At 69.8% G+C, this 461,373-nt stretch carries 372 protein-coding genes and 16 pseudogenes (2 of these 388 only partly in view); 191 read left to right on the forward strand and 197 right to left on the reverse strand.

The genetic code is table 11. The features are described 5' to 3' along the window. The 16 genes from V1227_RS05285 to V1227_RS05360 all read right to left on the reverse strand — a co-directional run. Positions 1-162 carry the start of a class-II fumarase/aspartase family protein gene (locus tag V1227_RS05285; RefSeq protein ID WP_329791333.1) on the reverse strand. It extends 1,263 nt beyond the left edge of the window, so only the first 162 of its 1,425 coding nucleotides appear in the window; it begins with the start codon at positions 160-162; its stop codon lies beyond the left edge, outside the window. A 116-nt stretch (positions 163-278) separates the two neighbouring features. Beyond that, on the reverse strand, positions 279-2,255 hold the full coding sequence (locus tag V1227_RS05290; RefSeq protein ID WP_329791334.1) for an FAD/NAD(P)-binding protein: 1,977 nt from the start codon (positions 2,253-2,255) through the stop codon (positions 279-281). 78 nt (positions 2,256-2,333) lie between these two features. After that, positions 2,334-3,392, reverse strand: a complete 1,059-nt coding sequence (gene aroF / locus V1227_RS05295) for a 3-deoxy-7-phosphoheptulonate synthase (RefSeq protein WP_236224488.1) — start codon at positions 3,390-3,392, stop codon at positions 2,334-2,336. 115 nt (positions 3,393-3,507) lie between these two features. After that, positions 3,508-5,187, reverse strand: a complete 1,680-nt coding sequence (locus tag V1227_RS05300; RefSeq protein ID WP_329791335.1) for a class I adenylate-forming enzyme family protein — start codon at positions 5,185-5,187, stop codon at positions 3,508-3,510. After that, positions 5,184-6,077, reverse strand: coding sequence for a prephenate dehydrogenase/arogenate dehydrogenase family protein (locus V1227_RS05305; RefSeq protein WP_329791336.1), 894 nt, complete (start codon positions 6,075-6,077; stop codon positions 5,184-5,186). Before V1227_RS05305 ends, V1227_RS05300 begins: the two co-directional genes overlap by 4 nt. Further along, a complete protein-coding gene (gene pabB / locus V1227_RS05310) occupies positions 6,074-8,110 on the reverse strand; it encodes an aminodeoxychorismate synthase component I (RefSeq protein ID WP_329791337.1) in 2,037 nt (678 codons plus the stop codon). The genes V1227_RS05305 and pabB overlap by 4 nt, the downstream gene beginning before the upstream one ends. Before the next feature lie 34 nt (positions 8,111-8,144). Beyond that, positions 8,145-8,450, reverse strand: coding sequence for a chorismate mutase family protein (locus V1227_RS05315; RefSeq protein ID WP_090104770.1), 306 nt, complete (start codon positions 8,448-8,450; stop codon positions 8,145-8,147). A gap of 238 nt (positions 8,451-8,688) precedes the next feature. Continuing rightward, a complete protein-coding gene (locus V1227_RS05320; RefSeq protein ID WP_329791338.1) occupies positions 8,689-9,300 on the reverse strand; it encodes a mycothiol-dependent nitroreductase Rv2466c family protein in 612 nt (203 codons plus the stop codon). Beyond that, complete coding sequence (locus V1227_RS05325) at positions 9,297-10,514, reverse strand: aminotransferase-like domain-containing protein (protein ID WP_329791339.1); 1,218 nt, start codon at positions 10,512-10,514, stop codon at positions 9,297-9,299. Before V1227_RS05325 ends, V1227_RS05320 begins: the two co-directional genes overlap by 4 nt. A gap of 34 nt (positions 10,515-10,548) precedes the next feature. Continuing rightward, positions 10,549-11,607, reverse strand: coding sequence for a histidinol-phosphate transaminase (locus V1227_RS05330; protein WP_329791340.1), 1,059 nt, complete (start codon positions 11,605-11,607; stop codon positions 10,549-10,551). Continuing rightward, on the reverse strand, positions 11,604-12,863 hold the full coding sequence (locus V1227_RS05335) for an MFS transporter (RefSeq protein ID WP_329791341.1): 1,260 nt from the start codon (positions 12,861-12,863) through the stop codon (positions 11,604-11,606). Before V1227_RS05335 ends, V1227_RS05330 begins: the two co-directional genes overlap by 4 nt. Then, the gene (locus tag V1227_RS05340) at positions 12,860-14,089 is read right to left on the reverse strand and encodes an ATP-grasp domain-containing protein (protein ID WP_329791342.1); all 1,230 of its coding nucleotides are present in this window, start codon (positions 14,087-14,089) and stop codon (positions 12,860-12,862) included. Before V1227_RS05340 ends, V1227_RS05335 begins: the two co-directional genes overlap by 4 nt. Further along, positions 14,086-15,396, reverse strand: coding sequence for an ATP-grasp domain-containing protein (locus tag V1227_RS05345; RefSeq protein WP_329791343.1), 1,311 nt, complete (start codon positions 15,394-15,396; stop codon positions 14,086-14,088). Before V1227_RS05345 ends, V1227_RS05340 begins: the two co-directional genes overlap by 4 nt. 260 nt (positions 15,397-15,656) lie before the next feature. Further along, positions 15,657-15,851 carry a hypothetical protein gene (locus V1227_RS05350; protein WP_090105580.1) on the reverse strand — a complete coding sequence of 65 codons (195 nt, stop codon included), beginning with the start codon at positions 15,849-15,851 and terminating at the stop codon, positions 15,657-15,659. Beyond that, positions 15,848-16,501, reverse strand: a complete 654-nt coding sequence (locus tag V1227_RS05355; RefSeq protein WP_329791344.1) for a hypothetical protein — start codon at positions 16,499-16,501, stop codon at positions 15,848-15,850. Before V1227_RS05355 ends, V1227_RS05350 begins: the two co-directional genes overlap by 4 nt. A gap of 55 nt (positions 16,502-16,556) precedes the next feature. Continuing rightward, on the reverse strand, positions 16,557-17,441 hold the full coding sequence (locus tag V1227_RS05360) for a hypothetical protein (protein ID WP_329791345.1): 885 nt from the start codon (positions 17,439-17,441) through the stop codon (positions 16,557-16,559). A gap of 188 nt (positions 17,442-17,629) precedes the next feature. On the opposite strand from V1227_RS05360, the gene V1227_RS05365 reads away from it, so the two are divergent. Continuing rightward, entirely contained in the window at positions 17,630-17,836 is a 207-nt protein-coding gene (locus V1227_RS05365; RefSeq protein WP_329791346.1) for a hypothetical protein, read from the forward strand. Positions 17,837-17,916: 80 nt separating this feature from the next. Here the strand turns inward: V1227_RS05365 and V1227_RS05370 are convergent, their stop codons facing one another. Further along, positions 17,917-20,991, reverse strand: a complete 3,075-nt coding sequence (locus V1227_RS05370) for an AfsR/SARP family transcriptional regulator (RefSeq protein WP_329791347.1) — start codon at positions 20,989-20,991, stop codon at positions 17,917-17,919. A gap of 160 nt (positions 20,992-21,151) precedes the next feature. Between V1227_RS05370 and V1227_RS05375 the strand changes: the two genes are divergently transcribed. From V1227_RS05375 to V1227_RS05425, 11 genes are all read left to right on the forward strand, one after another. Beyond that, entirely contained in the window at positions 21,152-22,378 is a 1,227-nt protein-coding gene (locus tag V1227_RS05375) for an MFS transporter (RefSeq protein ID WP_329791348.1), read from the forward strand. Positions 22,379-22,485: 107 nt separating this feature from the next. Then, complete coding sequence (gene epsC / locus V1227_RS05380; protein ID WP_329791349.1) at positions 22,486-23,088, forward strand: serine O-acetyltransferase EpsC; 603 nt, start codon at positions 22,486-22,488, stop codon at positions 23,086-23,088. Then, a complete protein-coding gene (locus V1227_RS05385; protein WP_329791350.1) occupies positions 23,085-24,041 on the forward strand; it encodes a PLP-dependent cysteine synthase family protein in 957 nt (318 codons plus the stop codon). Before epsC ends, V1227_RS05385 begins: the two co-directional genes overlap by 4 nt. Then, entirely contained in the window at positions 24,038-25,321 is a 1,284-nt protein-coding gene (locus V1227_RS05390; protein ID WP_329791351.1) for an ATP-grasp domain-containing protein, read from the forward strand. The genes V1227_RS05385 and V1227_RS05390 overlap by 4 nt, the downstream gene beginning before the upstream one ends. Next, on the forward strand, positions 25,318-26,562 hold the full coding sequence (locus V1227_RS05395) for an ATP-grasp domain-containing protein (protein WP_329791352.1): 1,245 nt from the start codon (positions 25,318-25,320) through the stop codon (positions 26,560-26,562). Before V1227_RS05390 ends, V1227_RS05395 begins: the two co-directional genes overlap by 4 nt. Continuing rightward, positions 26,559-26,696, forward strand: a complete 138-nt coding sequence (locus tag V1227_RS05400) for a hypothetical protein (RefSeq protein WP_236224508.1) — start codon at positions 26,559-26,561, stop codon at positions 26,694-26,696. Before V1227_RS05395 ends, V1227_RS05400 begins: the two co-directional genes overlap by 4 nt. Then, positions 26,693-27,913, forward strand: coding sequence for an MFS transporter (locus V1227_RS05405; protein WP_329791353.1), 1,221 nt, complete (start codon positions 26,693-26,695; stop codon positions 27,911-27,913). Before V1227_RS05400 ends, V1227_RS05405 begins: the two co-directional genes overlap by 4 nt. 146 nt (positions 27,914-28,059) lie before the next feature. After that, positions 28,060-31,896 (forward strand): non-ribosomal peptide synthetase family protein, encoded by a 3,837-nt coding sequence (locus tag V1227_RS05410; protein WP_329791354.1) that lies wholly within the window; start codon positions 28,060-28,062, stop codon positions 31,894-31,896. Further along, a complete protein-coding gene (locus tag V1227_RS05415; RefSeq protein WP_329791355.1) occupies positions 31,884-32,105 on the forward strand; it encodes a tautomerase family protein in 222 nt (73 codons plus the stop codon). The genes V1227_RS05410 and V1227_RS05415 overlap by 13 nt, the downstream gene beginning before the upstream one ends. A 228-nt stretch (positions 32,106-32,333) precedes the next feature. Beyond that, positions 32,334-33,089: a class I SAM-dependent methyltransferase gene (locus V1227_RS05420; RefSeq protein ID WP_329791356.1), complete on the forward strand. Its 756-nt coding sequence runs from the start codon at positions 32,334-32,336 to the stop codon at positions 33,087-33,089. A gap of 134 nt (positions 33,090-33,223) precedes the next feature. Next, on the forward strand, positions 33,224-34,204 hold the full coding sequence (locus V1227_RS05425; RefSeq protein WP_329791357.1) for a hypothetical protein: 981 nt from the start codon (positions 33,224-33,226) through the stop codon (positions 34,202-34,204). 121 nt (positions 34,205-34,325) lie between these two features. On the opposite strand, the gene V1227_RS05430 is transcribed toward V1227_RS05425, so the two are convergent. The 3 genes from V1227_RS05430 to V1227_RS05440 all read right to left on the reverse strand — a co-directional run bounded on the left by V1227_RS05430 (position 34,326) and on the right by V1227_RS05440 (position 38,398). After that, positions 34,326-35,072 (reverse strand): MBL fold metallo-hydrolase, encoded by a 747-nt coding sequence (locus V1227_RS05430; RefSeq protein WP_329791358.1) that lies wholly within the window; start codon positions 35,070-35,072, stop codon positions 34,326-34,328. A 318-nt stretch (positions 35,073-35,390) separates the two neighbouring features. Continuing rightward, on the reverse strand, positions 35,391-37,253 hold the full coding sequence (locus tag V1227_RS05435) for a KedN5 family methylcobalamin-dependent radical SAM C-methyltransferase (protein WP_329791359.1): 1,863 nt from the start codon (positions 37,251-37,253) through the stop codon (positions 35,391-35,393). A 620-nt stretch (positions 37,254-37,873) separates the two neighbouring features. Next, on the reverse strand, positions 37,874-38,398 hold the full coding sequence (locus V1227_RS05440; RefSeq protein ID WP_329791360.1) for an EF-hand domain-containing protein: 525 nt from the start codon (positions 38,396-38,398) through the stop codon (positions 37,874-37,876). 632 nt (positions 38,399-39,030) lie between these two features. On the opposite strand from V1227_RS05440, the gene V1227_RS05445 reads away from it, so the two are divergent. Genes V1227_RS05445 through V1227_RS05470 form a run of 6 tightly spaced genes read left to right on the forward strand, consistent with a single transcriptional unit; the run spans position 39,031 to position 58,057 of the window. After that, positions 39,031-47,364 carry a non-ribosomal peptide synthetase gene (locus V1227_RS05445; RefSeq protein WP_329791361.1) on the forward strand — a complete coding sequence of 2,778 codons (8,334 nt, stop codon included), beginning with the start codon at positions 39,031-39,033 and terminating at the stop codon, positions 47,362-47,364. Continuing rightward, positions 47,361-52,811, forward strand: coding sequence for a non-ribosomal peptide synthetase (locus V1227_RS05450; RefSeq protein WP_329791362.1), 5,451 nt, complete (start codon positions 47,361-47,363; stop codon positions 52,809-52,811). Before V1227_RS05445 ends, V1227_RS05450 begins: the two co-directional genes overlap by 4 nt. Continuing rightward, positions 52,808-53,929 (forward strand): saccharopine dehydrogenase NADP-binding domain-containing protein, encoded by a 1,122-nt coding sequence (locus V1227_RS05455; protein WP_329791363.1) that lies wholly within the window; start codon positions 52,808-52,810, stop codon positions 53,927-53,929. Before V1227_RS05450 ends, V1227_RS05455 begins: the two co-directional genes overlap by 4 nt. Beyond that, complete coding sequence (locus V1227_RS05460) at positions 53,926-55,098, forward strand: Gfo/Idh/MocA family oxidoreductase (RefSeq protein WP_329791364.1); 1,173 nt, start codon at positions 53,926-53,928, stop codon at positions 55,096-55,098. The genes V1227_RS05455 and V1227_RS05460 overlap by 4 nt, the downstream gene beginning before the upstream one ends. Further along, on the forward strand, positions 55,095-56,444 hold the full coding sequence (locus V1227_RS05465; RefSeq protein WP_329791365.1) for a cytochrome P450: 1,350 nt from the start codon (positions 55,095-55,097) through the stop codon (positions 56,442-56,444). Before V1227_RS05460 ends, V1227_RS05465 begins: the two co-directional genes overlap by 4 nt. Next, positions 56,441-58,057 carry a (2,3-dihydroxybenzoyl)adenylate synthase gene (locus V1227_RS05470; protein ID WP_329791366.1) on the forward strand — a complete coding sequence of 539 codons (1,617 nt, stop codon included), beginning with the start codon at positions 56,441-56,443 and terminating at the stop codon, positions 58,055-58,057. Before V1227_RS05465 ends, V1227_RS05470 begins: the two co-directional genes overlap by 4 nt. A 51-nt stretch (positions 58,058-58,108) precedes the next feature. On the opposite strand, the gene V1227_RS05475 is transcribed toward V1227_RS05470, so the two are convergent. Together V1227_RS05475 and V1227_RS05480 are read right to left on the reverse strand one after the other, a co-directional pair. Next, positions 58,109-59,431 carry a salicylate synthase gene (locus tag V1227_RS05475; RefSeq protein ID WP_329791367.1) on the reverse strand — a complete coding sequence of 441 codons (1,323 nt, stop codon included), beginning with the start codon at positions 59,429-59,431 and terminating at the stop codon, positions 58,109-58,111. A gap of 54 nt (positions 59,432-59,485) precedes the next feature. Beyond that, on the reverse strand, positions 59,486-60,277 hold the full coding sequence (locus tag V1227_RS05480; RefSeq protein WP_329791368.1) for a class I SAM-dependent methyltransferase: 792 nt from the start codon (positions 60,275-60,277) through the stop codon (positions 59,486-59,488). Positions 60,278-60,773: 496 nt separating this feature from the next. Between V1227_RS05480 and V1227_RS05485 the strand changes: the two genes are divergently transcribed. Further along, the gene (locus tag V1227_RS05485) at positions 60,774-62,231 is read left to right on the forward strand and encodes an NAD(P)/FAD-dependent oxidoreductase (protein ID WP_329791369.1); all 1,458 of its coding nucleotides are present in this window, start codon (positions 60,774-60,776) and stop codon (positions 62,229-62,231) included. A 56-nt stretch (positions 62,232-62,287) separates the two neighbouring features. On the opposite strand, the gene V1227_RS05490 is transcribed toward V1227_RS05485, so the two are convergent. Both V1227_RS05490 and V1227_RS05495 read right to left on the reverse strand, forming a co-directional pair. After that, positions 62,288-63,559: a cation:proton antiporter gene (locus V1227_RS05490; RefSeq protein WP_329791370.1), complete on the reverse strand. Its 1,272-nt coding sequence runs from the start codon at positions 63,557-63,559 to the stop codon at positions 62,288-62,290. A 1,442-nt stretch (positions 63,560-65,001) separates the two neighbouring features. Beyond that, entirely contained in the window at positions 65,002-65,160 is a 159-nt protein-coding gene (locus tag V1227_RS05495; protein WP_442916462.1) for a hypothetical protein, read from the reverse strand. Positions 65,161-65,363: 203 nt separating this feature from the next. Here V1227_RS05495 and V1227_RS05500 point away from each other — a divergent pair, with 203 nt between their 5' ends. From V1227_RS05500 to V1227_RS05525, 6 genes and pseudogenes are all read left to right on the forward strand, one after another. Continuing rightward, positions 65,364-65,675, forward strand: coding sequence for a hypothetical protein (locus V1227_RS05500; RefSeq protein ID WP_329791371.1), 312 nt, complete (start codon positions 65,364-65,366; stop codon positions 65,673-65,675). Positions 65,676-65,738: 63 nt separating this feature from the next. Then, on the forward strand, positions 65,739-66,359 hold the full coding sequence (locus tag V1227_RS05505; protein WP_329791372.1) for a sensor histidine kinase: 621 nt from the start codon (positions 65,739-65,741) through the stop codon (positions 66,357-66,359). Continuing rightward, positions 66,356-67,024, forward strand: coding sequence for a response regulator transcription factor (locus tag V1227_RS05510; RefSeq protein WP_329791373.1), 669 nt, complete (start codon positions 66,356-66,358; stop codon positions 67,022-67,024). The genes V1227_RS05505 and V1227_RS05510 overlap by 4 nt, the downstream gene beginning before the upstream one ends. Next, a pseudogene (locus V1227_RS05515) lies at positions 67,021-67,493 on the forward strand (cation:proton antiporter regulatory subunit). Before V1227_RS05510 ends, V1227_RS05515 begins: the two are co-directional and overlap by 4 nt. Before the next feature lie 5 nt (positions 67,494-67,498). Next, positions 67,499-68,371 (forward strand): annotated as a pseudogene (locus V1227_RS05520) (cation:proton antiporter); the annotation flags it as partial. A 761-nt stretch (positions 68,372-69,132) separates the two neighbouring features. Beyond that, complete coding sequence (locus tag V1227_RS05525; protein ID WP_329791374.1) at positions 69,133-69,297, forward strand: hypothetical protein; 165 nt, start codon at positions 69,133-69,135, stop codon at positions 69,295-69,297. 312 nt (positions 69,298-69,609) lie between these two features. Here V1227_RS05525 and V1227_RS05530 read toward each other — a convergent pair whose 3' ends face one another. Together V1227_RS05530 and V1227_RS05535 are read right to left on the reverse strand one after the other, a co-directional pair. Beyond that, on the reverse strand, positions 69,610-70,134 hold the full coding sequence (locus V1227_RS05530) for a hypothetical protein (protein WP_143022867.1): 525 nt from the start codon (positions 70,132-70,134) through the stop codon (positions 69,610-69,612). Between the two features lie 281 nt (positions 70,135-70,415). After that, positions 70,416-70,979 carry a hypothetical protein gene (locus tag V1227_RS05535; protein ID WP_329791375.1) on the reverse strand — a complete coding sequence of 188 codons (564 nt, stop codon included), beginning with the start codon at positions 70,977-70,979 and terminating at the stop codon, positions 70,416-70,418. 263 nt (positions 70,980-71,242) lie between these two features. Between V1227_RS05535 and V1227_RS05540 the strand changes: the two genes are divergently transcribed. After that, entirely contained in the window at positions 71,243-72,358 is a 1,116-nt protein-coding gene (locus tag V1227_RS05540) for a vWA domain-containing protein (protein WP_329791376.1), read from the forward strand. Further along, the gene (locus tag V1227_RS05545; protein ID WP_329791377.1) at positions 72,355-72,939 is read left to right on the forward strand and encodes a class F sortase; all 585 of its coding nucleotides are present in this window, start codon (positions 72,355-72,357) and stop codon (positions 72,937-72,939) included. Before V1227_RS05540 ends, V1227_RS05545 begins: the two co-directional genes overlap by 4 nt. A gap of 339 nt (positions 72,940-73,278) precedes the next feature. On the opposite strand, the gene V1227_RS05550 is transcribed toward V1227_RS05545, so the two are convergent. Then, positions 73,279-74,721, reverse strand: a complete 1,443-nt coding sequence (locus V1227_RS05550; protein WP_329791378.1) for a flavin monoamine oxidase family protein — start codon at positions 74,719-74,721, stop codon at positions 73,279-73,281. A gap of 580 nt (positions 74,722-75,301) precedes the next feature. On the opposite strand from V1227_RS05550, the gene V1227_RS05555 reads away from it, so the two are divergent. The 3 genes from V1227_RS05555 (at position 75,302) to V1227_RS05565 (ending at position 78,802) form a co-directional block, all read left to right on the forward strand. After that, entirely contained in the window at positions 75,302-75,664 is a 363-nt protein-coding gene (locus tag V1227_RS05555) for a hypothetical protein (RefSeq protein ID WP_329791379.1), read from the forward strand. A gap of 512 nt (positions 75,665-76,176) precedes the next feature. Continuing rightward, the gene (locus tag V1227_RS05560) at positions 76,177-77,466 is read left to right on the forward strand and encodes a twin-arginine translocation signal domain-containing protein (RefSeq protein ID WP_329791380.1); all 1,290 of its coding nucleotides are present in this window, start codon (positions 76,177-76,179) and stop codon (positions 77,464-77,466) included. A 40-nt stretch (positions 77,467-77,506) separates the two neighbouring features. Next, positions 77,507-78,802 carry an SGNH/GDSL hydrolase family protein gene (locus V1227_RS05565; RefSeq protein ID WP_329791381.1) on the forward strand — a complete coding sequence of 432 codons (1,296 nt, stop codon included), beginning with the start codon at positions 77,507-77,509 and terminating at the stop codon, positions 78,800-78,802. A gap of 241 nt (positions 78,803-79,043) precedes the next feature. Here the strand turns inward: V1227_RS05565 and V1227_RS05570 are convergent, their stop codons facing one another. The 4 genes from V1227_RS05570 to V1227_RS05585 form a co-directional block, all read right to left on the reverse strand. Further along, positions 79,044-80,192 (reverse strand): MFS transporter, encoded by a 1,149-nt coding sequence (locus V1227_RS05570; RefSeq protein ID WP_329791382.1) that lies wholly within the window; start codon positions 80,190-80,192, stop codon positions 79,044-79,046. A gap of 70 nt (positions 80,193-80,262) precedes the next feature. Then, positions 80,263-80,724, reverse strand: coding sequence for a thioredoxin family protein (locus V1227_RS05575; protein WP_329791383.1), 462 nt, complete (start codon positions 80,722-80,724; stop codon positions 80,263-80,265). 45 nt (positions 80,725-80,769) lie between these two features. Continuing rightward, entirely contained in the window at positions 80,770-81,117 is a 348-nt protein-coding gene (locus V1227_RS05580; RefSeq protein ID WP_329791384.1) for a rhodanese-like domain-containing protein, read from the reverse strand. A gap of 90 nt (positions 81,118-81,207) precedes the next feature. After that, positions 81,208-82,140, reverse strand: a complete 933-nt coding sequence (locus tag V1227_RS05585) for a LysR family transcriptional regulator (protein ID WP_329791385.1) — start codon at positions 82,138-82,140, stop codon at positions 81,208-81,210. A gap of 168 nt (positions 82,141-82,308) precedes the next feature. Here V1227_RS05585 and V1227_RS05590 point away from each other — a divergent pair, with 168 nt between their 5' ends. From V1227_RS05590 to V1227_RS05600, 3 genes are read left to right on the forward strand one after another with little or no spacing between them, the layout of a single operon-like run. After that, positions 82,309-83,007, forward strand: coding sequence for a tRNA-dependent cyclodipeptide synthase (locus tag V1227_RS05590; RefSeq protein ID WP_329791386.1), 699 nt, complete (start codon positions 82,309-82,311; stop codon positions 83,005-83,007). 2 nt (positions 83,008-83,009) lie between these two features. Further along, entirely contained in the window at positions 83,010-84,308 is a 1,299-nt protein-coding gene (locus V1227_RS05595) for a purine-cytosine permease family protein (RefSeq protein ID WP_329791387.1), read from the forward strand. Between the two features lie 15 nt (positions 84,309-84,323). Next, positions 84,324-85,259, forward strand: coding sequence for a LysR family transcriptional regulator (locus tag V1227_RS05600; RefSeq protein ID WP_329791388.1), 936 nt, complete (start codon positions 84,324-84,326; stop codon positions 85,257-85,259). A gap of 48 nt (positions 85,260-85,307) precedes the next feature. On the opposite strand, the gene V1227_RS05605 is transcribed toward V1227_RS05600, so the two are convergent. After that, entirely contained in the window at positions 85,308-86,729 is a 1,422-nt protein-coding gene (locus V1227_RS05605) for a M1 family metallopeptidase (protein WP_329791389.1), read from the reverse strand. Positions 86,730-86,935: 206 nt separating this feature from the next. Next, positions 86,936-87,595: a TetR/AcrR family transcriptional regulator gene (locus V1227_RS05610; protein WP_329791390.1), complete on the reverse strand. Its 660-nt coding sequence runs from the start codon at positions 87,593-87,595 to the stop codon at positions 86,936-86,938. Between the two features lie 102 nt (positions 87,596-87,697). Here V1227_RS05610 and V1227_RS05615 point away from each other — a divergent pair, with 102 nt between their 5' ends. Next, positions 87,698-88,636, forward strand: a complete 939-nt coding sequence (locus V1227_RS05615) for an alpha/beta hydrolase (protein WP_329791391.1) — start codon at positions 87,698-87,700, stop codon at positions 88,634-88,636. A gap of 119 nt (positions 88,637-88,755) precedes the next feature. Here V1227_RS05615 and V1227_RS05620 read toward each other — a convergent pair whose 3' ends face one another. The 3 genes from V1227_RS05620 to V1227_RS05630 all read right to left on the reverse strand — a co-directional run bounded on the left by V1227_RS05620 (position 88,756) and on the right by V1227_RS05630 (position 91,881). Further along, a complete protein-coding gene (locus V1227_RS05620; protein WP_329791392.1) occupies positions 88,756-89,673 on the reverse strand; it encodes a DUF1963 domain-containing protein in 918 nt (305 codons plus the stop codon). Between the two features lie 163 nt (positions 89,674-89,836). Next, a complete protein-coding gene (locus V1227_RS05625; protein WP_329791393.1) occupies positions 89,837-91,198 on the reverse strand; it encodes a sensor histidine kinase in 1,362 nt (453 codons plus the stop codon). After that, positions 91,195-91,881: a response regulator transcription factor gene (locus V1227_RS05630; RefSeq protein WP_329791394.1), complete on the reverse strand. Its 687-nt coding sequence runs from the start codon at positions 91,879-91,881 to the stop codon at positions 91,195-91,197. The genes V1227_RS05625 and V1227_RS05630 overlap by 4 nt, the downstream gene beginning before the upstream one ends. 234 nt (positions 91,882-92,115) lie before the next feature. Between V1227_RS05630 and V1227_RS05635 the strand changes: the two genes are divergently transcribed. The 5 genes from V1227_RS05635 (at position 92,116) to V1227_RS05655 (ending at position 98,092) form a co-directional block, all read left to right on the forward strand. Then, positions 92,116-93,552 (forward strand): MFS transporter, encoded by a 1,437-nt coding sequence (locus V1227_RS05635; protein WP_329791395.1) that lies wholly within the window; start codon positions 92,116-92,118, stop codon positions 93,550-93,552. Positions 93,553-93,859: 307 nt separating this feature from the next. Next, a complete protein-coding gene (locus V1227_RS05640; protein ID WP_329791396.1) occupies positions 93,860-94,858 on the forward strand; it encodes a hypothetical protein in 999 nt (332 codons plus the stop codon). Positions 94,859-94,902: 44 nt separating this feature from the next. Then, positions 94,903-96,078, forward strand: coding sequence for a DUF5624 domain-containing protein (locus V1227_RS05645; RefSeq protein ID WP_329791397.1), 1,176 nt, complete (start codon positions 94,903-94,905; stop codon positions 96,076-96,078). 315 nt (positions 96,079-96,393) lie between these two features. Then, entirely contained in the window at positions 96,394-97,602 is a 1,209-nt protein-coding gene (locus V1227_RS05650) for an FAD-dependent monooxygenase (RefSeq protein WP_329791398.1), read from the forward strand. A 25-nt stretch (positions 97,603-97,627) separates the two neighbouring features. Next, complete coding sequence (locus tag V1227_RS05655) at positions 97,628-98,092, forward strand: SRPBCC family protein (protein WP_329791399.1); 465 nt, start codon at positions 97,628-97,630, stop codon at positions 98,090-98,092. A 13-nt stretch (positions 98,093-98,105) separates the two neighbouring features. Here V1227_RS05655 and V1227_RS05660 read toward each other — a convergent pair whose 3' ends face one another. After that, positions 98,106-98,861, reverse strand: a complete 756-nt coding sequence (locus V1227_RS05660; RefSeq protein ID WP_329791400.1) for a zf-HC2 domain-containing protein — start codon at positions 98,859-98,861, stop codon at positions 98,106-98,108. A 197-nt stretch (positions 98,862-99,058) separates the two neighbouring features. On the opposite strand from V1227_RS05660, the gene V1227_RS05665 reads away from it, so the two are divergent. The 4 genes from V1227_RS05665 to V1227_RS05680 are packed head-to-tail and all read left to right on the forward strand — an operon-like array spanning position 99,059 to position 101,873. Next, positions 99,059-99,613: a sigma-70 family RNA polymerase sigma factor gene (locus tag V1227_RS05665; protein ID WP_329791401.1), complete on the forward strand. Its 555-nt coding sequence runs from the start codon at positions 99,059-99,061 to the stop codon at positions 99,611-99,613. A gap of 26 nt (positions 99,614-99,639) precedes the next feature. Beyond that, complete coding sequence (locus V1227_RS05670) at positions 99,640-100,293, forward strand: ABC transporter ATP-binding protein (protein ID WP_329791402.1); 654 nt, start codon at positions 99,640-99,642, stop codon at positions 100,291-100,293. After that, positions 100,290-101,093, forward strand: a complete 804-nt coding sequence (locus V1227_RS05675; RefSeq protein WP_329791403.1) for a metal ABC transporter permease — start codon at positions 100,290-100,292, stop codon at positions 101,091-101,093. The genes V1227_RS05670 and V1227_RS05675 overlap by 4 nt, the downstream gene beginning before the upstream one ends. Positions 101,094-101,096: 3 nt before the next feature. Beyond that, the gene (locus V1227_RS05680; RefSeq protein WP_329791404.1) at positions 101,097-101,873 is read left to right on the forward strand and encodes a metal ABC transporter solute-binding protein, Zn/Mn family; all 777 of its coding nucleotides are present in this window, start codon (positions 101,097-101,099) and stop codon (positions 101,871-101,873) included. Here the strand turns inward: V1227_RS05680 and V1227_RS05685 are convergent. Both V1227_RS05685 and V1227_RS05690 read right to left on the reverse strand, forming a co-directional pair. Further along, positions 101,863-103,494 carry a class I adenylate-forming enzyme family protein gene (locus tag V1227_RS05685; protein ID WP_329791405.1) on the reverse strand — a complete coding sequence of 544 codons (1,632 nt, stop codon included), beginning with the start codon at positions 103,492-103,494 and terminating at the stop codon, positions 101,863-101,865. The genes V1227_RS05680 and V1227_RS05685 overlap by 11 nt on opposite strands. Next, on the reverse strand, positions 103,491-105,071 hold the full coding sequence (locus V1227_RS05690) for a CoA transferase (RefSeq protein ID WP_329791407.1): 1,581 nt from the start codon (positions 105,069-105,071) through the stop codon (positions 103,491-103,493). The genes V1227_RS05685 and V1227_RS05690 overlap by 4 nt, the downstream gene beginning before the upstream one ends. Before the next feature lie 55 nt (positions 105,072-105,126). On the opposite strand from V1227_RS05690, the gene V1227_RS05695 reads away from it, so the two are divergent. Further along, positions 105,127-106,233, forward strand: coding sequence for an acyl-CoA dehydrogenase family protein (locus V1227_RS05695; protein ID WP_329791408.1), 1,107 nt, complete (start codon positions 105,127-105,129; stop codon positions 106,231-106,233). Here V1227_RS05695 and V1227_RS05700 read toward each other — a convergent pair. The 5 genes from V1227_RS05700 to V1227_RS05720 form a co-directional block, all read right to left on the reverse strand. Beyond that, entirely contained in the window at positions 106,202-106,972 is a 771-nt protein-coding gene (locus V1227_RS05700) for a hypothetical protein (RefSeq protein WP_329791409.1), read from the reverse strand. The genes V1227_RS05695 and V1227_RS05700 overlap by 32 nt on opposite strands. Further along, positions 106,969-108,090, reverse strand: a complete 1,122-nt coding sequence (locus tag V1227_RS05705; protein WP_329791410.1) for an MFS transporter — start codon at positions 108,088-108,090, stop codon at positions 106,969-106,971. The genes V1227_RS05700 and V1227_RS05705 overlap by 4 nt, the downstream gene beginning before the upstream one ends. Before the next feature lie 68 nt (positions 108,091-108,158). Next, positions 108,159-108,839: a DJ-1/PfpI family protein gene (locus V1227_RS05710; RefSeq protein WP_329791412.1), complete on the reverse strand. Its 681-nt coding sequence runs from the start codon at positions 108,837-108,839 to the stop codon at positions 108,159-108,161. Positions 108,840-108,865: 26 nt separating this feature from the next. Next, positions 108,866-111,088 (reverse strand): heavy metal translocating P-type ATPase, encoded by a 2,223-nt coding sequence (locus tag V1227_RS05715; RefSeq protein ID WP_329791413.1) that lies wholly within the window; start codon positions 111,086-111,088, stop codon positions 108,866-108,868. A gap of 6 nt (positions 111,089-111,094) precedes the next feature. After that, entirely contained in the window at positions 111,095-112,987 is a 1,893-nt protein-coding gene (locus V1227_RS05720) for a cytochrome c oxidase assembly protein (protein WP_329791414.1), read from the reverse strand. A 91-nt stretch (positions 112,988-113,078) separates the two neighbouring features. Here V1227_RS05720 and V1227_RS05725 point away from each other — a divergent pair, with 91 nt between their 5' ends. From V1227_RS05725 to V1227_RS05740, 4 genes are all read left to right on the forward strand, one after another. Further along, positions 113,079-114,050 carry a GlxA family transcriptional regulator gene (locus tag V1227_RS05725; protein WP_329791415.1) on the forward strand — a complete coding sequence of 324 codons (972 nt, stop codon included), beginning with the start codon at positions 113,079-113,081 and terminating at the stop codon, positions 114,048-114,050. 67 nt (positions 114,051-114,117) lie between these two features. Then, a complete protein-coding gene (locus tag V1227_RS05730) occupies positions 114,118-114,774 on the forward strand; it encodes a DJ-1/PfpI family protein (protein ID WP_329791416.1) in 657 nt (218 codons plus the stop codon). Between the two features lie 123 nt (positions 114,775-114,897). Next, positions 114,898-122,160 (forward strand): SDR family NAD(P)-dependent oxidoreductase, encoded by a 7,263-nt coding sequence (locus tag V1227_RS05735; RefSeq protein WP_329791418.1) that lies wholly within the window; start codon positions 114,898-114,900, stop codon positions 122,158-122,160. Next, on the forward strand, positions 122,157-123,755 hold the full coding sequence (locus V1227_RS05740) for an aldehyde dehydrogenase family protein (RefSeq protein ID WP_329791419.1): 1,599 nt from the start codon (positions 122,157-122,159) through the stop codon (positions 123,753-123,755). The genes V1227_RS05735 and V1227_RS05740 overlap by 4 nt, the downstream gene beginning before the upstream one ends. 66 nt (positions 123,756-123,821) lie before the next feature. Here the strand turns inward: V1227_RS05740 and V1227_RS05745 are convergent, their stop codons facing one another. Beyond that, on the reverse strand, positions 123,822-124,526 hold the full coding sequence (locus tag V1227_RS05745; RefSeq protein WP_329791420.1) for a hypothetical protein: 705 nt from the start codon (positions 124,524-124,526) through the stop codon (positions 123,822-123,824). A 513-nt stretch (positions 124,527-125,039) separates the two neighbouring features. On the opposite strand from V1227_RS05745, the gene V1227_RS05750 reads away from it, so the two are divergent. Continuing rightward, positions 125,040-126,050, forward strand: coding sequence for a zinc-dependent alcohol dehydrogenase (locus V1227_RS05750; protein WP_329791421.1), 1,011 nt, complete (start codon positions 125,040-125,042; stop codon positions 126,048-126,050). Between the two features lie 22 nt (positions 126,051-126,072). Here V1227_RS05750 and V1227_RS05755 read toward each other — a convergent pair whose 3' ends face one another. After that, complete coding sequence (locus tag V1227_RS05755; protein ID WP_329791422.1) at positions 126,073-126,846, reverse strand: SGNH/GDSL hydrolase family protein; 774 nt, start codon at positions 126,844-126,846, stop codon at positions 126,073-126,075. Positions 126,847-126,935: 89 nt separating this feature from the next. Here V1227_RS05755 and V1227_RS05760 point away from each other — a divergent pair, with 89 nt between their 5' ends. Next, positions 126,936-127,451, forward strand: coding sequence for a winged helix-turn-helix transcriptional regulator (locus V1227_RS05760; protein WP_329791423.1), 516 nt, complete (start codon positions 126,936-126,938; stop codon positions 127,449-127,451). Positions 127,452-127,853: 402 nt separating this feature from the next. Here the strand turns inward: V1227_RS05760 and V1227_RS05765 are convergent, their stop codons facing one another. The 4 genes from V1227_RS05765 to V1227_RS05780 all read right to left on the reverse strand — a co-directional run bounded on the left by V1227_RS05765 (position 127,854) and on the right by V1227_RS05780 (position 131,364). Continuing rightward, the gene (locus tag V1227_RS05765; RefSeq protein ID WP_329791424.1) at positions 127,854-129,140 is read right to left on the reverse strand and encodes an RNA polymerase sigma factor; all 1,287 of its coding nucleotides are present in this window, start codon (positions 129,138-129,140) and stop codon (positions 127,854-127,856) included. Next, positions 129,137-129,529, reverse strand: coding sequence for a YciI family protein (locus tag V1227_RS05770; RefSeq protein WP_329791425.1), 393 nt, complete (start codon positions 129,527-129,529; stop codon positions 129,137-129,139). The genes V1227_RS05765 and V1227_RS05770 overlap by 4 nt, the downstream gene beginning before the upstream one ends. A gap of 211 nt (positions 129,530-129,740) precedes the next feature. After that, positions 129,741-130,013 carry a hypothetical protein gene (locus tag V1227_RS05775; RefSeq protein WP_329791426.1) on the reverse strand — a complete coding sequence of 91 codons (273 nt, stop codon included), beginning with the start codon at positions 130,011-130,013 and terminating at the stop codon, positions 129,741-129,743. A gap of 160 nt (positions 130,014-130,173) precedes the next feature. Continuing rightward, positions 130,174-131,364, reverse strand: coding sequence for a serine/threonine-protein kinase (locus V1227_RS05780; RefSeq protein WP_329791427.1), 1,191 nt, complete (start codon positions 131,362-131,364; stop codon positions 130,174-130,176). Positions 131,365-131,440: 76 nt separating this feature from the next. On the opposite strand from V1227_RS05780, the gene V1227_RS05785 reads away from it, so the two are divergent. Beyond that, positions 131,441-131,596 carry a hypothetical protein gene (locus V1227_RS05785; RefSeq protein WP_329791428.1) on the forward strand — a complete coding sequence of 52 codons (156 nt, stop codon included), beginning with the start codon at positions 131,441-131,443 and terminating at the stop codon, positions 131,594-131,596. Positions 131,597-131,775: 179 nt separating this feature from the next. Here V1227_RS05785 and V1227_RS05790 read toward each other — a convergent pair whose 3' ends face one another. The 17 genes from V1227_RS05790 to V1227_RS05870 all read right to left on the reverse strand — a co-directional run bounded on the left by V1227_RS05790 (position 131,776) and on the right by V1227_RS05870 (position 146,076). Further along, positions 131,776-132,393, reverse strand: coding sequence for a class I SAM-dependent methyltransferase (locus V1227_RS05790; protein WP_329791429.1), 618 nt, complete (start codon positions 132,391-132,393; stop codon positions 131,776-131,778). Beyond that, entirely contained in the window at positions 132,380-133,867 is a 1,488-nt protein-coding gene (locus V1227_RS05795) for an MFS transporter (protein WP_329791430.1), read from the reverse strand. The genes V1227_RS05790 and V1227_RS05795 overlap by 14 nt, the downstream gene beginning before the upstream one ends. Before the next feature lie 302 nt (positions 133,868-134,169). Then, entirely contained in the window at positions 134,170-135,396 is a 1,227-nt protein-coding gene (locus tag V1227_RS05800) for a sensor histidine kinase (RefSeq protein ID WP_329791431.1), read from the reverse strand. Beyond that, on the reverse strand, positions 135,386-136,882 hold the full coding sequence (locus V1227_RS05805; protein WP_329791432.1) for a glycosyltransferase family 2 protein: 1,497 nt from the start codon (positions 136,880-136,882) through the stop codon (positions 135,386-135,388). The genes V1227_RS05800 and V1227_RS05805 overlap by 11 nt, the downstream gene beginning before the upstream one ends. Continuing rightward, a complete protein-coding gene (locus V1227_RS05810; RefSeq protein ID WP_329791433.1) occupies positions 136,879-137,979 on the reverse strand; it encodes a HEAT repeat domain-containing protein in 1,101 nt (366 codons plus the stop codon). Before V1227_RS05810 ends, V1227_RS05805 begins: the two co-directional genes overlap by 4 nt. Continuing rightward, positions 137,976-138,350 (reverse strand): response regulator transcription factor, encoded by a 375-nt coding sequence (locus tag V1227_RS05815; RefSeq protein ID WP_329791434.1) that lies wholly within the window; start codon positions 138,348-138,350, stop codon positions 137,976-137,978. Before V1227_RS05815 ends, V1227_RS05810 begins: the two co-directional genes overlap by 4 nt. A 198-nt stretch (positions 138,351-138,548) precedes the next feature. Next, the gene (locus V1227_RS05820) at positions 138,549-139,220 is read right to left on the reverse strand and encodes a SchA/CurD-like domain-containing protein (RefSeq protein ID WP_329791435.1); all 672 of its coding nucleotides are present in this window, start codon (positions 139,218-139,220) and stop codon (positions 138,549-138,551) included. Then, positions 139,217-140,764, reverse strand: a complete 1,548-nt coding sequence (locus tag V1227_RS05825) for an FAD-dependent monooxygenase (RefSeq protein WP_329791437.1) — start codon at positions 140,762-140,764, stop codon at positions 139,217-139,219. Before V1227_RS05825 ends, V1227_RS05820 begins: the two co-directional genes overlap by 4 nt. After that, complete coding sequence (locus V1227_RS05830; protein WP_329791438.1) at positions 140,757-141,086, reverse strand: TcmI family type II polyketide cyclase; 330 nt, start codon at positions 141,084-141,086, stop codon at positions 140,757-140,759. Before V1227_RS05830 ends, V1227_RS05825 begins: the two co-directional genes overlap by 8 nt. Then, positions 141,071-141,529 carry an SRPBCC family protein gene (locus tag V1227_RS05835; RefSeq protein ID WP_329791439.1) on the reverse strand — a complete coding sequence of 153 codons (459 nt, stop codon included), beginning with the start codon at positions 141,527-141,529 and terminating at the stop codon, positions 141,071-141,073. The genes V1227_RS05830 and V1227_RS05835 overlap by 16 nt, the downstream gene beginning before the upstream one ends. Continuing rightward, positions 141,526-141,774 (reverse strand): acyl carrier protein, encoded by a 249-nt coding sequence (locus V1227_RS05840; RefSeq protein ID WP_329791440.1) that lies wholly within the window; start codon positions 141,772-141,774, stop codon positions 141,526-141,528. Before V1227_RS05840 ends, V1227_RS05835 begins: the two co-directional genes overlap by 4 nt. A gap of 1 nt (position 141,775) precedes the next feature. Continuing rightward, positions 141,776-143,032: a beta-ketoacyl synthase N-terminal-like domain-containing protein gene (locus tag V1227_RS05845; protein WP_329791441.1), complete on the reverse strand. Its 1,257-nt coding sequence runs from the start codon at positions 143,030-143,032 to the stop codon at positions 141,776-141,778. Beyond that, the gene (locus tag V1227_RS05850) at positions 143,029-144,285 is read right to left on the reverse strand and encodes a beta-ketoacyl-[acyl-carrier-protein] synthase family protein (RefSeq protein WP_329791442.1); all 1,257 of its coding nucleotides are present in this window, start codon (positions 144,283-144,285) and stop codon (positions 143,029-143,031) included. Before V1227_RS05850 ends, V1227_RS05845 begins: the two co-directional genes overlap by 4 nt. Next, entirely contained in the window at positions 144,282-144,671 is a 390-nt protein-coding gene (locus V1227_RS05855) for a cupin domain-containing protein (protein ID WP_329791443.1), read from the reverse strand. Before V1227_RS05855 ends, V1227_RS05850 begins: the two co-directional genes overlap by 4 nt. Continuing rightward, on the reverse strand, positions 144,668-145,276 hold the full coding sequence (locus V1227_RS05860) for a SchA/CurD-like domain-containing protein (protein ID WP_329791444.1): 609 nt from the start codon (positions 145,274-145,276) through the stop codon (positions 144,668-144,670). Before V1227_RS05860 ends, V1227_RS05855 begins: the two co-directional genes overlap by 4 nt. After that, the gene (locus tag V1227_RS05865; RefSeq protein WP_329791445.1) at positions 145,273-145,644 is read right to left on the reverse strand and encodes an antibiotic biosynthesis monooxygenase family protein; all 372 of its coding nucleotides are present in this window, start codon (positions 145,642-145,644) and stop codon (positions 145,273-145,275) included. Before V1227_RS05865 ends, V1227_RS05860 begins: the two co-directional genes overlap by 4 nt. A gap of 141 nt (positions 145,645-145,785) precedes the next feature. Further along, a complete protein-coding gene (locus tag V1227_RS05870) occupies positions 145,786-146,076 on the reverse strand; it encodes a hypothetical protein (RefSeq protein ID WP_329791446.1) in 291 nt (96 codons plus the stop codon). A gap of 418 nt (positions 146,077-146,494) precedes the next feature. On the opposite strand from V1227_RS05870, the gene V1227_RS05875 reads away from it, so the two are divergent. The 4 genes from V1227_RS05875 to V1227_RS05890 all read left to right on the forward strand — a co-directional run bounded on the left by V1227_RS05875 (position 146,495) and on the right by V1227_RS05890 (position 150,107). Continuing rightward, positions 146,495-147,814, forward strand: a complete 1,320-nt coding sequence (locus V1227_RS05875) for an alpha-lytic protease prodomain-containing protein (RefSeq protein ID WP_329791447.1) — start codon at positions 146,495-146,497, stop codon at positions 147,812-147,814. Positions 147,815-147,958: 144 nt separating this feature from the next. Then, positions 147,959-148,435 (forward strand): hypothetical protein, encoded by a 477-nt coding sequence (locus V1227_RS05880; protein WP_329791448.1) that lies wholly within the window; start codon positions 147,959-147,961, stop codon positions 148,433-148,435. Next, the gene (locus tag V1227_RS05885) at positions 148,432-149,697 is read left to right on the forward strand and encodes an MAB_1171c family putative transporter (RefSeq protein ID WP_329791449.1); all 1,266 of its coding nucleotides are present in this window, start codon (positions 148,432-148,434) and stop codon (positions 149,695-149,697) included. The genes V1227_RS05880 and V1227_RS05885 overlap by 4 nt, the downstream gene beginning before the upstream one ends. Then, on the forward strand, positions 149,694-150,107 hold the full coding sequence (locus V1227_RS05890; RefSeq protein WP_329791450.1) for a tyrosine-type recombinase/integrase: 414 nt from the start codon (positions 149,694-149,696) through the stop codon (positions 150,105-150,107). Before V1227_RS05885 ends, V1227_RS05890 begins: the two co-directional genes overlap by 4 nt. Positions 150,108-150,159: 52 nt before the next feature. On the opposite strand, the gene V1227_RS05895 is transcribed toward V1227_RS05890, so the two are convergent. The 3 genes from V1227_RS05895 to V1227_RS05905 form a co-directional block, all read right to left on the reverse strand. Next, the gene (locus tag V1227_RS05895) at positions 150,160-150,324 is read right to left on the reverse strand and encodes a family 1 glycosylhydrolase (RefSeq protein ID WP_329791451.1); all 165 of its coding nucleotides are present in this window, start codon (positions 150,322-150,324) and stop codon (positions 150,160-150,162) included. Between the two features lie 51 nt (positions 150,325-150,375). Then, a complete protein-coding gene (locus V1227_RS05900; RefSeq protein ID WP_329791452.1) occupies positions 150,376-150,729 on the reverse strand; it encodes a hypothetical protein in 354 nt (117 codons plus the stop codon). A 380-nt stretch (positions 150,730-151,109) separates the two neighbouring features. Continuing rightward, positions 151,110-151,430, reverse strand: a complete 321-nt coding sequence (locus V1227_RS05905; protein WP_329791453.1) for a hypothetical protein — start codon at positions 151,428-151,430, stop codon at positions 151,110-151,112. A gap of 361 nt (positions 151,431-151,791) precedes the next feature. On the opposite strand from V1227_RS05905, the gene V1227_RS05910 reads away from it, so the two are divergent. Further along, the gene (locus tag V1227_RS05910; RefSeq protein WP_329791454.1) at positions 151,792-152,313 is read left to right on the forward strand and encodes a hypothetical protein; all 522 of its coding nucleotides are present in this window, start codon (positions 151,792-151,794) and stop codon (positions 152,311-152,313) included. On the opposite strand, the gene V1227_RS05915 is transcribed toward V1227_RS05910, so the two are convergent. From V1227_RS05915 to V1227_RS05945, 8 genes and pseudogenes are all read right to left on the reverse strand, one after another. Then, the gene (locus V1227_RS05915; RefSeq protein ID WP_329791455.1) at positions 152,306-154,807 is read right to left on the reverse strand and encodes an ATP-binding protein; all 2,502 of its coding nucleotides are present in this window, start codon (positions 154,805-154,807) and stop codon (positions 152,306-152,308) included. The genes V1227_RS05910 and V1227_RS05915 overlap by 8 nt on opposite strands. Before the next feature lie 208 nt (positions 154,808-155,015). Further along, a pseudogene (locus V1227_RS05920) lies at positions 155,016-155,384 on the reverse strand (transposase); the annotation flags it as partial. A gap of 32 nt (positions 155,385-155,416) precedes the next feature. Continuing rightward, positions 155,417-155,668: pseudogene (locus V1227_RS40545) on the reverse strand (IS110 family transposase); the annotation flags it as partial. Between the two features lie 30 nt (positions 155,669-155,698). Beyond that, positions 155,699-156,019, reverse strand: coding sequence for a hypothetical protein (locus tag V1227_RS05925; RefSeq protein WP_329791456.1), 321 nt, complete (start codon positions 156,017-156,019; stop codon positions 155,699-155,701). Continuing rightward, entirely contained in the window at positions 156,019-156,363 is a 345-nt protein-coding gene (locus V1227_RS05930) for a hypothetical protein (RefSeq protein ID WP_329791457.1), read from the reverse strand. Before V1227_RS05930 ends, V1227_RS05925 begins: the two co-directional genes overlap by 1 nt. Positions 156,364-156,373: 10 nt before the next feature. Next, a complete protein-coding gene (locus V1227_RS05935; RefSeq protein WP_329791458.1) occupies positions 156,374-156,562 on the reverse strand; it encodes a hypothetical protein in 189 nt (62 codons plus the stop codon). A gap of 574 nt (positions 156,563-157,136) precedes the next feature. Continuing rightward, positions 157,137-158,105, reverse strand: coding sequence for a VWA domain-containing protein (locus V1227_RS05940; protein WP_329791459.1), 969 nt, complete (start codon positions 158,103-158,105; stop codon positions 157,137-157,139). Positions 158,106-158,174: 69 nt separating this feature from the next. Further along, positions 158,175-159,224, reverse strand: coding sequence for a magnesium and cobalt transport protein CorA (locus tag V1227_RS05945; RefSeq protein WP_329791460.1), 1,050 nt, complete (start codon positions 159,222-159,224; stop codon positions 158,175-158,177). 124 nt (positions 159,225-159,348) lie between these two features. Here V1227_RS05945 and V1227_RS05950 point away from each other — a divergent pair. From V1227_RS05950 to V1227_RS05970, 5 genes and pseudogenes are all read left to right on the forward strand, one after another. Continuing rightward, a pseudogene (locus V1227_RS05950) lies at positions 159,349-160,304 on the forward strand (VWA domain-containing protein). Positions 160,305-160,377: 73 nt separating this feature from the next. Continuing rightward, entirely contained in the window at positions 160,378-162,363 is a 1,986-nt protein-coding gene (locus tag V1227_RS05955; RefSeq protein WP_329791461.1) for an amino acid transporter, read from the forward strand. Positions 162,364-162,449: 86 nt separating this feature from the next. Next, positions 162,450-162,965: a hypothetical protein gene (locus V1227_RS05960; protein WP_329791462.1), complete on the forward strand. Its 516-nt coding sequence runs from the start codon at positions 162,450-162,452 to the stop codon at positions 162,963-162,965. Positions 162,966-163,095: 130 nt separating this feature from the next. After that, the gene (locus tag V1227_RS05965) at positions 163,096-163,275 is read left to right on the forward strand and encodes a hypothetical protein (protein WP_329791463.1); all 180 of its coding nucleotides are present in this window, start codon (positions 163,096-163,098) and stop codon (positions 163,273-163,275) included. Between the two features lie 258 nt (positions 163,276-163,533). Next, a pseudogene (locus V1227_RS05970) lies at positions 163,534-163,972 on the forward strand (prolipoprotein diacylglyceryl transferase family protein); the annotation flags it as partial. Here the strand turns inward: V1227_RS05970 and V1227_RS05975 are convergent. The 5 genes from V1227_RS05975 to V1227_RS05995 all read right to left on the reverse strand — a co-directional run bounded on the left by V1227_RS05975 (position 163,907) and on the right by V1227_RS05995 (position 167,455). Further along, positions 163,907-164,194 carry a DUF202 domain-containing protein gene (locus V1227_RS05975; RefSeq protein WP_329791464.1) on the reverse strand — a complete coding sequence of 96 codons (288 nt, stop codon included), beginning with the start codon at positions 164,192-164,194 and terminating at the stop codon, positions 163,907-163,909. The pseudogene V1227_RS05970 and the gene V1227_RS05975 overlap by 66 nt on opposite strands. Then, entirely contained in the window at positions 164,191-164,535 is a 345-nt protein-coding gene (locus tag V1227_RS05980) for a YidH family protein (protein WP_329791465.1), read from the reverse strand. The genes V1227_RS05975 and V1227_RS05980 overlap by 4 nt, the downstream gene beginning before the upstream one ends. A 202-nt stretch (positions 164,536-164,737) precedes the next feature. After that, positions 164,738-166,120 carry a sensor histidine kinase gene (locus tag V1227_RS05985; protein ID WP_329791466.1) on the reverse strand — a complete coding sequence of 461 codons (1,383 nt, stop codon included), beginning with the start codon at positions 166,118-166,120 and terminating at the stop codon, positions 164,738-164,740. Continuing rightward, positions 166,117-166,800, reverse strand: coding sequence for a response regulator transcription factor (locus V1227_RS05990; protein WP_329791467.1), 684 nt, complete (start codon positions 166,798-166,800; stop codon positions 166,117-166,119). The genes V1227_RS05985 and V1227_RS05990 overlap by 4 nt, the downstream gene beginning before the upstream one ends. Positions 166,801-167,110: 310 nt before the next feature. Continuing rightward, positions 167,111-167,455: a sigma factor-like helix-turn-helix DNA-binding protein gene (locus V1227_RS05995; protein WP_329791468.1), complete on the reverse strand. Its 345-nt coding sequence runs from the start codon at positions 167,453-167,455 to the stop codon at positions 167,111-167,113. 598 nt (positions 167,456-168,053) lie between these two features. On the opposite strand from V1227_RS05995, the gene V1227_RS06000 reads away from it, so the two are divergent. From V1227_RS06000 to V1227_RS06015, 4 genes and pseudogenes are all read left to right on the forward strand, one after another. Beyond that, on the forward strand, positions 168,054-168,482 hold the full coding sequence (locus tag V1227_RS06000; protein WP_329791469.1) for an ATP-binding protein: 429 nt from the start codon (positions 168,054-168,056) through the stop codon (positions 168,480-168,482). A gap of 580 nt (positions 168,483-169,062) precedes the next feature. After that, positions 169,063-169,260: pseudogene (locus V1227_RS06005) on the forward strand (transposase); the annotation flags it as partial. A 79-nt stretch (positions 169,261-169,339) separates the two neighbouring features. Then, positions 169,340-169,777: a transposase gene (locus V1227_RS06010; RefSeq protein WP_329791470.1), complete on the forward strand. Its 438-nt coding sequence runs from the start codon at positions 169,340-169,342 to the stop codon at positions 169,775-169,777. Then, positions 169,720-170,454: a hypothetical protein gene (locus V1227_RS06015; RefSeq protein ID WP_329791471.1), complete on the forward strand. Its 735-nt coding sequence runs from the start codon at positions 169,720-169,722 to the stop codon at positions 170,452-170,454. Before V1227_RS06010 ends, V1227_RS06015 begins: the two co-directional genes overlap by 58 nt. Before the next feature lie 367 nt (positions 170,455-170,821). Here V1227_RS06015 and V1227_RS06020 read toward each other — a convergent pair whose 3' ends face one another. The 3 genes from V1227_RS06020 to V1227_RS06030 form a co-directional block, all read right to left on the reverse strand. Further along, positions 170,822-171,526, reverse strand: a complete 705-nt coding sequence (locus tag V1227_RS06020) for a DUF998 domain-containing protein (protein WP_329791472.1) — start codon at positions 171,524-171,526, stop codon at positions 170,822-170,824. A 165-nt stretch (positions 171,527-171,691) separates the two neighbouring features. Further along, on the reverse strand, positions 171,692-172,414 hold the full coding sequence (locus V1227_RS06025) for a hypothetical protein (RefSeq protein WP_329791473.1): 723 nt from the start codon (positions 172,412-172,414) through the stop codon (positions 171,692-171,694). A gap of 516 nt (positions 172,415-172,930) precedes the next feature. Continuing rightward, positions 172,931-173,227 (reverse strand): SAM-dependent methyltransferase, encoded by a 297-nt coding sequence (locus V1227_RS06030; protein ID WP_329793963.1) that lies wholly within the window; start codon positions 173,225-173,227, stop codon positions 172,931-172,933. Here V1227_RS06030 and sigK point away from each other — a divergent pair. From sigK to V1227_RS06045, 3 genes are read left to right on the forward strand one after another with little or no spacing between them, the layout of a single operon-like run. Further along, the gene (sigK, locus tag V1227_RS06035) at positions 173,197-173,829 is read left to right on the forward strand and encodes an ECF RNA polymerase sigma factor SigK (RefSeq protein WP_329791475.1); all 633 of its coding nucleotides are present in this window, start codon (positions 173,197-173,199) and stop codon (positions 173,827-173,829) included. The two genes, V1227_RS06030 and sigK, sit on opposite strands and share 31 nt — an antisense overlap. Then, positions 173,826-174,320 carry an anti-sigma factor gene (locus V1227_RS06040; RefSeq protein WP_329791476.1) on the forward strand — a complete coding sequence of 165 codons (495 nt, stop codon included), beginning with the start codon at positions 173,826-173,828 and terminating at the stop codon, positions 174,318-174,320. The genes sigK and V1227_RS06040 overlap by 4 nt, the downstream gene beginning before the upstream one ends. Next, on the forward strand, positions 174,320-174,562 hold the full coding sequence (locus tag V1227_RS06045) for an anti-sigma factor (RefSeq protein ID WP_329791477.1): 243 nt from the start codon (positions 174,320-174,322) through the stop codon (positions 174,560-174,562). The genes V1227_RS06040 and V1227_RS06045 overlap by 1 nt, the downstream gene beginning before the upstream one ends. A 63-nt stretch (positions 174,563-174,625) precedes the next feature. Here the strand turns inward: V1227_RS06045 and trxA are convergent, their stop codons facing one another. Then, on the reverse strand, positions 174,626-174,946 hold the full coding sequence (gene trxA / locus V1227_RS06050; protein WP_329791478.1) for a thioredoxin: 321 nt from the start codon (positions 174,944-174,946) through the stop codon (positions 174,626-174,628). Between the two features lie 14 nt (positions 174,947-174,960). Then, on the reverse strand, positions 174,961-176,691 hold the full coding sequence (locus V1227_RS06055) for a cytochrome c biogenesis protein DipZ (RefSeq protein ID WP_329791479.1): 1,731 nt from the start codon (positions 176,689-176,691) through the stop codon (positions 174,961-174,963). Positions 176,692-176,962: 271 nt separating this feature from the next. On the opposite strand from V1227_RS06055, the gene V1227_RS06060 reads away from it, so the two are divergent. After that, entirely contained in the window at positions 176,963-177,616 is a 654-nt protein-coding gene (locus tag V1227_RS06060; RefSeq protein WP_329791480.1) for a fasciclin domain-containing protein, read from the forward strand. A gap of 115 nt (positions 177,617-177,731) precedes the next feature. Here the strand turns inward: V1227_RS06060 and V1227_RS06065 are convergent, their stop codons facing one another. The 4 genes from V1227_RS06065 to V1227_RS06080 form a co-directional block, all read right to left on the reverse strand. Beyond that, complete coding sequence (locus V1227_RS06065; RefSeq protein WP_329791481.1) at positions 177,732-178,067, reverse strand: NAD-binding protein; 336 nt, start codon at positions 178,065-178,067, stop codon at positions 177,732-177,734. Between the two features lie 125 nt (positions 178,068-178,192). Then, positions 178,193-179,092: a class I SAM-dependent methyltransferase gene (locus V1227_RS06070; RefSeq protein WP_329793964.1), complete on the reverse strand. Its 900-nt coding sequence runs from the start codon at positions 179,090-179,092 to the stop codon at positions 178,193-178,195. A 169-nt stretch (positions 179,093-179,261) separates the two neighbouring features. Further along, complete coding sequence (locus tag V1227_RS06075) at positions 179,262-180,035, reverse strand: anti-sigma factor (RefSeq protein WP_329791482.1); 774 nt, start codon at positions 180,033-180,035, stop codon at positions 179,262-179,264. Then, entirely contained in the window at positions 180,032-180,586 is a 555-nt protein-coding gene (locus V1227_RS06080) for a sigma-70 family RNA polymerase sigma factor (RefSeq protein ID WP_329791483.1), read from the reverse strand. The genes V1227_RS06075 and V1227_RS06080 overlap by 4 nt, the downstream gene beginning before the upstream one ends. A gap of 137 nt (positions 180,587-180,723) precedes the next feature. Between V1227_RS06080 and V1227_RS06085 the strand changes: the two genes are divergently transcribed. Then, positions 180,724-181,575, forward strand: coding sequence for a DUF4394 domain-containing protein (locus V1227_RS06085; protein ID WP_329791484.1), 852 nt, complete (start codon positions 180,724-180,726; stop codon positions 181,573-181,575). Between the two features lie 1,265 nt (positions 181,576-182,840). Here V1227_RS06085 and V1227_RS06090 read toward each other — a convergent pair. Then, positions 182,841-183,254 (reverse strand): DUF4383 domain-containing protein, encoded by a 414-nt coding sequence (locus tag V1227_RS06090; protein WP_329791485.1) that lies wholly within the window; start codon positions 183,252-183,254, stop codon positions 182,841-182,843. A 205-nt stretch (positions 183,255-183,459) separates the two neighbouring features. Continuing rightward, the gene (locus V1227_RS06095; RefSeq protein ID WP_329791486.1) at positions 183,460-184,311 is read right to left on the reverse strand and encodes an IniB N-terminal domain-containing protein; all 852 of its coding nucleotides are present in this window, start codon (positions 184,309-184,311) and stop codon (positions 183,460-183,462) included. 164 nt (positions 184,312-184,475) lie between these two features. Between V1227_RS06095 and V1227_RS06100 the strand changes: the two genes are divergently transcribed. Both V1227_RS06100 and V1227_RS06105 read left to right on the forward strand, forming a co-directional pair. After that, entirely contained in the window at positions 184,476-186,767 is a 2,292-nt protein-coding gene (locus V1227_RS06100; RefSeq protein ID WP_329791487.1) for a LuxR C-terminal-related transcriptional regulator, read from the forward strand. A 100-nt stretch (positions 186,768-186,867) separates the two neighbouring features. Beyond that, a complete protein-coding gene (locus V1227_RS06105; protein WP_442916519.1) occupies positions 186,868-188,148 on the forward strand; it encodes an IS256 family transposase in 1,281 nt (426 codons plus the stop codon). A gap of 145 nt (positions 188,149-188,293) precedes the next feature. Here the strand turns inward: V1227_RS06105 and V1227_RS06110 are convergent, their stop codons facing one another. Continuing rightward, positions 188,294-188,893: a transposase family protein gene (locus tag V1227_RS06110; RefSeq protein ID WP_442916463.1), complete on the reverse strand. Its 600-nt coding sequence runs from the start codon at positions 188,891-188,893 to the stop codon at positions 188,294-188,296. A 256-nt stretch (positions 188,894-189,149) separates the two neighbouring features. Here V1227_RS06110 and V1227_RS06115 point away from each other — a divergent pair, with 256 nt between their 5' ends. From V1227_RS06115 to V1227_RS06125, 3 genes are read left to right on the forward strand one after another with little or no spacing between them, the layout of a single operon-like run. Further along, entirely contained in the window at positions 189,150-189,296 is a 147-nt protein-coding gene (locus V1227_RS06115; RefSeq protein ID WP_329791489.1) for a hypothetical protein, read from the forward strand. Next, entirely contained in the window at positions 189,293-190,996 is a 1,704-nt protein-coding gene (locus V1227_RS06120; RefSeq protein WP_329791490.1) for a DUF6895 family protein, read from the forward strand. The genes V1227_RS06115 and V1227_RS06120 overlap by 4 nt, the downstream gene beginning before the upstream one ends. Further along, a complete protein-coding gene (locus V1227_RS06125) occupies positions 190,993-192,024 on the forward strand; it encodes a serine hydrolase domain-containing protein (protein ID WP_329791491.1) in 1,032 nt (343 codons plus the stop codon). Before V1227_RS06120 ends, V1227_RS06125 begins: the two co-directional genes overlap by 4 nt. Before the next feature lie 227 nt (positions 192,025-192,251). On the opposite strand, the gene V1227_RS06130 is transcribed toward V1227_RS06125, so the two are convergent. The 5 genes and pseudogenes from V1227_RS06130 to V1227_RS06150 form a co-directional block, all read right to left on the reverse strand. Next, positions 192,252-193,079, reverse strand: coding sequence for a GAF domain-containing protein (locus tag V1227_RS06130; protein WP_329791492.1), 828 nt, complete (start codon positions 193,077-193,079; stop codon positions 192,252-192,254). 126 nt (positions 193,080-193,205) lie between these two features. Beyond that, positions 193,206-193,541: pseudogene (locus V1227_RS06135) on the reverse strand (TRM11 family SAM-dependent methyltransferase); the annotation flags it as partial. 130 nt (positions 193,542-193,671) lie between these two features. Continuing rightward, complete coding sequence (locus tag V1227_RS06140; RefSeq protein ID WP_329791493.1) at positions 193,672-193,959, reverse strand: hypothetical protein; 288 nt, start codon at positions 193,957-193,959, stop codon at positions 193,672-193,674. A gap of 16 nt (positions 193,960-193,975) precedes the next feature. Continuing rightward, on the reverse strand, positions 193,976-195,193 hold the full coding sequence (locus V1227_RS06145) for an acyl-CoA dehydrogenase family protein (protein ID WP_329791494.1): 1,218 nt from the start codon (positions 195,191-195,193) through the stop codon (positions 193,976-193,978). A 242-nt stretch (positions 195,194-195,435) separates the two neighbouring features. Further along, on the reverse strand, positions 195,436-195,909 hold the full coding sequence (locus tag V1227_RS06150; protein ID WP_329791495.1) for a hypothetical protein: 474 nt from the start codon (positions 195,907-195,909) through the stop codon (positions 195,436-195,438). Positions 195,910-195,989: 80 nt separating this feature from the next. On the opposite strand from V1227_RS06150, the gene V1227_RS06155 reads away from it, so the two are divergent. The 4 genes from V1227_RS06155 to V1227_RS06170 all read left to right on the forward strand — a co-directional run bounded on the left by V1227_RS06155 (position 195,990) and on the right by V1227_RS06170 (position 199,422). Continuing rightward, on the forward strand, positions 195,990-196,448 hold the full coding sequence (locus V1227_RS06155) for a hypothetical protein (protein ID WP_329791496.1): 459 nt from the start codon (positions 195,990-195,992) through the stop codon (positions 196,446-196,448). A gap of 455 nt (positions 196,449-196,903) precedes the next feature. Further along, a complete protein-coding gene (locus V1227_RS06160) occupies positions 196,904-197,692 on the forward strand; it encodes a GAF and ANTAR domain-containing protein (protein ID WP_329791497.1) in 789 nt (262 codons plus the stop codon). Between the two features lie 441 nt (positions 197,693-198,133). Next, positions 198,134-198,877, forward strand: a complete 744-nt coding sequence (locus tag V1227_RS06165; protein WP_329791498.1) for an ANTAR domain-containing response regulator — start codon at positions 198,134-198,136, stop codon at positions 198,875-198,877. Positions 198,878-199,089: 212 nt separating this feature from the next. Next, a complete protein-coding gene (locus V1227_RS06170) occupies positions 199,090-199,422 on the forward strand; it encodes an ANTAR domain-containing protein (RefSeq protein WP_329791499.1) in 333 nt (110 codons plus the stop codon). Positions 199,423-200,105: 683 nt separating this feature from the next. On the opposite strand, the pseudogene V1227_RS40550 reads toward V1227_RS06170, so the two are convergent. Continuing rightward, a pseudogene (locus tag V1227_RS40550) lies at positions 200,106-200,390 on the reverse strand (hypothetical protein); the annotation flags it as partial. An 18-nt stretch (positions 200,391-200,408) separates the two neighbouring features. Then, complete coding sequence (locus V1227_RS06175; RefSeq protein WP_329791500.1) at positions 200,409-200,765, reverse strand: STAS domain-containing protein; 357 nt, start codon at positions 200,763-200,765, stop codon at positions 200,409-200,411. A gap of 525 nt (positions 200,766-201,290) precedes the next feature. On the opposite strand from V1227_RS06175, the gene V1227_RS06180 reads away from it, so the two are divergent. Together V1227_RS06180 and V1227_RS06185 are read left to right on the forward strand one after the other, a co-directional pair. Further along, entirely contained in the window at positions 201,291-205,451 is a 4,161-nt protein-coding gene (locus V1227_RS06180; RefSeq protein WP_329791501.1) for a SpoIIE family protein phosphatase, read from the forward strand. Next, entirely contained in the window at positions 205,451-205,768 is a 318-nt protein-coding gene (locus tag V1227_RS06185; protein ID WP_329791502.1) for an STAS domain-containing protein, read from the forward strand. Before V1227_RS06180 ends, V1227_RS06185 begins: the two co-directional genes overlap by 1 nt. Positions 205,769-205,803: 35 nt before the next feature. On the opposite strand, the gene V1227_RS06190 is transcribed toward V1227_RS06185, so the two are convergent. Together V1227_RS06190 and V1227_RS06195 are read right to left on the reverse strand one after the other, a co-directional pair. Beyond that, positions 205,804-208,287: an ATP-binding SpoIIE family protein phosphatase gene (locus V1227_RS06190; RefSeq protein ID WP_329791503.1), complete on the reverse strand. Its 2,484-nt coding sequence runs from the start codon at positions 208,285-208,287 to the stop codon at positions 205,804-205,806. Continuing rightward, positions 208,280-208,657, reverse strand: a complete 378-nt coding sequence (locus V1227_RS06195) for an STAS domain-containing protein (RefSeq protein WP_329791504.1) — start codon at positions 208,655-208,657, stop codon at positions 208,280-208,282. Before V1227_RS06195 ends, V1227_RS06190 begins: the two co-directional genes overlap by 8 nt. Before the next feature lie 697 nt (positions 208,658-209,354). Between V1227_RS06195 and V1227_RS06200 the strand changes: the two genes are divergently transcribed. Then, positions 209,355-209,579 (forward strand): hypothetical protein, encoded by a 225-nt coding sequence (locus tag V1227_RS06200; protein WP_329791505.1) that lies wholly within the window; start codon positions 209,355-209,357, stop codon positions 209,577-209,579. Positions 209,580-209,985: 406 nt separating this feature from the next. On the opposite strand, the gene V1227_RS06205 is transcribed toward V1227_RS06200, so the two are convergent. The 4 genes from V1227_RS06205 to V1227_RS06220 form a co-directional block, all read right to left on the reverse strand. After that, entirely contained in the window at positions 209,986-210,153 is a 168-nt protein-coding gene (locus V1227_RS06205) for a hypothetical protein (protein ID WP_329791506.1), read from the reverse strand. Between the two features lie 169 nt (positions 210,154-210,322). Beyond that, positions 210,323-210,445, reverse strand: a complete 123-nt coding sequence (locus V1227_RS06210) for a hypothetical protein (protein ID WP_329791507.1) — start codon at positions 210,443-210,445, stop codon at positions 210,323-210,325. Between the two features lie 414 nt (positions 210,446-210,859). Further along, on the reverse strand, positions 210,860-211,252 hold the full coding sequence (locus tag V1227_RS06215; RefSeq protein ID WP_329791508.1) for a hypothetical protein: 393 nt from the start codon (positions 211,250-211,252) through the stop codon (positions 210,860-210,862). Positions 211,253-211,260: 8 nt separating this feature from the next. Further along, the gene (locus tag V1227_RS06220) at positions 211,261-211,662 is read right to left on the reverse strand and encodes a hypothetical protein (RefSeq protein WP_329791509.1); all 402 of its coding nucleotides are present in this window, start codon (positions 211,660-211,662) and stop codon (positions 211,261-211,263) included. An 82-nt stretch (positions 211,663-211,744) separates the two neighbouring features. On the opposite strand from V1227_RS06220, the pseudogene V1227_RS40555 reads away from it, so the two are divergent. Further along, positions 211,745-212,071: pseudogene (locus tag V1227_RS40555) on the forward strand (helix-turn-helix domain-containing protein); the annotation flags it as partial. 174 nt (positions 212,072-212,245) lie between these two features. After that, positions 212,246-213,466: a hypothetical protein gene (locus tag V1227_RS06225; protein ID WP_329791510.1), complete on the forward strand. Its 1,221-nt coding sequence runs from the start codon at positions 212,246-212,248 to the stop codon at positions 213,464-213,466. Between the two features lie 418 nt (positions 213,467-213,884). On the opposite strand, the gene V1227_RS06230 is transcribed toward V1227_RS06225, so the two are convergent. From V1227_RS06230 to V1227_RS06240, 3 genes are all read right to left on the reverse strand, one after another. Then, positions 213,885-214,121: a hypothetical protein gene (locus tag V1227_RS06230; RefSeq protein ID WP_329791511.1), complete on the reverse strand. Its 237-nt coding sequence runs from the start codon at positions 214,119-214,121 to the stop codon at positions 213,885-213,887. Positions 214,122-214,571: 450 nt separating this feature from the next. Next, positions 214,572-215,645 carry an FHA domain-containing serine/threonine-protein kinase gene (locus tag V1227_RS06235; protein WP_329791512.1) on the reverse strand — a complete coding sequence of 358 codons (1,074 nt, stop codon included), beginning with the start codon at positions 215,643-215,645 and terminating at the stop codon, positions 214,572-214,574. Positions 215,646-215,679: 34 nt separating this feature from the next. Next, positions 215,680-216,324, reverse strand: coding sequence for a DUF7019 family protein (locus V1227_RS06240; RefSeq protein ID WP_329791513.1), 645 nt, complete (start codon positions 216,322-216,324; stop codon positions 215,680-215,682). An 81-nt stretch (positions 216,325-216,405) separates the two neighbouring features. Here V1227_RS06240 and V1227_RS06245 point away from each other — a divergent pair, with 81 nt between their 5' ends. From V1227_RS06245 to V1227_RS06255, 3 genes are all read left to right on the forward strand, one after another. Beyond that, positions 216,406-217,032: a hypothetical protein gene (locus V1227_RS06245; protein WP_329791514.1), complete on the forward strand. Its 627-nt coding sequence runs from the start codon at positions 216,406-216,408 to the stop codon at positions 217,030-217,032. A gap of 6 nt (positions 217,033-217,038) precedes the next feature. Then, a complete protein-coding gene (locus V1227_RS06250) occupies positions 217,039-220,305 on the forward strand; it encodes a protein kinase domain-containing protein (RefSeq protein ID WP_329791515.1) in 3,267 nt (1,088 codons plus the stop codon). A 551-nt stretch (positions 220,306-220,856) separates the two neighbouring features. Then, complete coding sequence (locus V1227_RS06255) at positions 220,857-221,774, forward strand: hypothetical protein (RefSeq protein ID WP_329791516.1); 918 nt, start codon at positions 220,857-220,859, stop codon at positions 221,772-221,774. Here V1227_RS06255 and V1227_RS06260 read toward each other — a convergent pair. From V1227_RS06260 to V1227_RS06285, 6 genes and pseudogenes are all read right to left on the reverse strand, one after another. After that, a complete protein-coding gene (locus V1227_RS06260; protein WP_329791517.1) occupies positions 221,768-223,246 on the reverse strand; it encodes a CoA-acylating methylmalonate-semialdehyde dehydrogenase in 1,479 nt (492 codons plus the stop codon). The two genes, V1227_RS06255 and V1227_RS06260, sit on opposite strands and share 7 nt — an antisense overlap. Continuing rightward, positions 223,243-225,531, reverse strand: a complete 2,289-nt coding sequence (locus V1227_RS06265; protein WP_329791518.1) for a type I polyketide synthase — start codon at positions 225,529-225,531, stop codon at positions 223,243-223,245. Before V1227_RS06265 ends, V1227_RS06260 begins: the two co-directional genes overlap by 4 nt. Continuing rightward, positions 225,528-230,864 (reverse strand): annotated as a pseudogene (locus V1227_RS06270) (type I polyketide synthase); the annotation flags it as partial. The gene V1227_RS06265 and the pseudogene V1227_RS06270, both read right to left, overlap by 4 nt. Positions 230,865-230,937: 73 nt before the next feature. Then, a complete protein-coding gene (locus tag V1227_RS06275) occupies positions 230,938-232,137 on the reverse strand; it encodes a cytochrome P450 family protein (protein ID WP_329791520.1) in 1,200 nt (399 codons plus the stop codon). Next, positions 232,134-232,685 (reverse strand): TIGR00730 family Rossman fold protein, encoded by a 552-nt coding sequence (locus V1227_RS06280; protein ID WP_329791521.1) that lies wholly within the window; start codon positions 232,683-232,685, stop codon positions 232,134-232,136. Before V1227_RS06280 ends, V1227_RS06275 begins: the two co-directional genes overlap by 4 nt. After that, complete coding sequence (locus V1227_RS06285; RefSeq protein WP_329791522.1) at positions 232,682-234,520, reverse strand: AMP-binding protein; 1,839 nt, start codon at positions 234,518-234,520, stop codon at positions 232,682-232,684. The genes V1227_RS06280 and V1227_RS06285 overlap by 4 nt, the downstream gene beginning before the upstream one ends. Positions 234,521-235,367: 847 nt before the next feature. Between V1227_RS06285 and V1227_RS06290 the strand changes: the two genes are divergently transcribed. From V1227_RS06290 to V1227_RS06310, 5 genes are all read left to right on the forward strand, one after another. Then, positions 235,368-236,495 (forward strand): GNAT family N-acetyltransferase, encoded by a 1,128-nt coding sequence (locus tag V1227_RS06290; protein ID WP_329791523.1) that lies wholly within the window; start codon positions 235,368-235,370, stop codon positions 236,493-236,495. Further along, entirely contained in the window at positions 236,492-237,631 is a 1,140-nt protein-coding gene (locus V1227_RS06295; protein WP_329791524.1) for a LuxE/PaaK family acyltransferase, read from the forward strand. The genes V1227_RS06290 and V1227_RS06295 overlap by 4 nt, the downstream gene beginning before the upstream one ends. Next, positions 237,628-240,099, forward strand: a complete 2,472-nt coding sequence (locus V1227_RS06300; RefSeq protein WP_329791526.1) for an acyl-CoA reductase — start codon at positions 237,628-237,630, stop codon at positions 240,097-240,099. The genes V1227_RS06295 and V1227_RS06300 overlap by 4 nt, the downstream gene beginning before the upstream one ends. A 3-nt stretch (positions 240,100-240,102) precedes the next feature. Further along, a complete protein-coding gene (locus tag V1227_RS06305) occupies positions 240,103-241,323 on the forward strand; it encodes a phenylacetate--CoA ligase family protein (protein ID WP_329791527.1) in 1,221 nt (406 codons plus the stop codon). A 292-nt stretch (positions 241,324-241,615) separates the two neighbouring features. Further along, a complete protein-coding gene (locus V1227_RS06310; protein WP_329791528.1) occupies positions 241,616-242,290 on the forward strand; it encodes a M23 family metallopeptidase in 675 nt (224 codons plus the stop codon). Between the two features lie 130 nt (positions 242,291-242,420). On the opposite strand, the gene V1227_RS06315 is transcribed toward V1227_RS06310, so the two are convergent. Genes V1227_RS06315 through V1227_RS06335 form a run of 5 tightly spaced genes read right to left on the reverse strand, consistent with a single transcriptional unit; the run spans position 242,421 to position 248,788 of the window. Further along, positions 242,421-244,703, reverse strand: a complete 2,283-nt coding sequence (locus tag V1227_RS06315) for an SDR family NAD(P)-dependent oxidoreductase (protein WP_329791529.1) — start codon at positions 244,701-244,703, stop codon at positions 242,421-242,423. Positions 244,704-244,720: 17 nt separating this feature from the next. After that, positions 244,721-245,746, reverse strand: a complete 1,026-nt coding sequence (locus tag V1227_RS06320) for an alcohol dehydrogenase catalytic domain-containing protein (RefSeq protein WP_329791530.1) — start codon at positions 245,744-245,746, stop codon at positions 244,721-244,723. Beyond that, entirely contained in the window at positions 245,743-246,423 is a 681-nt protein-coding gene (locus V1227_RS06325) for an O-methyltransferase (RefSeq protein WP_329791531.1), read from the reverse strand. Before V1227_RS06325 ends, V1227_RS06320 begins: the two co-directional genes overlap by 4 nt. Then, a complete protein-coding gene (locus tag V1227_RS06330; RefSeq protein ID WP_329791532.1) occupies positions 246,423-247,274 on the reverse strand; it encodes an L-tyrosine 3-hydroxylase in 852 nt (283 codons plus the stop codon). The genes V1227_RS06325 and V1227_RS06330 overlap by 1 nt, the downstream gene beginning before the upstream one ends. Continuing rightward, a complete protein-coding gene (locus V1227_RS06335; RefSeq protein ID WP_329793965.1) occupies positions 247,271-248,788 on the reverse strand; it encodes an HAL/PAL/TAL family ammonia-lyase in 1,518 nt (505 codons plus the stop codon). Before V1227_RS06335 ends, V1227_RS06330 begins: the two co-directional genes overlap by 4 nt. Before the next feature lie 318 nt (positions 248,789-249,106). On the opposite strand from V1227_RS06335, the gene V1227_RS06340 reads away from it, so the two are divergent. The 5 genes from V1227_RS06340 (at position 249,107) to V1227_RS06360 (ending at position 255,219) form a co-directional block, all read left to right on the forward strand. Then, complete coding sequence (locus V1227_RS06340) at positions 249,107-250,525, forward strand: glycosyltransferase (protein ID WP_329791533.1); 1,419 nt, start codon at positions 249,107-249,109, stop codon at positions 250,523-250,525. A 28-nt stretch (positions 250,526-250,553) separates the two neighbouring features. Next, on the forward strand, positions 250,554-251,762 hold the full coding sequence (locus V1227_RS06345) for a sugar efflux transporter (protein ID WP_329791534.1): 1,209 nt from the start codon (positions 250,554-250,556) through the stop codon (positions 251,760-251,762). Positions 251,763-252,242: 480 nt separating this feature from the next. Then, on the forward strand, positions 252,243-253,343 hold the full coding sequence (locus V1227_RS06350; protein ID WP_329791535.1) for an NAD-dependent epimerase/dehydratase family protein: 1,101 nt from the start codon (positions 252,243-252,245) through the stop codon (positions 253,341-253,343). Next, positions 253,336-254,181, forward strand: coding sequence for a sugar phosphate isomerase/epimerase family protein (locus V1227_RS06355; protein WP_329791536.1), 846 nt, complete (start codon positions 253,336-253,338; stop codon positions 254,179-254,181). The genes V1227_RS06350 and V1227_RS06355 overlap by 8 nt, the downstream gene beginning before the upstream one ends. Before the next feature lie 462 nt (positions 254,182-254,643). Then, entirely contained in the window at positions 254,644-255,219 is a 576-nt protein-coding gene (locus tag V1227_RS06360; protein WP_329791537.1) for a VOC family protein, read from the forward strand. A gap of 236 nt (positions 255,220-255,455) precedes the next feature. Here V1227_RS06360 and V1227_RS06365 read toward each other — a convergent pair whose 3' ends face one another. Together V1227_RS06365 and V1227_RS06370 are read right to left on the reverse strand one after the other, a co-directional pair. Then, positions 255,456-256,520 carry a terpene synthase family protein gene (locus V1227_RS06365; protein ID WP_329791538.1) on the reverse strand — a complete coding sequence of 355 codons (1,065 nt, stop codon included), beginning with the start codon at positions 256,518-256,520 and terminating at the stop codon, positions 255,456-255,458. Positions 256,521-256,547: 27 nt separating this feature from the next. Continuing rightward, positions 256,548-257,930 carry a cytochrome P450 gene (locus V1227_RS06370; RefSeq protein ID WP_329791539.1) on the reverse strand — a complete coding sequence of 461 codons (1,383 nt, stop codon included), beginning with the start codon at positions 257,928-257,930 and terminating at the stop codon, positions 256,548-256,550. 400 nt (positions 257,931-258,330) lie between these two features. On the opposite strand from V1227_RS06370, the gene V1227_RS06375 reads away from it, so the two are divergent. Beyond that, entirely contained in the window at positions 258,331-258,843 is a 513-nt protein-coding gene (locus tag V1227_RS06375; RefSeq protein ID WP_442916464.1) for a DUF2017 family protein, read from the forward strand. On the opposite strand, the gene V1227_RS40560 is transcribed toward V1227_RS06375, so the two are convergent. From V1227_RS40560 to V1227_RS06395, 4 genes are all read right to left on the reverse strand, one after another. Beyond that, positions 258,800-259,279, reverse strand: coding sequence for a nuclear transport factor 2 family protein (locus tag V1227_RS40560; protein WP_442916465.1), 480 nt, complete (start codon positions 259,277-259,279; stop codon positions 258,800-258,802). The genes V1227_RS06375 and V1227_RS40560 overlap by 44 nt on opposite strands. A gap of 183 nt (positions 259,280-259,462) precedes the next feature. Continuing rightward, on the reverse strand, positions 259,463-260,086 hold the full coding sequence (locus tag V1227_RS06385) for a hypothetical protein (RefSeq protein ID WP_329791542.1): 624 nt from the start codon (positions 260,084-260,086) through the stop codon (positions 259,463-259,465). Positions 260,087-260,372: 286 nt separating this feature from the next. Beyond that, positions 260,373-260,780: a hypothetical protein gene (locus tag V1227_RS06390; protein ID WP_329791543.1), complete on the reverse strand. Its 408-nt coding sequence runs from the start codon at positions 260,778-260,780 to the stop codon at positions 260,373-260,375. A gap of 392 nt (positions 260,781-261,172) precedes the next feature. After that, the gene (locus V1227_RS06395) at positions 261,173-262,504 is read right to left on the reverse strand and encodes a cytochrome P450 (RefSeq protein WP_329791544.1); all 1,332 of its coding nucleotides are present in this window, start codon (positions 262,502-262,504) and stop codon (positions 261,173-261,175) included. 378 nt (positions 262,505-262,882) lie between these two features. On the opposite strand from V1227_RS06395, the gene V1227_RS06400 reads away from it, so the two are divergent. Beyond that, a complete protein-coding gene (locus tag V1227_RS06400) occupies positions 262,883-263,911 on the forward strand; it encodes a polyprenyl synthetase family protein (RefSeq protein WP_329791545.1) in 1,029 nt (342 codons plus the stop codon). Between the two features lie 87 nt (positions 263,912-263,998). Here the strand turns inward: V1227_RS06400 and V1227_RS06405 are convergent, their stop codons facing one another. Next, on the reverse strand, positions 263,999-264,748 hold the full coding sequence (locus V1227_RS06405; RefSeq protein ID WP_329791547.1) for a flavodoxin-dependent (E)-4-hydroxy-3-methylbut-2-enyl-diphosphate synthase: 750 nt from the start codon (positions 264,746-264,748) through the stop codon (positions 263,999-264,001). Between the two features lie 411 nt (positions 264,749-265,159). Here V1227_RS06405 and V1227_RS06410 point away from each other — a divergent pair, with 411 nt between their 5' ends. From V1227_RS06410 to V1227_RS06420, 3 genes are all read left to right on the forward strand, one after another. Continuing rightward, positions 265,160-268,720, forward strand: coding sequence for a BTAD domain-containing putative transcriptional regulator (locus V1227_RS06410; protein ID WP_329791548.1), 3,561 nt, complete (start codon positions 265,160-265,162; stop codon positions 268,718-268,720). 574 nt (positions 268,721-269,294) lie between these two features. Beyond that, positions 269,295-272,117, forward strand: a complete 2,823-nt coding sequence (locus V1227_RS06415; protein ID WP_329791549.1) for an ATP-binding protein — start codon at positions 269,295-269,297, stop codon at positions 272,115-272,117. Between the two features lie 258 nt (positions 272,118-272,375). Beyond that, positions 272,376-272,996: a helix-turn-helix transcriptional regulator gene (locus tag V1227_RS06420; RefSeq protein WP_329791550.1), complete on the forward strand. Its 621-nt coding sequence runs from the start codon at positions 272,376-272,378 to the stop codon at positions 272,994-272,996. Positions 272,997-273,287: 291 nt separating this feature from the next. Here V1227_RS06420 and V1227_RS06425 read toward each other — a convergent pair whose 3' ends face one another. The 3 genes from V1227_RS06425 to eccCa all read right to left on the reverse strand — a co-directional run bounded on the left by V1227_RS06425 (position 273,288) and on the right by eccCa (position 279,003). Then, positions 273,288-273,785, reverse strand: coding sequence for a sigma-70 family RNA polymerase sigma factor (locus tag V1227_RS06425; RefSeq protein WP_329791551.1), 498 nt, complete (start codon positions 273,783-273,785; stop codon positions 273,288-273,290). A gap of 104 nt (positions 273,786-273,889) precedes the next feature. Then, positions 273,890-275,053, reverse strand: a complete 1,164-nt coding sequence (locus V1227_RS06430) for a S8 family serine peptidase (RefSeq protein WP_329791552.1) — start codon at positions 275,051-275,053, stop codon at positions 273,890-273,892. After that, a complete protein-coding gene (gene eccCa, locus V1227_RS06435; protein ID WP_329791553.1) occupies positions 275,050-279,003 on the reverse strand; it encodes a type VII secretion protein EccCa in 3,954 nt (1,317 codons plus the stop codon). The genes V1227_RS06430 and eccCa overlap by 4 nt, the downstream gene beginning before the upstream one ends. A gap of 116 nt (positions 279,004-279,119) precedes the next feature. On the opposite strand from eccCa, the gene eccD reads away from it, so the two are divergent. The 12 genes from eccD to V1227_RS06495 all read left to right on the forward strand — a co-directional run bounded on the left by eccD (position 279,120) and on the right by V1227_RS06495 (position 318,101). After that, a complete protein-coding gene (gene eccD, locus V1227_RS06440) occupies positions 279,120-280,526 on the forward strand; it encodes a type VII secretion integral membrane protein EccD (protein ID WP_329791554.1) in 1,407 nt (468 codons plus the stop codon). 63 nt (positions 280,527-280,589) lie between these two features. After that, entirely contained in the window at positions 280,590-281,921 is a 1,332-nt protein-coding gene (gene eccB / locus V1227_RS06445) for a type VII secretion protein EccB (RefSeq protein ID WP_329791555.1), read from the forward strand. A gap of 21 nt (positions 281,922-281,942) precedes the next feature. Beyond that, a complete protein-coding gene (locus V1227_RS06450; protein ID WP_329791556.1) occupies positions 281,943-282,245 on the forward strand; it encodes a hypothetical protein in 303 nt (100 codons plus the stop codon). A 37-nt stretch (positions 282,246-282,282) separates the two neighbouring features. Beyond that, complete coding sequence (locus V1227_RS06455; protein WP_329791558.1) at positions 282,283-282,573, forward strand: hypothetical protein; 291 nt, start codon at positions 282,283-282,285, stop codon at positions 282,571-282,573. 68 nt (positions 282,574-282,641) lie between these two features. After that, positions 282,642-283,040 carry a hypothetical protein gene (locus tag V1227_RS06460; protein WP_329791559.1) on the forward strand — a complete coding sequence of 133 codons (399 nt, stop codon included), beginning with the start codon at positions 282,642-282,644 and terminating at the stop codon, positions 283,038-283,040. Between the two features lie 27 nt (positions 283,041-283,067). Further along, positions 283,068-285,437, forward strand: a complete 2,370-nt coding sequence (locus V1227_RS06465; protein WP_329791560.1) for a hypothetical protein — start codon at positions 283,068-283,070, stop codon at positions 285,435-285,437. Between the two features lie 238 nt (positions 285,438-285,675). Next, on the forward strand, positions 285,676-286,077 hold the full coding sequence (locus V1227_RS06470) for a YbaB/EbfC family nucleoid-associated protein (protein ID WP_329791561.1): 402 nt from the start codon (positions 285,676-285,678) through the stop codon (positions 286,075-286,077). Continuing rightward, positions 286,074-286,385: a hypothetical protein gene (locus V1227_RS06475; RefSeq protein ID WP_329791562.1), complete on the forward strand. Its 312-nt coding sequence runs from the start codon at positions 286,074-286,076 to the stop codon at positions 286,383-286,385. The genes V1227_RS06470 and V1227_RS06475 overlap by 4 nt, the downstream gene beginning before the upstream one ends. 21 nt (positions 286,386-286,406) lie before the next feature. After that, positions 286,407-311,633, forward strand: a complete 25,227-nt coding sequence (locus tag V1227_RS06480; RefSeq protein ID WP_329791563.1) for a WXG100-like domain-containing protein — start codon at positions 286,407-286,409, stop codon at positions 311,631-311,633. A gap of 62 nt (positions 311,634-311,695) precedes the next feature. Then, positions 311,696-314,194 (forward strand): hypothetical protein, encoded by a 2,499-nt coding sequence (locus tag V1227_RS06485; RefSeq protein WP_329791564.1) that lies wholly within the window; start codon positions 311,696-311,698, stop codon positions 314,192-314,194. Between the two features lie 17 nt (positions 314,195-314,211). Then, positions 314,212-315,069, forward strand: a complete 858-nt coding sequence (locus V1227_RS06490) for a hypothetical protein (RefSeq protein ID WP_329791565.1) — start codon at positions 314,212-314,214, stop codon at positions 315,067-315,069. After that, positions 315,066-318,101, forward strand: a complete 3,036-nt coding sequence (locus V1227_RS06495; protein WP_329791566.1) for an AAA family ATPase — start codon at positions 315,066-315,068, stop codon at positions 318,099-318,101. Before V1227_RS06490 ends, V1227_RS06495 begins: the two co-directional genes overlap by 4 nt. Before the next feature lie 40 nt (positions 318,102-318,141). Here V1227_RS06495 and V1227_RS06500 read toward each other — a convergent pair whose 3' ends face one another. Further along, positions 318,142-320,049: an Hsp70 family protein gene (locus V1227_RS06500; RefSeq protein WP_329791567.1), complete on the reverse strand. Its 1,908-nt coding sequence runs from the start codon at positions 320,047-320,049 to the stop codon at positions 318,142-318,144. Between the two features lie 92 nt (positions 320,050-320,141). On the opposite strand from V1227_RS06500, the gene V1227_RS06505 reads away from it, so the two are divergent. From V1227_RS06505 to V1227_RS06515, 3 genes are read left to right on the forward strand one after another with little or no spacing between them, the layout of a single operon-like run. Then, complete coding sequence (locus V1227_RS06505; protein ID WP_329791568.1) at positions 320,142-320,690, forward strand: hypothetical protein; 549 nt, start codon at positions 320,142-320,144, stop codon at positions 320,688-320,690. Beyond that, positions 320,681-321,346, forward strand: a complete 666-nt coding sequence (locus tag V1227_RS06510; RefSeq protein WP_329791569.1) for a response regulator transcription factor — start codon at positions 320,681-320,683, stop codon at positions 321,344-321,346. The genes V1227_RS06505 and V1227_RS06510 overlap by 10 nt, the downstream gene beginning before the upstream one ends. Beyond that, entirely contained in the window at positions 321,343-323,394 is a 2,052-nt protein-coding gene (locus tag V1227_RS06515) for a hypothetical protein (RefSeq protein WP_329791570.1), read from the forward strand. Before V1227_RS06510 ends, V1227_RS06515 begins: the two co-directional genes overlap by 4 nt. A 9-nt stretch (positions 323,395-323,403) precedes the next feature. Here V1227_RS06515 and V1227_RS06520 read toward each other — a convergent pair whose 3' ends face one another. Further along, positions 323,404-324,381 carry a sensor histidine kinase gene (locus V1227_RS06520; RefSeq protein WP_329791571.1) on the reverse strand — a complete coding sequence of 326 codons (978 nt, stop codon included), beginning with the start codon at positions 324,379-324,381 and terminating at the stop codon, positions 323,404-323,406. 219 nt (positions 324,382-324,600) lie between these two features. Here V1227_RS06520 and V1227_RS06525 point away from each other — a divergent pair, with 219 nt between their 5' ends. Further along, positions 324,601-324,936: a hypothetical protein gene (locus V1227_RS06525; protein ID WP_329791572.1), complete on the forward strand. Its 336-nt coding sequence runs from the start codon at positions 324,601-324,603 to the stop codon at positions 324,934-324,936. 52 nt (positions 324,937-324,988) lie between these two features. On the opposite strand, the gene V1227_RS06530 is transcribed toward V1227_RS06525, so the two are convergent. From V1227_RS06530 to V1227_RS06540, 3 genes are all read right to left on the reverse strand, one after another. Then, a complete protein-coding gene (locus V1227_RS06530) occupies positions 324,989-326,248 on the reverse strand; it encodes an ABC transporter substrate-binding protein (RefSeq protein WP_329791574.1) in 1,260 nt (419 codons plus the stop codon). Between the two features lie 117 nt (positions 326,249-326,365). Next, the gene (locus V1227_RS06535) at positions 326,366-326,782 is read right to left on the reverse strand and encodes a nuclear transport factor 2 family protein (protein ID WP_329791575.1); all 417 of its coding nucleotides are present in this window, start codon (positions 326,780-326,782) and stop codon (positions 326,366-326,368) included. A gap of 39 nt (positions 326,783-326,821) precedes the next feature. Then, complete coding sequence (locus V1227_RS06540) at positions 326,822-327,049, reverse strand: hypothetical protein (protein WP_329791576.1); 228 nt, start codon at positions 327,047-327,049, stop codon at positions 326,822-326,824. 270 nt (positions 327,050-327,319) lie between these two features. On the opposite strand from V1227_RS06540, the gene V1227_RS06545 reads away from it, so the two are divergent. After that, positions 327,320-328,510, forward strand: coding sequence for a 3-deoxy-7-phosphoheptulonate synthase (locus V1227_RS06545; protein ID WP_329791577.1), 1,191 nt, complete (start codon positions 327,320-327,322; stop codon positions 328,508-328,510). 110 nt (positions 328,511-328,620) lie between these two features. On the opposite strand, the gene V1227_RS06550 is transcribed toward V1227_RS06545, so the two are convergent. Together V1227_RS06550 and V1227_RS06555 are read right to left on the reverse strand one after the other, a co-directional pair. Beyond that, entirely contained in the window at positions 328,621-329,988 is a 1,368-nt protein-coding gene (locus V1227_RS06550) for a tryptophanase (RefSeq protein WP_329791578.1), read from the reverse strand. Between the two features lie 155 nt (positions 329,989-330,143). Continuing rightward, positions 330,144-332,267: a helix-turn-helix transcriptional regulator gene (locus V1227_RS06555; protein ID WP_329791579.1), complete on the reverse strand. Its 2,124-nt coding sequence runs from the start codon at positions 332,265-332,267 to the stop codon at positions 330,144-330,146. A 286-nt stretch (positions 332,268-332,553) separates the two neighbouring features. Between V1227_RS06555 and V1227_RS06560 the strand changes: the two genes are divergently transcribed. From V1227_RS06560 to V1227_RS06570, 3 genes are all read left to right on the forward strand, one after another. After that, complete coding sequence (locus tag V1227_RS06560; RefSeq protein WP_329791580.1) at positions 332,554-333,177, forward strand: helix-turn-helix transcriptional regulator; 624 nt, start codon at positions 332,554-332,556, stop codon at positions 333,175-333,177. Positions 333,178-333,331: 154 nt separating this feature from the next. After that, on the forward strand, positions 333,332-333,850 hold the full coding sequence (locus V1227_RS06565) for a DUF6924 domain-containing protein (RefSeq protein ID WP_329791581.1): 519 nt from the start codon (positions 333,332-333,334) through the stop codon (positions 333,848-333,850). Between the two features lie 324 nt (positions 333,851-334,174). Then, a complete protein-coding gene (locus tag V1227_RS06570; RefSeq protein WP_329791582.1) occupies positions 334,175-335,059 on the forward strand; it encodes an IclR family transcriptional regulator in 885 nt (294 codons plus the stop codon). 68 nt (positions 335,060-335,127) lie between these two features. Here the strand turns inward: V1227_RS06570 and V1227_RS06575 are convergent, their stop codons facing one another. From V1227_RS06575 to V1227_RS06610, 9 genes and pseudogenes are all read right to left on the reverse strand, one after another. Further along, the gene (locus V1227_RS06575) at positions 335,128-336,618 is read right to left on the reverse strand and encodes an SDR family NAD(P)-dependent oxidoreductase (RefSeq protein ID WP_329791583.1); all 1,491 of its coding nucleotides are present in this window, start codon (positions 336,616-336,618) and stop codon (positions 335,128-335,130) included. Further along, positions 336,615-338,285, reverse strand: coding sequence for an HAD-IIIC family phosphatase (locus tag V1227_RS06580; RefSeq protein WP_329791585.1), 1,671 nt, complete (start codon positions 338,283-338,285; stop codon positions 336,615-336,617). The genes V1227_RS06575 and V1227_RS06580 overlap by 4 nt, the downstream gene beginning before the upstream one ends. Continuing rightward, the gene (locus V1227_RS06585) at positions 338,282-338,515 is read right to left on the reverse strand and encodes an acyl carrier protein (protein WP_329791586.1); all 234 of its coding nucleotides are present in this window, start codon (positions 338,513-338,515) and stop codon (positions 338,282-338,284) included. The genes V1227_RS06580 and V1227_RS06585 overlap by 4 nt, the downstream gene beginning before the upstream one ends. Continuing rightward, complete coding sequence (locus V1227_RS06590; protein WP_329791588.1) at positions 338,512-340,242, reverse strand: type I polyketide synthase; 1,731 nt, start codon at positions 340,240-340,242, stop codon at positions 338,512-338,514. Before V1227_RS06590 ends, V1227_RS06585 begins: the two co-directional genes overlap by 4 nt. Further along, positions 340,239-341,501, reverse strand: a complete 1,263-nt coding sequence (locus tag V1227_RS06595; protein WP_329791589.1) for an FAD-dependent monooxygenase — start codon at positions 341,499-341,501, stop codon at positions 340,239-340,241. Before V1227_RS06595 ends, V1227_RS06590 begins: the two co-directional genes overlap by 4 nt. Further along, the gene (locus V1227_RS06600) at positions 341,498-342,589 is read right to left on the reverse strand and encodes a monodechloroaminopyrrolnitrin synthase PrnB family protein (protein WP_329791590.1); all 1,092 of its coding nucleotides are present in this window, start codon (positions 342,587-342,589) and stop codon (positions 341,498-341,500) included. Before V1227_RS06600 ends, V1227_RS06595 begins: the two co-directional genes overlap by 4 nt. An 11-nt stretch (positions 342,590-342,600) precedes the next feature. Continuing rightward, complete coding sequence (locus V1227_RS06605) at positions 342,601-343,311, reverse strand: methyltransferase (RefSeq protein WP_442916520.1); 711 nt, start codon at positions 343,309-343,311, stop codon at positions 342,601-342,603. A 93-nt stretch (positions 343,312-343,404) separates the two neighbouring features. Further along, a pseudogene (locus V1227_RS40565) lies at positions 343,405-343,608 on the reverse strand (methyltransferase family protein); the annotation flags it as partial. Positions 343,609-343,635: 27 nt separating this feature from the next. Beyond that, entirely contained in the window at positions 343,636-344,772 is a 1,137-nt protein-coding gene (locus V1227_RS06610; protein ID WP_329791592.1) for a cytochrome P450, read from the reverse strand. Positions 344,773-345,726: 954 nt separating this feature from the next. On the opposite strand from V1227_RS06610, the gene V1227_RS06615 reads away from it, so the two are divergent. From V1227_RS06615 to V1227_RS06625, 3 genes are all read left to right on the forward strand, one after another. Then, positions 345,727-346,182, forward strand: coding sequence for an SRPBCC family protein (locus V1227_RS06615; protein ID WP_329791593.1), 456 nt, complete (start codon positions 345,727-345,729; stop codon positions 346,180-346,182). 1 nt (position 346,183) lies between these two features. Further along, complete coding sequence (locus V1227_RS06620) at positions 346,184-347,125, forward strand: oxygenase MpaB family protein (RefSeq protein WP_329791594.1); 942 nt, start codon at positions 346,184-346,186, stop codon at positions 347,123-347,125. A gap of 66 nt (positions 347,126-347,191) precedes the next feature. Further along, entirely contained in the window at positions 347,192-348,391 is a 1,200-nt protein-coding gene (locus V1227_RS06625) for an ROK family transcriptional regulator (RefSeq protein WP_329791595.1), read from the forward strand. 260 nt (positions 348,392-348,651) lie between these two features. Here the strand turns inward: V1227_RS06625 and V1227_RS06630 are convergent, their stop codons facing one another. Then, positions 348,652-348,999 carry a hypothetical protein gene (locus tag V1227_RS06630; protein ID WP_329791596.1) on the reverse strand — a complete coding sequence of 116 codons (348 nt, stop codon included), beginning with the start codon at positions 348,997-348,999 and terminating at the stop codon, positions 348,652-348,654. A 226-nt stretch (positions 349,000-349,225) separates the two neighbouring features. Here V1227_RS06630 and V1227_RS06635 point away from each other — a divergent pair, with 226 nt between their 5' ends. Both V1227_RS06635 and V1227_RS06640 read left to right on the forward strand, forming a co-directional pair. Continuing rightward, positions 349,226-350,422: a zinc-dependent alcohol dehydrogenase gene (locus V1227_RS06635; protein ID WP_329791597.1), complete on the forward strand. Its 1,197-nt coding sequence runs from the start codon at positions 349,226-349,228 to the stop codon at positions 350,420-350,422. After that, positions 350,419-351,306 carry an SDR family NAD(P)-dependent oxidoreductase gene (locus tag V1227_RS06640; protein ID WP_329791598.1) on the forward strand — a complete coding sequence of 296 codons (888 nt, stop codon included), beginning with the start codon at positions 350,419-350,421 and terminating at the stop codon, positions 351,304-351,306. The genes V1227_RS06635 and V1227_RS06640 overlap by 4 nt, the downstream gene beginning before the upstream one ends. A gap of 70 nt (positions 351,307-351,376) precedes the next feature. On the opposite strand, the gene V1227_RS06645 is transcribed toward V1227_RS06640, so the two are convergent. Further along, positions 351,377-352,339: a CPBP family glutamic-type intramembrane protease gene (locus V1227_RS06645; RefSeq protein WP_329791599.1), complete on the reverse strand. Its 963-nt coding sequence runs from the start codon at positions 352,337-352,339 to the stop codon at positions 351,377-351,379. A gap of 466 nt (positions 352,340-352,805) precedes the next feature. Here V1227_RS06645 and V1227_RS06650 point away from each other — a divergent pair, with 466 nt between their 5' ends. The 9 genes and pseudogenes from V1227_RS06650 to V1227_RS40570 all read left to right on the forward strand — a co-directional run bounded on the left by V1227_RS06650 (position 352,806) and on the right by V1227_RS40570 (position 362,212). Continuing rightward, positions 352,806-353,609: an alpha/beta fold hydrolase gene (locus tag V1227_RS06650; RefSeq protein WP_329791600.1), complete on the forward strand. Its 804-nt coding sequence runs from the start codon at positions 352,806-352,808 to the stop codon at positions 353,607-353,609. After that, a complete protein-coding gene (locus V1227_RS06655) occupies positions 353,609-354,967 on the forward strand; it encodes a PP2C family protein-serine/threonine phosphatase (protein ID WP_329793966.1) in 1,359 nt (452 codons plus the stop codon). Before V1227_RS06650 ends, V1227_RS06655 begins: the two co-directional genes overlap by 1 nt. A gap of 6 nt (positions 354,968-354,973) precedes the next feature. Further along, on the forward strand, positions 354,974-355,321 hold the full coding sequence (locus V1227_RS06660; RefSeq protein ID WP_329791601.1) for an STAS domain-containing protein: 348 nt from the start codon (positions 354,974-354,976) through the stop codon (positions 355,319-355,321). 405 nt (positions 355,322-355,726) lie between these two features. After that, positions 355,727-356,716, forward strand: a complete 990-nt coding sequence (locus V1227_RS06665) for an iron ABC transporter substrate-binding protein (protein ID WP_329791602.1) — start codon at positions 355,727-355,729, stop codon at positions 356,714-356,716. Positions 356,717-356,772: 56 nt separating this feature from the next. Then, positions 356,773-358,218, forward strand: a complete 1,446-nt coding sequence (locus tag V1227_RS06670; protein WP_329791603.1) for an ABC transporter permease — start codon at positions 356,773-356,775, stop codon at positions 358,216-358,218. Continuing rightward, the gene (locus tag V1227_RS06675; protein WP_329791604.1) at positions 358,215-359,216 is read left to right on the forward strand and encodes an ABC transporter ATP-binding protein; all 1,002 of its coding nucleotides are present in this window, start codon (positions 358,215-358,217) and stop codon (positions 359,214-359,216) included. The genes V1227_RS06670 and V1227_RS06675 overlap by 4 nt, the downstream gene beginning before the upstream one ends. Beyond that, positions 359,213-361,678 (forward strand): non-ribosomal peptide synthetase, encoded by a 2,466-nt coding sequence (locus V1227_RS06680; RefSeq protein WP_329791605.1) that lies wholly within the window; start codon positions 359,213-359,215, stop codon positions 361,676-361,678. Before V1227_RS06675 ends, V1227_RS06680 begins: the two co-directional genes overlap by 4 nt. Then, positions 361,615-361,938: pseudogene (locus V1227_RS06685) on the forward strand (GrpB family protein); the annotation flags it as partial. The gene V1227_RS06680 and the pseudogene V1227_RS06685, both read left to right, overlap by 64 nt. Continuing rightward, positions 361,832-362,212 carry a GrpB family protein gene (locus V1227_RS40570; RefSeq protein WP_442916466.1) on the forward strand — a complete coding sequence of 127 codons (381 nt, stop codon included), beginning with the start codon at positions 361,832-361,834 and terminating at the stop codon, positions 362,210-362,212. The pseudogene V1227_RS06685 and the gene V1227_RS40570, both read left to right, overlap by 107 nt. Here V1227_RS40570 and V1227_RS06695 read toward each other — a convergent pair. Genes V1227_RS06695 through V1227_RS06705 form a run of 3 tightly spaced genes read right to left on the reverse strand, consistent with a single transcriptional unit; the run spans position 362,190 to position 364,525 of the window. Beyond that, positions 362,190-363,263, reverse strand: a complete 1,074-nt coding sequence (locus V1227_RS06695; RefSeq protein WP_329791609.1) for a sensor histidine kinase — start codon at positions 363,261-363,263, stop codon at positions 362,190-362,192. The two genes, V1227_RS40570 and V1227_RS06695, sit on opposite strands and share 23 nt — an antisense overlap. Beyond that, positions 363,256-363,915 (reverse strand): response regulator transcription factor, encoded by a 660-nt coding sequence (locus V1227_RS06700; protein WP_329791610.1) that lies wholly within the window; start codon positions 363,913-363,915, stop codon positions 363,256-363,258. The genes V1227_RS06695 and V1227_RS06700 overlap by 8 nt, the downstream gene beginning before the upstream one ends. Positions 363,916-363,952: 37 nt before the next feature. After that, positions 363,953-364,525 carry a VanZ family protein gene (locus V1227_RS06705; protein WP_329791611.1) on the reverse strand — a complete coding sequence of 191 codons (573 nt, stop codon included), beginning with the start codon at positions 364,523-364,525 and terminating at the stop codon, positions 363,953-363,955. A gap of 137 nt (positions 364,526-364,662) precedes the next feature. Between V1227_RS06705 and V1227_RS06710 the strand changes: the two genes are divergently transcribed. The 4 genes from V1227_RS06710 (at position 364,663) to V1227_RS06725 (ending at position 368,108) form a co-directional block, all read left to right on the forward strand. Then, on the forward strand, positions 364,663-365,700 hold the full coding sequence (locus V1227_RS06710; RefSeq protein WP_329791612.1) for a sensor histidine kinase: 1,038 nt from the start codon (positions 364,663-364,665) through the stop codon (positions 365,698-365,700). Next, the gene (locus tag V1227_RS06715) at positions 365,693-366,751 is read left to right on the forward strand and encodes a hypothetical protein (RefSeq protein ID WP_329791613.1); all 1,059 of its coding nucleotides are present in this window, start codon (positions 365,693-365,695) and stop codon (positions 366,749-366,751) included. The genes V1227_RS06710 and V1227_RS06715 overlap by 8 nt, the downstream gene beginning before the upstream one ends. Continuing rightward, positions 366,736-367,380, forward strand: coding sequence for a response regulator transcription factor (locus tag V1227_RS06720; RefSeq protein WP_090102993.1), 645 nt, complete (start codon positions 366,736-366,738; stop codon positions 367,378-367,380). Before V1227_RS06715 ends, V1227_RS06720 begins: the two co-directional genes overlap by 16 nt. Before the next feature lie 92 nt (positions 367,381-367,472). Further along, positions 367,473-368,108 (forward strand): hypothetical protein, encoded by a 636-nt coding sequence (locus V1227_RS06725; protein WP_329791615.1) that lies wholly within the window; start codon positions 367,473-367,475, stop codon positions 368,106-368,108. 8 nt (positions 368,109-368,116) lie between these two features. On the opposite strand, the gene V1227_RS06730 is transcribed toward V1227_RS06725, so the two are convergent. Both V1227_RS06730 and V1227_RS06735 read right to left on the reverse strand, forming a co-directional pair. Then, positions 368,117-368,776, reverse strand: a complete 660-nt coding sequence (locus tag V1227_RS06730; protein ID WP_329791616.1) for a response regulator transcription factor — start codon at positions 368,774-368,776, stop codon at positions 368,117-368,119. After that, entirely contained in the window at positions 368,767-369,906 is a 1,140-nt protein-coding gene (locus V1227_RS06735) for a sensor histidine kinase (RefSeq protein WP_329791617.1), read from the reverse strand. Before V1227_RS06735 ends, V1227_RS06730 begins: the two co-directional genes overlap by 10 nt. A 135-nt stretch (positions 369,907-370,041) precedes the next feature. Here V1227_RS06735 and V1227_RS06740 point away from each other — a divergent pair, with 135 nt between their 5' ends. The 6 genes from V1227_RS06740 (at position 370,042) to V1227_RS06765 (ending at position 374,833) form a co-directional block, all read left to right on the forward strand. Then, the gene (locus V1227_RS06740; RefSeq protein ID WP_329791618.1) at positions 370,042-371,376 is read left to right on the forward strand and encodes a hypothetical protein; all 1,335 of its coding nucleotides are present in this window, start codon (positions 370,042-370,044) and stop codon (positions 371,374-371,376) included. Continuing rightward, positions 371,373-371,759 carry a FixH family protein gene (locus tag V1227_RS06745; RefSeq protein WP_329791619.1) on the forward strand — a complete coding sequence of 129 codons (387 nt, stop codon included), beginning with the start codon at positions 371,373-371,375 and terminating at the stop codon, positions 371,757-371,759. Before V1227_RS06740 ends, V1227_RS06745 begins: the two co-directional genes overlap by 4 nt. 17 nt (positions 371,760-371,776) lie before the next feature. Continuing rightward, the gene (locus V1227_RS06750) at positions 371,777-372,868 is read left to right on the forward strand and encodes a hypothetical protein (protein WP_329791620.1); all 1,092 of its coding nucleotides are present in this window, start codon (positions 371,777-371,779) and stop codon (positions 372,866-372,868) included. Then, complete coding sequence (locus tag V1227_RS06755) at positions 372,861-373,379, forward strand: hypothetical protein (RefSeq protein WP_329791621.1); 519 nt, start codon at positions 372,861-372,863, stop codon at positions 373,377-373,379. The genes V1227_RS06750 and V1227_RS06755 overlap by 8 nt, the downstream gene beginning before the upstream one ends. A 113-nt stretch (positions 373,380-373,492) precedes the next feature. Next, positions 373,493-374,458, forward strand: coding sequence for a hypothetical protein (locus V1227_RS06760; RefSeq protein WP_329791622.1), 966 nt, complete (start codon positions 373,493-373,495; stop codon positions 374,456-374,458). A gap of 9 nt (positions 374,459-374,467) precedes the next feature. Continuing rightward, complete coding sequence (locus V1227_RS06765) at positions 374,468-374,833, forward strand: sunset domain-containing protein (RefSeq protein ID WP_329791623.1); 366 nt, start codon at positions 374,468-374,470, stop codon at positions 374,831-374,833. Between the two features lie 80 nt (positions 374,834-374,913). Here the strand turns inward: V1227_RS06765 and V1227_RS06770 are convergent, their stop codons facing one another. Next, positions 374,914-375,777, reverse strand: coding sequence for an alpha/beta fold hydrolase (locus tag V1227_RS06770; RefSeq protein ID WP_329791624.1), 864 nt, complete (start codon positions 375,775-375,777; stop codon positions 374,914-374,916). A 53-nt stretch (positions 375,778-375,830) separates the two neighbouring features. Here V1227_RS06770 and V1227_RS06775 point away from each other — a divergent pair, with 53 nt between their 5' ends. Next, entirely contained in the window at positions 375,831-378,665 is a 2,835-nt protein-coding gene (locus V1227_RS06775; protein ID WP_329791625.1) for a BTAD domain-containing putative transcriptional regulator, read from the forward strand. Here V1227_RS06775 and V1227_RS06780 read toward each other — a convergent pair. Then, a complete protein-coding gene (locus tag V1227_RS06780) occupies positions 378,654-379,424 on the reverse strand; it encodes an SDR family NAD(P)-dependent oxidoreductase (RefSeq protein ID WP_329791626.1) in 771 nt (256 codons plus the stop codon). The two genes, V1227_RS06775 and V1227_RS06780, sit on opposite strands and share 12 nt — an antisense overlap. Before the next feature lie 96 nt (positions 379,425-379,520). Here V1227_RS06780 and V1227_RS06785 point away from each other — a divergent pair, with 96 nt between their 5' ends. Next, positions 379,521-380,168, forward strand: coding sequence for a TetR/AcrR family transcriptional regulator (locus tag V1227_RS06785; protein ID WP_329791627.1), 648 nt, complete (start codon positions 379,521-379,523; stop codon positions 380,166-380,168). On the opposite strand, the gene V1227_RS06790 is transcribed toward V1227_RS06785, so the two are convergent. Genes V1227_RS06790 through V1227_RS06810 form a run of 5 tightly spaced genes read right to left on the reverse strand, consistent with a single transcriptional unit; the run spans position 380,137 to position 385,061 of the window. Beyond that, positions 380,137-381,528: an acyl-CoA synthetase gene (locus tag V1227_RS06790; protein ID WP_329791628.1), complete on the reverse strand. Its 1,392-nt coding sequence runs from the start codon at positions 381,526-381,528 to the stop codon at positions 380,137-380,139. The two genes, V1227_RS06785 and V1227_RS06790, sit on opposite strands and share 32 nt — an antisense overlap. Continuing rightward, complete coding sequence (locus V1227_RS06795; protein ID WP_329791629.1) at positions 381,512-382,828, reverse strand: MFS transporter; 1,317 nt, start codon at positions 382,826-382,828, stop codon at positions 381,512-381,514. The genes V1227_RS06790 and V1227_RS06795 overlap by 17 nt, the downstream gene beginning before the upstream one ends. 9 nt (positions 382,829-382,837) lie before the next feature. Then, a complete protein-coding gene (locus V1227_RS06800; RefSeq protein WP_329791630.1) occupies positions 382,838-383,299 on the reverse strand; it encodes a MaoC family dehydratase in 462 nt (153 codons plus the stop codon). Beyond that, positions 383,296-384,171, reverse strand: a complete 876-nt coding sequence (locus V1227_RS06805; RefSeq protein ID WP_329793967.1) for an amidohydrolase family protein — start codon at positions 384,169-384,171, stop codon at positions 383,296-383,298. The genes V1227_RS06800 and V1227_RS06805 overlap by 4 nt, the downstream gene beginning before the upstream one ends. A gap of 11 nt (positions 384,172-384,182) precedes the next feature. Beyond that, the gene (locus tag V1227_RS06810; protein ID WP_329791631.1) at positions 384,183-385,061 is read right to left on the reverse strand and encodes an SDR family NAD(P)-dependent oxidoreductase; all 879 of its coding nucleotides are present in this window, start codon (positions 385,059-385,061) and stop codon (positions 384,183-384,185) included. 91 nt (positions 385,062-385,152) lie between these two features. On the opposite strand from V1227_RS06810, the gene V1227_RS06815 reads away from it, so the two are divergent. Further along, the gene (locus V1227_RS06815; RefSeq protein WP_329791632.1) at positions 385,153-385,950 is read left to right on the forward strand and encodes a PaaX family transcriptional regulator; all 798 of its coding nucleotides are present in this window, start codon (positions 385,153-385,155) and stop codon (positions 385,948-385,950) included. Between the two features lie 66 nt (positions 385,951-386,016). Here the strand turns inward: V1227_RS06815 and V1227_RS06820 are convergent. Together V1227_RS06820 and V1227_RS06825 are read right to left on the reverse strand one after the other, a co-directional pair. Beyond that, positions 386,017-386,283, reverse strand: a pseudogene (locus tag V1227_RS06820) (LuxR C-terminal-related transcriptional regulator); the annotation flags it as partial. A 399-nt stretch (positions 386,284-386,682) separates the two neighbouring features. Next, a complete protein-coding gene (locus V1227_RS06825; RefSeq protein WP_329791633.1) occupies positions 386,683-387,642 on the reverse strand; it encodes a ketopantoate reductase family protein in 960 nt (319 codons plus the stop codon). A gap of 88 nt (positions 387,643-387,730) precedes the next feature. On the opposite strand from V1227_RS06825, the gene V1227_RS06830 reads away from it, so the two are divergent. Continuing rightward, positions 387,731-388,297 carry a TetR/AcrR family transcriptional regulator gene (locus V1227_RS06830; RefSeq protein ID WP_329791634.1) on the forward strand — a complete coding sequence of 189 codons (567 nt, stop codon included), beginning with the start codon at positions 387,731-387,733 and terminating at the stop codon, positions 388,295-388,297. Positions 388,298-388,305: 8 nt separating this feature from the next. On the opposite strand, the gene V1227_RS06835 is transcribed toward V1227_RS06830, so the two are convergent. Then, the gene (locus V1227_RS06835; RefSeq protein WP_329791635.1) at positions 388,306-389,490 is read right to left on the reverse strand and encodes a hypothetical protein; all 1,185 of its coding nucleotides are present in this window, start codon (positions 389,488-389,490) and stop codon (positions 388,306-388,308) included. Positions 389,491-389,676: 186 nt separating this feature from the next. Here V1227_RS06835 and V1227_RS06840 point away from each other — a divergent pair, with 186 nt between their 5' ends. Then, positions 389,677-391,818 carry a DEAD/DEAH box helicase gene (locus V1227_RS06840; RefSeq protein WP_329791636.1) on the forward strand — a complete coding sequence of 714 codons (2,142 nt, stop codon included), beginning with the start codon at positions 389,677-389,679 and terminating at the stop codon, positions 391,816-391,818. A 231-nt stretch (positions 391,819-392,049) separates the two neighbouring features. On the opposite strand, the gene V1227_RS06845 is transcribed toward V1227_RS06840, so the two are convergent. Then, entirely contained in the window at positions 392,050-394,305 is a 2,256-nt protein-coding gene (locus V1227_RS06845; protein ID WP_329791637.1) for a hypothetical protein, read from the reverse strand. A 186-nt stretch (positions 394,306-394,491) separates the two neighbouring features. On the opposite strand from V1227_RS06845, the gene V1227_RS06850 reads away from it, so the two are divergent. Next, on the forward strand, positions 394,492-394,785 hold the full coding sequence (locus V1227_RS06850; protein ID WP_329791638.1) for a hypothetical protein: 294 nt from the start codon (positions 394,492-394,494) through the stop codon (positions 394,783-394,785). Here the strand turns inward: V1227_RS06850 and V1227_RS06855 are convergent. After that, positions 394,766-395,356, reverse strand: coding sequence for a TetR/AcrR family transcriptional regulator (locus tag V1227_RS06855; protein WP_329791639.1), 591 nt, complete (start codon positions 395,354-395,356; stop codon positions 394,766-394,768). The two genes, V1227_RS06850 and V1227_RS06855, sit on opposite strands and share 20 nt — an antisense overlap. Before the next feature lie 67 nt (positions 395,357-395,423). Here V1227_RS06855 and V1227_RS06860 point away from each other — a divergent pair, with 67 nt between their 5' ends. Continuing rightward, entirely contained in the window at positions 395,424-396,212 is a 789-nt protein-coding gene (locus V1227_RS06860) for a class I SAM-dependent methyltransferase (RefSeq protein ID WP_329791640.1), read from the forward strand. 65 nt (positions 396,213-396,277) lie between these two features. Here V1227_RS06860 and V1227_RS06865 read toward each other — a convergent pair whose 3' ends face one another. From V1227_RS06865 to V1227_RS06875, 3 genes are all read right to left on the reverse strand, one after another. After that, positions 396,278-396,541: a GlsB/YeaQ/YmgE family stress response membrane protein gene (locus V1227_RS06865; RefSeq protein WP_090102952.1), complete on the reverse strand. Its 264-nt coding sequence runs from the start codon at positions 396,539-396,541 to the stop codon at positions 396,278-396,280. Between the two features lie 119 nt (positions 396,542-396,660). Further along, entirely contained in the window at positions 396,661-398,241 is a 1,581-nt protein-coding gene (locus V1227_RS06870) for a hypothetical protein (protein WP_329791641.1), read from the reverse strand. Positions 398,242-398,485: 244 nt separating this feature from the next. After that, positions 398,486-398,881: a RidA family protein gene (locus V1227_RS06875; RefSeq protein ID WP_329793968.1), complete on the reverse strand. Its 396-nt coding sequence runs from the start codon at positions 398,879-398,881 to the stop codon at positions 398,486-398,488. A 97-nt stretch (positions 398,882-398,978) separates the two neighbouring features. On the opposite strand from V1227_RS06875, the gene V1227_RS06880 reads away from it, so the two are divergent. Both V1227_RS06880 and V1227_RS06885 read left to right on the forward strand, forming a co-directional pair. Continuing rightward, on the forward strand, positions 398,979-399,947 hold the full coding sequence (locus tag V1227_RS06880; protein ID WP_329791642.1) for a helix-turn-helix transcriptional regulator: 969 nt from the start codon (positions 398,979-398,981) through the stop codon (positions 399,945-399,947). 22 nt (positions 399,948-399,969) lie between these two features. Then, a complete protein-coding gene (locus V1227_RS06885) occupies positions 399,970-401,205 on the forward strand; it encodes an MFS transporter (RefSeq protein ID WP_329791643.1) in 1,236 nt (411 codons plus the stop codon). Positions 401,206-401,228: 23 nt separating this feature from the next. On the opposite strand, the gene V1227_RS06890 is transcribed toward V1227_RS06885, so the two are convergent. Further along, the gene (locus tag V1227_RS06890) at positions 401,229-401,795 is read right to left on the reverse strand and encodes a TetR/AcrR family transcriptional regulator C-terminal domain-containing protein (RefSeq protein WP_329791644.1); all 567 of its coding nucleotides are present in this window, start codon (positions 401,793-401,795) and stop codon (positions 401,229-401,231) included. A 34-nt stretch (positions 401,796-401,829) separates the two neighbouring features. Here V1227_RS06890 and V1227_RS06895 point away from each other — a divergent pair, with 34 nt between their 5' ends. Next, positions 401,830-403,104: an FAD-dependent monooxygenase gene (locus V1227_RS06895; protein ID WP_329791645.1), complete on the forward strand. Its 1,275-nt coding sequence runs from the start codon at positions 401,830-401,832 to the stop codon at positions 403,102-403,104. Positions 403,105-403,146: 42 nt separating this feature from the next. Further along, positions 403,147-403,329 (forward strand): hypothetical protein, encoded by a 183-nt coding sequence (locus V1227_RS06900; protein ID WP_329791646.1) that lies wholly within the window; start codon positions 403,147-403,149, stop codon positions 403,327-403,329. A 67-nt stretch (positions 403,330-403,396) separates the two neighbouring features. On the opposite strand, the gene bdeA is transcribed toward V1227_RS06900, so the two are convergent. Further along, positions 403,397-404,248 (reverse strand): bis(hydroxyethyl) terephthalate hydrolase, encoded by an 852-nt coding sequence (gene bdeA / locus V1227_RS06905; protein WP_329791647.1) that lies wholly within the window; start codon positions 404,246-404,248, stop codon positions 403,397-403,399. A 271-nt stretch (positions 404,249-404,519) separates the two neighbouring features. Between bdeA and V1227_RS06910 the strand changes: the two genes are divergently transcribed. The 4 genes from V1227_RS06910 (at position 404,520) to V1227_RS06925 (ending at position 409,625) form a co-directional block, all read left to right on the forward strand. After that, positions 404,520-406,808 carry a LuxR C-terminal-related transcriptional regulator gene (locus tag V1227_RS06910; protein ID WP_442916467.1) on the forward strand — a complete coding sequence of 763 codons (2,289 nt, stop codon included), beginning with the start codon at positions 404,520-404,522 and terminating at the stop codon, positions 406,806-406,808. Positions 406,809-406,821: 13 nt separating this feature from the next. Further along, positions 406,822-407,235 carry an acyl-CoA thioesterase gene (locus tag V1227_RS06915; protein ID WP_329791649.1) on the forward strand — a complete coding sequence of 138 codons (414 nt, stop codon included), beginning with the start codon at positions 406,822-406,824 and terminating at the stop codon, positions 407,233-407,235. Then, positions 407,232-408,332 carry a zinc-binding dehydrogenase gene (locus tag V1227_RS06920; protein ID WP_329791650.1) on the forward strand — a complete coding sequence of 367 codons (1,101 nt, stop codon included), beginning with the start codon at positions 407,232-407,234 and terminating at the stop codon, positions 408,330-408,332. Before V1227_RS06915 ends, V1227_RS06920 begins: the two co-directional genes overlap by 4 nt. A gap of 159 nt (positions 408,333-408,491) precedes the next feature. Beyond that, positions 408,492-409,625, forward strand: coding sequence for a S1 family peptidase (locus tag V1227_RS06925; protein WP_329791651.1), 1,134 nt, complete (start codon positions 408,492-408,494; stop codon positions 409,623-409,625). 58 nt (positions 409,626-409,683) lie between these two features. Here the strand turns inward: V1227_RS06925 and V1227_RS06930 are convergent, their stop codons facing one another. Beyond that, positions 409,684-411,048 carry an alpha-amylase gene (locus V1227_RS06930; protein ID WP_329791652.1) on the reverse strand — a complete coding sequence of 455 codons (1,365 nt, stop codon included), beginning with the start codon at positions 411,046-411,048 and terminating at the stop codon, positions 409,684-409,686. Positions 411,049-411,207: 159 nt separating this feature from the next. Further along, on the reverse strand, positions 411,208-411,792 hold the full coding sequence (locus tag V1227_RS06935; RefSeq protein ID WP_329791653.1) for a class I SAM-dependent methyltransferase: 585 nt from the start codon (positions 411,790-411,792) through the stop codon (positions 411,208-411,210). Positions 411,793-412,021: 229 nt separating this feature from the next. Here V1227_RS06935 and cmtR point away from each other — a divergent pair, with 229 nt between their 5' ends. Continuing rightward, positions 412,022-412,339, forward strand: a complete 318-nt coding sequence (gene cmtR, locus V1227_RS06940; protein ID WP_329791654.1) for a Cd(II)/Pb(II)-sensing metalloregulatory transcriptional regulator CmtR — start codon at positions 412,022-412,024, stop codon at positions 412,337-412,339. Further along, on the forward strand, positions 412,332-412,955 hold the full coding sequence (locus V1227_RS06945; protein ID WP_329791655.1) for a cation transporter: 624 nt from the start codon (positions 412,332-412,334) through the stop codon (positions 412,953-412,955). Before cmtR ends, V1227_RS06945 begins: the two co-directional genes overlap by 8 nt. Here V1227_RS06945 and V1227_RS06950 read toward each other — a convergent pair. Continuing rightward, the gene (locus V1227_RS06950; protein ID WP_329791656.1) at positions 412,912-413,244 is read right to left on the reverse strand and encodes a hypothetical protein; all 333 of its coding nucleotides are present in this window, start codon (positions 413,242-413,244) and stop codon (positions 412,912-412,914) included. The genes V1227_RS06945 and V1227_RS06950 overlap by 44 nt on opposite strands. 363 nt (positions 413,245-413,607) lie before the next feature. On the opposite strand from V1227_RS06950, the gene V1227_RS06955 reads away from it, so the two are divergent. From V1227_RS06955 to V1227_RS06985, 7 genes are all read left to right on the forward strand, one after another. Further along, on the forward strand, positions 413,608-414,948 hold the full coding sequence (locus V1227_RS06955; protein WP_329791657.1) for a hypothetical protein: 1,341 nt from the start codon (positions 413,608-413,610) through the stop codon (positions 414,946-414,948). 29 nt (positions 414,949-414,977) lie between these two features. Further along, the gene (locus tag V1227_RS06960; protein WP_329791658.1) at positions 414,978-416,045 is read left to right on the forward strand and encodes an AAA family ATPase; all 1,068 of its coding nucleotides are present in this window, start codon (positions 414,978-414,980) and stop codon (positions 416,043-416,045) included. Next, on the forward strand, positions 416,042-417,034 hold the full coding sequence (locus V1227_RS06965) for a hypothetical protein (protein ID WP_329791659.1): 993 nt from the start codon (positions 416,042-416,044) through the stop codon (positions 417,032-417,034). The genes V1227_RS06960 and V1227_RS06965 overlap by 4 nt, the downstream gene beginning before the upstream one ends. Before the next feature lie 15 nt (positions 417,035-417,049). After that, positions 417,050-419,032 (forward strand): S1 RNA-binding domain-containing protein, encoded by a 1,983-nt coding sequence (locus V1227_RS06970; RefSeq protein ID WP_329791660.1) that lies wholly within the window; start codon positions 417,050-417,052, stop codon positions 419,030-419,032. Positions 419,033-419,557: 525 nt separating this feature from the next. Further along, positions 419,558-420,052, forward strand: coding sequence for a hypothetical protein (locus tag V1227_RS06975; RefSeq protein ID WP_329791661.1), 495 nt, complete (start codon positions 419,558-419,560; stop codon positions 420,050-420,052). A gap of 1,540 nt (positions 420,053-421,592) precedes the next feature. Then, the gene (locus V1227_RS06980; RefSeq protein ID WP_329793969.1) at positions 421,593-422,534 is read left to right on the forward strand and encodes a caspase family protein; all 942 of its coding nucleotides are present in this window, start codon (positions 421,593-421,595) and stop codon (positions 422,532-422,534) included. Positions 422,535-422,545: 11 nt separating this feature from the next. Continuing rightward, positions 422,546-423,007, forward strand: coding sequence for a hypothetical protein (locus V1227_RS06985; RefSeq protein ID WP_329791662.1), 462 nt, complete (start codon positions 422,546-422,548; stop codon positions 423,005-423,007). 140 nt (positions 423,008-423,147) lie between these two features. Here V1227_RS06985 and V1227_RS06990 read toward each other — a convergent pair whose 3' ends face one another. Next, on the reverse strand, positions 423,148-423,375 hold the full coding sequence (locus V1227_RS06990) for a hypothetical protein (RefSeq protein ID WP_329791663.1): 228 nt from the start codon (positions 423,373-423,375) through the stop codon (positions 423,148-423,150). 79 nt (positions 423,376-423,454) lie between these two features. Here V1227_RS06990 and V1227_RS06995 point away from each other — a divergent pair, with 79 nt between their 5' ends. Further along, a complete protein-coding gene (locus V1227_RS06995) occupies positions 423,455-424,609 on the forward strand; it encodes a glycosyltransferase (protein WP_329791664.1) in 1,155 nt (384 codons plus the stop codon). Positions 424,610-424,633: 24 nt separating this feature from the next. On the opposite strand, the gene V1227_RS07000 is transcribed toward V1227_RS06995, so the two are convergent. After that, positions 424,634-425,239 carry a TetR/AcrR family transcriptional regulator gene (locus V1227_RS07000; protein WP_329791665.1) on the reverse strand — a complete coding sequence of 202 codons (606 nt, stop codon included), beginning with the start codon at positions 425,237-425,239 and terminating at the stop codon, positions 424,634-424,636. 102 nt (positions 425,240-425,341) lie between these two features. On the opposite strand from V1227_RS07000, the gene V1227_RS07005 reads away from it, so the two are divergent. The 4 genes from V1227_RS07005 to vanX all read left to right on the forward strand — a co-directional run bounded on the left by V1227_RS07005 (position 425,342) and on the right by vanX (position 428,545). Next, positions 425,342-425,770 carry a hypothetical protein gene (locus V1227_RS07005; RefSeq protein ID WP_329791666.1) on the forward strand — a complete coding sequence of 143 codons (429 nt, stop codon included), beginning with the start codon at positions 425,342-425,344 and terminating at the stop codon, positions 425,768-425,770. 215 nt (positions 425,771-425,985) lie between these two features. Next, a complete protein-coding gene (locus V1227_RS07010; protein WP_329793970.1) occupies positions 425,986-426,948 on the forward strand; it encodes an NAD(P)-dependent oxidoreductase in 963 nt (320 codons plus the stop codon). Continuing rightward, positions 426,945-427,940: a D-alanine--D-alanine ligase family protein gene (locus V1227_RS07015; RefSeq protein WP_329791667.1), complete on the forward strand. Its 996-nt coding sequence runs from the start codon at positions 426,945-426,947 to the stop codon at positions 427,938-427,940. The genes V1227_RS07010 and V1227_RS07015 overlap by 4 nt, the downstream gene beginning before the upstream one ends. Then, a complete protein-coding gene (vanX, locus tag V1227_RS07020; protein ID WP_329791668.1) occupies positions 427,937-428,545 on the forward strand; it encodes a D-Ala-D-Ala dipeptidase VanX in 609 nt (202 codons plus the stop codon). Before V1227_RS07015 ends, vanX begins: the two co-directional genes overlap by 4 nt. A gap of 126 nt (positions 428,546-428,671) precedes the next feature. Here the strand turns inward: vanX and V1227_RS07025 are convergent, their stop codons facing one another. The 4 genes from V1227_RS07025 to V1227_RS07040 form a co-directional block, all read right to left on the reverse strand. Then, a complete protein-coding gene (locus V1227_RS07025) occupies positions 428,672-429,796 on the reverse strand; it encodes a BMP family lipoprotein (RefSeq protein ID WP_329793971.1) in 1,125 nt (374 codons plus the stop codon). 82 nt (positions 429,797-429,878) lie between these two features. Continuing rightward, positions 429,879-430,403: a GNAT family N-acetyltransferase gene (locus V1227_RS07030; protein WP_329791669.1), complete on the reverse strand. Its 525-nt coding sequence runs from the start codon at positions 430,401-430,403 to the stop codon at positions 429,879-429,881. After that, the gene (locus V1227_RS07035) at positions 430,400-431,074 is read right to left on the reverse strand and encodes a hypothetical protein (protein WP_329791670.1); all 675 of its coding nucleotides are present in this window, start codon (positions 431,072-431,074) and stop codon (positions 430,400-430,402) included. Before V1227_RS07035 ends, V1227_RS07030 begins: the two co-directional genes overlap by 4 nt. Further along, positions 431,032-431,379: a hypothetical protein gene (locus V1227_RS07040; RefSeq protein WP_329791671.1), complete on the reverse strand. Its 348-nt coding sequence runs from the start codon at positions 431,377-431,379 to the stop codon at positions 431,032-431,034. The genes V1227_RS07035 and V1227_RS07040 overlap by 43 nt, the downstream gene beginning before the upstream one ends. 128 nt (positions 431,380-431,507) lie before the next feature. Here V1227_RS07040 and V1227_RS07045 point away from each other — a divergent pair, with 128 nt between their 5' ends. From V1227_RS07045 to V1227_RS07075, 7 genes are all read left to right on the forward strand, one after another. Beyond that, a complete protein-coding gene (locus tag V1227_RS07045) occupies positions 431,508-432,092 on the forward strand; it encodes a MerR family transcriptional regulator (protein WP_329791672.1) in 585 nt (194 codons plus the stop codon). Next, positions 432,089-434,425, forward strand: coding sequence for a VIT domain-containing protein (locus V1227_RS07050; protein ID WP_329791673.1), 2,337 nt, complete (start codon positions 432,089-432,091; stop codon positions 434,423-434,425). Before V1227_RS07045 ends, V1227_RS07050 begins: the two co-directional genes overlap by 4 nt. Positions 434,426-434,559: 134 nt before the next feature. Next, a complete protein-coding gene (locus V1227_RS07055; protein WP_329791674.1) occupies positions 434,560-434,874 on the forward strand; it encodes a hypothetical protein in 315 nt (104 codons plus the stop codon). 63 nt (positions 434,875-434,937) lie between these two features. Further along, the gene (locus V1227_RS07060; RefSeq protein ID WP_329791675.1) at positions 434,938-436,338 is read left to right on the forward strand and encodes a fatty acid desaturase; all 1,401 of its coding nucleotides are present in this window, start codon (positions 434,938-434,940) and stop codon (positions 436,336-436,338) included. Between the two features lie 9 nt (positions 436,339-436,347). After that, a complete protein-coding gene (locus V1227_RS07065) occupies positions 436,348-436,959 on the forward strand; it encodes a TetR/AcrR family transcriptional regulator (RefSeq protein WP_329791676.1) in 612 nt (203 codons plus the stop codon). Positions 436,960-437,117: 158 nt separating this feature from the next. Next, the gene (locus V1227_RS07070) at positions 437,118-437,444 is read left to right on the forward strand and encodes a hypothetical protein (RefSeq protein ID WP_329791677.1); all 327 of its coding nucleotides are present in this window, start codon (positions 437,118-437,120) and stop codon (positions 437,442-437,444) included. A 21-nt stretch (positions 437,445-437,465) separates the two neighbouring features. Next, positions 437,466-438,398 (forward strand): bile acid:sodium symporter, encoded by a 933-nt coding sequence (locus V1227_RS07075; RefSeq protein ID WP_329791678.1) that lies wholly within the window; start codon positions 437,466-437,468, stop codon positions 438,396-438,398. A 155-nt stretch (positions 438,399-438,553) separates the two neighbouring features. On the opposite strand, the gene V1227_RS07080 is transcribed toward V1227_RS07075, so the two are convergent. The 3 genes from V1227_RS07080 to V1227_RS07090 form a co-directional block, all read right to left on the reverse strand. Beyond that, positions 438,554-438,961, reverse strand: a complete 408-nt coding sequence (locus V1227_RS07080) for an SRPBCC family protein (RefSeq protein ID WP_090102910.1) — start codon at positions 438,959-438,961, stop codon at positions 438,554-438,556. Next, positions 438,936-440,027 carry a VanZ family protein gene (locus V1227_RS07085; RefSeq protein ID WP_329791679.1) on the reverse strand — a complete coding sequence of 364 codons (1,092 nt, stop codon included), beginning with the start codon at positions 440,025-440,027 and terminating at the stop codon, positions 438,936-438,938. Before V1227_RS07085 ends, V1227_RS07080 begins: the two co-directional genes overlap by 26 nt. 179 nt (positions 440,028-440,206) lie before the next feature. Next, positions 440,207-440,785, reverse strand: a complete 579-nt coding sequence (locus V1227_RS07090) for a CGNR zinc finger domain-containing protein (protein ID WP_329791680.1) — start codon at positions 440,783-440,785, stop codon at positions 440,207-440,209. Between the two features lie 133 nt (positions 440,786-440,918). Between V1227_RS07090 and V1227_RS07095 the strand changes: the two genes are divergently transcribed. After that, positions 440,919-441,770 (forward strand): alpha/beta fold hydrolase, encoded by an 852-nt coding sequence (locus V1227_RS07095; RefSeq protein ID WP_329791681.1) that lies wholly within the window; start codon positions 440,919-440,921, stop codon positions 441,768-441,770. A gap of 66 nt (positions 441,771-441,836) precedes the next feature. Here V1227_RS07095 and V1227_RS07100 read toward each other — a convergent pair whose 3' ends face one another. Beyond that, a complete protein-coding gene (locus tag V1227_RS07100; RefSeq protein WP_329791682.1) occupies positions 441,837-442,322 on the reverse strand; it encodes a glutathione peroxidase in 486 nt (161 codons plus the stop codon). A gap of 374 nt (positions 442,323-442,696) precedes the next feature. Here V1227_RS07100 and V1227_RS07105 point away from each other — a divergent pair, with 374 nt between their 5' ends. From V1227_RS07105 to V1227_RS07115, 3 genes are read left to right on the forward strand one after another with little or no spacing between them, the layout of a single operon-like run. After that, positions 442,697-443,902: a hypothetical protein gene (locus tag V1227_RS07105; protein ID WP_329791683.1), complete on the forward strand. Its 1,206-nt coding sequence runs from the start codon at positions 442,697-442,699 to the stop codon at positions 443,900-443,902. Positions 443,903-443,913: 11 nt separating this feature from the next. After that, complete coding sequence (locus tag V1227_RS07110) at positions 443,914-445,998, forward strand: tetratricopeptide repeat protein (protein WP_329791684.1); 2,085 nt, start codon at positions 443,914-443,916, stop codon at positions 445,996-445,998. A gap of 8 nt (positions 445,999-446,006) precedes the next feature. Beyond that, positions 446,007-446,525 (forward strand): flavin reductase family protein, encoded by a 519-nt coding sequence (locus V1227_RS07115; RefSeq protein ID WP_329791685.1) that lies wholly within the window; start codon positions 446,007-446,009, stop codon positions 446,523-446,525. Here V1227_RS07115 and V1227_RS07120 read toward each other — a convergent pair. From V1227_RS07120 to V1227_RS07130, 3 genes are all read right to left on the reverse strand, one after another. Next, entirely contained in the window at positions 446,496-447,344 is an 849-nt protein-coding gene (locus V1227_RS07120; RefSeq protein WP_329791686.1) for an AfsR/SARP family transcriptional regulator, read from the reverse strand. The two genes, V1227_RS07115 and V1227_RS07120, sit on opposite strands and share 30 nt — an antisense overlap. Positions 447,345-447,506: 162 nt before the next feature. Next, a complete protein-coding gene (locus V1227_RS07125; RefSeq protein WP_329791687.1) occupies positions 447,507-447,863 on the reverse strand; it encodes a 5-carboxymethyl-2-hydroxymuconate Delta-isomerase in 357 nt (118 codons plus the stop codon). Between the two features lie 80 nt (positions 447,864-447,943). Then, complete coding sequence (locus V1227_RS07130) at positions 447,944-448,708, reverse strand: SDR family oxidoreductase (RefSeq protein ID WP_329791688.1); 765 nt, start codon at positions 448,706-448,708, stop codon at positions 447,944-447,946. Positions 448,709-448,808: 100 nt separating this feature from the next. Between V1227_RS07130 and V1227_RS07135 the strand changes: the two are divergent. Then, positions 448,809-449,653: pseudogene (locus V1227_RS07135) on the forward strand (helix-turn-helix transcriptional regulator). On the opposite strand, the gene V1227_RS07140 reads toward V1227_RS07135, so the two are convergent. Continuing rightward, positions 449,640-450,116: a GNAT family N-acetyltransferase gene (locus V1227_RS07140; RefSeq protein WP_329791689.1), complete on the reverse strand. Its 477-nt coding sequence runs from the start codon at positions 450,114-450,116 to the stop codon at positions 449,640-449,642. The pseudogene V1227_RS07135 and the gene V1227_RS07140 overlap by 14 nt on opposite strands. A gap of 142 nt (positions 450,117-450,258) precedes the next feature. Between V1227_RS07140 and V1227_RS07145 the strand changes: the two genes are divergently transcribed. From V1227_RS07145 to lnt, 3 genes are all read left to right on the forward strand, one after another. Beyond that, positions 450,259-450,681, forward strand: a complete 423-nt coding sequence (locus V1227_RS07145) for a CAP domain-containing protein (RefSeq protein WP_329791690.1) — start codon at positions 450,259-450,261, stop codon at positions 450,679-450,681. A 100-nt stretch (positions 450,682-450,781) separates the two neighbouring features. Further along, positions 450,782-452,209: a polyprenol phosphomannose-dependent alpha 1,6 mannosyltransferase MptB gene (gene mptB / locus V1227_RS07150; RefSeq protein WP_329791691.1), complete on the forward strand. Its 1,428-nt coding sequence runs from the start codon at positions 450,782-450,784 to the stop codon at positions 452,207-452,209. Further along, the gene (gene lnt, locus V1227_RS07155; protein WP_329791692.1) at positions 452,196-453,659 is read left to right on the forward strand and encodes an apolipoprotein N-acyltransferase; all 1,464 of its coding nucleotides are present in this window, start codon (positions 452,196-452,198) and stop codon (positions 453,657-453,659) included. The genes mptB and lnt overlap by 14 nt, the downstream gene beginning before the upstream one ends. Here lnt and V1227_RS07160 read toward each other — a convergent pair. The 3 genes from V1227_RS07160 to V1227_RS07170 all read right to left on the reverse strand — a co-directional run bounded on the left by V1227_RS07160 (position 453,636) and on the right by V1227_RS07170 (position 456,744). Next, complete coding sequence (locus tag V1227_RS07160) at positions 453,636-454,571, reverse strand: ArsR/SmtB family transcription factor (protein ID WP_329791693.1); 936 nt, start codon at positions 454,569-454,571, stop codon at positions 453,636-453,638. The two genes, lnt and V1227_RS07160, sit on opposite strands and share 24 nt — an antisense overlap. A gap of 169 nt (positions 454,572-454,740) precedes the next feature. Then, positions 454,741-455,199: a peptidase inhibitor family I36 protein gene (locus V1227_RS07165; RefSeq protein WP_329791694.1), complete on the reverse strand. Its 459-nt coding sequence runs from the start codon at positions 455,197-455,199 to the stop codon at positions 454,741-454,743. A 99-nt stretch (positions 455,200-455,298) separates the two neighbouring features. After that, a complete protein-coding gene (locus V1227_RS07170) occupies positions 455,299-456,744 on the reverse strand; it encodes a phenylacetate--CoA ligase family protein (RefSeq protein WP_329791695.1) in 1,446 nt (481 codons plus the stop codon). 101 nt (positions 456,745-456,845) lie between these two features. Here V1227_RS07170 and V1227_RS07175 point away from each other — a divergent pair, with 101 nt between their 5' ends. Next, complete coding sequence (locus V1227_RS07175) at positions 456,846-457,964, forward strand: glycosyltransferase (protein ID WP_329791696.1); 1,119 nt, start codon at positions 456,846-456,848, stop codon at positions 457,962-457,964. On the opposite strand, the gene V1227_RS07180 is transcribed toward V1227_RS07175, so the two are convergent. The 5 genes and pseudogenes from V1227_RS07180 to V1227_RS07200 all read right to left on the reverse strand — a co-directional run. Next, positions 457,936-459,150: a sensor histidine kinase gene (locus V1227_RS07180; protein WP_329791698.1), complete on the reverse strand. Its 1,215-nt coding sequence runs from the start codon at positions 459,148-459,150 to the stop codon at positions 457,936-457,938. The two genes, V1227_RS07175 and V1227_RS07180, sit on opposite strands and share 29 nt — an antisense overlap. Beyond that, positions 459,147-459,281, reverse strand: a complete 135-nt coding sequence (locus V1227_RS07185) for a winged helix-turn-helix domain-containing protein (RefSeq protein WP_329791699.1) — start codon at positions 459,279-459,281, stop codon at positions 459,147-459,149. Before V1227_RS07185 ends, V1227_RS07180 begins: the two co-directional genes overlap by 4 nt. A 245-nt stretch (positions 459,282-459,526) precedes the next feature. Next, positions 459,527-459,847 (reverse strand): annotated as a pseudogene (locus V1227_RS07190) (response regulator); the annotation flags it as partial. Positions 459,848-460,088: 241 nt separating this feature from the next. Further along, entirely contained in the window at positions 460,089-460,880 is a 792-nt protein-coding gene (locus V1227_RS07195) for a glycoside hydrolase family 20 zincin-like fold domain-containing protein (protein WP_329791701.1), read from the reverse strand. Between the two features lie 100 nt (positions 460,881-460,980). After that, positions 460,981-461,373: the 3' portion of an LLM class flavin-dependent oxidoreductase gene (locus V1227_RS07200; RefSeq protein ID WP_329791702.1), read on the reverse strand. The gene runs 627 nt beyond the window's last position; only the last 393 of its 1,020 coding nucleotides appear in the window; its start codon lies off the right edge, out of view — the gene reads right to left on this strand; it ends in the stop codon at positions 460,981-460,983.

Genomic DNA, 461,373 nt, shown 5'->3' on the forward strand with positions numbered 1-461,373 from the left:
GCCGAGTGTCGCCTGAGCTCGCACCAGGGCGGCCTCGGCGTCGAGCATGGCGCGCAACCACGCGGCGTCGTCGGTCAGCGACGCGGCCACGACGCCCGCGCGCACGGGGGCGAGGAGCCCGCTGTCGAGGGAAGCGCTGTCACGGGAAGCGCTGTCGGGCATGACGGACTCCTGGGTGGAAGGGGTCGGAGAAGGCTGGTGGGGGAGGGAGCGGGTAGGAGGGAGCGGGGCGCCGCCAGGGGAGGTGCGGCGCCCCGCGGGATCGGGGACTGACCGGCTCAGAAGCCGGCGATGAGCGACGACCGCGGCACGGCCGCGGTCGCCGCGACGCACGCCTGGGCGACCGCGTCCGCGTCGGCGAGGATCACCGAGTTGACGCCGGGACGGATGCCCGCCGCCGTCACCCAGTGCACCGTCTCGGTGGGCACGCCGAAGGCGAACCGGCGCGGGTGCGGTACCCGTCCGGGGCCGAGCACGGGGTACGGGCGCGGGCCCACGGCGAGGCCGCCCGTCTCGTAGTGGCCGCCGCCGGAGAGGGGGATGCGGTGCAGCACGCACTCGCCGCGGGCGAGCAGTCCGCCCAGCAGCGGGTCCGTGGTGGTGCGGATGTCCGGCTCCGGCAGCCGCGCCTCGATCAGCGTGGTCACCTGGACCGGCTCGCCCGGAACCCGGGCCGAACTCACCAGGAACGAGGCCCCGTCGGGAGCCGGGCGGACCTCCATGCCCGGTCCCATCACGCGCAGCACGCCGGCCTCGATCAGCGCGATCATCTCCTCGATCCGCCGCACGGGCGGGCCGATGGACACGAAGGCGTTGAACGGCGTGTACCACTTCTGCAGGTCGTCGCGGTACGAGTCGCCGCTGATCCCGGAGTGGTCGACGATCTGGCGGATCTCGTTGCGCAGGTCGCGCATGGCGTCCAAAGCGGACTTGACGGGGCTCTGCACGTTGCCGCGCAACGCTTCCCGCACGTCGTCCTTCAGGTACGACACGAGCCACGTGCGGTACGAGCCGGTGTCTTCGAACTCCTGGTCGCCGTACGGCTTGGAGATGGCGTTCCAGTCCCAGCGGTCGGCCTCCGCGATGCCGAAGCGGTCGAGGAGCATGTTCTCCGCGTCGGACCTCGGCTGGTCGAACGGTTCTCCGACGGGGGTGTTCGCGAACTCCTCCTCGCACACCGCGCGGTACCGCCGGGAGAACACCTCCGCCTCGCAGGAGCACGAGCGCTGGGCGACCAGTGCCGTGTAGTACACCGAACGGACCTCGCGGTCGATCAGCGGCCAGATCTCCGTGCGGAAGTCGGCGGGACGGCCCCGCTCGGCGCGCCGGCGCAGGGTGCGGATCACCCACGGTGTCAGGAAGAGCGGTTCGTGGCGGCCGAAGGCTCCCTTCTGGTTCTCGCCGCGGGCGGTGTACGGGACGCCGCGGCGGGAGCCCGCGATCAGCACCGGTTCCGCGCCGGACGGGTGGTAGGTGAGCGATCCGTCGTCGGAGCGGGCGAACCGGCCGCCGCGTCCCGTGGTCAGCAGGGCCATGTGGTCGAAGAAGTTGAGGCCCATTCCGCGCAACGCGATCTCGTCGCCGGGCTGGACGAACGACAGGTCGGCGTTCGCGGGGTTGCCGGGAGCGACGTAGTTCAGCCCGTTGCGAGCCGCGTGCTCGGCGAGCTCGAGCTCCATCTCGGACATCATCGTCGGCAGGTGGCCCTGGGTGAGGACCACCGAGTCGAGTCCTTCGAGGACGGTGCCGTCGCCGAGCTCGACGACCTGCGTCCCGTCCTCGGCGTCGGTCAGGTTGACGGCGGTCGCGGTGTGCAGGGTGATGGTCAGGTTGGCCGAGGCGGTCCGCAGCAGGTGCCGCAGCACCCACCGCAGGTAGTGGCCGTACAGCGCGCGGGTGGGGTAGGAGTCCGCACCGAGGTCGCGACATTCGGCACGCACCCAGTCCGGCAGCAGGTCCTCCTTGCCGAGGTGCTCGGCGAACCGCGCCCACTCGTGCAAGCTCGGTCCCGGCACGATCGGGCCCGCGCAGGTGACGGTCTCGTCGGCGAACATGGTGATCTGGGCTGCGACTGTGTTCATCAGCAGCTCTCGTGACTGGTCGACGCGCCACACCGCGCTGCCGCTGTGCAGGTTCGGGTCCACGACGTGGACGGTGATCGACTGGGGTGGGTTCTGCGCCGCAGCCGTCGAGTGCAGGCGCTCCAGCACCGACAACCCGCGTGGCCCCGCGCCGATGATGCAGATGTGCGTCACGGTGTCCTCCAGTGGGCACGACCACACTCGGCCCCTCGCGGTGGGGGAGTCGGTCGGAAAAGGTCGGGAAGGGGGAGATCAGCGCTCGACGTCGGCCAGCACGGGGCGCATGACGCCCGCCATCTTGCGGCCGAGACCCATCGCGAGGAGCTCGAGCTTGCCCATGAGAGCGCCGAAGTCGGACGGCAGCAGCGCCTGCTTGCCGTCGCACAGCGCCTGCTCCGGCGCGACGTGCACGTCGATCAGCAGGGCGTCCGCGCCGGCAGCGGCCGCGGCCATCGAGACGGGCTCGACGAGTGCCGGGATGCCGACGGAGTGGCTCGGGTCGACCATCACCGGCAGGTGCGAACGCTGCTTCATCAGCGCCACCGCCGAGATGTCGAGCGTGAACCGGGTGGCGTGCTCGAACGTCCTGATGCCGCGCTCGCACAGGATGACCTGGTCGTTGCCCTGCGCCAGCACGTACTCCGCGGCCGCCAGCGTCTCGTCGACGGTGCAGCCGAAGCCGCGTTTGAGCACCACCGGCCGGCCGGACTTGCCGACCTCGGTCAGCAGCTCGAAGTTCTGCATGTTGCGGGCGCCGATCTGCAGGCCGTCGGCGATCTCCGCGACCCGTTCGACGTGGCGGGGGTCGAGCACCTCGGTGAGGATCGGCAGGCCGGTGTGCTGGCGGGCTCCGGCGAGCAGTTCCAGGCCGGCCCACTTGAGGCCCTGGAAGGAGTACGGCGACGTGCGGGGCTTGAACGCGCCGCCGCGCAGGCCGACCGACCCGTAGTTGGCCGCGACGTCGGCGCAGGCGAGCAGCTGCTGCTCGTTCTCCACCGCGCAGGGACCGGCGAACACGTTGAGGGAACCGTCGCCGACGGCCGCGTCACCGATGCGCACGATCGTTCCCTGAGGGCGCAGCTCCCTGCGGCCCAGCCGGAAGTCGCCCGTCACCGCGACCTTCGCCACCGGTGCGGTGAACGACGCGGGTGCCCTGGTTTCGACACCCGGACCGTGGGCGAGGATCACCGGTGCGTCACCCAGGAACTGCTGGACGGCGGTGGTGCCGTTGGTGTCGAAGAACTGCAGCCACTCGTTGAGGCGGGAAGCCGGGGTGCCGGGGGCGAAGGAAAGAATCGACTGACTGGACACGGTGAACCTCCTGGGCGCGGAAGAAAGTCTGGTGTGGAAGAAGTTCCGGTGTGGACACTCGTGCCCCGCGGCAACGGACCACCGCGGGGCACGAGCAGGGGGTGGGACCGACCGGTCAGGCCGTCACTGCGGCGAACGACCGGGGGTCGGCGGACGTGGTGTAGGCGGGCAGGTCGGCGTACTTCTCGCGGAGGTTCCGCTTGAGCACCTTGCCGGTGACGCCGACGGGGAAGTCCTCGTCGGTGCGCGCCAGCTCGAGCGCGCCGAGCGTGAGGTGGCCCGCACGGGCGAGCTCCTCGTTGGCGAGCCGCAGCATCTTGTCCGGGTTCGGATCGGTGCCCGGCTGCGGCACGACCACCGCGACCGGGACGACGTCCCCGCCGGCCCGGCCCGCGACGACCGCGCAGTCCACGACGTCGGGCACGTCGGCGAGCAGGATCTCCTCCATGAACACCGAGTAACCGGTGCGCTCGGGGGTGACCAGCGCGTCGACCGTCCGGTCCACCAGGAAGTGGTCGCCGTTGGAGTCGCGGTAGCCGTTGTCGCCGGTGAGCCAGTAGCCCGACAGGCGGCTGCTGTAGTTGAGGCCGTGGTTGTCCCAGTAGCCCGGCGTGATGGCCGGTCCCTTGGCCGCGAGCAGGCCGACCTCGTTGTCGTCGGCGTAGGTGCCGTCGGGGCGCAGGATCGTCACTTCGGCGACCCCGACCGGCTTGCCCGCACACCGGTCGTTGCGCTCGGTGTCGAGCGTGCGGACCTTGAGCAGCACACCCCAGCCGAGCTCCGTCGTGCCGAGCCGGTCGAAGAACGCCGACTGCGGCAGGTCCGGACTGCGCCGGCCGAGGATGTCCTTGATGTGCGCCTCGTGCACCGCGTCACCGATGGACACCCACACGTTGACCGAGTCCAGTGCTCCCGGCGCCAGGTCCAGCGCGGGGATCTCGGAGTAGGCGTGGGCGAACGACATGACCGTGGTCGGCTTGAACTCGGCCACCGCCCCGGCCATCTCCTCGCCGGGACGGTCGAAGCCCGCGGTGGTCTGCGAGCCCGACAGCACCGCGTACACGGTGTAGGCGATGCAGCCCAGGTGCGACTGCGGGAGGCTGGTCATGGTCATCGAGCCCGGCTGTTCCTTGAAGTCGACCAGCCGGAACTTCGGACCCGCGACGATGGAGCCGTGGGTGTGGATGGTCGGCTTGGGCAGGCCGGTGGTGCCCGACGAGTGCAGGATCGTGACCGGGTCCTCGTCGTGGTGGCGGAACTTCATCTCCGTCGTCAGCTCGGCCTGTGGCGGGAAGGGCTGCTCCTCCGCCACCTGGGTCCACCGGACGGACGGCAGGGTCGCCGCGAAGTCCGCCAGCATGTCCATCCTGGACTGTCCGGCGAAGATGCCGACCGGGGTCGTCTGACCGGTCAGCGACTCGGCGATCTCCCGGGACGCCTTGGTGTTGATCAGCACCGCGATGGCGCCGATCTGGGCCAGTGCGTAGAAGTGGACGTGGTAGGCGAAGGTGTCCTCGATCCACACGACCACGCGGTCGCGCGGGCGGACGCCCTTCTCGTCGTGGTACCAGACCGCCCAGCTCTGCACGAGCTCGTCCAGTTGCAGCAGGCTGAACTCGTTCTGGGGCTCGCCCTTGGTGTTCAGCAGCGGCTTCAGGGTGCGGAGGAACGGCTGGTCCGGAGCCGGGCTCGCGGCGATGGCGGAGGCGAGCAGGTTGCCGCCGCCGATCGTGGGGTCCGCGGCGACGGCGGCGCGCTGTTCGACGTTGAGGACGGTGGGTGCGAACGTGGTCATGAAGATTCCCCTCTCGCGGTGCTGACAGGTGTTTCGCTCTGGCCGGCTTCGTTCTGCGTCTGGAACATCTGGGCGCAGAGGGCGCCGTACCCGGGCAGTCGATCGCCCAGCACGGAACGCAGAGTCGACAGAAGATCGGTGAACTCGGCCTCTCCCGCGCCGACCGCGGCGGCAAGGGTGGCCGTGCCCGCGCGCAGAGCGTCGCGGGCGGTCTCGGCGAACGGGTTCGCCGACTGGACGTCCCAGTAGACCTCGGGGGTACCGCCCGCGATCCGCGCCAGCAGTGCCAGCAGGGTCGCGTGCGGGGGTGGGGCGAGCGCGGCGAGCTCGTCCGCGGTGACGTCGAGCTCGGCCAGCGCCGCGCCGAACGACAGGACGGCGGCGTGCGTGAGCGCCTGGGACGCCGCGGCCAGCCGGTCGTGCCGGTCGGCTGTCACACGGACGACACGGGCACCCGCGCCGGTCAGCAGGTCGAGCAGCTCCTCGGTGCGCGGGCCGCCGCCGAGCTCCACGGCAGCCACCGGCCGGCCGGGGAAACCCAGTGAGGGAGCGAACATCGGGTTGAGCCCGAGAAGCTCCACATCTGATCGGACGTGGGTGGCCGCTGCGGCGTAACGGCTCTTGACCGACAGCGTGTCGACGACCAGCGCGCCGGGCGAGAGCACCGCGGCGACCGGTCCGAGTGCTCGCAGAGCCACGGGTTCCGGCACCGCGAGCACCACGACGTCGGCCATGGCGAGCTCGGCCGCGAGCAGCGCGTCGGGAGCGGTGATGTCGGCTCCGGACGCGCTGTCCGCGACGTGCACCTCGGAGCCCGAGGCCGTCAGCAGTTCGACGAACAACGTGCCCACCGCGCCGTGCCCGCCGGCGACGACGCAGCGGGTCGTCATGCCACGTCCCCGATCGCGGTCTCGAGGGCGGTGTCGACGACCGCGGTCACCATGGCGCGGGACTTCACCGCGGTCTCGGCGAACTCCTCCTCGGCGTCCGACAGTGCGATGATCGCGCCACCGACGCCGAAGCGGACACCGGACGCGGTCGCCACGAGCGTGCGGATGACGATGTTGAGGTCGACCGCGCCGCTGAGGCCGAACCAGCCGATCGCGCCGGAGTAGACGCCGCGCGGGCCCTCCTCCAGCCGGTCGATGATCTCCATCGTGCGCAGCTTCGGCGCACCGGTCATCGAGCCGCCGGGGAACGCCGCCCGCACGCAGGCCACCGCCGACTGGTCTGCCCGCAGCGTGCCGCGGATCGTCGACACCAGCTGGTGGACCGGCGCGTAGGTCTCCACGTCGAACAGCTTCGGCACGTGCACCGAGCCGATCTCCGACACGACGTTGAGGTCGTTGCGGATCAGGTCGACGATCATGAGGTTCTCGGCCTGGTCCTTCTCGTTGGAGAACAGGTCGGCCTTGAGGGCCTCGTCCTCCTCCGGCGTGGCGCCGCGCGGCCGGGTGCCCTTGATCGGCTTGGCCTCGGCGACGCGGTCCACGCCGATCGACAGGAACCGCTCCGGCGAGGCGCTCATGACCGAGACACCGGGGAAGTCGAGGAAAGCGCCGTACGGCACCGGACTGATGCCGCGCAGGTGCGTGTAGGTGGTCAGCGGGTCGATCCGCACGTCCATGCTCACCTCGTTGGTGAGGCAGATCTCGTACGACTCGCCGTGGTCGATCTCGTGGAAGCACTCGTTGATGCGCTTGAGGTACGCGTCGTGGTCGTGTCGCAGCACGGCGATCTTGCGCGCCGCCGGCGAGTTCATGTCGGACCACTGCGTCGTCCGCGCGGCGTTCTCCCCGGCCCTCGTCGTGGCGGCGACCTGGTCGCCCATGACCGAGAGCCAGGCCAGGGCGTCGGCGTCCACGCCGTCGAGGCTCAGCGCGAGCAGGTACGTCTCGCCCGCGACGTGGTCGACCGCGATGAGCCGGTCGGCGAACACCATCGCCGCGTCCGGTTCCTCCGCCTGGTTCACCGCGTGCGCGCCGGACTCGGCCTTGAGCTCGTAGCCGAGGTAGCCGACGTAGCCGAGGTTGAAGTCGAACGGCACGCCCTCCGGTGTCGGGATGGCGCGCTGGGCGAGCTGCTCGTCGAGGTAGGCGAAGAAGGGCGACTCGACCTCGGTGGTGGTGCCGTTCTTCTCGACGGTGACCGTGTTATCCGAGATCCGGTAACTCAGGTACTCGGCGAGCGGCCCGGAGGCGTCACCCATGTACGAGAACCGCGACAGGCCGTCGATCACCGAGCTGCTGTCCAGCCAGAACGGCCGGCTGCCGCCGGCGAAGAGCTTGCGGAACAACGATTCCGTGTCCGGCAGCGCCGCCACTTTGCGCACGTGCACCTGATAACCGCGGCTGCGGGACAGGGCGAGGTCGCGGAAGTTGGCGAGGAGCTCACGGCCGTACTCGCTGCTGATGGACTCCGGGTGGAACTGCACGCCCCAGATCGGCAGGCTGCGGTGCCGGACGCCCATGACGATGCCGTCGGTCCAGGCGACCGGCTCCAGGCAGTCGGGCAGCGAGGTCGCGGCCAGCGAGTGGTAGCGCACCACGTTGTACGGCGAGGGCAGCCCGGCGAAGACGTCCACGCCGGTGTGCTCCACCGGGAACACCCGCCCGTGCACCGGCGCCGGCGCCAGCCCGACCGTGCCGCCGAAGAGGTGGCAGATGCCCTGGTGACCGAGGCAGACGCCGAGCACGGGCAGTCCGCTCTCCAGGATCGCCTTGGCGCTCACCCCGAAGTCGGTGTCGACGTCCGGACTGCCCGGACCGGGGGAGATGACGACCGCGTCGAACTCGCTCACGTCGATCGAAGACCAGTCGACGTCGTTGCGGACCACGGTGGGCGCCACGCCGTTGACCTCGCCGAGCAGCTGGAAGAGGTTGTAGGTGAAGGAGTCGTAGTTGTCGATCAGAAGCGTGCGCATGGTGGGGCCGCCCTTTCGCAGCTCTCGCGGTGGCTCAGGCGCCGATGACCTCGTCCTCCACGCGGCAGGTCTCAGCGATGATCAGGTCGTAGAGGGTGCGCAGGAAGTCCAGGTCGACGCCGTGCTCGAGGCCGTAGTCGGCCGCCCGCCGCTGGACGATGCCTATCCGGTGCGGCTGCATCATCGGCACGTCGTGTTCGCGCTTGTGCACCGCGATGTCCACGCACACCTCGATGCGCCGGCGCAGCGTGTCGAGCAGCACGACGTCGATCGCGTCGAGCTTGGCGCGCAGGGCTTCCAGGGCGTCGTTCGTGACGGGGACGGTGGTCGGAGCGGTCATGTCGGATCCTCCGGACGTGCGACGAGGCCTCCGGCTCGTGCGTCCGGAGGCCTCGTCGGCGGGATGGAGCAAGGGGTGTGCGGCGCCCCTGGCTCGTTACGTCCAGGGGGCCGCCGACTGGGTGTGCGACGAGGCCTCCGGCTCGTGCGTCCGGAGGCCTCGTCGGCGGGAGGTGTGGGGTCCGGGTACGCGGCGAGGCCCCTGGCCGTGTCTCGCCAGGGGCCTCGCCGGTGGGGAGCTAGCTGAAGTCGAAATCGCCCGTGCGGGTCCGCTTCAGCTCGAAGAACCGGGGGTACGCGGCCAGTTCGACCGCCGCGTCGAACAACCGGGCGGCCTGCTCGCCGCGCGGGATCGACATGAAGACCGGACCGAAGAAGGCCACGCCGTCGATGTGGATCGTCGGCGTGCCCACCTCCTCGCCGACCGGGTCCATGCCGCGGTGGTGCGAGGCCCGCAGCCTCTCGTCGTACTCGTCGGAGCCGGCGGCCTCGGCGAGGGACGGGTCGAGGTCGAGCGCGGCCAGTGCCTCCGCGATGACGGACGGGTAGTCCTTGTTGCCGCCGTTGTGGATCCGCGTGCCGAGCTCGGTGTAGAGCTCGCGCAGGACCTGGTCGCCGTACTTGCCGGCGGCGGCGATCGCGACCCGCACCGGGCCCCAGGCCCGGTCGCAGAACTCGCGGTACCAGGGCTCGATCTCCTTGTGCTCGTTGAGCACCGACAGGCTCATCACCTGGAAGGACAGGTCGATGTCGCGGTGCTGTTCCACCTCGAGGATCCAGCGGGACGTGATCCAGGCGAACGGGCAGGCCGGGTCGAAGTAGAAGTCGACGCGCGGTTTCTGGGCCGTCATGAGGGTGTTCTCCGGTTCGGTTGCGGTTCGGCGGCTTCCTTCACGACGCGGGCGAGCCTGCGCACGCCGATCGTGATGGCATCCGGTTCTGGATAGGAATACGACACCCGGAGGTGGTCGTCACCGCTGCCGTCGGCGAAGAAACCCGTTCCGGGGACATATGCCACCCCTTCCTGGATCGCCCGCGGCAGCATCGCCTTGGCCCGCACGCCGTCCGGCAGCGCGAGCCAGAGGAAGAAGCCGCCCTCCGGCACCTGCCACCGGGTGCCGCGCGGCATCAGCGCCGAGAGCGCCGCGACCATGGTCTGCCGGCGTTCCCAGTAGAGCTCGCGCAACGCCTTGACGTGGTCGATCCACGGCTCGTCGGCCAGGTACCGGGCGACGGCGACCTGGGCGAGTCCCGAGTGGCAGAGCATCGCGGCCTCGGCGGCCAGCACCACCTTGGCGGTGACCTCCGCGGGGGCGAGCGCCCAGCCGACCCGCAGCCCCGGCGCCAGGATCTTCGAGAACGACCCGAGGTACACCACGCCGGGGTGCGCGGCGCGCAACGCGGCCAGTGGCTCACCTTCCAGGCGCAGCAACCCGTACGGGTTGTCCTCCACCACCTGCAGTCCGATCCGGTCGCACGTGGCGAGCACCTCGGCCCGCCGCGCCGCGCTGAGCGTGACGCCGGAGGGGTTCCCGAAGTTCGGCACCGTGTAGAGGAACGCCACCCGCCGGCCGGACCTGCGCACCCCGTCCACCGCCTCGGCGATGGCGGGACCGCTGAGGCCCGCGCCGTCGTCGGGGACGTGCCGGACCTGCACCCCGTGCGCGGAGAACGTGGCCAGCGCGCCGACGTAGGCGGGCGACTCCGCGAGCACGACGTCTCCTGGATCGGCCAGCACGGCGGTGACCAGGTCGAGCGCCTGCTGCGCGCCGGTGGTGACGACGACGTCGTCCGGGTGTGCGGCGATGCCTTCCTCCGCCATCACGCCGCAGATCATCTCGCGCAGGCCGGGAGCGCCCTGCCCGGTGGCGTACTGCAGCGCGCCGGGCTCGGCGGCGACCTCACCGAGGATGCGCGCCAGCACCTGGCTGGGCAGCGCGTCCGCGGCCGGCATGCCGCCTGCCAGTGACACCACACCGGGGCGCGCCGCCACGGCGAACAGCGCCCGGATCTCCGAGGCGCGCAGGCCCCGGCTGCGAATGCTGAATCTCTCCGAGGGATCCATCACGGACTCCTCCTCTCAGTGTGTCGCGACAGCCCTAGTGGCAGCGGGAGTGGTGCTCCGCCGCCGCGAGGAAGGCGTCGTTGGCCCTGGTGTCACCGATGGACACCCGGACGCCTTCGCCGGGGAAGGCCCTCACGGCCACCCCGGCCGCCGCACAGGTGGCGGCGAACGCGACCGACTCCTCACCGAGGGGAAGCCACACGAAGTTGGCCTCGGACTCGGGCACGGTCCGGCCCTGGTCGAGCAAAGCGGCCCGGACGCGGGCCAGTTCCTTCACCGTGGCCTCGACGCGGGCGGTGAGCTCGTCGCCGGCCCGCAGGGACGCCACGGCGGCGGCTTGCGCGATCCGGTTCACGCCGAACGACAGGCTCGCCGTGCGCGCCGCACCGGCGAGCCGTTCGTCCGCGACGAGGTACCCGACGCGCAGGCCGGCCAGGCCGTGCGCCTTGGAGAACGTGCGCACCACGGCCAGCGACGGCCGTCCGGCCAGCAGCGCCAGGCCGTCCGGTGACTCCCGATCCCGGACGTACTCGAAGTACGCCTCGTCCAGCAGCACCAGCACGTCCGGCGGGAGTGAGTCCAGGAAGGACTCCAGCTCCGCCCGGCGCACGCTGGTCCCCGTGGGGTTGTTGGGGTTGCACACGATCACCGCGCGGGTCCGCGGCGTCACCGCGGCCGCCATCGCGGGCAGGTCGTGCCTTTCGTCGAGCAGCGGCACGGGCACCGGGTTCATGCCGGCGAGCTTGGTCATCGTGGGGTAGGCCTCGAACGACCGCCACGGGAACACCACCTCGCCGCCGGGCTCCTCCACCGCGGACAGCAGGTTCGCGATCACGCCGCACGACCCGCAGCCGACCGCGACCTGACCGGGGGCGACCCCCAGCGACGAGGCGAGCTCGCCGACCAGTTCGGCCGAGGTGTAGTCCGGGTAGCGGTGCGCGTCCGCGGCCGCGCGGGAGATCGCGGCCGTGACCGAGGGCAGTGGGCCGTCCGCGGACTCGTTGGCGGCCAACAGGAACGTCTCGCCCGTGGGGGAGACGACCGGTGGACCCGGCTTGAACGTCGGCAGCGACTCGACGACGGGACGGATCACGACGGCACCCCCACCTGCTCGGCGACCGGCCTTCCGGCCAGGACGGACCTGTACTGCCACACGATCACCGCGCCGAGCGCGACGTACAGCGCGGCCATGCCCCAGGCCGGCACGACGGCGCCGAGCGTGACGCAGCCGGCGGCAAGTCCCTGCGCGACCCGGATGTTGAGGTTGTAGACGGCCATGTAGCGGGTGCGGCTGTGGTCCGGCACCAGGTTGGCGAGCATCGCCTGCCTGACCGGCACGCTCATCAGCTCGCCGACGGTGAACACCAGACCGGCCGCCATCAGCACCCAGCCGGACGCGCTCACCGCCATCACCGCGTACCCGCCGACGAACAACGCCGTGCCGAGGTACAGGCCGGCCCGGTCGGACACTCCGCGGAACAGCACGGTGGAGAACAACGCCAGCGCCACGACCAGGATCGTGTTCTCGGCCCTCAGCAGGCCGATCATCCCGACCCCGTCCACGGCGGGCGCGAACGACAGCAGCTGCTGCGTCGGGAAGTCCGTGGCCAGGCGAACCGCGATGTGGTTCACCAGCTGGAACTCGACGGCGAGAGTGAGCGTCCCGGCGACCATGAGCCGCAGGAACAGCCGGTCGCGCAGCACCAGCCGGTAGCCGTCCCCGAACTCCCGCACCAGCGCGCGGACCCCTTGCGGGCGTTCGCGCGGCACCTCGCTGTCCGGTTTGGACTCCGCGATGAGGAAGTACGTCGTGGCCAGCACCGCCAGCGTCGCTCCCGCCGCCACCGCGAGCACCACCGCGAACCGCGAGTAGAGCGCGGCGCCGACGAGCGCGCCGATGGCGAGCGCCAGGTTGGTCGCCCAGAAGTTGATCGTGTACACGCCCTTGCGCGTCTCCGGCGAGGTCAGGTCCACGATCATCGCGTCGTTGGCGGGCAGAGCGACGCTGGCGGCGAACTTGTTCGCCACGTACGCCAGGTACACCAGCAGCGCGCTCGACAGCACCGGCGAGTCGGCCAGCGCCATCACGCCGAACGTGACCGCGGCGCCCGCCTCGGCGGCGAGCAGTGTGCGCCGTCTGCCGTGCAGGTCCGCGACGTGACCGCCGAAGAGCATCCCGGCCACGCCGAGCGCCACCACGACGATCAGCAGCAGGCCGGCGGCCGCCACGCCCCAGGCCAGTGCGAGGTGCACGGCCATGAACGACGTGATCATCGAGTCCACGAGCCGGTTCACGAACCCGACGCCGATGCGCACGCGCAGGCTCGGGTGCAGCGTCCTGACGTTCACGGCGACACCTCCGCGAGATCGTCGACGGTCACCCGCAGGAGCGCCTCCACGTTCGTGGCCCGCCGTGCCGCCTCCTCGTGCGAGGCGGCGGACACGACCACGAAACCGTGGCGCGAACGCCAGTCCACCGTGAACGGCACCCGCGCACCGGGCTCGAACGGGAAGGACAGCTCGTCGACGAAGGGCAGCGCCCTGATCTCGTCGAGGCCGCTCACCGATCGCAGCACACCCGGCGGCAGCGCGAAGTAGTGGATCCACGCCACGTCCCGCCGCGCACGCGGCGCCGGGTCACGTCCGGCCAGCGCGGCGAACACCGCGCGCTCCAGGTCGATGCCGGTGGCGAGCTCCACCAGGCGCGGGATCCGGTCGCCGCCCAGCCGGGCCTGCGACTCGATGATCCGCGGCCCGGCCGGGGTCACGCGCAACTCGGTGTGCGCCGGGCCCGTGCGGTACCCGGCGGCGTCGAGCATCGCCACCACCGTGGCGCCGATGGCGTCATCGGCCTCCGGTGCGGGATGGGCGTGCCCGGCCTCCACGAACAGCGGCGGCGCGCCGAGCCTCTTGTGCGTCACGCCGATCACGTGGTGCCTGCCCTGCACGCTGATCGTCTCCACGCTGTACTCCTGGCCGGTGAGGTACTCCTCGACCAGCACGGGGCCGGTGTAGCCGGTCTCGTCCAACGCGGCGCCCCAGGCCTCGAACTCGGCCAGGTCGCGCACCAGCACCACGCCGCGGCTGCCGGACAGCTGCGTGGGCTTCACCACGACCGGCAGCTCGAAGCCCGCGAGCAGCGGGGCGGCCGACCGCCAGTCCGCCGCGTCGGCGTGCCGGACGGGGGAGAGGCCGTGCTCGTCCAGCAGCCGGCGCAGCGCGACCTTGTCGTTGAGGCGGTGCACGGACTCCGCCGAGTTCGCCGTGAGATCGAGGTCCTCGGCGACCCGGACGGCCAGGCCCATGCTCTCCTCCTGCCCGACGTGGCAGATCAGGTCCGCGCCGAACTCCCGTGCCGCCTCGCGCAGCACCTGCTCGTACCCCGCGGGGTCGGCGAAGTCGGCCTCCCAGAACGCGTCGGCCTGCGCCCGCACGTCGTCGAGGTACAGGTCGGCGAGCCCGCCGAAGATCTCGATCGCCACCTTCGGGTCCCAGACGGCACCGACGCGGAAGCCTTCGGCCCTGGCCTTCGCCAGGTAGGCGCGGTACGGCATGACCATCAGCAGGTTGCTCATGCCGACGCCCCCTTCGGTGTCGTGCGGATGTCGATGGCGCGCCGGACGCGTTCGGTGATCTCGTCGAGGTCGGCCGCGGTGGGCGCGTCGACGAGGAACGTGACGGAGCGGTCCTCGGAACAGGTGATCGGGCCCAGCACGGCGCCGCGATCGGCGTGCACGTGCACGGCGCGGAGCGTGGCGGGTGCGTCCGCCGGCAGCGGTTCGGGCTGCTCCCAGACACCGGCCTCACCGACCCACTCGACCCGCGCTCCCGGCCAGTCCGCGACGACGTCGTCGAGCACGCCCTCGGGGTGCTCGACGTAGACCTGCCGGGTGTGGCGCCGCGGCGCCGGGTAGTCGGCGTGCTCGCCGAGCGCGATGCGCAGCACCTCGGTCTCCAGCGGGCGGCCGGTGGCCAGCTCGTAGAGCGAGCACAGGCCGTCACCCGGCGGGCGGGCCGCGATCTCCATCAGGACCGGGCGCCCGTTCGCGGTGACCCGCCACTCGGCGTGCGTGATCCCGTCGCGCACGTCCAGCCGGTCGAGGACCGCCTGGTTGGCGTCCAGCAGGAGCTCCGTGACGGCCGCGTGGTCGCTCGGCACGGTGTGCCCGAGTTCCACGAAGTGCCTGCCGTCGTGGTCGTTGGTGTCCTTGCGGGTCACCGAGGCGAAGATGGCCTTGCCGTGCTGCACCAGGCTTTCCACCGAGTACTCCTGGCCGACGACCTTCTCCTCGACGAGCACGGTCTCCTGGTCGCCGTACGCGGCGAGCTCGGCGCGCAGCGACTCGGCGTCCGTCACGGTGACGACACCGGAACTGGAGTGCCGGCCCGACGGCTTGACCACCGCGGGGAACCGCACGCCGGACAGGTCGTCCCCGGCGAACGCCACCCGGGGGCTGAACTCCGGCAGGTACCAGCGCTGCAGGTACTTGCTGCGGCACACGCGGCTGGCGCGCAGGCCGGGCCCCGGTACGCCGAGCGCGTCGGCGATCAGTCCCGCCGGTTCCACCATGGTCTCGCCGACCGCGTAGGCGCCGACGACGTCGTACCGGCGTCGCCAGGCGAGCGCCGCGGCGATCGGGCCCGCGATGAGCGATCCCTCGTGGCGCACGCCACCGTCCACGAACGCGATGTCCTCGACGCCCGCGAGCGGGTGGCCGGCGTCCCCGGCCACCCGCTCCGCCTCGGCTCGCCAGTTCGCCGAGGTGATCAGCAGTACCCGCAGTCCGCGCTCGCGCAGTTCCGCGAGATAACGCGGCGCGCGGCAGACGGCCAGCAAGGAGCCGGCCAGGATGAATGCTCTCGGTAACGACGGTTCGGACATGGCGGCGCTCCAAACAAAGAATCAAGTAAATGCAGTCATCTCCACGACGCGCATCCAGTCGCGTGGGAGGAAAGGAATCGGGGTCGGTTCCGGTGTCTGTCCGCCGAGCGGGCAAAGCGGTGCCCCGAGAACAGCGTGACACCTTGGGGGTGGGCGGTCAACCCTTTGTCCGAGAAAATCCCTGTGGAGTTTTACTTGTATTTTTCGGACATGCGAACAGGGGCCCTCCCGTGTGGAAGGACCCTGTTCGTGTCCGTGTTTCAGACTGCAATTCTCGCCGCGTTCTCGCGCAGGATCTCGCGCAGTTCGTCGAGGCTGTACTCGGCTTTGTTCCTGCTGCCGTACCGGGTGAGCCTTCCCCGGCTGGCCCATTTGCGGATGGTGGCGGCCGACACTCCGGCGGCGAGCGCCGCGAGCTCGGTCGGCACGGTTCGCCCGCGCGTCCGCTGTTTCATGCCACGGTCCCCTGCGCGGAGTGCTGCCGGACGTCGTCGGACTCCTCGAGCAGCAGCCACTGGCCGGCCGAGATGTGGTGGCCGGCACCGCAGGAGGCGGCGTGCGCTCCCGCGTCGGCGCCGGAGCCGATCGCCGCGTAGACGGTCATGCCGCAGCCCGTCTCGCCGCAGGGGCCGAGGTCGAGGCGCTCACTCATCGACGGGTCCAGCACGGCACGCGCCGCGTCGGCCAGGTCGGTGATCTCCTCGGCGAAGTCCTGCGCCACCTCGTGGTTGAGGATCCAGTCGAGGTTGCGGTACAGGAACGTCGACAGCACGTGCACCCGGCGCGAGGGCGGCTTCACGGTGCCGGTCTCCTCGATGACCATCGACGACCACGAGGCCAGCACGCCGAGGATGCTCGTGCGCACCGAGACAGCGGTCAGGTTGAGGCTCAACCCACCGGGCACGCGCGAGTTCCTGATCTGCACGACCTCGGGCCGGCGACCCGGCGTGAGCGACTGGGCGCACTGTTCGTGCAGTCCGGGCAGCGCCCGCAGCTCGTCACGCAGGGCCTGGCGGCACTGGTCGCAGCTGCGCGAACCGGATCGCGCAGTCGAGGTGCAGGAAGGAACGATGCGCAACTCGCAGTGGCTCTGGGACACGGACATGGTCGGCTCCTTGGGTATCGGCTGCTCGCCGCGAACGGACATTTCTCGGGTGGAATCAGTGGTCAGCGAAGGTTCCAAGTCCGGCCGCGGCGGCGGCTTGGTGGATGCGGCCCGCGAGGACGGGGTCGAGCTCCGTCCCACCGCCGATCAGCTCGACGAGCAGGACGTGGTCGTGGTCCGTGCGACCGGGGTGTTCGCCCGCCAGCACCCGGCCGAGGTCGGCGACGACGGACGGGGACCTGTGTCCACGACCGCCCCTGCGCGTCGCCCGGTGGGTCCTGACGAACGTCCGACCGCTGTCGGCGAGCCCTTCCTGGTCGTCGACGAAGACCGCGTGCACGCCGTCGAGCAGGGCGACGGGCAGGTCGGCACCGGTGGTGTTGACGAGGACCGCGCCTTTCGCCAGCCGCAGCGCGTCGAGCCGGGTGACCCCGGCCAGCACGACGAGGTTGGCGCCGAACATCGCGTCGGCGGGGGTCTCCACCAGGGAGAACCCGATGCCGTCGCGGTCGAGCCGGTCGAGCACCGCCCGGTCGGGCGGCTGGTTCCCCGTCGTCGCCACAGCTACATGGCTGACGTTGGGGACGTGGGTGCGCAGGATCGTGAGCTGCAGTTCCAGCGCGAACCCCGAGCCGATGACCGAGGCGGTCACGACTCCGGGCACCACCAGGTGACGGGTCGCCAGCGCGGTGAGCACCGCGAGCCGGTACTCACGCAGGCCGGCGGCGGACATCACGCACAGCCGCCTGTCCTGCGCGGTCTCGTAGATCGCGGTCTCACCGTCGTCGCGGACGGTGGCACCATCGGCCGCGAGGCCGGTGAGGTCCCCGCGGCCCGCTGAGCGTGCGATCAACGCCGTCGCCACCGCCTGGACCGCGTCGCCGTCCTCGACCACGCGTCGGAGGTCGTCGTTGCTGAGGCGGAGCGTCGTGGCGTTCATCGCCGGTCCCTCCCGTGTTCGTTGAACTCGACGGGACGAACGTTGCAGGGGCCGGCTGTCGATCTACTTTCAAGGTTCTATCGGCCGGTTTAAGGCACCTCGATGGCGGACGGAACGAGGATCGAGGGAGCCGGTGGCTGAACTGGTGTCAGCCAGGGGGAATACCCCCGAACAACCCGGAGGTAGAAATGTTCGCCAGCCGCAAGTCCGCCGCCTCGACGCTGGTCTCCGCCATCATCGCGACGATCGCCGTCCTCGGAATCGCGAGCGGCACCGCCTCCGCCGACACGCACTGGAAGAACGCCGGCGTCACCGTTCAGGGGCCGAACGACTGCCCCGAGGACACGCACTGGAGCGCCGACCTCCTGGTCTGCGTCGAAGACACGCACTGGTGACCAGGTACGAAATGAAGAGAATTCACGATCTCGCACCCAGCGGGCCCGGAACGTCGCGCACAACGTTCCGGGCCGCGTCCCTAAACGGAGGACGAGAGCGCGGCGCGGGTCATTTCCACCTCGGCCAGCAGCTGGGCGGATTCCTTGGAAGTGAGCGGCGTGAGCAGCTCGGCCGCGCGCAGCACGGCCACCAGCGCGTCGTCGCCGGTCTCGGAGGCCTCGGACAGTGCGAGGAGGGTCTTCGCCTGCCAGAGCGCCGAACCCAGGTCCTCGAACAGCTGCCGCGCGCGTTCGAGATGCGTGGTGCCCGCCGCGCCACCGCCGCGGGCCAATGCGATCTGCCCCAGGGAGTACAGCGTCTTCGCCTCGATCAACCGTTCGCCCATCTTGCGGGACAGGTCCAGGGCGTGCACCAGGGTCGTCTCGGCGTTGTCGAGGCGGCCTTCCTTGTGCCGCACCACACCCAGGCTGTAGAGGGCGTAGGTCTCGCCGATGCGGTCGCCGGTGTCGCGCACGATCTGCAGGACGCGGTGCAACGACTTGCGCGCCTGGTCGATCTGGCCGGTCACCACGTGCAGCTCCGCCACGCGGTGCTCCACCTGGGCCTCGGCGCGCAGGCAGTTGACCTCGCGGGTGATGCGCACCGCGTCGTCGAGCAGTCCCCGCGCGGTGGTCGTGTCGCCCTCTTCCAGGTGGTGCTTCGCGAGGCTGCGCAGGATGTGCGCCTCGCCGATGCGGTCACCGGAGGCGCGCATGGTCACCAGTGCCGCGCCGTACTTGATGAGCATCGAGCCGATGTCGCCGCGCAGTCCGTCGACGTGGGCGTCGTTGCGCAGCACCAGTGCCTGGCCGTGTTCGTGACCCGCCGCCCGGAAACCCTCCAGCGCCTCGCCGAAGCACTGCGCGGCCTCCTGCAGCCGGGTCTGGAACATGTGCAGCGTGCCGAGCGAGTACCGCATCGCCGCGACGCCGACGTCGTTGCCGGCAACCCTGGCGACGGTCTCGGCGGTCCTCGCGCATTCCAGCCAGTCGTCGAAGTAGCCCTTGGACTCGAACAACGTCACCGACGTCAGCGCGAGGTCCCAGCACAACTCGTCCATCCCCGCGTTGGCCGCCTGGCGGACGGCGGCGACGAGCGATCTTCGCTCGCTGTCCATCCAGTCGATCGGGTTCGCGGTCAGGCCCATGTTCGACCAGGTGGCGTCCGCCCAGCGGGGAGCGTCGCCGTGCATGATCGTGTAGTCGCCGCCGTACTCGCGCCGGTGCGCCTCCTCGGCGAGCGAGAGCCACGCGCCCAGCAGCCGGGCGAGGGCCTCGGTGCGTTCCTCCTGCGTGGCCGACTCGGTGAGCTTCTCCCTGGCGTAGACCTGGATCAGGTCGTGGAACCGGTAGCGCGTGGCCGTCGCGTCGGCGTACTCGACGGTGTCGACGAGCTGCGCGTCCACGAGGCTTTCGAGGATGTCCTCGGCGTCGTAGATGTCCATGTCCAGCAACGCGGCCGCCGTCCACGCGGGGAACTCGGGCGCGCGGATGAGCGAGAACAGCTGGAACAACCGCTGGGCGTCCGGGGCGAGGCCCTTGTAGGTCAGGCCGATGTTGGACCGCAGTTCGAGCCCATGGTGCTCGAACTCGTCGAGCCGCCGCGCCTCGTCGCGCAGCCTGCGGACCAGTCCGTCGATGCGCAGGTGCGGCCGCGACGCGAGCCGGGCCCCCGCGATGCGCAACGCCAGGGGCAGGCCGCCGCAGAACGTGATCAGCTCGACCGCGGCCTCCGGTTCGGCGTTCACCCGTTCCTGGCCGATGATCCGCGCGAGCAGGTCCGCGGACTGGTCGACGTCGAAGACGTCCACGTCGACCCACTGGGCGCCCGGCAGCCCGGACAGCCGCGCCCGGCTCGTGGTGATCACCGCGCAGGACGCGCTGCCCGGCAGCAACGGCAGCACCTGGTTCTCGTTGGTGACGTCGTCCAGCACGAGCAGCAGCCGCTTGCCGGACACCTTGCTGCGGAAGAGTTCCTCCCGCTCGCCGACGTCGTCGGGCACCGCCGTGCCGGGCACCCCCAGCGATCGCAGGAATCGGGCGAGCAGCTTTCCGGTGCGGTCGTCCGGGCTCTGCGCGCGCAGGTCGGCGTAGAGCTGGCCGTCGGGGAACCGGTCGGCGACCTCGTGCGCGACCCGCACCGCGATGCTGGACTTGCCGACCCCGCCCTTGCCGGAGATGGCCATGATGGGCACGGCGTAACGCTCTTCTTCGGACTCGGTCGCGAGGCCCGCGCGCAGCACCTCGATCAGGTCGTCGCGCCCGGTGAAGTCCGTGATGCTCGCGGGCAGCTGGCGCGGGATGGTCGCCGGGGCCTCGGCCGCGGGCGGTGCGGCCTGGCCGGCCGGGGCCTTCTGACGCGCCGGAGGAGCGTTGAGGGAGGGCGAGCGGTTGAGGATGGCCTGTTCCAGGTCCTGCAGCTCCTGGCCGGGCTCGATGCCGATCTCCTCGATCAGCACGGTGCGGGCGGCGCGGCCCACCTCGAGCGCGTCGGCCTGCCTGCCCGCGCGGTAGAGGGCGAGCATGAGAAAGCCGTGCAGCCGTTCGCGCAACGGGTTGTCGTCCACGAGGGTCCGCAGTTCGCCGCAGATCTCCTCGTGCCTGCCCAGCAGGAGGTCGAGCCGGATGCGTTCCTCCACGGCCGCGAGGCGCTGGTCGTCCAGCGGCACCGCGGCACGCTGGACCAGGTCGCTGGCGACACCGGACAGCGCCGAACCCCGCCACAGCGCCAGCGCGGAGCGCAGCGTGGCGGCCGCGATCTCGCCGGAGCCGGCGTCGCTCTCCTCGCGGGCACGCGCGACGAGCGCGGCGAACCGGGTGCTGTCGAGGGCGTCGTCGGGAATCTCCAGGATGTAACCGGGCGGCCTGGTGCGGATCGCCTCGGGGAGGCCGGCGTCGGTGAACACCTTGCGCAGGGCCGAGATGCAGATCTGTATCTGGCCCTTCGCGGTGGAGGGAGGGGAGCTGTTCCACACCGCGTCGATGAGCTGATCGACCGGCACCACGCGGTTGGCGTTGAGCCCGAGCATCGTCAGCACCACCCGCTGACGAGGCCCGCCCAGATCGAGCGATCGCTGGTCCACGACCAGTTCCACTGGTCCCAGAAGTCTCAGCATGACCGGTCCGCCCCTCAACTGCCCGCCAATGCAGTCCGATTTGTCTCTTCTGTTCTGAAAGAACCGGACATGCGCCGCACCGTGAGCCGATGATGACAACCCGCTCACGGTGCGATGGTTCCGGAGTGATGATGTCACGTGACGAGGAAGAAGGAGCACGATGTTGAGAAAATTGCTCCCCCCGGCAGGGCCGTCCCGAGGTCTGGCCGTTGCACAGCTGACCAATGCGATTGGTGATGGTGCCTATTATGTTTGTTCGGTCCTGTACTTCACCCGAATAGTCGGCTTGACGCCCACGCAGGTGGGACTGGGTCTCACCGTGGGGTGGACGCTGGGAACGTTGGCGAGCGTCCCCCTCGGGCATTTGGCGGATCGACGTGGTCCACGTGGCGTGGCGGTGGCGCTCGCGGCGGCCACGGCGATTGCGGTCGCGGCATTCGCGCTGGTGCGTTCCTTCCCCGCGTTCCTCGTTGTCGCGTGCATCTACACGATTTGCCAATGCGGGTTGGTCGCGGCCAGGCAGGCCCTTCTCGCGGGAGTGGTCGACGCGGCCGGACGGACGAAGGCACGCGCCTACATGCAGTCGACGGCGAACGCCGGCATCGCCGTCGGCGCCGTGATCGGTGGCGTTGCACTGCAGTTCGACACCGAGTCCGCGTATCTGATCGCGTTCGCGCTGGACGCCGCCACATTCCTGGCCGCGGCACTCGTGCTGAGACGTCTGCCCCGGGTTCCGGCGGTCGCCAAGGCCGGGAAAGGCGAGCCGGTGCTCGTCGTGCTGCGGGATCGCCCCTATGCGGTGCTGACGGCGCTCAATTCCGTGCTGATGCTGTACATGCCGTTGTTGAGCGTCGTGCTGCCGCTGTGGGTGGTCGGGCACACCGGGGCACCGCGCTGGATGGTGTCCGTGCTGATGGTGATCAACACGGTGGCGGTGGTGCTGTTCCAGGTCTCGGTGGCGAACCGGGTGCACGACCTGGCCGGCGCGGTCCGGATCGTGCGCCTGTCGGGGTTGTTCCTCCTCGCCGCGTGCGTGGTGTTCGCGTTCTCGTCGGGGAACCAGGCGGCCTGGGTCGCGGCGGTGGTGCTGGCGGCGGGCGCCGTGCTGCAGGTCGCCGGCGAGATGATGCTGGCCTCGGGCTACTGGGAGATCAGCTTCGGTCTCGCGGTGGAGGGCAAGCAGGGGCAGTACCAGGGGTTCTTCGGCAGCGGCATCGCGGTCGCGAGGACCCTCGGCCCGCTGGCGCTGACCGCGCTGGTGATCGACGGCGGTGCCGTGGGCTGGCTGGTGCTCGGCGGGCTCTTCCTGGCCGCCGCGCTGGCGACCGGTCCGGCGGTCGCCTGGGCGCGCCGCAGCCGTCCAGTGCCGTCTGAACAGGCGGTTTAGCTCTATCGATCCGCTATCGGCCGGCGAGCCATCGCCGAAAGCGGACCCAAAGGGCCTCCGCCCACCCTGAGGTTGCTGACAACCGACGGATGGGAGGAGGCCCTCATATGGAGCGGGTCACCACAGCCGCGCCGGCGCCGGGCACCGAGCTCGGACTGCTGCGCCTGTGCGGTGAAGACTGGGACACCGTGGTCGAACGGGATCCATCGATCCGCGGCCACGTGGAAGGACTGCTGCACCCGGCGCTGCCCGCGATGTGGGCCCATCGCGTCGCGCATCTCCTGCACAACCGCGGGCTTCGGCGGACCGCACGCACGCTGATGCTGCTCGTGCGTGCCACGACCGGGGTGGAGATCCATCCCGGCGCGAGGCTCGGCCGCCGGGTGTTCATCGACCACGGCACGGCCGTCGTCATCGGGGAGACGGCCGTCGTCGGCGACGACGTCACGATCTACCACCAGGTGACGCTCGGCGCAGTCGGCTGGTGGCGCGACAACCTGCGCCCGTCCGGCGAACGCAGGCATCCCGTGATCGGCAGGAACGTCGTTCTCGGCACGGGTGCCACCGTGCTCGGCCCGATCAGCGTCGGCGACGACGCCGTCATCGGGGCCTGCGCTCTCGTCGTCGCCGACGTGCCCGGCCGTGCCGCGGCGCTCGCGCCGACGGCGGCGGTGTCCACCGGCCACACCCTTCGGAGGGCGGCGTCATGACCACGACCCTGGGCACCCCGCGGGTCGCCGAGTCGATCGACGAGCTGGTCGGCAACACACCTCTGCTGCGGCTGCCCACCGCGAACGCGACGGTGCTCGCCAAGCTCGAGTCGGCCAACCCCGGCTCCAGCGTCAAGGACCGGGCGGCGCTGTGGATGCTGCGCGGCGCCGAACGCGACGGCCTGCTCACCCCCGGATCCGGCACCGTCATCGAGGCGACGTCCGGCAACACCGGGATCGCGCTGGCCGCGTTGAGCGCCGCACGCGGCTACCGGTGCGTCATCGTGCTGCCCGACAACGCCACCCGCGAGCGCATCGGACTGCTCGAGGCACTGGGCGCGCGGGTGGTGCTGACTCCGGCCGAGCTCCGCTACCAGGGCTGCATCGATCGGGCCAGGGAACTGCACGAGGCGACGCCCGGCTCGTGGTTCCCGCAGCAGCACGCCAACCCCGACAACCCGGCCGCGCACTTCGAGTCCACCGGGCCGGAGATCTGGGCCGACACCGCGGGCGCCGTCGACGTCCTCGTCGCCGGCATCGGCACGGGCGGCACGCTCTGCGGCACCGCGGCCTACCTCAAGTCCCGCAACCCGCTGGTGCAGGCCGTCGGCGTGGAACCGGAAGGGTCCCCGCTGCTGTCGAGGGGGTACGCGGGCAGCCATGCCATCCCCGGCCTCAACGGCGGGTTCGTCGCCGACACGACGGACGTCGCGCTGATCGACGACGTGCTGACGGTCACCGACCAGGAGGCCGCGAACACCGCGCTGTGGCTGGCCCGGCAGGCCGGCGTGCTCGCCGGGATCTCGTCCGGTGCCGCCGCTTTCGGGGCGCTGCGCGTCGCCGAGAGGCCGGAGAACGAAGGCAAGACGATCGTCACCATCCTGCCCGACACCGGTGAGCGCTACCTGAGCGTGCTGACGTCGGCCGGCATCACGAGGGGAGCTGACCGATGAGCACTCTGCTGCTGGTCGGAGGTACGGACGACACGGTCGTCAAAGCGAAGGAGCTCGGCGTCACGGTGCTGCTCCTGCAGCACCCGACCAAGATCTCGGCGATCCAGGAGGCGGCCGCCGACGCCGTCCGGATCGTCGACTTCACGAGCTGGTCCGCGGTCGAGCCGGTGGCCGAGGAACTGTGGGACGTCCACGGCTTCGACGTCGCGTTGTCACTGACCGAACCGGGCCTCGACAACGCCGGGCGGATCAACGACAGGTTCGGTCTGGGCGGCACCGGTCTCGCGGTCACCCGGCTGTTCCGCGACAAGCTCGCCATGCGGGCACATCTGGCGCTGCACGACCCCGCGGCGGTGCCGGCGGCGTCGTTGGCCGAGCGCGGTGACCTCGACGCCTACGCGGCGCGCCACGGCTTCCCGTTCATCGTCAAGCCGACGGACGCGACCGCCGGGATCGGGGTGCTGAAGGTCGACGGGCCGGATGAGCTCGAGCGCGCGTGGGAGCACGTGACCCGCCTTCGCGGGACTCGCACCGACCGCGTCTCGACGCTGTTCCTGCTGGGCGAGTTCCTGATGGAGCGGTACATCGACGGCGAGGAGTACAGCGTCGAGACGTTCAGCTTCAACGGGCGCCACGTCGTGGTCGCGGTGACGGAGAAGTGGGTCGAGCCCCGGTCTTTCGCGGAGGTCGGGCACGTCGTGCCGGCGCGGATGAGCGCGGCCGACGAGGAACTGATCCGGGCGGAGGTGCCGCGGTTCCTGACCACCATGGGGTTGCGCGACGGTGTCGCGCACACCGAGGTCCGGGTCGGCTCGCGCGGGGTGGCGGTGATCGAGAGCCACAACCGGGTCGCCGGTGACGCCATCACGGACCTGGTCGAGGGCGCCTACGGGATCGACCTGGTCGCGTACTCGGTCGGCTGGCCGTTCGGTCTCGTCCCGGAACTCCCGGAACGGCCCGTGGCCCGCGCGGGCGCGAGCACCCGGTTCGTCGTCGGAACGCCCGGCCGCGTCCTGTCGGTCTCGGGTGTCGAGGCCGCTGCCGCCGCACCCGTGGCCCTGGTGGTCCGGGTGAGCGCCAAGCCCGGCGACGAGGTCCGCGCACTGCGGGACAACTGGGACCGGCTCGGGCTGGTCGCGGTCACCGGCCTCGACGCCGACGACGCCGTCGCGAACGGCGCCAGGCTGATCGAGTCGGTGATCGACATCCAGGTCGAGACCGAGGACGGCACCGTCGTGCGCGCGGGTGCCGCCGAGATCGCCGAGGCGGTGCCGGCATGAGCGTGCTGATCATCCACCGCAACCCGTTCGAACCGTTCCCGTACCGCCACTGGCTGTCCGGGTACGACGACGACGTCGTCGTCCTCGCCGCTCGTGACCGCATCACCGGTGCGGGGGAGGAGGTTCCCGCCGATCACCTGGGGCTGGCCCACCTCGAGGTCGTGCCGGACTTCCACGACGAGGAGTTCGTGTTCGACCGGGCGCTGACGCTGGCCGTGAAGTTCGAGGTGACCCACGTCGTCGCGCACCACGAGGCCGATCTGCTGGTTGCGGCGCGGGTGCGTGAGAAACTGGGTCTCGCGGGCGCGTGGACCGCGGACACCGTGCCGTACCGGGACAAGTCGGTCATGAAGCGGATGCTCGTCGCCGCCGGGATCGAGGTCGCACGCCACGCCGTGGTCTCGAGCGCGGCGCAGGTGTGGGAGTTCGCCGGGGAGAACGGGTTCCCGGTCGTCGTCAAGGACGTCGCCGGGTTCAACTCGATCGGCCTGCGCGTGCTGCACGGCTCGGAGCCGCTGGAGCTCCGCGGTCCGGCGCTCGTGGAGGCGTTCGTGCCGGGCCGGATGTGCCACGTCGACGGCTTGGTCGTCGGCGGGCGCGTCGTGCTGGAGTGGGCGTCGCAGTACCAGTACTCGCTCTCGTCGTTCGGCTCCGATCCGGGTGCGCGCGTCGACCTGACGCTCGACGTGACGGACCCGTTGTCGGTGCGGCTGCTGGAGCTGACCGGGCGAGCCGTCACCGCGTTGCGGACGTCGGACCGGCACCTCGAGCACGCCTTCCACGCCGAGGTGTTCCACACGCCCGACGACCGGCTCGTGGTGTGCGAGATCGCGGCCAGGACCGGTGGGGCCAAGATCCGCGAGGTCGGTGCCGCGATCTTCGGCATCAACCACGGCGAGTACGTGACCCGCGCGCAACTGGGCCTGTCCCTGCCGCTGCTCGCCGACACCCTCGCCGGCGGTCCTCCGCCCGTCCCCGCCCGGATGTCCGGGCAGGTGCTGATGATGAAGCGGCCGGGTCTCGTGGAGGCGCTGCCGTCGGCGGTCGTCGAACCCTGGTTGGCGCGGTTCTGGCGCTACGCGGCCGTCGGCGACGTCATCCCACCGGCGGCGGGGTCCGCGGACTTCCTGCTCGCCGCCGTGGCCACCGGCGCCGACCGGGCGGAGGCGGAGTCCCGCCTGCGCGCGCTCGGGGCCAGGTTCGAGACCCAGACCCGCGTAGTCCAGGAGGGATCGTCGTGAAGAAGCACACTCTGCCGGAGATGGACGTCCTCACATCCGTCGACCTGGTGCTCGTCGCCGCCAACCCGAGCGGCGCCCGCGTCGAGCGGCCCGCCGCGCGGATTCCCGAACAGCGGAGGAAGGACCGGCGATGAACGGCTGGCGTACCCGGTACCTGACCGGGATGGTCGTCGACGCGACCGGTGCGGGCATGTACCTGCCGTTGTCCCTGCTGTACTTCCACCACATCACCGGGCTGTCGATCGAACGGGTCGGCGTGCTGATGACAGCGGGCGCGCTGTTCGCCTTGGTGGGCAACCCGATCGCCGGGGTGCTCGTCGACCGGTTCGGCGCGCGCAGTGTGGTCGTCGGCGGGTACCTGGTGCGGGCGTTCGGGTTCGGGCTCTACCCGTTCGTGGACTCGGCGCTCGGCATGTTCCTCGCCGTAGCCCTGGTGGCGGTGGGCGACGGATCGTTCTCCCCGTCGATCCAGTCGCTGGTGGCCGACATCGCCCAAGGCGCAGAACGGGACAAGCTGCTCGCCGCACAACGGAGTCTGCGCAACGCGGGCCTCGGTGCGGGCGGTCTGGTCGCGGCCGGCGCGCTGACGCTCGGCAGTGACGCGGCGTACCAGGTGGTCGTGGTCGGCACGGGCCTCGCGTTCGTGCTGGCGGCGGTGATCGTCGGTTCCATCAGGTACCGGCCGGCGGCGCCCAGGGTGAGAACCCCGGCGCGCGGCGGGTACCGGACGGTGCTCGCGAACCGGCCGTTCATGCTCCTGACCGCGCTGAACGTGCCGGTCGCCTTCGGGTACATGGTGCTGGCGGTGGCGTTGCCGGTGTACATCACCACGCAGCTCGGTGCGCCGACCGGTCTCGTGGGCACGTTGTACGCGGTGAACACCATCGGGATCGCGTTGCTGCAGATCCCGGTCACCCGTTACCTGGTGCGGTACCAGCGCACCAGGACCACGGCGGCGGGTGCGGCGGTGATCGGTGTGTCGTTCGTCGTGTTCGCCGCGCTCGGGGTGGTGTCGTCGTCGACCGCCGTGCTGCTCGTGGGCGCGTTCGCCGCCACGGCGTTGTTCACGCTGGGAGAGCTGATGCACGGGGCGACCGCCTCGGCGCTGGTGTCCTCCGCGGCACCGACCGAGACGCGCGGGCGTCATCTGTCGGTGTACCAGTTCTCCTGGGCGATCCCGACCGCCCTGGCGCCGGCGGTCCTGACGTGGTTGATGACGTTCTCGGCGACGGGCATGTGGCTCGTGTTGGCCGCGGGCGTGACCGCGTCCGCGCTGGCCTTGGTGCGCCTGGAACCCAGGCTGCCGCAGGAGGCGGTGCGCATCGCGGTCCCGGTGCCGCAACCGGCCTGAAAATCCTTTGTGGACTGAGAACGCCCGGTGGGTTCATCCGCCGGGCGTTCTCGCTTCTCCGCCGTCCTTACCGGACCGATAGCGCTTCGACAGCGTTCTTTCTGAACCTGACAGGGAGAAGGGCCGCTGCAACGAAGGGGGTCGACGTGAAACGCGCCTTGCTGGACGCCGATGCGCACACGCGGGAGTTCAACCGGACCCTGCGGGACGTGCCGGACCGGACGCTGGTGGACCTGCTCGACGAGCAGGTGCGCCGGCGCGGCCAGGACATCGCGGTGGTACACGGCGACGAGCGGCTGACGTTCACGGAGCTCTCGGCACGGGCCACGGCCGTGGGCGCCCACCTGAGGAACCTGGGTGTGCGCGAAGACGACTGCGTCGGACTCTTCGTGCACCCGTCGTCCGATCTGATCGTGGGCGCGTGGGGAGTGCTGCACGCGGGCGGCGCCTACCTCCCGCTCGCGCCGGAGTACCCGGAGGACCGCCTCCGGTACATGGTCGAGGACTTCGGCGGCGACCTCGTCCTCACGCAGCGGGAGCTCGCCGGGAAGCTGCGCCGCATGGTGCCGCCGCAGACCACCGTCGTCGTGCTCGACGACATCGACACCCCTGCGGGCCAGCCGGTGCCACCCTCGCCGGGAGATCTCGCCTACGTGATCTACACGTCCGGCAGCACGGGCAAGCCCAAGGGCGCGATGATCGAGCACCGGGCGATCGTCAACCAGATGTGCTGGCTCGCCGAGACGCACGGCATCGACCACCGCCGTGTCGTGCTGCAGAAGACACCGATGAGCTTCGACGCGGCCCAGTGGGAGATCCTGGCGTCCGCCTGCGGCAGCACCGTGGTCATGGGCGCGCCCGGCGTGTACCGCGACCCCGACGCGCTCGTGGACACCATCAAGGCGCACGGCGTGACGACGCTGCAGTGCGTGCCGACACTGCTGCAGGCCATTGTGGACACGGAGCGGATCACCGAGTGCACGACGCTCCAGCAGGTCTTCTGCGGCGGTGAGGCGCTCTCCCGTTCACTCGCCCAGCAGTTCTTCGCCGAGCTGCCCGATCGCGAGCTGGTCAACCTCTACGGACCCACCGAGTGCACGATCAACTCGTCCTCGCACCGGGTGGACCCGGCCGTGGTCGCGGACGGGCCGCCGACCGTGCCGATCGGCACACCGGTGCACAACACGCAGTACTACGTCCTGGACGGCGATCGAGGACCGGTCGCCGTCGGCGAGATCGGTGAGCTGTACATCGGCGGGCGGCAGCTCGCGCGCGGCTACATCGGCAAGCCGGACCTGACCGCGGACCGGTTCGTGGACAACCCGTTCCACGCCGACTTCGGTTCGCCCCGGTTGTACCGCACCGGCGACCTGGCCTACTGGAACCCCGACGGCACAGCGGTGTTCGTCGGCCGCACTGACAACCAGGTGAAGCTGCGCGGGTTCCGGGTCGAGCTCGACGAGGTGCGCCTGGCGCTGGAGACGCACGAGTGGATCAAGCACGCGGCCGTTGTGGTGCGCGACGACCCGCGCACCGGGTTCCAGAACCTCGTTGCGTTCGTCGAGCTGAACCCCAAGGAGGCCGCCCTGATGGACCAGGGCAGCCACGGCGCCCACCACCAGTCCAAGGAAGGCCGGGTGCAGCTGCGCGCGCAGCTGTCCAACCTGGGGTGCCGGGAGTCCGGCGAGCTGAGCGGCAAGCCGGTGCTGGACCTGCCCGGCCGCGAGCCGACGGCGTTGCAGCGCCGCACGGTGTTCGCCCGCAAGACCTACCGCTTCTACGAGGGCGGCACCGTCTCCAGCGACGACGTCTTGGAGCTGCTGCGGACGCGGACGGCCGCCACCACCTCCCGTGACCCGGCGTCGGTGGGGCAGCAGGAGTTCGGCCGCATCATGCGGTACTTCGGGCAGTTCCACAGCGTCAAGCGGCTGCTGCCCAAGTACGGGTACGCCTCGCCGGGCTCGCTCTACGCCACCCAGCTGTACCTGGAGGTCGACGGCTTGTTCGGCCTGGAACCGGGGTTCTACTACTACCACCCGGTCGAGCACCGGTTGTACCTCATCCAGCCGAAGACGGCTGGTCCGCGCCAGCGCGCCCGCGTGCACTTCGTCGGCAGGCGGCGAGCCATCGAACCGGTGTACCGCACCAACATCCTCGAGGTCCTGGAGATCGAGGCGGGGCACATGGTCGGCCTGTTCGAGCAGATCCTGCCGGAGCACGGGCTGACCGTCCGCGCTGCCGGGCACGCACCCGAGGTCATGGCGCACCTCGAATGCGCCTCCGAGGACTACTACCTGGGCGCGTTCGACTTCGTGCCCGCGCACCCGGAACCGGCCGAGGAACCCATGGACGTGTACGTGCAGGCGCACGGCGACCGCGTCCCCGGTCTGCCGGCAGGCCTCTACCGGTTCGAGGACGACGGTTTCAAGCGAGTCGCGGACGGCGTGATCGAACGCAGGCACGTCATCGCCATCAACCAGCAGGCCTACGAACGCGCCGCGTTCGGCGTCGCGCTGGTCAGCCGCACCGGCCAGGACTGGCTCTCCTACCTGGAGCTCGGCCGGGTGCTGCACCGCTACCAGGCGGTGCGCGGCCTGGGACTCATGTCCTCCGGCTACAGCTCGAAGAGCGGTCACGACCTGCCCTCGCACCGCCGGCTCACGGCGTTGCTGGACGAGCGGGGACTGCCGGTGGGCCCGTCGTACTTCTTCATCGGCGGCAAGGTCAGCGAGGAGCAGATCCGCCACCGCGGCATGAAGGAGGACGCGGTGCACATGAAGGGGCCGACCGAGCTGATCCGCGACGACCTGCGTTCGTTCCTGCCGGACTACATGATGCCGAACAAGGTGATCGTGCTCGACCGCCTGCCGCACACCGCGAACGGCAAGATCGACACGCGCTCCCTGGCCGGGTCGGACCTCGCCGCCGCCGACTTCTCCGACCAGCCGGTGGTCGAACCGCGCACCGAGTCCGAACGCCGCATCGGTGAGATGTGGGGCAGGCTCATGAAGGTCGAGGCGGTCTCGGTGCGGACCGACTTCTTCGCCGCGGGCGGCAACTCACTGCTGGCGGTGGGCCTCGTGAACCGCATCAACCGGGACTTCGGCCTGACCCTGCCACTGCAGGTGCTGTTCGACGCACCGACTGTCGAGGCCCTGGCGAAGGTGGTGGAGGGCGGCACCGCGGACACGACGTCCAGGCTCGTCAGGCTTTCCGCCGCGGGCAACCTCGAACCCGTGTACTGCTGGCCGGGCCTCGGCGGCTACCCGATGAACCTGCGGCAGCTGGCCGCGCGAGCAGGCCGCCCGTTCTACGGCGTGCAGGCCCACGGTGTGAACGCCGGCGAGACCGCGTACCCGTCGATCGCCGAGATGGCCGCCCGCGACCTGGAGTTGATGCGCCGCAGACAACCCCAGGGCCCGTACACGCTGTGGGGCTACTCGTTCGGCGCGCGTGTCGCCTTCGAGGCCACCCGCCAACTCGAGCGGGACGGAGAGCGCGTGGAACAGCTCTTCCTGATCGCGCCGGGCAACCCGAGGGCCGGCGGCACCGACCGGACACCGAGCTGGCGCAGCCGCGACTACGTCACGATCCTGTTCTCGGTCTTCGCGGGCGCCGTCTCCGGCGACCTGCTGGAAGAGTGCCTGCGCGCGACACGGGACGAGGCCACGTTCACCGCGTTCGTCAGCTCACGTCTGGACCTGGACCCGGAACTGGTCCGCCGGATCGCGCGCGTGGTGCACCAGACGTACCGCTTCGACCACACCGACCGCGACCTGGCGATGCGCGCGATCGCGGCCCCCGTCACCGTGTTCCGCGCTGTGGGCGACCAGCCGTCGTTCATCGAGCGCCCGGCGGTGCGCGCCTCGGTGTCCTTCGTGGACGTGCCGGCGGACCACTACGGGATGCTCCGCCTTCCGCTCGTCGACACGCTCGTCGAACACATCCGTTCCGTCCAAGGAGGCCCTCGATGCCGCACGTGACCATCAAGCACTTCCCCGCCACGCTCTCCCCGGAGCGGTCGGCCGCGTTGTCGACCGCGCTGACCTCGGCCATCACCGAGGCCTTCGGGTGCCCGGACGACGTCGTCTCGATCGCGCTGCAGCCGGTGCCGGCCGAGGCTTGGGACGAGCAGGTGTACCAGCCCGAGATCGCCGGGCGGGACTCGTTGCTCAAACAGCCGCGGTACTGACGCTCGCCCCGCGTTGCGAACGGCCTGTCGACGACCTCGGCGACAGGCCGTTCGGCGTCTCCTGATCCCGTGCTCCCAAGGCCTGTCGGCTTCACTTGACCGAGGCTGCCGCGCCCGCTCGGCGGCATGCGCGGACGCGTTGCCCTTGTGAAAACCATTGGTGACCGACTTGCCCCGCTGATGTACTGATGGCCACCGTGAGTCTGCCGCGTGACGGAGGTAGTAGGTGTGAGTGGCTACAACGCGCTTGCCGAGGTGTACGAGTGGCTCATCTCGGATGCGAAGCTGACTCCGGCCGAGTTCGCTGCGTCGTTCGACGACGTCCTCAGTCTCCTGCCGTCGAACGCTCACGTCCTCGATTGTTCGTGCGGGACCGGACAGTTGGCGGTTGGCCTCGCCGGTCTTGGCATGCACGTTGTCGCAACTGACGCCAGCGAAGCGATGGTTCGTCGGACCGCGGAGTTGTCCGAGGAGTTCAGGGCATCTGTCCGGACAGTGCGGGCGGACTGGCAGGAGTTGCCCGACCAGTTCGATGACGACACCTTCGACATGGTGTTCTGCGTCGGCAACTCGCTGCACCATGCCGAGGGCGCGCGAGGCAGAGTTGCTGCTCTGGAGTCGATGTCACGGCTTCTGCGCCGTGGCGGGCGCTTGGTGCTCACCTCCCGCACGTGGGAGCTCGTCAGGGCCAGAGGTTCCCGGCTGGACATCAGCGACCGACTCGTCCGCCGGAACGGTCGCGATGCCGTCGTGGTCTACCGCTGGGACATTGCGCCGAACTGGGAGGACGAGCACCACATCGAGATCGCGGTCGCGCAAGTAGGTACGGCTGGGTCGGTTCTTGCCCGCTCGGAACTGCTGTCGAGCTGGCCCTACCGATACGAAGAACTCGAAGCCGAGCTGCACCGGGTCGGACTCCGGACGGAAATGAGCACGTTCAACCTCGAGGCCGAGAACTACATGGTGGTGGCGGGCAAGGTGTAGCCAACGGGCTCTCAGTCCGTGGCCGGACCGCGCGGTTGCAACCAGGAGGCTTGCGTCCTCTCATCGGCATGACAGCGTCTCGCGGTGCTCGAGGCAGCCTCGACCGTGCCGCGCCAGTGGCCTACGCTGTGAGCGTGATCAACGCTCTTGGCCGCCTTGAGCCTGTGAATCCGCGTGACGTGTGGACATACGAGGCACGGGACTTCACTCCTTGGCTGCTGGCCAACGCGGAAGCCCTGTCCGAGGCCGTGGGCATGGATCTCAGACTCGAGGCAGCCGAGCACAGGGTTGGCGGCTTCAGTCTTGATCTCATCGGGGTCGACACCGCCACCGGCGACCGCGTCATCGTGGAGAACCAACTCGAGCCCAGCGATCACAACCATCTTGGTCAGATCCTGACCTACGCCGGCGGCACTGATCCGGCCAACGTCCTATGGCTGGCGACGTCCTTTCGCGAGGAGCACCGTGCGGCACTCGAATGGCTGAACGAGCGGACCGATGAACACACTCGGTTCTTCGGAGTTCGCATAGAAGTCGTAAGGATCGGGACGTCGCCGCCAGCGCCGTTGTTCACCTTGGTGGTTCAGCCCAACAATTGGGGCAAGAAGGTCCGAGCGAGCGCTACGACGCAGAGGTCGAAGTGGACCGAGGACGATTTCTTCAGCGCTCTCATGGAAGCCGACGTTCGGTTGGCCGACGCGGCGCGAGCTCTCTTCGAGCACTCCCGGACCTCGGCAACAGGCGCCTGGATGTACTGGGGTGAAGGAGCGCGTCCCTCGATGACCGCGCAGATCCCTGCGGGCTCGCAGACGCTGCAGCCGTGGTCTTTCTACCTCACCGGTGCGCCGAACGGTGGATCAGGCTGGGCAATCAACTTCGAGTGGATCCACAAGGGTGGCCGGGGCGTCGACGAGTCGGTCATGGAACAGTTCGCCAGCCGACTGGCGGAAATTCCGGGCCTGGCCGACCAGGTTGCAGCCGCGCGAGCCGCTGGATGGCGGAAGAGACCCACCATCCCAGCCCGCACTCTCGTCGCGGAGCCGAAGGCCCTCGAGGTCATCACGGAAGCCCTCGAAGAGCTCTATCGCACTGTGCAGGAACGGCACAACGTCTGACTGCGTTCAGCCAGCCATCCCAGCAGCGGCATGTGCGGATGTTCTGGTTGAGCTGAAGCCCCGCTCATGGCGAACCGAACGAGCGGCGGCGGGGAGAAGTGCTGCCGACCGAGGTCGGTGTTCAGTCGGTGGTGAGGGAGATGGTGAGATCTTCCTCCGCTGCCAGCACATCGCCACCGAACTCGACCCGCGCGGCGGCCACTGAGGCCATCCGATCGGTGCCCGGCCAGAAGTGGGTGAGCAGGAGCCGGCGCGCGCCGGCGAGTTGGGCCCATCGCCCCGCCTCAGCCGAGGTCATCAGGTTGCGCACCGGCCGGTTGGGCTCGCCGTCCCGATCGGTGGCCTCGACGATGAACAGGTCGGCGTCCCGGCCGAGTTCGGCCAGCAACGAGTCGGGACCGGTGTCTCCGGTGTAGGCGAGGGTCGTCCCGTCGGCCTGCAGTCGGACGCCGGCGTTGGGCACGAAGTGCGGCAGCGGCACACTGGTCAGGGCGAACGGGCCGACCCGGTAGGCGCCGGGCAGGGGGTGCACCTCGAAGATCGTGCGCAGGTCCACCTCCGGCTCCAGGCCGCTGAGCCGGGCGAGAACCCCGGGCGGGCAGTACAACGGCACCTGCGGTTCGCGTGGACCGCCGTAGAGGCGTATGCGGAACAGTCCGTGCAGGTCGATGCAGTGATCGGGGTGCTCGTGGGTGATGACCACAGCGTCCACCGCGCCATCCGGGCAGCGGGCGAGCAGACGAGGCAGCGTGGCGTAGCCGAGATCGAGCACCAGTCGGTATCCGTCCCAGTCCACCAAGAACCCGCTGCACGCTCGACCGGGCTCGGGGAATGCGCCGCAACTGCCCAGTACGGTGATCTGCCGCATCCGAGCAGCATGCCATTCGAGTTCGGAGCTGCCAGATCTGGTTGTGTCACCTGCTCCCGGAAGCGCTGAGGCCCAACTGTGCCGTGCAGTTCAGGTCGTTCCGAGGACCCCTTCGGTGTGAACTAGTCAGGACGGCGGACACGATTGCTGCGGACGATGCTGGATCGCGGTGGCGCTGATCGGGACGTGCCGGCTCGTTGTCCACTCCGGCCAGCCGACCCGCTCTGCTTCGGCTGCGGTAAGCCTGGGCGCGACTTCGTCGAGCTGCGTGCGGACTGCGATGCTTCCGGCGGAACACTGGGGAGTCCGCGGCGCGCCTCAGCGAGCAGCGGAGCCGGCGCGGACCTCGGCCGGTGTCATGCCCATGAAGTAGACGATCTCCTCGTGGTTGGTCGATCCGATGAAGTCCTCCGCCCCCACTCGGTAGTAGAGGTCCGACTTCCAGCGCCCTGGCTCTGGCAGGTCGCGGGAGCCGAGGCGAACCTTTTCGATGATGGAGGGCACGTCGTACTCGAACTCGACATCCTTGCGCACGAAGTACTCCGTGCCGTGCAGCTCGACCACCGGCAGCCGCTCGGCGGGTTCCGCTGCTTCTGTGCTGTGGTAAGCGGGTTGGGTCAGGATGTCGTAGCGGAAGATCGCGTCGAGCACCTCGGCGTGCTCGGTGGCCAGTGAGGGGCGCACGGACTCCGTCCACCACCTTTCCAGCAGTCGTTTCGCGCTCGGGTCGCCCAGCAGGTACTTGACGGCGTCACCGTAGGCGCGGTCGTCGGTTGAGGCCCTCAGGACCGCGGCGCGCAGCGGGTCCGCCGCGGGGGCGTCCGTTGCGGCAATCCACGCGTCCAGGTCGCGCATCACCTCCGACTGCTTGATGTCGGCGAGTTCCCGCAGGCCCACCCACGTGTGACGCAGCACGGCGTTCTCCGCCATCACCCGTGCCCAGAAGAGAAACCGCTTGACGAGCCGGTTGTCCTCCAAGGTCATGGTGTCGTGGGAAAGGACGTACTCGAAGTCGTCCCGGTCGCCGCGGACCGTGACGATGCCGTACTCGTCCTTCTTCCCGGCGTAGCTGGTGTTGGGCAACAGGTGCAGCGGGTAGACGGCGATCCTCGACACGTGGCGGGACAGCCGGTCGTACCCCTCCATGAAGGACTCGACCGTCTCACCGGGCGCTCCCCAGATCAGTTCGGCGTAGCAGTCGAGTCCTTCCTGGTCGAGCCACTGGGCGAGGTCTTCCCACTCGTTGACCTTCATGTTGTGCCGGTTCATCGTCTTCAGCGCGTCCTCGCTGAGGGTTTGCAGCGCCAGCGTGAAAGAGCTGCGCATACCGGCTTCCTTCATGCGGCGGACGATGTCGAAGAACAACTTGGACTTGTTCTTCGCCCACGAGGTCTCCAGTGCGCGCGGATAGCCGTACTGGTTTCGGACCTCGATCATGTCGTCGACGAACTCCGCGTCGATCGGCAGGATGCCGAAGTTCGCGTCGCACAACACGATGGTGTGCACCTTGTGCTTGGCGAAGAGTTCGAGCTCTGCCCGGAGTCGTTCCCGGGAGAAGGCGCGGATGCGCTGGCCGGTGGCTCCTCCCCAATAGCAGAACGAACACTTGTACGGGCAACCGCGGTTCGTCTCCATCAGGGCGACGTCGTACTTGAACCGCCCGTCGTCGTCGGTGAGGTCGATGGCGCCGGTGAGGAACGGGGACGGGATCACGTCGAGGTCGTCGATGCGGTCCCTGGGTGGCGTGGTGACGACCTCGCCGCCCGAGTCCTGGTAGGAGATTCCGGTGATCAGCGGTAGGTTCCTGGGTGAAGCTCCGTCGAGGTAGGCGTTCAGCAGATCTGTGAACACCATTTCCCCTTCGCCGTTCACCACGACGTCGACGTCGGGGTGCATGCGGAATGTCCGCGCTCCCTGGTTCGCCACGTGTGTGCCGCCGAAGATGACCCAGCCGTCGGGGTTGAGTTGTTTGAAGGTCTCCGCGAGCGCGCCGAAGTCCCGGTAGTTCCATCCCAGCACCGAGAACGCGATGACGTCCGGAGGATCGTTCGCGAAAACCTCCTGCGCCATCTTCATCAGGGTGGCCCCGCCGTTGAAATTCACGATCCTGATGTCGCACCGCCCGTGCAGGCGGGCGTCGTCCAGTGCGGTGGCCTTCAGGAACCCGGATGCCAGTGGCATGGACTCCAGTGGGAGATCCCAAACACCTTGTTGTACCAGGAAGACGGAAACCCGGTCAGTTCGTGCCATCAGAATCTCCATACCTCGGGCATTCGGCAGAAAAGCACTTGGCGCCGGTCTGGCGGTGTGACCGGGATCCGACGTCCCGCGATGTCGAAAGAATCGTCGTGCGTTCCACTCGGTCGTCGCGATCTCCCGACATGCGGAGGCACCGCCGAGCGCACGGGCTCGGCGGTGCCTCCTTCCGAAGACGGCGGAACGGGCCGGCGGCGTGGCCGGAGAACGTTGCCGGGCGAATTGCGCTCAGACGGGTGCGTCGTGGTGCTGTCCCGGCGTCCTTCGTGCTGGACGGGCGCGGGGCGGTGCCGTCGGTGCCCCGCTGAAGCGTGCATCACCCACCCGGCGCGCCGGGTCGCACCAGTGAGCCGTCGCGACCGGCGGCGCAACTTGACTCCGGGGTGTCGCCGAGCGGAACCGGCCACCCTGGTGACACCGTTCGGCGGCGCCCTGCGGTGATCTACCAGGACGACGCAGGGATCTGCCAGACGACAAGGGAGGCTGTCGACGGTGGATCGAAAGGAGTCAGGACGGGGCCACTGCGGCGCGCCGGCGATCGTCCGTCACACGCCGAGCAGCACGCTGCCGGGGGCATTCGGGTCCGAGCTCAGCAGCATCTCCCTCGTCGCCCGGTTCCACTCCTCCTTGGTGATGTGTCCGTCGCCGTCCGTGTCGAGTTTTTGGAACGCGGCGTGCACGTCGCCGCCGGCGATACCGTCCCGCCTCAGTGCCTGGGCGAGTTCCTCTTCGGTGACCCGGCCGTCGCCATCCGAATCGATGATCTTGAAGAAGGAATCGTTCATCGAGACGTAGATCTGCTCCACCATGTCGTTGTCGATCGCCGCGGCGTACTCCTCCCTGGTGATCACCCGGCTGCCGTCGGCGTCGGCGCGGTTCAGCTGCCGCCACAGATCGGCGCCCGACTCGTGGATGTCACGGGCCTGCGGTGAGTCCGGCGGCACTTGGAAATCGCTGAGGAACCCCTTGATGTGCGCCTGGATGTCGTTCTCGTCGATCGCTCCGTCGTTGTTCCTGTCGAGTTTGGAGAACAGCATGTCGCGCTTTTGCTGTTGCAGGTCCGAGGTCATGCTTCTGCTCCTTGTCGTCGGGCTGTGATTCGCACCGATTCGTCGAGGTTGAACTCGGGCAACTTCCACCTCGTGTATACCGCCCGGCGTGCCGGATCGGACGGTCAGTCACCCTGTAGGGACGGGAACACGCCCGTATAGCTGTAGTTCCGCTGGAGCGCGTCACCGAGGGCGGTAATCGGATCAGCGGCTGCACGGGTACCCGGTTTCCTCTTTTACGAGGTCTGACGGACGTCACCGTCGCGCTCGGTCGGCTGTTCTCGTTCGTTTCGATGGAGATGCACTGGAGTCGCCGTGAGTGATGACCCGTTCCCCGACGAGTATTGGACTTTTCGCTCAATGGGGTTGTCACGTGCACGGAGCACTGCCCCCGTCACGCGGAGCCTCCATCCTGCTGATGGTCGCGAGATCGACGTCCGGCACCGCGGCTCCAGCCGTCCTGGGCTGTGGTGTCCCCGCGACCGTGACGAGTTCACCCTCTGCCGATGCGGGCATTCCCGGCGCCGGCAGCCACGGGTCGTGGCACGAACAGCATTGGGAGGTTCGATGGCAGCGAAGCTGCGTGCGATACCGGGTTCTCTTCCCGTCCTGCCCGCGTCCCGTCGTTCCGCGTCGACGGCTGTGGCCGCCGGATGAAGTCAGGACTCGACGCGGCTCCACGGGACGACGACGCGATGATCGGCACCATCTCCTTTCCTCGGTCGAAGGAGTTCCAGCCAGCTGAGGCGTGGCCGCGCGACATCGCCGACGTGTGCGAGCGCATCTGCCAGCTGACCGGACTGCGCCGCGACCAGGTCACCGAGGACGCCGACCTCGTCGCCCTCGGTGTCGACTCGATCTTCGTGTTGCGGATGGCGGCTCTGCTGCGCAGGCACGGAGTAAGGGTCGGATCCGGTGAGCTGGCGGCACAACCGACCGCGGCGGCCTGGTGGGCGGTCATCCGGCGGAGCCGGCTGCAGGAGCCGGCACCGCGGTCCGCACCCGTGCAGGCCGTGGACGAGTCGGCGCCGTTCCCGCTCGCCACGATGCAGCACGCGTTCTGGCTCGGCCGATCGCCCGGCCAGGAACTCGGCGGTGTCGCCGCGCACTTCTACACCGAGTTCGAGACCCGTGCGGGTGAGGGCGTCGACCCCGCGCGGCTCGGGAGCGCGGTGCGTGCGGTGGTCGAACGGCACGGCATGTTGCGGGTCAGGGTCGGCGCGGACGGGATGCAGCGCATCGACGAGTGCGGGAACTGGCCCGGCCTCACCCTCCACGACCTGCGCGACCTCCCGGACGGCCAGGTGGAGGCGCGGCTGGCGGAGATCCGCGCCCGGCTGTCGAACCGGGTCGTGGATCTCGCCGGGGGCGGGGTGTTCGACGTCGAACTGTCGCTGCTGGCCTCCGGCGCCAGCCGGATGCACCTGAACCTGGAAATGGTGGCGGCGGACGCGCTGAGCCTGCGCAACGTCCTCGCGGATCTCGCGCACCTGTACCGGACCCCGGACGACCCGCTGCCACCACTGCGCTGCAGCTACCCCCGTTATCTCGCTGAGCGTGCGGCGGCGTGCCGCGGCACGAGAGAGCAAGCGCGCGCTTGGTGGAGTGACCGGCTACCGGGGCTGCCGGGCCCGCCCGCCTTGCCGGTGCGGTCCGAGGAGGGTGACACCGGCGCCTTCACCCGTCGCCACCACTGGCTTTCCGCTGGTGACACCACAAAGCTGCGGGAACGGGCCGGGGCACACCGGCTGACGCCGGCAGCCGTGCTCGCGGCGGCGTTCGCCGAGACCGTCGCGGCGTGGAGCGCGGTGGACAGGTTCCTGCTGAACCTGCCCGTGTTCGACCGGGAGCCGCTGCACGAGGACGTGGACAAGCTCGTCGGTGATTTCTCCAGCTCGATCCTGCTCGACGTGGACATGTCCGGTCCGTTGTCCTTCGCCGAACGGGCACACGGGGTGCAGACGCGGTTGCGGGAGACGCTCGGCCAGGCCGGGTACACCGGCGTCGAGGTGCTGCGCGACCTGAGCAGGCTCAACGGTGGCGAACGTGTGCTCGCCCCGGTGGTCTACACCAGCGCGCTGGGTCTGGGCGAACTGTTCGACGCCGAGGTGCGGCGCTGTTTCGGCGAGCCGTGCTGGACGGGCTCCCAGGCGCCACAGGTGTGGCTCGACGCCCAGGTGACGGAGTTCGACGGTGGGATCCTCGTGAACTGGGACGCCCGTGACCGGATCTTCCCGGCGGGGGTGCTCGACGCGATGTTCGACGCCTACGTCGGTCTGGTCCGCGGCCTGCTCGACGGCGCCGCACGGTGGGACGAACCGGTTCCGTCGATGCTGCCACCGCGGCAACGCGCGGTGCGGGAACGGGTCAACCGCACGGCGGGAGCCTCTGCCGGCGCCCCGCTCCACGAGCGCTTCTTCGCCCACGCACGGGCTGTGCCGAACCGCGAGGCGCTGTTGTGGGACCAAGACGGCTCGATGACCTACGGGGAGTTGGCCACCAGGGCGCTGCGGGTCGCGCGACTGCTGCGGGCACAGGGTGTGGAGGTGGGTGACAGCGTCGGCGTCACCGTGCCCAAAGGCGTGGCACAGGTGGTGGCGGTGCTCGGTGTGCTGGCGGCCGGAGCCACCTACGTGCCGTCCGGTGTGGACGTTCCTCCGGCACGGCGGGCCGCCGTGCACCTCGCCGCGGGGGTGCGGTTCGTGCTCGTCGACCGGGCGACGGCGGCGGGTTCGACCGGTCCGGAACCGTTGGTGCTGGAGGATTCCGCCGCGTACGAACCGATGGAAGCGCCGGTGCCGGTCGACCCCGGTTCGCCGATGTACGTGATCTTCACGTCCGGCTCGACGGGAGTGCCCAAGGGAGTGGAGGTGTCGCACCGGGCGGTGGCGAACACCGTCGACGCGGTCAACGACCTGTTCGACGTCGGAGAGGCGGACCGCACGATCGCCCTGTCGGCACTGGACTTCGACCTGTCCGCGTACGACCTGTTCGCGTTCCTCGGGTTCGGGGGCAGCGTGGTGGTCCTGGACGAAGGTCGGCGGCGTGACGCCGCCGCGTGGGCCGAGCTGATCCGCCGTCGGCGTGTCACCGTGGTCAGCGCCGTTCCCGCGTTGCTGGACATGCTGCTCGTCGCGGCGGCCGAAGCGGGTCTGGGCGACTCGGTGCGACTGGTCATGCTCGGCGGCGACTGGGTCACCGTCGACCTGCCGCACCGGTTGCGGGAACTCGTGCCCGGCTGCCGGTTCGCCGGGCTGGGCGGCATGACCGAAGCGGCCATCCACGCCACCGTGTGCGAGGTGGACGAGGTCGATCCGGCGTGGCGTGCCGTTCCCTACGGCACGCCCCTGCGGGGCGTCACCTGCCGGGTCGCGGACAGCAGGGGACGGGACTGCCCGGACTGGGTCGCCGGCGAGCTGTGGGTGAGCGGTGCGGGCCTCGCGGACGGCTACCGGGGTGATCCCGAGCGCACCGCGGAGAAGTTCGTCGAGCACGAGGGCCGCCGCTGGTACCGCACCGGCGACCTCACCCGCTACCTGCCGGACGGAACCCTGGAGTTCCTCGGCCGGACCGACCACCAGGTCAAGATCCGCGGTCACCGGATCGAGCTCGGCGAGATCGAGGCGGTGCTCGCCACCCACCCGCAGGTGGACAAGGCGGTCGCGACCGTCGTGCGGACCGCCTCCCGGCAGCTGGCCGCCGCGGTGGTCGCCGCGGCGACGGTGCGGCCGGCGGCCCTGCGGGCGTGGCTGGCCGACCGCGTGCCGGGCTACCTCGTGCCGGACCACCTCAGCGTCGTGGACGCCTTCCCGCTCACTCCCAACGGCAAGGTCGACCGCAAGGCGATCCACCGGGCGTTGGAGGACCGCCGCGGCCCGCGTTCCGGTGACCGGCTTCCGCTTCGCCCGGTCGAACACGCGGTCGCAGAGGTGTGGTGCGAGTTGCTCGACGTCGACGGCGTGGGCCCTGACGACGACTTCTTCGCCCTCGGCGGAGACAGCCTCCTGGCGACGAGGCTGATGCGCAGGCTCGGCGAGATCGGGCTGGCGGGCGCGGATCTGGCGGACCTGTTCGCCAAGCCGGTCCTGCGCGACTTCGCCGCACGGTTGACGCCGGGCGGTGCGGAGGCACCGGTGGCCGTGCGACCGGACCCGGACCACCGCCACGACCCGTTCCCGCTCACCGACGTGCAACGGGCGTTCTGGATCGGGCGCGACGAGCGCATCCCCCTCGGTGGCGTCGGTTCGCACTTCTACCTCGAACTCGACGGCGTCGACGTCGACCTGCCCCGGCTGGAGGAGGCGTGGAACCGGCTCGTCGCCCGGCACGAGATGCTGCGCGCCGTCATCGATGCCGATGCCACGCAACGGATCCTGCCCGAGGTCCCGCGCTACCGGATCCGCGCGGCCGACGCGGGCCACCGGCCGGAGGCCGTGCTGCACCGGCAGCGAATGTCGTTGTCCCACAAGCTTTTCGACACCGCGACGTGGCCGCTGTTCGAGATCCGCGCGGTGCACCACGTCAGCGGCGGGCGGCGGCACACCCGGCTGCACGTCGGCCTCGACAGCATCGTGATGGACGGGCGCAGCATCATGGTGCTGCTGACGGAGTGGGCCAGGCTGAGCGCCGACCTCGACGCCGAGCTGCCGCCGCTCGGCCTGTCGTACCGCGACTACCTGCTGCAGGTGCGGCCGGACCCGGATCGGCTGGCGCAGGCGCAGGAGTACTGGCGCGAGCGCGTCCGTGAGCTGCCGCCACCGCCGGCGCTGCCCCTGGCCAAGGACCCGGCCACGGCCGGCAGGCCGACGTTCCACCGGCTGCACCACCGCGTCGGCGCCGCCACGTGGACCAGGATCGCCGCCGTCGCCCGCGGGCAGGGCCTCACCCCCAGCGCGGTCCTGCTCACCTGCTACGCGGAGGTGCTCGGCGCGTGGAGCGACCAACGCGATCTGACGGTCACCCTGACCCTGTTCGACCGGAGCGACGTGCACCCGGACGTGCACCACGTCGTCGGGGACTTCGCTTCGCTGCTGCTGCTCAGCCACTGCCGGCGTGACGGCGAGGCGTTCGCCTCGAGCGTCCGCGCGCTTCAGGGGGAACTCGGGCGCGGCCTCTCCCACCGGGAGGCGTCCGGCATCTGGGTGCTGCGCGAGCTGGCCCGGTGCGGCGGATCGGCGTCCGCGTCGATCCCCGTCGTGTTCACCAGCGTGCTCGGCGTCGGCGACGACGTGTCGCTGGACCTGCCCGGCTCGTTCCCGCACCAGGTCTACGGCGTCACGCAGACGCCTCAGGTCTGGCTGGACAACAAGGTGGCGGAGTCCGGCGGCGGGATCACCATCGACTGGGACGTCGTCGAGGACCTGTTCGCCGAAGGCGTCGTGGACGCGATGTTCGACTGCTACGTGCGGCTGGTCGAAAGCCTCGCCGAGGTCGACTGGTCCGCGCCGCCGGCGCCGCTGCTGACCCCGCACGACCGCGCGCTGCGGGACGCCGCGGTGCGCGCCCGGCCCCCTGCTGACGAGGGGGACTCTCATGAACCTCAGCTTCACGAAAGCTCCCCTCACGAATCAACGGGGGAGCGGTGGCAGGGCTTCGTCGAGGAGTCGGTCGCCCGGCTGTGGGGTGAAGTCCTGGGTGTGCCGGAGGTTCGGCGCTCCGACAGCTTCTTCGAGCTCGGCGGCGACAGCATCCTGGCCACCCGCCTGATGATCAAACTCCGCGCGGAGGGGCTGGCCGACGCGCAACTCGCCCGCCTGTTCACCCACCCGGTCCTGCACGAGTTCGCGGCGACGATCACCCGTGGAGTGGCGAAGGCCGCCGGCGCGCTCGCCGCGGACGAGGAACACCGCCACGACCCGTTCCCGCTCACCGACGTCCAGGCGGCGTACTGGCTGGGCCGTTCGCCCGACTTCCAGCTCGGCGGGATCGGCGCCCAGCTCTACGTCGAGTACGAGCACGGGGAGCTGGACGTGCCCCGGCTGGAGCGGGCGTGGAACCGGTTGGTCGCCCGGCACGAGATGTTGCGGGCGGTGGTGACGCCGGACGGCACGCAGCGCATCCTGCCCGAGGTGCCGGACTACGGCATCACGGTCGTCGACGGCGGCGACTCGCCGGAGGACGTGCTGGACCAGGTGCGGGACCGGATGTGCCACGGCGCCATCGACGCGGGAACCTGGCCGTTGTTCGACATCCGGGTGGTGACCCGTGCGGATGGCGGATCACGGCTGTGCGTGGCGTTCGACAACATCGCCGTCGACGGGCTCAGCATCCTGACGCTGTTGTCCGAGTGGGATCGCCTCTACCACGACCCGCGGGCGGTGCTCCCGCCCATCGGCGTCTCCTTCCGCGACTACGTACTGGGTGGCGTTCCGGAACCCAGGGCGCTCGCCGAGGTGCTGGAGTACTGGCGTGGGCGGATGGCGGACCTGCCGCCGGGGCCGGGGTTGCCGCTGAGGATCCGGCCCGCCGAAGTCGCCCGCCCTCGGTTCGTGCGCCGCGAGCGCCGCCTGGACGCCGCGAGGTGGCGTGCCGTCACCGAGCGGGCGAGGGCGTTCAACGTGACACCCAGCGTCGTCCTGCTCTCCTGCTACACGTTCGTCCTCGGCGCGTGGAGCGCCAGTCGCGACCTGACCGTGAACATGACCCTGTTCGACCGGCGTGACGTGCACGCGGACATCAACCGCGTCGTCGGCGACTTCACCTCGCTCCTGCTGGTCGCGGACCGGCCGCGGCCGGAGGAGAGCTGGCTCGACCGGGTGCGACGCCTCCAGGAGCAGGTGTGGCGCGACCTCGACCACCAGCAGGTGTCGGCGGTCCGGGTCCTGCGCGAACTGGCCAAGGAGAACGCCCGCCTGGCGGAGGCCGTGCCGGTCGTGTTCACGAGCATGCTGGGCGTCGACGACGAACTGGCCGGATCGGTGCGCTGGCCGGACCACACCCGGTCGCAGACGCCGCAGGTGTGGCTCGACCACCAGGTCGTCGAGCTGCCGGAAGGGCTGCTGCTGAGCTGGGACTCGGTGGATGAACTGTTCCCGGCGGGTGTGGTCGACGCGATGCTCGGCGCGTACCACGACCTGGTGTCGTGGCTGGCCGAGGGCGACTGGACCGGCGCGGCGCCCGACCTGCTGCCGGCCGATCAGCGGGCGGTGCGGGAGAAGGTCAACGCCACGACCGGACCAGAACCGGAAAGCACCTCCGGCGGGGGACTGTTGCACGGCGCGTTCTTCGAGCGGGCCGCGGCGCACCCCGACCGCATCGCCGTGGTGCAGAGCTGCGGCCTGCGGCTGAGCTACGCAGAACTCGCCCACAAGGCCCGTCAGGTGGCGGGGATGCTGGTCGAGCACGGCGTCGGTCCGGGAGATCCGGTCGCGGTGTGCCTGCCGAAGGGGGCCGAGCAGGTGGCCGCGCTGCTCGGCGTGCTGGCCGCCGGTGCGGCCTACGTGCCGGTCTCCGCCGACCAGCCGCCGCTGCGCGCCGCCCGCGTCCTCGATCGGGCCGGTGTCACGCTGCTGCTGGGCGACGACGCGCCGCGGCCGGACGGTGTGGCGCTGCCGGACGGCGTGCGGTCGCTGCGGATCGGCGACGCGGAGCGGAGCGCGCCGGTCGAGGAGATCGGCGGGGACCCGGACGGGATGGCCTACGTCATCTTCACCTCGGGCTCGACCGGGGAGCCGAAGGGCGTCGAGATCCGCCACCGCAGTGCGGTGAACACGCTCGCCGACCTGTGCGACCGGTTCGGCATCGGCCAGGACGACCGCGTCCTGGCGCTGTCCGCCGCCGACTTCGATCTGTCCGTGTTCGACCTGTTCGGACTGCTCGGCAGCGGCGGGACGGTCGTCCTCGTCGCGGAGGACGAGCGCCGGGACCCGCAGCGCTGGCTGACGCTCGCGCGCGAGCACCGGGTGACGGTGTGGAACACCGTGCCCGCGGTGTTCGACATGCTGCTGACCGAGGCCGAGGCCGGTGCGGGACTGCCCGGCTCGCTGCGCCTGGTCCTGCTCTCGGGTGACTGGGTGGGGCTCGACCTGCCGGAACGGCTCGCGCGGCAGACCGGTGGCGGCCGGTGCGCCTTGGTCGCTCTCGGCGGCGCCACCGAGGCCTCGATCTGGTCCAACGCCTACGAGGTCGGCGCCGTCGCACCGGACTGGGCGTCCATCCCGTACGGCTTCCCCCTGCGCAACCAGAGGTTCCGGGTGGTCGACGACACCGGCCGCGACCGGCCCGACTGGGTGCCGGGCGAGCTGTGGATCGGCGGGACCGGGGTGGCTCGCGGCTACCGGAACGACCCCGGACTCACCGCTGCCAAGTTCGTCGAACACGACGGCATGTCCTGGTACCGCACCGGGGACGTGGGCCGCTACTGGCCGGACGGCACGCTGGAGTTCCTGGGCAGGCGGGACGGCCAGGTCAAGATCCGGGGCCACCGGATCGAACTCGGCGAGGTCGAAGCCGCCGTGTCGGCGTACCCGGGCGTCGGCCGAGCCGTCGCCGCTGTCGTGCCCGGCCGGGGGGACAAGCGACTCGTGGCGTTCGTGCGGCCGCAGGACGAGGATCAGCTCGTCGACCTGCCGCGGTTCCTCGCCGACCGCCTACCGGCCCACGCCATCCCGAGGATCGTCCGGGTGTCCGGCTTTCCCCTGACCTCCAACGGAAAGGTCGACCGGGCCGCGCTGACCGAGGGGCTGGTCCCGGCCGAAGCGGGGCCGGTCGGACAGGCGTTGCTGTCCGACCGCGAACGCACGCTCGCGGCCCTCTGGGGCGATCTGCTCGATCGGACGCCGGGGAACCGGCACGACAACTTCTTCGCACTCGGTGGTGACTCCCTCAGCGCCACCAGGCTGATCCACGGGGTGCGCCGCGCGTTCGGCGTCACGCTGTCGCTGCGTGAGTTCTTCGCCGACCCCACCGTCGCGCATCTCGCAGCCGCCGTCGGCCACGCGATCGCCCGGCAGGGCGAGGACATCGACTCGGAGGAAGGCAGCCTGTGAACATCACCGAACTGCTCACGGAGCTGGAGTGCCTCGGCGTCAGGCTGTGGGCCGACGAAGGCCGCCTGCGCTTCCGCGCGCCGCGCGGTGTGCTCACCGAGGAACGGCGAACAGCGCTGCGCGAGCACAAGACCGAGGTGCTGCGCTTCGTGGAGCGTGAGTCGGCGCTGCCGCGCATCGAACCGGACCCGGCCGGTCGGCACGACCCGTTCCCGCTCACCCCCGTGCAGTCCGCCTACCTCCTGGGGCGGCACCCCGCGTACCCCTACGGGGGCGCGGCCTGCACGAGCTACCTCGAAGTCGAGTTCTCCGCGGTCGAGCCGGAGCGCGTCGAGGAGGCCTGGAACGAGCTCGTCGTCCGGCACGACATGCTGCGTGCCGTCGTCCACGGCGACGGCTACCAACTCGTGCTCCCGGAAGTGGACCACTACCGGATCCCGGTCACGGACCTCCGTGGCGCTCCGCCCGAGCGGGTGCAGGCACATCTGGACGCCTGTCGCGACGAGCTGACGGGCCGGTTGGGGGACACCGCGGTGTGGCCGCTGTTCGCGCTGCGCGCCACCCGAGCCGACGACGTGACGATCGTGCACCTGGCGGTGGAGTTGCTGACCGTCGACGCCGCGAGCCTGCAGGCGCTGCTCGCCGAACTGGCGGAGCTCGTCCACGGCGGTCCGGCGGTCTCGGCCCGGCCGCGGATCACCTTCCGCGACTACGTGCTCGCCGAGCGGAAGTTGCGCGACACACCGCGCTACCAGCGCGACCGGAAGTACTGGCTCGACCGGATCGAGGACCTTCCACCCGCGCCGGTGCTGCCCCTGTCCGAGCAGTGCGCACCGGCCGGCCCGGTGCGGTTCGACAGGTCGCACCGGTGGCTCACCGATGTCGAGCTGACGGGCCTGCGGAAACGGGCGCGCAGGCACGGCGTCACGGTGTCCGCGACCGTCCTCGCGGCCTATGCGGAGGTCATCGGCAGGTGGAGCCGCCATCGCCGGTTCACCCTGAACCTCCCGCTGTCCGGCAGGTGGCCGTTGCACGAGGACGTCGACGCCCTGGTCGGCGACTTCTCCTCGGTCGGTCTGCTGGCTGTCGACCTGGACACGGCGGACACCTTCACCGAACGGGTCCACGCGATCTCGGCCAGGCTGTTCGACGACCTGGACCACCGGCTGTTCACCGGCGTGGACGTGCTGGGTGAGCTGACCCGCGAAGCCGGCAGCCCGGTGCTGATGCCGGTGGTGTTCACCAGCACGGCAGGGCTGGCCACCGGTCCGTCCGTCCGGGTGCGCCGCGGGCTCACCCAGACGCCCCAGGTGTGGATCGACTGCCAGGTCGCCGAGTACGACGGCGGCCTCCTGCTCGGGTGGGACGTGCGGCGGGGCGTGCTGGCCGACGGCGTCGCCGAGGACGCGTTCGAGGCGTTCAGCGGGCTGGTCAGTGCCCTCGCGACCGACGACGACGCGTGGACCGCCCGGTGTCCGGTGGGGCTGCCGGCCGCCCAGCGGCGGCGTCGGGAGCTGGTCAACGACACCACCGTCGACCGTCCCGCGCGGCTGCTGCACGAGCCGGTGTTCGCCTACGCCACCGCGCACCCCGATGAGGTCGCGGTGGTGTCGGGCGACACGGTGATGACCTTCGGCGAGCTCGCGGCGCGTGCCACCGATCTGGCGGGGAGGTTGCACGCGAGCGGGTGCGCGCCCGGCGAGCGGGTCGCGGTCGTGATGGACAAAGGGCCCGAACAGGTCGTGGCCGTGCTGGGCGCGCTGGCCGCGAGCGCGGTGTACCTGCCGATCGACGCGGGTCAGCCCGTCGCCCGGCGGGACCGCGTCCTGCACGACGCGGGGGTTCGGTTCGCGGTGACGAGACCCGGTGACGACGTGGCACGGGACCTGCCGGCGCACGCGCTCGTCATCGATCTCACCGGCGAACCGGTGCACGGCGCGGCACCCGCCGTGCGGGCGGTGCCGTCGGACCCGGCCTACGTCGTCTACACCTCGGGATCGACCGGTGACCCGAAGGGCGTGGTGGTCAGCCACCGCGCCGCGGCCAACACCATCGACGACATCAACCGCCGCTTCGCCATCGGCCCGGCCGACCGGGTGCTGGGGATCGCCGGCCTCGGCTTCGACCTGTCCGTGTGGGACATCTTCGGCGTGCTCGGCGCCGGCGGCGGGCTCGTGCTGCCCGATGCCGGCCGGGCCGCCGACCCGTCGCACTGGGCCGAGGTGATCGACCGGCACCACGTGACGCTGTGGAACACAGTCCCCGCCCAGCTGCAGATGCTCCAGTCGTACCTGGAGTCGGAACCGGGGGCGGACATCTCCGGACTGCGGCTCGCGTTGCTGTCGGGCGACTGGATTCCGGTGGACCTGCCCGACCGGGTCCGCGCGAGGCACCCCCGGCTGAGGATGGTGAGCCTCGGCGGTGCGACCGAGGCCGCGATCTGGTCCATCTGGCACCCCATCGGTGACGTACCGCCGCACTGGCGGAGCATTCCCTACGGCACGCCCCTGGAGAACCAGACGTTCCACGTCCTGGACGACGCTCTGGAGGACTGCCCGGACCACGTGACCGGTGGCCTGCACATCGGCGGCACGGGCCTCGCGGAGGGCTACCTCGGCGACGCCGGGCGCACCGCCGAGCGGTTCATCCTGCACCCGCGCACCGGGGAACGCCTCTACCGGACGGGCGACCTCGGCCGCTACCTGCCCGATGGCACCATCGAGTTCCTGGGCCGCGAGGACAACCAGGTCAAGGTGCGCGGGCACCGGGTGGAGCTCGGCGACGTCGAGGCGGCGATGCGGAGACATCCCGCGGTCGCGGACGCGGTGGTGCTCGCGGTCGGGGAGCGGGACGCACGCAGGTTGGCCGGTTTCGCCGAACTGGCCGCCGGTGCCGGGCCGGCGGAACCGTCGTTCGCCCACGTGGCCGGCGTCGCGACCGCGATGGCGGACGAGGTCGAGGCGAAGATCGGCGGCGAGGACTTCGCCGCCCTGATGCGCGCCGTGGACGAGGTCGCGATCCTCTCGATCGCGGCGAGGCTGCGCGCCGACGGGTTGTTCGCCACCGACGCCGACCGGTGCGACCTGGCCGGGATCGCCGAGGCGGTCGGCGTCTCGGCGCGGCAGAGCAGGCTGCTGCGCCGGTGGATGGCGGCCCTCGTCGACGCGGGAGCGATCCACCTCGACCCCGGCACGGGGATGTACAGCGGTCTGGTCGCCGCGACGGACGAGGACGTCCGGGAGCTCTGGCGGCGGATCGAGGAGCTGGACGAGCGGGTCGGCTACGGCGCCGCGACCCTCGAGTACATCCGCACGTGCAGCAGCCGCCTGGACGAACTCCTCGACGGCCGGCTGGACGTGCGCGAGTTGCTGTTCCCCCAAGGGGAGGTCGGCGCGGCGCACGCCGTCTACCGGGAGAACCTGGTGGGCCACAGCGTGCACCAGATCATGATCGCGACCATCCGGGCGATCGCCTCCGGTCACCCGCACGGCGGGTTGCGGCTGCTGGAGGTCGGCGGCGGTGTCGCGGGCACCAGCACCGAGCTGATCCCCGCGCTGGCCGAGTTCGAGCCGGACTACCTGTTCACCGACATCTCCGAGTTCTTCCTGGGCGAGGCACGGGAGAAGTTCGCAGACTACCCGTGGGTCCGCTACGGCCGGTTCGACATCAACGTCGACGCCCGCGACCAGGGCGTGCTGCCCAACACCGCGGATGTCGTGCTGTGCGCGAACGTGCTGCACAACTCGCGGAACGCGGGCGAGGTCCTGGCGAGGCTGCGCGAGGTCCTGGCGCCTGGCGGCTGGCTCGTCTTCCTCGAACCGACCCGGCAGCACAACTACGCGCTGCTGGTGTCGATGGAGTTCGAGTTCTTCAGCGAGCTGACCGAGTTCACCGACCTGCGCAAGGACACGGGCCAGGCCTTCTTCACCAGGAGCCAGTGGCTCTCGCTGCTGGACGGGGCCGGCGCCCGCGACTCGCTGTGCCTGCCGCCGGCCGGGCACGCACTGGCCACGCCGGGGCAAGGGGTGTTCCTGGCCCGGTTCGACACCGATCGCGTCCGGCTCACCGGTGACGAGCTCCGCGAGCACCTGGACAGTCAGGTGCCGGCGCACATGGTGCCGGCACGACTGGAACTGCTCGACACCATCCCGAGAACCGCCAACGGCAAGATCGACCGAGCCGTGCTGACCGCGTGGGCGGACGCTCCCGGCGGCGACGACAGCGGGCCGGTCGATGAGCCCGCGGACGATCTGGAGCGCCGGACAGCCGCGCTGTGGGCCGAGATGCTGGGCGTCGACCGCGTCGACCGCGGTGCGGACTTCTACTCGCTGGGCGGGGATTCGCTGCTGTTGTCGCGGATGGTCGGCAAGCTCCGCGAGCGCGAACCGGAGGCCGCCTCGCTGGAATGGCAGGAACTCCTGCGGCAGATGCTGCGCGACCCCACGGTGCGCGGTCTGGCCGCCTACCTCCGATCGTCCGGCGACGCGGCACCGGTCGAGAGGTCCGGGCGCTCTTGCCTGATGCGGCTGGCCGGTCCGGCCCGTGGCGGCGAGGACACCGCCACCTGGGTGCTGGTGCACGCGGGTTCCGGCACCCTGCAGCCGTACCAGCCGCTGCTGCCGCACCTGCGCGCGGCCTGTCCCGGTCGCCTGGTGGGTGTGCAGGTCGAGGACTACGACCGGTACCTCGCGTTGCCGCCGGAGGCGGTCGTCGCCCGGCTCGCCGCCGACTACACGTCGGAGCTGCTCGGCACCGGCAACCGGTTCCGGATCATCGGCTACTGCCTCGGCGGACTGCTCGCCACCGAGATCGCCCGCGGCCTGACCGAGTCCGGGGCGGTGGTGGACGGGCTGACCGTCATCAGCTCCTACCAGCCGCCCGCAGTCCACGACGAGCTGATGGTCGAGTACGTGTTCGCGCTGGCGATGGGCACGGACCTGGCCGCGGCCGGGCTGCTCGCGGACGTCGGCGTCTTCAGCGCCGCGGTCCGCTCGATCCTGGACCGGACGCCCGACCACGTCCCCGACGGCGCGCTCGCCGGGCTGACGGGCCGCTTCGCCGACGTCGGCACGTGCTTCCAGGCGGTCGGCCGGAGAAACCAGGAGGACCGCCTCACCGCACTGCACCGCGCCTCCGGCGCAGGCGGGGCCTACAACCCGGGCGACTGCTCCCTGACCGACTTCACCCGCCTGCACTCGGTGTTCCGGCAGAGCATGCTCGCCGTGTCCCGGCACCGCCCGGAGCCCTACCTCGGCCCGATCACGTTGCTGCGCAACAGCGACTCGTCGACGTTGCTCCCCGGCACCCGCGCCGACGTGGGCGAGTTCTGGCGGCGGATCTGCGTCGGCGACCTGACGGTGCACGACATCCCCGGCGACCACTTCGGCTGCGTGTCGGCCGCGCATGCCGCCGGTCTGGGCGCTCTGCTGACCGGCGCGGAGCTGTGAACGGGCCGGTGGCGGTGCTCGGAGCCGCCGGTCTGGTGGGCCGGTCGGTCGTGGGCGTCCTGCGCGAGCTGGGTGTCGGTGACGTGAAGGCCGGCGACCGGGACACCCGCTGGCTCGCCGAGGCCACCGAACACGTTCACGTCGACGCCGACGACACCGCGTCCCTGGCGCGGTTCTGCGCGGGCGCCGAACTCGTCCTCAACTGCGCAGGCCCGTCGTACCTGCTGCTGGACCGGGTCGCCAGGGCCGCGCTCGCCGCGGGAGCCCACTACGTCGACATCTCCGGCGACCGGCCGGTGCACCACCTGCTGACGGCCTCCGGCGCGGTCGCCGGCCCGTCCAGGGTGGTCCTCTCGGCGGGGATGATGCCCGGACTCGCCAACCTGGTGCCGCACGTCCTGGCGGGAGGTGACCTCGCGGGCGCCGACCTGGTGGTGCACTCGGGCGGCATCGAGCGGTTCAGCCGCGCCGCGGCGGGTGACCTCGTGCTGTCGGTCGACGGCGTGGACGAAGCCCAGCAGGACGCGTACTGGTACGGCGAGGCCCTCGCCGCCTGGCGTGGCGGCCGGCCGGTCTCCGGCGCGCTGGCGCCCCTCGAGGACGTCGAGCTGCCCTACTTCCCCGGCCGCGTCTCCCTGGTGCCGTTCCTCACCGCCGACAGCGTGCGGCTGGCCCGGTCGGCGGGGCTCGCCTCCCTGGACTGGTTCACCGTGTTCACCGGCACCCGGCTGCGGCCCGCCCTGTCCCGGTTGCGGGGACGCGTGCCCCGCGAGCGTGCCGCGCTCGCTGCCGCCGCCGACGAGTTGATAGCGGCCGGCGAGGTGGACCGGGCAGGCCAGGATCCCTACTACCTCATGGTTTTCACCCTGCACACCGGATCTTCGGCGCGGACCGCCGTCCTGCGCACGACGAGCAGCTTCCGGCTGAGCGCCGCCACGGCCGCGCTCGCGGTCCGCGCGGTGCTCGACGGCGTGGTGCCGCCGGGTCTGCACCACGCGGACGAGGTGCTGGATCCCACGCAGACGCTGCGCGGCGTGCTCGAACTGGGCGCGTTGTCCGCGTTCGACGTGCACGACCACGACCGATGTTCCGAACCGATCGAGGAAGGGGTGCTGTGACGAGTCCGCCTCGTGTACTGGTGTGCGGCACGTCGTTCGGCCGCGTCTACCTGCGTGCGGTGCACGACGATCCGACGGTCGAGCTCGCAGGCGTGCTGTCCAGGGGCAGCCAGGCGTCGCACCGGTACGCCGACGCGTACGGCGTGCCGTGCTACCGGGCTCCTGACGAGCTGCCCGACGACATCGACATCGCCTGCGTCGTCGTGCGCGCGGGCGTCGCCGGGGGATCGGGCGCCGAGCTGTCCCAGCGGCTGATGGCACGGGGGATCCACGTGGTGCAGGAGCACCTGCTGCACCCGAAGGAACTGTCCGACTGCCTGCGCGTCGCCCGCCGGCACGAGGTCCGGTTCCGGGTGAACTCCTTCTACCCGCACGTGGCGGCCGTCCGGCGGTTCCTGCTGGCGGCACAGGCCATGCGGCGCCGCCAGCCGCCCTTGTTCGTGGACGCGATGGCGGGTGTCCAGGTCCTGTACCCGCTGCTCGACGTGATCGGCCGCGCGGTCGGCGGACTGCGGCCCTGGCGGTTCGCCGACCCGGTCCCTCCTCCACCCGCGCTGGACGAGCTGGCCCGCGTCCCCAGCCCCTACACCCACCTGCACGGCGTCGTCGGCGGGACGCCGGTGTCCCTGCGGGTGCAGAACCACATCCACCCGGCTGACCCGGACAACCACGCGCTGCTGCTGCACCGGCTCTCCCTGGTCTTCGAGTCCGGGGTGCTCACGCTCGCCGACACCCACGGGCCCGTGCTGTGGAGCCCCCGGATGCACAGCGAACGTGACGGAACCGGCCGTCTGATCATGGCAGGACCGGGTACCGAACGGCTGCAGGTGCCGGGCACCGAGCCGGTGGGAGAGGGCACCGGCCCGACCTTCCGCGAGGTGTTCGACCGGGTGTGGCCGGACGCCGTGCGGGTCGCGCTGGGCGAGTTGCGCGCGGACATCGCCGACGAACACCGGTCGGCGAGGGCGGGCCAGTGGGCGCTCACCGTCGCCGGTATGTGGCAGGACCTCACCGGACGACTCGGCGAGCCGCGGTTCATCCACCTGGGGTCGCCGGAGCGGGTGGACCTGCCGGAGCTGGTCGCCGCCGAAGCAGTCCTGGAAGAGGACCCGTCGACGAGCGGAGCGGCGTCGCGAACCGGAGCGGCACCGCGGGCGGTGCTCCGGTGACCACCGCGTCGTTCCTGGCGCCGCTGCGCCGGACGCTCGGCTCGCTCAGCGAGCTGAAGGAGTTCTCCACCGACCCCTGCCGCGCGATGGAGCGGCTGCACGCCCGTCACGGTCCGGTCTCCTGGCTGGGCGCGGGACCGGTCCGGTTCGCCCTGTTGCTCGGTCAGGAGAGCACGGGGTTCGTCCTCGCCAACCCCGAGCTGTTCAGCTGGCAGCGCGCCTTCGGGAGCCTCGTGCCGCTCGCCGGCCCCGGCGCGTTGCTGGTCAACGACGGAGAGCGGCACCGGCGACTCCGCAGACTCGTGCAACCGGCGTTCACCGCACGCAGGGCCGCCGGCCACACCGGCACGGTGCGGCGGCACGTCGACCGGGTCCTCGGCGCCTGGCGAGCCGGTGAGGTGGTCGAGGTGCACCGGCAGTTCCGGTTCGCCCTGCGCGACGCCATGGTGGAGATCCTCTTCGGGCCCGGTGCCCTCACGCGCGCGGACAGTCTGCGGGGCCACCTCCAGACCATCCACCAGGCGGTCGACGCCGGCCCGCTGCTCCGCAAGGTGCAGGGCCTGGGAACGCCGTCGTGGAAGCGTGCGGTCGCCGCCCGTGAGGCCGTCCGGTGCTGGGTGGCCGAGGAGGGCGAGCGGCGCAGGTCCGGGGGAGTGCCCGCGGGAGCCGACGTGATGTCCACGCTGCTCGCCGGTGGGGCAGGAGGGCTTCCTCCGCTGACCGACGACGAGATCTGCGACCAGTTGATCAGTTTCTGGGAAGCGGCGGCGGAGACGACGTCGGCGACCTTCGCCTGGTCCCTCTACTCCTCGCTGTCCGACCGTGCCGTGTGGGACGCCATCGCGGCCGAAGCGGGCTCCGGCGGCGATCCGGTGGCTGCGCCGAACAGTCTGTCCTATGTAGAGCGAGTGGTGCAGGAGACGCTGAGGCTGTACCCGGCCACCGTGGTGGTCGCGAGGGCGGTGGCGACGGAGTTCATGTTTGCGGGCCAACGGTTTCCGATCGGGACCAAGCTCCTCATCAGTCCGTACCACACCCACCGGCTGGAGAGCCTCTGGGAAGAACCGCTGCGCTTCGACCCCTGCAGGTGGGACACCACCCGGCCGGACTTCCGCAAGCCCCCTCCCGACGCGTTCCTCCCGTTCGGCGGCGGGCCGCACCGGTGTGTCGGCGCGGTCCTGGCGACCACCGTGGTGAGGACCGCGCTCGCCAGGGTGGCCGAGCGGGCGGAACTGCGGCTGGTGCGCGGAAACGCGGAGCCGTCCGGACTCATCGGCATGCGCCCCAAGCACGGGCTGACCGTGCAGGTGCGTGCGGTGGCATCGGCGGGGGAGGAGAGGCGATGACCGCCGATTTCGTCGCGTGGCCCGAGGCGGACGCGGCCCGGTACCGCGCGGCCGGGTACTGGAGGGGAGAGCCGTTCGCCCGGTTCCTGCAGCGGGTGACGGGGGAGTTCGGCGAGCGGACCGCCCTGGTCGATGATCGCGTCCGGCTGACGTACCGCGAACTCGCGGAGCGGGCGCGGCGAGTCGCCTGCGGTCTGCGTGCCCTCGGGGTCGCGGCCGGGGACAGGGTGCTCGTGCAGTTGCCCAACCGCACCGAGTTCGCGGTGCTGTGGTTCGCGCTGCACGAACTCGGCGCCGTGCCGGTGCACACCCAGCCCGGCCACCGGCACGCCGAGATGATCCACCTCGCCCGTCTGTCGCAAGCCGTCGCGTACGTCGTCCCCGACGTCCACGCGAGGTTCGACTACCGGGAACTGGCATCGCTCGTGCGCGCGCATGTTCCGTCGCTGCGGCACGTCATCGTCGTCGGCGACCCCGGCGGTGGCTTCACCGCCTTCGACGACCTGCTGTCGACGGCACCGACACCGATGGCGAACGAGTCGCGGCCCGGAGACCTCGCACTGCTCCTGCTCTCGGGGGGCACCACCGGGCAGCCCAAACTGATACCCCGCACGCACGACGACTACCTCTACAACGCCAGGGCGGCCGCCGAGGTGTGCGGTCTGGACGAGGACTCGGTGTACCTGGCGGTCCTGCCCGTGGCGTTCAACTTCACCATGAGCTGTCCCGGAGTGCTCGGCGTGCTCGGCGCCGGCGGCACCGTGGTGCTCGCGGACAACCCCGACCCGTCGTACTGCTTCGACCTGGTCGAGCGGGAGCACGTGACGATCACGGCGATCAACCCGCTGCTCACCCCGGTGTGGCTGGACGAGGCGATCGCCGCGGCGGCGGACCTGTCGAGCCTCGAGGTCCTCCAGATCGGTGGTGCGCGGCTTTCCGACGACCTGGCGCGCCAGGTCGTCGAGGGTTTCGGCTGCACCCTCCAGCAGGTGTTCGGCATGGCGGAGGGCCTGCTGTGCATGACCAGGCTTGACGACTCCCCCGAGGTGATCGGGACGACGCAGGGCACACCGGTGTCGGAAGCGGACGAAGTGCGCGTCGTCGACGAGTGCGGCGTCGAGGTACCGGAAGGGTGCGTCGGCGAACTGCTCACCAAAGGGCCGTACACACTGCGCGGCTACTACCGCGCCGCCGAGCACAACGCCACGGCGTTCGTGGATGGCTTCTACCGCACCGGCGACCTGGTCCGGCGGCTGCCGTCGGGTCATCTCGTCGTGGTCGGACGCAGCAAGGACCAGATCAACCGCGCCGGCGAGAAGATCTCGGCACCCGAGGTCGAAGGCCATCTCCAAGCCCACCCCGCGGTCCGGCTGGCGGCGCTGCTGCCGGCGCCGGACCCGGTCCTCGGGGAGCGCTCGGTCGCCTTCATCGTACCGAGCGGGGCGTGCGCTCCCACCCGCGAAGATCTCGTGACCTACCTGACCGCGTGCGGACTGGCTGCCTACAAGACGCTCGACGAGGTTCGCCTGCTGAACGAGATGCCGAGCACACCGGTGGGGAAGGCGGACAAGCGTGAGCTGTCCCGCCTTCTGAACGGCGCGGTCGGGCCGTGAGGTCGAGGAGGGGAGCTTTCCCGAACCTCGAGTTCATGAAAGCTCCCCTCCTCAACCTCGGCTCGCGGCCGGGACGAGGAAGCGCGCGACGCTGTCCAGCTTCTCGCAGGTCTCCTCGAACTCGCGGTCCGGTGTGGACTGCGCGACGATGCCCGCGCCGGCACGCAACCAGGTGCGGCCCCGCTCGCGGTACACCGACCGGAGGACCAGGGCGGCGTCGAGCGCACCGGAGTGGTCCACGGTCATCACCGCGCCCCCGTAGAGGCCTCGAACTTCGGATTCGTGGCGCCGGATCGCGCCGTAGGCGGCTTCTTTCGGGATACCTGATGCCGTGACGGCGGGGAAGATCGCCCCTAGGGCGTCCCAGGCGTCGCGGCCGTCGGCGAGTCGCCCGATGACTTTCGAGGCGAGGTGTTGCACGGTGCCGCGTCGCTTCACCGACATCAGCTCCCGCACGTGCACGGAGCCGGGCTTGCAGAAGGACAGGAACTCGTCGTTGCCGACCTTCACCGAAATCGCGTGCTCGTAGATCTCCTTGGGATCGGTGAGCAGATCCCTGCGGTGACACTCGTTCAGGACTTCGTCATCGGAGAGCGCACGGGTGCCGGCCAGCGGCTGGCTCACCACTTCGCCGTCGGCGCTCACGGACGCGACGACCTCCGGGCTGAAGCCGGCCACCTCGACGCCGTCCAAGCGCACCAGGAAAGACCTCGCGGGCATGTTCGCCCGGCGGCCCAGCGCGTAGGTGGCGGTGAGGTCGATGTCGTCGGGCAGATCGACCACCCTGGAAAGGATGACTTTCTGCAACAGCCCCGCCTTGATCTCGTCGACGGCATCCATGACGGCCGAGTGGTAGGCGTCAACGTCCGTGTTCCGCACGCCCACGGGTTCGGGACGCGGCATGACGGGCGGCCTGGAGTCGGTGAGCACATCGGTCAGGGCGTCGGCTTCCGCCGGGTCGACCGCTCTGATCCGCGCCCACCCGTCGGTGACGCGGACCTCGCACCGCGGCACCACCAGGTGGGCCAGACGCTGACCACCGAGCAGGTCCTGTTCACCGTTCTTGACGTAGGACAGTTCGAAGGCCGCCCACCCGTAGGCCCGCCAGCCGTCCACCCGCAGGTCCGAGAGCAAGGACCTGACGATGCTCAGCGGCCTGTCGTTCCAGGCGAGTGCCGTGTCGACGGTCCTGCCCCCGTTCCGGTCGAGGATCACCTGGGCGAGCACCCCGCCGGCGTAGGAGAACTCACGGTCCTTCTCGTAGATGACGTACTCGTCGTGAAGCCCGGCTTCGGCCAAGCGCACCACCACGTCGAGCGGATCCCCGGTCACTGCGACCTTCGTCTCGGAGTAGTGCCGGGCTGCGGTGATCATGTTGATCTTCCTCGTTCGCTTGGACGGGGGAAATGACCGGAGGCCCGGTTCGCCTCATCGGCGGACGAGGACCCATGTCTCGTACAGCGTGTCGTTCGAAGCGGGTCGCGTCGTGTAGTTGTCGTAGACGGCCGCTTCCCGGAACCCCGCGGCCGTGGCCATGCGGCGGATCGCCTCGCGCTTGAACGCGCGGAGGTGATGGACCTCCCGTTCCACCCGGTACAGCCCAGGGGCGTCCGTCTCGATGAACTGGGTGGAGTGGTACTCGCAGTAGTCGGTGGCGGGATCGCTGTCGAACCGCCAGAAGGCGGCAAGGTCGCCCAGGTCGACCGCGAGGTCGTTGTCGCGGAAGGCTTCTTTGAGCATGTGCCACGACATGAGGTCGAACATGAACGTGCGGCCGCTCGGCAGGACGCGGGCCACTTCGGCGAACGTCCGGCCGAGCTGGCTCTCGCCGGCCACGTGGTTGAAGGCGGTGCCGGGGCACACGACCGCGTCGACTTGACGTCGAACGGGTAGGTCCGGCAGGTCGGCACGGATGAGCTCCACCTCGTCACCCAGCTCTTTCCGGGCCCGCGCGAGCATCGGGGGCGACCTGTCGACACCGGTGACGGAGAAGCCCCGCTCGATCAGCACGCGCAGGTTGCGGCCGAAGCCGCAGCAGAGCTCCAGCACGTCCCGCACCGGAGCCGCGTGGTTCGTCCAGATCATCTCGAAGAAGTCGGCCATGGCGACCGGTGTGCGCTCGCCGGTCTTGTCGATGGCCCACTCAGCCAACCGCAGATGGATGTCGTCATAACCGGCATAAGGGTCGACGTAGTCCGCCGGAGGCGGTTGTGTCTGCATCGTGACTGCACTCCCGGGAGGTGTTGCGCGCTGGGATCGGGACATGGCGGATACCGCCCAGAACGTTCGCCGGGGTAATTCACGTCCAGCAGGGCATCACGATGCACCCGTCCGACCGCGAATTCTCCCGGCACTGACCTGGGCCACGCCACCAGTGGATCACGGGGCGACCTCCGGGTGTGAGGCGTGGTGGGATCTTCACCTGATCGGTAACAATTCCTCGCGGATCGGGCGCGAGCGGTTACCGGTGGCGAGATCGATGTCCTGATGGTCTTCACCTTGCCGGTGCCCGGTTTTCCACGATCAGGGGTACAGCATTGTTGGCCCTGGAGGACGGGGCTATACCTGATGACGGAGCCGCACCAGAACGGTCGGCTCGAATGGAATGCCTCGGACGGGCACCGCGTTGACGAACCAAATCGCCGTCGTGCGGCGAGTCGCGGCTGCCCCGAGTGCGCCCTTGACCATCTACCCAGTAGGGGTAAATCGAATGACCATGTCCGGCGCTGTACGCGTTCTGGTGATCGGTGGTGGCCCGGCGGGGTCGACCGCTGCCACCCTGCTGGCCCGCGAAGGGCTCGATGTGACCCTCATGGAGAAGGCGGTCTTCCCGCGTTACCACATCGGCGAATCACTTCTCCCGGCCCTGCTGCCCGTCCTCGACCTGCTCGGTGCGCGGGAGAAGATCGACGCGTTCGGCTTCCAGTTCAAGGGCGGGGGTCACTTCGAGTGGGGGCACGAGTCGTGGGACGTGACCTTCGGTGACCTCCCGGGCTGGGAGGCCGACTATTCGTACCAGGTCACCCGCGCCGATTTCGACCACCTCCTGCTCGAACACGCCAAGAGCCAGGGCGTGAACGTCATGGAAGGGGTGGAGGTCAAGCGGCTGGGTTTCGACGGCGACCGGCCGCGGTCAGCCGTGTGGGCCTCGACCGACAGGGGTGGCGAGGAACGGCAAATCGAATTCGACTACCTGATCGACGCATCCGGCCGGGCGGGTGTCATGACGAATCGCCACCTGCGCACGCGTCGTTTCCACGAAACCTTCAAGAACGTTGCCGTCTGGGGGTACTGGTCCGGCGCGAAGAAGCTGCCCGCAGGGCCCAGGGGCGCCATCGCGATCTGCTCCGTTCCCCACGGCTGGTTCTGGGGGATCCCGCTCCACGACGACCGGCTCAGCGTCGGCCTGGTGACACACACGACGGACTTCAAGGCGAAGCGGGACAGCGGGCTCGACCTCGAAGAGATCTACCGCGCGGGCATCGAGGAGTGTCCGCTCGTCGCCGACCTGTTGTCGTCCGCGGAACGGATCTCGCCGCTGAGCGTCGAACAGGACTACTCCTACACCGCCGACCGCTTCTCCGGTCCCGGCTACTTCCTCTCCGGGGACGCCGCGTGCTTCCTTGATCCCCTGCTCTCCACGGGGGTGCACCTCGCGATGTACAGCGCGACGCTCGCCGCGGCCTGCCTGGCCAGCACCGTGCGGGGCGAGGTCACCGAGCAGGCCGCGGCGGTCCACTACGACGAGACCTACCGGAACGCGTATCTTCGCTACCTGCTGGTCATCTCGAACCTGTACCAGCAGTACCAGGGCAAGGAGTCCTACTTCTGGGAGGCGCAACGCCTCACCCGGCGGGATTGCAGTGACGCCGACATGAAGCAGGCGTTCACCGACATCGTCTCCGGCATCGAGGATCTGCGGGACGCCAAGGTGACCCTCGAGGTCGCGCTGGAAGCGGTGGCCAGGGCCCATTCGCACATGGTCGAGGTGCGCAGGGAACCCTCGGCTCCGGCGGCTGCGTCCACGCAGGTCGGCCAGGACGAGCTCACCCAGGCCAGGTTCAAGTTGTTCAACTCGGGGAAGATGGGCTTCCCCTCTCCAGGCCAGGTGCGGCCTCCCGGGCTGTACGTGGTCACGGAACCCCGGCTCGGCCTCGCCTACCAGGGGCACTGACGCCCCGGTCGTGAGGATCGGTGCCGGTGCGGGGCCACCGTTCCGGCACCGACCGGTCACCTGCCCTCTTCCCGCCGTCCCGCGCGCTGTCGTCGGGAACGACGTTCGACGTGGTCGACCAGCGTCAGGGACGGGCCGGTCATCGCGGTGGTCACCAAGGCCATCACGAGCAGCGCCAGGAACATCGGCGGCGTCAGGAGACCGGCGTTCAGGCCGGCTCGCAGCACGATCAGCTCGGTCAGGCCGCGGGTGTTGAGCAGGCACCCGATCCGCAGCGCGGGCCAGGGGCGTTGCCCGGCGAGACGTGCGCCCGCATAGCCACCGAGGACCTTGCCGGCGATCCCCAGCGCGATCGCGGTCACGACGAGCGACATCGTGGTGCCGGCGAGACCATCGCCGAGCACCGCGATGCCCGTGACCACGAAGAAGGCCGGTACGAGCGCTCGGCCGACCGCCGTCACCCGGGCCACCGCGAACGTCCACCGCCCCGCCGTGGGCACGGCCAACCCCGCCAGCACCGCGCCCAGGACGGACGTCATGCCGCCGTACCCGACGGCGAGCGCCAAGCCCAGGGCCACGGCGGCGACGAGCACGGCGGAGGCAACGGGGCGCCGCGCACACGACTCGCTGACCCGCCTGGCACCCAGCAGGCGCCGCACCACCAGCGCCACGGCCCCGGCTCCGACCAGCACCGCCACCGAGCGCACCAGCCCCACCAAGTCGCCGGTGGCCAACCCGACCGCCAGCGCCAGCCCCAGCCACGCTCCGGCGTCGACCACGATCGCCGAGGCCAGCGCGAGCCTCCCGGTCGCGGTCGCCGTCATCCCGCGTTCGACGAGGATGCGCGCCAGGACGGGCACCGCTGTCACCGTCAGCGAAACGGCGATCATCACCACGAACGCGGAGGCCGGTGCGTTGCCGCGAACGTGTGGGGATTCGAAGGACATCACCCAGATCGCGAGCAGCAGGCCGGCGGTCACCGCCGGCAGGAAGCCGCCCGCGGCCACCCAGCCGACCGTGCCGGGCGGTGTCCGGGCCAAGCCCTCCCGCAGTTCGTGCGCCACGCCGACGAGGAACAACGCAAGGCCGACCTCCGCGACCACCGTGAGGCCGGTCAGGACGCGGTCGGGCAGAAGTACGTGGATCACTCCCGCGCCGAGCACGTGGGCGGCAACCGGTGCGATGAGCAGCCCGACCAGGATTTCGCCCATCACCTCGGGTTGCCGGACCCGACGCGCCACGAAGCCGCCGACCTTCCCGGCGCCGATCGCACCAGCGGTCGCGGCCGCGACGTGGAGCGCGTACACGAGGTGATCCGGGGTCACCACGCGGATGTCTCCGGGCGGGCTGCCGCCTGGCAGCCCGCAGTCGGCGATGCCGCGGCTGGGCAGGTCTGTTCAGCGTGATGTGCCGGCAACCGCCGGATCATGTCTTCTTGGCGTGGCATCTCTGGCGACGTCGGATATCGCAACTGTCCGAATACCTTTCCTCGGGTGGCTGGGCCGGGCGCAGACGTCGGCGGCGCGGTCACACTGCTCGCACGCTGCGACGCTGATGTGGATGCCGAGCATTTCGGCCAGAACCGCAGTGGGCCGGTCTGTGGCGAGTTTGCACAAGGCGGCGGATCGCGCTTGTCGCGGCCGCAGTCCTGGCGAGTCGTTGGCTCAGATGGTGCGAGCTGATTAGTCGATCTTGCGCCTACCGAAATCCTGTAGCGACGCCGGTCCGGAGAGCGTCCGCAATTTCCGGCAGAGCTCATTATATGGACGCTCATGTTGGCATTTTGGCCGGACTGGCATTGATGACGCCTTCGTGCGTGGATTAACGCGTCCAGGGCGTTCGATTCGGGTGCGCCGCGCCTTCTGTGTCACGTACGGTGACCGTTGCTTTCCCGTATGAGCGGCTTGTTGGTCTGGTGGGCTTAATCATGCCGACTGGGCTGAGTGATGCATCGGGTCGTTGTCACGTTCGAACGGTTCGAGTTTCCTCGCCAGTGACGAAGCGCCGGTCGTCAACGGTGTGAATTGGCCCATCGACGGCGGCACGCTTGCATGACGTGGACACAACGCATGAGCCATCTAGGAGATCGTGATCGTCGGAACGTGAGTAGCGCCGTTTCCGATCTCTTGATCACAGAGAGCTGACCTGCGTTCGAACGCATCAGCGATGATCTGGCCGCCGAACTCAGAGGTATCGGACTCGACGGCTACAACGGTGGACCAGGGTCGAGAGCAACAACGCGACAGAACCAGCCAGTCGGTGGGACGGACCGAGATCAGGCACCGCAGACGTAACGCCGTACTTCACCCGCATGCCTCACGGCCCGTATGCATGATCATCGCAGGTCAACGGCTCGGCGCCGCGTTGTGGCACCGCGCAGGCGGCCGGTGAAGCAGGGCGGATGGTTCCGGCATTCGGTGGGTGGCCTGGCGGTCGAGGGTGTCGATGACGCTGGTGTGCACGAGGTCGGCGACCCGGCAGGACGGTCCACGGCCTGAGTTGGTCGTCGACCACGACGAGACCGGGAACTCCGCTGACCGCCATGACCCGCAGGGCTTTGGCGACCTGGTCGTCCGCCGTGACGGTCTGAACGATGACGGCGATGTCGCGTGCCTGCATGGCGCCAGCCCGTTCGTTGCGTCTGGCCAGATGTCCCGGTGTGGTCATGGTTGTCTCCGTCGCGAGCGGACCCGGTCCGGTCAGTCTCAGCGGGGGACACGGCCTCGACAATCAGGTGCGACACCCAACCTCGGGGATCTGAGTCGTGTATTCATCGCTTGCCGCCGAGACCGAGCGAGCCTGCCATGATCAGGCCGGCGGCGATGAGCAGTGCGTGCGGTACGAGGACGCCGGCGATCAGCAGTGTGAGGGCGATCGCGAACAACGTCCAGGTGAGCCGTCGTGTGCGGCGATGGTCGAGACGGGACACGGGTGCCTCCCGGCGGCGAGTGCGGTCGAGGGCTCTGTCACCTCACGGTCCACCACGGCGGCGTCCGTCCGCGATCCGTTCGACCCCTCAAATCCGCAGGACCCGGCCACCACCGGCCCGCCCGGCGTGGCGGGCCGCGGCGGACGAACATGGGTGTTGCCACGGATGGACAGCTGGGTGGCTGGGCAGGCAGCCTCACAGGCGTGGCGGGAAGTGATCACGAGGAGGCAGCACGCGTGTCGTTGTTCGGGCGGATCTTCCTGCTCAACGCCCTGGCCCTGGTGCTGGCCGCCGCACTGCTGATCTTCGGCCCGGCCACCGTGTCGACGCCTGCGCTGCTGGGGGAGACGGTGATCCTGGTCGCGGGCCTCGCCGTGATGCTGATCGCGAACGCCGTGCTGATCCGGATCGGTTTGGCGCCGCTGGGCCGGCTCACCCGCGAGATGACGACCATCGACCTGCTCAAGCCCGGCCCCGGCTGGCCGCGACGGGGCACGGTGAGATCGCCGAGCTGATCACCACCTTCAACAGCATGATCGACCGGCTGGAAACCGAGCGCGGGCACAGCTCGGCGCGCGTTGTCCGCGCAGGAGTCCGAGCGCCGCCGGATCGCGCAGGAGCTGCACGACGAGGTCGGACAGTCGCTGACCGCGGTGTTGCTGCGGCTCAAACGGGTCATGGACCAGTCACCGGGGCCAATGCGTGACGAACTGCGCCAAGTGCAGGAGACGACGCGCAGCACACTCGGCGAGATCCGCCGCATCGCGCGCAGACTGCGGCCGGGTGTGCTCGAGGAACTCGGGCTCGTCAGCGCTCTCAAGTCGCTCGTGCACGAGATCTCCGAGCGCGCCGGCCTCACCGTGCGGCGGGCTTTCGACAAGGACGTGCCTGCCCTGGACGCCGAGACCGAGCTCGTCGTCTACCGCGTGGCCCAGGAAGGCCTCACGAACACCGTGCGGCAAGCCGGAGCGAGCCAGGTGGACCTGGTGCTGCGTGCCCACCCGGAAGGCGCGGAACTGTGCATCCGCGACGACGGGCGTGGGATCGGCGACTCGGCTGAGGGCGCGGGAATCCGGGGCATGCGCGAACGTGCTCCGCTGGTCGGGGCCGACCTCACCGTGGGACCGGCGCCCGAAGGCGGCACCGCGGTGCGGCTCGTCGTCCGGGCGGCCGCCGCACAGGGAGAGGACCGCGGATGACCGTACGCATCCTGCTGGCCGACGACCACGCTCTGGTGCGTCGCGGTGTGCGGCTGATTCTGGACAACGAGCCCGACTTGACCGTCGTGGCCGAGGCCGGCGACGGAGCCGAAGCGGTGAGCATGGCCCGCGCCGACCGGCCCGACCTCGCGATCCTGGACATCGCGATGCCCCGGCTCACCGGGTTGCAGGCCGCGCGGGAGCTGTCGCGGCTGCTGCCGGAACTGCGGATTCTGATTCTGACGATGTACGACAACGAGCAGTACTTCTTCGAGGCGCTCAAGGCCGGCGCGTCCGGGTACGTGCTCAAGTCCGTCGCCGACCGCGACCTGGTCGAGGCGTGCCGGGCGGCGATGCGCGGCGAGCCGTTCCTGTACCCCGGCGCGGTGAACTCCCTGATCCGCAACTGCCTCGACCGGGCACGAGAGGGCAGCGGCATCCCCGCTCGCGCCATCACCGACCGCGAAGAGGAAATCCTCAAGCTGGTCGCCGAAGGCCACTCCTCCAGGCAGATCGCCGATCTGCTCGTCATCAGCATCAAGACCGTCGAACGGCACCGCGCGAACCCGCTGCAGAAACCCGGGCTCAAGGACCGCCTCGAACTCACCCGGTACGCGATCCGCGCCGGGCTCATCGAACCCTGGCCAAGGAACCACGCTCCGTGAACGTAGAAGTGACGCCCTGCCCGGCACAGGGGTCAGGCAGGACTTCGCCATCCGCTCCGGCCGCCGGATCGGCGTGATCTCCTACCGCGACGCCAGGTTCGAGCTGATCATGTCCAAACAGGACGACCTGGGCGCCACCGCCGCCTCGCTCCCGCTCACCCCGGAGGAGGCGGGCACCCTCGCCGGGTTGCTCGGCGCACCGCAACTGGTCACCCAGCTGGAAAGGCAGCACCGCGACATCACCGGGATCAGCACCCGCCAGCTGCCGGTCACCGCGTACGCGAACCGCACGCTCGGCGACACCGCACTGCGCACCTGCACCGGCGCGTCCATCGTGGCCGTCGTGCGCGCGGGCAACGCGCATCCTTCGCCAGGTCCCGACTTCCTGTTCGAGAACGGCGACCTCGCGGTCGTCGTCGGCACCGCGGACGGACTCGACACCGCCGCCGAGATCCTGACGGGCGGCTGAGGCACGTGCACGACACCACGATCGCGCTGATCCAGCTGGGTGCGGTCTTCTTCGGCTTGGGCTGCTCGCCGACTCGCGTGGAAATTCGGCATCTCGCCCATCCCGCTCTACCTCGTCGGCGGTCTCGCGTTCGGCTCCGGCGGTCTCATTCCCTTGCACGGCATCGAGGAGTTCGCACACCTCGCCAACGAGATCGGCGTGGTGCTGCTGCTGTTGTTATTGGGACCGGAGTACTCGGCATCCGAGCTCACCACGGGTCTGAAGAAGTCGTGGATGGCAGGCGTGCTGGACATCGTCCTCAACGCCGCACCGGCGCTGTCGTGGCACTGCTGATCGGCTGGGGCCCGGTCGGAGCGCTCGCCATGGCGGGCGTCACCTACATCTCCTCGTCCGGCATCATCGCCGAGGTCCTCGGCGACCTCGGCAGGCTCGGCAACCGCGAGACACCGGTGATCCTGTCGGTGCTGGTGTTCGAGGACCTCGCGATGGCCGTCTACCTGCCGGTGCTCACCGCCGTCCTGGCGGGCGTCAGCTTCCTCGGCGGCCTCACCTCCGTCGGCATCTCCCTGCTGGCGATCACCGTGGTCCTGGTGGTGGCGCTGAAGTACGGCCGCTACATCTCCGCCATAGTGGACAGCCCCGACCACGAGGTGTTCCTGCTCAAGCTGCTCGGCTCCGCACTGCTCGTCGCGGGCATCGCCTCGCAGCTGCAGGTCTCCGCCGCGGTCGGCGCATTCCTGCTCGGCCTCGCGATCTCCGGCTCCACCGCCGAGAACGCCACCCGCCTGCTCGAACCGCTGCGCGACCTGTTCGCGGCGATGTTCTTCGTCGTGTTCGGCCTCAACACCGACCCCGCGACGATCCCGCCGGTGCTCGGCACCCATCTCCGCACTTCGCCCCGGACTTGGATCGAGCGTGGCGGTGACGTCGGCCTCGGCGATCGCGATCCCGGTGACCCGGACTTGCCGAGCGGAGCTGCACGGGCTGAGCGTGACCGCCGCCCTGGTGGTCGCTTGCTACGCCTGGATCGGCCGGGCATCAGCGGAACCGGTCGTCGACGGCAACCGCGCCAGCGCCATCTACAGGCGCTCAGCACCCTCAGTAGTGAAGTAGGCGATCGACGTCACCGCGGACAGCTGATGACGCGAGCCGAGCGGCTACCGGTAGGTCAGCACGCGCTTCTGCACATGGTGATGCTCGCAGTTGTGCTCGTCGGACTGAGCGCACCTCACCTGTCGCGCAACGACACCGAGAACGCAGAACAGTATCGAGCACCTGCGAACAACGCGTCGGTGTCCGCTGCACCATTCACACACGGCGTTCTGCACGACCGGCCGCGTAGGGCGGTAGCGGCATGGCAGGTGCTCACGACGGCGACATCAGAAACCTGGTGGGGCGTGTTCTGGCCCGCGACCGCTGCGCGCACGATGCCGGGATGGTCGCTGATCGACGACATCGGTGGCGCCGGGGCAGCGGTTGCCATATCGGGCCCGCCATCGACCCGCGCACCTCCGGCCGCGTGAGCTGAACAGTCCGAGCCGGGATTGTTCCCACCCGCCGCAGCGCCGGGTTCGTGACGGATGCACTGCGGCGGCACCTGCGCGCGCCCATGACTCCCACTTTGCGAAGGAATGAACACATGTCCGTTGTCGTGCTGGTATTGCTTCTCGCCGTCGTCATGACCGCCCTCGGTGTGACGGCGGCGATGGTCGTTAAGAAAGAACCGTTCTACGGCGTGGTTGGCCTCTTCATCATCTGCGGCCCGAGCTCACTGCTGGCGGTCCTGTACCTGGCAGTGGCCTGAGTCTGGCCGCCGGACCATCGCGGTGACCTTCGCCGTGCTTCGTGCGGGGCTGATGGTGTTCCACCAGACCGAGGACCTGTCTGCGGAAAGTCTGCCGCAGGCAGTCCCGAGCCGGGCAGACCAGCCGCCGTGCACGCGTCACCAACGGTTACGAGCCAGAGCCGCTCGTTTTGACAGACCGCAGCTCACCGGCCGCGTTCTGGACGAGTCCTCGGTGGGTAGTTCGGCAAGTCCGAACCTGGAGCAGGCGGCCTTCACCCGGTGATGTTCTGCGCACCGCCGGATCGATTCCTCACCCCATCGTCTGGCGGTTCACAGGACGGCGGTGAAGGTGACGGTTCCGCTGACGCTGGTCAAGCCCTGAGGGGTGAGGCAGGCGGTGAGGTCGGTGGCGGGCAGAACTTTGGTCTGGACAACGGTCGCGCCTTGGAACAGCCCGTCGACCACGGTGCCGGTCAGGACGAGCACCGTGGTGCCGCCGGGCTTGAGGTTGACCTCGAAGCCACCTCGGACGGTGCTGCTCTGCCCGGTGTTCCAGTGGTAGGTCGAGGTGTTGGTGGTGGAGCCGGCCAGGCAGCTGAACGTGCCGCTGACCAACGAGGTGAAGGTCGCGCCGGTGATCTCGGGATGGCTGGGGGACACGCAGCCGCCCAGCGTGCCGGTGGCGTGGAAGTCGATGTGTCTGGGCAGCAGCGTCATGCCGGGGGAGTAGGTGCCGACCTGGGTGCCCAGAGCGCAGTTGACGTCCACCGCGGAAGCCGAAGCGGGCACGTGGAACAGTCCTGCGACGCCGAGCAGCGCGCCGACCACGGCGACGATCAATGAACGCAGACGCATGAGGATTCCTGTTCTCCGGAAAGGTGATGAGCGAATCCAGTTTTGCGATCCGTTCATCCGTTCTCAATCGGCTGAACGGCTTGTGGTGGAACACTGTCCGTAGGTGTGCGCAAGGCGTCGCTGCTGGAGGAATTATTCCTTGTGAAGTGACATGGGCTTGGTGGAGAAGGGTTGGCCGTTGACGTTGACGAGGACTCCGGCACTCGATTGCGTCATCAGGACGACTTCGAGCTGCCGGAGACCTGGCAGTCCGAGTGTCGGTCGATCCGCGAGGCGGCGGGTCAGGCGAGTTGGGTGATGGTGATGTTGGCGGGGCCGCTGGTGCCGGTGACGCCTTCGGGGGTGAAGCACTGAGCCGGTGTGGTGTTGAGCAGCGCCGCGGTCATCACGACGGTGGCTCCGGTGAACCTGCCCGCGGTCACCGTGCCCTGGTAGACCACGACGACCTCGTTCGCGGGACGCAGCACCACGAGCCCGACTGCGGCCACGGTGGTGGTTTCGCCGGTGTTCCAGGTGATGGTCACGGTGATGGAGATGCCGCCGCCGAGGCAGGACACCAGGCCGTTGGCCACGATCGCGTACCCGCCGGAGGTGATGGTGGGGGATCCGGTGGAGGCGCAGGAGTCGTAGTCGGCGCTGGAGGTGATGGAGACGACCTTGGGCTGCGCGGTCACCCCTGGGTTGTACGTGTTGGCGCCACTGCCCACGCAGGACAGCAGTTCGGTCGCCGCCTGGGCCGTGGGCGCGGTGACCACGACTCCGGCCGCCACCGCCAACGCGGCCACGGCGCCCGTCAAGAACCGCCGCGCCATTGACAACAGCCCCACTGCTCTCGTGGCTCTCATCAAAACACTCCTCACATCCGGGACTTGGCCGGATCACACTGTAATCCCGCGATGGCGCGCCAAATGGGGGAAAAGGAAGACACTTTCCGTATGTGTCGGCCCAGGGGAATCCGCGTTGCCCGTTACTGCTGGCCTGCCTTTCGGCAGGCCTGAGCGACAGCGACCTTTCGCGTGTTGCTGGGGATACACCCGTTTGGCTGATATCCACGTGTGCCGCGGTCTCGTTGAAGGAGGGCAAATCCCGCGACGTGAGGACATGACGGATGAGAAGGCTCGGAGCCGGTCTGGCCGCCGCTGTGCTGGTGGTGGCCGGCGGCGTGCCGGCGGGCGCGGTGGACGGCACGCTGCCCGGTGGAATCGGGATCGCGGTGGACATCGAGACGCCGCTGCCCGACACGGTGATCCCCAAGGGCACCACCACGGTGGTCGGCACGGCATCGATCGGTACCAAGGCGGCGACGCCGAGAACGTCACTGGTTTACGTGCTGGACAGCTCCGGGAGCCTCACCCAGGCCGGGTGGGACGCGGAGAAGCAGGCTGTCGCGGAGTTCCACCGAAAGGTGGCGCAGCAGCCGTACCTCGGCGCCGGCAGCGTCGGCTTGGCCGCGTTCTCCACCGGCGGCCGGGTCTTCTGGACCGGTCAGGCCGCCGGTCCGCAGTTCCACAACGCGCTGGCGGCCCTGCAGTGGCAGGACGGCAGCACCAACTTCACCGCCGGCCTGAGGGCGGGCACCGAGGCCGCGAACGCGACGACCGAACCTCGGTCGATCATGATCTTCCTGTCCGACGGCCGCGACAACCACGCCCTGGAGAACTTCGAAGGCGCGCTGTCCCAGGTGCCGGAGCGGGTGGACATCCACACCGTGGCGTTCGGTCCTGACGCCGGGTGCGGCAACGGCTCGCGCAGCCTCAAGCGGATGGCGGAGGTCACCGGCGGCACGTGCGTCGAGGCTTCCGAGGTGAGGGGCCTGCCGGCGGCGCTGGAGGCGCTGTTCCCCTCCGAGTTGCAGCGCCTGACGCTGACCGTGGACGGCGGCCCGGAGTTGCCGATCACCGAGATCACCCCGGTTCTGCCCCAACCCGGTCCGCGCCAGGTCCGCTACTCCGTCGAGACCCCGCCGCTGGACGTCGGCAACCACCCGTTGTGCGTCACCGCCCACGGCACCGACTACGCCGGGCAGGGCAAGGTCACCGACTGCACCAACGTGATCATCCGCGAACCCTCGCCCAGCACCACCCCGACCACCACGGCGGTCCCGACCGCGAGCACCACCCCGACCAGTCCCGGCAGCCCGCCACCGACAGCGGCACTGCCCGGCAACCGCCAGGTCAGCATCATCCCGCGCGGCGGCGTGGACACCGGCGGGACGGCACCGTGACCGCCCGCGAGCACGCGGTCATCCCCGCGGCCGCACTCCTGGTCGCCGGCCTGCTCGCCGCCGGGCTGCTCCTGCCCTCCGGTGACGACGGCCCGACCGGACAACCCGTCACGGCGCAACCACCGGCGATGTCGGCAACGGCACCGGCCGAGGTGCGCATCCCCGCCCTCGGCGCCCGCTCCACCCTGATCCCGCTGGGACTCAACCCCGACGGCACTGCCGAGGTCCCGCCGCTGGACCAACCCCTCCAAGCCGGTTGGTACAAGCACGGCCCCGCACCCGGCGACACCGGTCCCGCCGTTCTGCTCGGCCACGTCGACGGCCACGGCCGCCCCGGCATCTTCCACGACCTCGCCAAGCTCAAGTCCGGTGATCGCGTCGAGGTCGCCCGTTACGACAACAGCACTGCAACCTTCACCATCAGTCGGGTCGACCGCGTCCCCAAGGACCGTTTCCCCACCGACTCCGTCTACGGCGAGACCACCACCCCGCAACTGCGCCTGATCACCTGCGGCGGTGTTTTCGACCCCACCACCGGCGACTACAGGGACAACGTCATCGCCTACGCCGACCTCGTCTGAAGCAGGGTGAACGTGTCACGCGTCGGTCGACCTGGCCCGGTTCCACGGGCTGACCCTCGCACCGCGTGGCATGGAGGGTGTTGGCGTCCGGACGTGACCAGTGGCTGACATCGATTGCCGGCACAATCCGCCCGTCGCAGCGGGAAACGGCTTGGCGGGCAACAACGTTGCGCAATCGGACGATGCCGGCTCGGCCTGCGTCGGTCAACTCGAACAACGCTGCGGACGTGGCTGACCAGAGCCCGCCTCGACAACGCCTTCGCCGAGGTGGCTGGGTGGGGGCGCCGATCTGCTCGGTTCCCCCACCCCGGCCCTCCACGACGACTGACAGATGCCGTGCTAGTCCTTCCAGGGCATTTCGTCGCGCATGCCTTCGTGGATGGCGAAGGCGTTCTTCACCGCGGCCTTGAGCGCACCCTCCACCCAGCGGCGGTGACGGCGGTCGCACGCGTCGTTGGCGAACCACACCCGGCCCACCGGCCGGACCACGTCCTCGTAGAAGCCCTCGCTCATCTCGAACGCGCGGAACAGCGGGCCGATGCCGCACGCGTACCAGTCCAGCGCCCAGTCCTTGTAGACGCCGAACTCGAAGGTGTCCCGCGCCTCCGGGTGGATCTTGACCAGGTCTTCCAACGCCTGCTGCACGCTCTCCTCGCCGGCCAGCGGCGTGTAGGGCATGCTGTCCTGCTCCCAGCAGTAGGACGCGATCATCACGCCCTTGCGGTAGCGGGTGTCCTGGCCGGCCGGTGGATAGACGATGTTGCGGATCGCCAGGTCGGTGACCGTGAGCCCGTGCGTGATGCCGTACGAGCTCTCCCACCACCGCTCGCTGAACTGCATGAACAGCTTGTGCGCGCGGCCGTAGTAGGTGTTGCGGATCGCGTACCACTTGTCGGGGTCGAGGCCCTGGATCTCCATGTGCCGCAGGGCCGCGAACGGCACGGTCACCACCACCTCGTCCGCGGTGACGGTGTGCGATCGGCGGCCCGAGCGGTAGTGCACGCGCACGCCGTTCTCGTCCTGGTCGATGCCGTGCACCTGCGCGCCGAGCCGGATGTCGTCCATCAGGTACGGCTCGAACGCGCGCGGCAGCGAGTCGGCTCCGTCCACGATGTAGACGAGGTCGCCGAAGACGTCCTCGTAGTAGTGGGAGAACCACTCGACGAGCGAGAAGTGGTAGCGGCCCTCCAGGTTGAACAGCGGACCGAGCATGGACAGCGCGCCGTCACCGAGCCCGCGCTCCTTGAGGTAGCCCAGCAGCGTGTACTTGTCGTAGTCGACGAGAATCTTCTGCCAGGCCCTGTCCGGGCCCTCGCTCTCCATCACGTCGATCAGCGGTTGCACGGTGTGCCGGAGCAGTTCGTGCGGCGTCTTGTCGGCCTCTGCCGTCGACAGGTCGAAGTTGAACGAGGTGGCGTCGAAGTCGCGCCGCCGCACACCTTTGCCCTGCAGGTAGATGAACGTGTCCTCGTCGTACATCGGGAAGGGCTTGGTCGCGAGACCGAACTTGTCCTTGATGAGCCACTGCACCAGCGGGTGCTGCTCCGGGAAGCGCATCGCGCCGAACTCGCCGTACATGTCGCCCGCGAACCCGCGGTGGGTGAGGACGCGCCCACCCAACCGGTTCTGCCCCTCCAGGACGGTGACCTCGTGCCCGGCTTCCTTGAGCAACAAGGCGGCCGTCAAGCCCGCCATACCGGCACCGACCACCACGACCCGGCGCCTCGGCGCCGAACTCTCCGGCAACCCGTCCTTCAACAGGTCGAGCACGTCCACAGCCATGACCGAATCCCTCGCTCACCGTCGTCACCCTGAGTTGGTAGGAGAGGCGGCCGTCCTCGTTTCGACCGTACTGCCGGATCAAACGTCGGACTACGACACGATGGAGTGGTTCGCGGTTCCCGATCAGTGACACGCTGGGTTGACAACCGCCCTGGCAGTCCCTGACCCACAACGTTTCGACGGACCCGTTGACATCGTTCCCGAATCCCAATTTCGTCGCTGTTCCCGGCCTCATGCCGCTACAAATGGAATATGTCTTTGTGTGCCAGGGACTTCGCGCGTGTAGCAGTTGGATGGCGAGTAGGCCGTGTCGGTGGCAACCACCCGCGCTTTCAAGCCCGTGTTCACCTCATCCCGATCGTGCCAGGACTGATCTTGCTCGCCGTCGTGCGGGTCTGGCCGAGGAAAAGCTAATGCGTCTGAAGGTCAGACGGCAGTCAGTCGACGATGGCGCGCGTCCGATCATGTTTTGGACGGAGAACGACCTCGATCACCGCGTGAATGATTGGGTCCGCTGAATACAACCGGGTGTCGGCGAACATTCGTGCGGTGCGGCCTGTGATGGCTCTCCATGACAGCGATGAGCAGCACGGAGGCGATCATGGCAACGATCAAGCCCCCAGTGCGCTCGAAGGCGTCTCTGTGTCGAGCGCGCGGTCCCTCCGACACGGCCTCCGCGACCAAGCGGAACGTGCCACCGGCTATACCGGTCGAACTGGCCCGGCCCGTGGCATTGCCCTCCGGGGCGTCGCTGGCGATGCAGGCGCGAGCGGGCGGGTTGGCGCGCGTGGTGCTCTGGTCGTTGTGCGTGATGTGCAGAACGCCGGTGGCCGCGCTGGCCGGTGCCACCGTTCCAGCGGTGAGCGGGCCGGCGATGAGCGGAGCGCCGGTCGAGGTGCCGATTCTGGGCACATCTCGTCCCGTGATCAGTGGTCTTCGATGACCTCGCGGAGACCGTAGGGGTTCCGCCACCGATTCGTCGCGACTTATCTCCCATGCGAATGGCGCACACGAGTGCACCGCATCAGACCAGCACCTGCACCGAAGGTAGTCAAAAACCTCACTAAAGTGTTACAGGCAGTACCCGAACGTGTCGGAACAGGTGCCCAATAATGGGCAGTGCTTCGTCGGAAGGGCACGGGCGACCACATACAGGTCAACTCTGGATCAACCTGTCTCCGATGGGCGACCACTTCCGGGGGGTGATGACCTGGCACGAACCGCATGATGTGAGATTCCCCTGGTCTTTCCCATCGGCTCACCAACGACTATTTCCAGTCGTTGGCCAAAGATCGTATATCGATTCCATGCGCTCGATGTTCACCTGTGTCGCCATTATGTCGAGCTTGCTCAATCGGCCGGACATGACGGCACAGCAATGCGGTCTTGTGGACTTACTGCACCGGACCGTCCAGTCAAGACTGATCGACCATCCCTTCCATCCGAAAGGCTGTCATGAGCGAGACGACACGACGCGATCTGCTCCGATTCACCGCTGCGGCCGCCGTGGCGGGCGTTGCGGGGGCTGCCTCGGGCGGCTTGGCGCCACCCAAGGCAACTGCGGACCCGAACCTCCCGGCCGCCGAGGCGCAGGAGCGGGCGTTCCTCGCGCAGAGCCCGGACGCCATCCGAGGGCTGAAGTGGCGCGGGGCAATGCTCACGCAACCGCCCAACCCCACGCTGACGGCCCGGTTCGACACCCGCGGCCTGCCCTATGCCACTGCGGCGTTCTCGTTGGCCAACAACAACCTGGACACCGTGGCGCTGCGAGTGGCGAACATGGGCGACCTGCCCGACGGCACCACCAAGCGCCAGCGCGACGACGAGGTCATCAAGCTGTTGCGCGAGCTGCACCGCCAGGGGGTCAGGGCCTACCTGTTCAAGCGGCAGTGGTTCCAGCGCAGCGGCGTCATCATCAGCTACCAGCGTCCATTCACAGAAGCCGGCGCCGACGAGTTCATCGACGACATGAGCAGACTGGTCAACCGCGCCCGGCAGGAGGGCATCGCCGGCGCGCTGCACGGCGTGGCCGCGATCGAGACCAACCTGAACAACTGCGCCGAACTGCGGGAACGCGCCCTCTACGTCGCCCGGGGCATCAACGCCCGCACCGACGACTGGCTCCGATCGCGCACGCTGCTGATGCCCGGTGCGGCCATGGGCTTCTACTTCAAGGGCATCCACAACGGCGGTGAAGCGTGGCTGACCCAGCTCCGGGCCCAGACCGGCCACTTCGCCCTGATCTACAAGCACATGCGCAGCCAGGAAAACGGCTTGTGCCGGCTGGAGAGCCTCAACGGCCAATGGGACGACGCGGTCGGCCGGGAAGCCAAGAGGACCGTGGACCAGCAAGTCAAGTTCCTGCGCACCACGATGGGCATCTCGGACCTCGAGTGGTACTTCCGCACCCACCGGGCCGAGTACCCCAACCACACCCACCTGGTGTTCTGGGGCGACGACGGCGACGGCGTGGCGGGCCTGTCGGCCCTCGAGGGCCAGCCCCAGTGGAACTACAACACGATGCGCGCGCTGCACCGGCTGCTGGTCAAGGCCAACCGCTGGCACGGTCACTTCTTCAACTTCCCCTTCACCCGCGAGGGCGCCACCCAGCACGACATCTGGCGATATCTGATCACCGTCGACGGCAGCAACACCCGCCGCAAGAACTGGGCCCCCAACCGCTCCGGCACCCACAGGGTCTGGGACGAGTGGCACATGTGGTCGCAGGAGAACGCGACGTACTGAACTCGGCCGCGAGGCCCGACACGGAAGAGACACGGTTGACATGAGACCGAAGAAAGCCTTGTTCACGGGTGTGGTCGTGGTCGGCGTGGCGATCGCCGCCGTGGTCTCGCCGGCCGCCGCGACGCCGGACGCAACCGCCTCCGGCATCGGTGGTGTCGCGGCGAGCAACCAGGCCGCGGACGTGTACTGGAGAGGCTCCTGGGCCGCCGCGCAACAGCCGCGCAACCCCAACGTCCCCGGTTGGTCGCAACGCGGCTTCACCAACCAGTCGCTGCGACAGGTCGTCCGCATCAGCGCAGGCGGCACCCACGTGCGCATCCGCCTGTCCAACCTCTACGGCGACACCCCGCTACCGGTCACCGGCGCCACCATCGCCCGCACCGAAGCCGGTGCCACGCTGCGCCGTGGCTCCCAGCGCCACCTCACCTTCGGTGGCCGGCAGTGGGCGCAGATCCCGATCGGGACGGAACTGGACAGCGACCCGCTGCTGATGCGCACCACACCGCTGGAACAGCTGACCGTGACGCTGTACTTCGCCCGCCACACCGGCCGCGCGACCTACCACAGCCGGGCGACCGCGACCAGCTACCTGGCCAACGGCGATCACCGCGTCGACCCCGCCGCCACGGCGTTCACCGGCAGATCCGGTTCCTGGTACTTCCTGACCCGCGTGGACGTCCGAGGCGACCAGGCACGCCCGCCGGACGGCATCGTCGCCCTCGGCGACTCCATCACCGACGGCTACGGCTCCACCCCCGACGCCAACAACCGCTATCCCGATGAACTCGCCGAACGCCTGGCGCGCAACAACACCCCACGCCCGGTCCTCAACGTCGGCATCAGCGCCAACCGAGTGCTCAGCGACTCACCCTGCGGCGGCGAATCCGCGATCGCCCGGTTCCGGCGCAACGTGGCCACCCAACCCGGCGTGCGCACGCTCATCGTGCTCGAAGGCATCCACGACATCCGCTCGCAAGGCGGCACCACCGGCTGCGCCCAAGGCGCACCGGTGATCACCGCGCAACAACTGATCGACGGCCACCGGTACCTGATCAAGTGGGCTCGTGAGCGCGGGCTCACCGCGATCGGCGCCACCCTCCCACCATGCGGCTGCGTCGGCGGCAACGAAGCCATGCGCAACGAGCTCAACAGCTGGATGCGCACCACCGCGGGCACGGCGGGCGGCTACGACGCCGTGGCCGACGTCGACACCGCACTGGCCGACCCGGCCAATCCTCGAGCACTGCGCCCCGCCTACGACAGCGGCGACGGCCTGCACCCCAACAACGCCGGCTACCGCCGCATCGCCGACACCATCCCACTCGCCGAACTGTGACCATCCCGGCGATACCGCCGACCGGTCGGGGGAGCACAGCTCGTCAGATGCGTCTGCCACGCCGTCCAACGGAGGTGGAGGTCTATCGGAGGCCAGTGGCGGCGGCTTTTCTCCTGCCGAGGTGACCTCGGTACGTGCCGCCGCCCCGGCCGGACCTCGGACGGGAGCACCGAAGGAGAAAGCAGGGCTGACCTGCGGTTTATGCAGCTGATCAAAGCCGCTCACCGCAGCGGATCCACCATCAGGAACCTGTGGACGCGTTGCGCCCCACGGCGGCGGGAAGGCGGAGCGCGGCCCAGAACGGCACGACCATCAGTGCTGCGGCCGTCCAAGTCAACGCGGGTGCCGCGGTGTCCAGCACCACTCCTCCCACCGCGGCACCCCCTGCCACCGCGCCGTTCCAGGCCGCGATGGTCAGCGACTGAGCTCGATCCGCGTCTCGTCCCGCGATCAGAGCTGTGACTGACTGGAACGCCGTGGGGGCGCCGCCGAACGCCAGACCCCACACCGCGCACGCCATCAGCGTCGTGGCTGCGTCGTCGGACACCGCCAGCAGCACCATGCCGACAGCGGTCAGCAACGGGCACCAGCCCAGCACTCCACGAGGACTGCTGTCCACTGTGGATCCGACTGCGAAAATCCCACCCACGGCGGCAATGCCGAAGACGAGAAGCGCCGTGGTCAGCAGGGCTTCCTGTGTCAGCCGAGCGAGGACCGGACCTATGTACGTGTAGAGCATGTTGTGTGCCAACGAGTACACGAACACCACGACCAGGATCCGACGCAACTTCGGCAAGGCATGTCGCGTCGGCTGCGCCGGCTCGGTCGTGACCGCCGGCACCACGAGCAGGATCCAGCACAGCAACGGCACGGCGATCGCCGCCATGGCCGCGAACGACCAGCGCCAGCCGACCAGTTCACCGAGAGCCGTGCCGGCGGGCACCCCCGCCGCGAAGCCGACGGGTGTGCCCGCCATCGCGATCGCCAGCGCGCGGCCGGCCTGCCCTGGCGGTGCGATCCGCATCGCGTACACCGCCACCAGGGACCACATCACGCCGGTGATGGCGCCGGAGATCACCCGTGCACACAGCACGACACCGTAACCAGGGGACACCGCGATCGCGAGGTTCGTCACGACGAACCCGAGCACCAGTGCCAGGAGCACGCGCTTGCGAGGCAGGCGGGACGTCAGCGCGGTCAACGGGATCGCGGTGACCGCGGTGGTGACCGCGTAGACGGTGACGAGCTGTCCGGCAGCGGACGGGGACACCCGCAGCTCCTCGGACATGCCCAGGAGCAACCCCGCGGGCAGTACCTCGCAAAGGCAGCCGAGCAGCACCGTCAGGGTCAGTGCGAGCAGCGCCCGCCACGGCAGCCTGTTCTTGGACAAGGGATTCCTCTCACGTGAGAACCGCCCCGGCACGGGACCAGGACACCCGTGCCGGGGCGGCGGACCGGGTTCAGCCCTTGGCCAGCTGGGCGTCGATCCACGTCCGCAGCGCGGATTCGCCCTTGAACCCGATCATGCGGGAGCCCGGGAGCTCCGCGGTGTTGCGCACCGGCACCAGCGTGGGCAGGTACTGGATGCGGTAGCGGGACGAGAGGTCACGGCTGACGTCCACGTCGACCATGCCGACGAGGATCCGGCCGTTGTACTCCGCGGCCAGCTTCTCGATCACCGGCTTGAGCTGGCGGCAGGGCGGGCACCAGGAGGCGCCGAAGTCGAGGACTACCAGCTTGGTCTTGGACACCTCCATCACCTGCTGGTAGTTCGCGGACGTCACCGCGACGACGTTCTCCGCGCTGATCCGGGTGTTCGAGCCGGCCGTCGGAGCGGCCTGGGCTGCCGCGGGCAGCAGCGTCGAGGCCAGGAGCGCCACGACGGCGACGCCGGCGCGCAGCCAGTTCTTGAGCAGGGACATCAGAACTCCTTGGTACGCAGGGAAACTACGGTCACCCGTCGGCGCTCAGCCGGAGGTCGTGGCGAGACCGGCACCGACCCAGTCCTCGATGCCCTCGCGGTATTTGCGCACGTTCGAGTAACCCAGTCGGAGCAGCCGGGCCCCTACGAGTTCGCTGTTGCGACAGGGCACGTTGGCGCAGTAGACGACGATCTCGGCGGTCTTGTCCGGCAGGACGTCGGGTGCGTGCTGGTCGGTGAACTCGGCCGCCTGTTCGTAGGGGAATCCGGGGATGTTCACCGCGCCGGGCAGGTGTTCTTTCTCGTAGTAGCCCGCGGGCATGGTGTCGACCACTACCAGGGTGCCCGCGTCGATTCCTTTTCGGAGTTCCTCTCGGGAGATCAACGGCAACATCGAAGTGACCCCTTTCCGGCACGGTTCGCGCAGTGTTCGCGCTGATTCCGAGTGTGGCCGGGCGGGGGATTCACGCCCACTGCCAGCGCGCTATGCCGCGCCGTTATCCAGCCGTCCGCGATAGCGGTCGTTCTGTGCGACGAGCTGTTCGTAGACGGTCACGGCGGCGCGGTGCACGGTGGTGAACCGGTCGCCGAGCGGGTGGTCCGCGCGCCAGAGCAGCAGGTGCTGCACCTTCATCGGGTCGCCGGCGAGCGGCCGGATCACCATGCCGGGAGGTTCCGGCGTGGTCGGCTGCACCAGGCACACCCCGTGCTCGCCGGACACGAGGCGGTGCCGCAGCGCGTCGACGTCGTGCGCGATGCGTGGGGTGAACCCGTGCGCCAGGCACATCTCGCGGAACACGACCCGGCAGCCGTCGCCACAGCTGGACACGATCCACCGCTCCTGTGCCAGAGCGCCCAGCTCGATGACGGATGAGGCGGCCAGCGGATGCCGCTGCGGCAGCGCCACGAACGACGGCTCGACGACCACCCGCTCGGCGCGCACCCCGTCCGGCACGACCAGCGACCGCGGACCGCAGATCATCGCCACGGCGAGGTCGACGCACCCGCCGGCGACCTGCGTGACCAGCCTGCTGTGCGACAGGTCCGCTCGGCTGGTGAGCTCGTGGTCCGGCAGCAGCCGCTCGACGCACCCGAACAGGCCAGGCACGAGGTTGCTGTCGTTCCAGCCGATCCGCAGGCCGCCGGGGGACGGCTGCTGCAGGCGGAAGTCCCGGTCCAGCTCGTCGAAGGCCGGGATGATCGCCTCCGCGCGGGCGAGCACCAGCTCTCCGATCCGGGTCGGGCGCACGCCGCGCGGGCCGCGGTTGAAGAGCCGTTCGCCCACCAGTTGCTCGATGCGACGCAGCTGGTGGCTGAGGGCGGGCTGGGCCAGTCGCAGCTCGCCGGCGGCCCGGTTCAGGCTGCCCGCCCGTGCGATGGCCACGAGCACCCGCAGATGGCGGACCTGGAGCTCCATGTCACTCATCAGACACGGCCGAACGCGTTCTGTCAGCGGTTCGGCGCCGAACGGAGCAGGACGTTCGGGCGTCGGACGCATAAGCCGGCGACATGACCTTCCGGCAGTACCCGCCGGTTCTGCTTCTGCCGATAGTGGTCGAATCCGGATTTCCCTGCCCCTGTGAATATGACTTCGGAGTCGACAGTGTTGTTGACAACTCCGCTGACCGAGCATTGTGCCACCCCTTTGCGGAGCGGTAGGCACGTGTGCATCGGTGTGAGCCCGTTCAACAGTTATTTTTCGGTGGAACGCATCACCGCGCTCGCCCGCTGGGCGATGCGGGAATTCGAGCGGTTCCATTTCTTCGTGCCCGACCACGCGGCCGTGTACACCCTGGAGGCGCTCGGCTACGAACCCGGCCGCGCGCAGCGCAAGGCCGGACGGCAGGGCCAGTACGTGGTGAACAAGATCTGCCGCGCCCTGCGCGACGTCGGCGTGCTGGAGCCGGAGGAGCACCTGCTCGACGGCGCTGCTCTGGCCCGCAACGACACCTACCGTGAACTGCTCCGCGACGCGGGTGCGTGGTTCATGACCGACGGCGCCTTCGCCGCGGAGTGCCTGGAGGCCACCCGCTGGGTGCTCGACCGCCGTCTGCCGGACGGCCAGACACCCACCGAGGACCAGCTGAGGTCCGCCGTCCGGTACTTCCTCGCGGAGCTGCCGATGTTCATCGACACCCCGGCGATCGCGGGCGTCGACAGCTCGGTGTTCGCCTACCACCAGAGGGTGGCGTTCCTGGAACGCCTGTACGCCAGGGAACTGGCTTGGCAGCCGAACCCCGCACAGGGCTTCGTCGTGCTGACGCCTCATGAAGGGGCGGTCTGACGGTGGCCCACGACGACTACTCGCTGAGCAGGCTCCCCGCCGAGGCCCGGAGGTCGTGGGTCTCCGTTGCCGTGCAACGGTTCGGGCAGGTTTCGGCGTTCCACCAGTTCCTCCTCGGCGCCACGCTCGGATTCGGGATGACGTTCTGGGACGCGGTCCTCGCGATCACGCTCGGGTCGGTGATGCTCGAGATCGTCACGATCTTGATGGGGATCGCGGGCGTGCGGGAGAACGTCTCGACGTCCGTGCTGGCCCGCTGGGCCGGGTTCGGGGCACGCGGTTCCGCGTTGGTGGGCCTGCTCGTGACGCTCAGCCTCGCCGGCTGGTTCGGCGTGCAGAACGAAGTGTTCGCGCACGGCCTGCACCGGCTGATGGGTGGGCCGCCGGTCTGGGCGTGGGCGGTCCTCGGTGGCATCGCGGTGACCGTGATCGTCGTGGCGGGCTTCCACACCATGGCGTGGACGGCCTACCTCACCGTGCCGGCGTTCCTGCTGCTGACCGGCTGGACGATCGTTTCCGAGCTGCAGCGGCACGACCTTGCGGACCTGGTCGGCATGGCCCCGCCCGGCCCGGCGCTGAGCCTCGCCCAGGGCACCACACTGGTCGCGGGCGCGTTCATCATGGGCGCCGTCATGACGCCCGACATGACGAGGTTCAACCGGCGTCCCTCCGACGTCGTGAAGCAGACGCTGATCAGCGTCACCCTCGGCGAGTACCTGATCGGCCTGACCGGGGTGCTGCTCGCGCACGCCGCCCGCAGCGCCGACGTGGTCGGCGTGATCATGTCGAGCTCGGGCGCGATCGGCACGCTGATCACGGTCACGGCGATCCTGAAGATCAACGACTGGAACCTCTACTCGGCGTCCCTCGGCCTGGTGAACACCGTCGACGTGCTGCTGGGCAGGAGGATCAGCCGATCGGCCGCGACGCTGTGGCTGGGCACCCTGGGCACCCTGCTGTCCGCTCTCGGGATCCTCGGCCACTTCACCGTGTTCCTCACCTGGGTCGGGGTGATCACACCACCGGTCGCGGGCATCATGATCGCCGAGTACTTCGTGGTGCGCACCTGGCGCGCGGAGCTGGAGTCCTCGCGCGCACGAGGGGAGCTGCCGGCCGTTTCGCCGGACTGGGTCCCGGCCTCGCTGGTGTGCTGGGCGGCCGGAGCCGCAGTCGGTTTCCTGGTGCCGTTCGGCATCCCGACGATCAACTCCGTCGTGATCGCGTTCGCGTTGTACGCTGCGATCGGCAGGACGGCCGGGATCATGCGGCCGCCACGCTCCCCGGTCGACACTCATCGCTGATGGGGAAGTGATGGCATGGAGCTCGACGTCCACCACCTCAAGCTCGTGCGGGCGATCGGCGAGACCGGCAGCCTGTCCGAAGCGGCGGTGCGGCTCGGGATCAGCCAGCCCGCCGTCAGCGGCAGCCTCAAGCGCCTCGAGAACGCGTTGGGGCAGCGGCTGTTCGACCGCGGCTCCAGCACGGCGCCGGTCGTGCCGACACCCACCGGTGAACTGCTGCTCGACCGGATCAGCGCGGTGTTGCCCATGATGGAGGGGCTGGCGCGGGACATCGAGGTCCGCACCAGCCCTTCCGAGATCGTGCGCGTGGGCGGTGTCTGCTCGCCGGTCCTGTGCCATCTACCCGCGATCGTCGGCAGCCACCGGCCGCACGGGCCGGCCGCGTCGTTGTTCGACAGCGAATGCCGGGACCTCGTCGTGGACATGGTGGCGCAGCGGCGGCTGGAAGTGGGCGTGGTCAAGGACTACCCCGAGTTCGAGGTGGTCGTGCCCGCGTCGGTGGACTTCGCGGTGGTGGCGCACGACAGGACGTTGGTGCTGCTGCGCGAGGACCATCCGCTGGCCCGGCACAAGGTGATCGCCCTGGAACAGCTCGCCGGCGAGCAGTGGGTGCTGCCCCCACCCGACTCGTCGCGCTTCCACGAGTACTTCCACAGGTCCTGCCGCCGCAAGGGTTTCATCCCCCGGGTGCAGTACGTTTCCGAGTCGTTCGGGATGACCGTGGCGGCGGTGCGCAACGGCGCCGTCGGGCTGTCGCAGGCGGCGTGCGAAGGGCATCAGCAGGTCGTCGCCCGGCTCCTCGCGGATGACGCGCTGTCGCGCAGGTTCCTGCTCGTGTGGCACCGGGAGAGCGAGTTCGCGCCGGTGGCCCGCGACGTCCTCGCGGACGCCGCGCTGGCCTACCGGCTCGAGTGCGAGGCCTCGCCGGTCTACTCCCGTTACCTGGCTTGATGAAGCGGTGTGCCCCTCCGGAACAGGAGGAACACACCGCCGGAACCGTCAGCGGAGCTCTGCCGGTGGCAGGGTCGTTCCGTGAACCCAGACCTCGTGGAACGTTGTGAGGTCCTTGTCCGCCACCGCCGCCGTGTAGAGCTCCCAGTCGTACCAGCCCTGGTTCATCAGCGTCGCGATCTCCGGGTAGTCCCGCAGCACCGTGAAGAACTTGTCGTCGCCGATGTGCTTGCGCAGCGCGTGCACCATCAACACACCCTTGTCGGTGGCGGAGAACTCCCGTCCCGCTCCGGGGTCGGCCAGCTCACGCCCCCAGAACCGGGGGTCGGCCCCCACCCGGCGCAGTGCGTCCTGGTAGCGCCGCTCGACGGCAGGCCCACCGTTCGCCTCGTTCCACAACCACACCACGTACCGGGCGAACGACTCGACCATCGGCTGGTCCTTCCACATCTTGATGGCGAGCTGGTTGCCCCACCACTGCGATGCCAAGGACTGCACCAGCGCCGACTCGTCCGCGGCGACGCCGTGCACGGGCCGGCCCTGGGAGGGGTGCGAGTGGGTCAGCCACTCGGACAGGTACACCCCACCGGTGGACGGCAGGGGGTAGGGCCCCAGTTTGCCGGTGAGGAACTCCATCACCGCGGGCAGTTTCCTCGCGAGTGCCGGGTCAGCGCCGGGCGCGAAAGCGTCGAGCACCGGGGTGCCGCCGGGGAGCGTGGACTCGCGGACGGTGAACCGGTCGATGGCGATCATCGTCGCGGATGGCGTGACGGGCACCTCCTCGACCCAGCTGTGGGTCCCGCCGTGGACGGCCTTGCGCACCCCGGTCGACACCACACTCCATCCGGTGGGAACCGTGGCGTTGAGGTGGAAGGTCGCCTTGTCCACCGAGGTGTCGTTCACCGGGAACCACGTGCTCGCCGAGTGCGGCGCGCCGGCCGCGATCACACCGCCCGACCTCGTTGTGCGCCACCCGGTCGCGCCCCGGCCAGGGGTGTACTCCGGCTGGGGGCGACCGCAGTAGAGGACTTCCACGACGAACGACGTGTCCGCCGCCAGCTCGGTGACGGGCGTGATCACCAGCTCGTGGGCCTTCGCCCGGACGAACGACGCAGGCACACCGTTGACCTTCACCGCCGTCACGGTGAGACCGCGCAAGTCCAGGTTGAACCGGCTGAGACGTTGCGTGGTGGTGGCCGTGACGAGGGCCTTGGCGTTGAGGAAACGAGAGGCCGGGTCGTAGGACAGGTCGACTGCGTAGTCGCCGACGTCGTAGCCACCGTTGCCGTCGGTGGGGTAGTAGGGGTCGACGCCGAGCACGACACCGTTGGGCGCGACGTGCACGTAACCGTCGGATCCGATCGTGTCGCCGGCGTGGGCGACAGCGGGGCTCAGGAGTGAACAGCACAGCGACAGACCGAAGAGCGACAGGGTGGTCGACGAGTACGTCCGTCGAATCCGCACAGCCATTGGCAAACCTCTCAGGGCAGTGGCAGGGGTTCGCCCAGTCTGTGAGCCCGAAGCTTTGCGGTACCAATGCCGTTTCTTCATGTCCGAGCGTTATCGACGTCAACGGGACTGTGAGAAGTTCGGCTCTGGCTCGTGGTCGATGACGGGGAGTGTGTGCACGGACGGTCCGGATTCCACTTTCTCCGCTGGAGCTGACCGGCCGGTGTTCAGTGATCGGTGGGCCGCGAAGCTCGAGCTGCCGCGACGCGGTCTGCGATGTGGTCGATGACGACGTTGACCGCGCGGCGGTACGGGGTCGCGTCCTGGTTCACCTGGGACAGGAGCATGCCGCCTTGGATGGCGGCCAGCAGCGCGACCGCAAGCGCCGACACGTCCTCGTCGGCTCCGAGGTCGCCGCGCTCGCGCATGCGGGCAAGCCCGGATTCGATCGCTGCTTGCCACGCGGCGAATCCCGTGGCCAGGCCGAGGCGGGCTGAGGGGTCGATGTCCGACAGCTCGCTCGCGAGCGAGCCGATCTCACAGCCTCCGGCGCAGTGCACCGCGTCCAGGCGGACGGCGGCGCGTTCGCACCATTCGCGCAGTGCGTCGATGCTGTCGAGGTGGTCGAGCAGGGGCTGCTGTTGTTCGAGCTTCACGGTGTTCTGGTACTCGATGACCGCCGCCGTGAGGCCTTTTTTGTCTCCGAAGTAGTGGTAGATCTGCGAGGCGCTCACCTGGGCGCGGCGCTGCACGTCGGGAATGCTCGTGCCGGCGACGCCCTGTTTGAACATCAGTTCGGCGGCGGCCTGCAGGATGCGGTCTCGGGTGCGACGGCCGCCTTCGGTGCTCGCCGCCTTGCCCTGCGTCTCGCCACCTCGCGTCTGCATGCGGGTCAGCCTACCCAGATTGGAATTGACTTTCCAATCTGGCGGTGCCTACGGTTGGAGTGTTCATTCCAAGATCATTCAGCACACGCGAAGGTGAAGCTCGTGGCCCTCGACCCTCAACTCCAGACCGTGCTCGACGACTTGGCCGCGACTTCCACGCCCGCGGCCAACACCCTCACCGTGGCGGAGAATCGCGCCGCCGGCCTCGCGTTCGCCTCGTTCGCCGGTGACGTCGTCCCGGTTCGCGAGGTTCGCGACATGACCTTCCGCAACGGCGACCACGACGTTCCGGTCCGCATCTACACGTCCGAGACGGTCCCGACGGGCTCGCCCGCTCCGGTGACGGTGTTCTTCCACGGCGGCGGCTGGGTGTTCGGTGACCTCGACAGCCAGGACCACTACGCCAGGGTCGTCGCGACGCGGTCGAAGACCATCGTCGTCTCCGTCGACTACCGGCTGGCGCCGGAGCACCGATACCCGGCAGCCGTCGACGACGCCTACGCGGCGCTGCGATGGGTCGAACAGAACGCGGGCACCTTCGGCGCCGATCCGAAGCGCATCGCCCTGTTCGGGGAGAGCGCGGGAGGCAACCTCGCCGCCGTTGCCGTCCAGGAAGCGAAACGACGCGGCGGACCGGTCGTCACCTACCAGGCCCTCGCCTATCCCGCGACCGACCGCTTCGACGACAGCCCATCGATGTACGAGTACGCCGCAGGCCCCCTGCTGACGCGTCCTTGGCTCGAGTGGTTCTGGGGTGCCTACCTGAACACGCCCGACGAGGGCGCCGACCCCCGCGTCTCCCCGCTGCGCGCGGAGGACCTCACCGGACTCCCGCCCGCGTTCCTCGTCACCGCTGAGCTCGACCTGCTGCGCGACCAGGGAATCCGGTACGCCGACGCCCTTCGCGGGGCTGGGGTGCCGGTGACGCACCGAGCGGTTGAGGGCGTGCCCCACGCGTTCCTGTCCTTCACCCGTGACGTCCAGATCTCGCGCGACGTGCTCAACGAGATCGGCGACGCCATCGGCGCGGCCTTCGCGTGACGGGCGGGTCAGCCAGAGCTGAGGTCAAGCGGAGGCGCGTGGGTCCGGAGACTCGCGGCACCGGCTCTGTGGTGCTGTCGACCGGTGTAAGGCAGCCCGAGGCGGTCCGGTTCTGCGACCTATTCGGAGAACATCGTGAACGAGCGCATCCGGTCGAAGCGCTTGGCCGCGAGGTCCTCGAAGCTGATCAGGAAGCAGCCGTAGTGGACGTCGCTTTGCGTGTAGAACTGGGCGAGTGGCACCCACTGCCGGATCAGCCGGTGCTCCTCCGCCTCGATCAGGGAGAAGTTCCCCGTGTCCGCACGGTCGAGGCCGGCTTGAGGTCGGTTCCTGAGGTTCGCGGTCGCCATCTCGTGCCACGGGCTGTCGCTGCCGCCGATCTCCATGCAGTGCCCTCCGATGCGGATCGTGGACATCCGATTGCCAGGCCCCGGCCAGAGATCGTCGACGACGTCACACAGCTGGTCGAAGTGCTCCAGGGCGTCGAACAGCTGCTTCACGTAGTCCGGCCGGAACTCCATTTCGAGCTCATCGGTTTCTCCCATCCAATCCGGAAGATCCGCCTCGACCCACGCGGAAAGCTCGCACTCGGGGATGAGCAGCGGCGTGCCGTCGATGTTCGTCCCCTCGAGTTCGGGCGGCAACGGTGCCACTGCGGTCTCCGTGCCTACCGGGACGTGCAGAACCCGCGCGTACTCCGGCTGCTCATCAGAGCTGAAGGGATCCAGCACGTCTTCCTCGTGCTGCAGGAACAGCAGCAGTGAGCCGTCCGTCGGCAGGGGAAGACCTTCGGCCCGCGGAAGAGCCGCACAGTCGACGGAGGCGATGAACGGCAACGCGTACCCGTCCCCGTCGGTCGGCCATTTCGTGCCCACCGGTAACCGGGGCAGCCCTCCCTCCTGGCCGACAACCTTCTCGCCGGCGCGTGCGCCGCTCAGCCAGACGGCGAATCGGAGCTGATCCGCGAACGTGTCGATCTCGTCGTTCGGTATGCCCTGACTTGTCGCCGCCTGGCGGAATTGCTCGTAACGGTTCATGGTGCTACATGATCGCATAGTGATGAGAGCGCTCTCTTTGTCAGATGCGCGCCGAAGGCGGGTGCTGTCTCATGGCCGAAAAATGATGGCCTGACGGGCAGTACGGCCGACCTGGGGCGCCGGAGCAAGCGGGCAGGAACTTCGGCAACGGCTTCCGGTGAAGTCAGCGATCGGGCAGGAGGCGGCTGGTGGCGATGGTGAAGCCGATCGTCGCTCCGCCTCCGGCCCGGTTCCTCGCGAAGGTGGTTCCGTCGTGGGCTTCGGCGATGCCGGCCACGATGGCCAGGCCGAGCCCGGAGCCGGGTAGTGATCGCGAGGTGTCCGCGCGGTAGAACCGGTCGAAGATCCTGCCGAGGTCCTCGGTGCCGAGGCCGGGTCCGCGGTCCGACACGGTGATCGTGCCCGCGCGAACCTCGACGTCGACCGGGCCGGTGCCGTCGGTGTCGAACTTCGCGGCGTTCTCCAGCAGGTTGCCGACTGCGCGTTCCAGGGCGAGGCGTTGTCCACGCACTCGCGTCCGGTCGGCGTCGATGTTGATCTCGCGATCGGTTCGGCGCCGTGCCCGTGCGGCCGCGTCGCGGACGACTTCGGCGAGATCGACGTCGGTCTCCTCCTCGTCGGTCCCTCTCGCGAGTGCCAGGGCGATCAGTTCGTTGACGAGGTGGGAGAGCTCTCTGGTTTCTCCTTCGACGTCGGCGAGCAGGCGCACGCGGGACTCCGGCCTGAGCTGGTCGAGGCGGTGCAGCACGGTGGCATTGGTGCGCAGGCTTGTGAGCGGCGTGCGGAGCTCGTGCGCTATGTCCTGGACCAGTCGTTCCTGCGCCTCCCGTGAGTCCGCGAGCCTGCGCAGCATGGTGTTGAACGACGACGACAGCCGAGCCACCTCGTCCCGCCCCTGCACCGGGACCTCACCGCCGCTCAGCCCGGTGGCGCTGACGTCCTCGGCGATGGCGGTCAGCCGCACCAGCCGCCGGGTGATCCGGCGTGCCAGCACCCAGCCGAGACCTGCGGCGATCGCGGTCACGAGCAGGGTGAGCGCGGTGATCTCCTTGGCCATCCCGCTCATCACCTGGCGCGACTGGTTGACGTCGATGCCGACCTGCACCGCGCCGGCACCGTTTCCCAGGGAGGTGGTCAGCACCCGATAGGTGTCGTGCCGCACGATCACCTCCGCGGTGCTCGTGGCGCCACGCGTGGACCCGGTGGCGAGGGCGCGGTCGGCGTCGCCGACGGGGAAGGTCACGGCCCGCCCGCCGAGCGGTGTGACGCCACCGCCGGGGTCGATGCGTTGCGCGGTCAGCGGTAGCGGCTGCTCCAGTCCCGCGTCGCCGACGACGACGCCGGCCGGGTCGTGCAGCACGCCGCGATGTCCGTCGATGATCGCGGCGGAGGCGGTGTGCAGGCCGCGGTTCACCTCACCGATCACGCGCTCGACCCCGGAACGGAAGGCGAGCACGCCGACCACCCCCGCGGTGAGTGCGACGACGAGCGCGAAGGCCAGTGCGAGCCGGGTTCCGAGGTTCACGGGCGCCGCACCGTGTAGCCGACGCCGCGCACCGTGTGGATCACGGACGAGGCGCCCGCCGCCGCCAGCTTGCGGCGCAGGTAGCCGACGTAGACCGCGAGGTTCTTCGAGTCCCCGCCGAAGTCGAAGCCCCAGATCTGCTCGTAGATCGACGTGTGGTCGAGCACGACACCTTCGTTGCGCATGAGCAGTTCCAGCAGGTCGAACTCGGTCTTGCTGAGGTTGAGCTCGGTCGCGGCCCACCACGCGCGCCGGCTCGCGGGATCGAGCCGCAGCGCCCCGACGGACAGAGCACGGTCGTCGGTGTCCTCCGCGGGGACGACCCTGCGCAGCAAGGCCCGCAGGCGTGCCAGGAGCTCGTCGAGCTCGAAGGGCTTGGGCAGGTAGTCGTCGGCGCCCGCGTCGAGGCCCGCGACCCGGTCGGAGGTCTCGACGCGCGCCGTGAGCATCAGCACCGGCACCCGGTCACCTTCCGCCCGCAGGAGCCGGACGACGCCGAGCCCGTCGAGTCCTGGCATCAGCACGTCCAGGATGAGGACGTCGAACTTCTCCCGGCGGATTCGGGTCACCGCCTTCACCCCGTCGTCGACGTCGGCGACGGAGTAGCCCTCCAGCTCCAGTGCGCGGACGAGCGACTCACGAATCGCGCGGTCGTCGTCTGCGATCAGCACGGTGCATGTCATCCAGTTACTTCTCCCCACTCGGCCACTGCCGTTGATTCTCGCCGAGCGACACGCCGCGCCGCACAAAAGTTTCCCCTGAGAAAGGTAGGAACCCGGTGAGAATCCGCCGTTGAGACGCCTTCGCCATTGCCGTCGAGTGGGAACGATTCCTACATTCGGTCACGAGCGAGCACTTCTCCCGCTGTCCGCGGATGCCGCATCCCCTCTCACCGAAGGAGTTTCGTGGATACCACCATGAGCACCCATGCCCCGCCGGGCAGGCCACCGCACACGCGGTGGACCTCGCGGCTCGTCGGGCAGATCGCCGTGTTGCTCCTGGCGAACGTCGCGGCGGACTCGGTGATCGTCATGCCCCTGTTCGTGCTGCCGCAGATGCTCGAGCACTTCGACACGACCCAGTCGGCGTGGCTCGGATCCACCGCGATGCTCGCGGGGGCGATGTGGGCGCCGTTGTTCGGAAAAAGCGCCGACATCCACGGCAAACGCCGGATGCTGACAGTCGCGTTGCTGATCGCCTGCGGCGGTGCCGTGGTCTGCCTCGTCGCGCCGAACCTCTGGGTCTTCGTTCTCGGGCGCATGCTCCAGGGCGCCGCGGTGGCGACGGTGTTCCTGACCGTGTCGCTCGTCCGCGACCTGTGCGCACCACGGATCGCGATGCCCGCGGTGGGCGCGGTGACCACCTGCGCGGGAGTGGTCGGGATCGCCTTGACCTCCAGCGTCGAATCGCTCGTGGCGGAGTTCGGGTTCCGGGTCGTGTTCGTGGCCGCGGCGCTGTTCGCGGCTGTCGCGGTGACCTGCATCCGCGTCTTCGTCCCGGAGTCGGAGGTGAGGACGCCGGGGCGGGTCGACGTCGTGGGAACGCTCGTGCTCGGGGGAGGCGTCGTCGCGGTGCTCGGCTACGTCAGTCTCGGACCGGACGTCGGCTGGCTCAACGTGGGCGCGCTCGCGCTGCTCGCCGCCGGCGTCGTGGCGCTGGCGCGGTGGTACCTCGTCTCGAGCAGGGCTCCCGATTCCGTGATCGACGTCAGGCACCTCGGCAGGCCGATGGTGCTCACCCTGCTCGTGGTCGTGCTCGCCACCGGTGCGGGGCAGAGCATGGACCAGCTGCTCAGCCTCATCGCCCAGGTCTCGGCGGACCAGGGACTCGGCTACGGGCTCGACGCCCAGGGATCGCTCGCCCTGCTGTTCGGCTTGCCCGCCATCGGAATCATGGCGGGAGGACTGCTCTCGGGCTGGCTCGCGGCCCGCACCGACCCTGCCCTGGCTCTGGCCGCAGGCGTTCTGGTGGGCACCGCGGGCGCCTTCGGCATGTTCCTCGGCGCGTCCTCGTTTCCCGTCGCCGTGTTCTTCGCCTTCCTGTTGAACCTGAGCATGGGATCGCTGCTGGCTTCCGGGTTCAACATGGCGGCCGTCCTCACCGCAGCACACCGCCAGGGCGTCACCGCGAGCATGGTCTCGGTCATGAGCGCGATCGGCTCGGTGGGCGTGAGCTTCGTCGGTGCGGCGGTCCTCTCCGGCACGAGAGTCGCGGTCAACGGGACCACGGTCAACTCCGCCACGGGCGTGTACAGCTACATCGCGACCTCGGCCGGGTTGTTCGTGATCGCCGCGGCGCTCGCCTTCCTGCTGCTCGCCCAGCGGCGCGCTGAACGGCCACAAAGGACTGACTGACGTGCCCCTCGCCTGCGCGCACGCCGCAGCGCGCTGCGCGTCGTAATCGCCGCCGACACGTTCCCGCCGGACGTCAACGGGCCCGCGCGCTTCGCCCAGCCCCTCGCCGTCGGTCTCGCCTCGCGCGGGCACGACGTCCACGTCATCGCGCCCGACTCAACACAGTCAAGGAGTTTCCGTGTCGAACAGCAATCCAAGCCACCCGAGCGCGAAGATCCTGTCGGTTCATCAGCGTCTCGCCACGTCCGGCGCCCGCAGTGCACACGTTTTCCGGACCCACCGGGGATTGCACCTCGTTGTTCCCCAGTTGGCGGAGGACCTGCCGGACCGGGCGCCGGACATGAACGGCGGAAATGCCGACGTCGACGCCCTTCTCCACCGTTGGGAGGGAGGGCGGTTCGTCGAGGTCGACCGTCTGCCCTGTCCCAGCGGCGAGGATGCGCTGAGCTTCACCAGTGGCGGGAGGAACTACCTGGCGTTCGCCAACCTCCGCACCGGGAAAGGTCCGTACGAGACGGACGTCAACTCGCTCATCTACCGCGAGGACGAAGACGGGGAGTGGATCCTCGACGAGACGCTGCCCACCTTCGGAGCAAAGCAGTGGCACCACTTCTCGATCGACGACCGCGAGTTCCTGGCGCTGGCCCAGGGCCTGACCATGCCGGGCCTCTCGCCCAAGGGCCACGGACGTTCGGTCATCTTCCAGCGCGTCGACGGGCGGTGGGAGGAGTTCCAGGTCCTGGGAGGGCGCTGGGGTTACAACTGGGACCACTTCCGCGTGGGCGGACACCATTTCCTGGCATATGCGGACCAGGTCACCCCCAGTGTCGTCTACCGCTGGGACGGCGACTCCTTCGTCCCCTACCAGACTTTCGCGGAGAAGTTCGGCCGGAGTTTCCTGCACTTCTCGCAGGACGGCGAGGAGTGGTTGGCGTTCGCCTGCATCAACGGTGACTCGACGCTCTACCGCTGGAACGGTGAGCTGTTCGAGCCGCACCAGTCACTCGGTGGCCTCGGAGGCCGCGAGTTCGCGCTACACCGGCACGGGGAAAAGCTGTTCCTCGTCCGCATCTGCTTCATCCAGGGAAGGCCTCCCGTGGCCAAGACCGATCTGATGTCGCAGCTCTACAGGTGGCACGACGGCAAGTTCGAAGTGGTCGAGGAGTTCCCCACCTTCGGCGGCACCGACGCGAACTTCTTCGAGGCCGACGGAAAAACCTTCCTGGTCGTCGCCAACAGCCTCACCCCGGACGTGCGGTTCCGCCAGGACAGCATCGTCTACGAGCTCTCACTCGACAACGCCTGACCCGAACCGACAGCGCCCAGCCCGAACCGACAAGGACAGATTCGATGCGATACCAGCCCAACCGGCACTTCATGCGGCTGTTCGAGATGTTCACCTCCACCCCGGACAGCATCGGCCAGAACCTGCAGCGACGACTGGGCGAGGCCCAGTCCGACTCCCCGTTGCTGCTGGCGACGGGCACCGACCTGGTGCTGTTCCCGGGCGGCGGACGTCCGCCCACATCGGTCGACTTCAGGAAGGGCACCAGGGGGTTCTTCGAGATCACCGCGGTCTCGCACCTCGGCCTCACGATTCCCTACCTGGCCCGGCTGCGCGAGCTCGGCGACTTCAGCTGCAAGACCGCCGCCAGGGACCTCATCGAGCAATGCCGCGTCGTCCAGGACTTCAACAGCGTCTCGTACTGGCGTGACGAGGTCGCGGTCACCGCGTGGCAGGGGCACGAGGAGAAGATCACCGATCTCGTCGACTACACGTGCGCGACCACCGCGGACTACCTGGAGCGCGCGCTCGAGAACCCGAAGCTCCTGGACTTCGAGTACCTGCGCGCGAACCTGCTCGAAGGCGACGGGCCGGACGCGGTACCCGTGCCGTTCAACGACATGATGGCGGCGACCTTCGCCCTCTCGGCACTGGACTCGCTGCACCGGAGCCTGAAGTGGCTCCACGAGCAGTCCATCGACTGGGCCCGGCTGATGGTGATCGTCGCCGGTGGCGCCGGACGCCCGAGCGCCGGCCTGACCTGGCAGAGCAACAACGTGTGCCCGCTGTTGCACGAAGCGTCGGGCCACAAGCTGGACCCGGCCCGGCTGATCATCGCCCCGACCGCCCCCACCATCGAGCCCGAGCAGTTCGCCGACAGCGAGTTCTGCGCTCGGGCCGAGGCGCAGTACCGCAAGTTCTGGTACGGCTGCCTGTCCTCGGTGGAGATGAGCCGTCTCCTGTGGCCGGACTACCCGGCTTTCGAGAAGAGGATCGACCAGGCGCCCGTGGTCGACCCCGACACCGAGGTGGTCGACGCCATGCCGCGCGTCCGGTCGGTCCACGACAAGCGGGCCATCGTGACCAGGCTTCGCTACGTCATGGAAGACCCCGGCGCGCAGATCGCCACCGCCGGCATGCAGTTCGTGCTCGACCAGCTCAGCGCCAACGGGAACCGGCCAGAACTCGTCGAGCTTCCCGGTTTCACCGACATCACCTACCCGGCCTGCTCGCGGAGGTAGCGGGGCGAGCAGTGGGTGCTGCTCGCGCGTTGGCGCAACACCTCTCCTGAACGTCGTCGGTGACGTGCCGGCCAGCGCGAGTCCGGTGCTGACCGGGGGAGGGGCCGAGCGGGCCGGCGTGATCAACCGGTCCGCCTCGTCTTGTCAACCGGAGCATTCGGCTTCGTGGCTCAGCACGGCCAACAACCTGTTCATCAGCGAAGCGCAGGCGGAGCCGCAGCTTCCGGAGGCGACGGAGCGGCTGCCGGCCAGGCGTTGTGAACGTCGCCTCCGTCATCGGAACAACCAGCTGCATCAGGAAGAGGAAAACACATCATGCAGAAGCGTGCGTTGGTCGTCGGGCTGGGAATCGCGGGCATGTCCGCGGCGATCGGGCTGCGCCGAGCGGGATGGACGCCCGTGATCATCGAGCGGGCCGCCGAGCGTCGAACCGGGGGCTACTTCATCTTCTTGTTCCCGGAGGGTCGGCAGGCAGCTGCCGACCTGGGCATCGCCGACCACCTGCACACCCGCAACCCGGCGTGGAAGGAGGGCGGGAACACCTGGGCGCTGGATCGCCGCGGCAACCCGAAGCCGGAACTGGGGTTCCTGGACCAGCCCGGTCCGGCGGCGGTGTTGCGTGGCGACATCGAGGCCGCGCTGTGGCAGAGCATCACCGACGATGGTGTCGAGGACCCCGTCGAGGTGCGGTTCGCCACCACCCCGATCGAGATCGTCCAGAGCGCCGACGGAGTGCAGGTCCTGCTCGGAAGTGGCGGTTCCGGCGTGCAGTACCGCGAGACGTTCGATCTCGTGGTCGGAGCGGACGGGCTCCGCTCGACCGTGCGCCGGATGGTGTTCGGCCCGGACGAGGACCACCTGACGGATTGGAACGCGATGGTGTGCGCTTTCCAGCTCAAGGAGCAGGTGCCCTCGTTCGCTCCGACCGACACCGTCGTCGTCCCACGCGCCAAGCGCGCGGCGTGGGTGTTCGGATTCGCTGATCACGCGCCCACGACACTGCTGACGTACCGGACCGATGACATCCGGAAGCAGTTCAGCGGGTCGCGGATCGAGCAGCTGCGGTCGGTCTACTCGGGAATGGACGACCCGGTGGTGCGTCACGTCCTGGATTCCCTGGAAGATGCCCCCGACGTCCTGTTCGACTCGGTCCACCAGGTGCGGATGTCGCGGTGGAGCTCGGGCCGGGTGGTCCTGCTCGGTGATGCGGCGTGGTGCCTGACCACCTACTCGGGCATGGGGGCCTCGGCCTCGCTGTGTGGCGGCGCTGCTCTCGGCAAGGCCGTGCAGGAGCACCCCGACGATCTCGACGACGCTCTGAACGCGTGGGAGACCGGGCTTCGTCCGTTCATCACCGAGCAGCAGCGCACCGCGAAGATCAAGCAGCAGAGGTTCGTTCCTTCCAGCAAACCGGCAGCGGCGTTGCGCGCGTTCGTCCTCGGTGTTGCCCGCAGGATCATCCACCGCCGACTCAACGCCGAGTCGTCTGAACGTCCGGCTCCGGCCGTGTCAAGCGCGCAGTGAGCGCCGGGTCCCCGAAGTCGCTGTGTTGGAACAAGAGGACATCATGCTTCACTACTCCGTTTCCGCCTTCTCCGCAGCGCCCCGGGAAGCGATCTGGGCGCTGCTCGTCGATCCCGAGTCGTGGCCTCGGTGGTCGTCGCTGGGCGAGCTGGATCGAGAGCGCTCGGCAGACCTCGATCCGGCCGGACGTGATCAGGTCGGAGCGGTTCGCGCATTCCGCAAGGGCAAGAACGTCAGCCGGGAGCAGATCACGGAACTGCAGGAGCCGGCCTTGTTCGCCTACGAAGCAGAGTTCCTGCCGATCATCCGCGACTACCGGGCCCGAGTCGAACTGCACCCCACCGACGGTGGGACCCTCATCCAGTGGCGGGGCCAGTACACCACGTCGTGGTGGTCGCGCTGGTTCACGCAGCGCCTCTTGCAGCGCCTCGTACAAGGGCTGGCCGATGACCTCGCCGCGGACGCCGCCCGGCAGAACAACCGTACGTGACGACAGCGATCGGTCAGGCCGCGTGGCGTCGGCTCACCGGCCGCAGCCGGATGCGGCGGCGCGGACCGGGCTGGTCGGCGTGCTGAGGGGAGTCGGGTGAGCCGGCGGTGTCGGTGGAGTCGCTGTTCCGCACCGGTGTGCGGTCGCCAGGATCTCGGTCGCGGAAGTGCACGAGGGCGAGCAGGGCGAGGCCGACGAGCAGCAGCGAGTGGGACAGGACGCGGCCCGCGGTGGCCGCGCCGGTGAGCAGGTCGCTGGCCGAGTAGGGGATGAGCACGGCGACGAACGCGGCGGTGACGGGCAGCAGGCCCGCGGTCGCGGCGGGGCGCAGCGCCGCCCAGAGCAGACCGAGGCCCAGTGCCAGGTTCCAGGCGGTGCTCTCGTTGAACAGGTGGCTGCTGTCGACACCGGTGGCGTGGGCGCCGTGCGGGGACGCGCCGGTGCCGAGCACCTGGGCGAGGCCGAGGGTCAGCTGGGCGATCGCGACGCCGCCCAGCAACGTCCGGGGCAGCCAGCCGCGTGGCGCGGGCGGGGTGATCGGGGGAGCCGCGTCGAGGATCTCCGCTGCCAGGTCCGGCACCGGGGTCGCCGGCCGCACGCGGAGGGTGCGGGTGAGCGCGGTGGCGGTCTCGTGCCATTCCCGGCAGTCCGCGCACGTCTCCAGGTGCGCGTCCACCTGGTCGGCGGGCACGCCTTCGTCTTCCCCGTCGAGTCGCGCGGACAGGGCTTCACGGCAGGTGCTGCAGTCCACGTGGACATTGTCGGTCATGTGGCCCACCTGGTTCCCGGCGATCCGTGAGCGGAGGCGCGCCCGGCCCGCGGCCCACCCGCTCGCCTGCCGGGTGTGCGCGCTCACCGTCGAGGCTGGCTGGGAGCGCTTCACGGACGATTTGGCCGGACACGCTCCACTGGTCGGTCCGAATGGCCGGTGAGTTCCCGAAGTCGTGACCGTTACGATTCGGCCCCGTGAACTCCGCCGATGACGAGGTGACCCGCTGGGCGTTGCAGGCCCGCGGGGGTGACCGGGAGGCCCTGGAGCGGTTCGTGCGGGCGACTCAGCGCGACGTGTGGCGGTTCGTCGCCCACCTCGCGGACGTCGGCGTGGCGGACGATCTCGCCCAGGAGACGTTCCTGCGCGCGTTGCCGAGCCTGCGGCACTTCGAGGGCAGGTCGTCGGCGAGGACGTGGCTGTTGTCGATCGCCCGGCGGGTGGTGGTCGACCAGGTGAGGATGACCCGGTCCAGGCCCCGTGTCTCGCCGGGGGTCGACTGGGTGCAGGCGGCGGACCGCGGGCAGGGCACGTCGTCCGGCTTCACCGAAGCCGTCGAGCTCAACGTCCTGCTCGACGGGCTGGCCGCGGACCGGCGCGAGGCGCTGGTGCTCACCCAGGTGATCGGGCTGGGCTACGCCGAGGCCGCGGAGATCGTGGGGTGCCCGATCGGGACGATCCGCTCGCGCGTCGCGCGGGCGCGTGAGGACCTGGTCAGAGCCGCCGGGCAGGACGCCAGCGAAGCCGGCTGAGATTCGCCGGGAACTACCCCGGCCGGGTGAACGACCTGTGGCACGTGACCGCGTTGTCCCTGCTGCTCGAGGGAGTGCATTGCCGCTATGGCAGGCATTCCGCCGTCCACTCCGTCGACCTCGACGTGCCCGCGGGTGCTCGAGTCGCCCTGATCGGTACCAACGGCTCCGGCAAGTCGACCCTTCTGCGCGCGGTCCTGGGGTTCCAGCCGGTCTCCGGCGGGGTGATCGAGGTCGGCGGCCGGCGGGCGGGGACCTCGGCGCAGTGGCGCAGGCGGCGCGGCGAGGTGGCGTGGATTCCGCAGCTGCGGTCGACCGGCCGGTTCCCGTTGCTGCTGGGCGAACTCCTCGACAGCAGCGGTGACGGTGCGGCCGCGCGTGAGGCGGCCGCGCGGCTGGGCCTTGCTGGGCTCGAGTCGCGCGGGGTGCACACCCTGTCCGGCGGGCAGGCGCAACGAGCGTGGCTCGCCCGCGCCGTCGGTGCCGTGGCCGCGGGTGCCGGGATGCTGCTGGCCGACGAACCCACTGCCGCACTGGACTTCGCCGGGCAGGAGAAGGCCGCGGCAGTGCTCACCGAACTACCGGTGACGCTCGTGGTCGCCACCCACGACCGCGCGGTGGTCGATGCGTGCGACCGCGTCGTGGAGATGGCCGCCGGAAGTCTGCGGGAAGTCGCGTGATCGCGGAGCTGCTCGCGCTGGTTCCGGTGCAGCGCGCGGGTTTCGGCCTGCTGCTCGGCGCGATCGCGTTGCCGCCGGTCGGGGTGCTGATCGTCGGTCTCGACATCTACCCGGTGCGCTTCGCGATCATGCACGTGGCGTTGCTGGGCAGCGCCACAGGCCTGCTCACCGGCACGGATCCGTTGCTGTGGGCGCTGGTGCTGTGCGCGCTGGCGGGCGGTGGGCTCGCGCCGTTCGCCACGACCCCGGCGGGTCTGTCCGGCGCGATGGGCTTGTTGATGAGCCTCGCGATCGCCGTCGCACTGCTGGTGTTGTCGATTTCCGGTGTGAACGCCAACGGTGCGTTCGAACTGTTGTGGGGATCCATCCTGTCGACCCGGCCGGTCGACCTCGTTGTGCTCGCGGTGCTGGCGGTGGTGATCCCTGCGCTGTTCTGGTGGCGCCGCAGGGATTTGTCGTTGCTGTTGCACGACCGGGAACTCGCCGCCTGCTCAGGCGTGCGCACCGGTCCGTTGACGACGGCGTTGCTCGTGGTGATCGCGGTGTCGATCGCCGGAGCCGTCAAACTCACCGGCGCGCTGCTCGTGGACGCGCTGACGTTGCTGCCCGCGCTGGCCGCGCGGCGCATCGGCCGCGGGCTGACCGGCATGGTCGTCGCGTCCATCGTCATCGGACTCGTCGTGGCCGTTGCCGGACTGCTGCTCGCACTCGCGCTGGACCAGCCGCCCGGTCCGGTGCTCGTCCTGCTGGCCGGCGTGATCGCCCTGCTCGCCCAGTTGCTACCGATGAGGAGAACCTGAACCGTGAAGATCAAGCTCGTCGTGATCGGCGCGTTGCTCGCGCTGACTGCCTGCGGCGGCGCGCAGACGACGACGCCCCACGCGACCCCGGACGCCCCGGCGGGCAAGAAGGTCGTGGCGGCGACGGCGTGGGAGGCCGCGCTGGCCAAAGCCGCGGGCGCGACCGACGTGAAAGTCGTCGTGCCGGCGACCGTGGCGCACGCCGCCGACTACGACCCCAAGCCGTCCGACCTCGCCGCGGTCGCCACGGCGGATCTCGTGCTGTACGCGGAGTTCGAGGGGTTCGCGGCCAAGCTGAAGGAGGCCGCGGGCGGTTCGGCGAAGGTCGAAGCGGTGAAGCTGGAGAACGCGCCGGAAGTGGTGCGCGCCGAGGTGACGCGCCTGGCCGGGCTGCTCGGCACGACGCCCGCCGCGCAGGAGTGGCTGAAGAGGTTCGACAGCACCCTGGCCGAGGCCAAGACGCAGGTGAGCGGCTCCTTCCCCGGCGGTAGGGCGCCGAAGGTGGTCAGCCACGCGTTCGTCGCCTACATGGCCGCGATCACCGGCGCCGAGATCGTCGGCACGTTCGGCCCGCAGCCGGTCACCCCGGCGCAGCTCGCCGAGTTGTCGGGCAAGCAGCCGGACCTGGTGTTCGACAACGTGCACATGTCCACCGGCACCGTGCTGCCCGGTTCGTCCGCGAAGCAGGTCAAGATCGTGAACTACCCCGGTGAAGACCTGGATCTCCTCGGCGTCTTCAAGACCAACGCCGAGGAGATCTCCAAGGCCCTCAAGGCCTGACGAGGTCCTGCACGGCGCGGCGGTCGACCTTGCCCGCCGCGCCGAGCGGCAGCGCGTCGACCACGACGAGGTGTTCGGGGAACTTGCGCGGTTCCAGACCTTGTGCCGCCAAGTGCGCGGTCAGATCCTTCAGCGTCGGCGCCGGATCGGCCACGACGCACGCGCACAGCCGCTCGCCCAGCACCTCGTCCGGCACCGGCACGCACACCACGTCACGCACCGCGGGGTGAGTGGCGAGCAGTGCCTCGACCTCCGCGGGGCTGATGTTCAGGCCACCGCGGATGATCACGTCCTTGCGTCGCCCGACGACGTGCAGGTAGCCGTCGGCGTCGATGCGACCCAGATCGCCGGTGCGCACCCAGCCGTCCGGTGTGCGGTAGCGCTCGTCGAGCTCGGGTGCGCCCACGTAGCACATCGGGGACATCGGGCCGAGCGAGACGATCTCACCGACCTCACCGGGCGGGACGTCGCGCAGCGAGTCGTCCACGATCCGCAGCCGGGCCACGGCCGGGTTGGGGCGGCCTGCGGTGTCGGCGTGGCTGGGCGGGTCGCTCAGCGCGGTGTGGCAGTTGACGCCGTCCGCCGAGCCGTAGACGTTGACCACCGTGCAGCCGAGCGTGTCGCGGACGCGTGCGGCGGTCGTGGCGTCGAGGGCGGCACCGCCCAGTGCGACCACCCTCAGGCTGGAGGTGTCGAACCGGTGGAGCTCGGGGGAGTCGGCGATCATCCGCAGCATCGTCGGCACCGCCAGGACGTGCGTCGGCCGGGCGCGTTCGATCATCGCCAGCGCCGCGGTCGCGTCGAACCTGGGCAGCAGCACGAGCGTGCCGCCGTGCACCGCGAGCGTGACCGACGTGCCGTTGCTGCCGTAGGACGAAGCGAGCGGCACCATCACGTAGTTGCGCAGCTCCGGGGTGTCGCCGATCAGCTCGCCGACGAACCGGCCACGGCCGCCCACGAGTGCGTTGTGCGAGTAGAGGACCATCTTCGGGGCTGCCTCGGAGCCGGAGGTGACCAGGATCCGCGCCGGACCGTCAGGGTCGGGAGAAGCGGGGGAGAACCGGGCGGGGTCGGCAGCCAGCAACGCCGCCACGGGAACGCAGCCCGCGGGTACCGGGCCGTCGCCCGCCGCGATGACGGTCCGCAGCTCGGGCAGCTCACCGGCCAGCGCGCGGGTGCGCCGGGCGCAGGGGTGGTCGCCGTAGAACGTCGTGGTCACCACGGCGACCGCACCGGAACGGCTGAGCAGGCTCGCCGCCTCCCGGTCGCCGCGACCGACCGGGTAGGGCAGGCAGATCGCGCCCAGCGCGGCGATCGCCAGGTCGAACGCACAGGCCAGCCTGCCGTTGGGCAGCTGGACGCCGACGACGTCACCCTGCTCCACCCCCATGCCCGCGAGGCCCACGGCGAGCGAGCGGGCCATCAGGTCGAGCCCGGCGTAGCTGATCTCGCCGTCCGCGTCGACGATCGCGGTGCGGCCGGGGTCGGCGAGCACGTGCTCGCGGAACAGCGAGTACAGGTCGCGGTCGCGGTAGAGACCTTCGGCGGCCCAGCCACGTCGGACCTCGTAAGGCACCAGGTCGGCCAGGTGCTTCACGGCGGCGGTTGCGGCGAGTGTCACAAGAACCTCCACGGGGAGCCGAGTGCCGGACAGCCGCGGTCGTCGCGGCCCAGAACAGCGGCGAAGCGGGGATCACCCAGCAGTGCCGCGAGATCGGTGACCACGTCGACGCCGTCGATGCGGCCGTCGACGGGGACGCGGAAGCCCGGTGCCGGTCGTTCGCGCGCACCGGCGAGCAGCGCGCCGGCGGCGCCGAGCAGGCTGCTCTCGACGGCGACGCCACGGCCGGTGAGTCGCCGGGTGAGCACGCCGGCCAGCACCGCCTCGGCGCCGATCAGCCCGCCGAGCACGTCCACCAGGGTCATCAGCGACGGCGCGGGGTCCTCATCGGACGGACGTACGAGCTCGGCCAGACCGGTGCGGGCCTGGACCATGAAATCGGTACCCAGCGGGACGTCCGGCAGATCACCGCCACCCCAGCCGGAGGTGTGGGCGTACACGATGCCGTCCGGCAGGTCAGGCGCAGCGAGCCGCCACTTCTCCGCGTTGCCCGGTGCCCAGTTGTGCAGGAACACGTCCGCGTCCGCCAGTTCGTCGCGCAGCCGCTGCCGGTCAGCCGGGTCCTTCAGGTCGATCTCGACGGCGCCCTTGCCGCGGTTGAGCGCGAGCCAGCGGGCCGAGACGTCCCGGCACACCGGCGGCATGCCGCGCAGCGGGTCACCGCCCGGTGGCTCGACCCGGAACACGGTGGCGCCCAGCAAACCCAGCAGATGCGCGGCCATCGGTGCCTGGACGCGCCGACCTGCTTCGTAGACCACGAGTTCCACGCCGTCCCGCGTAGCGCGGCCTTCGGTGGGCTCGATGCGCCACGGAACCGCGATCGGCTCGATCGGGCCGTACAACGCGCAGACGCTCGCGCCGCTGACGGCGGCGGCTTCGGTGATCTTCGTGAACGTGGCGGCACGGGTGGCCGTGTGCAGTGCGTCGGGGATCGGGGCGGCCGCCGTCGCATACCGGAACTGGTACGGCTTCCAGCCGCCGCGGATCGCCACGCTGTCGGTGCCGAGCGCGGTCCAGAACGCCGCCCACACCTCGGGCACCAGTGCCTCGACCTCGAACCGCACGCCGTCCGCACTGACGAACGGCGGGCCACCGGGCCGCAGATCGACCGCCTCGGCCTCGTCCGCCCCCGCGGCGGCGAGGTACTGCGAGACCGTCAGCAACGCCGCCTCGGCGACGCTGGTCCGCACGCGCGGTTCGCCTCGCAGGACCGCGGCCAGCAACCCGGTCATCGCGAGCACGCCCGCCGCCGCGCCGCAGTAGTCGACACCGATGCCACGCGGTGAGCCCGAACGCCTGCCGTGCACGTGCATCACACCGCACGCGGCTTGGATGGTCGCCTCGTCGTGCAGCCCGGGAACCATCACCGGTCCGGCCCAGTCCACCGTCACCGCGTGCCGATCACCGTTGCGCAGCACGACAAGCGCCTCGGCCGCGTACTCGGTGGAACCGTCGTGGACCTCCGCTCCCAGCGCGCGGAGATGCGCGCGCATCAGGCGTGCTGCCGCGCTCGTGCCCGAGACCGACGCGGTCGCGCCCTCCAGAGCCGAGGCGTGCACTGCTGTGGCTTCCGTCATGACTGAGAGGTCGTACGGCTAACCGTCCGGGTTCCCACGATGGTGTGATGTGACGGTGGCAGGTCACAATGCGTTGCGCCGGTTCGTGGACGAGATCGTCATCCCGGCTGAGCCCGAACTGGACGCGGGTGGAGGCCTCGAGCTGCGCACGCTCGCCCAGGACGCCGGGTTGTGGGCGCGGCCGCTGCCGGCCGAGCTGGGCGGTGGTGGTCAGCCGCTGGCCGACTACTTCGCCGTGGCCGAAGACGAGGGTCGCAGCGACCACGGCCCGGACGTCGTCGGATCAGCCAGCCTGCTCACCGTGCGGATGCTCACCGCCCATGCCCATCCGGAGCTGCAAGACGCCGTACTGAAAGACCTCGTGGCCGGCCGTGTGCACGTGAGTTACGCGATGACCGAGCCCGGGGTCGCGGGCTCGGACCCCTCCGGGCTGCGCACCACCGCCGAACGTGGCGCGGACGGCTGGTGGACCGTCACCGGCCGCAAATGGTTCACCAGCGGCGCCGCGCGGGCAGACCTGGTGCTGGTCGTCGCGCGCACCGGCGACGCCTTCTCCATCGTCGCCGTGCCCGCCGGTGGGTTCCGGGTCGAACGGGAGCTCGACGTCCTCGGTACCGGCGGACAGCACGAGATCTCCTTCGACGCGGTCCGGGTGCCGCCGACCCACCTGATCGGCGAACCGGGGCAGGGCATGCGCCTGGCCGGCGAACGTCTCGCGCTCGGGCGCACGCTGCGGGCGTTGCGCTGGACCGGCCAGGCACAGCGATGCCTCGACCTGCTCGCGGACCGTGCGGTGTCCCGGGCGCTCGGCGACGGCGTGCTGGCCGACCGGCAACTGGTGCAGCGCCTGGTCTTCGAGTCCGAGCTGGAGGTGAGGTCGGCGCGTCTGCTCACCCGTGAAGCCGCCGCGCTGGTCGCCCTCGGCGAGCGTGCGCCGGTCGAGGTGAGCCTCGCGAAGGTCGCCGCCGCACGCGCGTTGAACACCGCGGTTGACACCGCGATCCAGATCTACGGCGCGGAAGGGCTCACCGCGGCAACGGGCCTGCCGCGGCTGCTGCGCGTGGCGCGGGCCGCACGGATCCTCGACGGCGCGGATGAACTGCACGTCACCACTACCGGACGCCGGTTGCTCACCAGGCGTCGGGAGGCACCAGGCCGGTGACGACGGCGGCGCCGAGGAACGTGAAGAACTCGCCCCACACGACCTTCAGCCCCGTCAGGCCGTCGTACTCGGCGCCTTCCGGCAGGGTGCGCAGCAGTCGCTCGCCTTCACCGCGCTCGCCTGCCTTCAACAGCGCCACAGCGGCGATAGCCTGCGCGGAACTGTCCTGCGTGGACACGTTCCACCTACCTGGGTTCGTGAGCAACAGCCAGGCCTTGCCCCTCGGCCAGGTCGGGGCGAGGTGCGCGTGCGCGTCCCGGTGGCGGCGGGCGACGTCGCGGTGGCCGTAGGTCTCCAGCAGCGGAACGACTCCGGCCGCCCCGTCCGCGCGTATCGCAGGGCCGTCTGCGGAGAATGCGGTGCCCCACGGGATCGCGCCCAGCTCCGGGTCGAAGCTGCTCGCGAGGCTGTCCGCGACCTTCGCCGTGCTGGGGCGCGGCGCGATGAGGCCCAGTCGTTCCGCGCCGCTGCCGTACCAGAAGATCATGCCGCGCAGCACCGTGTCCGCTTCCGCCCACACGTCCAGCCGATCCCGTACCGGTGCGACGTCGCCGGCTCCGGTGGCGAGCCTCCGCAGGGTGAGCAGCCCGGCCCAGAACCCGCCCGTCCACGACCCGCGAGCGGAGGTCTTCCACCGCCCGTCGTGGAGGTAGAGCGGAAACCGTTCCCCGGTAGCGGCTTCGGTCTCGTCGACCTGATCGCACATCCGGCGCACCAGGTCGTGCGCCCAGCCGTTCACACCGTCACGGCGGTGCGCCGCGTGACCAAGAAGGCGATACCCGCCGCCACCCCGAACGCGATCCCGACGGTGACCCACAGCCAGGTGTGACCGGCCCGGCCCACCACGAGCCCGGTCAGCGGCGGCCCGGCGGCGAAGCCGCCGAAGAACCCGGACGACGCCACCGCCGCCGCACGTCCGGCGAGCTTCTGCGGCACCGCCCGCATCACCGCCACCATCGACACGGCGTTGCCCGCCACCGCGAACACGCCGATCCCCGCCGCCCCGAACCACACCAGCCAACGCGCCTGGTCCGCGAGCGCCACCACCGCCACCGCCACGACGGCTCCCAGTCCCAGCAACGGCAACACGGCGGCGGGGTCGTCCGCCCTGCCGGCCGCACCGCTCCACCACACCCGGCCCGCGATGCCGGCCAGTCCCATCACCGCGATCAGCCAGGCCGCGACCGGCACGGACAGGTCGAGCCGTTGCACGCCGTGCAGGGCGAAGAACGTGTTCACCGACGCCAGCCCGAACCCGAGCGCGAACGAGAACGCCGCCAGCGCACGCACCCGGTCACCCACGCCGTCACCGGGCCCGCTCCTGGCAGGAAGCGCGGGCACTGTGAGCCGCGCGGTCACCGCCGCACCGACCAGACACAGCACCGCGAGCAGCCCGACACCCCAGCGCCAGTCCGCCACCGCGGCGAGCGGCACACCCGCCACCAACGCACCCAGCTGCACACCGGACTGCTTCCAGCCGGTCACCGGCCCGCGGTGCTCCGGCGCCACGGCCGCCAGGACCACCTTGTTCGTCGCGGGGTTGGCCAGCGCCTGCGGGATGCCGCCCAGCGCGACCCCCGCCGCGATCCACCAGGCCGATCCGGCAACCGCCAGCACCGTCAACGCCACCGCGCTCACCAGGAACAGCCCGACCAGGCTGCGCTGGGGCCCGACGCGGTCCACCAGTGACCCCGCGGGCAGCGACAGCAGCGTCGCCACCCCGAACCCGGCCGCGACCAGCGCGCCGAGCTGCCACTCGGCCACCCCGAGCTCGGCGACCAGCACCGGCCCCAACGCGCCCAGCACGAACAGTTGCAGCATCGACACGGCCATCGCGGCCGTGGACACCGCGGTCACGGCAGTCCTCACACCTCAGTGGTCGGATGCCGCGGCAGGGGAGTTCCGGCTGGACCCGGACGCGGCGGTCACCTGCGCCAGACAGTGCCCCTCCGTTCGTACTCCAGCACCGTCTCCACCCGGTGCGCGGTCTGGGCGCCGAGGAACCGTTCCAGCAGCCACAGCGCGACCTCCAGGCCGGAGGTGATGCCGCCGCCGGTGATCAGGTCGCCGTCGTCGACCACGCGCGCGTTGATCACCGTCGCGCCCTGCGCGGCGAGGTCGGTCTTCGCCCCGTTGTGCGTGGTGGCGTTGCGGCCCCGGGTGAGACCGGCCGCGGAGAGCAGCATCGTGCCGGTGCAGATGCCCACCGGCAGCACGTCCGCAGCAGCCAGGCGACGCAGGAACGACTGGTCGGAGATGAGCCGGCGCACGCCTGGCCCGGTCTTGTCGAGGTAGCCGCCGCCGGGCACCACGAGCAGGTCGGCGTCCTCGGGCGACCAGCCGCGCGCGACGTCGACCTTCGTGCCGTACGTGCACGTGACCATTCCCGGCTTGCCCGTGGTGACCTGGGTGGTGCGCACCGCGCCGCCCGACATCTTCGCGGCCAGGCCCAGCACCTCCACAGGCGCCACGAAGTCCTGTTCCTCCACGCCGTCGAACATCAGCACCTGCACGCGCAGCGGGTTCGCCGCCGAGGCGGTGGCGCTCGCCGCGCCCGCGATACCCGCGGAAAGTGCCGATGCCCGCAAGAAAGTCCGGCGTTCCACGATGGCCTCCTCAAGTCGGTGTCCACCTACAGGTCGGTCACCGCTTCCGTCCGGTTCCCGAGCTGGTTGCGCAACCGCAGGCTGTTCGCGACCACCAGCACCGATGACAGCGACATCGCCGCGCCCGCGATCAGCGGGTTGAGCAGACCGAAAGCCGCCAGCGGGAGCGCGGCGGCGTTGTAGCCGAACGCCCAGAGCAGGTTGCCCCTGATGGTGGCGAGCGTGCGGCCGGCGAGCAGGACCGCGTCCGCGACGGCGTCGAGGTCCTCGCGCACCAGGACGACGTCGGCGGCCTGGGCGGCGATGTCGCTGCCGTGCGCGATCGCCATACCCAGGTCGGCGGCGGCGAGCGCTGGACCGTCGTTGATGCCGTCACCGACCATCGCGACGTGACACCCCTGTGCGCGCAACCGTTCCACGGCGGCAACTTTGTCCGCAGGCCGCACGTTCGCGATCACGTCACCAATACCGATCTCCGCCGCGACGGCCCGGGCCGCGGCTTCGTGATCACCGGTGAGCAGCACGGTGCGCAGACCGAGCGAGTGCAGCCGTGCGATCGCGCCACGCGCGGACGGGCGCACGGTGTCGCGCAAGGCGATACCCCCGACCACCTCGCCATCCCGGGCGACCAGCACCCCGGTCGCCGGGCCGAGGCCGGAAAGCCACCCCGCCGCCGTCGAAGGCACCGTGATGTCCCAGCTCGCCATGAGTTCCGCGGACCCCACGACCACCGGCGCGCCCTCGACTTCACCGCGTGCGCCCGCCCCGACCAACGCCTCGAAACCGGTGACCGCGGGCACGTCGGCACAGGCCGCGGCGATCGCCACGCCGATCGGGTGTTCCGAGGCGGCCTCCACCGCGCCCGCCCACCTCAGGACGGCCTGCTCGTCCACGTCCGCGAACGACCGCGTCCGCGCGACCTCCATGCGGCCGGTGGTGACGGTGCCGGTCTTGTCCAGCACGACGGTGTCCACCGCACGGGTCGCCTCCAGCGCCTCCGGCCCCTTGACCAGGATGCCGAGCTGGGCGGCGCGGGCCACGCCCACCATCAGCGCGGTCGGCGTGGCGAGCCCGAGCGCACACGGGCAGGCGATGATCAGCACGGCGACCGCGGCGGTGAACGCCTCACGCGTGGAGTGGTCCGTGAGCAGCCATCCCGCCAGCGTCAGTGCCGAGAGCACCAGCACGACCGGCACGAACACCGCGCACACCCGGTCCACCAGACGCTGCACCGCCGCCTTGCGTTCGGCCGCCCGCTCGGCCAGTGCCCGCATCTGCGCCAGCTGCGTGTTCGCCCCGACCGCCGTCGCCCGCACCACCAGCCGACCGGCGCTGTTGAGCGTGCCACCGGTGACCTGGTCGCCGGGCCCCACCTCGACCGGCACCGGTTCGCCGGTCATCGACGCCGTGTCGATCGCGGAGTACCCCTCGGTCACGACACCGTCCGCGGGCAGGGCCTCACCCGGCCGCACCACGAGCAGATCTCCGGCGAGCACGCGCGCCGCGGGCACCGTCGTCTCGACTCCGTCACGCAGCACCCTGGCGTCCTTGGCCGCGATGCCCGCGAGCGCGGTAAGGAGGCCCACCGCCGAACGCCGCGACCGCAGCTCGAAGTATCGCCCGGCGAGCAGGAACGTCGTGACACCCGCGGCCACGTCGAGGTACACGGCGTCCGCGCCCTCCGCCGTCACACCGAACCCCAGCCAGTAACCGGGACCGGACGATCCCGCCACGAGCGACCACAACGCCCACCCGAACGAGGCGAGCACGCCCAGCGACACCAAAGTGTCCATACTGGACGCGCCATGCCGCAGGTTGCGCAACGCCGCACGGTGGAACGGCCACGCCGAGTACGTGACCACCGGCAGCGCGAGCAGCACGCACAACGCCTCCCAGCCGGCGAAGCGCAACGCGGGCACGAGCGCCAGGCTGATCGACAGGTTGCCCAGCGGGATCGCCAGCACCGCCGCGACCACGAGCCTGCGCCGCAACCCGGCAACGGTGTCCTGGGCCCGCTCGCGGTCGTGCCCGGCCACGGAGGCGTCATAGCCTGCGTCGCGCACGACCTGCACGACGTCGGCGGTGCGCATTCCCTGCGGCACATGAACGATCGCGCGTTCGGTGGCGTAGTTGACGGTGGCGCGCACGCCGTCGACCTTGTTCAGCTTGCGTTCGATCCGCGTGGCGCAGGCCGCGCAGGTCATACCGGACACCGACAGTTCGACGGCGTCGTCCGTTGTGGTCGTCATGACAGGTCAGTTCTTCCTTCCGGAAAGCTCCGCGAGCATCGCGTTGTAGGCCGTCAGCCGGTCGTCGTGCCCGGTGTCGGTGGCGCGGTCGAACCGCACGGCCTCGCGCCGGTCCGCGACCGCCCACTGCCGCAGCAGGGCGAGCACGACGACCAGCATGGGAATCTCCCCGGTGGCCCAGGCGATCCCGCCGCCCAGGCGCTGGTCGGTGAGAAGATCGGGCACCCAGGTGAGGCCGAGGGTGCGGTAGAAGAACTCGGCGATCACGGTCTGGTGGTTCATCAGGACCACGCCGAAGAACGCGTGGAACGGCATCACCGAGAACAACAGCCCGAGCCGGGCCAGGTGCGGCAGCGTGCGCGGTGCGCGGTCGACCCCGATGACGAGCCAGAAGAACACGTAGCCGCTGAGCAGGAAATGGATGTTCATCAGCTGATGCGCCCAGTGCAAGCGCATCGCCGCACCGAACAGCTCGGAGAAGTACAGCACGTAGAAGGATCCGACGAACGTCGTCGCGGCCACCGCGGGATGCGCGACCAGCCGCGCGGCGCGGCAGTGCAGCAACGCCGCCACCCACTGCCTCGGCCCCGGCGGCAGCACCCGCAACGCCAGCGTGGCCGGCCCGCCGAGCACGAGCAGCACCGGTGCCAGCATGTTGAGCGACATGTGCGCGACCATGTGCATGCTGAACGTGCCCGCCGCGTACCTGCCGACACCGGACGACGTCACCACCAGCACGACCGCGCAGCCCGACAACCACGCCACCGTCCGGCCGACCGGCCACCCGTCACCCCGCCGGCGCAGCGTGCGGACAGCCACGACGTACACCACCGCCAGCACGACGGCACCCAGCCCCAGCACGAGATCGAGCCGCCAGCCCAGAACCAGTTCCGCCGGCGTCGGCGGGGTCGGCAGCTCGTAGCCGAGCACCGTCTCCTGAGGCGAAGGCCTGCGGACGAACCACGCGGGCGGCACGAGGTGCGTGAGCCCGGCCGACGCGCCGATCGCCAGCCCCACCGCCACCAACTCCACGCCGAGCGGCCGGCACACACCCCAGCGCGCCCGCAGCACCGGCACGGCCGCACACACAGAAAGCTTGAGCAGCAACAAAACGACGTAACCGCTGTGCAGTCCGGCAGGCCCGGTCAGCACCGCACCGACCACCGATCCACTCAGGACAAGCACGACCAAGCACCACGTCGTGAGCCGGTGATAGCGCCGCACGACGACATCGGTGGCGCTGGTCCCGGGCCGGCGCAGATACGCCCGCAGCGCGACGAGCGAACCGATCCACACCGCGGCCGCCGGGATGTGCCAGACCATGGCGTTGGTCGCGACGTCGTGCCACGCGCCGTTCGCCACATGACCCGCGACGACCGGCGCCAGCACACCGACGGTCGCGGGCACGAGCCACAACACCGAGGTCGTCCACGTCAGCGTCCCCCGCGCACCCACCGCCACGACAGCGGCGGCCACAGCTGAACAGACCCAGGCCTTCGGTTCCTCGGTCGCCGCCACGAGCCCGCCGAGGTGGTCGAGCGCCACCGCTGCGGACTGCCCCGACGCGTCCGCAGCGGACAGGACGACGGCACAGGTCGCCGCGCAGGCCCACACCGCGGCCGCCGTCGCGGCCGTGCGCACAGCGGCGTACGCGTGCGCGGTCAGCTTGATCCGCTTCGGCGGCGCGGGCACGACGAACGCCGCGAAAGCGAGCGCTCCCACCGCGACGGTGGCGGCGGCGTTCGCGAGCGTGCGCACGATGCCGAACGCCAGCGACGTGAGTCTGCCCGGATCACTGTCTCCCAGAACGGCGTACACGTCACCCGCCCAGAACACGACAACCGTGACGCACAACGCCGAGCCGGCCGACGCCACCGCGACGGTCCTGTCCACCCTCATGCACAGGCGGTCGGGCAGAACTCCGGCTCAGTTCCCGGACAGCCCGAACTACCGGCGTCCGTGTGACGCATCAGACTGCCCACGTGCAAGGATGCCGGAGGTGCGCACTCGATTCGTGCTCGTCATCTTGTTCGACGGTGTGCAGCCCCTCGACGTCGCCGGACCCCTGGACGTGTTCTCGGCGGTGGCGCGTTTCGCCGGAACCGAGGACACGCCGCCGTACGTCGTTCGCACGGCCTCTCTTGATCGTGAAGTGGTGCGTGCCGCCGGAGGCCTGCGGATGGTTCCGGACGTCGACCTGACCGCCGCCGAGGACCCCGACGTGCTTCTCGTGCCGGGTGGACCGGGCGTGGGAGAGGTCGACGGTCGGCTCGTGGCTTGGTTGCGCGAGCGCGCTCCCGGGGCGAGACGGGTGGTGTCGGTGTGCACCGGGGCCTGGCTGCTGGCCGAGGCCGGCCTGCTGGACGGCCGCCGGGCGACGACCCACTGGGAGGCCTGCGCGCATCTGGCCGACAGCCACCCCGAGGTGAGGGTCGAGCCGGAGCCGATCTTCGTCCGGGACGGTCCCGTCTACACGTCGGCCGGGGTGACCGCGGGGGTGGACCTCACGCTCGCCCTGGTCGAGGAGGACTTCGGCCGCGCGGTGGCGCACGAGGTCGCGCGGCTGCTGGTGGTCTTCCTGCGCAGACCGGGCAGCCAGGCCCAGGTCAGCGCGCAGCTTTCCGCCCAGGTCGCCCACTCCGCGCCTCTGCGCGAGGTCCAGCACTGGGCCACCGCCAACCTCGCGGCGGACCTGTCCGTTCCCGCGATGGCGCAGCGGGCCGGCCTGTCACCGCGGCAGTTCGCGCGGGCGTTCGCCGAACAATCCGGGGTGACGCCGGGGCGTTTCGTGGACCTCATCCGGCTGGAGGCCGCGCAGCGCATGCTGGTGGGCACCGATGAAGGCGTGTCGCGGATCGCACGTCAATGCGGGTACGGGACGCAGGAAGGGATGCGCCGCGCGTTCATGCGCGAACTCGGTGTCTCGCCCACGGAGTACCGGCGCGGTCGATCTGATCTTTGACAGGTGGCAGATTCGTTGGGGTGCATGACATAGGCGCCTCGGGCCGGCGGAACTAGCGTTCTTCGCGTTGATCTTCGCGAACTGGAGGGGCACCTACATGCAGGTCGCCATCGTTCTCTACCCCGGCTTCACCTCGTTGGACGTCATCGGGCCCTACGAGGTCCTGGGCCGCCTTCCCGACACCGAGGTCGTCTTCGTGGCCGAGAAGCCGGGCCTGGTCGTCAACGACCTGAAGAGCCTGTCGATCGACGTCGTCGCGACCCTGGCCGACGTCACGACACCCGACATCGTGCTCGTCGGGGGAGGCCCTGGCCAGATGGAGCAGATGTCCAACGACGCCCTGCTCGACTGGCTGCGCACGACCGACAAGACCAGCAGGTGGACGACGGCCGTCTGCTCCGGCAGCTTCCTGCTCGCCGCTGCCGGACTGCTCAACGGCCGCAGGGCGACCACCCACTGGGCCGCGCTCGACCAGCTCGCCGAGTTCGGCGCGATCCCGTCGAAGCAGCGGGTCGTCGTCGACGGTCACTACGCGACCGCGGCCGGCGTGTCCGCCGGCATCGACATGGCCCTGACCCTGGGCGGGCTGATCGCGGGCGACGACGTCGCGCAGACGGTGCAGCTCGTCATCGAGTACGCGCCGGAGCCGCCCTACTCCGCGGGATCGCTCGACTCCGCCCCCGCGGACGTGGTCGAAAGCGCGAGGCGCGTGCTGTCGGGCTGAGTTCACCACCGGACGGGTCAGCCGCAGCGACAGATCGGCGCGCGTCACCTGATGGGTTGGTTATCCGGGTGAGCGCGTTTGCCGGCATGGATTTCGGCACTCCCGGTCCGAAATGATTCCGACGTGCTGGACAAGATCGCAATCGTGGGTGTGGCGTGTCGTTTCCCCGGCGGAGCCGGCGATCTGGAGGGGCTGTGGTCGTTGCTGGCCGCAGAGCGCGAGGTGGTCGGGCCGCCACCGCCGAACCGGTTCGACGTCGAGCGGTACTGGGACTCCAACCAGCTGCGGCCGGGCAAGTCCTACACGTTCGCGGGTGGGTACCTCGACGACATCACCGGGTTCGACGCCGGCTTCTTCGGGATCAGCCCGCGTGAGGCGATGTGCATCGATCCGCAACAGCGGCTGGTGCTGGAACTGGGCGTCGAGGCGCTCGACGACGCCGGGATCGACCCGGCCTCGCTGGCCGGTACGGATGCCGCCGTGTTCGTCGGTGTGTCCGCGTTGGACTACGGCGGACAGCAAATGCTGATTCCGTCCGCGGTCGGTCCCTACACCAACTCCGGAGCCGCCCTGTCCAACACGGCGAACCGGCTGTCCTACCAGCTCGACGTGCACGGACCCAGCCTGAAGGTGGACACGGCGTGCGCCTCGTCGCTGAACGCGGTCCACCTGGCCTGCGAGCACCTCCGGCACGGCGGCGGACGGGTCGCTTTCGCCGCAGGGGTCAACCTGCTGCTCAACCCCATCACCTACGTCGGGTTCGCCAAAGCCGGGTTCCTGTCGCCGACCGGGCACTGCCGCCCGTTCTCAGCCCGTTCCGACGGGTACGTCCGTGCCGAGGGCGGTGGCGTGCTGGTCCTCAAGCGCCTGGCCGACGCGGTCGCCGACGGGGACCGCGTCCACGCCGTGATCGCGGGGTCCGGCACGAACAGCGACGGGCACACCAGCGGACTGGTGCTGCCCAGCGGCGAGGCCCAGGAAGCGTTGCTGCGCCAGGTCTACGACCGGTTCGAGCTCGACCCGGACGACCTGGCCTACCTGGAGGCGCACGGCACCGGGACACCGATCGGCGACCCGGTCGAGTGCCGGGCGATCGGGAACGCCCTCGGGCTGCGCCGCACCGGCGCGGCGCTGCCGATCGGTTCGATCAAGGCCAACCTGGGGCACCTCGAACCGGCGTCGGGCATGGCCGGGCTGTGCAAGGCGATCCTCGTGCTGCGCCACGGCGAGATCCCCGCGACCCCGAACGCGAGCCCGCGCAGCACGGAGATCGACTTCGACGGCCTGGCACTGACCCCGGTGGAGCGGTCGCGGCCGGTGGCGGGCCGTTTGGTCGGGGTGAACTCGTTCGGGTTCGGCGGTGCGAACGTGCACGTCGTCCTGGAGGAACCACCCGCGGCTCACCCCGCGCTGCACGGGGGAACCGAGGTGCCGATCGTCGTCTCGGCACACACCGAGGCGGCCCTCGCCGACGCGGTGTCCCGCATGGACCGTCGTCTGGCAGGCTGCACGGATTTCGCCGACCTCGCCTACACCTCGTCGCAACGACGGGGAAAGCACGCCCACCGCCGCGTGGTGCTCGCCGCCGACGCGGACGAGGCGCGTCATCGCCTGGCGAAGCAGATCCCGCCACAGCGGGCGACCGAGCGGGGCCGCGTCGCCTTCGCCTTCTCCGGTCATGGCGCGCAGTGGCCCGGCATGGCGGCGGACCTCGTCGACACCGACCCGGTGTTCGCCGGCGCGGTCGCCCGGATCGACGCCGCACTGGCACCGCTCGTCGGCTGGACGGCCGCCGGCGAACTGCGGTCGGCCGAGCCGCGGCTGCACGACACCGGTGTGATCCAACCCGTCCTCTTCGCGGTGCAGGCCGGCATCGTGGCGGTGCTCGCGGAACACGGCCTGCGTCCGGAAGCCGTGTACGGCCACAGCGTGGGGGAGATCGCCGCCGCCTTCGCCGCCGGGATCTACGACGTGGACCAGGCCGTGGCCCTGGTGGTGGCGCGCAGCCGGGCCCAGGCGACCACCGCCGGCACCGGCACCATGGCTGCGGTCAGCCTCGGGCCGGAGGAGACCGGGACACTGCTCGCACGCTACGACGGGCGCGTGGAGATCGCGGGGATCAACAGTGCGAGTGACGTCACGGTCGCCGGGCCGAGGGCCGATCTGCAGGACCTCGCCGACCGGCTGGCGGAGCGCGAGGTCTTCTGCCGCATCCTCGACCTGGACTACCCGTTCCACAGCGCGGCGATGGAGCCGTTGCGCGCCCCGCTGCTGGCGGACCTGGCCGGCCTGGCACCGAAAGCCGCCGCAGTCGATTTCGTCTCCACGGTCACCGGCGAGCCCTTGGCGGGGGAGCGACTGGACGCGGAGTACTGGTGGCGCAACGTCCGTGAGCCCGTCCGCTTCGCCGCGGCCACCGACCACCTGGTCGCCGCCGGGTTCGACACGATCATCGAGATCGGGCCGAAACCGGTGCTGCGGACGTACCTGAAGCGAGCCGCGAAGGACGGCGTGCTCGCCGTTCTGCCGACGCTCACCCGGGACGAGCCCGGAGCGGCCGCGCTGCGGGCGACGGTGGAGTCCGCGCTGGCCGCGGGCGTGGCGATCGCCCCCGAACGGTTCTTCCCCCACCGAGGCCGGGTCGTGCCGCTGCCCGCTCACCCGTGGCAACGCGAGCGGTTCTGGCTGGGCGGCCGGCACACCTGGGGCGGTACCAGCGCGCCACCCGACCACGTGCTGCTCGGCGACCGGGTCGCCGTCTCCGACCCGACGTGGCAGACCACCGTCGACCCGGCGCGGTGGCCGTGGCTGACCGGCCACCGGGCGGCGGGGACGCCGATCATGCCGGCGGCCGGCTACCTGGAGATGGGCTGGGCGGCCGGGCAGCTCGTGTTCGACGGACCGGCGGAGGTGAGGGAGCTGCACATCACCAAGCCGATGGTGGCTCCCGACGACGAGTCGGTGCTGCCGAACATGCAGGTCTCACTGTCCGAAGAGGACGGCGTGTTCCGGGTCGCCACGTGCTCGGCCGAGGGCCAGACGTGGCTGACCCACGCACGAGGACGAGTGCGCCGCCGGGTGGCCTCGGCCCCGCCTCCACTCGACCTGACCGCACTGCGCGCACGGTTCGCCGAGAGGGGCGAGCACGTGGATCGGGAGACGCTGTACGCCGACGGGGAGCGGATCGGTCTCGGCTACGGCCCCGAGTTCCTGGTCATCTCCGGCCTGTGGGTGGACGGCATGGAGGTCCTGGGCGACTACGACTGCGGCCACCTGGACTTCACCGGATTTCACGCGCACCCGGCGTGGACCGACGTCGCCCCGCAGGCCGCGATCCAGCTCGGCCGGATCCGCCGCGGCCACGTGGCCGACGAGGACTCCTACATGCCCGTGGCGATCGGCTCCGCCCGGTTGTGGAACACACCCACCAAGACCGGCGCCGTGCACTTCCGCTGCCGCACCCTCTCGGAGTCCTGGGCCTCGGCCGACATCACCCTCACCGACGACGCGGGCACCGTCGCACTGGAACTGCTCGACTGCCGGTTCCTGCGGGTCAAGGTGCCCAGCCGGCGCGTGGTCCGGCGCCAGCACACCGAGCTCCGCGCCGCACCGCGCGGCCTGCCACCGGCCGCCGAGGTGCCCTGCCCGTCACCGCGGGTGCAGGCCCCGCCGGTCACCGGCTACGCGGAGCTGAGGCGACGGCGGCTCGAGGCGGCCGCCGCCTTCACGGTGCGCGCGTTCACCACCGTCCTCGACGGAGCGGAGGTGTTCTTCACCGACGACCTGCTGGCCGCCGGGGTGCGCCCGGAGTTCGGCCGCCTGCTCGACCTGCTGACCGGACTGGCCGCCGACCACGGCCACCTGGAGTGGCTCGGCGAGTTCCAGGGACGCACCCGCTGGCGGATCCGTCCCGACGTCGCCGAACCCGCGTTCGCGGGCTTGGTCGCCGACTTCCCCGAGCACGTCCCGGACCTGACCTTGTTCGGCCGGTGCGGCCTGCACCTGGCCGAACTGCTGCGCGGGGAACGGGACGCGCTGGACGTCCTTCTCCCCGCGCACGGCAGCGACACCCTTGCCCACTACCACGCCCTGTCTCCGCTGCTGCGGTCGTGCAACCACGCCGCGGCGGAGGTGATGCGCGCACTGGCCGAGGCGTGGCCCGCCGACCGTCCACTCAGGATTCTGGAGGTGGGTGGCGGCACCGGCGCGCTGACCGCGGCGCTGCTGCCCGTCCTGCCGCGAGACCGCACGCGTTACGTGTTCACGGACATCTCGCAGACCTTCCTCGCCCCGGCCGAGGCGCGCTTCGGGCGGTACGACTTCGTCGAGTACCGGACCCTCGACCTCGACCAGCCCGACGTCGAGGCCGGTGGCTTCGACGTCGTGGTCGCCGGAAACGCCCTCCACGCAGCCAAGGACGTGCGTGCGGCACTGCGCGCGGTGTCGGAGATGCTGGCCGACAACGGACGTCTGCTGTTCGTCGAGGCCCACGATCCGATGCTGCTCGCCCTGCCGTTCGGCCTGGTACCCGAGTTCTGGTCGATGACCGATCTCGACCTGCGGCCCACCTCGCCGGTGCTGTCCGCCCAGCAGTGGCGCGATCTGCTGCCGGACAACGGTTTCCGTGCCGCGCGAACGGTTCTCGAAGGAGAACTGTGCTCGTTGACGACGGCGAGCAGGGTGCCGCGCACCGCTTCCGCGCAGGAGGCGACGGGTACCGCTGCGAGCAGCCGTGTCGTGGTCGTCGCCGAGGACGACACCGACGAGCTGGCCGTCGCGCTCACCACGAGGCTCGCGGAGCTGGGTGCCGACGCGGTGCGGACGACCGCCGGCACCGGCACAGCTGACTGGTTCACCGCTTCGGAGACCGATGTGGTGCTCGTGCTCGCCGAGGACGAGGTGGATCCGCCGGCCGCCGTCGAGGCGACCACACGGCGGTTCGAACTGGTGCGCACGCTCGCGGTCAGGTCCGCCGAGCTCCCCGCGGGCGCGGTGACGCGGCTGTGGCTGGTCAGCCGCCCCACCGGGGTCAACCCGGCGCCCGAAGGGGCGACGGACCCGGCCGGCGCCGCGTTCTGGGGCGCCACGCGCACCGTGGCCGCCGAACACAGCCCGATGAGCATCCGGCGGGTCTCGGTCGCGCGTGACGTGCCGGTCGACCGAGTCGCACGTGAGCTCCTCGACCCCACGGACGAGGACGAGGTGGTGCTCACGGCGTCGGGCCGGTTCGTGCCGCGTCTGCGCGACATGCCGCCACCCCCTGCCGACGACCCCGCCACCCCGTACCGGCTCATCGCCCGCGACGCGGGGCCCTCCTACGAGCTGGCGTGGGTGGCCGCGGAGATGCCGGAACCCGGTCCGGGCCAGGTCGCCCTCGAGGTCCACGCCACGGGCATCAACTACCGCGACGCGCTGCTCGCGGTCGGACTGCTGCCGGGGTGGGTCGTGGAGGCCGGCATGACCGGCACGCGGCTCGGCGGCGAGTGCGCGGGAGTGGTCACGGCGGTCGGCCCCGGCGTGACCCGGTACCGGCCGGGTGACCGGGTCTTCGGGTCCGTCGCCGGTTCCTTCGCCTCGCACGTGCTGGCCGACGAGAACCTGGTGGGGCCGGTGCCCGACGGGATCGACCTGGTCTCCGCGGCGACCATGCCCGTCGCGTTGATCAGCGCCAGCTACGGGCTGGTGCACCAGGCCAAGCTCGCCAAGGGCGAGACGGTCCTGGTGCACGGCGCCGCCGGCGGTGTCGGGCTGGCGGCGTTCCAGTGCGCCCGCTCCCTGGGTGCCACGGTGATCGCCACCGCGGGCACCGAGGAGAAGCGCGACTTCCTGAAACTGCTCGGCGTGGAGCACGTCTTCGACTCGCGCAGCCTCAGCTTCGTCGCCGACGTGCTCGCCGTGACCGACGGTCAGGGCGTCGACGTCGTGCTCAACTCGCTGGGCGGGGAGTTCATCGGGCGCAGCCTGGAGCTGCTGCGCTTCGGCGGCCGGTTCGTCGAACTCGGCAAGCGTGATCTCTACAGCGACCGCAACGTCTCGTTGTTCCCGTTGCGCAACAACATCAGCTACTTCGTCGTGGACGTCGACCAGCTCGGAAGCCGGCGTCTGCAGGAGATCGCCAACGAGCACGACAAGATCATCGACCACGTCCGGGCGGGAGTCGTCCATCCCGTCCCGTACCGGGCGTTCCCGGCCGCCCAGGCCGCCGAGGCGTTCCGGTCCCTGCAGCACTCCCGGCACATCGGCAAGCTGGTCGTCACCTTCGACCGGCGACCGCAGGTCGAGCGGGCTGCCCAGGCGGGTGCCTTCGTGCCCGACCCGTCCGGCACCTACCTGGTCACGGGTGGCGCGGGTGGGTTCGGTGCCGAGACGGCACGCTGGCTCGTCGACCGCGGGGCCAGAAGCCTCGCACTGGTGAACAGGCGGGGGAGGGCCGTACCGGAAGCCGAAGACCTCATCGCCGAGCTGACCGCGCGGGGCGCGGCGGTGTCCGTGCACGCCGCCGACGTGACCGACGAGTCCGCGATGCGCGCTGTCATCGACTCCATCGACCGTGGCGGCGCCCCGCTGCGCGGCGTGGTGCACGCGGCGATGGTGCTCGACGACGTGATGATCACGGACCTGACGCCGGAGCGGTTCCGCGCCGTGCTCGCGCCGAAGATGGCCGGCGCGATGGTCCTCGACCGCGTCACCGGTCGCCACGACCTCGACCTCTTCCTCCTGTTCTCGTCGGGGGCGGCCGTGGTGGGCAACGCCGGTCAGGCCGCCTACTGCGCCGGGAACCTGTTCCTGGAAGCACTGGCCCGTGCCCGCCGCAGCCGGGGACTGGCCGGGCAGACGATCGCCTGGGGTGCCCTCGGCGAGGTCGGCTACGTCGCGCGCAACGAGGCCACGGCCAAGACGGTGGTCCGCGCGGGCTTGGCCCTGCTGCCGCTGCGTTCGGTGCGCCAAGCGCTGGACGAACTGGTCGGCGGTCCCGAGGTGTCGCTGGTGTGGAGCCACGACGGCCAGTTCCTGCGCCGCCTCTACTCCCACCTCGCCACACCGAGGCTCGGCGAGCTGGCAGGAGGCGAGCAGGCCGCCGACGGTGAGGACGACGATCTCCTCGTCCGCCTGCGGGAGGCCTCGGTGGACGAGGCGGTCGAGCTCGTCGCCGAACACATCGTGAAGACGCTCGCCGAAGTGCTGGGCGTCGCACCGGAACGCGTCGACCGCAACCGGCCACTGGACCAGCTGGGGGTGGACTCGCTGATGGGCGCCGAGCTGGTCACCAAGATGCGGCGCCGCTTCGGCAGGGAGATCCCGATCATGCGGGTGGTCGCGAGCAGCGGCATCGACGACCTGGCCCGTTCCCTGGCCACCTACTTCAAGACCGAGGACAACCAGTGACCCAGACGACCGTGCGGCACTTCCCGCTCTACATCGGCGGAGAACTCGTCGACACCGACGAACGCGCGTACGGCATGAGCGTGCGCGCCGTCCTGGAACCGGACGGGGCCGCCGCGACATCGCTGTTCCGCCTGCTCCGCGAAGGCACCGAAGAGGAGTTGCACGCCCACCCGCACATCCTGTGCTCCGTCGCGTTGTCCACACCCGAGCAGGGGCAAGCAGCGCTGCGGGCGGCAGCGCAGGCCGCGGCGCGGCTGCGCCTGGTGCCGTTCACCGACCGCCTGGCGTGCGTCGGCGCCCTGTACGAAGGATTCCTGGAGCATCGCGAGGAACTCGCGCGGCTGATGCGCATGGAGGGATGCCCGCGCCTGCTGGCCGAGGCCCAGCTCAACGCGGTGCTGCACCTCGTCCACCCGGAAAGCCTGGAGCTGGCGCGTTCCCTGCTCCGGCAGGAGATCACCACGCCTCACCACACGATCGTGCTGCAACGCCAGCCCGACGGTGTGGTCTGCGTCGACCCACCCGCTAACACCCCGCTGTACGGGTTGATCGCCTCGTTGGTCCTGCTGGCGGGCAACAGCGTGGTCATCCGGGTGCCGCGCAGCTGCGCCAGCTCGCTGGCCCATGCGCTGCACAACATCATCATCCCGGCGCTGGAGGCACACGGCGCGCCGCCGGGAACGATCAACGTGCTGTGCGCCGACTTCGAAGCCACCATGAGGCAGTGGCTGGACAGTCCGCTGGTGAACACCATCTACTACTTCGGCTCCAGCAGCCGCGGGCTGGCACTGGAACGCGAATGCGTGGAACGGGGCAAGCGGGCGATCCTGGAGTTGTCCGGCAACGACGGCATGCTGGTGTGGCACGACGCCGACCTCGAGCACGCCACCGCGGCACTGGTCGAGTCGTTCTACGCCTCGGGCCAAGCCTGCATCGGCCCGAAGTACGCCGTTGTCCACCCCGCCATCGCCGATCAGCTGCTCACCCGGCTGCGGGAGGCCGCGTCCGCGCTGCGCCCCGGTGACCCGGAAGACTCCGACACGGTGCTCAGTCCCGTTCTGCGCGCCACGGCCTTCAGGCGTTCTCTCGACGAAGCGCTGCGTGCGGGTGCCACGAAGGTCTGCGGTGGCGCGCAGATCAACCTGCGCGGCGAACCCGATCCCCATGGGCTCTTCCTCGAACCGACGGTGTTGCGCATCAACGGCTTGGAGTTCGCCGAGACCGTTGCCGCCGTGCGTGAGGAGTGCTTCTTCCCGCTGCTGTCCGTCGTGGTGCCGCAGGACGGCCCGGACCTGCTCGACCGCTGCATCGCCTTCCTCAACGGCAACAGGTTCGGCCTGCGCAACTCGCTGTGGGCGGAGAGCCAGGAGGTGATCGAGCGGTTCACCACCGCCGTGACCAACGGGGGAGTGCTCAAGGTCAACGACTCCCACATGGCCCACGCCCGGCACCTGCCCGGACTCGGTGGCACCGGGCACAGCGGAGGTTCTCACGGTGAGGCCGCCTACCCCTTCCTGCGCGCCAGCCGCCTCCAGGCCGTCGCCATCGCCACGACCAGAACCCACCCCTGGCAAGCCGTCATCGGCATGAACTGACACCACGCGACGACCACCGGCGTACCGGGAGAACCCGATGCGCCGGCAGTCGTCGTCCCGAGCTGATCAGCCGGGCAGCGAGGCCGGTACAGGCCACGCGCGCCCGCTGCCCGACGCGGTGAACACCGTGTCGGTCATGGCGAACAACGCAACGCCGAAAGCCTTCGTGAAGGCGTCCACACCCTCCTGGGTGGGGGTGATCGGGATGTCGCTGCCCTTGATCGTGGTCGGCTGACCCGGCGCCCCCGGCTCCACGGACAGCCGCACCGCGCTCACGTCGCCGGCGTACAACGGCAGCTCGCCGACCCACTCGTCGTCGATCTTCAGAAAGGCGTGGACCCGCCCGTCGGGAACCGAGCCGCGGATGCCGGTGATCTCCATGCGTGCTTTCGCGTTCCGCAAGACCACCCCGCCCAGCGCGCGTCCGGACCCCTTTCCCGGTTGTCCCACCGGGCTGATCGTGCCGGTGCTGTACTCAGGTGGGAGCTTCACGCCCACCACAGTCGTGCCGTCAGCGCCCACAATGGCGGTAGCCGGCGCGACGGCCTGCACTTCGATCTTTTCCGTCGCGAGCCGCTCGCGCGCGACCTCGGTCAACCGCATCTCACCCAGTCCATCCAGCAGGGTGAACGCCGCGTCAGCCGTCGGACTCGCGTTCGCGGATGTGGCACCGTGCAGCTGCGCGAGAACAGGAGCCGCCATTGCGCCGCTGACAAACATACGTCGAGTGATCGCCATGATTCCCAGTGTCACGTATTCCAGGGAAGACATAGGCGTAGACAACTCGAAAGAATGAGGTCCACGTGCCGCGGAAACGACGCCGCGACCTGGTGTCGGCGAGCGGGCGGTCCGCCACGCGTCGACCGGCTTTCGTCGAGGAGAATGTCATCGCAAGACCCGCCGGGGAACACGGCGTTCCCTTGGACGTGGCGCAGGAGCTGAGCACGCTGCTCCGTCCTCCTGGTGAGGCGCAGTGACCTGCCGGGCGGTGCCGAAGCGCCTGCCCGCCCCGCCGGACTGCCTTCGCAACCGGAGGGTGTGGAGTGACCACCAGGGGGAGGTGCCGCCCGATCAGGACGGGCTCGTGCTGCCGGCACAGATCGCGGGCAACGACGTCGATCACAGCCTGTTCACGTTGAACCTGTCCGTGAGAACCGTCCGCCCACTTGACGGCGGTGGCCCGCGTGAGGCGAAAGGCCTTGCTCCGACGTGACCTCGGGCTGCGGCTCCCGCACCGCGACCTGGCAAGACTGGTCGTGGAAGCAACGAGATCGAGGAGTCGCCGTGAGGGCTGCTGTTGTCACGAAGCTGGGTGCGCCGCTGGAGGTCCGCGAGGTGCCGGTGCCGGTACCCGCCGCCGAACAGGTGCTGGTGCGGCTGGAGGCGTCGGGCATCTGCCACACCGACATCCACGCCGCCAATGGCGACTGGCCGGTCAAGCCCACCCCGCCGTTCGTCCCCGGCCACGAAGGCGTCGGCGTCATCGCGGCCGTCGGCCGGGGGATCGACCCGGGACGGGTCGGCACGCGCGTGGCCATCCCCTGGCTCGGGCACGCCTGCGGCGAGTGCTCCTACTGCGTGTCCGGCTGGGAAACGCTGTGCGAGCAGCAGCGCAACACCGGCTACTCCGTCGACGGCTGCTACGCCGAGCACACCCTCGCCGACGCCCGCTACGCCGTGCCGGTGCCGGACGGCGTGTCCAGTGTGGACGCCGCGCCGCTGACCTGCGCCGGTGTGACCACCTACAAGGCCGTGAAGGTCGCCGCCGTGCGTTCCGCCGAGCGGGTCGCCGTGTTCGGCATCGGCGGCCTCGGGCACCTGGCCCTGCAGTACGCCCGCATCGCCGGCGGCTTCACCGTCGCCGTGGACGTCGAGGACGACAAGCTCGCCCTGGCCCGCGACCTGGGCGCCGACCACACCGTCAACGCCCGCACCGCAGACCCCGTCGCCGCCATCGCGGAGCTGGGCGGCGTGGACGTGGCCATCGCCACCGCAGCCTCGCCGCAGAGCTTCGAGCAGGCGTTCGCCTCGCTGCGCCGCGGCGGGCGACTGGTCTGCGTCGGTCTGCCCGCCGACGGCGTCCTGCCCGTTCCCGTGTTCGACCTGGTGCTCAAGGGCATCACCGTCGTCGGCTCCGTCGTCGGCACCCGCCAGGACCTGGCGGAGGTCTTCGCCCTGCACGCCGCCGGTCGCACCAGGGTCGTCGCCCTCACCCGCAAGCTCGACGACGTCAACAGCTCGTTCACCGAAATCCTGAACGGCTCGGTCCCCGCCCGCCTGGTCATCGAGTTCTGACACCGCGGCGGGGAACCGCTCCCTAGTGCTGTGTTCCGGTGTGGGAGAGGTTCCACGGCCCGCGGGGGAGTTGGACGGGCAACGGCCGTCCGCGGTCGGCTCGCAGGATGGTGTAGAGCGAGCGGATCTCCGCCAGTCGTTGCGCCGCGGTCACCGCCGGTCCCGCCGGGGTCCACGGTGAGCGGGTGCTGCCGAGGAGGAGCTCGGCGAAGCTGTGCGCGATGCCGGCGTGCCCGTGCGTGCCGGGGTGGACCCGGTCGATCGACCACATCCGCGGTGCGTGGGTGCGTTCGTCGTGCCACAGGTCGTGCATGATCGCGTTGTGCTCGGCCGCGATCGTGCGCACGTGGTCGTTGACGAGCTCGAACCGTGAGCGCGTCGCCTGGTGCAGGCGTGCGGGCCCTGGCCAGCGCCGGGTGATGTCCGGCAGCGTCGCCATGACCACCCGTGCACCGCTGTCGCACAGGGCCGCCACCGTCCTGCGCAGCACGCGGCCCACCTCGGCGCCGTCGAACCCGTGCCGGTCGAACGCGTCGTTGGCACCGACCATGACGCTCGCCAGATCGGGTTCGAGGCGCAGCGCCTGCTCCAGCTGGTGCTGCAGGACGTGCTGGGCGTGCCATCCGCGCACGGCGAGGTTGTCGTAGCGCAGTCCTGGCCACGCGTGGTCGAGCTCGCCGGCCAGGACGTCGGCCCAGCCGCGCAGCGTGCCGTCGAGCCGGGGGTCGCCGACCCCCTCGGTGAGGCTGTCGCCGAGCGCCACGAACCGCCGCACCGGCTGAGTACTGTAAACCATACTCAGCACGGTAGCCGAACCTCTCCTCACGCCGCACAACAGCGGCTCTTGGCAACGCCAGAAGCAGGGGCATGTGACACAGTGCGCGCATGCAGCAGCCCCGCGCGCACGATCCGGCCGAAGCCGCGGACCCGGCGTGGAACCGCGAAGCGTGGCTCCTGGAGCCGGACTCGGTGCAACGAGCGCTCGACGTGCTCGTACCGCGCAGCGCCGGGCAGGTCGTGCGGGAGGCGTTCTACGGCACCCGGCGTTTCGACGACTTCCGCCGCCACACGGGCCTGACCCCCGGCGTTCTGTCCGCACGCCTGCGCGACCTGACCGACCAGGGCATCCTGACCAAGGTCGCCTACCACGACACCGGATCGCGCGGCCGCCACGAGTACCGCCTCACCGACAAGGGGCGGGACCTGGCCACCGCGATCATCAGCCTGCTCAACTGGGCCGACCACTGGCTTCCCACGCCTGACGGACCCACCGTCGTGCTCACCCACCGCGACTGCGGCGCGCCGATCCGAACCCAGGTCCGCTGCACCCACGACCACCCCGTGGACAGCCTCGGCGACATCCAGGCCGCGCCTGGCCCCGGCGCCCGCGCACGCGACTGAGCCGTCGCCCCGGACACCTCGCCGAGGGTGCGCAGATCGAACTCGAGGCCGTTGACGGTCGCTCGTCCCCCGCTCCTGCGGATGGCTCTTCTACTGACGCGGGACGCGGGGCACGCGGAGGACCTGCTGCAGACGGCGCTGGCCAAGGCGTGCGGGCCTGGGGCCGCATCGACGGCGATCCGGAGCCGCGTCGACAGCGATCCAGAGCCGTTCGGGCGGCGGATCATCGTGACCCCGCACGCCACCTGGTGGCGGCGCCGGTGGAGAGTCGAGGAGCCGACCGGTGACCGCTCGACTGGACCGGACTCGACGTCGTGCCAGGGCAATGGTCGACCATCACGCTGACCGTGGACGGCAAGCAGACGTTGGGCCTCGACGTCCCGAAAGGACGGACAGTCAAGATCACTGTGATTCCCGAGCGCTCCACAGGGGAGTGGAGGGTGACGCTCGGCCTGCGGTGAGGCGGCGGATCCGGGCGTTGAGGTAGCGCTGCTCGGGCTGGCTCGCCGTGAGCCGGGCTGCCTTGCGGTAGCTCTCCAGCGCGCCCGGCAGGTCGCCGAGCATCTCCAGCAGATGCGCATGTACGGCGTGAGTGCGGTGGTGTCGCCGCATCGCGGGATCGTCGAGCAACGGTCCGAGGAGGGCCAGACCGTGCTCGGGACCGAACGCCATCCCGAGCGCGACCGCCTGGTTGAGCGTCACGACCGGGCCCGGCGCCACCCGTGCGAGCATGGCGTAGAGCAGGGTGATCTGCCGCCAGTCGGTCGCTTCCCCGCTCTCGGCCTCCGCGTGGACGGCGGCGATCGCGGCCTGCAGCTGGAACCTGCCGACGTGTCCGCGCGGCAGGACCCGTTCGAGGATTCGCACGCCTTCCGCGATCCGCTGCCGGTCCCACCGGGACCTGTCCTGCTCGGCCAGCGGCACGAGGTCGCCGTTCTCGGTGCGGGCGGCCGCACGGGCGTGGGTCAGCAGCATCAACGCCAGCGCGCCGGCGACCTCGTCGTGGTCGGGGACGACCGCGTGCAGTTGCCGGGTGAGGCGGAGGGCCTCCTCCGCCAGCGGCGAGTCGACCAGCCCGTCACCGGTGGATCGCGTGTGCCCCTCGGTGAACATGAGGTGGCAGACGTCGAGCACCGCGGCGATGCGCGCGGGCAGGTCGGCACGGGCCGGGAGGCCGAACACCGCACCCGCCGCCCGCAACGTGGACCGCGCCCTGGTGAGGCGCTGCGTCATCGTGCGCTCGGGCACCAGGTACGCGGCGGCGATCTGCGCGGTGCTCAGCCCGCCGACGGCGTGCAGCGTCAACGCGACCTGCGAGGACCGGCTCAGGCTCGGGTGGCAGCACAGCAGCAACAACCGCAGGGTGTCGTCGGCCTCGTCGAGAGGTGACCGGTCGGCGGCGGGGGAGAGGTGGGCGTCGGCGGGAAGTGCGGCGCCGAGAGCGTTCTCCCGCGCCATCCGCGCGCCATCGGCCCGCAGCCGGTCGACCAGCCGCCGCGACGCGACCCGGATGAGCCAGCCGCGGGGGTTGCCGGGCACGCCGTCGCGGTCCCACTGCCGCGCCGCCGCCTCGGCCGCCTCCTGTGCCGCGTCCTCGCAGTCGCCCAGGTCGCCGTACCGGTGCAGGAGGGCGGCGAGGACGTGCGGGGACTCCCGCCGCCACACGTCCTCGACCACCCGTGCGATCACTGGTCGGACCCGCCCGGCCACATCGCCGGCCGCAGCTCGACGGTCTCGCCCGGACCCGCGAACCGTGCCGCGATCTCCTCCGCGCGCTCCCGGCTGTCCACGTCGATGAGGAAGAACCCGGCCAGGTGCTCCTTGGCCTCCGAGTACGGGCCGTCGGTGACCAGCGGCTTGCCGTCGCTCCAGCGGTAGAGCCGCGACGACTCGGGCGCACCCAGCGCCTCGCCCCCGAGCAGTTCGCCGTTCTCCCGCAGCTCTTCGAGCATCGCCTCGAAGCCGGCGTTCAGCCGTTCCAGCTGCTCCTTCGACATGACCTGGTACTCGGGCAGGTAGTCGGAGGTCGGGTGCCCCCACGGCTGCGGGTTGGAGTGGATCATGAGCACGTACTTCACCTGTCGGCCCCTTGGTTCTCGTCGTGGACGCGGCCGGTCGGCCCCATCCTCGCGTGGGACGTCGGAGCCGGGCGCGTCACGTCTACATCCGCCGGGAGGATTTTCGAGCCAGGTGCCGGCAGCACAGGTGATGTCGCCGACTGCGCTTTCCGCCGACGCGGTCGCCGTCCATCGGCGGGCATGCACAGCGGAGGCATCTGCACGCGGTTCGTCAGCAGGCCGGGCGCATGCCTTCGGACTGTTCCGCGTCCACGACGCCGGACAGGGTCACGTCGACTGGCGCGCTGTCGGTGCGGTGCTCTGGTTCCTCGCGCAGGTGCGGCAGACCGAAGCGGGCAGCCAACTCGTCGTAGATCGGGGTCCCCGCTTCGGCCGTGGGTGCGGTGCTCGGCTGAGCCGCAATCCCAGCGTCATCGCGGTCATCGGAGGCAGTGCTGCCGCTGTGCTCGACGGAACCCTCGGCGGGACGGTTGTAGCTGCTCATCGCTCTGGTCCCTGGTGGATCGATGGGGTAACACGGTCAAGACTGCATCCGACGCGAATACGCGTCGGCATCCGCTTTTACCCCGATCGGGCGATGGCTAATCCTCTGAACGCCGAGTTCGGCCGAAGCCACGACGTCATCGCACGTGTGCCGGTGCCGACTACTTCTTGCTCTTGCCTGGTGGTTGCTGCGGCTTGCCCTTCTGCTTCTTCGCACCTGCTTCCGCAGCCGGGGCCGGGGCAACTGGCTGCCGCGCCACCTCCGCAACGGGCGTGGCGGTGCCGGCCTGGACGGTGGGCTGCTGGGCCGGCGTCGTCACCTGAGCGGCGGACGGGGTCGACGCGGTGGATGACGTGGTGGTCGAGGACGTGCTCGACGTAGGTGCGGAGTTGACCGGCTGGGCACCGGGTGCGACCGCCCAGGCGACGCTGACCGCGCCCAGCAGCGCCGCCGCCGAGGCGAGCAGCGCCTTGCGCGGCACCCGAGCCGACCGCGGTGCGTCGGTCGGAGCCTTTTCCGCGAGGTGGGCGGGGACCGGCAGGGTGTCGTCGGCGACGGGGTTCGCCTGCAGGGCTCGAGCGCAGTCCGCGGCGGTCGGCCGCTGGTCGGGGTCGGACGCGGTCATCGACGACAGCAGACCGGCCAGGTCGGCGGGCAGGTGCTCGGGGATGGCCGGAGAGCGGTGCAGGCGGGCGACGGCGGCCTCGACCTCGCCGCCGGGGTACTCGCGGTGGCCGGTGAGGCACTCCAGCAGGACCAGGCCGAGGGCGTAGATGTCGACGGGGTGGTCGACGTCGGCGCCCCGGACCTGTTCGGGAGCGAGGTAGGCGGCGGTGCCGACCATCTGGTCGGTGCGGGTCAGCCTGGTCGCGCCGGGCAGACGGGCCAGGCCGAAGTCGGCGAGGTAGGGCCTGTCGAGGTCGTCGAGCAGGATGTTGGACGGTTTGACGTCGCGGTGCACCACACCCTGGGCGTGGACGTAGGCCAGGGCTTCGGCCAGTTCGGCGCCCAGTCGGCGCACCCGCTGCGGGGACAACGGGCCGTCGGCGATCTCCGTGCGCAGGGTGCGCCCCTCGAGCAACCGCATGACCAGGAACGGCGTGCCATCTCCGGTGCCGGCGTCGTGGACCGGCACCAAGCCTGGGTGCGACAGCCCGGCCAGCGTGCGGACCTCGGACTCGAACCGGCGCCTGGCCGTGTCGTCCCACCCGGGCCGGAAGACCTTGACCGCCACCTCGCGGCCCAGAACGGTGTCCTCGGCGCGGTAGACCTCCGCCATCCCGCCGGCACCCACCGCGTCCAGCAGCCGGTAGCGGCCGGCCAGTAGGTTGCCGTTCACCGTCTGTGACACCGCCACACCCTCCATCGTCCAACGCGACACGTTCGGGTGCCCTGCTGCGGCGGCGCGAAACACTGCAAGTGACAAAATGCGCAGCGGTGTGCTGTCCCGCCGCGCCGCGCTCGCTGTCGGCTCGACGTGGCATTACCGGGTCTTCGCGGTGAACGCGGCGCTCAACGCGAGCGCGCCGTCAGCCGTGGTGTCGGCGACCGTGAAGCAGGCTGGTGTCCGATGCGGACGGTGACGGCGCGAAGTGGCACGACCGGTTCACCTTCGGCGCGGAGCTGCCCCGCCCGTCGGTCTGACAGGTCCCCCTGAGCCCGGCCCGCCGTGGTGACCGTGCTCAGGGGGTAGGCCGGCACACCCGGTCGAGGCAGGTGCGACCTGTCGACGTGCAGCGGGGTCCACAGCCGCCTGATGCGGTCACTCAGCGGGCTTGCGGTACACCAGGCGGATGTTCTGCGGGCCGGCCGAGGTGCGACGGCGTTCGAAGAGCTCGTCCAGAAGGGCGACGACCGGGCGGCGGCGATGCCGGGTGAACACGGGTCGCCACAGGAACAGGACGAGCTCCCCGCCCGGCCGGAGCACCCGGTGCGCCTCCCGCATGGCCGCCAGCGGGTCGGGCATCTCCTCGAGGCTGTAGCCGTAGAACAGGGTGTCGGCCTGGTCGTCGGCCAGGGGCAGCTTGCAACCGTCACCGGCCAGGTAGGACATCCGAGCACCGGGCACGCCGTCCAGCCGGTGCTGCAGCAACTGCATGGCCGAGGGTGACGGGTCGAGGGCGATCAGGGTGTTCTCGCTGCCCAGGTGGGTTTTGAGTGCCGTGGTGTAGAAGCCGCCGCCGCTACCGACCTCCATGCAGATCGTGCCGGCGCGGCGCTCGACCACCCGCAGGTCGTAGCGGGGGAGGTCCCACCCGAGGATCATGCGCAGGACCGGGCTGCTGATCAGCCGGTACAGGCGGTCGGGGGTGCGCCAGCCGCCGCGGACACCCGGCCGGGCCGGATCTGTCGTGCTGGTCTTGAGGTCAAGCTCGGTCATCGTTGTGTGATTCCTTCGTCTTGGGCAGTGCGCGTGCCGCGGCGATCGTGGCGAGGACGAACAGGACGACGCCGACCACCATCGCGGCTCGCAGACCTGTCACGAACGCGGCACGGGCGAGCTCGAGCAGCTGGGAGCCCGCTTCGGGCGGTAGGGCGGCGGCAGCGGCGGTCGCCTCGGTGAGGCCGTCACGCGCTTGCGCCGCCACGCCGGGAAGGCTGGCTGAGTAGATCAGGGTGGCGATGCTGCCCAGAACCGTGACGCCGAGGCCGGCGCCGAGCTCGTAGGCGGTCTCCTCCACAGCGGCCGCCGCGCCCGCCTGCTCGGCCGGTGCGGCGGCGAGCAAGGCGTCGGAGGCGGCGGTGAGCGAGATCGAGACACCGAACCCGGTCGCCGCCAGCACCGGCCCGAGCAGCCACAGGTTCTCGTGCACCGTCAGACCCGCGGCCGCTGCCGCCAAGGCCACGGCGCTGACAGCGAACCCGGCGACCGTCATCCGGCGATTCCCGAACCGCTGCAACAACGGCCCGGCGACGATGCTGCCGATGACCGCCGAGCCCATGACGAACATCAGCCGCAGCGCGGCGGGCATGGGCTGCAGCGCGAGCACGAGCTGCAGGTACTGGGCGAACAACAGGCCCAGGCCGACCAGCGAGGTCAGGACCAGCAGGACGCTGCCGACCGCGACGCTGAACGCGCGGTCGCGGAACAGCGACACGTCGAGCAGCGGAACAGGCAGTCTTCGTTGCCGCCGGACGAACGCCACGAGCAACAGGCACCCGAGCAGCCCGGCGACCGGGCCGAGCACGTACATCGTCCCGCCGTGCGGGGTCTGCTTGACCGCGAAGGCGACGCCGATGACGCCCAGCGCGGCCAGCACGGCGCTGAGCACGTCCCACGGTCCGTCCGGCGGGTCCGCGGACTCCGGGATCAGCCAGAAGGTCAGCGGAATCGCCGCGATCATCACCGGCACGTTGATCAGGAACGCGGCGTGCCAGGAGAACGTCTCCACCAGGAAGCCGCCGAGCAGCGGTCCGAGCACCGCCCCCGAACCGGCCACCCCGCTCCAGATGCCGATGGCCGTCTGGCGTTCGGCACGGTCGGGAAACGCCTGGCGCAGCAGTGACAGCGTGGCCGGCATGATCATCGCGCCGCCGACGCCGAGCACGGCCCGCGCCGCGATCAGCACCGCGACGTTCGGTGCCCACGCGCAAGCCAGCGAGGCCAGTCCGAACACGACGTATCCGAGCACCAGGATCCGGCGCCGGCCGTAACGGTCGCCCAGCGTGCCGAAGGCGAGCAGCAGGGGAGCCGCGACCAGCGAGTAGACCGCGATGATCCACAGCTGGCTGGTGGCGGTGGGCCGCAGGTCCTCCGCCAGCGCGGGCAAGGCCATGTGCAGCACCGTGGCGTCCACGGACACGAGCAGCAGACTGGCGCACAAGATCGCCAGCACGAGCCAGCGCCTGCCCACCAGTGGACTGGGAGAAATGGTCACGAGCAGTTGGCCTCAAGCAGATGGTGGTGCACGGTCCTAGTTTGGCCAATTCCGATCCGTGACACCTCATCCTTCAGACGCTTGTGAATCATCCTGTGGTTGTAGAAGCACAGGTCCTGCCGGGCAGGCTCACGTTAGCCGAAAGCCGGTGCCGCTCGTCGGGCGTTGGCGATGAAACTGACGAGCGACCGTCCGGGTGCGTGCACTGTCCCGATCAGACGGCCATCTCGGGATCGAGATCGTCGCGGAGCGCGGTCAACGGCGTTTGACGTGCTTGATCAACCGCGCCCAGCTGAGCCAGTGGGAAGCGTGAACCAGACGGTGAGGCCGCCGTCGATGCCGTCGGACAGTCCGATCGTGCCGCCGTGGGCGGTGACGACGCGGCGGCAGGTGGCCAGTCCGATGCCCGTGCCGCCCTCCACGGTGCCGTGCTGGTGCACCTGGCTCAGCAGTCCGAAGGCCTCCTCGCGGCGTTCAGGCGGGATGCCCCTGCCGTTGTCGGCGATCTCGACGCGCACGAACTCGCCGCGGTGCTTCGCGCGGATCCGCACGACGAGCCGCCGGTCGGGGCGTGCGAAGCGGACCGCGTTGCCGACGATGTTCTGCAGCAGTGCTCGGAGGTGCGTCTCGTCGCCGCGGACCGTCGGAAGCGGTTCGAGGTCCAGGTCCATCGTCTCGGTTTCCGCGCCGGTGGCGCGGTCGTCGATGAGGTCGGCGAGGAGGGCGCCGAGGTCCACGGACCCGTACTTCAGTTGCCCGCCGAGCTTCGCGTACTCCAGCAGTCCGTCGACCAGGGCGTGCATGCGGTTGGCGGCGCCCCTGCTGCGTCCGACCAGTCGCCCGGCGGTCGGAGCGCCCACGACAGCAGGGTGGTCGGAGAGCAGTTCGAGGAACCCGACGATGCCGGCGAGCGGGTTGCGCAGGTCGTGGCTGACCCGTCCGGCGAAGTCGGCGAGTTCGCTGTTGGAGCGCAGCAACTCGGCCCGGGCCGCGGTCAGCTCCTTCACGGCGCGGGCGAGCGCCAGACTGGACCGCTGCAGCTCCAGCACGTCGACGGCCTGGTGGGCCAGCAGGTCCAGGCTGCGCCGCTGTCGCCGGTCCAGTCGGCGGGGCACGTCGTCGAACACGCACAAGGTGCCGAGCACAGCTCCGGAGGGTGCCTGCAGCCGGCTCGCGGCGTAGAACCGGACCGACGCGATCCGGCCCGTGACGAAGGGGTTGGTGGCGAAGCGGGGGTCCTGCCGTGCGTCGGGCACCTCGACCGGCTCCGGTGTGACGATCGAGACGGCGCACATCGAGTCCTCCCGCGAGCAGATCGAGGGGGAGATCCCGACCGCCGCCACCTGGTGCTGGAGGTGCTCGCCGATCAGGTTGACCGCACCGTGGGGCACGCCGCAGACCTGCGCGGCCAGTTCCGCGAGGGCTTCCAGGTCGGATCGGCGCCCCAGGTCCTCGATGCCGTACTCGGCCAGCACGGAGTCGCGGTCGCGCTGCTCAACGGCCATCTGGCAGCACCTCTCCGGGATGTGTCACCGGTCCCGAGCCGGGCACGGGACCGCCCGCGGGCTCGGCGCTGGCGAATCCCACCCGCGTCATCCGGCCCCACTCGGCCTTCCCGCCACGCAGGACGTCCACCAGGCCGCGCAGCCGCCACACCGCGGTCAACTGCCGGTAGCCGATGTTCTCGACGACTGCCACCGCGAGGGCGACCGCCAGGTCCCGCCAGCCTCGATAGCGGTGGAACGAGTACTCCTCCACCACGAGGGCGACAAGGGAGAGCGCGACGCCGTAGCCGAGCGCCACCAGGAAGAACAGCACGGCGAAGGTCCAGTCGACGGCCCCGAGCAGCAAACCGACGACGAGGGCGACGAGCCCGAACAGCTCGACCACCGGCGCCAGCAACTCGAACAGCACGTAGAACGGCAGCGCCAGCGTGCCGACCGCGCCGTACGCCGGGTTCCCGATCATCCTCCGGTGCTTCCAGAGGACCTCCGCGAGACCTCGCGACCAGCGGCGCCGTTGGCGGCCGAGAACCCGCAGCGACTCCGGTACCTCGGTCCAGGCCACCGGTTCGGGAACGAACACGACCCTGGCGCGCCGCCGGTGGTCGCGCAACCAGCGGTGCAGGCGGACGACGAGCTCGGCGTCCTCCCCGATCGTGTCCACGTCCAGTCCACCGGTCTCCACCAGGACGTCGCGCCGGAACAGGCCGAAGGCGCCGGAGACGACGACGAGGGCGTTGAGGGCCGACCACCCGGAGCGTCCCAGCAGGAACGCACGCAGGTACTCCACGACCTGCGTGCGTGCCAGCCAGGTCCTCGGCATGCGCAGCTCGGTCACGCGACCGGCGACGACGGTGCTGTCGTTGACCGCGCGCACGACACCGCCGGTGGCGACCACGTGCTCGGGGTCGTCACCGAAAGGCCTGGCCACCGCCAGCAGGGCGTCCGGGTCGAGCAGCGAGTCCGCGTCGACCATGCAGACCAGCGGTTGGACCGCGACGTTGATGCCGGTGTTGTTCGCCGAGGCCTTGCCGCCGTTCTCCTTGCGGACCACGACCAGCGGCACCGCCGCGGGCGGGGCGTACACCGCGGTGATGACGCCGCGGGTGGGCACGTCGTCCGGCACCACCCGCGGAATCTCCACCAGGCCGAAGTGGGCCCGCAACACCTCGAACGTGCTGTCGGTGGAGCCGTCGTCGACGACCACGACTTCGAACAGGGGGTGTCGCAGGGCCAGCATGGCGTTGACGCTCTCGACGATCGTCGCCTCCTCGTTGTGCGCCGGCATCACCACCGACACCCCGAGCGTCAGCGGGTTGGTGTACGCCTCGTCGAAACCCGCGTAGGGGCGGCGCCGGAGGTGGCGGCGGAACTCGCGCACCGCGAGCAGGATCAGACCGAGGTAGCTCGTGTTGAGCAGCAGGAAGTAGGCCAACACGAACCAGTTGGCCACCACGATGACGGTGCTGACGATGTCCAGCGCGATCACGGCCGCACCGTCGCGAGCAACCTCTTGGCGTTCGCCGCCATCAGGGCCTCCTGGGCGTGGCGTGCGGCCGAACCCGAACGGCCGGCCAGCCGCGCGAGGGCGGCCACGCCGTAAGGACGGATCGCGGCCAGGGACGCCGCGGCCGTGTGCGCGACCCAGTGCACGGGGTCGTCGACCAGATCGGCCAGCACGGGAACGGCGCGCCGCGCCCCCAGCGCGCCCAGGGCCTCGGCCGCCGTCACCCGCAGCGCGAGCGGCTCGCGAGCGGAGGTGGCGGCGATGACGTCGTCGACCGAGACAGGAGCGCCGATGCGCCCGAGAGCGCGGGCCGCGCGCAGGCGCACCTCGGTGGAGCGGTCGGTGCGCAGCATCGCGACGAGCACCGGTGCCGTCGCCACCGCGCCGATCAAGCCGAGAGCCTCGGCGACCTGGGCGCGGACGAGGTCGTCGGCCTGATCCGCCGCGGCGAGCAGCGATCGAACCGCCGCCGGACCGATCCGCCGCAAGGCGGCCATCACCAGGTGGTGCGGCAGCGGGGGCGTGCGCAGCAGGCCGTGCACGAGCGCTGTCGCCGACATCGGGTCGGCCAACCGGCCAAGGGCACGCACCGCCACCGCGCGTACTTCCATGTCCCGGTCACCCAGCAGCCGCACGAGCTGCACCGTCACCCCTGGTCCCCCCACCGCGCCGAGCAGGTGGGCCGACCGGGCACGCACCACGGCGCTGCGCCGATGCACACCGCGCATCGCCCGCTCCACCGAACCTCGGCGTTCGAGCAGGCCGACCACGGCCGTTCGCGCCTCGCCGCGCACCTTGCCGAGCATGGCGACCGCAACCGGCTCCAGGGCACGCCATGTGCGCGGATCCACCGCGACCAGCCGCTCCACCACCACGGGGTCCTCGTCATCTCCTGCGACCAACTGGACCAGCCACGGACGAGCGGACGCCACGCGGCGCGCACGGCGTGCGTCGGTGACCCGCAGCCACCACCGGCCGACGAGGACTGCCAGGGCGAGGGCGACGAGCACGACGGCCAAGCACAACGCAGCGACGACCAACAGGTCGCGGTCGACCGACGGGGACACGGGCGAGGTCATCGCCGACTGCGGGCCAGGACGGCGCGAACCCGGCTGGCCAGCTCACGGGGGCTGAACGGTTTGGTCAGGTAGTCGTCCGCGCCCCAATCGAAGCCGCCCTCGACATCGCTCTCCTGGGCGCGGGCGGTCAACAGGATCACCGGTATGGCCGCGGTGGCCTCCGCCGCGCGCAACTCCCGGCAGACGTCCAACCCGGTCATCCTGGGCATCATCACGTCCAGGACAGCGATGTCCGGCATCGCGCTGCGGGCCATGGCCAGGGCGGTGGCGCCGTCCTCGGCGACGAGCACGTCGTAGCCCGCTTGCTCGAGCTTGAACACCACGACGTCCCGGACGTCGGCGTCGTCGTCGGCGACGAGCACGGTGGTCATGGGAACTCCCAGGTTCTCGGCGTCGCATTCGAAGTACCCCGAACTGGGCCATTCAGTCGATCGGGGTACTTCAACCGCGTGACCACCGCATCGGCACGGCGGGACGTCCCGCCGTCGTCGTTCGCCGGCAGACGCTCGGCGGCCTGGGAGTCAGCCGCAGAGCACGTGGCTACGGGACAAGCGCGACACCGGCCCGGATCACGCCACCGCCCCCACCGAACGGTCGGTCACCAGGGTCATCGGCAGTGCCAGCCGAGCGAACGGCGTGACCAGGCCGATCAGCGGCACCGGTGGTGTCTCGTCGTCCGATTCGATCAGGTGCACCACCAGGTCGCGGCGCCGGAACACGGTGGTTCCACCGGAGGCCACGGTGATGCCGGCGAGCCGCCGGGCCAGCTCGCCGGCGTGCCCGGGCAGCGCCTCGTACAGAACGGCCCTGCGCGGCAGCCGGCCGGTGCGGCCGTTGCCGGACGCCACCCGCATCACGGAGGTCGCCGCGAACCGGCGCAGGCTCGCCTCGTCGGTCACCTCGCTGTCGTGGACCAGGTGCGGCCGCAGCCGCTGCTCCACTGCCTGCACCCGGGGTTGTCCCGCCAGGTGCCGGACGGCTTCGGAAGGAGGGCAGGTGATGTCCACGACCCGCACCACGACACGCCCTGCCATGAAGGCGGACGTGCGTTCCAGCAGCGACCACCCCGGCTCCGGCCCGCACACGGCAAGGGCCGCGCAATCGGAGAGGATCTCGGCCACGACCGCCTCCGATCCGGCCCGGACCCGGAACGTCAACGCATAGCGGTCCACGGTTCGGCTTCCGGTCATCGTGACGGCCGGAAAACCACCGCAGTGGCCGGTGAGGAGTTGCTCGTTCATCGGAACAGCACTCGGTCGACCACGGCCCGCAGGGCGTCGGGACGGGGTGCCGCCGGGCTGCGCCAGGCGACGAACCCGTCCGGACGGATCAGGACGGCCCCGTCGTCGGTGATGCCGTAGCGGCGGGTGAACTCGCCGGTGGGATCGTGCAGGGTGTCGCCGATGCGGTGGTGTTCGATCGGGACGTCCGAGAAGTTCGCGGCCTGCTGCCGGCCGGTGACGAGCACCAGGCCGCGTCCCATGAAGTCGACAGTGGACAGTGCGGTGCCGTTGCGCTCCACGGTGACGTGAGGTGCGCGGCAGCCCGGTGCGGCGGTGGGGTGGTCGGGGTCTTCCACCGGGTGCGGAGCGGGGGAGCCGTCCGGGACGAAAGCCCCCTCGGGGTAGGTGTAGCCGAACATCGTCGCCCGCTGGCGGACGGCGCTGTCGCGTGCGTCGCCCGGCTTGCCGTTGACCAGACCGTACCGCTCGACGGTCAGCGCGGTGGTGTGCCGGGCCACGGGGAGGCGTTCGGTCTCGTAGGTGGCCAGCAGGCCCGGGCCGGCCACGCCGCGGTGGTGCAGGGCGATCTTCCACGCCAGGTTGAAGACGTCCTGGACAGCGGTCGCCACGCCGAAGGTGCCCACGGGCGGCATGACGTGGGCGGCGTCGCCGGCGATGAACGCCCGGCCGGCGCGCATGCGGTGGGCGACCTGGCCGGAGATCTCCCACGGGGTCTCGGACACGTGGTCGATCACGATCGGAAGGTCTTCGAGGCCGATGGCGGTGCGCAGCAGGTACACGCACCGCTCCTCGGTGAAGTCGGCGACGTCGTCACCCGGTCGCAGGGAGACGGCGAACCGCCACCGCTTCGCGCCGTCGATGGACGTGAGGAACCCGTGCACGGCGGGGTTGCGCACGGTCAGCGCGACGATCTTGCGCCCGCGCAGCGGTTCGCGGAGATCGGCGTCGAAGTAGATGTTGACCTTGCGCGCCAGGAGGTCCGAATCGTCCTGCCCGACGTCGAGCATGCGGCGAACGGGGCTGTGCGCACCGTCCGCCACGATGAGGTGCCCGGCACGAACACGCTCTTCCCGTCCGGTGCGGTGATCGAGCACCACCGCGACAACGCCGTCGGGCTCGTTGTCCACCGCCACCACCTCGTGGTGGTAGCGCACGTCCGCGCCGGTTTGCACGGCGTGTGCGCGCAGCAGTGGTTCGAGCTGGTTCTGGTCGATCGCGGCCCACCGGCAGGGGCTCAGCGAGTCGGAGCCGGTGTCGAGGCGGTTGGGCAGCCGCCGCAGTTCCGGGCCCGCCAGGGTTTCGGCGTGGGCGACGACGGTGTGGTCGGCGATCGGCGACCGCACCTGCCCGATGGCCTGCTCCAGACCCACGGCACGATAGAGCTCCATCGTGCGGGGGTTGAGCGCCCGCGCCCTCGGATCGGTCGACGGCTCGGCATGGCGTTCCACCAGCAAGGCCGGCACGCCGTACCAGGCCAGGAACACGGCGGCGGACAGACCCGTCACGCCGCCGCCCGCGATCAGCACCGGGGCCTCAGACATGGCGCTCCCAACGGTAGAACTCGTGCGCCATCGCGTCCTTGGGCTCGCGCCACGCCTCGGGGTCGTAGGCGGTGACGAACGGGCTCAGGTCCTGGCTGATCCGCCGGAAGCGGGGGTCGTCGCGGTGCGCGGCCATCGCCTCCGCCAACGGGCGGTCGCTCTCCACCAGGTGCAGGTAGAGCTCACCGAACCGGAACAGACTGCGCCCCCGCACGCCGAGCGCGGCGGGCAGGTCGGAACGGCGGTCGGAGTCGGCGAACACGGCGGCCACCTCGTCGGCGGCCCCGGGGACCATGCGGGCGACGATCAGGGTGCGGTGCACGCGACCTCCTCGACCTTCCGCTTGATCAGCTCCATCTGGACGCGGCTGTTGTCGTTGATGCGCTTGGTCATGGCTTCGTCGTCCACCGGCGCGTCGGGTTTCATCGCGAAGTCCTGCGTCCAGCGCATGCGCACGCCCGTGTCGAGTTGTTCGTAGGTCCAGCGGATGTTCATCCGCTCGAACGGCCCGGTCTCGACGCGCCGGGCGGTGACCGTCCTGCCGGCCTGGTCCGCGACGCGCTCGGACACCCAGCTCCACACCTTGCCGGCCGGGTCCGGGTGCATCGTCAGGCGGAACAGCACGCGGTCGCCGTCGCGTTCGAGCACCTCGACCGAGGCGTACTCGCTGAACAGCTCCGGCCAGCGCTCGACGTCGTTGGTGCGTTCCCACACCAGCTCCATCGGCGCGTCGATGACGATCTCGTTCTCGGTGTGGCCGCTCATCCCCGGACCTCCCCGGGCAGCAGGGCCAGCAGCTCGCGCGGCGACTGGTGCGGTCGCAGATCGGCGTCCTTGGCCACGCCGTGGTGGCGTTGCAGCTCGGACAGCACGCCCATCAGGCCGAGGGAGTCCACGCCGAGGTCGTCGAAGGTGTGGCCGGGGTCGGTGACCTGCTCGCCGGTCACGGGAACGCCGGTGCACCGGCTGATCAGCGCTGCCAGGTCGTCGGGGGAAAGCCTGGTGTCCACGTCACATACCTCCGCTGGTCGGTGATTCCGGATGGCGCAGCACGAGCGCCGAGTTCCCGCCGTACACACCGCGGGACAGCACCAGGACGGTGCGCAGGTCGACCGGACGGGCGACGCCGGTGACCAGGTCGAGGTCGAACCGGCAGTCGCGCACGCCCGGTGTGGGCGGTACGAGACCGTGTTCGAGGGCCAGCACCGCGGTGGCGACGTCGAGCACGGCCGCGGCGGCGTAGCAGCGCCCGTACCCGGCCTTGGGCGCGGTCACCGGCACCCGGTTCGCGCGCTCTCCCAGCAGCAGGCGCAACGCCTCGGCTTCGGCGGCGTCGGCGTGCGGGTCGGCCATCGCGTCGAGGAACACGGCGTCCACGTCGTCGGGGGTCAGACCCGCTTCGGTCAGCGCGGCCGTGGCGGCCCGCAGCAGACCCTGCGCCGACCGGTCGAACCGCCGCCGGCCGGTGTAGGTCGCGCCGTGCCCCGCCACCACCGCTTTCACGTCGGCGCCCCGGCGGTGCGCGGCGCCGGCGTCCTCCACGACGAGCATGGCCCCGCCCTCGGCGGGCGCGAACCCGCCGGCCCGCTCGGTGAACGGCTGGTAGGCCGTGGCCGGATCGCCGGACGTGCTGAGCAGCCCCAACCCGAGCTGGCAGCACAGCGCGTACGGGCAGAACGGGGCTTCCGCGCCACCGACGAGCATGGCCCGCGCGCCTCGTCGCAGCTCACTGCCCGCAGCGGCGAGGGCGTCCAGTCCGCCCGCCTCGTCGGCGACCAGCACCCCGGACGGGCCGCGCAGGCCGTTGCCGATGGAGACCTGGCCGGAGCACGCGGCGTAGAACCAGGCGATCGACTGGTAGGGCCCCACGTGCTCGGGTCCGTGCCGCCACAGCTGTTCGATCTCCCTCTGGCCGAACTCCACGCCGCCGCTGTAGCTGGCCGTCATCACGCCGAACTCGAAGGGCTCCACCGCCGCCGGGTGCAGCACGGCGTCGCGCAGCGCCAGGTCGGCGGCGGCGAGGGCGAAGTGCGTGAACCGGTCGGTCTGCACGGTGATCCGCGGTTCGACCCACCCGGCCGGTTCGAACCCGGCCACCTCGCCCGCCACGGTGACGGGGTAGGGGTTGGGCTCGAACCGCCCGATCGGCGCGAGCGCCAGGTGCCCGTCGCGCACCGCGGGCCAGAACTCGCCGACCCCGAGACCGCTCGGGGCGATCACACCGAGACCGGTCACGACGGGCGCGGAACGGGTGGCCGCGGGGCTCATGGCCGCCCCGCTCTCGTCAGCACCACCGCGGACTGGAACCCGCCGAAGCCGCTGCCGACCGACAGCACCACGTCCAGCCGGCGTTCCCGCGCGGTGTGCGGCACGTAGTCCAGGTCGCACTCGGGGTCCGGCGTGTCCAGGTTGGCGGTCGGCGGGACCACGCCGTGGACGAGCGCCAGCGCGCAGGCGGCCAGTTCGACGGAGCCGATCGCGCCCAGCGAGTGGCCGATCATCGACTTGATCGAGCTCACCGGCACCTGGTGCGCGTGCTCACCCAGCAGCCGGTGGAACGCGGCGGTCTCGTGCCGGTCGTTCTGCCGGGTGCCCGAGCCGTGCGCGTTGATGTAGCCGATCTCCGCCGGCGCCACCGCGGCGTGGTCCAGCGCGCGCCGCGCGGCCTCGGCCATCTCCACGCCCTCCGCTGTCAGGCCGGTCATGTGGTAGGCGTTGCTGCGGGTGGCGAAGCCCTCGACCTGCGCCAGCACCTCCGCTCCCCGGCGGCGGGCGTGGCCGAGCTCCTCCAGCACCAGCACGGCCGCACCCTCACCGAGCACGAACCCGTCCCGGTCGCGGTCGAACGGCCGAGCCGCGTGCGCGGGGTCGTCGTTGCGCGCCGAGGTCGCGCGGATCGCGTCGAAGCAGGCCACCGTGATCGGCGAGATCGGGGACTCCGAAGCCCCGGCCAGCACCACGTCGGCCCGGCCTTCCTCGATGAGGCGGGCGCCGTGGCCCACCGCGTCCAGCCCGGCCGTGCACCCGCTGGACACCGTCCGCACCGGCCCGCACGCGCCGACCCGGTCGGCGACCTCCGCGGCCAGCGTGGCGGGGGACAGGGCGCAGTGCAGGAACGGCGAGGCCGCGTCCGCGTCGACCAACCACCGCTGCCCGCGCTGCGAGGTGGCCACGTAGTCCTGCTCGAGCAGCGTCGTGCCGCCCACGGCGGAACCCATGGACACACCCACCCGCCACGGGTCCGCGACGGCCACCTGCGCCTGTCGCCACGCCTCGTCGGCGGCGACGGCGGCGAACTGGACGTAGCGGTCCATCCGGGTGATCTCCGCGCTGGTCAGGCCCGCGAGCACCGGGTCGAAGTCGCACTCGGCGGCGATCCTCGACCGGAAGCCCTCCGGGTCGAACAGGGTGATCGGCCGGGTGGCGGTGCGCCCGGAGGTGATCAGCTCCCAGAAGCCCTTCGTCCCGATGCCGCCCGGTGCCACCACCCCCAGGCCGGTGACCGCCACCCGGCGCCTCATGACGCCTGCTCCGTGTCCACGTGCCCCAGTTCCGGCCGGGGCGCCAACGGGGACAGCTGGAACAGCACGCGCGCCGGTGACGTCCCGGTGTTGCGCAGGCGGTGCCGCACCCCGATCGGCACCAGGATCGCCTGGTCCGCGCTCACCTCGTGCGGTACGTCGTCCAGGTCCAGCACCACCGAGCCCTCGACGACGTAGAGGAACTCCTCGGAGTACGGGTGGTAGTGCTCGTTGACCTGTTCGCCCGGCCCGACCAGCACGATCCCCATGAACCCGGAGGTGGCGCAGACCGTCGCCGGACCGAGCAGGACGCGGATGTCGCCACCGCGGTGGGTGTTGGGCGCGACGTCGTCCGGGCTGATCGCCCGGTGGAGCTGGCCGGTCATGCCACCGCCCCCACCACTCGGTCGGTCACCAGCGACATCGGGCACGCCACGTCCACCAGCGGCGCGAGCCTGTCCGCGAGCGGCACGGCAGGCATGCCGTCCGAGGACTCCACCAGGTGCACGACCACGTCCCTTCGCCGGAACACCGTCGTGCCGCAACCGGAATCCGAGCCTTCGTCAGCGAGCAGCCGGGCCACCTCGCCGGCCTTGCCCGGCAACGCCCGGTAGAACGCCGCCGCACGGGGCAGATGGCCGGCGTGGCCGTTGCGGGAGGCGACCACCCGCATCACCGACCCGGCCAGGAAACGCCGCCGGCCGTCGGCGTCGGACAGGTCGCGGTCCTGCACCAGGTGCGGCCGCAACCGCTGCTCCACGGCCTGGATCTGCGGCTGCGCGGCCAGGTGCCGGATCGCCACCTCCGGCGGGCAGACGATGTCCACGACCCGCACCACCACGGGTCCGGCCATGAAGACCGACGTGCGGTCCAGCAGCGGGCGAGCGGCCTGCGGCCGGCCGGGCGGGGGCCCGGCGTAGTCCGCCAGGATCTCGGCCACCGCAGCCTCCGACTCCGGCCGCACCGGGAACGTCAACGCATAGCGGTTCACGACTTCGCCTCCAGCAGTTGTCTATCGGCTTCGGCGCCCGGCGCGGTGCTCAGGCGGACGTGGTAGCGCGAGGACTCCCGCGCCGTCGTGCACGCGACCAGCGGGGCCGCCAGCCGCCGGTGGTCGGCGCCGCGCTCCCACGCGTGGAAGTGCGCGGCGCTCGCCCACTCGCTGGTGATCACCCAGTCCTCGGGATCGCCCTCCGACTGGCACACCTGGTCGCCGAGGTAACCCTCCACTTGCGACACCTGGTACCTGATCCGGCGGTAGGCGTCGAGGAAGCGGTCCTGCTCCGCGCCCGGCACGCGCACGCGGAAGATCACCCGCAACCGGTTGCATCCAGGCGTGTGATCCGCTGTCGACGCCATCTCGTCTCCTCGGGGTCTGCTTAGGACGAACGGGCAACCTCGTTGTGACCGAGGGTTGATCTACCCGCACCCGCCAGCAAGTCGGGGTCGGCCACCAGGCTGAACATCCACTCGATCGAGAGGACAAACCTCGGGAATCGCTCAGGAAGACGGTTCCGGGTGGGAAGCGATCCGGCAGGCGTGCGAAGCCACCGCGTTCCGCACACCCTCTGCGTGCAACATCCGGCGGCATGTCCTGACGTCGTCTGTTTTGCCCGTCTTCGCGACCTTGCACGCCTTGAGCACGTTGGCGGTCGCCTTGTACCCGTTCTCCATCACGTGGTCGATGCAGATGCCGGGATCGGCCTGGGCGGGCGGCCCCGTGAACGAGAACAAAGCTGCGGCAGTGAGCACCATGCCGGTCAGACCGGCCGTGCGAGGCAAACGCGACATCGGGTCGTCCTCTCCTGGACACGCTGGGACACGGTGCTTCGCCGTGCCGCGGCGGGGTGTTTGGCCGCCACCGAGTACCTCAGGATGCATCCGGCAAGCCGATCCGGCTGGTCCAACCCTCGATCGAGCGCAATGCCGCCCCGTCCGAGGGAGGAAGCCTCCTGCGGCGTGCGCGGCGGGTAGGCCGCCACCGCGTTCCACTGCCCGATCGAGCGCTCATTCCACTATCCGGTGAGGTTGCCGCCGACGGCACTTCCTGTCCGTCGCAATAGGACGGTCGCGTTCGCCGCGAGGGCGCAGCGAGGATTCGTCGAGCACGGGTGGTGCGCGTCGATCTTATGGCCAATTGGTATGTACCACTTGGCCTGACCCTCGTCGTACGGTCGGCGGGCAATCACCCTGCATGCAAGGAGCGGACATGAACCGCAAGCTCATCGCCGCCGCCACAGCGGCGGTCACAGCGGCCGGGCTGACCATCGCGGTGGCGCTGACGACCAGCGCCACCGCTGCCGACTCGGCTGACCCCGCCGTGCTGGCCGCGATGGCCCGTGACCTCGGCATCTCCTCGGAGCAAGCGCGTGAGCGCCTCGGCGCCGAGAAGGCCGCGGGCCAGACCGACGCCGCGCTGAAGTCCCGCCTCGGCCCGGCCTACGCCGGGTCCTGGCTGGACGGCACCGGCCACACCCTCACCGTCGCGGTCACCGACCCGGCGCTGGCCGGCGCGGTGCGCTCGCACGGTGCCGTCGCCGCCACGGCGACGCACAGCGCGTCCGCACTGGACAGCGCGAAGACCAAGCTGGACGCCAAGGCCACCACCGCACCCGACGCCGTCCCCGGCTGGTACGTCGACGTGCGCGCCAACAAGATCGTCGTGCTCGCCCGCGCCGGCGGGGAAGCGCAGGCCAGGACGTGGGCGGCCGAGGCGGGTCTGCGCGGTGACATCGTCGCAGTCGAGGCCAGCACCGAGAACCCCAAGCCGTTGATCGACGTCATCGGCGGCAACGCCTACGGCGTCCCCGGCGGCGGCCGCTGCTCCGTCGGCTTCGCCGTCGAGGGCGGCTTCGTCACCGCAGGCCACTGCGGAGCCACCGGCGGCCGCACGTCCAACCCCGGCGGCACCATCCAGGGCAGCAGCTTCCCCGGCAACGACTACGCCTGGGTCCGCACCGACGCGGGCAACACCCCGCGCGCCCTGGTCAACCGCTACCCCGGCACCGTCCCGGTCGCGGGCTCGCAGGAAGCTCCGGTCGGCTCCTCGGTCTGCCGCTCCGGCTCCACCACCGGCTGGCGCTGCGGCACCATCCAGCAGAAGAACGCCTCGGTCACCTACCCCGAGGGCACCATCACCGGCCTGACCCGCACCAACGCCTGTGCCGAGCCCGGCGACTCCGGCGGCTCGTGGCTGACCGGCGACCAGGCCCAGGGCGTCACCTCCGGCGGATCCGGCAACTGCCAGACCGGCGGCACCATCTACTTCCAGCCGCTGACGGAAATCCTGCAGGCGTACAACCTGCGTCTGGTGACCTCCGCCGGCCCGACCACGACCACCCAGCCGACCAGCACGACCACGACCACCACCACGCCTCCGGGCGGTGGCGACTCGTGGGCCCCGTACACCTACTACGGCACCGGCGCCCAGGTCACCTACGGCGGTGCGTCCTACCGCGTGATCCAGGCACACACGTCCGTTCCCGGGTGGGAGCCGCCGAACACGCCTGCCCTCTGGCAGCAGATCTGACGGCAACACCCTCCCACCGTCCCGACGGCTGCTGCCGTCGGGACGGTTTCCGCGTGGGCGGCAGGGCAAACCGGCTGCAGAACGTGGTGATGACCTTCGAAGGTTGGATCAGTTTACTGATCAGCGGGGTCCAGGAGGTAGGCCGTGAACGATCGCCATTCGGGCCCGCGGACCCTCGCGGAGAAGGTGGACCACCTCTTTCGCGAGGTGCACCCGCGAGACCGCAAACCGTTCACGCACCCCGAGGTGGCGAAGGCGACCGGGTTGTCCACCGGCCTGCTCTCCGCGCTGAGGTCCGGCAAGAACGTCAACCCCACCAAGGACACCCTCACCACGTCGGTGCACCAGGCCCACATCGTGCTGCAAGAACTGGGCCACATCCTGTGCGACCACCCCGGCTCCGAGCCGGTCGACCTGGCGTTGTCCGGTGTCTTCCCCGACCTGAGCGCCACCACCCTCGAGATCATGCTGGCCCGGCACCACGCGGGTTTCTCCGCCGAGCACGAGACCGAAGCGGAGACTGTGGCCTACCTGATCTCCGAGCTGCTCGACGCGCGACCGCGACGCGCGGGGGATCGGCCACCGGGGATGGGTGGCCGGCTGGGCCTGGCGATGGAATGAGCGCGGCGAGCCTCGTCCACCTCTTCGCACTCGTGACCGTCGCCGCCGCGGTCGTCTACCGGGCGGCGACCTGGCGTGAGGACCACCAGGCGCCCGCCGGCAGAGCGTTGACGCTGACGATGGTCCACCTGTCCCTGCTGTACCTGCTCGGGTGGGCGCCGGTCTGCTGGCTGGTCCACGACCTGCTGGGACGAGTTCCCAGCCTGCCCCAGGTCATCCAGCACACCGCGTGGATGGCAATGTCCTTCCACGCCCACCAGTTCGTCATCCGCGTCTCCGCGACCGCCGACGACCTGCGGCGACGCCTGCGCTTCAGCCGGGTGTTGTTCGGGGTGGCACTCCCGCTGCTGCTGATCGGCTACGTGATCGGCCCGCTGCGCACCGGACTGCCGATCGTCGGGCCGAGCGGGACCCGCGATCTCGGAGTCCTGTTCTACGACCTCGTGTGGGAGACGCACAACATCATCGTCCTGGTCCAGATCCTGCTCGTGCGGTGGCGCAGCGCGGCCATCGAGCGCAGATATCTGCGGATAGGCGTGCGCCTCATGGGGCTCGGCTGCTTGATCTGGCTGGTCATGCTGATCCACAAAGTGGCGTATCAAACGGTCGTCAGCGTGGGGTACACGCCGCCCTACGAGGAGAACGGGGTGCACGGCATCCAGTTCCTCTTCTCCGCTCCCGGCGTGTGCTTCCTGGTGATCGGTATGACCATCCCGTCCTGGGGACCGCGCGTGGCCGGGTACTGGCGCCGGAGGCGGGCCTACCACCAGCTGACGCCGCTGTGGAACGCACTCGAGCCGGTGCGCACGGCCACGCCGCTCGCGGGCCTGCGCACGCGGAACTCCCGGCTGCGGCAGCGGGTCATCGGCATCCGCGACGTGCTGGTCGGGCCGCTGCACGGGCACCTCTGCGAGAGCACCGTCCAGTTTGCCAGGGCACACGCGGTCCGGTCCGGCCTGAGCGAGGACGATGCGCAGGCCGTCGCCGAGGCCACCGCCATCGCTGCCGCTGTCTCCGCCCGGATCAGCGGTGGTGACCCTCCGAGTTGTCGGGGAACCTCAACCCTCATGATCACTGCCGCCTGGACGGGGGCACGCTGGGGCGAACTGACCGGCCTGCAACGCCACAACACCCACCTCGACGACGCGTGCATCGTCATCGACCCCGACATCGGCGCGCTCCATGAGCTCAACGGCCACTTCGAACTCGGCCCACCCAAGACCGCCGAATCCGCGCGCACCATCACCCTCCACCCTCCTTGATCCCCCTACTGCGCCGACACCTCGACAGCCACGACCACACCCACGTCTTCGCCACCGCCGAAGGGGAATACCTGCGCCGCTCCACCTTCTCCCGCCGAGCCATGCGCCCCGCCGCCGACGGCAACCTCAAACGGACCGCGCCGCCCGTGCGGATCGAGCCGGTCCAACCCGGGCTGACCTTCCACGGCTTCCGCCACAGCCACAAGACGTGGATGATCGCCGACGGCGTGCCCGAGATCGCCCAAGCCGCCCGCCTCGGGCACACCCTCGAGGACAAGATCCAGGAGGTCTACTCCCACATCGTCGCCGAAGTCGAACACCGGCTCATCACCGGGCTGCAGGACCGCTGGGACAAAGCCGTTGCCGATTCGGCGACATCCGAGTCACACACCCGCCGGCGACGCTTCTGATCAACGTCGACGGCGGGTCCGGCTGCTCGCTGGGCTTCCGCGCCCTTCCTGTTCACCGGGCCGCGCGGCCGCCGGGCTGGATGCGCGGCCACGACACGGAGAAGCGGTACTTGCCGACCCCCAAGCCCGCGATTATCGCCACGTCGCCGTTCGCCACGGCACCGGGCGGTGGGAGAAAGTGCCCCAGGCGGACGTGTCCTGCCATCTGCTTGAGCACGCATCGGCATTCCCTGGAAAGGTGCAACCCCCAGACCCGCTGCAGTGGGCGTCAGCGGCTTGAGGCCATGCGGGTGAAGCCGGTAAGGCGCGGGGTGATGGTCGTGGCGAAGGACTCCCCGTCGGGTGTGCGCAGTCCCGCGAGCACCTGCTCGCCCGGCCGGCCGAACACCTCGAACCGTTCCACCGAGCAGTGCTCCATCACCTCGCGGATGTAGGGATCCGAGAGCTCCCAGTGCTTCAGCACCGACTCATCGTCGGCGTACAACTGGAAGCTGTGCGCCAGCATCGCGTCGGCATCGATGAACACCTCCACCATCAACTGCGGACCGTGCTCGCGGACGAATTCGACGGCTTCTCCGATCGCCGCGCGGAACTCGTCCAAGTGTCCCTCGCGGATGCGCATGGTGTTGTGGAAAAGCAGTGTTCCTGTCATACCGCCGACACTAGAACCTCCAGTTTGATGGAGATCAACCCCGGACAGGCGCCGGATCGGGCCGGTGTCAGGTCCAGTCGTCGTCAACGCGCTGCTCGCAGCCGATGAGCGGAGTACTGAGCAGATCGATGAGTCGCTCGTGGCAGGAGGGGCCCAAGGCGCACAGGAGGCCGGCCTCCGCGGCCAGGTAGTGCGGTGTGACGCCGTCGATGACGGCCAGGCCTTTGCTCGTGAGCTGGAGCGGACGACTCGACGGTCGTCGCGGTCGCGCACCCGTTCGACGAGCCCTTTCGGCTCCGTGCGCGATGCGCGGCGTGAACCAGGTACGGCCCAGGGTGACCCGCCGAGACTCAGTCGAACCACGCGGTCGTGCCCTGTGCGTAGAGCACCCAGTCGGTCCCATTCCAGTACCACGCTCTGCCGGTCGCTCGGAGGTCGACGATCAGCTCGTCGTTCAGCACGTCTGTGGAGTAGCAAAGCGTGCCACCGGGTTTGATCGCACCGACGTGGCTGTCACAACTGAGGTAGTCGGGACCGCTGCCCAGCCTGGTGTAGTAGATGTACCCGCTCGCCAGACGTCCTGCGGGCAACGGGTCGTACATCTCCAGCCGGGAGAAGTACTCCCAGCCGCCCGTGTAGTGCGGTTTGCGGCACAGCTGGATGGAGCCCACGCTCGTTCCGGAGCCGTTGGTGAGGCGTACGTGTTGAGCCGATATGAGCGGCCATCCAGCGCAGTTCACGGCGGCGGTTCCTGCGGCCTGGGCGGGTTCGGCGACTGCTGTTGCGGGCGCCGTGAGCGCCGAAGCGATGAGCAGGACACTGAGGACGAGTCCACGCATGGTCGATCCCTTCTCTGTGATGAGCCGGTGCCTTCAGCCCACCACGCGCCGGCGTAACCGCGACCGGTCCTGGATTTTCCTGGACGGAGAAATCCGCATCGTCCAGAAAAGTCCAGGACGGGTGTTCCGGGGTGGCTGCAACTGTTGACTCGCCTGCGCCGGACATGGATCCGGGGTTCGAAAGGGGAGCGGCATGATCACACGGAAAGTACTGGCGGTGTTCGCCATCGCCTGCGGGGTTCTGACGGCGGCCACCGTCCCGGCCCAGGCGGCGGCCGAGAACTTCTGCCACCAGAGCCTGGACACCGGCAAGGTGGAGTGCTTCGACACCGAGGCGGCATTGCGGAACTACGAAGCCGGCGTCCAGAGCATCACGCTGGTGACGATGTTCAACGGCTACGGCGCGAAGGGGGCAAGCGGTTACCGGAACTTCGCCAGCGCCTACGGTCGCGACTACTGCACGCTGCCCGCAGACGGCCACGAAGGGTCGAGCGGCGACCTGCGGCAGGAGCGCTACAACACCGGGGTCGCCCTGGACCGGACGATCAGCTCGGTGGTCGTGCGTCCCGGCGTGAACTGTGTGCTGTGGCTGGCCGACGACTTCGGGTTCCGGGGCAACACGGTGATCCTCGTCGGCGGGACGTGCGCCGACCTGCGCACCTGCACCGGTGGGGGGAACTGGGACAACCGGGCGAGGTCGTTCTACTTCACGTGACGGCCCGATCCAGCCGGGCCCGGACGTCCGCGGCTTGCGGGACACCGAGGTGGGTGAACACCCCCAGCGCCTCGAACCACAGCTCGCGCGCCGTGTCCAGGTCGCCATCGGTGTAATTGCATTCGGCGAGCCCGGCGAGCGCTCGCGCCCGCTCGAACTGGTCACCGGACTCGGTGGCCAGTTCGCGTGCGGCCGAGTGGTGCGGGCGGGCCTCCGGATGGCGGTCGAGCGCACGCAGCGCCTCTCCGATGCTGTTGTGGATGTCCACGACCGTGACGTGGTGTCCGTCGCGAGCGGCGGCAAGGGCCTGTTCGTGCAGCTCGAAGGCCTTGGCCGGGTTGCCCGCCGACGCGTGGTCGCGGCCGAGGCCGTTGAGCGCGTTGACCTCGCCTTCGACGTTGCCGCATGCGCGGTATCCGGCCAGCGCGCAGGAGTGGTGGGCCAGCGCCCGTTCAGGATCGCCGACGTGGCGGTGGTAGGTGCCCAGGTTGTTGTGGGCGTGTGCTTCGCCGACCTCGTCGGCGACAAGGCGGAACAGCGCCAGTGCGCGGTCGAGGTGTTCGGGAACGTCGTCGAGGCGCCCGGCGCGCATGGAGGTCGCAGCGAGGTTGAGGAGCACCGCGCCCTCGCTGCGATGCTCCCCGGTGCGTCGGCGGATGGTCAGCGCCCGGTGGTAGCAGGCGATCGCGTCGTCAAAGTGGCCGAGCAGGCCCTGCACGATCGCCATGGTGTTCAACGCGGCCGCTTCGCCGGGTTCGTCGCCGAGTTCGCGCCGCAGTTCGGCACACCGCCGGGTGTAGCTGAGGGAGTCCCGGTAGTTGCCGGTGCCGCGCAACGCGGTGGCGAGGTTGCGCAACGCGGTGGCTTCGGCGTCCCGGTCTCCTCTGGCTTCGGCCGCGGCGAGGGCGTGGTGGTGCACGGTCAGTGCTTCCGCGCCGTGCCCGCCGGCGTCCAGGTCACGCCACAGGGTCGCCGCGAAGTGCGCGGTCCAGTCGGTCCAGCCCCGTCGTTCGGTCAGCGCGACGACGGCGATCAAGGTGGCGCGCTCGGCGTCCAGCCAGCTCTGCGCTGCGCCGGGCTCGGTCAGGGCGAGCGGTGCCGTCGCCGGCGCGGGCAGACGGGGCCGTCGGTCACGATCGGCCGGGTAGAGCGTGTCCATGGCGGTGGTGGCGGCGTGACCGTAGAAGGTGAGCAGCCGCTGCAAGGCGTCGTCGACGCGGGCCGTGCGCACCGTGGCCGCATAGGCACGTAACAGGTCGTGCATCGCGAACCGGTCCGCGCCGATGGCGCTCACCAGGTGCGCCTGGACCAGCTGGGCGATCAGCTTGGCCGCCACGTCGGGTTGCAGATCCGCCAGCGCCGCCGCCGACTCGGCGGTGAACTCCGCGCCTGGGTGGACGCTCAGCAGGCCGAACAGCTCCGCCTCCGCGCGCCCGAGGTGCCGGTACGACCAGGAGAAGACGGCCTCCACCTCGGCTCGGACGTCACCGCCCGCGTTCAGCACGGCGAGGCGGCGGTGCTCATCACGCAGTTCATGGATGACCTCGGGCAGGCTCGTTCCCTCGTGGGCGCGCACGTACTCCGCGGCGATGCGCAACGCCAGCGGCAGGTGGGCGCAGCACTCGGCGAGCTCGTCGACGGCGTGGAGATCGTCCTGCGCGCGGCGACCGATCAACGTGCGCAGCAACTCGGCCGCCGCCGGAGTCGGCAGCAGCTCCAGTGGCACGCGGTGGGCACCGTCGCGCGCCACCAGCCCGGTCAGCGCGTCCCGGCTGGTGACCACCACGGCGCACCCCGGCGTCCCAGGCAGCAGGTCGCGCACCTGTTCGGCGGAGTGCGCGTTGTCCAGGACCAGCAGCACGCGCCGGTCGGCCAGCTCCGTGCGCAGGCGGGCGGAGCGCTCGCCGTACCCCGCAGGCAGGTCCTCCACCGCCACGCCCAGCTCTCGCAGGAACCGGCCCAGCACCTCCTCCGGCCGCGCCGGGTCCGCCGGGTCGTAGCCACGCAGGTCCACGTACAGCTGACCGGCGGGGAACCGATCCGCCACCTGGTGTGCCCAGCGCACCGCCAGGGCCGTCTTGCCCACCCCCGCGGTTCCGGTCACGGCCAGGATCGGCGACCCGGCTGCGGACCGCAGCACCTCATCCATGAGCGCGGCCTCGACGTGTCTGCCGACGAACGGGTCGACCACCGCCGGCAGCTGGCGGGGGACGGTGGTGCGCGGCCGGGGCCCACCGGTTGCCGCCGCGACGCGGAACCACGCGTCGCCCCAAGCCGACAGCTCGGCCGGTGTCGCACCCAACGCGATGACCAGCTGGTCCAACACGTCCGCGGCCGGGAATGCCCGCCCCGTCACGTAGGTGTGCACCGTCGACCGGGGAAGGCCTGCCATCTCGGCCAAGCGCGCGATGCTCACCCGCGCCTTGGAGGTACCCGTGGCCGCGCGGCAGCGCAGCAGATCCAATTCCCGGATCAGACCGGGCAGGTCTGCCACCCGCCGAGGATCCGGTCCTTCTCGCATCGCGTTCTCCACGCGCATCCCACCCCGGGCGACAGTCTGCTATCGGCGATGGGGAGCCGTCCACCCCACCGCGAACAGGTCAGCGTGGCGGCCCGGTCGGTGAGGTGTCGTTGTTGAGTTCCTCCACCGTTCACTTCAGAACGGCGTGCGCGTGGATCTTTGGAGGATCTCAATGACCGTGTCAAGCAGTAGCCGGCGCGGTGGGTTGCCAGGGCCGGTTGTCGCGGAGCATGGCCCACAAGACATCGACCAGTCGGCGGGCCAGGGCGACCATCGCTTTGGTGTGTCGCTGTCGTTCGGATCTCTTGCGCTGATAGAAGGTGCGCGACGGGCCGTCGGTCTTCAGGCTGGAAAACGCCGCCACGTAGAAGACGTGCCGCAACCGGCGGTGGTAGCGCCGTGGCCGGTGCAGCACGCCGCTGCGGCGGCCGGAGTCGTTGGGCACCGGGGCCAGTCCGGCGTAGGTGGCCAGGCGCGCGGCGCTGCCGAAGGCGGCCAGGTCGCCGGCGGTGATCGCGAGGAACTCCGCGCCCAGCACGGCTGCGACGCCGTCGTGCCCGCCTTGGTGACGAGCTGCTCGATCGCGGCCTGGTCATTGGGCACCTGCCGCGACCACAGAACCGTTCCCTGTTCATCGACAGCCGTCGCGTGATGCGACACCTTGCCGACGTCGACGCCGATCCAGGCCACCTCGGGCAGCGCCATGCGGCTCCATCTCCCGTCCTCGTGCTCCTCCGATCCCGCGGACGACCCCGCCTGCATGCCCCTAAACAGCGACTTCTCGCAACACATCTCAATCAGCGGCCGGGGTGTCCCCGACGGCAGGGTGACCATCCTCCGGGAGCCATAGATCGCATCATCCGATCAGTCACGCCCCACCGTCCTGGGCGTCCAGAGAACCCATCCCTGAACACCCACGAACTTAGGGTCATCCGATGATTCGGCGGCGGTCCCGACGAGGGCGGCCAGGAGCAGCTGGGACTCCTGGGATCTGGAGACGATCTCCTCGGCCCCGTTCATCCGTTCGATGGTGTCCTGCATGTCGCTGACGCCGATCTCGCGACCGCGCCGGTCGTATCCGTTGGTGGCCATGGCGATCTCGTCGCTCATCGCCTCCAACGCGTCGCTGGCGTAGTCGATGACCCGTTCGGATGCCTCGTTGAGTGCGTACAGCAGTGCGTACATCACTCCCGTGCGGGGTCTCGATCAGTTTCGGGGTGTGGCGGATCCTGGCGATGGCCTTGTCGAACACTGCGAAGTGCTTGGCGGGCTGCAAGGTGATGAGTTTGTCGCGGCTGAGGGCGAACACGACGGCTTCGCGGGATGGTGTCGCCGCTGCGGATGTTGACCACGACCGGCGGGTAGACGAAGTCGTCGGTCTCCCAGACACGGCCGGCGGCGGTGGCGAAGTCGACGCCGGTTGACTGCGCCACCACGGCGAGAGCGTCCGGGGCGTCGGCGGCGACCTGCGTCCACACCGTGCGCAGCGCTTCCGGGTCGAACCTGGCGCTGGTGGAGTCGGGGTGCACGGGTCACTCCTCAGGGGTTGAACGGGGAGGTGGAGGAGGTTCCGGTGTTCGGGCCCGGCGGCGGTTCGGGCGCGAGGTAGTGCACCGCGAGCAACGCCGCGCAGATGCACAGGTACAGGCTGATCGTGAACAGCAGTGCCTGGCGTTCGAGGTTGGGTCGCTTGGATTTGCCCTGGGTGGCTTTGGTCAGCGTCGTCATGGTCGATCCCCGTTCAGGCCGCGATGCGGTCGGTGAGCGCGCGCAGGACGGCCTGGCTGGCGGGCAGGTGCCGGCCGGCGAGGCGGACCGGGCGCGGCATCCGTGTCAGCGGCGCGGCGGATGCGCTGGACGTCGGCTGTCAGGTGCAGACCAGCTTGCCGTCGACGCGCAGCTAACGAGCGCGCAGCATGCCGCTTGAAGTGTTGGTGGTCATGTCGCTACTCCCCTGAACCAAGGGGGTGTGCGCACACAAGCCTGAGCGTGACCGCCCGCAGGCGAGACGACGCCGATGAATCAGCGTTGAGGACCCTCGGAAGTGGGGAGGGGGTGCCTGCCGGCATGGGTACTGTCGCCTGGCATGTGCCGCTCACCTCACTTCCCGTGTGTCGGTTAGTGCAAACCTCGGCGAGCGTACTCCTGGACGCTTGTCCCGGGTAACCGCGGGTGTGGCGGTTCACAGCCATATGTCCACTATGGAGTTTGACTGATCAGAACGACGATGATGACGACCCAGCTGATCAGCGCGGTCACCAGAACGATCCTCAGCACGTGGTTGCCGGACATGAGAAACCCTTCAGGGGATGCGCTGGTTGGAGGCCGGCGCGAGCGCCGCGCCGGCGAGGGACAGTGCGGTGCCGAGCGTCATCCATGGCTTGCCGGCGTCGACCTGCTTGGTCTCGTAGCCGACCTGGCCGCCCATCCGGTCGTAGATCTCCTGCAGAGCCTGGGCGCTCGGTGCGGCGTACCAACTGCCCTTGGTGATCTCGGCGATGCGCTGCATGGTGGCCGGATCGGACGGCACCGGCACCGGGCGGCCCTGGATGTCGACCGTGACTCCGGGGTTCTCCGCTCCGAAGGAGATCGTGTCGATCTCGACACCGGCGTCGCGGCATTCTTCGGCGGGGCCGTCGACCTCCCGGCCGACGTTCTTGCGGCCGTCGGACAACAGTACGATCCGGCTCGGAGGTGGTCCGTCTGCTCCGGTCAGCAAGACGCTGATCTGCTGCTGAGCGGTGAACGCAGCGGCTAGGGCGTCACCCGTCGCGGTGGACTCGCGCAACTTCATCTGCTCGATGCTGCGCAGTGTGGGGTCGCGCAACGTAGTCGGTGCGACTAGGACGGTCGCCATACCCGCGAAGGTCACCAGCCCGAGGTTGACATGAGCCGGTAGACCCTTGACGAAGTCAGTGGCCGCGGCCTTCACCGCATCGAGGCGGCTCGGCGGGACGTCGGTGGCATCCATGAACAGCGACTCGTCGAGCACGAGCATTACCGTGGCACGGTCACGCGGCACCTGCGCCTCCGCAGTCGGACCGGCCAGCCCGATCGTGAAGATCACCAGCGCGAGCAGCGTGACGGCCGCCGGTAGGTGACGAGCCCGGTTCGGGTGATTGGGCGCGACACTGTCGAGGACCTCGAGGTTGGCGAAGCGGAGCGCGTGGCGGCGGCGCCGGCGTTGTGCGAGCACGTAGTCGGCCGCGAGTGCGGCCACGGCGGCCAGCAACCCGAACCAGGCAGGGGCGGCGAAACCGTCAACGCTCATCGCTAGAGCAAACCTCGTGGTCGTCGTGCTTGGGAAACACGCGACTGTCGCGTGTTCGGCTGATCTTCGTCAAAGCCATCGGTTGCGTTTGAACAGCCGGTAGAGCATCAGGCACGCGGCGAGGGTGATTGACAGGATCATCGGATAGCCGTACTTCCACTTCAGTTCCGGCATGTAGTCGAAGTTCATGCCGTACACACCGACGATCATGGTCGGCACGGCGATGATCGCCACCCACGAGGAGATCTTGCGCATGTCGTTGTTCTGCTGCAGTGAAACCTTGGCCAGCGTCGCGTCGACGAGGGTGGTGATCAGCTCGTCGAAGCTCACGACGCGTTCGGCCACGGTCGTGAGGTGGTCGTTGACGTTGCGGAAGTAGGAGCGCAGCGTGTCGGGGACCAGCGCGCCGCAGTGGCCTTCACTGAGTTTGCGCAGCGGGCTGATCAGTGGCATGACGGCGCGGCGGAGCTCCATGAGTTCCCGCTTGACCAGGTACATCTGCTCGACACCGATGTCGCTGCGGAGTGCGAACACCGCGTTCTCGACCAGGTCGATGTCGGCTTCGAACGCCTCGACAACCTCCAGGTAGCCGTCGACGACGCGGTCGGCGATGGCGTGCAACACCACCGCCGGCCCTGCTGTGAGCCGCTCGGGTTCTTGCTCGAGGTCCTTGCGCAGGTGGCCGAGCGAGGAGTGGTTGCCGTGACGGACGGTGATGACGTAGTCGCGGCCGAGGAAGACCATGATCTCGCCGGACTCGACGATCTCGTTGGCTGTCGTGGGGGAGTCGTGTTCGACGTAACGGACCGTCTTGAACACCGCGAACAGGTTGTCGGGGTACTGCTCGAGCTTGGGGCGCTGGTGGGCGTGCACGGCGTCTTCCACGGCGAGCTCGTGCAGGCCGAACTCCTCGGTCACGTCGCGGATCTGCTCGGCGTCCGGCGCGAACAGACCGATCCAGACGAACCCTTCCCCGCGGCTGCGCACCTCTGCCGCTGCCCGCGTCGGCGACCACTCGCCGGGAATGCGCATACCGTCGACGTAGACGCCGCACGCCAGGACGGGGTCGCGCTCTGTCGGAGCCGTCACCTCTGGGCTGTCGCCAACCGGGGTCGTCATAGCGGCGATCTTTCCTCAGCGAAAGAAGCGCTCGGGACGAAGGGACCATTTTTACGGAATCCTTACGGCTGTCCGCTCCTGGCTTTACACGCGCAGGACTTCGACGCGGGTTGACTCGCTTCTTGTGAACGGTCTGGCCTCTCCGGGCTGGTTGGTGCTGCTCGTGGTGGTGGCAGCACTGGCCGGCGGGTACGTGTGCGCGCAGCGGCGGCGCCGCAAGCAGGTGCTGCGTTTTGCCAACCTGGAGATGCTGGAGCGGGTGATGCCACGCACGCCTCGTTGGCCCCGGCACGTCGTGGCCGCACTGCTCTTGGCCGGGCTCGCGCTGTCGACGGTCGGGCTGTCCGGGCCCACGGCGGACCAGCGCGTACCCCGCAACCGTGCCGTGGTGATGCTGACGGTGGACGTGTCGCTGTCGATGCAAGCCACCGACATCAGCCCGAGCCGCCTGGAAGCCGCGAAGAAGGCCGCGTTGTCGTTCGTTCGCGGCCTGACACCGGGTGTGAACCTGGGCCTGGTGACGTTTTCCGGCACCGCCACGATCCAGGTCACCCCGACGACCAAGCGGGAGCCAGTGGTCAAGGCCATCGAAGAATTGAGGCTCGGTCCCGCGACCGCCACCGGTGAGGGCCTGGCGTCCTCGCTGAAAACCGTCGAGCAGTTCGGTGATCTGCTCGGCGACGCTCAGGGCCCCCGCCGGCGCGCATCGTGCTGATGAGCGACGGCAAGCAAACCGTCGGCCGCGATGTCTTCGAAGTCGCCGCAGAGGCCAAGCAAGCCGGCGTGCCGATCACGACCACCTCGTTCGGCACCGAGACCGGCACCGTGGAGATCGAGGGCCGCAGCCAGCGGGTACCGGTCGACAACGAGGCGGTGGAGCAGGTCGCCGAGCTTTCCGGCGGAGACTTCTACCAAGCCGAGAGCGCGGAGGAGATCCGCTCGGTCTACGACACGCTCGGCGAGCAGATCGGCTACGAGATCGTGCCCGGCGACGCCAGCAAACCCTGGTTCGCGCTGGCCACCCTGCTCACCGCAACTGCCGGCGCCACCGGCCTGGTGTTCACCCGCCGCTTGCTCTGACCCGCAGGGCTTCGGCGCTCTTTTGCCACTTCTGCACGCCCGACCTCACTGACCCACCACGGGGGAATCCGCCATGACCGACACCTCGCAGTTCGCCATACCCGAACGCGTGGACAGCCCCGTTCCGCCCCACGCGCCCTCCACCGGGCTGGGGCGGTGGATGCTGCGGCACCGGGTGCAACCTGTGGTCGGCCCAGCGGCCGACGAAAACCACGCCGCGCCGCAGGCGTGGTGGAAGGTGATGTGCCTGACTGGCGTGGACTACTTCTCCACGCTGTCCTACCTGCCCGCCATCGCGGCACTGGCCGCCGGAGCGATCTCGCCCCTGGCGACGCTGCTGATCGTGGCCCTCACGCTGTTCGGGATGCTGCCGATGTACCGGCGCGTCGCGAAGGAGAGCCCGCACGGCCAGGGATCGGTCGCGATGCTGGAGAACCTGCTGCCGTTCTGGCGCGGCAAGCTCTTCGTGCTCGTGCTGCTCGGGTTCGTCGCGACCTCGTGGATCATCACCATCACGCTGTCCTCGGCGGACGCCACCGTGCACCTGCTGGAGAACCCGTACGCCCCGGAATTCCTGCACGGCCACGAAGTCACCGTGACGGTGGTGCTGCTGCTCGTGCTGGGCGGGGTCTTCCTGCTCGGTTTCAGCGAGGCGGTCGGCGTGGCCATCCCGCTGGTCGCGGTGTTCCTGCTGCTCAACGCCGTGATCGTGGTCGCAGGTGTGGTGGAGGTGCTGGCCGAGCCGGTGGTGCTGGACCGGTGGCTGGACGCGCTGACCTCCGGCGGCGGGGGAGTGGTCGGCGTGATCGGGCCGGCGATCCTGGCGTTCCCGTTGCTGGTGCTCGGCTTGTCCGGCTTCGAGACCGGCGTGAGCATGATGCCCCTGGTCGCCTCGAAGGGCCGGACCGCGCAAGAGCGGTTGCAGGACCGCGTCCGCAACACCCGCAAGCTGCTCACCGCGGCCGCGGTCATCATGTCCGTGTACCTGATCGCCACGAGCTTCGTCACCACCGTGCTGATCCCCGCGGAGAAGTTCCAGCCCGGCGGCGAAGCCAACGGACGCGCCCTGGCCTACCTCGCCCACGAACTGCTCGGCGAGGGCATCGCCACCGTCTACGACATCAGCAGCATCCTCATCCTGTGGTTCGCCGGCGCCTCCGCGATGGCCGGCTTGATCAACATCGTGCCCCGCTACCTGCCTTCGTACGGCATGGCTCCGGAGTGGTCCCGGGCCGTCCGCCCGGTGGTGCTCGTCTACACCGCCATCTGCATCCTGGTCACGATCATCTTCAAGGCCGACGTCAACGCCCAGGCCGGCGCCTACGCCACCGGCATCCTGGCCATGATGGTTTCCGCGTCGGTCGCCGTGACGATCTCCGCGATCCGCCGCCGGCAGCGACGCAACGCGATCGCCTTCACCGTGCTGACGCTGGTGCTGCTCTACGCCCTCGTCGAGAACGTGATCGAGAAACCCGACGGCATCACGATCTCGATCTTCTTCATCCTCGGCATCGTCGCCATCTCGCTGGTCTCCCGCGTCAGCCGCACCACCGAGCTGCGCGTGGAGCACATCGAGTTCGACGAACCCGCTCGCCGCTTCGTCACCGACTCACTCGCCCACGACGGCAACCTGACCCTGATCGCCAACCGCCGCCAGGCGGGGGACTGCGCCGAGTACACCGAGAAGGAAGCCGAACAGCGGGGGACGAACCCCGTCCCCGGCACAGCCGACGTGATCTTCCTGGAGATCGACGTCGTCGACCCCTCCGACTTCAGCGAGGTCCTTCAGGTACGCGGCGTGGAGGTGGACGGGCACCGGATCCTGCGAGCGGACAGCCCGGCGGCGCCCAACGCCATCGCCGCCATCCTCCTCGCCCTGCGCGACACCACCGGGGTCCGCCCGCACTGCCACTTCGCCTGGAGCGAGGGCAACCCGCTGGGGCACCTGTTCCGCTACCTGCTCCTCGGCCGCGGCGACACCGCCCCGGTCGTGCGGGAGATCATCCGCACGAGTGAACCCGACCCGGATCGACGGCCTGGCATCCATGTCGGCGGCTGAGCATCTCGACCGTCAGGACCCGAGCGGATGCGACAACCACATCCGCTCGGGTCCACAATGTGCCACCGACTGAGCAAGGTGGTCACATGCGTTCGGTGAGCCCGAACAGGGACGTACTCATCGCTGTTCTGATCCTCGTCGCAGGCGTCGCCGTGGTGACCGCGATGCACCTGATGTGGCCGGAGTCGTCAGGAACCACGACGACGTACGTGACACGTGATGACCGATCCGACCGGGCAGGCCTCCTGCCGCTCGAGATCACGGACATCTCCGGTGCTCCGGTGACGCTGACAGCGGAGGGCGACAGCAGCAGAACGGTGCGGCTGAACAACCCGAACGAGGTCGACCTCGTGCTCGACGAGTTGCGGGCGGAGTTCGGTCAACCGGTGGACGAGGCGCGGCAGCCGGTGGCGGACTGCCCGGCGGACCTCCTCCAAGCCGAGCCCGTGGACGCGGCAACCGTCGTCGCGCCCGGGAAGTGGGTGGACGTGGTGATGAAGATCCGGATTACTGGCGAACTACCCGCCGCTTGCGAGGGTGTGGTCTTCCCGCTCACCTACTCCGTCCGAACCGCACCGAGTTCAGGTGAACCAGGTGCGTGACAGCTCCGAGGAGCTGGATGCCATGGCGGAGTGCACATCCACTGGACCGAGCGGACCTGACTCGAGCGAGCATCGCACCGGCGGACAGGCCGGGTGAGCGTGGTGTTCCTCGGTTTGCCACGCTGTGGCGATGCGCCGACTGCTGTTCGACTCTGATGGTGTGCTCCGACCGGCGGTTCTGATCGGGCTGCTCGTGCTCGTTCCGCTGGTCGTGCTGGCTCTGGCTTCTTGGGGTGGCTGGGCCGGACTGGCGCTGATCACGGTGATCATCGCGACAGGTCTCGTGTTGATGCTGCGCGTCCACTCCTGAGTCAGGCGCGCAACGGCTGAGCAGGATGGCGCTCCGCCGATGTGGTCCTTGCCGGCTCCGGTCGTCGAGCACCGGCACTGCGGTTCGGCGTGGAGGAACGTCCCGGCAGCTGCTCATGGTCGGAGCAGGTCCTCAAGCGCTCGAATCGCGTGTCCGCCCGCGATCTGCGACTTCCAACCGGTGGCTTTCGACGTCTGAACGGACAGACGCTGAGTTGATGGGCTTCTTTGCGCGGGTATGACCCGACTTTGACCATCGAGGCGGGTCAAAGCAGACCGGGGACGACTGGTTGCGGTGGCCGACATAGCCGTGATTGCGGTGCCGTTCGGTCTGGTCGGTGGACGGCTCTACCACGTGGCGACCGACTACTGCCGGTACTTCGGTGAGGGCAAAAACCCGCTGGACGTGCTGAAGATCTGGGACGGTGGCCTCGGTATCTGGGGTGCCATCGCCCTCGGAGGAGTCGGCGCATAAATCGGCGATCGTCGTGGCGCAGGCGTTGATGCGTTCCGACGATGCCACGCACGTCCTCGGCGTTCGGATCAACGTGTGGACGTCAATCCTGGTGTTTCTCGGAGCGGTGGTGTACTTCGTGCTGGCCCGGCATCGCGGGGACCGCGAGGTGCTGGTGTCAGATCCCGTTGCCCAGGACGAGAGGGGCAGCGGACACGCACGCACCGGTGACCAGGACGGCAAGGACGAGCAGGACTCGCGGCCGGGGCGAGAGTCGTCCTCGACGGCCGAGGAGCGCCAGCGCCGCCGACACCGTGGCTGTGCACGCGGCAGGCAGCGTCGCCACGCCCCAGCCGTGTCGTGCTGCCACGCCGACGAGGAGCAGCGAACACGCCGCAGCGGACAAGGCGGTGCGGTGCCATGCGAAGCTCGTGCGTTCCGGCTGCAGGCCGGCGTCACGGTTCATCCGGCGACCACCAGCACTGCGGCGAGCAGCGCGAGCACCAACACTCCAGCCGCCAGCACCGCGACCATGGGGCTGGGCGGCAGCGCGGCTCCCGCTCGCATGGCCTGCTGTGCGCGCCGCCACCGCGGGAAGCTGGTGGCCGCGACGATCGCGGCCAGGACGATGCACCCGACCGCGAGCACGGTGGTGGCTCCGGCCCAGTCGAACGGCGGTACGAATTGACGCACCGCGACACCGGCCGCCAGCAGGCCCAGCGCGGTACGGATCCAGGCCAGGAACGTGCGCTCGTTGGCGAGCGTGAACCGGTAGTCGGGCTCGTGGTCCGGCCGTTCGGCCGTCATCGCCTCTCCTGCCTGTCGCGTGTGTCAGTGGTCGCCGATGTGGGCGAACTCGACGTGGTGGTCGGCGCCGCGCTGGGCTTGATCGTGATGGTAGGCGTGGGCTCGGGTGAGTGCGTGAAGGTGATCAGAACGGGCTCCTCCTGTGCCGCCACGCCACAACCGGTCGTGAGGCAGACGATCAGCAACGCCAACAGTGTCCGGCTCATTGCGCGGAAGCCTCCGGTAGTTCGACGACGAAACGCGCGCCCCCGCCGGGCCGTTCCTGTACCCATGCGCGACCGTCGTGCCGGCGCACGTGATCCGCGACGAGAGCGAGACCCAGCCCGCTGCCGGAGTCGGTTCCCCTGCTGCCCGCACGAGTGCCGCGCGCGAACCGCTCGAAGATCCGTTCACGCAGTTCGACCGGAACACCGGGACCGCGGTCGTCGACCTCGAGGCGGACTTTGCGGCCGCTGCGAAGGACTGCCACGCGAACCGCACCTCCGGCGTGACGCTCGGCGTTGTCGAGCAGGTTGTTGACCACGCGGTCCAGACGGCGGCGATCGGCGATCACGAGTGGTGCGGAGGAGTCCACCTCTACCTCCGGGACGACCTCGTCGGATCGGGTGGCGAGTACGTTGTGCACGAGCCCTCCGAGGTCGACCGGTTCCAACGCACGGTCGTCCTCCTGCTGATCGGAGCGGGAGATCTCCAGCAGATCGACAACCATGCGCGCGAACCGGTCCACCTCGGATGTGAGCAGGTCGGTCGCTCGTCCCGCTGTACCGGGGATCTCGTCCCGTCGACGGCGCAGCACCTCGGCGGCGTTCAACATGGTGGTGAGCGGCGAGCGCAGTTCGTGACTGACGTCACCGGCGAACCTGGCGTCACGCAAGGCTCGCTGTTCGAGCTCGTCGGCTGTCTTGTTGAACGTCCGGGCCAACGGCGCGAGATCCGGATCCGAGCGTTCGGGCATGCGCGACCGGAGATCTCCTGCCGCGATGCGGTGGGCCACGGCGGTGAGCTCCGACAACGGCCGCAGCGCCCGTCTTCCCGCCCACGCTCCCAATGCGACGCCGAGCAGTCCGCTCACCACTGTGCCGGCGATGAGCACGGCGCTGAGAAAGCGGAACGTGCGGTCGAGCTGCAGCGTGGGGGACAACTCCACGTAGTGAACGTCGCCGGAGGTGATCGGCAGCGTGACGGCGATGACCGGAATGCCGTCGACCACGATCCGCTGTCTCGCGGGGATGCCGCTGTGAGTGAGTTCGAGCAGCTTCGGCGGGAGGATCGAAGGGTCGATCTGGCGGCCGCTGGAACGCAATCCGTCCGGGTGGTACAGCAAGATCGTCAAGTCCGGTCCCGTGGTCAGACCGGTGAGAAGCTTGTCCAGGCCCTCGCCGCCGCGGCGCAACTCCTCATCGATGACCTTCGCGTTGACCTCGGCCTGCCGCACCGCACTCTGCTCCCGCTGGCGCAGCAGGTATCCGGAAGACAGGTTCCACGTCGCCATCGCCAGCACGGTGGACAGCAGGAACGAGCCGAGGCCGAAAGCGGCCGCCAGTCGCCAGCGCAACGAGAGCTGCGGACGCCTGCGGCCGCTCATGAATTCCGATCCACCCGATAGCCGGTGCCGCGGACAGTGATCAGCACTTCAGGGGAGTCGGGATCGCGTTCGATCTTGCAACGCAGCCGGCGGATGTGGACGTCGAGCAGTCTGGTGTCGCCGTAGTAGTCGTAGCCCCAGACACGACGAAGCAGCTGCTCCCTGGTCACGATCCGTCCCTCTGCGATCGCCAGTTCCGCCAGCAAACGGAACTCCGTCTTGGTGAGGCGCAGGTCGGCACCGGCCCGTCGAGCCACTCCCTCGTCCGGCCTGATCTCGAGATCGCCCACGCGGTACACGGCGTTCTGCAGATCAGTGCGACGGCGCCGGAGCAGCGCCCGGATTCTGGCTGCCAGCTCGCTCGCGACGAGCGGCTTGGTGACGTAGTCGTCGGCGCCGGCCTCCAACCCGGCGATCACGTCAGCCGTGCCCGTGCGGGCCGTCACGATGATGATCCTCAGGTCGGCACGTGATCGCAGCGCCTTGCAGACAGCCAGGCCGTCGACACCGGGGAGCGTCAGATCCAGCAGCACGACATCGAACACGTCGTTGTCGAGCCGGTACAGCGCCTCCTCGCCAGAAGCCGCCTCGACGACGTCGAACCCCTCGTCGCCCAATGACAGCTCAAGCGCCTGCCGGATGCGCTCGTCGTCTTCGACGAGCAGCACGCGATAGTCCATGTCCCTGTGTCCTCGCTCCCTTGCAGGAGCAGCTTTCCACCGGTCGCCTCGCGCAGTGGTTTCGGGGGACGTCGAGAAGCAGCGCCACGAGGACGACGCATGGGTCTGAGTGTTGGACGAGCGGCTCCGCGAGCGACAGGACGGGCGGTGAAGCCGCCCTGCACGGCTTCACGCACCCCTGCGCCCCGTCGGGCACGGCCACCGATCACGTGCTGAACCGCCGACCAGGCGGGACAGCGAATGTGGGCGGAGACCTCGAACAAAGTAGCGCGTCCAACCTTGCAAGATGCTTACAGATCGCTGATCGCCATCACGAAGAGGAATCGACATCACTCGCCTTCAACGCGTTTCGTAAGGAATCCGCAAGGTTGGTGACGCAGTTGGTCGACATGCTGTAGGCGTGGCCACAAGCCGGTGCAGCATTCGCCTGCGCACGAGCTGATTCTCGGCTTGACGCGTCTCGAGCCAGAGTTCGCGGAGAGTGTTGGGCGCACGATGCTGCGTCACGCGGACTGCTACCGGCGTTGATCCCATGGGTCTCCGCAGTTTCGCGAGCTGACAGTCCGAAAACGACCCCGAGCAGCAGGATCTCGCGCTTCAGGGCAGGCAGTCGCTCCAGCAGCAGGCCTGGTCCGTCCATGAGCTCTCGTCGCATCACGGAGTTCTCCGGCGTAGGTCCGTCGCGACATCGTCTGGTGCGTCTGTGACCGGTTCAGCGTGGTGACGCGCCGCGATCCCGCACACGAACGCGAGAAGCGGTTTTCCCTGCTCGCGGTGAGTGGGAAGACCCTTCACCAGGGCGAGACACACTTCGTGTGCCACGTCGTCGGCAGAGCGGTATGCACGGTTGTCCCACCCGAGGCGCGCCCTTGCGGTACCGCACCACCACAGGCCGCGCGAACGTCAGGCGAGCCCGACCGCTGTCCGATCTTCCCTGGCCGCACGCTTCACCAGCTCCGAGTCGGGCTCGGAAGCCAAGGGATGCGGACCGATGACGTCAAGTTCGCGAGGACCGATGACGGCGTCTTCCACCTTGATCTCCGCTCGCGCCACGCCACCGCTGACTCGGCCGGCGGTTCGCTCATCATCAAGTCGAACCCACCTTTCGTGCAAGAAGGACACTGTGTTAAGTGTTTGCGCGATGACCGATCAAATAGTCAAGACAGGCACAACTCCGCCGATCCGCAGTCGTTTGGGCAGATCATTTCGGGAGAGTCGAACTCTCCTGCGCTCGGTTCGGCAAGGGAGGCCAAGTGGAGGAATCCGCAGACGTGCTCGTCGAGCGTGAACTGCTCGACGGCAGCCTGTCGGTCGCCGAGGATCGGCGTAGACTTCGTGACGCGCTCAGCGGCGTCAACGAGGATCGTGTCGAGGACGCACTGCTCATCATGACTGAGCTGGTCGAGAACGCTTATCACCACGCCGACGGTCCACGCCGTCTTTGCGTTCATCTGGTGCGAGAAAGAGGCGCTATCCGGATCGAGGTCGAGGACGCAAGCCCCACGCGTCTTCCGGTGCTCGGACGGCACGGTCACCCCGATTCCGACGGCGCCGGTCTGTTGATCGTCAACCGGCTGGCAAGCCATTGGGGTTGCCGCCGGCGCAACGCAGCCAAGACGGTGTGGGCAGAAGTCTCAGACCCAGGGGAGGCGGTCAGGCTTTCCTCAACAGGTCACCGATGACCGGGGTTGGGTCACCGGACAGGTGGCGCAATGCCGCCGGCGCCAGGATCACGCCAGAGCGCTGACCGTTTCGCTTGCAGTCCCACCGTCAGCGCCGCGAATGGTCGGGTTCGAGCCCTGCGCCGCTCGCTCGGGGTGCATGTCAGCGATCACCAGATGTCCGCCTGGACGCAGAACCGTGGCGAACTCCGCCATCACCGGATTGAGTGCCGGACCGCGGGTCAGTGCCAGCGCGCACGACCAGATCGACCTCGTCGTGGGCCACCTGAAGCCGAGACAGGTCACCGAGCACGAACTCGCTCCCCGACACCTGCGGTGAGCGAGTTCAGGTCTCCATGATCGCGGGCTCGTCGATGTCGAACGACGCGTTGAGCTAGAGTTTTAACCTCTGAACGGCTGGGCGAGACCCTGGTTGATCATTCTTCTTGTCCAGGGAAGAAGATCGTCACCAAGGGCTTCAGTTGATCAGTGTGCACCATGCCTCCGGCGCCGCCGCGTTCGGGAGTTGTCCGGGTTGCGGCAGGAGTTCTACCGCTGTCCGACCCGGCGGGCGGACGCGTTGTCCGAGCTGGCCGACGCGGTGCTGTGCGCGGACGGTCCGGTCCGCTCGGTCGCGGAGCTCTCACTCACAGGTGAGCACCGCCGCGGGCATGGGAGCGGCTACGCCGCGCTGGCCCGAGGCCGGGTCGACCTCGACCGGTTACGCACCGCCCTGACCGGGGTGTCGCTGCCGCGTGCCGCGGACGGGCGGCTGGTGCTGGCGGTGGACGTGACCTGCTGGCTGCGCCCGGAAGCGCACACGTGCCCGCAGCGGATCCTGTGTCACACCTACGGCCGGGGCAAGGACCCAGCACATCATGGTGCCGGGCTGGCCCTACTCCGTCGTCACCGCCCTGGAAACAGGACGTCATTCGTGGACCGCGCCGCTGGACGCGGTCCGACTCGTGCCCGGCGACGACGCCGCGAGCGTGACCGCCCGGCAGATCCGCGACGTCGTGGACCGGCTGATCACCGCCGGGCACTGGCAGCCGGGGGATCCGGAGATCCTGCTCGTCGCCGACGCCGGCTACGACGGACCCCGGCTCGCGCACGTGCCGGCCGATCTCCCGCTCGTCGTGCTGGTGCGGATGCGCTCAGACCGTGTGCTGCGCCGTCCCGCGCCGCCGTTGCGGCGCAGCCCCAGCCCAGGCCGCCCTGCCCGCCACGGCACCGAGTTCGCCTTCGGTGACCCGAACACTTGGGCGAGCCGGATATCACCCTCGAGACCACGACCCGGCTCTACGGACCGGCGCTGATCCGGGCCTGGGACCGGCTGCACCCCAAGCTCACCTCCCGCACCGCCTGGACCGGCCACACCGGTGACCTGCCCATCCTCGACGGCACCGTGATCCTGCTGCAGGTCGAGCGACTGCCTTCCGGCGCGATCCCGAAACCCGTGTGGCTCTGGCACTCGGAAACCGGCCTCACCGCGATCGAGGTCGATCTGGCCTGGCAGGCGTTCCTGCGCCGGTTCGACATCGAGCACACCTTCCGCATGCTCGAACAGACACTCGGCTGGACCACCCCGAAACTCCGCTCACCCGAAGCGGCCGATCGCTGGACCTGGCTGCTGCTGGCCGCATACACCCGGCTTCGCCTCGCCCGCGATCTCACCGTCGACCTGGGCCCCCGGGAGAAATCCCGGCCGGCGCAACGGCCAAGTCCATCGAGGGTCCGCCGGGGGTTTCGGAACCTGCGTCCACAACTGGCCTGTCCGGCCGTGTCCCGAAACCCTCCCTGCCCGGCCCGGGACGCCCCACAGGACTGCCCAACCACCAGCCCGCGACACGCCATGACGTCCACACCGTCACCAGTGCGAACAAACAGAAACCCAAACACGGCAAGAAGACCCAGCCGACCAACCCGAGACCCCGTCGAACAGGTCAAAACTCGAGCTAGTGCAGTGCGGACGGACCGCTCGCAAACGCGGTGATCCTGCGGCGCGAGAGGAGCATCGCGCCTGCGGCGGCGCGGTCCATCACGCCGTTGGTCCCACGGTGAACACCCGTCAGCGCCAAATCGATCGCCGGTACCACGCCCTCGCTCGTCCACCGGCAGAGCCACGCGGCTGATCAGGTTCATGATCAACGCGCCGATGACCAGCCACGGCAGCGCCGCGACACCTTCGTTCAGCAGCACCGCCGCGCGCTCGTTGTCAGGGGAGAACAGGCGGTCGAACTCGAGATCCACTCCGCCGGCCCAGCCGGAGATGAACGAGGCGAAGCCGTTGCCCATGTTGGCCCATATGCGTGGTCCTGGCGGTCACTCTGATCTGTGGGGTGCCGAACGGACCGATGGCTTCACCTCGGAGCCGAAGCCTCGCCGGTCCGGGAGCACTTCTTGGTGAAGACGGTCGCCGCGGCGGCGAGTTGCCAGGTGGTGATCGCGTAGACGGAGCCGCGTTCCCATGTGCCGTCCTCGAACAGCAGGGGGTTCCCGACGGCAGTGTTGACGCCGAGTGCGAACAGCGAGGTGATGCCGATGCCGCTCAACGTGAAACCGACGAGCCGGGTGAAGCGGGCTACGGCGTGCCGGCGAAGCAGAAGAGCTACGGCCAGGGTGGCGAGGTTGCCGCCGAGGATCGCCATCACCGCACCGACCGGGTGGAGAGCGGCAGTACCGCCGTCCGCCGCTTGCTGACCGCTGTGGAAGGTGGCGACCAGGGCGTTGCCGCCCGCGTGCACGACCGCCAGTGCCAGGAAAGCCGAACGTCCCCGGCCGGCGGGCAGGGCCCGGGCCGCGAACATCGCGCCGAGCAGGAAGAACAAGCCTTGGTGCAGGAAGCCGAGGTTCATGACCTCCGCCAGCGGCGAGTCGACCGACCGCTCGTCCAAGGCGTCCTCCCGCACGGCGCCGAGGTCGCTGATGTAGTTGCGCGCATAGCTGTAGTTCGGAAAAGCGGACGCCGCGACGGCCTCCGAGAGCAGGTACCAGGTACTGCCCAACGCCCACAGCGCCGCTGCGGTGATCAACGGCTCCCGTCTCAGATCGCCCGGTCGCGCCATTCTCGCTCCTCAACCACACCGGCCACCGGTTCTAACCGTGCATCGACGACACCCTGGTCGCCGCACTGACCCGTCTCGGGCGCCGATGGAGGACGCCCGAGACGGGTCAGTGTGAGAGCGCGCTGAGCAAGAAGAAGCGCTCTCGTGCGTGGGGTGGCTTGGAGGTCAACGGCGACCGAGGCCCAAACCCAGATCGATGCCCAGGTCCAGGTTCAGACCGAGCAGGCCGCCGTTCCGCGTCTGGAAGGGGCCACAGGCGGCCGGCGAGGTGGCCTCCAGGGGCAGGGACGGGTCCAAGTCGCTGGGCGCGCTGCCGTCGTAGGCGCCGCTGCGGTTGGGGTCGATGCCGTGTACGACCAGTACTGCCTTGCCGTTGCGGATGTTGCTCGCGACGTCGGCGGTCACCGTGATACTGCGCCGGTAGTTGTAGGAGGTGCCGTCGGGCGTCGGGAAGCGGTCGACGGCCAGGCCGCTGCCGGGGCTGGTGTCGCCGTTCGTGGTCAGCGAGGTGCCGATGTGGCCGTAGAAGGGATGGCCTTCGGTGGTGTTGACGATGCCGTCACCGCTGGTGTCGGCGCGTTGGGACGGGCAACGGCCCTGTGCGCCGATGTGGATGTGCTGTGCGTGCGGAGCGTCGGCGAGCACGCCACGCACCCGGAAGGCGATTTCTACCTGATTTCCGCGCAGCACGAGAGCACCCTGCCCGAAAGCTCCGCTGTGGTTGAGCTGCCGGAGCTGCACGGTGGCCACCGTGGTGCCACCGTCACGCCCGGATCCGGTGCCGTGGTCGCCCTCGTGGGCCGAGGCCACCGCGGGCGAGGCAAGAGCCATTCCTAGCGCGAGCGCCGGAACCGCCGCACGTGCCGCCTTCGTCTTGAACGCCGTCATCATTCGTTCCTTCCTGTTGCGGGTCGAAACGATCTGCCTTACAGGAAGAGTTCGGTGCCGAGCCCGATGCGGATTGCCCCTACCACGAAGTAACCCACCAGCCCAGGCGCCACAGCCGGATGGCTCGAGCAGTCCGCACGATCCAGTGACCCCCTCTGGTGGACCGGACGTGCCGCCGCGGACCCGATCCCACGAACAGGAACCTCGGTGCCGCAGCGAACTGCGGTGCCGAGGTCATCGTGATCCGGTGGAGGAGCCGGACCTCAATCAGATTGGCCAACAAGTAGCCGCCGCACGGGACGGACTCCTCGGGCTGCAAGAGGTAGCGCAACCGCGTTGTCGCCCATGCCCTTTCGCCCATCGGCTGGGCGAGCAGACCGTGAGGAAGAGGCCCTTGCGGTCGACCTGCCGGGCAGGCAGAGCCCAGGCGCCGACGGGACTTCGCGGTGCTGGCGGACACGGCGGCGATGGTCAGGGTGCCGCCGCAGGCGTGCTGACCGCACCAGACGGTGAAACCTACACTCGGGCGACGCCGCCGTACCCGAGTGCTCGCGCGACGGCTTCCTGCTCGAGAAGGTTGTCGGGCCGCCAGTCCGGCAGGCATACCAGGCCCGGCTCGACCAGCCGCATCCCTTCGAACCAGTCGAGGATCTCCCGGTGGGAGCGGATGTACACGTGCTCGTCGGCGGCGGCGCAGGCGTCCACCAGCCGCGTCACCTGGGCCCGCAGTTCGGGACCGGCCTGCTCACTCGCGATGTGCGAGACCGCGATGAAGCTGCCCGGTGTCAGCCGTTCCCGGTAGGCCGCGATCAGCTCGCCGGGCCGTTCGTCGACCGGCCCTTCCGCGTGGTTCCGGGGGTCTCGACGAACCCGCGGACGCCAAAGACTTGCTGCTGAGGGTGGCGCGTGGGGACGAGGCGGCGTTCGGGCAGTTGTACGACCTCGTGTCGGGCATGGTGTCCGGGCTTGTGCGTCGTGTGCTGCGCGACCACGCACAGTCGGAAGAGGTGTTCCAGGAGGTCATGCTCGAGGTGTGGCGGACTGCGAGCCGATTCGACCCGGGCCGCGGCAAGGCCACGACCTGGATCATGACCATGACACACCGCCGGGCTGTCGACCGGGTGCGGTCCGCGCAGGCGGCGGCCGACCGGGACGAACGAGTCGCGGTGATGGGCGTGACGACTCCGTTCGACGAGGTCGTCGAACAGGTCACCGAACGGCTCGAACAGCACAAGGTCAGGCGATGCCTGTCGTCGCTGGCCGATCTGCAGCGCGAGTCCGTGCTGCTGGCCTACTACCAGGGCTACGCCTATCCGGAGGTGGCCAGCCTGCTCGGCATTCCACTGGGCACGGTGAAGACCCGGATGCGTGACGGCCTGATCAGACTCAGGGACTGCTCGGGGGTGGCGGTATGAGCACGTCGTCAGATCTGCACACATTGACGGGCGCCTACGCGATGAACGCCTTGTCCGACTCCGAACGTGCGGAGTTCGAAGGGCATCTGCCGCATTGCCCGTCCTGTACTCAGGAGGTCGCCGAACTGCAGGCCACCGCGGCCACTCTCGGCGCGGCTGCGGAGCTCGCGCCACCGGCTCATCTGCGGGCGCAGGTGCTGACCGGTGTGACCGCCACGCGTCAGTTGCCGCCGGAGACGCCCGCGCCGGCGGCGGAGGTGCTCGTGCTTCCCTCAAGGAACCGGTGGATCGTCCGGACGAGCGTGCTCGCCGCGGCCGCCGGCGTGCTCGTTGCCGTCGTGATTGGTGTTCAGGGTGTGCAGGACCGCAGTGAGCTCGACGCGCTGAGTCAGTCGGCCGCCGGCTACAGCCAGATCTCGGATCTGTTGAGCGCTCCTGATGCGAAGCTGTTGAGCGACTCGGGGACCGGTGTGGCCACGGCACCGTCGTGATGTCGCCGAGCCGCGGCAAGGCGGCGTTCCTGGCCAACGGGTTGCCGTCGCTGCCCGCGGACCGCGCGTATCAGCTGTGGGTGGTCAGACCTGACGGGCCTCACTCGGCAGGGTTGCTGCAGGACGAACCCGTAGTCGCTGATGGCCTTGCCGACGCGTGGGCGCTCGCGTTGACCGTCGAACCGAGCGGTGGCTCACCTGCCCCTACGACGACCCCCGTCCTCGCGATCTCGATGGTCTGATCCGGACACGACGCGACCTCGGCGGCCTGGTGGCTGTCGGGGCCGCGTCGTCTCTGCTGGTGTTCAGAGCCAGGAGGAGAGCGCCTTGAGGATGTCGGCGCGTTTGCGTGGCGCGGTGAGGGTGGCGACGGGGTGACCGCCGGAGAACAGGATCAGCGTGGGGATGCTGAGCACCTGGTAGCGGACAGCGATGTCGGGGTGGGCGTCGATGTCGACCTTGACGACGGAGATCGTGTCCTGGTGTTCTTCGGCGATGGCGGTGACGACCGGGCTCAGTGCCTTGCACGGGCCGCACCAGGGCGCCCAGAAGTCGACCAGCACGGGCTTGTCGGCGGCGAGAACGGTGGTGTCGAAGGAGTCCGTGGTCACGTCGGTGAGTTGCATGGTGAGGTCCCTGATCATCCGAAGGTGAAGGAGAAGGCCTGGACGCCGGGGCTGACGGTCGCGGTGAGCGAGCCGCCCTCGATCTGTTGCGTGGCCAGGAGCCGGTAGGAGTCGGGAGTGCCGTCGACCTCGATGGTCGTGGTCTTCCCGTAGTTCTCCACGGTGACGGTGCCCTTGCCGGACAGGACCATCCGGACTTCTTTGGCGCGGTAGTTGAGCTTGATCTGGGCGGAACCGCTTGTGGGCGTGATGTTCTGGCTCGCGAGTGCCCACTGGCCTGAGAGCGCGAAGCTGTCGGTGCTCTGGTTGTCCGGGAATTGGAACGACTTGTCGCCGGTGGTGTAGGTCTCGGTGCCGGCGAAGTTCACGCGCTTGGTGGAGCCGAGGTAGGTCTCGCGGGTGATGTCACCGACTGCGGGTGTGTCGTCGGCCAGTTCAGTGGCGGCCGGGAGCTGAACACCGGGCTTGGCGTCGGTGAGCAGTTGCCGGATCAGCTTTTCGGTGACGGTGTAGTCGCCTTCGCCGAACTTGATGTGCCGGACGGTGCCCTGGGCGTCGACGAGGTAGTGGGCGGGCCAGTAGCGGTTGCGGTAGTTGGTCCAGGTGCCGAGGTTGTTGTCCAGGGCGACCGGGTAGGTGATGCCGAAGTTCTTCCCCGCGGCCGCGACGTTGTCGGGTTCTTTCTCGAATGCGTACTCGGGAGAGTGGACGCCGATGACCTGGAAGCCGGCGTCGCGGTAGGCCTTGTCCCACGCGGTGATGTGCGGGATGGAGCGCTGGCAGTTGATGCAGGAGTAGGCCCAGAAGTCGATCATGACGACTTTGCCGCGCAACGACTTCAGGTCGAGTGCCTGGCCGCCGGGCGTGTTGAGCCACTGCTGGATGTCGGTGATGTCCGGTGCGGTGCCGCAGCTCTCCAGTTCGGGCGCACCGTCGGAGCACTTGTCGAGGTCCTTGTTCTGGTCGTTGACCAGCCCTCCGAGGTTGAGCGCCTTGCGGACCTGCTCGGAGTTGCCGACCTTGTCCTGCAGGGAGCCGGTGTAGTCCGGGATCACGCGCTGCAGCAGCTGAGGCAGGTTGAACACCAGTCCCAGCGCGAGCGCGATCATCACGATGCCCGCGGTGATGCGGATGCCGCGTTGACGCTTGCGGAAGGCCTGCACCCGTTCGGCGACCCTGCGGCCGGCGAGGGCGAAGATCAGCAGCGGAATCGCCGCGCCGACGGCGAAGGTGAGCGTGAGGATGACGGTCTCGGTGCCGATCCTGCCGGTGGAGCCCGCGACGGTGATGGCGGCGAGGACCGGGCCGGCGCAGGGGACGTACACCGCACCCAGGGCCAGGCCGAGGGTGAACCCGCCGCGACTGGCGTCCGGGTTGCGTTGCGGGATCCACGTGAACGGCTTTTCCAGCAACTGCTCGAAGCGGGGCACGATCAGCCCGATGCCGATCAGCGCGAGCACGATGATGCCGCCCCAGCGCAGAACGTCTTGCGGCAGGTTCAGCACCGACAGCAGCAGTGACCCGAACAGCGTGACCAGGCTGAAGCTGACGACGAGTCCGGCGATGACGAGGAAGGGGCGGGTGCGTGACGCGGGTTTGGTCGCCAGCGCGACCCCTGACCCCGTCGTCGTGCGGGCGCTCTGAGTGCCGCCGGAGAAGAAGATGACGGGGAGGACGGGAAGGATGCACGGCGAGATGCCGGTGACCAGGCCGCCGATCAGACCGATCAGTGCGAGGGTCAACATGGGGGCCTACTCGAATTGGCGGAAGTGCGTGATGCCTGTGGTTCGTGGCCGGGCGCATCGCGGATTGCCTGTGTGGAGAAGCGTTCGGCGCGCGGGCGGCAAGCCGAGCTCACCGTCGATTATGGACTTCGTGGCTGCAGGCGCGTGGTTGCGCTGTTCACGGGCGATCGCCGAGCTTTGGTAACAGGTCGATAACCAGACCCATCCGTTCGTCCGGGGGTGGCGAATCACCTGTAGCAACTGCCCGAACACCCCTTGGAGATGTCTCGTCATGAACCAGACCGTCCGCAACACCGTCCTGGCCGTCGGCGCCGCCTCGCTCGCCCTGTTCGGCGCGGCGTGCGGCTCGGGCGACATGGCCAGCAGCGGCACCTCGTCCACCGCCGCCCCCACCTCCACGGCGACGTCCTCGTCGTCGGCGATGGCCGACCCGGCCAAGGACCTCGTCGGTCCCGGCTGTGCCGACTACGCCAAGCAGGTGCCGTCCGGTGCCGGTTCGGTGTCGGGCATGGCCGCCGACCCGGTCGCCGTCGCGGCGAGCAACAACCCGCTGCTCACGACGCTGGTGAGCGCGGTGTCGGGCAAGCTCAACCCGAAGGTGAACCTCGTCTCGACGCTCAACGGCGCGGAGTTCACGGTGTTCGCGCCGGTCGACTCGGCGTTCGCCAAGATCGACGCCGCGACGATCGAGAAGCTCAAGACCGACGACGCACTGCTGACCAAGATCCTCACCTACCACGTGGTCCCCGGCCAGATCACGCCGGACAAGATCGCCGGTGACCAGAAGACCGTCCAGACCGGCACCGTCAAGGTCACCGGCTCCGGCAACTCGCTGAAGGTCAACGACGCCAACGTGGTCTGTGGTGGCGTGCACACCGCCAACGCCACCGTCTACCTCATCGACTCGGTGCTGATGCCCGCCTGACATCTCCAGGGCAGCAGTACCGTGGCTCCGGGAACCGCGCTGTGAAGCGGTTCCCGGAGTTCCTTCATGTCTGCTCGTCGAGGCGTCTGATGTGGACGAACGTCGCGTCGAAGGACTAGAACAAGCCGCGGTTCTCCGGTTCGCTGATGACGGCCACGATCACGGCGCCGGGGTTCAGTGGCCGTACCGCTTTTGTGATCAGCAGAGCATCGAGGTCGTCCGGCACCGTGACGATGACGCGATCGACGATGTCCGCTGCTGCTTTGTCCAGCACGCATCTGTCCCGGCCGTCGCCGTGGACCGCGGTAGCACCGTTGGTGATCGCATCGGCGACAGTGAAGAAGTCGATGTCCAGCACGGTCAACCGCGCATCCGGCTGGGACGCCAGCGCCGAGTTCACAGTGCGGCGCCCGGTGTCGCCGTATCCGATGACCAGGATGTGATCGGTCACCCCATGGATTCGGCATGGCGCTCGAACCGGATTGCTCGCCGGTTCACAAGAACATGATGGTGCGCACCTGAGTGCCCATCAGGCTTTTACGGAATCATGAGCAGAGTCCTGAATCGGATGTGGCGTCAGGACTCGCCCAGCTGGAAGTGCCAGATGACCTGTGCCGGTGCGCCTGCGGTGGCGGCTTGTGTTGCGTCGGGCACCATGTCGGCCAGGCACCAGGGCCACAGCTCCCACGGTCCTAGTGTCCCAAGGGTGTCCGTCTGATCGGCAGGCGCAGGTCGTGTGCGGGCGGGCAGGGGAGGTTCTTCGCAGCGACGCACCTGCAGACCCGCCGCCAGCGCGGCACGCAGGTAGTCCCCGATGAGATGGCGATGGGCACTGAGCCGTCCAGGCCGGCCGTCAGCGCTGCGCACGGAAGGAACAGCCCCCTGTGCCACTCGTTCTGGGTGCATGTCGGCGATCACCAGATGTCCACCTGGACGCAGAACTCTGGCGAACTCCGCCATCACCGGCTCGAGCGCCGGGACGTGGGTCAGTGCCAGGGCGCACACGACCAGATCGACCTCGGCGTCGGCGACCGGGAGCCCGGTGAGATCACCGAGCAGGAACTCGCCCTGCGGCACCTTGGTGCGCGCTCGCGCGAGCATGTCGGGGGAGCCGTCCACGCCGATGACCCGGTGGCCACGTCCGGCCAGGAACTCGGCATAGCGGCCAGTCCCGCAGGCGGCGTCCAGGGCGACGCCCACGGGCAGCGAGTCCACGATCTGCTTGACCACGGGCTCGTCGATGTCGAACGCCGAGTTGGGCTGGTCATACGTCGCCGACCACACTCGATAGCCCGTGACCGTGTCGACGCGGTCGACTTCCACAGCTGCGTTCGCCAACGCCTCGTCGGCGAGCACCCGGCGGATCTCCGCGATCCGGGCCTCCACGAAATCGCGGTCGAACTCTCCGGTGAACGCGCGCAACAAGGCGATGCCCTCAAGACCGAGCAGGTACGCACGCGGGTCTTCGTAGATCACTCGACGGAGGTTAACGCGGTGCCTTCGGGTGAGCCACCGACTTATCCGGTCGCGTCGCCGGAGCCACCACACCGCACCCATCCGGCATCGTTGGCGGTTGCCCACGCCGCCGTCACGCCCCCTCAGGGTTACATCGGCATCGACCCATACGTCGACAAACTGCCCCGGATCAGGCGAGGGTGACGGCGAGGACCTGAGTGCCCGTCGGGCTCGGTGATCCGCCCGCGGGCTCGACGGTGAGGATGGCCTCGCCGACGTCCTCGATCCCGGTCACCAGCAGCGACTTCGCCTCACCTGCCGGACGCAGCGTCCCGGCTGACCGTGGACCGTGCTCGTTCACAAGCCACAGCTGGTAAACGCGATCGCGTGGCAATGTGGGCAGGCCGTCCACCATGAAGAGCATCTCGTTGCGGCCGAGGGAGATGGCCACCGTACCTGCGGGACTTCCTGCGGTGACGAGCCGCAGGTCCGGCGCCGCCAGCAGGTCGCCGATCTGAGTGCGCGGGCTCGCAGCCACGGGAGTGATTCTCGAGGTGGTCAGCGCGCCATGCACACCGGCCACCACCGCGGCGGTCAGACAGGCAGCCGAGATGAGAGCCGCAGCGCGTCGAAAACCCTGGCGCCGCGAAAAGAAGGCACCGAGCTCGGAGGCCGGGGGCACCTGCCGTGCGCGCCGCACCGCATCCAGTACCTGTGGCCGGAGATCGTCTGGGACGACATGGTCGACAGCGTTGCCCAGCCGGGCCGCGGTCTCCCTCAATTCGGCCACTTCGTCTGCACAGCTCTGGCACGTGTGCAGGTGTGCCTCGAACCCGGCTCGCTCGGCATCGGGCAAAGCGCCGAGTACAAGCGCACCGGTCAGCAGGTGCAGGTTGAGCGCACGCGTTCCTCCCGGTTTCACATCTGGTCTTCGAAGCCGGCCGGTGAACGGATTGCCCTTCACACCTCCCGATGTACTCCCATCTCCGTCATGACCAGCCGTAACGCCTTGAGTCCGAAGTGGACCCGGCTGCGCAGCGTCGCTTGAGGCACGTCGAGCTCGGAGGCCACCTCGCTGTACGACCTGTCCCGCAGGTAGGTCTCGACGAGGGCGGTGCGCTGATCGATGTTGAGCCGCAGCAGCGCCGCCTGCACCAGCCGCCGGTTGATCGTGATGTGTGCGATGTCGCTGCTCATCTGGCCGCCGCGGGCGGCGGCCGTTCGTGCGGCAGCCATCCGCTTGTCGTGGCGCAATCGCGAGCGGGTTTCGTCGATCACCACGTTGCGGGCGATCGCGAACAGCCACACGCGCATGCTGGCCAACTCGGGCTTGAAGCCGCGGGCTGAGCTCCACACCCGGAGGAAGGTCTCCTGCACCACCTCTTCGGCGGCGCAGCCATCGCCGAGTTGCCGCAACGCGAAGCGGTACAACTCAGGCGCGTGCAGGGCGTAGATCTCCCGGACGGCCCCGTTGCCGATCAGGTCGGGACTGCGTCGTCTGCTGATGTCCGCCATGAGCTCCCCATCGCCGGTCCTGCATGAGGTTCGAGACCGGCGGGACGGCGGATGGGCGAATTCTGCCCAGGGTTCAACGCAATGACCGGTTCGGTCGTACACACCTGCGTTCCACGACCACGTAACTGGGAGAGAACATGCGTATCGCTCGCACGACCGCACTCGTAGGCGCGGCAGCACTGCTCATGAGCGCCCTCGGCACCACCGCAGCCTCGGCGTCGACCGACCGAACCCGCCTGCACCTGCTCACCTCCGACGGGGTGCTGAGCACCAGGAGCTGGTCGTCCCCGCTGCTGTCGCAGCAACGCGTCCGGATCACCGGTCTGAAAGCCCGCGACCGGCTCATCGGATTGGACGTGCGCCCGGCCAGCGGCGCGTTGTACGCAATCTCCGCCTCAGGCCAGCTCTACGTCCTCGACCCGCGCACGGGCAAGGCGACCGCGGTGGGCGCGCCTACCGCGATCACGGGCACGGCGGTCGGTTTCGACTTCAACCCCACAGTCGACCGCATCCGCCTGGTCACCACCAGCGGCCAGAACCTGCGCCTGCACCCGGACACCGGCGCGGTGGCCGCGATCGACACCCCACTCGCCTACGCCCCGGCAGACCGCGCCGCGGGCAGCACGCCTCAGGTGTCCGGAGCCGGGTACACCAACAGCGTCGCCGGCGCGACGTCGACCACGCTGTACGACCTCGACAGCCGCAAGGACACCCTCGTCACCCAGGGCACGGCTGCCGGAGCGATGCCGGTCGTCTCCCCGAACACCGGACAGCTGTTCACCGTCGGCAAGCTGGGCGTCGACTTCGACCGGACCAACGGGTTCGACATCGCCACCGTGGACGGCCGCCAGCACGCCATGGCCGCGGTGCAGCCCAGCTTCTCGCTGCTGGGCGGGACGCTCCTGGTCAAGGTCGACCTGAGCAGCGGGCGCGCCTCGGTCGTCGGTGGCGCGGGCGGCGACGTCGTCGGCCTCGCGTTCGCTCGCTGACCGAACCGCGCAACACGGACTGGCCGCAGCAGATTCGATGTCTGCAGCGGCCAGTTCCAAGCCATGACGTCCGTCTGCAGGACATCGAGGTCGGTCGGATTCGAACGTGCGTTGCCGGTAGCAGTGGCTGCCAGGTTGTTGCCAGCAGTGTGCAAGAGAGCGATTGGGTGAACCCGCAAACCGGTGCGGTGTCGGCGTCGAATCAGGGGGTCCTGTCCGAGTGGCGGGTTGCGCGCCGGACGGACGTCGATCCGAAGGGATGGAGCATGTCAGCACCCCCTCCTGCGCGTCGCCGACGACGCGCAGCGGCAAGTCTGATAGCAGTTACACCGACGAAACCCTGCGCCGGACCGACCAAACCCTGCCGCTACTACACCGCGCATGGCCGCAAACCTCTTTGCGACAACCAAACTGCGACCGGCTTCGACAGGCGATGGGCCCAGCTCTACGTCGATCTCGGCGCCGACCGCGCCAACGTCAGCTCGCTTCTCGGCTGACCGCCGTCCAGCGCCGCGCGGTCGAGTCACCTCGACGTGTGCGTACCGCTTGCGCCAGGCTGAAATACGATCGACATGCCGCGCTGACGTGCGAAACGGACCCCGTAGGTCAGCGCGGACGGTCTTGAAGCCCGGTCGTAGACCTGCCACTGGTGGTCCGACGCTGACTGGTGACGGCCGTCCTGAGCGCCATTTCAGCCACGAGTCAGATCATCGGCTGATCGGGCGTTGCCGGTTCTTGCGAGCGGAGCCATCGCGTCGGCGACCACCTGATCGGGTGGTCTATCCGGCAGCAGCGATCCGCAGGCATCCCGGTGAACGGATAACTGGTGTGCGGGTTCGCCAGATGCGGTTCGGCTGGTTCGGGACGGCACCGCACACCGTCCCTGTGCTGCTGGCCTCGCAAGTGACAGTACTCGGCGCACAGGGGCTCACAGATGCTGTGCGAACGATCGTGGCGACCCGTTCCCCGAGGCCGGCACTCGATGTTCTTCACGGCTGTGAGCGCTGGCGTAACGGGCGTCGGCGATCCGGTTGGTGGTTTACAGCAGTTCCGCAGCACCAGTCGCCGCAGCGGACGGCGCTAGAAGCATGGGCCTACGGCTGACCAAGTGTGATCTGTGGTGACGACTGGGCTTCTGTGACCGCCAAACCGGATCCAGCGTCACGGCTGCGGAACACGACGAGGACGCCATCACCGAAATCACGGCGTGGCGTCCTGATCGTTCTTAGCCGATGGCCGGGACGTGCCCGATCACCGATGGTTGATCACTTCCTGCGACCGGCGAGCAGTCCGAGAGCGAGCATGCCTACGCCCAAGCCGAGGTGCAGCCAGTTGTCGGCCGTGTTGACCGGAACGAAGTTCGCGGCGCTGTCGTGGTCGATCACCAGGCCGTACAACCAGAGCACGAGGTAGATGGCGCCGCCGCCCACGAGGTAGGCGGCGGCTCCGCGAGCGGTCCTGGCCATCAGCAGGCCCGCGATGCCGAACGCGACGTGGACGAGGTTGTGCAGCACGGACACAGCGAAGACGCCGAGCAGCAGAGCGCCTGCGTGGTGGCCGGCGAAGGAGAGCTGGTCGTAGTTCGTGGTGATGCCAGGAACGAAGCCGAGGATGCCGACGAGCAGGAACACCACGCCGACCACCGCTGCGAACAGCTGGACCGGTCGGCGAGATGTCACGTCGTGGCTGGAGCGGGACGAGTGTGTTGGAGTCAAAAGACTCACCTCCGGAACCTGTGACGTGAAGCGACATGGCGGATTCGGTGCTCGGACCGCCCTGGATTGGTCTGTCAGCGCATCTGAGGAGATCGTCAGCAGAGTTCGCTTGACGAACGCGGACAGGCCGCCCCGGAGCGCGGTCGGGACGGCCTGACGAACGATCGGCTCAGAGGCTCAGGTCGAGGTCGTTGAGCACACCGCCGACGTTGACGTCGCCGAGCTCGCCGGACAGGTCGCCGATCTTGCCGATGTCGCCGACCTGGCCGACACCCGTCACGTCGCCGACGTTGCCCACGTGGGACACGACGTCGCTGACGTTGCCGATCTGGTCGAGCGGCAGGTCGTTGTCCGTGACGTTGCCAACTGCGGAGGTGATGTCGCCGTTGAGCACGTCGCCGACGCCGAGGTCGCCGGTGCGCGTGGTACCGGTGACCTCGCCGACGACGTCGGTGATGTGCGTGGTGTCGAGCACGTCGGTGCCGTTGCTGATGCTGCCGACGGTGTCGGTCACCTCGAGGTCGGTGACGGTCTGGGTGACGTCGGTGACGGTGGTCGTCCCGACGACGTCCAGCGTGCTCGACGGGTCGCTGAGCGCGTCGAACCCGTTGGTCACGCCGTGCACGGCAGCGGTCAGCCCGGAGACGGAGCCGAGGACCGTGTTGTCGTCGACCTGCTGGCCGACGGTGTTCTGCAGCGTGCTCATCAGGTCGAGCTGCTGGTCCAGGTCCAGGCCGGAGATCGTCGACCCGAAGTCGCCCAGATCGCTGACCGGAGCGAAGTCGAGCACCAGCGGCAGCAGCTCCTGGATGTCGGACGGGTGCACGTCACCGAGCCCGGCCGCGTCGAGCGAACCCTGCGGGTCGAGCTGGAAGGCCGACCGGGCGTCGGGGTCGCTGAGCAGGTTGAGGGTGAAGTCGTGCAGCGTCTGCGGCAGGTCCACGTCGAACTCCAGGTGCGTCGTTGTGCTTGTGCCACAGAAAGCTACGAAGAACTCGCCGTTCGCCGCATCGGGTGACATGCACGGTCCTGACCGAGGGAGGTGTATCGGGGATTTTCGCCACCTGGAGTAGGGGAGTAGGGGTTTTCCCTGATCTTCGTGTCGTGACCAAACCTGAACGGGTGATGCACCGAAGGGCAGATGTAGGAGTCGGTCACCAGGAGGTTCGCGCGCTCATGTCCCCCATGTCGGACACGCCCTTGTTGCTCGACAGCGGGACCACCCGAACACTCGAGCGCGCGCGCACCGCAGACCACGTCGTGCTGACCGGACCGGCCGGCTGCGGCAAGACCACGCTGCTGCGCACCTTCGAGCAGGCGATCCTCGTCGACGACGGGCACACGCTCGGCGATGACGAGGCCGACCGCCTGCTGCACGAGGCAACCGCCGGCGGCCGCCTCGTCATCGCCCATCGTCTGTGGCCTGACAACGGCGCCCTCGCCCGCCTCATCAGCGCATTGCCCGGCTCCGTGATCCGAGTGCGGCTCCAGCCCCTGGCCCGCGATGACGTCAAGTCCTTCGCCGCCCACGTGCTGGACGCGGAGGTGAGCGACGATGTCGCAGACCGCCTGTACGAGCGAACCGGTGGCACGCCGGGGTTCGTGCTGGACGAGCTCTCCGCAGATCCGCGCGCCGCGTTCGCCCGCCACTTCGACGACCTCTCCGCCGCCGCCAGCGACTTGGTGCTGGCCCGCGCTCTTGGCGCGCCCTTCGACCTGGGGCTGCTCGCGACGGTGCTGAACCTGGACCTGAGGACCGTGTCGGAGTCCGCCGAGGCGCTGCGGTCGGCGGGTCTGCTCAAGGTCGACGGAGCCCCGCTGCCCGCCGCCGCCGACACGATCACCGCGCTCGCGCCGATGGAACAGCACGTGGGCCTGCTGCGCACGCTCGCCCTCACCCAGGCGGGGCGCTCACAACCGGTGTCGGGTTACGCGCGGCTGTTGCTGGAACTCGGCGTGGTGGACCCCGAACTCCTCGGCGTGTTCTCCGCCGCCGGCCATGAAGTGATCAACGACGATCCCGCGTTGGCGGCGCGGTTGTTCACCGCCGCCGGTACCGGGTCCTCCGTGCACGTGGCGCGGGCTCTCGCTCTCAGCGGTGACCTCGACGGCGCTGTGGACGCGGTGGACCTCGGACACGCCGACGCTGACGCGTTGCTGATCGCCGCGACCGTGCTGACCCTGCGTGGGCAGGTCGGTCGCGGGGGAGAACTGCTTCAGCGCTCGGACAGCGGACTGGCGCTGGGCTTCGCCGTGACCGGTCTGCTCGGCGCCGGACGGCTCGAGGAAGCTCGCACGGTCCAGCTCGGCGCGCGCTCGCAGCCCGCCAGGTCTCTGACCGACACCCTCGGGCATCGGCTGGCCGACGTGGTGCTCCAGACCGCCACCGGGCCGCCGATGGCCGCTGTCGCCGCCGCGGTGGCCACCGCCGGGGTGAACCAGACCGGGTCCCGCACCTCGGTGCAGCCGGACAGCCCCAGCGCCCTGGCCGGGCTGATCTGCGTTCACGCGGGCGAGCTGACCGTGGCGAAGTCGTTGCTCGCCAAAGCCGTGCAGGTCGACGACGGCAAGGGAGTGCACGCGGTCCGGCACCGGTTGCTGCTCGCCTGCGCGGAACTCTTCGGCGGTGACGTCGAAGCAGCCCGGCGGCTGGTGCACCCGGTCGTGTCAGGAGAACCGCGGGAAGCCCTGTTCGCCGCCGCGCTCGAACTCGGGATCACCCGCCGCGCCGGGGATCTCCGTGCCCTGCGGTCGGCGTGGGAACCGGCCCAGCAGTCCCTCGTCGTGCACCCCGTCGACCTCTACACCCTGATCCCGTTGGCCGAGATCGCCGTCGCCGCGGCCAGAATCGGCCAGTTCCACCGCATCGAGACACATCTGGACGAGGCGTGGTCGCTACTCGACGGGCTGGGCAACCCTCCGCTGTGGTCAGTGCTCCCGCGATGGCACGCCTTCCACGCCGCGCTGCTCATCGGTGACCACACCGCTGCTGAGGAACACCTGGCAACGATGGAAACAGCGGCGGACGCACTGCCGTTCGCCCGTGCGCTCGCCGCCGCCGCCCGGTGCTGGAGCCTGGCCGACCGCGGCGATATCGACCCGACGCGGGTTGAGTCGGCGGCACAGGAACTGCACGCTCACGGCATGCGCGTGGACGCGGCGAGGCTGGCCGGGCACGCGGCCATGCACACCACTGACCGCAAGGCGATGACCCAGCTGCTCGACATCGCCCGCCAGTTCCACGGCCCGAACAGCGCGCAGGGCAGCGCCGGTGCCGACGTCCTCAGCGGGCGCGAGCAGGAAGTGGCCACGCTGGTGCGCGACGGGCTCACCTACCGCGAGGTCGGCGACGCCCTGTTCATCTCCGCCAAGACTGTCGAGCACCACGTCACCCGCATCCGGAACAAGCTCGGTGCGAAGAACCGCCGGGAGCTCGAACGCGCACTGGAGGACATCGACCTGACGACGGCCAGGTAGCCACCGTAAGGAGCCTCGACGCGACGCTGACACGAGGACTGGGACTGTAAAACGAGCGGTGTAACTCCCGATCATGGAAGTGCACCTGATGACCGACATGATGTCCGGCGTGGAGAACGCTGAGGACTCAAAGCCCGCAACCGGTCTGGACGGCCTGGACGAGCAGCTCGTCGCGCAGCTGCTGAGCAGTGCCAAGGCCAGTGGCCTGAAGCTGACCGGTGAGGGCGGGGTGCTGCAGCAACTGACCAAGCGGCTGCTGGAGTCCGCGCTCGAGGGCGAGATCACCGATCACCTCGGCTATGACAAGCACGACCCGGCCGGGCGCGGGACCGGAAACTCGCGTAACGGCACTCGGTCCAAGACCGTGCTCACCGACGTCGGCCCGGTCGAGATCGACGTGCCCCGCGACCGCGACGCCAGCTTCGAGCCCAAGATCGTCGCCAAGCGGCAGAGGCGCCTGGGTGGAGTGGACGAGATGGTGATCTCGCTGGCCGCCAAGGGTTTGACGACCGGCGAGATCTCCGCGCACCTTGCGGAGGTCTATGGCGCCGAGGTGTCACGGCAGACGATCTCCACGATCACCGACAAGGTTGTCGAGGGCATGATCGAGTGGCAGAACCGGCCTCTCGATCCGGTGTATCCGGTGATCTTCATCGACGCGATCCATGTGAAGATCCGGGACGGTCAGGTGGCCAACCGGCCGATCTACGTCGCGCTCGCGGTCACCTGCGAAGGACGGCGTGACATCCTCGGGTTGTGGGCCGGCGATGGCGGCGAGGGCGCGAAATATTGGCTGCACGTGCTGACCGAGCTCAAGAACCGCGGCGTGGCTGACGTGCTCATGGTCGTCTGCGACGGGCTGACCGGCTTGCCGGACGCGATCACCACGGTCTGGCCGCAGACGATCACCCAGACCTGCGTGGTCCACTTGCTGCGCAACAGTTTCCGCTACGCCGGCCGTCAGCACTGGGACCCGATCGCCAAGGCCCTCAAGCCGGTCTACACCGCGCCGACCGAGGCCGCGGCCCGCGAGCGGTTCGCCGAGTTCACCGAGGCCTGGGGCGCCCGCTATCCGGCGATCGTGCGGTTGTGGGACAACGCCTGGGCCGAGTTCGTGCCGTTCCTGGCCTTCGATCCGGAGATCCGGCGGGTGATCTGCTCGACCAACGCGATCGAGAGCGTCAACGCCCGCATCCGTCGCGCGGTCAAGGCTCGCGGGCACTTCCCCAACGAGCAGGCCGCGCTGAAATGCGTCTACATGGCGATCATGAGCCTGGACCCGACCGGCACCGGACGCAAACGCTGGACCATGCGCTGGAAACCCGCGCTCAACGCGTTCGAGATCGCCTTCGACGGCCGACTGGCCGCCGGACGCAACTAGTTTCCTTCAACCTGAGTTACACCGCTCGTTTGACAGACCCACGGAGCACGCAAGTGCCGTTGCAGTACTAAAGGTTGTCCCGTAATGATCTAGAGTGTTGGTGGGGCAAGGGGTGGCAGCGGTATCGCCTGCGGTCGGTGGTCGGTCAGCCGGTCATGGCCAGGTTGCGCATGTGGGCGATGCCTCGGGTGGCGTGCCAGACGCCGTCGCGTTTGTGGCGGCAGTCGCGCAGGATGTTCCAGGACTTCATATGCGCCAGAGCGTGTTCGAGCCGGGCGCGGACGCTCTTGTGGACGGTGTTGAGGTCTTCTTTCCATTGCGGCAGCGGCGGTTGCCCTTTCCGTGGCTTCCGGTAGGGCATGATCACCTCGGGGTTGCCCTGGTAGCCGTCGTCGGCCATGACCTTCGCGCCCCGGCGCTGCTCGTCGACGCGCGACTCGGTGTAGGCGCGGCAGTCGTTGCGGTTGCCTGGGTTGCAGGCGGGCTGGTTGCGGCAGCGGCTGGGTGTTGCAGCAGTGACGGCGCCGGGATCAGGCGGTTGGTGTGGGCAGTGCGGCCCAGTGCCGGGGTGACGCAGGCTGGGCAGCAGTAGCTCAGGAGTCGCTGGTGACGGTCGCACGCGAAGATCGCTTTCAGTCACCACTGTCTGCGCCAGGCTCCGTCGTGGCTTGTTGCATGCGGCTGCCGTCGCCGGCGAGGCACTGGGGCAGTACCGGGTGGAGGTGGTGGAGATCCAGCCGCGCATGCCTGGGAGGTCTTTGCCGCGGCGGATCCAGTGCCCGTCCGGGCGTAGTTGAGCAGCAGGGGCGGGTAGCGGTCGCCGAGAACCCAGCACCGTGGTGACATGCACCGGGGTGGACTGGTCTGTTGTGGACCGTCTCACTGGAACGGGTGACACAGCGCATGTGCCGCATTCGAAGTGGTACTCCCGACGAACGAAGCAAAGCGAGGAGGTTGTGATGATGCGAACATTGCCCCGTCCGGTTGTTGCACCGGAGGACATGGCCGAACTGATGAGGGCGGTGGCGGAGCCCGAGGCCGAGGTGGCCGACCCGCCGTTGCACGTGCCCACGGCCGGCGGCGCGCTCCTGGCCGGTCTGCTGTTGATCGTTTCCCCCGGTAACCCGACGGAGCCGGAGAAGCGGTGACCGCAGGTGGCGCGATCGACCGGGCGTCTCGCGCGGACGCGGTCGCCGCACTGGCCGGACACCTCGTCGGCGCACTCGGGGAGGGTGGGCGGGCAGGGCTCGCCGACTTCCTCGATTCCTGCGCCGACGGCGTCGCCGGCCTGTGGGCGGTCCGCCTGGTGGGCGCCGATGCCTTCACGCCGCACCTGCTGGCGTCCCGGCCCCTGGAGGGCCGGGACGCCGCTGTCGTCGCCGACGCTTTCGAGGCGTTCCCACCCGTCCACCAGCCGGTGACGCACCAGCAGCGCGTGCTGGCCTGGCGGGACGAGGCCACCGCCGAGCTGCTGGTTCGGCTCGCTGACGGGCGGTGCCCGCTGCCTGGGAGCGCCGAGGCGTGGTGGAACCGGGGGACCTGGCGACGGACCTCGGCCCACTTCGGCACGCCACCGGTCGACGTCGTGCTCGGTCCGGTCGAGCAGTGGGCGCGCTGGTCGGTGGCCGTCGCCCAGCTCTCGCCGCTGGCCCTGCCGGGCTTGGGAGGCCCGGTGTTCGAGGCGGTGGCGGGTGCGCCGCTCGCCCTGGCCAGGGGCACCACCCGGGCTGTGCTGCGCCGGGACTACGCCACCGCCGCACGCCTGGTTCGCTGGGTGGCTCTGCTCGCCGACCGGGTTCCGCTGGACGCGGCCCTGCTGGTGGAGCACCTGAGGCTGCACGCGGGCGCCGATGCCCGGCTGCTGCTGGACCTGGCCATCGCCGAACGCGTCCTCGCCGCGCAGCCGGTGTCCTCGCCCCCGACGCTCCCGCCCCCGACGACCCCGACGCCCTCGGCACCGACCGCGGTGGTGCACGACGTGGCGAGCCGGGCGATGGCCTGGCTGCACGCGCACCGCGAGCTGGGGGCCTTCACCGACACGGCGACCGCCGACCTCGACGATCCCAACAGCGTCTACAAGCCCCTGTGCGAGGTGGCCCTGGCTTCCGCGTTCGTGCTGCGCGAGGGCGTTGCCGGTGCCGCGCAGCTGCGGCACGCGCGGGAGCTGCTCGACTTCTCCTGGGAGCAGATGCGCCGCGGCGACCTGCTCTACGAGCGCCAGCTCCGGCACGCCCTGCTCACCGATCCGGTGGAGACTTACGCGTCGTTCGCCCGCTCCGGGTACCGGCACGCCGCCCTGGAACGGGTCGCCGCGCACAGCTCGGCCGCCGACGCGGTGAACGAGGTGGTGCCCAACCGGCGGCTCGCCGTGGCCAACGCGCACCGCGTCGTGGGCATCCCGCGTGACGACGACTGGGACGCCCTGGCCGCCGCGACCTGGCTCGGCCGCGCGCCCGAGCCGTGGGTGATCGACTGGTACACCGGTTACTGCGCCACGCACACCGTCTTCCACCTCACCGATTGGGGCGCGCGTCCGGAGGGTCTGCCGGCTCGTACGGCCCGCTACCTCGACGCGTGGCTGCCGGTGTGGATCGACGTGTGGACCGAGGCCCGGCAGTGGGACCTGGTGGGCGAACTGCTCCTCGTGGGTGCGTGCCTGCCTGAGCCGCGCATCGAGGCCGCCGAGTGGGCGCCGTTCGCCGCCGCCCAGCACGAGGACGGCTTGGTGCCTCGCGACGGCGAACCCGTGTCCGACGACCCGCGCACCCGGTTCCTCGACCACCAGCACACCGCCGTGGTCGCGACCGCGGCGGGCACGCTCGCGCTGTCCCGGCTGCTCGGCGGGTGAACGCGGACCGGGTCGCCCCACTGCTGTCCGCCGCGCCCGGTGTCGCCGTCGCCGCGCGGGTGGGCGACGAGGAGACCGTGCTGGTCGCGGGGGTCACCGCGCTGGACGACCCGCACCCGGTCATCGCCGCCACCCGGTTCGAGATCGGCTCGCTGACCAAGACGTTCACCGCGCTGCTGCTGGCCGAGCTGGTGGCGCGCGGCGAGGTGCGGCACGACGACCCGGCGGACCGCTTCCTGGACACCGACCTGGGCCCCGGCGTCACGCTGGAGCGCCTGGCCACGCACACCTCCGGCCTGCCCCGGCTGCCACCGGGCCTGCTGCGCGCGGCCCTGCCCGCTTGGCGCACCAACCCCTACTGGGCGTTTGAGCCGGCGCACCTGGCGGCGGCGCTGCGCCGCACCCGCGTCCGCCCCGACCACCGCGCCCGGTACTCGAACTTCGGCGTCGCCGTGCTCGGCCTGGCACTGGCCCGCGCGACCGGCCGGCCGTTCGAGGACCTGCTCGCCGACCGCGTCCTGGGGCCCCTCGGCCTGACCGACACCGGCTTCGACACCGCGCCGCAGGCCACCGGTCACCTGCGCGGCCGGCCGCGCCCGCCGTGGGAGATGCCCGGGATGCCCGCCGCCGGCGCGCTCCGGTCCTCCGCCCGCGACCTGCTCGCCCTGCTCACCGCCCTCCTCGACGGCCGACCGACCGCCCTTGCGCCCGCGCTCGCCGACGTCGTCGCGCCCCGCGTCGCCGTCTCCGCCACCGACCACCTGTGCCTGGTGTGGAACCTGCGCCACCTCCCCGACCACGACGTGCTGTTCCACTCCGGGGGCACGCGCGGCTGCACGGCGTTCGCCGGGTTCAGCCCGCAGCGCCGCACCGCGCTCGTGGTCCTCGCCAACGCGGGCCCGACCATGCGATCCACACTCGTCCAGGACTCATACGACGCCCTGCGCGCCCTCGGCGACCCGGCCGCCGCACAACGGCCTGGGACGAGAGGGAGGGGCAGCGATGTCACGCGGGGGACGTCCGCTTGAGCCTTCGGAGAGGAGCTGTTGCCGCGGTCCCCGGCGGATCGTGGCCTGCTTCGACCTCGTCGACACACCGATCACCGCAGCCGATGTTGTCGGCGCATGCTGCTCGCCGCCGTCGGGGCGGGTTCGTAGTTCTTCCACTTGGTGCGTTGTCGTGAGATGTGCATCGGCCACCTCGCGAGCTCGTTGACCCGAGTCACGAAAGTGCGAGCGCCGACATCCTCAAGGCCCTATTGGGGCGTGCCCGCCGGATCGTCGGTGCGGCGCTGAGCGGACCGCAGGTAGCGCGCCAGCCCGTTGAGGTTCTGGTCGGCGATGAACGTGGACCGCTCGGTGATGATGACGTTCTCCGCATGTTCGATGCACGCCCACGCCGAGTCACCCCACGGGTCGGCGACCTTGACCTCCACGGGCTTGTCGCACGGGCCCGACAAGCCGAGCTCGCACACCGGTGAGTGCTCACCGTCGAGGTGGCCGGCCGCGAGGTGCCGCAGTTGGCCCGCCAACTTCGCCGACGCGGTGGCGTGCGCACCGGGGAACTCGTCCAGGCCGCGTTCCGCGCGCACCGCTTGAATGGCGGCCAAGCGCAGCTCCAACTGGTCGGCGACGATCCCGGCCAGTGCGGAGAGCGTCCCCAACTGGGCATCGGTGACCTCGCGGGGTTCGCGGTCGATCACGTTGACCGTGCCCAGCCTGTGCCCGTCGGCGGTGATGATCGGGGCGGCGGCGTAGAAGCGCAGACCCAGCTCGCCGCGCACCAGCGGGTGGTCGAGGGTGCGCAGGTCGACCGCGCCGTCGTTGACCACGTACGTCTCGTCCTGCAACACCGCCGAGGCACACAGGCCAGGCTCGGTACCGATCTCGGTGACGCCCGACAGACCGTGGCAGGCCGCGAACCACACACGGTCGACGTCCACGATCGTCACGGTCGCGATCGGTGTGTCGAAGACCCCCGCAGCCACGCGGGCGACGTTGTCGAAACTGCCGTCGGCGGGCGCGTCCAGGATGTGGTAGCGGCGGACCGCCGACAGGCGCTCTGGATCGGTGTGGGTGAGCACGCGAGCAGGATAGCCGACGATCACGTCAGGCCCGCAGTGCGAGCAACCTCGTAGGAGCAGGTCATCGAGGCGGTCCTGCCACGCTCCGCGCTCGGTCGGCCGACCGAGACCCGCGTCCGACATACCTCATGCGCTACGGAAGCTCCACGCGTGGCGGAGTTCCCTTGTCCGGGCACCGAAGGGCTTCAGCTGCGCGAGTTCGGAAACAGGTGCTGAGCGGCGGTAGCGGGCTGCGACTTCGCTAGCCGGGCGAAGTGATGTGCGGAACACGAGTACGTCTTCGTGGGCGCTCAGGTGGAGCGGGACACCCGCTTCGCGTTGCTTGCGGAGGAAGTCGCGTTGAAAGAAGGAGCCGCGCGCGACGAAGTCGTGCTCGGCCACGCGGGCCAGGGGAGCGACGCACCGTTCGACCGAAATGAGGCCGGCGTTGCGTCCGCAGGTGAGGATCTGCGAGGGCAGGTCGTCGAAGGAACACGGTCGCGCAGCACCGCGCCGCGATACGCGGGCTTTCTTCGCCACACCACGCAGCACGGTCTTCCAGGCCGATTTGGAACTGGCCGCCACGGATCGAGACGTGCACTGCGACGACGTGCTACGGGTAAAGCAGGTCGGTGAGCTGCGCGCTGGTGACGAGCTGGCCGATGCGGTCGGGGAGTTCACCGGCCATCGTGTCGTTGAGTATCAGCGCGACGAAGATGCCTCCGAGGCGGAGTAGCCGTGCGGCGGTGAGCAAGGCCTCGTCCGCGAGCTCCGCGTCGGTCTGGTGCGGTGGCGCGCTGGTGACCACAAAGTCGGCGAACCCGGAGATGTCCGGCTCGATGACGCAGGACGGACCAGTCCAGCTGCCCGTGCCGGGCAACCTCGGCACCCGCCTGGGCACGAGCAGGATGGGCGGGTCAGGTGTACCAGGTGGGTTCGGGCAGTTCGTTCAGCAGTGCGTAGCGGCCGACCTCGGCGCGTTTGTGGGCGATGGGGTCGTGCAAGCTGTGGGTGCGAATGTTGCGCCAATAGATGTCCAGGCCGACGGTGTTGGCAGTGGCGCGGGCGCCGGTCACGTCGAAGACGCGGGTGCCGATCTCCAGGCCGGTTTCGATGGCGCGTTGCTTGGCCGCGGCGATGACGACTGCGGCTTCGCCGCGTTGGCGTTCGGTGACGGTGTCGGGGTGGGCGTTGATCGCCTCGATCAGCGTGGCGGCGCGGTCGGCCAGGGCTTCGGCGGCCCACAGCTTGGACTGGAGGTCGCCGTAGGTGTCCAGGACGTGGAACTCCTGCACCGCGGTCTCCTTGACGTCGACGGCGTAGGGCCAGGGGCGGGTGCGGTCGCGGGTGTAGGCGGCGGCGGTGGTGAGGGCGCCCTTGGCGATGCCGAGGTAGAAGTTGGTGAACACCAACTGGATCAGCGGCACGTTGAGGCTGTTGTAAACCCGCGGCCGGAACTGCTTGTCTACGTAACCCAAGGCATCCGACCAGGGTACGCGCACGCCCCGGATCTCGACGCTGCCGCTCTCGGTGAGCCGCTGACCGAGGTTGTCCCAGTCGTCGTTGAACACGATGGCGTCCTGGTGGGACGCAGCGATGGCGAAGACATGCTTGTCGGTGCCTTCCAGAACTCCCTCCAGAACCGTGACGTCGGAGACCTTGCTGCCGGTGGAGAAGGACTTGCGGCCGGTGAAGACAAGTTCGTCGCCCTCGTCGACCACCACCAGGTCGTTGTCGCGCGGGTTGACGGCGCCGCCGAAGAACCAGCGCTCACGGGTGGCCTGTTCCTGCACCGCGGCGACCTGTGCGGGGATGGCGATCAGGCGAGCGGTCCAGAACCACAGGTAGTGGTAGCCCAGAAGCTGGCCGATGGAGCCGTCGCCCACAGCGACCTCGCGGATGACCCGGTAGGCGGTGGTCCAGTCCTGCCCGCCACCACCGTGCTCGACCGGACCGAGCAGAGTGACCAGACCCGAGTCCTTGAGCAACGCCACCTCGGCGTACGGGGTGGCCCCGGCTCGGTCGCGGGCAACGGCGTCGGCGGCCAGCACGACGGCCACTTCCCGGGCGCGGTCGAGCCACTCGTCGGAGGTGGTCGCGGCGGTGGTCCAGGTGTGCTGCGCGGACGCGGTCACAAGGGGGCTCCGATCACGTGTGCGGGTCTACGGCATGTCCTTCGTATCGAGAACACAGATCACGCGACAGGACCCAATCGGTGAAAATATATTCCCGTTCCACGCGAAAGCGCACCGGCACGACTCCTTGCTTCGGCGACGCAGCACTCAATCACGGTGTTTCGCCGCAATCAGTTTTCACGTGAGCCGGAACGTCGCGTACCTGTCGGCAACTACTCGGCAGTATGTCGGCCGAAGATCGGTCAGCCGGTGAACGTGATCGTCAGGGGTCCGCTGACGGTGCCGACTCCGGTGGTCGAGCAGGCCAGGGGATCGGGGTGTACGAAGATGACCGTCTGCGTGAACTGGGCGTCCGCGAACAGGCCGGCCGTGACGGTTCCCCGCGTGACGACGATCGTCTGTCCCAGGGTCCGGGTGGCGATGGTGTCGCCCGTGGTGGTGCTGGTCGCACCGCTGTTCCAGCTGGTCTGCTGGGTGACGGTGGACGAGCCGCTAAGCAGGCAGCTGGCCTGTGCCGTGCTGGCGACGGCTGCGGTTCCGGCTGTCACCGGACCGCCGACGCAGCTGCTGTAGGTCACGTCCGCGTCGATTTCAGTCATCTGCGTGCGCAAGGTGAGCGGCGAGCTGTAGGTCTGCGTGGATTGGCCCGCACAGGTCATCAAGGTGGCCGCGGCCTGAGCGGCACGAGACCGTGGTCTGTTCGGGTGAACGGGCATGGTCTTGCCGGGGGAAGCGCGGAGTCGCTGCCAGGCTGCGTCGTGGCATATCTGCCACGCGATCGATCTTGGGAGGGATCATGGCGGTAACGGGTTTGCGGCGCATGCTCGGCGCGGCAGCATTGGCGTGCGTGACGGTGCTGGCCTCAACCGTGATGGCGCCGGCCGCGCACGCGGCTGGCAAGAAGTGGGGGCCGATCTACGCGAAGACCGACGGCACGTCTGCCGCCTCCGCGTGGGGCGACTTCGCCAACAACGGTGGTGTCTACGCAACGGTCGGTGCCAACTGGACGGACTTGAAGTACACCGATGGCTGGGACGCCTACGTCGAGGTGCAGTTCACTTTCTGGAAGCAGGGCCGGTGGCAGTACGCCTCCACTGTGCAGTCCAAGCGCACCTACGACACGGCCAGTGGCCCCTTGTCAGCCAGGTTGCGCTCGGACGCGACGGCGGCCCGCGCGGTCATCAAGGTCTGCGTCGACAGGTCCGCTCGGCCCGACGTCTGCTCGCCCACGTCGATCGTGTCGTTCAACTACTGACCGACCACGTGATGGGCATCGGTTGGGGCCTGCCGCGGAACTACCCAGGGGTAGGTCCCGACCTGTGGAGGCGTGTGCAACCTGTTCGTGGAGGCCCGCACACGCTCGGGCGGGACGATCGGTGGCCACGTCGGCCTCCGCATGCGAGGAGTTCGGCACAACCGCCGGGATCGAGTACTGCGCGGCTTCGTACTGATCTGCGCAGGATTGGATCACCGTCGGCTGGGTATTGAAGGGGCGCCGGACACGTGCGCGTGAACTCGGTAGGCCGCTTCCGAGCGGACCGGCCGGTTCCGGCGCGGGGAAGTTGAAACTCTGCAGCTCCCCGCGCCGGTCCCGGTTCGCTTGCGGCTGGACGGCCGCACAGTTATGTCTTGATCATTGCGTACCATGCGCTGACGACGTCAAGCAGTGGCGCCGCAGATCAGTTCCTCTGAACCACGAGGTGCCGCGGCATGGCTGACGAAACGCATGCATCCGAGATGTCCCCGGCCAAGCCAGATGAGGGTGACCGTCCCGATGCCCTGAGCAGACTCGACGAGACCGCCGAGGCGCTGACGGTGCTCCGGAACTTCTTCACCGACGAGGAGCCGCTCGACACCGCGTTGCAGCGGCTGGCCGACACCGCCAGCGGGGCGATCCCGGACGCGGACGCGGTGACGGTGTCGCTGATGGATCTGGCGCAGCCACGCACCGCGGCCGCCACGAACCCCCGGCTGATCGAGGTCGACGAGAAGCAGTACAGCGCCAACCGAGGCCCGTGCTTCGAGGCCGCACGCACCCTGCGCGCGGTGCGGGCGGTCGTCGGCGAGCACCTCGAGGAGTGGCCGGAATTTGAGGCAGCCGCGGCCGAGCAGGCGATCCGCGCCTACCTGTCCGTGCCGGTGCTGCTGCCCTCCTCACAATCCACCCAGGAGCAGCACCTCGGCTCACTCAACATCTACAGCTATACCGCCGCGGCCTTCGACCCCTTCGACGAAGGGCTCATGCGGCTGTTCACCACCACAGCGTCGGCCACGATCGCCAGCGCCCAACGCCACCAGCGCTCACGAGACCACATCAGCAGCCTGGAACAGGCACTCGTCTCCCGGGCCGTCATCGACCAGGCTAAAGGCGTCTTGATTGCCGTGCACTCCTGCACCGCCGACGAAGCGTTCGCGATGCTCGTGCAACGCTCACAGCGCGAGAACATCAAACTCCGCGACATCGCCAAGAATCTGCTCGACTCAGTCGCCCGCTCCTGAGCCCCTCTCGGCCGCATCTCTGGATCAGGTCTGGAAGACGTCCGACGACTCACCCGCGGCGACGGCCTGTCGGTGGCCGGACTCGTCGCGGTTGGGGCATCGCCACGGTGCTCGCGAGCGATTCCGCGGTGACCAGTCGAAGAGCCGGCGCCGCCGGCAGGTCCCCGATCTGAGAGCGAGCAGGCCGGTCGGTCAGCGCACTTGCCGACGTCGACAACCAAGGCGCCTTGAGCGACATGATCAAGGTTTGTCCTGCGCAGTATCCGGCACCGGTGAGGTCGGCGGGCGAGCGTGTCGCGCACGACTGGCGATGCCTCGCCGGGGCGCGACCGACGTGATCACCTCACCGGTCAACGCGGCCCGCACGCGGTTACCCTGAGCGCGCGGGGTCACAGCCGCGCAGGTCGACCGCGTTCAGCGGCGGTGGGAACGAGGTGCAGCATGACCGAACCGGCAACGAGCGGCGAGAACGAGGTCCTCCAGCGACTCGACGAGGTCACCGGTGCTCTCGCCGGCCTGTCGCAGGTGCTCGACGAGGAGGAGGACCTGGCGGTCATCATGGACCGCGTCTGCCGGCAAGTCGTCAGAGCGATCCCCGACGCGAATCTGGCCAGCGTCACCGTGCTGCGCGACAGCACCCCGGAGTCCATCGCCTGGACCGACCAGCACACCCTGGCCGTGGATCAAGCCCAGTACCAGGCCGGTGAAGGGCCCTGCCTGGCGGCAGCATCGTCACGACAAATGCAGCGCGTCACCGTGACCGAGGCGGCGGACCGATGGCCCGCCTTCACCCACGCGGCCACCGGACTGGGCATCGGCAGCTACCTGTCCGCGCCGCTGTTCCTCGACGAGAAGTACCACGGCTCGCTCAACCTCTACGGCATGCAAGACCACGGCTTCCGGGAGCTCGACGCCGCTCTGTTGGAGCTCTACACCACCGCCGCCGAGGCCGCCCTACGCAACGCCCACCGGTACCTTCGTGCTCGCCGACAGATTGGCCACCTGCAGGAGGCGCTGACCTCGCGGGCGGTCATCGATCAGGCCAAGGGCATCGTGATGGCCGTTCACCGCATCCCCGCCGACGAGGCGTTCGCGATGCTGGTGCAGCAATCCCAACGGGAGAACCGCAAGCTACGCGAGCTGGCCGAGCACTTCGTCGACGAGAACACCAGGCCCGAAGGCTGAGCTCGGCACGCCTTCGGCCTCGCAGTCTCCCTACGTCGACGCCGCTTCACTTGACCAGCAAACTCGCCCAGCCCCGCTGCTTGTTGTGCAACCGAACCAAGCGCGTGATCCACTGATCGGGTGACAGCGTGAACTCCGGTGGTGAGGTGATGATCACCGCCGGGTGTGCCCGGAACTGGAAGTTGGACGGCTAGAAGCGATAGGTGCCGAATATGACGCCGCCTGCTGACCCCTTCGGCCCGGATACCACGATCGATCAGCTGAGGAAAGCGTTGTCCACCCAGCCGGTCATCGAGCAGGCCAAGGGAATGCTGATGCTGAACCGCAACTGGAGCTCCGACGAGGCGTTCATGGCCTTGCGTGAGATCTCACAGCACACCAACACCAAGCTGCACGACGTCGCCGCTGTGATCGTCGCCTGTGCCGGCAAAGGCGAACCGGGCCTGGCGGACGCCGATGCGGCGACGGCCGTGCTCGACGAAACCAGTCGCATGGGATTCGGGTATCCCTTCACCAATGGCAGTGCCAGCCAGAAGCGAACCTGATCGATGCCTACGAATGCACCACGCGTGCATCACGACGAACGGCGCTGCAGCTCGCAGGTAATCTCGGCCCGGACGGTTTTTGTCCTGTGGCCCCGGGATGACGCCCCGGTCTTTGCTCAGCCGGTTGCTGAGGACAATGCTTCGGCCGCGATCACCGGGCAGCCGTGCGGTGCCGAGAACGGGCAGGTCCGTGCTGGTGTCGTCGACGCGCACGTGACACGGCCCGGCCGACTGGCACAGGCGCAGAACGTAAGGGCTCGTGCCGTGGTCGACGACGTTGGTCACCAACTGGTTATCGACCACACAGTGCGGCGAACTTCGTACCGGTGAACACCGCGGACAGCCGGCTGCACCTTGGTCTGGGCCTGGGATGGTCGCTTCTGGAGCACTCCTCGGCCGCCGTCTCTGAGCGGAGCGGCCACCGATCAGGTTCACAGCGGTCGCCGTCGACACCCGTGACCGGTTGGCCGCTCGCTGTCACCTTCCGAAGAAGGAAAGACCACTCGTTGTCCGATTAGGAGGTTTCGGTGAAGTCCATCTCGACCGCGACCGCGTTCGTGCCGCCGATGCTCGCGGCGTTCGGGTTCGCCGAGCCCGCGCCGGCGAACATCTGCTGAGAGGCCTGCCGAGGTGCAGGTGACGCCCACCGTCCCCTGATGGATTTCCAGCACGTTACGGTTCTGACCGCGCACGCAGGTCTCGGCCGGGGGTGCGTCGGCGCCTTCGAGGCGCTGGCGGCCCGAGTCCGGCGGGCGCAAGTCGTACACGGTCCAGATGTGCACGACACTGTGTTGGCCTCGTAGAACGCCGGGGGCAGGGCCCTGACGCCCGACCGGAGACACAGTGGGCTGTTGCGCCGACGGGGTCAGCGGCTGCATACGTTCAAGTCGTGGCGACGATGGTCGGCGATCGGCCGCCGACCGACGATGTCGCGTTGGTAGTGAATCGCGACAGCGGTCGATGGCCATGATCCGCCGGCATTTGCCTCATCCCCGTAGCCGGCCGACGGCTTCCTCGACCGTGGGATGGAAGGGAAGCAGCTCGCCCAGTCCGATCATTTGAAAGACTCGCATCAACTCGGGGCTGAGTCCGGCGAGCCCGAACTGACTGCCGGCGGCCTGAGCGCGTTTGTAGGCAGCGATGAGAGCGCTGATGCCGGTGGAATCGCAGTAGGCGAGGTCGGTCGCGTCGACGACGAGACCGGTGTCGGTGCCGAGGTCGACCCCGTCGAGCACTTCGCGGAATCGGGGAGTGGTGTGGAAGTCGAGTTCACCCGCGACCCGCAGTACCGTGCAACCTGCCGGATGCGGTTCAAGGACGACGGTCATGTTCCGGTCGGGCACCGGGCCTCCCGTGTGACGAGATTGATCTGGTTGTGAACGGACGGTGAGAGGAACGCAGCGTCATCAACCTCTTTCCCGCATTTCCTGAGTTCTATTCAGCAGGTGTTGCGCAGGGCTCATCGTTCTCGGCTGTCCGATGAGGATGGATGGGCGGGCGGGCGAGCAGTGATCACCTTGTCGATCGGTGGGAGGACCCGAACCTGTGGGCTGGGCGTTCGGGCCGACGATGCGGTCGAAGGTCCCGCCGCGTGAGACGTCCCGGACCTGGTGGCGGCGCACTGCCTCCGTCCGCTGCTGTTCGCCGACGCGGGCGGGCAGTTCGTGGCATCGCCCGTCCGTCACGCTGGTCTCGCCTTCAACAGTGTTAGGTCCTGCGCTCCAAGACCTGGGTGGTGCGACCGCAGGCCTGAGACGGCTCGCCTATCCTACGTTCACCTCACCGGATGCGGTGCTGGCGGGAGTTGGGCGACCACCGCATGCCGGGTAGCGGCTCGGGATGTGGTCGGCGTGGACGGGGGAGTTGCGGTGACGCGGTCCGACGACGCCGGGCTGGAGCCGACGGTGCCGACCGACGTCTTCGGCGTCGATGACGAGGTCGGGCCGGATCTGGCCGCTGTGGACTGGCCGGCGACTCCGCTGGGACCGCCGGAGAGCTGGCCGCAGAGTCTGCGGACGGCGGTTCGCATCCTGCTGTCTTCGCGGTTCTCCATGTGGATGGCGTGGGGTCCGCAGCTGACGTTCTTCTGCAACGCCGCCTACCGGCATGACACGCTGGGAGGCAAGTACCCGTGGGCACTGGGCAGGCCCGCCAGCGAGGTGTGGGCCGAGATCTGGGACGACATCGGCCCCCGGATCGACACCGTGCTGTCGACGGGGAAGGCGACCTGGGACGAGGCGTTGCTGCTGTTCCTGAAGCGGTCGGGCTACCCCGAGGAGACCTATCACACGTTCTCCTACAGCCCGCTATATGACGATGACGGCGCAGTGGTCGGCATGCTGTGCGTGGTCAGCGAGGACACCGAGCGGGTCATCGGTGAACGCCGGATGGCAACCTTGCGTGACCTGGGTTCGGATCCCAGCGTGGTGCGAACCGAGCAGGAGGCGCTCGCTTTCTCCTGCCGGCAGCTTGACCGCAACCCGCGGGATCTGCCCTTCACCCTGACCTACCTGTTCCTTGACCAGGGCTCCGTACGGCTGGCCGGTGCGACGGGGATCGACGCAGGGCATTCGGCTGCTCCTGCGACGTTGTCCGCCGACGACCCGGACACGGTGTGGCCCGTGGCTGCGTTGGCTCGGGGCGAGTCCGCGTTGGTGGACCTCGAAGGGCCCGCGTTCGCCGGGTTGCCGGGCGCGGGCTTCGAACAACCGCCCGCGCAGGCGCTGGTGGTACCGCTGCAGCAGCAGGGCGGCGCACCGTACGGGTTCGTGGCGGCTGGGATGAACCGCTATCGCCCACTGGACGAGGGCTACCGCGGATTCGTCGATCTGGTCGCCGGGCACATCGCGGCGGGCATCGCCAGCGCCCGCAGCTATCAGGCCCAACAGCGGCGGGCGGAGGAACTGGCCGAGCTGGACCGGGCCAAGACCACGTTCTTCTCCAACATCAGCCACGAGTTCCGCACTCCGCTCACCCTCATCATGGGTCCCGTGCAGGAGTTGCGCGACCGGCTCGCGCAGTCGGATCCGCGGGCGAGCAGGGAACTGGAGATCGTGCATCGCAACGGCCTGCGGCTGGGCAAGCTGGTCAACACCCTGCTCGACTTCTCCCGCATCGAAGCCGGACGGATGCAGGCCAATTACGAACCAGTCGACTTGGCCGCTGTCACCGCCGACCTGGCCAGCGTCTTCCGTTCCGCTTTCGAGAAGGCCGGCTTGACCTTCGAGGTCGACTGCCCGACGTTGCCCGAGCCGGTGCACCTTGATCTCGACATGTGGGAGAAGGTGGTCCTCAACCTGCTCAGCAACGCGCTGAAGTTCACCTTCGAGGGATCGATCCGGATCTCGGTCCACACGAACGGCAGCGAGGCCGTGGTCACCGTCGCGGACACCGGCATCGGGGTACCGCGGGAGGAGATGCCTCGGTTGTTCGAGCGCTTCCACCGCATCGAGAACGTCCGCTCCCGCTCGAACGAAGGAAGCGGCATCGGCCTCGCTCTTGTGCGTGAACTGGTGGCCTTGCACGGTGGCACCATCACCGCGGACAGTGCCGAAGGCCACGGCACGACCTTCACCATCCGTCTGCCGTTCGGCTCCGCTCATCTGCCCGCGGATGCCTTGTTGCCCAGTCCAACGCCCGCCGCGGTGTCCACCGTTGCCGACCCGTACCTGCAGGAGGCTCTGCGCTGGTTGCCCGCCGAGCACGGCGGAGCTGCCCAAACCGACGTCGATGCTCCCGTCCCGGGCGCACCTGCGGCGGTTTCCGCCATACCGGCGACGGTGCTGGTCGCCGACGACAACGCGGACATGAGGGAGTACCTCACCCGTCTGCTGTCGGGTGCGGGCTACCAGGTCCAAGCCGTCACCGACGGTGCAGAAGCCCTTCAAGCGGTTCGCGCCCGGGTGTTCGACCTGGTGATCAGCGACGTCATGATGCCCCGGCTGGACGGTCTGGGCCTGGTTGTGGCCCTGCGGACCGATCCGCACACTGCCGCGGTGCCGGTGCTGCTGCTGTCCGCGCGTGCCGGGCAGGAAGCGTCCATCGAGGGCTTGCAGGCCGGCGCCGACGACTACCTCGTCAAACCGTTCGCGGCGGCTGAGCTGCTGGCGCGGGTGCGGGCGAACGTGGAGCTGGCCCGGTTGCGCAACCACCACGCCCGCTGGCGAACCGCGCTGATCAACTCCCTGCAGGAAGCCTTCTTCGTCTGTGACGAGCAAGGCGCTGTCGTGGAGATCAACAACGCGTTCGCCGACATCCTCGGCTACGGCCCCGAGGGCTTGCCGTACACCCCGGTCCATCCGTGGTGGCCGGACGCCACCACCGATCCCGAAGGTCACCGCCAGGTGGAGGAAGCCTTCTCCGGTCTGCTCAGCCGCAGCCACGGCACCTACACCTTGCCGGTGACTCACCGCGACGGCCACCTGCTCTGGGTCAGCGTCATGTTCAATTCGGCCCGTGACCCCGACACCGGACGCACCGTGGTGGTCGGCACCTTCCGCGACGTCACCGCCGAGCACCACGCCGTTCAGCGCGATACCGCCCTCGCGGCACTGAACATGCGCCTGTCCCAGGCCACCAGTCTGTCCGAAGCACTGGCCAGCGCGCTGCAAGAGCTCCAAAAACTGTGGCGTGCCGACCGCGTGCTGGCCGTGGTCTTCACTGATCGCGACAAGCCGTCCCTGACCGGTACCGACCTCGAGCTGTCCTGGGAAGCCCTGGACGAAGAGCACCGGACGGTTCTCACCGCACTGCGCGAGCGGCCCACATTGAGCCCGGCGGGCCACGGCACCAGCGGGACCGGGGTGGCACTGGAGCACCCCGACGGGCTCATGGTGCTCTGGCTGGAGCTGGGTGGCCGTCGTCAGTTCACCGACCAGGACGAATTGCTGTTGTCGCTGCTGGCGGGACATCTGGCCCAGGCTCTGAGCCGCGCGCACCAGATCGATCAGCAACGCGAAGCAGCCTTGGCGCTGCAACGTGCCATTCTCGGCCCCTCCCGGTTGCCTGACGGCTTCGTCGTCCGCTACGAACCCGCAGCTCGGCCACTGGAGATCGGTGGCGACTGGTACGACACCGTGAACCTGCCCGACGGCCGCATCGGCATCGTCGTCGGCGACTGCGTCGGCCGCGGCCTGAAAGCCGCCGCGGTCATGGGACAGCTGCGCAGCGCCTGCCGAGCTCTGCTGCTGCAGCAGACAGGCCCTGCTCGCACCCTCATGGCCCTGGACTACTTTGCTGCTGAAACACCTAATGCGGTGTGCACTACCGTGTTCTGCGGAATCTTCGACCCGGAAACCGGCCGGCTGACCTACTCCAGCGCCGGACACCCGCCCGCGATCCTGGCGCGCCCCGACGGCGCCACCCTTCTGCTCGACCAAGCACGCTCAACCCCGCTCGCTGTGCGGCTCGGAGTCCACCGCCCCGAAGCGGAGTTCACCCTGCCGCCCCGCGCCACGATGTTGATGTACACCGATGGGCTGGTCGAGCGGCGTCGCCGCCCGTTGACCGTCGGCATCGCCGAGGCCGGTGAAATCGTTCGGAACGGCCGCGACGCCGCCCTCAACGACCTGGCCACCCGATTGATGCACCAACTGGCCCCTGCAGGAGGCTACGACGACGACGTCGCCCTGCTGCTCTACCGCCACCCCGGCCCGTTGGAGCTGTCGTTCCCCGCTGAATCCGCACAGCTGGCACCGGTCCGGAAAACCCTGCGCACCTGGCTGGGCAAATGCGGACTGCCCCCTCACGCCGTGCAGAACGTCCTGGTCGCCGCGGGCGAAGCGTGCGCGAACGCCGTCGAGCACGGAAAACGCGGCAACGGATCGCACGCCGTCTGGTTGCGAGTCGAAGCGTTCGCGGACGACCTCTACCTGACGGTGAAGGACTCCGGCCGGTGGAAGACGCCCCGCCAGGACGTCAACTCGAACCGCGGGCGCGGAATCGCCCTCATGCGCGCGACGATGCAGCACGTCACAATCACCCCCGGCCCAGTCGGCACCACGGTCGACATGCACCTGAGGATTCACTGATGACCACGTCGCTCACCTTCACCTCCGGTCCCGGTCCAGCCGGCACCGTGGTCGTCAAGGCCGTCGGCGAGATCGACATGAGCAACAGCGACGCGTTGGCCGCCGCGCTCGACGACATTCCCGGAAGGCTGGTCCTCGATCTCACCGAGGTGGAGTACCTCGACAGTGCCGGCCTGAGCGTCCTGTTCGGGCACGCTGACCGCATCGAACTCGTCACCACCTCGTTGCTGGAGCCCGTGGTGGCCATCTCCGGGCTCGCTGAGATGACCACCGTCCGCATCGTGGAAGACTCCTCCGAGCACGGCCGGCGTCCATAGCAGGCCAGACCGGAGTCAATGCCGCGCTCGTGACGTCATCGCAAAGGCAGGCGGTGGATGCGGTTCGGTCGTGTGGCGATCTCCGCCCACACGACCTTGCCGTCCGTCGTGGCCCGGGTACCCCACCGCGCCGCGAACGCGTTCACCAGGAACAGACCGCGGTGCTGCTCCTCCTCCGGGCCTGCGTCGAACAGGCGCGGGACGGCGCCATCGTGATCGGAGACGTCGATGGTCAGCCGGGCGCTGTCGTGGTGCATCCGCAACAGTCCCGGCTGGCTGGTGTGCTTGACCGCGTTGGCGACCAGTTCACCGGTCACGGTCAGCGCGGCGTCTGAAACGTCGGTCAACTGCCACTCGGCGAGCTGCTCGGCGACGAATCGCCGCGCCCGCCTCGCGATCCCAGGGGAGGGGGTCAACGACATGGAGGCCACCTTCCGATGGCCGCCCGTGTGGTGCACGTGCAGCAAGGCCACGTCATCGTCGTGACGGCCACCGGTGAGGCGAGCGATCAACTTGTCGCAGGCCACCTGGGTGTCGATGTCGCCGGGAAGGCTCCGCAGCCCGTGGACCAGGTCGTCGATCCCGGTGATCAGATCCCGGTCACGGCTCTCGACCAGGCCGTCGGTGTAGAGCACGAGGCGGGCGCCCACGGGGAAGAGCGATTGCCGCTGGGAGAACTTGTCGCCGATGCCCAGTGGCATGCCCGTTCCCTCGCCGATCAACGTGGTCGTGCCGTCGGACAGCAGCAGGACTGCGGGCGGGTGGCCCGCGCCGGCGTAGGTCAGGGTCTGGTCCACCGGATCGAACACCGCGTAGAAGCAGGTGATGAACGTGGCGCCGGGAGTGGTGTCGGCCAACGCGGAGACGTGGTGCAGCACATCGCCCGGAGGCAGGTCCAGCAGTGCGTAAGAGCGCACGGCGGTGCGGATCTGGCCCATCACGGCGGCGGCGGTCACGCCGCGCCCGACGACGTCGCCGATCACGAACGCGGTGCGGCCGGCGGTCAGCTCGATGACGTCGAACCAGTCGCCGCCCACCTCCGACCCGGTCGCCGCCGGGAGGTAGCGCGAGGCGATCTCCAGGCCGGCGACCCGCGGCACGACCGGCAGCATGCTGCGCGTCAGCTCCGTGGCCATCGTGCGCTGACGGGCGAACAACCTGGCGTTGTCCAGGGCGATCGCGGCGTACCCCGCGATGCCCTCGGCGAGCTGCTCGTGGCGTGCGGTGAACCGGCCGGTCTCGTGGTGGCCGAAGAAGAACCCGCCCAGCACCTCCTGCGAGGACGGCGAGATCACCGACACGGCCAGGTAGCTGCGCACCGGCAGGTGCCCCTCGGGCATCCCGTGGTGCGGCGCGCTCAGGCCGTACCGGGGATCGAGAGTGATGTCGTCCGACCGCATCGTCCCGGTCCCCTTGAACGTGGGCTCGAAGACGGCCGTGTTGCGGGGCATCGGGAAGCGGGAGAACGCCTCTCTGGGCACGCCCGAGATGCTGTAGAGGGTGTAGGACTCGCCGAACTGGTCGACCAGGTTGTAGAAGAACGCCCCGAACTCCGCACCGGTGGCTTTCGTCGCCGCGTCGGTCGCGTCCTGAACCAGCACGTCCAGGTCCAGCTGGGCGGTCAACCGCCGGCCCACGACCTGCAGCGTGTCCACGAGCTCCGCTTCGGCACGCAGCCCGCGTACGGCGTCTTCCAACGCCTCGGCTTGCCGGCGGCTGGTCTCCTCCAGCACCTCGAGGTGCTCCTGCAGCGCGTCCCGCTGTGCCGCGAGCCCCACCTCGCCCTGCCCGCTCCACGGGTGGGCGAGCAGCCCCGCCCGGACGCTCACCGAGATCGCGCGGAACAGCTCGGCCGCCTCGGCGGAGATCGGCACTCGGGAAAGCATCACCACGCAGAACACGTCACCGTTGGGCAGCACGCCGCCGAACCCCAGCACCGAGGAAACAGCATACCGCTCCACGAACCCCTGGTCGGGCATCTGAGCGCTGCCGGCTGCCACGGGTACGTGGAAGACGCCGAACCCCCTGCTGCCCTCCTTGGCCGTCCCGCCGACCACGTCGGTGGGACGCAAGCCCAGGTCGGAGAGCAGCGCCGAGATCATCGGAGCAGCGGCGACCGCGTCGGTGGACGCCAGCGGGATCGCCCGGTGCGCCTGGGACAGGGCCGGGTCGTTCCACTCCGGCTCCATCCCGGCGCTCGCTTCCAGGGTGAGGCACCGCAGGTCCGGGGACGGAGGGCCCGCCGGAACGGGCGTCACAGCCTGCCGCACGTCGTCGGCCAAGTCAGCGAAGCGGCGCGTGACGAACAGGCGGACCAGCGGCAACACCGGCACATCGTGCTCGTCCACGAAACTGTCGCGCAGCCAGCCGACCACACCGGACGCGGCGGCGGAGAAGTCCGGCGCCTGCTTGGCGACGCCGCGCAGGGCAGCCGCGGCCTCGACCATGTCGGACAGGCCGAAGGCCTCGAAGTCGTAGCCGCTCCCGGGGCCCGGCCGGGCGGAGCGGCGTTCAGGCATGATCGGCTGGACCGATCGCAGCGTGCGGGACCTCATCGCAGACGGACAACATGAGGTGCAAAGACGTCATCGTGATGGCTGCCTCGACCTGCGGTTGCAACGCCGCCAAGCACAACGTGCCACCTGCGGCCTTCGACACCTTGTACAGCCGTACGAGGGCGCTCAGCGCGCTGGAATCGCAGTAGACCAACCGCGAGAGGTCCAGCACCAGCGCTTGCCCCACCGCAGCGATCGGCTCCGCAATCTCGAGGAACCGCGGAGTCGAGCCGAAATCCAACTCACCGGTCACAGTCAGCACCGTGTCGTCGCCACGATCCCGCACGTCCACCGACAGCGGTTCGTCCTCGTCCCCGGCATTCTCTAACACCACCTCTCGGAGGTTACGCGACCATGCTCGCTGGAATGTGATAGCCATGCCTCACCAGCAGGTGCGCGAGTAGACCTGTTGAGTGTTGTGCAGGAGGTACCTGCCTGGGATTGGACGCGACGTCGCAACAAGCCAAGTTCCTGATCGGGTGAATACCGGTGATCCAAACGGGAACCCCGGCCCTGCCGGGTCTGAGCTTCGCTGGATGCGGCGGGACGACACGAGCGGTCTGGCGTTGCTGAGCGGTGCCGTTGAGCAGCCAGCGCCCCGCGTGGGTCCGGTAGCGCGGTGCGGGCTGCTCCAGCGGTCCGCACCGCGCCTCACCTCGATGTCGACGTGACGGCGCACGCCGTTGTCCAGATCGAATGATCCGGTACCCGGCCGTCGCACTGTCGGCTGGACGGTGCACGGCCCGCGTTCTCTTGGCTCAGCGACGCCCGCGTGGTGCTCCGCTGATCTGCACTGGTAGACCAACGGTGCTGCATACGATCACCCGGCAGGCGTGGCCGCGGCTGCAGTGCCACCTCTCCGCGATACCGCTTACATCATGTGCGTCGGCGCGAGCTTGGGTCTGCTGCACGAGTAGGTGACACGTGCCGACAGCTTGTCGCTCGTAGGAGTGAAGCACGAATCCCGCACAGCCAGCCGGGTAGCCGGAGGAGCAGCAACGCCTGGCCAAGAAGAAGACGAAGGAGTGGTCATGAGGCGACGAATGATGACAATGCTGGCATCTGTGGCAGTGGCATCCGGTGTGGTAGTGGGTGCTGTCGGCTCCGCTGCTGCGGATCCAGACATCTCGGTTGTCCAATGCCTGGTCGGCGGCGGTCTGCCGATCCCCGAGTCCGAGGACGGCCAGAACCTCGTGTGCCTGGGCGGCGCATACAACGGCCACAAGGTGCGTCTCCCGCAACAACCCGGTGCGTGAGTCACGATCATGAGTCGCCGTGGTCGGCGCGGTCGCGCATCGGTGAGAAGGCCGTGACCGTCGAACGGGTTGGGCATCTTGGCCCAGCGCTGCAAGTGGGTGTCGGTGACGCCGGGCCGATGTTCCCAGGTAGCGCGCCACGGCACCCTGCACATGATGACCGCGTTGCCCACGCGGCGACCACGGTGGCCAGCGAGCGGGTCTTGGTGTCCCGCCACCGGACCTGTGTTCCGCTGTCGAAGCATCCTGCGAGGTCAACGACCAGCAGCTGCGCAGCCACAACACCTGCTCCCACGACTCGCCGTAAGAGGTGCGGCGGGTGAGTCTGGTCGCGCTGGTGTCCCTCGGATGGCTGGCCTTCAGCGAGCTGCGCCGAGCGTGATGCGATCCCCGAGACGACGGCCTCCTACCGCGTCTCGCCCAGTTCTACGACGACGCCGGCGACGGCGGGGTGCTCGTCGACGACGAGGGCCAGGTCGCGCGGGGCCAGCGCCAGCGTCCTTCTCCCGGCTGCGAGCGGTTCGACCACTTCCAGCGTCCGGGCGGGCGTGCTGAAGTCGAGTCCGACCACCACGACCGCCACGGTGTCGGTCCCGCGATCGTGAGGCCGGTTTCCAGCGGCAGCACCCCGCTCACTGTCAGAACCCCTTCTCTCCCAGAGGTTCGGGGCTACGCGGCGCCTTCGTGGGTAGGGGTCGACCGGCGGGGTGCCTGGACGATGTCGTCCGTGATGAGCAGGTCGGTCAGGTGGCGGTGATGTCCAGCTTGCCGATCCTGTTGGTCGTCAGGAGGCCGAACCAGACGGCGCCGGGTTGGTGGACGTTGATGTCGCAGGGGTAGGAGGCCGACGAGGGTGTGCTCCACATTCGGACCTCGTGCGTGACGGGGTTGAACCGGGCGATCTGGTTGCCCAGCCCGAACAGTGCCGGGAAGCTGAAGTCCTGTCCGCAGGCAAGCCGACACGCCGGCTCATCTTGAAATGGTCACTTACTAGTCCAGGCCACTGACCTGCACGCAGCGCTGGGAGCTTGCGCTCAGCGAGGATCGCTCAGCGCCATCACCGCTGGTGATAAGCTTCTCTGTTCCCTCAAAGCGGAGGGAAGTCCTCGTGTTCGATGATCCCGCTGGTGGTTTTGCCGAACTCCTGTGACCTGTGCAACCTGGCGGTTTCGCGACCGGGCCGGCTGCGCTGCTGCTGCCGTGTCAACAACATGGCGCGGCTGGTCGCGCGACAAGCTGAAAGCACTGGCGCTCGAGCTCGTCGCGCGACCATCTGGGGTTCAGAAAGTGGTGATGTGCGCCCTGGCGTTGACGTTCGTATCCCCTGTCACCGAGCGCAGGTCGACCTTCAATTCGACCTGGATGACGCGGTCGGTGTCGTTGCGCCACACAAGCGAACGATTGCCCCCCTCCCTCTGGTCGACGCCTTCACCCAAGAGGTGGTCACCGTTGAAGTTGTACGCGCGGAAGCGCACCGTCTTGCCGCCTGCCGATGTGACACCGACCCGCACGAAGTAGCCGGGGTGCACGCCGAAGGGGGCGACGCAGTCGACGTACCCCTCCAGCGCGTCCACGTCAGCGCAGAAGACGTCGACGTACGGGGGCGGGGCGGCCGCTGATGCCGTGACCGGTGCGGCCACCAGCAGCGTGGCGGCCAGCGCCGGCCCGATCACGAGCGTCCTCATGAGGTCGTGATGCTTGCGCGAGCGGCGACGTTGACCGTGACGCAGCAGGCGACCGGGTCTGCCTCGACGTCGACCTTGATGGTGCTCGACGTGTCGTTGCGCCACAGCAGGCCCGTACCGCCGACCTTGAGCTCGCCGGTCTGGCCGAGCAGGTGGTGGCCACTCACGTTGTAGGCGCGGAACCTGACGGACTTTCCCCCTGCCGAGACGTTCGTGACCCGGACGAACTCGCCCGGAGCGACGTTCCACCTGTCACCGATGCACGGTTCGAACCCTGCGTCCAGCGCGATGTTGTTGCAGGCGAAGTTGTAGTCGGTTGCAGTCGCCGTGGAGGGAATCGTCGAGAGTGCGACCGCGGCCACGGAAGTGGTGAGGGCGCACTTGAGCAAGAATTTCACTGTTCTCCCCCTGGGAGTGATTTCGTGCGGTGTCAATGATTTCGTGCGATGTCCGCGAGTGCGGTCGAGGCCAACGATGCCAATGAGCGCACGGCCGGACAACACGCCGCTGTCCCGACATGCCACAACATGCCCTGACCAGGTGATATCCCCGTGTGTGGGATGGCTGCCATACTGCCCACGACACCGAAGGCTGGGGAGGGCGATAGGTGTGGCGGGTGGCAGGGAAGAGCTCGCGAGCCATCTCGCGGCACTCAAGCAGCGCAGCGGGCTGAGTTATTCGGAGCTGGGGAGGAAGTCGCACATCAGCAGTTCGACGCTGCACAGGTATTGCTCGGGAACGACTGTTCCGCCGGACTGCCAGACCGTGGCGGGAATCGCCATGGCGTGTTCGGCAGGCGATGAAGAACTGCTCGAACTGCTGGAGCAATGGAGACTGGCGACCGGTCGGGTCGTTGTTCCGAAAAGGGTGCAGTGTGCATCGGAATCCCGGCGTCCGCCACGTCCGCGCACCCTTTCCGCGGCATCCGCCGGGCTCGTCCTGGTGCTCGTCTTCGTGTCGCTGACGGCCAGTGGTGCGGACGTGACAACCGTCCCCGCGCGGCAGCAGGTCGCCGGTCCGTCCTGGCAGCGCGAACGGCCGCTGACGCCGTCGTTGTTCGGCGTGACGGCGTCCTCGTCGAGCGGGGTGATGCCGTCGTTCCGGGTCGGCAGCCTGCGGTTCTGGGACAGCGGCACCCGGTGGGCGAGGCTGCAGCCGCGGCGCGACGCCTACGACTGGACTGTTCTCGACCGGCTCGTCGCCGGCGCGCGGAAGGCGGACCTGCCCGCGACGCTGGTGTTCGGCGGCACACCGGCGTGGGCCGCGCCTGCCGGGCCGAAAGCACCCTACGGCGACGGTTCCCGCAGCGCGCCACCCGACGACCTGGCCGTGTGGGAACGGTTCGTCAGCACGCTGGCGGCCCGCTACCAGGGTCGCATCGACGCCTACGAGGTCTGGGTCCACGCCAACGACCAGCGCTACTTCTCCGGTTCGACGGAAACCTTGGTGGAGATGACCAGGCTGGCCGGACGCGCCATCAGGGCCGTGGACCCGCGAGCAGCCGTGGTGTGCCCGTCGATCGCCCGGCTGTGGACGGACGAGGGCCGCGCCGTCCTGCGCCGATTCGCCGAACTGCGCGGCTACGACCACTGCGACGTCGCAGGTCTGAACCTGCACCAGCAGCACGCGGCCGATCCACCGGAGACCATGATCGGTCTTCTGCAGCAGATCGACGGTGCCCTGCACGACGCAGGCGTCCACCCGCGCTTGTGGAACACCGGCGTCACCTATGAGTACGTTCGCGACGAACGGCTGGACGAGCAACGCGCGGCCGACTACGCCGTGCGCTTCTACCTGGTGGCAATCCACGGCTCCCACTTCAGCCTCGAACGCACCTACTTCTACAACTGGGGCGGTGGCGGCCTGCCCATCACGCTGCAGGCAGTCGGAAGCCCGCCCACCAGGGCCGCGCTGGCGGTGGAGGAGCTGCAACGGTGGCTGACCCGCACCAGCACCCAGTCATGCGGGCAAGGCCTCGCCATCGACTTGCCGGCGAACGTGTGGCAGTGCGAGTTCACCGCGGACGACGGACGGCTGCTCACGATCCGCTGGACGCACGAGGGCACCGCGACGACGTCACTCCCACCACATGCCGAGGAGGTGCGCGGCCTCGACGGCACCAGCCGTCCGGTGCGAGCGGGAGACACCCTCGTAATTTCCGGAACGCCTGTGCTCATCGTGCAGCAGCCAAGGAGCTGGTAACAAACCATGGCCACTAACACCAAACTTCACCTGGCCGTCGATACTGGCGAGTACGGGCGAGGCGGGTAATCGCCGGCAAGGCCCACGCCCACCCCAGCACTCGCACCGCGTTACGTCAGCAACGGATCAACGCCGCTCTTCGACCCGATCTGTACAAACATCGCAACGTGGTCAACGCTGCGTCAACGGCTCAAGCAAATTCTGCGGCCTGACAACCAGCTTCGCCACAGCCACGGGCGTGCGATCGTTGTAAGCCGCACGCCGGAAGCAGCCAGCGGCGACCTTTGCACCCATCTCTCGGGGCAGAATTCGACCTCGCTGCTTCGCAGCGCAAATGGCAGGACGGAGCCCGGTATGCCCCACCGCGACTCCGTCCCGACCTGCCACAACGGCGCAACCGTAGGATGCGCCGCTCACATCACTCGTCGTCCGGGTTCGCGCACAGGCCGCTGTCGTTGCCGGACAGAACCGGCACCGCGATGACGTTGACGTCGATGAAGCAGACGTTCAGGTCACTGAGCACCTCGGAGTCGTCGAGGTTGACTCCGCCGACCTGGTGGGTGAGGTCCAGCTCCGGGGCGTCGGCCGACGCCGTCGAGCCGATACCGATGAAAGCGCCCGCGATAGCGATGGCCGCTCCAGCCTTCTTCAGCACAAAAACTCCTTCAGATTTTTTCGGTCGCGGATCGCCAGAAGAGATGCACGTGACGATCTCGGTCGAACCATATCCAGCCGTGCAGGAAGAACCAAACCGTCCATCGCCCGCGCGAGGACGCCAATTATGTTTCGATTACACAATCGAGTGAATCTGTGTCGCACGCCTGGAGGTCATCCAGGTGTCGACCTGCGAATACCTTCAACGGAGGAGTGCCTCCAGAAGTGAAGAATCCACCGAAAGAGTGAGCGCGCTAGTGCGCAGTCGACGTGAAGCAATAGTGCGGCTGACGAAGGTGTAGTCCCGTGGCTCAAGGACGGTCGCAGGTTGCCTTGCGTGGCGACCGCGCGATTCGGGTGGCAGCGCACCTGCTCGGCCTTGAACCGCATCCGCGGTGACGCTCGCTGACGGGGCTACCGAAGTCCGTTCAGGCCGCAGGGATTCGCGCGCTCACCCAGCTTCGATCAGCATGTCTCGGAACCGCTCGGCGGACACCGGCTCGTTCTCGATCAGCACCTCGTCGACGGCGGCAGCGAGACGTGCCGGCAGGGCTGGTTCGCGTACCCGGATCGGCACCGCCGGCTCGCGGAGCACCACGGCAACCGGATCGGCGCCTGCGGGGAAGTCGCGTGGTGTGGTGCCGGTCAGCATCCAGTAGAGCGTCGCCGCGCATGCCCACACGTCTACGGAGGGTGGGGCGTAGCGGTAGTTCAGGACCTGCGCGCGTGGCATGAAACCGAGGCTGCCGCCCACTTCGCCGGTGCGGGTGTGTTCGGAGAGACCGGCGAGGTCGAAGGCTTTGGCGAGCCCGAAGTCGGCCAGTCGTGCGACGCCTCCGTGCAACAGGATGTTCTGCGGCTTGATGTCCCGGTGCACGATGCCTCGCGCTGACCGGGTGGTGCCGTCGGCGAGGCGGACGCCGGGCACTTCGGCGGAATGGGCGTGGGCCAGACCGGTCAGGACGTCGCGGATGATCCGGACTGCTTTCACCACGGGTTGTTTGCCCAGCTCCTCGATGCTGCCGCCGTCGCAGTAGGAGCTCACGAGGAACGGCGCCGGCTCGGTACCCGCGTCGAGCAGCGGGACGATGTTCGGGTGCCGCAACGCTCGCATGGCCGTGACCTCGCGGATGAGGAGCGCCGCGGTCTGCGGCGTCATGTCGTGCAGCACCTTCACGGCCACGGATCCGCTGTTGGCGTGCCGGGCGAGGAACACCGTGCCCTGAGCTCCGCGTCCGAGTTCCTCTTCGAGCGAGTAGCCGGCGAACTCGGCGGGCGTCACGGCGATCCGCACGATCGTCGAACCGATGCGGACCTCGTCGCCGTCGGCGAGGTCGTGCTCGTCCACCGGGACGCCGTTGACGTGGGTGCCGTGGCGGCTGCCCAGGTCGTGCACGCGGACGGCGGGAGGTGCGATGGTGAAGCGGCAATGTCGGCGGGAGGCGTTGAGGTCCTCGACCCGCAGCGCGCAGCTCGGGTCGCGGCCCGCCACCACCGTTCGAGGAGCCAGGTGGACTTGCCGCACCCCATCGACCTTCAGGTGGACTGCCCAGCGCACGTCAGTCCACGAGTGCCACGTACAACGGCGAACCGAGCAGCACCGTGTCGCCGCCCGCGCTCTTCCCGTGCAGCAGCCGGCGGGCGACGAACTCCATGTTCTGGGCGGGTCCTCGCAGGTCGGCGGTCGTCCGGCGGACGGCTTCGAGCGCTTCGGCGTTCCCGTCGTACTTCTCGGTGAGCACGGCCGCGACCTCCGGCGCCTTGACGATGCCGTCCAGCAAGGACGGCAGCATCGACCGGCTGATCAGCGGGTCCTGTTCGCCCTGGGGAGGAGCGCCGAACACGTGGGCACGTGAACCGCCGAGGCCCAGCACGGTCTGCCCGGTGCGTCCGCCGAAGTACACGAGTGACAGGCCGTCCGCGCCGACCAGCGGGCCCCACGTCAGCGGCAGCATGCCCCAGAAGAACTGGCCCGGTTCGTCCACCGAACCCAGGTCGCCGAAGTCGGTCAGGTACCGGACGACGCGCTCGAGCCGCGCCGTGCGGTCGGCGCCCACCACGGCTTCCGCACCACGCTTGCCCTTGAGGAACTTCAGGTCCACCGCCAGCTCGGACGTGCGCTTGCGCGTCGCGGCGGGGTCGATCTGCTGCAACAGCATGTCCACCTTGCTGTCGCTGATGTAGACGAAGTACTGGAACGACATCCAACCCCCTCGGTGCGCCTCGGCATGATCGTCTCACCGATGTCCACCCACCGGTCCGGTGTTCTTGCCATCATGTGTGCGGTGACCCTGCCGATCTTCATGAGCACCGTGCGCCAGGAGGTGGGCAACCTCCTGCGGGCCGGGGCGATCCTGCACCCCGTGATGGACGAGGACGCCCATTTCCGGTACGGCCGAGTCTGCGCCGCTCAGTTCGTCGACCTCGCCCTGCGCCGCCACCTGTGGTTCTCCTACGGCGGCACGCACGTCGGCCCGAGAGGGCTGCAGGTCACGCGGCACCCCGACCCGCTGGACAGCCCGGACCCCGACGAGCAGCTCCTGCTGAACGTCGTGTTCGAGGGGACCGGCACCACGTCGATCGTCCGGCCGCGCCCGCTGGAGTGGTGGAACGGCCCGGCGAAGCAGGCGAGCGCCGGGCTGAAGGCGGACGGGCTCGGGATGCTGCGCCGCCGTCGATACCGGGTGTTGCGACTGCTGCGCGAGCTGCGAACGGACATGCGCCTGATCGCGAGGAGCAGTGAGCAGAGCTGGGACAGCGCACCGGACGTCTTCCGCGCCGGGTGCTCGTTCGCGGTGTTGTTCAACATCGACACCGCCGTCCCGCACTGGCCCATGCCACCCGAGGAGGAGTTGTTCGTGCCCTCGATGCTGTCGACCGCGTTCAACCTCGCCCTCGACATCGCCACCTGAGCGACCGTGGACGAGCACACCCTGGACGGCGACCCGCCCGCGCTCCTCGTCGAGTGGAACGCGGGTGACCGGGTGCTGGACCAGTACGAGATCACCGGTGTGCACCGCGGTGGCATGGGCGTGGTCTACCGGGCCAGGCACCTCGGCTGGGACGTCGACGTGGCGATCAAACGGCCGCGGCCGGAGCTCTTCCGCACGCCCGCGAACCGCGACAGGTTCGCCCGCGAGGCGCGGACGTGGGTCGACATCGGGCTGCATCCGCATGTCTGCAACTGCCACTACGTGCGCACGATAGACGGCGTGCCCGCCGTCGTCGCCGAGTACGTCCACGGTGGGAGCCTCGCGGACTGGATCCGCGATCGCCGCCTGTACGCGGGGTCCGAGCGGGAGGTCTTCGCCCGGATCGCGGACCTGGCCGTGCAGGCGGCCTGGGGACTTGCCCACGCGCACGCGCTCGGCGTGGTCCACCGCGACGTGAAGCCCGCGAACATCCTGGTCGGCGACGACGTGAAGATCACCGACTTCGGGCTGGCCGGTGCGGCGACCGGTTCCTACCGGGGCACCAGGCAGTACGCGTCACCGGAACAGGCAGCCGGGAGGACCACCGGGACGCGCAGCGATGTCTGGAGCTTCGCGGTGAGCGTCCTGGAGATGGCGACCGGTGACGTCACCTGGCTCGCGGGTCCCGCTGCCGGGGGAGCGTTGGCAGGTCTGGACCTGCCGCGTGGGCTTGCCGGACTGCTCGGGTCGTGCCTCGAGTGGGATCCCGCGAACCGACCCGGTGACATGGCGGAGGTGGCGACCGCGCTGATCGAGCTGCACGAAGCCGGGGCAGGCCCGTTCCGCAGACTCGCGCCGTCCGCGGCGGTGCTCCGCGCGGACGAGTTGAACAACCGCGCGCTGTCGGTGCTGGACCTCGGCCACACCGCGGAAGCCGTGCACCTGCTGGACGAAGCGTTGAAGGCTGACCCACGCCACCCGGAAGCGACCTACAACGCCGGTGTGCTGCGATGGCGGACAGGCAAGACCACCGACGACGCGGTGCTCACCGATCTGGAGGCGACGGACCCGTCACGGGCCCGGCCACTGATCGACCTGGTACGAGCCGAACGCGGTGACGCGCCACCGGATCACACCGTCCACATCGGATCGAGGCGGAGCGCTGCCCCTGTGCGCGTGACGCCGGACGGAAAGCTGCTGCTGCTGGGGGACGCTGCGGGGGCGGTGCGCGTGATCGAGATGGCGACCGGCGCGTGTGTGCGCGTCCTGGCCGGTGAAGGAGATGAGGTCGAGAAGATCGCGGTCAGCTCCGACGGCCGGCAGGTGATCACCGCGAGCAAGGCCTGGGAAGCGGTGCTGTGGGACCTGGTCGGCGGCCGTCCACTCCTGCGGAAGAGCAGTTGGGGCAGGACGCAGGACGCGTTCCACCTCGAGTTGTCCGCCGAGGCCAGGACCATCATGACCACCAGGCTCCTCGGTGACCTCGAGACGGTGCGGGTCCAGCGCCTGGACAGCAGACGGCCGGCGCGCAGGCTCACCGCTCCCTCGGGCGTGTCCGCGCTGCGGATGACCGCGGACGGCCGGCACGCGCTCGTGGGCCAGAACGACGGATCGGTCCGGGCATGGGATCTCACCACCGGCACCGCGATGTTCACGCTCGAAGGGCACACCGGGCCGGTGAACAAGATCGAGATCGGTGCTCACCACGTGGTCACCGCGGCCGGAGGCTCCATCGGGGCCACCGATCGCACGGCACGACTGTGGGATCTCCGCACCGGCCGGTGCACGCACGTGCTGAACGGCCACACCGGTTCGCTCACCTCGATCAGCGTGACCCCGGACGGGCGGCTGGCCCTGACCGGGAGCGGCGACCGCACGGCGAGGTTGTGGGACCTCTCCACCGGCGCCTGCCTGCAGGTGTTCACCGGCCACACCGACATCGTCCGGTCGGTCGCGCTGTCGCGGGACAACCCCCGGCTGGCGCTGACCACGGAGTTGCACGGTGTCGTGCGGGTGTGGGAGATCGAGACCGGCCGCTGCCTGCGCACGATCACCGATGGAGTGCAGTTCGAGGACAACGCCCTGCTCACCGCGGACGAGCAGATGCTGGTGCATGCCGGTCGCACCGAGGTCCGCCTCTGGAAGATCGGCGCGTGGGTGCCGAGTTCGTTGCAGCACGCCCGGTCCCGTGCCGCCGCCGAGTTGCTGACGGTGTCCAAGGAGGCCGACGACCTGCTCGCGCGCGCCGAGCGGGAACCGGAACGCGCGCACGACCTGCTCCGCCGAGCGAGAGACCTGCGTGGGCACGAGAGGTCGGCGCGGCTGATGGAAGCGTGGCGGAAGCTGCCGTCAGCGCGGCGGGAGTTCCGCACCGCGTGGCCGAGCGAGGGCATGGACGGTGGCGAGGGCCCGTTGACGGGCATCTGCGCGACGTCGGACGGCCGAGTGCTGTCCGTCGGTCATGCCGACAACGCGGTCTGGGTGTGGGACTTGTCGTCGCGCCGCCGGGTCGCCACGCTCGCCGGGCACACGGAACGCGTCCGCTCGGTGTGCGCGAGCGGGTCCTACGTGGCGGCGACCGCGGACGACGGCACTACGCGGGTGTGGCGATCCGGCGAACTCGAGCACGTGCTGCGCGGCCACCACGGTCCGGTTCGCAGTGTGTGTGCAACGTCTGATGGCAAACTCTTGGTGACGGGTGGCGAAGACTCGACAGCGCGCGTCTGGGAACTGAACTCCGGACGGTCGGTGCACGTCCTTCGCGGTCACACCGGTGGGATCGCCGCTGTCCTGCCCACGCCGGACGGACGTTTCTGCGTCACGGTCGGCATGCGGGACAGGTCGGTGCGCGAGTGGGACCTGCTGTCCGGCCGGTTCACCCGCTTTCTCGAGACCTACCCGTCGCAGTCGCTGTACTCGGCGAGCATCACGCCGGAAGGTCACCTGCTCACCGTCGGGGTTCCTTCGCGGCAGGGCGTGCGCGTGCGTGACATGGCGTCGCTTGAACTCGTCCGCACTCTCGGCCGCGACACCAGTTCGACCATGTTCCACATCTGCACGAGCCCGGACGGCGGAATCGCAATGGTTGTGGAGTCAGCCGGCGTGATCGGTGTCTGGGAGGTCGCCACCGGCCGGTTCCGGGGTCACATCGAGGGGGCGACCAGGGCGACGGATGCTGTCTGCTTCACGCCCGACGGCAACCACGTCCTCGTTGCCGGCGACGACGGCCGAATCAGGGTGTGGGACGTCGACTGGGAGCTGATCCGGCGCTGATGCGTTTCTAGGGGTAGGGCTTGGGCACAGCGACATCCACCCAGCTCACCGTGACGGCAGGCCAGCTCGGATGTCATCTGACGGTGCAGCAGCCCCACAACGGCGCTGGACAAGAGCGTTCTGCCGGCCCAGTTCCCCGGCTGGCGCCGGCTCGTCGTCCTCTCCGCCGAGGGGCCTGAGAACAGGAGAGCGGTGATCGAGGATCGCGTCGGGCAGTGACACGCCGCGCCCGCCTTCACCGCGGAACCCGGCAGTGCAGTGGTGGCATGTACGCGGCTCACCTGAGCCGGAAGTCGGGTCTGCCGGCGTGGCGCATGCTCGATCGGACACATGTGGTTACACCAAAAGGCAGAAACTCCGAGCTGTGGTGGGAGCGCGTTGGACAGTGTGGTCCAGGCGGGCGTTCGGGGGAGTGCATGGTGGCAATGTGGTGTCCTCTGGATTAGTGGGACTTCATCGGCTTCCACGACGCTGACGCGGCGGATGGCTGCGCCGGCGCACCGTGCACATGTCCATCAAACGAGCCCCGAGCGGAACGGAAGGTGATGTGGTTGAGCAAGTCACCAGCGACCGGATCACCGGTTGAAGTCGAGGACCTGCTGAACGTGATCCAGGCTCTGGATGACCTGGACAATCGGCTGGGCGGCGGCTTCGCTCGCCGACAGGCGGCGCGCTACCTCGATGATGTTGTGGCACCGTTGCTACGTCAGCGGCACCCTTCAACGGTGCGAGCGCAGCTGTTCGTCCTCGCCGGGAAGGCCACCGGCATGACCGGGTGGATGAGTTACGACGACGGTCGGTCGAACCAGGCGCAGCAGTACATGACGCGTGCGCTGCGCCTGTGCGCCGAGGGCAATGATCGAGTCCTCAGTGGACAGCTGTACGCCGGGATGGCGCACGTTGCCCTCAGTTCCGGCCGCGCCGCGGACGGGCTCCGATTGGCCGAGGCAGGCTGTGCGCTGGTGCACAGGTCGGGCAGTCCGCGCGGATTGATGCGCCTGCACGCGATTCGCGCACGTGCTCATGCCGCACTGGGTCATCGGTCGGACGCGGCGAGGGCGCTGACCGAGGCGGAGCGTGCTCTGGACCGCAGCAGCGACCCGGCCGAGGAGTCGAGATGGGTTCGATCTCTCGGCGAGCACTACCTGCAGACCGAGATGAGCTGCTGCTTTCGCGACCTGGGGGACGCGCGCAACGCTGAGACCTTCGCTCTGGCTTCCGTGTACGGCAACAGCGGGTTGGGTCGCAGACAAGCCGTGAGCCGCGCGGTGCTGGCTTGGGCCCAGTTGCAGCATGGGCACCTCGACCAAGCTCTCACGACGGCTGATGGCGCGCTCACCGGTGTGGGAGGGGTGCGCAGCGCCCGGGGTGTTCGGGCGCTGCGCGAGTTCGCAGGACACTTGATGCCGCACTTGCAGGAGGCACCGGTGCAGCGATTCCTCGAGCGGCTGTCGACCGCCGGCTACTGACTGCAGGGGAAACCCAGGTCCAGCGCCCGGTCCGCGGGGCTCGGCCAGCGCGTGGTGATGACCTTGCCCTTGGTGTAGAAGTTCACGCCTTCGGCCCCGCTGTCGCCGAACTGAGAGTCCTTCCAGCCGGTGAAGGAGTAGTAGGACACCGGCACCGGAGTCGAGACGTTCACGCCGATCATCGCCGCGTCTGCCTCGACCTGGAACCGGCGTGCCGCCCCTCCGTCCTGGGTGAAGATCACCGCGCCGTTGCCCCAGGGGCTGTCGTTGATCAGCTGCAGGGCCTCGTCGTAGTCGTTCACCCGCACTACGGCCAGCACAGGGCCGAAGATCTCGTCGGTGTAGACGCTCATGTCCGGAGTGACGTGGTCCAGCAGGCTGGGGCCGAGGAAGTACCCGGTTCCGTCGATGACGAGGTCGCGTCCGTCCACGACCACGCTGGCCCCGGCCTGTGCGCCTGCCTCCACGTAAGCCGCGACCCGATCGCAGTGGTCCCTGCTGATCAGTGGTCCCATGTCCGACGTCGGATCGGAGCCAGGGCCGATGCGCAGCGAAGCGATGCGCTTCGCGATGCGCGGAACGAGGTCGTCGGCTGAAGAACCGACCGCGAGGAGCACCGAGACCGCCAAGCACCTCTGTCCGGCCGAGCCGTAAGCCGAGGACACCGCCGCGTCGGCGGTGAGGTCCATGTCGGCGTCGGGCATCACCAGCATGTGGTTCTTCGCGCCACCCAGAGCTTGCACCCGCTTGCCCGCTGCGGTGGCGCGTGCGTGCACGTGCCGGGCCACGGGGGTGGAACCGGCGAAAGAAACCGAACGCACGTCAGGATCGGTCAACAGGGCCTCAACTGCCTGAGCGTCGCCGTGCACCACGTTGAGCACACCGTCGGGCAGTCCGGCCTCGGTGAAGAGTTCCGCGATGCGCAGGGCCGCCGACGGGGCACGTTCGCTCGGTTTGAGCACGAAGGTGTTGCCACACGCGATGGCCATCGGGAACATGCGCAACGGCACCATGACGGGGAAGTTGAACGGTGTGATGCCCGAGGCCACCCCGAGCGGCTGGCGCACCGAGCAGGCGTCGACCGAGGCGGACACTCCTTCGGAGAAACTGCCCTTGAGCAGCTGTGGGATCGCGCAAGCGTGCTCGACGGCCTCGATGCCGCGGGTGACCTCGTTCAAGGCGTCGGAGTGTGCCTTGCCGTGCTCGGAAGTGATCAGAGCCGCCAACTCGTCACGGTGCGCGTGCAGGAGGTGCCGGTAGGCGAACAGGACCCGTGTCCGTGCGGCCAGGGACGACCGGCGCCAATCGGGGAAGGCATCCCGCGCAGCCTCGACCGCTGCCCGCACATCGGCAGCCGAGCCGAGCGCAACCCGGCCTGTGTGCCTGCCGACGGCAGGGTCGGCCACCAGCCCGGTGCGTCCGGAAACGCCTGCTGTGCTGAGGCCTCCTATCCAGTGGTTGATCATCCTCATTTGCAGCCTCCTCGGGCTTCCTCGGGATTCGGCCAGAAACGCCGCCGCTGAAAGGGGTAGGTCGGCAGTTCCACCAGCCGTGCGCCGCTCCTGGCGAAGACTGCCGCCCAGTCGACGGCACAGCCGCGGACGTGCAGGTCGGCGAGTGAACGGTGCAAGTCGGTGACGCGGTGGACGATGTAGTCGCGTTCGGCCAGCCGTGCAGGCGGATCACCGTCGACCTGCCCCTGTCGCAGGACGCTCCAGTACTGCGGCGAGTGCAGCCGTTCGACGTCCAGCCAACCGCCGTCGACGCCGGAGAACACCGGTGTGCTCAGAGGTTGAGGTACCACGCCGGGATCTGCGTCGTTCCGCCACGCCTGCAGCACAGCGGCGACCTGATCGAGGTCCAGCGCACCGGAGAGGTGGAGTGCGGCCAACTCGCCGGTGCCAAGTCCGCAAAAGACATCCGGAAGCACGCCGTAGCGTGTCAAGCGTTGGTGCAACGCAACAGTCTGCGCGAATGCGAGGGCCAGTTCCGCGTTATCGGCGCCGAGGCGGTCCAGGACAGCCGCGTGCTCGTCCAGCACCTGCACCGTCTCGTCGGTGCACAGCAAGGCCATGCGCGGCGGCCGCACAGGACTGCGTCCTCGGAACAGCGAGGGAGTGGACCTCCCATCTGCCAACGCGGCCAGTCCGTGAACCATCTCCTCACGAGTGGAGCCGAGGACGACGGCCCGGTGTTCGTAGGTGCTGCGGCTGACAGCCAGCGACAGACCCACATCGCACAGGGCGGAAGTGGCCTGACTCTCCACGTGTTCGCGCAAACGCTGAGCTTGGGCCCGCAAGGCGGCATCGGATCGAGCCGACAGGAGCCATGGGACGATTGGCATCGGCTCAGCGACCTCACGTACCGCCGTCGGAACGCGAGGCGCCTGCTCGAGGATCACGTGGGCGTTGGTGTGGCTTATGCCGAAAGCGGAGACCGCGGCGGTACGGGCGCGGTTGCTCTCCGGCCAGGGTCGTGCCTCGGTGAGCAGCCGCACTTCGCCGACGTTCCAGTCGACCCGCGTGCTGGGCCGGTCCACGTGCAAGGTCTTCGGCAGCACCCCGTGCCGCATCGCCAGCACCATCTTGATGATCCCGGCGACACCACCGGCGGCTTGGGCGTGTCCGATGTTGGACTTCACCGACCCCAGCCACAGCGGTGTCTCGTCGCGACGCCGTCGACCGTAGGTGGACAGCAGCGCGTTCACCTCGAAAGGCTCGTCCATCGGACTGCCGGTGCCACTGCCCTCGACCACGTCGACGTCGGCCGGGTCCAGGCCGGCAGCCGCGAGCGCGTTGAGGACCACCTCCTTCCGCGCCGTGCCTGTCGGGACGTGCATGCCCTCCCGCGGCCCGTCCTGGTTGACCGCCGAGCCACGCACGACCGCCAGCACCGCATGGCCGTTGCGCTGGGCGTCGGACAAGCGTTCCACCATGAGCACCCCGGCACCCTCACCGAGGGAACCGCCGTCGGCCGACTCGGCGAAGGACCGCGATCGTCCGTCGGGGGAGAGGTAGTTGATGCGGTTGAGCTCTTCGTGCAGGAAGGGAGTGGCCATCACCGCCACGCCTCCGGCGAGCGCGAGGTCGCACTCGCCCGCGCGCAACGACTGACACGCCAGGTGCAGCGCGACCAGTGCAGAGGAACATGCGCTGTCGAGCGTCACCGCGGGGCCCCTCAAACCGAGCGCGTGAGCCACTCGGCCCGAGGCGACGCTCGCGGTGTTGCCTCCGAAGAGGTGGCCGGCCGCGTCCGGAACCTGGTTGGCCAGAAGCAGGTAATCGTGGTGCATGACTCCCATGAACGTGCCTGTCCGGCTGCCCCGCAAGGACAGCGGGTCCACGCCTGCGCGCTCGACGGTCTCCCAGGCGACCTCCAGCAGGAGGCGGTGCTGCGGGTCCATGGCCATCGCCTCGTCCTCCGGAATGCCGAAGAACTCCGCGTCGAAGTCGGCGACACCGCGGAGGAAACCACCCCCGGTCACGCCCAGCACCTTCGCCAGTTCTTCTCCGGACACCCCGGCCCAGTCCGCCCAGCCCCGGTCATCGGGCAGATCCCCGATGGCATCTCCGCCGTCCGCCACCAGACGCCACAACTCGTCAGGTGTGCCGGCACCCGGGAAGCGGCATCCCATGCCGACGATCGCGATCGGATCCTCCGACGCCGCGGTTCGGCTCTCCGCTTCCGCACGAAGCCGTTCGTTCTCCTGCAGGGCCGCCCGCAGCGCCTCCACCAGTCGATCCGGCGCGGCGCTCATCGCCGGGCCTCCGATCCGCCCAGTGCCAGGCTGATCAACGCGTCGGCATCCATGTCCGCGATGTCTTGTGAGCCGGCAGTGGTTTCGGCGGGGAACAACTCGGTCATCAGGTGCGCGGCCATGGACGCGATCGAGGCGTGCTCGAAGGCCACCGTCACCGCCAGGTTCAGACCGGTTGCCGTGTTGAGCGCGTTGCGCAACTCGATCGCGATGAGCGAGTCGAACCCCAGCTTCGTGAACGGCCGGTGCACGTCGAGAGTCTCCGGTTCGGCATGGGCGAGGGTCGCTGCCACATGTGACCTCACCAAGTCCAGCAGGACGTCCTCGCGGTCGAGCTCGGCCAGTGGCGCGAGCCGGGACCGCAGGCCTTCGCCGTGGTTCGAGGGGATGTCGGTGCGCGTCCGTTCTCGTGCGTGTACCAGTTCTCGGAACAGCGACGACACACCGGAGCCGCGTTCCCGTTCTCGCAAGACGGGCACGTCCAGCCTGGCCGGCACCAGTACCGCATCCGGCAGCGCGAGGGCGTTGTCGAACAGTGCCGGTCCATCCACTTCGGACAACGGGCGCATGCCGCTCTGGCGGATGCGGGTGAAGTCGACCTCCGTCAGCCCGGCGAGCATGCCCGCATGCCCTGCCCACATACCCCATGACAAAGCGAGTGCCGGCAGCCCGCGATGACGCCGATGGCCGGCCAGTGCATCCAGGAAGGCGTTGGCCGCGGCGTAGTTGCCCTGCCCCGCGTTGCCGGTGATCGAGCTGATCGAGGAGAACAACACGAACATCGACAGGTCCAGCCCCGAGGTCAGCTCGTCCAGCAGGAGAGCGGCGTCCACCTTGGGGCGCAACACCTCGAGCAGCCGATCCGGGGTCAGCGCGGACAGCACTCCGTCGTCGAGCACACCGGCGGTGTGGATCACCGCGGTGAGCGGGTGCGCCGAGGAGACCTCGGCCAGCAGCCGGGTCAGCTCCTCCCGGTCGGTGACGTCGCACGCGGTGATCCGCACGCGGGCGCCCAGCTCCTCCAGGTCGGCGCGCAGTTCGTCCGCGCCGGGCGCCTCCGCCCCCTGCCTGCTGACCAGCAGCAGATGCCGTGCGCCGTGGCGGGTGACGAGGTGCCTGGCGAACAGGCTGCCCAGCACGCCGGTACCGCCGGTGACGAGAACGGTGCCGTCCTCGGCGAGAGCCGGGGCTGCCGATGAGGAACTAGGTGCGGCGCGCACCAGGCGGGGACAGCGCAGACCGCCTTCACGCACGGCCAGCTGTTCCTCTTCCGAAGAGAGCGCGGTCGTCACCAGGGAACTCGAAGCTGTGTCATCGACGTCAAGGAGGACGAACCGGCCCGGATTCTCCGTTTGAGCGGTGCGCACCAGACCCCAGACCGGTGCCGCGCAGAGGTCCGAAACCACGTCTTCCCGGCCCACGGCCACGGCGCCCTTGGTCAGCACCACCAGCCGGGTGGAGGCCAGACGTTGCTCGGCCAGCCATTCCTGGAGCACCGCGAGGGCCGAGGCGGTCGCGCCGTGCACCTCATCGGCAGTCACCGCAGAACGACGGGCGAGGCGCGCATGGTCGGTGAGAAACACCGTGCCGGGCACCTCCTCTCCCGTGGCCAGGGCCGAGCACAGCGACGCCAGGTCCGGGTGGGCCAGGACGTCCGATCCCGCCATGGCCAGACCCGCGCACAACCCCAGCTCGTCGGGCCCCAGCACCACGGTGCGGCCCGTTGTCAGCGGCAGCACCCCGGTCATCGGCACCGGAGACCATTCCAGGCGGAACAACGCGTCTTCGACGGGATTCGCCAGCTGGGTCAACCGGTCGGCGCTGACCGGGCGGGTGATCACCGACCCCACCGCGGCGACCGGCAGCCCGTCGGCGTCGGCCAGTGCGGCTGTGATCGCACCCCGGCCGTCAGACGTGATCCCCGCGCGGACCACGTCCGCACCAGGCCGGTGCAGCACGACATCGCTCCAGCTGAACGGTGCGAGCACCTGGCCGTTCGGTGCGGTCCCGAGAGCCAGGCGCGCGGACACATGCCCGACGGCGTCCAGGAGAGCCGGGTGGATGGCGTATTCGGCCGCCTCGGCTCGGTGCTCGGAGGGCAGGGCCAGCTCCACGAAGACCTCCTCGTCCCGCTGCCAGGCAGCGGTGACGCACCGGAAGGCGGAGCCGTAGTCATAACCTGCTGCCGAAAGCTCTTCGTACAGCGAGCTGACGTCCAGAACCGCGGCCCCGGCGGGAGGCCACTGCGCCGGTTCTCCCTTCACCGGCCCGGCTTCGCCGGCCAGCACGCCAGCCGCGTGGCAGACCCACGGCCGCTTCGGGTCGGCATCGGGTCGGGTGTGCACGCTGAAGCTCCGGTCCCCGTTCCCCTCTGGCGCACCGACCGCCACCTGCAGGCACAGCGCCCCCTGTTCCGGCAGGACCAGCGGTGCGTGCAGCGTCAGCTCGGCGAGGCGGGCACAGCCGCTCGCCTGTGCGGCGTGCAGCGCCAGTTCGACGAAAGCGGCTCCAGGCATCAGGGGCACCCCCAGCACCACGTGCGAGGCCAGCCACGGGAAGTCGTGCGAGGAGAAACGGCCGGTGAACAGCAGCCCGCCGGTGTCGGCCGACTCCACGACGGCGCCCAGCAGCGGGTGCTGGGCGCGGGTCAGACCCAGTTCCGCCGCACCGCCACCCAGCTTCAGGTCCAGCCAGTACCGCTGGCGCTGGAAGCGGTAGGTCGGCAGGTCGACGTGCACCGCGCCGCTTCCCGCGAACACCGCCTGCCAGTCCGGAACCACGCCGTGCGCCGCCGCCTCCGCGAGTGCACGGCCCATCTGGGCCGGACCGCCCCGGTTGTTGCGCAGGGTGCCCAGCGCCGACACCGGCGTGCGGCTGACGTCCGCTGCCTCCTGCACGTGGTGGGCCAGCACCGGGTGCGGGCTCGGCTCCAGGAAGAGCCGGTAGCCGTCTCCGATCAGCGCACCGGTCGCCGCGTGGAAGAGCACCGGCTGCCGTGCGTTGCGGTACCAGTACTCGGCGTCCATCTCGGTGGTGTCGAGCAGCCCGCCGGTGACGGTGGAGTAGAAGGGCACCAGTGACGACCGGGGTGTGATCGGGCCGAACGCCGCCAGCAGCCGCTCGCGGAGTTCGGCGACGTGCTCGGAGTGCACCGCGATGTCCAGCCGCAATTTGCGCACGCGGGCACCGGCCTCGACACACACCGCGCCCAGCGCGTCCAACGCCTCGTACTCGCCGGAGACCACACAGGCGCGGGGGCCGTTGATCGCGGCAAGCGAGAGTCGCGCTCCATGTGGCATCAGGAGGGGTTCGAGCTCGTCCGCCGAGAGCTCGACGGCCATCGTGTCCCCTCGGTTCATCATCGCCGTCATGATGCGGCTGCGCTCCCCGACCAACCTGGCGGCGTCCTCGAGCGACAGCACCCCGGCGACGTGCGCGGCGGCGATCTCGCCCAACGAGTGGCCGACCACGGCCGAGGGCTCGACCCCGTAGGCACGCCACACCGCTGCCAAGCTCACGAGCACCGCGAACACGGCGGGTTGCAACACCTCTGTGCGATGCAGCGGCGCTGCGCCGGGGCGGTCTTCCAGCACATCGAGCAGTGAGTAGTCCAGGTACGGCTCCAACGCCGCCGCGCACGCCTGCGCCTGTGCCGCGAACACCGGTGAGGTGTCCAGGAGCTCCCGCGCCATCCCGGCCCACTGCGTGCCCTGCCCTGGGAACACGAAGACCGGTCCCCCCGCTTTGGCCACGCCGCGCAGCACGGAGCCGTGGGCTGTTCCCCCGGCGATCGCGGTCAGCCCGGCCAGCAGGCCGTCCCGGTCTGCGGCGAGCACCGCGGCGCGTTCGGTCAGCAACGACCGAGTGGTGGCCAGCGAGAAGGCGACGTCGTGCGGAGCGAGGTCCGGGTGCTCGGTGAGGTGTTCCCGCAGGTGTGCTGCCTGTGCGCACAGAGCCGCCTTGGTGTGGCCGGTCAGCACGAACGGCAGTGCGGGTAGAGGCGCTGGGGGCGTGGCCGGTTCGACGCGGTGGGGAGCGGATTCCGGAGCCTGCTCCAAGATCACGTGCGCGTTGGTTCCGCTGATGCCGAAGGAGGACACCCCGATCCGGCGCGGGCGGCCCGTTTCCGGCCAAGGTTGAACCTCGGTGAGCAGGCGCACCGCGCCGTCGTTCCAGTCGACCCGCGTGCTGGGTTGATCTACGTTGAGTGTCTTCGGCAGCACGCCGTGCCGCATCGCCAGCACCGCTTTGATCACACCGGCGACGCCGGCGGCGGCCACCGTGTGGCTGATGTTGGACTTGACCGAACCCAGCCACAGCGGGCGGTCGGCAGGGCGGTCCTGTCCGTAGGTCGCCACGATCGCGGCCGCCTCGGCGGGGTCCCCGAGCTTGGTGCCGGTGCCGTGACCCTCCACCGCGTCCACCTCGGCCGGGGACAGCCCGGCATCGGCGAGGGCCAGCCGGATCATCTCCGCTTGGGCGGTGCTGCTCGGTGCGGACAGCTGGCTGCTCGCCCCGTCCTGGTTGACCGCTGTCCCGCGCACCACGGCCAGTACCGGGTGACCACGGTGCCGGGCGTCGGACAGGCGCTCCAGCACCAGCACCCCTCCGCCGTCCCCGAAGGCGGTGCCATCCGCACCCTCGGCGTAGGAACGGAGCCTGCCGTCGGTTGTCAGCGCGCGCTGCCTGCTGAAGTCCTGGTACACCCCGGGTGTCGTGTGCACTGTCGAACCGCCGACCACAGCCATGTCGCACTCACCCGACCGCAGGGCCTGTATCGCCAGGTGCAGCGCGACCAACGAGGACGAACAGGCGGTGTCCACCGTCAGCGAGGGACCGGAAAGCCCGAGCAGGTAGGAGATGCGTCCTGAGGCAGCGGCGTTGGAGCTTCCCAGCACGAGGTACCCCTCGAACTCGGGCAACCCGTGCGAGCCGCTCATCCACCGGACGCCGTAGTCGGTGTTGGTCACCCCGGTGTAGACGCCGGTCCGGCTGCCCCGCAGTGACATCGGGCTGATGCGGGCCCGCTCCAACGCCTCCCACGTCATCTCCAGCAGCAAACGCTGCTGCGGGTCCATCGCGAGTGCTTCACGTCGGGAGATGCCGAAGAAATCGGGGTCGAACTGAGCGGCGTCGTGCAGGAACCCGCTTTTCCGGAGGTAGACCTTGCCGGTGCTCGCGGGATCCGTGTCATGCAGGTCCGGCCCCCAACCGCGGTCGGTGGGGAACTCCGAGAGGACGTCGGCGCCTTCCATGACGATCCGCCACAGGTCCTCCGGCGTCGTGACGTCGCCGGGCAGCCGGCAGGCCATGCCCACGATCACCACGGGATCAACGGCGGAGCGGACGAGGTCGTTGGCCTCCATGACTGTGCCTTTCGGACGGTGTGTCAGGGGAGCTGTGGCTTTACCGTGCACGGAGCACGACCGGCAGATGCCGAAGGCTGCGGAAGAGCAGGCCCGGTTGCCATCCGAGGGGACCCGGTGCCGGTGCGAGGTCCGGGAAGCGGTCGAGCAGCGCCGACAGTGCGAGCCGGACCTGCAGGCGACCCAGTTGCGCGCCGAGGCAGTAGCGGCTGCCGCGGCCGAAGGCCAGATGCCCAGAGGTGTCGCGACGGAGGTCGAGGCGGTCGGGTTCCGGGAATCGGGCGGGGTCGCGGTTCGCCGCCGCCAGGGACAGGTAGACCGGTGTCCCGTCCCCCGGGATGGTGCGGCCTCCGAGGTGCACCGGGGAGCGGGTGAACCTGACCGTGGTGAAGTTGGCCGAGCCTTCGTAGCGGGCGAGCTCCTCGATCGCGTTGTCCATCAAGGAGGGGTCGGCGCGCAGGGCGGCCAGCTCGCCGGGGTGGGCGAGCAGCGTGTGCACTGCATTGGTCAAGAAGCTCGCCGTGGTCTGGTAACCGGCCAGCAGCAGCATGAACACCATCGCGGGCACCTCCTCCCTGGAAATCGGCGGAGCTTCGCTCCCGGTGAGGTGGAGGTACCGGGAAGTGAGGTCATCACCGGGAAATCGGTTTTTGTAGGCGAGAAAGCGGTCCAACCAGTCCACAAGAGCGGCCGTGGTCCGGATTTGACATTCCAGGTCGTCCCCGGCGTGCACCAGGTCACGCACCCAACCGAGGACGGCTCCGCGTTCCAGCTGCGGAATGCCCAGCAAGTCGCACAACAGTGCGCCCGCCAGGGGGTTGGCGAACCTCTCGGTCAGATCCACTCGGGCAGCGGAAGTGATCTCGTCGAGCAGACCGTCGACGACCGCGGTGATCCGTGGTCGCAACGCGGCCACCCCGGTGCGGGTGAAGGCGCCGGAGACGACGCGTCGCAGTCGCACCGCCTCGGGTTCGTCGCTGGTCAGCAGGTGCCTGCCCACCACCGGATGTCCTTTGGGGCCGGTGGCGGCAGCGGCGAACGCGGGACACGCCCGGAGCGGATCCCTGCTCAACCGCGGATCGACGAGGGCCTGCTTGTTCTCCGCGTGCCCCAGCAGGAACCACACCACCTGACCGGTGTCCAGGCGCACCTGGTGCACCGGCCCCAGCTGGCGCAGTGTCCGGTACCAGGAATGCGGATCGGCGTGAAAGCTCTGGTCGAGGTCGAGTACGTCGGTCATGACGTGACCGGCGCAGGCAGGCAGGCGGTGAGCGCCTGATCGACTTCAGTCGTCGTGGTGAGCAGAGACAAATGCTTGGCGGCGACGAATCCCGTTCGCTCGGCTTCGCCGAGGAAGCCGAGCAACCCCGCGTAGTGGCCATCGGGATCCAGCAGGACCATGGGCTTGTCGTGCTGACCGATGATGCGCGCGGTCCAGGAGTCGAACAACTCCTCGCACGTGCCGAGTCCACCGGGCAGGACGAGCAGTGAGTCAGCCAGCTCGATCATGCGGGACTTGCGCTCCGCGATGGTCTTGGTCATGTGGAGTTCGTCGCAGAGCCGATCTGTCTGGTCGGCGAGCACTTCCGGAATCACTCCGACCGCCCTGCCCCCGGTCAGCTGTGCGCCGCGCGTCACCGCTGCCATCATCGAAGTGCGCTGTCCGCCGGTGAGGACGGTCCAGCCGCGCGCGGCCGCGCCCGCTCCGACAGCGCGGGCGAGATCGACGCATCGGCGTGGAACAGCCTCGGACGCGCTGCAGAACACCGCTACCACCCGGCTGTTCATGGCCGCCCGGCGAGCTCTGCCTCGACACGGCTCGCGATGTCCTTGCGCAGCCACACCTTGTCGACCTTTCCGACGCCGATCAGAGGAAGTTCGTCGATCTCGACGAGTCGTTCCGGCAGCTTGAACCGGGCCAGGCCCTTCGACTCGAGGAAGCGGCGAATGTCAAGCAGGCCGGGCGCGGGACCGGCGCCGGGCACGACGTAGAGGCACACCGTCTCGCCCAGCACCCGGTGCGGCATCGCGACCGCCGCGGCAGCCCGTACCGACGGGTGGCTTTGGGCCAACGCCTCCAACTCGTCCGCAGGAATCTTCTCTCCGCCGCGGTTGATCAGGTCCTTGATCCGGCCGGCGACCACGAGGTTGCCCGTCGCGTGCCGGTAGACCAGGTCTCCGGTGCGGTAGAAACCATCCGAGGTGAAGGAAGACGCGGCTGCGCCGCCGTGGTAGGACTCCACGACACTGGGGCCGCGAGTCCACAGCTCGCCAGTGTGGCCGTCGGGCAACGGCAGCCCGTCGCCGTCGACGATCACGGTCTCATCGCCGGGGGAGACCGGGCGGCCTTGTGTGGTCAGCGCGATCTCCAGGGGATCGTCGATCCTGGTGTAGTTCAACAGCCCCTCGCACATGCCGTACACCTGTTGGATCCGGCAGCTGAAAACGGACATCAGTTCCTCGGCCGTGGCGGGATCCAGCGGAGCGCCGCCGATCTGCAGGACGCGCATGCTGGAGAGGTCGTACCGGCTCGAGCGCGCTGCGGTGAGCCACTGCCGGGCCAACGCGGGAGTGAGCGCGCAGTGGGTCACGCGTTCTCGTTCGACCAGGGCGAGCATGGCAGCGGGGTCCTCCGCCGAGCCGAGCACAACTCTGCCCCCGCTGGCCAACGTGCCGAGAATGCCGGGATGGCCGAAGACGAAACCATGTGTCGCCGGCATCGCTGCCAGGTACACCGTGTCGTCGGACAGCCCACAGGCCTCCGCGGATGTCCGGACGATGTGGCAGTACGCCTCGTGCGTGCGGGGGATGAGCTTCGGGGCGCCGGTCGTTCCGCTGGAAAGCAGGAACAGCGCAAGACCGGTCGCGTCCCGGGAGGTCCGCTCCGGCGCCTGCTCGCGACCGGCGGTCAGCACGTCCAGGTCGACGCACCCGGTGGTCAAATCGGCTCCGCCGGACACCAAGAGCACTCGCAGGTGCGCGTGGCGGGCACGCAGGCCCTCCGCGAAAGCGAGGTAGTCGAAGCGGCGGTGCCGCTGCGGGATGGCCATCGCGACCGGACGCGCCGTGGTGAGCACGACGTCGATCTCGTGTTCCCGCAACACCGGCAGTGTCAGCACGGGGTGGGCGCCGAGCCGGACCAGCGCGAGCACCAAGATCACGAACTGAACCTGGTTGGGCAACTGCACCACGACGGTGTCACCGGCCTGGATGCCCGCGTCGGCCAGCCCTCGGGCACAGCCGGACACCGCGTTCACCAGCTGCGCCCTGGTGAGCGAGAGCTTCTCGTCCTTGAGCGCGATCCCCTCGGCAGGGCGGTCGTCCTGGCGGAGAACCAGCTCGTCGAGGAGCTCTTCGCGCCACCAACCCCGCCGGCGGTATTCCTCGTGGCGGGCGGTGATCACACCACGGTGGACGAGATCGGCAACCTGGCTGATCGTGTAGTCGTTCTCGGACCACAAATCGACCCGGAAGCCGAACCGTTCGGAGAGTTCCACCTCCAATTGCGTCAGCTCGGTGGAGTCCAGGCCGAGGTCGGCTCTCAGGGAGGAGTGCGCGACCAGCCGATCGTCTTCGATCCCCAAGGCGGAGAGGGTTGCGCAGATATGGTCAAAGACTTCCAACTCACACCTACTGTTCCAGTGGCGGACCGAACGGAGAAGTGCCATTGAACATCCGGCCCGCCGCCGACTGCTCAAGAGAATCCCGGCTATTCCAAGCCGGTAGATCAGTGCGGGTCCATGGAACCTGATGATCCGGCCGGAAAACATGCGCGACTTCCATCTTCACTCGAACAGCCGAAGTCGCCACTGCAAGCGCCACCGGCCAATCGGAGACATATGACGTGGTCAGCGGATCGTTTGCACTTCTGAAAGGTGCACGTTTATGCCCAAAAGAGCATCCCGCCGATTGGAACGGCTGGTTGATCACTCTTGTGGTGGTCGGGGCCGCAGTCGGTGCGGACCTGGCGAGGTGCGGGTGACTGGCCTGCTGTTGGCAGATTGCCCAACGCCGTCGGTCGACGAGATCGGCCGGTGACGTCGTTGCGGTGGCCGGCACCCGAGCAGATCTGCCTTGTGCAAGGTGGGGTCTCGGAGAAAGCCCGCACGCCAAAGATGTGAGCTTGAGGTAGAAGATTTCGGGATGGAGCGCATGTCGGGTGCCCTGCCGAAACCATGTCGCCGGCACGTCGAACACGGAGTGGCGACCAGTGTTTTCAAGGAGCTTCTCCAGTTGAAGCCGCTTGAGGTGGATTTAACAATTCGTGTGACCCCGCTCGCCCCTGCGGAACCAAACGCGCTGCTCAGCTCGTTTCGCGCGTCCGAACAGCAGAGGTGGCAGCCAGTAGCCTGGATTGCGATCAATCACCCCTCGCATTGACAGCAAGCCGGACCGGAGTGCCAACACGCTCCGAAGCCGGTCGGTTTCGCGCGCCCGAATCGGGCTCCGCAGTTCCAAGGAGGCACTGGAGTGGCACCCGAGTTCGAGCCGGCTCGACTCGACGACATCGACGACCTGCTCAGGCTCTACCGACGGGCGCACGGGGCGAGCTACCCCATCGCGATGGGCACCGATCCGGACGTGATGGCGGCGGAGATAGAGGCCACGGGCACCACGTGGCTGGTGTGGCACGACCGGGGCCGAGTCGTGGCCTCGATCACCGGGCGCGTGGAAGCTCGAGACCGGCTCGGCAAGATCGCCGGGCTGGTCGTCGATCCGGATGCCCAGGGCAGCGGTATCGCCCACTGTGCGGTCGGGCAGATCACCGGCCTGATGCTCGCGAGTGGTGAAGTGGATTCCGTCTACGGCACGGCGCGGACGGTTCACCTCGCACCGCAGCGGGTGTGCCTCCGCAACGGATTCCACCCACTGGGGCTTGTGCCGAACCTGTTCATGCACGCCAAGCGCGAGACCATGACGTTGCTGGCGAAACACCGGGATGGCGTCCTGCGGCGACGCGCTGAGGTGCACAAGGTGCCGAAGAGCCTCGAAAAGCTCGTCACGGCTGCGTACGCGACGATTGACCAGCCCACACTGCCGGAGTTCGTGGAGGACACCTACCTCCCGGCTGCCGAGCCGTCGCGCATCGAGGTCGTCGAGGCACCGCTGTTCGTGCAGCGGCACTTCGAGCACACCGTCAACGACCCGGCACGCCGGTTCTACCCGTTGCACAAGCCGAACGTGCTGCTGGCCGACGAGCAGGGCCAGTACCAGATCTACGGCCACCTCAACCGCCACGACGGCTACTGCACGATCTTCGGCGCCACTCCGAGCCCTGACGTGCTCCTCCCACACCTCGGCGGTGTGATCGACACGCTGGCGCGGCTGGGCGCGCCGCACGTCGAGACGCTGGTGCCGTTGCACGAGTTCGACGAGCTGACCGCGTTGCTGGCGTTCGGGTTTCTTCCGGTGGCGTTGTACCCGGCGATGCGCAAGGACGGCGAGGTCTACCACGACTACGTGGTCATGGTGCACACGCCACAGCCGCCCGACTTCCGCGGACTCAGGATCGACGAGGCGTTCCGGCCCTTCACCGAGCAGTACGTCGAGCTGTGGACGCGGAAGTTCCTCAACACCAATGGAGTTTTCCGAGCATGAGCCCCCACCTCGGGCCGGCAACAGTGCCGGATCCCTCGCTTGGCGCTGTTCAGGCGCTGTGCGACATCGCGGCGCCGTACGACCACAGCGACGAGGCCTTGTTCCTGGAGGCGATGAACGAGTCGAACCGCTGGCACGCCCGGCACAACGAGTTCTTCCGCAGCTTGTGGAACGGCAAGCCGATCGACGACATCACCGATCAGCCGTTCGTGCACGCCGATTTCTTCAAGGCGCACGAGGTGCTGTCGGTGCCGCGTGACGAGGTCGTCGTGCACGCCACGTCGTCCGGGACGACCGGGCAGAAGTCGCAGATGTTCTGGGACGCCTGGACCTTGCGCGCGGGTCGGCGGATGGTCGCGCGGATCTACGACCACAACGGTTTCATCGACGACACCGAGCCGGTGCACTACCTGATCAACCTCAACCAGCCGACCCCGTCGACGAAACTGGGAAGTTCGTTCACCGGTCAGTTCATGACCGACTTCGCGCCGGTGCTGTCCGTGGACTACGGCCTCGCGCACACCGGTACCGGTCATGAGTTCGACGCATTCGGCAGCATCCGTGCCCTGCAACGGTTCGCGGACAGCCGGCAACCGGCGCGGATCTTCGGGTTCCCGGCGTTCCTGAGCTTCACCATCGACCGCATGCGAGCCATGGGCGTCGGGCCGTTGCGGTTGAACGAGCGTTCGATGGTGTGGTTCGGCGGCGGTTGGAAGAGCAATGCGGACAAGCAGATCTCGAAGGCCGAGTTGCGCTCGAAGGTCACTCGGATGCTCGGCATCCCGGACGTGCGGATCCGCGACAGCTACGGCTCGGTCGAGCACTCGGTGCCGTACGTCGAGTGCGCAGAGCACAACCTGCACGTGCCGACCTGGTCGCGTGCTTTGATCCGTGACGTCCGGACGCTCAAACCGTTGTCATATGGCGAGCCCGGGTACATCCAATTCGTGTCACCGTACATCACCTCCGCGCCCGCGCAGAGCGTGTTGATGGGCGACCTCGCCGCACTGCACGCACCTGAGAAGTGCGGCTGTGGCAACGAGACCCCGTGGTTCGAGATCCTCGGCCGCGCCGGTGTCTCCCGCAACCGTTCCTGCGCGATCGCCGCCGCAGAGCTCCTGGAGGCCAAGGCATGAGGCACTTCTGGCAGGGTGAATGGGTCGACGACGAGGCTGCCGCGCTGCGGCTGGACTCGCTGGGCGACCGCACGCAGGAGGTGATCACCGGCCCGCGGTTGAACCCGCTCGTGGTGCTGGCCGCCACCGAGAAGCTGAACCTGGACGAGCACCACGCGTCACTGGTCGCCTGGGGCCTCGACGAGACGGAGACCGCCGCGACGCTGAACGCCCTGCGGTACGCGTTGAGCCGCGATGCGTTGGAACGCAAGCTCAAGCGGGAGCTCGGCGCCCTCGACCCGGCGCGAATGGCCCGCTTCGACTTCCGCACGCCCGCCTACGAGGCTTGGGTGCCGGTCGGCTTGCTCGCTCACGTGACAGCGGGCAACGCACCGGCCGCGGGCGTTCTGAGCGCTGTCGAAGGCCTGCTTTCCGGCAACCTCAACGTCATCAAGGTCGCGTCGGACGACTCGGGGTTCACCGCCGAGGTGCTCGCCGAGCTGGCTTCGCACGACGAGACCGGACAGATCGCCGCACGGCTCGTCGTGCTGCACTTCCCGTCCTCGCGTACCGACTGGATGTCACGTGTGCTCGGCGCGGCCGACGCCGTCGCGGTCTGGGGTGGCGAGGAAGCAATCACCGGCGTGACCAGGCTCGTTCGGCCCGGCACACGGGTGGTCGACTGGGGCCCGAAGCTGTCGTTCGCCTACCTGACCGGTGACTGGTTGTTCGATCCGGGCACTTTGCACGCGCTGGCGGAGGACGTGTGCAGGCTGGAGCAGCAGGCGTGCTCCAGCCCGCAGGTGGTCTACCTCGACACCGAGGACCCGGCGCAGGTCTTCGCGTTCGCCGAGCGGTTCGCGAACGTGCTGGAGCTGAGCGGCCGGCCGACCCGTGAGCCGTCGCAGGCTGAGTGGGCGGAAATCACGAGCACCGTCGTTGTCGCGCAACTGGAGGAACACCTCGAGCTGACGAAGGTGCACACCGGCGCGCACTGGCGCGTCCTGGCGGACGTGCGGTCCGCGCCGCGCACCTCGCCGCTGTACCGGACGGTGTGGGTGAAACCGCTGCCACGCAGGAACATCATCTCCGTTCTGCGGCCGATGCGGCGTTACCTGCAGACCGCCGGTCTCGCGGCGGACCGGCCCGATGTCGCTTCGCTGGCGCGCTCGTTCGTGTCCGCCGGCGTACAGCGGATCACCACGCCGGGCTTGATGCTCGGCGGCTACAGCGGTGAGCCGCATGACGGCGTCTACGCGTTGCAGCGCTACAGCAACCGGGTTTCCGTGCAGCTCGACGAGAGGTTCGCCTCGGACGCGTCTTTGGACGACCTGACCGAATCGCGGCAGCTCCCCGTTCCTGAGGTGCCGGTGACCGCGAAGTCCGACTTCGAGACGTTGCAGGACCGCCCGGCGGACGTCTACTTCCGCAGCGGCGGCAGCTCCGGCGCGCCCAAACTGTCCGCTTACACCTGGGCGGACTGGGACGAGCAGATGTGGGTGGGCGCCGAGGCGTTGCTCGCAACCGGACTCGACCCGCGGCATGACCGGATCATGAACCTGTTCTTCAACGGGCACATGTATGCGAGCTTTGTCAGCTTCTTCTGCGCGCTGGAGCGGATGAACGCCGTGCAGTTCCCGATGGGAGGAGAGTGGAGCCAGCTCGACGCGATCGCCCAGGCCGTTGTGGACAACCGCGTCGACACACTGCTGACCGCGCCGTCGTTCGTGCAACGGCTCTTCGCCGAACACGGTCCGATGCTCAAGGAGTACGGCGGAATTCGCAAGATCTTCTACGCGGGCGAACACTTCGGTGCGCGGGCCACCGCGCGACTGCGGGACGAGTTCGGCGTCGAGATCATCCGCTCGGCGGCGTACGCGACCGTTGACGCGGGCCCGGTCGGATACCAGTGCCAGGCGTCCTCCGGCAAGGTGCACCACCTGTTCACCGCCCTGCACACGCTGGAGATCCTCGATCCCGAGACGGACCGGTCCGTCCGCGGGTCCGAGCCGGGCAGACTGGTCTTCACCACGCACACGCGGCGTGGTCAACGGCTGGAGCGCTATGAGATCGGCGACCTCGGCCGCTGGGTCCTCGGTGACTGCCCGTGCGGCCGTCGAACGCCGAGGTTCGAGCTGCTGGGACGTACCGGTGACGTCTTCCGGGCTGCCGCGCAGGCGCTGAACTACCGGCGGTTCCTCGCGATCCTGGAGGACGAGCACAGCTACGCCGGTGCGCTGCAGATCGAGTTGAACGAGGACGCTTCCGGCGAAGAGCTGGTCGTGCGGATGGAGCGCGGGCGTTCACCGGAAGCCGCCGCTGCCCGCAACACGCTGCTTTCTCGTTATGCCGAAGTCGCGGAGGCGGTCGAGCACGACAAGCTGCTGACGATGCGGGTGGAGAGCGTTCCGCAGGCCGCCTTCCTGCGGACCAGGAACAGCGGCAAGTTGATCGCGGTCGTCGATCAGCGCAGCAGCAGGGACGGGTGAACGGTGTCCGCACTCGAACTCGTCTACCACGCCCGAACACACTCTCCGTTCTACAGGGAGCTGTACGACGGCATCGACTCGTCAACACCCCTGTCCGGCCTGCCGGTGGTCGACCAGGCCGCGTTCTGGGCGGCGAACACCGTGCGCGACAACCGGGTGCTGACCCGAGCGCACACCGACGGCCTGATCTTCAAAACCGGCGGTACCACCAAGGCTCCACGCGTCTCCTTCTACACCAACGAGGAATGGGAGGCGATGTGCCACTCGTACGCGGAGACGCTGCCCGCGGCCGGATTGCGGCACGGTGACCGGATCGCGAACCTGTTCGCGGCCGGCGAGCTGTACTCCAGCTTCATCTTCGCCCTGAACGCCCTGCAACGCTCGCCCATCGACCTGGTGCAGCTGCCGATCACCGGCGGCGCTCACGTCGAGTTCACGCTGACCACCATGCAGGACTTCGACGCCACCGTCGTCGCGGGCTTCCCGACGACGTTGTGCCGGCTGGCTTCTCACGTCGTCTCGTCGGCGGGGTCGCTACCGCTGGTCCGGCTGATCCTGTTCAGCGGTGAGGCGTTGTACGACGACCAGCGCGCGTTGCTGTCCGAGGCGTTCCCGCACGCCGAGTTCCACTCATTCGTCTACGGCAGCGTGGACGGAGGGATCATCGGCACGGCGGTGCTCGGCTCCGCCGACACGCGGGTGTTCCGCTCTTTTGCGGACAGGTCCGTGCTGGAGATCGTCGATGTCGAGACCGGCGAGGTGATCACGTCGCCCGCGAGACCCGGACGTCTGCTGCAGACGGATCTGGCACGGCGCTTGCAACCGATGATCCGCTACCCGGTGGGTGACCTGGCCGAGTGGGTCGACGTGGAGGACGGGACGTTCCGGCTGCTCGGCCGCGCGGACGAGGGCGCGCGAATCGGTCCCGTCACGGTGCACCTCGACCACTTGCGGGCCGCCGTCGATCGAGCCGGGATCGTGCACAACGGCGTGCAGGTCGTGATCCGCCGGGCGGAGGCGCGCGATCAGCTGGTGCTGCGGATCGCCGGTGAGGTGCAGGACGTCGAGGCGGTCCGGGAGGAGGTCAACGTGCTCAGCCCGCGGCTCGAGCTCCAGATCTCGTACGGAACCGTGGCTCCACTCGCCGTGGAGTGGGTGCCGGCGCTGGAGGTGAACCCCCGCAGCGGGAAGACCGTCCGGCTCATCGATCAGCGCCCCGTGTAGCCGGTTCGCGACGCGGAAGATCTTGATCGTCGGTGCGGCGCTGGCAACCCGGCATCCGCGACCGAGGGCACCACCACCTGCGCGAAAGGTCCCAGATCCGGATACCGCTGTACCGAGTCCGGTCACAACCGCGTGTCTGCGTTGAGCGAACGGCCCTGTGGACGACTGTGCAGGGCCGCCAGGTGTGTCCTGGTGACGTCGACGCGATCTCGGCTCGTTCCTCGCCCTGTCCGGAACTTTCGACGAGGAGACCGGTGTGCGTGGTTCACCAGCAAGGTTCAGACTTCACGCGATGTCGATGATGATCACGGTGGTTCCCCTCTGGACCCCACTCCAGACGGCTCCCGGACTGGGGCCGGTGGATGCCGGCACGGTTGCCATGAACGCGGACTTCGTCGACACGACATCACGGCTTCTGCACCGTGAGCTTTCGTTGGCGCAGCGGAGCCTGCACGCGTCGTTGCAACTGGCGATCGCCAATCATGCGCGTCACCTGCAGGACTTGCGTCGGAGAGCAGCAGAGGAAGAACAAGAGAACGCACGCGCTGCCGCGCTGGCAACGGCTGAGGAAGCACGCCGTCCCAAGGTGGTCAGGCCCGCCGATGGCAGGTTCAGCTCCGGTTTCGGAGCACGCTGGGGCACGACACACCTCGGTGTGGACATTGCGAACACCCTCGGCACACCGGTGGTTTCCGTGGCGGACGGTGTAGTGGTGGAGGCCGGGCCAGCCAGCGGTTTCGGGCTGTGGATCCGTGTCCGGCACGGTGACGGCACGGTCACCGTTTACGGGCACGTCGACCGGATCCTTGTGCCGGTGGGGCATGAGGTGCGAGCGGGACGTCAAATCGCCACGATGGGGAACCGCGGGCAGTCCACTGGTCCGCACCTCCACTTCGAGGTGTGGGCGGGCGGTTCGAGGAAGGTCGACCCTGTCAGCTGGCTGGGCTCCCGAGGAGTGCGGCTGTGAGTGCTGATCTCCGAAGCTCGTTCACCGCCGGCCACACCTCCTTCGCAGGACAGGGACCGGACTTGCACCGATCGCATCCGCCCGAGGCCGGAGACCATCGCAGAGGTGGAGGGGACACGGCTGGCCTGTGTCAACACGCGCCGAGAACGTCGGTGACGGTGACGTACTCACCTGAGTGCTGGTCGGCTCCACCCATCACCACCGAGGAGAACGCGGCGACAGCGTCGACGAGCGGCGTGAAGCCGCCGTTCTCGCGTTTCCGCAACGCGAAATCGAGCACGCGGTCGCTAAATGGGTCACCGACACGTCCGCGGTCGAGATGCGCTCTGGTGATGCCGATGTCCACGAGCCCGGGATCGAACGCGATCACACTGACGCCGGTTTCGCGCAACTCCCCGTAGAGGTTGGCGGTGAGTGCGATGAGCGCAGCTTTGGACACCGCGTAGGCGCTCGCTCCCGGCCAGCCGACCAGGCCGGCACGGCTGACGATGTTGATCAGTCTGCCGAAGCCCCGCTCGGTCATCGCGGGCAGAGCCGAGTGGATCGCCTGATGCGCGGCGATCAGGTTGATGTCGAACACCGCACGCCATTTTTCCGCGTCCACTTGCCACGCAGGGCCAAGGGGACCCGCGATACCGGCGTTGTTGACGAGCACGTCGATGCCGCCCAAAACCTGTTCCCCGGTCCGCACGGCCGTCTCGACCGCCGCCGCGTTCCTCAGGTCCGCAAGGCGGAACTGGAACTGCCCCGGCAGATCCGCGACCGCTGCGGCCGTGGAGGCGAGCGCGGCGTGGTCGCGGCCGACGGCCAGCACGCTTCCGCCGGCCGCGACCACGCTCCTCGAGAACTCCCGGCCGAGGCCACGCCCTCCACCGGTCACGAACACGCGCAGCGCCGGCGGTCGCACGGATTTGCCCGTGTTCGAGCGCGGGATCTCACGAACGCGCTCGAGCACCCTGACCCGCTTGTGACTTGGCACGTGCGCGGCGACGTGTGCCCTGACGTCCTCCAGGGAGGTGGCGCGGTCGGTCACCACGTAGGCCTTCGGCAGCTCACCTGCCGCCGAGTCCGGCTGGCCCGCCACGAAGGCGTCATGCACCCCTGGGTGTGACATCAGCACGTCCTCCAGCTCGGCCGGAGAGACCTGGTGTCCCTTGTACTTGATCAGGGACTTGATCCTGCCGGTGATGTGGAGCTGACCGCCTTGTCCGAGCACGGCGAGGTCACCCGTGCGGAACCACCCGTCGTCATCATGAACACCTGTGATCCTGCCGCCCTCCAGGTAGCCGGGCGTGATCTGCGGCCCGCGCAACCACAGTTCGCCAGGCTGTCCTTGCGGTGCGTCGGACCCGGATGCCGGGTCGACGAAGCGGGCGTCAGTCCCGGGAAGCACGACGCCGACGGCGCCGACGGAGCGCTCACCCTCGTCCGGGGTGAACGACACGCAGCCTGCTTCGGTCATGCCGAAGCCTTGGACGACCGGCACGTGCAGAGCTTCCTCGCACTTGACTGCGACAGCGGTGGGCAGCGGCGCTCCTCCGGAGACGACGAGACGCAACGCGTGTGAGCTGGGTGGTTCCAGTGCCGCGACCTCGGCAAGCACGCTCGGCACGACGTAGGCGACGGTGACCTCATGTTCTGCCAAGAGTTCAAGGAACGCTTCCCTGTCGAACCTCGTGGGACCGATGACGAGGCTGGCTCCTGCCCGCAGCGCCGCGTTCATGGCCATCTGCATGCCGTAGATGTGACGCAGCGGGCCCGCGCTCGTCACGGTGTCCGAAGGGCTCAGCCGGTGCACCTGCTCGATCTGGACGAGACCCGCGGCGAGGTTGTGGTGCGTCACCACGATCTTCTTGGGACGCCCCTGTGTACCACTCGAAGACATGAGCACCGCAGGCCGGGCACCGCCGGCGATAGGGAGCAGGTCGGTTCGACCGCTGCGGTCCGGTGGCGTGAAACGGCTCCACGGAATCTCATCATCCAGAGCCACACCGCCAATGCGCACGACGGTGGGAACCGGCGGTGGTGGCCGGTATCCCAGCTCGGACTCAACGATGATCGCCACGGCCGGGCACTGTGCGAGGTCGGAGTTCCACTCCTGTTCTCCCGCACGAGGGTCGAGCACGAGAACGACACCACCGGCAGCCAGAACGCCGTGGTAGGCGATCACGAACTCGGCGCTGTTGGTGACCAGGATCGCGACCACGTCGCCCGCGGCCAGACCGGAGGACCGCAAGCCTTCGGCCAGGCTTGCCACCGACGCGATCAACTCCGAGCGGCTCCACCTCCGCGCGGCACCTGGTCGTGACAGGTCCACGAGAGCAGGCTTGCCGCAAACCGGTTGGCAGCCGGTGAACACGAAGCGCGCGAGGCCTTCCTCTCCAGCACCGGTCACGGAAGTCGGCTCGGACACGACACGATCACTTCCTCTCACACGCGGACCAGCGTTTTCGTCGCCCTGCGGTCGCGCATCGCTTCGTAGCCCGCGGCGATGTCGTCGAGTGGCACCGTCTGGTCGAACACTGGTGAAGGATCGAGAGTTCCAGCGAGAACGTCGTCGACGAGCGCGCTCAGGTACGCGCGGACCGGCGTAAGGCCGCCGCCCACGGTGATACCGCGCAGGAAGCAGGAGAAGAGGTCGAGTCCGCCGTGGGGGCCTCCGGCCAACGTGAGCACGCCCTGGTCCGCGCAGACGGCCATGGCGGTGTCCAGTGCGGATTGCTCGCCGACCGCGTCGACCACCAGGTCCGCTCCCGCACCTAGGGTCGCCTCCAGCAACTCGGCCTCACCTTCGGTGCCTCGCGCCGTGATCAGATCGGTGGCGCCGAACGCCACACCTGTCCGCAACCGTGATGGATGACGGCCGAAGAGGAACACCCGTTCGGCGCCGGCTCTGCTCGCCGCGAGGACCGCGCAGAGGCCGACGGCACCGTCCCCGATCACCGCCACGGTGGCGTTCGCCGGCAGGTTCGCGGAACGGACAGCGTGCGCACCGGTCGGCATCACATCCGCCAGCGCCAGCAAGGCAGGCACGCGTTCGTCACCGGGGCTCAACGGCACGGGTACGAGCGTGCTGTCCGCGAACGGCACTCTCACCGCCTCGGCCTGTCCACCGTCACCGTCGACCCCGAACATGCCGCCGGACCGGCAGGAGTTGAAGGCTCCGCGCACGCAGGCGACACACGTGCCGTCCGAGAACTGGAATGGTGACACCACGAAGTCGCCCGGCACCAACGACCGCACGTCGGCGCCGATCTCCTCGACCACGCCGACGAACTCATGCCCGCACCGAGGCCCTTGCACCGGCCCCGGCATCCCTGCGAACCCTCGCAGGTCGGTGCCGCAGATGGCCGCCGCGACCACGCGGACGACCGCGTCCGTCGGTAGTCGCACCGCGGCGTCCGGCACCTCGTCGACGCCGATGACACCGGGAGCACGCAGAATCGCTGCTTTCATGGCTGTGTCTCCTTCTTGCGCGCGATCGTCAGCCCGTCCGCAACGGGCAGCAACAGCGAGTCGACCCGGTCGTCTGCGAGGACGCGGGCGTTGAACTCGCGGATCGATCGGGCGTTCCCGGTCGCGTGTGGCGACGCCGCCTCGCCCGCGTAGAGCACGTTGTCCGCCAGCAGGAGTCCTCCGGGACGCAGGCGGGGGACGAGGAGCTCCCAGTACTCGAGGTATCCGCCCTTGTCCGCGTCCAGGAAGGCGAGGTCGATGAACGGCTTGGCGGGCAGGCTGCGCAGCGTGTCGGCCGCGGGGCCCAGTTCGAGCCGGATGCGGTCCGCGACGCCGGCCGCAGACCAGGCGTCCTCGGCGATGGCGGTCCACTCGTCCGACACGTCACAGGTGATCACTTGTCCACCTGGGCTCAGCCCGGCTGCGAACGCGAGAGTCGAGTACCCGGTGAACGTTCCAACCTCCACCACGGTCCTCGCGCTCACCAGCCTGGTCAGCATGGTGAGCAACGCGGCCTGGTCTGGTCCGACCTGCATTTCGCTCGCACCGCCCAGCGCGCGAGTCCGTTCGACGAGATCCGCGTGAGCGGCCGGCATCGGGGGCAGCTGGTCCAGCACGTATCGCGCCACCTCGTCGGTGATCACGACGTTCTTGACAGGACTGGGCTTCGATATCATCACAGCACCTTCCACGTGCCCACCGCCCCCACCAGCGTCGCCAGGTGCGACGGGACGTCGGTTTGGAAGCGGCGAACCGCATCGTTGTCGTACTCGATGTCCAAGGGGACCCTCGCGATGTCGTCGAGGACCAGGGTCACTCGGTCGACCAGCACGGCTGCGAGAACGTGGCGGCAGACGGCCTCCCTGCTGATGAGGAAGAACTCGTCGAACCGGTCGCGGTCCGCGTCGGTGGTCGTGCCCGGAACACCACCTGATTCCCGCAGGAGCGACTTGCCGTTCGGGACGAGTCTCCTGCCGACGGACATGTGCACGAGCCGGTTGAACCGCATCGCGTTCTTGAGCCGGTCGTCGGTACCCCGACCGAGTTCGGCGAGCAACAGGGAGATCCGCTCGTATTCCCTGGCCCAGGTGCCGCTGAAGGCAGCGTGACGGGCCTTCATCCTGGACCGGATCACGGCGGAATACGCTTCCGGCGCGCAGCTGCCCGAGTAGAGCAGCAAGGCCGAGTAGCTGTCGTAGAGCACGGCGATGCTCCGCATCGCCGCAACCGCGGCTGAAGGAGAGCAGTGCGGTTCCAGCAGCACCGCAAGGTGGTCGAGCTGCAGGCGCCACACGCCCACCGCCAGGTGGTGTCCGGCCAGCCAGCGGTACCAAGCAAGCGCGCTCTCGTCCTGGGGTGGCGCGGACGCTGCTTCTCCTGCCCGCTTCTGACAGCCGGACTCCCGCCGGTCACATCGTGCGAACGCGGCGGTGGGCAGCGGAAGCCGCAGTGGCGGCAACTGTCCTGCTGTCGTGACCGCGTCAGCAGCCGACGTCTGAGAAGCGGTGAACTCCTGCGCGACGGTCACCTCGCCACCTCTGGAAACCGTTCCACGACGTGACTGTCGAGCGCGGCGGCAGCGGCACGGATGTCCTCGTCTAGGGGCCGGTCGGGCTCGATCGGGGCGACTGCCTCGGCGAGCACGTCGACCAGCTCGGCACAGGGCGGCGCCGTCGCGCCACCCGGCCTCAGGTGGGCGGCCTGACGCAGCACCACGCCGAGGCACCCGTGGAGCAACCGCAGCGAGCGGGTTTGCTCGAGCGCGGTCAGCGCGGCCTGCGTGCCGAACGGCACCACGTCCTGGTTGTGCAGGTTCGTCGGGATGCTCTGCACGCTCGCGGGCGTGCAGGCGCGGCGCATCGCCGCCACCAGAGAGGTGGCCAGCACCTGGAGGCCCTGTACCGCATGCTGTTCACCGCCACGGGCTGCCAGCATGGCGGGGAGCCCGGCGTTGCGGTGCGGATCCACCATGAGGTCGATCTGTCGTTCGGCGAGATTGCCGGTTTGGGTGGCGGCCAGGGAGAGCACGTCGGAGGCGAACGCCGACGGCTGCCCGAAGAAGTTGCCACCATGCGCGACTTCGCCCTGTTCCGGGAAGAACAACGGGTTGTCGCTCACGCCACCGAGGTCACGGCGCACCACCTGGTCGGCCCAGTCGACGGCCGACTGTGCCGCACCCAGTAGCTGAGGCGTGCACCGCACGCTGTACGGCTCCTGCAACGCACGGGTGCCTGACGGTGCTGTTCCGTCCAGCCAGAACGAGAGCCGTTCTCCGGCCTGTGCCGTCTCCGGATGTCCGAACGCTCGCAGCAGCGAGGGGTTCAGGAAGGCGGGCGCGGCCCCGAGCAGATCGGTGAGCAGCGCGCTGAGCGCGAGGGCGACTTCGTGGGAGCGGCGCATCGACGCGACCGCGAGGCCTGCCGCTGCCGTCGTCACCGATGTTCCGTTGACCAGTGAAAGCGCGTCACGCCCCCCGACGCGCAACGGTTCCAGCCCGGCTTGCGCCAAGGCCTCGCGGGCAGGCATGCGCACACCGTCCCAGTACGCGCAACCAATGCCGCGCAGACTCTGCACCACGTGTGCCAGCGGAACCAGGTCGCCGCTCGCCCCCACCGAACCCATCGCCGGCACCGCCGGTGTGAACGACGTTGCCAGCATGTCCCGCAACGCGGCCAACGTCATCGGCGACACGCCGGACAGGCCGCGGGCCAACGACCACACGCGCACCAGCACGGTGGCACGCACCACGTCGAGCGGTAGGTCCTGGCCCTGGCCCACGGTGAGGTGCTGCAACACGTTGTCGCACTGGTCTTCGGGATCATCGCGGCCGTTGTGCACGACCAGCGGGCCGAACCCGGTGGTCGACCCGTACACCGGCCGTTTTTCTTCAAGGCACGAGGTCATGAACGTCCAGCCCGCCAGCACCGCCTGTGAGGTGTCGTCCGACATCGTGATGGTCAAGGGGGACGCCGCACGTTCGAGTGTGGCGGGTGTCAACACGTCAGTCGAGAGCAGGGTGTTGAGGTGTGGGGCCGGAGTCATGAAGTCCCCTCGGGGAAGACAGCACTGGGTCGCGGATAGCCGGACGGGTGTGGAGATCCAGCACTTTCGATCAATGCACGAATGCTGACATCCGCACCGCTTCCGGCCGCGTGGTTCGGCCTGGAGATGCACTTCATCTGGACCGTTCGCGCACTTCCTGCGGTGAACCGGCATGTACTTGCGCTCACGAAAACTGGTGCTGTCCGCCGATTCCTTGACCAAAGTGGACGGCGTGGACCAGGTCGCGAGGCATTCGGCTGAAGAACGCGTACTGCACGTTCGGGTACACCGCATGGTTCCCGAGCACAGCGTAGGGCAATGCCGATGCCGCTCGGCCCTACTGTCCTTGTCATGTCTCAGGAAACGACGGAAATCACGCACATCCGGTCGGAGGAGCTGGCTGACCGGATGGCCAACGACTTCACACGAAACCATCCGAAGTTCGCGGCACGCCACGGGATCCTGCCCTGGCAGCGTTTCGCGGGCGTGCTCACCTTGAGCGTACTCGTGACGAGCCTCGTGTTCGCTGCACATGCGGTGGCGATCGTCCTGGCGGTCCTCGGCACCGCGCTGTTCGTGCTGAAGATTGCGCTGTCCCTTTGGGGCGCAGCCCGCAGCACGGTGCACGGGGCCGACCCGGAACTGCCCGACGACCAGTTGCCGTTCTACACGGTGCTCGTGCCCGCGTACCACGAGGCGTCCGTCATCGGTGACACGATCCGCTCCATCTGCGCGATGAACTACCCGCCCGACCGGCTCGAGGTGCTCGTCCTCGTCGAAACCGGTGACGCCGCGACGAAACAGGCGGTGCTGGACATCGAGCCGCCCTCCTTCGTCCGAGTGGTCGACGCCCCACCGGGAGTACCGCAGACCAAACCGCGAACGTGCAACCTCGGCTTGATGGTCGCCCGCGGCGACCTGCTGGTGATCTTCGACGCCGAAGATCGACCGGAGCCGGACCAGTTGCGCAAGGTGGCGGCGCGGTTCGCGAACTCCGACGACGGACTCGCCTGCGTGCAGGCACGCCTGAACTTCTACAACGCTCACCGCAACCTGTTGACCCGGCAGTTCGCGCTCGACTACGCCCTGCGGTTCGAGCTGCTCCTGCACGGCTTGGCCGCCTTGCGACTGCCGATTCCCCTGGGGGGCACGAGTAACCACTTCCGCGTCGACCTGCTGCGCGAGGTCGGCGGGTGGGACGCGTGGAACGTCACCGAGGACGCCGATCTGGGCATGCGCTGCTCGGCGCTCGGCTACCGGATCGAGATGACCGACTCGACGACGTGGGAAGAGGCAGTGGAGCGGCCGTGGCCCTGGATCCGGCAGCGCACCCGGTGGATGAAGGGTCATTACATGACCACGTTGGTGCACATGCGCGAGCCGCGTGATGCCTGGCAGCGATTCGGCACCCGCGGGATCGTGTTGCTGCTGGGCCTCGTGTTCGGGATCCCGGCGTCGTTCATGGCGCTCTCGGTCGTGGGTGCGCTGAGCCTGCTGGGTGTCGCTTTGCCGATGCCGCTGACCGTGACGACGCTTGCTGTCCTGGCGTTGTATGCAGGCGTGCAGCACTACGCGGGGAAGCGGCGTGGGCTGGTCAAGCTGGGGCCGGCCGCGTTGTTGCTGCCGATCTACTGGTTCCTCCTGGCCGTTGCCGCGTGGCGCGGCCTGTGGCAGCTGATCCGCTCGCCGTTCGGGTGGGAGAAGACGGAACACGGGACACCGGCTCCGCGGCATTGACCCGGCGAGGACCACGAGAGGACGGCACATGCTGACGCAGATCGCAGCGGAGCCCGCCGCTAGGAGCAAGCGCGCCGGCGGGCCGCTGATGCCGCTGGCGTCGATCGCCGCGCTCATCGGGATCGGCAGTGCCCTCGCGACCCCCTTCCTGTCGCTGTTCCTGATCTCCGAACTCGGTTCGGAACCGGTGGCGGTGGGCATGTTCTTGTTCACGACGCACGGAGCCATGCTGCTGGTGGGGACATGGGTGGGCCGTTGGTCGGACAGGCGCGCTGTGCGGCGGATCGTGCTTGTCATCGGTGGTCTGTCAGGCGCTGCCGGCTTCGCCTTGTTCGCGGTGCTCCGCGACTACTGGCTGCTGCTCGCGGTGGCGCTGACGTTCACCACGGTCGCCTCGACGCAGGTTCCACAGGTGTTCGCCTGTGCCGGCCAGATGCTGGGTGGTTCGGCACGGGCACCGCTGGTCATGAGCGCGTTGAGGACGCTGTTCTCGCTGACGTGGATCATCGGTGCGCCGCTGGGCGTACTGCTCATCGACGTCAGCGGGTTCACGGGGCTGTACGTCGTGACGGCGGTGGCGTGTGCGCTCAGCGCCGGGGTGAGTTTCCTGTGGTTGCCCAGGTTGCCGGTCATCCGCCCGGCCGAGGATCTTGCCCGGCCTGCCCCTCGCGCTCGAATCCTGTCCGTGATGACGGCGTTCGTTCTGCTCCACGCGGCGAACTCGCTGGACCTGCTGACGCTGCCCTTGTTCGTAACCGTGGAACTGGGGGAGACGACCAGGACCGCCGGGCTGATGCTCAGCCTCTGCGCGGCGCTGGAGATCCCGTTGATGCTCGGCCTCGGTGCGCTGGCGATGCGTGTCGGCCCTGGTCTCCTGATCCGCCTGGGCGTCGTGTCGGGCATCGCGTACTACGGCGTGGCGCTGTGCGCGGGATCCGTCTGGCAGTTCGCCGCGGCCCAGCTCATGAACGCCGTGATGATCTCTGCTGTGGGTGGCGTCGGCATCTCCTACTTCCAGGACCTGGTGCCGGATCGGCCGGGATACGCGGCGACCTTGTACACCAACGCGGTGAAGGTGAGCAGCATGCTGTCCGGGCCGTTGCTGGGGCTTGCACAACACTTCGGTTACCGCACCTCTTACGCGGTCTGCCTGACCATGGCGGTGAGCGGGCTGGTTCTCCTCTTCCGCGCGGGACGACGACCGCTTCTTGCCGGCGATTGCTCTGTCGTTCGGTGACGACCTGACCGCCGGCGGTTGAAGCGACATCTCGTGTGACGGGGGACGGACCCGTCCCACCGCACGATCGGCCCCGGCCTGTACGTACCCCATCGGGTTCCGCCTCTTCGACGCCTGTTCGCGTCCACGCTCCTCCGGTTGGGCGTTTCACGCCGGGACCAATGCGCGGAGGCGCATGCGGTCGTTTGGATGGTTTCGCTCTTGTCGACCCGCTCGTACCGTGAGCAGAGACCGGCGAGCCGGGACCCGATTCCGGGGTTCACCGGCCATCCTGCATGTTGGAACGTGACGTTGCCACTGCCTAATGCCGCGATTTAGCTTTCTCCCCGTCAAGCGGAAGAATTTGCTCACATAACCGCTACGTCGGGTTCGCTGGCAACTCCACTGCCATCCGAAAACTGCTAAATCGTGTTCGCGTGCGCTGGGGACGATTCACTGCGGTACCCAGCATCGTTTGAGGCGGAACCGCTGGAGGAATGAGTGAACGTCGTTGTGGTAACCGGTTCGGCGGGGCTGGTCGGCAGTGAGGCCGTCGACCTGTTCTCGCGGCATTTCGACCTGGTCATCGGTATGGACAACGGAATGAGGCAGAGGCTCTTCGGCGCCGACGCCGCGGTGACGGGCAACCTCGCCGAGGTCGAGCGACTCGCCAATTACCGCCATCACGTCGTGGACATCCGCGACCATGCGGCAGTCGCCGCAGTGCTGAGCGAGTACGGCTCGGACGTGAAGCTCGTCGTGCACACCGCTGGCCAGCCCAGTCACGAATGGGCGACCGACTACACCCTGACCGATTTCGCGATCAACGCGCAGGGCACGCTGAACGTGCTGGAGGCGGTGCGGCAGTACTGCTCCGACGCGGTTGTCGTCATCACCTCCACCAACAAGGTCTACGGATCGGCCCCCAACGACCTTCCGCTGGTCGAGACCGGCACGAGGTGGGAGGTCGATCCCGGGCACCCCTACCGGGAGCACGGCATCGACGAGTCGATGAACGTGGACCAGACCGACCACACCTTCTTCGGGGTGTCGAAGCTCGCCGCGGACATCGCGGCGCAGGAGTACGGCCGGCGGCTCGGGATGAAGGTCGGGATCTTCCGCTGCAGCTGCCTCACCGGGCCTCGGCACGCGGGCGTCGCGCTGCACGGCTTCCTGTCGCACCTGACGCGGTCGGCCGTGCGGGGAACCCCTTACACGATCATCGGTCATCACGGGAAACAGGTCCGGGACAACCTGGACGCGCGCGACCTGGCCGAAATGTTCCTGCACTTCTACCGCAACCCCCGGCCCGGCGAGGTTTACCACGCAGGAGGCGGGAGAGAACGCAGCTGCTCGGTGCTGGAGGCGATCAGCCGCATCGAGCAGATGACCGGCCGCGAGCTGGCTGTGAAGTACGAGCCGCAGCACCGGTTCGCCGACGCGAAGTGGTGGATCACCGACACCCGGAAGTTCCGGCAGCACTACCCCGAATGGGAACCGAAGTACAGCCTCGACGAAACGCTCGCGTCGATGCAGCAGCGCTGGACGCTCGCGGAAAACGAGGACGCTGCGCTCGCAGAAAGGACGTCAACCAATGTCTGAATACCGCGCCACGCTCAACATGGAGTACATCAAGGACGCCGCACAGGGATTCCAGTGGGGTGTGCACAAGGCCGCCGAACTGGGTTACCGGTACGTCGAGCCGATGGTGCACACCGGTTGGGACCTGCTCAGCGAGGTCGACTTCTTCCACTCCTTCTCGATGGAGGAGGACCCGTTGCTGATGAAGGAGATCTGCGACCGCGCGGGCGTCAAGGTGTCCAGCATCAGCGGGCACAGCCCGTTGATGAAGCCGGAGGCGGCGGTGCCGCGCCTCACCCGCGCGATCGTGTTCGCGGACGCGTGCGGCGCGAAGTTCGTGAACACCGATGACATGATCAAGCCGGAGTGGATGGACGACGACTTCGCCTGGCAGATGATGCGGTACACGTTGACGAAGGCCAGTTTCGTGGCTGAGCGGCACGAGGTGAACGTCTGCATCGAGCCGCACGGCACGTTCAGCTGCACCTCGAAGGGTCTGCTGGCCATCGCGGACCTGGTGCCGTCGCCGTGGATCAACATCAACTTCGACACCGGCAACTTCTACCTGGCCGGCCTGGAGGACCTCTACGAGGGCTTGGACCGGGTCAAGGACCGTGTCATCCACATCCACGCCAAGGACATCAGCAAGCAGCACAGTGACGCCGAGCGCGGGCTCGTGACGGGCACGCCGGTGGGCTGCGCGCTGGGCGAGGGCATGGTCGACTGGGAGCGGATCTTCGAGATCCTCGACCCGCTGGACCGGGAGATCTTCCTCAGCGTCGAGTGCGGCAAGGTGGACGAGGCCGAGCGCAGCATCGCGTTCTTGCGGGAGGTGCTCGGCGACAAGCTCGTCGAGTGACCCCGCGCGCCGTGGTCCTCGCCGCGGATCGTTCGGTGGCTGTGCCGTCCTGGCGGTTGCCGCCCGCCGTTGTCCGATCTGCCGGGAGGACTGCTTCGGCCGGTGCGTCCCGTCCTGCCACGACCACGCCGAACTGGTGCCACCGGTTCGGCGTGGTCGTGGTCGCGGTTCCGTGCGGCGTCAAGCGCGGAGTGTTCTGCGTGGACACTGGGTCTCACGTAGAAGGCCGGAGTGCGCAGACGCCGTGAGAAGGAGCGGCTCGACGTTCCGGTGCTGCGGCGACCACCGGACAAGGCCGTTCTGGCGGTTCGGACCACGTGCTGTCCGTGCCTTCGTGGCCGTGGCTGAGAAGACCGGTCTCGTGACACTCCTGTCGGCGACCGGCGAAGCGGTCCGAGATCAGACGGATCGCACGCGTGACCGGATGCCGCCCCTCTGATCCATGATGGTTGCTCTACCAACATGACACCGCATGCGGTCAGTTCAGTTTTTTCGTTGTTTGCCCGGACATCTTCGGCCCTTCTGACGCAGTGCGTCAGCGGATGCGCCGTGAACTTGGAGATCAAGATGGCGATGATGAGCGGCGTGGACCACGTCGCGATCCGCGTGTCCGACATGGAGCGTTCGGTGGCCTTCTACCGCGACCTCCTCGGTTGGGAGGTCGTCATGGACCTGCGCCTCGACGGTTCAGGCATGGAGGTCGCACTCCAAACTCCTGGCGTGCAGGTGCACAACGTGATGCTGCGCAAGGATGCCCTCGGCATGATCGAACTCGTTCAGGTCCACTCGCCTGACGTCGCGCCCTACGACGGGAAGCGTCGGCCGTTGGACGTGGGCGGCATCTTCACCCTGTCGCTGAACGTCGAAGACATCGACGCCTGTTACGAGGAGCTGAGGGCCAAGGGCGTGGAGTTCCACTCAGCGCCGGCCACGATCGAGGTGCCGGGCCTCGGCACGACCAAGATCGTCTTCTTCAGCGACCCCGACGGTGTCGCGATCGAACTGGTGCAGGCCGAGGGAACTTCGCTGAACAAGTGATCAGCCACCACTGAGGTCACCGCGGTGCGACACCCGGACGATCGATCACCCGGCCGACCTGGCACGCCTCGTCCAGACGGTCGGGGATCGCGAACCGGGCTCGGTGGGGATCACCGAGCCCGGACGGGAAGAGGAGTTCCGGTGCGGTCTGGGGCACCGGCTGCCCGTGTCCACTCGATGTGGTGGGGGAGTGTGCGGAACCACCGCTCGAGCACGGCGGACACCACCGGATCGAGTCACCCCGCGGGCCGGTCGGGCAGCACGTCCTCGGTGAAAGTGGGTGGCTTGCCTTGCGGGACCTCTTCCATCTTCACCAAGCGGCTGTCTTCTGCCAGGTAGGACAGCGGCACGTGCACCGACCACGCGTACCATCCGTCGAGAACGCGGGCGATCTCTTTTCGTGCTGCCTCGTCGCATCCCACGCTCAGTGCGGTCTCCTCGACGCGGAGTCTGAGGTCCGGCAGTGTTCCGAAAAGCCGGCGGATGTCCTCGGTCACCGTGCTGATGGCGTGCCCGCGGTCGCACCCGTCGACGTGCTGGCGGACCAGGACGTAGTTGTTCGGATCGGCGTTGGCGGCATCGCGCTCGACTCCGAAGAGGTCGTTGGTCCACGTCGTGAAGTCGTTGAGAGCGGCGACGTAGTCACGGCCGGCCACGCTGTACCGGACAGCGTTGGGAACCTCGCCGCGCCCGCACGCTTCGATGAGGTCGAAGCAGATCTCGACGGTGCTGGCCTCGCGGCGGATGGCGAGGAACTCCTCGACCGAGGGGACCGTGCCTTCCAGGCGGTGCCTGTTCTCATCGCGCTGCGCCGCGAAGACCATTTCGGCGTGCGTGGTGAACCGGTTCCACCACTTGTCCGACACGACTGGCCGCGTACGCCGGCACAGGTCGGCCACTGCGGCGGGCAGGCCTGTGCCGTTCGGAACCGGCCCCCCGCCGCGGCGGAGCAGGATGTCACCAAGCCTGTCCTGGAGCGTGGCGAACGCCTGGGATCGGCCGGTGAACACGGCGATGTCCTGCTGGTCGTCGAGGAAGAACAAGACCGCGAACCACTGCGAGAACAGCGCGAGGTCCTCCTGCGCAGCCTGTGGGCAGCCGCGTGCGAAAAGCGCTGTGTACGCCAAGTCGTCGAACGCGCGGAATTGATCCGTCCCGCGGATCAGCCCGAACTCGGAAGCCCAGCCCTTGGTGCTCTCGTGAGCCGACGCAGCGAACGGGTTCTGCCACGCCGGAATCTGCGACGATGTGATTCCGAAGCTCCGCATCGCACTGTCACGAAAATCTTCGACGCAGGTCACGCCGATCGTCCTCTCGTCAGGTGGGTCCTACTCCGCTGTGTGTGCTCGTGGCTCCTGGTTCAGCACTCGAGACCTCGGCACGAGCAGGATGTCGCTGGGCCTCGTGGTGGCCCGCACGACCTCCCTCACGGTGTTGTGCGGTGCCGGCTGGAGGCGCCACCTGCTCATGATCGTGGCCAGGGCCACCAGGAGTTCGGTCTGGACGAACTGGTCTCCAAGACACTTGTGCGCGCCGGCGCCGAACGGCATGTAGGCATTTCGGGGGATGCTCCCGGCGCGCTCAGCCGCCCACCGGTCCGGGTCGAAGGCGTACGGCCGCGGGTAAAGAGCCGGGTCTCGGTGCATGGTGGTGGGACTGATTACGAACTCGGTGCCCGCCGGGAAGTCGTGGCCGCCCAGGGTGGCGTCGGTGGTGCATCGCCTCGTCAACAGCCAGGCGGGGTTGTTCCTGCGCAACGCCTCGGTCGTCACCTGGCGGCAGAAGGTCAGCTCGCGCAGGTCCGGCGCGGTGACGGGTCGTTGACCGATCCGTTCGTCCAGCTCCGCGTGGATCCTCCGCTGGACCTCGGGGTGCCTGGCGACGTGGTAGAACATCCAAGCCAGCACGGAAGCGATCGTCTCGGTGCCGGCGATCATGACACTCATGAGCTCGTCGTGGACCTGCTGGTCGGTCATCGACTCGTTCGTCGACGCGTCCCGAGCCGCGATCAACATGGACAGCAGGTCGTCACCCTCACCCGCGCCATCCCGGTAAGAGGTGATGACCAGGTCGATCGTGTCGTGCAGCCGGTGGTTGGCGCGGTCGAAGTCCCGGTTGAACTTGAGCGGCAGGCGCTCCACGAGGTCGGTGGGGGACAGCGTCCGGACAGCGATGCCGGCCATGAGCACCGGCAGCGTCTCGCGCACCACGCCGGCGGCGTCAGCGGCGACCTCGGAGGTGAACATCGCTTTGGTGACGATGGTGTAGGCGGTGTCGAGCATCAGGCCGTTCACGGACACCGGACGGCCGTCCTCCCACGGCGTGATCAGCGCTTCGATCTGACCCCGCATGAGGTCGACGTATCCGGCCACCCGTTGCCGGTGGAAGGCAGGCTGCATCAGGCGGCGTTGACGGAGGTGGAAGTCCCCCTTCGAGTTGCCGACTCCGTTCCCGGTCATCACCGCGAGCTTCTCGAAGAAGCGGCCCTTGTCGAAGTGGCGAGCATCCGTCAGGTAGAGCTGCTGGATCAGATCCGGGTCGTTCACCACGTACACGGGCTTGGTGCCCAGCCGGATCAGCACGATGTCGCCTTGGTGGCGAAGCGACTGGACGAACCCCAGCGGGTCGCGGAGAAGACGAGGGAGATGGCCGACGACGGGCATACCACCACGGGCGGTCACCAATGAGGGCCTGTGCAGGGGAACCGCCATGGTGATGTCCTTCCGATCATGACTTCGGCTGGCCGGACGGTTGTCGGGATTCGCCGCGGAGAACCACCTCGGGATCGCGGCAGTCGATCGGTTTCCAATGAAGTGCAACCACGGTGCTCAGGTGCTGGGCGCCGATGCGGCACGACGCCGACCGGCACGCAGGCAACCCGGCTGTCGCCTTTCACCGCATGTACACCGGACGCACCTCCAGCTCTTGCGAATCCACCCTGCAGAACGCTCGTATGCAGATGAGCGCCGCAGATCTCACCGTGGCGGAGTGCCGGGACCGATGCGCACAGGAGGGCGAGATCAAGGAACTAAGGGCATCGCCGCCGAGCGGAAGGGGCACACTTCCGCTCGGAGCTGCGCGACTGCGGGCACTGTCGTCTCTACTGAGCTGATGGTTTGTTGGGACCGCTGTGACGGCAGGCTGATCGGTTTGTTCGCCGAGTACGAGGTCACGGTCCTGCGCAGTTATGCCGAAGGCTTGCTGGCCCTGCTCGAGCATCGGGCTCGCTCGTACTCACCGGTCGCGGTTCTCGAACAACAGGATGCCTTGCTTCCCGTCGCCGTCACCACCGATCCACGACTGCTCGCGATCCTGCGAGACCAGGTGGGTGAGGAGCCCGGCTGCGTGCTGGCCCTGGTGGAGAACGAATGCTTCGGATCCGTCGGTGATTCACTTCGAAGTTTTCTGACGACATTGCCCCTCGCCGGCGGCCGGGTCGAACTCGCAAGCCGTGTGGACGCACAGGAGTGGGTCAGGGCCGTCCGGATCTACATCACGTCGATCATCACTGTGACTGATCACGAAGGAAACTCCTGTGGTCAGATGGCAAAGCCGACACTCGACTGGCTGGAGGATGTCGTCAAGTGCTTGGTCGCCGTCCTGGACGATCTGCCAGCCCGATGAACAGGCGATACATGGTGGGATGAGACCTCCCGGGTTTCACCCGGTGACGGTTTTCCTCCTGTGATCGCAGGAAAGTCGTCGGTGTGCACACCCGTGGTCCGCAGGAAAGCAGCGTGGCGGCGTCCCAGTAGTCCCAGCAGTGGCTGATCAAACCGTGGGGTACAAGGCACATGACGCTCATGTCCAGGACGCGGAGGAACTCTCGGTAATCAGCCCACCGGGTTGTCCTGGCGAGCGCATCGACTGCAAGCGTGCCCGATATGGTCCACCGCACGGCAGCGGACCGTCCACCGGTGACGACGTCGCTCACTTGGAGACGGAAGTCCGGCGCGGCTCGGAGCCACAGTTCCGCATGGTTCGCGACACCGGAGCAGGATCGCACCACCACGCCGACGAGGGCATCCTCGTCGACGGCATCCTCGGTGAAATGCGGCAAAGCCTTGGCGTCACGCGCGTTGAACGCTGCAGCTCAGGCGTCAACCGCGTCGACGTCAGTGCGGAGGTGGGCGTGTGTTGCGCGCAACTGAGCTGATTCGTGCGCGCGTGGACCGCTCATTTCCGATGATCGACGAGTCCGGCGCGTCCGCGGACCGGTCAGATCAGTGGGAGCAGGTGAGGGTCACCGGCCGTGGGTGGCACCGAGCACTTCACGCGTCCACACCGAGGCTCGGCGCAGGAAGAAGTCCAGGTCGCCGTGCAGCAGCGCGGTGAAAGGTCCTGGAGATCCCAGCTCTGCGAGGCACGCCCGCGCCCGGTGGCGCATCACCACGAGATCGCGGTGGTAGGCCGACACGGCAGCGGGGGAGCACGAGAGGTCGCGCAGCGTCAGCCGCGCGCTGACGTCGTGTTGCGCTTCGTGGCTCAGCCGAACCAGGTGTTGCCTGCGGTACGTGCTCGCGGTCGCCAGTGCGTGGGCGATCAGCAAAGGGGGTGTGCGGTGCGCAGGGGCCGGGGTGCACGCGGCGGCTTGGTCGGCGAGTACGCCGTACCGCTCGCCGAAACGGCGCCAGTCACCTGCGCTGGCACCGTTGCTCGTCCGCGCGGCCATCGCGGCCTCTCGCGCGTACGCGGTTTCCCGCCTCGATGCTCCGCCGGCGAGCACATCGCGAGGTGTCCGGGCGATCGTACGGGCCTTGGTGCCCGCGGGGTGCACGAGATCGCGCGCCCAGGCCTCACGCGTCGGGGTGCGCGGGCCTTGTGAGTCGAGGTAGCGCATCGGCAGCCGCGCGGGGTCGCGCCTCATCGTCTCCACTCCTGTCCACCACAGACAGGACAGAACGGAAACAGGGAGCGCCTCGAGGGGGCCGGCACCCGCTGCTCCCGCGACCACCACGGCGAACAACCGTGAGCTGACCACTGGCGGACGGCCTTGCGCCAGCAAACCGCGGCCTACGGCGCGGACTTCCTGCGGGGTCGCGACAAGGAGTCCGACTTCGACGTCACGCAGCGCCGCCCGCAGTGCGGCCGCGTATCGGCCGAGCACGGGATGGTTCCGGTGGTCCGCCGTGGGCATCGTCGTGGCGGGGCGGTCAGGCGGCCTGGCGGTGGTCTTGCCGCTGCCGCGTGCGCATCGGAGGCGGTGTGGCGGCGTCGATCGCGGCGAGCACCGTGCTCGCGGAGAGCAGCCATCGGCGGCGTGGGTCGGGCGGGCAGAACCACGCCGTGCCCCGCGTCGCCCGCGCATTCGGCAGCGGAAGTTCCACTGTGGAGGGAACGGTCAAGAAGCGCACGTCTCCCGGCATCTGGAACTGACCCAGCACGACCTCGTCGGTTTCCGCGAGGAACACCGCTCTCGGCCCCCGTGCACCGACCAGTAGGGCGGGGGTGCTGAAACCGTTGTGCTCCATCCTGTCTCGCACCTGGACCGCACGGTCCGCGGGGACGTCGAACGCGACCAGACCGCGTCCCAGTGGCAACACCACGGCGTTTCCGGTCACACAGGCAGGCCATGCCATGTGGTCGCGGTACCACGCGGCGGCGCTGTCGGCTGCATAGGGCGACATTCGCGTCATCGTCACAACTCCTCGTCTCTTGCACGCATGGCAGCATCGCCATGGCGAGTGGAGGAATCTCTGGCGCGCAGAACTATCCGCTCGGGCGAGGCTGTGGGGGAGAACGGGCAGTTCGTCCGATGTCGCGAACCCGGCGTCGCGCCGCCCCGTCGTGCAGCGGGCGTTGCGGAGGCGGGTGTTGGGTTCGTGAAACGGCTTTGAGCGTCTTGCGCGATGTCGGCGGAGTCGAGTTCGGGGGCAGGCAGCAGAGCTCTCGTCCGTCGCGACCCGTGAAGCCGACGGTGCCACCGTGGTGAGCTCAGCGACGTGGATCGCGCTCAGCGCGGCGTGGGGATCATGGTCAGCGGTTCGGGGCGCAACGTGCCGCTGGTGACGAGCCGAACCTTGGAGTCCGCGGGCAGTTCGAGACGCCACCTGCGCAGCACGGCCGCCAGTGTGATCGTCATCTCCGCCCACGCGAACGACTCGCCGATGCAACCGCGTGGTCCCGTGGAGAACGGCACGAAGGCGCTCTTGAGGTGATCGCCGTCGAGCCAGCGGTCCGGGTCGATCCGGCCGGGGTCCGGGTAGAAGCGTTCGTCGTGGTGCAGCGAGTACGGGCTGAAGATCAGCGTTGTACCGCGCGGGATGTGGTGCGATCCCCAGCGCAGGTCGTCGTTGGCCTGCCGCATGAGGAACCAGAGGCTGTAGCGGCGCAGCACCTCGTTGAGGAATCGCCGCGTACAGGTCAGGCGGGGCAGGTCGGCGAAGGACGGCTCCCGTCCCGCCAGCACCTCGTCCACCTCGTCGAGCACCTGCCGCTCGACCGCCGGGTTGCGCGCGAGCTCGTAGAAGGCCCCGGCGAGCGCCGCCGAGGTGGTCTCGACGCCTGCCACGAACAGCGTGGTGATCTCGTCGTGGACCTGCGCGTCGGTCATGGTCGTACCGGTGTCCTCGTCACGTGCTGACAGCAGGATGCCGAGCAGGTCGTCGTGGTGCTCGGGATCGGCGCGGTACCGCGCGATCAGCTCGTCGACGATGGCGTGGAACTCCCTGATCCGCGCGGTGGTCCTGCGTGCTCCGGGAAGTGGCAGGCGTTCCCACACGCCCATCGGCAGCATCGCCCGGACGCTCATCGTCCTGATCACCGTGTTGCTGAGCGAAGCGAGCCTGCGGGAGGCCTCCTTCGTCAGGTGCCGGGAAGAGCAGAGCGAGCGCGCGATCACCACGCCCGCGAGCTGGGCGACCTCGTCGTCGACGGCGACACGTTCTCCCGGCCGCCACGAGGCGGCGAGCGCGGCCGCCTCCTCGGTCATCACGCCGGCGTAGGAAGAGATGCAGGTGCGGCGGAACGCGGGTTGCATCATCCTCCGGTGGGTGGCGTGCACCGGGCCGTCCGCCGTGACCAAGCCGTTGCCGATGAGATTGCGCACGCGGTCGTAGACCCAGCCCTTGCCGACCCTGCGGGCGTCGGTGACGAGCATCTGCCGGAGCAGGTCCGCGCTGTGCACGTAGTAGGCGGTGCGGCGCCCGAGCCGGAGACGTACGAGGTCGCCCTGGCCCGCGAGGCCGCGCATGAACCGCTGTTTGCGCAGCGCCATCGCCAGGCTGTGCCCGATGAGGGGCATCCTCCCTCGCGCGGTGGGGACCCGGTCGTCATCGCGGCTCATGATGTCTCCTGCTGTTCGGCGCGGCACTCGACGCTAGTGGCGGTGCGGGTCGGCCGCGCCGGGATTTCCCTCACCGGCCAACGTCTTTGCCCGTCCGCGCAGACCTGCACACGGGAAGAACACGACCAGGCACTTCGTCTGGAGCCGATCGTCCGGCGGGCCCTTCACCGCTTCGATGTCGCGAGTCCACCCTGGACATGGGCTGGCGAGTCGATCACGACTCGGGCTCTGGTCGTGTCGGAGCTCCGGCATGGTCCTTCCCGGTGAACTCGAGCCGGACCGTCCCAAGCGCCGGAATCTCGGCTGGAGCCGTTCCGGCCGGTCTCCTTACCTTCACCGGGAAGTTCCGGCACGCTCGACAGCAAAGGCAGGCGAGTGGTGAAACGCAGCGAAACGGCGGTCGGATCGGCCGAAGAGCTTCTTCGGCGGTGCGGGGACGAGGTTTCCGGTCCCCTGCGCGCGGCCGTTGACCGGCTGCCGGGCGAGCTGCGCCTCGGCGCCGGTTTCCACCTGGGGTGGTGGGATGCGGAGGGCACGCCCGTGTCGGCCCCGCAGGGCAAGCGGGTGCGCCCCGCGTTCGTGCTGTCCGCCGCCCGCGCGGTGAGCGGCCGTGCGAACGACGAGGCACTGCGCGCCGCGGTCGCGGTCGAGCTGGTGCACAACTTCTCGCTGGTGCACGACGATGTGATGGACGCGGACGAGCTGCGCCGCGGCCGGACCGCGGTGTGGGCGCGCTTCGGGGTGCCGTACGCGATCCTGCTCGGCGACGCGATGCTCGCGCTGGCCGGCCAAGTTCTGGCCGGCGTCGGCGATGACACGCGGCCATGCCACCTGCTCAACGAGGTCGTGATCGCCCTGTGCACGGGGCAGCACCAGGACATGGCGTTCGAGAAGTCGTCCGCGGTGTCCGTCGGCGACTACCTCGAGATGGTCGCAGGCAAGACCGCTGCCCTGGTGGCGTGCGCGTGCGCGCTGGGTGCGCTCGCCGGTGGCGCCGGACCGGGCGAGGTCGAGGTGCTGCGCCGCTTCGGTCACCACGTCGGTCTCGTGTTCCAGCTCGTCGACGACGTGCTGGGCATCTGGGGTGATCCGGCGGTGACGGGCAAGCCGGCCGGTGCGGATCTGCGCCGCTACAAGAAGTCCATGCCTGTGCTCGCCGCGATCGGCTCCGGGTCGGAGGCTGGACGGCTGCTTGGTGACATGTACCGGACGCGGTCCATCGCCGACGCCGCCGCGACCGAGCGCGCCACCCGTCTGCTCGAGCGGGCAGGCGGTCGCGACTGGACCGAGGCCCAGGCGATCAGGAACCACCGCCTCGCGCTCGCGTGCCTGGACGAGCTGGGGCCGGGATGGTCCGCCGGCGAACTGCGCGCATTGGCCGATCTGGTGGTGAGCAGGAACAAATAGCCTGGTGCGGCCGGTCCTCGACGCGCCGTCCGGCGGCGAGGCGCACGGCGCCCGGCTTTCTCAGGAAGCCGTCGAGGACGTTGCGATTCATCGGAACCGCTGTGCGGTGCGCACCACTTCTCTGCCCAGCTGCGCCTGCAGGACCGCGTCTCCCGCGGACGGCAGCCAGACACCGTCACTCACGCCCTCCGCGAGCAGTACGTAGGTCAACGCGGAGGCGCTCATCACGGGGCTGCTGCCGGGGAGGCCGGGGAGCAGCACGGGCAGCAGCGGGTAGTCGGAAGCGACAGCGAGCATGCGTGCGGCGCGCCCGACCGTGAGGGGGTCGGTGCAGGTCACGGCGAGCTGGGTATTGGTGAAGCGATTTTTCTCGAGCATCGCGCAGACGCGCAGATAGGCCTCAGCGAGCAGCAACGGCCGTCGTTCATCACGGGGGAGCGGCGGCACCAGCGCCAGTTCCAGTGACAGGCCGGCGTCGTGGGCGATCCTGGTGAGTGCGGGAGCCCGCAGGCTGAAAGCCTCTTCGTCCCGCACGACCAGCCGCACGCCGGCACAGCCCAGCAGTCGAGCTCGTGCTACGGCGGTCACCGTGCTTGCGACCTCCGCGACGATCGGGACGCCCGTGTCGCGGATCACCGCCGCGGCGAGTGCGGCACCGGTTGTCAGGCTCCAGCCCCGCACCAGCAAGGTCTGACAGCCGGCTGCCACGGCGGCTGCGGCCTCGGCGGGCAGAGCGCGGGAGATGGCGGTCGCGGCGCGTACGACGACCGGATGGCGCCCCCCGACGGAGACCGTCCCGGTCCTGGTGTCGCGGGTGTGCCGCCGCCAGGACGTCATGGCCGCTGTGTCGGCTCCGTTCACCGGGCGCGGAACCACAAAGACCGGCGGAGCCGATGGCGGTCGATTTCCTGGCACAATTCCGCACCCTCACAGGCTGACGGGGAGTCTGCATCGAAACTGTGCAGAAGCTCACTCATGTCGTGCTCTCGTAACGCTCACCTGCCCGGGAAAGATCGAGACAAGGTACAAGTGTGCGCCTCGACGGCTTACCAGGATCGGGAATCGTCCGAACGGGTGATCAAAGTGATCGTCTTTGGGTTCGCGCAGATCCATTGCTAGCTTTGGCAAGCTCGCCGAAGCGGCGGCCGTACCGGCTCGAAGGGATGAGTGAAGCGAACCTGTTCACCCAGGTAAGCAGGCTCACCCCTGTGTAGTAGAGGTGAAATGTACCTGCGTTTGCTTGGACAGTTGCAATTGATTGGCGACGACGGCCGGCCGCGCGTCGTCAGCGCGCCGAAACGCAGGGCAGTGCTCGCCGTGCTCGGCTTTCACCTGAACACCGCCGTTTCTTTCGACCAGCTGGTGCGGGCCGTGTGGGAAGACCACCCGCCTGCCAACGCCAAGACGTCCTTGCAAACACACATCTGGGCACTCCGCAAGTTGCTGGACCCGTCTCTCTCCCTGCAGACGCGCGAACCCGGCTACGTGCTCACCGGGCCTGCGGACGCCACCGACCACGCCCGCTTCCTCGACCTCGTCCGGCGTTCGCGCGGAATGGACGACGAGGAGGCCGTGCTCACGTTGGGTGCCGCGCTCGAGCTGTGGCGCGGTGAGCCGTTGAGCGACGTCGGACGGACCGAGCCACTCGACGCGTTGGGACAGGAGCTCGAGGACACTCGGTTGGGCGTGGTTGAGGATCTGGCGCATCGGCTGTTGAGGCTGCGGCGACCGACCGAAGCGCTGTCGCTGCTCACCGCGGACGCAGCCCGTCACCCCTTCCGCGAGTCCCTCGTTCGATTGCTGATGATCGCCTACAGCCACAGCGGTCAGCAGGCCCGTGCCATAACCACCTACCACAAGGTGCGCGAACAGCTTTCCACGGAACTGGGCGTGGACCCCAGCCCGTTGCTGCGTGCTGCGTTCGAGTCGATCCTGCGAGGGGAGGACGCACCGGGCGCGGCCGTGGCCCACGTCGAACCCAGCCCGGTCACCGTCGCGAGGCTCGAATCCGGCCACCTCGTCGGCAGGCAGGAAGAGCTCGGCGTCCTCACCTCGTTCCTGCGTGAGCTGCAGGCGGGCAGGGGCGGCGTCGTGTCGATGTGCGGCGAGGCGGGCGTCGGGAAGTCCGCGCTGATCGCGGAACTGCTCGGCGCCGCGCGGGACAGCGGCGTGCGGGTGTGCGCGGGCGTTGCCGAACGAGCGGAGCGGGACCTGCCGCTCATGGCCGCAACGGCCGCGCTCGGGTTCAACCACGTCTCCGACGAGCCTGACGTGGTCGAGCTCATGCGCATGCTGCGTGGGCAGTCCACCACGACCGCCCGGTTCACATCGCACCGCGAGGTCGAGGTCGCGGTGACCAGGATGATCATCGCGGTGGTCGAGAAGTGGTGTGTGCGGTCGCCGGTGCTGGTGGTGGTGGAGGACCTCCAGTGGGCTGACTCCTCGAGTTTGCTGCTGCTGCACCTGCTCGGGCGGGCGGCCTGCCTGATGCCGCTCGGCGTCGTCGTGACGGCGCGCACGGGCGTATTGCCCGATCACGTCCAGGAATTGCTGCAGGGTATGGCCAACAGGCCGGGAGCGATCAGGCTGGATATCGCACCGCTGAGCGAGGAGGCGATCGTCGGCCTGGCCGAGCGCAAGTTCGGCGCTCTTCCCGGCGAGCGTCTGCGCAAGCTCCTCGCAGGAGCCGCGGGCAACCCGCTGTACGCGCTGGAGCTCTTGCGCGGCCTCAAACCTTCGCAGAAGGTCAGATCCGGTGACGGTGTGGTGGATCTCGTCGGACCGGCCGAGTACAGCCTGCCGCCCTCACTGCTCTCGGTGGTCGACCAGCACCTGAGGCTGCTGAGCGCGCAGGCGCGCGGTGTGCTCGAGGTGGCCGCGGTGCTCGGCTGCGGATGCGCACTGGCGGAGCTGTCCGCGATGTCCGCGTTGCCGGAGCCCGTGTTCGCCGCTTCGATCACCGAGGCCGTGGTCGCGGGCGTGCTGTCGGAGACGTCGGCCGGTCACGTCGGATTTCGGCACGACGTGCTGCGCCAAGCCGTGCTCGAGAGCAAGCCGGCACCGCTGGTGGGGGCGGTGCAGCACCGTGCCGCCCACCTGTTGAGGGAGCTGGGCAGACCGGTCGAACGCATCACGGCGCACCTCGCCGCCAGTCCGCTGCTCGACCGGGAATGCGCGCAGTGGCTCTCGCGCGCCGCGCGAGAGGTGATCACCAGGGCTCCCAGCACCGCGATCGACCTGTTCGGAAGAGCGCGTGAGGTGGCGGGGCTCGATCAGGACCTGCGACGGCAGCTCACCCGGGAGTACGCGTCCGCGCTGTTGTGGTCGGGCAGGCTGGAAGAGGCGGCTGCGACGGCGCGCGCCCTGATGGCGGAAGAATCGGATCCGCAGCAGCGCGCCGAGCTGCGCTATCTGCTCGCGCGCACGTCGTTGTACAGCGGGCACCCGCAGGAGACGCTGCGCCAGGCCGAGGCGGCGCTGGCCGAGCGGGTTCCCGACAAAGGGGCGAAGCGCAGTCTCCAATGCATGCAGGCGGTCGCGCTGAACTCGTTGCTGCTCATCGACCACGCCCGTTCGCTCGCGGAGTCGGTGCTGGCGGACGCGGTGGAGGATTCGGACGCGGGCACCGTTGTGCAGCTCATGCACCTGCTGGGGGCGATCGAGCTCGTGGCGGGAGACCGCGAGCGCGCGATCACTCACTTCAGGGCGGGCATCGCCGCGCTCGCCGACACCCAGACGGAGCCGTTCACGGCGGTAACCCTGTACGTGACCAAAGCCGCCGCTGAACTCGACCTCGATCGGCCGGACGACGCGCGGTCCACGCTGGTCGCCGGTCTGAGCGCGGCCGAGGTCGGCACGGGTGCGGCACCCGCCTGGTACCACACGGTCGCCGCGCAGCACCGCTTCCGCGTCGGGCAGTGGGACGACGCGCTGACCGACGTGGCGGTGGCAGTCGACGTGGTGCAGTACGACGACGAGTTCAACGTGACGCGATCGGCCAAGGGACTCGAAGTCATCGTGCTCGCCCGCCGCGGTTCGCTGGCCGAGGCACGCGCCCGCCACGAGGTGATCGAGCCCGCCGCGCCGGGTCGCGTCAACATGTTCGGCTACTGGGTCGAGTGGGCAGGGGCCGTCCTGCTGGACGCGGATGGCCAGCCCGGCGAGGCAGTGGAGCGTCTCGTCAGCCTCGTCTGCACGGGCGAGATGCCCAAGCCTCACCTGAGCGTGGTCATACCCGATCTGGTGCGCCTCGCGCTCGCGTCGGGGAAGCGGGAAGTTCTTTCGGCTGTGGCTCGCGAAACGGCTGACTGGGAGCGCCGGACACCGGCACCGGGCCTCACGGCAGCGCTCGCCCTGCTGGCCGCCATCCCGTCCGGAGATCCTGCGGGGTGCGAGCGCGCGGCGGAACTGTACCGGCAGGCGGGCAATGTGCTCGCAGCCGCGCTGTGCGACGAGATTGCCGCAGGCCTGTTCTCGGCAGGTGGGCGGGATGATGCCGCCACGACGGCGGTGGGCCGAGCATTGGCCGGCTACGCGGTCCTGGGAGCCAAGTGGGATGAGCAGCGCGCGCGCACTGCCGTGGATGTGGTGCCGCGGGTGCCCGAAGAGCCGGCACAGCAGGTGCCGCTCGAGCTGACCGAGTCGGAGTGGCAAGTCGCGCGGTGCGCCGCGTGGGGCATGACGAACTCCGAGATCGGCGCTCGCCTCGGCATGGCGTCACCCGTGGTGGAGCGGCACCTGGAATCGGTGATGCGCAAGGGCGGCGTCAGCTCACGGTTCGACATCGCCGAGCGGCTGCTCGCCGGATGAGCACCGTGCGTGTTGTTTCCTCCGGTGAGCAGGTCACGCGGAAACCGCCCTGAGCGGATGCGCAGGGGCGGTGGTGAGATGACGTATGTGGCGTGTGAGCACGGTCGAGTGAGCGGATCATGGTGCACACCGCCGACCTTCGCGGCCAAATCGACTTGTCCGGTGGTGATGCGCGGTCAACGAGTTCGTGCCGCATACGCACCCGGAGCGGCACGTTTGCTGTTGACGAGTGGAACACCACTGTGAACAGTCAATGGAGAGGTCTTTGACAGTCGGTTCTCCGGGTTGCCCGGTCTTTCCGCAGGGTAGGGGTGAAATGTGCCCGCAGCAACGGCTGGCCGCTGAGGTGGCAAAGCCGTACGACACCAACGCCGGCCATTGTGGGGCGGAGTCGACGTCGACGCGGTGGGTGGTGGAGCCGTCGCGTTACCCGGTCCGGCAAGAGCTCGTCACGGCAGTCGCACCGTTGTGACGAGGCCATGTCCGGGGGCGGGCTCCAGGTCGGGTTGCGCCGGAAGAGTTCAGGCGCTAAATGGTGGTCGGCTGAGGTACGGCGAGACGTAGGTTGGTGGCCATGTTTCCGGGCACATCGCAGAATGTTTGGGTTGGACGCGAGGAGGAACTGGCCGTACTCGAAAGCGCCGTCCAGCGGATCGGCGCCGGCACCGGAACTGCGGTGTGGATCGAAGGCGAAGCGGGAATCGGCAAGTCCGCGCTTGCGGTCAAAGGGATCGAGTTCGCCCGCAACGCGGGGTACGAGGTGCTGACCGGGATCGCGGATCCGATGGCGCAACGGTCGCCGTTGCACGTCGTGGTGGATCTGCTGCGGATCTCCTCGCGTTCGGCGGACCCGCGGCGCACCGAGATCGCGAAGCTGCTGCGGGAGCGGCGCCTGGGTTTGCTCGAGCCGACCAACGTGGCGTGGGCGGAGATCGAGCTCCTCGTCGGGCTCGTCGACGACATGTGCACGGAAGGTCCCATCGTGCTCGTGGTCGACGACGTGCAGCATTTCGACGAGGCGTCATTACTCCTGTGGCACCGGCTGGTCTCGGCGGTGGACCAGTTGCCGCTGCTGTTGCTCACGACGTGCCGCCCGACGCCACCTCGGCAAGAAGTTCATGACCTGCGCGCGGCCATCGCCCGGCGCGGGCACTTCGTGCTGGAGCTGGCACCGCTGTCCGACGCGGAGTCGGAGCGGCTGCTGGCCGGCCTGCTGGCCGAGGTCCCCGATTCGACGCGCGATCGGCTGGCGTCGCTGGCCATGGGCAACCCGCTCTACTTGCGGGAACTGGCCAACGCCACGGGACTTGAGAGCGGAGGCGCAGACGACCGGCTGCCCGCGTCTTTCAGCGAGGCGCTGACCCGCAGGCTCGGTGTGGTGCCCGACGCGGCGACGGAGGTCCTGCGGATGGCCGCGCTGCTCGGCGGCAGGTTCTCGGTGACCGAGCTCGCGGTGCTGATGCGCCGGTCCGCGTCCGAGCTGGCCGGAGCGCTCCAGGACGCGGTCGCGGCCGGAATCGTGATGGACGTGGAGGGCGAGCTGACCTTCAGGCAACCCTTGTTGCGCCAGGTGTTGTACCAATCGATCCCGGGCGCTCTGCGGTCCGCGCTGCACCGGGAGGCGGCACAGGCACTGGCGATCTCCGCGGGCCAGCCGTTGCGGGTCGCCGAACAGCTCGCGGCATCCGATCAGATCGGTGACGGCTGGGCGCGCCAGTGGCTCGCGGTGCACGCCGCCCCGCTGGCCGCGCAAGCCCCCGACCTCGCCATCGACCTGCTGCGCCGCGAGGTGGACCAGGTGCAGGTCGATGACGACCAGACCGGGGTGCTCCTGGTGGTGCTCGCGTGGGTGTTGCTGGGGGTGGGCCGTTACCGTGAGGCGGCGGCGTGCGCACGACGTGGTCTTGCGGTGGTGAGCACCACCGGACATCGCTCCGAGATGGAGTTCGTCCTGGTGCGAGCCCTGTTCAGCCTCGGGGAGCACAGGGAGGGCATCGACGCGGTGCGGCGGTCGCTGTCCCGGCCAGACCTGCCCGTGGTGTGGCGTGCGCGGTTGCTCGGCTGCCTCGCGATGGTGCAGCGCGGCGGGGAAGGCGATATCGCCGCCGCGGACACGACGGCTCAGTTGGCGCTCAACATGGCGGAGAGCGTGCACGACTCGTTCGCCGCCGCTTACGCACTCATCGTGCTGTGGATGAACAGGTCCGTACGCCGTGACCACGGTGCGGCACTCGCGTTGCTGGACCGCGCCCTCGACCTGCTGCGGACAGGACCCGATCACACCGACCTGAGGGCGATGGCCGAGGACGGCCGGATCTTCACCCTGCAGAACCTGGGCCGCTGGGAGGAGGCGGCCGCGGCGCTGCACCGCAAAACCGGCGGCGTCGTCCAGCCCGGCATCACCACGGCGGTGCTGCGGTACTGGTTGGGTGAGTGGGACGACGCGCTGGCCGAGCTGGACCTGGACGACGCCTCAGCGGCCGGGTTCTCCTACTCGGGACTGCGGGAACCGGGGCCGCTCCTGCTGTGGCACGGTGTCGCCGCGCTCGTGGCGGCGCGCCGTGACGAGCGCGAGCTCTCCAGGAAACACCTGGAGGCGGGGCTCGCGGTGTCCGGCCCGACGGTGGCGGACCGTGAGAACCTCGACTTCCTGGTGGTGGCGCGCGCCGTCGTGCTGGAGCAGGACGGCGACCGGGCGCGGGCCAGAGCGGTGCTGGGGGAGATCCTGCTGCACCGCGGTTCATCGGAGATGACCCTCACCCACCAGTGGCTGCCCGATCTCGTGCGCCTCGCGCTCGACGACGGCGATGAGCAGACCGCGCGCGCCGCCGTGAACGCGTGCAGCGTCGAGGCATCCGCCGAGGCGGAACCCGGTCGCGCGGCGACGGCGCTGCTGCGTTGCCAGGGACTTCTGACCCGGGACGTGAACGCGCTCGCGGCGGCGGTCAGCTGGTACCGCGAGACGGGACCGGCCGTGGACCTGGCGGCGGCGCTGGAGGACCTGGCCGTGGTGCTGGCCGATCGCGGTGAAGCGGCGGCGGCGCGGGACGCGTTCAACGAGGCGGTGGACCTCTACACCGGATTCGGAGCGAACTGGGACGTTCGACGGGCGGAGCGGCGGTTGCGCGCGTACGGCGTGCGCCGAGGTGTCCGGGGCAAGCGCGAGCCTCGCGTCCTGTCCGGCTGGCAGGCGCTCACGTCGACCGAGCTGCGCATCGCATCGATGGTCGCGGACGGTCAGTCCACCCCGAGCATCGCCGCGAACCTGTACCTGTCGCCGCGCACGGTGCAGACCCACATCTCGCACGTGCTGGGCAAGCTCGGTGTCCGCAGCCGGGTCGAGATCGCGCGTGAGGTTTTCCGGCAGCGCGCGGGCGGCGCCCCTGTGCCGAGCTGACGTCCGGTCCGTCCGGTTCACTCGATCAGGTCCGCAGGGTCATACCGCAGGTAGGTCCGCAGGGGAGGCCTGTGAACCTCGCGCTCCGACCGGCCCCGGCCTCGCCCAAGGCTCTTGACCAGCGGCGAACGTTTCCCGGCGTGCCGCAAGTCATCTGCTGTTGTCGGCGTTTTCATTGTGCGTCAACAGACCGATGTCTACGCGATCCCGTCCCGGCAACCTTTGGGTCCGGCAGACCTGGCAGCTTCGGGAGAGACAGTGGAAACAGTTCGCGTCGCCGTGTACTCGCCAGACCCCTTGACGGTCGCGGGCCTTTCCGGCGCGCTGTCCGGCGAGACCGGCGTCGAGGTGATGGAGGGTCTTCCCCCGACCGGCGTGGATGTGCGTGTCGTCGCGACCTACCACCTCACGCCCGAGGTCCTGGCACTGCTGCGCCGAACGGCGGTGACCCGCGTTCCGGTGGTGCTGGTGGTCAACGAGCTCACCGAGCCGCAGTTGCTCGCCGCCGTCGAGTGCCGCGTCGTGGCTGTGCTCTCCCGGCAGTCCGTGACCGCTGAACGCCTCGTGCACAGCGTCCGCACCGCCTCCGTTGGCGGCGGCGTTCTGCCGCCTCCGCTGCTGGGTGAACTGCTCAAGCACCTCGAACGCCTGCAGCGGGAGGTGCTGGGCCCCCAGGGGCTCAATGCGGCCAGGCTGGACCCGCGGGAGATCGACGTTCTGCGCTTGATGGCCGAGGGGATGGACACGGCGGAGATCGCCGGCGAGCTGGCCTACTCCGAGCGCACTGTGAAGAACGTGATCTCCGGTCTCACCCAGCGGCTCGAGCTGCGCAACCGTTCGCACGCTGTCGCCTATGCGATGAGAAACGGCATGATCTGATCTGCTCATCCGATGTGCTGAGGCGGTGGCCGGAGCCGGTCGCCGCCTTCTCGTGCGTCCATCGTGAGGATTGCCCGATGTGCCACCGGTGCGCGGGAACCGCCACCCAAGTCCGGCATCCGTCCTGTGCGGACAGAACTGCCAAGGGACCGGAGATCGTCCCGCGCGGCCTGAGGGTGTCGTCCGCATCGCTGTGACCTGCTATGTCGACTTACACCGGGGTTCCGGACGTTCGGCTGTGAGCGCTCCCGCACCTCGGCCGCAAATGTGCGGCCGTGCGGGGCATGAGGTTCAGGCGGCTTCCAGCACGGGCATCGTCTCGCGCAACGTGCGGAGGGCGTTGTGCACACGGCTTTTCACGGTGCCGACGGGGACACGCAGCACCTCGGCGGCGCTCTTGGCGGTGCGGTCGGCGAAGTAGACCTCGACCACGGTTTCCCGATGCGGCCGTGGCAACGACTCGAGCACGGTGCCGACCATGAGCCGGTTCAGGACGTCGTCACTGCGCTCCGGCACCGAGGTCGGGTCGACGACGGGCATCTCCACCTCGGTCAGCCGGGCGCGCGGGCTGCGGACGTGGTCGACCACGATGTTGTGCGCCACCCGCATCAGCCAGGACCGCACGGAACCGCAGTCTTCGGTGAGCCGCTCGACGTTGCGCCACGCGCGGATCCACGTCTCCTGCACTACGTCCTCCGCACGGTGCCGGTCCCCTCGCGTCAGTCGCGTGGTGTAGGCGAGCAGAGCGGCACCGTGGTCTCGGACGATGTGGTCGATGGTGGCGGACATCTCGGCTCCTTCGTCGCGGTTTTCCTGTTGCGACGACTATTGCGAGTCCAGGCGCGGAAATCGGTGGGGCGCTCCCTCCGGAGCAGGGGTGCAACCCGCCGGTTCTAGCGGGGATTTCCCTCCGCCGTGGTAGGGGAATCCCCACCTCTCCGCCGGCGTCGGGTGAGCAGCCGCACCATGCCGGCTAGGAGCAGCGCCGCGATCAACAGTGTCCCCGCGAACCACAGCGCGCGGCTCGCCGGTGCCGGATCCGGTGGGGTGGCTCGAGCGATCACGAGCGGTTCCACCGACCGCGGGGCGGAGGTGGCGGTCACGGGCAGCAGCGTCGTGACGGCGGCCACCGGGTTCACCACGCCGTGGCCCAGTCCGGGGTGAGGAACGGCACCTGCGGGTCTGTCCGCTGTGGACAGCAGACGGCTGGTGACGTCTCGTGCGGACAGAGTCGGGTGGTAGGCGCGGACGAGCGCCGCAGCGCCGGCGACGTACGCGACGCCGAGCTCGCTCGCAGAGCCGACGCGGTGCCCACCGCCGAACGGTCCCGCGCCCACCAGGTTCTCCGCGGGGGCGGCCAGCGCGGGCTCGGCACCCAGGACGGCGGTGCCCGCCGCTCCGTTCTCGGTGAGCGGTGCCACCGCGAGAACCCCTGGTGTCGCGGCGGGATAGGCGCGGCCACCTTTTTCCTTCGCGGCTGCGGAGGCCACGACCACGACGTCCCTGGCTTGGGCGTGCGCCACTGCCGCGCGGAGATCGGGGTGATCGGCGTGGGTCGTCAGCCCGACCGCGATGACGCGGGCACCACCGTCGGCGGCTGTGCGGATGCCGGCCGCCAGCTTCACCGGGTCCACCTCGGACGGTTTGTCGGTGACGCGCACCGGAAGCAGGGTCGCACCGGGGGCGATGCCCGCGAACGTCGTGCCCTCCTGCTGCCTGGCGGCGATCAGGCTGGCCAGGAACGTGCCGTGGCCCGAGCAGTCCGCGTTCCCGGGTCCCTTGCCGGTGCTCAGGTCCGTGCCGGGGAGCACCGCGTTCGCCAATGCGGCCGCACCGGCGCTCACACCGGTGTCGACGACACCGACGACCACTCCTCCCTCGGTGAGCTGCCATGCGCGGTCCGCGCCCATCCTCCGCTGCGCCCACGACGGGGCCTCGACCACTTTCTCCTCGGGACCTGCGCACTGGTCCTGCGCGTGCGCGGCCCGCACGGGGAGCGGAAGACAACCCGCCGTCAGCACGGCTGTGAGCAGGATCTGCAGATTCCTGCGACTCACGACTCCTCCGTCCAGCCGACCTGGAGCCCGACGGCGTCGCGGCGGGTGACCAGCTGGCCACGGCCGGGCGGGAGCTGACGACCACGCGCGCCGTTGAGCAGTGGCATCTCGTTGGGAGGGACCGACAGCGCGAGCTCCGACGTGTTCGACTCCTGCAGCCTGCGCACCACGGCGTCCATCGAGGTCCGGCTGGAACCCGCGGCGGCGCGGGTGAGCACGACGTGCAGGCCGATGTCGCCTGCCTGGGGAAGCAGTTCCACGAGGGAGTCGAGCGGGCCGCCCATTCCGCTGATCAGCAGGTCGTAGTCGTCGACGAGGACGAACACCTCAGGACCGGACCACCAGTCCCGGTCCTTCAGCCTGCTCGGTGCGATGTCCTGACCCGGTACGCGTTCCTTGAGCTCGGCCGCGATCGGCCGGATGATGTCGCCGGCCACGGCACCGGACACCGCCACACCGCGCCGGTACTGCTCCGGCACGCTCTCCAGCATGGTTCGGCGCGGGTCGATCACGACGACCTGAGCGTCCTGCGGTGAGTACACCCGAGGGATCGCCGCGGCGATCAGCCGCAGCACGGCGGACTTGCCGCTGCCGCTGTCACCGATGACGGTCAGATGAGGCCGGTCGCCGAAGTCGTGCCACACCGGCAGGAGGTCGAGCTCGCCCGCGCCGAGGGCGATCCTGGGGCCGGGTTCCGGGGCGGGCAGCTCGGCCGCGGGCAGCAGAGCGGGCAGCATCCGGACCTCGGGTGCACCGGAGCGCGCCCAGCTCTCGGCGACGGCGGCGACCAGGTCCCGGGTCGCCTCAGCGAGCCCGTCGACGCCCGTCCGGCCGTCCAGCCGGGGTACTCCGGCGAGGAAGTGCAGCTTGCCGGACGTGAGACCGCGACCGGACAGGTTCGGCACCTGGGCCGCCGCGCGCATGTCGATCACGGAGTCGATCGCGTCGCCCAGTCGCAGCTCCAGTCGCGTGCCGAGCTGGTCGCGCAGCCCGCTGTGGATGTCCGACCAGCGGTTCGCCGTCAGCACGAGGTGCACGCCGTAGGCGAGACCGCGCTGAGCGAGCTGCCGGATGGTGACGTCGTGCTGCTCGAAATCCGAGCGCAGTGAGCCCCAGCCGTCCACCACGAGGAAGACGTCCCCGTGCGGATCGCCGGCGAACTCACCCGCCGCCCGGCGCTCACGATAGGCGGCCATGCCCTCGACGGCGTGGTCGGTGAACAGCTGTTCGCGCTGTGCCAGCACTCCCTGCACCTCGGCGATCGTGCGGCTGACCCGCTCGGCCTGCATGCGGGTCGCGACGCCGCCGACGTGCGGCAGGCCCTCCAGCGCGGCGAGTGAGCCGCCACCGAAGTCGAGGCAGTAGAACTGGACCTCGGCGGGCGTGTGCGTGAGGGCGAGACCCGCGATCACGGTGCGCAGCAGGGTGCTCTTGCCCGACTGGGGACCGCCGGCGATGCCCACGTGGCCGCCGGCACCGGACAGGTCCACCAGGTGCAGGTCCCGCATCTGCTCGAACGGCTTGTCGACGACACCGACGGGGACCACGAGGCCACCGCGGCCGGGCCAGCCCGCCGCGGTCAGCCCGAGGCCGGCGTCGGGCACGAGCGGCGGCAGCATCTGGTCCAGCGATGGCGGATCGCCCAGCGGCGGCAGCCACACCTGGTGCGCGGGCGGTCCCTGGCCGAGCAACTTGTTCACGGCCACGTCGAGCACGGACTCGCCGGTGTCACCGGAAGCGTCGTCCAGCACCGGAACCGATGCGGCCACGGAAGCGGCGGGCAGCGGTAGCCGCGTTGCGCCGAAGGGAACGACCTGCCTGCTCACCTCCTTCTGCCGTTGCTCGCGGGTGCGCCTGCGGTGCGTGCCGGACACGTAGGCCGCCTTGAACCGCACCAGGGTCGCGACGTCGCTGCGCAGGTAGCCGTTGCCCGGCGCGCTGGGCAGCTGGTACGCGTCCGGCACACCGATCACCGACCGGCTTTCCATGGCGGAGAACGTGCGCAGGCCGATCCGGTAGGACAGGTGGCTCTCGAGCTTGTGCATCCGGCCGTCGTCGATGCGCTGACTCGCGAGCAGCAGGTGCACGCCGAGCGAGCGTCCGAGCCTGCCGATCATGACGAACAGGTCGGCGAAGTCGGGGTTGGCCGCCAGCAGCTCGCTGAACTCGTCGACGATGACGAACAACGTCGGCAGCGGGTCGAGCGGGGTGCCCGCGAGACGCGCCTTCTCGTAGTCGAGCAATGAGCTGTAGTTGCCCGCTGCGCGCAGGAGCTCCTGTCGGCGGACCATCTCACCGTGCAGGGCATCCTGCATGCGGGTCACCAGCGGAGCTTCGTCGGCGAGGTTCGTGATGACCGCGGACGTGTGCGGGAGCCGGTCGAGGCCGAGGAACGTGGCACCGCCCTTGAAGTCCACCAGCACGAAGTTGAGGATCTCCGAGGAGTGCGTCATGGCGAGGCCGAGCACGAGCGTGCGCAGCAGCTCGCTCTTGCCGGAGCCGGTGGCGCCGATCAGCAGGCCGTGCGGCCCCATGCCCCCTTGCGCGGACTCCTTGATGTCGAGGTCGATGGTGGTGCCGTCCTCCGCGATGCCGAGCGGGATGCGGAAGCGATCGGAGCCGAGTCCTCTGCGCCACAACGTGCTCGGGTCGAGCTCGTCGAGGTCGGTGACGCCGAGCAGCCGGGGCAGCTCGAAGTCGGCGACCATCGGTTCGGAGACCTCGGTGGTGCCGCCGAGCCGGTACGGCGAGATGACGCGGGCCAGCGCGGCCGCTTTCGGCACGCTCAGCAGATCCGGTCCGCACAGCGCCGTGCGCACCTCGTGGCCGGTGCGGTCGGTGCGCAGCATGTGCATCTGTGTCGGGTCGACGTCGAGGCGCAGTCGTGACTTGCCTCCGGTCGCGCCGAGCCCGCCGGCGACGTCCAGCACGATCGCGTTGCGGTAGCCCGCACCCGCGAGCCGTGATTCGGCAGGCACCTCGACGCCGTCGAGCACGACCACGACGTACGGCTCCTCCCGGCTCGGTGACGCACCAGCCTCGAAACGTGCGCGCGAGGCGAGCTCGGCGTCGAGCAGCTCGGTGAGGCCGTCCACGCCGTCGACGAGCAACCGTGCCTGGCCGGCGCCGTCCTGCTCGGTCGGGTGCTGGGCGTGCGGCAGCCACTTCACCCAGTCCCAGTGCTCCGTGTTGTCCGGGCTCGCGCACACCGCGATCCGCAGGTCCTCAGGGGAGTGGAAGGTGGCGAGCTGGGCGATCAGCGAGCGGGTGACGCCGCGGATGGCGCCGGCGTCGCCCGTGAACCGCACCTGGGCGAAGCCGCGCAGGTACAGCGCGGTCGGCTGGTTCGAAATCGTGGTGTAGGCGTTGATGAAGCGCCGCAACGCGCGCGCCGACAGCGGTTCCAGGTCGGCGACCGGCTTGGTGTTGAGCGGGGTCATGGTCATGGCGAGGCGCTGAGGTCCGGTGCCGACGCGCACCTCGGCGAAGTCGGCGTGTGCCGCGCGACGCTCCCACAACCGGTTGGTCATCGCGACCGACCACAGGCCCGCCGGATCGGGGTGCCGCCACGCGAGCGCGGTGCGCTGCCGTTGCGCGACGGAGCGGACCTGCAGCCGTGTCTGCCCGAGGTAGCGCAGGTAGTCGCGCCGCTCGCCGCGCATCCGCTGCCTGCGCTCGGTGCCGCCACGACCGGCCTGGCTGAACACCATGCCGACCATCATCACGAGCATCATGGCGCCCATACCGAGCCCCATGCCCATGTTGGAGCGGCCGAACATCATCACCATCATGACCGCGCTGCCCGCGGCCATCGGGATCATCATCAACAGCGGACCCAGCCCGCCACCGACGGTTTCCGGCAGCACCGGCGGCTCCTGCAGCGACAGTTCGCCGCCGGGCATCTCCGGCGGCTGCTCCCGGCCCTGCCTGCGGAACAACGTCGTGGTCATCGCGCTCGGCTCCCTCGATCGGACTGCGCTGCCGACCGCTACACGTGTGGGAGACCGTCGAAAGGTTCATCGCGCTGCCCATGAACCTTTCAGGACGAGAACACCGTGGACGGGACATGGCCACCATTCCGCCCTCCGCGGCGATGGGCTCCGGCGAGATGTGCAGGCTCACGATCTGCGGGCCGACCTCACGGGTGGAGCTCGCCGTCCCCGCGCACGTTCCGATCGCCGACCTCATGCCCACCGTTCTGGGGCACCTGGACCCGGCACTCGCCACCAGCGGCCTGGCCCACGGCGGCTGGGTTCTGCAGCGCCTCGGTGAACCCCCGCTGGACGAGGACCAGGGCACCGCCGCTTCCGGGCTGTTCGACGGAGACCTGCTCCACCTGCGACCGAGGGACGACCTCCTGCCGCTCGTGGACTTCGACGACTTGGTCGACGGTGTGCACACCGGCCTGTCCCGCAAACAAGACCTCTGGACTCCTGCGCTGACCCGTTACACCGGTGTTGCGTTGATGGCGGTCTTCGCGGTGGTCGCCGTGGTGGTCGCTTCGTTTGCGGACAGTGGCCTGATGGCGTCGATCAGTGCGGGTGCCGTGGCGTGCTGCCTGCTCGTGATGTCCGCTGTCGCGGCGCACGCCCGCGACGATCGCGTCTCCGCGCTGGTGCTCGGCGCGGTCGCGGTGTGCGCGGCGGCGGTGGCGGGGCTGGCCGTGCCGATGGGTGGTGCGCCACCGCAACACTGGTTCACCGCCCCGGGCGTCTTCGCCGCGGCGTTCGCTGTCGCGGTCACGGCGATGGCCGTGCGCGCGGTCACCGGAGCGGCGACCGAGGTGGCGCTGGCCGTCGTGGTAGCGGCGCTGCTGGTTTGCGCCGGTGGCGCCGTGACGATGTTCGGTGGCCTGAGCGGCCCCGGATCGGCGGCGATCGTCGTCACCGCTGCGTTGCTGCTGACCAAGGCTGCGCCGTCGGCGGCGGCCAGGCTGGCCGGACTCGCCGTCGAACCGGTGCCGACGACAGCGGACGAGTTCCAGGAAGGTCTCGATCCACTTCCCAGTGGTGACGTGCTCGACCGCGCCGACTCCGCCGACCGGTACCTGACCGGGTTCCTCTCGGTGCTGGGCCTGGTGCTCGCCGGTGGACTCGTCGTGGTGGCCGCGCACACGTCGTGGGACGCTTCCGTCTTCGCCGCGGTCGTCTCGGTGCTGTTGCTGTTGCACGCCAGGGAGCTGTCCTCGGTCTGGCACCGGCTCACCGCTCTCGTGCCCGCCGTAGCGGGACTTGTGTCGACCGCGTGCGTTCGCGCGGCCGGGGGCGGGCCCGTCTGGTGGACGTCTGTCCTTCTGGGACTCCTGCTCGTCGCCGGAGCGGCTTTCGCCTGTGCTCAGGTGCTGCCCGGCCGCAAGCTCGTGCCGAGGTGGGGCCGCTGGGGCGACCTCCTGCACTGGGCGTGCGCGTTGGCGACGATTCCACTGGTGCTCTCGCTGACCGGCGTCTACGGCGTGATCTCGTCGATTTTCTGATGAACCTTTTCCGCTCCGGATGACGTGGCAGTGGTGTGACGGGAACGAGGGAGGAGGATGTTCATGTACGACAGGCGTGAGCAGGTCCAGGCGCACTCGTTCCTGGCCGCGCGGCTCGACTCGGCGGTGCTGCGCACCGACCCGGACGCGGTGGAGCGGCCACTGCGGCGGACCTCGGCCGGCGTGCTCGGCGGCATCGGCGTCGGCGTGCTCGTGATCGGTGGCGTGCTGGTGACGAGCCTGCTCACCTCGCGCGGTGACGGCGCCTGGCGCGCACCCGGCACGCTGGTCGTCGACGAGGACACGGGCAACCGGTACCTGCTGGCCGAGGGGAGGTTGCGGCCCGTGCTCAACTACGCCTCCGCGAAGCTCCTGCTGGGCAAGGACATGAAGGTCGCGAAGGTGCACACCAAGGACCTCGCGGGCACCCCGCAGGGCGCTCCGGTGGGCATCGTGGGAGCACCGGACGTGCTCCCGGCCTCGCCGGCCGCGCAGCCCTGGACGGTCTGCACCGCGGAGTCGAAACAGGCACCGCAGGTCAGTGTCACGATCGGCGCCCTCGCCGGGGTGACGGAGGTTCCCGCCGAACAGGCGCTGCTCGTCCGCTCGGGCGACGGCCTGCACCTGGTCTGGCGCGACCGCAGGTTCCGCGTCACCGCGCCGTGGGCACCGCGGGCACTCGGCCTCGATCCGGCAGGTGCGCAGGCGGCCGACCCCGCCTGGCTCAACACGCTCACCGCAGGCCCGGACCTCGGTTCACCGAAGCTCGCCCGCGGCGGCGCCGGACCCGTCATCGGCGGCAGGCCCACCACGGTCGGCCAGCTCGTGTCCGTGCCGGACGCGGTCGGTGGCACCTCGTACGTCGTGGCCTCCGGCGGTCTGGTGCCGGTGACGGCGACCGTGGCCGCGCTTGCCGCGGCCGACCCCGAGGCGAAGGGCGTGCAGACGCTCGAGATCACCACCGCCCAGCTCGCCACGCAGACCGTGCTGCCGGCGCCCGCCTGGCAGGCCGAGCTGCCGGCCTCACCGCCGATGGCCGCGAAGGCCGAGAACAGGTTCTTCTGCGTGCGCTGGGCGAACGACCGCGCCGTGCTCGTCACCGCGCCTCCGCCGAGCGGACGGGGCCGCGGCGACGGTCCCGGCGTGACCCGCGACGGACAGGTCGCCGACCGGGTGGAGGTCACCCCCGGCGCCGGCCTGCTCGCCCGCACCCGTGCCGCGCCGGGTGTGGCCGGTGCGGGCATCTACCTCATCACCGAATCCGGTGCCAAGTACCCCGTGGCGAGCACAGACGCCGCCGCGGCGCTGGGACTCGGTGCGGATGCCGCACCCCAGGTTCCCCCGGACCTGCTGGCGTTGCTGCCGACCGGTCCCGTGCTCGACCGCATCACCTGACACTCCAAGAAGGAGCACCACATGTCCAGCCCCATCAGCGGTTACGACGACGCGATTCTCGTGTCCGTCATCAACGAGACCAGCACCGCGCTCGACGCCATGGCGGGCGTGAAGACGAACGTCACCGTGATCTCCGCGGAGATGCAGCAGGTCAACAGGTCGACGTCCGGCCAGAAGCTCGAGGCGGGCCTCTTCAACTGGACCGGCGACTTCGAGCGGATCGTCGGGAACCTGAAGCAGTTGCGCGACGACGCCAAGGCACTGCTCGACGTCAACCGCGCGACCAGCTCCGAGACCGAAGGGCTGGCCAACAACACGCTCTGACCGTTCGACCGACCATCCCCCGAAAGGACCGACTGACATGACCTCGTTCCAGATCGACCACAACGGCTACGCCGACCTCAACATGCGACTGGCGCAACAGGTCTCCATCGGCCAGGAGATCATCACCAACTTGAACAACTCGTTGCGCCGCATCGACGAGGCCGTCCAGGGCAACGCGGCCAGCCTGTGGAACGAGCGCCAGCTGGACTGGAACCGGACCTACGAGCGCATCCAGATGCAGCTCGCCAACAGCCTGCAGACCTCGCGCGACGTGCACCAGATCTTCGGCGAGGGAGACAGCCGCGGCGCCCGGATCATGATGGGCTGAGTCATCGGCACTGGGAGTCCGCAGGACTCCCAGTGCCCTTCCGTTCCACGACCCCACGAGGTGACACGATGGCCGACACGAACAAGATCGTCTTCGACGAGGCGATGTACAACAAGCTGATCAAGGTGCTCGACGAGCTCGAGTACGGGTTGCTGCACGAGGCGACCAGCTCCGACACCATCCCGCTGGACAACGACTTCGTCCTGCTGCCGGGCAGTCCGAAGTGGCTGGCCGCGCAGAACCTCCTCAGCAAGGGCACGGCATTCGGTGGTTCGGTGGAAACGCAGAACGAGGCCCTGCGCAAGGGGTTGGTGACCTTCCGCAACGCGCTCGAGGTGGCCAGGGACGTCTTCAAGGAGACCGACGACCTCGCCACCTACGACATCAAGACCTTCACCCAGGAGTACCCGGACTTCAACATCGGTGGCGGCTTCAGCAGCGGTCCGGTTCCCACGCTGGCGAAGTAGCCACCCGCAGCACCCGAAGGGAAGATCATGACGGATCCGCTCGGCATCACCCTCCCGGAGAACCAGGACTTCTCCAGGGCAACCTTCGAGGAAATCCTGTTCGCGGTCACCGGGCAGGGCACGAACCTGCACAACTTCCTGGACGCGGCGGGCGGGTCCACCAGCGAGACCACGTGGTTCAACTTCGGCACCAGTGGCGGCAGCAACATCAACTACCGCGCCTTCGAACAGGACTTCCTCGGCGTCAGCTACAACATGACGACCTTCGCCGGCTGGTCCTCCGCCGTGGGCGAGGTCGAACGGGTGATGCACCCGGTGTTCCAGGGCAAGACCGGCCTGATGGACGTGCCGCGGCTGTGGGACGCCGAGCGGGTGGTCAACACCTACCTGCGCTGGCTGAACGGCAGCCTGGAGACGACCAAGGCGTGGGTGTCCGCGTTGGACAGCGACGACTCCGCGTTCAAGGGCAAGGCGGCGTTCGCCATCCAGGTCAACCTCAAGAAGCTCGCGTTCACGTTCAACGACCTGCACGACCAGATCATGGAGGACCGCAAGCCGTCGACACCGGTCGGCATCCGCAACGCCGCGGACGCGCTCAAGCGCTTCGGCGAGCAGATGGCGTATGCCTGGTGGGAGTCGAACCAGTTCCTGTTCAACAAGGCTCACGAGGTCGGCTACGCCCTCATCAGCCACATCATCGAGCACCTCGAACGCAACGGGTTGTACGTCCGCAACAAGGGCTTGGACTACAACGACCCGCGGTACTACGTCTTGGACGACTTCGGCAGCGTGGAGGAGGCGAAGCAGCACATCAAGGACGTGATGGCCAACTACTCCACCGCGAACGCCGGAATGCCGGCGGGCTTTCCGCACGTGTCGGGTGACCTCACGACCAAGGCGTTCTGGGACGCCGTCAACGCGGCCACGAGCACCCTCATGCGCACCGAGCTCCAGAAGCTCGACGAGAAGGCGCGGGAGCAGTTCGTCCGCCTCAACGAGGTCTACCAGAACAGCGGCCGGGCGCTGGTCGACCTGAAGCAGAACAACGCCCCCAACATCGGCGGTCCGAGCGGGCCGCCGATGCCGGGCGGTCCGGGCGGTCCGGGCGGCCCGGAGATCCCCGACATCGACGATCTGCTCGGCGACAACGGCGACAACGGCGACGGCGGCAATGGTGGCGGTGAGCAGAAGTTGCCGCCGGACGACGAGGTCAGGATCAAGTGGGACGGTCCGCCCCCTGGCGGGGACGGCACCACCGTCGCGCCGCCCACGGGCAACGGCGGGGGGACAGGTCTCGGTGGCAACGGCACGGGAGGCTTGGACCTCGGCGGCAACGGAAACGGGCCAGGCCTCGGTGGCAACGGCACCGGCAGCTTCGACCTCGACGGTCTGGGCGGTCCCGGTGGTACGAGCCTGACCGGCGGTTCCGGCGGCACAGGTGGTCTGGACGGCCTCGGCACGGGCGACTCCGGGCAGACCGGCACCGGCGGTCTGGGCGGTTTCGGCGCCGGTACGGCGATCCCCCCGTTCATCCCGCCGCCGCTACGCACCGGTCCGACCAACCGGCCTGCGGACGAACGCAAGAGCGGCGGCGCCAACGGCACCATCGACGTCCCGCCTCCCGGCGACCTGAACCTACCGGGCCGACCCGAGCTGGTGGGCAGGCCTGAGCTGGTGGGCAGGCCCGGCGTGGACGCCGGCTTCGACGACGACGGCTGGGCTCCCGGTGCACCGACTGGCGATGCCGTGGCGCCGCCTTCCGGCGGGAACCTCGCGTCCAACGGTGAGCTCGTGTTCGGTCCCGGCCCGAAGCTGCCCGACGACCTGCTGGCGAACGAGGAGCTCATGGCCTCGTTGCCCAAGATCCCCTCCGCGGGCGGCGACGGTTCCGCCCTGATGCCGGGCGGTTCCGGCGGCACGCCCGGCGAGCTCTTCGCGGGGTCGGGCTCGGGTGTCGGGTCCAGCGGACTCGGCGGCACCGGCACCGGCGACACGGCCTTCGCCCCCACCGGGACGGACCCGTGGTCCGGTACGCCCGGCGGTGACGGCCCGCGCGCCGGCGAGCAGTTCGGTTCCACCGGAGGCAACGGCCAGCGCGACGAACAGCGCGGAGGCATGCCGTTCATGCCGCCGATGGGCGGCATGGGCGGGATGGGTGGTCCCGGCAACAACGGCAACCAGCAGGAGCGGGAACGTCAGACCTGGTTGTCCGAGGACGAGAAGGTCTGGGGCACCGACACGGACATCGGGTTCGGCGTCATCGGCCGCCCCGACGCCGACGACGTGGACGCCGACGAGCCGCTGGCGCCGACGCACGTGCACCTGCGCTCCGCCGCCCCGCGCGGGAAGGCCGCCGACGCAGGCCACGAGCGAACCGCGGAGAGCAGCACGACCTGATCCGGATTGGACGGTCAAGGCGCGATGAAGGCCGGTCACAGGCGATGCGTGACCGGCCTTCGTCGCGTCACCCGGACGACGGGATGCCCGGTCGTGCAGACCCGGTGGCTCCTGCGTGCAGAGGGGGCACTTCCGACCAGGTGAAATCGAATCCCCGCTGCCTAGCCTCGAACCCTGCGCGCCCCCACAAACGTGAAGGCGGCGGAGGTTCGCCCAACACGAGCTGGAAGGAGAGCGGATGTCCACACCGCTGCACAACGAACTGGACGGGGTTCTCGCCGACCTGAAGGAACAGCAGGGCCGCATCACCGAGGCCGTGGGACGTCTGGAGTCGGCCGAGACGACGGTCGTCACGGAGGACCGGATGATCCAGGCGACAGTCGACGCCAAGGGCAAGCTCACCGGCCTGAAGCTCACCGGGAGGCGGTGGCGGGACCTGGCTCCGAAGGAGCTGACCGCGAGGATCGTGGAGGTCGTGAACCGCGCGCAGGACAAGGCGGCCGAGCAGACCGCAGAGCTCGTGGCACCGCTGCTCCCGCCAGGCGTGAGCCTCGACTCGATGCTCGGCAGCACGCCTGATCTGCAGGGCATGTTCAAGTCGGCCATGGAGGACCTGACGGCGGGGAAGTGGCTGCGATGAGCAACCGGACCGGCGTCGACGTCGACGCTCTGCGGCGTGGCGGCGTCAACATCCTGAAGACGTCCCAGCTCGCCAGGGACATCAGCTCCGATCTCGCGAACGCCACCGTGATGTACGGCGGTTCCGGTGGCACCGGTGAGATGGGTGAAGCCTTCGACAAGGGCTACAAACCCACCGCCGAACGCGCACTGGCGTTCCTCGACCTCCTCGAGGAGGTTCTCGGCGGGGCCAGCGACCGCACGCTCGAGACCTCCCGTTCGTTCGAAGCGACGGTCGACGAGGCCAACGCGGCAACCGAAGGGCTGTAAGGGGCGTTCACCATGGCGATGATGGTCTCCGACGAAGTGCGCACGCTGTTCCAGGTCCTCACCGGCGAGGAGTGGCCGGATGCGAACGAGGACCAGCTGCGCGCACTCGCTGACGCCTGGCAGACCGCGGCGACGCGGCTGACCAGCGAGCTGGCACCGGAGATGCGGCACGCCGTGGTGACCATCAGGGCTGAGTTCGAAGGCCAGGCCGAGCAGGCCTTCGCCATGCGCATGAGCCCGTTCGTGGAAGGGGCGAACAACTACCTCGCCACCGCGAACGACCAGTTCAACAAGATGGCGAAGTTCCTGCGCGACCTGGCACTCGACGTCGAGTACATGAAGATCGTCTCGATCATCACGCTGGGCACGCTCCTCGCGGAGATCGCGTGGGCGACGGCGATGGCGTTCTGGACCGGTGGCGCGAGCATGGCGTGGCTGGCGGCGCGGATCTCGGTCGTGCGGTGGCTGCTGAAGACGTTGATCGGCCGCTTCGTGCTCCAGCTGGCACAGGCCGTCGCGTTCGGCATCGCGTTCCAGGTCCTGATCGACGTGCTCGCGCAGAGCATCCAGTTCGGCATGGGCACCCGCGAGAACTGGGACTGGAAGAAGACCAGGGACGGTACCGCGGTCGGCGCGCTGGGCGGCGCGCTCGCCCCGTTCTTCGGCCTGCTCGGCAACGGCATCAACCGGCTGTCCAAAGACGGTTTGGACAAGGCGCTCGGCAAGGTCCTCGATGGCAGGGACTGGCACAACGACCTGCCGAAAGCCATCACCGAGATGGGGATCCAGGCGTTCCACGAGTCGTTCACGGAGGCGCTGTACAACCTCATGATCGGCGAAGGGTTCGAGTTGAACCCGTATTCGGCGACGTCGGGAGGGATCTCGGGCGGGGTCAACGCCCTGGGCGACCAGTTGCCGCACCTGCTCAACATCCACAACGGTACCGGCACCCCCACTCCACCGCCGGTGGCGCCACGCCCGGAGGACGAGCAGCCCGACGGCGTCGCGGTGGGCACGGAGGGCGACAACAACTCCGGCTTCGGCACTCCTCCTCCCGGCAGCACCGGCACGCTGCCTCGCGGCACCACCGACACGCCGGCCGGCGAGGAAAGCGGCCTGCACGACCCCATCCGCGACGACGGCCCGGAGCAGGACTCCGACCGCACCCCGCCGGACGACGACAGCGACGGTCCGCTGGCCGGTGTCGGAGTTCCAGAAGCCGTCGAGGGTCCGATCGGCGACGTCAACGAGCCGGACGACAGCATCACGCCGGATGGCACCACCACACCCGATGACGACGACCCCACCGGCCCGTCGGCCGTACCGCCCTCTGTGGACGGTTTCGCGGTGGGCACCCCACCACCTGCCGAACGCGCTACGGGACGTGCACCCGGCGACGGCGTGACCGTGCTGTCCGGCGACGACCTCACCGGCGGCACGCCCAACGCCGATCAGCGCGCCACGAGCGGCACGACCGACCCCGGCCAGATCGCACCACAGCTCGTGCAGACAGGACCCGGGCAGGTCCAACCTGGACAGACGGCCTCAGGTCAGACGGGTTCGGGCCAGACGGGTTCGGGCCAGACGGGTTCGGGCCAGCGGGATCCCCGGGCTTCCGACCCGTCCCAGGACGGTGTCATGCAGTCTGGACCTGCCAGCGCGGACTCGTCCGGGACCGGGACATCGCCGACCAGTTCGGCGGCTGCTGCGGAACCCGTCCAAACGGACGCGAAGACGGCCACCGGTGAGCGACCGGATCAGCAGATGGTCACGGCACCGCCCACCACCAGCCTGGACGAACCGGCGCCTGCCGAGGCCGACCCGTCCGGTCCCTCTGCCGACGGCCGCTCGCCCCAGAACAGCACCTCGCCCCTCGCCGGCACGTCCTCTCCGGTCGTGGCACCGGTCGCCACCGCGAGCTCAATTCCCGATCTCGTGATGGAACCGGTCTCCACCGGTCGATCGTCCGGTGAGGACGGCGCGGTCGGCGCGTCCAGCACGCAGATCGCCACCCCGGCTCCCGCTGCCTCGACTCCCGCCGCCCCGGCCAACGGCCAGGCCCAGGGAACGAACCAGGGGAGCGGCACCGGCAAGTCCGCAGACGCGGTCACGGCCTCGCCGGGCACGTCGAAGACGGCAGGAAAGGTGGAGCGTTCCGCGAGGCGGGACGACCAGCGCGCCCCGTTGCCGGACATCACTGCCGCCACCACCGCGCCGGATTCGATCGCGGCCCCGACCCCGCGACGCGACACCGGAGTGGCACAGGCAGGCATCGAGCCGCCGACGCCCCGCCTCGACCAGGCGCGGACACCCGCATCGGCACAGACGTCGAAGGCGGACCAGGCGCCGAAGCCCAACCCGTTCCGCAACACCCCGGAGCAGTCCGCCTCGTCAACCCCGGTCACTACACCGGAGAACCAGGCTCCGCAGCGGTTGTCCGACCTGGGCGACCTCGCGCGCAGCTGGTTCGACGTACGGGTGGAGTTCAAGCGCCGCTCGCGGGAGTACGAACAGCGCCTCGCGCTCTACCTGGTGCAGCGTGAGGACGTCCAGAAGGCGTTCGGCCACTTCGTCAACGAGGTGTGGGGCCGGGTCGACGGCAGGCGGCGTGGCGAGCTCGGCGAGACCGAGGGGCTGACCGCGGGTGCGGTCGGCACCGGTGCCGCCGTCAACCAGCAGGTCGTGCGTGAAGGCAACATCCGTGAACGCATCACCCTGTTGTGGTCGATTGCTCGCGGTGACCAGCTCATCCAGCAGTTGCCCACACTGCACGACCGCAGTCCGGGAATCCAGGACGAACGGCCGCAACGCAGACCGACCGAGGCTGACAAGGCGTTCACCGAAGCCGTTCGCGACGTCACCGCGCCGCCGGAGGAGCGGGCGCGCAGACAGGCCAACGCCGAGTCGCGGATGAGGATTCCGGTGCACCCTGACGAGGTCGTGCCGCCGCTGAGCCCGCGGGAGCGCAAGCTCGCGGTGAAGGACGGTGTGCTGACGTGGGCGCCTGCGGAGAAGCGGATGGACATGGTGCTCAGCGGTGGTCTCCACCGGGAGTCGGAGCACACCGGTGGCCTGGTCACGACCGGCACCTCGGGGTCCACGTTCCTGATGCTCAACCTCGCCCGGTTGGTGAACGAACGGTGGAAGGCGCGAATCGACCTCGAGCTGGTCCGGCTCGGCCTGATCGGCTTCATGCTCTCCACCGGGCAGCACACCTACCACGAAGTGATGCGGGCGGCGAACCTCGCCGATCCATCGCTCACCTACGACGACAACTTCGGTCGCTACCGGAGGCTGTCGCCGGTCACCGAGCAGGACCTGAGGGCCAACGTCGCTGTCGACGGTCTGTTCCCCGATGAGCACGCGGTCGCGTTGGTCGATTGGAACAGCGCTCGCACCGTCGTTCCCGAGCTACCGCAAACCCCGCCGATGGGATCACCCGTCGGTTCGCCGGCCGAGTCGCCTGGCGAACCGGAACAGCGGCACTCTTGGAGTTCGGACGAGGTGATCTCCACTCTCGACGGACTGGTCGAGCAGCACCTTTCCGAATCGGGACCCGAGCCTGGCCCATGGGACCTGGAGAACGACCTGGCTGAGGTGGAGCGGTCGCGTCCGGAGCCTGGCCCGTGGGACCTGGAGGACGACCTGGCTGTTGTGGCCGGAGGCAAAGGCGTCGCTCCGTCCACTCCGGCTGAGCCCGTGTCCTCTGCGGACAAGGAGAAACCGGTCGACGGCCCCTCCGGTGACCGTCCGCAGCGCCGGGTGCGCTTCGCCTCCGAGGCCGACGTCCGCGTGTTCCACGACGGCGACGAGAGCCCAGGCGAGGCTTTCGACAGGTTCGACGAGAACTTCACCGAGACGTCGCCGGGCACCACGCAGGACGACGGCGTGGAAATGGTGCGACTGACCGACAGCGAGCACGACGTCCTCTGGGAGGAAGGCTTCGGGGACCGTCCGGTGCCGGCCCCTCCGGCACCACACACGACAATCGTGTTCGCCGAAGGTTCGAAGACGTTGGACGCGAAGACTTCAGAACAGGTGCGGGCGCTGGCTCTCGGCCTCTTCGACGAGTCGGTCGAACGGCGCCGGGCGGGCGGGCACGCGCCGCAGGTGGCGATCGTCGGTTACGGCAACTCGCGCATCCATGGCCGTCGGACGGGGCTGGCGCGCGCGGAGGCGGTGCGGGACCTTCTCAGGACGACGCTGCAAGCGGAGTTCGACCGCAGGACGAGGCTGGGGACGGAGCGCGGTGACCTGCTGGACGTGGCCGCGTTCGACCCGGCTGTGGTCTCCGGCGGGCGCAGTGACGATCCGCGCACCGAAGGCCCGGACCTGGCCACCAGACGTCGCTCGGTGGTCGTCAGCGTCATGCAGATTCCGGAGATCCTGTCGAACCCGTGGCCCGCGGTGCCCGCCCCCGAGGCGACGGTGGGAACACGCCACCGGCTCGACGAGGCCATCGAGGCCCTGCCCGCTGCGGACGCCTCGGCGTCCGTTGAAGTGGAGGCGGAGTCCGCTGCGGGCACCTCGGTGCAGGCCGAGGTGGACAACCGGCTCGCGGCGCTGATCGAAGATGCGATGGCCAACGCCTCGGACCTCGCGAAGTCCGTCGAGGCCCGATTGCGGTCGAACCCGCAGGAGTATGCGCATTCCGAGGCAGGCCTGCACCTGTTGCACGCCTCCGTGGTGCTCGACACCAGAACCGATCAGGTCGCCTCGCTGATCCAGCGGCACGGCCTCGAAGCCGTCGCGAGGTCGTTCGACAAGACGTTCGGCCGGCCGATCATCGAAACGGTCCAGCAGCAGTTCGGCGATCTCAGCACCCCGGAGAGCCGCGCCGGGTTCACCGACTGGGCTCAGCAGCTGTGGTCCACCGTCAACAGCACACTGCGGTTGCGCACGGACCCTGACATGATCGCGAATCTCTTCAACCACGACGAGGGCTACACCCGCGGCTTCGACTTGGCTCAGTACGCGGCCCTCGTCGAGAAGCTGGACGCGCCGCCGCTTGGCCACGTGATCGCGAGCACTCCGGTGTTCGGCACCGGTGTCGGCGACCAAGCGCTCTGGGTTCAGAAGGTCCTCGGCGACGCGCAGGTCCTGCCTGGGGGAAGGGGCAGTGTCGAGCAGTTCATCAGGGCCGTCACCGACAACAGCACTCTGCTCGGTGCGGCACTGGGGGTCGAGCTCGACGCGGCCAAGATCGACGAATTGAAGACCGCACTGCAGAACAACAACATGCTTGACGACGAGTCGTGGCGTCACTTCCCTGGTCGGGCCGCGGCCTGGATGACGCCGGATCCTCGTCCGCTGCATCGCGACCAGTGGGAACACCTGCGGAGCGAGGATCCCTCGACCTACACCCGCGTCGAGTCCGAACTCGTCGGCATCAAGAAGGACTCGGAGTTCGTAGCGGACGAGCAGGGCCGCCCGCGTCCGGTCCTGGACAGCTCCATCGTGCCGGTGCGACACGACGTGCGCCGCATCGAGGTCGAGCCCGGTCGCTGGGTCAAAGAGTTCACCCTCAAGGTGCACCTCGACGTGCAGGAGGGCGTCGACCCGGCCAGGGTGCCCACGTTGCGGCAGAACGTGCTGCGCGGTGTCGACCGGCTGTACAACCAGGGCTACCGGATGCCCGACGGCGACCAGTTCCACGTGCGGATCGAGTTCACCGACGACCAGGCGCAGTCGCACCAGATCGTGCGAGTCATACCGGACGTTGACGATTTCGACGTTCACGCGTGGAGCGTTGGTGCCAATCCGCAGGACCTCGCCCACGAACTCGGCCATTCCGGCTTCGGGCTGTTCGACGCCTACCGCAACGGCCTTGCGTTGCAGGACAAGGAAGCGGGTTCACAGCACCGCGACGCAGAGGGCAATCCGGTCGCCGAGGTGGCCAACCGGGTCGTGAACGACGAGGACAGCGGCTTGATGTCCTTGTCGTACCGGCCCGACACCGTGTTGCGGCCGAGGGAGCTGTGGCAGATCGGACGGAACCTGGCGGACACGACGAAGATCATCGTCGAGACCCCGTACGCGCCGCCCTCGAACGACGTGACGACGTCGTCGGTGTTCGAGCGTGCTGCCGGCGGTGCCCTGGAGGCGAAGATCGTCCTCGCGGGCCAGGGGCACGCGGACTCGCTGCGAGACCTCGGTGAGCTCTCCAGGACGGGCGATCAGCGAGCCCGTGAGGCACTCGTGGAGCTGGGGGGACAGGGGGAGCTGCACGCGCTCGACGTGCTCGCCCGGTCCGGTGATACCGACACCCACACCGGCCTCGGCGGCATCACCGCTGTCCAGCTGCTGTCGCAGCTCGGCCACGAGCAGGTGCCGAACAGGCTGGCCAAGGCGCTGCTGGACGACCTGGCGTCGGACGGGTTCTTCGCCGCCGTGACCGAACTGGCCGGGCACGGCGATCCGGCCGCCCGCGACCGGCTGCGGCAGCACGCTCAGGCCGGCGACGACGAGGCCTTGAGCATCATGATCGCGCAACCGGACGTGGACGGGCTGGTCGGTCTGGCCGGTGAGCAAGACCGCGCTCACGGTGGACTGGTCGAGTTGGCTCACAAGGGCAACCCCGATGCGGTCGGAAAGCTGCGTGAGCTCGAGGACGTCGACGGCCTGGTGATCGCCGCCGACGGCGAGCCGGGACCCGCCTACGACGCGCTCAAGGACTTGGCCGGACGCGGGAACGGCGCCGCGCTCGCCGAGGTCGTCGAGATGCACGACGTGCCGACGCTGATCAAACTGGCCTTCGGAGGCGACCAGCACGCGATCACCGCCTTGCAGGACCTCGCGGAGGGCGGTGACCGTGACGCGTCCGGCGCTGTCACGGTGGTCGAGCTCGTCGAGTCCGGTCAGGTGGAGCAGCTCGCGCAGGTTGCCGGTGACCGGTGGCAGGCGTTCGAAGGCATCAAAGCCCTGGCGGAGCAGGGTGATCCCGTCGCCATCGACACGCTGCGGCTGTTCTCAGCCGAAGGGAACGAGGCCTCTCGCACCGAACTGATGGCCCTGGCCTCCGGGGGCAGCCGTGAGGCGGTCGTCGCGCTCATGCAGAACTCGGACGTCAGCGCGTTGACCGAGGTCGCGCTGTCCGGCAACCCGACCGCCGTCCGCGCGCTCAAGCAGTTGGCGCCGGCAGGCGACCGCGAGGCCGTCGAATCGCTCGAGCACCAACATCGCGCCGCGATCGACGACTTGGTGCACCAGCGGGACATCGACACGCTGACCGCCATTGCGAGCAAGGGCGATGACTACGCGCGCGCTGCCCTGGAAAGCTTGAAGGGCGACAACGGCACGTCCACGGGTGAGTCACCGTTCAGGAACACGGCTGATCCCGCCCCGGCGCCGAAGCTGGACGTCCCGATCCCGCGGACCGCGAACACGTTCGTGGCTGAGCTGTTCAACGAGCTCGACATGGTGGTCGACACCGCGCCTCGCCCGCCGCACCTGCGCGACGGCGACTGGTCGTCCGAGCGGCCGGCGGACAGCGGACCGCTGACACCGCAACGGCTGGAGACGGAGCTGGGCATTCCCGAGGTCAACCAGCGGCGGTTCCAGAAACTCGCCGACAGGTTCAACCTCGTCTACGACGTCCGCCCGACGAACCCGGCTTCGGTGCGGTGGCTGGCGAACGGCGCCACCCCCAAACCGCCGGACATCAAGGCGAAGACGATTAGCAGCCTCGACGTACCGCTCGGTGCGACGCCCGACCAGATCGGGCTGGTCGGCTACTTCGATCCGGCGACTCCTGATCTCACGGACGTTCCTGCGGAGCTCCACCGGCGCATCCGGCAGCGCTACGACAGCCGCAAGCAGGAGTTCACCGCGCTCGCCGCCGAGATGGCGGACCTGGAAGCGCAGGGCCGCTACCGGGTGGAGAACGGTGTGGTGCAGGCGAACACGCCGGACGGCTTCAACAACGTCACCGGTGACCACGACGTCTACCACATCCGCCGTCCTGACGACGGCGCGTCGCTCGCCGTGGACGACTACGACCTCGCGGTCTGGTTGCTCACCAAGCGCGACATCGGCGTCCAGCACGGCGCGCACATGTACTGGCAGCCGGAGGGCTTCTTCCAGGAGAAGATCTTCAACGACATCGTCTCCCGTCACCGGAGCACCGCGCCCGACGCCGAACCGCTTGTCCGCTTCAGTCCTGGTGAACCGCCGTCGCTGGTCTACGCGGACCCCCGTCCCGAGACCGTCCCACAGGACGCGGAGACCCAGGCTGACCTGAGTCCCGCTTTCTCCCCGGACGTCAACGAGATCACCGCGAGGGCGTTGAACGGTGACCGGGCAGCGGTGGAGGAGCTGTACACCAGGTTCGGTGTCGGGGCGCTCACCGAATTGGCGGGTGTGGGCAACACCGACGCGCGCGTCGGGTTGAAGTCCCTGGCGGGCAACGGTGATCGCACAGCGATGGAAAGCCTGTTCAACCTGGAGGACGTTTCCTCGCTCACCGAGCTGGTGCTCACAGGGGACGAGGACGCGCACGTCGCCTTGAAGACGCTGGCGGTACGCGGTTCCCGCGAGGCCGTCGAAGCCTTGTACGAGCACCAGGACGTCAACTCGCTCACCGAGGCGGTGGCCGCAGGCAGCCTCGATGCGCGAACCGCGTTGGAGTCGTTGGCGGAGAGCGGGAACCAGCAGGCCGCCGCAGTGCTCACTCAGGGGCAGCCGCAGTCGTCCGGTTTCGGTCAGCCACAGTCGTCCGGTTTCGGGCAGCCGCAGCCGTCCGCCTTCGGCCAGCCGCAGTCGTCCGCCTTCGGCCAGCCGAACGCCCAGAGCGCTACCACCCCGTCCGTCACCGTCCAGGACGACGCTCGCTGGCGTCATTTCCCGGGGCCGAAGGCGGAGTGGATGGAGCCCCTGGCCCGTCCGCTGCACCGTTCTCAGTGGGAACACCTGCGCAGCGACGACCCCGACACCTTCGCGCACATCGAGCACGAGCTCACCGCAGTCCTGATGGAGTCATCGATGGCGCCCGGTGTCGCCACGAAGCTGCCCGACGGCGTTGATCCGGGCTCGGTGAAGAACCCGGAGGACTTCCTGCGGCCCAAGCTGGCGTTGGTGACCGAGACGGTGCGGCACGACGTGCGCCGCATCGAGGTCGAGCGCGGCCGCTGGGTCAAGGAGTTCACGCTGAAAGTGCGGCTGATCCCGGCCCCCGGTGTCGGTGCCGCGACGCTCGACGTCCTCAAGCGGGACGCGCTGCGCGGCGTGGACTGGATGTACAACCAGGGCTACCGGATGCCCGATGGCGACCAGTTCCACCTGAGGCTGGAGTTCACGGACGATCCGGCGGCCGCGTACCAGCACATCAACGTGCTGCCGGGTGTCTCACGCTCTTTCCAGGACAAGTGGAGCAGCCACGCCCACGCACAAACCTTGGCGCACGAACTCGGGCACTACGGCCTCGGCCTCTTCGACGCCTACCAGAACAACATGGTGTTCCAGCACCTGCCGTACGGTGCGAAGCACGTGGGGCCTTCGGGGAAGCCTGTCGCCGAGGTCTCCAACAGGGTGGTCGACAACGATTCCGGGCTCATGTCCTGGGAGAACCGGCTGGAGTCCGCCCTGTGGCCGCGGGACATGTGGCACATCGGGCAGAGGTTCACCGGCAGCACGAAGATCGTCCCCGAGACCAGGTACGCACCGCCTGCCGACAGTCCGTCCACGCCGGTGCCGACGGTGTTCGAGCGAGCGTCGGCAGGTGATCTGGATGCGACGATCCAGCTCGCGAAGGAAGGGCATCGCGCCTCGTTCGAGGTGCTGACGAACTTGGCTCGCGGTGGCGAACCGCTCGCCTTCACCGCATTGGTGGCTTTGGCGGCAGAGGGCGATCTGCAGTCGATGCACCGCATCGCGAGCATCGGCGACCCTGGCAGCGTCAGGGAGAAGATGGGCCAGTTGGCCGTCACCGAACTAACCCAAATCGCGTCCGGTCCCGTGGTGAACGGCCTGGCCGTTGGTCTGTTGAAGAGCCTCGCCGACAACGGGAATCCAGAGGTGGTGGCCCCTCTTCGCGACAGCCTGCGTGCGAGGGCTGCGAAGGGCGATGCCAACGCCCTGGGCTTCCTGAACGACCTCTCCGACGTGGACGGACTGGTCGAACTAGCGAAGGCGAATGTCAACGGGGCCGAGGACCAGCTGCGTACGCTGGCCAGGCAAGGCAATCGTGACGCGGTCGCGGCATTCGCCGGTGTGGGACACGTCAGCAGCCTGGTGATGGCGGCGATCAAGGAAGGACCCGCGTACGAGGCGGTCCGGAAGTTCGCCGCGGACGGTGACTTCACCGCCCTCACCAAGCTGGCGAAGGACGGCGACCAAGATGCCCGTACCCAGCTCCGTGAGCTGGCGGAGAAGGGCGACCTCACGGCACTGGACGCGCTGGCCTTCAACAAGGACGTCGGTGCGCTGACCGCGTTGGCCTTCGGCAAAAATGTTCCCAAGCCGGCCGCGCAGCCCCCCTCGGCCAAGATCGAGGCTCACACGCGTCTCAAGAAGCTCGCCGTCCAGGGAAGCCGTGCGGCGGTCGCATCGCTCGCGCGCGAGAAAGACGTTTCAGCTTTGGACGAGGTTGCACGCGCCGGCAGTTCGGATGCGTACAACCGGCTCAAGGCACTGGCCAGGTCCGCGAACGGCGAGGCAGTGAGGTTGCTCGGCGCTGGTAATGACGTGCAAGGACTCCTTGAGGCCGCCGCCGTTGGTGTGGACATCGCTCGTGCCGAGTTGGAGAGGCTGGCAGCGAATGGCAACACCGTGGCCGTCGCCGCAGTGGACCAGCTCCGCGCAGCCGAGTCGTTGCAGGCCCAGGCGATGGACGTCGACGACCCTCCGCACAACGATGTCGAGATCACGGAGGCTGGTGACATCGCGCAAAGCGATGACGAGATGGTTGACGTCATCGGCAGCGAGCAGAGCGATGACGAGATGGCTGACGTCAACGATGCACCATCGGGCGTCAACGTCGACCCTCTCAAGGCAGCCGCTCTCAACGGCGACCAGACGGCACTGGAAGCGGTGTACAACCGCGACGGTGTACCCGGACTGGCTGAGCTCGCCGCCGCAGGCAGCGTCCACGCACGTGGCGGGCTGAAGACGCTCGCCGCGGGCGGCGATCGGCCGGCGGTCGAAGCGCTGTACAACCTGCATGACGTGGTCTCGCTGGCCGAACTGGTGGCCCGAGGCAGCGCTGACGCGTTCACGGCGCTGACCGCGCTGGCCAATGGTGGCGACCAGCAGGCCGTCACGGTGGTGCAGAACATCAACGCGCAGACGGGTGTCTTCGGGCAACCAACCTCGACAACCGACGTCGAGCAGCGCATTTCTGAGGCGGCCGCCGGCGTGAGGCAGCGGGTGGCGGAAGTGGAGAAGAACCTCGGCAAGCTCTCGCAAAGCGACTACGAAGACCTGGTCAACCGTGCGACCACCATCGTGAGCGGGGACCATCACGTACCCGTGTTCATCGAAACGATGACGCCGGAGATCGCGCAGCGGCGAGCCCTGATCGAGCACGTCACGGTGCTGGTGGCGGAGGCGCTGCGCACCGGCGGCGGTGACGAGAGCGCGGCCCGGAAGCTTTCTCGCGACCTCGCTGGCGAGCTCGGTACTCGCCGCACCACTCTTGCGGGTGGTGCGGACCCCGGGTTTGTTCCGCATCGGGTGGGCGAGAGCTCTGGCAGCGTGCCTGGGGCCGTGCCGGCCGAGGACGCGCATGCGCAGTTCCGCGGCGATCGGGAAGGGCAGGTGGCACCGGAGGACTTCGTCATCACGTTCGATCCGGTCGAGTCGATGCAGGAGACATCCGGTCAGGAAACGGTGACGCGGTCCGAGGTGCAAACGCGTCCGGCGCCGCCCGCGATCGACCAGGTAGCCCAGAACAGTGCGGCACAGGACACGCGAGCTGATGTCGACGACCGGCGGGCCGTCGTGGCGGCGCAAGACATCAGCGCGCCGATGGACGTCTCCGGGCAGCCGAGCCACACTGCTGCGCTGAACATCCCCACCATCGTCGTCACCGGCACGAACGGTGAGACCGCTGCCCGGTCCTGGCTGCCGCCGTTCTTCACCGACGGCCAGGCCCTCGGCTCGATCTCGGTCGTCGACGTCCGCGGTGTCGATCACGTCATCTCAGCGGTCACCGGTCTGCTCGACACCCAAGGCCGTGTTCCTGAAGGCGTCGATGAGATCGCACGGGCGTTGGACAGCGAGTTCGAGTCGTTCCTCGGTCACGGCCGGTCGTTCCCGGTTCGCGTCGGCAACGTCTGGCGGGAGGCCACGATCGTCGCGGCGCTCCTGGTGTCTGACGATCCGGCGGCGACGAGCACGCCCGCGACCACCACCAAGGTTGACATGTGGGTGAACTCGGGTGCCGCCAGCTCCGCTACCAAGATCATCAGCAACGCCAAGGACATCGGCGTCGGAGCCACCGTCAGCCAGGGGATCGGCGTGTACGGGAGCGCGGGTGTGCGGGCACCGCTCGCCCAGCCCGCTACGGCCACGACCGTCGCCACGTCGACGAACGACCAGAGGATCATCCGCGCGGGCGAGAGCTCGACCCGCGTCGAGGTTCCGGTGAAGTACACGATCACCATGAGCGACGAGCGGGGCAACATCGACGGCGGCGACGTGGTGAGTGGCAACGACACCGCGGTCGTCCTGCAGGTGCCCGATGACCTCCGCAACCTCGAAGACCGAGACAACGGGCTCGGTGTTTTCAAGCCGGAGGATCCCGAGTGGGGGGCGAAGCTGCAGCACCCCGTGCCTGAGGCGGTCACCGTCGCCGACAGCCGCAAGATGTTCACCGATGTCGTGAAGAGCATGCGGGCCGCGTGGCCGAAGCATGCTTCGGCCACGAAGCTCGGTTCCGACGGCCGGACGGCACTGCAGAACTTCCTCAGCCCGGTGTCGTTGCGGGAGAACCTCGGCCAGATGCTCGGCGGTTGGGTCACCTCGCCCGAGCTGATGAGCCGGGACGGGGCCAGTGCGGGAGCTGTGCGCATGCGTGCCACGCTGATCGACGCAGAGCTGATCGGCACGCACGGCACTGCTCAGCTGCGGCTGCACGAAAGCTCCGTGATCAGCAGCTCGACGTCCACCGGCAGTTCCAGCGGACTCGACGTGTCCGTCGCGGCGGGTGGCGGAGCAGGCGCGCCGAGCCTGTCCGTCGGCAGTGCCGGCGTCACGGGCGGACTCTCGGCGCGCAAGACCGAGTCCCCGGCCGCCGGAAGCACCTCCCAGAACCGCACTGGTCTCCAGATCAAGGGCCGGACCGGTCTGTACAAGGTCAACGCCGAGGTCGAGGTGCGCACACCCGGCGGCGGCACGGTCAAGACGACGGTGGCGGCGTACCTCCGCCTCGGCATGGCGGAGGCGGCTGAGCTCGGTCTGCGCGTCCCGCCGGGTACCCCGCAGGGACTGGCCCAGCCGACCGAGCAGCCGCGGTTCGAGCCGCCCTACCTCGCGGAGGGACTGGCCGCGGGCAACATCAAGGTCGGTGACTTCACCGCGGTGTCCCGTGTGCGGGAGCAGGTCGAGTCCGCTTTGAACAAGCTGGCCGGCTTTGAGCACTTCCTGCCGCGGTGGGACGCCTCGAACCGCCGCGCCGCCGACCGCAACGCTGCCGAGTTCCTCGAACAGCTGCAGAACCAGCGCAAGCTCGATGCCGAGCTGTCGCCGACGGCGCTGCGATCCAAGATGGACAGCCTCATGGGGCCGGGCGTAGCGGTCCAGCTCAAGCGCCGTGGCCGCTTCCACAACGACTACGTCAACGTCGTCGTGAGGGCGCGCGTCAGCCCTGGCAAGCACCTCGGCCAGGTCGACTCGCGCAATGTGCGGGGCATGTACTCGTCCAGTCCCCGCCTCGACAGCTCCACGACCACGACCAAGGGCTGGAGCGCGGGAGTGGAAGGCCGCGCTGGCACTTCTGCGGTGCACGGCGCGACGAAGCTTTCGCCGTCGGCGGGCGCCGCTCTGAAGTACAGCGAGTCCGAGTCGGTGAAAACCACGGCGGGTCCGCAGACGACGGGTACCTCGCTGAACGTCGGCAGTCCGGACGCGCAGGTCTTCGAACACGATGTCGAGTTCGAGGTCGAGATCACCTCGTTCAGTCGCAAGCAGAGCTGGTTCCGGAGGCTGACCGCTGGTTCCCCGTTCACCACCCTGCCGGAACCCGCCGTCGTCGCCCGAACGGTCGACATCACCCGCAACCTCAGCGAGGACGAGCAGCGCGGCGTCCAGGTCCTGCCCCAGATCTCGGGTACGGCGAAGCTGTGGGTCTCCGACGGCTCGGCCCTGACCTCGGACCCGGCGGCGTTCCGCCCCGGCGACCCCGAGGTGACGGACCTGCCGCCACACACCACGGTGCGCGACCTGTTGAACCGGGCCTCGGCACGCTCCGGACAGCCGGAGTGGCTGCACGTGGAAGCGGTCGTGAACTCCGCGCGGCTGCGCGACGAGGCTGTGGCCGTGCTCGATCGGGCCGCGGGTGGCGACACCGCGTTGACGGCCCCGGGCACGCAGACGCGCAACCGCATCGACAGGTTCTTCAGCCCGGAGAACCTGAAGGCCACACTGCGCAAACTGGTCGACACCGGGCACATCGAGACCGGCATGAGGTACGACCGCCGTGCGGCCGATCGCGTGGGCGGACTCGGCGTCTCCGCGCGCCTCGCCAACCCCAAGCTGGTGTCCACGTCGGTCACCACGGCGACCGAGAACTCCGCGACCGGTGGGTTCAAGGCATCGGAGACGACTTCGCGCAGCAGGGGTGTCGAGATCTCCGTCAACGCGGGTACCTCGAACCGGCCGAACGTCACCGCCCCGACCGGGCTCGGCGGCATCACCGGTGCGGCCCGTTTCGTGCCGTGGCTGCGGACGTCGTCGACCACCGAGGAGGTCGGTGGGGCGGTCGATCGCAACGTCGTCACCGCGGCCGGGGACCGGACCTTCCTCGTGCAGCTCGACGCGACGTTCGACATCGTCGGCGAGAGCCGCACCACGAACCTGCTGCCTGACCGCACCCCCGGGACGGCGGGCGCATCGGTCGAGCTGCCCGGCGCGGTCTTCATGCGGGTGAACGAACAGACCGCCAGGGAGATGGGCCTGCTGCCCGAGGTGGCACAGCCGCCGGCTCGTTCGTTCGGCGTGATGGCCGCACCCAAGCGGATCGACGCCGATGGCGGACCCAGCGGTCTCGGTCTGGCAGTGCTGCAGAAGGTCCCCGACCTCTCCGCGATCGTGGCGGACCTCGCGAGGCAGGCCGACGAGAACACCCGCAGCCGGGTCAAGGACCGCCTCATCCCGGGGTCTGTGCTGGACGACTCGATGAACAACCTCCAGCGGCTGATGGACTTCACCTCACCCGTCGCGGTGAAGGCGCTGATCGACAGCGCGCTCGACGGCGGCGTTCCGCTGCTGCTGCACCAGCCCGGCACGGTGCTGGGCAGGAACACCTACCAGGTGACGCTCAAGGCCTACGCCGGCCCGCCGTCGTTCGACCGCGTCGTCAACGACGGCGTGGACGTGGAACACACGGTCCAAGGGTCGTCGAAGCACACCCAAGGCAAGGGCACGGGGACCAGCACAGGTATCGGCGTGAAGGGCTCAGCAGCGGGGATCCCCGACCCGACGAACGGCACCTCCGGATCGGTGGGCGGTGGCGCGGGCGTCTCGCTCGGCCATTCCACACAGCGCACCACCGCCACTTCGATCGCGGAACTGGTCAACCACCTCAGAGCGGCGAGCGGTCCCGCCGCGCTGTACCGCGTCCCGGTCCGCTTCGACCTCGTCGTCGAACGCGGGGAGCAGGTCGTGGCGCGTGCCCGCGGCGAGGAGACGGAGCTGCGGGTGCGGATCCACGGCGACAACGTCAAAGTCGAGCACGGCTCGACGTTGCCCGTGGGTGGGGCCGGTGCCGCGGTGGCACTGCGCGACGCCGCGGACGGCCGCGCGGAGACGGCCGGGTCTTGGCAGAGGGACCACGCCGTGGTCGTTCCGCCGGCCGCGTCGGTCGAGAGCATGGTGGGCGTCAAGGACGTCCGGGGGGTCGCGGTCGAGGCGCTGCGCCGGGCCGGGGCGGACGCCGGCCTGATCGGCAAGGGTACCGGCTCGCTCAACGCGCTGCTGTCCGTGCTGAGCTCGGAGCACCTGCAGGCCAAGCTGCCCGGCATGACCGGCGCTGCGCTGAACGTGCCCGGCCTGCACGAGTCGAGCATCCGGACGTCCGGCCACGCGAAGCTGGCGGTGTACGCGAAGTTCGTCAACCCCCGGCTCGACTCCCTCAGCGACTCCGTCAACCTCGAGACGCCGAAGAGCACCGTTCACGCCACCACGAGCGACACCAAGACCGCGGAAACCGGTGACATCTCGCTCTCCCTCGCGTCGGGTGCCGCGTCCCACCCGAGGACCAATGCCGACGGCACACCGGATCCGGTGCGCAGTCCGGCGTTCTCCTCCGGTGGTGTCGAGGCCAGGCAACTCGCTGAGGACTCCGACGCGCAGTCGTCCGGCCTGACCGGCAACACGTTGCGCAACGTCAAACCGCAAGGTCGCACAGGTGTCGTCGAGGTCGATGTCGAGTACCGCTTCGTCGCCGACCTCGGTGACGGCAGGACCGCCGTCTACGACCTCGTGCTGCCGCGCTCGGTGGACCTGCGGATGCCGCTGAGCGACGTGGAGGCGGTGCTCGGCCGGCCGGTCGACCCCGGGTTGGCGGCCGCGCAGGACGCCGTCCGCGACGGCGCCAAGGCGTGGCGCGCCGCCGAAGTCGGCGTCGATCAGGCCCGCCGCGCCGCGCAGGACGTCATCAACGACGTCGCACCCGAACTCGCCAGGACGATTGCCGACATCGAGCAGCGGGCGGGAGAGCTGAAGGCCGCGCAGGACGCGGTCACCGCTGCGAACACCCGCGTGGACGGCTTGATCATCGATGTGGCGCGCGCGCAGATCGCGGCCGACCAAGCGGCCTCGGCCGCAGTCGCCGCCGAGCGAGCGCTGGACCAGGCGAGGACCGACGCCAACGCCGCGAACCAGGGCATGACCGAAGCGACGGAGCAGGCACGTTCCGCCGCGACCGAGGTCGCGGTCCGAAAGGCTGAGGTCGACACCGCTTTCGTACGCGTCGAAGCGGCGCGGTCCGCGCTCGTCGAGACGAACGACGCGGCCGCAGGTCAACGTGATGAACGCGAACTTGCGGCGCTGCTGCACGAGTTGAATGTCGCACAGCAGGATTTGCGCCTGGCCAAGGACGCCCGCTCCGCAGCGGTGCAGCACGAGATGACCATGCGACGAACGGCGCATGACGCACGACGCACGATGCTGCAGGCGCGCCGCGCGGTGGCCGACGCTGATGCGGCACATGCCGACGCGCAGGTGGTCCTGGAACAGGCTGCGGCGGCGCTGCAGGATGGACAGGCCGCTGCCGAGAGCGCGATCGGACGCCTCAAGCAAGAGAGCGAGCGGCACATGTCGGCCGTACGCGCCCGTGATGAGGCACAGGCCAGGATCACGGCCGCCGAGCAGGACCTGGCGACCGCGCGAGCCAAGGCCGACATCGAACAGCACACCTGGTGGGAGGCCAAGGCACAGGTGGAGCAGCGGTTGCGCGCTTTTGAGACAGCCGCCGGCCTGCGGGAGCGCGTGGCTGAGGCGAGGAAGAGGCTCGGCAAGCTTTCGCAGAGCAAGTACGACGATCTGGTCAATCGTGCAACGACGATCGTGAGCGGGGACCATCGCGTGCCCCTGTTCATCGAGAAGATGACGCCGGAGATCGCGCACACCCGAACCCTGATCGACCAGGTCACGGTGCTGGTGGCGGAGGTGCTGCACACCGGCGGCGGTGACGAGAGCGCGGCACGGCAGCTTTCTCGCGACCTCGCTCGCGATCTCGGCACCCGCCGCACCACTCTCGCGGGTGGCGCCCATCCCGGATTCGTTCCGCATCGGACGGGCGAGAGTTCTGGCAGCGCGCCGGGGGCCGTGCCGGCTGCAGGTTCGCATGCGCAGTTCCGCGGCGACCCGGAAGGTGAGCTGTCACCGGAGGACTTCGTCATCACGTTCGACCCGGTCGACTCGAATTTCGGCGGTGCGCGGGCACCGGAGCGCTCGGGTACCGCGTTCGGTGACAGCGTGCTCGACCTCATCACACCTGCTGCCGGCTCGACCGACGTCGAGCAGACGACGGCCGAGCCGGGCTGGGGCCCGGCCACGACCGACTACGAGGTGATCAGCGACGGCGAGACGCCGCCTTTCACGCGGATCGACAACGAACCGGACCTGCGCGAGAGCGGGGGATTCCCCGCGGTGCTGCCGGAGGTGCGGCGGGTCGAGGTGGACAAGCCGCTCATGCGGTTCTCCTCCGACATGTCCCTGGCCGTGCCGGTGTCCGATGAGATGGGCCACTACCGGGAGTTCTACGCCTCGCCGCAGGTCATCGCCGACGCCAACGCCCGGCTGAAGGAGGTCGGCGCCAAGCTCAAGCTGGAGATCGCACCCGGCAACGTGGTACGTCGCGGTGATGCGTCGCTCGTGATGGTCCAGCCGAATCCCGGCGACGACTCGGCGTCCACCCGGCTCGACTTCTCGATGCGGACCACCGGCGGCTCGCCCGGACAGCTGGTGCTGCGTGCACCGGACGGGCAACTGGCAGCGCTGACGAAGGTGCGCAACGGTGGCGCGCAGGAGTTCTTCGGCCTGCACGCGATAGCCGGTGCGCTCGGTGAGGCCGCGCACCACGGGCGTTTTGACCTGGTCACGCCACATGCGGTGCACGAGGCGGTCGGCGACGCGGCAACCGGTGGGCCGCGGCCGGGCGAGTCGTACGGCAAGGCGCTCATCCCCGGTTCCGAGGCCCGCGTGCGGCTTGACACAGCGAGCCAGTCGCTCGGTGTCAACCAGCATGCGTGGGCCAAACCGGGAGAGGCCTATCTGATCCAGCCGATCGCAGTGCTGGAACACGACGCGGACGGTCACCCGAACGCGAACTACCGCCTCAACCACGTGCGTCCGACCCCCGACGGCGCACCGTCGCAGATGTCCTCCTCGCTGGGCGCGCACTTCGGCTCGGTGGCGGTCAGCAGTGCCGACGACCAGGTACAGCTCACCCTCGAGGTGGAACCGAAGCCCACCGAACGCCAGGCGCTGCTCGACCGCGCCATCGACGCGAACCTGGAAACCTACGACAGCGCCCGGCTGCGCGAGATCCGCGACTCGCTCGCCGGTGACCCGGCCGCAGGCAAGGCACAGCGCGACCTCGCGCAGGCGCTGATCGCGATCGTGGAACAGCAGGACCTGCTCGCGAGCACCGCCCTGCAGGGTGAGGCACGTGAACAGTCAGAACGCCAGCTGGCGAGGGCCAGGCAGAACGCGCGCGCCGCCATCACGGCCGCCGCCGGCGGGAAACTGCCCAAGCTCGGTGGAACCTGGTACGTCAACAGGTACAGCCGGACTCCTGGCGACTCCTTCTTCGACCGGTGGAGCCGTGTCGACCTGCCGGACCAGCCGATGCTGATGGCCAACCCGCTGGCGGTCGTGACCGTGGCGAACTCCAGTGATCTCATGCCGTTGTCGGTGCCGATGTCCGAGAACCGGGACCTGGACCCGGACGCGGTGGGACGTGGAGAGCAGAAGCTCCCCGGGATCGGCGGGAACATGGTGAAGGGTTTCGCCAAGTCCGTTGTGGACAGTGCTCTGTGGCGCCATCGCAACGGCATGCCGCTGCCTCAGGTTCACGTGCACGGTTACGGCAATTCGCAGTTGCGCGCCAAGCGCACGGGTCAGCACCGTGCCGATGTGGTGGCTGCGCGGGCTCGTGCCGAGGTTGACAGGTTGCTCGGTGAACGTCAGCGCAACACGCCGCAGAACCAACGGCTCAGCCCGGACGACATCGAGATCGTCGCGATCTCGCACGGCCGCGACGTACCGCCTGGTGCGGCGGACGCGGACCTGGCCCGTCGCGCTGTGCGGGTGGAGATGGTGCTCGCGCCGCAGCCGCTGTCCGACGTCCCGCTGCCCGGTGGGCGTCCGGCGTCCGTGCCGTCCAACTACTCCGCTTCCGTCGCGGACCCTGATGTGGTGGAGGCAGGCCCACGGATCGGAACCCTGCCGCCGTCGTGGCTCGACGGGCCCGAGGGGCAGTCCGTGACGCGATCGCCCTGGGCGGACGACATGTCCGTCGCAGGCCGTTCTACCGGCGTCGCGCCGACCGATCCCCGGCTGGCACCCGCACAACGGGCGTGGAGGACACAGCAGTTCCTCGACCAGGTCAGCCACCTCTACCGGCATGCGAGAGAGGCGACTGACCGGACGACGCGCGACGTCGAGCTGTCCGTCGTGGTGGACAAGGGCGAAGCCAACCCCATCGCGGGTCTGATGCGCAGACAACTCGGTCACGCCTATCTGACCGTGCGGCTGCCGGACGGCCACACGAAGTCGTTCGCCTTCTCACCGGAGTACCGGATTCCGTTCATGACCGCTGCCTTCGCCGACTTCCGCGGCAGGCTGGAGGCGTTCGACCTCGGGCCGGCGATCAGCCCGCGCGTCGAGGTGCTCGGTCCGTACCGGATCAACGCCGACGAACTGGCGAGCGGAATGGCCTACGTCACCGACAACCTCGACCGGCGCTACCAACTGCTCGACTACAACGGCGTCACCTTCGTGACGGGGTTCCTCGGCGCGGCGAACCACGCCGTGCAGGTGAACCGGCTGACCAGGCCGAGGGATCTCGCCGGTGCTCTGCCTGCTCCGGACGGCCCGTTGGAGCGCGCGACCCAGCGCATGAGCGTCATCCAGGCGCAGTACGACCGTGAGGCGCGGCTCAGCATGGGCTCCTTGCCCCGGGCTGTGCTCGAAGCGAGGCCGCCGGCGGCCTCCGGCACGACGTCGACGCGGTCGAGTTCGGATTCGAGGTCCGTGTATTCGCGGTCCGAGTCCGGCGAGTTGTCTGCGGATGTGGCGCAGGTGCCGGTGAACCCGGTCTCGAGGTGGTCGGATTCCGAGTCGGACGTCGAGGATTCCGGCTCGGAGTACGCGGACTCGGAGTACGCGGCTTTCCACCAGGACTCCGAAGTCCCGACCGACACCCTCGCCGGCGACTGGAACGCGGATCAGGAACAGCCGTTGTTCCCGCCGCCCACCGACTTCTCCGCGGCCGCCGAGGTCTACGAGGAGATCACCCGGTCCCCGGACGGGCGCTGGCAGGTGCTGGGCGACGACGGCGAGCCCGCGATGGCGTGGCACGGCGGAGCGAACCTGTTCGGTCTTTTCGACGACGCCGGCCCGCGGCAGGAGAACACCTACGTCTCCGACCCCGCGGGCAGGCTGTTGCGCGACGCTCCGGTCTTCGAATGGATCGTCGGCGACCCGGCCGGTTCGCCGGTCGCCTTCAGCCACAGGCGAACCGAGAACCTGCCCGAGGTCGCGACCGCGTCGGCCGTGCCGCCCGCCGATCGCGCCGCCTTCGCGATCGAGGGGTACGACCTCACCTTCGCGGACGGCTACGCCCGCTGGCGCACGTCGGACGAGGTGCTCTACCACTTCAGCAAGAAGACCCCGCAGCAGATCGTGGCCGAGGGCGGTCTCGCGCCGAAGGGCCGCGGCACCGGCAGGCACTTGATCGACTACGTCTACAACGGGCACCAGGACACGCAGTTCATGAGCGCGACCAGTGATCCCGGTGCCATGTCGAAGTTCAAGGAGGCCAACCCGGACCACGAATTCGGGTCGATGTACAAGTACGTCTACCACTTCCGCGCGCCGGGCGGCATCGACGTCAACGCGACGCTCGACCTCGCATCGCCGTTCCCGGACCAGAAGGAGATCACCTTCCCCGGCGGCGTGCGGTCGGAGCACATCATCGGCTTCCAGCTGGTGATGAACGACCGGCCGTTCGGACCTGTCGTGTCGATGCCCCAGATCGCGACGGACACCCTGGCCGGTCCCGACGCTTCCGGCACCGACGTGCCTGTCGCTGTGCCTGCGCCCGCTGAGCAGGGCTCGGCTGAGCAGGCCGGGTCGCGTGGTGCCAAACGCGGGCGAGACGAGTTCGAGGCCGCGCAGGGCGGTGAGGTGACCGCCTGGGAACCCCGGGAAGCGTTGCCGTCGCTCCAGCAGCAACTCACGCCGCCCTCGCAGGAGGAGGTGCGGGCGCTGCGCGATGTGGTGCCGCAGGGGGCTCGGTTCACGGACCCCGCGCGCTGGGTGGGCTTGATCAACGGCTCCCGCTCCGCGCTGGGCAGGATGGTGAACTGCGTCGACGCCGCTCTCGCGTTCCACTCGACCTTCCGCGGTGAGCCGCGGGTGGCCGGGGCGAGCACGACCGGCGGGAGGCTGACCGGCACGGGCACGGCGATCAACGAGGCGACCCCGTACGCGGCCGAGTACATGGGTTCGGGACGGCAGGCGTTGGCCGAGGTGATCGACCGGGTCAAGCGCGGCGGCCACGGCTCGGACGCGGTGGTGGCCGGGCTTCCGGGCCGGCGTGCGGCGGGGCATGTGTGGAACGTGGTAAACTACCACGGCACCGTGTCGCTGGTCGACCCGCAGGCGGGCACGATGAAGCCTGCCACGAGCGGTGCCATTCCAGGACTCGGCCGGGTCTACTCGATTCCGATCGACGCGAACGGCGAGTTCATCGGTCCTGCTGGGACCACCACCGCCGGTGACCCCGACCGGACCGTGGAGGACCGCGCACCTCGGCCCGGCCCAAGGCTGGTCAGCGACTACACGCCTGTGGACGGAACGACGGCGTTCACGAGCAATCAGCCGATGACCTTGTCGGCGAGCACGGAGTTCCCCACGGTCACAGTGCGGACCGAACCCGTCACCCACACGGCACCTCCGCTGCGGGTTTCCGGTGACGGGACGCTCGCGATCAACGGGACGAACTCGGTGGCAGGGCCGAACGGCGCGGTGACCGAGGCGCGGGAGTTCTTCGCCTCCGACGACGTGCTCGCCGCCGCACAGGACGTGCTGAGGCGGGCAGGCGGCAAGGTCGAACTGGTCGTCGATGGCGGCGTCGTGGTGAAGGACGACAACGGTGCGGAAACGACACTGCACCGCGTCGTGCCGCGAATCGACGGCTACGTCACCGACGTGTGCCGCGACTTCGCCGGGATGATCGCCGGCGGCACACCGTCCACCTTGGTTCTGCGCGACCCGGACGGTGCCGCGGTTCCGGTGCACGTGGACGTGACGAGCGGCATCGAGCTGGGCGGCACGCACCATCTTGCCCAACAACTCGCCGACCTCGCGCACGGTGACGGCGACGTTATGAGGGCGGATGCTTCGTGGGCGGCGTCGGCGGTGCGTCAGGACGATGGCCGGGCGGCCCGGCCGCGCCCCGGCTTGCGTTACGGCGCGGCGCTGGACCACGCACCGGGCAACGAACGAGTGCGTGAGCGGATGGACGAGCTCGCGCGGAACATCGGACTCAACCAGTTCGCCCGTGCGCGACCGGGGGAGGCGTACGTGGTCACGTCGATCGGATCTTCCGGTGTGAACGGGGACCTCGAGCTCCGGGTGAACGCGGCACGCGGCGGCACCGTCGAATCCCCGTTCGGCTACCACTTCGCGACGGTGATCGCGGAAAGTTCGGACGGCACCCAGATCACCCTGGAGAACTACGCGCGCGCACCCAAGATGCGCAGGCTCCTCGACCAGGCGGTAGCCGACAACCTCGCTCACCACGGCCACGAGCTGGACAGCGTCGTCGCGGACCTCGACAACCGCATCGCGCGCTCGGACGACGAAGCGGTGACCGCGGAACTCAAGCGCAAGCGCGAGCTCGCGGATGCGTTGCGAAACCTGCGCGACGCCGGCGCCGAGCCGTCCCGCGAGCTGCGAGATCGGGCGCGCGAGGCCATGCGCCGGGAACTGAGGCTTCCCCGGTTCAGCGACCAGTGGTACTTCCGGATGTTCCGCAACGCGCCGGGCGAGACGTTCCACGAACAGTGGGCGTTGCTCCACGAGCCCGACGCGACGCCGCACGTGACCAACCCGCTCGTCGCGGTGGTCGCTGCTGACGCCAAGGTCGCGTTCCCCGCGACGGTGTGGTTCGAACAGGGCAGCAAAACCGTTCCCCCGGACCAGCACGGCGGTGCCCTCGCGGTGGCCAGGGAAGTCGCCAGGGGAGCGTTGTGGCGCAGGAGCCGAGGGCTGCCTTTGCCCTCGATCGTCGTCACCGGCTACGGCAACGGCGGCCTCCGTGGTGACCGCAGAGCGCAGCAGACAGGGCTGGAGCGTGCGGTGAGCGCGGCCGACCTGGTGCGCTATGAGTTGTCCTCGCACCTGCTCACGCTGCAAGGGCGCAACGTCACCGTGCAGCCGAGCGAAATCGTCGTCGAGGCGGTGTCAGGCGGTGTGCTGGAGTCACGCGGCGACATCGCGGACGGACGACGCGCCGTGATCGAGGTGAGGACGCCCGCGGTCGATCCGGCCGGCGAGTCCGGCAGGCCCACCGGGGCGGGCGAGCCTGATGAGGCCGTCCCGACGGACACTCTGGCGGGTCCGTGGCACGACGAGCACGGCTCGGACGCCGGCTCCGACGGGGAGGTGGAGCACGCGCCCGAGTGGGTGGGCCGGGGCACCGCCGCGCTCCAGGAGGTGGCGGACCGCCTGATCCGCGGTGGCGACGGCGCCGCGGCGGTGGTGACGACGTTCGCCAAGGACGGCGACGAGGCCGGCGCCATCGGGTTGGTCAACCGCGACGGCGAGGTGCTGCTGACCGACGGCACGCCGGTGTCCGCGGATCTGCTCGGTGACGCGGCGCGGGTGTACGTGGTGGCCTTCGACGCGGACGGTGAGCTGGTCACGGGCGGACCGCTGACCGTGCCGTCCGTGAGCCAGATCGCGGGGCCGGAGGTCGTGGCCGAGTACGAACGCGTGATGGCGGAGCCGGAGCCGGATCTGACGTCCTACCTGGCCTGGCTGGACGAGCGGATCGCCGGGGCGGACAAGGCCGCTCGGGAGCAGCGGGCGGAGCTGGCGCTGCACCGGCGCGAGGTCGACGCCCACCGGATGGAGCTGGAACTCGTGCGGGACGGTGAGGTGTCGTTGAGCGGCGGGGGACGGCTCGTGCCGGGGCTCGGCGGCCTGCGCCTCGTCGGCGGCGCGGTGCCGGCGGCGCTGGCCGCCGATCTCGCCGCGTTGCTCGGGCGAGACGTGATCGCGCTGATCATCGGCGGTGACGGGGAGGAACCGCGGGATCTCAGGTTCCCGCCCCGTGGCAGGCCGCTGCCCGTGCGGTGACGCGGTGAACCCTGCGGCCCCCGGATCTCGTGGACGTGGTGAGGCACGGGAAGGAGGTCGCGGTGGACGACACGATCACTGTCGAGCGGGTGGGGCACGCACTGCTCGTCGGCGTGCCGGGTGCGGATGGTGACGCGGCCGAACTGGCCGCGTCACTCGCACCGGAACGGCATCGCACGGCGGTGGTGGTGGGCGCTTCCGCGAACGACGCGGTGGCACGGTTGGACCCGTGGGTCGTGGCGGACCTCGACGAGGTGGTGTCCGGCAGCCTGCGACTGATGGGGCCCCGGCTCGGCGCGGTCGGTCCACGGGGCGAGGTTCCGCCCGCCAGATTGCTGGCCGACCGGCTCGGTGTCGAGGTGGTGGCGCCGGAGGACGAGCTGATGACGTTGCCGCAGGGCAACGTGTTCGTGCCGGGTGGCTGGGTCTCGTACCGCCCCGGCACCACGGGCCGCCGGAGCGGTCCCCGGCATCCCGCGCCGTGGTGGCAGGCGATGCTGCCACGAGACGCCGGCGAACAGATCCCGCTCGGTCTGTGGGTGCGCGCACCTCGAACCGCGCCGCGCGCCGACGATCCGGTGCACGGACGTGTTCCCGACACCGAACGCCTGACCGTGGTCGTCGGTGCGCCGGGAGAGCCTGCGCCGGACGTCGCGGCGGTCGCGGAGGTGTTCCGCGCTCTGCCGGGCGAGGCCAGGGACCGCGCCGTGCTGGTCTGTTACGGCTGCGACCTCGCTCAGGAGCTCGCGGACGAACTCGACCAGCCGGTGCGCGCCTTGCACGGCGTCCCGTGGGAGAACGGTGTGGTGCGCCTGGATTCCGACGGCGAGCCCACTTGGCGGCCGTTCGCGCTGGAGAGCATGTACCTGCCGGGCGCGCCACCCGTGCTGGACCGCTGGGTGGCGCCTGTGCCGACGATGACGATGATCGCCCCCGCTGCCTACCGCCTGGTCGACGGCTGGCGCTTGGACGTGGTGCCGCGCGGCCTGCTGGCCCGCCCGGACGACCTGGCGGTCGACCCGTCGTGGGTCGGCCGCACCGGTCCCACTCCCGACCTGGTGGTGGCTTCGGCGCAGGAGGTGCCACCACACGTGGTGACGGCACTGGAAGGCCTGGTCGCCGACCTGCCCGACGACACCCGCTCCCGTCTGCGCACGGTTCCGACCTCCACCTTCGCCGCGCTCGCCGTGAGCACGCTCCCACGCCCGGAGTCGACCGGCCTGCGCGGGGCCGCCGTGGTGGTCACCCCGGACGGCCGCATCCTGCCGTCGAGTCCGGTGCTGGCGTCACCGGGTCCCGCGCGCTTCACCAAGCCGCTGCGGACCAACGCCGAGCCGTCCGCCCGCCGCGTGCCGCGTCGCGCGCCCGACCGTGCTGTCGCGCCGGTCGAGGTGGTGGGGACGGACGCCGTGGTGGGAGTTCCCGAGCCGGATCGGATGGAGCCGGTTCCCCCGGTCGGAGCGGCGGTGTCCACACCTCCGGCGCCCGTGCGGCCCGCGGCCGCACGCGGCAGGGAACGCACGGCGGAGGCGGGTGCGGACCGGCCCTCACCGCGCCCGACCGTGGCGGCTGTTCCGCAGGCGCCCGCGCAGCCGCCGGAGCCTGCTCGGCCTTCGGTGCCGGAACGGACCGCGGCGCAACCGGCGCCGTCGCCGGGGCGGATGGAGCCGGCCGAACGGCCGTTGCCGGACCTGACCTCGACGACGGCGGCCGTGTTGCCCGCGTCGGTCTCGTCGCTCGTCGCGCCACCGAGCCCTCGGCAGGTCTGGCCGGCGCTCGCGGAGCCGGGCCCCGCCGGAGCACCCGAGCCGGCCGAGCCGTCCGCCTTGCCGGTCGAAGCCGACGAGCCCGGCGCCGGCGACACCGGTGAGCAGGCCGGGACCGTGGCGCCTGAGTCCACTTCGGACGAACAAGCCGCGGCACCCGAACCGAAGCGGCGCATCATCGTGCCGCCGGGAACACCCAGCACACCCGCTCACCGCGCAGGTATGCGGACCTCTCTCGGCAGCCGGTACGACATCGCGAGCCGGGCGGTGGCGCGACTGCTCGCCGAGCGGCCCGGGCTGCGAGCTCCCGGCACCGACACGGGCACGCTCGCCGCGGAGCTCGCAGCCGTGCGGATCTTCGCGATGGACCCGGACGGCGACTACGACCTCGGCTTTCACACGTGCCTCGCGGCAGGGCTGCGGCGGCTGCCGACGACACGCGGTGTCGTCGTGCGAGGTGTTCCCTCGTTCAACCTCGATGTCGGCAGCGAGCTGACGCTCGTGGAGCCGCTGCTCGCGGGTGCGGCGAAGCCGAGGCGTCGGGTGCGCGGGGTGGAGGCGCTCATCTGGAGCACCACGGCTCGCAGGCTTGACGGGTTGCTGGAGGGAGACCAAGCGCACGACGTGCTTCTGCCCGCCCACACCCGCTTGACCGTGCTCGAACGCACCGCGGACCGCGTCCTGCTGGGCGAACAGGGCACGAACGGCGCCCAGGCGCTCGCACGGCTCGCCGCTGCCGCGGGCGAACCGATGACCTCCGATGACGTCGCGCGCTGGTTCGGCGACCTGCTCTGACCCTCGAAGGAGTCCCCGTGCACACCCAACACGCTCGGCTGCTCGGCCTTGCGGGCAGGACCGCCGACGGCTGGCTCACCGTGGCCCGTGAAGCGCTCGCCGACGGTGACCACGACCAGTTGGAGCGGCTCTTCAGCGCGCTGGGCCAGATCGACCAGGTGGCAGAGGCGCACCGCTTCACGCCGCCGGAGGATCCCGGCGACGACACGGATCACGCGCTGCTCGAAGCGATCATCACGCATCCTGTCACCGCTTGCTGGCGCACGATGCGTGGTGGCGTGGACGCGGTTTACCTCGTGCAGGCGCAGGATGGTGCCGACCAGGCCGCCATAGCGGCGATCGCGCAGCGGACCCTCGGCGCGAGGGGCGAGCTCGCGCCGAGGGTGGAGGTCTTCGCACCGGACACCGTCCTGCCCGCCTACCACGAGGCCGCGCTGCGCTCGGCGACGTTGCTGTGGACCGAGGACGAGGCGGTACCCGTTCGCGTGGCTCGCACCTTCGACGGCGTGTCTCCGGATGGCGGCCCCTACTTCAGCCCGAGCCGCGAGCTCGTGGTCGCGGCCGATCAACGCCAGCGGCTTCTCGACTTCCTCGCCGGGGGTGAGGTCGTGCTGCGGGTGCCGGGCGGGCTCGACGACGTGCTCTCGCCCTCGGCTGAGCCGGTGCCCGTCGACATGCGCTCGGACGGCGTCTGGGTGTGGTCCGACGCCACCCGCCACTACCTCGACAGGTACCTCGTCTCGCCCGACCCGGAGCTCGTCGCACATGCGGCGTCCGCCTCCGGTGGCCGCCACCTTACTCACCTGGACCGTTACCGCGTGCGCGCCGCTCTCACGCCCGAAGGGGAGGAAGGTCAGCTGTGGCGAGCCGGATGAGCGGTGTTCGGTCCGTGCTCAGCGTCTCGCCGACCGAACCCGATTGCTTCCGGACGATCAGTGACGCGATCGCCTCGGCCACCGACGGCGACATGATCTCCGTGCGGCCCGGCACCTACCCGGAGGCGGTCGTGCTCGACCGCGAGGTGACGCTCTCCGGCGCCGGGTCGGCAGGGGAGGTGCGCATCGAGTCGGCCGGAGGCGAGCCCGTGCTGCGGCTCGCCTGCGAGCGAGCCTCGGTCTCGGGGATAGTGCTCGCGCAACCTTCCGGCGAAACGGCGATCGACATCGCGGGCGGTGTGCTGCACGTCGAGGAGTGCGTGGTCGCGGCGGACTCGCGGGTCGCGGTGGCGGTGCGACGCGGTGGCGACCTGCGCGCCCGTGACAGCGAAGTCCGCAACGGCGCCGGCGCCGGCGTGCTCGTGTTCGACGGCGGGCGAGCAGAACTGCACGGATGCACCCTGCGGCACATCGCGACCACTGCCGTCGTCGCGCGGGCCGGCGGCACGCCGCGCCTGGTCGACTGCCTCATCGCCGATGCGCAGGGAGCTGTGCTCGCGGCCGACCGCGCGGGCGGTTCCCTCGAGAACTGCCGGGTGGAACGGATCAGCGCCACGGGAATCGTGCTGGAGTCCGAGAGCGAGCTCACCGTCACCGGTACCACCTTGTCCGATGTGGACGGCGTGGCGCTGCTCGTCGGCGCGAGGTCGGAGCCGGTTCTGCGGGACTGCCGGATCGAACGCACCGGCGCACAGGCGGTCGTCGTGGTGCAGGGTGCCTCGGCGGTGCTGGAGGACGTCGAGCTCGACGGCACCGCCGGGCACGCGGTGCACGTGGTGGAGGGCGCGTCGGTCAAGCTCATCGGCTGCACGATCCGCGACACCCGGCACGACGCCGTGGTCGTCGACGGAGCGGGGTCGGCGCGGCTCAGCCGCTGCACGGTCAGCGGGGGTGCGGGCGCGGGCGTCGTCGCCGACCACAACGCGGATGTCGTGGTCGCCGAGACCAGTGTGACGGGTACCTCCGGCGCCGGCCTGCTCGCCCGCGGCGGTGCGAGGCTCGTCGTGCACGGTGGCGCGGTCCGCGAGTGCGCGACCGGTGCGCGTTGGGAGTCCGGCGCGACCGGCGAGCTCACCGGCGTCGAGGTGCGCGAGAACCTGGGGGACGGCGTCGTCGCGAGCGGCCCGGACTCGGTGCTCGTACGTGCCTGCGTCATTGACCGCAACCGCGGCCAGAACCTGCGCGGCGTCACGCCCGCGGATACCGCGGACACCCTCCCCGCCGGTCCGGCGGAGCACACCGGCGGTGGCCCCGTCACCAAGAAGGACCGGCGGGAATCCGGAAAGGGTGACCAGGGGCTCGACGCGCTGCTGGCCGAGCTGGAGAACCTGGTCGGTCTCGCGGGCGTCAAGCGCGAGGTCGAGACGCTGGTGCGCCTGCACCAGATGGCGGAGCGGCGCGCGGCCGCGGGACTTCCGTCACCACCGCTCGGCAGGCACCTGATCTTCGCCGGCCCGCCGGGCACGGGCAAGACGACCGTCGCGCGGCTCTACGGCAAGATCCTCACCGCGCTGGGTGTGCTGCGCAGCGGCCAGCTGGTCGAGGTCGCGCGAGCCGACCTGGTCGCCTCGGTGATCGGTGGCACCGCGCTCAAGACAACGGAGCGGTTCGAGGCGGCGCTCGGCGGTGTGCTGTTCATCGACGAGGCCTACACCCTCGCGCAGGGTGGCGGCGGGACCGGTCCGGACTTCGGCCGCGAGGCCATCGACACGCTGGTGAAGCTGATGGAGGATCACCGCGACGACGTGGTGGTGATCGTCGCGGGTTACACCAACGACATGCGCTCCTTCCTCGCGGCCAACCCCGGCCTGTCGTCACGCTTCTCCCGCACGATCGAGTTCGCGGACTACTCCTCCGCCGAGCTCGTCACCATCGTCGAGAACCTGTGCACGGGCAACCAGTACCGCCTGGAGTTCGAGACCCGTGCGGCATTGCACACCTACTTCACGAACCTGCCCCGCGACGCCGCGTTCGGCAACGGCCGCACGGCGCGCAAGGTGTTCGAGGAGATGATCGGCAGGCAGGCGTACCGGCTGGCCGAGGACGACACGGCGGACGCCGTCGTGCTCACCCGCCTGCTGCCCGACGATCTCGGGCCGTTGCCCGGCTCCGCGGTCGGAGCGGGCGCGGGGCGGGTCGACGCCGAACGGGTGGACGAGTTGCTGGGCAAGCTGCGCGGACTTGTGGGGCTCGACGACGTCAAGAGCGAGGTCGCCGCGATGGTCGACCTGCTGGCCTCGGCGCGGCAGCGACAGGCGGCCGGGCTGCCCGTGCCGTCGCTGAGCAGGCACCTGATCTTCGCCGGGCCACCGGGCACCGGAAAGACGACGGTGGCCCGGCTGTACGGCTCGCTGCTGACAGCGCTCGGCGTGCTGGCACAGGGGCAGGTCACCGAGGTCAGCCGGGCGGACCTCGTCGGCGAGTACGTCGGTCACACGGCCCGCCGCACCACGGAGGCGTTCGACCGGGCTCGCGGTGGTGTGCTGTTCATCGACGAGGCTTACACGCTGTCCGCATCCCCTGGGGGCGGCCACGACTTCGGCCGCGAGGCGATCGACACGCTCGTCAAGCTGATGGAGGACCACCGCGACGAGGTCGTGGTGATCGCGGCGGGGTACGAGCGCGAGATGGAGGGTTTTCTCGCGGCGAACCCCGGTCTGTCGTCGAGGTTCTCCCACCGCGTCCGCTTCGCCAACTACACGCCGGACGAACTGGTGACGATCGTCAACCAGCACGCCCACACCGCGGGCTACGAGTGCACGGGCGCCACCGTCGCCGCGTTGCGGGGCCACTTCGCCGCGGTGCCACGCGATGAGTCGTTCGGCAATGGCCGCTACGCGCGGCAGGTTCTCGACGAAGCGGTCACCCGCCACGCCCGCCGGATGCGTGGCGTCACGTCGCCCACGATCAACGAACTCTGCCTGCTGCTGCCCGAGGACGTGCCGAAGCCGTTGGAGTCGATTCACGGATGACGAGCTGGGCGCCCCGCACCGGAAACTCCGGTGCGGGGTCTCAGGCGAGCTTGTCGCACGGCGTCGCGTCAGGGTCCGTCGCGGCTCCCGCCACCCAGCGCACGTGTCCGAACGTGGCGTCGAACCGGCCTGCCGTCACCACCAGGAACGGGGTGTTCACGTTGGCGGCGTTGAGTCCTGACTTCGTGAAGCACGAGATCGGGATCTTGATCGTCTGCTGCTGACCTGTCTTGAGGCCCTTGAAAGCCCCTGTTGAATTGAGTTCCGCGGCACACGGGAAGACGCAGTGGATTGCCAGTGCGACCCGGTCCGAAGGGGCTTCATGCACGACAACGTCGACCACGAGCGCACTGTCCGCCTCGGCTTGGGGCCGCAAATCGCTGCCACCTCCGGTGTGTTGCATGTAGAACTGACCCGGTCCGCTGCCGCTCCAGGTGATGCGCACGGCGCCGGGACCTTCGGGCGCGGTGGTGATCGCGCGGTAGCCGGCGGCACCGTCCTCGCCGACGACCGTGCCCGCCCAGCCGTCTTCCGCCGAGCCGAGCATGGCGCGGTACGGGCCGGTGTCCCGCCCGGTGAAAGCCTCCATGTCCGGCATCGTCCGCGCAACGCGGTTCGGTGCGGCAGAAGGCGAGGAGGCGGACGAGGGCGGGGTACCGCCGCTCGCCTGTGGGGAGTCGCCCGTGTCGAAAACGACGAGCGCGGTCGCGGTCAGCGCCACTGCCGCCGCCGCGGCGGTGACGGGCACCAGCCACTTCGGCGCCCCGATGCGGGCGATCAGGCCCTGCGGCGCAGGCTTCGCGGAGGTGCTCGCGAAGGTTCGTGCGGGAGGAGAGGAGGCGACTGCCTTCGCCGGCGTGCGGGCGAGCGCGGCCGCGCCGAGCGCCACGGTGAACTTGGGGTGCAGGCTCACCCGCACCGGCTTGCCGAACGCGGCCGACACGGCCTGCGGCACCGCCGGGATGCGCGAGGAGCCACCCGCGAGCAGCACTCCCGCGAGGTCCGACGGCTGGAGCCCGGCAGAAGCGATCGTGCGGCGCAGCGCGTCGGTGGTGAGCTCCACCGAAGGCCTGATCATGTCGTTGAACTCGACCCTCGTCACGGTGACCTCCAGCGTGCCACCCGGCAGCGGGACGCGGACCGTCACGTCGGGCTCGATCGACAGAGCCTCCTTGGCCCGCACACAGGCGCCGCGCACGGCGACCAGTGCGGACAGGTGTTCGGGGTCAGCGGGATCAAGCGCGCTCACCGCGCCGTCCAGCCGTGAGTCGACGTGGGCGAGCAGCGCCTCGTCGAAGTCCATGCCACCGAGCCGCTCGATGCCTTCCGGCGTGCCGAGGATCTCCATGCCGCCAGGACGGGCGCGCAGAATCGTGGCGTCGAACGTGCCGCCGCCGAGGTCGTAGACCGCGACGAGCTCACCGTCGCCGAGCCTGCGTTCCACGGAGTAGTGCATCGCGGCGGCTTCGGGCTCGGTCACGATGCGCACGCTGCCGAGACCGGCGAGCCTGGGCACCTCGTCGAAGTGCTCACGCCGGTAGGGCCCCCACACAGCGGGACAGGTGAGCACGACATCGCGCGGTGGAGCACCCTCCGCGGCGGTGACACCGGCCACGATGTCCCGCAGCTGCGCGGAGAGCAGCGCCTGGGGGGAGTGGGCAACGCCGCCGACCACGAGCGGGGTGGGGTCGCCCAGCCTGCGTTTGTACCCGCGCACCAGTCTGATCGGGTCCTGTTCACCAGCTCGGACGGCGTTCGTGCCGGCGACCAGCACGCCGTCCGGTCGCACGTACACCGCGGACGGTGCGGCGACGCCCGGGCCGAGCGGCACCATGCGCGTGCCGTTCGCGCCGGACACGGCGGCAGCGGTGAACGTCGTACCGAGATCCACACCCAGCCCGTAGTCCATTATGGACACTCCCTTGACGATGGTCGGCTTGGTGACCATGGAAGCAGCCGCTCGTCGGTAGGGATATCCCTACTGCGCCTTCGGGCCAGCCACCTTGCCCGTTCCACCTGCCGGCCGCGACTCTGGTTGGCGTGATGAAGCTGGCGCGGGTGATCCTCGAACAGACGGGTGGCGTTCCCGCTCTGTTGCGCGTGTCCCGGCGGGGCTCCGAGAAGCTGCGCCGGGAGTTCGAACGCACCCTGCACGACGGGCCCGCGCTGCGGGTCTCCGCACTCGCGTTGGAGCTTGCATTGATCTCTGGTTCGGTGAGCGACCCGAAAGTCCGAGACCTCGTCGTCGGAGCGCAGGACGAGGTGTGCCGGATCGCGGACGAACTGCGCGAGGTCGGGGGCGCGATATACCCCCCGTTGCTCGTGAGCGCGGGCGTCGAAACCGCGTTGCGCGCCGTGGCGGAACGTCAGCGCGTCTGGTTCACCATCCAGGTCGACGAGTCCGGGATGGACGACCTGACCCGGACGAGGCTTTGCCTGCTGCTCGCGGACCACCTGCGGTCGTTGCCGCCCGGTACCGCGCTGTCCGCGCGCGTGCGCGGCGGCCGGCACCTGGTGCGGGTGCGGGTGCGGGAGTGGCGCGGCGGGCGGCTGCCCCGGCAGCGCTGGGCGGTGCTGCGATGCGCGTAGCGATCGCCGAGGACGGCGCGTTGTTCCGGGAGGGTCTCGTCCTGCTGCTGCAAGCGGCAGGGCACGAGGTGGTCGGCTGCGTCGACGACGGGGACAAGTTGCTGGCGATCGTCGCGACCGAGCCGGTCGACGTCGCCGTGCTGGACATCCGCATGCACCCGGAGCCCGACGGCGGGCTCACCACCGCCGAACGCATCCGCGCCATGCGCCCGCAGACCGGTCTGCTGTTGCTGTCCCACTACGCCGAAACCCATTACCTGATGCGAATCCTGGCGATCGGCACGGAGCGCATCGGATACCGGCTGAAGGAACGCATCGCCGGTGTCCAGGTGCTCGGCGACACGCTGGACCGCATCGTCGCGGGCGAGATCGTGATCGAGCCGGCGCTCGCGAAGCGGCTCGTGCCGACGCCTTCGGGCGAGGCGGCCGGCGCACTCGGCACGCTCACCGAACGGGAGCAGTCCGTGCTGCGGCTGATGGCAGAAGGCAGGACCAACAACGCCATTGCCTCCGAGCTGTTCGTGTCGGCCAAGGCGGTGGAGAAGCACGTCGCGGCGATCTTCACGAAGCTCGGCCTGTCCGGTGATCCCTCGGTGGACCACCGGAGGGTTCTCGCGGTGCTCGCGTACCTGCGGGCCAGCCGGGTCGCCGGATGAGGCCCTCGACCTTGCGCCGGCGTGCTCCGCACCTCGTCGCGGCGTCCACCCCCACCGCGCTGCTGGTGCCCGCACTGGTCCGCAACCTCGCCGAGACGATCGGCTGCGACGCCGTGTACTGCGAACCCACCGCGCAGGGTCTCGCGGTCACCGCGGCCTGGCCGTGGCGTGCGCCGGGACAGGTCCTCGCCGCCGACTTCGCCGCGCTGGCCCTCGCACCGGGCGTGCTCGCCGCGGAGCCGGTGTCCGGAGGTGGTGGCGTCGCGGTCGGCTGGCGCGGCCGTCTGCCGAGCAGGCTCCACGGCGTCGTGCGCGAGACCGCGGTGTGGCTCGGTGTCGCCGCGCGCACCGAGCGGCTGCGTGACGCCAGGGATCGGGCGGCCGCACGCGCTTCGCGGCTCGACGCCGAGCTCAGCACCGCACACATGCGACTGGGGGAGGTGCGGGAGCTGGAACGGCGCCGGCTCGTCGGTGCGATCACCGCCCTCGTCGACCGCGACTTCGCCGAGGTGCGCCGGCGCCTGCGCGAGCTGACGGCGGACGTCGACTCGGTGCGGCACCTGCGGGAAGGGCTCGACGAGCTGCTCGAAACCTTCCGCGTCACCGTGCGCGGCGTGCATCCGGCGATGCTGTCCGACGTGGGGCCGCAGGAGACGCTCGAGGAGCTCGCGGCCACCTTGCGCCGGAACGTGCGCTTCCGCGGCGACCTCGGCAGGAGGGTGGGCTGGGAGGTCGAGTCGGGCTTCTACCACGCCGCGGCCGCGGTGCTGAACCTCCTGGCCGCCCGGGAAAACCCCGTCGCACTGGACCTGCAGTTCTCGCACGCCGACGACGCGCTGGTGCTGGAGGTCGTGGATCCGGCTTGGCCGCAGCCGGTAGAGCGGCTGCGCGAGCAGCTCTCCGCCGACGCCGAACGCATCGCCGTGCTCGGTGGTGAGCTGACCTGGGGCGCGGTGGACGGTGGGGTACGCGTGTCGGTGCGCATGCCGGAGCGCATCGCCGCGGACGAGGCGGAGTCCACCGAGCCGGGGCTGCGCACCGTGGTGCGCGACCTCGTGGCCCGCGGGTGCTGGGCCACCGGACTGCAGGAGCGCGGCGTGTGGACGGCCATCGCCGACCGGCTGGACCAGCCGCTGCGCCTCGCGGTGGTGGGTCCGGCCAGGGCCGAGGTCGTCGGTGCGCTGCTGGGCCGGGCGGTCCCGGACGCCAGCGAGCCCGTCTGGTTCGCGCACAACGACAGCGAACCGGCGGAGATCCTGCGCTCCCTGACGCTTCTGCAGCTGCCCGGGCAGGTCGACGAGGAATTCGCGGCGGCGCTGGCGGAGGACTCCGGCTGGGCCGTCGACGCGGTGTTGTGCCTCGCCGCGCCGCACGGACTGGGCGAGTGGCTGCGCAACGGGCCGCACCGCGTCGAGCTCGTCGTGCCGGTGCTGCGCCCCGGTCTGGCACTGCTCGCGGTGACCGCGACCGACGAACGGCACGGTGTGCTGCGGTCGGTGGCTCCGCTGGACGTCGGCGGGATGACGGGGCAAGACCTGCGCACCGCGGTGGCGGCCGCGCGGCGTACCACCACCGCGGTGGAGTTCGCCGAGGAGCTCGACGTGGCCAGTGGACTGCGCGAGCTGCGCGAGACGGTGACCCGCAGGCTGGTTGCCCGCGCGGACCTGATCGCCGCCCGCCGCGCGCTGGTGGCGGCGGAGACCGCGGTCCGCCGGCTGCCGACCGACGACCCGATGCGCTGGGACGTCGACCGAACCCGTGCCGGAGCGCACGCCCTCGTGGAACTGGACCTGCTCGACGACATCGAACGCGATCTCAGCCTGCCGCCCGACCTCGCTGGACGGGCCGTGCGCCTTCTGGGCGGCGGTGGCAGCACCGTGCACGAACGGCTCGGGCTTCCCACGGGCGCCTCCAGGGAACGGGTGCGATCTGCCGCACTCGCGGAAGCGGAGTGGTGGCGGATGATCGGCGGCCGGTTCGGTGCGAGCGGCCGGATGCGGGAGGTCTGCGAGGCCGTGGTGCGCAGCTGTGAGGGACTGGCGGGCTGACCCGTGGGCTCAGGCGGGTGGGGCGTGGCCGATGACGGCGGTTCCGCTGCCCGGCGCCGAGACGATCTCCACGGTGCCGCCGATCTCGGCCATCCGGGTGCCGAGGTGGTGCAGGCCGGCGTCCGCGCCCGCCTCGGCGAAGCCGGGGCCGTCGTCGCGCACCTCGAACCGCAGTCCGTCACCGTTGTCGATCAGCGAGACCGAGATGCTCGCACCGGGCGCGTGTTTGTGCGCGTTGTTGACCGCTTCCATGCACACGAAGTAGACAGTGGACTCCACGGGTGCGGGCACTCGGTGCGGCAGGTGGACGTCGAGGCTCACCGTCTCGTGGTGGGAGAGCTCCGCGGTGAGTGCGGCGGCGAGGCCGTCGGCCACCAGCACGGCGGGCAGGAAGCCCTCGGCGGTGCGCAACACCCTGAGCTCCGCGTCGTCCAAACGGGAGTCCATCCGCGACAGCACGGCGGCGGCACCTGCTTCGTCGCCGTTCGCGATGGCGTGCTCCAGCAGGCCGACGGCCATGACGAGCGCCACCAGGTGGTGCTGAGCGCCGTCGTGCAGGTCGCGTTCCGCACCCCTGCGCTCGCGGTCCATCTCGGCCGCCGCCCGCAGCCTGCCGTCGCGCAGCCCGAGCTCCGCCGCGTCACCCGCCCGGCGCGACGCCCCGAGCTCGTCCTCCAGCGCCACCATCGCGAGCAGGGGCGCCAGCACGTCGACGACGTCCGGCAGCGGGGTCGCGGGACTCACCGCGAGCTGCCCCAGCGACGAGCCGTCGTGGTGGATCTCAGCCCGCCACCAGGACGAGCCGGCCTCACCCCAGGTGAAGTGCTTCCCGTGCACCGTCACCACGCACCCGCGTGCGTTCACCGCTCGTCCGACGGCCTCGGCGAGGCAACCGGGATCGAGCCGGCCGTCCCCGCGGACGTGGCTCGCCTCGAGTTGGTCCAGCACCGCCGCGATGGCGCGGCGGTCGCTTTCCCGCTGCCACACGAGGACGACCGTACCGCTGTCGGAACCCGGTCGGCGGCATCCGTGTGTGTGCAGGTAACACCACGTGCGCACAAGGGCAATGTGCTCCTTCTACGGCTGGCCCTGACGTTCACGCCGTGGTGTCCTCGACACAAGAGGAGGGCCGCATGGCGGTTGAACGTGCCTGGGGCATCACCTACCAGCACTTCTGCGGTGGCATCACCGCTGGGGAGGGTCGCTGTGGCTGAAGACGACATGACGTACCGGGGCGATCTGGTGCTCTCCCTCGCCGAGGACGGCAGGTTGACGCTCGGCGTGGCCGAGGCCGACGAGCTCATCGCCGGGATCGAGCACACCCTGAGCCTGCTGCGCATGCGGGAATGGGGCCTGCAGGTCTGGCGGCAGTCGTCGTGGCGCGGGCGCGCTGAACCCGAGTCGTCGGTCGAGCGGTTCGTCTTCGATGCCGCGTTCTCCGAACAGATCGCACCGGGCAGGCTCGAGGCGGCGTTGCGGGAGCTGCCGAAGTACCTGGAGGCCTTCCAGATCGCTCGCGAGCGCGCGCTGGCCGCGCAGTGACATGGCGAACCGGCCCACCTTCGGACGAGGTGGGCCGGTTCGCCATGTCACTTCACTTCAACGCGTCGCGCGACTCCGACACCGCCCGCTGCCACGCGTCGGCCGTGGACTGCCTGCCGGTCTCGACGCGGTTGAGCGCGGTGGTGAACTTCGGCCGCACCAGGAAGTCCCGCACGCCCCGGTAGTTCGGCCGCAACGCGTCGGCTGTCGTCGCGTAGATCGAACCGACCGGCGCGCCGTTGAAGTAGTCGTCGGTCTTGGCGAGGACCTCGGGAGCGCGGTACACCCCGGGCTGGCTCGGCAGGTTGCCGTTCTCCAGGAAGATCCGCTTCTGCTGCTCGGGCGCCGTGAGGAAACGCGCCACGTCGTAGGCCCGCTCGGTGTGCTTCCCCTGAGCCGGCACGGCGAGGAACGAGCCGCCCTGGTTGCCGCCGCCACCGGGCACCGCGGTCACGTCCCAGCGCCCCTTGTTCTCCTCACCGCCCGCGTTGCGCAGCAGCGCGAGCATCCACGCCGGGCACGGCGTCGTGGCGAACGTGCCCTGCCGGATCGCGACCGTCCACTCCTGGGAGTACGGCGTGAGCTTGGCCGTCCAGCCGGCCTCCGCGAACTTGCCCGCGAGGTCGAACGCGGCGCGGACACGTGGCTCGCGGTCCCCGATGAACGAGTCGTCGGTGCGGGAGAAGTAGCCCTCCTCGGCCTGGTTCAGCATCGTGGTGTAGATGCTCGCCGCGGTGTCGACGAAGCGGATGTCGGGCTTGGCCGCGCTGAACCGCTCCGCGACCTGGGCGTAGGCCTCCCACGTCGGCCACAGCGCGCCGACCTGGCTCCGATCCGTGGGCAGGCCGGCGGCGGCGAAGTAGTCCTTGCGGTAGCACAGCGCGAGACTGCCCATGTCGGTGCCGAGCCCGAGCACGACCTTTCCCGAACCGGCAAGCCCCTGGTCCCACTTCCACGGCGCGTACTGCTCGCGCAGGGTCAGCGCGCCGAGGTCGGCCAGGTTGACGAACTTGTCGAACGACTGCCGCAGCCGCGGCATGTGGCCTTCCTCGATCGCGACCACATCGGCCGCACCCCGGCCCCCGGCGAGATGTGTCGCGAGTTTCGTGTGGTGGTCCTCGAACTCGGCGATCCGCGCGACGAGCTTGACCCCGGGGTTGCGGGACTCGTACTCGCGGAACAGCGACTCGTAGCCGAAGTCCCCGAACGTGGCGACGGAGATGGTCAGCCGGCTGTCGTCCGCGGCTGAGCCACAGCTCGCCAGCAGGGCCGCGGCGGTCATGAGCACGAGAGCCTTTCGGATGCGGCGCATGGCGTTCCTCCCTGAGGCTGATCCACGACTGCCGCATTCTGCACCGCCTGATCTCGTGTGACGGCCGACTGGAGCGCGTGCGGGCAACTCACCGCGCACCTTCGGGCACCACCGGGCTCAGTACGGCAGGTCGAACGACGTGCGGCGCTTGCTGATCCGCCACCCACCGTCCTGCCAGGTGAGCTCGTCGTGGTGCTGGCCGATGGACAGCGGGTGGACGGCACCGCTGCGGATCGAGAAGATGGTGAGGTACGAGGTCGTCCAGGCGCGGCCGTCGCCGACGTGCTCCACGATCACATTGCTCAGCACGTGCCTGCGACGATCTTCCTGGTGGTGCCACGTCGCCCTGGCGAGCTCGAGAATCGCCTCCCTGCCCGCGAACGATCCGTTGATCGGTGCGCCACCCACGGACATGGTGAGTTCGGCGTCCTCGGTGAGGCAGTCGGTGAGCATCGCGGCATCCTGGTTGTCGTAGCCCAACGCCCAGCGGTGCAGCGTGTTCTCGATCTCGTGCCGGTGCGCGGGGGTCAGCATCGAATTCTCCGGAATGCGAGTGGTGCGGGAATGCGGAAGTCAAGCTGCGGCGCTGTGCCCGTGCCCGGCCGACCGTTCGAGCCTGCGCGCGTGCTCGTAGCTCGCCGCGGCGAACGCGAACTCCTGCGCGGCGTCCGGTCCGCCGGTCGCGCCGAGCAGCTCGTGGAGCCTGCCCTTGGCGCGGTACCAGGCCGCCACGACCTCCGCGGAGGTGTCAGGTCCCGGCCGCTGCTGGTACAAACGTGAAAATTCGATGATGGCGTTCATGGTGGTCTCCTGGGTGTGCTCAGTTCGTCGTCCTCGAATAGAAGTCTCGTTCGGACACCGATTCTGGCCACTCCACGACGCTCACAGGTGCGCTGCGGGTGATGACTGTCCACGTGAACCTGTGCCGATGCCCTTCAGTGCTGCCCGAACCCTCAGGGCCTCCGGCACGGACTCGGTTGCGGTACACCCGAGAAGCGCGGAGTACATCTCGCTGGTGCGCATTGCCGTCGTCGGAACCGATCGCCCAGCCGATGAGGAGCGTGAACCCCCTTGAGCACAAGGTCTTCACCCCGGTACGTGGACGACCGGATCGACCGGGCGCTGGTCCGCCCGGCGGCTCAGCAACCCTCGTGGCCGGATCCCGCGCGCGTCGCCGCGGTTCGCGTGCGGCTGGGCAAAGCGCTGCCGATCAGCCTTCCCGGCGAGATCGACAGGTTGCGCCGGGAACTGGCACTCGTTGCGACTCGCCGCGCTTTCGTGGCGCAGGGCGGAGATTGCGCTGAGTCGTTCACGGCCACCGATTCCCAGGTGGCGGGGACTTTGCGGACCTTGCTGGGAATGGCCTCCGTGCTCACCGGACGAACCGGTGCACCCGTCGTCACGATCGGCCGGATCGCCGGCCAGTACGCGAAACCCCGGTCCAGCGATGTCGATGAGCAGGGTCTTCCGGTCTACCGAGGCGACATCGTGAACACGTTCGCCGCGGATGCCGGGGGACGTGTGCCCGACCCGGACCGGATGCTCCACGCGCACGCGCGCTCCAGCGCCACGATGAGCCTGGTCCGGCGAGTCGGCTCGGTCTTCGCGAGCCACGAGATGTTGCTGCTGGACTACGAAAGTTCGTTGTTGCGGCCCTACCGGGGCGATGACCGGGAACGGCGGTGGTACGCCGGATCCGGGCACTTCCTGTGGATCGGGGAGCGGACCCGCGCGCTCGACGGAGCCCATGTCGCGCTGGCCGAGCTCCTCGCGAACCCGATCGGTGTGAAGATCGGTCCCGCGACCACACCGGAGCAGGCCGCCGAGTACGTCGAGCGCCTTGATCCGCGTCACGAACCCGGCAGGCTCACGCTGATCACCAGGCTGGGGCATGCCCGCGTGCGGGACCTGCTCCCCGCCATCCTGGAGAAGGTCGAGGCAACGGGGCGGCAGGTGGTGTGGCAGTGCGATCCGATGCACGGCAACACCGAGCAGGTCCGCGGGTGGAAGGTCCGCAGGTTCGACCGGATCCACGACGAGGTGCGCGGCTTCCTCGAGGTGCACCACGCCCTCGGCAGCCACCCCGGTGGCGTGCACCTCGAACTCACCGGAGAGGACACGACGGAGTGCCTCGGCGGCCGCAGTCGTCCGGTGGACGAGCGGGACGTGTCACGTCGCTACGAGTCGATGTGCGACCCGAGGTTGAACGGAACCCAGGCGCTGGAGCTCGCGGCGTTGATCGCCGATGAGATGGTCGCCTGATCCCGGTGTGGCCCACCCGGGATCCAGGACTCAGTCGGAACACGCCGGGAGGTTGACCGTGCCGGGAGATGCCGCCGCCGCAGGCATCTCCCGGCACGGTCCTCCGGCGCTCACATCACGACGGGTGCGAGCGTGCACTTGAAGTGCCGCAACACCGCCGGTGACTCGACCAGCCGGTAGCCGGTCATCCGCTCCGGAGTTTTCGCGACCTCGGCGATCGTGCCCGCCACGTATTCCAGGTGGCTCTGCGTGTAGACCCGGCGGGGGATCGCGAGTCGCACCAGCTCGTGCCGCGCGGGCCGGGTCAGCGTGCCGTCGCGGTCGATGTCCCCGAGGAACAGCGATCCCAGCTCGATGCACCGGATGCCGCCGGCCAGGTACAGCTCGGTCGCGAGCGCGTGGCCGGGGAACATGTGCGGCGGGATGTGCGGCAGCAGGCGGCCCGCGTCGAGGTAAACGGCGTGCACACCGGCGGGGCGCACCACGGCGACACCGGCGTCGACGATGAGCTGGGCCAGGTGCTCCGTCGCGGCCGCCCGTGCCCGCAGGTAGGCGGGATCGGTGACCTCGGTCAGCCCCTGCGCCAGCATGTCCAGCTCGCGGCCCGACAACCCGCCGTAGGTGGGGAAACCCTCACCGGCGATGAGCAGCTGCTCGCACCGTCGTGCCAGTTCGGTGTCGTGCATGGCCAGCACGCCTCCCATGTGGGCGATGCCGTCCTTCTTGAGACTGGCCACGCAGCCGTCCGCGAGTGAGAACGCCTCCCGTGCCACTTCCCGCGGCGACCAGTGCGCGTAACCGGGTTCGCGCTGGATCACGAGCCACGCGTTCTCCGCGAACCTGGCCGCGTCGAGGAAGAAGGGCACTCCGTGCCGCCTGCAGAGTTCCGCCGTCGCCCGCAGGTTCGCCATGGACACCGGTTGCCCGCCGCCACCGTTGTTGGTGATCGTCATGATCACCAAGCCGACGTCGTCGGTCTCGAGCGCCTCGGCGAGTTCGTCGAGGTCGATGTCGCCCTTGAACGGGTGGTCGGCGTCGATGTCGAGCGCCTGCGGGCACGGCAGGTCCCGTGCCTCGCAGCCGAGCATCTCCACGTTGGCGCGCGTGGTGTCGAAGTGCGTGTTGCTGATCGAGACCTGACCGGGGCGCAGCAGTGCGGTGAAGAGGATGCGTTCGGCTGCCCGGCCCTGGTGCGCGGGAAAGACGTGCGGGTAGTCCGTGAGATCGACGATCGCGTCGCGGAACCGGAAGAACGACCGTCCCCCCGCGTACGACTCGTCCCCGCGCAGGCCGGCGGCCTGCTGCTCCGCGGACAGCGCGCCCGTGCCCGAGTCGGTGAGCAGGTCGATGGTGACGTCCTCCGCGCGCAGGTTGAACGGGTTGTACCCGGCCTCCGCCATCAGGCGCTCCCGCTCGGGACGCGTCGTGATGGGCAGCGGCTCGACGACCTTGATGCGGTAGGGCTCCATGAGCTGCATGGCGAATTCTCCTTGCGGGAGAGGCGGAACGGCCGCGAGCGCGGCCCCACCTGGTTCTATGTCACCGGAATTCGCCGCACCGCAACGAAGTTCGATCCATGTCCGGAAGGGAAACCGACTCTGCACACGCCGACCGGCCGGTTCGCCGTGGACGATCAGCCGTCGTGCTGTTCGTCCCGCCAGTCGGCGAGCTCCCTCCTGCCGCTGATTCCGAGCTTCCGGTAGACCCCGGACAGGTGGAACTCCACGGTGCGCCGTGCCAGTGCCAGCTCTCCCGCGATCTCGGCGTTGTTGCGCCCCATCGCCACCAGTCGCGCGATGCGGCGTTCCTGCGTTGTCAGCACGGAGGCCCGGAGTGCGGGTGAGGGCGGCACCCCGGTCTCGTCGTCGGGTAGCGCCGCACCGCACCGCCCGGCGAGTTCACGTGCCCGAGCCTGCGTCGCGGCGGCCTCCTCTGCGCGACCTTCGGCCCGCAGGGCGGCTGCCAGCTCATGGAGTGCTCGGGCCTCCTCGAGCGCGGCTCCGCACTCGTGGAAGTGTTCCGCCGCCACCGCGAGCGACGCCGCCCGCGAGGACGGTGGCGCGGTCAGTGCTCGAGCGTGTGCGGCGAACCCCTTGGCCCGCGGGCTGTTCCAAACCGTGGCGGCCTCTTCGTCCGCCCCGGCCAGCGCGGCGGCATCGGCGTTCCTGCCGGTGCGCAGCATGCTGCGCACCGCGTCGAGCCGCCACGGCAGCACGTCCGCGTTGAGCTCCGCCCACCCGGCGACGAGCCGCCCGCATTCGAGGTGCTCGGCCAACGCCCGCTCGTGGTCGCCCAGCGCTGCCGCCACCGCGCCGCGAGCTCGTGCCAGGTGCATCGAGGGACCGGTGTGAGCGATGTCGCCGAGCAGGCCGGCGGACGCCAGTTCGTCGCGCGCCCGGTCCGGTTTGCCCGCCTGCACGAGTGCCTCGGCGAGCTCGGCGGTCGCCGTGGCCACCACCGAGTGCGAGGGCGGCAGCCCCAGCGCACCGCATCCTGCGAGCACCGCCCGCAACGACGCCTCGGCCGAGCGCAGGTCGCCGCGCCGGCGCTGGAGCGTGGCGCGCACGAGGTCGCAGCCGAGCCGCGGCATCTCCGCGCCGGAGCCCTGCAGCGCTGCTTCCGCCCGTTCGCACACCTGCGCGGTCACCTCGTCGTCACCGGCTATCAGCAGCGCCGCGAGCGCGAGCCAGCACGTCGGCCACTCCTGGAGTGCCGCGGCGTCGTCGAACGCGGTGACGGCCAGTTCGACCGCCGCACCACCGCCCGGCTCGTTGAGGGCGGCCGTGCACGCCTTGGTCGCCGTCAGCGCGCGGCTGGCCGGTCCGCCCGCCCGTGCGAAAGCCGTGAGCCAGCGTTCGAGCTTGGCGAGCATCACCGCGCCCTCCGGGCGGAAGACGCTGACGGTGGTCCTCGTCAGGTAGAGCTCGACCGCCAGCGCCTGCGACCTCTGGTGCACCTGGTCCGCCGACTCCTCGAACAGCCGGGCGATCTCGGCGGTGCTGGGCAGCCACACCGCGAACCGGCGCAGCAACCGGACCGTCTCGGCGACGTCGCCGGGGGTGTCGTGCATCCGCAGTTCCTGCAGCAGGCACATGACCGCGGCCTGGGGGTTGCCCTGGGCGAGCACGAGTGCGAGCTGACGGGAGATGCGCACCCGTTGCTCGGGAGGAGGGCTCTCGGCGAGCGCGGAACGCAGGTAGTTGGCGGCCGAGCGCCAGTCGCCGCCGTCCATCGCCTCGGCGGCCGCGACGGACAGCACCTCCGGCACCCACTCCAGCCCGATCGGGCCGATCCGCGCGAGCTGGTCGGCCACCCGTTCGGCCGCCCCGGGAATGCAGCGCATCCGTTCGACGGCCCGCAGCCGCAGAGTGATCTGCCTGGGCATCGTGAGTCCCGCCAGCACCAGGTCGGCGGTCCGCTCGTCGACGAACCGCAACGGCATGCTGTTGGCCAGCACACCGGCGCCGGTGAGCAGTTCGACAGCCGACAGGGTGTCTTCGAGTCCCAACCCGGCGACGTGCCTGGTCAGCGACAGCTGCGCGTCCTCGCCGAGCACGGCGATGGCACCGAGCACTGCTCCGGCGTGCGGGCCGAGTCCCTCGAAACCGGCCAGCGGCGGCAGCTCCACCGGCACGTCCTGTGCGGAGGACTGGTCGGGGGCCTCGCCCACGTGCAACGCGGCAACGTTCAGCCCCGACCAGCGGCGCGGCACCGCCGGCATGCCACCGCCGTCATCGCCTGCCCGACGTGAAGCCAACGTGCACTCCTCCAGCTCGATCGAGAAACTTGCGCACGCACACTCTGAGCTCCGTCGCTCCCTTGCCACTCATGCGCGACTCACCTGGTGGCGCGCACCTCCGCAGGTCACCTCCGCAGGTGACGTCGCACTGGCTACCCCGATCAGGTGACAAGTGCTCTTGCTGCGCGTGGTTTTCCCAGTTCAGCGGGGCTGAAGGCGAGCACCGTCAGCTGACCGATGTGTCGCGGGGCCGCAACGCGCAGCATTTGTCACGTTGCAGAGTCCACTGGTCAGGGAGGCCGTCATGGGAGCACTTCGGGTCGCGGTGCAGGCGTCGGATCCACTCACCGCGGCAGGCCTGATCAGCGGGCTGAGCGCGGAGCAGGACGTCACGGTCGAGGAAGGACTGCACTCCGGTGACGCGGACGTGCGCGTGGTGGCCGCCGGGAGTCTCACCCCCGGTCTGCTCCTCGTGCTGCGCAGGGCGGCGGCCAAGGACCGCGTTCCCGTCGTGCTGGTGGTGACCAGGTTGCGGGAGGCCGAACTGCTGGCCGCGGTCGAGTGCGGTGTGGTCGCCGTGCTGCCCCGTGCTTCCGTGACTCCGGACCGGCTGGTGCACAGCGTGCGCGCCGCCGCGGCGGGCGGCGGCGTCCTGCCCCCTGCCATGATCGGCGAGCTGCTCAAGCACGTGGAACGACTCCAGCACGAGGTGCTCGCGCCGAAGGGCATGAACGCCTCCGGGTTGAGCCCGCGCGAGGTCGAGGTGTTGCGGATGATGGCCGAAGGGCTCGACACCGCGGAGATCGCGGGCAAGCTCTGCTATTCGGAGCGCACCGTGAAGAACGTCATCGCCGGATTCACCCAGCGGCTGAACCTCCGCAACCGGCCGCACGCCGTCGCCTACGCCATGCGCGCGGGGATGATCTGAGCACGATCCGCCCAGTTGTCCGCGACGCGGCGCATCTCGGTCCCAGTCGACCACTGCGGGAGTGAACGCGTCCGGGCGCTTGAGCACAGGTTGCTCGCGTGGCCGTCGCGGACCTGAACCGAACCCTTGGGACTGTTCTGCTCGTATGACAGGCATGAGGACGCATCTGCCGGCCACGCCGGACGTGCCGGTGATCCGCACCGACTTCTCCGACCAGACGGCCTGGGAACAGGTAAAAGCCGGGATCAGCTGGGTCACACCGGACGGGTTCAGGGCCCACGTGACGTATGTCGATGACCCGGCGTTCGCCGGCCTGGCGGTCGCCGGCCTGCTGGAGTCCGGGCCGGACCGTGCCGCACATCCGCTCCTCCTGGTCGTCGACGAGACGACGATCCGCTCTCCTGGGCACCCGATCCTGGTCGTGGACCTCGGCTCGGAGCCCGACCCGGCCGACGACTGGCCGGGCGAGCCCGCCGGCCGGTCATTCCGCGCCCTTCCCCACACCATCCAGGAGATCGAGAACAACCTGACGATCGCCAACACGGGCTGGGAAGATTTCGCCGGCCACGTCGATGCCGACGGAGTGCGCCGGGAACACCTGCTCTACGGCCGCGTCGAGGAACTGGCTGTCGCTGAGGCGACCGGACAGGTCCCGGAACCGGAAGCCGGCTGACCGCGCACCGGCGCGACGCACGCCGGAGGCGGTCCGAGCGCTGTCCGCGACGGATAGGCCGGTTGTCACCGAGCAGGTGTGTGATGACATCCGTTCCGGCGCTCACAACGGCTTCTGTGGACCGCGGTCCTTCTCATTCGGCCTGGCGGACCAAGCCGCGCAGCCGATCTCCTCGAGGCTCGTTCGGATCGACACGCGCCGCACCAGTTCCAGCGTGCGACGCTCGCGCATCAGATCGTCTCACAACACCAGATCGTTGGCACTCACTTGAGCATTCCGTCGCCGCGGTGCCTGCTCGTGCCGTCACGGCAGCGCGTTCGTGCAATGGCCGACCGCGGTGTGTTCCTGGCTGGACTTCCTTGTTCCACAGTGGAGGAAGACGACCTGAGCAACGGCCGGGCACCGGACGTACACGGCGGAGGCTTCGACATGACGGATCTGATCTCGACCTCACGACAGACCTCAGCGGGCAAGGTGCTCACCGTCCTGAAGTTCTTCGGTTCTCGGGGTGGCGCGGTGACCCTCGGCGAAGTCGCACATCACACGAACATGCCGAGGTCGACCGCGCATCGGATGCTCGCGAGTCTGCGCACGGCCGGATTGGTCGAGCTGCAGGACGGACTGTTCGTGCTGAGCGGCGGGCTCGTCGAGCTCGCGGCTGTCGTGCCGGCGAACCTCGCGGGTGGCCTGCCGGAGCTGGTGCTGCCCAGCCTGACGGACCTGTACGAGTCCACCAAGGAAGCTGCCCAGTTCGTCGTCCGGCGTGGCGACAGCGGGTTGGTGGTCGAGGGCGTGCACGGGCGTCAGTCCGTGGGATTGCTACCCCGGCTGACCGGCACGATGCCACTGCATTGCACGGCAGCGGGCAAGGTGTTGCTCGCGTTCTCCGCGCCGCTTCGCCAAAACCCGCCGCGGCTCGAGGGGCACACGGCGGTGACGATCACCTCTCCGGAACGGCTCCGCGAGGAACTCGCCCGTGTGCAGAGGTACGGTGTGGCGTTCGACCGGGGCGAGTGGATCCACGGTCTCACCGGTGTCGCGGCGCCGGTGTGGGGGCCGGGCCGGACGTTGGTGGGCGCCATTTCCGTCGTCGGCCCCTTCGGCAGGGTCGTGCCCGACGCCATCGCGCCGCGCGTGCGCAGGGTCGCCGACATCGCATCCCGGGAGCTGTACACCGAGCGGTTGGCCGGGCGTGGTCTCGCCGGCTGACCGGTGCCACCGTGGCCGCGCCGGTGACACCGGTCAGAACACAGCCGGACGCCATTCGCCGACCGATGTCAGCGGAGCGCGCCGGACTCGTCGAACTCCAACAGCGCGCACCCCGGCGCGCGTGGGGTGTGGAGCGCGGTGACCAGTGTGGCGGCTGCTGCCGCAGGAGAGGCCCGGCGCTCGCGCTGGAGCACGGTCAGCGGTGTGCTGAGATCGGTGTCCAACGAGGGGAGACGGGCCAGCAGCACTCGCCAGTCCGGATGAGCGGGGCACTGCGCACGCACGAGGTGCTCCAGCGCGGCCTTGGCCGCGGCGTGGTGCGGCCACTCCGGCCCTGGGTTGTCGAGGACCTGGGACGACACGACCAGCAGGGTGCCGGAGCTCGCGTCGAGCAGCGGAGAGAAGGCGGCGACGGGAATGGCGACCAGGCGCATGGCCGCGGTCACATGCCCGGTGATCAACTCGGTCGTCTCCGCGGTCAACCGGGTCGGGCGCAGGACGGGTCCCGCCGAGCACACAAGGAAGTCGGTTCGGCCATACGTCTCGCGCACGTGTTTGGCGAGCGTGTGGCAAAAGCCGCTGTCCGAAGCATCGCCCTGGTGCATCTCGATCCGGCGGTGGCGGCCGAGTTCGGCGGCTCTCGCCGTGCTCATGTGGTGCACGCCGACCACGGTGCAGCCCTGTTCCGCCAACGCGAGGGTGGTCGCGGCGCCCAGGCCGCGGCTCGCACCGATCACCACGGCGACCCTTCCCCGCAGCGCTCCACCCGCGGGCAGCGCCGCCCGTGTCTCGGACAGACCGACGACCCGCGCGGATGGACGGAAGAACGTTTCCAGCCGGACTTCGGCGGCGGGCCGCTGATCCGCCCACAGGCGGCCTTGGACGCGCACCGCGCCGAACCTCCGGTCGACGCTCGTCACCTTGCACAGGTAGCGGTACCGCGGGACGGGCCGGTGCTCGTGGGCGGTCACGGTGAGCGACGCCAGCAGGCCCTGACGACCCGGGACCTCCATGCCGGCGAGGTAGCTCGCCCAGCACATGGCCGTCGCCACCGGCAAGACGGCGCGATCCAGACCGAGCCGGAAGGCCAGTTCGTCGAGGTGGGCCGGCGTGTACCAGCCGCTGAACTCCATGCCTTCCTCGATTTCGTCGAGGGTGAGCGCACGCGGCGCCTGGCGCATCGGTGACGGTGCGTCAGGAGGTGACGGCCAGTTCGAGGCCGGGGGCGGGGCAACGCCGGACTGGACCGACGCGGTGAGCACCCGCTGGCCGTGCGCCCACAGATCACCCCGATAACCGTCCTCGTTCGCCGCCACGGTCAGGTGGTGGGGTGCGTCTGGATACACCGCGTCGCGGAACACCGCATGAACGCGGCTCGGTGAAACGGCCATCGGAAGACGCCCGAGCACAGCCAGCACGGCGAGCGCGCCGTGGCTGACCGGTCTGCCGAAGGCCGTCGCCCTGGCGTATTCCACCGATGTGTGCAGCGGGTTGTGATCGCTGCTCGCCCGGGCGAACAGGCCGACCAGGTCCGGGTTGAGGACGATCGCGTCGCTCACCGCTGCCGCACCTGCACGTGCGACGGGCACGCCACCGGGGTGAGCACCGCCTCTTGACCGGGTGCGGCGCAACCCAGTTCGCCGAACAAACGCCGGGCTGGTTCGTTGCGGGGCATCTCTTGGACAGTGGCGGTCAGCGTGCCGTGACCCCGTGCGCGGGCGAGCGCATCGGCCTGCGCGAGCATCATCCGCTCCACGTCCCGGCCGAGCGCCCGGCAGCTCAGCAGGAACAGTTCCAGGCGGGCACACCCGGTGAAGCTCACCACGAGCAGGCCGACCAGTCCGTAGTCGCCGTACCTGTCGCCCGACTCGATCAGGCGCACCTCGTGGTCCTGGCTCGCACACAGCCGCGCGAGCTCGTCGCGGGACGGCCGTCGGCCGTTGAGGTTCATCTGGTTCACGCGCAGCACCAACTGGGCGAGCCGAGGTATGTCCACTGTGGATGGAATGGAGCATGATGCCCAAATCTCCAGATGCCCCAAGTACTCTTCCCGCGTGAGACCACGCCTCGCCAGCGTGCGGTGCCGGTCCTGCTCGAGGCGGAGGGGGCGGACGAGGTCGTCGTGGGTGGGCGGGAGCCGGTCGAAGGCGGGATCGGTGACGGCCTCCCGCCAGCGCGGAGGGTCCGCCGGAAAGCGCACGGTCCGCAGAGCGGGCAGTGCGGCCTGGGCTTCGGCGAGCTCAGCCGGGTTGTCGTCGATCAGGACGAGATCCTCGACCGCGATGGACAGCTCCGCAGCGATTTCTTCCACCGCCACGTGCTTGGCACGCCAGCCGATCCGCCACGCGGACAGGTGCTCCCGCTTCAGCACCATGTCGGGACGGTCGAGCACCGCCCAGACGTCTTCCTCGACGTTCTTGCTGCACAGCACCAGCAGCACTCCACCTGCTCGCAAACCGAGCAGGTACCGCTGGAAGTCGAGATGGTCCGCCGGCGCGACACCCGTCGCGCCGAGTTCACCGACCGCGCCGCTCCACAGGGTGCCGTCGCCGTCGACGACCACCGCCTTCACCGACGATCGCAGACCCAGGCGGACCACGCGGGCCAGCGAGCGTCCAGCTTCGCTGAACAGCGCGCTGGTGTAGGGAATCGCGGCCAGCGCCTCGAGGCGGTGGTCGTAGGCGGCGCGGGTGCCGACGGTGCGAACGACGTCCTCGGCGTCGCACACCATCATTCCCGTCTCGGCTGCGCGTTGTGCCAGCCGCCGCCGTGCCGCGTTCGCCAGCGCCACGACTCCGTGCGGTGCTGCCGGATCACCCGCACCGAGTGGCCGGTCCGGCGGGATGGCGGGCAGCACGAGGATCCGCCGCCCGCTCCTGTGCGCCACCGCATCGGCGAGGTCGTCAGCCGCACGGAGAAGGCGGGTACGTGTGGCCTCGGTGCCAGGTACGGCTGCCGGTTCGCCCCACAGACTTTCCAAACCGGGCCACACCACCAGCACGTCGGGATCTGCCAGGGCGGTCTCGCTGTGGGGGTCGAGGCACTCCGGCACGATCCGGTTGTACGGCCCCACGGTGACGTCGGCCAGGATTCCCAGATCCGCCAGTGCCGTGCCGACGTGCGGCACGAACGTGTCCAGGGTGAACGTGCCGAGCAACCGGACACGAACGCCGCCACCACCTGCCTCGGCTCGCAGCTCCCGCCACCGGGCCACCACCGAACTCACAGCGGAACTCCTCGGCTGGTCAAGAACGAGCGCAGCGCGGCCACGTTCCTGGCCTGGTCGATTTCGTGCGTGCTGAGCACCACTCCGTAGGCCTCCTCGACCGCGTTGATCACTTGGATGTGTGCCAAGCTGGTCCATTCCGGCAGCACGTCCCTTCCGCTGTCTTCGGTGACCCGCCCCGCTTCGACGTCGAGCACGTCGGCCAGCAGGGCGAGCAGGGGAACACTCACATGTCTCCTTCGGTGGGCTCCAGCCAGTGGTGATGTCGCTGCCAGGGGTATCGGGGGAGCGGCACGTAACGCGCGTTCCGGTCGACGAGGTCCGCCCAGCCGGGGTCGCCGCCGGCGAGGTAGCAGTCGGCAGGCGCCATGGACGACGTGGTGCCGGAAGCCGTGCCGCCGAGCCAGGACCGCAGTTCCGCGGCCAGTTCCGCGTGGTCTCGGCCTGCCACCACCAGGCGATGCGGGTGGTGCGTCCGGCGCAGAGCGGCGCTGAAGCAGATGTCCCGCAGTTCCTGGTGGTGTCCGGGGCCGTCGGGACCGAGGTGGTCGAGGAAGGCGAGTGCGAGCGCCCGCAGTGCTTCGGGCGCACGAGCCGATATCGGCAGCAGGTGCACCCGCGAGGCCTCGGGCGACCGTCGAGGGGGCGGTGGGTCGGCCTCCGCCAGCACGACGTGGGCGTTGACCGAGGAGATGCCCTGCCCGCTGACCCCGGCGATCGCGGGCCTGTCCAGGTCGGGCAACCGGTGCACGGCGGTGGGTACCTCCACGGGGAGGGAGTTCCAGTCAACGGCCGGGTTCGGCGTGCTGAAGTGCAGACTGGGCACGACCTCCCGATGCTCGAGGCACAGCACCGCCTTGATGATCCCGGCCACGCCCGCCGCGCTCTCCGCGTGCCCGATGTTGGACTTGACCGAGCCGACGAAGCACGGCCGGTCCGCTTCCCGGCCCGGGCCCAGCACCTGGGCGAGTCCGGCCAGCTCGACCGGGTCGATCATCTGGGTGCCCGTGCCGTGCGCTTCGACGAAGTCCACTTCGGACGGCTTCGTACCTGCGTTTTCATACGCCCAGCGGAGCATCTCCGCGTGCGCCTCCACCGACGGTGTCAGCAAGGATCCGCTGCTGGCCCCGTCGTTGTTCACCGCGCTGCCGAGCACGACGGCGCGTACCCGGTCGCCATCAGCCAGCGCCCGGTCCAGAGCCTTCAGCACGAGCACACCGGCTCCCTCCGAGAACGCCGCGCCGTCGGCGGAGGCATCCCCGAACTTGCAGCGGCCATCCGGGGCCAGCACCCTGGCGCGGGAGAACAGCACGTCCCGGTCGGGCACCAGCTTGAGGTTGACACCACCGACGAAGGCGGTCTCGCACTCGCCGGCGCGGAGACTCTGGAGAGCCAGGTGCAGAGCGACCAACGAGGACGAGCAGGCGGTGTCCACGCACAGGCTGGGGCCGCGCAGGTCCAGGAAGAAGGACAGCCGGGCGGGCAGCAGGCTGCGCAGGTTGCCCAGCGCGGGGACGTCGACGGACTTCAGCCCACCCCGGGTCAGCAGGTCGAAGTAGTCCGCATAGGACACCCCGAAGTACACGCCGGTACGGCTTCCCGCCAGGTCCGGCGCTGGGATTCCCGCGTCCTCCAACGCTTCCCAGGCGACCATGAGCGCGAGCCGGTGCTGCGGATCGAGGGTTTTCGCCTCGGCGGGTGCATAGCCGAAGAAGGCGGCGTCGAACCCGGCGATGTCGTCGAGGTAACCCGCCCGGCGGGAGGAGACGGTGCCCGCGCGGGAAACCGGTGAGTACAGAGACTCCACGTCGTAGCGGGAGAGAGGCGTCTCCGTTGTCGTGTCCCGTCCCTGCCGCACGACCTCCCACAGTTCTTCCGGGTTGTTCGCGCCCGCGAAGCGGCAAGCCATGCCGATCACCGCGATCGGGGCTGGGGTGGAGGTGGTCGATGTCGTCACGGTGCGGCCGTCCTGTCTCCGGTGCTCAGCGAGGGGCGGTGGTTCACCTGGTGAACCTGGGCGCCGGAGACGGAGGCATACCGGGTGGCGACCTCCGTCAGCTCGGCGGGGCTGACCACGTCGTCGAGGTCCGTGAACCCGTCGGGGGCGCGCTGGTGCACCATGGTGATGATCGCCTCGGGTCCCCACCCCCGGTTGCTCTCCTGCAGACGGGTCATGGCGGGCAGACGGCGACGCTCGTAGTCCGCGAGTGCTTTCACCGGATCGCCGGTGATCGCCAGTGCCTGCGCGAGAGTACGGGCATCGAGAATGGACTGGGTGGCACCGTTGGACCCCATGGGGTACATGGCGTGAGCGGCGTCGCCGAGCAGGGTCACGTTGCCCGCACTCCACCAGGGCAGCGGATCCCGGTCCACCATCGGGTAGCGGTAGATCGCCGGTGCGTTGCGGAAGATCGCGGCCAGGTCGATCCAGTCGACCGCCCAGTCGTCGAACTCGGAGAGCACTGCCGCCAGGGGGGCCCTTTCGTGCCAGTCCGCTCGTCCGGCGCTCGCCGAGGGGTGGGCCGCGACCCAGTTCACCAGCACGCGGTCCTGAACGGGGTCTTCGGCGATGGGGTAGAGCACGATCCGCCGGACGTCATCGCCCACGACGGCCATCGTGCGCCCGGACAGGAACGGTGGCGCCCACGTGGTCCCGCGCCACATCATGACGCCATTGCCCGGAGGTGGTCCCTCACCGGGGTGCAGAGCGGCGCGAATCGCGGAGTGGACACCGTCCGCGCCGATCACCAGGTCGGCAAGCGCGGTGCGCCGCTCACGACCCTCCTGGAGCGTCACCTCAGCAGGTGCCCCCTGCTCGGGAACACATCCGACCACCCTGGTGCCGAACGCGACGGTCTCAGGGCCGAGGCGGTTGTGCACCGCGTCGGTGAGCACCTGCCACAGCCGGCGCCGGGAGACGGACAACTGCGGCCAGCGGTAGCCTGCGGCCACCCCTCTCGGTTCCGTCCAGATCAGACGACCATGCCGGTTGAACAGCCGCAATTCCGCGGTACGCACCGCTTTTCCGGCGAGGCGTTCGAGCAGGCCGAGTTCGCTGAGCTCGCGGACCGCGTCGGGCAGGACGTTGAGGCCGAGCCCGGAGGGCGCGCTGGTGCCGGTGGCCTCGACGAGCCGGATGTCGGTGAACCCGGCGGCGTGCAGGCTGAGCGCGGTGGTGAGGCCACCGATTCCCGCGCCGGCGATGAGGATCCTCATGCGTGCGCTCTCCGTCCACCCGCGGCGCGCAGCACCTGGTTGACCAGCGCCGCGTTTTCCCGGCTCAGGTTCGTGACGGTGGCCAGCAGGTCGATGGTGCCACCGCCGCTACCGGTCGGAAACCGGCCGACTCCCTCCTCGTACGCCTCGCGCGCCAGCGTCAGGTGTTTGCCGCGGAACGCGACCAGCCCGCGCTGAGCGCGGCCCACGGCTTCCGCGCTCGCCCGTAAACGGTCCAGTGCGCTGTGGTCTTCGCGGTGTTGGCCCATGGCCTCCACCAGACGGGTCGTCACTGATGGGCCGTGTGCCCACTGTTCGGCGAGTGCGCGCCACTCCGGCAGCCCGTACTCGGCCGATTCCCGCCAGAACTCGCGGTACACCAGCGTGTCGTCGTCACCGGCCCAAAGCGCGAGGTCCACCAGGTACAGCGGCATGTGCGCCGCGGCCGGGCCGAGATAGCGCTTACCTGCGACGTGGATCGGCTCGAAGTACTGCCGCAACGTACCCGCGAAGTAGACAGGGGTGACGGTGGCCACCGTGGCTTCGATGGCGTCGTGCACGGCGCGCACCCGCACCACGACCTCGTTCGCGGCCACAACGAAGTCAGGGGTCATCGGATCCAGCGTCAGCAGGTCCCCGCACATCCGGGCCGCCGAGGTCACCCTCGGCAGGGAAGACCGCACCGACGACACCAGCATGCGTTCCATCACGTCGCCGGTGTAGGTCCGCTCCCTGGGGCCGACCGGGTTGCACATGACGTAGTGGTGCAACGTGTCCCTCGGCACCATGTCACTGGTCGCGCCCAGCGCCAGCAGCACCTCTGTCAGCCCTGGCACCGCCTCGGCCGGCTCCGCGTCACATGCCCGCAGGGACCCCAGCAGCAGACCGAGGTCTCGCATGATGGCCAGGCGTTCCGCCTCGGACCGGGCGGTCACACCCGCCACCGGGGGCAGCAGGTCGCGAAGCAGAGCCGATAGGCCGGGTGCGTCGCGTGCTGCGTTCAGCCGGTGCAGCACCGGGACAAGGCGGTCGAACCCGAGGGGGTCCAGACCAGCGGCCGCTCCGGCCAGTTCCTCCGGATCCACCACGGCGCGCATGCTCAGGCCGCCAGTCCCTCGATGAGGGTGAGGCTGTCGCTGATCCGCATGGTCCGCCCCAGCCGGAGCCCGGCCTTGGCGAACACGCCGGGGTACTCGGCCAGTTCTCGCATGCGGCCGCCATGAGTGCTCGTCATGACCATCAGGTCGAGCCACTTGATGAAGGACGGCTCGTTGCCCGGCTCGATCACGCAGTCCAGGACGAGAACGCGGCCGTGCTCGCCCATCGCCTTGCGGATCCGGTCGAGTATTTCCGCAGCGCCGTCGTCGGGCCAACCGTCCACGACGTGTTTGATGGTGTAGAGCTCAGCGCCGACGGGCAGGTCGTCCACCAGGAAGTCCGCCTCGACGAGCTGACAGCGGGGCAAAGGTCCGCCTTCTCCCCGCCGGGCTGCGGCGATGGCGGAAGGCCGGTCCAGCAGGGTCCCCGACAGTTGCGGGTAACGAGCCAGCAGGGCGGACAGGAACGCGCCGTTTCCGCCGCCCACGTCGACGACCGTGTGGAACCGGTCGAAATCGTACGTCTCGACCAGCGCGGGGGTGTCCCAGTCGCTCCAGTTGTTCATGCTCTGGTGGAAGGTCGCCGCGACGTCCGGATGGGTGTCGTAGTAGTCCCACACCGTCATGCCGAATCGTTCGTCCCAGGCCGGTCGGCCTTCTCGGACAGCACCGAGCAGGCCGCCGAAGGCCTCGTAGATCTCCTCGTTCACCATGAAGGCGAACTTCCGCACGCTGTGCGGGTGGTCCTCGGCCAGAGGCTCCGCGTCCGGGGTCAGCTCGACGGTGCAGCCCTCCCGGAGCCGGAAGAAGCCGATGCTCGCGAGTGCGCGGAGCAGCCGGTGCAGAAAAGCCGCGTTGACACCGGTCTCGGCGGCCAGGTCCTCGATTCGCCTGGGGCCCGCGGCGAGCAGGTCGGCGATACCGAGCTTCGCCGCCACGTACACGGCCTGGGCCGACCAGGCGCCGGTCATCACGGTGAGGGCGCGCGGACGCGTAAAGTCTTGTGGCATCGGAATTTCCTCAGGGGTGTGCTGGGATCAAGCGGCTGACCAGGAGACCGGTAGTGCCTTGAGGACGCTGAACTCGGATCCCTCGCTGAACAGGAGCGTCTTCTCGTCGACGGCCAGGCGCAGCGCGGGCATTCGTTCGACGAGTTCGGCGAGCGCGATGTGGAACTCGGACCGGGCCAGGTGCGCGCCGAGGCAGTAGTGCTGGCCGCCGCCGAAGGACAGGTGCGCCGGGCATCCCCGGTCCAGCTTGATCACGTCCGGGTCGTCGAACACGCTGCCGTCGCGCAACGCGGGCATTGACGCGATCACGACCACCTCACCGGCGGACACAGGTCCCGACGGCAGGTCGATGTCCGCCGTGGCCACCCGCAGATGTCTCAGGTCACCGAGACCGCTGTGACGGAGCAGTTCCTCCGTAGCGGCGGGGATCAACGACGGATCGGCGACGAGCTGCCGCCACAACGCCCCGTCGTCACGCAGAAGGTTCAGCATCGCTCGGCCGAGCGCGTTGGTACTGGTGTGCGTGCCACCCACGATCAGTGCGATGAGCAGGGAGACCAGCTCCGGCTCACTCAAGCGGTCGCTCCCGTCCCTGGCCGCGATCAGCTCGTCGACGAGGCCGTCCGATGGGTGGGCACGTCGCCGCGCCACCAGGTCGACGAGGTAGTCGCCGAACTCGGCCATCTGCGCCTCGCGTTCTGCGGGGGACAGCCCGTCCGCGAGTGCGAACGCGTCACTCCACTCGTGGAACCGCGCTGTGTCCTGTTCGGGAATACCGAGCATCCCGCCGATGACGAGCACGGGCAGCGGGTTGGTGAACGAGGCCACCAGGTCCGCGTTCTGGGACCCGCCCGCCGTCATCTCGGCGACGAGCGTGCTCGCCACCCGCCGCACGAGTGGCTGCCAGTGCCGCACTCGTGCGGGCGTGAACGCGGATGCGACCACCCGGCGGATCCGGCGGTGGCCCTCACCGTCCATGTTGAGGATGAGGCCCTCGATGTCCCGGAAGCTTTCCCCTGGGGACAGCCTCGGCGAGCCGGGAGCGGTCAGCTCTCGAGTCAGCCGGGACTCCGTGAGCGCGGCAGCCACATCGGCGTGCCGCGTGATCAGCACCGCCTCGTGCCCGCTGGGCAGGGCGACGCGGGGGAACGGATGCGTGGGCAACTCACGATAGCGCGGGGCCAGATCGGAGAGTGGACCGGCGGAGAAGGGAAATTTAGATTCCGGGCATGACTTTTCCATACGTGGTCCTTGTCGGGTGGGAACGCTCACCTCGGAGGCCTTCATATCGTCGTTCGGTCACGAATATTCGCGCGAGGTTGGGTCGATGATGTCGGGCGGCGTAGCGATCGTGCTTCGCCGTAAAGCTTTTGGTTGCGGGTTGGCGGTGCGCTCGCAATGGCCAAAATTGTCCGTCCCTGTCCACTGTGATCACCGGTCAGGGGCAGCTTGGCATCATCATGTGCTGATTCTCGCCGTGAGCGCAAGTGCGGCGTGAGATGTGCTGCCAAACGAAGGGTTCTGAGATGAACTTGCAGTTCAGCGGCATGATGAGTGTGGATCGGGCTGATGTCTGGCGCAGGTGTGGGTGAGCCTGTCCCGCCATTTGGAATGGAGTCTTTTCTCTGGAGTGAGGATGTGGGAACCTCCGTCGCAATGCCTGCTCGGATGGAATGAAGCGAGTGTGATTGAGGTGGAGTTGTGTTCCCTGCAGCTCTTCCCGCTCTTCCTTCTGGTGGCGTTTTGATCGAGGAGGAATTCGCCGGTGAGGAACGTGCTCTGTCAAGCCGGCCGGAACGGCGGGCGGCAGTTCGCAAAGCCTGTCGAGCAAGCGCGCACCGAGCGACCTCTGGATCGACCACACCCTGGTTTTCGACGTCATCGTCCCCGCTCGTGCTCTCCGAGGAGCGCAAGCCGTTGGCAGCAGGTCGCCGGACCGCGCCGGGCGTCGCCGAGCCGCAGCGTGATCATCAGGTTCGCGAAACGTGCACGTTCGTGCAGGACCTGCTTACCGATCGACCCGCAGGGCACGCTGAGGGCGGGCGTGCGCGGGTTACGTTGGCGGTACTGCTCGTTCTGCGGTGGACGAGTCTCCGCCCCGGTCAAGGTTGAGTGCCGATGAACCTGAACTTCTACCGATTCGACCTCGCCTGGGAGATCGACCGCGCGAGAGATCTCGTCTTCGACGCCCTGACCGAGCTCGAAGACTATCCGCGCTGGTGGCCGGATTACCGCGAGGTGCGGCAGCTCGACGAGTCGACCGTGGCCATCGTTCTCCAGTCCTCCCTGCCCTACAAGCTGCGGATCACCAACAGGTTTCTGGCCAACGACAGGGCACGAGGACATTTCCGCCTTGCCATCGACGGTGACATCGCGGGCTGGATCGACTTCGCCCTGACCGACCAGGGCAACGGCTTCACCAAGGTCCGCATCACGCAGGAGTGCACGGCGGAGAAGAGGCTGCTGCGCGTGCTCGCCCCGATCGGTCGCCGCGCCTTTGCGTACAACCACGGCCTGACGATGCGGCGTGGCCGGCTCGGTCTGTCCGGGCTGCTGTCCGGGGAGCACCACTGAGATGGCGGGCGAAGCCGCCTTTCGGCCGCTGGGGCCTGATTCGCTGACATGGCGGTACTTCGGCGACTGGCGCAACCTGCTCGTCGTGCTCTGGACAGGCTCCATGCAGAACATGCATCCGACGCTCGGGACCGCCGTCGAGCAGCACTCGCAATTTTTCGGCGAGCGGTGGCAGCGGGTGTTCCGCTCCTTCTACCCGATCCTCGGCGTGGTCTACGACGGTGCCCACGCGCGTCAGACCGCGCTGAAGGTGCGCGGCTACCACACCGACATCCGCGGTAACGACGACTCCGGCCACGAGTACCACGCCCTGGCGCCAGATGTCTTCTACTGGGCGCATGCCGTGTTCTTCATGACGATCATCCGGTTCGGCGACAGGTTCATGGGTGGGATCGGAGAAGCCGAGCGGCAGCAGTTGTTCGTCGAGCACGTCCAGTGGTATCGGCTGTACGGCCTGAGCATGCGGCCCGTGCCTGGTTCTTGGGACGAGTTCCAGTCGTACTGGGACCACATGTGCTCGGAAGTGTTGGTGGAGAACAAAGCCACGCGTGATGTGCTGAACCTGACCGATCTGCCGAGACCGCGGTTCCTCTGCGCTGTCCCGCACGGACTCTGGTCGCCGTTGTGGGCCTTGTCCGCACGCCTGCTCACATGGCTGACAGTGGGGTTGTACGACCCGGTGATCCGGGAGCGGCTCGGTGTGTGCTGGACGGGTTTCGACGATCGTCTGCACCGGGCGGCCGGCGTGGTGGTGCACCTGGTGTTCCGGCTCCTTCCGCACGACCGCCGGTTTCATCCCCGTGCACGCGCCGGCTGGCGCCGCTCGCGCGGTGCGGACGCGGCTCTCCTCGAGTCGCCCGCCCGGCATCTGCCCGGACGCCCCGTTCAACCCCGCTGGACTCGGTGGTTCCGGCGTGCGCCCGAGGACTGTCCCAAGGCTTGATCGAACCACCGTCGAAAGCCAGACAGCGCTGCCGGATTCGCAGCGAGTTCGCCGTAGGAGGGCATCGTGGGTGTCAAGGCGGGATCGCCGGCCGCTGTGCTGCGCATGCTGATGGACGGCAGCCCCCGCACCCGAGCGGAGATCGTCGCCGCGACCGGTCTCGCCCGCTCCACGGTGCGAGCCAGGCTGGATCTGCTCGTGGCCGCCGGGCTGGTGACGGGAAACGGCACCGGAGAATCCACCGGCGGACGCCCAGCCGACCGGTTCGGGTTCAATCCCACCGCCCACCTCGTGCTGGCCGCCGAGGTGAGCGCCACCCGCGCCACCGTGGCCCTGTCCGACCTGGGATGCCGGTTGCTCGCGGTCGAGCAGGTCGACCTCGACGCGGCGGACGTCCCGGAGGCGGTCCTGCCGCAGCTGGTCAGGACCTGGCGCGGGATGCTGAGGGCCGTGCCCCGTGCGGAGCTCGTGGGGGTGGGGATCGGGTTGCCGGGGCCGGTCGAGCATTCGACGGGTCGGCCGGACAACCCGCCGGTCACGTCGGGCTGGGACGGGTTCGACCTGCCCGCGGTGGTCGGGGCGGAGTTCGGTGTGCCGGTGCTGGTGGACAACGAGGTCAACCTGATGGCGCTGGGCGAGCACACCGCGGCGCATCCGGAGGTGCGGCACATGATCGTGGTGAAGGCGGCCGCGGGTATCGGTGCCGGATTGATCAGCAATGGCGTGTTGCACCGCGGGGCGGCGGGTGCGGCGGGGGATCTGGGGCACATCAGGGTGCCCAGGGGTGGTGAGGTGTTGTGCTGGTGTGGCAACACCGAGTGCCTGGAGGCGGTTGCCGCCGGCCCGGCGTTGGCGGCGAGGCTGCGGGGGCTGGGGCATCCGGCGCGGTCCACGGCCGATGTGGTAGCGCTGGTCCGCGCCGGCAACCTCGAGGCCGGGCGGGTCGTGCGGCAGGCGGGCAGGGACATCGGCGAGGTGCTGGCCGGGTGTGTGAGCATGTTCAACCCCTCGCTCGTGGTGGTCGGAGGGCTGCTGGCGGAGGCGGGTGAGATGCTGCTGGCGGGTGTGCGTGAGTCGATCTACCGGCGCTCGCTGCCGCTGGCCACCGAAAACCTGCGCATTGTCGCCTCCGGCGCCGGCACGAGCGCGGGGGCGCTGGGCGCGGCGGCGATGGTGGTGCGGCATGTGCTCTCACCCGAGGTGCTCGACGCACGCCTGGGCCAGGTCGCGGCCGCCGAGGCGCGGCTGTCCTCTCGCGCCATCTAGGGCTGCGTCTCAGAACAATCAGCCCGTCCAGCGCTGTCCGGTGCCGCTGTGACCGCACAGACCCACGTCCACCATGGAGTTCGTTCCGGTGATCACGGTGGCCGGCGAGATCGACATGAACACTTTGCTCGTGGCGGCCTGCGGATGCAGTTCGGCGGGGAGCTCTTCGGAACCACGGCTGTGGTGGACGTACTGTTTCAGCGTGCGCGCGACCGACGCCGCGCGGTGTCCACCTGCTGTTGTGAACCGGCTCTCGCGGATCAGTCGGTGAGGCCGGGCAGGTGGTAGCCGGTGTGGCCGTCCCACTCGATCTCGTAGTCGTCGAGGGTGAAGGTCCAGTCCGCGTCCGGCACCACGTTGCGCAGCGCTGTCACCGCAGCCAGCCAGTGCACCAGTGACGGGATCGCCCGGTCGTCCGCGGCGGGCAGCTTGGTCGACCCGTCGAGCACCGTTCCCGGCGCCAGCCGGTCGTAGAGGTACAGCCCTTCCTCTTCCGCGGAGAACGGAGCGTTCTCGTTGAAGGTGCTGACGACCTGGCTGACCGCCGCGGACTCGGCGTCGGTCAGCGGGGTCGCGCGGCGAGCCGTGTAGTAGAGGGAGACGCCCACGCGGGCCACTCTAACGGGCTCGCTCAGGACCCCCTCGCCGCCGCCCGCTCTCGGGTGAAACGGTTTTGAGTCGATTTCTGAGGGTACTGCTGCCTTGTCGGAACGCAGCAATGAGGGGAAGTCGTATGCCTCGGAACACCTGCTCAACGGCGGCCATGTGCGCGGCGCCGCGCATCCTGGCCACGCCCGCAAGTCCCACCGCGCCGGCGGGGGAGGTGTCGCGGTCATGAAGGCGCTGACGTGGCAGGGCAACGAGAAGGTCGAGGTCGTGGACGTGCCGGATCCACGCATCGAGGAGCCCACCGACGCGATCATCAGGGTCACCTCGACCGCGATCTGCGGATCGGACCTGCACCTGTACGGGGTGCTCGGGCCCTACCTGAAGCCGGGCGACGTGCTCGGCCACGAGGCGATGGGCGTCGTGGAGGAAGTCGGTTCCGGTGCGAGCGGTCACCTCAAGGTCGGCGACCGGGTCGTGGTGCCGTTCAACATCTCCTGCGGTCACTGCTGGATGTGTGAGCGCGACCTGTTCGCGCAGTGCGAGACGACGCAGGTGCGCGGTGAGGGCAAGGGTGCGAGCCTGTTCGGCTACACCTCCCTCTACGGCTCGGTGCCCGGAGGTCAGGCCGAGTACCTGCGTGTGCCGCAGGCCCAGTTCGGGCCGATCGTCGTTCCGGACGGCACGCCCGACGAGCAGTTCCTGTTCCTGTCGGACATCCTGCCGACCGCGTGGCAGGCGGTCCGCTACGCCGACGTTCCGCCCGGCGGCACGGTCGCGGTGCTCGGGCTCGGCCCGGTCGGGCAGTTCGCTGTCCGGATCGCCAGGCGGCTCGGCGCCGGGCGCGTCATCGGTGTCGACCGCGTTCCCGAACGCCTCGCGCTGGCCGAACGCCACGGGGCCGAACCCGTCAACCTCGACGAGTTCGACGGCTCCGACGAGGTGGCGGCCGCGTTGATCGACATGGTGGACGGACGCGGGCCGGACGCCACCATCGACGCCGTCGGCATGGAGGCCCACGGCGGTGGTCTGGTCGCCGCGGCGCAGAAGGCCGCCGGGCTGCTTCCCGACAGCATCGCCCAGAAGGTGATCGACAAGGTCGCGCTGGACCGCCTCGACGCGCTGCACGCCGCCCTGAAGGGTGTGCGACGCGGTGGCACGGTGTCGGTGTCCGGCGTGTACGGCGGCGAGCAGGACCCGATGCCGATGATGGAGATGTTCGACCGCGGGATCCAGCTGCGGATGGGGCAGGCCCACGTGCGCCGGTGGACCGACGAGATCCTGCCGCTGGTGCTGGACCCGGCCGACCCGCTCGGCACCCTGGACCTGACCACGCACCGCCTCCCGCTCGCCGAGGCCGCGCGGGGTTACGACATGTTCCGCGCCAAGAGCGACGGCTGCATCAAGGTCGTGCTGAGCCCATGACCGGCCGGGTGGTGCTCGTCGTGGGGGCGAGCAGCGGGATCGGGTTGGCCACCGCGGTGGCGTTCTCCTCCCGCGGCGATGCCGTGGTCCTGGTCTCCCGCAGCGGTGAGGCGCTCCACGCCGCGGAGAAGGCCTGCCGGGCCGTGGGAAACGCCGCGGTCGACGTCATCGTCGACGACATCCTCGATCCCGGCGGCGCCGGCCGGATCGTCGGGAAGACGATCGATCGTCACGGGCGGATCGACGTCGTCGTGCACAGTGCGACGGTGATGGGGTACGGCACCGCGGAAGGGATGCCCCCGGATGTGTTCACCTCGGTCGTGGACATCGCGGTCCACGGCACGCTGCACCTCGCACAGGCGGTCCTGCCGGTTCTGCGTCGCCAGCGCGGCGGCGTGTTCATCGGCGTGAACTCGTTGCTCGGCTCGATCACCGTGCCGCAGATGGGCGCCTACTCCACCGCCAAGTGGGGACAGCGCGCCCTGCTGCGCACTCTGCAACAGGAGACGCGCGACGAGCCCGGGGTGCACGTGTGCATCGTGAGTCCCGGCAGCATCAACACGCCGATCTACGACCAAGCCGCCAACTACACCGGTCGCGCGGCGCGGCCACCGGTTCCGGTCCTGAGCCCCGAACGGGTCGCGGCCGCGATCGTCCGCCTGGCCGACCGTCCGCAGCGGAACGTCTCCGTGCCTGTCGGTCCCGCGAACCCCCTCATCATCGCGGGATTCCGCTTCCTGCCACGTCTGTACGACCTGCTCGTCGGACCTCTCTTCCGCCTCGCGGCGCTGACGGGGAAGACGGTCTCGGCCACTCAGGGCAACGTGTTCCGGCCGCACCCCGCTGTGGAAGGGGCGCATGGGCGGTGGCCCGTCAAGCGGTGAAGGTCCCGCCGTCTGGTGGCCCTGACTCGCGCCGACGGACGGGGGCCGGTCACCGTCCCGTTGGATTCGATCAGCCGCTGTCGTCGGCCCGGTGCGTGCGGCGCCGTCGTGTCACGAAACAGACGATCACGAACACCACCAGCGCGACGTTGACCAAGGCCAGCACCGTGGACAGCTGCGGCACGCCCGCCGAGGCCTGCACCGTGATCAACATGTCGTGCACGACGTGGATCGTGATCAGGGGCCACAAGAGCCTTCCCTGGCGGTAGGCCCAGGCGCTCAGCAGCGCCCAGGGCACCTTCTCGATCACGGCGAGCCCGTAATACGCGTGAAACGACAAGCGGGCGACTACGGCGAGCACGTACATCAACCAAGTCGGTACGTTCCACAGTTCGCAGGCCCGGATGACGGCGGCGTTGGCGATGATCTCTTCGCTGACGCCGGCCGCGACTGCCCAGGTGATCCAGTGTGCCAGCTGCAGTCCGCGGTCCGCCTGCACCGCGATCGCCGGGAAGTCGTGGCTGCCCGGGCCGGCGTCGAGGAGAGCGCTGATCGGCGTCGCCAGCATCTGGGACAGCACCCAGATGCCGGCGGCGTAGAAGGCGGGGCGCACACCGGCGGACGTGAGCCGGCCCGCCGTGAGCGGCGCACCGGCCCTGCGGAACGTCACGAGGACGACCAGGGCGGCGACGATCGCCACACCGTTGAAGAAGATGCCGCGCCAGAGATCGGAGCCGTCCGCCGAAAGCCCTGAGCGGGGCTCCACCAGGCGGGAGACCGCGAGGTAGATCGGCCATCCGAACGCCAACGCGTAGGCGCAACACACGACGGCCAGCAGGAACGCCCGAGTGCGCGGGACTCCGGCGGCCGGGCGGAGGCGGGTGAACGGCCAGAACGCGGTTCCTGCTGAAGGTTCGAATTCGCGAGAAATTTGGTTCGATCGCAACTTTCCCGCCCTCGATCCCTTGTTCGGCCGGTCCGGCCGGGCGATGTGGTCCCTAGCAGAAACGCGCCGATCTTTGGTAATCGGCATTGGCAGCGTAGCGCCACTTTCTGCGTCGTGCTTAATCGCTGTGTCGCACAATGGAGTGGTTTCAGCTGCGAGAACAGGTGCCCTGCCTGGACGTGCACAACCGATGCGCCGCAGGCAAGTCCTGCTGCCTGGCGACGGTAGCGACGTTGCGCCCTGGGCGGGGCAGGCGGCTTGTTTGCTGTGTCGAAAATCCTGTCGGATAGCCGGTGTGACGGCCGTAAAACGGCATGGAACTGATTCTTTGAACGATTCTCGGAGCACTCCCAGCGGCTGTTTTTGCTTTCAGCAGCCGACCACCGGGCCGGGATGCTGCGGCGGTCCTCCGCTGAGCCGACCGTCCCGGGCCGGAATCGCTCTGCTGGAGGTCACACGGGCTGTCGTCGTCGTGCGGCGGCACGGTCGGTGGACGCGCGTGTGCGGCCAAGGCCTAGTGTGATCAGCTTGGGCTGGTCCGAGGGAGAAGCACATGGACATCCGTCACCGGAACAACGTCACGGTCACCGGCGCGGCCGGCGGGCAGACCGTGGTCCTGGCGCACGGTTTCGGCTGCGACCAGAACATGTGGCGGTTGATCGTTCCCGCGTTGGCGCGGCGGCACCGGGTGGTGTTGTTCGACTACGTGGGATCGGGCGGCTCGGACCTGTCCTCGTGGACTGAAGAGCGGTATTCACGGCTTGAGGGATACGCGCAGGACATCGTCGACATCTGCGAGGAGCTGGACCTCGAGCAGGTGGTGCTGGTCGGTCACTCGGTCAGCGCCATGATCGGGGTGCTGGCCGCGCGGATGGCTCCGCAGCGGATCGGCTCGCTGGTGATGGTGGCGCCGTCGCCCTGCTACATCGACGACGCGGACTACCGCGGCGGGTTCACCGCCGAGGACATCGATGAACTGCTGGCCGCGCTGGAGTCGAACTACCTGGGCTGGTCCTCGGCGATGGCGCCGGTGATCATGGGCAACCCGGAGCGGCCGGAACTCGGGCAGGAGCTCACCAACAGCTTCTGCGCCACCGATCCCGACATCGCCCGCGTGTTCGCCCGCACCACCTTCCTGTCCGACAGCCGTGCCGACCTGGCCGACGTCACGGTGCCCACGCTGGTGCTCGAGTGCGCCAAGGACGTGATCGCGCCTCGCGAGGTCGGTGCCTTCGTCCACGCCGCGATCCCGTCCTCCCGCCTGGTCACCCTCGACGCCACCGGGCACTGCCCGCAGCTGAGCGCACCCGAGGCCACCGCGGAGGCGATCTTGGACTTCCTCGGGACCCACCCGTGATGTGCCGTGCGGACGGGATCTCCGCCGAGGACCCGCCGGAGCCCGCGCACACCGGGAGCGGCACGGATCCAGGCCACACCGGCAGCACGGACGCGGCGTTCACGGCGCTGCTGGAGGACAGCGCCGAGGACCTCTACGACGCGGCGCCGTGCGGCTACCTGTCCACGATGATGGACGGCACCATCGCGAAGATCAACGCCACGTTGCTGGACTGGCTGGGGCTGACCCGTGAGGCCGTGGTCGGCCGGAAGCGGTTCGCCGATCTGCTCACCGTCGGCGGCAAGCTGTACCACGAGACGCACTTCGAGCCGTTGCTGCGCATGCAGGGCGAGCTGCGCGGCATCGCCCTGGAGATGAAGGCATCCGGTGGCCGGCGGTTGCCGGTGCTCGTCTCGTCGGTGGTCAAGCGCAGTGCCGGGGGAGAGCAGCTGCTGATCCGCACCACGGTGTTCGACGCCTCCGACCGCCGCGCCTACGAAGAGGAACTCCTGCGTCGCCGGCAAGACGCCGAACAGGCCTACGCCGCGGCCGAGCGAGCCCGCCTGCAGGCCGAGGCCGACCGGGAACGGCTGGCGGCGACGCTGGCGGTGCTGCAGCAGACCCTGCTGCCGCCGTCGCTGCCGGTAGTGCCCGGCCTGGAGCTGGCCAGGCACTACCACACCGCTTCCCCCGATCAGCTCGGCGGCGACTTCTACGACGTCTTCCCGCTGACGGACACCACATGGGGTTTCTTCCTGGGCGACGTGTGCGGCAAAGGTGTCGAGGCCGCGGCGTTGACCTCGCTGAGCCGCTACACCCTCCGCGCCGCCGCTCACCACAACCCCGACGACCCCATCGCGGTTCTCGGCGCGCTCAACACCGCCCTGCTCCGCGACCCGAGCGTGGGCATCCGGTTCTGCACCGTTCTCTACGGCACCCTCACGCCGACTCGTCACGGCGCGACCGTGCGGCTGGCCGGCGGCGGGCACCCTCCGGCGTTCCACCTCTCCGCAGAGCACGAGAGCGATGAGGACAGCCGGGTGCGGCCGGTCGAGCTGCCCGGAGCGATGCTGGTCGGTGCGCTGCCCGAGGCCCGCTTCGCCGAGACCACCGTTCACCTCGAACCCGGTCAGACCTTGCTGCTCTACACGGACGGCCTGACCGAGGCCCGGGACGCCGACGGCCAGTTGCTCGACACCGAAGGGGTCGCCGCCATGCTCGTGGCGCGCACCGGCCCCTCCGCCCCGGCTGCCGTCGTGGCCGACACGGTCGCCTTTCTCGCCGGCCTGCCCAACGGCACCGATGACGACGTCGCTCTGCTGGCCCTCGGTGTCCCCGGCGCCGGCACATCGACCGCAGACGTTGATCGAGAGCACTGACTGTCCATGACGAAGGCTTTCCACCTCGACGTGCGGCACACCGGTGCCGGCCACGCCCTGATCGTCATCAGCGGCGAGCTCGACCCGGTCACGGCACCCCGCCTGCGCGAACAGGGAATGTCTTTGCTCGCCGAGGGTTTCCCGAACCTGCTGCTGGAGATGTCCGAAGTGGACTTCTGCGACTCCTCGGGTCTGAGCGTCGTCATCGCCCTGTGGCAACAGGCGCACGCGAGTGGTGGCAGCCTGGCGCTGGCCGCCGTCCCGGCCCGCCTCAGCCGTCTGCTGCGCATGACAGCCATGGACACCTTGATCCCCGTCCGGCACGTCGGCGGCTCCGTGCCGGAACCGAGCTGACGCCTCACGTCCAGACCTTCATCCGCGGAGTCAGGCGTTGCGGGCGAATACAGCGTGCCTTGTGCACAGTGGGTGATTTTCCCCGGAGGTCCCTCGCGGTCGAGGTGAACAACACCATTGCGCTCGCCGAGGATGCGCCGCGCAGGTGGTGGGAGACGGCGCGTGTCAATTGTTTGGAAGTGCTGCGAAAATTCCTCACGCACTCGGACGCCATCTCGCAACCACTTTCGGGCACGCGCGAGCCGGCGCCTAGAGGGGAGCTGAACAGGTGATGTGTCCATCGTCGCACGGCGTAACGGCAACTGTGTCTTGATTGGTGTCTTAGGTTAGCTTTACCTTGTCGGCGCCCCTGTTGAACTGGGGATTGGCCGAGGAGGACCACTGGTGAGGCGTCGAGCACGGACCGTGACACTGGTAGCGGCGCTGCTGGCGTCGACGGTGACCGCCTGCAGTTCCGCGAACGACCTGATCATTTATTCGGGTCGCAACGAACAATTGGTCGGCGCCCTCCTGGAGCAGCTGGAAGAAGCCGTCGGAATCGATGTGGAAGTCCGCTACGGCGGCAGTGGTGAAATGGCCGCGCAGCTGCTGGAGGAAGGACAGGGCACCGAGGCGGACGTCTTCTTCTCCCAGGACGCCGGCGCGCTCGGGGCCGTGGGGGAGCAGGGCAGGCTGGCCGAGCTGCCGGCGGACGTGCTCGGCATGGTGCCGGAGAGCTACCGGGCGAAGGACAAGCGGTGGGTCGCGACGAGCGCCCGTGCCCGCGTGATCGCCTACGACCCCCGCGTGGTCGGCGAAAGTGAGCTGCCGCAGGCGATCGAGGACGTCGTCGACCCGAAGTGGAAGGGCAAGGTCGGTTACGCGCCGACCAACGGGTCGTGGCAGGCGTTCGTGACCTCCGTGCGGGTGCTCAAGGGCGAGGACTTCGCCAGGGACTGGCTGAAGAAGTTCGCGGCCAACGAACCCAAGCGGTTCGACAACAACATCAGCATCCTCAAGGCCGTCGACGAAGGTCAGCTCCCGTTCGGACTGATCAACCACTACTACTGGTACGCCTCCGCCACGGAGAAGGGCGGCGAGGCCACCATGAAGGCGAAGCTGCACCGGGTCGGAGGCGGTGACCCGCTCGCCCTGGTCAACGTGGCGGGGGTGGCGGTCGTCCAGGGCTCCAACCAGAGCGAGGCGGCGCAGAAGGCCGTGCGGTTCCTGCTGTCCGAGCAGGCGCAGCGGCACTTCGCCGACCAGACCGCGGAGTACCCGGCCAACCCGGCGGTGAAGCCGGGCAAGCACCGGTTGCCGCCGATCACGGACCTCCAGGCGCCGGACATCGACCTCTCCAAGCTGTCGTCGCTGCAGGAGACGGTGAAGCTGTTGCAGGAAGCGGGGTTGTCCTGAGGCCCGGCCACCGGGCCGCGCCTGTTCTGACCACGCTGTCACTCCTCGTCGCCGCGGTGGCCGTGCTGCCGCTGGCGTACCTGGCCGTGCGTTCGTTCGAACGCGGCGGAGGGGTCGTGTGGGACGTTCTCGCGAGGACCCGGACCGCCGAGCTCGCACTGCGCAGCCTGTCGCTCGCCGTGGCGGTGACGGTCGCGTGCCTCGTCCTGGGTGTGCTCGGCGCGTGGCTCGTGGCCCGGTCGGACCTGCCAGGACGGCGGGCGTTCGGGGTGCTGCTGGTGTTGCCGCTGGCGGTGCCGTCCTACGTCGGCGGGTTCACCTGGATCTCCGTGGCGCCGGGCCTCACCGGGTTCGGCGGGGCGTTCGTCGTGCTGACGCTGGTGTCGTACCCGTACGTGCTGCTGCCGGTGGCCGCCGCGTTGCGCACCGCCGACCCCGCCGTGGAGGAGGTCGCGCGGTCGCTGGGCCGCACGAGCGCACAGGTGTTCTTCTCCGTGACGGCACGGCAGGTCCGGCCGGCGGCCCTCGCCGGCGGGTTGCTGGTCGCGCTGTACGTGCTGAGCGACTTCGGCGCGGTGTCGCTGATGCGGTACGAGGCGTTCACGCTCGGCATCTACACCAGCTACCGGGCGACGTTCGACCGCACGCCCGCGGCGATCCTCGGCCTGGTCCTGGTGGTGCTCGCGATCGCGCTGACCGTGGGCGAACGACGAGTGCGCGGCGTGGTCGCGCATCGAGGCCGCCGCAGCCCCTCGACCGCGCCTCTGGGACGGGCCCGCGTGCCCGCCCTGGCCGGGTCCGTCGTGCTGGTGCTGCTGACGCTCGGCGTGCCGGTGGCCAGCCTGGTGTGGTGGCTGGCGGCGGGAACGTCGACGTTCTCCGTCGCCGACGTGGTGACGACGACCGGGAACACCATCGCGGTCTCGGCGTTCGGCGCTCTGCTGACGCTGCTGTTCGCGCTGCCGGTCGGGATCCTGGCCGCGCGGCACCGCGGGCGGCTCGTGCGAGGGGTCGAACTGGCCGGGTTCGCGGGACACGCGTTGCCCGGCATCACCGTCGGACTGGCGCTGGTGTTCTTCGGGATCCGGTTCGCGCCGGCGCTCTACCAGACGGTGCCGATGCTCGCGTTCGCCTACGCGGTGCTGTTCCTGCCGTTGGCCGTGGGAGCCGTGCGCACCGGTGTCGCGCATGCGCCGCCGGTCCTCGAGGACGTCTCGCGCTCGCTCGGCCACGGGCGCTGGCGGACGGGGCTGCGGGTGACCGTGCCGCTGGCCGCGCCAGGGGTGCTGGCTGGCACCGCCCTGGTGTTCCTGACCTGTGCCAAGGAGCTGCCGGCGACGTTGCTGCTGCGCCCGACCGGCGTGGACACCCTGGCGACGGAGCTGTGGACGCGCACCGAGGTCGCCGCGTACGCCGCGGCGGCGCCGTACGCGGCGGTGCTGCTGGTGGTGGCGGCGATTCCCGCCCTCGTGCTCGACAGGTTCCTGGGAGGTGAGCGGTGAGCGGCTTGACGGTGAAGCGGCTGGTCGCGGGCTACGGCGGTGACCCGGTGCTGCGCGAGGTCGACCTCGAGGTCCGGGAAGGCGGTCTGCTCGCCGTGCTCGGGCCGTCCGGGTGCGGCAAGACGACGCTGCTGCGCGTGCTCGCCGGCTTCCACCCGATCTCCTCGGGTGAGGTGTGGCTGGGGGAGCGGCGGCTGGACGCCGGCGTGCCGCCGGAGCGCCGCGGCATCGGGATCGTGCCCCAGGAAGGCGCGTTGTTCCCGCACCTGAGCGCCGCGGGGAACGTCGGGTTCGGGTTGCGTCGCGGTGAGCGGGCCGCACGGGTCGAGGAACTGCTCGACCTCGTCGGGTTGAGCGGGTTCGGGAACCGGATGCCCTCCGAACTCTCCGGTGGACAGGCGCAACGCGTCGCGCTCGCGCGTGCTCTCGCGCCACGGCCCGGCGTCGTGCTGCTCGACGAGCCGTTCTCGGCGTTGGACGCCGGTCTGCGTGAGGAACTGCGCGCGGATGTGCGCGCGACCCTGAAGGCAGCCGGTGCGACGGCTCTGCTCGTGACGCACGACCAGGAAGAGGCGCTGGGCATGGCCGACCTCGTCGCGGTGCTGCGCGACGGCGCGGTGGCCCAGCTCGGACGGCCGCAGACGATCTACTCCTCACCCGCCGACCTCGGGGTCGCGCTGTTCGTGGGCGAGGCCGTGACGTTCCCCGGTGTCGCGAGCTCCGGTCACGTGGACACCCCGCTCGGGCCGGTGCCGACGTCCGGGGAAGGCCGGGGCACCGTGCTGCTGCGCCCGGAACAGCTGGTCCTCGGGTCGCACGGGGTACCGTCCACTGTGGACGACGTGTTGTTCCACGGTCACGACGCCACAGTGCTCCTGCGCCTCGCCGACGGCACCGCTGTGCGATCGCGGGTGCAGGGCGAGATCGCGGTGCGGGCAGGCGACTCCGTCTCGGTGTCGGTGAACGGACCGGCGTTGTTCTTCGGGAACACGCCATGACGGCCACGGCGGACCTCGGTTTCGCACACCACCTCGCCGCCCACGGCGACCGGCTCGCGCTCGTGGCGGAGACCGGTTCTCTCAGCTACCGCGAGCTGGACCGGCGGGTGGCGGCCGCCGCCGAACGGCTCGGCACGACCCGGCGGCTGGTGCTGCTGGCCGCGGAGAACGACGTCGAGTCGCTCGTGGTCTACCTGGCGGCGCTGCGGGGCGGGCACCCCGTCGTGCTCGCCTCCGCCGCCCAGGTCCCCGCTCTCACCGCCACGTACGACCCGGACGTCGTGATCTCGGGCGCCTGGACCGAAAGGCGCACCGGCACGGTCCATGAGCTGCACCCCGACCTGGCGCTGCTGCTGTCGACGTCCGGGACGACCGGGTCGCCGAAACTCGTGCGCCTGAGCGCGGACAACCTCGCCGCGAACGCCGCGTCGATCGCCGAGTACCTGGACGTCCGGCCCACCGACCGCGCCATCACGTCGCTGCCGCTGCACTACTGCTACGGGCTGTCGGTCGTGAACAGCAACCTGGCGCGCGGCGCCGGGCTGGTGCTCACGAGCCGGTCGGTGATCGAGCCGGAGTTCTGGGACCTGGTGCGGGAACACGGCGTGACCAGCCTGCACGGGGTACCGCACACCTTCGGGCTGCTCGACGGCATCGGCTTCGCCGACCTCGACCTGCCGAGCCTGCGGTACGTCACGCAGGCCGGTGGCCGGCTCGCCCCGGCCGACGTCGTCCGCTACGCCTCGCTGGGCTCCGAGCGGGGCTGGCGGTTCTACGTGATGTACGGCCAGACCGAGGCGACCGCGCGCATGGCCTACCTGCCACCGGAGCTCGCCGCCGCACACCCGGCCGCGATCGGCGTGCCGGTCCCCGGTGGAGCCCTGCGGATCGACGACGGCGAACTCGTCTACAGCGGCCCCAACGTCATGCTCGGCTACGCGGACTCGCCCGCCGACCTGGCCCGCGGCCGCACCACGTTCGAGCTGCGGACCGGTGACCTCGGGACCGAGTCGGGCGGGGTGTTCTCGGTGACCGGCCGCAGGAGCAGGTTCGTCAAGCCGTTCGGCCTGCGGGTCGACCTCGACCGGGTCGAGCGGTCACTCGCCGACGACGGCCTCCGCGTCGCCTGCACCGGAGACGACGACGGCCTGGTCCTGGCCGTGCTGGGCGACGCCGATCGCGCGGCACGCCTGGTCCGCGCCCTCACCGGCCTGCCCGCGACCGCTGTCCGTGCGCACCCCGTGACCGCGATCCCCCTGCTGCCCAGCGGAAAGGTCGACTACCGGGCCGTCGCGTCACCGCCCGAACTCGAGTGGACCTCCGTGCGGGAAGTGTTCTCCTCGGTCCTGGGCGTGCGTTCAGTGCCCGACGAGGGGACATTCACGTCGTTGGGCGGCGACTCGTTGCGCTATGTGCAGATGACCGTCCAGCTGCAACGCCTGCTGGGCGATCTGCCGGCGTCGTGGCCGTCGATGCCGGTGTCGCGGCTCGAACAGCTCCGCGCCACCCACCCCCGCATCCCGATGATCGACACCACGATCGTGCTGCGCGCGCTGTCGATCCTGCTCGTCGTCGGCTCGCACGTCGGCCTGTTCAAGCTCCTCGGCGGCGCCCACCTGCTGCTGGTGGTGGCGGGCTGGAACATCGCCCGGTTCCTGCTGCCCGCCCACCCGCTGCGGATCCTGCGCGCCACGGCGTTCATCGCCGTCCCGACGTCGCTGTGGCTCGTCTACCGGATGGCGGTCACCGACGACGTGACGCTGGACAACGTGCTGCTCGTCAACAACTTCACCCGCGTGGGCGCCGCCGGGTACTGGTTCGTCGAAGTCGTCGTGCACGTGCTTGCGCTGTGCGCCCTGGTGTTCGCGATACCTGCCGTGCGACGGTGGGAACAACGCCACGCGTACCCCTTCGCCCTGGTGCTGCTGGCTTCGGGACTCGTGCTCAGGTTCACCGTCGACGGCGACTTCTTCGTCCGCAACATGACCACGTTCGGTGCGGCGTGGTTCATCGCACTCGGATGGCTGGCGCAACGCTCGCCCGCGTTGTGGCAGAAGTGCCTCGTCGTGGTGGTCCTGGTCGTCATGGTTCCCGGCCGCATGGAGGAGCTGTCCCGCGAGATCGTCGTGATCTCCGGTGTGGTCCTGCTCCTGTCGCTGGCCCGCCTGCCGGTGCCGCGTAGCCTGCTGAACCCGCTGAGCCTGCTGGCGAGCGCGTCGCTCGCGATCTACCTGACGCACTACGCGGTGTTCCCGCCCCTGCAGCCCGAGGTGCCGGCGGCGATCGTGTGGGTGGCGTGCACGGCCGTCGGGTGCGCGGTGTGGCTGGCGGTCGTGCGCGTGACCGCGGTGGCGCGCCGCGCCCTTCGTGGACCCGGCGGCGGTCCTGAGGTGACGGCATGCCCGCCGCTGTCATCTCCGCCTACGACCCCGCCTGGCCCGTTCGCGCGGAGCGTCTCCTGACCGAGGTGCGGACGGCGCTCGCGTCCCTCCCGGACTCGGAGCGGTTCGTCTACGAGCACATCGGGTCGACGGCAGTGCCCGGTCTCGGCGCGAAGCCGATCGTGGACCTCCAGGTGCGGATGCCCGGCCTGCCCCCGCTCGCCGAGCTCGCCGATGCCCTGGCGCCGACGCCGTTCGTCCCGGCGCACGGCTCGCGGCCCGACTCCCCCGGTGTGCACCGGGACGCCGTGCGGCCGGGCGACCAGGCCGAGCCGGACGCGTACGAGAAGCGTCTCTTCCACGTCCCGGCCGGGAGCGCGATCCTGCACGTCCGCCGCACCGTCGCCGTTCGCGCGGTTCGTCGCCGACTTCCGCGACTGGCTGCGCGCGCACCCGGAGGAGATGCGGCGCTACGAGCAGGTCAAGCGCAGGCTCGCCGACGAGCACGCGGGCGCCTCCGACTACGACGACTACACCCGCGCCAAGACGGCGTTCTTCGGCGAGGTCCAGCCGCGGCTGCGGGAGTGGTCGGTCAGGCGGGCAGCCGGATCGTGACGCGCAGCCCGCCCTCGGGGCGGGCGACGACGTCCAGCGCGCCGTCGTGGGCGCGGACGACGCTGTGCACGATGGCCAGCCCGAGCCCGACCCCGGCGTGGTCGTCGGCGCGGATGCGTTCGCCGCCGCGCTGGAAGGGTTCGACGAGCGTCTGCACGACGTCCGCGGGCAGGTGCCGGCCCGTGTTCTCCACCCGCAGCACGCACGCCCGGTGCTGCTGTTCGGTGTGGACGGTGACGGTGCCGCCGGACGGCAGGTTGTGCACGATCGCGTTCTGCACCAGGTTCGTGACGACGCGCTGCAGGAGCTCCGCCGAGCCGGTGGTCCGAGCCGTGCCTCCCGTGACGTCGAGGGAGACCCGTCGTCGTTCGGCGAACGGCAGCAGCGTCTCCGCGACCTCCTCGGCGACCAGGGAGAGGTCGACGGGCTCGCGGGGGAAGCCGCCTCGTTCGCCACGGCTGAGCAGCAGCAGGGCCTCGGTCAGGTCGATCGCCCGCCGGCTCGCCGCGTGGAGGCGGTCGAGGAGCTCGGCGTCGACCTTCGACGGGTCCTGGCGGGCGAGGTCGAGCAGCGACTGCGAGATCGCGAGCGGGGTGCGCAGCTCGTGGGAGGCGTTGGCGGCGAACCTGCGTTGCTCGCCGACGTGCGACTCGAGCTTCTCCAGCATCGTGTCGAAGACGTCGGCGAGCTCGCGGAACTCGTCGGACTTGCCCGGCAACCGGATCCGGTGCGACAGCGACCCCCCGGCGGCCCTGCGCGCCGCGTCGGTGATCTGGGTGAGCGGTGCGAGCATGCGCCCGGCCAGCAGCCACCCCCCGACGAGGCCGAACGTCACCAGGAACAGCATCGCCCAGGCCGCGGCCCTGCCGAAGATGCGCGAGAGCAGGTAGCGGTTCGGGCTGATGCCGAGCAGCCCCTGGTCGTTGTCCGGCACGTACCGCAGCAGGTACCACCACGCCACGGCCAGCAGCACGGCGCCGGACACGATGACGATGCCCGCGTAGCTGAGCGTGAACTTCAGCCGGGCGCTGAGCCCCGGGGTCCTAGGCATCGATGCGGTACCCGACGCCCGGCACGGTCGCGATGAGCCACGGTTCGCCGAGCCGCTTGCGCAGGGCCGAGACGGTGATGCGGACGGCGTTGGTGAACGGGTCGGCGTTCTCGTCCCAGGCCCGCTCCAGCAGCTCCTCGGCGCTGACCACCCCGCCCTGCGCGCCGACGAGGACCTCCAGGACCGCGAACTGCTTGCGGGTGAGCGCGACGTACCGCCCGTCGCGGAACACCTCCCGCCGGAACGGGTCGAGCCGCAGACCGGCGATCTCGGCCACCGGGGGCCGCGCGTGGGCGCGCCTGCGGTGCAGCGCCCTGAGCCGCAGCACGAGCTCCCGCAGCTCGAACGGCTTGGTGAGGTAGTCGTCGGCGCCCAGGCCGAACCCGGACGCCTTGTCGTCGATCCGGTCGGCCGCCGTGAGCATGAGGATCGGCATCCCGCTGCCCGAGGCCACGATCCACCGCGCCACCTCGTCCCCGGACGGCCCCGGGATGTCGCGGTCGAGCACCGCCAGGTCGTAGGAGTGGACGGACAGCAGCTCCAGGGCCGTGTCCCCGTCCCCGGCGACGTCCGCGGCGATCGCCTCCCGCCGCAGCCCGTCCCGGACGGCCTCGGCCAGGTGCGGCTCGTCCTCCACGATCAGCACGCGCATGCGGCCAGCCTAGGCACCGCGGATCGCCCGCACATCCTCATCCGACGGCCGTGAGGCGGGGCCGCTGCGGCGTGCCCGGGGTCTTCGCGCGCCACCACGGCCAGGACAGCGCCGCGGCCAGGGCGGCGCCGGCGGCGTTGAGCAGCACGTCGTCCACAGAGGACACCCGGTCGAGCCTGGCGGCGAACTGCGTGATCTCCAGGAACGCGGAGCAGCCCGCCGCGAGCACCAGCACCCGCCACACCGACCGCAGCGCGGCGAACCGCAGCGGGCCGAAGAACCCGAGTGCGGCGAACACCAGCATGTTGCCGATGATCTGGAACTTCTCACCCTTGGCAGCCAGGTCGAGCAGGTCGTTCAGCGGCACCAGGCTCAGCTTGCCGGGACTGCCCGCGTTCTCGCCGGGGAGCAGGAGCAGCCACACCCACGGCAGCGTTCCGTAGATGAGACCGACGTCGGCCAACGAGGTCCGCCACGGCCGCTCGGCGCCTCCGGACCGCCGCAGCAGAGCCAGGAGTGGGACCGCCAGAGCGGCCACCGGTAGCGCCAGCGCCGTGGACAGCACCACCCCGGTCTCCGTACCGACCCACTCCTGCCAGGTGTTGAGCACGTGCACTCCAGTTCTCGCTCGGGGAGTCCACTGAAGCCGATGGCGTGTTGCGGGGTCGTACGCGTTTTTCGATACGCGGACGATATGCGGCCGACTCACCGGGGGCGGCCGGGCGGCTCGCCCCCACCTGACGCAGAATGCGGGACGTGCTGCTGGAGGCGAGACTGCTTGCGACGGTGTCCCGCCTCGCGGGTCCCGTGCGCGGCGCGGGCGTCGTCCTGATCAGCCTCTTCGGCGCGGTCTCGCTCCACTCGCCGCTGGGGTGGTCGCTGTTCGCGGTGGTCGTCCTGAGCGCGGTCGCGGACTTCCACCTGCCGCGCGTGGCACTGCCGGTGGCGTTCCTGCGGGTCGTGGTGCTGTCGTTGCTGCTGGGCGCGGAGGGCGACCAGTGGGTGCTGACCGTCCTCACCACGACGCTGATCACGTGGCAGTGGCAGTGGCCGCCGAAGGTCGCGGTGCCGGCGACGGCGGCCCTGCTCGCCGTGCAGGTGGTGACGACGGGGCCGGGCGTGCTGGTGCGGGCGGTGCTGGAGTCGGTGCTCGCGCGGGTGGCCTACGAGCTGCTGCGCAGGTCGAGCCGCCGGGTCGACGTGCTGCGGGAGCGGGCGGCCGAGCAGAACCGGGCGGCGGCCGTCGCGCTGGACCGAGGCCGCCGCGAACGCGAGTACCTGGCCCTGCTGCACGACACGGCCGCGGCGACGTTCCTGATGGCCGCGCACGGCGGTGATCCGCGGGTGGTGGCCGCCCAGGCTCGCCGCGACCTCGTGGTGCTGGCCGAACGCGGCCACGCGCAGGGCACCGCCGACCTCGGCGCCGCGCTCACGGCGGTGGCGCGGGACAGCGCGCTCGACGTGCGGGTGGAGGCCGGGGTCGCGCCGGTGCCCGCCGGGGTCGCGCTGGCGTTCGTGCGGGCCGCGCGCGAGCTGCTGACCAACGTCGAACGCCACGCGGGCACTTCGAGCGCCCGGCTGACCGTGGAGCGGGCCGGGAGCGGAGCGGTCGTCGTGATCTCCGACGACGGCCGGGGGTTCGACCCCGGCGAGGTGCCCGGTCACCGTCGCGGGCTGCGCGGGTCGGTCGTCGGGCGGATGGAGGCGGTGGGCGGCACCGCCGCGGTCGAGTCCGAGCCGGGCGGCGGCACGACGGCGCGGCTGGAGTGGCCCGCCGATGACTGACCTCGCCGTCTTCGCCACCACCCGGCGCGTCCTGCTGGTCGTCGTCTTCGCCATCCAACTGGTCCTCACCCTCCCGCCGCTCGTCGGCCACCCGCACGGCCCCGCCGCGTGGATCGCGTACGGCCTGCTCACCGGCGTGCTGGGAGTCGTCGCCGGCTACGTGGGAGCGGCCCGCGCGAAGGTCCCGCTGTGGCTGGGCGCGGTGGTCCTGTCCGCGTCGGTGCTGGCCACGACCGGTCTCCCGCCCGCGGCGTCGTTCGAGCCGGCGGACTGGGCGTTCGGGCTCGTGGGCTGGTACCTGCTCCTCGTGCTGGTCGAACGGCCCGTGGTGCTCGTCTCGGCGCTCGGCGCGCACGTCTGCTTCAGCGTCGCGTGGTTCGCGCACACCGGCAACGGCGACGTCGGCACGGCCGGGGTGGTCATCCTCAGCGGCACGAGCTTCCAGCTCGGTGTCCTGGTCATCACGCGCGTGCTCCTGCGCGACGCCCGGCTCGCCGCCGACGCCGCGGCCGAGCACGACGCCGCCCGCACCCGCGAAGCCCTGGCCCTCCAACGCGAACAGGACCTCAGGGCCGGGTTCGAGGGGCAGCTGGGCGCGCTGCTGCCGTTGCTCGCGGACCTCGCCGACGAGGAGGTCAGCGTCACCGACCGGGCGACGCGCCTGCGGTGCTCGGTGGCGGCGGTGCAGCTGCGCAGGTTGTTCGCGGAGAACGACGACGTGCCCGACCCGTTGCTGCACGAGCTGACAGCCTGTGTGGACGTCGCCGAACGACGCGGTGTCGTCGTCTCGCTCGCCGTCAGCGGCACCGCCACCCCGGTGCCGACGGAGGTGCGCCGCGAACTGGTCGCGCCGATGGCCCGGGCGCTGGCCGTGGCGAGCGGACGTGCGAAGGTGAGCGTGCTGCGGACGGCCACCGAGGTGCGGGTGGCCGTGGTGGCCGACGCACCCCAGGAGGTGCCGGAGACCGGTGGGGAACCCGTGCGGGTCACCGTCGAGACGAGTGTCCACAGCGGACTGGTGAGGAGCGAGGCGCGATGGCGGACCACGTGACGGCGGTCGTGGTCGACGACCACCCCGTCGTGCGCGCGGGGGTCGCGCACTGGCTGTCCACGGAGGACGTCGAGCTCGTGGCGAGCGGCGAGGACCCCGGGGTGGCGTGGACCGGCCCCGGTGCCACGGCCGACGTCGTCGTCCTCGACCTGCACCTCGGCGGCGTCGCACCCGCCACGTCCGCACTGCGCAAGCTCGTCGAGGACGGTCGCAAGGTCGTCGTCTACTCGATGCGCGCCGACGACGAGATAGTGCTGCAGTGCCTGGAGCTGGGCGCGCTCAGCTACCTGACCAAGGCCGAGGGCGCCGACCACCTCGTCGGGGCGGTCAAGGCGGCGGCGAAGGGGCAGTCCTACACTCCGCCGGCGCTCGCGGGTGCGCTGGCGGGGGACAGGTCGGAGACCAGGCCCGCGCTGTCACCGCGCGAGACCGAGGTGCTCGTCGAGTGGTTCCAGTCGGAGTCGAAGGAGTTCGTGGCGCAACGCCTCAACATCACGCTCAGCACGGTGAACTCCCACCTGGAGCGGATCAGGGTGAAGTACGCGGCGATCGGCCGGCAGGCGCCCACCAAGGCGGCGCTGGTGGCGCGGGCCATCCAGGACGGGCTGATCGGTCTCGACGACCTCTGAGCGGCGTGTGGTGCGAACGACCGATACCGCCACTCCTACATCCGGCCTAGCCTCCAGGGCAACCCAGGTTCCGCAGTCCGAGGAGTCCCGCAGTGACGCACGCCCGAGGTCCCCTGCTCACCGCCGCCGTCGCGACGGCGGGCCTGCTCCTGTCGGCCTGCGGCTCCGAAACGGGCGGCCAGGCGGTACCCGCCCCCGACACGACGACCTCCACGGCCGCGACCAGCACCCAGAAGAGCACCACGAAGTCCTCGCAGGCCCCGGACGTCCCCGCCGGCGGCGACGTCACAGCCCCCGGCTCGAAGCTCAAGGTCGGCGCCCGCGCCGTCGTCCCGTACGACTCCGCCGGCAAGACCGGCACGATCGCGATCACCGTCAGCGCGATCGAGGCCGCACCGAAGGAGGACCTCGCGAAGTTCGGTGACAAGGCCAAGAACATCACGCCGTTCTACCTGCGGGTCAAGGTCGAGAACCTGAGCGGCAGCGACCTGAGCTACACCTCGGTCTCGCTGCGCGGCCTCGGCGCCGACGGCAAGGGCACCGGCGTGATCATCTCCGGCGACACGCCGAACTGCGACTCCCAGAGCGCGCCGAAGACGTTCAGCACGGCCGGTGCGTCCTACGAGACCTGCGTGCTGAGCGCCGCGCCCGACGGCTCGAAGGTGACCGCCGCCGAGTACAACCGCGGCGACGCCTACCTCAAGACGCCCATCATCTGGGAGAGCTGAACCTCGCTTCAGCGGCGGGTCGGCACCAGCCCGTTGACGTGCGCGTACGCCACGGCGTGCACTCGGTCCCGCAACCCCAGCTTCGCGAGCACCCGCGAGACGTGCGTCTTCACGGTCTCGTCTCCGACGTGCAGCAGCGCGGCGATCTCGGCGTTGCTGTAGGCCGCCGCTACCAGCTGCAGCACCTCCCGTTCGCGCGCGGTCAGCAGGTCGAGCTCCGGTGGCGTCGGCGCGGGCGCCAGGCTGACGGCGAACCGGGCGATCAGGCGCTGCGTCACGGACGGGTCGATCAGCGCGTCGCCGCGGGCCGCCACGCGGACGGCGGAGATCAGCTCCTCGGGCGGCAACGACTTCAGCAGGAATCCGCTGGCACCCGCCTTGAGCGCTCGGTAGACGTACTCGTCGGTGTCGTAGGTGGTGAGCAGCAGGACCTTCGTGCGGTTCGCCGGGTCGGCCAGGATCATCTCGGTGGCGCCCAGGCCGTCCAGCTTCGGCATGCGGATGTCGATCACGGCCACGTCCGGGCGCAGCCGCGCGACCTCGGCCACGGCGGCGCGGCCGTCACCCACCTCCGCCACGCACTCCAGGTCGGGCTGCGTGTCGAAGATCGCGCGCATGCCGGAGCGCAGCATCGCGTGGTCGTCGGCCAGCAGCACCGTCAGGGACATGAGGCCTCCAGGGGGAACGTGACGACGGTGCGCCAGGTCCTGCCGTCCGGTTCCAGACCGGACCGGGTGGTGCCCGCGAACATGGCCGCGCGGTTGCGGATGCCGACGAGGCCGCGGCGCACCGAGCCCGAGTCGTCGCCGCGGCCCGCCGTGTTCTCCGCCGAGACGGTGAGCGAGTCCGGCTCGTACGCCAGCGTCACCGTCACGCCGGACGCGTCGCCGTGGCGCAGGGCGTTCGTCAGCATCTCCTGGATGATCCGGTAGACCGTGACGTCCACGGACTCCGGCACGTCGCGGCGGTGCCCGCGCACCTCGAGCCGGGCCGGGGTGCCCGCCGCGCGGACGCCGTCGAGCAGTTCGTCGAGGTTGTCGAGCCCCGGTTGCCGCGCGCCCTCGGACTTGTCGCCGTGCAGCAGGTCGAGCAGGTGCCGCAGGTCCACCATCGCCGCGCGGCTGGACGTCTCGACCGCCAGCAGCGAGTTCGTCAGCCGCGGGTTGCCCTCCGGCAGGCCGAGCCGGGCGGCGCCCGCGTGCAGGCCGATCGCGCTGACGTGGTGGATGATCACGTCGTGCAGGTCGCGGGCTATCGCACCGCGTTCCTCGGTGATCGCCTTGGTGACGGCGGCTTTCGCGTCCTTCTCCGCCATCGCCGACCGCTTCTCCAACTCGGCGAGGTACGCGCGGCGGGCCGTGGTGTAACGGCCGACGAGCCACGGCAGCACCGCGCCCTTGCCCGCGACGAGCACCGCGGTCAGCACGCCGTGGTCCGTGGCGAACGTGCAGGCCATCAGACCGGCCGAGAGCACACCCAGCGACGCCCACGCCGGTGTGCCGCGCAGCCACGCCCCCGCGCGGTAGCCGGCGATCAGCAGGCCCGCCTCGTTGGCGTCGAGCCCCCGGTCCACGAAGACGAGCACGACCACGGGAACGACCGCCTGCGCCAGCGCCACCCACCCCGACAACCGGGCGGGACCGGCGAGCATCGCGTCCACGGCCAGGGTCATCGCGAGCACCAGGAGCATCAACGGGACCGGTTCGCAGCCGAGCAGCACGAAGCCGCCGTCCACGACCATGCACACGGCGGCGACCAGCCACGACTGGTGCTTGAGGGGCAGCTTGATCAGATCCATCGGCCGCAATCCTGCCGCATGCCGTCCCCGAGGTCCTCCCGCTGAGCAGGGGGTGGAGATCCCCCGCGCGGGGGAGGGGATTTCCGACTCCGCAGTGACGCGGCGCACCGGCCATGATCGCTACGTTCGGTCGCGATGAAACGACGTGTCGTGATCTTGATGCTGGTGCTGGGGGCGGTCCTGGGGATCGCGGCCCCCGCGCTGGCCGACGGCGTCCAGTCCGGCGCCGACCTCCACGTCGCGCAGAGCCTCGGCGACCGCGACCTCACGGTGATCATCCGGCGGGTCGCGGAGGTGCCCGGCCCCGTGCACGTCGACGTGGTGACGCACGCCGGAACACCGCCGGGCGAGCTGACGCTGACGTTGCGCGCGGCGGGTGCGCCGAGCAGCACGGCGAAGGTCGTCCTCGGTGCCACGCCGGGATTCCACTCCGGCGTGGTGCACGTGGACCGGCCCGGCCCGTGGGAGCTGGCGGTCGACGAGGCGACCATCCCGTTCGTCGTGCCGGCGCTCGTGTCGTCGCCGTGGGAGAACGCGACCTACGGCGGGTTCATCGCGGCCGGGGTGTTGCTGCTCGCGGCGCTGCTGCTGGCTGTGCTGGGAAGACCCGGCCTCGCCCTGGTTCCCTCGGCGGGCGTGGTGGCCGCCGTGGCGGTCGGCGTGACGGCGGCGGTGCTGGCGCCCTCCATCCCACCGGTGGCGGCGCCCGGAACGCAGCTGGACCCGACGTTCGACTCCGTGATGAACCCGTACGAACGAACGTCCACAACGGACTTCTCGCGGCCGCCCGTGACCATGTTGCCGCGCATGGAGGGCAACGACCTCGTGCTCGGCCTCACCGACGCGTCGTCGGGTCGGCCGGTGGACGACCTGCTGGTGCACGACAGCGCGTTCGTCCACCTCGTCGTCGTCTCGCCGTCCGGGCACCTGCGCCACCTGCACCCGATCCGCACGGCACCCGGTGAGTACAGGGCCCGCCTGCGCGACCCGGAGCAGGGCGAGCACGCCGTCGCCGCGGAGATCGCCCGGCGCGGCGGGGGAGTGCAGCTGCTGCGGTCGAGCGTCGCCGTCGCGGGCACCGCCCCGGCCACGCCGAACGACGGCGAGGCCGAGACCTCGGCCGAGATCCGCGAGGCGGGCAGGCCGAGCACCGTCACGGCGAGGTTCGGCGAGCGGGACCTGCAGCCGTGGCTGGGGATGCTCGGCCACATGATCGTCGTCGGCCCGGTCACCGGGAGTCCCGTGGACGCCCCGGTCTGGGCGCACGTGCACTCGATGATCCCGCCGGTCCCGGGCATGCCGGACAAGCCCGACGAGAGCGTCGCCGCGTACGGGCCGGACGTGCCGTTCACCTACTCGTTCCCGTTGCCGGGCAAGTACCTCGTGTGGATCCAGGTCGAACGGGACTACTCGGTCGTCACGGTTCCCACGGTCGTCGACGTGCCCGCGGCGAAGGCGGTGCCGAGGTGAAGCGCTCGGTCCTCGCGGCCCTGGCCGGTGTCGTCGCCGTCGTGGCGGCGCTGGTCGTCCTGTGGCCCCGCAGCGTCGAGGCCCAGCCGCACCTCGCCGAAAGCGGGCGGTACCGGTTCGTGCTCACCCCCACGAGCACCAGGTCCGGCAGCAACTCGTTCGACCTGCGCATCACCGACCGGTCCGGCAACGCCGTCCAGGGCGACGTGACGGTCGAGCCGGCGATGCCGCGGATGGGCCACGCGCTCGCGCCGATCACCGCCGCGCCGCTGGCACCCGGCCGCTACCGGGTCCCTGAGGTGGACCTGTTCATGGCCGGGCAATGGGAGATCACCGTCTCACTCGGCACGGAGCGGGTCGTCATCCCGCTCCTGCTCATCTGAAGGGGGAGGAAACGACTGTGGACATCACGGCGGTAGCGTCGCCGGCGAGGACGGTGCCGCGCGGGCTGGTCCCGGCGAGCGTCGTGCTCGGCGGCACCCTGCTCTCGCTCATCGGCCTGACCTGGGACATCCAGTGGCACTCCGACGTCGGGCCGGACACGTTCTTCACCATGCCGCACCTGTTCCTGTACGCGGGTAGCGCGATCTCGGGCCTGGCGAGCCTCGCCGTCGTCCTGATGACGACGGCGGACACCAAGCGCGACAAGGAGGTCGACCCGATCGTCGGCGGCCGCGCGGTCGGCGTCTTCGGCCGCACGTTCGCCGCGCCCGTCGGCTACCTGATCTCGGGCGTCGGCGCCGCGCTGTTCCTGGTCTACGGGTTGTGGGACCAGTGGTGGCACGGCCTGTACGGCTTCGACGCCGTCATCGACTCGCCGCCGCACATCGGGCTGCTGCTGTCGATCTCGATCACCATGGTCGGCACGGTCATGATCTTCGCCGTCGCCCGCGACCAGCGCTGGGGCACCTGGGGTGTCGCGGCGTCCGCGGCCACGCTTCTCGCGTTCAGCATGGTGACGGTGCTCGGTCTGCGCGCGCTGCCCGGCGGTCCGGTCAACACGGTCAACGCCGGCAGCGCGTTCTTCTCGGTGATGATCCTGTTCATGGGCGCGTACGTCCTGAAGCAGCGCGGCGGAGCCTTGACCGTCGCCGTGGTCGTCGCCGCGCTCCAGGGGTTGTTCTGGTGGTTCTCGCCGTGGGCGACCGAGGTCTACGCGGACGCCACCGGCCTGCCGCTGCGCGACTACGCCGACGGCGTCCCCGGCCTGCCCAACATGATCCCGATGAGCCTCGTGCTCGTCGCGATCGCGGTGGAACTGCTGCACAGGCTGCCCGCGTGGGTCTCCGGCGCGGTCGGCGGCGTGATCATCACGGCCTGCGCGCCGCTGCAGCGCATGCTCACCTACGGCAGCCCCTTCCCGAACACCGAGCGCTACGTCGCGACCGTCGTCGCGGGCGCGGTGCTCGGCGCGCTCGCCGGGATGCTCGGCCGGCGGTTCGGCCACATGCTGCGCCACCTCGTCCCCGCCAAGGAGAACCGCCATGCGTAGAACGTTGCTGGGCCTCGCGGGCGCGGTGGCGCTGCTGCTCGGCCTCGCCACCCCGTCGCTCGCCTTCGAGCCGGTGAACGTCGTGCACACCGAGAAGGTGCAGGCAGGGCCGTACGACCTGACCATCGGGTTCAGCACCTGGCCCGTGAAAGCCATGCAGTCGCTGGACTTCACGTTCGCGCCCGAGGACGGGATCGCGGGCAAGAAGGGCACGCTGACCATGCTGCACAGCGGCGTGGAACAGGACGACGGCCCGCTGGCGCGCCATCCGCGCAAGCGGGAGGTGTGGGGCCTCGACATCCACGCCATGCCCGAGCCGGGCACGTGGACCCTGCGCTTCGACGTCGAGGGTCCCGCGGGCGCCGGCACCGGTGAGCTGAAGAACCTGCAGGTGATGGAGCAGCCCGGCCCGCCGATGGGCTTGTCCTGGGCCATCAGCACGATCCCGCTGTTCGGCCTGATCGCGCTGATCGTGATCGCGTGGCGCCGGACGCGGACCACCGTGGAGTAGACGGGGAACGGACGGGTGGCGGGCCGCGGCTCCCGCCACCTGACCGGGTGAGGTTCGGCTCGAAAGGCTGAGGCAGCTGGATTCGCGGACTTCCGTTCCGGTACCCCTGCGCGGTGCGTTTGCCTCACGCGGTTTGGATCGGCGGGCTGTTGGTGCCCGCGCTGCTCGCCGCCACCGGCGTGTTCCTCTACGGCGGTGGCGTGGAACGAGAGCTGCACGCCGACGTGCGGGCAGCCCTGGGAAAGGCCGGCTACCACGGCGTCGTCGCGGTCGACGGCCGCACGGTGGTCGTCAGCGAGGTCTCCCCGCGCTCGGCCGACGCGGTGCGCGCCGTCGTCTCGGACGTGTCCGGTGTCGGCTCGGCCGAGGTCCGGCAGGCCGAACCCGCGCAGCTGCTCGTCGCGGTGCGCGGCGCCGAGATCCTGGTCTCCGGCGCGGTCGCCGACGACGTGGAACGCCGCGCGCTGATCGAGGCCGTGCAGACCGAGGACCACCGCGTGACCGCGGCCCTGCGCCTCGGCGGCACGCTGCCGATCCCGCCCGCCGTCGTCGGCCGCGTGGTCTCCGCCGCGCTGTCCGCCAAGGTGTCGGACGTGACCGCGACCGTCCACAAGGGACAGATCGCCGTCGCCGCCCGCGTGCCCGACGAGGCCCGCGCGGCGGCGGTCCGCGAGGCCGTCACGCAGGCGGCGAACGGCCTGCAGCTCACCGACCGCATCGAGGTCGCGCCGTCCGCGCAGGCCGGTGACCTCGACGTCGGGGCGCTGCACGACTCGATCTCCCGCCTGGTCGGCGGCAACGGTGCGATCCGGTTCGTGCAGGGCACCACGGCGTGGGAAGGCCACGGCCCGGTGCTGGTCGAGCGGGTCGGCCGCATGCTCCTCGTGGCGCCGCGCGCCTCGATCACCCTGGTGGCCCACGGCACGGACCAGGCGATGGCCACGAAGCGCGGGGAGATGGTCCGCGACGTCCTCGTCGGCCGGGGCGTGTCGCCCGCGTTGATCGCCATCGAGACCCGTCCCGCCCCCGACGGCGAGTACGACCCGGCCACACGCCAGGTCGACGTCGTAGTCCGTTAGGAGTTACCTGTGCTCTGGTTGTTCTCGCAGATGTTCCTGCTGTGCGCGGCGTCGTTCGGCGTCGGCTCCCTGGTGACGTGGCTGTCGGTGCGCGGTCGTCAGCAGCCGGGCCCGCCGAAGCCCCGCCTCGCCCTGCCCGCACCCCGCCCGCCGGAGCAGGTGGTGATCGCCGAGCAGCCTCCCGCGCCCGCCGCCGAGGCGCAGCCGGTGCGGAAGTCGTTGCCGGTCAAGGGCAACTCGAAGACGATGGTCTACCACACGCCCGACTCGCCGTACTACCGGCGGACGAAGGGCGACATGGCGTTCGGGTCGGAGGCGGAGGCCTTGTCGGCCGGTTACCGGATGTGGACGACCAAGGGGCGCGTCAAGGCCTGAGGTGACGCCAGGTGCCCGGTCCGCAGCTGGCTCCTGCGTCTCCGGCACCCGCGCCCCACCCGGCTGGAAACGCCGGGGAACTACCTCTTCATCAAGTCGCGGATCGCCTGGGACACCACGTCAGGCGCCTCCTCGGCCATGAAGTGTCCACAAGAGACCGTCCGGTGGTCGAGGTCGGGTGCCCACGCCCGCCAGAGCCCTTCCGCGTCGAACCCGAGCGCCGCACCCCAGTCCTGCTGCAGCACGGTGACCGGCATCTCCAGCAGAGCGCCCGCGTTCCTGTCCGCGGTGTCGTGCTCGACGTCGATGGTCGCCGACGCGCGGTAGTCCGCGACGATCGAGGTGACGGCCTCCCGCGAGGCGCGCAGGTACTCCGCGCGGACGTCCTCGGGGAACGGCTTCTGGCTCCAGATGTCGAGGAAGTGGCCGAAGAACGCGTCCGGGACGGCGCCGATCATCTGTTCGGCGAGGCCGGGTGGCTGGGCCATCAGGAACAGGTGGAACCCGATGGCGGCGGACGTCCCGCGCATCACGTCCCACATGTCGAGGGTCGGCAGGACGTCCAGGGACGCGAGGTGGGTGACGTGCCGCGGGTGGTCGAGGCCGGTGCGGAACGCGACGAGTGCGCCCCGGTCGTGGCCGGCGAGCGCGAACCGGTCGTGGCCGAGTGCCCGGGCGACCTCCACGACGTCGGCGCCCATCGTGCGCTTGGCGTAGGTGAGGCCGGTGTCGGCGGGCTTGTCGCTGTCGCCGTAGCCCCGCAGGTCGGGCATGATCACGGTGTGGTCGGCGGCCAGGTCGGCGGCGACGTGCCGCCACATGAGGTGGGTCTGCGGGAAGCCGTGCAGCAGGACGACGGGGCTGCCGTGTCCCGTCGTGGCGACGTTGAGCTCAACGCCGTCGTCGACCTGGACTCGCTGGTGGTCGAATGCGGTGTGGTTCACGCCGGGAGCTTCCCGCCGCCCGATCAGCAACCGATCAGCACCGGGGTCAGCGGGTGGTGACGTTCGGGGTGCTCGGCCCCCTGACCGCGGGGTCCGCCCGTCTCGGCGGTCCCAAGCAGCGCGCCGTGCTGGCGCGGCTGCTCGTCGCCCGCCGCCGGGTCGTTCCGGTGCGCACGCTCGTCGCCGACCTCTGGGAAGACCCGCCGGACGGGGCGGTCGGGACCGTTCAAACGTTCGTCGGCGCGCTGCGCAAGGCCCTGGAGCCCGGCCGTCCACCCCGGACCCCGTCGACCCTGCTGGTCACCGAGGGCGCGGGGTACGCGTTGCTCGCCGAGGACGTCGACGCCTGGCGGTTCGAGCAGATGCTCGGTGGCGACCTGTCCGCGCTGGACGGTGCGCTGGCGTTGTGGCGCGGTCCCGCCTACGCCGAGTTCGCCGACGAGTTCTGGGCGCGGGCGGAGATCGACCGGCTGGAGGAGCTGCGGCTGGTCGCCGTCGAACGCCGGGCTTCCGCGGCACTGGCGCTCGGGCGGTCCGCCGAGGTGGTGGCGGATCTGCGCGCCCACCTCGCCGGCCACCCGTGGCGCGAGAAGGCCTGGAGCCTGCTGGCGCTGGCGCTCTACCGCGAGGGACGGCAGGGCGACGCCCTGGAGGCGGTGCGCGACGCCCGGCACGCGCTCGTGTCGAACCTGGGCGTCGACCCGGGGGCCGAGCTGCGCGCGCTGGAGTCGGACATCCTCACCCAGGCGCCCGGTCTGGTGCTCTCCGCTCCCGTGCTGGTGGGACGGTCGGCGGAGCTCTCGGCGCTGGAGGCGGCGGTGCCGGCCGCCGGACTGGGCGTCGCGCTGGTCACGGGCGAGGCGGGCGTGGGCAAGACCGCGCTGGCCGAGGCCTTCTCCGGTGCCCTGGCGGGGCGCGGCTGGACCGCGGTCTGGGCGCGCTGCCCGGAGGACGCCCCGGTGGCGTGGCCGTGGCAGCAGGTCGTGGAGGCGCTGGGGGAGCGGCTCGCCTCCGCCGACCGCTTCCACCTGAGGCTCTCGGTGGTGTCCACCGTGGAGGCGGCGGCGCCGGTGGTCGTCGTGCTGGACGACCTGCACCAGGCGGACGACGAGACGCTGGCGGTGCTGGCCGCGTTCACCGGCCGCAGGCTCTCCGGCCGCGTGCTGATCGTCGCGACCTCGCGCACCGCCGTGCCGCTGGAGGCGCTGGCCCGCTTCGGCCCGGTCCGCGTCGAGCTCACCGGGCTGTCCGAGGAGGCGGTCGGCGAGCTGGTGGGCTCGTTGGACGCGCGGGCGATCCACGCGCGCAGCGGCGGCAACCCGTTCTACGTCGAGGAACTCGTCCGGCTGGTGTCCTCGGGCGGCGACATCGGCGACGTCCCGGCGGGGGTGCGGGACGTCCTGCGCCACCGCCTCGGCCGGCTGCCCGCGCAGGTGCGGCGGGTGCTGCACCAAGCGTCGGTGCTGGGGCGCGACGTCGAGGTGGACCTGCTGAGCACCGTGGTCGGCTCCGACGTGCTCGACGCGCTGGACCTCGCACTGGAGGCGGGGTTCGTGGTCGAGGTCGCCCCCGGCCGCTTCCGCTTCACGCACGCGTTGGTGCGCGACACGGTGTACGAGGAGGTGTCGCTGACCAGGCGCGCGGGCTGGCACGCCGCCGTCGCGGCGACGCTCGAGTCGTTGCGGCCGGACGACGTGCACGTGCTCGCGCACCACTACCTGCTGGCGGGCGCGCGGGGAACGGCGGCTGTCCGGGCTCTGGCGGCGGCCGCGGCGGGAACGAGGTCACCGCGTGAGGCGGTGCGGCTGTGGCGGGCGGCGATCGCGACGGCCGGCGGGGTGCGGCTCGACCTGGTGACCGGGCTGGTCAGGGCGCTGGCCGTGAGCGGGGACCTGGAGGCGGCGCGGGAGCAGCGCTCGGCGGCGTTGCGGAGCTCCGCCGACCCGCAGGCCGTCGCGGACGTCCTCGGCTCCTTCGACGTCCCCGGCATCTGGACCACCAACGACGACCCCGCCCACTCCGCCGAGATCATCGCCGCCGCCGAGCGCACGCTGACCGCGTTCCCCGGCCCCACCGCCACCCGGGCCCGCCTGCTCGCGACCATCGCGATGGAGGACCGGGGCACCAGCGCCCGCCTCGCCGAAGCGGAGGAGGCCGAGGCCATCGCGAAGGCCCTCGGCGACCCCGCGCTTCGCGCGTTCGCCCTCAACGCCCGCTTCATGCACACGTTCCAGCGCACCGGTCTCGCCCGCGAACGCGCCGCCATCGGCCGCGACCTCGTCGAGGTCGGACAGCACTCGGTGACCCACGAGGTCCTCGGCCACCTGGTCCTCGTCCAGGCCCACGCGGCCCTGGCCGAGTTCGGCACCGCCGGCCGGCACGCGAAAGCCGCCGACGACCTGGCCGAACGGCACGACCTGCCGCTCGTCGGCGTCTTCACCGACTGGTACGCGGGGCTGGAACTGGCCGCCGCCGGCAGGAAGGCCGAAGCCGACCACGCCTACCGGGCCGCCGCCGCACGGGTGCGGGGCACGGGGATGTGGGGCATGGAACGCGGCCTGCTGCCGCTGGCCCTGCTGAGCCTGCACGGCCCGTCCGCGGTGGACCTGGACGACGACTGGGGTCCGCACCGGGACTGGGTCCGCCCGCTGGTGCTGCCCGTGGAAGAGGCGGGGAAGGCCGCGCGAGCGCTGGGAGCAGGGCCCTGGGACCTGCTCAGCGAGGTGCGGGCGTGCCTGCTCGCGATGGCGGCGATCCGCCTGGACGACGACGAACTTCGGGAACGTGCGCACGACCTGCTGCTCCCGGCGGAACACGAGCTCGCCGCGGGCACCGGGCTCTTCACGTTCGGCCCGGTCCGCGACCACCTCGACCGGCTACGCCGCTAGCGCCGGCCCGAGCAGCAGCCCGCCGTCCAGCACGAACTCCGACCCGGTCGCGAACGCCGCCTCCTGCGAAGCGAGGTAGAGCACCAGCGAGGTGACCTCGGCGGGCTCGCCCAGCCGCGGCACGGCGAACGGCGCGGGGGAGTAGACGTCGCCGATCGCGGGCTGACCGTCCGCCACCGGCTCGGTGATCAGCGGCGTCGCCACCACCCCGGGGTGGATCGAGTTCACCCGGATCCCGTCGCGGCCGAGCTCCAGGGCCGCGGTCCTGGTCAGCCCGCGTGACGCCCACTTGCTCGCGACGTAGGGCGCGTAGAACGGCGACCCCGTGTTGCCCATCGTCGAGGAGATGTTCACGATCGCCCCGCCGCCCGCCCGGCGCAACGACGGCGCGAGGTGCTTGATGCCGAGGAACTGCCCCGTCAGGTTCACGGCCAGCACCCGGTCCCAGACCTCGCGGGACGTGTCCTCGACCAGTGCTGCCGGGTGTTGCGTGCCCGCGTTGTTGACCAGCACCGACACCGGCCCGAACCGCTCCTCCGCTGCACTGGCGGCCTCAGCCCAGGCCTCTTCCTCCGTCACGTCGAGGCGCACGGCGAAGGCTCGCGAACCCAGCTCCTCCGCGAAATCGGCACCTGCCGCGAGGTTCCGCGCGGCGATCACGACCTGTGCGCCCTCGGCGTGGAAGCCCCGCACGTGGCTCGCGCCCATCCCGCTCGTCGCGCCGGTGACGAACACCGTCCTGCCGTCGAAGCGTCCCATTCCGTCCTCCGGTGGTGAGTTGAGTGACTCGCCTCGGAACGGTAGATCGAGCGGTAGTGGTGAGTCAAGTGACTCACCTCATGGCATACTGGCGTCATGCCGAGCTACCACGAGCGCATGGCCGAGCAGAAGCGGACCGCGATCGTCGACGCCGCCACCGGCCTGTTCCTCGAGTCGGGCTACGACAAGACGTCGCTCGCGCGCATCGCCGACGCGGCCGGGGTCTCGAAGGCGACGCTGTTCAAGCAGTTCCCGACGAAGGCCGAGCTGTTCGACGCGATCGTCACCGAGTACTGGCGGACGGAGGAGGGCGCGCTCACGCCCGAGCCCGGTGACCCGGTGAAGGGGCTGACCGCGCTGGGCAACCGGTACGTGGCACTGCTGACCCGTCCGGGCATGGCCGACCTGTTCCGCATCGTCATCGCCGAGGCGCCGCGCTTCCCCGAGCTCGGCCAGACCCAGTTCAAGCTCGGCAAGCTGCCGTTCTTCGACGCCGTCCGCGACTACCTCGCGGCCGAGGCGCGGGCCGGCACGCTCGACGTCGACGACCCGGTGCAGGCGGCCACCCAGTTCCTCGGCATGATCTCGAACTTCGCGTTCTGGCCGCGCATGCTGCTGGTGAACTGGGCGCCCACCGAGAAGGCGCTGGCCTCCTCGGTGGACGAGGCGGTCCGGACGCTGCTGGCCCGGCACGCCGCCACGGCGCCGGCGGTCACAGGGGCAGCCGGCGCAACGCGGGTTTGAGCACCTTCCCGGACCCGGTGCGCGGCAGGTCGGACACCACCTCCACGTGCACCGGGATCTTGTACTTCGCCAGTCGCGGCGCCAGGAAGTCCCGCAACCCGGCCGCGTCGACCACGGCGCCGTCACGAGGCCGGACGAACGCACGCCCGACTTCGCCCCATCGCGGGTCCGGCACCCCGACGACGGCCACCTCGGCCACGTCCGGGTGCGAGGTGATCGCGTTCTCCACCTCGGCCGGGTAGACGTTCTCCCCGCCGGAGATGAACATGTCCTTCAACCGGTCGACGACGTAGAGGTGCCCGTCGTCGAACCGCCCGAGGTCGCCGGTGCGGAACCACCCGTCCTCGGTGAACGCCGCCGCGGTGGCGACCGGGTCGTTCCAGTAGCCGGGCGTGACGTTCGGGCCCTGCACCTCGATCTCGCCGACGTCCGAGAGGCGCACGTCGCCGAAGAACACGCACGTGCCCGCCGAGCCCGCGCGCCGCACGCTGTCCGACGCTTCCAGGAACGTCGCACCGGGCGCGGTCTCGGTGAGGCCGTAGCCCTGGCAGAACACCAGGCCGCGGTCCTGGTACGCGCGGATCACCGCGTCCGGCACCGCCGCGCCGCCGCAGAGCAGCACGCGCACCGACGACAGGTCGGCGGTCTCCCAGCGCGGCGAGGCGGCCAGGTCCGCGAACATCGTGGACACGCCGAACATCCACGTCACGCCGTGCTCCTCGACCAGGTCGAGGCACGTCGGCACGTCCCAGCCCGGCGTGATCACGCTGTGCCCGCCCTTGACGAACGTGGGCAGCAGCGTCTGGGTGAGCGCGGCGACGTGGAACAGCGGCGCCGCCACCAGGGCGACCTCGTCGGAGGCGATGTCGACGCCGATCATCAGGTTGAACGTGTTCCACAGCAGGTTGGCGTGGCTCAGCACCGCGCCCTTGGGCCTGCCGGTGGTGCCGGAGGTGTAGAGGACCAACGCGGGTTCGTCGATGGACACCGGTTCGTCCAGCGGCTCGTCGGAACCGCCGGCGAGCCACTCCTCGTAGGTGTCGAGCGAGACGGCCCGCCGGTGTTCGGTGGCGTGGGTCGCCGCGTGGACCAGCACGTGGGCCCCGCTGTCCGCCAGCTGGTAGTTGATCTCCGCCGGGGTGAGGCGGAAGTTCAGCGGCACGAAGACCGCGCCCAGCTGGTGGGTGGCGAACAGGGTCTCGGCGAACGACGGGTGGTTCGGGCCGAGGTACGCGACCCGGTCACCATGGCGCACGCCGAGCTCCCTCAACCGCCACGCGAGCCGTGTCGTGCGGACGGCCAGTTCGCCGTAGGTGGTCGAGGATCCGTTGTAGGTGAACGCCTTACGCTTCGGCGCCATGCGCGCTCGGCGGTGTGGCCAGCTGCCCAGTCCCGCGTTCCGCATCCCCGTCTCCTGTCAGGCTGGTCCGGCTGGTCTCGTGCAGCGTCAGCGTGCACACGACCGTGAGCAGGCAGAACGCCGCCAGGATGTACGGGATGGCATCCGTGCCGGCGGTCTTCTGCACCTGCGCGAAGAGCAGCGGGGCGAGCCCGGCGCCGAGGCCCGCGAGCTGGTAGCCGAGCGACGCCCCGGTGTAACGGCTGCCGGTGCTGAACAGCTCGCTGTAGAGCGCGGCGAGCGGGCCGTACATCATCGGGTGCACCACGGCCTGGCCGAGCACCAGCGCGATCACCACGTACCCGTTGTCCACCAAGGGGAACAGGGCAAACCCGAACGCCGCCATGAGCACGGCGCCGACCAGCACCACGGGCCTGCGCCCGAACCGGTCGGACGCCGCCGACCAGCCGATGATGCCGATCACCGCCAGTGCGGACGACAGCGTGAGCGCGTTGAGGATGACCTGTCTGCTGTTGCCCGCCTGGACGCCGTACGCGAGCACGAACGTCGTGAGCGTGGACTGCGCGACGAAGGCGGCGAGGCCGACGCCGACGCCGAGCAGCAGCGGGCGCGGGTGGTGGCGCAGCACGTCGGCCAGCGGCAGGGAGCTCCGCCTGCGCCCGGCCTTGAAGACCGGCGTCTCCTCGACCTTCATCCGCACGAACAGGCCGACGCCCAGCAGCACCAGGCTGAGCAGGAACGGCACCCGCCAGCCCCACTCGAGGAACGCCTGTTCTCCCACCAGGGCGGCGGTTCCGGTGAGCGCGGCCGTGGAGAGCACCATGCCGCACGGCGCGCCGGCGTTCGTGAAGCTCGCCCACAGGCCACGCCGGGACGTGGCGTGCTCGGCGGACATGAGGACCGCGCCACCCCACTCGCCGCCGACGGAGATGCCCTGCAGGACCCGCAGCAGGACCAGTCCGGCCGGTGCGAGCCAGCCGACCTGCGCGTAGGTGGGCAGCAGGCCGATGAGGAAGCTCGCGACGCCCATCAGGGACATCGTGAGCACGAGCATCTTCTTGCGCCCCAGCAGGTCGCCGTAATGTCCGAAGAGGACACCCCCGAGCGGGCGGGCGAGGTAGCCGGTGGCGAAGGTGCCGAAGCTCGCGATCGTGCCGACCAGCGGGTCCAGCGAGGAGAAGAAGACCTTGTTGAAGACGATCGCGGAGGCGGTGGCGTAGAGCAGGAAGTCGTAGTACTCGATCACGCTGCCGAGGAAGCTCGACGTAACGGCACGGCGTAACTGCGTTGTTGTCGCCATGGCTTCACCTCATGCGTAGTGGCGGTAGACAGCACGTGCGACGCAGGCGGGCTTCTCGGAGCCCTCGATCTCGACGGTGAAGTCGACGGTGAGCTGCACCCCGTCGCCCGGCACGTCCTCGACGGACTCCACGCGCCCGAGCAGGCGGATCTTGGAACCGACCGGCACCGGGGCGGGGAACCGGACCTTCTCCAGGCCGTAGTTGAGGCTCATCCGCACGCCCGCGACCTCGAGCAGCTCGCCCATCAGCGGGATCAGCAGCGCGAGCGTCAGGTAGCCGTGCGCGATGGTGCCGCCGAACGGCCCGGCGGCGGCGCGTTCGGGGTCGACGTGGATCCACTGGTGGTCGTCGGTGGCGGCGGCGAACGTGTCGACGCGACCCTGGTCGACCTGCAGCCAGTCGGTGTGGCCGAGGTCGCGTCCCGCCAGGGATTTGAGCTCTTCGAGGCCGTGCACGACGGTGGTGCTCATGAGTCCTCCTTCACCAGTCCGAGCAGACGGGCGGCGTTGTGCTTGAGGATCTTCGGCCGGACCTCGTCGGAGATCTCCAGCTTCGCGAAGTCCGCGAGCCAGCGGTCCGGCGTGATCACCGGGTGGTCGGAGCCGAAGAGGACCTTGTCCTGCAGCAACGTGTTCGCGTACCGCACGAGCTGCGGCGGGAAGTACTTCGGCGACCAGCCCGAGAGGTCGATGTGGACGAAAGGCTTGTGCGTCGCCACGGCGAGTGCCTCGTCCTGCCACGGGAACGACGGGTGCGCGAGCACGATCCGCAGGTGCGGGAAGTCGACGGCGACGTCGTCGACGAGCATCGGGTTGGAGTGCTTGAGCCTGATGCCCCCGCCGCCGGGCACGCCGGCGCCGATGCCGGTCTGCCCGCTGTGGAAGAGCGCGGGCACGCCCAGTTCCTCGATCACCTCGTAGAGCGGGTAGGCCATCCGGTCGTCCGGCGAGAAGTCCTGCAGGCTGGGGTGGAACTTGAAGCCCCGCACCCCGTGCTCCTGCACGAGCCGGCGCGCCTCCCGGACGGCGGCGCGGCCCTTCCACGGGTCCACGCTCGCGAACGGGATCAGCACGTCGGCGTGCTCGGCGCAGGACGCGGCGACCTCCTCGTTGGAGATGCGCGGATGTCCGGTGGCGTGCTCGGCGTCGACGGTGAAGATCACCGCGGCCATCTTCCGCTCCCGGTAGAGCCGAGCGGTCTCGGCGATCGTCGGCTGCCGATGCGCGGCCTTGAAGTACTTGGCCGACGCCTCCAGCAGGGCGGGGCTGAGCGAGCTGTGGCCGTCGCGGGAGATCTCGGCGTGGGTGTGGACGTCGATGGCGACGAGTTCGTCCACGTCCATCCCGGGCGCGTTCACGGTGCCACCGGCAGCGGGATGCCGTACGTCTCGGGCTCGAACTCGCCGAACCGCTCGGCGATCGCGGCCGCCGTCCAGCCGCCGGTGGCGAACTCGACGTGCTTCTCGGCGGGGTGCGACCACAGCGCGAGCCGGTCGCCCCCGATGCCGATCGCCTGTCCCGTCACGCCCCTGGCCGCGCCCGAGGCGAGGTAGACGATCAGCTCGGCGGCGTCCTCGACGGTGCCGAGACCCTCGTCGCGGCGCACCCAGTCCGGCAGCGGCGCGCCTGTCCGTTCCGACTCCTCGATCAGCGGCGCGAACGCGGGGATCGTCCGCGTCATCTCCGTGGCGGCCACGGGGACGACGGCGTTGACGGCGATGTCGGAGCGGGCCAGCTCCAGCGCCCAGGTCCGCGCCATCGCGGCGATCCCGGCCTTGGCGGCGGAGTAGTTGGTCTGCCCGAAGTTGCCGCGCTGCCCGGCGGGGGAGGAGACCAGCACGAGACTGCCGCCGGTGCCCTGCTCCCGCATTCGCACGGCGGCCGCGCGGGCGCAGGTGAACGTGCCGCGCAGGTGCACGTCGACGACGGTGTCGAAGTCGTCGTCGGTCATCTTCCACAACACGCGGTCGCGCAGCACGCCCGCGTTGGCGACCAGCACGTCGAGCCGCCCGAACTCCTCGACGGCGGTCGTGACGAGCCGGTCGGCGGTCTCGGCCGGCCCGACCGGCGCGACCACCGCGACCCCGCCGATGCCCGCCGCGACCTCCTGCGCGATGGCGTCGACGTCGTTGACCACGACCTTGGCCCCGTTGCGCGCCAACGCTTCCGCGTACGCCCGGCCGAGTCCGCGACCCGCGCCGGTGACGATCGCGACCTTTCCCGACAGCTCCATCAGGCGAGTCCTCTCCGTGGGGAACCCGACCCAAAGTAGGGCACATTGGTGACGCTCGTCTAGATGCTGCCCAACATGTATCGTGAGCACTGTGACGCCCCAGTCCTTGATGCTCAACTTCCTGGGCCTGTACGTGTTCGACCGCGGCATCGCGGTCTACTCGGGCAGCGTGATCGACGTGTTCGGGCGCGTGGACGTCTCGGAGGATGCGGTGCGCTCGACGCTGACCCGCATGACCTCCCGCGGCCTGCTCGCCAAGCACCGCAACGGTCGCAAGGTCTACTTCGGACTCACGTCGCGCGCGACCGACGTCCTGCGCGACGGCGAGCGGCGCATCTGGCAGAAGGGCGCGGTGAACCGGGACTGGGACGGCACCTGGACCCTGGTCGGCTTCTCCCTGCCGGAAGGCCGGCGCGGCGAACGGCACGACCTGCGCTCACGCCTGCAGTGGGCGGGGTTCGGCCCGGTGCAGAACGGCCTGTGGATCGCGCCGGGCACGCGGGACGTGACGGAGGTGGTCGACAGCCTCGACCTCGCCGAGAACGTCACCGTCTTCACCGCCCAGCACGCGAAGCCGACCGAGGCGGCCGACCTGGCGCGCCGGGCGTTCGACACGGACGCCATCGCCGCGCGGTACCAGGACTTCCTGGCGAGGTGGCGCGACCCGTCGGAGGCCGGCCCGGACGACCTGGCCCGTCAGCTGCTGCTGCACGCCGACTGGCTCGACCTCGTGCGCCAGGACCCGCACCTGCCCGCGGAACTGCTGGCGCGCGACTGGCCCGCCATCGAGGCCGAGCAGCTGTTCCAGTCGCTCGCCACCCGCTACGTGACGACCGCGACCCCGCTGGCCGAGGCCGCCATCGAGTCGATCGAGATCCCCGCGGGGTAGCCGGATCCGGTGCCGACTTCGTGCTGCCGGTGTCGATCGACGTCCGCGGTGGACGGTGAGCTGCTGTCAGTCCCGCGGCGCCAGGTAGCCGCGGGAGAACGCGGCGGCCACGGCGGCCGCGCGGTCGTTGACGCCCAGCTTCGCGTACACGTGCAGCAGGTGCGTCTTGACCGTCGTCTCGCTGATGAAAAGCCGCTTGGCCGCCTCGCGGTTGGTCGAGCCCCGGGCGGTCAGCTCCAGCACCTCCCGCTCGCGCCGCGACAGCGGTGCCGGCGCCGGTGTGCGCACCTGCCCGACGAGCCGGGTCGCGACGGTGGGGGAGAGCACCGCCTGCTGCGAACGCGCGCGGGCCTCGCCGGTCGACCGCGCCGGGGGCGAAGTAGCCGGACAGCAGGAAGAAAAATCCCATGAAGAACGATTGGTCGGCCAGGAGCAGCAGGTCCAGCGGTGCCGCCGCGGCCGGCGACGAGGGCTGCTGCCAGTTGGGCCGGACGTCGAGGTTGCTGAACGGGGCCGCGCAGTGGTGCGCCACGACCAGGAACGTGAGGAAGACGCGGAGGTCGTCGATCCAGGGGATGCGCGCGGTGCGGACGACCTCGGGTAGGGCCATGGGCAAAGCCTGGTGTCCGGGCGCGTGTGCCGGATCGTCCGCGCAGGCGCGGGTCCCCGTGGACGTGGGGGACCCCTCCATCCTCCGATCGGAGGATGTCGGTCCGCGGCCGGTGCACGGGCTCAGGCCGGTCCCCGGACGGCGAAGTGCGGCTCCGCCGCCTCCAGTCGTGGTGTCGGAACACCCCACCGCCTGGCTTCGGCCAGGGTGTCGCGGCAGATCTCGCGCGGCTCGGCGGCGGTGGGATCGGACTGGGCCTCGAAGTTGACGCGCGCCGCGGGGAAGTGGGTGATCACCCAGGAGAGCGCGGGCGCGACCAGCCAGGTGGGCAGGCGGAACGGCAGCACGCCGCCGCGGTGGCTGCGCAGGTCGACGCCGCTCGCCTCGAGCAGGGGCAGCAGCTCCCGCCCGACCAGCAGCGCCTCTCGCAGGGCGTCCCTCGCGCCGAGCAGCCCGGCCAGCGAACCGTGCTTGAGCCCCTGCGAGTGCAGGGCGGCGTTGAAGACGAAGTGGATCCGCAGCCAGCTGGTGAAGTCCGGTCGCTCGAGCAGCCGGAAGCCCGCTCGGCCGAACAGCTGGCGCACGGCCTGTTCGCGAGGCGTCGGGGGTGTGCCGAGCGTGCCGAAGAGGACGGTCGGCAGCAGCGCTCCGCGGAGCACGCCGTCCTCGCCGAAACCGCCGCCTGCCTGGGGAAAGCCCCACGCGACCCGGTGGAGGGGCAGCGGGCTGACGGCTGTCCGCGGATCGGACCAGAGGTTGCCGAAGACCAGCACGGTGGCGTTGCCGACGCGCGGGGCCAGGAACGCCGACGCCTCCGCCAGCCGGTGGTGCGGAAGGCTCAGCACGACCAGGTCGAAGTCGTGGTCCGCGGGGAGTTCTTCCCGCAGCCGCACCGGCCACTGCCGGACGACACGGCGGCCGCGCAGGCTTCGGCGCGCGTCGAGCAGATCGAGCTCCACGGAGTCCCCGTAGGCCGCCGCACGTCCCGGCCGGACGTAGAACTCGACGTCGTGCCCGGCCCCGTGCAGGGCCCAGCCGTAGAAGGTCGCTATCGCGCCGCGGCCGAACATGAGGATCTTCATCTGCACCCCGTGGGATAGGATCGAACTGGAGATTGTCTCCACTTCGAAAATATGGAGATCATCTCCACTTGTCAACGGGAGGTGCCGCGTGACCCCGGCCAAGCCGCTGCGAGCCGACGCCCAGCGCAAGAGGCAGGCCCTGCTCGACAAAGCCCGGGAGATGTTCGACGCGGGCAGCTTCTTCGACCTGCGCTTCGACGACTTCGCGCGCCTGGCTGGCGTGGGTGTCGGGACCCTGTACCGCCACTTCCCGACGCGGGAGGAGCTGGCGGAGGCCGTCTTCCGCGAGGAGGTGGCCGCGCTGTGCGACCGCGCACGGCAGCTCGGGAGCACGTTGCCCGCGGTGGAGGCCCTGGCGTCCTTCCTGCGCGGCTTCGTCGACTACCTCGACGCCCACCGGGGTCTCGCCCGGACGCTGGCTACGCTGATGGCCTCCCGCGCGGGCACGCTGGCCGAAGGCAGCCAGGCGCTGGAACGAGCCGTTCTCGATCTCGTGGACGCCGCGGTGCGGGAGGGCGCTCTGCGCCGGGACGTCGACGGCGGGGCCGTCATGATGGCGCTGCACGGCATCGGCGCGGCGCACGACCGTCCTCAGTGGAGAGTGGAGGCGGACGGTCTCGTCACCGCGGTGCTCGACGGTCTGCGGTCGCCCTGACCGGGAGGTCACCTCTCGGGCGCCGGCTCCCCGACCTCGGCGAGGTGGCGGACCACAGCGGCCACGTAGCCGGCGGGCTCTTCGGCACCACGCGCCAGCACCACGGCGGTCCCGTCCTCGTCGAAGGTCACCACGGCACCGGGCCCCGGATCCGGCCCGAGCCGGTAACCGCGGTCCTCACCCAGCGCCGCCGCGAAGTCGTCCCAGCTCTCGTGCGGGAACCCCTTGAGCCGGTTGACCCGCCGGATCTGGCGGGCCCTGACCGCCGGCGGGGTGAACACGAAAAGCCTGCGGTGCGCCCCGAGATCCCTGATCACCCCGAACTCGTAGCGCAGCTCCGGCCAGTCTCCCGGCGCCATGACCACGCACCGCGCGCCGGCGACCAGGGCGGTGAACTGCTCGCGCCACGAGTCGTCGGTGGCGTAGTGGCGGTCGACGCCGTCGGGCGGGAGGTAGTCGCGCGGGTTGCCCAGGCCGTACCCGCGGCCGAGCGCTGTGGCGATCGCCGGCGCGAAGTACTCCTCGAACGACATCGGGTCGGGGCGGTGGCTGAAGACCTTCTTGAGTTCCGGGCGGGCGCGTGTCTCCTCCTGGTCGCGCCGCCGGAAGCCGAACAGGCGGCGTTCGTTGCCGAAACCGCGGATCCACACCACCGCCGGACGCGGGTCGGCCGGCGCCGCCGCGTCGAGGGCGTCCGCCCGCCGCGCCGCGGAGTGGCACAGCGCCGACAGCATCGCCATCGGGAGCAGCAGTTGGACGCCGACCGTCGCGGGTTTGCCGTTGACCAGCAACGCCGCCATCACCAGCAGTGGCACCACCACCGCCACGTTGCCCAGCACCCGGAACGGAGTGCGCGGCCGCTGCCGCCGGCCGGACCGCACGGGACGGGCGGGCAGCAGGCGAACGGCCAGCGCGAGCCCGCCCAGCGTCGCCCCGATGCCGAGCACCATGACCAGACCGACGAGCGCGTCGTTGCGGGGGTGGACGAGGACAGCGCCCAGGAAGGTCCACCCCAGCAGCCCGGCGAGAACGGCGAACGCCAGGGCGGCGGGCGTGAAGGGGCCGGTGCACCCCTTGGCCTGCGCCCGTCGCCACACCCGCATGAAGGCCGCGATCGCCAGGTACAGCAACACCATCAGCACGGCGAACACGGCCGCGACGGCGAGCAGCGCGAGCACCACCCGGACCGTCATGACGCACGCCCGGCGGCCTCGTCCGTCATCGCACCGCCCCTCCCCGGTGGCCGTGGACGAGTCCTGTTCTATGCCCGCCGCGCCCCCTCCCGGCACCGCTGAAAAGAGGATTCGCGGCACGTCGTCCCGCTCCTGGCACGGCCGCCGGGCCTCGGTACTCTCGCACCACCTGACGGAAGGACACGGGTGGACGACTCGTCGAAGGTCGGCAAGCACGCCCGCGCAGTGCTGGCCGCCGCGGAGGCGTTCCGTGCCGAGGCCGCAGGGGTGCGCGCGGAACCGGACCGGCTGCGGGCGCTCGCCGCCGCGCGGTACCGGGAGGCGCGCGACTCGCTGGTCGCCGAGAAGCTCCGCGCCATGCCGGTGGCCAGGCTGCGGGACGCGCAGGCGAACCTGCGGCTGAGCAAGCTTCAGGCCGCCGGGTACCGGACCGTCGCCGACGTCGCCGCGGCGCGCCCGGAACAGCTCGACGGCGTGCCCGGCGTCGGCAGGCAGTCCGCCGAGCAGATCGTGCGGGTCGCCCGCGCCGTCGTCGAGGGCGTCGTGCGCGACACGACAGTCCGCCTGGACCCCGACCGCGCGGACCACGCCCAGACCGAGCTGCTGCAGCTGTTGTCCAAGCTGCGCAGGGCGAACCAGCTCGTCGGCCCGCTGGTCGAGCCTCTCACGGACGTCCTGGGCAGGGTCGACGCCGACGTGCGCGCCGCCTCCCGCGCCTGGAGCCGGCTGCGCATGTTCTTCTCGTCGCGCGGCAAGCGCCAGGCCGCCCTCGACTCGCTCGGCCGGCTCGAAGCTCTGCTGGCCGGCCGTGACGTGACGGCGTTGCGCGCGGTGGGCACCCAGCTGCGGGTGCCGGACCTGGACCACCGCGCGCTGTGGCGCGACTACGAGCTCGACGCCGCCGCGTACAACACGCTCCTCGCCGACCTCGGCGGTGCGGCCGCGGTCCCGGATCGCGGTGCCGCCAAGGGGTTCGTCCCCGCGGACATCGAGCACGAGGTCGACGCGACCGCACTGGACACCAGCCTGCTGAAGGTGTCGTTGCGCGGCTACCAGGTGTTCGGCGCCAAGTTCGCGCTGGCCCGCAAGCGCGTGATCATCGGCGACGAGATGGGACTGGGCAAGACGATCGAGGCCATCGCCGTGATGGCGAGCCTCGCCGCCGGTGGCCGCCGCAGGTTCCTGGTCGTCTGCCCGGCCAGCGTCGTCGTCAACTGGGTCAACGAGATCGCGCGGCACAGCGACCTGGTGCCGCACCGCATGCACGGCGCGGGTCGCGACGACGCGGTCAGCGAGTGGCTGGAGCAGGGCGGCGTCGGTGTGACGACGTTCGGCACGTTGCCGAAACTGTTGCTGCCCAAGGGGTTCCGCCCGACGCTGGTCGTGGTCGACGAAGCGCACTACGTGAAGAACCCGGACACGCAGCGCTCCCAGGCGGTCAACGCGGTCGTGCAACGAGCGGAGCGCGCGGTGCTCCTCACCGGCACGCCGATGGAGAACCGCGTCGAGGAGTTCCGCAACCTGGTCGCCTACCTCCAGCCGGGCGTCGCGGCCCGCACCGGCACCATCGACGCCGTGGTGGGGGCCAAGGCCTTCCGCCGCGTCGTCGCACCGGTGTACCTGCGCCGCAACCAGGAGGACGTGCTGGGAGAGCTGCCCGAGCTGCTGGAGGTGGAGGACTGGGTCGAGTTCGGGCAGCAGGACCGTGCCGCGTACCTCGACGCGGTGCGCCGGGGAAACCTGATGGCGATGCGCCGCGCCGCTTTCGCACCGGGCACGCCCCTCGGCTCGGCGAAGCTGGAGCGCCTGCTGGAGATCGTGGAGGAGTCCCGCGACAACGGCTGGAAGGTCGTGGTGTTCTCGTACTTCCACGACGTCCTGGACGCGGTGGCGGACCACGTGGAGGTCTTCGGCCCCCTCACCGGCGCGACGTCCGCGCAAGCGCGCCAGCACCTGGTGGACGCGTTCACGGCACGCGAGGGCCACGCGGTGCTGGCAGCCCAGATCGAGGCGGGCGGCGTGGGCCTCAACATCCAGGCGGCGTCCGTGGTGATCATCGCCGAACCGCAGTGGAAGCCGAGCACGGAGGACCAGGCGATCGCCCGCTGCCACCGGATGGGCCAGGTGCGCAAGGTCCACGTGCACCGGTTGCTGGTCAAGGACAGCGTGGACGCCCGCGTGCAGGAGGTCCGCGACCACAAGACCCTGCTGTTCGACCACTACGCGCGTGAAAGCGACGCGAAGCACTCCCACGCGAGCGCGCTGGACTCGGCGATGTCCGTGGAGCAGCGCGTCGTGCAGGCCGAGCAGCGGCGCCTCGGTCTCTGATCGGCCGGCCTGGAGATCGCCCTGCGTGCCGGGCGAGGCGGTGGAGGAGAGGTGGCTGGGGGTGGAGGTCGCCTTCCCGGAGTCGCGGCACGCGTTGTGGCAGCTCTGCGCCAGCGCGAAAGCCCCTGAGACGCAGTGGTTGCGCGACTCGCCGCACCAGCGTGCCCGCGCGCTCACCGCCCTGTGCGGGAGAGGGAGCGGGCGGCCGGAACCGCCCGCTCCGGATGAGGATCAGACCCGGCAGGGCGAGCCGCCGGGGTGACCCGGCTTGGGCTCGACGTTGGCCTTCGCCTCACCGATCACCAGATCGGTCAGCAGCGTGTCCACCACGACGGCCCGCTGCACCACGCTGGTCGCGGTGGTCGTCGTGCTGTTGAGCCGCAACGACCCGATCACCAGCGGGATCGTCAGCGGCGCGCTGCCCACGGCCACCGACACGCCGTTGATCTTCAGCGACGCGATGGTCGACGAACCCGCGAACTGCGGGACGAGCCCGCCGGGTCCCGCCACGCAGGTGACCGACGCGTTCGACTCGATCACGCCGATCTCGATGGTGAGCAGGCCGCTGGTCACCCGCGTGTGCTCGATGCGCGCCCGTGCCGTCGCGAGATCCGTCGTCGCGGGCGCGGTGCCCGTGAGGTCGTCCGGCGACTGGTCGGTCCTGGCGTCGAGCGCCGTGGCCCGCACGGTGAGGATGCCCGCGTTCAGCTGGACGTTCGCGAGTGTCTCGTGGTCGTCCACGCACGGCACGTCCTGCGGGTTCGCCCTCGTCGAGACGATGCCCGCCAGGTCGAGCGCGGTGGCCTGGCAGGAGAACACACCGGTGCGTTCCGCCGACTTGATCCGCAGGTCGGACAGCACGGGACTGTCGCCGGCGGCGTTCGCGGTCAGGGTCGCCCGCACCTCGATGTAGCGGCCGGTCTTCGTGAACGCCACGCCGTTCGCCACCGGGGTGAAGCTCTCCCCGGCCAGGCCCGCCTCGGTGTCGGACGTCCTCGCCTCGACGACGATCGACGTGCCCTGCGGAACGGTGCCCTCCGCCTCGGTGTTCCAGGTGACCGTGCCCCACGGACGGCCGTTGGTGCCGCCGTCCTGCACGACGCTCCACGTGCCCTGGGGCGCGGTGATCTCACCCAGGACCGACCCGGTCATGTCGCTGTAGTTGTACGGACCGGCGCCCGCGCCGAGGTCGACGGTCAGGTCGACCGCGCCGACGGTGTGGCCACCGCCGCCGACCGGCCCGGCGTCCGGGTCGATGCGCTGCGCGTTGTTGGTGCTGATGTTGGTGACCCACACCTTGCCGTTGCTGTCGATCGCGACGCCGGTCGGGCCGACGCCTCCCGGCAGCGCGACGTTGCCGACGTACGTGCCGTCGGTGCGCAGGTGGCCGACCGTGGTCGCGCCGTTCAGCGAGTGGGCGACCCAGACGTTGCCGTCCTCGTCGACCGCGACGCCCTGCGCGTACTGGCTTCCGTGGCTGAACGCGCCGAGCAGCGTGCCGTCCGGCGCGAGCTTGGCGACGCGGTTGCCGGAGAGGTTCGTGTGCCAGATCTCGCCGGTGACCGGGTCCATGCCGAGGCCGTAGTCGCCGTGGGTGCTGTTGAGGCACGCGTGGGTTTGCGCGGCCGGGTCGTAGCGCAGCAGGCCGAAGTTGCGTGCGGACCAGAGCGTCCCGGCCTTGTCGATCAGGCCTCCGTAGCCGCCGCAGCCCACGTTGAACTGCGTGCCGGTGGCTGCTCCGTTCGCGTCGAGCAGTTCGTGGTCGAGGTCCTGACCACCGGTCCACAACCGGTTCTGCGCGTCGACGGCGACCGTGCGCGTGTTGCTGCCCGTGACTCGCGAGTAGTTGATCACGCATTCGTCGGCGGCGGTGGTGACACCGCCGTTGTCGTCCGCGCCACCCGCGTTCGTCCACGGGCGGACGTCGCCGAGGCCGCGGCTGGTGGCGATCAGCCCGTCCTGGTTCCGGTCGACGCACTTGTTGTAGGCGAACGGGCCCTTGAGGTAGTCGCCGGCCGCGTTGGGCGTGCCGTCGGCGTTCACGCGGGTGCCGCCCTGGATGACGGCGATGCGCGTGACCGAACCGCGTCCGCCCGCGCCCTCGTCGCGGTTGGACAGCCACGTGCTGCCGAACTTGTCGACGGTCGTGCGGGAGGGGTTGCGCCCGCGCCCGTTCGGCGCGGAGGCCCACTCACCGACGATCTGGCCGGTGTTCACGTCAATGCGGACCATCGTGCCGCGCGCTGACGCGGCGACGTTGACGTACGGGAAGAAAACGGTCGAACGGTCGAGTTGCAGCTGGTCGTTGTTCGGAGCGTCGTGGTTGACGTCCTGCAGGACGCCGTTGTCGAAATCGGCGTCGAGCGTGTAGAGGACGTCGATGCCGGGGACGGGCGCGGCGAACGCCGGTACGGCCAGGGCCGCGAGCAGGAACGACGTGGTGGCGATCGCCAGTACCGGTCTGGTGCGGTGCCGTGAGTGGTGCATGGCAGCTCCATTCGGGGTGAAGCGCCCCGGAGATGCATCCGGAACGCATCGAAAGGAGTCGAATTCCGGAAGAATGCGTTACCGGACGGTTTTGATGCCTGTGGGCGTGTAATAGAGAATTCTGCGACAAATTCCGCCGGATCCCGATCGGCGTCGTCCTGGTGGCGCAGCGCGGTACCACGGGCCGTGCGGCTGAGCCACCTGGCCTACGGCAACCGGGTCGAGCACTGGGCCGTCCAGGTCATCTTCCGCGAGCTGACGAATATTCCCGGCCGGCGCGATGGCGCCAGCACGAGTGCGTCGATCGCCGAACTCGACTTCGGCCGTTACCTGGAGGCACGGGTGTTGTCGGTCGTCGCCGTCGTCGTGTCCGCTGTGACGCCGCCCGTCCTCGTCCACCAGTCGACCGGCTCGGCGGGCTGGACATCGGTCGTGACGGCCGCGGAAGCGGGGCGGAAGGTCATCGCTGAGCCGTCGTGACGCCGGCCAGGACCGTCGTCACGACCTTGCGCACCGCCTCGGCCGCGGCCGGGCCGCCCTGCTGCTCGGTGAACTGCAGGTGCGCGGCGCCGATCACCGTCGGCGCGAGCACGTCGACGTCGGCGTCGGGGGCGATCCGGCCCCGGTCGCGTTCGGCCGCCAGGTAGCCGGCGACCACGGCCGTGAACTCTCCGACGAGCGGGAAGTGGGCGGTACCAGCCTCGCGCAGGCGGCGGCGGAGTTCGTCGCGCGCGATGACCAGGACGACGATCGACACCGCGACCGGGTCGAAGCCGGTGGTCAGCGCGGAGGTGAGGTTGTCGACGACGGTGCCGGTCGCGTTCCGCAGGGCCTCGGCCTGGTCTTCGACCTGTGCGATGCGCTCGAGGACCAACTCGGTGAGGAACGCGTCGAAGTCGGCGAAGTGCCGGTGCAGCACGCCCTTGGCGACACCCGCCTCGGCGGTGACGGACCGGCTGGTCAGCTCGCTCGCGCCGTCGCGCACCAGAACGCGCGCGGCGGCGTCGAACAGCTGCCGGCGCGGGTCGCGCAGCGCCACTCCGGTAGGCACCGGGGCTCCTCTCGCTCTGAGCGAACGACGATACCGTTAGTGGGCGCTTGCCCACTAAAGTGGGCGCATGGTCACTCCCGCACCTCATCAGCACCGGAAGGTCGCCGAGTCGTTCGGCGTCGATCCGGAACGGTACGACCGGACGCGTGCCGCGTACCCCGATGAGGTGGTCGAGCGGATCGTCGCCGCCAGTCCGGGGCCGCGGTTCCTCGACGTCGGGTGCGGGACCGGCATCCTGGCTCGGCAGTTCCAGGCCGCCGGGCGCGCGGTGCTCGGAGTCGAGCCCGACCGGCGGATGGCGGACTTCGCACGGGGGACCGGCGTCGAGGTCGAGGTCGCGACGTTCGAGGCCTGGGAACCGGCGGGCCGCACGGTCGACGCTGTCGTCTCCGGGACGGCCTGGCACTGGGTGGACCCGGTGGCGGGCGCGGCCAAGGCGGCGCGGGTCCTGCGGCTCGGAGGGGTGCTGGCGCCGTTCGGGCACGTCTACGAACTTCCGCTGTCCGTGCAAGAAGCTCTCGTCGAGACGTATCGGCGGCTCGCTCCGGACTCACCGCTGGCGGCTCGGCCTGAAATGTCCATCTTGGACAGTTATCAGGGGCTGTACGCCAAGGCGGCGGACGGAATCCGCGAGGCGGGCGGGTTCGGCGAGCCCGAACTGTGGAGGCACGACTGGGAACGCTCCTACAGCCGGGACGAGCTGCTGGACCTCGTGCCCACCTCGGGAGGTCTCACCCTGTTGCCGGCCGACCGGCTCGCCGAGGTGGTGGCCGCCGTGGGCGCGGCCGTTGACGACCTGGGCGGCTCCGCCACGCTGCGGTACGCGACCTGGGGCCTCACCGCGATCCGCGCCTGACGTGCCGGACAACGCGAAACGGGCCCGGTCACCTGCGTGGTGGCCGGGCCCGTTCGGTTCGATGGTCAGCGCACGCTGGTGCGCTTGCGGCCGGCAACGGCCTCCGCAACGCCGATGAGCAGCACGGACGCGATCACGGCGATGATGAAGCCCAGCACGTTGAGCTCGAAGATGTCCCCGGTGCCGAGCAGGTTGGCGATCGTGCCGCCGATGACGGAGCCGACCAGCCCCAGCAGCAGCGTCGCCACGATGCCGAGGTTCTGCTTGCCGGGCTTGATCAGTCGGGCGAGCGCGCCGATGATCAGTCCGGCGACGATGAACCCGATCACGTCAGCCTCCTGGTAGTCGAATGCCTTCCTGGCTCCGGCTACCCGAACTGATCGACGTCTAACCACCGCACGGGCCCCGAGATCGGCTCGGCGGACGCGAAGACGGCCGTGTGACAGCGCTACTGGTAGGAGACCATCGACGGTTTCGGCTTGTAGGACATGGTCTGCTCCGGCGTGAGCATCGGCTTGTCCTCGTCGTAGAAGTTCTTCCAGCCCATCGGCAGGTCGCTCGGCCGGGCGCCGACGACGGAGTCCCAGGTGGACACCTTCTGGCCCGTGGTGCCCTGCCCGTCCATGTGGATCAGCAGCTGCACCTCGTCGCGGGTGGTGTCGAGGGCGTGCTCGTCGCGGATCATCGTCAGCTGGAACTGGTGCACCACGAGCAGTTTCTGCGGCAGGGACTTCGCGGCGGTCAGGTCGGCGAGCCACGCCGAGACCTCGTTGACCTCGGCGGCGTCGACCCCGCCGATCTTCTGCAACGGCACCTGGTCCGGGCCGAGCTTCCACTCCGGGTCGACGGCCAGGCCGACGTGGGGCAGCTCGAGCAGGGGCGCGTACCGCTTGGCCTGGTCCACCAAGCGTGCCCTGCCCGGTTGCAGGTCGAGGATCACGTAGAGGCCTTCCTCCCCGGCCTTGTCCACCCACGGGCGCAGCGCTTCGACGTCGGTCTCGCCCGAGTAGTCGCCGTCCGGGCCGGGGGAGCCGTGGGCGACGGTCACGATGATCTCGAGCGTGGGCACGACGGGGACGTCGCTGAGCGGGTCGTACTCGGCCGCGAGCTTCTTGGCCCGTGCGATCGTGCCGTCGAGGTCCTGTTCGCCGAGCGCGCCGAGCGCGGGCCCGTCCGGGTGGCCGTAGAGGCAGACCAGCAGCCTGCCGGGGAAGAGGACCTGTCCGCCGCCGGGCAGCTGCCCGCCGCTGATCGCCGTGTCGACCCGCTTGCGCAACCGGTCCGGCGGACCGAAGTCCCCGCCGAGCGCCAGGAGAGCGGACGACCGCTCCGCGCGGAGTGCGTCGATCGCGGCCGCGTCGCTCCTCGGGTCGGTGCCCCGCACCGGGACGATCCGCGCGCCGGCGGCCCGGGCCGTGGCGGTCGCGGCGATGTCGTCACGGCCGGAGTTCGTCAGCACCGTCACGTCCAGGGGACGGGCGGGCTCGACGGTGGGCAGATCGGAGGGGAGGGCCGTCGTGGCACCGTCCCGCGGTGCGTCGATCGCCATCACCTTCGCCTGGCCCCTCCACGCTTCGACCTCGCGCCGCGCGTCGGCACCGACGGCGAGCACCGCCTGCGGCGACAGCCTCCCCACCTCGTCGCGCACGGCTGCGGCGTTCCGGTCCGGGGGGAGCTGGAGCACCGGCACTCCCAGTCGTGCCGCGAGGCCACCCGCGCCGGTCGACGCCGCGCGGTCGGTTTCCGGGACGATCACCACGACAGGAGCGGTGCGGAAGAGAGCCGAGCTCATGGCGATCGCAGACTCCGCGCCGGGCCGGGCGTCCAGCACGGTGGTCTTCTCGGACGGAGCGGTCACTTCCGCGGTCACCGCACCGGTTGCCTCGCCGAGCGTGAGCCCGAACGGCCCGGCGGTGCAGCTCGTCACCGTCAACGACACCACGGCGAGGCACAAGAGCTTCAGCACTGCCACCGGACCACGCGAACTGCCGTTGATCATCCGCATCGAGGCGCCCCTGTCGACGAGCATCGCCCCTCACCTCCCCGGAGGGGAGTTCGGGTCGCGAACCAGTGGACGGGGGATAGCCGGTGCGGGTGCAAGTCTTCTCGCCCGAGGATCAATCACTCGAAAGTGGACACCGCCACAGCGGGCCCCGGACGGGGTGCCGATCGCTGATCGACACCCCGTTCGTTCTCGCGTCAGCGGCGACGTGGTGTCCGCCGCACCACGTGAATGCCCGCCAGACGCCCGGCGACCGCGGCCACCTCGGGCGTCAGGCGACCGCGGTTCCCTCCAGTTCGACCATCAGGTCCGGCAGCGCCAGCCGCGTCACGCCGAGCATCGTGGTCGGCGGTGCCACCCGCGCCGCACCGAGCCGCGCCGCCAGCACGCCGTAGTGCCGGAACAGCAGGTCGACGTCGGTGGTGAAGACGTTGAGCCGCACCAGGTTCGCGAGCGCCATGCCCGCCTGCGCCAGCACGGCCTCCAGGTTGTCGAGGCTCAGCGCCAGCTGCGCCCCCATGTCGCCCGCGTGTTCCGGCTTGCCGTCGGCGTTCATCGACGTCTGACCGGCGCAGTACAGCGTCCGGGTCTGGCCGGTGACCACCTCGCCCTGGTGGTAGCCCAGGTCCGCCGACCACGTCCACGGGTTGACCGGCGTTCGTTCCACTGCCACGACAGCTCCGTTCGATCTCGTTCAACAGGTGCCGTCAGCCTCGCGCCCAATACACGACATCCTGTGTCACGTATTCCCGTAGGGTTTTCGCATGCGCGCCGACCGGCTGGTGTCCCTGGTGCTGTTGCTGCGCCGGCACGGTCAGCTCTCCGCCACGGCACTCGCCCGTGAGCTCGAGGTGTCCACGCGGACGGTGTTGCGCGACATCGAGGCGCTGTCAGCGGCGGGTGTCCCGGTCTACGCCGAACGCGGACGGCACGGCGGTTTCGCGCTCCTGCCGGGTTTTCGGACCGAGCTCACCGGGCTGAACCACGACGAGGCGCTCGCCCTGCTGGTCGCCGGGTCGAGGCGGGGCGCGCAGGTGTTCGGGCTCGGGTCGGCGCTCGCGTCGGCCGTGCTCAAGGTCGTCGACGCGCTGCCGGAGAGCTACCGGCGGACCGCGGCCGGTGCGGCCGAACGGCTGCTCGTCGACCCGGAGACCGATCTGCTCTCGCGCCGGACGTCCGCGGAGGAGCTGCCCGACGCCGTGGCGACCGAAGTCAGGCGTGCGGTGTTCGCGGGGCACAAGCTGCGCATCCTCTACGCGGCGGGGGAGCGGGAACCGGACTGGCGGACGGTCGACCCGATCGGCCTGGTCACCGTGCGGGAGCAGGGGTACCTGCTGGCCACGAGGTCCGGTGAGGACCGCACCTACCGGCTCTCCCGGATCACCGCGGCGGAGGAGCTGGACGAGCCCGCGCAGCGCCCGGAGCGGGTGGACCTGGGCCGGGCGTGGCAGGACCGCGGCACCGGGTTCCGGACCGGTGGTGACATGGTCGTCGTGCGGCTGCGGGTCCACCCCGCGCGGCGCGACGAGCTGGTGGCGACCGCGGTGGCCGTTCTCGCCGAGGAAGCGGAGCCGGACGGCTGGTCGTGCGTGGAGGTCTCGTTCCAGGACTCCCGGCACGCCGAATGGGCGCTGTGGCAGCTCTCGGCGGGCGCGGAAGCGTTGGAACCGCGGTGGTTGCGCGTGAAGCTGCACGAGCGGGCTGCCGCGCTCGCCGGCCGGTACCGCGACTGAGAAGGCGACCTGGGCTGTCGTCATGGGGGAGACGAACACGGTGGAAGCGTCCGAACGCGACTTCGGCCGGTACCTGTCGGCACGGGTGCTGTCCGTGCTCGGCGCCGTGGTTTCGGCGGTCGCGCTTCCCGTGCTCGTCTACCAGGTGACCGGGTCCGCGGGCTGGACGGCGGCCGTCACCGCGGCGGAGGCGTTGCCGTACCTGGTGTTCGGGCTGCCGGCGGGCGCGCTCGCGGACCGGCTCGACCGGCGGGCGATGATGGTCGCGATGGACTTCGCGGTCGCCGCCGTGCTGCTGAGCGTGCCGCTGGCGTGGCTGGCAGGAGGGCTGACGGCACCCCACGTCGTCGTGGTGGCGTTCGCGACGCAGACCGCGTTCGTGTTCTTCGACGCCGCGAACTTCGGCGCGTTGCCCGCACTGGTGGGCAAGGAGAGGGTCACCGCCGCCTACTCGAAGCTCTTCGGGCGCACGACGGTCGTCGAGCTCGTGGTGCCGGGCCTGACGGGACTGCTGATCGCGGTCGTCGCCCCGGCCGCGTTGCTCGCGGTGAACGCGCTGACGGCGGTGGGCTCGGCGTTGTTGTTGCGCGCGATCACGAGCAGCATGGCGACGCCACGTCCGGTCCGGGGCGCGGGTCAGATCGCCGTGGACGTCCGCGAGGGCCTGCGGTTCCTGTGGCACGAGCCGGTCATCCGGGTCCTGACCCTCGTCGGCGCCACGCACTCGGTGGCGAGCGGCGCGTGGACGGCGTCGCTGGTGCCGTTCGCGGACCGGGTCCTCGGCGTCGCGCCGGAAGGGGACGCGCGGCTCGCCGCCCTGTTCAGCTGCTGGGGCCTCGGCGCGATCATCGCCTCCCGGCTGCTGCCGCGGGTCACGGCGCGCTGGGGCAACGCACGGGTCGCGCTGACCGCGTTGCCGCTCTCCCTGCTCGGCGGCGTGCTGGTGCTCGTCAGCGGACACTGGCTGCTGACCTGCGCGGCGGCGGTGCACTGGGGTGTCACCGGTGCGGTCGTGGTGATCAACGGCATCACCTACCGGCAGCAGGTGTGCCCGGAGGGACTGCAGTCGCGCGTCAACACCACCGCCAGGATGGTCGCCTGGGGACTCGGGCAACCCCTCGGCGCGGCGGTCGCGGGCGGGGTGTCGGTCGCGACCGGTGACCCGCGCGCCGGACTCGGTGTCTGCCTCGCCGTGCTGCTGCTGGGGGTCGCGGCGGCCTGGGTGTCGCCGGTGCTGCGCAGGGCGCGCACGTGGTGAGGAGTACCGCGGCCGAGGTGTGATCAGCTCAGGAGCTTGGCGACGCCGAACTCGAAGCGCTCGTCGAACGACTGCTCGGCGAGGAACGGCAGAACCCGTCGCAGCGCGGGCCGTTCGCCCACCGCGAGGTCGCCCTGCCCGGCCGGCAGCGCCTGCTCCTCCTGAGCGAGCCCGAGGACGAAGTAGATGACGCTCCAACAGGTCCACGCGGCGTCACGCGCGGACAGCCCGCCCTCCAGCAGTGCGGCGACGAGAGCCTCGGCCGTGTCCAAGGTGGACGGTTCGGCCGCGTAGGTGCCCGCCACGACCGCCGCGCCGTCGCGGTGCGCGAGCAGGGCCCGCCGGTAGCGGCGCGCGATCTCGGCCGCCCGGTCGCGCCAGTGGTCCGGCAGGCCGTCGAGCGAGACGGCGGCGACGATCGCGTCGGCCATCAGCTCTTCCAGCCGTGCCTTGGTCTTCACGTGCCAGAGCACGGTGTTCATCCGCACGTCGAGCTTCTGCGCGATGGCCCGCATCGACACCGCCTCGGCGCCGCGTTCGTCGAGGATCTCCAGTGCGGCCCGCACGACGTCCGCTTGACTCTTGGTCACTGACCTAGTCTACTCGACCCAATGGCATTGGTCAGTGACCAAGGGAGTGGGTTCGATGCAGGACGTCGTCGTGGTGGGTGCCGGTCCGACCGGGTTGTGGCTGGCGGGGGAGTTGCGGCTGGGCGGTGCGTCGGTCACGGTCCTGGAGGCCCGCGAGGAGCGCGACTCGAACTCCAAGGCGCTCACGATCCACCCGCGCACCATCGAGGTCTTCGACTGCCGCGGTGTCGCGGAACCGTTCCTCGCCGAGGGCATCCGGATCCCGAACGGGCACTTCGGCGGCCTTCCGGACCGCATGGACTTCTCGGCGCTGGACACGCCGTTCCCGTTCACCCTCGCGTTGCCGCAGGCCCGCACCGAGGAACTGCTCGAGGACCGCGCTCTGCGGATGGGCGCCGTGCTGAGGCGGGGCCGCGAGGTGGTGGGCCTGACCGGGGACGGCGTGCGGCTGTCCGACGGTTCGGTCGTCGCCGCGCGGTACGTGGTCGGGTGCGACGGGACGCGCAGCACCGTGCGCGCGGCCGCAGGCATCGACTTCCCCGGCACCGACGCCACGACGTGGGGCTGGCTCGGCGACGTGGTGCTCGACGCCCCGCCCGAGCGCGGCTTCGCCGGCGTGACCGGCGTCGACGGCGGTCTGATGGTCGTGGCGCTGCCCGGCGGCCTGCACCGCATCGTCGGAGCAGACCCGGTGACGAACCGCGCCGAGTGGCCCGGCGACCTCACGCTCGACGAGCTGCGCGCCACCGTGACCCGGATCGCGGGCACCGACTTCGGCCTGCGCGACCCGAGGTGGCTGTCGCGCTTCGGCAACGCGACCCGGCAGGCCGCCACCTACCGCGCCGGCACCGTCCTGCTGGCCGGAGACGCCGCGCACATGCACTTCCCGACCGGCGGTGTCGGCATGAACGTCGGCATCCAGGACGCCCACAACCTCGGCTGGAAACTCGCGGCCGTCGTCACCGGCCGGGCGGACGACGCGCTGCTGGACACCTACCACGACGAACGCCACCCGGTCGGCGCCGACCTCCTGCGGCACACCAGGGCGCAGACCGCTCTGATGACCGGCTACACGCCGGAGGGCCAGGCGTTGCGCGCCGTGGTGAGCGAGCTGATCGCGTCCGCTCCGGACATGTCCCTGGTGCTCGCCGAGCGGTTGTCGGGTCTCGACGTCGCATACTCGACCGGCCGCCGCGTCCCCGACCAGGTGCTGCCCGGCGGCGACACGCTCTTCTCGCGACTGCGCGGCGGCGGCCACGTGGAGACCCCGGCAGGCCTCGTGCGGCCGGACGGGCATCTCGCCGCGTAACCGCGCGTCGCGGCAAGGCGATTCCGCGGCAGGAGGACCTCCATGATGGAGCCGTGGTCGCTGTGGATGCCACTACACCGGCAGCGAGGACAGGCGGCGCACGCGCTGACGTCGTCGGCGCTCGGCGTTCTCGAGGAACTGGCCGGCACCGACGACGTCTGCACCTCACGTGCGCGTGAGCTGCGCGCCTCTCTCGCGGAGTTGCGCATCGCCGAACGCACTTGAAGTGCGATGCGGAAGTCGGGTCGCGGCGCCCCGCGCTCGGTCAACGCCGCGACCCGTGCTCACGGGATCAGGAGTGCGGGCACGTGTCCCGGTACTCCTCGATCAGCGTGCTCCGTCCCGGCGCCGGGCACAGGAACTGCTCGTACCGGGTGTCGTTGTCGATGAACCGCTTGAGCCACGAGATGCTGTACTTCGCGATCGTGGTGTTGGACGAGTTCGGGGCGAAGTGCGAGGCGTTGTTGAGCTCCAGGTACGCCTTGTCCAGGGTGGACGGCAGTGAGGTGTAGAAGGGTTCGGAGTGCGAGGAGACCGGGGCGATGCTGTCGTCCTCGGCGCCGATGACGAGAGTCGGGACTCGCACGGTCGACCAGCTCTTCTGGGTGTGCCAGCCGGTCAGCGGGATCGCCGCCTGGAGGGCCGGGCGCTGGCTCGCCGCCCGCAGGGTGCCGCCGCCGCCCATCGAGTGGCCCATCACGCCGAGGCGCGTGGCGTCGATGCGGCTGCGGACGGAGCTCTGCTGGGTGAGGTAGTCGAGCGCCGCCAGGAGCTGGGAGGCCCGGCTGTCGGGCTGGTCGTAGATCGAGTTCGTGTCGATGGTGAAGACGACGAACCCCTGGGAGGCGATGCGCGGGCCCAGCCAGGAGATGCTCGACTGGGTGCCGGTGTAGCCGGGGGAGATGACCACCGCGCCGAACGTGCCGGCGGCGGTGCTGGTCGGGTAGTAGATGGTGCCGCCGCCGAAGCCGCTGACCAGCGATGACACCGAGGTCTCCGACACGGCGAAGGAGCCGCGCGTCGCCTCGATGCTCGCGTTGGTGGGAGCCGGGCCGCGCTCGTACGGGTTGTCGGCGGCCTGGGCGGTGGTGCCGGTGACGAGCACCAGGGACAGTGCGATCGGGATCAAGGTGCGGAGTTGCACGGCGATGTACACCTCATTCGGCAGGGGGAACAGAGGAGGAACGACCTCGACCCTGCAACCGCCGACCGGCTGAGCGCATCGGTGCAACCACCGGTGTCGGCAAAAAACTTCAGTGGCAAAACTAACGGTGGTAGGTGAATTTGGCCCTTACCCCTTCCGGTGGAGCCGTTGCCGCCGTAAGACTGGGTCGGTGCTGCGTGGTCGAGAGCGGCAACGCGTCGCAATCGACGCGTTGGTGGAACGTGCGCGCGTTGGTCGTGGTGGAGTGCTTGTGCTGCGCGGAGAGGCCGGTTCAGGCAAAACGACGTTGCTCAACGCGGTGAAGAGCACCTACGACGCGATGCTGTGCGTGGACGTCGACGAAATCGATGACGACCTCATGCAGCTCGCTCAGGACGTAGTAGGTACGAGGGCCGCGCTGCTCATCGCGACCGAGGGCGCGCCACGGGGGTTGCCGAGCGTCACGCTCGACCCGCTGGACACCGAGACGAGCCTGCGCGTCCTGCACGACCTGGTGCCCGGCCTGCCCGGCACGCTGGCCGCGGACCTCGCCGACCTGGCGGGAGGCAACCTCCTGGCACTGGTCGAGCTGGCGGGTTCGCTCACGTCCGCGCAGCTCGGAGGCATCGAACCGGCGCCGGCCGTGCTGCCGGAGAACAGCTCGCTGCGGCTGCGGTGGCGGTCGCGGTTCGACGCGCTGTCCGCCGAGGCCCAGCACGTCGTCGCGCTGGTCGCCGTGGACGAGGAGGTCGACGCCGCGACGCTCGACCTCGACGCGGTGCTCGAGGCCGGACCGCTGTTCGACCGGCGCCGCCTGGTCAGGACGGCGCTGCGGGCGGACGTGCCGCTGCGGTTGCAACGCGCGGCGCACGCCGAGCTGGCGGAGACCCTGCCGCCGGGGCCGCGGCGCACGTGGCACCAGGCCGTCACCAACCAGGACACGCAACTCGCGCACGCCCTCACCGCGCACGCCGAGCACGCACGGCGGTGCGGCGACTTCGCGACCGCCGCCCGTGACCACGACCGCGCGGCACGGCTCACCGCCGACCCCGAGGAGAAGGCGCACAACCTGCTCAAGGCCGCCGCCGACCACTGGGCGCACGGCGCGCCGCACCGCTCGCGCGCCGTCCTGCGCACCGCGGTCCGGCTCACCCACACCCCGGAGCTGCGGGCGTTGATGGACCTCGTCGTCGGCGGCATCGACCTCGGCGAGAGCCTCCCGGACGTCGCCGCCGACCGGCTGGTCCGCGCCGCGAGGGCACTGGTGAGCTCGCGGCGGCTGCTCGCCGTGGCGGCGCTGGGGTTCGCGGGCGAGGCGGCCAGCATCGCCGGGGACCACCGCCGGTACACGGCCATCGCGGACTTCGCGCGGGACATCCGGCGCGGCGACGAACCCCCGGCCACGAGACTGACGCTGGACCACCTCGTCGGCATGTCCGCGACCTTCGACGGCCGCCACGACGAGGCGTTGCCCCCGCTGCGCAGCGTGATCGAGCTGGCCGACCAGGTGCCGGGGCCGCAGGCGCGGATCTGGGCCAGCCAGGCCGCCTACGTGCTGGGAGACGCCACGAGGTCGAACGAGATGGCGACCAGCGCGGTGACGGCGGCACGCGAGAGCGGGTTCACGGCCATGGTGCCGTGGGCGCTGGTGTACCGGGCGTTGTCGGCGTTGCTGCTGGACCAGCACGCGGCGGCGCTCACCGCGGCGACCGAGGGCGTGCACGCGGCGACGGCCATAGGGCAGCACAACGCCGTCGTCGACCACCTGACGATCCTCGCGCTGCTCGCGGCGTTGCGGGGTGACGCGGACACGGCGCTGCACCGCTTGGACACCGCCGGCGAACACATCACGCAACGGGGTCTCGCCAGGCCCGGCACGTTCGGCGCCTGGGCGTTCGCGTGCGTCGACCTCGCCCGCGACCGGCCCGCCGACGCGCTGGACCGGCTCCGGCTGCACCCCGGCCACGCGGGCATCAAGGTCATGGCCGCGCCGCACGTCGTCGAGGCCGCGGTGGCGTGCGGCAGGCAGTCCGCGGGGGACAGGGCGCTGCAGCCGTTCGAGAGGTGGGCGGGTGTCACCGGCAGCACGGCCCGGCTCGCGCTCTCGCACCGCTGCCGCGGGCTGCTGGAAGCCGGGACGGCCGACGAGCACTTCGAGGAAGCGATCAGGCTGCACCGCGCCAGCGGCACCGCGATGGAGCTCGCCAAGACCGAGCTGCTGTACGGCAACCGGCTGCGCAGGGGCCGCAAGCCCAAGGCGGCGCGCGAACACCTGCGCGACGCCGTGCGCATCTTCCAGTCCTACCAGGCCGATCACTGGGTCGAGCGCGCCCGCGCCGAGCTGCGCGCCGCCGGGGACTCCACGAGCGAACCGAAGGACCACCCCGGCCTGACGCCGCAGCAGGCGCAGATCGCCCGGCTGGTCGCCGAGGGTGCCACGAACCGCGAGATCGCCGCGCGGCTGTTCCTGAGCCACCGCACCGTCGAGCACCACCTGCGCAACATCTTCGCGCGGCTCGGCGTGCGGTCGAGGGTCGAGCTCACCAGGAGGCTCGACTGACGATGGAGGGTGTGTGCGAGAGAACTACCGGCACTGGCAGCGGATTCCCACCCGGTGGGCGGACAACGACGTTTACGGCCACGTGAACAACGTCGTCCACTACGCCTTCATGGACACCGTGATCAACACGTGGCTGATCGGTGCCGGGCTGGACATCCAGGCGGGGCGGCAGATCGGCCTGTGCGTGGAGTCGCACTGCAACTACCGCGCCTCGGTGTCGTTCCCGGAGGCGCTCGACGCGGGTCTGCGAGTCGGTCACCTCGGCCGGTCCAGCGTGCGCTACGAGGTCGGTTTCTTCTTCGAGGGCCGCGAGGACGTCGTGGCGGAGGGCCACTTCGTGCACGTGTTCGTGGACAGGGCGACCCGCAAGCCGGTGGAGATCCCCGATCGGCTGCGCACGGCGATGGAAGGTCTGGTGGTGGCGTGAAGACGCGCGGCGCGGTGCTGACGGGTATCGGCGGGCCCCTGGAGGTCGTCGACCTGGAGCTCGACCCGCCCGGCCCGGGTGAACTGCTGGTGCGCGTGCGCGCCACGGGTCTGTGCCACTCCGACCTGTCGGTGATCGACGGCTCGCGGATCCGGCCGTTGCCGATGGTGCTCGGCCACGAGGCGGCGGGCGAGGTCGTCGAGGCGGGTCCCGGCGCCGAGTTCGCGCCGGGCGACCACGTGGTGCTGTCGTTCGTGCCCGCGTGCGGGGCGTGCCGCCGCTGCGCCTCCGGCCGACAGGCGTTGTGCGAGCCCGGAGCCGTCGCCAACCGGGACGGAACGCTGCTCGGCGGCGGCCGGCGGTGGACCCTTCCGGACGGGACGCGCCCGAACCACCACCTCGGCGTGTCCGGGTTCGCCGAGCACACCGTGATCTCCGACAGGTCGGCCACGCTCGTGCCGACGGACCTGCCGCTCGACATCGCCGCGCTGTTCGGCTGCGCGGTCCTGACGGGGGCCGGGGCGGCGTTCTACAGCGCCGACGTGAAACCGGGGGACAGGGTCGCCGTGTTCGGGCTCGGCGGCGTCGGCCTGGCGGCGGTCCTCGCGGCCGTCACGGCGGGTGCCACGCAGGTCGTCGCGGTGGACGTCGTCGAGCACAAGCGCAAGCTCGCCCTCACGCTCGGAGCCACCCACGAGGCGGCGGGTGGCCCGGACGCCGTCACCCACGTGCGGGACCTGACCGGCGGCGGAGCGGACAAGGTGATCGACACGACCGGTGTCGCGGCCGTGCTCGAACAGGCCTACGCCGCCACGGCCGTCGGCGGCACGACGGTCACCGTCGGGCTGCCGCACCCCGACCGCACCGTCAGCCTGCCGGCGCTCAACCTCGTCGCCGAGGAGCGCACCCTCAAGGGCAGCTACCTCGGCTCCTGCGTGCCGCGCCGGGACGTGCCCCGGTTCGTCGACCTGTACCGCGCCGGACGGCTGCCCGTCGACGGCCTGCTCTCCGGGCGGCTGGGGCTGCACGAGATCAACGACGGGTTCGCGAAGCTCGCGTCCGGCGACGCCGTCCGGCAGGTCGTCGTGATGGAGTAGTGCCCGGTTCGACCCGTTCGGGCACGAATCGGGCAGGACAAGTTCCAGGACGAGGTGTTGACCGCGCGGGTTCGGTTGCGCCACGGTGAGAGCGCTCTCATGTTCGCCGCTTCCCGCAACGGGGCGAGAAGCGATCCCTGCACGGACAAGGAGAAGAGCATGCGATTCACCCTGCCCGGAATCGTGCCCGCGCTGGCCCTCGTGCTGGTCGGCTCCACGTTCACCGCTCCGGCCCAGGCGGCGGAGAAGGAGATGTCCCCCGGCCTGCTCACCGCGATGAGCTCGGCGTTCGGGCTGACCGAGGCCCAGGCGCGGCTGCGCCTGGAGAAGGAGCAGCGCGCGTCGGTCATCGCCTCGCGCGCCGAGGGCGAGGCCGGCGCCGCACTGGCCGGCAGCTGGTTCGACGAGAAGACGAGCCGCCTCGTCGTGGCCGTCACCGACAGGGCCGCCGCCCGCAAGGTCGAGGCCGCCGGTGCGGACTCGGTCGTCGTCAGCCGGTCGGCGAACTCGATGGCGGCGCACAAGAACCGCCTCGACGCGCTGTCCGCGACGGGGGCCGTGCCCTCGGCGGTCGCGAGCTGGCACCCGGACCCGCGCACCGGCACCGTCGTCGTGAACGTGGAGGCGGGCAAGCAGACCGCCGAGGTCGCGTCCTTCCTGGACAAGGCCCGCCAGTTCGGCGCGATCACCGTGCGCACCGAGGGCGTGCAGCAGCCCCAGCCGTTCGCGGCCGGCACGGTCGGCGGCGACCCGTACTACACCGGCAACGTCCGCTGCTCCATCGGCTTCTCGGTGCACGGCGGCTACGTCACCGCGGGCCACTGCGGTGGCAACGGCCAGGCCGTCTACGGCTGGGACCGCTCCTACCAGGGCAACTTCGCCGGATCCTCCTTCCCCGGCAACGACTACGCGTGGGTGCGCATCGGCGGCGGCTGGTGGACCGTTCCGGTCGTGCTCGGCTGGGGCACCGTGAGCGACGCGCTGGTGCGCGGTTCGTGGGAGGCGCCGATCGGCACGTCCGTGTGCCGCTCCGGCTCGACGACGCGCTGGCACTGCGGCGTGATCCAGAGCCGCAACGAGACGATCCGCTACGCCCAGGGCGACGTGCACCAGATGGCGGGCACGAGCGTCTGCGCCGAGGGTGGCGACTCCGGTGGCTCGTTCATCACCGGTGACCAGGCCCAGGGCGTCACGTCCGGCGGCTACGGCAACTGCTCCAGCGGTGGCCGCACGTGGTTCCAGCCGATCAACGAGATCCTCAACGTGTACGGCCTGAGGCTGCACACGGCCTGATGGAACGCCCGGCTGCCCGCCACGCGAAGTGGTGGACAGCCGGGTTTTCAGGTGGTGGTCAGCCGCGTGCGTTGACGTGCAACGCGAGCGCGGTTCCGGCGCCGAGCGTGGTGGTGAACCGGCCGGAGGAGTCGACGGTCACGCGGACGCAGCCGTTCTCCTGGACGTTGCAGTACGTCCCCGCCGGGAGGGCCGTCTGGAACGTGCGGGTCACGGAGAACGTCTCGCGGTTGATCGCGACGAAACCCTTGCTGCCGCGGCCGAACGCGATCAGGTCGTACCCGTTGTCCTGCCAGTTGTTCACGTCGGTGCCCGCGACGGTGTTGCGGAACGCGACCATGTTCGCGATCTGCGTCCAGGCGTGCTGGCACTTCCAGCCGCTGTAGCAGACGGAGCCGCCGGGCGGACCGGCGTCCTTGTCGCTGAACTCGTAGCCCGAGTACACCTGCGGTGCGCCGTAGTTCCACGCCAGCATGAACACGTTCGCCAGCGTGTAGGTGGAACCGTCCTTGTAGGTCAGCGTGGAACCGTTGCGCTCGGTGTCCCAGTTGTCCACGAACGGCCGTGCCTGGCCGCTGGGCAGGAAGCCCCACGACTGCCCGAACGTCCGCAGGTACGCGAGGTTCTCGTTGGTGAAGATCCGCTTCACGTCGTAGGCGTAGCGGAACTCGTCGACGTCACCGGAGCCGGTGTACTCGCCGGGCTGCACCGCCTCGCCCGCGCCGTAGATGACCTCGTGGACCCAGAAGACGCCGGGGTTGCTGAGCTTGCCCTTGATCGCGGCGAGGTCGCCCGCCGGCATGTGCTTGGCGGCGTCGATGCGGAAGCCGTCGACGCCCATGCCGATCAACCGGTTGAGGTACCCGGCGATGGCGCCGCGCACGTACTCGCTGCCGGTGTCCAGGTCGGACAGGCCGACGAGCTCGCAGTTCTGGACGTTGTAGCGGTCCTGGTAGTTGGTGATGGGCGACCGGCAGGAGTGGAAGTCCCAGTCGCTGTAGTAGCCGGGGTAGGTGTACTTCGAGTAGCCCGTACCGCCCGTTCCGGTGCCGGAGCCCGCGCTCATGTGGTTGATCACCGCGTCGGCGATGACCTTGACGCCCGCGTTGTGGCAGGCCGTGACCATGTTCCGGAAGGCGGTCTCGTCACCGAGGCGCCCGGCGATCCGGTAGCTGACGGGCTGGTAGGTGGTCCACCACTGCGGACCCTGGACGTGCTCGGTGGCGGGCGAGACCTCCACGTAGCCGTAGCCCTTGGGACCGAGAACGTTGGTGCACTCCGACGCCACGCGGGCGAACGGCCATTGGAACAGGGTGGCGGTGACGTCCTTGGCGCCCGGTGGCGCCGCAAGACTTTGCACCGGTGTGGACAGTCCGACGATCAGCAGCACCGCCAGGAGGGTGCGCGAAGCCGAGGAAACCACGTTGTCTCCTTGATGCAGGGGGGTTCACTGATCGTGGTAGCACCCCGGCGCACACCCCGCAAAGCGTTGCAAGAACTTTCCGGAGCAATTCGGCCTACTGCACGCGCGGGCCGCCGACACCGGACTTGCCGGCGTGAGGGCGCCGCTCGTCGGCCCCGTCTACCGATCACTGACGAGCAGGTAGCGCTCGTCCGTGATCGGCCTGCCCCACAGGTCCTCAGCGGTCAGCGGGGTGACCACGGCCTCGTCGCGCACCCCGGCGACCAGTTCGCGGGCCTCGGCGGCGGTCAGCCCGGCGCCGGTCGACCACCGTCCCTCGACCAGCACGAGAACGCCGCCCGGCTCGAGCAGGGCCACCCACCCGGCCAGTGCCGCGGCCGGATCCGGCAACGCCCACAGCACGTGCCGCGCGAGCACGACGCCGAACGATCCCCGAGCGTGCGGTGGGTGTGCCGCGTCGCCCGCGACGAAGCCGATCGTGACACCCGCGCTCGACGCCTTGGCCCTCGCCACGTCCAGCATCCGCTCGGACAGGTCGAGGCCGTGCACCTCGTGGCCGGCTTCGGCGAGCAGGACGGACAGGCTCCCGGTGCCGCACCCGAGGTCCGCGACGCGGGAGGACGGGGGGATCAGCGGCAGGAGCAGCCGGGCCCAGGCGTCGCGCACCCGCGGGTCCCGCAGCCCGTGGTCCGGCTCGTCGTCGAACGCCGCGGCGTGCCGGTCCCAGAACTCCCGGATCGTCATGCCTCCACTTTTGCCTAAGCGGACCTCAAGACTTGCCCAAATGAGATGCGAAGTCCGTCGTACGGTCCCTAACCTCGCTTCATGAGGCTTGTGATCTGGTTCACACTGGCGTGCATGTGCGCGCTCAGCGGTGACCACGTGCTCGCAGCCGTCCTGGTGACACTCCTGGTCGGCTGCGCGACGGACCGTACACGCTGAACTGTTCAGCTATCGCTGTACAGTTCGCCGTGTGCTGACCTGTGAGACGCGAGAAGCAGCGCTCGCCCGGCTCGGGCGGGCGCTGGCCGACCCGACGCGCTGCCGCATCCTGATCGCCCTGCTCGACGGTCCCGGCTACCCGGCCCGGCTCGCCGAACAGCTCGGACTGACCAGGTCGAACGTGTCCAACCACCTGGCGTGCCTGCGCGGCTGCGGCCTGGTCGTGGCCGCCTACCAGGGGCGCCAAGTGCGCTACGAGCTCGCTGACCCGCACCTGAAGCGCGCGATCGGCGAGCTCGTCGACGTCGTCCTCGCGGTCGAGCCGCAGCCGGAGTGCGTCGATGGGTGACACCTGCTGCCCGCCCGTCCGGACCGGTCGCCGGACCGCGTTGCGGCGCAGGATCCGGGTGCTCGTCGCGGCGACGATCACCTACAACGTCGTCGAGGCGGTCATCGCGCTCGCGGCGGGCACCGCCGCGAACTCGACCGCGTTGATCGGGTTCGGGCTCGACTCGGTGATCGAGGTCGCGTCCGCGGCCGCCGTGGCGTGGCAGTTCGCCGGACGCGACCCCGAGCGGCGTGAACGCACCGCGCTCAAGGTGATCGCGGTGTCGTTCTTCGCCTTGGCGGCGTACGTGGTGGTCGAGTCCGCGCTGGCGTTGCTTCAGGCGGAACGCCCGGAGCACTCCACGGTCGGCATCGTGCTCGCGTCGGTGTCACTGCTGGTGATGCCGGGCCTGTCCCACGCCCAGCGCAAGGCGGGGCGGGAGCTCGGGTCGGCCAGCGCGGTGGCGGACTCGAAGCAGACGCTGCTGTGCACCTACCTGTCGGCGGTGCTGCTCGTCGGCCTCGTGGTCAACAGCGTGTTCGGCTGGTGGTGGGCGGATCCGGTCGCGGCGCTGGTGATCGCGGCCGTGGCGGTCAGGGAAGGCCGCGAGGCGTGGCGGGGCCACCACTGCTGCTGACCGGCTTGCGCGCGACCAGCCGTTCCACCACGCCCAGCTTGAACCGCTGCCGTTGCTCGACGACGAGGCCGTGGGCCTGCACGAGGTGCAACGGCCGGCGCAGGAAGTGCTCTCCGGCCATCGGGACGGTGATCCGCTCGAGCAGCCACTGCACGCCCCGGACGAACCGCGAGGTGGCGGCCACGTGGTCGAGCAGGATCAGCGATCCGCCGGGCCGCAGCACGCGGACCATCTCGCCCACGGCGGTCCCGTGGTCCGGGATCGCGCACAGGCCCAGCGTGCAGACCACGGTGTCGTTGGTAGCTGCCCACTGGCGGCCGTGTCGTCCTTAACCAGGTTGATATCGCGGACGTTTGCGAAGATTTCATGGCAGTGCGAGTACCGCACTTGCTCCGCTTTGGCGTCTGCTCGTCAGAATGGTCGAGCATAGCGAGTAAAGCCAGCGCATCAGGTTATCAGATAGTTTTGGGTGAACCACACTCCGATTTCTCGGTGGTTGTTTGGTCAACTATATCGCGGTCCTGTCATTCGATGCACAATCGTGATTCGGATGATCCGTTGCAGCTGAAAGTCTCCGCAACACGGCTTGAAGACGGACTTAGACTGCAAGAAGCTCCTGACGTAGGCCGAGCCGCTGTCGTATACTACCTGGATGGCCACGCTGCCGAAGATCGGGATGACCACCACGGGCATCTTCATCAGTCATAGCGCTCGCGTCCGAACTGGCGAAGAGATGCAGTTGCGGGAGGGTGAGACGGCGAGCCGTTACCGCGCGCGCAAGCACTTCCTGAACCAACTGCTGGAGGCGCTTGAGTTCGCTTTTGCCGAACGTGGCCGGGACGTCTGGCTCGACCGTCGCAATGTCGCCGTCGGCGAGGTCTTTGACCGCGCGATATGCCTTGCGGTCATTCGGAGTTACGGCGCGGTCGTCGTGGCCGACCATGATGCCTTGACGTCGGGTTGGATGAAGGAGGAGGCGGCGCTGCTGGGGCTCATGCGACAGTTGGTACCGGATTACCCAATCAAGATCGCGCTGGTGGGTGGTGTATCGGAGAAGCAGTTCGCCACCAGTCCGCTGGGCCGCACCGGTGGCTTGAACTCACTGAGTTGCCTACACTGGCCAGACCAAAGCAAAGGCTCTCGGAACCGGGAAAGTGCCGGGAAACTTGCCAAAGACATTGCGGCGTGGTTTCCGCCGATGCCGGTCGACCCTGCACAGGCTCGCTGGGTGAACGATGTCGCCTTCTTCATCCGTGACGCGCCGCCTCACATCCTCGATGAGGCGGCGCAGGCATTGCACGTCTCCACAACGGATCCAGTATTGCCTCAGGACAAACCAGCACTTGTCGCCGCAGCGCTGCTGGGCAGCACGCTTCAAGAAGCTTACGACGCAGTTCAAATTCTGGCCGAGTTCGTCGGGGCGAGGCTGACCTCAGTCAAGGATCGGGTCACGCCGCTGTGGGTCGACTTGGATGATGCCCGCCGGGTGATGGAAGTGGCCGGGGACGAACCAAACCGGCGGATCGTCCACCTCGTTGCCGGGAACCTGCCGGAGCACCACGTCGTGCAGCGCGGACGGGCTCAGCGAGACGGCATCCGCGTCACGAGGTTCAGCGGTGTCGCCGGTGAGGACATGCGCGAGCAGTTGCTTGAGCGGTACGAGAACGGGCTGCGCACAGCGCTTAACATGAAGCCGGACGAGACGCCAGGGGATGTCGCCCACCATCTGAGTCGATCCCGCCGCGTCGTGTTCGCAATCCTGAGTTGCGATGACATCGATCCAAGGGTGCTGCGGTGGGTGCTGCGGGAACTCATGGCCCGGTTCGGCGGGGTGGTTTTCGCGCTGGTCACCAGGCGCCCAGCGACTGCGCTGCGCAGGTTGAGCACGACCACTGTGCGACTTAGTAACGGAGGACAGGAGGAGCGCGACACCATAGCACTACTCGAAGACATCCAGGAGCTAGGAGACGCTCCTGGCCTGCTCGATTTCTGAGGCCCGACCATTATGAGGCAACGAAGCGAATGACGGACTCGACCGATCAAGTGTCCGATCTGGATCCGGCTGCGGACGATGATACCGACGGAGACGGGCCTGGCTCGTGGCTGCTGCAGCTGGAGCCTCTGTTGCGGGCGACTGCCGGCGAGCACGGCACCAGCCGGCACGGGGATACTCGCTCAGGGGATGTCTACATCCTTACCCCGGAAATTGAGACCGCTGTCAAGGTTGCAGTGCTGACCGGCCGCCCGCTGCTGCTTGGTGGGCCTCCTGGGTGCGGAAAGTCCAGCTTGGCCAGCTTTCTGGCCCGCAAGCTCCGCGTCGGCTACCACGAGTTCGTGGCCACCGAGGACTCACGGCCGTCCGACTTGATCTGGCGGCTGGACGCCGTTCGCCGACTGGGTGACGCGAATGCCCGCGTGTTGTCCACCCGCACCGGCTCGGACTCGATCGCTCCCTACGTCGAGCCGGGGCCGCTTTGGTGGGCACTCGATCCCAAGTCGGCTCGAGCCCGCGGTGGCTCCGGCGACCTCTCGGAAGCGGAGCAAGCCGCACCCCCTGAACTGCTCGATGGCCACACACCTGAACGAGAAGGTGCGGTCCTGCTGATAGACGAGATCGACAAGGCCGACAGTGCTTTCTGCAACGGCTTGCTGGTCCCTCTCGGCAGTCGCCAGGCGTTTGTCAGTCCGCTTGACTTCACCGTTCGGGTGCCGACCGGCGCACCGGCGTGGAGTCCGCTGACCGTCATAACCACCAATAACGAGCGCGATCTGCCCGAGGCCTTCCTGCGGCGTTGCCTAGTGCTGCGCCTACCGGCACCGGATGCTGACCGGCTGATCGACATCGTCGTGGAACATTTCGGGCAGCTGCCCGCACCGGTCGACGAACTCATGCGGGATCTTGCCAAGGAGGTGACCCGTCCGCAGGCGGGACGCGCGGTCAGCACCGCCGAGTTTCTGGACCTTGTAAAGGTGCTGCGCCACATCGAGCAGGTGGAGGGTCTCGACACAGGCACGCTGGACATGCTCAAGCGGATCACGCTGGATAAGCACACGCTGTACAGCGATGACGAGCGAGCCTGGTTGCGATGAGCCTGCGGGACGCAGCCCTGATTCTCGCGCATCGCGAGCTGTTTGGCGACCTTGAAGGTGCGCTGGTGCTGGTGGGTGCGGTATTGGTCGCACAGCAGGTCGAAGACAGACCAGCTTTCCCAGTGGAGGCCGTACCGTTCGAACTCGCTGACGAGCAGTCTTGGCCGTTGCCCTCAAACGATGGCTGGAACGAGACCGACCTGCAGGCCGACGACGCTATGGACACAGCACGCGTTCACGTAGAAAGCGAGCTGGACTATGAGGGTGACGGACCGGTTGCAGGGGCGGAGGATGGAGCGGCCAGAACACCCGTCCCGCGCCGGAAAGGCTCAGGGATGATTGCCCGGATTCTTGAACCGGAGCGGGAGGATGAGCGCGGCTCAAATGGACAGAGGTCTTCATCGTACCGGTCGGTCCCGCCGCCCGGTCGACAAATACCAGAGATGAGCGAGGAGCGAAGCGGGTTTCGCATGCGCACGTTGCCCCTCACCCTCCAAAGCATGACCCGAGTACCTCTGCGCGGAAACGAACCCGACATCCCCGCGGTACTGGAGCGGTTGGCGCTCGCCGAGCCCTTGAACGACGTTCCGATGGAAACAAGGTTCGGCCAGCCTGAGCGGATACGGGTCCTCTGCGAGTTAGGATTGCAAACCGGTCCCTATGCAGATGACGCCCGACTCCTGCAACGAATGCTGCGTCGGCTGTATGGCGCCGAACGCATAGACTTGCGCTGGTTCGAACGCTCCCCTGCCTACGGTTGTGGTCATGGTCCGGTGTGGACTTGGCAACATTGCGAGACACCCGGTGCCGCCGAGGCCACGGTCCTCGTTACACAGGGCGTGCCCAGCCGTTGGTGCGATCCACAAGCAGTACACGAATTCGCTGCAAGACTCTTCGCGCACGGGGCAGCGGTTTGTACAGTGCTGCTTGGTCCCGGCTCGCGGGTTCCTCGGTTTCGCGGCTATCCCCAGTTGCTGGTAAACGATTAATGGGGCAGGTGAAGCATGATAACCGATTGGGCGGAATCCCTGGACGGCATAACTGATCAGCGGCTCGTCTGGCTCGCGGCAATGGTGAGCCTGCCGCCGCTGGCGCCATTTCCGCTGATTCGTCGAGTGCGACGAGCCGGATTGGGGCCCAACACCCTGCACCTAGAAGCGGAACTCTGTGAGTCGGCGGTGGTCGCGGCGGTTGCCTTCGACGGAATCGAGCTGGAGCACGACTTTCGCGCTAGAGCCCGCGACGTTCTGCGTACCTTCGTCCTCGAAGGTGAGCTGGATGCGGAGGAACTGCGTCGCGTCACTCGGGTCGACGACCTGGGCCTGAGCCCGCTGCTGGAGCTGGAAGAGAACCTGGCCTGGATCTACGTTAGTCAGGAGAATCCAGGCCCGGAGGCAGACCGATTGCTGACCGACTGCCTGCTCAGCGTCGTCCGGGAGGAAAGGGAAAGGATCTTGGACTGGGCAGCTGGCGCCCTCAACCGGCTTCCCGGCCGCATCCTGCGAACCCCTGCGGCGTGGTTGCTTAGCGAACTGTGCATCGCGACGCGCCGCCAGGTTTTCCGAGTCCTTGCACCGGATCTCGACCAGGTGGACGGAGATCTGCTTAGCGAGGTGTCCCGGCTGCTGCCCACTGTGCTGATCGGGCTCGAAAGAGATGGCAGGACGCTCTCGCTCGGGCCGATCACGCGCAGCCGACGAATCGCCGTCCCGGTGCCGGCGATCATGCGCCAGCCGGTGACGGTGGTTTGGTCCGGTCCGGGCGGCCGGGAACAGGTCACCGTCAATCTCGGTGACCGTAGCGTAGTTGAGCTACCAGTCGGCGCAGGGCCAGTACGGCTGCGCACTGTCGCTGGCCGGGTGTTCACACTGGCGCCGATATCCCCAGGAGAACCGGCGCCGGAGATTGCCGACCTCGACGCCATCCTCGACACGATTGAACAGGCCTGGCTGACCTCGCGGGCCGTATCGGCTGAGGTGACCCGATTGATTTCGCCGCGGACCGCCGTTGTCAGCCTGAGTGGTGCGAAGGGGCTTCCCGCGCTGCTGCGGACCGTGCTCGCCGACGAAAATGACGACTGGTCCTCGATTCTCGTTCCAGGATTGAAGTTAGATGTGCGGATTAGCAATTTCGATCGGCCCTGGCAGCGGATCGTTTGTCGTCCGGCAACGCGGCCGCCGTGGATGGGTGCCGAGCTCGAAGTAGATGCCGAGATTGAGGGCAGGTACACCCACGGGACCGACTACGGGATGTTTGTCCAACTTCCGACGTCACCGTTAGGCTGGGACGGCCCGGTGGTTAGTGGCTTGGTGCATAACAGTAATTACCCAGGCTCCTGGCGCACTTGGCCGCCAGTCTTATCGCCAGGCGATCCGCTGCGGGTACGCATCTTAAGCATAGATCTGGAGCGGCGTCGAATCAGCTTGGCCGCCTTTGACGACAGGCCTGATCCATTGCTGAGCCTATCGGTCGGCGATGTTATGGACGCACGATTGAATCATATTGTGCACTATGGAGTCTTCGTCACGCTGCTATCAGGCCTCCAAGCTCTACTGCACCGCAGTGAAATTCCTGCAGATGCCCATCTGGAACCCGGAATGTCGATGCGCGTGCGGATCCTGCAAATCGACCAGGAGCGCAGACGAGTGGTGCTGGCTACCGAACCCCGACTGCCTCCCGGTGCGGCATCCCTGGCGCCCATGCCGGCGAAGCAATCAGTACATGTTGTGAGACAACATTCGAACGAATTTTCTGTCGCAGAAACTGTCGATGCGGCTGAAGTGACGGACTTCATCTTGGAGAAACTGCGTGAACCAGGACTGACTAATGTTGCTAACTTGGGTAGTCAGGTAACCAAGAGGTTCGGATCTGGCTTGCATAACGGTGGCGAGAAGTGGCTTGGCATGGGCACTTTCACCAAATTGCTAAAGACTTTGATTCCAGGTATCAGGATTTCCGGATTTCACGCCCAGTTGCCAGAGTCGTAACGGAGGAATCCGAATATCTACGAGAGAACATTATTGCTTGATCACAGTGAATATGGAGTGTATGATAACTCTGATCTAATTTTGAGATTTGCTGACCGGGTTCTCGTGAGACCATGCAGGCTGGGATAGGCGGCCATGCGTATATTGCGGCGGCGGTTCAGTATTGCAATTCGGAAAAGTTTGATTTTCGGGTGGGTGGCAATTGCTAAATTGGCGCAGTTCGTAAACTTGAACAGTGCCTTTTTGCGCTTGCTTGAGCGACGTCAATGGAGAATCGGTCACGCGCTATACAAGCGTTCTTGCAAGCCCCTGCATCATCCCCTTAAGCTGATCACTTAGACATGCTGAAACGTCGTTTGGAGGATTCGTGACTGACAGTTCTGACCAGTCTGCAGCGGGTGACAAACCTGTCGTGCCGCCTGTTGAACAGGTGAAAGCACCACCTTCGGACAAGTCGTGGCTGGAGGTGGAGAACGTTCGGGGCGAGGAGCCGGTCGGAGGTCATGTTTGCCGTGGTGATCATGGATGAGTGATCAGGGCAAGACCTACCAGACGTTCATCGAAACGGAGTTGAAGGCTGAGCGTGAGCGGCGGACGGCTTACGACGCTCGCGGACAGGCTCTGATCACCACCTCGAGCGCACTTGTTACCGTGCTCGCGGGTCTGGTCGCCATCGTGCGTACCGGCACTGCGGTACGGATCCCGACATCCGCACAGATCGTTGTGACGCTAGCGCTAGTATTGTTTGTGTGCTCAGCTGCCTCTGGGATCGCGGCCGGATGGAACCGCCACTATGCGGTCGCAAAGTACGGAAGCCTTAAAGGGATGGTCGAAGACCACTGGACCGATGACGAAGTGGACGCACGCAACAACGTGGCTTATTTGCAGGCACTCACGGTTAACACGTTGCGCCAAGGCAACAGGTTTAAGGCAGCGTGCGTGAGCGTCGGCTTGATCACGCAGGTAGCGGCGTTGAGTGCTCTTGGGAGTGCAGTCGTGATGATAATCTGCAGGCTGTGAAGATACGCAGAAGGGGTGAACTCGCCTACGTGTATTGGCTGTCGACGTTGGCTATGCGCTGGCGCCATCTGACAGGCTGATATGCGAAGATTTCCTGGTCTGTAGTCTGGAACTGTCTGATGACCTCCATACCTCAGCCTGGGAAGTCTTCGCGTATGGCGTAAGCGCAGCGTTGCCCCACTTAGGGGAGGAGGAATCTTGAGAAACGCATATCACGATAATTTCGATGAACATCATCCTTGTTCTGTCGAGACGTCGCGTATGTTGCTGATCTGCATTTCCATGGCTTATTATGCAAAGTATGAATCTGGGCATCTGCTCGTGTTGTCGCGAGCGCTGGGACGGGCGATGAACAAGGGCGAGCGCTAGGTTCAACAGTACCTGAAGCATCCCGAAATTCAGGCAAGCCTCAGGTGCTTCATTAATGCAGCAGCTGGTCGAAAGATTCGCCATACCAGTGTGCGTCGATTACTGCTCGTTAGCTATTGCTTTAATTAGATCTTTCGCGAGGGCGGGCGGATGCTTGGTTCGGCCGCGAGGTAATCTTGGTGTTGGTCATGCCATGCGCAAAGGTCCGGTAACTACGGACCTGTGCTTCACGTTGCTCTGTAGGGCAAGTTCGTATGTGCTGCGTCGCAGTAGGCTTCCGTCGCGCCGTTGTTGCCCGCTGCGAAGGAGGCGTTGCGGTCTGAATAGTGCCCTCCGCAGTTCGGACGTGCCGTCGAGGCACAGGAACCACCATGCTGTGGGCAGCGATGAAGCTGTCGCAGCGTACCTAAAACCTAGGCGCGTCCTGCGGCGTGATCGTTTGCTAAGCGATCCTGCGGTCGCTGCACCCAGATCAGCGTTCGCTTTGCGTCGGCTGGGACCGCTGAGAGGTAACGTAGCTCACCGCCATGCGTGTATTTCGCTTCGCGCCGCCGGATTTGATTGGCGACTTTAAGGTCCTGTAGTTGAGGTATTTATTATCAGCGTAGGGGCCTTATTTCTCGTTCTGTGATTTCAGGGAAATTCCAGTGTCAAATTCCGCCTCGTCAAGAATAGTTGCGACCGGGCATTGGATTTCCGCTCTGGTTCAGGTAACGTTAGTGCGTGGCTGGACGATTAACTGACCAGTTGAGGCCTGCAGTCTGCTTTGTGTTACTTGAGTAAAGCATGTCCAGCGGTAAGAATGCTTTTTTCGGTTCGTGTGTGATGGAGTACGGGCGCATCCGGGATGTATTCGTCGGTCAGTGATTAACACGTGCATGCTGTACGAATTGGCTGACGTGCCAGCGAAGAAGTCGTATGTGAATCAGTGAAAGAATCGAGTTCGTGCGCGAGTTTGTCGCTCGCGCGGCGTGATCGTGTCGATCGACAAAGAAGAATATAGGCCGGCAGGCAGCTTTGGAAGATTCAGTATGCGGTGAACGAAGGCAAGCAGTTTGACCGGAGTCTGGACCGAATTGCTCCGGCATCGAGCCGTCGGTGATGGGTTCTGCTCCATGCGTGGGCTGAGTGTGGCCAGTTGTCGAGACTCTCATTGATGGGTTGTGAAACAATGAAAAGAGCGCTTTTAGTCGGGATCGATCGATACCGAAATTTCTCTTCGCTTACCGGCTGTGGAAACGATGCCGCCGCTCTGAGGGCGTTACTGGCTCGCAATGAGGACGATAGTCTCAACTTCCAGTGCAAGCTCATGGTCGGTGACATCGAGCGCGATGACCTGGTGGCTGGCGTCACGTCATTGTTCGCTGGCGGCGCGGACGTGGGGCTGCTCTACTTCGCGGGGCACGGCACCGTGGTCAACGGCGACGTCGCGCTCACGACCACCGATGGAACAAGGCAGACTCCCGGTGTGAAGTTCGGCGAGGTTCTCGAGCTCATTGCTGGCTCAACGGTTAGGGAGGTGGTGGTCATCCTGGACTGCTGCTTCTCTGGTAGTGCTGGTCGTATCCCCGCTTTGAGTCCTGACTCGGTGCACCTGCGTTCCGGCGTTTCGATGCTGACTGCGAGCCGCAGCGATCAAACTTCTAAGGAAGTGCTCGGGCGCGGGATCTTCTCGACTTACTTGGAGGCGGGGCTGAATGGCGGCGCTGCGGACGTTCTGGGAAACGTCACGGTCGCGAGTCTGTACGCCTACCTCTCTGAGTCGTTTGGGGCGTGGGATCAAAGGCCGACCTTCAAAGCGAACATCGACCGCTTGCAGGAACTGCGCAAGTGCAATCCGACGATCCCGCTGCCCACGCTGATTTCTTTGGTTGACTGGTTTCCGACCTCGGACCACGTGTTCGCGCTCGATCCGAGTTACGAGCCTGACGCCGCACCGGTTCACGTCAAAAATCAGGCGGTATTCAAGCAGTTGCAGATGTGCCGTGCCAACAAGCTGATCGAGCCTGTCGGCGAGGAGCACATGTATTACGCCGCCATGCACAGCACAGGCTGCATACTTACTGCGCTGGGTAAGCACTACTGGCAGCTAGCGAAACGGGGAAACTTATAATGATCATCGGCGTGAGCGGCCATCAGAACCTGCCCCCAGGCGCACGTGAGCACGCCGACAATCATATCCGTGCGCTGTTGGCCGAGCAGGAGATGCCTGTCATTGGAATCTCCAGCCTGGCTGAAGGCGCGGACCAGGTATTCGCTCAACTGATCTTGGATGCGGGTGGCGCACTGCACGCGGTGATCCCATCACGCGATTACGACGCCACGTTCGACACTTCGGCCCTGTGCACATATCGCGAGCTGCTCTCTCGCGCGGACTCAGTAGTTGAGCTGAACTTCCCCGAGCCCAGTGAACAGGCCTACTACGCGGCCGGGCGCTACGTTGTAGAACACAGCGACATCCTGATCGCCGTCTGGGATGGAAGGCCCGCTCGCGGCCTGGGTGGTACTGCCGACGCCGTCGCACATGCGCGAGGCCTCGGTAGGAACGTCGTGATCTTGTGGCCGGAGGGTGTGCGGCGCGCGTGACGCACCATTCCAAGGGGCGCGCCGCACCTCCGGCACCTGCTCCGAGTGAGATCTTTGCTGCCGACACCGTCAGTCAGTTGGCCGCCTGCTCAGGTCCTTTGCCTTGGCGACGCGCTGTTTCGCCTGAGCGGCCAAGGCTGTCATATCGAGCAGCGGTCGCTGAGGTCCAGGCCGGTGAGGGTGACGCCGGCGGGGTAGTGCGGCAGGTTCAGGCCGGTGCCGACGGCGACCTCCAGCACCTCGCCGGTCGCCCGGGAGCACGCCCAGCGGCGGGAGTCGCCGAAGACGCGGCGGTCCAGCGCGCCCATCTCCCGGTCGTACGTCTCCGACTTGCGGTTCCAGTACTCCTGCCAGCGGGGCCGGTCCATGGCGCCCAGCGAACACGATCGGCACGGCGGCAGCCAGTCGTCTGGACAGGCCGGTGCCCCTGCACTATGTCTGGCCCGTGTGCGCGTAGTCGTCGTCTCCGGGGGCGATCCCGGTCATGTGGTGCCCGCCATCGCGTTGTGCCTGCGGTTCCTGGCGGCGGGCGACACCCCGGTGCTGCTGACCGGCGGCCGGTGGGTCGAGGCGGCGCGGGCAGAGGGGATCACCGCCTCGCGGGTGGCCGGGTTGTCGCTCGCCGACCTCGCGGACGTGCCGGACCTCGGGCTCGCGCTGCACGACCAGGCCGGGGTCCTGGCGACCGCGCTGGCGCCACGCTTCAGGGAACTGCGGCCGGACCTGGTGGTGTGCGACGTCCTCGCGCTCGGCGCGGGCATGGCCGCCGAACTCGTCGGGGTGCCGTGGGCGCAGCTGTCGCCGCACCCGCTCTACGAGCCGTCCAGGTGGTTGCCGCCGATGGGCAGCGGACTCGCCCCCGGAACCGGTGTGCGCGGCAGGCTGCGCGACAAGGCGCTGCGGGCGTTGACGGCCCGGTCGTTGCGCCGGGGAGAACGGCAGCGCGCCGAGGTGCGGCGCAGGATCGGGCTCGGTGCCGACGAACCCGGTCCGATCGCGCGGCTGATCGCGACGTTGCCCGCGATGGAGGTGCCACGCCCGGACTGGCCGGCCGACGCGCACGTCGTCGGGCCGCTGCTGTGGGAGGCCGGCCGCGGCACGCTGTCCCCGCCGCCCGGTGACGAACCGCTGGTGATGATCGCGCCGTCGACGGCGTGGACCGGTGCGCGGAGCATGGCCGAGATGGCCGTGGAAGCGTTGCGGGACAAGAACCTCAGAGCGGTGGTCTCGACGTTCGCGCCCGCGCCGGACCTGCCGGGCTGGGTGAGGTCCGGGCCGGGCGACCAGGAGCGGTTGCTGCGCCAGTCGTCGGTCCTGGTGTGCGGGGGCGGGCACGGGATGCTCGTCAAGGCGCTGCGGGCCGCGGTGCCCGTCGTGGTGGTGCCCGGCGGCGGCGACCAGTGGGAGATGGCGAACCGGGTCGCGCGCCAGGGGAGCGGGGTGCTCGTCCGGCCGGCGAGCGTCGAGGCGCTGCGGGACGCCGTCACGCGGGTGCTCGGCGATCCCGCCTTCGCGGCAGCGGCGCAGCGGGCGGCGGCGACGGTGGCTGATGTTCGTGATCCTGTGGAGGTATGTCGGACTGCGTTGAGTCTTGCGCGTTGAGCTCCCGCTTCACCGAGCTGAGGATCAGCCGCAGACGCGCTCGACCAGGACCTGCCAGCTCGCGGCAAGGTCGGCGACCACGGTCTGCGGGTCGGGCGCGTCCTCCGGCGCCCGCAGGTACAGCAGGACCGGCCCTTCGAGAGCCGCGACGAGCTGCAACGCCAGCGTGCCGCTCGCGGCCTCGTCCGGGCACGCCTCGCTGAGCAGCATGTGCACGTGGAAGAGCGAGGGGCTGTCGCCGGCGGGAACGGGCTGGCCGGGGTCGAGGGCGGCCCTGGCGAGGACCGTGTGCTCGACCAGGAACTCGAGCCGCGCACGGCCGAACGCGACCAGCCGCTCGACCGCCGGCGCTCCGGGGCCGAGAGGCGGCGGCCCGCTCATGACCCGCTGCTGGAAGAGCGTCTCCTCCTCGTCGAGCAACGCGAGGAAGATGCCCGCCCGCGTGCCGAAGCGGCGGAACACGGTGCCCTTGCCGAGCCCGGCGCGTTCGGCGAGACCGTCCATCGTGACCTTGTCCGCGCCCAGCTCGCCCACCATCTGACGGGCGACGCCGATCAGGTGGGCGCGGTTGCGCGCGGCGTCCGCCCGCTCCTGCACCGGACGGCCCCACGACAGCGCGACTGGTTCCACGAACCGAACGCTACCGGCGCACCGCGCGGTCGTGGCAGCGGCACACCGCCGCGACCGGCGTCCGGACTGTCACAAAGCGACGGGCTGTCTCGCTCCACCACCGTGAAACCACTCCTGGACCGCATCACCCTGACCTTCATCGGCCTGACGTCGGCGTACGTCGGCGTCTACGCGTACTTCTTCCCGGACGCCTGGTACGCGAACTTCCCGGGCTTCGGCCTGCGGTGGCTGCCGCGACTCGGCCCGTACAACGAGCACCTGGCCGCGGACGTCGGCGCCGTCCACCTCGCGTTCGCCGTGGTGAGCCTGATCGCGCTGGCACAGGTGCGCAACCAGGCCCTGGTGCGCCTGGCCGGTGCGGTCCTGCTGACCTTCAACGTGCTGCACCTCGTCTACCACCTGCGGATGCTGCACGTGTACGAGCCGCGCGACCAGGTGCTCAACGCGGTCCTGCTCAGCCTGGGCGTCGTGCTGTCGGCGGTGCTGGTCATCCCGTCGAGGAACCGGGTGCCGAGTCCGGCTGCCGCCTGACTCGGCCCCGGGCGCCTTCACGCCGCCGAGCCGTTCCTCGACGAACGCGATCACCGTGCCGGAGCCGGTGTGGCCCGCCACCGTGAGGACGTGGTGTGGCGCGTGGTCAGCCGCCGCGCCGAACTGCTCGGCGGCACGGCGAACAGCAGCCGTATCGCCGGTGTATCCGGAATCGCATACGTGGTGGCAACTCCGTGCCGATTTGGCTGTGCGGCATGGCAACGGGCATCACGATCTACGGGTGCGGGCAGGACGAGGCCGTCCTGTTCCGGGAAATGGCGCCCCGCTGCGGCGTCGCACCCACCATCACGGAAGCCGCGGCAACCGAAGCCACCGCCAGCCTGGCCTCCGGGAACCGCTGCATCAGCGTCGATCACCGAACTCCGGTGACCGAACCGGTTCTGCTCGCTTTGAGCCGGATCGGGGTGCGGTACATCTCCGCGCGCAGCGCCGGGTTCGACCACATCGACGTGGACTGCGCGCGGAGTGTCGGCATCACCGTCGAGAACGTCGCGTACTCGCCGGACAGCGTCGCCGACTTCACGGTGATGCTCATGCTGATGGTCCTGCGCGGCGTGCGTCCCCTGCTCCGGCGCGCCGACCGGCACGACTACCGGCTGGGCGAGGCGCGCGGCCGGGAGCTGCGGGACCTGACGGTCGGGGTGGTCGGGACCGGCCGCATCGGCGTGGCGGTCCTGGACCGGCTGCGCGGGTTCGGCTGCGCGGTGCTCGCACATGACAACCGGCCGCGCGATTCGGCCGACTTCGTGCCGCTCGACGACTTGCTGAGATCCAGCGACGTCGTCACGCTGCACACCCCGTTGAACGCGAGCACACATCACCTGCTCAACCGCGAACGCATCGGGATGATGAAAGCCGGCGCGGTCGTCGTGAACACCGGTCGCGGACCGCTCATCGACACCCCGGCTCTGGTCGAGGCACTGGAAACCGGTGCTCTGGGTGGTGCGGCTTTGGACGTCCTCGAAGGTGAACGAGGAATCTTCTACGCCGACTGCCGGGCGGCGGAAATGCACAACGAACCGCTTTTGCGGCTGCAGGCCCTTCCGAACGTGGTCATCACCCCGCACACCGCCCACTACACCGACCACGCGCTGAGCGACACGGTGCGGAACACGCTCGTCAACTGCCTGGACTTCGAACACGGGGGAACGCCATGACCAGGACCAGGATCGGAATCCTCTTCGGAGGGGCGTTCGAGGAGCACCCGGTGTCGCTGAAGTCCGCGCGGGAGGTCTCGCGGCACCTCGACTCCACGAGGTACGAGCCGTACTGGGTCAAGATCACGCGCGGCGGCGACTGGAGGCTGTGCGCGGGCCCTGATCAGGAGGGCGGACGTCCGGTCGTGCTGTCGCCCGACGGCCTGCTCGTCCTGGAGGGCGGGAGGTTCGAGACGATCGGCCTGGACGTCGTCTTCCCGGTGCTGCACGGCAGGCAGGGGGAGGACGGCGCCGTGCAGGGGCTGCTGGAGCTCTCCGGCATCCCCTACATCGGGTGTGACGTCCAGAGTTCCGCGCTCTGCATGGACAAGGCACTTACGTACGTCGTCGCCCGCGGCGCCGGGGTCGCGACGCCCCGCTTCTGGACGGACGTGCCCGCCGACCCCGCCTACCCGCTCTTCGTGAAGCCGGCCCGGTCGGGATCGTCGTTCGGTGTCACCAGGGTGTCCACCGAGGACGAGCTGGAGGTGGCTCTCGGCGTCGCCCGGCAGTACGACTCGAAGGTCCTGGTCGAGGAAGCCGTGGCCGGCAGCGAGATCGGCTGCTCGATCCTCGGCGACGACGAGCTGGTCGTCGGGGAGCTCGACCGGGTCGCGCTGACCCACGGCTTCTTCCGCATCCACCAGGAGAGCACGCCGGAGACCGGTTCGGAGAACTCCTCCTTCGTCGTGCCGGCGGACATCTCCGCCGAGGCGTGCGAGTTGGTCAAGGAGACGGCGAGAGCCGTCTACCGCGCACTCGGGTGTTCGGGCCTGGCGCGCGTCGACCTGTTCCTGACCCCCGAAGGCCGGGTGGTGCTCAACGAGGTCAACACCATGCCCGGGCTCACCTCGTACAGCCGCTACCCGAGGATGATGGCGGCCGCCGGCCTGTCGCTCGGCGACGTGATCGACCACCTCGTGTCGTTGGCGCTGAACGGAGAACTCCGGTGAACGCCGACTTCGTCTTCGTGGACGAGTGCGTCCCGGGAATCCGCTGGGACGCCAAGTACGCCACGTGGGACAACTTCACCGGCAAACCGGTCGACGGCTACCTCGTCAACCGCGTCGTCGGCACGCGAGCCCTGTGCGAGGCCCTGGAACGCGCACAGGAGAAGGCCGAGTCGCTCGGCTTCGGCCTGCTGCTGTGGGACGGCTACCGCCCGCAACGCGCCGTCGACCGCTTCCTGCGCTGGGCGGAGCAGCCGGACGACGCCCGCACCAAGGCCCGGTTCCACCCCCGGATCTCCAGGGCGGAGATGTTCGAGCTCGGCTACGTGGCCGCGAGGTCAGGGCACAGCCGGGGGAGCACCGTCGACCTGACGCTGTTCCACCTGGACGGCGGTGAGCTGGCGGGGATGGGCGGCGACCACGACCTGATGGACCCGATCTCGCACCACGGGGCCGTGGGCATCACGGAGGTGGAGGCGGCGAACCGGCAGCAGCTCTGCGCGATCATGGAGGCGTGCGAGTTCCGGCGCTATGACAGCGAATGGTGGCACTACACGCTGAACGACGAGCCGTACCCGGACACCTACTTCGACTTCCCTGTGGGATAGGCGAACGCCCGCACGGCAGCCGCGGCCCTCCCGGACCGCCGGCCCGTCCCGCTCACCGGGCACGCGCCCCGGGACCCACCTCCGCGGTGGGCGCCGGCGGAGCGTGCCCGGCACCGGGCACCGCGGCTAGACCTTGTCGGCGACCTTGATCTCGCCCTCGATGATCTGGGCCTTGTAGCCCTCGAGGATGCCCTGGAGCTCCGCGTCGACCTTCCCGCCGGAGGTCGCGTACCCGACGCCGTTCGACTTGAGGTCGAACACCTTCGGCAGCGACGCGATGTCGTTCTTCGCGGCGGCGTGGAAGAAGTCGTACACGGCCACGTCCACGCGCTTGAGGCTCGACGCCACGATCACGTCGCGGTTGGCGGCGAGCGCCGGCTGGTTGTACTGGTCGGCGTCGCAGCCGATCGCCAGCACGCCCGCCTGCTTCACCGCGGCGAACACGCCGATGCCGGACGCGCCCGCGGCCGGGTAGACGACGTCGGCGCCCTTGTCGATCAGGCCCTTGGCCGCCTCCTGGCCCTTGGGCGGGTCCTGGAAGCCCGTGAAGTCACCGGCCGGGGTGATGTACTTCTTGTCGATCCGGACCTTCGGCGCGGCGGTGCGCGCACCCTGGTTGTAGCCCGCCTCGAACTTCTGGATCAGCGGGATGTCCACGCCGCCGACGAAGCCCACGTGGCACTTCTTGCTCTGGTACGCGGCGACGACGCCCGCGAGGAACGCGCCCTCCTGCTCGGCGAACACCAGCGGCGTGACGTTCGCGGCGCCCTCGACGGCCGAGTCGACCAGGCCGAACTTGACGTTCGGGAACTCCGGCGCGACCACCTTCAGCGACTCCGTGTACGCGAAGCCCACGCCGACGATGGGGTTGAAGCCCTCCGACGCCAGCTGGCGCAGCCGGGTCTGCTTCGCGGACTCGTCCTCGTTGGGCGCGGCGGACAGTTCGCGGGTGTTCTCCTTCTTCACACCCATGTCCGCGATGGCCTTGTCGAACCCGGCGGCGGCGAGGTCGTTGAACGACGCGTCACCGCGGCCACCGATGTCGTAGGCCAGACCGATCTTCAGCGCGCTGCCGTCGACCCGGTCGCCCGCGGCGGCCGTGGTGCTCGACGTGGCGGGCGCGGTGGGCGGCGTCGAGAACTCGCAGCCGCCGGCGGAGGCGGCGTTGTTCGTGCTGTTCTGGCCGGAGTCCTTCGCACAGGCGCTGACCACCATGGTCAACGCGATCGCGGCAACGGCGGTGCCACGCAAACGGCGCACGGGTCGTCCCCCTCAAGAGCTTGGTTTCAGGAGCGGGACGGTACCCGGCGCCGCGGACGAACCGGTTGAGCGTTCACCTATTGGGATCGAGAGCCTTGCGGAAGACGAGGAAGTCGCACGGGCAGGCCAGGCGCGGCACCAGGTGCGGATAGGCGCTTTCGAGGTCGTCCGTGCGCACGTGGCGATAGCCGATGCGCGTGTACCAGCCCCGCAGGAACTCCTTGACCGGATGGTTCCACTCCTGCGGGACCAGCAGCTCCAGCTGCATCTCGCGAGCGCCGGCCGACCGGGCCCAGTCCTCGGCGAACGACACCAGGTCCGTGCCGATGCCCGTGCCGCGTTCCTCCGGCGCGGCCACCAGCATCCCGAACTCGCCCGCGCCGTCCTCGAGCCGGTGGACGCGCACCGAGCCGACGACGCGGCCGTCCGACCGGGCCACGGCGATCTCGCCGGCGGTGATGAGGCCCGCCACCTCGGCTTCGGTCGTCCGGGAGCCGCCCTCGAGCCAGATCCCCTTCTCCGCCTCGGCGTACACGCGGTTGACCAGCGACGCCAGCTCGCCGGCGAGCGAGGTGTCGGAGGTCAGGGCCGGGGTCACCACGGCGACGGCTGACGGGTCCGGGCGAGCTCGTCGGCGTGCTGCAGCACACCCAGCTCGCGCAGCATCCGGTCGCGTTGCACGGGGTCGTGCGCGACGTGCGAGGCCTGCAGGGCCTTGCGCAGGCGGGCCCTGCGCCGCGGCGTCCACCGGCTGGCGACGGCGAGCCTTGCGGCCCTCAACGCCGCCTTGTCCCTCGTCCGGGCCAGGGCGTCCCGGCCGTCGTCACCGAGGTTCAGCACCGACAGCAGGCGTTCCCGCAGCTCTCGGCCGATGCGCGCCCACGTCGTGGTGCGCCGGCGTGCGGCGCGGATCTCGATGCCGAGCGCGAGGTGCAGCATCACCAGACCCAGCACCGGGCCGAGCAGGACGCGGGCGGCACCGGCGACCGGGCCGGACAGGCTGAAGGCGGCGAACGCGGCGAACGCCGTCAGCGCCCACGCCACGAGCCGCGCGGGGCCGGGGCGGCCGTTCTGGCGCACTCCCGCGCGCATCGCCCAGCCGCAGGCCACGAGCGCGGCCTCCATCACGGAGAACAGGACGACCCGCTCCACGACGTCGGTGATGCCCAGGCGCTGCTCGAAGAAGCGCCACGAGGTGTCGACGCTGACGCCGATGCTCAGCAGCGCTACCGCGTAGAAGCCCTTGGCCCCGGCGGTCTCGGCCGCCACCGGTGCGGGATCGGCGGGGAACGGCGTTCGGTCCCGTTGAGCTCCGCGATCAGCTCGGGCGTCAGCGGGATGTGGCCGCTCGTGTCTTCGACGCCGTTGCGGGCGCGCCACTCGTTCACGATCGGAGTGGCGTACGGCCTGCTCGGGACCGTCTGGCCCTGCCTGTGCAACCAGAGGCGGACGTCCTCGACCGAACAGCCGCGCGGCAGGTGCTCGAGCGCGTACCGGATCTTCGCCTTCTGGGTCCTCAACCGGCTCAACGCGGCGTCGTGGCCGGTCAGGGTGCCGGCCTCGTCCGTGGTCACTCGTGCTCTCCGTCCTCGTCGGGGGCTTGCAGGGGGCACGCGGACGGCTGGACCCTACCCGGCCACCCCGCGTGGACCTCACCAGGTTTACGTTGACACTGTCACGATTGCAGTGTCACTATCGTGGGGTGTGGACGCTCGACGAGTTGCTGGACCGCGTCTCCGCCGCGTTGTCGGCGGAGTACTCGGGCGCGCCCAACGGCCGGGTCAGGGACGTGCCCGACAAGCGGGCCGTCCGCTGGTACGCGACGACGGGACTGGTGGACAGGCCCTCGGCGATGCGCGGCCGCACCGCCTTGTACGACCGGCGCCACCTGCTCCAGCTCGTGGCGGTGAAGCGACTGCAGTCGCAGGGGAGGACGCTGGCCGACATCCAGGCCGAACTCGCGGGAGCTGCCGACTCGGCGCTCGCCGCCATCGCCCGCGTTCCGCAGGCGCTGCTCGACTCCGGTGACGCTCCGCCGGTGCAAGCCGTCCGCCCGAGGTTCTGGGCGGAGCCGGCGGCCGCACCACCACCCGAGGCCGCGGCGCCGGCCACCGCCGTCGCGGGGGAGGCCGCCGTCCTGAACGGCGTCGCTCTGGGCGGCGGCACCGTCCTGCTGGTGCCGGGAACGCCGACCGCCGCCGACCGCGCGGACATCGCCGCCGCCGCCCGACCGCTGCTCGACCTGCTCGCCGCCCGAGGCCTGCTCAACGAAAGGGAACCGTCATGACCTTCTCCGTCGCCCCGATGAAGCCAGCGGAAGCCGACCGCATCGGCCGGACGACCGGGGACGCGGGTCTCGGCGCCCTGCGCACCGAACGCGGCAACCTGCCGCTCGAACGCCTCGACGTGCGGGCCGAGGTGACCGGCCTGGTCGGTCGCGTGGTGCTGACGACCGGGTTCGTGAACACCCACGACACCGCCCTCGAAGCCACCTACGTGTTCCCGCTGCCGGACCGCGCCGCCGTGACCGGCATGAAGATGACCGCGGGCGACCGCACGGTCGAGGCCGAGCTGCAGGAACGCGCGCAGGCCCGGCAGACCTACGACGACGCGATCGCGTCCGGGCGAAGAGCGTCCATCGTCGAGGAGGAACGGCCGGATGTGTTCACCATGCGCGTCGGCAACATCCCCGCGGGCGAGCGGGTGACCGTGGAGCTCAGCCTGGTGGGCCCGCTGGTGTTCGAGGACGGCGCGGCGACGTTCCGGTTCCCGCTGGTGGTGGCGCCGAGGTACGTGCCGGGCACGCCGCTGCCGGGTCCGCCGGTGGGAGACGGCCACGCGGAGGACACCGACGTGGTGCCGGACGCGTCCCGCATCTCGCCCCCGGTGCTGCTGCCCGGCTTCCCGAACCCCGTGCGGCTCTCGATCGGCGTGGAGGTCGACCCGGCCGGGCTGGAGCTCGTCGAGGTCCGGTCGAGCCTGCACGCGGTCGTCACGGAGGGCAACACCGTCTTGGTGCGGCCGGGGGAGCGGGTCGACCGGGACTTCGTGCTCCGCCTGGCCTACCGGGGCGACAGCTCCGCCGCCGTGTGCGTGCCCGACGCGGACGACAGCGGTGAGGGCACCTACCAGCTGACGGTGCTGCCCCCGGCGCCCACGAGCCCGGTCCGCCCGCGGGACGTCGTGCTGCTGCTCGACCGCTCCGGCAGCATGTCCGGCTGGAAGATGGTCGCGGCCCGGCGTGCGGCGGCCCGCATCGTCGACACGCTCACCGCGGACGACACGTTCTCGGTGATCACCTTCGACGACCGCCTGGAGCGTCCGGAGACGCTCGGGTCCGGTCTCGTCGCGGCCACCGACCGCCACCGCTTCCGCGCGGTCGAACACCTCGCGGCCGTGCAGGCGCGCGGCGGCACCGAGATGTTCGGGCCGCTGCGCGAGGGCCTGACCCTGCTCTCGGAGGCCGCCGAGGGCCGCGACCCGGTCCTGGTGCTCGTCACCGACGGCCAGGTCGGCAACGAGGACCAGCTGCTGCGCGACATCGCCCCGGTGCTCGGCCGCACGAGGGTGCACGCCGTCGGCATCGACTCGGCCGTGAACGCGGGCTTCCTCGGCAGGCTGGCCGCGGCGGGCGCGGGCCGGTGCGAGCTCGTCGAGAGCGAGGACCGCCTGGACGAGGCGATGACGCACATCCAGCGGCGGATCGGCGCGCCCGTGATCACGGACGTCGTCCTGTCGCCGTCGTCCGACCTGCCGAAGCTGCCCACGGCGATCTACCCCGGCGTGCCGCTGGTGGCGCTCGGCCGGTACACCGGTGCGGCGCCGGAGTCGTTCACCGTGCGCGGCCGGACTCGCGAGGGCGGTGAGTGGCAGGAGACGATCGCGGTGCGGCGGCACACGTCGCCGGCCGTCCGGGCGCAGTGGGCCCGTGCGGCGTTGCGCGACCTGGAGGACCGGTACGCGACCGGTGACCGGGCCGTGGAGACGACGATCGTGCGGACGTCGCTGGAGTTCGGCGTGCTGTGCCGCTTCACGGCGTTCGTGGCCGTGGACGAACGGGTCGTGTCCGACGGTGAGGTGCACCGCGTCGTGCAGCCGGTGGAGCAGCCCGCGGGCTGGGAGGTGCAGGCTCCGCGGCCCCCGATGCCGAGCTTCGCCGCGGCGCCGCCCGCCTTCGCCGCACCCGCGCCGTTCGGCGCACCGCCGCCCGCGCCCTTCCTGCCGCAGTCCGTCGCGGGAGGCGCTCCCGGTGGCCCGCCGCCCGCCGCGCCGAAGCGCATGCGCACACGGGGACGCGGGGTCGAGGCCCTGCCCCTGCCCGTGGCCGACGACCCGGCGGACCTGCGCGAGATCGCCGCGGTGGAGCTGCAGCGACTGGAGAAGGACGCGCACCTGCCCGTGTGGGAGCGCCAGGACCTGCTCGCCGACCTGGCCAGCCGCCTCGGCACCCTCCTCGGTGGCCGCCAGGGTTCCGCGTACGACGCGGTGCGCGACCTCGTGGCCGAGCTGACGGCCGGGGGAGACGTGGACCGGCTGTGGGCGCGTGCGGTGCGGGTGCTGCGCGAGTTCACCGGTGCGGGCGCCCCTGAGCCGGAGCGCCGGCGCAGGTTCTGGCGCTGATCGGGCGCTCGCCGGGGAAGCGTTGTGGAGCAGCGCTTCCCCGGTGACCCCACCTGATCCGGTGAACGTCCGTGACGTCCCGGCGATCTTCGGCGTCCGGCCGGGTAGTCCCCCGCGAACCAGAGGAGACGCCGTTGTCCAGCGCCAGTGACCGAGTCGTCCGGTTGCACCCGCCGATCTCCGAGGACGCCCTCGTGTCGATCGTCGAGCAGGCCGCCCTGTGCCACCCCGCCGTCCAGGACGTCGAGTGCTCGGCGACGCCGGACGGCGGGATCCGGGCGGAAGTCGTCGTGTGGCGCGGTGGTGCGCCTCGGCGGACGCTCCGCGACATCGGCGCCGCGCTCGGAGCTGTGCTCGACGAGGTGCCCGTGCGGCTTTCGGTGGTGGCGGTCGCGTACTGCCGGCGCTCGACGGTGCTGCTGGCCCTGACCGACGAGGTTTACAAATAACGGTCTATTGTCAAATCAGCTTTACGCGCCCTATCGTTTTGTCAACCTCCTGAGGAGCGTGGCATGAGCGACATGAAGGCAACGGTGCCCGTCGGCTCAACCGAGCGGTGGACGGACGGCAAGCGGTACCTGTGGCTGCTGGGGCTGGTCGTGCCGTCCCTGGCGTTCCTGGCCATCGGGATGCACGCGGTGACCGGCTGGGGCGTGTGGTTCTGGATCGGGCCGGCGGTGGTGCTCGTGATCGTCCCGGCGATCGACCTCGTCGCCGGGCTCGACCGCAGCAACCCTCCCGACGACGTGATCGGGCGGCTCGAGAACGACCGCTACTACCGGTGGATCACCTACCTGTACCTGCCGATCCAGTACGTCGGGTTCGTGGTGGCGTTCTGGGTGATCGCGCGCGGTGGTCTGTCCGTTGTGGACAAGATCGGGCTCGCCGTGTCGATCGGCTGCACCGGCGGCATCGGCATCAACACCGCGCACGAGCTGGGGCACAAGAAGGAGAGCCACGAGCGGTGGCTGTCGAAGATCGCGCTCGCGCAGAGCTTCTACGGCCACTTCTACATCGAGCACAACCGCGGCCACCACGTGCGGGTCGCGACGCCGGAGGACCCGGCCAGCAGCCGGGTGGGGGAGAGCTTCTACCGGTTCTGGCCGCGCACGGTGTTCGGGTCGGTGAAGTCGGCGTGGCGCCTGGAGCGCAAGCGGTGCGGGCGGCGCGACCGGCACCCGTTCCGGATCGGCAACGACGTGCTCAACGCGTGGCTGATGTCGGCGGTGCTGTGGGCCGCGATGATCGCGTGGCTCGGCGTCGGCATCGTGCCGTACCTGCTGGTCCAGGCGGTGATCGGCTTTTCGCTGCTCGAGGTCGTCAACTACATGGAGCACTACGGGATGCTGCGGCAGAAGGTCGGTACGCCGGACCGCCGGCGGTACGAGCGCGTGGACCCGAGCCACAGCTGGAACTCCAACAACATCGCCACGAACGTCCTGCTCTACCACCTGCAGCGGCACAGCGACCACCACGCGAACCCGACCCGGCGCTACCAGACGCTGCGCGACTTCGAGGAGTCGCCGGTGCTGCCGACCGGCTACGCGGGCATGATCCTGCTGGCGCTGGTGCCGCCGCTGTGGCGCCGCGTCATGGACCCGCGGGTGCGGGAGCACTTCGGCGGTGACATCGGCCGCGCCAACATCCAGCCGGGCAAGCGCGATCGGGTCCTGGCCCGCTACGGCGGCACCGGCACCGGTGACGACGTCGTCGCCGACACCCGCGGCGACGCGACAGCGGGCGGCACGTGCCCCGGCTGCGGCTACGTCTACGACGAGAAGACCGGTGACCCCCGCGAGGGCTTCCCCGCCGGAACGCCGTGGTCGGACATCCCGGACTCCTGGTGCTGCCCGGACTGCGGGGTCCGCGAAAAGATCGACTTCGTCGCGCCGGGCCGCGTCACGTCGGCCTAGGATCGGGGCATGGGCGGTACCTCTCGAGCAGCGGCCTCGGGCCGGCGGCAGCCGATCGTCGAGGCGGCGATCGAGATGACCGCCCGCGACGGCTGGGCCGCCGTCACCATGACGCGGCTCGCCGAGCAGGTCGGGGTGAGCCGCCAGACCGTCTACAACGAGATCGGGTCGAAGAACGCGCTGGCCGACGCGATGCTGGCCCACGAGCTGCACCGGTTCCTCACCGCGATCAGCGGCGCGTTCGACCGCCACACCGGCGACCTCGTCGAAGCGATCCACGACGCGGTGCGCGACGTCCTCGACCTCGCGCGCGGCAACCTGCTGGTGCGCGCCATCGCCTCCGCCACGCACGGCGCCGACACCGAGCTCGTGCCGCTGCTGACCACCCAGGCCGAGACCCTGCTCGTCGAGGTCAAGGCGATGCTCGCGGCCCGCGTCGAGACCTACCGCACGGGCCTGACCGCCGAGCAGGCCGAGGTGCTGATCGACCTCATGACCCGCACGGTGCTCAGCCACGTCGTCCAGCCGACGGGCACGCCGGCCGCCACCGCCGACGGCCTCGCGTGGCTCGCGTCACGTGTCCTGGAGGAGCCCGTGAGGAAACCGCTCCGGTTCGGCTGACGAACACCGGAGATGGACGTGCTCGACACAGTGGCGGACCTGGAGCCCGGCGCGCTGCGCGATGCCCGGGCGGTGGTGGCCGGAGCGGCTTCCGGCCTCGGCAAGGCGACCGCCGCCGGGATCACACCCTGACCGGCTCGCGGGCCTACGGTGGAACCATGAGCGCGGAGGCGGAGGCTTGGGTCCCGGAGGCCTGCACGTTGCCCACGGACGAAAGACCGTTGCGGGTGGCCGAGTTCGACGAACTGTTCGCCACCGCGGTGAAGCGGGTGGACCGGCCGGAGTCCACCCGGCTGGTGCTGGACCTCGAGCCACGGCCGGAGGTCGCCGGCAGGGCCGCGGACCTGGCGATGCGCGAGACCGGCTGCTGTTCCTTCTTCACCTTCGGCCTCACCGCGACCGGCGGCGCGCTGCGCCTGTCCATCGAGGTGCCGGACGCGCACACCGAGGTGCTCGACGCGCTGGCACGGCGGCTACCCTCCTGATCGTCCGATCGGGAGGGTGAGGTGCCGGGGTTCGCGGCGACCGCAGAGCGCCACCAGGTCGCCGTCTACCTCGGCGCACTGGTGGCCGGCTTCGCGGCAGGCTGGGCGGCGCCGGCGGCGGCCTCGTGGTTCGAGCACGCCATCAACCCCGTCCTGGCCCTGCTCCTGTACGTCACGTTCCTCCAGGTCCCGGTGGCCGAACTCGGACGCTCGCTGCGCGCGGGCCGGTTCCTGGCCGCCGCGCTGGTGGTCAACTTCGCCCTGGTGCCGCTGGTGGTGGCCGCATTGCTGCCGTTGGTGCCCGCGGACCAGGCGGTGAGGCTGGGCGTGTTGCTGGTCCTGCTCACCCCGTGCGTCGACTACGTGATCGTGTTCAGCGGCCTGGCGGGCGCGGACGGCCGCCTGCTGGCCGCCACGCCGTTGCTGCTGATCGCACAACTGGTGCTGTTGCCGGGTTATCTCCTGCTGTTCCTGGGACCCGGCGCCGCCGTCGTGGATCCCGGCCCGTTCGCCGAGGCGTTCGTGGTGCTGATCGCGATCCCGCTGACCCTCGCGTGGCTCACGCAGTCCGCGCCGAAGGCCGCGACCGTCGCCAACGCCCTGAGCACGACGATGGTTCCTCTCATGGCCGCCACGCTGTTCGTCGTGGTGGCCTCGCAGGTGCCGAAGCTCGGCGACGACCTGCCCCTGCTCGCGCGCGTCGTGCCGATCTACGTGGTCTTCCTGGTGGTCATGGCTTTCGCGGGCCGAGTCGTGGCCCGCGCGTTCCGCCTCGACACCGCCGGAGCGCGCGCGATCGTGTTCACCGGTGCCACGCGCAACTCGCTCGTCGTGCTGCCGCTGGCGCTGGCGTTGCCCGGCGAGCTCGCGGCAGCGGTCGTGGTGACGCAGACGCTGGTCGAGGTGGTCGGCATGGTCGTCTACGTGAGAGCGGTACCCCGGCTGCTGCCCTGACCCCCGAACGCACGCGCCGCTTTCGGCCTCGCGTCCAGGATGCGCTCGCGGGCGTCGCGGGAGCCGTCCACCGACATCCGCGGCTACACCCCTCGCGGGCGCGGGCGGCGGCGCTGCTCGCGGAGCTCCTGTGAGCAGCCCGCCCGTGCGGGCCGTCAGTCCGTCGCGCGGTCGTCGGCCGCCGCGGTCTGCGTCAGCACGGCCACCGTCTGCTCCAGGCCCCGCTGCACCTCGTCGCCCTGCGCCTCCCGCACGCTGTGCAGGCTGACCGTGATCCGCGACCGGCCCGGCGCGACCTCCTCCACCTGCAGCTCACCGTGGTAGTCGTCCGGGCCCTCGGCGCCCCACTCGAGGGTCCGGCGCTGCGGGTCCGGGCGCAGCCACGCCTCGCCCTCCACGTGGTGGCCGTGCACGTCGGCCTCCACGTGGACCTGCTCGCCGCCCTCGGGCTCGGCTGCGGTCATCTGCGGGAAGTAGCGGGGCAGGTTCCGCGGCTCGGCCAGGAACCCGAACAGCGTGTCGGCCGGGATGTCGGCCTCAGCGGTGTGCGTGTACGTCGTCATGGGGCTCGGGGTACCCGGCCGTCACGCCGGTGAACACGTCCCGCGTGCGCGCCACGTGCTCGTGCCAGCCCCGCTGGTCGCGCCGGAACACCGGCACGACGAACGCACCGCCGACGAACAACGCCGCCACGACGAGGTCCCACCAGCCGATGTCGATCAACGGCGACACGACGGCGGCGTACGCGACGAACCCGGTGACGCCGAGCAGTTCGCGCAGGACGAGTTGCAACGGGTTGGCGCGCGTGCCGTCCTCGGAGCGGATCCGGTAGTTCAGCAGCACCCCGCCGATCGTCCTCCCGCCCGCCGCGGCCGGCAGCACGACGCGGAACGCCACGAGCACGGCCACCGCCCAGCGCGGGTCCGAGTGCAGCAGCAGCTTCGCGATCGCGATCACCAGGACGAGCTCGGCGACGAGGCCGAGGATCCGGCGCGGCAGGGTCACGGTGTCGTCCGGCGCTGCCGACTCGTCCGAGGAGGGCACCCTGGGCACCACGAGCGCGGCGGGCGCCACCATCCAGCCCAGCAGGCCGCCGAAGGTGTTGGAGATCAGGTCGTCGACGTCGGCGATGCGGTAGGGGCACGGGTAGAAGCCCAGGTTGCCGGTGTACTGCACCACCTCGACGGCGAGCGAGACGCCGAGGCTGATGGCGATGACGGCCAGCGGTCCCTTGCCGTACGCCTTGCGCAGCACCACACCCAGCGGCACGAAGAGCGCGACGTTGAACAGCTGCTGCAGGAACGCCTGCGACTTCACCATCGCGAGGATGCCGGACTGCCCGTTGGCCGCCATGTTGTTGCTCATGTCGGTGACCCACTGGAACGGCACCGTCGACAGCATCTGGTCGCCGGTGCACAGCTTCGACACGTCCGACGGGAACGGCAGGAAGATCAGCGCCAGTGCCACGAGTCCGTAGAGCAGCAGCCCGTAGAGCACGAAGGCCCGGCGCGGCTCGACGCGCCGGAAGCGGAAGTAGTGCAGCAGGACCAGGGGGAGGAGCACCATCAACCCGATGCCCACGAACGCCAGGAAACCGGTCCGGGCGGTTTCCCAGTACGACGCCATCATGAGGGATCCTTTGCCCGCTGACGTCCGTCGCCAAACCACGAGGCGTGAAGATGGGGCGGACGCCGCAGCGCGTACCGCCGGTCGCTGTGCGCCTCCTGCGGGAGGACTTGGTTTCCCGGTGCGGATTCCTGCTCGCCGAACGGCGACCGGTCGTCCGCAAGGGACAGTCCTCCTGGGCGTCAGGCCTTCGTGCGCGAGTAGTGCCGCGCGACGCGGGCCCGGTTGCCGCAGACGTTCGCGGCGCACCACACCCGGCGCCTGTTCTCGGCGAGGAACAGCATCGAGCAGGCCGGGTCGCCGCAGCGGCGCAGGGTGCCGAGGCGCCGCGGGTCGGCCAGCAGCCTGATCGCCTCGCCCGCGATCGCCGCGAGCGCGGGGTGACCGTGGTAGTCGTCGTGCCAGCGGACCGCGGCCCGCGCGCCGGCGCCCCAGCCGTCGAGTCGCGGGCTCGTGGGGACAGCGGCCGCGGTGGCGTTGAGGTCGTCGACCGCGGCGGGGGCCGGTACGCGCTGAGCCAGGTGGGCGTCGAACAGCTCCCGCAGCACGGAGCGCAGGCGGCGGGTCGCGCTCGACGCCGGCGGGGGAGCGTCGGGCAGCCGGTCGGCCTGCAGCGCCCACCACGCGAGGTGCCGCGCCTCGTCGGCGATGAGGTCCTTGCCGGCCTCCAGCGCCTCCGTGTCCACGAGGTCGAGCGCGACGAGCGGCTCGGCTCCCATCGGGAAGCCCGCCGCCTGGAACTCGGCCAGCCCCGCAGCCACATCGCCTCCAAGCTGATCTAACGGTTAGGGCAAACAATCATACGTTAGCAGTTTCGATCCCGCAACGCTTGCGAGTGGTGTCCTAACGCGTATACGGTCGTTCTAACCATTAGATCGAGCTGGGGGGCCCGAGATGCCCGCGATCCGCCACCACCACGTCGAGGTCGACGGCCTGAAGGTGTTCGTCCGCGAGGCGGGCGACCCGGGGAAGCCGACCCTGGTGCTGCTGCCCGGCTACCCGTCGAGCACCCGCGCCTACGTGCGGCTGATCGACCGCCTCGCCGCCGAGTGGCACACCGTCGCGATCGACTACCCCGGCTTCGGCTCGTCCGACCCGCTGCCCGGCACGCCGACGTTCGACCGGCTCGCCGAGGTGACCGGCGAGGTGATCGACCTGCTCGGCATCGGCGACTACGCGGTCTACGTGTTCGACTTCGGCTCCCCGGTGGGCTTCCGCATCGCGCTGCGGCACGACCGGCGGGTCAAGGCCGTCATCACCCAGAACGGCAACGCGTACGAGGAGGGCTTCGGCCCGGCCGCCGAGGCGCTGAACGGCTGGTGGGCCGACAGGGAGAGGTACGAGGAGACCGTCGACGGGTTCCTCGGCCTCGACGGCACCCGGCAGCAGTGGCTCGCGGGGGTGCGGGACCCGGAGCACGTCGACCCCGAGCTGGTGCTCGCCGACCAGGCCGTGCTCGACCTGCCCGGCCGCCGCGAGTACATGAAGGCGCTGCTGTGGGACTACCGGACCAATCCCGTCCGGTACCCGTCGTGGCAGGAGTGGCTGCGCACCCGGCAGCCGCTCGTCCTCGCCGTCTGGGGACGCCACGACCCGTTCTTCGTCCCCGCCGGCGCCGAGGCCTACCGGCGTGACGTGCCGTCCGCGGAGGTCGTGCTGCTCGACACGGGGCACTTCGCGCTGGAGGAGGAGGTCGACGAGATCGCACGGCTGGTGCACACCGCGCTGGAGAAGACGTTCGCGTGACCCGTCGCGCCTCGGACGGAGCACCGCCCGACTGTCCACAGTGAACGGTGCTCCGGCGTGTACCCGTCAGCGCAAGGCCGCTTCGACCGCCTCGACGACCGCGGCGTCCTCGGGCTGGACGCTCGGGCGGAACCGGCCGATGACCTGCCCGTCGCGCGAGACGAGGAACTTCTCGAAGTTCCACTGCACGTCACCCGCCACGCCTTCGGCGTCGGGGTGCTCCACGAGTTCCGCGTAGACGGGGTGGCGATCGGGGCCGTTGACCTCGACCTTCTCGAACAGGGGGAACGTCACCCCGTACGTGGCCGAGCAGAACGTGGCGATCTCCTCGGCCGTGCCCGGCTCCTGACCCGCGAACTGGTTGCACGGGAAGCCGACCACGGAGAAGCCCTCCGCACCGTACTTCTCCTGCAAGCGCTCCAGACCCGCGTACTGCGGCGTGAGACCGCAGCGGGAGGCGACGTTGACGACGAGCAGCACCTTGCCCCGCAACGAGCCGAGCCCGCCGGGCTCGCCGGCGAGGGTGCTGACCGGGATGTCCAGGATCTCCATGGGACCAACGTAGTTCATCCCTCCTCGCACGGTCCCCGGGCGAGGCTCGCGGCGGCGCCCCGAAGGCATTCGCCGGGGTGATGGCGCCCATTCCATTTTCCGTTCAAAATGCGCCGCCGCGATTTTGGAACTCCGTTGGAGATTTTTTGGAGTGCGCGGGCAGACTCTCCGATGTCGGTATCGGACACAGGGAGGTGATTCACGTGGAGAAGACCCGCGCGAAAATGAAGAAGATCACGGTCCGCAAGGTGGGCCCGGTTCGCCTGACGGCGGCCGCCTGCTCGCAGTACAACGTCAAGCCGGCCTAAGGCGCGACGCGGGTGCGCCGGGCCCGGTCGGCCGGCGCACCCGATCTCACACCGGGGGAGGAACGTGTGACCGAGTTCGATCCTGACCGGCCGGTGCCGTTGCACCCGCTGGTGTTCCTGGAGGACGGCGACGAGGTGACCATCGGCCGCGCCGACGTCGACTCGTACGGCATCTTCCCCGGTGAGGGCGCCGAGCTGGTGCGCAGGCTGGTCGCGGGTGACACTCCCCGCGAGGCGGCGGAATGGTTCGAACGGACCTACGGCGAAAGCGTCGACATCGAGGACGTCGTCGGCGCTCTCGACGAGCTCGACCTCGTTCGCAAATCCGGGGAAGTCGTCACCGAAGCGGCACCAGTGCGCTTTTCCGCACTCGGCGCGGCTCTGTTCTCGCCGATCGCGTGGTTGTTTTATGCGGCATTGGCCGGATGGGCGTTGTACGCGATGGTCGTCAACGCGGACCTGCGGCCGACTTATCACAACATCTTCTTCTCCGACTACTACATGGTGATCCAGGTCGGTTTGTTCGTCGCCGCGGTTCCGCTGCTCCTGTTGCACGAGTCGTTCCACGCGCTCGCCGGGCGGAGGCTCGGCGTCCGGTCGAGGTTGCGCGTCGGCCGGCGGCTCTACTTCATCGTGCTGGAGACGTCCCTCGACGGGCTCGTGGCCGTGCCGCGGCGGCGGCGGTACCTGCCGATCGTCGCCGGGCTGCTCGCCGACGTGCTGGGGATCGCGGCGTGCACCGTCGCGGCCGACCTGACGCGGCACGCCGACGGGTCGCTGTCCGGACCGGGGCGGTTCCTGCTCGCGGTCGCGTTCGCCGCACTGCTCCGGGTGGTCTGGCAGTTCTTCTTCTACCTGCGCACGGACATCTACGTGCTGGTCAGCACGGTTCTCGGCTGCGTCGACCTGCACGGGGCGGCGCAGCGGATCTTCCGCAACCGGGTCCGGCGGCTGTTCGGGCGTCCGGAGGAGGACGAGTCGGTGCTGCACCCGGTCGACCGCAGGGTGGCCCGCTGGTACTCGTGGCTCGTCGTCGTCGGCTACACCGCCAGCCTCACGACGTTCGCGCTCGCCGGCGCCCCCGTGCTGTACCGGTTCGTGACCGGCGTGGTCGGCCGGCTCACCGGGGACGCGGTGTCCACCACCCAGCTGCTCGACTCGCTCGTCTTCGGCGGCGTGGCGATCGCGCAGTGCGCGGTGCTCGGCTGGCTCGTGGTCCGCGAGCGGGTGAAGGCGCGCCGCGACCGTCGTCCACACCACGTCATCCACTGAAAGGACGCACCATGGACAGCCGCTTCTGGATCCGCGCTGACCGGCGCGGCGACCGGGTCCACGCGCTCGCCGCCCTGGACGTGCCGCCGATCTGGGCGGTCGTCGACGCCCACCGCCGGTTGCGAGGGCCGTACACCGCGGCGGGGTCGTTGCTGCGCCGGATCGCCGACGACCTGTTGCGGCGGTGCCCGGAACTGGCGGAGCGGCACAACATCGAGCTGCTCACCAGCACCCCCGAGCTGGCCGGGCGGGTGCCGAGCGCGTGGCACACCCTCGAATGGGCGGTGCAGGACAGCGAACGCACCCGTTACTACTCGCGGCTGCACACCCGCAACATCGCGAACGGCCTGGCCGAACTGCTGCGCGACTACCTGGCCGCCCTCGGCGGCGGGCCGCGCACGCTGGTGGTCGAGAACGCCCACGAGGCCGACCCGTCGGACCGGGAGTTCATCGCGGTCCTGCTGCGGCGCCGGGACCTCCCGGGCCTCACCGTGGTCGTGGGCACGAGCAGCGCGCCGCCGGCCGACCCGCGTGGCGAGATCGACGTGTCCCTGGCGGAGACCATCGCCGCGCACGCGACGGTGGTCGAAGCGGAACCGGCCGGGGAGCCCCCGCTGCCGGCCGATCCCGCCCGGTCCTATGTGGACGGTGACGGCACGGACGACGACCCGCGCCTGCTCGCCGCCTACCTCGCCCTGCCGGCGGAGGCCCGCGCCGCCCTGCACGACGCCCGCGCCGAGGAGCTCTCGCGGTCGGACGAGTTCTCGTTGCGGCTCGGGGCGATCCCGTACCACCTGGAGCACGGCAGCGACCCCGCCGGAGCCGGCGCGCGGGCGTTGCGCCTCGCGCTCGACCACTGCCACAAGGTCGGCCTCTACCAGGCCGCGGCGGACGTCGGCCTGCGCGGGCGCCGGGTGGCGGACCGGGAGGCCGACGCCGACCTGTGGTGGCACCTGACCTTCCAGACCGGCATCGTGCTGGCGGCCGTCGGACGCGCGCACGAGGCCGAGGAGCTCTACGTCGAGGGCCGCGCCGCGTCGAAGGACCCGGCGGTGCACCTGGAACTGGCGTACTCGACGGCGATGCTGCACGCCCGCCACTACCCGGAACCCGAACGGGACTACGTCCGGGCACGGGCGTGGATGAACCTGGCGATCGCCCTCGCCTCGCAGCTCACCGACCCGAAGAAGGAAGCGTTCCAGTCCGTCTTCACCCGCAACGGCCTGGCGCTGGTGGAGGTGCGAGAGCAGAAGCCCGAGGAGGCGCTCGCCCTCGTCGAGGACGGCATGGCACGGCTGGACCGGGAGCTCGAACCGCACGAACACGTGCTGCACCGCTTGGTGCTGCGCTACAACCGTGCCCAGGTCTACGGCGCGATGGGCCGCTTGGAGGACGCGCTCGCCGACTACTCCTACGTCCTGGAACGGGACCCGAACTTCCCCGAGCACCACTTCAACGTCGGCAACGTCCTGCGCAGGCTCGGCCGCGACGAGGAGGCCATCGCCGCCTACCGCGAGGCGCTGCGCCTGTCGCCGCCGTTCCCCGAGGCGTACTACAACCTCGCCGACGCCCGCCTCGCCCTCGGCGACGTCGAAGGCGCCATGGCCGACTTCGCCTACGTCATCGAGCTGGACCCGAAACACGTCGACGCGAGGATCAACCGCGCCGGGCACCTGCTGGCCACCGGCGACCTCGACGCGGCGGAGCGGGACATCGCCGCCGCCCTCGAACTCGCGCCGGGCAACGCGCACCTGTTGTGCCTCAAGGGCCAGCTGCTCGTCGAACGGGAGCAGTACGCCGCGGCGTCCGAAGCACTCGAAGAAGCCCTGCGGCGCAACGAGAAGCTGGCCGAGGCGTGGGCGATCCGCGGCACGGTCGCCGTGGCGTCCGGCGAGCTGACCGACGCGATCGACTACCTCAGCCGCGCGATCACGCTCGACGACACCCCGGACGCCCGCTACAACCGCGCGGTCGCGTACGAGGAGTCCGGCGACATGGACGCGGCGATCCTCGACTACGACGCCGTCCTCGCCGTCACCGACGACGAGGACGCCCGGCAGCGCAGGGAGCTCTGCGCCGCGGCGACGGCTCGGTAGGCACCGCCGTGACAGCAACGGGGGACGTGGCCGCCGGAGTTCCGGTGGCCGCGTTCACCGACGCCATGAGCCGGCTGGTGTCGGGTCTCGCGGTGATCACCACCCGCCGGGCGGCGGGGGAGCCGTGCGGGCTGCTCGTGTCGTCGATCTGCTCGTACAGCGTGGATCCGCCGTCGGTGCTGGTCGTCGTCGACCACGCCTCGCGGTGCCGCGAGGCGCTCGCCCGGTGTGGCGAGTTCGGCGTGCACGTGCTCGGCAGCGCGCAGGAAGGCACCGCCCGGACGTTCGCGAGCCGCGGCGCCGACAAGTTCGCGGGTCTCGCCTGGGAGTGGGACGCGGCGGTGCCCCGCCTTCGTGCGGCGCCGATCTACCTGCGCTGCACCGCGACCGCCGTGTTCGACCACGGCGACCACACCGTGCTGATCGGCGAGGTCACGCGCGCCGACGTGGCCGAAGCCGAGCCGCTCGTGTTCTACCGGCGGCTGCTCGACTGGCGGCTACGGGGAGGCGGTGGGCTCCATCCGTGACGCGGACCGCGCGCGTTCGTGCCTGTGCCCCGTCACGAACGGGTCGTCGCCGTTGAGGACGGCCTGGTGCAGGGCCCGCAGCCGGGGCCCCGGCTCGATCCCCGCGTGGCTCGACAGCACCCGGTACGCCCTCGCGTAGGCCGCCAACGCGTCCGCGCGCCGTTCCGCCTGGCACAGCGCGAGCATCAGCTGCTCGTGGAACCTCTCCCACAACGGGTAGGTCCCGCACAGCTCCTCCAGGTCGCACACCGCCAGGTGCCCGTCACCGCGGCAGAGCACGACGTCGAAGCGGTCGCGCAGCAGTTCGAGGTACTCCTTCTCCAGCCGCGAGATGTCGTGGTCGAACAAGCCGGTCTCGCGCAGGTCCGCGAGCGGCGAGCCGCGCCACAACGCGAGCGCGGACGTGAAGATCGCCCTGGCCCCGGCGCAGTCCCCGGCCGCGACCGCCGCCTGCCCGTGCCTCGCGAGCTGCCGGAACCGGGTCAGGTCGAGCTGGTGCGGTTCCAGGTGCAGCACGTACCCGGACGGACGGGTGCTGAGCACGGGGTGCGAGGCCCGTACGCCGGAGAACCCCGGCGTGAGCACGCGCCGCACCGCCGTCACGTACCCGTGCAGCGCGGCGACGGCCGACCGGGGCGCCCCCCGCGCCCACAGCTGGTCCACGATGCGGCTGGTCGGCACGAACTCGTTGGCGTGCAACGCGAGCAGAGCGAGCAAGGCCCGTTGCTTCTGCGCCGTCGGTGTGCATCTTCGTGCGCCGCGGGTGACCTCGAACGTCCCGAGGACCCGGAAGTGCAGCGGTTCGTCCCCCGTTGCCAAGCGATCGCCACCTCTTGTCCGGAACCCGTTGCGACCCACCGACTTCGCACACCTGACCGACCCCGACAGTGTCGGACAGCGAGGGACTTCGAGATAGTGTTCGGGCCGAAACTGCCGGTGCGACCAGCCGCCGTCAGACCTGGTTCCCGCTCCGCGAGGCCGTCACAGCACCAGCTTGTGGTACTGCTCCCGGTCCAGGTCGTACACCTCGAGCGACACCTGCGCGGGTACTCCTTCGACGGGCTTGAGGTGGTCGCGCAGGAGATCCACGCTCGTCCGCCCGACCTGCTGCTTGAGCTCGACGGGCCGGCCCGTGAGCAAGCCGACCCGCACGTGCACCATCGCGGCCGGCGACCCGTCCCCGACCACGACCTCCTCGACCTGCCGGAACCGCGTCTTGAACCCGGCGATGTCGGCGCTGACCACCGGCGACAGCGTGCTGTGCAGGGCGAGGGCGAACCCGCGGCGGTCGAACGCCCCGCTCAGCTCGGGGGAGTACTCGACGGTGATGTGTGGCATGGCATCACGCTACCGGCGGAGGTCGCGATCGCGTGGGCGGTGCCGCGCGAAAGATCATCATTCGGGATGCGGGCCAGGTGTCACTTGCCGTGCGGGTCCTCGGTGTTGATCGCGGCGACCACCTGGTCGTAGTCGCCGCGCGCTTCGCCGTAGCGCAGGAACTTCACGCGCTCGACCTGGATCTCCCTGGAGTCGGGCTGGGTCTCGATGAGGCTCATCACCTCGGCGACGTACTCGTCGAGCGGCATCGCGTGCTCGTTCTCCGCGTGACCGGGCAGGAGGTCGGTCCGCACCGCCGGCGGCTCCAGTTCCACGACCCGCACCGACGTGTCCGCGAGCTGCAGGCGCAGGGTCTCGCTGAGCATGTGGATCGCCGCCTTGGAGGCGTTGTAGCTCGGCGTGATCTTCAGCGGCGCGAAGGCGAGGCCCGAGGAGACGGTCATGATCGTGGCGCTCGGGAGGGTTTGGAAGTGCTCGACGAACGCGGCGATCAGGCGGATCGGGCCGAGGACGTTGGTGGTGATCGTGTTCTCGGCGGAAGCCAGGAACGACCCGGGGCGGTGCCAGTCCTCGACGCGCATGACGCCGGCCATGGTGATCAGCACGTTCAGGTCGGGGAACCGGCCGAGGACGTCCTCGGCCGCGGCTTCGACGCTGCCGGCGTCGGCGGTGTCGATGCGCACGGTGTGGACACCGGGGTGCTCGGCGGCGATCCGGTCGAGCAGTTCGGTGCGCCGGCCACCGACGACGACGGTGTTGCCGCGCTCCCGCAGGGCGAGGGCGAGCGCCAGGCCGATGCCGCTGGTGGCGCCGGGGATGAAGACGGTGTTTCCGGTGATGTCCATGCACCGAGCTTCGGACCTTCCGCGGACGTGCGGCAGAGAGCGCTTATCGGGGGATCGGCGATCCCTGGCACGCCGCGCCGGGCCCCGGATACTGGAAAGCATGGATCGGGTGGAGCTCGCGGCCTTCCTGCGCCGCCGCCGGGAGGAGCTGCGGCCGCAGGACGTCGGACTGCCCGTCGGCGCGCGCAGGCGGGCGACGGGGTTGCGGCGCGAGGAGGTCGCGGCGCTGGCGGCCATGTCGACGGACTACTACACGCGCCTGGAGCAGCAACGCGGCCCGCAGCCGAGCGAGCACATGCTGACCGCTCTCGCCCGCGCGCTGCGGCTGACCGGTGACGAACGCGACTACCTGTTCCGCGTCGCCGGCCGCAACGCCCCGTCGCCCCAGGTCACCACCACGCACGTCGCGCCGGCCTTGCAGCGCGTGCTGGACAGGATCACCGACACCCGGCGCTGATCCTGTCGAACCTCGGCGAGGTCCTGGTGCAGAACAGGTTCGCCGAGGCGCTCTACGGCGACTCCTCGCACTTCACCGGCCTCGCCCGCAGCGGGATCTACCGCTGGTTCACCGACCCGCGCGAGCGCCTGGTCTACCCGGAGGACGACCGCGAGCGGCAGAGCCGCGCCCAGGTGGCGAACCTGCGCGCCGCGTACGCCTCGATGGGCGCGCGTTCACGGGCGGGCGAGCTGGTCCGCGTGCTGCAGAAGGAAAGCGCCGAGTTCGCGCGGCTGTGGGAACGGCACGAGGTCGCCAAGCGCTACGAGGACCACAAGGTGCTGATCCACCCGCAGCTCGGCGCGATCGAGGTCGACTGCCAGGCGCTGTTCACCGAGGACCAGTCGCAGGCGCTGCTCGTGCTGACCGCGCCGCCGCGCACCGAGGCGTTCGACAAGCTGCAACTGCTCGGCGTCCTGGGCACCGAGGAGTTCGTCAGCCGAGCTTGAGGATCGTCTCCTCGATCTCGGCCTTGCGCGCGTTGGCGTACCCCACGTCCGTGCCGACCACCTCGAAGCCCGCCCGCACCAGCACCCGCCGCGACCCGGCGTTGTCACTCGCGACCCGCGCGTGCACCGGCCTCGTGGTGACCTCTCGCAGCAGCAGCTCCACCGCCCGCCCGGCGACGCCCTGCCCCCAGACGGCGCGGTCGACCCAGTAGGTGATCTCGGTGTCGCCCTCGACGACGAAGCTCGCGATGCTGCCGACTACCCGCCCGTCGCCGACGATCACCCGGTTCGTGGTCTCCGGGTTCGCGAGGTTGCGCCGCAGGTGCGCCTCGAACGCCTCCCGGTCGTCGGGGTCCTGCGCGGTGAACGCGGCCATGGCGACCGACTCGGGGTCGCGCATGAACTCGAACAACGCGTCGAAATCGGCGTCCTCGACAGGCCGCAGCGTCACTTCACGGATCACCTGACGAGCCTAGTCGTTCGTGCTGGGCCGTCTGGGGTCTTTTGCACCAGTGGACCGCCGCAGGGCGTCCGGGTGAACGCCATTTCGCCCGGAGTCCTCGCGTCGGCCGACCGGACCTCGTCGTTGTGCAGCTCGCTTCAACGTGGCCGGTCTGGCGTTGCACGCCGCCCCCGACGTCGACGACGGAGGAGGGCCTGCCGCCGCTGACCGCGCCCCGGCGCTGGTCGTGACCGCCGATCGCCACACCACAGCGATGATGAGCAACGGCTGCGGCCTGTCGCACCGGTGCCCCGGCGAGAGCGGGCTGGGGGAGCGCGGCACCGCGGCGGGCGTGCGGTGGAGCTCCGTCGCCGAGAACGTCGGCATGGGCGGTCCCGTCGAGGACACCGTCGACCCGATCTCCAGGACGGCGCTCGGCCTCACGCGGAGCATGATCGGCGAGAAGCCGCCGGAAGACGGCCACCGCGGGAACATCCTCAGCAGGTCGTCCACCCGCGTCGGCATCGTCGTGATCCGCGACGCCACGGGAACCGTGTGGATTACGCACGACTTCGCCGGGAGTTGAGCCGCGAAACCCGTTTTCGAAAGATCATCCTGAAGTCGTACGTGGGAACGCGACCACAGTCGGACGCGTGACGACCGGTCCGGACAGCACTGTCTCTTCCGTGCAGACCGTCACCTACCGCTGGCCGACCACCGTCACCACCGCCACCCGGGACGACACCCCGGAACTGGTGCGCTGGACGGGGTTCGGCGGCGCGCTCCTGCTCACGGCCGGGGCGTGGGCGGTGAGCGCCGGGGCACCGCCGCTCGCGCTGGGCGCGGCGATCGCGGGTGCCGGGCTGGTCGTGCTGGCGTGGGTGCTGCTGAGGAACGCGCTGCCGGACCCGTTGTGGCTGCGCCGGACGCTGGCGTGGTGGTGCGGGCCGCTGCTGGTGGCCCCGCCGCTGTTCAGCCGCGACGTCTTCAGCTACCTCGCCCAGGGGGAGGTGGCCGCGCGCGGGCTCGACCCGAACGTGGTCAGCCCGGCGGCGGGGGCGAGCGCGGAGGCGGTCGCACGGGTCGGCTCCTACTGGCGGGAGACCCCGTCGCCGTACGGACCGCTGTTCGGCACGGTCGAACGCGCCATCGCCGAGGTCACGGGCGGCGACCCGGTCCTGGGCGTCGGGCTGTACCGGCTGGTGTCGGTGCTGGGCCTGCTGCTCGTGGTCTGGTCGGTGCCGAGGCTCGCGGAGATCGCCGGTGTCGACGAACGCGCGGCGCTGTGGCTGGGTGTGCTGAACCCGCTGGTGCTGTGGCACCTCATCGGCGGTGTCCACAACGACGCCCTGATGCTCGGCCTCATGCTGTCCGGCATCGTCGTGGCCCTCACCGCGCTGCCCGGCATGAGGTGGTGGCAGTTCACGGCCGGCGTCGTCCTCATCGGACTCGGCGCACAGGTCAAGCTGCCCGCGCTCGTCGCGCTCGCGGTGGTCGGCACCGCACTGGCCCGGCGGCTCGGCGGGGGCCTGGTGAGGTTCGTCCTCGCGGGACTGTCCATGGTGGTCGCCGCCGCCGCGGTCTCGGTGCTGACGTCGCTGGCGGGCGGCTCCGGTTTCGGCTGGGTGCGGGCGCTCGGCACACCGTCGAAGATCAACAGCTGGATGGCGCCGACCAACTGGCCCGGCTACCTGGCGGGTGCGGTGTTCGGGCCGCAGAGCGGTCAGGCGATGATTTCCTCGGCACGGATCGCGGGGCTCGTGCTGATCCTGTGCGGCGTGGCCGTGGTGGTGCACCGCCACCTGCGCGGCGGGATCTCCGAGGTGGCGGCGCTGGGGATGATGATGAGCCTGATCGTGGTGCTGGGGCCGGTGATCCAGCCGTGGTACCTGCTGTGGGCGGTGCTGCCGTTGGCCGCGTGCCTGCCGGACGGACCGTGGCGTGCCAGGGTCGCCGCGGTCGCCGGGGTGTTCGCGCTGCTGGTGCCGCCGCTCGCGGGCGACTTCTCGGGTCGCGTCGCCGAGCTGATCGTGGCCTACGCGCTGGGGATCGCCCTGGTGGCGGGCGCGTACCTCGTCCTGCGCCGGGCGAGGGTGTCCGTTGCGCAGAGCTGACCTCGTCCGCTACGGCGCGGCCGCGCTGTCCGGCGGCGTGCTGGCGCTGAGCTTCCCGCCGCGCACGCTCTGGTGGCTGGCCGTGCCCGCGTTCTTCGCGCTGTGGCTCGTCCTGAGGAGCGGCCGGCACTCGGGCCGTCTCGGGTTCGTCTTCGGCTTCGCGTTCTTCCTGCCGCACCTGTGGTGGATCCAGCACTTCCTCGGCGCCGACTTCGGCCCGTGGCCGTGGCTCGTGCTCAGCGCGTTGATGGCGCTGTTCATCGGCGGCGTCTGCGCGCTGTTCCCGCTGGTGGCGCGGCTGCCCGCGGCACCGGTGTGGGCGGCGCTGCTGTTCGTGCTGCAGGAGACCCTGCGCGGCCTGGTCCCGTTCAACGGCTTCCCGTGGGGCCGCGTCGCGTTCGGCCAGGTCGACGGGCCGTTCGGGCAGCTCGCCGCGGTCGGCGGGGCGCCGCTGGTGACGTTCGCGGTGGTCTTCACCGGCTTCGGCCTGGCCGCCTGGCTGCCCCGGTGGACCCGCGCGTGGGCGCTCGTGCCGATCGTCGCCGCGCTCGCCGTGGGCCCGCTGATCTCGGTCGACGCCCAGGCCGGGCAGCGCACCGTCGCGGTGGTGCAGGGCAACGCGCCCGACCTCGGCCTCGGCCTGCTCGGCGAGGGCGCCACCCTGCGCGAGAACCACCTGCGCAAGACCGCCGAACTGGCCGCGCTGGTCCGCGGCGGCGCGCTGCCGAAGCCGGACCTCGTGGTGTGGCCGGAGAGCGCGACCAGGACCCGCGACCGCGACCCGGTGCTCGACGGCGCCATCCGCGACCTCGGCGTGCCGACCCTCGTGAGCGCGTTGCGCGGTGCGCAGAACGCCGTCATCGCCTGGGATCCCGTGACGGGCGCGGGTCCGTCGTACGCGAAGCAGGAGCTCGTCCCGTTCGCCGAGCACATCCCACTGCGCCCGCTGGCCCGGCTCGTGACGCCGTTCGCCGACCAGGCGGACCTCGAGGCGGGTACCGAACCGGGCGCGCTGGACATCGCGGGCACGCGCGTGGGCGTCGGCATCTGCTACGAGGTCGCCTACGACTACGTCCTGCGCGAGAGCGCGGCCGCGGGTGCTCAGGTGCTGGTCGTTCCGACGAACAACGCGTGGTACGGCCGGGGCGAGATGACCTACCAGCAGCTCGGGATGGCCCGCCTGCGCGCCGTGGAGCACGGCAGGGCGGTCGTGGTCGCGGCGATCAGCGGCGTGAGCGCGGTGGTGCGGCCGGACGGCAGCGTGGTGCGGTCGACCGGGATGTTCACCGACGACCTGATGGTCGACAGCGTGCCGCTGCGCACTGATCTGACGTTCGCGACGAGGTTCGGCGGCGCCGTCCACGTCCTGCTCACGGGTGCGGCTGTCGCCGCGTGCGTGGCCGGGCTGTGGAGGCGCCGCCGCGCCTCAGTTCCTGCCGAGCAGGGCTGACCCCAGCGACGTCCGCCGGTGCAGCACCGACAACCCCTGCCGCTGGGTCGTCAGCAGCCCCGCCTCCCTCAGCACGGTCGTGTGCCGGCTGACCGAGGACGGGGACGCTCCCAGGCGTTCCGCGAGCTCGGTCGTCGTCGCACCGGCTCCCACGGCCGCCAGCACCGCCGACCGGGTGTTGCCGAGCAACGCCGCGAGCGCGCCCTGCTCGCGGCGCCCGCTCTGGAGCTGCCGCTGCCACGTCCAGTCGTGGTGCAGCGGGTACACCACGGTCGGCGGCAGCTCGGGATCGGCGAACGCCACGGGCGTGCGGCGGCAGAAGTACGACGGCACCAGCCGCAGCCCGCGCCCGTTGAGGTGCAGGTCGCGGTCGTGCGCGTACTGGACCTCCAGCACGGGTGCCCGCCAGTTCATCAACGGCCACATCCCCCGCAGCACCCCTTCGACGTCGCCCGCGACCCCGAGCCGGTGCACCCGGTCGGTCTCGACGGCCTCGTCGAGCAGGTCGCCGTACGGCTCGACCACCGCGCGGTGGTAGCGGGTGAGCGCCTCGGTGAGCTCCAGCAGCGACTCACCGTCCCCCGCCGCCAGCGGGCGCGTCCACCCGGGTGTGGGGCGCACCTCCTCGAGCCGGCGGAACTCTTCCCGCAGCCGGTGGCGGGGTGTGGACCGGATCACGGCGAGCGCGCTCCCCAGGCCCTGCGCGCCCTCGGGCGGCGTGATGAAGTCCGGGAAGTACGGCGCCTTCGGGGTGAGCACGGACAGCATCCGCACGCCGGACGTGATCACCTGCCGGTCGCCGTGCCGGCGGACGTGGCGGAGCCACGGCTGCAGCATCAGGCCGCAGTCCAGTTCGGTCAGCCTCAGCCAGCTGAACACCATTTCCCAGAGCGGGTCCACCCTTTCCGCCACCTGCGTACGCTCCAGATCGCCAGCGGAAAAATGGATGCGCAACACAGCAACCTCCCCAGGCCAGGTCACCGCGAATCACATTACCGGGCGTGTCACTCCGCCGAATTCCGCAACGAAAACCGGGCGCGGGAGGAGTGCCCCGCGCCCGGTCGGCGTGCTGCTCGCGGACTCAGCCGCAGGAACCGCTGGTCCACTGGTGCGAACGCACCTGGTAGGTGCCGGCGAGGCCGCCCTTCTGGCCCTGCCTCGTGCACCCGATCCGGTTGTTGTAGCCGGTGTTGCGGTAGAACACGACGCCCTTGGCCGAGGACGTCCCCCGGTTGTAGACGGACTTGACCTCGCGGTCCGCGGCCCACGAGCACTTGACGGAGCCCGACGTCCAGTCCGGGTCCGCCACGTCCCACATGCACCGCTTGCCCTTGCCGCCGAAGCCGTCCCAGAAGCAGACGTTGCCGGTGTTGCAGTCCCAGGCCGCGAGGGCTTGGCCCGTCTCGCTGTCGAACGCCTCGCCCGCCGCGGCGGCCTGCGCGACCGGGGCCTGCGCCTGCGCGCTCGGTGCCGCGAAGGCGACGGTGAAGAGCATGGCGAGCGGCATCAACGCCGGCAATACACGCCGAACGAACCTCAAAGGATTCCTCCCCAACTCACAAATGATTTCGACCGGCGCCACTCCAAGCAGGGAGGGGAACTGGGGAAAAGCTATTGCTGCGTGGTGCAAAAGCGCTTTTCACGCCCCTCGGGTGTACCTGTGCTTCACGCCGGTGGGGAAGTGCTGGGGGTCGCCGGCCGGCCTCAGCACGACCTCGGGCAACTGCCGTTCGACGGGCACGTAGTGCGCGAACTCGCTGTTGAGCCGCAGCAGCTGGGCGCGGATCGACTCGGCGACCTCCGCCGCGTCCGCGGTCGCGCCCGGCGCGGTCTCGACCGTGATCCGCAGTCGCCGGTCGCGCTCTTCGTCCTCGGCGGATTCGACCACGAACTTGCCCGTGACCACCTCGCTGATCCCCGGCTGTTCCAAACCGACCGCCACGTTCTCGGGGTGGATGTTCGCGCCGAAGAACGACACCGTGAACAGAGATCGCCCGAACAGGAACACGAACGGCAGCTCCGGTCCGGGCGGGGGAGTGAAACCGTTGCGGGCGCACAGCTCCAGCAACGCGCCGTACTCCCAAAGGCCGCCCTCGTCGGCGATCCGGTAGCGGATCAGCGGGATCCCGCCGTCCGCGGTGAACACCAGCATGCCGTCGTGCACCTCGAAGAACCGGCTCGCCGGGTCGTACTGCACGAGGGTCGGCAGCCGCGGGTCACCGAAGACCTCGCGCGCCAGATCGGGCCGGTCCGCGAGGAACCGCCGGATGCCCGCCGACAGCGGGGTCTCGGTGCCCAGCACGCCGGAATCCGCCGTGCCGTAGAGGGAAGCGACGTCGCGGACGGGATCGGTGATGCCCGCGCGCCGGGACACCAGGTCGCGCCACTGCTCGCTGAACACCTCGCCCGCCAGCACGAGCTTGATGCGGTACGCAGGCCAGTCGACGCCGTCCGCGAGACCGGTGTCGACGACGTCCTTCACGAACGGCGGGTAGCCCAGCAACACGACCTGCTCGAAGTGCGGCGCCAGTTCCGGCAGCACGCGCAGGATCTCCGCCTTGTTGTTGCCCGGCGCCACGACCGTGATCGGGCAGCCCTTCGCCGCGAGGTGCCGCACGCACGCCTGCGTGAACAGCCCGCCGACCCACGTGCCGAGAGGGAAGCACACCACGGCGAGTGTCGTCCGCTCGTCCGCGCCGAACCCGTCGACGAGCACCTGCTCGAAGCGGCGCGCGACGTGCAGCTCGTCCTCGAGCGCCCGCGGCCAGACCGTCGGCCGCCCGCTCGACCCGGACGACACCGCGATCATGTCGCAGCCGGCGAGCGATCCGTCGCGGCACAGCTCCGGCAACGGGTACCGCTCGTGGTAGCTCGCCTTGTCGAGCAGCGGCAGCCGCTGGAAGTCCTCGAACGTCGTGATCGACGAAGGCTCGATCCCGTTCTCCGCCAGCAGGTCGCGGTAGGCGGGCACTGTGGAGGCCGTGTGCCAGAACAGGTCGAGCACCCAGCTCGGGGACTTCGGCTCGCCGGTCGCGAAGAAGTCGTCGAAGGCCCGGCGCACGCGGGTCTGCCTGCTGCTGTCCATCACCGGAGCGTAGCGAGCACCTCCATATCGACTAACTCTATTGCTTCAGTGTTGACTAAAAATAGCCCCTCGGCCGGTCGGCGATCACTAGCCTCGACGGGGTGCGCATCCTCTTCTCGTGCCGTCCGGCCTACGGCCACGTCTTCCCGCTGGTCCCGCTCGCCAGGGCGGCGCGGGAAGCGGGCCACGAGGTCGTGTTCGCGACCGGGCAGGACTTCTTCGGCACCGTGCGGAACCTCGGTTTCGAGGCGCATCGGGCGGGCATCTCGGTCGGGGAGGCCGAAGCCGAGGCCCGCAGGCGGCACGGTGACGCCGACGTCACCAGACTCATGATCACGATGTTCGCGGACGTGCTGCCCCGTGCGACAGCCGGCGACCTCGCCGCACTCCTGCCGCGGGTCCGACCCGACCTCGTCGTCTACGAGCAGAGCGACGTCGGCGCCGCGAAGGCCGCCCGGGACGCGGGGATCCCGTTCGTGTCGCACGTGATCGGCCGGTCGATGCCGCCGCCGGTGCAGCAGCTGGCCGCGCCGGAGATGGCGTGGCTGTGGGAGGGTGCCGCGCCCGCCGACCTGATGCTCGGCGACGTGGTGGTCGACCTGTGGCCGGACGTCGTGCGCGATCCGGTCGTCGCGGCGATCCCGACGGTGCTGCGGCAGCGTCCGGCGGCGTTCGACCTGGACGTCCCGATGCCCGAGGTCGGATCGGCGAAACCGCTGGTGTACCTGACGCTCGGCACGGTGTCGTTCGGCCGCGCGGAGGTCCTGCGGGCGGCGGTCGACGGGCTCGCGCGCCTGCCGGTCACGGTCCTGGTCGCGCTCGGTCCCGGCGATCCGGCGCTGCTGGGCGAGGTACCGGGCTCCGTCCACGTCGCCGGGTTCGTGCCGCAGGCGCAGGTGCTGCGGCGAGCCGACCTCGTGGTGCACCACGGCGGAACGGGCACCGTCCTCGGCGCGCTCGCGGCCGGCCTGCCGCAGCTCGTGCTGCCCCAGGGCGCCGACCAGTTCGTCAACGCCGACGTGCTCGCGCAGACCGGTGCCGGTGCGAAGCTCGTCGGTCCGGAGACCACCGCGGACGCCATCACCGCCGGGGCGCGCCACCTGCTGGACGACCCGGCCGCGCGGAACGTGGCCACGACGGCGGCGGCCGAGATCGCCCGGATGCCCGAGCCGGCCGCCGTCGTCGAGGAGCTCACCGCACTGGTGCGGGGGACGTCCTGACGTCGGCGGCGGCCTCCAGGTGGTCGGGCAGCGACGCGCGGTAGATCGGCCCCACCGCCTCCACGGTCCCGCCGTGCCCGGTCACGATCTCCCGCACCAGCGCGAGGCCGAGCCCGAACCGCCCCTCACCGGGTCCTCGGTGGGACCGCTCGAACAGGCGCTCCGCCTCGGCCGGGTGGAACCCGTCGCCGTTGTCCGCCACCACCAGCTCCGCCTGCCCGGCGACGGCCCGCACGCTCACCGAGATCCGGCCGCCGTCCGGGGTGTGGCGCAGGGCGTTGGCCAGCAGCTCGTCCACGGCGCGGCGCAGCCCGGTCTCGATCCCGCCGACCCGCACGGGCCGCCCGGGGTGGTCGAGCGACACGGTGATCCGTCGTTCGGCGGCACGTTCGGTCTCGCCGACCACCGCGGCCTCCGCGACGTCGGCGAGGTCGACGGGGACGCGCCGCTCGTGCAGCTGCGCGGACGCCAGCAGGTCGTCCACCACGTCGACGAGCCCGCGGATCGACCTGGCCAGCGCGTCGAGGTCGGTGCGCTGGTCGGCGGGCAGCCCGGCGGCGAGCACCTGGGCGCGCAGGTGCGCGCGGGCGATCGGGGTGCGCAGCTCGTGGCTCGCGTCGGTGACGAACCGGCGTTGCCGGGCCAGCGCCTCCGCCCAAGGTCCCACGGTGCGGCGGCTGATGGTCAGGCCGACCAGCGCGGCCAGCAGCAGGCCCGCCACGAGCGCGATCGCCAGTGCCAGCAGCAGGTGCGCGCGGTCGAGGAGCTGGTAGCGCAGGTCGAACACGGCCTGCACCGTCGTGCCGTCCGCGCCCGGTGCCGTGAGCACCATGTACTCCGTGCCGTTCGCCGTGACGTCGCGTTCGATGGAACCGCGTGACGCGTGCACCGCGTCGATGTCGTCGCGCAACAGGAACCCGCGCGGCACCTCCAGATCACCCTCGTGCAGCGTCCCGTCCTCCAGCACGAACACCCACGCGCAGCGCGGCGCGATGCCCGGCACCCCGTACCGGGCGTTGTAGCGCAGCTCGCGCGACACCTGCGTCTCCTGCGCGTGCACCATCACGACGTACGCGATCCCGCCGACGAAGGTGATCATCAGCGCGATCGCCAGCGCCACCAGCACGCTCACCCGCAGCCGCGCCCTGCCGACCTCCGCGCGCTCCGCCTCGGCCCACGACCTCACAGAGCCCCCAACCGGTAGCCGATCCCCTGCACGGTCTGCACGACCGAACGCCCGACCTTGGACCGCAGGTAGTGCACGTACGTGTCCACAATGGACGTCGAGGGCGCGTCCTGGAACACGGTCCTCCGCAACGCCGCGCGCGTGTGTGCACGGTCTCGGGGTGCGTGGCGAGCACCCGCAGCAGCGCGAACTCCCTGGCGGTCAACGGGATCCTCTCCCCGTCGGGCAGCACGACCTGGTGCTGTTCCAGCTCCAGGCGGCCGGCGCCGATCCGCAGCACGGCCGCCAGTTCCGCGGCCCGCCGGCACAACGCCCGCAGCCGCGCGGTCAGCTCGCCCAGGTCGAACGGTTTGGCGAGGTAGTCGTCGGCGCCGGCGTCGAGGCCCTCGATCCGGTCGTGCACCGAGCCCATCGCGGTGAGCACGAGCGCCTGCGTCCGCACGGACCGGGAACGCAACCGGGACAACAGGTCCAGCCCGTCGATCACCGGCAGCCCGCGGTCGATCACGACGACGTCGTAGGGGCGGGTGAGCGCGAGGTGCAGGCCGCGCTGCCCGTCGCGCGCGACGTCCACGACGTACCCCTCGCCGCGCAGCACGGTGGAGAGCAGCTCCACCAGCTCCCGGTCGTCGTCGACCAGCAGGAGCCGGAAGTCGTGACTGGACCGGGGTTTCGCAGTGGAGCGCACGTCACCCACGATGGCACGCGTCCGGCGCGGCCAACCAGGTCACCGGGGCCGGGTGACAGCTCGCGGACAGGCACCGGACCGGTTCCCGGTCGTGATCACAACGCCCGGTGCTGCGGCGTTCCCCGGCCGCAGCCGCCTTGTGGATCAACCGGGTGCGCCGTTCGGCACACGGCGCACAGCGGTAGGTGAAATATAAACAGGTGAACCGCGAGCCTCGCGTGACCTGCGGTCACGCGAGAACTGTGAACGGCTACCAGGCCGGAGCCACGGCCGAGGCGGTGCGCAGCTCGCCCACCCAGCCCGCGGTCGCGACGGCCCGCAGCCCGTCGTCGCCCTCGGCGAGCTTGCCGTGCGGGCCCAGCACGTCGCTGCCGCCGTCGTGCCACCGCACCGGCAACCGGCCGTGGCGCTCCAGCAGGCCGGCGAACTTCGTGGTGAGCTCGGCACCGCCGATGTGCACCCACCGGCTGGGGAACAGCTCCAGCAGCTCGATCGTCGCCGGGCTGAGCTCCGGCACGACGGTGACGCCGTGATCGCGGCCGTACTCGACGAGATCACGCAGGTGGTCGGGATCGCCGTCGGGGAACACGTGCAGCACGTTGAGCTTGTAGGCGGCCATCCTGTCGATCGCCCTGCGCATCTCGGCGGGCGGGAGCAGCGCGCTCGACACCCCGCGCCACGCGAAGGCGGGGGAGTCGCGCACGTCGGCCGCCCGCACCGTGCCGTCGCGGGCCATCAGCTGCCGGAACGACTGCACGCCGTGCCGCAGCCCCGCCTGCGTGCCGGCGCGCAGCATCACCGCGTCGTTGCTGACCAGCAGCGCGTACCCCTCGGGCCCGAGCCCGCGCATCGCCGGGTCGTGCGACACCATCAGCATGCCGTCGGGCGACTCGGCCAGCAGGTAGCCGGTCTGTCTGAAGATGTGCTCGCGCAGCATCGCGGCGGCGGTGCGCGCCTGTCCGGTCACCCGGACGGTGACGTCTTCGGTCAGTACGAACGAGCCCGTGCGACGGGGCGCGCTCGTGGGCATGGGAACAATCACCGGTTTCCTCTCCAGCAACCCAACGCTGGCAGTATCAGGGGAGTTCCGGCGTCCCGGGGGTGAACCCGGTCGTGGCGGCTGTTGTCCTGATCACATTGGTCTAGTCCAAAAGCTCCCGGACCCGCGGCACGACCTGCGTCCCGTACAGCTCGATCGTGCGCAGGAGCGAGTCGTGCGACAGCCCGCCTATCCCGTACTTGAGGTCGAACCGGCTGGCGTCGAGCTTCTTCATGGTGCGGGCCATCTTCTGCGCGACCGTCTCCGGCGAGCCGACGAACAGCGCGCCGTGCGGCCCGACCTCGTGCGCGTAGGACTCCGGCGTCGGCGTGGCGAACCCGCGCGTCTTGCCCAGCCGTCCGATCACGTCGAGGTAGTGCGGCCAGAACTCCTCGCGCGCCTGCTCGTCGGTCGGCGCCACGTGACCGGGGGAGTGGATCCCGATCGGCTGCGGCTCGTGGCCGAACTTCTCGAGCGCGTGCTTGTAGAGCTCCGA

The sequence above is a fragment of the Lentzea sp. DG1S-22 genome (assembly GCF_036321065.1).
Lineage (GTDB): Bacteria > Actinomycetota > Actinomycetes > Mycobacteriales > Pseudonocardiaceae > Lentzea > Lentzea jiangxiensis.

Excerpts from the sequence above, each read along its gene's own strand:
- V1227_RS05300 (WP_329791335.1), bottom strand. The coding sequence starts at position 5,187 with ATGACCACGTTCGCACCCACCGTCCTCAACGTCGAACAGCGCGCCGCC.
- V1227_RS05305 (WP_329791336.1), bottom strand. The coding sequence starts at position 6,077 with ATGACGACCCGCTGCGTCGTCGCCGGCGGGCACGGCGCGGTGGGCACG.
- pabB (WP_329791337.1), bottom strand. The coding sequence starts at position 8,110 with ATGCGCACGCTTCTGATCGACAACTACGACTCCTTCACCTACAACCTC.
- V1227_RS05315 (WP_090104770.1), bottom strand. The coding sequence starts at position 8,450 with ATGACCGCTCCGACCACCGTCCCCGTCACGAACGACGCCCTGGAAGCC.
- V1227_RS05320 (WP_329791338.1), bottom strand. The coding sequence starts at position 9,300 with ATGACGGCCCAGAAACCGCGCGTCGACTTCTACTTCGACCCGGCCTGC.
- V1227_RS05325 (WP_329791339.1), bottom strand. The coding sequence starts at position 10,514 with ATGGATCCCTCGGAGAGATTCAGCATTCGCAGCCGGGGCCTGCGCGCC.
- V1227_RS05340 (WP_329791342.1), bottom strand. The coding sequence starts at position 14,089 with ATGAGCAACCTGCTGATGGTCATGCCGTACCGCGCCTACCTGGCGAAG.
- V1227_RS05345 (WP_329791343.1), bottom strand. The coding sequence starts at position 15,396 with ATGTCCGAACCGTCGTTACCGAGAGCATTCATCCTGGCCGGCTCCTTG.
- V1227_RS05350 (WP_090105580.1), bottom strand. The coding sequence starts at position 15,851 with ATGAAACAGCGGACGCGCGGGCGAACCGTGCCGACCGAGCTCGCGGCG.
- V1227_RS05355 (WP_329791344.1), bottom strand. The coding sequence starts at position 16,501 with ATGTCCGTGTCCCAGAGCCACTGCGAGTTGCGCATCGTTCCTTCCTGC.
- V1227_RS05360 (WP_329791345.1), bottom strand. The coding sequence starts at position 17,441 with ATGAACGCCACGACGCTCCGCCTCAGCAACGACGACCTCCGACGCGTG.
- V1227_RS05365 (WP_329791346.1), top strand. The coding sequence starts at position 17,630 with ATGTTCGCCAGCCGCAAGTCCGCCGCCTCGACGCTGGTCTCCGCCATC.
- V1227_RS05370 (WP_329791347.1), bottom strand. The coding sequence starts at position 20,991 with ATGCTGAGACTTCTGGGACCAGTGGAACTGGTCGTGGACCAGCGATCG.
- V1227_RS05375 (WP_329791348.1), top strand. The coding sequence starts at position 21,152 with ATGTTGAGAAAATTGCTCCCCCCGGCAGGGCCGTCCCGAGGTCTGGCC.
- epsC (WP_329791349.1), top strand. The coding sequence starts at position 22,486 with ATGGAGCGGGTCACCACAGCCGCGCCGGCGCCGGGCACCGAGCTCGGA.
- V1227_RS05385 (WP_329791350.1), top strand. The coding sequence starts at position 23,085 with ATGACCACGACCCTGGGCACCCCGCGGGTCGCCGAGTCGATCGACGAG.
- V1227_RS05390 (WP_329791351.1), top strand. The coding sequence starts at position 24,038 with ATGAGCACTCTGCTGCTGGTCGGAGGTACGGACGACACGGTCGTCAAA.
- V1227_RS05395 (WP_329791352.1), top strand. The coding sequence starts at position 25,318 with ATGAGCGTGCTGATCATCCACCGCAACCCGTTCGAACCGTTCCCGTAC.
- V1227_RS05405 (WP_329791353.1), top strand. The coding sequence starts at position 26,693 with ATGAACGGCTGGCGTACCCGGTACCTGACCGGGATGGTCGTCGACGCG.
- V1227_RS05415 (WP_329791355.1), top strand. The coding sequence starts at position 31,884 with ATGCCGCACGTGACCATCAAGCACTTCCCCGCCACGCTCTCCCCGGAG.
- V1227_RS05430 (WP_329791358.1), bottom strand. The coding sequence starts at position 35,072 with ATGCGGCAGATCACCGTACTGGGCAGTTGCGGCGCATTCCCCGAGCCC.
- V1227_RS05435 (WP_329791359.1), bottom strand. The coding sequence starts at position 37,253 with ATGCCACTGGCATCCGGGTTCCTGAAGGCCACCGCACTGGACGACGCC.
- V1227_RS05440 (WP_329791360.1), bottom strand. The coding sequence starts at position 38,398 with ATGACCTCGGACCTGCAACAGCAAAAGCGCGACATGCTGTTCTCCAAA.
- V1227_RS05445 (WP_329791361.1), top strand. The coding sequence starts at position 39,031 with ATGAAGTCAGGACTCGACGCGGCTCCACGGGACGACGACGCGATGATC.
- V1227_RS05470 (WP_329791366.1), top strand. The coding sequence starts at position 56,441 with ATGACCGCCGATTTCGTCGCGTGGCCCGAGGCGGACGCGGCCCGGTAC.
- V1227_RS05475 (WP_329791367.1), bottom strand. The coding sequence starts at position 59,431 with ATGATCACCGCAGCCCGGCACTACTCCGAGACGAAGGTCGCAGTGACC.
- V1227_RS05480 (WP_329791368.1), bottom strand. The coding sequence starts at position 60,277 with ATGCAGACACAACCGCCTCCGGCGGACTACGTCGACCCTTATGCCGGT.
- V1227_RS05485 (WP_329791369.1), top strand. The coding sequence starts at position 60,774 with ATGTCCGGCGCTGTACGCGTTCTGGTGATCGGTGGTGGCCCGGCGGGG.
- V1227_RS05510 (WP_329791373.1), top strand. The coding sequence starts at position 66,356 with ATGACCGTACGCATCCTGCTGGCCGACGACCACGCTCTGGTGCGTCGC.
- V1227_RS05525 (WP_329791374.1), top strand. The coding sequence starts at position 69,133 with ATGTCCGTTGTCGTGCTGGTATTGCTTCTCGCCGTCGTCATGACCGCC.
- V1227_RS05530 (WP_143022867.1), bottom strand. The coding sequence starts at position 70,134 with ATGCGTCTGCGTTCATTGATCGTCGCCGTGGTCGGCGCGCTGCTCGGC.
- V1227_RS05535 (WP_329791375.1), bottom strand. The coding sequence starts at position 70,979 with ATGAGAGCCACGAGAGCAGTGGGGCTGTTGTCAATGGCGCGGCGGTTC.
- V1227_RS05540 (WP_329791376.1), top strand. The coding sequence starts at position 71,243 with ATGAGAAGGCTCGGAGCCGGTCTGGCCGCCGCTGTGCTGGTGGTGGCC.
- V1227_RS05550 (WP_329791378.1), bottom strand. The coding sequence starts at position 74,721 with ATGGCTGTGGACGTGCTCGACCTGTTGAAGGACGGGTTGCCGGAGAGT.
- V1227_RS05555 (WP_329791379.1), top strand. The coding sequence starts at position 75,302 with ATGAGCAGCACGGAGGCGATCATGGCAACGATCAAGCCCCCAGTGCGC.
- V1227_RS05560 (WP_329791380.1), top strand. The coding sequence starts at position 76,177 with ATGAGCGAGACGACACGACGCGATCTGCTCCGATTCACCGCTGCGGCC.
- V1227_RS05565 (WP_329791381.1), top strand. The coding sequence starts at position 77,507 with ATGAGACCGAAGAAAGCCTTGTTCACGGGTGTGGTCGTGGTCGGCGTG.
- V1227_RS05575 (WP_329791383.1), bottom strand. The coding sequence starts at position 80,724 with ATGTCCCTGCTCAAGAACTGGCTGCGCGCCGGCGTCGCCGTCGTGGCG.
- V1227_RS05580 (WP_329791384.1), bottom strand. The coding sequence starts at position 81,117 with ATGTTGCCGTTGATCTCCCGAGAGGAACTCCGAAAAGGAATCGACGCG.
- V1227_RS05585 (WP_329791385.1), bottom strand. The coding sequence starts at position 82,140 with ATGGAGCTCCAGGTCCGCCATCTGCGGGTGCTCGTGGCCATCGCACGG.
- V1227_RS05590 (WP_329791386.1), top strand. The coding sequence starts at position 82,309 with ATGACTTCGGAGTCGACAGTGTTGTTGACAACTCCGCTGACCGAGCAT.
- V1227_RS05600 (WP_329791388.1), top strand. The coding sequence starts at position 84,324 with ATGGAGCTCGACGTCCACCACCTCAAGCTCGTGCGGGCGATCGGCGAG.
- V1227_RS05605 (WP_329791389.1), bottom strand. The coding sequence starts at position 86,729 with ATGGCTGTGCGGATTCGACGGACGTACTCGTCGACCACCCTGTCGCTC.
- V1227_RS05610 (WP_329791390.1), bottom strand. The coding sequence starts at position 87,595 with ATGCAGACGCGAGGTGGCGAGACGCAGGGCAAGGCGGCGAGCACCGAA.
- V1227_RS05620 (WP_329791392.1), bottom strand. The coding sequence starts at position 89,673 with ATGAACCGTTACGAGCAATTCCGCCAGGCGGCGACAAGTCAGGGCATA.
- V1227_RS05630 (WP_329791394.1), bottom strand. The coding sequence starts at position 91,881 with ATGACATGCACCGTGCTGATCGCAGACGACGACCGCGCGATTCGTGAG.
- V1227_RS05635 (WP_329791395.1), top strand. The coding sequence starts at position 92,116 with ATGAGCACCCATGCCCCGCCGGGCAGGCCACCGCACACGCGGTGGACC.
- V1227_RS05645 (WP_329791397.1), top strand. The coding sequence starts at position 94,903 with ATGCGATACCAGCCCAACCGGCACTTCATGCGGCTGTTCGAGATGTTC.
- V1227_RS05650 (WP_329791398.1), top strand. The coding sequence starts at position 96,394 with ATGCAGAAGCGTGCGTTGGTCGTCGGGCTGGGAATCGCGGGCATGTCC.
- V1227_RS05660 (WP_329791400.1), bottom strand. The coding sequence starts at position 98,861 with ATGACCGACAATGTCCACGTGGACTGCAGCACCTGCCGTGAAGCCCTG.
- V1227_RS05690 (WP_329791407.1), bottom strand. The coding sequence starts at position 105,071 with ATGACGGAAGCCACAGCAGTGCACGCCTCGGCTCTGGAGGGCGCGACC.
- V1227_RS05715 (WP_329791413.1), bottom strand. The coding sequence starts at position 111,088 with ATGACGACCACAACGGACGACGCCGTCGAACTGTCGGTGTCCGGTATG.
- V1227_RS05720 (WP_329791414.1), bottom strand. The coding sequence starts at position 112,987 with ATGAGGGTGGACAGGACCGTCGCGGTGGCGTCGGCCGGCTCGGCGTTG.
- V1227_RS05725 (WP_329791415.1), top strand. The coding sequence starts at position 113,079 with ATGCCGGAGGTGCGCACTCGATTCGTGCTCGTCATCTTGTTCGACGGT.
- V1227_RS05745 (WP_329791420.1), bottom strand. The coding sequence starts at position 124,526 with ATGTCTTCCCTGGAATACGTGACACTGGGAATCATGGCGATCACTCGA.
- V1227_RS05755 (WP_329791422.1), bottom strand. The coding sequence starts at position 126,846 with ATGGTTTACAGTACTCAGCCGGTGCGGCGGTTCGTGGCGCTCGGCGAC.
- V1227_RS05760 (WP_329791423.1), top strand. The coding sequence starts at position 126,936 with ATGCAGCAGCCCCGCGCGCACGATCCGGCCGAAGCCGCGGACCCGGCG.
- V1227_RS05775 (WP_329791426.1), bottom strand. The coding sequence starts at position 130,013 with ATGAGCAGCTACAACCGTCCCGCCGAGGGTTCCGTCGAGCACAGCGGC.
- V1227_RS05785 (WP_329791428.1), top strand. The coding sequence starts at position 131,441 with ATGCGCAGCGGTGTGCTGTCCCGCCGCGCCGCGCTCGCTGTCGGCTCG.
- V1227_RS05790 (WP_329791429.1), bottom strand. The coding sequence starts at position 132,393 with ATGACCGAGCTTGACCTCAAGACCAGCACGACAGATCCGGCCCGGCCG.
- V1227_RS05800 (WP_329791431.1), bottom strand. The coding sequence starts at position 135,396 with ATGGCCGTTGAGCAGCGCGACCGCGACTCCGTGCTGGCCGAGTACGGC.
- V1227_RS05810 (WP_329791433.1), bottom strand. The coding sequence starts at position 137,979 with ATGACCTCGCCCGTGTCCCCGTCGGTCGACCGCGACCTGTTGGTCGTC.
- V1227_RS05815 (WP_329791434.1), bottom strand. The coding sequence starts at position 138,350 with ATGACCACCGTGCTCGTCGCCGACGACGACGCCGACGTCCGGGACGTC.
- V1227_RS05820 (WP_329791435.1), bottom strand. The coding sequence starts at position 139,220 with ATGAACGAGCAACTCCTCACCGGCCACTGCGGTGGTTTTCCGGCCGTC.
- V1227_RS05825 (WP_329791437.1), bottom strand. The coding sequence starts at position 140,764 with ATGTCTGAGGCCCCGGTGCTGATCGCGGGCGGCGGCGTGACGGGTCTG.
- V1227_RS05835 (WP_329791439.1), bottom strand. The coding sequence starts at position 141,529 with ATGAGCGGCCACACCGAGAACGAGATCGTCATCGACGCGCCGATGGAG.
- V1227_RS05845 (WP_329791441.1), bottom strand. The coding sequence starts at position 143,032 with ATGAGCCCCGCGGCCACCCGTTCCGCGCCCGTCGTGACCGGTCTCGGT.
- V1227_RS05850 (WP_329791442.1), bottom strand. The coding sequence starts at position 144,285 with ATGAGGCGCCGGGTGGCGGTCACCGGCCTGGGGGTGGTGGCACCGGGC.
- V1227_RS05855 (WP_329791443.1), bottom strand. The coding sequence starts at position 144,671 with ATGACCGGCCAGCTCCACCGGGCGATCAGCCCGGACGACGTCGCGCCC.
- V1227_RS05865 (WP_329791445.1), bottom strand. The coding sequence starts at position 145,644 with ATGGCGTCGACAGCGGATCACACGCCTGGATGCAACCGGTTGCGGGTG.
- V1227_RS05870 (WP_329791446.1), bottom strand. The coding sequence starts at position 146,076 with ATGTCGCGTTTGCCTCGCACGGCCGGTCTGACCGGCATGGTGCTCACT.
- V1227_RS05875 (WP_329791447.1), top strand. The coding sequence starts at position 146,495 with ATGAACCGCAAGCTCATCGCCGCCGCCACAGCGGCGGTCACAGCGGCC.
- V1227_RS05885 (WP_329791449.1), top strand. The coding sequence starts at position 148,432 with ATGAGCGCGGCGAGCCTCGTCCACCTCTTCGCACTCGTGACCGTCGCC.
- V1227_RS05900 (WP_329791452.1), bottom strand. The coding sequence starts at position 150,729 with ATGCGCATCCGCGAGGGACACTTGGACGAGTTCCGCGCGGCGATCGGA.
- V1227_RS05910 (WP_329791454.1), top strand. The coding sequence starts at position 151,792 with ATGATCACACGGAAAGTACTGGCGGTGTTCGCCATCGCCTGCGGGGTT.
- V1227_RS05925 (WP_329791456.1), bottom strand. The coding sequence starts at position 156,019 with ATGTACGCACTGCTGTACGCACTCAACGAGGCATCCGAACGGGTCATC.
- V1227_RS05935 (WP_329791458.1), bottom strand. The coding sequence starts at position 156,562 with ATGACGACGCTGACCAAAGCCACCCAGGGCAAATCCAAGCGACCCAAC.
- V1227_RS05940 (WP_329791459.1), bottom strand. The coding sequence starts at position 158,105 with ATGAGCGTTGACGGTTTCGCCGCCCCTGCCTGGTTCGGGTTGCTGGCC.
- V1227_RS05945 (WP_329791460.1), bottom strand. The coding sequence starts at position 159,224 with ATGACGACCCCGGTTGGCGACAGCCCAGAGGTGACGGCTCCGACAGAG.
- V1227_RS05955 (WP_329791461.1), top strand. The coding sequence starts at position 160,378 with ATGACCGACACCTCGCAGTTCGCCATACCCGAACGCGTGGACAGCCCC.
- V1227_RS05960 (WP_329791462.1), top strand. The coding sequence starts at position 162,450 with ATGCGTTCGGTGAGCCCGAACAGGGACGTACTCATCGCTGTTCTGATC.
- V1227_RS05965 (WP_329791463.1), top strand. The coding sequence starts at position 163,096 with ATGCGCCGACTGCTGTTCGACTCTGATGGTGTGCTCCGACCGGCGGTT.
- V1227_RS05975 (WP_329791464.1), bottom strand. The coding sequence starts at position 164,194 with ATGAACCGTGACGCCGGCCTGCAGCCGGAACGCACGAGCTTCGCATGG.
- V1227_RS05980 (WP_329791465.1), bottom strand. The coding sequence starts at position 164,535 with ATGACGGCCGAACGGCCGGACCACGAGCCCGACTACCGGTTCACGCTC.
- V1227_RS05985 (WP_329791466.1), bottom strand. The coding sequence starts at position 166,120 with ATGAGCGGCCGCAGGCGTCCGCAGCTCTCGTTGCGCTGGCGACTGGCG.
- V1227_RS05990 (WP_329791467.1), bottom strand. The coding sequence starts at position 166,800 with ATGGACTATCGCGTGCTGCTCGTCGAAGACGACGAGCGCATCCGGCAG.
- V1227_RS05995 (WP_329791468.1), bottom strand. The coding sequence starts at position 167,455 with ATGCGACGAGAGCTCATGGACGGACCAGGCCTGCTGCTGGAGCGACTG.
- V1227_RS06010 (WP_329791470.1), top strand. The coding sequence starts at position 169,340 with ATGGTGCCGGGCTGGCCCTACTCCGTCGTCACCGCCCTGGAAACAGGA.
- V1227_RS06020 (WP_329791472.1), bottom strand. The coding sequence starts at position 171,526 with ATGGCGCGACCGGGCGATCTGAGACGGGAGCCGTTGATCACCGCAGCG.
- V1227_RS06025 (WP_329791473.1), bottom strand. The coding sequence starts at position 172,414 with ATGACGGCGTTCAAGACGAAGGCGGCACGTGCGGCGGTTCCGGCGCTC.
- V1227_RS06040 (WP_329791476.1), top strand. The coding sequence starts at position 173,826 with ATGAGCACGTCGTCAGATCTGCACACATTGACGGGCGCCTACGCGATG.
- V1227_RS06045 (WP_329791477.1), top strand. The coding sequence starts at position 174,320 with ATGTCGCCGAGCCGCGGCAAGGCGGCGTTCCTGGCCAACGGGTTGCCG.
- trxA (WP_329791478.1), bottom strand. The coding sequence starts at position 174,946 with ATGCAACTCACCGACGTGACCACGGACTCCTTCGACACCACCGTTCTC.
- V1227_RS06055 (WP_329791479.1), bottom strand. The coding sequence starts at position 176,691 with ATGTTGACCCTCGCACTGATCGGTCTGATCGGCGGCCTGGTCACCGGC.
- V1227_RS06060 (WP_329791480.1), top strand. The coding sequence starts at position 176,963 with ATGAACCAGACCGTCCGCAACACCGTCCTGGCCGTCGGCGCCGCCTCG.
- V1227_RS06080 (WP_329791483.1), bottom strand. The coding sequence starts at position 180,586 with ATGGCGGACATCAGCAGACGACGCAGTCCCGACCTGATCGGCAACGGG.
- V1227_RS06085 (WP_329791484.1), top strand. The coding sequence starts at position 180,724 with ATGCGTATCGCTCGCACGACCGCACTCGTAGGCGCGGCAGCACTGCTC.
- V1227_RS06095 (WP_329791486.1), bottom strand. The coding sequence starts at position 184,311 with ATGTCACCCGATGCGGCGAACGGCGAGTTCTTCGTAGCTTTCTGTGGC.
- V1227_RS06100 (WP_329791487.1), top strand. The coding sequence starts at position 184,476 with ATGTCGGACACGCCCTTGTTGCTCGACAGCGGGACCACCCGAACACTC.
- V1227_RS06105 (WP_442916519.1), top strand. The coding sequence starts at position 186,868 with ATGTCCGGCGTGGAGAACGCTGAGGACTCAAAGCCCGCAACCGGTCTG.
- V1227_RS06110 (WP_442916463.1), bottom strand. The coding sequence starts at position 188,893 with ATGCGCGGCTGGATCTCCACCACCTCCACCCGGTACTGCCCCAGTGCC.
- V1227_RS06115 (WP_329791489.1), top strand. The coding sequence starts at position 189,150 with ATGGCCGAACTGATGAGGGCGGTGGCGGAGCCCGAGGCCGAGGTGGCC.
- V1227_RS06150 (WP_329791495.1), bottom strand. The coding sequence starts at position 195,909 with ATGCCCGTTCACCCGAACAGACCACGGTCTCGTGCCGCTCAGGCCGCG.
- V1227_RS06155 (WP_329791496.1), top strand. The coding sequence starts at position 195,990 with ATGGCGGTAACGGGTTTGCGGCGCATGCTCGGCGCGGCAGCATTGGCG.
- V1227_RS06160 (WP_329791497.1), top strand. The coding sequence starts at position 196,904 with ATGGCTGACGAAACGCATGCATCCGAGATGTCCCCGGCCAAGCCAGAT.
- V1227_RS06165 (WP_329791498.1), top strand. The coding sequence starts at position 198,134 with ATGACCGAACCGGCAACGAGCGGCGAGAACGAGGTCCTCCAGCGACTC.
- V1227_RS06170 (WP_329791499.1), top strand. The coding sequence starts at position 199,090 with ATGACGCCGCCTGCTGACCCCTTCGGCCCGGATACCACGATCGATCAG.
- V1227_RS06185 (WP_329791502.1), top strand. The coding sequence starts at position 205,451 with ATGACCACGTCGCTCACCTTCACCTCCGGTCCCGGTCCAGCCGGCACC.
- V1227_RS06190 (WP_329791503.1), bottom strand. The coding sequence starts at position 208,287 with ATGCCTGAACGCCGCTCCGCCCGGCCGGGCCCCGGGAGCGGCTACGAC.
- V1227_RS06200 (WP_329791505.1), top strand. The coding sequence starts at position 209,355 with ATGAGGCGACGAATGATGACAATGCTGGCATCTGTGGCAGTGGCATCC.
- V1227_RS06210 (WP_329791507.1), bottom strand. The coding sequence starts at position 210,445 with ATGTGGAGCACACCCTCGTCGGCCTCCTACCCCTGCGACATCAACGTC.
- V1227_RS06240 (WP_329791513.1), bottom strand. The coding sequence starts at position 216,324 with ATGTCGTTCCAGTACTTCGTCTACATCAGCGACAGCAAGGTGGACATG.
- V1227_RS06260 (WP_329791517.1), bottom strand. The coding sequence starts at position 223,246 with ATGAGGATGATCAACCACTGGATAGGAGGCCTCAGCACAGCAGGCGTT.
- V1227_RS06265 (WP_329791518.1), bottom strand. The coding sequence starts at position 225,531 with ATGAGCGCCGCGCCGGATCGACTGGTGGAGGCGCTGCGGGCGGCCCTG.
- V1227_RS06275 (WP_329791520.1), bottom strand. The coding sequence starts at position 232,137 with ATGACCGACGTACTCGACCTCGACCAGAGCTTTCACGCCGATCCGCAT.
- V1227_RS06280 (WP_329791521.1), bottom strand. The coding sequence starts at position 232,685 with ATGAACAGCCGGGTGGTAGCGGTGTTCTGCAGCGCGTCCGAGGCTGTT.
- V1227_RS06295 (WP_329791524.1), top strand. The coding sequence starts at position 236,492 with ATGAGCCCCCACCTCGGGCCGGCAACAGTGCCGGATCCCTCGCTTGGC.
- V1227_RS06300 (WP_329791526.1), top strand. The coding sequence starts at position 237,628 with ATGAGGCACTTCTGGCAGGGTGAATGGGTCGACGACGAGGCTGCCGCG.
- V1227_RS06310 (WP_329791528.1), top strand. The coding sequence starts at position 241,616 with ATGTCGATGATGATCACGGTGGTTCCCCTCTGGACCCCACTCCAGACG.
- V1227_RS06320 (WP_329791530.1), bottom strand. The coding sequence starts at position 245,746 with ATGAAAGCAGCGATTCTGCGTGCTCCCGGTGTCATCGGCGTCGACGAG.
- V1227_RS06325 (WP_329791531.1), bottom strand. The coding sequence starts at position 246,423 with ATGATATCGAAGCCCAGTCCTGTCAAGAACGTCGTGATCACCGACGAG.
- V1227_RS06335 (WP_329793965.1), bottom strand. The coding sequence starts at position 248,788 with ATGACTCCGGCCCCACACCTCAACACCCTGCTCTCGACTGACGTGTTG.
- V1227_RS06340 (WP_329791533.1), top strand. The coding sequence starts at position 249,107 with ATGCCGATGCCGCTCGGCCCTACTGTCCTTGTCATGTCTCAGGAAACG.
- V1227_RS06345 (WP_329791534.1), top strand. The coding sequence starts at position 250,554 with ATGCTGACGCAGATCGCAGCGGAGCCCGCCGCTAGGAGCAAGCGCGCC.
- V1227_RS06355 (WP_329791536.1), top strand. The coding sequence starts at position 253,336 with ATGTCTGAATACCGCGCCACGCTCAACATGGAGTACATCAAGGACGCC.
- V1227_RS06360 (WP_329791537.1), top strand. The coding sequence starts at position 254,644 with ATGACACCGCATGCGGTCAGTTCAGTTTTTTCGTTGTTTGCCCGGACA.
- V1227_RS06370 (WP_329791539.1), bottom strand. The coding sequence starts at position 257,930 with ATGGCGGTTCCCCTGCACAGGCCCTCATTGGTGACCGCCCGTGGTGGT.
- V1227_RS06375 (WP_442916464.1), top strand. The coding sequence starts at position 258,331 with ATGGTTTGTTGGGACCGCTGTGACGGCAGGCTGATCGGTTTGTTCGCC.
- V1227_RS06385 (WP_329791542.1), bottom strand. The coding sequence starts at position 260,086 with ATGAGGCGCGACCCCGCGCGGCTGCCGATGCGCTACCTCGACTCACAA.
- V1227_RS06395 (WP_329791544.1), bottom strand. The coding sequence starts at position 262,504 with ATGAGCCGCGATGACGACCGGGTCCCCACCGCGCGAGGGAGGATGCCC.
- V1227_RS06405 (WP_329791547.1), bottom strand. The coding sequence starts at position 264,748 with ATGACGTCCTGGCGGCGGCACACCCGCGACACCAGGACCGGGACGGTC.
- V1227_RS06415 (WP_329791549.1), top strand. The coding sequence starts at position 269,295 with ATGTTTCCGGGCACATCGCAGAATGTTTGGGTTGGACGCGAGGAGGAA.
- V1227_RS06425 (WP_329791551.1), bottom strand. The coding sequence starts at position 273,785 with ATGTCCGCCACCATCGACCACATCGTCCGAGACCACGGTGCCGCTCTG.
- eccCa (WP_329791553.1), bottom strand. The coding sequence starts at position 279,003 with ATGACCACGACGTTGTTCCGCAGGCAGGGCCGGGAGCAGCCGCCGGAG.
- eccD (WP_329791554.1), top strand. The coding sequence starts at position 279,120 with ATGGCCACCATTCCGCCCTCCGCGGCGATGGGCTCCGGCGAGATGTGC.
- eccB (WP_329791555.1), top strand. The coding sequence starts at position 280,590 with ATGTACGACAGGCGTGAGCAGGTCCAGGCGCACTCGTTCCTGGCCGCG.
- V1227_RS06450 (WP_329791556.1), top strand. The coding sequence starts at position 281,943 with ATGTCCAGCCCCATCAGCGGTTACGACGACGCGATTCTCGTGTCCGTC.
- V1227_RS06455 (WP_329791558.1), top strand. The coding sequence starts at position 282,283 with ATGACCTCGTTCCAGATCGACCACAACGGCTACGCCGACCTCAACATG.
- V1227_RS06460 (WP_329791559.1), top strand. The coding sequence starts at position 282,642 with ATGGCCGACACGAACAAGATCGTCTTCGACGAGGCGATGTACAACAAG.
- V1227_RS06465 (WP_329791560.1), top strand. The coding sequence starts at position 283,068 with ATGACGGATCCGCTCGGCATCACCCTCCCGGAGAACCAGGACTTCTCC.
- V1227_RS06470 (WP_329791561.1), top strand. The coding sequence starts at position 285,676 with ATGTCCACACCGCTGCACAACGAACTGGACGGGGTTCTCGCCGACCTG.
- V1227_RS06475 (WP_329791562.1), top strand. The coding sequence starts at position 286,074 with ATGAGCAACCGGACCGGCGTCGACGTCGACGCTCTGCGGCGTGGCGGC.
- V1227_RS06480 (WP_329791563.1), top strand. The coding sequence starts at position 286,407 with ATGGTCTCCGACGAAGTGCGCACGCTGTTCCAGGTCCTCACCGGCGAG.
- V1227_RS06495 (WP_329791566.1), top strand. The coding sequence starts at position 315,066 with ATGAGCGGTGTTCGGTCCGTGCTCAGCGTCTCGCCGACCGAACCCGAT.
- V1227_RS06500 (WP_329791567.1), bottom strand. The coding sequence starts at position 320,049 with ATGGTCACCAAGCCGACCATCGTCAAGGGAGTGTCCATAATGGACTAC.
- V1227_RS06510 (WP_329791569.1), top strand. The coding sequence starts at position 320,681 with ATGCGCGTAGCGATCGCCGAGGACGGCGCGTTGTTCCGGGAGGGTCTC.
- V1227_RS06515 (WP_329791570.1), top strand. The coding sequence starts at position 321,343 with ATGAGGCCCTCGACCTTGCGCCGGCGTGCTCCGCACCTCGTCGCGGCG.
- V1227_RS06530 (WP_329791574.1), bottom strand. The coding sequence starts at position 326,248 with ATGCGCCGCATCCGAAAGGCTCTCGTGCTCATGACCGCCGCGGCCCTG.
- V1227_RS06535 (WP_329791575.1), bottom strand. The coding sequence starts at position 326,782 with ATGCTGACCCCCGCGCACCGGCACGAGATCGAGAACACGCTGCACCGC.
- V1227_RS06540 (WP_329791576.1), bottom strand. The coding sequence starts at position 327,049 with ATGAACGCCATCATCGAATTTTCACGTTTGTACCAGCAGCGGCCGGGA.
- V1227_RS06550 (WP_329791578.1), bottom strand. The coding sequence starts at position 329,988 with ATGCAGCTCATGGAGCCCTACCGCATCAAGGTCGTCGAGCCGCTGCCC.
- V1227_RS06560 (WP_329791580.1), top strand. The coding sequence starts at position 332,554 with ATGGGAGCACTTCGGGTCGCGGTGCAGGCGTCGGATCCACTCACCGCG.
- V1227_RS06565 (WP_329791581.1), top strand. The coding sequence starts at position 333,332 with ATGAGGACGCATCTGCCGGCCACGCCGGACGTGCCGGTGATCCGCACC.
- V1227_RS06570 (WP_329791582.1), top strand. The coding sequence starts at position 334,175 with ATGGCCGACCGCGGTGTGTTCCTGGCTGGACTTCCTTGTTCCACAGTG.
- V1227_RS06595 (WP_329791589.1), bottom strand. The coding sequence starts at position 341,501 with ATGAGGATCCTCATCGCCGGCGCGGGAATCGGTGGCCTCACCACCGCG.
- V1227_RS06605 (WP_442916520.1), bottom strand. The coding sequence starts at position 343,311 with ATGGTGAACGAGGAGATCTACGAGGCCTTCGGCGGCCTGCTCGGTGCT.
- V1227_RS06615 (WP_329791593.1), top strand. The coding sequence starts at position 345,727 with ATGAACCTGAACTTCTACCGATTCGACCTCGCCTGGGAGATCGACCGC.
- V1227_RS06620 (WP_329791594.1), top strand. The coding sequence starts at position 346,184 with ATGGCGGGCGAAGCCGCCTTTCGGCCGCTGGGGCCTGATTCGCTGACA.
- V1227_RS06635 (WP_329791597.1), top strand. The coding sequence starts at position 349,226 with ATGAAGGCGCTGACGTGGCAGGGCAACGAGAAGGTCGAGGTCGTGGAC.
- V1227_RS06640 (WP_329791598.1), top strand. The coding sequence starts at position 350,419 with ATGACCGGCCGGGTGGTGCTCGTCGTGGGGGCGAGCAGCGGGATCGGG.
- V1227_RS06645 (WP_329791599.1), bottom strand. The coding sequence starts at position 352,339 with ATGCCGATTACCAAAGATCGGCGCGTTTCTGCTAGGGACCACATCGCC.
- V1227_RS06650 (WP_329791600.1), top strand. The coding sequence starts at position 352,806 with ATGGACATCCGTCACCGGAACAACGTCACGGTCACCGGCGCGGCCGGC.
- V1227_RS06655 (WP_329793966.1), top strand. The coding sequence starts at position 353,609 with ATGTGCCGTGCGGACGGGATCTCCGCCGAGGACCCGCCGGAGCCCGCG.
- V1227_RS06660 (WP_329791601.1), top strand. The coding sequence starts at position 354,974 with ATGACGAAGGCTTTCCACCTCGACGTGCGGCACACCGGTGCCGGCCAC.
- V1227_RS06680 (WP_329791605.1), top strand. The coding sequence starts at position 359,213 with ATGACGGCCACGGCGGACCTCGGTTTCGCACACCACCTCGCCGCCCAC.
- V1227_RS40570 (WP_442916466.1), top strand. The coding sequence starts at position 361,832 with ATGCCCTGGCGCCGACGCCGTTCGTCCCGGCGCACGGCTCGCGGCCCG.
- V1227_RS06695 (WP_329791609.1), bottom strand. The coding sequence starts at position 363,263 with ATGCCTAGGACCCCGGGGCTCAGCGCCCGGCTGAAGTTCACGCTCAGC.
- V1227_RS06700 (WP_329791610.1), bottom strand. The coding sequence starts at position 363,915 with ATGCGCGTGCTGATCGTGGAGGACGAGCCGCACCTGGCCGAGGCCGTC.
- V1227_RS06710 (WP_329791612.1), top strand. The coding sequence starts at position 364,663 with ATGCGGGACGTGCTGCTGGAGGCGAGACTGCTTGCGACGGTGTCCCGC.
- V1227_RS06715 (WP_329791613.1), top strand. The coding sequence starts at position 365,693 with ATGACTGACCTCGCCGTCTTCGCCACCACCCGGCGCGTCCTGCTGGTC.
- V1227_RS06720 (WP_090102993.1), top strand. The coding sequence starts at position 366,736 with ATGGCGGACCACGTGACGGCGGTCGTGGTCGACGACCACCCCGTCGTG.
- V1227_RS06730 (WP_329791616.1), bottom strand. The coding sequence starts at position 368,776 with ATGTCCCTGACGGTGCTGCTGGCCGACGACCACGCGATGCTGCGCTCC.
- V1227_RS06735 (WP_329791617.1), bottom strand. The coding sequence starts at position 369,906 with ATGGATCTGATCAAGCTGCCCCTCAAGCACCAGTCGTGGCTGGTCGCC.
- V1227_RS06740 (WP_329791618.1), top strand. The coding sequence starts at position 370,042 with ATGAAACGACGTGTCGTGATCTTGATGCTGGTGCTGGGGGCGGTCCTG.
- V1227_RS06755 (WP_329791621.1), top strand. The coding sequence starts at position 372,861 with ATGCGTAGAACGTTGCTGGGCCTCGCGGGCGCGGTGGCGCTGCTGCTC.
- V1227_RS06780 (WP_329791626.1), bottom strand. The coding sequence starts at position 379,424 with ATGGGACGCTTCGACGGCAGGACGGTGTTCGTCACCGGCGCGACGAGC.
- V1227_RS06785 (WP_329791627.1), top strand. The coding sequence starts at position 379,521 with ATGCCGAGCTACCACGAGCGCATGGCCGAGCAGAAGCGGACCGCGATC.
- V1227_RS06790 (WP_329791628.1), bottom strand. The coding sequence starts at position 381,528 with ATGGCGCCGAAGCGTAAGGCGTTCACCTACAACGGATCCTCGACCACC.
- V1227_RS06795 (WP_329791629.1), bottom strand. The coding sequence starts at position 382,828 with ATGGCGACAACAACGCAGTTACGCCGTGCCGTTACGTCGAGCTTCCTC.
- V1227_RS06800 (WP_329791630.1), bottom strand. The coding sequence starts at position 383,299 with ATGAGCACCACCGTCGTGCACGGCCTCGAAGAGCTCAAATCCCTGGCG.
- V1227_RS06805 (WP_329793967.1), bottom strand. The coding sequence starts at position 384,171 with ATGGACGTGGACGAACTCGTCGCCATCGACGTCCACACCCACGCCGAG.
- V1227_RS06810 (WP_329791631.1), bottom strand. The coding sequence starts at position 385,061 with ATGGAGCTGTCGGGAAAGGTCGCGATCGTCACCGGCGCGGGTCGCGGA.
- V1227_RS06825 (WP_329791633.1), bottom strand. The coding sequence starts at position 387,642 with ATGAAGATCCTCATGTTCGGCCGCGGCGCGATAGCGACCTTCTACGGC.
- V1227_RS06835 (WP_329791635.1), bottom strand. The coding sequence starts at position 389,490 with ATGACGGTCCGGGTGGTGCTCGCGCTGCTCGCCGTCGCGGCCGTGTTC.
- V1227_RS06845 (WP_329791637.1), bottom strand. The coding sequence starts at position 394,305 with ATGCACCACTCACGGCACCGCACCAGACCGGTACTGGCGATCGCCACC.
- V1227_RS06860 (WP_329791640.1), top strand. The coding sequence starts at position 395,424 with ATGGTCACTCCCGCACCTCATCAGCACCGGAAGGTCGCCGAGTCGTTC.
- V1227_RS06870 (WP_329791641.1), bottom strand. The coding sequence starts at position 398,241 with ATGCTCGTCGACAGGGGCGCCTCGATGCGGATGATCAACGGCAGTTCG.
- V1227_RS06880 (WP_329791642.1), top strand. The coding sequence starts at position 398,979 with ATGCGCGCCGACCGGCTGGTGTCCCTGGTGCTGTTGCTGCGCCGGCAC.
- V1227_RS06885 (WP_329791643.1), top strand. The coding sequence starts at position 399,970 with ATGGGGGAGACGAACACGGTGGAAGCGTCCGAACGCGACTTCGGCCGG.
- V1227_RS06900 (WP_329791646.1), top strand. The coding sequence starts at position 403,147 with ATGATGGAGCCGTGGTCGCTGTGGATGCCACTACACCGGCAGCGAGGA.
- V1227_RS06925 (WP_329791651.1), top strand. The coding sequence starts at position 408,492 with ATGCGATTCACCCTGCCCGGAATCGTGCCCGCGCTGGCCCTCGTGCTG.
- V1227_RS06935 (WP_329791653.1), bottom strand. The coding sequence starts at position 411,792 with ATGACGATCCGGGAGTTCTGGGACCGGCACGCCGCGGCGTTCGACGAC.
- V1227_RS06945 (WP_329791655.1), top strand. The coding sequence starts at position 412,332 with ATGGGTGACACCTGCTGCCCGCCCGTCCGGACCGGTCGCCGGACCGCG.
- V1227_RS06955 (WP_329791657.1), top strand. The coding sequence starts at position 413,608 with ATGGCCACGCTGCCGAAGATCGGGATGACCACCACGGGCATCTTCATC.
- V1227_RS06960 (WP_329791658.1), top strand. The coding sequence starts at position 414,978 with ATGACGGACTCGACCGATCAAGTGTCCGATCTGGATCCGGCTGCGGAC.
- V1227_RS06965 (WP_329791659.1), top strand. The coding sequence starts at position 416,042 with ATGAGCCTGCGGGACGCAGCCCTGATTCTCGCGCATCGCGAGCTGTTT.
- V1227_RS06970 (WP_329791660.1), top strand. The coding sequence starts at position 417,050 with ATGATAACCGATTGGGCGGAATCCCTGGACGGCATAACTGATCAGCGG.
- V1227_RS06975 (WP_329791661.1), top strand. The coding sequence starts at position 419,558 with ATGAGTGATCAGGGCAAGACCTACCAGACGTTCATCGAAACGGAGTTG.
- V1227_RS06980 (WP_329793969.1), top strand. The coding sequence starts at position 421,593 with ATGAAAAGAGCGCTTTTAGTCGGGATCGATCGATACCGAAATTTCTCT.
- V1227_RS06990 (WP_329791663.1), bottom strand. The coding sequence starts at position 423,375 with ATGGACCGGCCCCGCTGGCAGGAGTACTGGAACCGCAAGTCGGAGACG.
- V1227_RS07010 (WP_329793970.1), top strand. The coding sequence starts at position 425,986 with ATGGCAACGGGCATCACGATCTACGGGTGCGGGCAGGACGAGGCCGTC.
- V1227_RS07015 (WP_329791667.1), top strand. The coding sequence starts at position 426,945 with ATGACCAGGACCAGGATCGGAATCCTCTTCGGAGGGGCGTTCGAGGAG.
- V1227_RS07050 (WP_329791673.1), top strand. The coding sequence starts at position 432,089 with ATGACCTTCTCCGTCGCCCCGATGAAGCCAGCGGAAGCCGACCGCATC.
- V1227_RS07060 (WP_329791675.1), top strand. The coding sequence starts at position 434,938 with ATGAGCGACATGAAGGCAACGGTGCCCGTCGGCTCAACCGAGCGGTGG.
- V1227_RS07065 (WP_329791676.1), top strand. The coding sequence starts at position 436,348 with ATGGGCGGTACCTCTCGAGCAGCGGCCTCGGGCCGGCGGCAGCCGATC.
- V1227_RS07070 (WP_329791677.1), top strand. The coding sequence starts at position 437,118 with ATGAGCGCGGAGGCGGAGGCTTGGGTCCCGGAGGCCTGCACGTTGCCC.
- V1227_RS07080 (WP_090102910.1), bottom strand. The coding sequence starts at position 438,961 with ATGACGACGTACACGCACACCGCTGAGGCCGACATCCCGGCCGACACG.
- V1227_RS07085 (WP_329791679.1), bottom strand. The coding sequence starts at position 440,027 with ATGATGGCGTCGTACTGGGAAACCGCCCGGACCGGTTTCCTGGCGTTC.
- V1227_RS07095 (WP_329791681.1), top strand. The coding sequence starts at position 440,919 with ATGCCCGCGATCCGCCACCACCACGTCGAGGTCGACGGCCTGAAGGTG.
- V1227_RS07100 (WP_329791682.1), bottom strand. The coding sequence starts at position 442,322 with ATGGAGATCCTGGACATCCCGGTCAGCACCCTCGCCGGCGAGCCCGGC.
- V1227_RS07110 (WP_329791684.1), top strand. The coding sequence starts at position 443,914 with ATGGACAGCCGCTTCTGGATCCGCGCTGACCGGCGCGGCGACCGGGTC.
- V1227_RS07125 (WP_329791687.1), bottom strand. The coding sequence starts at position 447,863 with ATGCCACACATCACCGTCGAGTACTCCCCCGAGCTGAGCGGGGCGTTC.
- V1227_RS07130 (WP_329791688.1), bottom strand. The coding sequence starts at position 448,708 with ATGGACATCACCGGAAACACCGTCTTCATCCCCGGCGCCACCAGCGGC.
- V1227_RS07170 (WP_329791695.1), bottom strand. The coding sequence starts at position 456,744 with ATGGACAGCAGCAGGCAGACCCGCGTGCGCCGGGCCTTCGACGACTTC.